This window comes from Mesorhizobium shangrilense, assembly GCF_040537815.1.
Taxonomy (GTDB): domain Bacteria; phylum Pseudomonadota; class Alphaproteobacteria; order Rhizobiales; family Rhizobiaceae; genus Mesorhizobium; species Mesorhizobium shangrilense.
This window is the reverse complement of record NZ_JBEWSZ010000001.1, coordinates 1676086-2124026: the sequence shown is the minus strand read 5'-3', so window position 1 is coordinate 2124026 and position 447941 is coordinate 1676086. Positions and strand designations below refer to the sequence as shown.

Annotated in this window: 449 protein-coding genes, 6 tRNA genes and 5 pseudogenes (2 of these 460 only partly in view); 239 read left to right on the top strand and 221 right to left on the bottom strand. The window is 61.7% G+C overall.

Annotated elements, in window-relative coordinates:
• A protein-coding gene (locus ABVQ20_RS10750; RefSeq protein ID WP_354459474.1) for a hypothetical protein crosses the window boundary here: on the top strand, window positions 1-194 show its 3' portion. 487 nt of this gene lie to the left of the window's left edge; only the last 194 of its 681 coding nucleotides appear in the window; the start codon falls outside the window, past its left edge; the stop codon is at window positions 192-194.
• Window positions 195-228: 34 nt separating this feature from the next.
• Here ABVQ20_RS10750 and ABVQ20_RS10745 read toward each other — a convergent pair whose 3' ends face one another.
• Window positions 229-681 (bottom strand): nucleoside deaminase, encoded by a 453-nt coding sequence (locus ABVQ20_RS10745; protein ID WP_354459473.1) that lies wholly within the window; start codon window positions 679-681, stop codon window positions 229-231.
• Window positions 682-861: 180 nt separating this feature from the next.
• On the opposite strand from ABVQ20_RS10745, the gene ABVQ20_RS10740 reads away from it, so the two are divergent.
• The 5 genes from ABVQ20_RS10740 (at window position 862) to ABVQ20_RS10720 (ending at window position 7341) form a co-directional block, all read left to right on the top strand.
• A complete protein-coding gene (locus tag ABVQ20_RS10740; RefSeq protein ID WP_354459472.1) occupies window positions 862-3072 on the top strand; it encodes a pseudouridine synthase in 2211 nt (736 codons plus the stop codon).
• Between the two features lie 30 nt (window positions 3073-3102).
• Complete coding sequence (rsmD, locus tag ABVQ20_RS10735) at window positions 3103-3657, top strand: 16S rRNA (guanine(966)-N(2))-methyltransferase RsmD (RefSeq protein ID WP_354459470.1); 555 nt, start codon at window positions 3103-3105, stop codon at window positions 3655-3657.
• A 104-nt stretch (window positions 3658-3761) separates the two neighbouring features.
• Window positions 3762-5132 (top strand): M16 family metallopeptidase, encoded by a 1371-nt coding sequence (locus ABVQ20_RS10730; RefSeq protein WP_354459469.1) that lies wholly within the window; start codon window positions 3762-3764, stop codon window positions 5130-5132.
• A gap of 3 nt (window positions 5133-5135) precedes the next feature.
• Window positions 5136-6488 carry a M16 family metallopeptidase gene (locus tag ABVQ20_RS10725; RefSeq protein ID WP_354459468.1) on the top strand — a complete coding sequence of 451 codons (1353 nt, stop codon included), beginning with the start codon at window positions 5136-5138 and terminating at the stop codon, window positions 6486-6488.
• Complete coding sequence (locus tag ABVQ20_RS10720) at window positions 6478-7341, top strand: patatin-like phospholipase family protein (protein WP_354459467.1); 864 nt, start codon at window positions 6478-6480, stop codon at window positions 7339-7341. Before ABVQ20_RS10725 ends, ABVQ20_RS10720 begins: the two co-directional genes overlap by 11 nt.
• Before the next feature lie 94 nt (window positions 7342-7435).
• Here the strand turns inward: ABVQ20_RS10720 and ABVQ20_RS10715 are convergent, their stop codons facing one another.
• The 7 genes from ABVQ20_RS10715 to efp all read right to left on the bottom strand — a co-directional run bounded on the left by ABVQ20_RS10715 (window position 7436) and on the right by efp (window position 18164).
• Window positions 7436-9091, bottom strand: coding sequence for an ABC transporter substrate-binding protein (locus ABVQ20_RS10715; protein WP_354459466.1), 1656 nt, complete (start codon window positions 9089-9091; stop codon window positions 7436-7438).
• Window positions 9092-9256: 165 nt separating this feature from the next.
• Complete coding sequence (locus ABVQ20_RS10710) at window positions 9257-10615, bottom strand: MmgE/PrpD family protein (protein ID WP_354459465.1); 1359 nt, start codon at window positions 10613-10615, stop codon at window positions 9257-9259.
• A 21-nt stretch (window positions 10616-10636) separates the two neighbouring features.
• Window positions 10637-12316 (bottom strand): thiamine pyrophosphate-dependent enzyme, encoded by a 1680-nt coding sequence (locus tag ABVQ20_RS10705; RefSeq protein WP_354459464.1) that lies wholly within the window; start codon window positions 12314-12316, stop codon window positions 10637-10639.
• A 104-nt stretch (window positions 12317-12420) separates the two neighbouring features.
• Window positions 12421-13320, bottom strand: coding sequence for a LysR substrate-binding domain-containing protein (locus ABVQ20_RS10700; RefSeq protein WP_354459463.1), 900 nt, complete (start codon window positions 13318-13320; stop codon window positions 12421-12423).
• 135 nt (window positions 13321-13455) lie between these two features.
• The gene (locus tag ABVQ20_RS10695; protein WP_354459462.1) at window positions 13456-15873 is read right to left on the bottom strand and encodes an FAD-dependent oxidoreductase; all 2418 of its coding nucleotides are present in this window, start codon (window positions 15871-15873) and stop codon (window positions 13456-13458) included.
• 49 nt (window positions 15874-15922) lie between these two features.
• On the bottom strand, window positions 15923-17443 hold the full coding sequence (locus ABVQ20_RS10690) for a trimethylamine methyltransferase family protein (protein WP_354459461.1): 1521 nt from the start codon (window positions 17441-17443) through the stop codon (window positions 15923-15925).
• 151 nt (window positions 17444-17594) lie between these two features.
• Window positions 17595-18164 carry an elongation factor P gene (gene efp / locus ABVQ20_RS10685; RefSeq protein ID WP_354459460.1) on the bottom strand — a complete coding sequence of 190 codons (570 nt, stop codon included), beginning with the start codon at window positions 18162-18164 and terminating at the stop codon, window positions 17595-17597.
• A gap of 114 nt (window positions 18165-18278) precedes the next feature.
• Here efp and epmA point away from each other — a divergent pair, with 114 nt between their 5' ends.
• Window positions 18279-19325 (top strand): EF-P lysine aminoacylase EpmA, encoded by a 1047-nt coding sequence (gene epmA / locus ABVQ20_RS10680; RefSeq protein ID WP_354459459.1) that lies wholly within the window; start codon window positions 18279-18281, stop codon window positions 19323-19325.
• 40 nt (window positions 19326-19365) lie between these two features.
• Here epmA and ABVQ20_RS10675 read toward each other — a convergent pair whose 3' ends face one another.
• Window positions 19366-19782 carry a VOC family protein gene (locus ABVQ20_RS10675; RefSeq protein WP_354459458.1) on the bottom strand — a complete coding sequence of 139 codons (417 nt, stop codon included), beginning with the start codon at window positions 19780-19782 and terminating at the stop codon, window positions 19366-19368.
• A gap of 172 nt (window positions 19783-19954) precedes the next feature.
• Between ABVQ20_RS10675 and ABVQ20_RS10670 the strand changes: the two genes are divergently transcribed.
• The 6 genes from ABVQ20_RS10670 (at window position 19955) to lpxK (ending at window position 25596) form a co-directional block, all read left to right on the top strand.
• The gene (locus ABVQ20_RS10670) at window positions 19955-21298 is read left to right on the top strand and encodes a TldD/PmbA family protein (RefSeq protein WP_354459457.1); all 1344 of its coding nucleotides are present in this window, start codon (window positions 19955-19957) and stop codon (window positions 21296-21298) included.
• Complete coding sequence (locus ABVQ20_RS10665; RefSeq protein ID WP_354459456.1) at window positions 21285-22094, top strand: 3'(2'),5'-bisphosphate nucleotidase CysQ; 810 nt, start codon at window positions 21285-21287, stop codon at window positions 22092-22094. Before ABVQ20_RS10670 ends, ABVQ20_RS10665 begins: the two co-directional genes overlap by 14 nt.
• 121 nt (window positions 22095-22215) lie before the next feature.
• Window positions 22216-22461, top strand: a complete 246-nt coding sequence (locus tag ABVQ20_RS10660; protein ID WP_354459455.1) for a DUF4170 domain-containing protein — start codon at window positions 22216-22218, stop codon at window positions 22459-22461.
• Window positions 22462-22466: 5 nt separating this feature from the next.
• Window positions 22467-23258, top strand: coding sequence for a lysophospholipid acyltransferase family protein (locus tag ABVQ20_RS10655; protein WP_354459454.1), 792 nt, complete (start codon window positions 22467-22469; stop codon window positions 23256-23258).
• Entirely contained in the window at window positions 23255-24571 is a 1317-nt protein-coding gene (gene waaA, locus ABVQ20_RS10650) for a lipid IV(A) 3-deoxy-D-manno-octulosonic acid transferase (RefSeq protein WP_354459453.1), read from the top strand. The genes ABVQ20_RS10655 and waaA overlap by 4 nt, the downstream gene beginning before the upstream one ends.
• Window positions 24571-25596, top strand: a complete 1026-nt coding sequence (gene lpxK / locus ABVQ20_RS10645; protein ID WP_354459452.1) for a tetraacyldisaccharide 4'-kinase — start codon at window positions 24571-24573, stop codon at window positions 25594-25596. Before waaA ends, lpxK begins: the two co-directional genes overlap by 1 nt.
• Here lpxK and ABVQ20_RS10640 read toward each other — a convergent pair.
• Window positions 25593-25826 carry a DUF2093 domain-containing protein gene (locus ABVQ20_RS10640; RefSeq protein ID WP_227348108.1) on the bottom strand — a complete coding sequence of 78 codons (234 nt, stop codon included), beginning with the start codon at window positions 25824-25826 and terminating at the stop codon, window positions 25593-25595. The genes lpxK and ABVQ20_RS10640 overlap by 4 nt on opposite strands.
• 125 nt (window positions 25827-25951) lie before the next feature.
• Here ABVQ20_RS10640 and ABVQ20_RS10635 point away from each other — a divergent pair, with 125 nt between their 5' ends.
• Window positions 25952-26551 carry a hypothetical protein gene (locus tag ABVQ20_RS10635; protein WP_354459451.1) on the top strand — a complete coding sequence of 200 codons (600 nt, stop codon included), beginning with the start codon at window positions 25952-25954 and terminating at the stop codon, window positions 26549-26551.
• A gap of 21 nt (window positions 26552-26572) precedes the next feature.
• Here the strand turns inward: ABVQ20_RS10635 and ABVQ20_RS10630 are convergent, their stop codons facing one another.
• On the bottom strand, window positions 26573-27499 hold the full coding sequence (locus ABVQ20_RS10630) for a LysR substrate-binding domain-containing protein (RefSeq protein WP_354459450.1): 927 nt from the start codon (window positions 27497-27499) through the stop codon (window positions 26573-26575).
• Window positions 27500-27588: 89 nt separating this feature from the next.
• On the opposite strand from ABVQ20_RS10630, the gene ABVQ20_RS10625 reads away from it, so the two are divergent.
• The gene (locus ABVQ20_RS10625) at window positions 27589-28482 is read left to right on the top strand and encodes a DMT family transporter (RefSeq protein WP_354459449.1); all 894 of its coding nucleotides are present in this window, start codon (window positions 27589-27591) and stop codon (window positions 28480-28482) included.
• A gap of 70 nt (window positions 28483-28552) precedes the next feature.
• Here the strand turns inward: ABVQ20_RS10625 and mutL are convergent, their stop codons facing one another.
• A complete protein-coding gene (gene mutL / locus ABVQ20_RS10620; RefSeq protein WP_354459448.1) occupies window positions 28553-30442 on the bottom strand; it encodes a DNA mismatch repair endonuclease MutL in 1890 nt (629 codons plus the stop codon).
• 61 nt (window positions 30443-30503) lie between these two features.
• Window positions 30504-31466 (bottom strand): GlxA family transcriptional regulator, encoded by a 963-nt coding sequence (locus ABVQ20_RS10615; protein WP_354459447.1) that lies wholly within the window; start codon window positions 31464-31466, stop codon window positions 30504-30506.
• Window positions 31467-31574: 108 nt separating this feature from the next.
• Here ABVQ20_RS10615 and ABVQ20_RS10610 point away from each other — a divergent pair, with 108 nt between their 5' ends.
• Entirely contained in the window at window positions 31575-31883 is a 309-nt protein-coding gene (locus ABVQ20_RS10610; protein ID WP_354459446.1) for a putative quinol monooxygenase, read from the top strand.
• 54 nt (window positions 31884-31937) lie between these two features.
• Here the strand turns inward: ABVQ20_RS10610 and ABVQ20_RS10605 are convergent, their stop codons facing one another.
• Window positions 31938-32840, bottom strand: a complete 903-nt coding sequence (locus ABVQ20_RS10605) for a LysR substrate-binding domain-containing protein (RefSeq protein ID WP_354459445.1) — start codon at window positions 32838-32840, stop codon at window positions 31938-31940.
• A gap of 91 nt (window positions 32841-32931) precedes the next feature.
• Between ABVQ20_RS10605 and ABVQ20_RS10600 the strand changes: the two genes are divergently transcribed.
• The 4 genes from ABVQ20_RS10600 (at window position 32932) to ABVQ20_RS10585 (ending at window position 37341) form a co-directional block, all read left to right on the top strand.
• Window positions 32932-34500: a trimethylamine methyltransferase family protein gene (locus ABVQ20_RS10600; protein ID WP_354459444.1), complete on the top strand. Its 1569-nt coding sequence runs from the start codon at window positions 32932-32934 to the stop codon at window positions 34498-34500.
• A 59-nt stretch (window positions 34501-34559) separates the two neighbouring features.
• Complete coding sequence (locus ABVQ20_RS10595; RefSeq protein WP_354459443.1) at window positions 34560-36209, top strand: ABC transporter substrate-binding protein; 1650 nt, start codon at window positions 34560-34562, stop codon at window positions 36207-36209.
• 96 nt (window positions 36210-36305) lie between these two features.
• On the top strand, window positions 36306-36785 hold the full coding sequence (locus ABVQ20_RS10590) for a DUF3828 domain-containing protein (RefSeq protein WP_354459442.1): 480 nt from the start codon (window positions 36306-36308) through the stop codon (window positions 36783-36785).
• A gap of 46 nt (window positions 36786-36831) precedes the next feature.
• The gene (locus tag ABVQ20_RS10585) at window positions 36832-37341 is read left to right on the top strand and encodes a YqhG/Tai3 family protein (protein ID WP_354459441.1); all 510 of its coding nucleotides are present in this window, start codon (window positions 36832-36834) and stop codon (window positions 37339-37341) included.
• Window positions 37342-37350: 9 nt separating this feature from the next.
• On the opposite strand, the gene queF is transcribed toward ABVQ20_RS10585, so the two are convergent.
• Window positions 37351-37812, bottom strand: a complete 462-nt coding sequence (queF, locus tag ABVQ20_RS10580; RefSeq protein ID WP_354459440.1) for a preQ(1) synthase — start codon at window positions 37810-37812, stop codon at window positions 37351-37353.
• A 61-nt stretch (window positions 37813-37873) separates the two neighbouring features.
• Between queF and ABVQ20_RS10575 the strand changes: the two genes are divergently transcribed.
• The gene (locus ABVQ20_RS10575; protein WP_354459439.1) at window positions 37874-39919 is read left to right on the top strand and encodes an oxidoreductase; all 2046 of its coding nucleotides are present in this window, start codon (window positions 37874-37876) and stop codon (window positions 39917-39919) included.
• 18 nt (window positions 39920-39937) lie between these two features.
• Here ABVQ20_RS10575 and ABVQ20_RS10570 read toward each other — a convergent pair whose 3' ends face one another.
• Window positions 39938-40957 carry a LacI family DNA-binding transcriptional regulator gene (locus tag ABVQ20_RS10570; protein WP_354459438.1) on the bottom strand — a complete coding sequence of 340 codons (1020 nt, stop codon included), beginning with the start codon at window positions 40955-40957 and terminating at the stop codon, window positions 39938-39940.
• Window positions 40958-41070: 113 nt separating this feature from the next.
• Here ABVQ20_RS10570 and ABVQ20_RS10565 point away from each other — a divergent pair, with 113 nt between their 5' ends.
• Window positions 41071-42264, top strand: a complete 1194-nt coding sequence (locus ABVQ20_RS10565) for a phytanoyl-CoA dioxygenase family protein (protein WP_354459437.1) — start codon at window positions 41071-41073, stop codon at window positions 42262-42264.
• A 157-nt stretch (window positions 42265-42421) separates the two neighbouring features.
• Here ABVQ20_RS10565 and ABVQ20_RS10560 read toward each other — a convergent pair whose 3' ends face one another.
• Window positions 42422-42829 (bottom strand): hypothetical protein, encoded by a 408-nt coding sequence (locus ABVQ20_RS10560; protein ID WP_354459436.1) that lies wholly within the window; start codon window positions 42827-42829, stop codon window positions 42422-42424.
• A 113-nt stretch (window positions 42830-42942) separates the two neighbouring features.
• Between ABVQ20_RS10560 and ABVQ20_RS10555 the strand changes: the two genes are divergently transcribed.
• Complete coding sequence (locus tag ABVQ20_RS10555) at window positions 42943-43371, top strand: MarR family winged helix-turn-helix transcriptional regulator (protein WP_354459435.1); 429 nt, start codon at window positions 42943-42945, stop codon at window positions 43369-43371.
• A gap of 126 nt (window positions 43372-43497) precedes the next feature.
• Here ABVQ20_RS10555 and ABVQ20_RS10550 read toward each other — a convergent pair whose 3' ends face one another.
• The gene (locus tag ABVQ20_RS10550; RefSeq protein WP_354459434.1) at window positions 43498-44241 is read right to left on the bottom strand and encodes a polysaccharide deacetylase family protein; all 744 of its coding nucleotides are present in this window, start codon (window positions 44239-44241) and stop codon (window positions 43498-43500) included.
• Between the two features lie 74 nt (window positions 44242-44315).
• Entirely contained in the window at window positions 44316-46385 is a 2070-nt protein-coding gene (locus ABVQ20_RS10545; protein WP_354459433.1) for a putative bifunctional diguanylate cyclase/phosphodiesterase, read from the bottom strand.
• On the opposite strand from ABVQ20_RS10545, the gene ABVQ20_RS10540 reads away from it, so the two are divergent.
• From ABVQ20_RS10540 to tdh, 3 genes are all read left to right on the top strand, one after another.
• Window positions 46294-46539, top strand: a complete 246-nt coding sequence (locus ABVQ20_RS10540) for a hypothetical protein (RefSeq protein WP_354462265.1) — start codon at window positions 46294-46296, stop codon at window positions 46537-46539. The two genes, ABVQ20_RS10545 and ABVQ20_RS10540, sit on opposite strands and share 92 nt — an antisense overlap.
• A 138-nt stretch (window positions 46540-46677) precedes the next feature.
• Window positions 46678-47865, top strand: a complete 1188-nt coding sequence (locus ABVQ20_RS10535; RefSeq protein WP_354459432.1) for a glycine C-acetyltransferase — start codon at window positions 46678-46680, stop codon at window positions 47863-47865.
• A gap of 257 nt (window positions 47866-48122) precedes the next feature.
• Window positions 48123-49157 (top strand): L-threonine 3-dehydrogenase, encoded by a 1035-nt coding sequence (gene tdh, locus ABVQ20_RS10530; protein WP_183458247.1) that lies wholly within the window; start codon window positions 48123-48125, stop codon window positions 49155-49157.
• A gap of 16 nt (window positions 49158-49173) precedes the next feature.
• Here the strand turns inward: tdh and ABVQ20_RS10525 are convergent, their stop codons facing one another.
• The 8 genes and pseudogenes from ABVQ20_RS10525 to ABVQ20_RS10490 form a co-directional block, all read right to left on the bottom strand.
• On the bottom strand, window positions 49174-49821 hold the full coding sequence (locus ABVQ20_RS10525) for a CDP-alcohol phosphatidyltransferase family protein (protein WP_354459431.1): 648 nt from the start codon (window positions 49819-49821) through the stop codon (window positions 49174-49176).
• Window positions 49822-49903: 82 nt separating this feature from the next.
• On the bottom strand, window positions 49904-50854 hold the full coding sequence (locus tag ABVQ20_RS10520; protein ID WP_354459430.1) for a phosphatidate cytidylyltransferase: 951 nt from the start codon (window positions 50852-50854) through the stop codon (window positions 49904-49906).
• Window positions 50851-51504 (bottom strand): lysophospholipid acyltransferase family protein, encoded by a 654-nt coding sequence (locus ABVQ20_RS10515; RefSeq protein WP_354462155.1) that lies wholly within the window; start codon window positions 51502-51504, stop codon window positions 50851-50853. Before ABVQ20_RS10515 ends, ABVQ20_RS10520 begins: the two co-directional genes overlap by 4 nt.
• Window positions 51505-51724: 220 nt before the next feature.
• Window positions 51725-51820 (bottom strand): annotated as a pseudogene (locus ABVQ20_RS10510) (IS5/IS1182 family transposase); the annotation flags it as partial.
• 36 nt (window positions 51821-51856) lie between these two features.
• On the bottom strand, window positions 51857-52120 hold the full coding sequence (locus tag ABVQ20_RS10505) for a hypothetical protein (RefSeq protein WP_354459429.1): 264 nt from the start codon (window positions 52118-52120) through the stop codon (window positions 51857-51859).
• A gap of 124 nt (window positions 52121-52244) precedes the next feature.
• A complete protein-coding gene (locus tag ABVQ20_RS10500; protein ID WP_354459428.1) occupies window positions 52245-53156 on the bottom strand; it encodes a hypothetical protein in 912 nt (303 codons plus the stop codon).
• An 8-nt stretch (window positions 53157-53164) separates the two neighbouring features.
• Entirely contained in the window at window positions 53165-53770 is a 606-nt protein-coding gene (locus ABVQ20_RS10495) for a hypothetical protein (protein ID WP_354459427.1), read from the bottom strand.
• A 409-nt stretch (window positions 53771-54179) separates the two neighbouring features.
• Window positions 54180-54629, bottom strand: a complete 450-nt coding sequence (locus ABVQ20_RS10490; protein ID WP_354459426.1) for a MarR family winged helix-turn-helix transcriptional regulator — start codon at window positions 54627-54629, stop codon at window positions 54180-54182.
• Between the two features lie 136 nt (window positions 54630-54765).
• On the opposite strand from ABVQ20_RS10490, the gene hmgA reads away from it, so the two are divergent.
• The 4 genes and pseudogenes from hmgA (at window position 54766) to ABVQ20_RS10470 (ending at window position 57877) form a co-directional block, all read left to right on the top strand.
• The gene (gene hmgA / locus ABVQ20_RS10485; RefSeq protein ID WP_354459425.1) at window positions 54766-56079 is read left to right on the top strand and encodes a homogentisate 1,2-dioxygenase; all 1314 of its coding nucleotides are present in this window, start codon (window positions 54766-54768) and stop codon (window positions 56077-56079) included.
• A 62-nt stretch (window positions 56080-56141) separates the two neighbouring features.
• A pseudogene (locus ABVQ20_RS10480) lies at window positions 56142-56309 on the top strand (MBL fold metallo-hydrolase); the annotation flags it as partial.
• Entirely contained in the window at window positions 56306-57319 is a 1014-nt protein-coding gene (locus ABVQ20_RS10475) for a fumarylacetoacetate hydrolase family protein (RefSeq protein WP_354459424.1), read from the top strand. The pseudogene ABVQ20_RS10480 and the gene ABVQ20_RS10475, both read left to right, overlap by 4 nt.
• Window positions 57320-57340: 21 nt before the next feature.
• Window positions 57341-57877, top strand: coding sequence for a DinB family protein (locus tag ABVQ20_RS10470; RefSeq protein ID WP_354462154.1), 537 nt, complete (start codon window positions 57341-57343; stop codon window positions 57875-57877).
• Between the two features lie 18 nt (window positions 57878-57895).
• Here the strand turns inward: ABVQ20_RS10470 and ABVQ20_RS10465 are convergent, their stop codons facing one another.
• The 3 genes from ABVQ20_RS10465 to hppD form a co-directional block, all read right to left on the bottom strand.
• On the bottom strand, window positions 57896-58273 hold the full coding sequence (locus ABVQ20_RS10465; protein ID WP_354459423.1) for a type II toxin-antitoxin system VapC family toxin: 378 nt from the start codon (window positions 58271-58273) through the stop codon (window positions 57896-57898).
• Window positions 58270-58494, bottom strand: coding sequence for a type II toxin-antitoxin system Phd/YefM family antitoxin (locus ABVQ20_RS10460; RefSeq protein WP_354459422.1), 225 nt, complete (start codon window positions 58492-58494; stop codon window positions 58270-58272). Before ABVQ20_RS10460 ends, ABVQ20_RS10465 begins: the two co-directional genes overlap by 4 nt.
• 71 nt (window positions 58495-58565) lie before the next feature.
• The gene (gene hppD, locus ABVQ20_RS10455) at window positions 58566-59681 is read right to left on the bottom strand and encodes a 4-hydroxyphenylpyruvate dioxygenase (RefSeq protein ID WP_354459421.1); all 1116 of its coding nucleotides are present in this window, start codon (window positions 59679-59681) and stop codon (window positions 58566-58568) included.
• 140 nt (window positions 59682-59821) lie between these two features.
• Between hppD and ABVQ20_RS10450 the strand changes: the two genes are divergently transcribed.
• Window positions 59822-60289: an Lrp/AsnC family transcriptional regulator gene (locus tag ABVQ20_RS10450; RefSeq protein ID WP_227348075.1), complete on the top strand. Its 468-nt coding sequence runs from the start codon at window positions 59822-59824 to the stop codon at window positions 60287-60289.
• Here the strand turns inward: ABVQ20_RS10450 and ABVQ20_RS10445 are convergent.
• From ABVQ20_RS10445 to aztA, 7 genes are all read right to left on the bottom strand, one after another.
• A complete protein-coding gene (locus tag ABVQ20_RS10445) occupies window positions 60286-60624 on the bottom strand; it encodes a protein tyrosine phosphatase family protein (protein ID WP_354459420.1) in 339 nt (112 codons plus the stop codon). The two genes, ABVQ20_RS10450 and ABVQ20_RS10445, sit on opposite strands and share 4 nt — an antisense overlap.
• Window positions 60625-60691: 67 nt before the next feature.
• A complete protein-coding gene (locus ABVQ20_RS10440) occupies window positions 60692-61129 on the bottom strand; it encodes a DUF6691 family protein (protein WP_354459419.1) in 438 nt (145 codons plus the stop codon).
• Between the two features lie 4 nt (window positions 61130-61133).
• Window positions 61134-61556 (bottom strand): YeeE/YedE family protein, encoded by a 423-nt coding sequence (locus ABVQ20_RS10435; RefSeq protein ID WP_354459418.1) that lies wholly within the window; start codon window positions 61554-61556, stop codon window positions 61134-61136.
• 92 nt (window positions 61557-61648) lie between these two features.
• Window positions 61649-62842, bottom strand: a complete 1194-nt coding sequence (gene zigA, locus ABVQ20_RS10430) for a zinc metallochaperone GTPase ZigA (protein WP_354462153.1) — start codon at window positions 62840-62842, stop codon at window positions 61649-61651.
• A gap of 119 nt (window positions 62843-62961) precedes the next feature.
• Window positions 62962-63903, bottom strand: coding sequence for a zinc ABC transporter substrate-binding protein AztC (aztC, locus tag ABVQ20_RS10425; protein ID WP_354459417.1), 942 nt, complete (start codon window positions 63901-63903; stop codon window positions 62962-62964).
• Between the two features lie 32 nt (window positions 63904-63935).
• On the bottom strand, window positions 63936-64811 hold the full coding sequence (aztB, locus tag ABVQ20_RS10420) for a zinc ABC transporter permease AztB (RefSeq protein ID WP_354462152.1): 876 nt from the start codon (window positions 64809-64811) through the stop codon (window positions 63936-63938).
• Window positions 64811-65626 (bottom strand): zinc ABC transporter ATP-binding protein AztA, encoded by an 816-nt coding sequence (aztA, locus tag ABVQ20_RS10415; RefSeq protein WP_354459416.1) that lies wholly within the window; start codon window positions 65624-65626, stop codon window positions 64811-64813. Before aztA ends, aztB begins: the two co-directional genes overlap by 1 nt.
• 219 nt (window positions 65627-65845) lie before the next feature.
• On the opposite strand from aztA, the gene ABVQ20_RS10410 reads away from it, so the two are divergent.
• Window positions 65846-66190: a RidA family protein gene (locus ABVQ20_RS10410; RefSeq protein ID WP_354459415.1), complete on the top strand. Its 345-nt coding sequence runs from the start codon at window positions 65846-65848 to the stop codon at window positions 66188-66190.
• 109 nt (window positions 66191-66299) lie between these two features.
• Here the strand turns inward: ABVQ20_RS10410 and hutC are convergent, their stop codons facing one another.
• Together hutC and ABVQ20_RS10400 are read right to left on the bottom strand one after the other, a co-directional pair.
• The gene (gene hutC / locus ABVQ20_RS10405; protein ID WP_354459414.1) at window positions 66300-67040 is read right to left on the bottom strand and encodes a histidine utilization transcriptional repressor HutC; all 741 of its coding nucleotides are present in this window, start codon (window positions 67038-67040) and stop codon (window positions 66300-66302) included.
• Complete coding sequence (locus ABVQ20_RS10400) at window positions 67037-68389, bottom strand: formimidoylglutamate deiminase (RefSeq protein WP_354459413.1); 1353 nt, start codon at window positions 68387-68389, stop codon at window positions 67037-67039. Before ABVQ20_RS10400 ends, hutC begins: the two co-directional genes overlap by 4 nt.
• A gap of 100 nt (window positions 68390-68489) precedes the next feature.
• Between ABVQ20_RS10400 and hutI the strand changes: the two genes are divergently transcribed.
• The 8 genes from hutI (at window position 68490) to ABVQ20_RS10360 (ending at window position 86284) form a co-directional block, all read left to right on the top strand.
• On the top strand, window positions 68490-69725 hold the full coding sequence (gene hutI, locus ABVQ20_RS10395; protein ID WP_354459412.1) for an imidazolonepropionase: 1236 nt from the start codon (window positions 68490-68492) through the stop codon (window positions 69723-69725).
• A complete protein-coding gene (hutH, locus tag ABVQ20_RS10390) occupies window positions 69722-71263 on the top strand; it encodes a histidine ammonia-lyase (protein ID WP_354459411.1) in 1542 nt (513 codons plus the stop codon). The genes hutI and hutH overlap by 4 nt, the downstream gene beginning before the upstream one ends.
• Window positions 71263-72081 (top strand): N-formylglutamate deformylase, encoded by an 819-nt coding sequence (gene hutG / locus ABVQ20_RS10385; protein WP_354459410.1) that lies wholly within the window; start codon window positions 71263-71265, stop codon window positions 72079-72081. Before hutH ends, hutG begins: the two co-directional genes overlap by 1 nt.
• A gap of 21 nt (window positions 72082-72102) precedes the next feature.
• On the top strand, window positions 72103-73773 hold the full coding sequence (hutU, locus tag ABVQ20_RS10380; RefSeq protein WP_354459409.1) for a urocanate hydratase: 1671 nt from the start codon (window positions 72103-72105) through the stop codon (window positions 73771-73773).
• A 4-nt stretch (window positions 73774-73777) separates the two neighbouring features.
• Complete coding sequence (locus ABVQ20_RS10375) at window positions 73778-74365, top strand: HutD/Ves family protein (protein ID WP_354459408.1); 588 nt, start codon at window positions 73778-73780, stop codon at window positions 74363-74365.
• A gap of 268 nt (window positions 74366-74633) precedes the next feature.
• A complete protein-coding gene (locus ABVQ20_RS10370; RefSeq protein ID WP_354459407.1) occupies window positions 74634-83201 on the top strand; it encodes a glycoside hydrolase family 94 protein in 8568 nt (2855 codons plus the stop codon).
• 435 nt (window positions 83202-83636) lie between these two features.
• On the top strand, window positions 83637-85415 hold the full coding sequence (locus tag ABVQ20_RS10365; protein ID WP_354459406.1) for a glucan ABC transporter ATP-binding protein/ permease: 1779 nt from the start codon (window positions 83637-83639) through the stop codon (window positions 85413-85415).
• A gap of 104 nt (window positions 85416-85519) precedes the next feature.
• Window positions 85520-86284 (top strand): heme ABC transporter permease, encoded by a 765-nt coding sequence (locus tag ABVQ20_RS10360; RefSeq protein ID WP_354459405.1) that lies wholly within the window; start codon window positions 85520-85522, stop codon window positions 86282-86284.
• A 26-nt stretch (window positions 86285-86310) separates the two neighbouring features.
• Here the strand turns inward: ABVQ20_RS10360 and ABVQ20_RS10355 are convergent, their stop codons facing one another.
• Window positions 86311-87369 (bottom strand): D-TA family PLP-dependent enzyme, encoded by a 1059-nt coding sequence (locus tag ABVQ20_RS10355; protein WP_354459404.1) that lies wholly within the window; start codon window positions 87367-87369, stop codon window positions 86311-86313.
• A 187-nt stretch (window positions 87370-87556) separates the two neighbouring features.
• On the opposite strand from ABVQ20_RS10355, the gene ABVQ20_RS10350 reads away from it, so the two are divergent.
• Complete coding sequence (locus ABVQ20_RS10350) at window positions 87557-88243, top strand: D-lyxose/D-mannose family sugar isomerase (RefSeq protein WP_354459403.1); 687 nt, start codon at window positions 87557-87559, stop codon at window positions 88241-88243.
• Between the two features lie 92 nt (window positions 88244-88335).
• Here the strand turns inward: ABVQ20_RS10350 and ABVQ20_RS10345 are convergent, their stop codons facing one another.
• The 5 genes from ABVQ20_RS10345 to ABVQ20_RS10325 are packed head-to-tail and all read right to left on the bottom strand — an operon-like array spanning window position 88336 to window position 93317.
• Window positions 88336-89652, bottom strand: coding sequence for an aspartate aminotransferase family protein (locus ABVQ20_RS10345; protein ID WP_354459402.1), 1317 nt, complete (start codon window positions 89650-89652; stop codon window positions 88336-88338).
• A complete protein-coding gene (locus ABVQ20_RS10340) occupies window positions 89649-90416 on the bottom strand; it encodes an N-formylglutamate amidohydrolase (RefSeq protein WP_354459401.1) in 768 nt (255 codons plus the stop codon). The genes ABVQ20_RS10345 and ABVQ20_RS10340 overlap by 4 nt, the downstream gene beginning before the upstream one ends.
• Complete coding sequence (locus tag ABVQ20_RS10335) at window positions 90416-91738, bottom strand: type I glutamate--ammonia ligase (protein WP_354459400.1); 1323 nt, start codon at window positions 91736-91738, stop codon at window positions 90416-90418. The genes ABVQ20_RS10340 and ABVQ20_RS10335 overlap by 1 nt, the downstream gene beginning before the upstream one ends.
• Window positions 91735-92382, bottom strand: a complete 648-nt coding sequence (locus ABVQ20_RS10330; RefSeq protein ID WP_354459399.1) for a cysteine hydrolase family protein — start codon at window positions 92380-92382, stop codon at window positions 91735-91737. Before ABVQ20_RS10330 ends, ABVQ20_RS10335 begins: the two co-directional genes overlap by 4 nt.
• A complete protein-coding gene (locus ABVQ20_RS10325; protein WP_354459398.1) occupies window positions 92379-93317 on the bottom strand; it encodes a MurR/RpiR family transcriptional regulator in 939 nt (312 codons plus the stop codon). The genes ABVQ20_RS10330 and ABVQ20_RS10325 overlap by 4 nt, the downstream gene beginning before the upstream one ends.
• Window positions 93318-93463: 146 nt before the next feature.
• On the opposite strand from ABVQ20_RS10325, the gene ABVQ20_RS10320 reads away from it, so the two are divergent.
• Genes ABVQ20_RS10320 through ABVQ20_RS10295 form a run of 6 tightly spaced genes read left to right on the top strand, consistent with a single transcriptional unit; the run spans window position 93464 to window position 99966 of the window.
• Window positions 93464-94630, top strand: a complete 1167-nt coding sequence (locus ABVQ20_RS10320; RefSeq protein WP_354459397.1) for an NAD(P)/FAD-dependent oxidoreductase — start codon at window positions 93464-93466, stop codon at window positions 94628-94630.
• Between the two features lie 14 nt (window positions 94631-94644).
• Window positions 94645-96492: a branched-chain amino acid ABC transporter ATP-binding protein/permease gene (locus ABVQ20_RS10315; RefSeq protein ID WP_354459396.1), complete on the top strand. Its 1848-nt coding sequence runs from the start codon at window positions 94645-94647 to the stop codon at window positions 96490-96492.
• A 48-nt stretch (window positions 96493-96540) separates the two neighbouring features.
• Complete coding sequence (locus ABVQ20_RS10310; protein ID WP_354459395.1) at window positions 96541-97707, top strand: ABC transporter substrate-binding protein; 1167 nt, start codon at window positions 96541-96543, stop codon at window positions 97705-97707.
• Between the two features lie 4 nt (window positions 97708-97711).
• Window positions 97712-98416: an ABC transporter ATP-binding protein gene (locus ABVQ20_RS10305; RefSeq protein ID WP_354459394.1), complete on the top strand. Its 705-nt coding sequence runs from the start codon at window positions 97712-97714 to the stop codon at window positions 98414-98416.
• 3 nt (window positions 98417-98419) lie between these two features.
• On the top strand, window positions 98420-99301 hold the full coding sequence (locus tag ABVQ20_RS10300; RefSeq protein WP_354459393.1) for a branched-chain amino acid ABC transporter permease: 882 nt from the start codon (window positions 98420-98422) through the stop codon (window positions 99299-99301).
• Window positions 99302-99336: 35 nt separating this feature from the next.
• Window positions 99337-99966 carry an FMN-binding negative transcriptional regulator gene (locus ABVQ20_RS10295; RefSeq protein WP_354459392.1) on the top strand — a complete coding sequence of 210 codons (630 nt, stop codon included), beginning with the start codon at window positions 99337-99339 and terminating at the stop codon, window positions 99964-99966.
• A gap of 42 nt (window positions 99967-100008) precedes the next feature.
• On the opposite strand, the gene ABVQ20_RS10290 is transcribed toward ABVQ20_RS10295, so the two are convergent.
• The 5 genes from ABVQ20_RS10290 to ABVQ20_RS10270 all read right to left on the bottom strand — a co-directional run bounded on the left by ABVQ20_RS10290 (window position 100009) and on the right by ABVQ20_RS10270 (window position 104659).
• Entirely contained in the window at window positions 100009-100878 is an 870-nt protein-coding gene (locus tag ABVQ20_RS10290; protein WP_354459391.1) for a hypothetical protein, read from the bottom strand.
• Window positions 100879-100949: 71 nt separating this feature from the next.
• Window positions 100950-102635 (bottom strand): tetratricopeptide repeat protein, encoded by a 1686-nt coding sequence (locus tag ABVQ20_RS10285; protein ID WP_354459390.1) that lies wholly within the window; start codon window positions 102633-102635, stop codon window positions 100950-100952.
• A 182-nt stretch (window positions 102636-102817) separates the two neighbouring features.
• Window positions 102818-102891, bottom strand: a tRNA-Cys gene (locus ABVQ20_RS10280).
• 105 nt (window positions 102892-102996) lie between these two features.
• Entirely contained in the window at window positions 102997-103629 is a 633-nt protein-coding gene (locus ABVQ20_RS10275) for a hypothetical protein (protein ID WP_354459389.1), read from the bottom strand.
• 295 nt (window positions 103630-103924) lie between these two features.
• Entirely contained in the window at window positions 103925-104659 is a 735-nt protein-coding gene (locus ABVQ20_RS10270; protein ID WP_354459388.1) for a DUF1194 domain-containing protein, read from the bottom strand.
• A gap of 362 nt (window positions 104660-105021) precedes the next feature.
• Here ABVQ20_RS10270 and ABVQ20_RS10265 point away from each other — a divergent pair, with 362 nt between their 5' ends.
• Window positions 105022-107184 carry a prolyl oligopeptidase family serine peptidase gene (locus ABVQ20_RS10265; RefSeq protein WP_354459387.1) on the top strand — a complete coding sequence of 721 codons (2163 nt, stop codon included), beginning with the start codon at window positions 105022-105024 and terminating at the stop codon, window positions 107182-107184.
• 61 nt (window positions 107185-107245) lie between these two features.
• Window positions 107246-107647 carry an SET domain-containing protein gene (locus ABVQ20_RS10260; protein WP_354459386.1) on the top strand — a complete coding sequence of 134 codons (402 nt, stop codon included), beginning with the start codon at window positions 107246-107248 and terminating at the stop codon, window positions 107645-107647.
• Between the two features lie 66 nt (window positions 107648-107713).
• Here the strand turns inward: ABVQ20_RS10260 and ABVQ20_RS10255 are convergent, their stop codons facing one another.
• Complete coding sequence (locus ABVQ20_RS10255) at window positions 107714-108877, bottom strand: hypothetical protein (protein ID WP_354459385.1); 1164 nt, start codon at window positions 108875-108877, stop codon at window positions 107714-107716.
• Between the two features lie 65 nt (window positions 108878-108942).
• The gene (locus ABVQ20_RS10250) at window positions 108943-109206 is read right to left on the bottom strand and encodes a hypothetical protein (protein ID WP_354459384.1); all 264 of its coding nucleotides are present in this window, start codon (window positions 109204-109206) and stop codon (window positions 108943-108945) included.
• Between the two features lie 585 nt (window positions 109207-109791).
• Between ABVQ20_RS10250 and ABVQ20_RS10245 the strand changes: the two genes are divergently transcribed.
• Both ABVQ20_RS10245 and ABVQ20_RS10240 read left to right on the top strand, forming a co-directional pair.
• Entirely contained in the window at window positions 109792-112725 is a 2934-nt protein-coding gene (locus tag ABVQ20_RS10245) for an ATP-binding protein (RefSeq protein WP_354459383.1), read from the top strand.
• 231 nt (window positions 112726-112956) lie between these two features.
• Window positions 112957-114138: a site-specific integrase gene (locus tag ABVQ20_RS10240; RefSeq protein ID WP_354459382.1), complete on the top strand. Its 1182-nt coding sequence runs from the start codon at window positions 112957-112959 to the stop codon at window positions 114136-114138.
• Here the strand turns inward: ABVQ20_RS10240 and ABVQ20_RS10235 are convergent.
• Complete coding sequence (locus ABVQ20_RS10235; protein WP_354459381.1) at window positions 114135-114323, bottom strand: hypothetical protein; 189 nt, start codon at window positions 114321-114323, stop codon at window positions 114135-114137. The genes ABVQ20_RS10240 and ABVQ20_RS10235 overlap by 4 nt on opposite strands.
• A gap of 587 nt (window positions 114324-114910) precedes the next feature.
• Between ABVQ20_RS10235 and ABVQ20_RS10230 the strand changes: the two genes are divergently transcribed.
• A complete protein-coding gene (locus ABVQ20_RS10230; RefSeq protein WP_354459380.1) occupies window positions 114911-115960 on the top strand; it encodes an AbiJ-NTD4 domain-containing protein in 1050 nt (349 codons plus the stop codon).
• On the opposite strand, the gene ABVQ20_RS10225 is transcribed toward ABVQ20_RS10230, so the two are convergent.
• From ABVQ20_RS10225 to ABVQ20_RS10180, 10 genes are all read right to left on the bottom strand, one after another.
• The gene (locus ABVQ20_RS10225; protein ID WP_354459379.1) at window positions 115957-116541 is read right to left on the bottom strand and encodes a hypothetical protein; all 585 of its coding nucleotides are present in this window, start codon (window positions 116539-116541) and stop codon (window positions 115957-115959) included. The genes ABVQ20_RS10230 and ABVQ20_RS10225 overlap by 4 nt on opposite strands.
• 2 nt (window positions 116542-116543) lie before the next feature.
• Window positions 116544-117275: a hypothetical protein gene (locus tag ABVQ20_RS10220; RefSeq protein ID WP_354459378.1), complete on the bottom strand. Its 732-nt coding sequence runs from the start codon at window positions 117273-117275 to the stop codon at window positions 116544-116546.
• A gap of 12 nt (window positions 117276-117287) precedes the next feature.
• Complete coding sequence (locus tag ABVQ20_RS10215; RefSeq protein WP_354459377.1) at window positions 117288-117662, bottom strand: hypothetical protein; 375 nt, start codon at window positions 117660-117662, stop codon at window positions 117288-117290.
• Window positions 117662-118198 carry a hypothetical protein gene (locus ABVQ20_RS10210; protein WP_354459376.1) on the bottom strand — a complete coding sequence of 179 codons (537 nt, stop codon included), beginning with the start codon at window positions 118196-118198 and terminating at the stop codon, window positions 117662-117664. Before ABVQ20_RS10210 ends, ABVQ20_RS10215 begins: the two co-directional genes overlap by 1 nt.
• Complete coding sequence (locus tag ABVQ20_RS10205) at window positions 118195-118659, bottom strand: hypothetical protein (RefSeq protein ID WP_354459375.1); 465 nt, start codon at window positions 118657-118659, stop codon at window positions 118195-118197. Before ABVQ20_RS10205 ends, ABVQ20_RS10210 begins: the two co-directional genes overlap by 4 nt.
• A 474-nt stretch (window positions 118660-119133) precedes the next feature.
• Complete coding sequence (locus ABVQ20_RS10200) at window positions 119134-121707, bottom strand: hypothetical protein (protein ID WP_354459374.1); 2574 nt, start codon at window positions 121705-121707, stop codon at window positions 119134-119136.
• Window positions 121708-121830: 123 nt separating this feature from the next.
• Window positions 121831-122022 carry a hypothetical protein gene (locus ABVQ20_RS10195; protein ID WP_354459373.1) on the bottom strand — a complete coding sequence of 64 codons (192 nt, stop codon included), beginning with the start codon at window positions 122020-122022 and terminating at the stop codon, window positions 121831-121833.
• Complete coding sequence (locus tag ABVQ20_RS10190) at window positions 122022-122222, bottom strand: hypothetical protein (RefSeq protein WP_354459372.1); 201 nt, start codon at window positions 122220-122222, stop codon at window positions 122022-122024. Before ABVQ20_RS10190 ends, ABVQ20_RS10195 begins: the two co-directional genes overlap by 1 nt.
• A gap of 343 nt (window positions 122223-122565) precedes the next feature.
• Window positions 122566-122639 (bottom strand) — tRNA-Gln (locus ABVQ20_RS10185).
• A 134-nt stretch (window positions 122640-122773) separates the two neighbouring features.
• Window positions 122774-123706 carry a lysylphosphatidylglycerol synthase domain-containing protein gene (locus ABVQ20_RS10180; protein ID WP_354459371.1) on the bottom strand — a complete coding sequence of 311 codons (933 nt, stop codon included), beginning with the start codon at window positions 123704-123706 and terminating at the stop codon, window positions 122774-122776.
• Between the two features lie 341 nt (window positions 123707-124047).
• Between ABVQ20_RS10180 and ABVQ20_RS10175 the strand changes: the two genes are divergently transcribed.
• Together ABVQ20_RS10175 and ABVQ20_RS10170 are read left to right on the top strand one after the other, a co-directional pair.
• A complete protein-coding gene (locus ABVQ20_RS10175) occupies window positions 124048-125430 on the top strand; it encodes a Ppx/GppA phosphatase family protein (protein ID WP_354459370.1) in 1383 nt (460 codons plus the stop codon).
• Between the two features lie 79 nt (window positions 125431-125509).
• Window positions 125510-126307, top strand: a complete 798-nt coding sequence (locus tag ABVQ20_RS10170) for an RlmE family RNA methyltransferase (protein ID WP_354459369.1) — start codon at window positions 125510-125512, stop codon at window positions 126305-126307.
• A 160-nt stretch (window positions 126308-126467) separates the two neighbouring features.
• Here ABVQ20_RS10170 and ABVQ20_RS10165 read toward each other — a convergent pair whose 3' ends face one another.
• Entirely contained in the window at window positions 126468-127889 is a 1422-nt protein-coding gene (locus ABVQ20_RS10165; RefSeq protein ID WP_354459368.1) for an MFS transporter, read from the bottom strand.
• Here ABVQ20_RS10165 and ABVQ20_RS10160 point away from each other — a divergent pair.
• The 4 genes from ABVQ20_RS10160 to ABVQ20_RS10145 are packed head-to-tail and all read left to right on the top strand — an operon-like array spanning window position 127876 to window position 130699.
• A complete protein-coding gene (locus tag ABVQ20_RS10160; protein ID WP_354459367.1) occupies window positions 127876-128214 on the top strand; it encodes a hypothetical protein in 339 nt (112 codons plus the stop codon). The two genes, ABVQ20_RS10165 and ABVQ20_RS10160, sit on opposite strands and share 14 nt — an antisense overlap.
• Complete coding sequence (guaB, locus tag ABVQ20_RS10155; RefSeq protein WP_354459366.1) at window positions 128172-129674, top strand: IMP dehydrogenase; 1503 nt, start codon at window positions 128172-128174, stop codon at window positions 129672-129674. The genes ABVQ20_RS10160 and guaB overlap by 43 nt, the downstream gene beginning before the upstream one ends.
• Window positions 129625-130251 carry a hypothetical protein gene (locus ABVQ20_RS10150; protein WP_354459365.1) on the top strand — a complete coding sequence of 209 codons (627 nt, stop codon included), beginning with the start codon at window positions 129625-129627 and terminating at the stop codon, window positions 130249-130251. The genes guaB and ABVQ20_RS10150 overlap by 50 nt, the downstream gene beginning before the upstream one ends.
• A 28-nt stretch (window positions 130252-130279) precedes the next feature.
• On the top strand, window positions 130280-130699 hold the full coding sequence (locus ABVQ20_RS10145) for an MAPEG family protein (protein WP_354459364.1): 420 nt from the start codon (window positions 130280-130282) through the stop codon (window positions 130697-130699).
• Between the two features lie 54 nt (window positions 130700-130753).
• Here the strand turns inward: ABVQ20_RS10145 and rnd are convergent, their stop codons facing one another.
• From rnd to ABVQ20_RS10130, 3 genes are all read right to left on the bottom strand, one after another.
• Window positions 130754-131905: a ribonuclease D gene (rnd, locus tag ABVQ20_RS10140; protein WP_354459363.1), complete on the bottom strand. Its 1152-nt coding sequence runs from the start codon at window positions 131903-131905 to the stop codon at window positions 130754-130756.
• Window positions 131906-131976: 71 nt separating this feature from the next.
• Window positions 131977-133224, bottom strand: coding sequence for an MFS transporter (locus ABVQ20_RS10135; RefSeq protein WP_354459362.1), 1248 nt, complete (start codon window positions 133222-133224; stop codon window positions 131977-131979).
• Window positions 133225-133330: 106 nt separating this feature from the next.
• Window positions 133331-133675 (bottom strand): cupin domain-containing protein, encoded by a 345-nt coding sequence (locus ABVQ20_RS10130; protein ID WP_354459361.1) that lies wholly within the window; start codon window positions 133673-133675, stop codon window positions 133331-133333.
• 263 nt (window positions 133676-133938) lie between these two features.
• Between ABVQ20_RS10130 and aspS the strand changes: the two genes are divergently transcribed.
• Entirely contained in the window at window positions 133939-135735 is a 1797-nt protein-coding gene (gene aspS / locus ABVQ20_RS10125) for an aspartate--tRNA ligase (protein WP_354459360.1), read from the top strand.
• A 91-nt stretch (window positions 135736-135826) separates the two neighbouring features.
• Here the strand turns inward: aspS and ABVQ20_RS10120 are convergent, their stop codons facing one another.
• Window positions 135827-137017: an aq_1923 C-terminal domain gene (locus tag ABVQ20_RS10120; protein WP_354459359.1), complete on the bottom strand. Its 1191-nt coding sequence runs from the start codon at window positions 137015-137017 to the stop codon at window positions 135827-135829.
• Between the two features lie 328 nt (window positions 137018-137345).
• Between ABVQ20_RS10120 and parC the strand changes: the two genes are divergently transcribed.
• On the top strand, window positions 137346-139598 hold the full coding sequence (gene parC, locus ABVQ20_RS10115) for a DNA topoisomerase IV subunit A (RefSeq protein WP_354459358.1): 2253 nt from the start codon (window positions 137346-137348) through the stop codon (window positions 139596-139598).
• A 179-nt stretch (window positions 139599-139777) separates the two neighbouring features.
• Window positions 139778-140983, top strand: a complete 1206-nt coding sequence (locus ABVQ20_RS10110) for an AI-2E family transporter (protein WP_354459357.1) — start codon at window positions 139778-139780, stop codon at window positions 140981-140983.
• Between the two features lie 42 nt (window positions 140984-141025).
• On the opposite strand, the gene ABVQ20_RS10105 is transcribed toward ABVQ20_RS10110, so the two are convergent.
• The 3 genes from ABVQ20_RS10105 to ABVQ20_RS10095 all read right to left on the bottom strand — a co-directional run bounded on the left by ABVQ20_RS10105 (window position 141026) and on the right by ABVQ20_RS10095 (window position 143428).
• On the bottom strand, window positions 141026-141922 hold the full coding sequence (locus ABVQ20_RS10105; protein WP_354459356.1) for a DMT family transporter: 897 nt from the start codon (window positions 141920-141922) through the stop codon (window positions 141026-141028).
• A gap of 130 nt (window positions 141923-142052) precedes the next feature.
• A complete protein-coding gene (locus ABVQ20_RS10100; protein WP_354459355.1) occupies window positions 142053-142817 on the bottom strand; it encodes an arginyltransferase in 765 nt (254 codons plus the stop codon).
• A gap of 140 nt (window positions 142818-142957) precedes the next feature.
• Complete coding sequence (locus ABVQ20_RS10095) at window positions 142958-143428, bottom strand: RDD family protein (protein ID WP_354459354.1); 471 nt, start codon at window positions 143426-143428, stop codon at window positions 142958-142960.
• A gap of 211 nt (window positions 143429-143639) precedes the next feature.
• Between ABVQ20_RS10095 and sthA the strand changes: the two genes are divergently transcribed.
• The gene (gene sthA / locus ABVQ20_RS10090) at window positions 143640-145028 is read left to right on the top strand and encodes a Si-specific NAD(P)(+) transhydrogenase (RefSeq protein ID WP_354459353.1); all 1389 of its coding nucleotides are present in this window, start codon (window positions 143640-143642) and stop codon (window positions 145026-145028) included.
• Between the two features lie 6 nt (window positions 145029-145034).
• Here the strand turns inward: sthA and ABVQ20_RS10085 are convergent, their stop codons facing one another.
• On the bottom strand, window positions 145035-145715 hold the full coding sequence (locus tag ABVQ20_RS10085; protein ID WP_354459352.1) for an alpha/beta hydrolase: 681 nt from the start codon (window positions 145713-145715) through the stop codon (window positions 145035-145037).
• A 205-nt stretch (window positions 145716-145920) separates the two neighbouring features.
• Between ABVQ20_RS10085 and ABVQ20_RS10080 the strand changes: the two genes are divergently transcribed.
• Window positions 145921-147096 (top strand): OpgC family protein, encoded by a 1176-nt coding sequence (locus tag ABVQ20_RS10080; protein ID WP_354459351.1) that lies wholly within the window; start codon window positions 145921-145923, stop codon window positions 147094-147096.
• An 82-nt stretch (window positions 147097-147178) separates the two neighbouring features.
• Here the strand turns inward: ABVQ20_RS10080 and ABVQ20_RS10075 are convergent, their stop codons facing one another.
• Window positions 147179-148255: a LacI family DNA-binding transcriptional regulator gene (locus ABVQ20_RS10075; RefSeq protein WP_354459350.1), complete on the bottom strand. Its 1077-nt coding sequence runs from the start codon at window positions 148253-148255 to the stop codon at window positions 147179-147181.
• A 156-nt stretch (window positions 148256-148411) separates the two neighbouring features.
• Here ABVQ20_RS10075 and ABVQ20_RS10070 point away from each other — a divergent pair, with 156 nt between their 5' ends.
• Window positions 148412-148561: a hypothetical protein gene (locus tag ABVQ20_RS10070; protein ID WP_354459349.1), complete on the top strand. Its 150-nt coding sequence runs from the start codon at window positions 148412-148414 to the stop codon at window positions 148559-148561.
• Between the two features lie 48 nt (window positions 148562-148609).
• Here the strand turns inward: ABVQ20_RS10070 and ABVQ20_RS10065 are convergent, their stop codons facing one another.
• Window positions 148610-148984 carry a DUF423 domain-containing protein gene (locus ABVQ20_RS10065; RefSeq protein WP_354459348.1) on the bottom strand — a complete coding sequence of 125 codons (375 nt, stop codon included), beginning with the start codon at window positions 148982-148984 and terminating at the stop codon, window positions 148610-148612.
• 35 nt (window positions 148985-149019) lie between these two features.
• Window positions 149020-150279, bottom strand: coding sequence for a multidrug efflux MFS transporter (locus tag ABVQ20_RS10060; protein ID WP_354459347.1), 1260 nt, complete (start codon window positions 150277-150279; stop codon window positions 149020-149022).
• 164 nt (window positions 150280-150443) lie between these two features.
• Here ABVQ20_RS10060 and ABVQ20_RS10055 point away from each other — a divergent pair, with 164 nt between their 5' ends.
• Window positions 150444-151109, top strand: coding sequence for a GntR family transcriptional regulator (locus ABVQ20_RS10055; RefSeq protein ID WP_354459346.1), 666 nt, complete (start codon window positions 150444-150446; stop codon window positions 151107-151109).
• A 104-nt stretch (window positions 151110-151213) separates the two neighbouring features.
• Complete coding sequence (locus tag ABVQ20_RS10050) at window positions 151214-151474, top strand: DUF982 domain-containing protein (protein WP_227348026.1); 261 nt, start codon at window positions 151214-151216, stop codon at window positions 151472-151474.
• A gap of 48 nt (window positions 151475-151522) precedes the next feature.
• Here the strand turns inward: ABVQ20_RS10050 and ABVQ20_RS10045 are convergent, their stop codons facing one another.
• The gene (locus tag ABVQ20_RS10045) at window positions 151523-151675 is read right to left on the bottom strand and encodes a hypothetical protein (protein WP_227348025.1); all 153 of its coding nucleotides are present in this window, start codon (window positions 151673-151675) and stop codon (window positions 151523-151525) included.
• 198 nt (window positions 151676-151873) lie between these two features.
• Here ABVQ20_RS10045 and ABVQ20_RS10040 point away from each other — a divergent pair, with 198 nt between their 5' ends.
• Entirely contained in the window at window positions 151874-152845 is a 972-nt protein-coding gene (locus ABVQ20_RS10040) for a glycosyl transferase family 90 (protein WP_354459345.1), read from the top strand.
• A 281-nt stretch (window positions 152846-153126) separates the two neighbouring features.
• Complete coding sequence (gene ppk2 / locus ABVQ20_RS10035) at window positions 153127-154047, top strand: polyphosphate kinase 2 (RefSeq protein ID WP_354459344.1); 921 nt, start codon at window positions 153127-153129, stop codon at window positions 154045-154047.
• A gap of 66 nt (window positions 154048-154113) precedes the next feature.
• Here the strand turns inward: ppk2 and ABVQ20_RS10030 are convergent, their stop codons facing one another.
• The 4 genes from ABVQ20_RS10030 to ABVQ20_RS10015 form a co-directional block, all read right to left on the bottom strand.
• Window positions 154114-154758, bottom strand: coding sequence for a dihydrofolate reductase family protein (locus ABVQ20_RS10030; protein WP_354459343.1), 645 nt, complete (start codon window positions 154756-154758; stop codon window positions 154114-154116).
• Window positions 154759-154935: 177 nt separating this feature from the next.
• Window positions 154936-155478 carry a glyoxalase superfamily protein gene (locus ABVQ20_RS10025; protein ID WP_354459342.1) on the bottom strand — a complete coding sequence of 181 codons (543 nt, stop codon included), beginning with the start codon at window positions 155476-155478 and terminating at the stop codon, window positions 154936-154938.
• Between the two features lie 253 nt (window positions 155479-155731).
• Window positions 155732-156763 carry a porphobilinogen synthase gene (gene hemB / locus ABVQ20_RS10020; RefSeq protein ID WP_354459341.1) on the bottom strand — a complete coding sequence of 344 codons (1032 nt, stop codon included), beginning with the start codon at window positions 156761-156763 and terminating at the stop codon, window positions 155732-155734.
• 109 nt (window positions 156764-156872) lie between these two features.
• The gene (locus ABVQ20_RS10015) at window positions 156873-157700 is read right to left on the bottom strand and encodes a DUF8605 domain-containing protein (protein WP_354459340.1); all 828 of its coding nucleotides are present in this window, start codon (window positions 157698-157700) and stop codon (window positions 156873-156875) included.
• Window positions 157701-157877: 177 nt separating this feature from the next.
• Between ABVQ20_RS10015 and ABVQ20_RS10010 the strand changes: the two genes are divergently transcribed.
• The 4 genes from ABVQ20_RS10010 to ABVQ20_RS09995 all read left to right on the top strand — a co-directional run bounded on the left by ABVQ20_RS10010 (window position 157878) and on the right by ABVQ20_RS09995 (window position 161676).
• Window positions 157878-158921, top strand: coding sequence for an enoyl-CoA hydratase/isomerase family protein (locus tag ABVQ20_RS10010; RefSeq protein WP_354459339.1), 1044 nt, complete (start codon window positions 157878-157880; stop codon window positions 158919-158921).
• Window positions 158918-159340: a DUF6163 family protein gene (locus ABVQ20_RS10005; protein WP_354459338.1), complete on the top strand. Its 423-nt coding sequence runs from the start codon at window positions 158918-158920 to the stop codon at window positions 159338-159340. Before ABVQ20_RS10010 ends, ABVQ20_RS10005 begins: the two co-directional genes overlap by 4 nt.
• A 227-nt stretch (window positions 159341-159567) precedes the next feature.
• A complete protein-coding gene (gene ldtR, locus ABVQ20_RS10000) occupies window positions 159568-160083 on the top strand; it encodes a transcriptional regulator LdtR (protein WP_008875359.1) in 516 nt (171 codons plus the stop codon).
• Window positions 160084-160422: 339 nt separating this feature from the next.
• Entirely contained in the window at window positions 160423-161676 is a 1254-nt protein-coding gene (locus ABVQ20_RS09995) for a L,D-transpeptidase family protein (protein WP_354459337.1), read from the top strand.
• A gap of 59 nt (window positions 161677-161735) precedes the next feature.
• On the opposite strand, the gene ABVQ20_RS09990 is transcribed toward ABVQ20_RS09995, so the two are convergent.
• A complete protein-coding gene (locus ABVQ20_RS09990; protein WP_354459336.1) occupies window positions 161736-162461 on the bottom strand; it encodes a helix-turn-helix transcriptional regulator in 726 nt (241 codons plus the stop codon).
• Between the two features lie 197 nt (window positions 162462-162658).
• Between ABVQ20_RS09990 and ABVQ20_RS09985 the strand changes: the two genes are divergently transcribed.
• The 16 genes from ABVQ20_RS09985 to ABVQ20_RS09910 all read left to right on the top strand — a co-directional run bounded on the left by ABVQ20_RS09985 (window position 162659) and on the right by ABVQ20_RS09910 (window position 178400).
• Window positions 162659-164305 carry a Na+/H+ antiporter gene (locus tag ABVQ20_RS09985; protein ID WP_354459335.1) on the top strand — a complete coding sequence of 549 codons (1647 nt, stop codon included), beginning with the start codon at window positions 162659-162661 and terminating at the stop codon, window positions 164303-164305.
• Window positions 164306-164508: 203 nt separating this feature from the next.
• Entirely contained in the window at window positions 164509-165822 is a 1314-nt protein-coding gene (glyA, locus tag ABVQ20_RS09980; protein ID WP_354459334.1) for a serine hydroxymethyltransferase, read from the top strand.
• Window positions 165823-165931: 109 nt separating this feature from the next.
• On the top strand, window positions 165932-166498 hold the full coding sequence (locus tag ABVQ20_RS09975) for a hypothetical protein (RefSeq protein ID WP_354459333.1): 567 nt from the start codon (window positions 165932-165934) through the stop codon (window positions 166496-166498).
• 227 nt (window positions 166499-166725) lie between these two features.
• Entirely contained in the window at window positions 166726-166881 is a 156-nt protein-coding gene (locus ABVQ20_RS09970) for a hypothetical protein (protein WP_354459332.1), read from the top strand.
• 90 nt (window positions 166882-166971) lie between these two features.
• Window positions 166972-167451: a transcriptional regulator NrdR gene (gene nrdR / locus ABVQ20_RS09965; RefSeq protein ID WP_354459331.1), complete on the top strand. Its 480-nt coding sequence runs from the start codon at window positions 166972-166974 to the stop codon at window positions 167449-167451.
• Between the two features lie 2 nt (window positions 167452-167453).
• On the top strand, window positions 167454-168578 hold the full coding sequence (gene ribD, locus ABVQ20_RS09960) for a bifunctional diaminohydroxyphosphoribosylaminopyrimidine deaminase/5-amino-6-(5-phosphoribosylamino)uracil reductase RibD (protein ID WP_354459330.1): 1125 nt from the start codon (window positions 167454-167456) through the stop codon (window positions 168576-168578).
• A gap of 12 nt (window positions 168579-168590) precedes the next feature.
• Entirely contained in the window at window positions 168591-169211 is a 621-nt protein-coding gene (locus tag ABVQ20_RS09955) for a riboflavin synthase (RefSeq protein ID WP_354459329.1), read from the top strand.
• Between the two features lie 43 nt (window positions 169212-169254).
• Window positions 169255-169728 (top strand): hypothetical protein, encoded by a 474-nt coding sequence (locus ABVQ20_RS09950; protein ID WP_354459327.1) that lies wholly within the window; start codon window positions 169255-169257, stop codon window positions 169726-169728.
• Window positions 169729-169734: 6 nt separating this feature from the next.
• Window positions 169735-170190: a 6,7-dimethyl-8-ribityllumazine synthase gene (locus ABVQ20_RS09945; protein ID WP_354459326.1), complete on the top strand. Its 456-nt coding sequence runs from the start codon at window positions 169735-169737 to the stop codon at window positions 170188-170190.
• A gap of 2 nt (window positions 170191-170192) precedes the next feature.
• On the top strand, window positions 170193-170693 hold the full coding sequence (gene nusB, locus ABVQ20_RS09940) for a transcription antitermination factor NusB (protein WP_354459325.1): 501 nt from the start codon (window positions 170193-170195) through the stop codon (window positions 170691-170693).
• Window positions 170690-171904 carry an MFS transporter gene (locus ABVQ20_RS09935; RefSeq protein WP_354459324.1) on the top strand — a complete coding sequence of 405 codons (1215 nt, stop codon included), beginning with the start codon at window positions 170690-170692 and terminating at the stop codon, window positions 171902-171904. Before nusB ends, ABVQ20_RS09935 begins: the two co-directional genes overlap by 4 nt.
• Window positions 171905-172123: 219 nt before the next feature.
• On the top strand, window positions 172124-173035 hold the full coding sequence (gene osmF / locus ABVQ20_RS09930; protein WP_354459323.1) for a glycine betaine ABC transporter substrate-binding protein OsmF: 912 nt from the start codon (window positions 172124-172126) through the stop codon (window positions 173033-173035).
• Between the two features lie 55 nt (window positions 173036-173090).
• Complete coding sequence (locus ABVQ20_RS09925) at window positions 173091-174254, top strand: ABC transporter permease (RefSeq protein ID WP_354459322.1); 1164 nt, start codon at window positions 173091-173093, stop codon at window positions 174252-174254.
• Complete coding sequence (locus tag ABVQ20_RS09920; RefSeq protein WP_354459321.1) at window positions 174251-175189, top strand: ABC transporter ATP-binding protein; 939 nt, start codon at window positions 174251-174253, stop codon at window positions 175187-175189. The genes ABVQ20_RS09925 and ABVQ20_RS09920 overlap by 4 nt, the downstream gene beginning before the upstream one ends.
• On the top strand, window positions 175186-175935 hold the full coding sequence (locus ABVQ20_RS09915; protein ID WP_354459320.1) for an ABC transporter permease: 750 nt from the start codon (window positions 175186-175188) through the stop codon (window positions 175933-175935). Before ABVQ20_RS09920 ends, ABVQ20_RS09915 begins: the two co-directional genes overlap by 4 nt.
• Before the next feature lie 320 nt (window positions 175936-176255).
• Entirely contained in the window at window positions 176256-178400 is a 2145-nt protein-coding gene (locus ABVQ20_RS09910) for a sodium-translocating pyrophosphatase (protein ID WP_354459319.1), read from the top strand.
• A 119-nt stretch (window positions 178401-178519) separates the two neighbouring features.
• Here ABVQ20_RS09910 and ABVQ20_RS09905 read toward each other — a convergent pair whose 3' ends face one another.
• The 3 genes from ABVQ20_RS09905 to ABVQ20_RS09895 form a co-directional block, all read right to left on the bottom strand.
• Window positions 178520-179470 (bottom strand): glycosyltransferase family 2 protein, encoded by a 951-nt coding sequence (locus ABVQ20_RS09905; RefSeq protein ID WP_354459318.1) that lies wholly within the window; start codon window positions 179468-179470, stop codon window positions 178520-178522.
• 51 nt (window positions 179471-179521) lie between these two features.
• Window positions 179522-180067: a cupin domain-containing protein gene (locus ABVQ20_RS09900; protein WP_354459317.1), complete on the bottom strand. Its 546-nt coding sequence runs from the start codon at window positions 180065-180067 to the stop codon at window positions 179522-179524.
• A 183-nt stretch (window positions 180068-180250) separates the two neighbouring features.
• The gene (locus ABVQ20_RS09895; protein WP_354459316.1) at window positions 180251-180763 is read right to left on the bottom strand and encodes an outer membrane protein assembly factor BamE; all 513 of its coding nucleotides are present in this window, start codon (window positions 180761-180763) and stop codon (window positions 180251-180253) included.
• Window positions 180764-180876: 113 nt separating this feature from the next.
• Here ABVQ20_RS09895 and ABVQ20_RS09890 point away from each other — a divergent pair, with 113 nt between their 5' ends.
• The 7 genes from ABVQ20_RS09890 (at window position 180877) to ABVQ20_RS09860 (ending at window position 185671) form a co-directional block, all read left to right on the top strand.
• Window positions 180877-181419: a ubiquinol-cytochrome C chaperone family protein gene (locus tag ABVQ20_RS09890; RefSeq protein WP_354459315.1), complete on the top strand. Its 543-nt coding sequence runs from the start codon at window positions 180877-180879 to the stop codon at window positions 181417-181419.
• 10 nt (window positions 181420-181429) lie between these two features.
• Entirely contained in the window at window positions 181430-181978 is a 549-nt protein-coding gene (locus ABVQ20_RS09885; RefSeq protein ID WP_354459314.1) for a YceD family protein, read from the top strand.
• 101 nt (window positions 181979-182079) lie between these two features.
• Window positions 182080-183150: a phosphate acyltransferase PlsX gene (gene plsX, locus ABVQ20_RS09880; RefSeq protein WP_354459313.1), complete on the top strand. Its 1071-nt coding sequence runs from the start codon at window positions 182080-182082 to the stop codon at window positions 183148-183150.
• A 9-nt stretch (window positions 183151-183159) separates the two neighbouring features.
• Window positions 183160-184131, top strand: coding sequence for a beta-ketoacyl-ACP synthase III (locus ABVQ20_RS09875; RefSeq protein WP_354459312.1), 972 nt, complete (start codon window positions 183160-183162; stop codon window positions 184129-184131).
• Between the two features lie 103 nt (window positions 184132-184234).
• The gene (locus tag ABVQ20_RS09870; protein ID WP_354459311.1) at window positions 184235-184558 is read left to right on the top strand and encodes an integration host factor subunit alpha; all 324 of its coding nucleotides are present in this window, start codon (window positions 184235-184237) and stop codon (window positions 184556-184558) included.
• Window positions 184559-184685: 127 nt separating this feature from the next.
• Complete coding sequence (locus ABVQ20_RS09865; protein WP_227347995.1) at window positions 184686-185228, top strand: MerR family transcriptional regulator; 543 nt, start codon at window positions 184686-184688, stop codon at window positions 185226-185228.
• Between the two features lie 140 nt (window positions 185229-185368).
• Window positions 185369-185671, top strand: a complete 303-nt coding sequence (locus ABVQ20_RS09860; protein ID WP_354459309.1) for a hypothetical protein — start codon at window positions 185369-185371, stop codon at window positions 185669-185671.
• 18 nt (window positions 185672-185689) lie between these two features.
• Here the strand turns inward: ABVQ20_RS09860 and ABVQ20_RS09855 are convergent, their stop codons facing one another.
• Window positions 185690-186703 (bottom strand): ATP-grasp fold amidoligase family protein, encoded by a 1014-nt coding sequence (locus ABVQ20_RS09855; RefSeq protein WP_354459308.1) that lies wholly within the window; start codon window positions 186701-186703, stop codon window positions 185690-185692.
• Window positions 186704-186804: 101 nt separating this feature from the next.
• Between ABVQ20_RS09855 and ABVQ20_RS09850 the strand changes: the two genes are divergently transcribed.
• From ABVQ20_RS09850 to mctP, 4 genes are all read left to right on the top strand, one after another.
• Window positions 186805-187086, top strand: a complete 282-nt coding sequence (locus ABVQ20_RS09850; RefSeq protein WP_354459307.1) for a hypothetical protein — start codon at window positions 186805-186807, stop codon at window positions 187084-187086.
• Window positions 187087-187531: 445 nt separating this feature from the next.
• The gene (locus tag ABVQ20_RS09845; RefSeq protein WP_354459306.1) at window positions 187532-189064 is read left to right on the top strand and encodes an alkaline phosphatase family protein; all 1533 of its coding nucleotides are present in this window, start codon (window positions 187532-187534) and stop codon (window positions 189062-189064) included.
• A gap of 236 nt (window positions 189065-189300) precedes the next feature.
• On the top strand, window positions 189301-189477 hold the full coding sequence (locus tag ABVQ20_RS09840) for a DUF3311 domain-containing protein (protein WP_354459305.1): 177 nt from the start codon (window positions 189301-189303) through the stop codon (window positions 189475-189477).
• Window positions 189474-190988 carry a monocarboxylate uptake permease MctP gene (mctP, locus tag ABVQ20_RS09835; protein ID WP_354459304.1) on the top strand — a complete coding sequence of 505 codons (1515 nt, stop codon included), beginning with the start codon at window positions 189474-189476 and terminating at the stop codon, window positions 190986-190988. Before ABVQ20_RS09840 ends, mctP begins: the two co-directional genes overlap by 4 nt.
• 35 nt (window positions 190989-191023) lie before the next feature.
• Here the strand turns inward: mctP and ABVQ20_RS09830 are convergent, their stop codons facing one another.
• The 3 genes from ABVQ20_RS09830 to ABVQ20_RS09820 all read right to left on the bottom strand — a co-directional run bounded on the left by ABVQ20_RS09830 (window position 191024) and on the right by ABVQ20_RS09820 (window position 193401).
• Window positions 191024-191695, bottom strand: coding sequence for a DUF2161 domain-containing phosphodiesterase (locus tag ABVQ20_RS09830; protein WP_354459303.1), 672 nt, complete (start codon window positions 191693-191695; stop codon window positions 191024-191026).
• A gap of 120 nt (window positions 191696-191815) precedes the next feature.
• Entirely contained in the window at window positions 191816-192433 is a 618-nt protein-coding gene (locus ABVQ20_RS09825; protein WP_354459302.1) for a hypothetical protein, read from the bottom strand.
• A 413-nt stretch (window positions 192434-192846) separates the two neighbouring features.
• Window positions 192847-193401, bottom strand: coding sequence for a transglutaminase-like cysteine peptidase (locus ABVQ20_RS09820; RefSeq protein ID WP_354462151.1), 555 nt, complete (start codon window positions 193399-193401; stop codon window positions 192847-192849).
• 398 nt (window positions 193402-193799) lie between these two features.
• Here ABVQ20_RS09820 and ABVQ20_RS09815 point away from each other — a divergent pair.
• Window positions 193800-193876, top strand: a tRNA-Pro gene (locus ABVQ20_RS09815).
• A gap of 341 nt (window positions 193877-194217) precedes the next feature.
• On the opposite strand, the gene ABVQ20_RS09810 is transcribed toward ABVQ20_RS09815, so the two are convergent.
• The 5 genes from ABVQ20_RS09810 to ABVQ20_RS09790 all read right to left on the bottom strand — a co-directional run bounded on the left by ABVQ20_RS09810 (window position 194218) and on the right by ABVQ20_RS09790 (window position 199572).
• The gene (locus ABVQ20_RS09810) at window positions 194218-194712 is read right to left on the bottom strand and encodes a DUF1036 domain-containing protein (protein ID WP_354459301.1); all 495 of its coding nucleotides are present in this window, start codon (window positions 194710-194712) and stop codon (window positions 194218-194220) included.
• 282 nt (window positions 194713-194994) lie between these two features.
• Window positions 194995-196254 carry an O-antigen ligase family protein gene (locus tag ABVQ20_RS09805; protein WP_354459300.1) on the bottom strand — a complete coding sequence of 420 codons (1260 nt, stop codon included), beginning with the start codon at window positions 196252-196254 and terminating at the stop codon, window positions 194995-194997.
• Window positions 196251-197786: an undecaprenyl-phosphate glucose phosphotransferase gene (locus tag ABVQ20_RS09800; RefSeq protein ID WP_354459299.1), complete on the bottom strand. Its 1536-nt coding sequence runs from the start codon at window positions 197784-197786 to the stop codon at window positions 196251-196253. Before ABVQ20_RS09800 ends, ABVQ20_RS09805 begins: the two co-directional genes overlap by 4 nt.
• Before the next feature lie 82 nt (window positions 197787-197868).
• Window positions 197869-198999 carry a glycosyltransferase family 4 protein gene (locus ABVQ20_RS09795; protein WP_354459298.1) on the bottom strand — a complete coding sequence of 377 codons (1131 nt, stop codon included), beginning with the start codon at window positions 198997-198999 and terminating at the stop codon, window positions 197869-197871.
• Between the two features lie 9 nt (window positions 199000-199008).
• Window positions 199009-199572, bottom strand: a complete 564-nt coding sequence (locus ABVQ20_RS09790; protein ID WP_354459297.1) for a polysaccharide biosynthesis/export family protein — start codon at window positions 199570-199572, stop codon at window positions 199009-199011.
• A gap of 268 nt (window positions 199573-199840) precedes the next feature.
• Here ABVQ20_RS09790 and ABVQ20_RS09785 point away from each other — a divergent pair, with 268 nt between their 5' ends.
• The gene (locus tag ABVQ20_RS09785) at window positions 199841-202042 is read left to right on the top strand and encodes an exopolysaccharide transport family protein (protein ID WP_354459296.1); all 2202 of its coding nucleotides are present in this window, start codon (window positions 199841-199843) and stop codon (window positions 202040-202042) included.
• A gap of 113 nt (window positions 202043-202155) precedes the next feature.
• Here ABVQ20_RS09785 and ABVQ20_RS09780 read toward each other — a convergent pair whose 3' ends face one another.
• Window positions 202156-203382, bottom strand: coding sequence for a GNAT family N-acetyltransferase (locus ABVQ20_RS09780; protein ID WP_354459295.1), 1227 nt, complete (start codon window positions 203380-203382; stop codon window positions 202156-202158).
• Between the two features lie 90 nt (window positions 203383-203472).
• Between ABVQ20_RS09780 and ABVQ20_RS09775 the strand changes: the two genes are divergently transcribed.
• Window positions 203473-204531, top strand: a complete 1059-nt coding sequence (locus ABVQ20_RS09775; RefSeq protein ID WP_354459294.1) for a polysaccharide deacetylase family protein — start codon at window positions 203473-203475, stop codon at window positions 204529-204531.
• Between the two features lie 19 nt (window positions 204532-204550).
• On the opposite strand, the gene ABVQ20_RS09770 is transcribed toward ABVQ20_RS09775, so the two are convergent.
• Window positions 204551-204766 carry a DUF2842 domain-containing protein gene (locus ABVQ20_RS09770; protein WP_354459293.1) on the bottom strand — a complete coding sequence of 72 codons (216 nt, stop codon included), beginning with the start codon at window positions 204764-204766 and terminating at the stop codon, window positions 204551-204553.
• Window positions 204767-204961: 195 nt separating this feature from the next.
• Here ABVQ20_RS09770 and ABVQ20_RS09765 point away from each other — a divergent pair, with 195 nt between their 5' ends.
• On the top strand, window positions 204962-206053 hold the full coding sequence (locus ABVQ20_RS09765; protein ID WP_354459292.1) for a COX15/CtaA family protein: 1092 nt from the start codon (window positions 204962-204964) through the stop codon (window positions 206051-206053).
• 19 nt (window positions 206054-206072) lie between these two features.
• On the opposite strand, the gene ABVQ20_RS09760 is transcribed toward ABVQ20_RS09765, so the two are convergent.
• The 4 genes from ABVQ20_RS09760 to speB are packed head-to-tail and all read right to left on the bottom strand — an operon-like array spanning window position 206073 to window position 209300.
• On the bottom strand, window positions 206073-206438 hold the full coding sequence (locus ABVQ20_RS09760) for a hypothetical protein (RefSeq protein WP_354459291.1): 366 nt from the start codon (window positions 206436-206438) through the stop codon (window positions 206073-206075).
• Window positions 206439-206476: 38 nt separating this feature from the next.
• Window positions 206477-207319, bottom strand: a complete 843-nt coding sequence (locus ABVQ20_RS09755; RefSeq protein WP_354462150.1) for an aminoglycoside phosphotransferase family protein — start codon at window positions 207317-207319, stop codon at window positions 206477-206479.
• Entirely contained in the window at window positions 207316-208242 is a 927-nt protein-coding gene (argC, locus tag ABVQ20_RS09750) for an N-acetyl-gamma-glutamyl-phosphate reductase (RefSeq protein WP_354459290.1), read from the bottom strand. The genes ABVQ20_RS09755 and argC overlap by 4 nt, the downstream gene beginning before the upstream one ends.
• Before the next feature lie 53 nt (window positions 208243-208295).
• Window positions 208296-209300: an agmatinase gene (speB, locus tag ABVQ20_RS09745; protein WP_354459289.1), complete on the bottom strand. Its 1005-nt coding sequence runs from the start codon at window positions 209298-209300 to the stop codon at window positions 208296-208298.
• Window positions 209301-209424: 124 nt separating this feature from the next.
• Here speB and ABVQ20_RS09740 point away from each other — a divergent pair, with 124 nt between their 5' ends.
• The 5 genes and pseudogenes from ABVQ20_RS09740 to ABVQ20_RS09720 all read left to right on the top strand — a co-directional run bounded on the left by ABVQ20_RS09740 (window position 209425) and on the right by ABVQ20_RS09720 (window position 213256).
• On the top strand, window positions 209425-210639 hold the full coding sequence (locus tag ABVQ20_RS09740; RefSeq protein ID WP_354459288.1) for an acyltransferase family protein: 1215 nt from the start codon (window positions 209425-209427) through the stop codon (window positions 210637-210639).
• Between the two features lie 97 nt (window positions 210640-210736).
• Complete coding sequence (locus tag ABVQ20_RS09735; protein ID WP_354459287.1) at window positions 210737-211786, top strand: glycerophosphodiester phosphodiesterase family protein; 1050 nt, start codon at window positions 210737-210739, stop codon at window positions 211784-211786.
• A gap of 89 nt (window positions 211787-211875) precedes the next feature.
• Window positions 211876-212637: pseudogene (locus ABVQ20_RS09730) on the top strand (MFS transporter).
• Between the two features lie 19 nt (window positions 212638-212656).
• Entirely contained in the window at window positions 212657-212977 is a 321-nt protein-coding gene (locus ABVQ20_RS09725; protein WP_354459286.1) for an MFS transporter, read from the top strand.
• 6 nt (window positions 212978-212983) lie between these two features.
• A complete protein-coding gene (locus ABVQ20_RS09720; protein ID WP_354459285.1) occupies window positions 212984-213256 on the top strand; it encodes an MFS transporter in 273 nt (90 codons plus the stop codon).
• Between the two features lie 66 nt (window positions 213257-213322).
• On the opposite strand, the gene rpsI is transcribed toward ABVQ20_RS09720, so the two are convergent.
• From rpsI to ABVQ20_RS09705, 3 genes are all read right to left on the bottom strand, one after another.
• Window positions 213323-213805: a 30S ribosomal protein S9 gene (rpsI, locus tag ABVQ20_RS09715; RefSeq protein WP_354459284.1), complete on the bottom strand. Its 483-nt coding sequence runs from the start codon at window positions 213803-213805 to the stop codon at window positions 213323-213325.
• A 1-nt stretch (window position 213806) separates the two neighbouring features.
• Window positions 213807-214271, bottom strand: coding sequence for a 50S ribosomal protein L13 (gene rplM / locus ABVQ20_RS09710; RefSeq protein WP_010915638.1), 465 nt, complete (start codon window positions 214269-214271; stop codon window positions 213807-213809).
• Window positions 214272-214486: 215 nt separating this feature from the next.
• On the bottom strand, window positions 214487-214951 hold the full coding sequence (locus ABVQ20_RS09705; RefSeq protein WP_354459283.1) for a PaaI family thioesterase: 465 nt from the start codon (window positions 214949-214951) through the stop codon (window positions 214487-214489).
• A gap of 212 nt (window positions 214952-215163) precedes the next feature.
• On the opposite strand from ABVQ20_RS09705, the gene ABVQ20_RS09700 reads away from it, so the two are divergent.
• The 7 genes from ABVQ20_RS09700 (at window position 215164) to ABVQ20_RS09670 (ending at window position 220354) form a co-directional block, all read left to right on the top strand.
• The gene (locus ABVQ20_RS09700) at window positions 215164-215985 is read left to right on the top strand and encodes an enoyl-CoA hydratase (protein WP_354459282.1); all 822 of its coding nucleotides are present in this window, start codon (window positions 215164-215166) and stop codon (window positions 215983-215985) included.
• Between the two features lies 1 nt (window position 215986).
• A complete protein-coding gene (locus ABVQ20_RS09695; RefSeq protein ID WP_354459281.1) occupies window positions 215987-216409 on the top strand; it encodes a VOC family protein in 423 nt (140 codons plus the stop codon).
• A gap of 9 nt (window positions 216410-216418) precedes the next feature.
• The gene (locus ABVQ20_RS09690; protein ID WP_354459280.1) at window positions 216419-217195 is read left to right on the top strand and encodes an AAA family ATPase; all 777 of its coding nucleotides are present in this window, start codon (window positions 216419-216421) and stop codon (window positions 217193-217195) included.
• A complete protein-coding gene (locus tag ABVQ20_RS09685) occupies window positions 217192-217953 on the top strand; it encodes a GNAT family N-acetyltransferase (RefSeq protein WP_354459279.1) in 762 nt (253 codons plus the stop codon). Before ABVQ20_RS09690 ends, ABVQ20_RS09685 begins: the two co-directional genes overlap by 4 nt.
• Window positions 217950-218471 carry a CoA-binding protein gene (locus ABVQ20_RS09680; protein ID WP_354459278.1) on the top strand — a complete coding sequence of 174 codons (522 nt, stop codon included), beginning with the start codon at window positions 217950-217952 and terminating at the stop codon, window positions 218469-218471. Before ABVQ20_RS09685 ends, ABVQ20_RS09680 begins: the two co-directional genes overlap by 4 nt.
• Window positions 218472-218720: 249 nt before the next feature.
• Window positions 218721-220001: an O-acetylhomoserine aminocarboxypropyltransferase gene (locus tag ABVQ20_RS09675; protein ID WP_354459277.1), complete on the top strand. Its 1281-nt coding sequence runs from the start codon at window positions 218721-218723 to the stop codon at window positions 219999-220001.
• Window positions 220002-220003: 2 nt separating this feature from the next.
• Window positions 220004-220354: a cupin domain-containing protein gene (locus ABVQ20_RS09670; RefSeq protein ID WP_354459276.1), complete on the top strand. Its 351-nt coding sequence runs from the start codon at window positions 220004-220006 to the stop codon at window positions 220352-220354.
• Window positions 220355-220364: 10 nt separating this feature from the next.
• On the opposite strand, the gene ABVQ20_RS09665 is transcribed toward ABVQ20_RS09670, so the two are convergent.
• Together ABVQ20_RS09665 and ABVQ20_RS09660 are read right to left on the bottom strand one after the other, a co-directional pair.
• Window positions 220365-221018, bottom strand: a complete 654-nt coding sequence (locus ABVQ20_RS09665; RefSeq protein ID WP_354459275.1) for a CatB-related O-acetyltransferase — start codon at window positions 221016-221018, stop codon at window positions 220365-220367.
• Window positions 221019-221076: 58 nt separating this feature from the next.
• A complete protein-coding gene (locus ABVQ20_RS09660) occupies window positions 221077-222333 on the bottom strand; it encodes a cytochrome P450 (RefSeq protein ID WP_354459274.1) in 1257 nt (418 codons plus the stop codon).
• 216 nt (window positions 222334-222549) lie between these two features.
• On the opposite strand from ABVQ20_RS09660, the pseudogene ABVQ20_RS09655 reads away from it, so the two are divergent.
• Window positions 222550-223653, top strand: a pseudogene (locus ABVQ20_RS09655) (NAD(P)/FAD-dependent oxidoreductase).
• A 7-nt stretch (window positions 223654-223660) separates the two neighbouring features.
• Here ABVQ20_RS09655 and ABVQ20_RS09650 read toward each other — a convergent pair.
• Window positions 223661-224251 carry a hypothetical protein gene (locus ABVQ20_RS09650; protein WP_354459273.1) on the bottom strand — a complete coding sequence of 197 codons (591 nt, stop codon included), beginning with the start codon at window positions 224249-224251 and terminating at the stop codon, window positions 223661-223663.
• 358 nt (window positions 224252-224609) lie between these two features.
• Between ABVQ20_RS09650 and ABVQ20_RS09645 the strand changes: the two genes are divergently transcribed.
• From ABVQ20_RS09645 to ABVQ20_RS09630, 4 genes are all read left to right on the top strand, one after another.
• On the top strand, window positions 224610-225239 hold the full coding sequence (locus ABVQ20_RS09645) for an ATP-dependent Clp protease proteolytic subunit (RefSeq protein ID WP_354459272.1): 630 nt from the start codon (window positions 224610-224612) through the stop codon (window positions 225237-225239).
• A gap of 307 nt (window positions 225240-225546) precedes the next feature.
• The gene (gene clpX, locus ABVQ20_RS09640) at window positions 225547-226821 is read left to right on the top strand and encodes an ATP-dependent Clp protease ATP-binding subunit ClpX (protein WP_354459271.1); all 1275 of its coding nucleotides are present in this window, start codon (window positions 225547-225549) and stop codon (window positions 226819-226821) included.
• Between the two features lie 267 nt (window positions 226822-227088).
• On the top strand, window positions 227089-229500 hold the full coding sequence (lon, locus tag ABVQ20_RS09635; RefSeq protein WP_354459270.1) for an endopeptidase La: 2412 nt from the start codon (window positions 227089-227091) through the stop codon (window positions 229498-229500).
• Between the two features lie 196 nt (window positions 229501-229696).
• Complete coding sequence (locus tag ABVQ20_RS09630; protein ID WP_023798342.1) at window positions 229697-229969, top strand: HU family DNA-binding protein; 273 nt, start codon at window positions 229697-229699, stop codon at window positions 229967-229969.
• A gap of 89 nt (window positions 229970-230058) precedes the next feature.
• Here ABVQ20_RS09630 and ABVQ20_RS09625 read toward each other — a convergent pair whose 3' ends face one another.
• On the bottom strand, window positions 230059-231081 hold the full coding sequence (locus ABVQ20_RS09625) for an aldo/keto reductase (protein WP_354459269.1): 1023 nt from the start codon (window positions 231079-231081) through the stop codon (window positions 230059-230061).
• A gap of 185 nt (window positions 231082-231266) precedes the next feature.
• Here ABVQ20_RS09625 and hxlB point away from each other — a divergent pair, with 185 nt between their 5' ends.
• Together hxlB and ABVQ20_RS09615 are read left to right on the top strand one after the other, a co-directional pair.
• Window positions 231267-231833 (top strand): 6-phospho-3-hexuloisomerase, encoded by a 567-nt coding sequence (hxlB, locus tag ABVQ20_RS09620; RefSeq protein WP_354459268.1) that lies wholly within the window; start codon window positions 231267-231269, stop codon window positions 231831-231833.
• Window positions 231834-231836: 3 nt separating this feature from the next.
• A complete protein-coding gene (locus tag ABVQ20_RS09615; protein WP_354459266.1) occupies window positions 231837-232580 on the top strand; it encodes a creatininase family protein in 744 nt (247 codons plus the stop codon).
• A gap of 16 nt (window positions 232581-232596) precedes the next feature.
• On the opposite strand, the gene ABVQ20_RS09610 is transcribed toward ABVQ20_RS09615, so the two are convergent.
• From ABVQ20_RS09610 to ABVQ20_RS09600, 3 genes are all read right to left on the bottom strand, one after another.
• On the bottom strand, window positions 232597-233514 hold the full coding sequence (locus ABVQ20_RS09610; RefSeq protein WP_354459265.1) for a carbohydrate ABC transporter permease: 918 nt from the start codon (window positions 233512-233514) through the stop codon (window positions 232597-232599).
• 9 nt (window positions 233515-233523) lie between these two features.
• Complete coding sequence (locus ABVQ20_RS09605; protein WP_354459264.1) at window positions 233524-234645, bottom strand: carbohydrate ABC transporter permease; 1122 nt, start codon at window positions 234643-234645, stop codon at window positions 233524-233526.
• 94 nt (window positions 234646-234739) lie between these two features.
• Window positions 234740-236407 (bottom strand): type 2 periplasmic-binding domain-containing protein, encoded by a 1668-nt coding sequence (locus ABVQ20_RS09600; RefSeq protein ID WP_354459263.1) that lies wholly within the window; start codon window positions 236405-236407, stop codon window positions 234740-234742.
• 279 nt (window positions 236408-236686) lie between these two features.
• Between ABVQ20_RS09600 and ABVQ20_RS09595 the strand changes: the two genes are divergently transcribed.
• The 3 genes from ABVQ20_RS09595 (at window position 236687) to rbsK (ending at window position 239259) form a co-directional block, all read left to right on the top strand.
• Window positions 236687-237736, top strand: coding sequence for an ABC transporter ATP-binding protein (locus ABVQ20_RS09595; RefSeq protein ID WP_354459262.1), 1050 nt, complete (start codon window positions 236687-236689; stop codon window positions 237734-237736).
• Window positions 237737-237872: 136 nt separating this feature from the next.
• Window positions 237873-238325 (top strand): RbsD/FucU family protein, encoded by a 453-nt coding sequence (locus ABVQ20_RS09590; RefSeq protein ID WP_354459261.1) that lies wholly within the window; start codon window positions 237873-237875, stop codon window positions 238323-238325.
• A gap of 4 nt (window positions 238326-238329) precedes the next feature.
• Window positions 238330-239259 (top strand): ribokinase, encoded by a 930-nt coding sequence (gene rbsK / locus ABVQ20_RS09585; protein WP_354459260.1) that lies wholly within the window; start codon window positions 238330-238332, stop codon window positions 239257-239259.
• 245 nt (window positions 239260-239504) lie between these two features.
• Here rbsK and ABVQ20_RS09580 read toward each other — a convergent pair whose 3' ends face one another.
• From ABVQ20_RS09580 to ABVQ20_RS09570, 3 genes are all read right to left on the bottom strand, one after another.
• Window positions 239505-240506 carry a glycosyltransferase family 2 protein gene (locus ABVQ20_RS09580; RefSeq protein WP_354459259.1) on the bottom strand — a complete coding sequence of 334 codons (1002 nt, stop codon included), beginning with the start codon at window positions 240504-240506 and terminating at the stop codon, window positions 239505-239507.
• Complete coding sequence (locus ABVQ20_RS09575) at window positions 240500-241066, bottom strand: polysaccharide biosynthesis C-terminal domain-containing protein (RefSeq protein WP_354459258.1); 567 nt, start codon at window positions 241064-241066, stop codon at window positions 240500-240502. Before ABVQ20_RS09575 ends, ABVQ20_RS09580 begins: the two co-directional genes overlap by 7 nt.
• Window positions 241067-241453: 387 nt before the next feature.
• A tRNA-Asp gene (locus ABVQ20_RS09570) sits at window positions 241454-241530 on the bottom strand.
• Window positions 241531-241746: 216 nt separating this feature from the next.
• Between ABVQ20_RS09570 and ABVQ20_RS09565 the strand changes: the two genes are divergently transcribed.
• Window positions 241747-241822 (top strand) — tRNA-Val (locus ABVQ20_RS09565).
• A gap of 178 nt (window positions 241823-242000) precedes the next feature.
• Complete coding sequence (locus ABVQ20_RS09560) at window positions 242001-242177, top strand: hypothetical protein (protein ID WP_354459257.1); 177 nt, start codon at window positions 242001-242003, stop codon at window positions 242175-242177.
• A gap of 361 nt (window positions 242178-242538) precedes the next feature.
• Here the strand turns inward: ABVQ20_RS09560 and ABVQ20_RS09555 are convergent, their stop codons facing one another.
• The 5 genes from ABVQ20_RS09555 to ABVQ20_RS09535 form a co-directional block, all read right to left on the bottom strand.
• The gene (locus ABVQ20_RS09555; protein ID WP_354459256.1) at window positions 242539-243309 is read right to left on the bottom strand and encodes an SDR family NAD(P)-dependent oxidoreductase; all 771 of its coding nucleotides are present in this window, start codon (window positions 243307-243309) and stop codon (window positions 242539-242541) included.
• Window positions 243306-244301: an ABC transporter permease gene (locus tag ABVQ20_RS09550; RefSeq protein ID WP_354459255.1), complete on the bottom strand. Its 996-nt coding sequence runs from the start codon at window positions 244299-244301 to the stop codon at window positions 243306-243308. Before ABVQ20_RS09550 ends, ABVQ20_RS09555 begins: the two co-directional genes overlap by 4 nt.
• A gap of 124 nt (window positions 244302-244425) precedes the next feature.
• Window positions 244426-245466: a sugar ABC transporter substrate-binding protein gene (locus tag ABVQ20_RS09545; protein WP_354459254.1), complete on the bottom strand. Its 1041-nt coding sequence runs from the start codon at window positions 245464-245466 to the stop codon at window positions 244426-244428.
• Window positions 245467-245505: 39 nt separating this feature from the next.
• Complete coding sequence (locus ABVQ20_RS09540) at window positions 245506-246270, bottom strand: ATP-binding cassette domain-containing protein (RefSeq protein ID WP_354459253.1); 765 nt, start codon at window positions 246268-246270, stop codon at window positions 245506-245508.
• A complete protein-coding gene (locus ABVQ20_RS09535) occupies window positions 246267-247433 on the bottom strand; it encodes an ROK family transcriptional regulator (RefSeq protein WP_354459252.1) in 1167 nt (388 codons plus the stop codon). The genes ABVQ20_RS09540 and ABVQ20_RS09535 overlap by 4 nt, the downstream gene beginning before the upstream one ends.
• 156 nt (window positions 247434-247589) lie before the next feature.
• Here ABVQ20_RS09535 and ehuR point away from each other — a divergent pair, with 156 nt between their 5' ends.
• The 4 genes from ehuR (at window position 247590) to ABVQ20_RS09515 (ending at window position 252275) form a co-directional block, all read left to right on the top strand.
• The gene (ehuR, locus tag ABVQ20_RS09530; protein ID WP_354459251.1) at window positions 247590-248975 is read left to right on the top strand and encodes a MocR-like ectoine utilization transcription factor EhuR; all 1386 of its coding nucleotides are present in this window, start codon (window positions 247590-247592) and stop codon (window positions 248973-248975) included.
• Between the two features lie 92 nt (window positions 248976-249067).
• Window positions 249068-249829, top strand: a complete 762-nt coding sequence (gene eutA / locus ABVQ20_RS09525; RefSeq protein ID WP_354459250.1) for an ectoine utilization protein EutA — start codon at window positions 249068-249070, stop codon at window positions 249827-249829.
• A 42-nt stretch (window positions 249830-249871) separates the two neighbouring features.
• On the top strand, window positions 249872-251050 hold the full coding sequence (locus tag ABVQ20_RS09520) for a M24 family metallopeptidase (protein WP_354459249.1): 1179 nt from the start codon (window positions 249872-249874) through the stop codon (window positions 251048-251050).
• Window positions 251051-251075: 25 nt separating this feature from the next.
• Window positions 251076-252275 (top strand): M20 metallopeptidase family protein, encoded by a 1200-nt coding sequence (locus ABVQ20_RS09515; RefSeq protein WP_354459248.1) that lies wholly within the window; start codon window positions 251076-251078, stop codon window positions 252273-252275.
• Between the two features lie 57 nt (window positions 252276-252332).
• On the opposite strand, the gene ABVQ20_RS09510 is transcribed toward ABVQ20_RS09515, so the two are convergent.
• The 8 genes from ABVQ20_RS09510 to ABVQ20_RS09475 form a co-directional block, all read right to left on the bottom strand.
• On the bottom strand, window positions 252333-253088 hold the full coding sequence (locus ABVQ20_RS09510) for an ABC transporter permease (RefSeq protein ID WP_354459247.1): 756 nt from the start codon (window positions 253086-253088) through the stop codon (window positions 252333-252335).
• Entirely contained in the window at window positions 253085-253858 is a 774-nt protein-coding gene (locus ABVQ20_RS09505) for an ABC transporter ATP-binding protein (RefSeq protein ID WP_354459246.1), read from the bottom strand. The genes ABVQ20_RS09510 and ABVQ20_RS09505 overlap by 4 nt, the downstream gene beginning before the upstream one ends.
• Window positions 253858-254910, bottom strand: a complete 1053-nt coding sequence (locus ABVQ20_RS09500; protein WP_354459245.1) for an ABC transporter substrate-binding protein — start codon at window positions 254908-254910, stop codon at window positions 253858-253860. The genes ABVQ20_RS09505 and ABVQ20_RS09500 overlap by 1 nt, the downstream gene beginning before the upstream one ends.
• A gap of 65 nt (window positions 254911-254975) precedes the next feature.
• Complete coding sequence (locus tag ABVQ20_RS09495; protein ID WP_354459244.1) at window positions 254976-255413, bottom strand: VOC family protein; 438 nt, start codon at window positions 255411-255413, stop codon at window positions 254976-254978.
• Window positions 255414-255415: 2 nt separating this feature from the next.
• On the bottom strand, window positions 255416-256159 hold the full coding sequence (locus ABVQ20_RS09490; protein WP_354459243.1) for a FadR/GntR family transcriptional regulator: 744 nt from the start codon (window positions 256157-256159) through the stop codon (window positions 255416-255418).
• Entirely contained in the window at window positions 256156-257595 is a 1440-nt protein-coding gene (locus ABVQ20_RS09485; RefSeq protein WP_354459242.1) for an FAD-binding oxidoreductase, read from the bottom strand. Before ABVQ20_RS09485 ends, ABVQ20_RS09490 begins: the two co-directional genes overlap by 4 nt.
• A gap of 266 nt (window positions 257596-257861) precedes the next feature.
• Complete coding sequence (locus ABVQ20_RS09480) at window positions 257862-259154, bottom strand: M23 family metallopeptidase (RefSeq protein WP_354459241.1); 1293 nt, start codon at window positions 259152-259154, stop codon at window positions 257862-257864.
• A 210-nt stretch (window positions 259155-259364) separates the two neighbouring features.
• Window positions 259365-259832, bottom strand: a complete 468-nt coding sequence (locus ABVQ20_RS09475) for a peroxiredoxin (RefSeq protein ID WP_354459240.1) — start codon at window positions 259830-259832, stop codon at window positions 259365-259367.
• 106 nt (window positions 259833-259938) lie between these two features.
• On the opposite strand from ABVQ20_RS09475, the gene ABVQ20_RS09470 reads away from it, so the two are divergent.
• Window positions 259939-263322: a hypothetical protein gene (locus tag ABVQ20_RS09470; protein ID WP_354459239.1), complete on the top strand. Its 3384-nt coding sequence runs from the start codon at window positions 259939-259941 to the stop codon at window positions 263320-263322.
• A gap of 157 nt (window positions 263323-263479) precedes the next feature.
• Here the strand turns inward: ABVQ20_RS09470 and tyrS are convergent, their stop codons facing one another.
• Complete coding sequence (gene tyrS, locus ABVQ20_RS09465; protein WP_354459238.1) at window positions 263480-264733, bottom strand: tyrosine--tRNA ligase; 1254 nt, start codon at window positions 264731-264733, stop codon at window positions 263480-263482.
• On the opposite strand from tyrS, the gene ABVQ20_RS09460 reads away from it, so the two are divergent.
• The 5 genes from ABVQ20_RS09460 (at window position 264720) to ABVQ20_RS09440 (ending at window position 268807) form a co-directional block, all read left to right on the top strand.
• Window positions 264720-264926 (top strand): hypothetical protein, encoded by a 207-nt coding sequence (locus tag ABVQ20_RS09460; protein ID WP_354459237.1) that lies wholly within the window; start codon window positions 264720-264722, stop codon window positions 264924-264926. The genes tyrS and ABVQ20_RS09460 overlap by 14 nt on opposite strands.
• Window positions 264927-265186: 260 nt before the next feature.
• The gene (locus tag ABVQ20_RS09455) at window positions 265187-265921 is read left to right on the top strand and encodes a glycosyltransferase family 2 protein (protein WP_354459236.1); all 735 of its coding nucleotides are present in this window, start codon (window positions 265187-265189) and stop codon (window positions 265919-265921) included.
• Entirely contained in the window at window positions 265914-266249 is a 336-nt protein-coding gene (locus ABVQ20_RS09450) for a lipid-A-disaccharide synthase N-terminal domain-containing protein (protein ID WP_354459235.1), read from the top strand. The genes ABVQ20_RS09455 and ABVQ20_RS09450 overlap by 8 nt, the downstream gene beginning before the upstream one ends.
• A 47-nt stretch (window positions 266250-266296) precedes the next feature.
• Complete coding sequence (locus ABVQ20_RS09445) at window positions 266297-267940, top strand: ArnT family glycosyltransferase (RefSeq protein WP_354459234.1); 1644 nt, start codon at window positions 266297-266299, stop codon at window positions 267938-267940.
• Between the two features lie 30 nt (window positions 267941-267970).
• Window positions 267971-268807, top strand: a complete 837-nt coding sequence (locus ABVQ20_RS09440; RefSeq protein WP_354459233.1) for a phosphatase PAP2 family protein — start codon at window positions 267971-267973, stop codon at window positions 268805-268807.
• Window positions 268808-268850: 43 nt separating this feature from the next.
• Here ABVQ20_RS09440 and ABVQ20_RS09435 read toward each other — a convergent pair whose 3' ends face one another.
• Both ABVQ20_RS09435 and ABVQ20_RS09430 read right to left on the bottom strand, forming a co-directional pair.
• Window positions 268851-269501, bottom strand: a complete 651-nt coding sequence (locus tag ABVQ20_RS09435) for an FMN-binding negative transcriptional regulator (RefSeq protein ID WP_354459232.1) — start codon at window positions 269499-269501, stop codon at window positions 268851-268853.
• Between the two features lie 19 nt (window positions 269502-269520).
• Window positions 269521-270195, bottom strand: coding sequence for an alpha/beta hydrolase (locus ABVQ20_RS09430; RefSeq protein WP_227347924.1), 675 nt, complete (start codon window positions 270193-270195; stop codon window positions 269521-269523).
• 237 nt (window positions 270196-270432) lie between these two features.
• Between ABVQ20_RS09430 and ABVQ20_RS09425 the strand changes: the two genes are divergently transcribed.
• The 8 genes from ABVQ20_RS09425 (at window position 270433) to sufA (ending at window position 277754) form a co-directional block, all read left to right on the top strand.
• Window positions 270433-271596: a cysteine desulfurase family protein gene (locus tag ABVQ20_RS09425; protein ID WP_354459231.1), complete on the top strand. Its 1164-nt coding sequence runs from the start codon at window positions 270433-270435 to the stop codon at window positions 271594-271596.
• A 187-nt stretch (window positions 271597-271783) separates the two neighbouring features.
• The gene (gene sufB / locus ABVQ20_RS09420; RefSeq protein ID WP_354459230.1) at window positions 271784-273301 is read left to right on the top strand and encodes a Fe-S cluster assembly protein SufB; all 1518 of its coding nucleotides are present in this window, start codon (window positions 271784-271786) and stop codon (window positions 273299-273301) included.
• Window positions 273298-273537: a hypothetical protein gene (locus ABVQ20_RS09415; RefSeq protein ID WP_354459229.1), complete on the top strand. Its 240-nt coding sequence runs from the start codon at window positions 273298-273300 to the stop codon at window positions 273535-273537. The genes sufB and ABVQ20_RS09415 overlap by 4 nt, the downstream gene beginning before the upstream one ends.
• Before the next feature lie 27 nt (window positions 273538-273564).
• On the top strand, window positions 273565-274320 hold the full coding sequence (gene sufC / locus ABVQ20_RS09410) for a Fe-S cluster assembly ATPase SufC (protein WP_354459228.1): 756 nt from the start codon (window positions 273565-273567) through the stop codon (window positions 274318-274320).
• A 25-nt stretch (window positions 274321-274345) separates the two neighbouring features.
• Window positions 274346-275614, top strand: coding sequence for a Fe-S cluster assembly protein SufD (sufD, locus tag ABVQ20_RS09405; RefSeq protein ID WP_354459227.1), 1269 nt, complete (start codon window positions 274346-274348; stop codon window positions 275612-275614).
• Between the two features lie 5 nt (window positions 275615-275619).
• On the top strand, window positions 275620-276864 hold the full coding sequence (locus tag ABVQ20_RS09400; RefSeq protein ID WP_354459226.1) for a cysteine desulfurase: 1245 nt from the start codon (window positions 275620-275622) through the stop codon (window positions 276862-276864).
• A 5-nt stretch (window positions 276865-276869) separates the two neighbouring features.
• On the top strand, window positions 276870-277262 hold the full coding sequence (locus tag ABVQ20_RS09395) for an SUF system Fe-S cluster assembly protein (RefSeq protein ID WP_354459225.1): 393 nt from the start codon (window positions 276870-276872) through the stop codon (window positions 277260-277262).
• A 111-nt stretch (window positions 277263-277373) separates the two neighbouring features.
• Window positions 277374-277754 carry a Fe-S cluster assembly scaffold SufA gene (gene sufA, locus ABVQ20_RS09390; protein ID WP_354459224.1) on the top strand — a complete coding sequence of 127 codons (381 nt, stop codon included), beginning with the start codon at window positions 277374-277376 and terminating at the stop codon, window positions 277752-277754.
• A 130-nt stretch (window positions 277755-277884) separates the two neighbouring features.
• Here sufA and ABVQ20_RS09385 read toward each other — a convergent pair whose 3' ends face one another.
• Window positions 277885-278382 carry a GFA family protein gene (locus ABVQ20_RS09385; RefSeq protein ID WP_354459223.1) on the bottom strand — a complete coding sequence of 166 codons (498 nt, stop codon included), beginning with the start codon at window positions 278380-278382 and terminating at the stop codon, window positions 277885-277887.
• A gap of 89 nt (window positions 278383-278471) precedes the next feature.
• On the opposite strand from ABVQ20_RS09385, the gene ABVQ20_RS09380 reads away from it, so the two are divergent.
• Window positions 278472-278795: a TfoX/Sxy family protein gene (locus tag ABVQ20_RS09380; protein WP_354459222.1), complete on the top strand. Its 324-nt coding sequence runs from the start codon at window positions 278472-278474 to the stop codon at window positions 278793-278795.
• Between the two features lie 183 nt (window positions 278796-278978).
• Here ABVQ20_RS09380 and ABVQ20_RS09375 read toward each other — a convergent pair whose 3' ends face one another.
• Window positions 278979-279896 (bottom strand): pseudouridine-5'-phosphate glycosidase, encoded by a 918-nt coding sequence (locus ABVQ20_RS09375; protein WP_354459221.1) that lies wholly within the window; start codon window positions 279894-279896, stop codon window positions 278979-278981.
• 75 nt (window positions 279897-279971) lie between these two features.
• The gene (locus tag ABVQ20_RS09370) at window positions 279972-280916 is read right to left on the bottom strand and encodes a carbohydrate kinase family protein (RefSeq protein ID WP_354462149.1); all 945 of its coding nucleotides are present in this window, start codon (window positions 280914-280916) and stop codon (window positions 279972-279974) included.
• 317 nt (window positions 280917-281233) lie between these two features.
• Here ABVQ20_RS09370 and recA point away from each other — a divergent pair, with 317 nt between their 5' ends.
• From recA to ABVQ20_RS09350, 4 genes are all read left to right on the top strand, one after another.
• The gene (gene recA, locus ABVQ20_RS09365) at window positions 281234-282331 is read left to right on the top strand and encodes a recombinase RecA (protein ID WP_027028105.1); all 1098 of its coding nucleotides are present in this window, start codon (window positions 281234-281236) and stop codon (window positions 282329-282331) included.
• 266 nt (window positions 282332-282597) lie between these two features.
• Window positions 282598-285264 carry an alanine--tRNA ligase gene (alaS, locus tag ABVQ20_RS09360; protein WP_354459220.1) on the top strand — a complete coding sequence of 889 codons (2667 nt, stop codon included), beginning with the start codon at window positions 282598-282600 and terminating at the stop codon, window positions 285262-285264.
• Window positions 285265-285274: 10 nt separating this feature from the next.
• Entirely contained in the window at window positions 285275-286570 is a 1296-nt protein-coding gene (locus ABVQ20_RS09355) for an SDR family oxidoreductase (protein ID WP_354459219.1), read from the top strand.
• Complete coding sequence (locus tag ABVQ20_RS09350) at window positions 286567-287046, top strand: DUF2269 family protein (protein ID WP_354459218.1); 480 nt, start codon at window positions 286567-286569, stop codon at window positions 287044-287046. Before ABVQ20_RS09355 ends, ABVQ20_RS09350 begins: the two co-directional genes overlap by 4 nt.
• 75 nt (window positions 287047-287121) lie before the next feature.
• On the opposite strand, the gene ABVQ20_RS09345 is transcribed toward ABVQ20_RS09350, so the two are convergent.
• Together ABVQ20_RS09345 and ABVQ20_RS09340 are read right to left on the bottom strand one after the other, a co-directional pair.
• Entirely contained in the window at window positions 287122-287751 is a 630-nt protein-coding gene (locus ABVQ20_RS09345) for a glutathione S-transferase family protein (protein ID WP_354459217.1), read from the bottom strand.
• Window positions 287752-287776: 25 nt separating this feature from the next.
• Complete coding sequence (locus tag ABVQ20_RS09340; protein ID WP_172350807.1) at window positions 287777-288988, bottom strand: NADP-dependent isocitrate dehydrogenase; 1212 nt, start codon at window positions 288986-288988, stop codon at window positions 287777-287779.
• 215 nt (window positions 288989-289203) lie between these two features.
• Between ABVQ20_RS09340 and ABVQ20_RS09335 the strand changes: the two genes are divergently transcribed.
• The 3 genes from ABVQ20_RS09335 to ABVQ20_RS09325 are packed head-to-tail and all read left to right on the top strand — an operon-like array spanning window position 289204 to window position 291157.
• Window positions 289204-290127, top strand: a complete 924-nt coding sequence (locus ABVQ20_RS09335) for an RNA methyltransferase (RefSeq protein WP_354459216.1) — start codon at window positions 289204-289206, stop codon at window positions 290125-290127.
• Window positions 290120-290908 carry a glutamate racemase gene (gene murI / locus ABVQ20_RS09330; protein ID WP_354459215.1) on the top strand — a complete coding sequence of 263 codons (789 nt, stop codon included), beginning with the start codon at window positions 290120-290122 and terminating at the stop codon, window positions 290906-290908. Before ABVQ20_RS09335 ends, murI begins: the two co-directional genes overlap by 8 nt.
• 60 nt (window positions 290909-290968) lie before the next feature.
• On the top strand, window positions 290969-291157 hold the full coding sequence (locus ABVQ20_RS09325; protein WP_354459214.1) for a DUF3008 family protein: 189 nt from the start codon (window positions 290969-290971) through the stop codon (window positions 291155-291157).
• 31 nt (window positions 291158-291188) lie between these two features.
• On the opposite strand, the gene ABVQ20_RS09320 is transcribed toward ABVQ20_RS09325, so the two are convergent.
• Complete coding sequence (locus ABVQ20_RS09320; RefSeq protein ID WP_354459213.1) at window positions 291189-291827, bottom strand: NAD(P)-dependent oxidoreductase; 639 nt, start codon at window positions 291825-291827, stop codon at window positions 291189-291191.
• A gap of 193 nt (window positions 291828-292020) precedes the next feature.
• A complete protein-coding gene (locus ABVQ20_RS09315; RefSeq protein WP_354459212.1) occupies window positions 292021-292218 on the bottom strand; it encodes a hypothetical protein in 198 nt (65 codons plus the stop codon).
• A 377-nt stretch (window positions 292219-292595) separates the two neighbouring features.
• Here ABVQ20_RS09315 and rpsD point away from each other — a divergent pair, with 377 nt between their 5' ends.
• From rpsD to ABVQ20_RS09300, 3 genes are all read left to right on the top strand, one after another.
• Window positions 292596-293213: a 30S ribosomal protein S4 gene (gene rpsD, locus ABVQ20_RS09310; RefSeq protein WP_023759539.1), complete on the top strand. Its 618-nt coding sequence runs from the start codon at window positions 292596-292598 to the stop codon at window positions 293211-293213.
• A gap of 108 nt (window positions 293214-293321) precedes the next feature.
• Window positions 293322-294200: a tRNA 2-thiocytidine(32) synthetase TtcA gene (gene ttcA / locus ABVQ20_RS09305; RefSeq protein ID WP_354459211.1), complete on the top strand. Its 879-nt coding sequence runs from the start codon at window positions 293322-293324 to the stop codon at window positions 294198-294200.
• On the top strand, window positions 294190-295017 hold the full coding sequence (locus tag ABVQ20_RS09300) for an inositol monophosphatase family protein (RefSeq protein WP_354459210.1): 828 nt from the start codon (window positions 294190-294192) through the stop codon (window positions 295015-295017). Before ttcA ends, ABVQ20_RS09300 begins: the two co-directional genes overlap by 11 nt.
• A 47-nt stretch (window positions 295018-295064) precedes the next feature.
• On the opposite strand, the gene ABVQ20_RS09295 is transcribed toward ABVQ20_RS09300, so the two are convergent.
• Window positions 295065-296333: a multidrug effflux MFS transporter gene (locus tag ABVQ20_RS09295; RefSeq protein ID WP_354459209.1), complete on the bottom strand. Its 1269-nt coding sequence runs from the start codon at window positions 296331-296333 to the stop codon at window positions 295065-295067.
• Window positions 296334-296423: 90 nt separating this feature from the next.
• Window positions 296424-296759 carry a Grx4 family monothiol glutaredoxin gene (gene grxD, locus ABVQ20_RS09290; RefSeq protein ID WP_006332883.1) on the bottom strand — a complete coding sequence of 112 codons (336 nt, stop codon included), beginning with the start codon at window positions 296757-296759 and terminating at the stop codon, window positions 296424-296426.
• Between the two features lie 164 nt (window positions 296760-296923).
• On the opposite strand from grxD, the gene ABVQ20_RS09285 reads away from it, so the two are divergent.
• Window positions 296924-297718, top strand: coding sequence for a phosphodiester glycosidase family protein (locus ABVQ20_RS09285; RefSeq protein ID WP_435528336.1), 795 nt, complete (start codon window positions 296924-296926; stop codon window positions 297716-297718).
• Window positions 297719-297724: 6 nt separating this feature from the next.
• Here the strand turns inward: ABVQ20_RS09285 and ABVQ20_RS09280 are convergent, their stop codons facing one another.
• The 5 genes from ABVQ20_RS09280 to ABVQ20_RS09260 all read right to left on the bottom strand — a co-directional run bounded on the left by ABVQ20_RS09280 (window position 297725) and on the right by ABVQ20_RS09260 (window position 303160).
• Window positions 297725-298453, bottom strand: a complete 729-nt coding sequence (locus ABVQ20_RS09280; RefSeq protein ID WP_354459207.1) for a class I SAM-dependent DNA methyltransferase — start codon at window positions 298451-298453, stop codon at window positions 297725-297727.
• A 33-nt stretch (window positions 298454-298486) separates the two neighbouring features.
• Complete coding sequence (locus ABVQ20_RS09275) at window positions 298487-298720, bottom strand: BolA/IbaG family iron-sulfur metabolism protein (protein WP_354459206.1); 234 nt, start codon at window positions 298718-298720, stop codon at window positions 298487-298489.
• 131 nt (window positions 298721-298851) lie between these two features.
• Window positions 298852-299355: a hypothetical protein gene (locus ABVQ20_RS09270; RefSeq protein ID WP_354459205.1), complete on the bottom strand. Its 504-nt coding sequence runs from the start codon at window positions 299353-299355 to the stop codon at window positions 298852-298854.
• Window positions 299352-301583, bottom strand: coding sequence for a phosphoribosylformylglycinamidine synthase subunit PurL (gene purL / locus ABVQ20_RS09265; protein ID WP_354459204.1), 2232 nt, complete (start codon window positions 301581-301583; stop codon window positions 299352-299354). Before purL ends, ABVQ20_RS09270 begins: the two co-directional genes overlap by 4 nt.
• Before the next feature lie 164 nt (window positions 301584-301747).
• Window positions 301748-303160: an aminotransferase-like domain-containing protein gene (locus tag ABVQ20_RS09260; RefSeq protein WP_354459203.1), complete on the bottom strand. Its 1413-nt coding sequence runs from the start codon at window positions 303158-303160 to the stop codon at window positions 301748-301750.
• On the opposite strand from ABVQ20_RS09260, the gene ABVQ20_RS09255 reads away from it, so the two are divergent.
• Window positions 303159-303500: a DUF1127 domain-containing protein gene (locus ABVQ20_RS09255; protein WP_435528335.1), complete on the top strand. Its 342-nt coding sequence runs from the start codon at window positions 303159-303161 to the stop codon at window positions 303498-303500. The two genes, ABVQ20_RS09260 and ABVQ20_RS09255, sit on opposite strands and share 2 nt — an antisense overlap.
• A 33-nt stretch (window positions 303501-303533) precedes the next feature.
• On the opposite strand, the gene ABVQ20_RS09250 is transcribed toward ABVQ20_RS09255, so the two are convergent.
• The 7 genes from ABVQ20_RS09250 to purC form a co-directional block, all read right to left on the bottom strand.
• The gene (locus ABVQ20_RS09250; protein ID WP_354459202.1) at window positions 303534-304196 is read right to left on the bottom strand and encodes a Pr6Pr family membrane protein; all 663 of its coding nucleotides are present in this window, start codon (window positions 304194-304196) and stop codon (window positions 303534-303536) included.
• A gap of 4 nt (window positions 304197-304200) precedes the next feature.
• Complete coding sequence (locus ABVQ20_RS09245) at window positions 304201-304611, bottom strand: hypothetical protein (protein WP_354459201.1); 411 nt, start codon at window positions 304609-304611, stop codon at window positions 304201-304203.
• Between the two features lie 2 nt (window positions 304612-304613).
• Window positions 304614-305279, bottom strand: coding sequence for a glutathione S-transferase family protein (locus tag ABVQ20_RS09240; protein WP_354459200.1), 666 nt, complete (start codon window positions 305277-305279; stop codon window positions 304614-304616).
• Between the two features lie 70 nt (window positions 305280-305349).
• Complete coding sequence (purQ, locus tag ABVQ20_RS09235; RefSeq protein ID WP_354459199.1) at window positions 305350-306018, bottom strand: phosphoribosylformylglycinamidine synthase subunit PurQ; 669 nt, start codon at window positions 306016-306018, stop codon at window positions 305350-305352.
• Window positions 306015-306269, bottom strand: coding sequence for a hypothetical protein (locus ABVQ20_RS09230; protein ID WP_354459198.1), 255 nt, complete (start codon window positions 306267-306269; stop codon window positions 306015-306017). The genes purQ and ABVQ20_RS09230 overlap by 4 nt, the downstream gene beginning before the upstream one ends.
• Before the next feature lie 18 nt (window positions 306270-306287).
• Entirely contained in the window at window positions 306288-306530 is a 243-nt protein-coding gene (gene purS, locus ABVQ20_RS09225; RefSeq protein WP_227347886.1) for a phosphoribosylformylglycinamidine synthase subunit PurS, read from the bottom strand.
• A gap of 37 nt (window positions 306531-306567) precedes the next feature.
• A complete protein-coding gene (gene purC / locus ABVQ20_RS09220; protein WP_354459197.1) occupies window positions 306568-307362 on the bottom strand; it encodes a phosphoribosylaminoimidazolesuccinocarboxamide synthase in 795 nt (264 codons plus the stop codon).
• A gap of 274 nt (window positions 307363-307636) precedes the next feature.
• Between purC and ABVQ20_RS09215 the strand changes: the two genes are divergently transcribed.
• Together ABVQ20_RS09215 and ABVQ20_RS09210 are read left to right on the top strand one after the other, a co-directional pair.
• Window positions 307637-307957: a DUF1476 domain-containing protein gene (locus tag ABVQ20_RS09215; RefSeq protein ID WP_354459196.1), complete on the top strand. Its 321-nt coding sequence runs from the start codon at window positions 307637-307639 to the stop codon at window positions 307955-307957.
• Window positions 307958-308083: 126 nt separating this feature from the next.
• Window positions 308084-308857, top strand: coding sequence for an HpcH/HpaI aldolase family protein (locus ABVQ20_RS09210; RefSeq protein ID WP_354459195.1), 774 nt, complete (start codon window positions 308084-308086; stop codon window positions 308855-308857).
• 27 nt (window positions 308858-308884) lie between these two features.
• Here ABVQ20_RS09210 and ABVQ20_RS09205 read toward each other — a convergent pair whose 3' ends face one another.
• Complete coding sequence (locus tag ABVQ20_RS09205) at window positions 308885-309442, bottom strand: RBBP9/YdeN family alpha/beta hydrolase (RefSeq protein WP_354459194.1); 558 nt, start codon at window positions 309440-309442, stop codon at window positions 308885-308887.
• A 246-nt stretch (window positions 309443-309688) separates the two neighbouring features.
• Here ABVQ20_RS09205 and ABVQ20_RS09200 point away from each other — a divergent pair, with 246 nt between their 5' ends.
• The gene (locus tag ABVQ20_RS09200; protein WP_354459193.1) at window positions 309689-310504 is read left to right on the top strand and encodes a VOC family protein; all 816 of its coding nucleotides are present in this window, start codon (window positions 309689-309691) and stop codon (window positions 310502-310504) included.
• Window positions 310505-310522: 18 nt separating this feature from the next.
• Here the strand turns inward: ABVQ20_RS09200 and ABVQ20_RS09195 are convergent, their stop codons facing one another.
• From ABVQ20_RS09195 to ABVQ20_RS09185, 3 genes are all read right to left on the bottom strand, one after another.
• A complete protein-coding gene (locus ABVQ20_RS09195) occupies window positions 310523-311251 on the bottom strand; it encodes a metallophosphoesterase family protein (RefSeq protein ID WP_354459192.1) in 729 nt (242 codons plus the stop codon).
• An 8-nt stretch (window positions 311252-311259) separates the two neighbouring features.
• Window positions 311260-312561, bottom strand: coding sequence for an adenylosuccinate lyase (purB, locus tag ABVQ20_RS09190; protein ID WP_354459191.1), 1302 nt, complete (start codon window positions 312559-312561; stop codon window positions 311260-311262).
• Window positions 312562-312623: 62 nt separating this feature from the next.
• Complete coding sequence (locus tag ABVQ20_RS09185; protein WP_354459190.1) at window positions 312624-313124, bottom strand: hypothetical protein; 501 nt, start codon at window positions 313122-313124, stop codon at window positions 312624-312626.
• Window positions 313125-313362: 238 nt separating this feature from the next.
• Here ABVQ20_RS09185 and ABVQ20_RS09180 point away from each other — a divergent pair, with 238 nt between their 5' ends.
• On the top strand, window positions 313363-313617 hold the full coding sequence (locus tag ABVQ20_RS09180; protein ID WP_227347879.1) for a DUF2171 domain-containing protein: 255 nt from the start codon (window positions 313363-313365) through the stop codon (window positions 313615-313617).
• Window positions 313618-313626: 9 nt separating this feature from the next.
• Here the strand turns inward: ABVQ20_RS09180 and ABVQ20_RS09175 are convergent, their stop codons facing one another.
• The gene (locus ABVQ20_RS09175; protein ID WP_354459189.1) at window positions 313627-314661 is read right to left on the bottom strand and encodes a P1 family peptidase; all 1035 of its coding nucleotides are present in this window, start codon (window positions 314659-314661) and stop codon (window positions 313627-313629) included.
• The gene (locus tag ABVQ20_RS09170; protein WP_354459188.1) at window positions 314661-315734 is read right to left on the bottom strand and encodes a branched-chain amino acid ABC transporter substrate-binding protein; all 1074 of its coding nucleotides are present in this window, start codon (window positions 315732-315734) and stop codon (window positions 314661-314663) included. The genes ABVQ20_RS09175 and ABVQ20_RS09170 overlap by 1 nt, the downstream gene beginning before the upstream one ends.
• 181 nt (window positions 315735-315915) lie before the next feature.
• On the opposite strand from ABVQ20_RS09170, the gene ABVQ20_RS09165 reads away from it, so the two are divergent.
• From ABVQ20_RS09165 to ABVQ20_RS09135, 7 genes are all read left to right on the top strand, one after another.
• Window positions 315916-316410: a flavin reductase gene (locus tag ABVQ20_RS09165; protein WP_354459187.1), complete on the top strand. Its 495-nt coding sequence runs from the start codon at window positions 315916-315918 to the stop codon at window positions 316408-316410.
• A gap of 27 nt (window positions 316411-316437) precedes the next feature.
• Window positions 316438-317367, top strand: a complete 930-nt coding sequence (locus tag ABVQ20_RS09160) for an AAA family ATPase (protein WP_227347875.1) — start codon at window positions 316438-316440, stop codon at window positions 317365-317367.
• Window positions 317368-317372: 5 nt separating this feature from the next.
• Window positions 317373-318617, top strand: coding sequence for a vWA domain-containing protein (locus tag ABVQ20_RS09155; protein ID WP_354459186.1), 1245 nt, complete (start codon window positions 317373-317375; stop codon window positions 318615-318617).
• 45 nt (window positions 318618-318662) lie between these two features.
• The gene (locus ABVQ20_RS09150) at window positions 318663-319001 is read left to right on the top strand and encodes an XdhC family protein (RefSeq protein ID WP_065008152.1); all 339 of its coding nucleotides are present in this window, start codon (window positions 318663-318665) and stop codon (window positions 318999-319001) included.
• A 65-nt stretch (window positions 319002-319066) separates the two neighbouring features.
• On the top strand, window positions 319067-319771 hold the full coding sequence (locus tag ABVQ20_RS09145; RefSeq protein ID WP_354459185.1) for an XdhC family protein: 705 nt from the start codon (window positions 319067-319069) through the stop codon (window positions 319769-319771).
• On the top strand, window positions 319768-321378 hold the full coding sequence (locus ABVQ20_RS09140) for an NTP transferase domain-containing protein (RefSeq protein WP_354459184.1): 1611 nt from the start codon (window positions 319768-319770) through the stop codon (window positions 321376-321378). The genes ABVQ20_RS09145 and ABVQ20_RS09140 overlap by 4 nt, the downstream gene beginning before the upstream one ends.
• Window positions 321379-321411: 33 nt before the next feature.
• Complete coding sequence (locus tag ABVQ20_RS09135; RefSeq protein WP_354459183.1) at window positions 321412-322302, top strand: alpha/beta hydrolase; 891 nt, start codon at window positions 321412-321414, stop codon at window positions 322300-322302.
• A 33-nt stretch (window positions 322303-322335) separates the two neighbouring features.
• Here the strand turns inward: ABVQ20_RS09135 and ABVQ20_RS09130 are convergent, their stop codons facing one another.
• On the bottom strand, window positions 322336-323385 hold the full coding sequence (locus ABVQ20_RS09130) for a DUF1176 domain-containing protein (protein WP_354459182.1): 1050 nt from the start codon (window positions 323383-323385) through the stop codon (window positions 322336-322338).
• 154 nt (window positions 323386-323539) lie between these two features.
• On the opposite strand from ABVQ20_RS09130, the gene ABVQ20_RS09125 reads away from it, so the two are divergent.
• On the top strand, window positions 323540-324046 hold the full coding sequence (locus tag ABVQ20_RS09125) for a DUF1993 domain-containing protein (RefSeq protein WP_354459181.1): 507 nt from the start codon (window positions 323540-323542) through the stop codon (window positions 324044-324046).
• A 57-nt stretch (window positions 324047-324103) separates the two neighbouring features.
• On the opposite strand, the gene ABVQ20_RS09120 is transcribed toward ABVQ20_RS09125, so the two are convergent.
• Window positions 324104-324268 carry a hypothetical protein gene (locus tag ABVQ20_RS09120; protein WP_354459180.1) on the bottom strand — a complete coding sequence of 55 codons (165 nt, stop codon included), beginning with the start codon at window positions 324266-324268 and terminating at the stop codon, window positions 324104-324106.
• A 348-nt stretch (window positions 324269-324616) separates the two neighbouring features.
• Between ABVQ20_RS09120 and ABVQ20_RS09115 the strand changes: the two genes are divergently transcribed.
• From ABVQ20_RS09115 to ABVQ20_RS09105, 3 genes are all read left to right on the top strand, one after another.
• Complete coding sequence (locus ABVQ20_RS09115) at window positions 324617-325129, top strand: hypothetical protein (protein WP_354459179.1); 513 nt, start codon at window positions 324617-324619, stop codon at window positions 325127-325129.
• A gap of 118 nt (window positions 325130-325247) precedes the next feature.
• The gene (locus ABVQ20_RS09110; protein ID WP_354459178.1) at window positions 325248-326315 is read left to right on the top strand and encodes an aldo/keto reductase; all 1068 of its coding nucleotides are present in this window, start codon (window positions 325248-325250) and stop codon (window positions 326313-326315) included.
• Window positions 326316-326356: 41 nt separating this feature from the next.
• Complete coding sequence (locus ABVQ20_RS09105; RefSeq protein WP_354459177.1) at window positions 326357-327622, top strand: cysteine desulfurase-like protein; 1266 nt, start codon at window positions 326357-326359, stop codon at window positions 327620-327622.
• 15 nt (window positions 327623-327637) lie between these two features.
• Here ABVQ20_RS09105 and ABVQ20_RS09100 read toward each other — a convergent pair whose 3' ends face one another.
• The 9 genes from ABVQ20_RS09100 to ABVQ20_RS09060 form a co-directional block, all read right to left on the bottom strand.
• Complete coding sequence (locus tag ABVQ20_RS09100; protein WP_354459176.1) at window positions 327638-328666, bottom strand: histone deacetylase family protein; 1029 nt, start codon at window positions 328664-328666, stop codon at window positions 327638-327640.
• A complete protein-coding gene (locus ABVQ20_RS09095) occupies window positions 328663-329178 on the bottom strand; it encodes a GNAT family N-acetyltransferase (RefSeq protein ID WP_354462147.1) in 516 nt (171 codons plus the stop codon). Before ABVQ20_RS09095 ends, ABVQ20_RS09100 begins: the two co-directional genes overlap by 4 nt.
• A 12-nt stretch (window positions 329179-329190) precedes the next feature.
• On the bottom strand, window positions 329191-330120 hold the full coding sequence (gene kce / locus ABVQ20_RS09090; protein ID WP_354459175.1) for a 3,5-dioxohexanoate:acetyl-CoA acetone transferase: 930 nt from the start codon (window positions 330118-330120) through the stop codon (window positions 329191-329193).
• A gap of 9 nt (window positions 330121-330129) precedes the next feature.
• Window positions 330130-331509, bottom strand: a complete 1380-nt coding sequence (locus tag ABVQ20_RS09085) for an aminotransferase family protein (RefSeq protein WP_354459174.1) — start codon at window positions 331507-331509, stop codon at window positions 330130-330132.
• A 1-nt stretch (window position 331510) separates the two neighbouring features.
• Window positions 331511-333151: a N,N-dimethylformamidase beta subunit family domain-containing protein gene (locus tag ABVQ20_RS09080; protein ID WP_354459173.1), complete on the bottom strand. Its 1641-nt coding sequence runs from the start codon at window positions 333149-333151 to the stop codon at window positions 331511-331513.
• Between the two features lie 8 nt (window positions 333152-333159).
• Window positions 333160-333924, bottom strand: a complete 765-nt coding sequence (locus ABVQ20_RS09075) for an amino acid ABC transporter ATP-binding protein (RefSeq protein WP_354459172.1) — start codon at window positions 333922-333924, stop codon at window positions 333160-333162.
• A complete protein-coding gene (locus tag ABVQ20_RS09070) occupies window positions 333921-334580 on the bottom strand; it encodes an amino acid ABC transporter permease (protein WP_354459171.1) in 660 nt (219 codons plus the stop codon). Before ABVQ20_RS09070 ends, ABVQ20_RS09075 begins: the two co-directional genes overlap by 4 nt.
• A gap of 12 nt (window positions 334581-334592) precedes the next feature.
• Window positions 334593-335240, bottom strand: coding sequence for an amino acid ABC transporter permease (locus tag ABVQ20_RS09065; protein WP_354459170.1), 648 nt, complete (start codon window positions 335238-335240; stop codon window positions 334593-334595).
• A 64-nt stretch (window positions 335241-335304) separates the two neighbouring features.
• Window positions 335305-336087 (bottom strand): ABC transporter substrate-binding protein, encoded by a 783-nt coding sequence (locus ABVQ20_RS09060; protein ID WP_354459169.1) that lies wholly within the window; start codon window positions 336085-336087, stop codon window positions 335305-335307.
• 137 nt (window positions 336088-336224) lie between these two features.
• Between ABVQ20_RS09060 and ABVQ20_RS09055 the strand changes: the two genes are divergently transcribed.
• A complete protein-coding gene (locus tag ABVQ20_RS09055; RefSeq protein WP_354459168.1) occupies window positions 336225-337181 on the top strand; it encodes a LysR family transcriptional regulator in 957 nt (318 codons plus the stop codon).
• Window positions 337182-337213: 32 nt separating this feature from the next.
• On the opposite strand, the gene ABVQ20_RS09050 is transcribed toward ABVQ20_RS09055, so the two are convergent.
• A complete protein-coding gene (locus tag ABVQ20_RS09050) occupies window positions 337214-337636 on the bottom strand; it encodes an acyl-CoA thioesterase (RefSeq protein ID WP_354459167.1) in 423 nt (140 codons plus the stop codon).
• 209 nt (window positions 337637-337845) lie between these two features.
• On the opposite strand from ABVQ20_RS09050, the gene ABVQ20_RS09045 reads away from it, so the two are divergent.
• The 4 genes from ABVQ20_RS09045 to ABVQ20_RS09030 all read left to right on the top strand — a co-directional run bounded on the left by ABVQ20_RS09045 (window position 337846) and on the right by ABVQ20_RS09030 (window position 339598).
• A complete protein-coding gene (locus tag ABVQ20_RS09045) occupies window positions 337846-338094 on the top strand; it encodes a ParB N-terminal domain-containing protein (protein WP_013895829.1) in 249 nt (82 codons plus the stop codon).
• 132 nt (window positions 338095-338226) lie between these two features.
• Window positions 338227-338712 (top strand): SRPBCC family protein, encoded by a 486-nt coding sequence (locus tag ABVQ20_RS09040; RefSeq protein ID WP_354459166.1) that lies wholly within the window; start codon window positions 338227-338229, stop codon window positions 338710-338712.
• A 153-nt stretch (window positions 338713-338865) separates the two neighbouring features.
• On the top strand, window positions 338866-339264 hold the full coding sequence (locus tag ABVQ20_RS09035; RefSeq protein ID WP_354459165.1) for a GFA family protein: 399 nt from the start codon (window positions 338866-338868) through the stop codon (window positions 339262-339264).
• Between the two features lie 136 nt (window positions 339265-339400).
• Window positions 339401-339598 (top strand): hypothetical protein, encoded by a 198-nt coding sequence (locus tag ABVQ20_RS09030; protein WP_354459164.1) that lies wholly within the window; start codon window positions 339401-339403, stop codon window positions 339596-339598.
• A gap of 158 nt (window positions 339599-339756) precedes the next feature.
• On the opposite strand, the gene ABVQ20_RS09025 is transcribed toward ABVQ20_RS09030, so the two are convergent.
• Entirely contained in the window at window positions 339757-340083 is a 327-nt protein-coding gene (locus ABVQ20_RS09025) for an NUDIX hydrolase (RefSeq protein ID WP_354459163.1), read from the bottom strand.
• 80 nt (window positions 340084-340163) lie between these two features.
• On the opposite strand from ABVQ20_RS09025, the gene ABVQ20_RS09020 reads away from it, so the two are divergent.
• Window positions 340164-340661, top strand: a complete 498-nt coding sequence (locus ABVQ20_RS09020; RefSeq protein ID WP_354459162.1) for a GAF domain-containing protein — start codon at window positions 340164-340166, stop codon at window positions 340659-340661.
• 7 nt (window positions 340662-340668) lie between these two features.
• Here the strand turns inward: ABVQ20_RS09020 and ABVQ20_RS09015 are convergent, their stop codons facing one another.
• The 7 genes from ABVQ20_RS09015 to betI all read right to left on the bottom strand — a co-directional run bounded on the left by ABVQ20_RS09015 (window position 340669) and on the right by betI (window position 348089).
• Window positions 340669-341871, bottom strand: a complete 1203-nt coding sequence (locus ABVQ20_RS09015) for an ABC transporter permease (protein ID WP_354459161.1) — start codon at window positions 341869-341871, stop codon at window positions 340669-340671.
• 4 nt (window positions 341872-341875) lie between these two features.
• The gene (locus tag ABVQ20_RS09010; protein ID WP_354459160.1) at window positions 341876-343018 is read right to left on the bottom strand and encodes an ABC transporter permease; all 1143 of its coding nucleotides are present in this window, start codon (window positions 343016-343018) and stop codon (window positions 341876-341878) included.
• Window positions 343015-343743, bottom strand: a complete 729-nt coding sequence (locus ABVQ20_RS09005; protein ID WP_354459159.1) for an ABC transporter ATP-binding protein — start codon at window positions 343741-343743, stop codon at window positions 343015-343017. Before ABVQ20_RS09005 ends, ABVQ20_RS09010 begins: the two co-directional genes overlap by 4 nt.
• A complete protein-coding gene (locus ABVQ20_RS09000; protein WP_354459158.1) occupies window positions 343740-344876 on the bottom strand; it encodes an efflux RND transporter periplasmic adaptor subunit in 1137 nt (378 codons plus the stop codon). Before ABVQ20_RS09000 ends, ABVQ20_RS09005 begins: the two co-directional genes overlap by 4 nt.
• 105 nt (window positions 344877-344981) lie before the next feature.
• On the bottom strand, window positions 344982-346031 hold the full coding sequence (locus ABVQ20_RS08995; RefSeq protein WP_354459157.1) for a helix-turn-helix domain-containing protein: 1050 nt from the start codon (window positions 346029-346031) through the stop codon (window positions 344982-344984).
• A 107-nt stretch (window positions 346032-346138) separates the two neighbouring features.
• The gene (locus tag ABVQ20_RS08990; RefSeq protein ID WP_354459156.1) at window positions 346139-347200 is read right to left on the bottom strand and encodes a YeiH family protein; all 1062 of its coding nucleotides are present in this window, start codon (window positions 347198-347200) and stop codon (window positions 346139-346141) included.
• 298 nt (window positions 347201-347498) lie between these two features.
• Complete coding sequence (gene betI, locus ABVQ20_RS08985) at window positions 347499-348089, bottom strand: transcriptional regulator BetI (RefSeq protein WP_354459155.1); 591 nt, start codon at window positions 348087-348089, stop codon at window positions 347499-347501.
• Window positions 348090-348165: 76 nt separating this feature from the next.
• Here betI and ABVQ20_RS08980 point away from each other — a divergent pair, with 76 nt between their 5' ends.
• From ABVQ20_RS08980 to ABVQ20_RS08955, 6 genes are all read left to right on the top strand, one after another.
• Window positions 348166-350193, top strand: coding sequence for a CocE/NonD family hydrolase (locus ABVQ20_RS08980; protein ID WP_354459154.1), 2028 nt, complete (start codon window positions 348166-348168; stop codon window positions 350191-350193).
• 21 nt (window positions 350194-350214) lie between these two features.
• Complete coding sequence (locus ABVQ20_RS08975; RefSeq protein ID WP_354459153.1) at window positions 350215-351759, top strand: ABC transporter substrate-binding protein; 1545 nt, start codon at window positions 350215-350217, stop codon at window positions 351757-351759.
• A gap of 281 nt (window positions 351760-352040) precedes the next feature.
• On the top strand, window positions 352041-353006 hold the full coding sequence (locus ABVQ20_RS08970) for an ABC transporter permease (RefSeq protein ID WP_354459152.1): 966 nt from the start codon (window positions 352041-352043) through the stop codon (window positions 353004-353006).
• Window positions 353003-353845, top strand: a complete 843-nt coding sequence (locus ABVQ20_RS08965) for an ABC transporter permease (RefSeq protein WP_354459151.1) — start codon at window positions 353003-353005, stop codon at window positions 353843-353845. Before ABVQ20_RS08970 ends, ABVQ20_RS08965 begins: the two co-directional genes overlap by 4 nt.
• The gene (locus tag ABVQ20_RS08960; RefSeq protein WP_354459150.1) at window positions 353845-354834 is read left to right on the top strand and encodes an ABC transporter ATP-binding protein; all 990 of its coding nucleotides are present in this window, start codon (window positions 353845-353847) and stop codon (window positions 354832-354834) included. The genes ABVQ20_RS08965 and ABVQ20_RS08960 overlap by 1 nt, the downstream gene beginning before the upstream one ends.
• A complete protein-coding gene (locus ABVQ20_RS08955) occupies window positions 354831-355595 on the top strand; it encodes an ABC transporter ATP-binding protein (RefSeq protein WP_354459149.1) in 765 nt (254 codons plus the stop codon). Before ABVQ20_RS08960 ends, ABVQ20_RS08955 begins: the two co-directional genes overlap by 4 nt.
• 365 nt (window positions 355596-355960) lie before the next feature.
• On the opposite strand, the gene ABVQ20_RS08950 is transcribed toward ABVQ20_RS08955, so the two are convergent.
• The gene (locus ABVQ20_RS08950) at window positions 355961-356338 is read right to left on the bottom strand and encodes an ester cyclase (RefSeq protein WP_354459148.1); all 378 of its coding nucleotides are present in this window, start codon (window positions 356336-356338) and stop codon (window positions 355961-355963) included.
• Between the two features lie 67 nt (window positions 356339-356405).
• A complete protein-coding gene (locus ABVQ20_RS08945; RefSeq protein ID WP_354459147.1) occupies window positions 356406-357299 on the bottom strand; it encodes a LysR family transcriptional regulator in 894 nt (297 codons plus the stop codon).
• A 155-nt stretch (window positions 357300-357454) separates the two neighbouring features.
• Between ABVQ20_RS08945 and ABVQ20_RS08940 the strand changes: the two genes are divergently transcribed.
• Genes ABVQ20_RS08940 through ABVQ20_RS08930 form a run of 3 tightly spaced genes read left to right on the top strand, consistent with a single transcriptional unit; the run spans window position 357455 to window position 359618 of the window.
• Window positions 357455-357850, top strand: a complete 396-nt coding sequence (locus ABVQ20_RS08940) for a (R)-mandelonitrile lyase (RefSeq protein WP_354462146.1) — start codon at window positions 357455-357457, stop codon at window positions 357848-357850.
• 16 nt (window positions 357851-357866) lie between these two features.
• Window positions 357867-358850 carry an aldo/keto reductase gene (locus tag ABVQ20_RS08935; RefSeq protein WP_354459146.1) on the top strand — a complete coding sequence of 328 codons (984 nt, stop codon included), beginning with the start codon at window positions 357867-357869 and terminating at the stop codon, window positions 358848-358850.
• A gap of 27 nt (window positions 358851-358877) precedes the next feature.
• Complete coding sequence (locus tag ABVQ20_RS08930; protein WP_354459145.1) at window positions 358878-359618, top strand: SDR family oxidoreductase; 741 nt, start codon at window positions 358878-358880, stop codon at window positions 359616-359618.
• A 9-nt stretch (window positions 359619-359627) separates the two neighbouring features.
• Here the strand turns inward: ABVQ20_RS08930 and ABVQ20_RS40485 are convergent, their stop codons facing one another.
• Both ABVQ20_RS40485 and ABVQ20_RS08925 read right to left on the bottom strand, forming a co-directional pair.
• Entirely contained in the window at window positions 359628-359825 is a 198-nt protein-coding gene (locus ABVQ20_RS40485) for a hypothetical protein (protein ID WP_435528334.1), read from the bottom strand.
• Window positions 359822-360235, bottom strand: a complete 414-nt coding sequence (locus tag ABVQ20_RS08925) for a nucleotidyltransferase domain-containing protein (RefSeq protein ID WP_435528333.1) — start codon at window positions 360233-360235, stop codon at window positions 359822-359824. The genes ABVQ20_RS40485 and ABVQ20_RS08925 overlap by 4 nt, the downstream gene beginning before the upstream one ends.
• Before the next feature lie 122 nt (window positions 360236-360357).
• Here ABVQ20_RS08925 and ABVQ20_RS08920 point away from each other — a divergent pair, with 122 nt between their 5' ends.
• From ABVQ20_RS08920 to ABVQ20_RS08900, 5 genes are all read left to right on the top strand, one after another.
• Window positions 360358-360825 (top strand): GNAT family N-acetyltransferase, encoded by a 468-nt coding sequence (locus ABVQ20_RS08920; RefSeq protein WP_354459144.1) that lies wholly within the window; start codon window positions 360358-360360, stop codon window positions 360823-360825.
• A gap of 19 nt (window positions 360826-360844) precedes the next feature.
• Window positions 360845-361228, top strand: coding sequence for an ACT domain-containing protein (locus ABVQ20_RS08915; protein WP_354459143.1), 384 nt, complete (start codon window positions 360845-360847; stop codon window positions 361226-361228).
• A gap of 180 nt (window positions 361229-361408) precedes the next feature.
• The gene (locus tag ABVQ20_RS08910) at window positions 361409-362842 is read left to right on the top strand and encodes an aldehyde dehydrogenase family protein (RefSeq protein ID WP_354459142.1); all 1434 of its coding nucleotides are present in this window, start codon (window positions 361409-361411) and stop codon (window positions 362840-362842) included.
• Between the two features lie 59 nt (window positions 362843-362901).
• The gene (locus tag ABVQ20_RS08905; RefSeq protein ID WP_354459141.1) at window positions 362902-363678 is read left to right on the top strand and encodes a class I SAM-dependent methyltransferase; all 777 of its coding nucleotides are present in this window, start codon (window positions 362902-362904) and stop codon (window positions 363676-363678) included.
• Between the two features lie 185 nt (window positions 363679-363863).
• Window positions 363864-364490 carry a transglutaminase-like cysteine peptidase gene (locus ABVQ20_RS08900; RefSeq protein WP_354459140.1) on the top strand — a complete coding sequence of 209 codons (627 nt, stop codon included), beginning with the start codon at window positions 363864-363866 and terminating at the stop codon, window positions 364488-364490.
• A gap of 85 nt (window positions 364491-364575) precedes the next feature.
• Here the strand turns inward: ABVQ20_RS08900 and ABVQ20_RS08895 are convergent, their stop codons facing one another.
• Complete coding sequence (locus tag ABVQ20_RS08895) at window positions 364576-365556, bottom strand: DUF1402 family protein (protein WP_435528332.1); 981 nt, start codon at window positions 365554-365556, stop codon at window positions 364576-364578.
• A 351-nt stretch (window positions 365557-365907) separates the two neighbouring features.
• Between ABVQ20_RS08895 and ABVQ20_RS08890 the strand changes: the two genes are divergently transcribed.
• Window positions 365908-366981 (top strand): GH25 family lysozyme, encoded by a 1074-nt coding sequence (locus ABVQ20_RS08890; RefSeq protein WP_354459139.1) that lies wholly within the window; start codon window positions 365908-365910, stop codon window positions 366979-366981.
• A 92-nt stretch (window positions 366982-367073) separates the two neighbouring features.
• On the opposite strand, the gene ABVQ20_RS08885 is transcribed toward ABVQ20_RS08890, so the two are convergent.
• Window positions 367074-368726, bottom strand: coding sequence for an ABC transporter substrate-binding protein (locus ABVQ20_RS08885; RefSeq protein WP_354459138.1), 1653 nt, complete (start codon window positions 368724-368726; stop codon window positions 367074-367076).
• 394 nt (window positions 368727-369120) lie between these two features.
• Between ABVQ20_RS08885 and ABVQ20_RS08880 the strand changes: the two genes are divergently transcribed.
• From ABVQ20_RS08880 to ABVQ20_RS08860, 5 genes are all read left to right on the top strand, one after another.
• Entirely contained in the window at window positions 369121-370089 is a 969-nt protein-coding gene (locus ABVQ20_RS08880; protein WP_354459137.1) for a GlxA family transcriptional regulator, read from the top strand.
• 319 nt (window positions 370090-370408) lie between these two features.
• Window positions 370409-371503 (top strand): amidohydrolase family protein, encoded by a 1095-nt coding sequence (locus ABVQ20_RS08875; RefSeq protein ID WP_354459136.1) that lies wholly within the window; start codon window positions 370409-370411, stop codon window positions 371501-371503.
• On the top strand, window positions 371500-372603 hold the full coding sequence (locus ABVQ20_RS08870) for an amidohydrolase family protein (RefSeq protein WP_354459135.1): 1104 nt from the start codon (window positions 371500-371502) through the stop codon (window positions 372601-372603). The genes ABVQ20_RS08875 and ABVQ20_RS08870 overlap by 4 nt, the downstream gene beginning before the upstream one ends.
• Window positions 372600-373016, top strand: coding sequence for a Rieske (2Fe-2S) protein (locus ABVQ20_RS08865; RefSeq protein WP_354459134.1), 417 nt, complete (start codon window positions 372600-372602; stop codon window positions 373014-373016). The genes ABVQ20_RS08870 and ABVQ20_RS08865 overlap by 4 nt, the downstream gene beginning before the upstream one ends.
• Before the next feature lie 155 nt (window positions 373017-373171).
• Window positions 373172-373627: a lysozyme inhibitor LprI family protein gene (locus ABVQ20_RS08860; RefSeq protein ID WP_354459133.1), complete on the top strand. Its 456-nt coding sequence runs from the start codon at window positions 373172-373174 to the stop codon at window positions 373625-373627.
• A 140-nt stretch (window positions 373628-373767) separates the two neighbouring features.
• On the opposite strand, the gene ABVQ20_RS08855 is transcribed toward ABVQ20_RS08860, so the two are convergent.
• The 8 genes from ABVQ20_RS08855 to ABVQ20_RS08820 form a co-directional block, all read right to left on the bottom strand.
• Window positions 373768-373974, bottom strand: a complete 207-nt coding sequence (locus tag ABVQ20_RS08855; protein WP_354459132.1) for a type II toxin-antitoxin system HicB family antitoxin — start codon at window positions 373972-373974, stop codon at window positions 373768-373770.
• A gap of 4 nt (window positions 373975-373978) precedes the next feature.
• Window positions 373979-374179 (bottom strand): type II toxin-antitoxin system HicA family toxin, encoded by a 201-nt coding sequence (locus tag ABVQ20_RS08850; protein WP_354459131.1) that lies wholly within the window; start codon window positions 374177-374179, stop codon window positions 373979-373981.
• 6 nt (window positions 374180-374185) lie between these two features.
• Window positions 374186-377986 (bottom strand): vitamin B12-dependent ribonucleotide reductase, encoded by a 3801-nt coding sequence (locus tag ABVQ20_RS08845; RefSeq protein WP_354459130.1) that lies wholly within the window; start codon window positions 377984-377986, stop codon window positions 374186-374188.
• Between the two features lie 670 nt (window positions 377987-378656).
• The gene (locus ABVQ20_RS08840) at window positions 378657-378968 is read right to left on the bottom strand and encodes a PilZ domain-containing protein (protein WP_354459129.1); all 312 of its coding nucleotides are present in this window, start codon (window positions 378966-378968) and stop codon (window positions 378657-378659) included.
• Window positions 378969-379108: 140 nt separating this feature from the next.
• Window positions 379109-379597: an NUDIX hydrolase gene (locus tag ABVQ20_RS08835; RefSeq protein WP_354459128.1), complete on the bottom strand. Its 489-nt coding sequence runs from the start codon at window positions 379595-379597 to the stop codon at window positions 379109-379111.
• A gap of 210 nt (window positions 379598-379807) precedes the next feature.
• On the bottom strand, window positions 379808-380308 hold the full coding sequence (gene gpt, locus ABVQ20_RS08830) for a xanthine phosphoribosyltransferase (RefSeq protein WP_354459127.1): 501 nt from the start codon (window positions 380306-380308) through the stop codon (window positions 379808-379810).
• Window positions 380309-380424: 116 nt separating this feature from the next.
• The gene (locus tag ABVQ20_RS08825) at window positions 380425-381258 is read right to left on the bottom strand and encodes a universal stress protein (protein WP_354459126.1); all 834 of its coding nucleotides are present in this window, start codon (window positions 381256-381258) and stop codon (window positions 380425-380427) included.
• Window positions 381259-381338: 80 nt separating this feature from the next.
• Window positions 381339-382082, bottom strand: coding sequence for a competence/damage-inducible protein A (locus ABVQ20_RS08820; protein WP_354459125.1), 744 nt, complete (start codon window positions 382080-382082; stop codon window positions 381339-381341).
• Window positions 382083-382264: 182 nt separating this feature from the next.
• Between ABVQ20_RS08820 and wrbA the strand changes: the two genes are divergently transcribed.
• From wrbA to ABVQ20_RS08805, 3 genes are all read left to right on the top strand, one after another.
• Entirely contained in the window at window positions 382265-382864 is a 600-nt protein-coding gene (gene wrbA, locus ABVQ20_RS08815; RefSeq protein ID WP_354459124.1) for an NAD(P)H:quinone oxidoreductase type IV, read from the top strand.
• A gap of 160 nt (window positions 382865-383024) precedes the next feature.
• The gene (locus tag ABVQ20_RS08810) at window positions 383025-384038 is read left to right on the top strand and encodes an alpha/beta fold hydrolase (RefSeq protein ID WP_354459123.1); all 1014 of its coding nucleotides are present in this window, start codon (window positions 383025-383027) and stop codon (window positions 384036-384038) included.
• Window positions 384039-384106: 68 nt separating this feature from the next.
• On the top strand, window positions 384107-384382 hold the full coding sequence (locus ABVQ20_RS08805; RefSeq protein ID WP_354459122.1) for a hypothetical protein: 276 nt from the start codon (window positions 384107-384109) through the stop codon (window positions 384380-384382).
• An 87-nt stretch (window positions 384383-384469) separates the two neighbouring features.
• Here ABVQ20_RS08805 and ABVQ20_RS08800 read toward each other — a convergent pair whose 3' ends face one another.
• The 4 genes from ABVQ20_RS08800 to ABVQ20_RS08785 form a co-directional block, all read right to left on the bottom strand.
• Window positions 384470-384709 carry a DUF2188 domain-containing protein gene (locus tag ABVQ20_RS08800; protein ID WP_354459121.1) on the bottom strand — a complete coding sequence of 80 codons (240 nt, stop codon included), beginning with the start codon at window positions 384707-384709 and terminating at the stop codon, window positions 384470-384472.
• 27 nt (window positions 384710-384736) lie between these two features.
• The gene (locus tag ABVQ20_RS08795; RefSeq protein ID WP_354459120.1) at window positions 384737-385012 is read right to left on the bottom strand and encodes a DUF982 domain-containing protein; all 276 of its coding nucleotides are present in this window, start codon (window positions 385010-385012) and stop codon (window positions 384737-384739) included.
• A 63-nt stretch (window positions 385013-385075) separates the two neighbouring features.
• Complete coding sequence (locus ABVQ20_RS08790) at window positions 385076-385393, bottom strand: SH3 domain-containing protein (protein WP_354459119.1); 318 nt, start codon at window positions 385391-385393, stop codon at window positions 385076-385078.
• A 126-nt stretch (window positions 385394-385519) separates the two neighbouring features.
• Window positions 385520-386623 carry an NADH:flavin oxidoreductase/NADH oxidase gene (locus ABVQ20_RS08785; protein WP_354459118.1) on the bottom strand — a complete coding sequence of 368 codons (1104 nt, stop codon included), beginning with the start codon at window positions 386621-386623 and terminating at the stop codon, window positions 385520-385522.
• 159 nt (window positions 386624-386782) lie between these two features.
• On the opposite strand from ABVQ20_RS08785, the gene ABVQ20_RS08780 reads away from it, so the two are divergent.
• Window positions 386783-387361 carry an NUDIX domain-containing protein gene (locus ABVQ20_RS08780; RefSeq protein ID WP_354459117.1) on the top strand — a complete coding sequence of 193 codons (579 nt, stop codon included), beginning with the start codon at window positions 386783-386785 and terminating at the stop codon, window positions 387359-387361.
• 90 nt (window positions 387362-387451) lie between these two features.
• Window positions 387452-387976, top strand: a complete 525-nt coding sequence (locus ABVQ20_RS08775) for a hypothetical protein (protein WP_354459116.1) — start codon at window positions 387452-387454, stop codon at window positions 387974-387976.
• Window positions 387977-387992: 16 nt separating this feature from the next.
• On the opposite strand, the gene ABVQ20_RS08770 is transcribed toward ABVQ20_RS08775, so the two are convergent.
• Together ABVQ20_RS08770 and ABVQ20_RS08765 are read right to left on the bottom strand one after the other, a co-directional pair.
• On the bottom strand, window positions 387993-390653 hold the full coding sequence (locus ABVQ20_RS08770) for an autotransporter outer membrane beta-barrel domain-containing protein (protein ID WP_354459115.1): 2661 nt from the start codon (window positions 390651-390653) through the stop codon (window positions 387993-387995).
• Between the two features lie 256 nt (window positions 390654-390909).
• The gene (locus tag ABVQ20_RS08765; protein WP_354459114.1) at window positions 390910-391629 is read right to left on the bottom strand and encodes a LuxR family transcriptional regulator; all 720 of its coding nucleotides are present in this window, start codon (window positions 391627-391629) and stop codon (window positions 390910-390912) included.
• A gap of 181 nt (window positions 391630-391810) precedes the next feature.
• Between ABVQ20_RS08765 and tnpA the strand changes: the two are divergent.
• Window positions 391811-392238, top strand: a pseudogene (gene tnpA / locus ABVQ20_RS08760) (IS200/IS605 family transposase).
• Between the two features lie 82 nt (window positions 392239-392320).
• Here tnpA and ABVQ20_RS08755 read toward each other — a convergent pair.
• A complete protein-coding gene (locus ABVQ20_RS08755; protein ID WP_354459113.1) occupies window positions 392321-393340 on the bottom strand; it encodes an alpha-1,2-fucosyltransferase in 1020 nt (339 codons plus the stop codon).
• Window positions 393341-393365: 25 nt separating this feature from the next.
• Window positions 393366-393569, bottom strand: a complete 204-nt coding sequence (locus ABVQ20_RS08750; RefSeq protein ID WP_354459112.1) for a hypothetical protein — start codon at window positions 393567-393569, stop codon at window positions 393366-393368.
• A 401-nt stretch (window positions 393570-393970) separates the two neighbouring features.
• On the opposite strand from ABVQ20_RS08750, the gene ABVQ20_RS08745 reads away from it, so the two are divergent.
• A tRNA-Leu gene (locus tag ABVQ20_RS08745) sits at window positions 393971-394056 on the top strand.
• A gap of 109 nt (window positions 394057-394165) precedes the next feature.
• Here ABVQ20_RS08745 and ABVQ20_RS08740 read toward each other — a convergent pair.
• Entirely contained in the window at window positions 394166-395065 is a 900-nt protein-coding gene (locus tag ABVQ20_RS08740; RefSeq protein WP_354459111.1) for a LysR family transcriptional regulator, read from the bottom strand.
• A gap of 106 nt (window positions 395066-395171) precedes the next feature.
• Between ABVQ20_RS08740 and ABVQ20_RS08735 the strand changes: the two genes are divergently transcribed.
• From ABVQ20_RS08735 to ABVQ20_RS08720, 4 genes are read left to right on the top strand one after another with little or no spacing between them, the layout of a single operon-like run.
• Window positions 395172-395867 carry a cysteine hydrolase family protein gene (locus tag ABVQ20_RS08735; RefSeq protein ID WP_354459110.1) on the top strand — a complete coding sequence of 232 codons (696 nt, stop codon included), beginning with the start codon at window positions 395172-395174 and terminating at the stop codon, window positions 395865-395867.
• A gap of 23 nt (window positions 395868-395890) precedes the next feature.
• The gene (locus ABVQ20_RS08730; RefSeq protein WP_354459109.1) at window positions 395891-396214 is read left to right on the top strand and encodes a GYD domain-containing protein; all 324 of its coding nucleotides are present in this window, start codon (window positions 395891-395893) and stop codon (window positions 396212-396214) included.
• A complete protein-coding gene (locus ABVQ20_RS08725; RefSeq protein WP_354459108.1) occupies window positions 396211-397038 on the top strand; it encodes a transporter substrate-binding domain-containing protein in 828 nt (275 codons plus the stop codon). The genes ABVQ20_RS08730 and ABVQ20_RS08725 overlap by 4 nt, the downstream gene beginning before the upstream one ends.
• 20 nt (window positions 397039-397058) lie before the next feature.
• Complete coding sequence (locus ABVQ20_RS08720) at window positions 397059-397817, top strand: amino acid ABC transporter permease (RefSeq protein ID WP_354459107.1); 759 nt, start codon at window positions 397059-397061, stop codon at window positions 397815-397817.
• Here the strand turns inward: ABVQ20_RS08720 and ABVQ20_RS08715 are convergent.
• Window positions 397805-398467 (bottom strand): outer membrane protein, encoded by a 663-nt coding sequence (locus ABVQ20_RS08715; RefSeq protein ID WP_354459106.1) that lies wholly within the window; start codon window positions 398465-398467, stop codon window positions 397805-397807. The genes ABVQ20_RS08720 and ABVQ20_RS08715 overlap by 13 nt on opposite strands.
• Window positions 398468-398677: 210 nt before the next feature.
• On the opposite strand from ABVQ20_RS08715, the gene ade reads away from it, so the two are divergent.
• Entirely contained in the window at window positions 398678-400495 is a 1818-nt protein-coding gene (gene ade / locus ABVQ20_RS08710) for an adenine deaminase (protein WP_354459105.1), read from the top strand.
• A gap of 24 nt (window positions 400496-400519) precedes the next feature.
• Here ade and ABVQ20_RS08705 read toward each other — a convergent pair whose 3' ends face one another.
• Both ABVQ20_RS08705 and ABVQ20_RS08700 read right to left on the bottom strand, forming a co-directional pair.
• Entirely contained in the window at window positions 400520-401677 is a 1158-nt protein-coding gene (locus ABVQ20_RS08705; RefSeq protein ID WP_354459104.1) for an alpha/beta hydrolase, read from the bottom strand.
• A gap of 144 nt (window positions 401678-401821) precedes the next feature.
• Window positions 401822-402895 (bottom strand): alpha/beta hydrolase, encoded by a 1074-nt coding sequence (locus tag ABVQ20_RS08700; protein WP_354459103.1) that lies wholly within the window; start codon window positions 402893-402895, stop codon window positions 401822-401824.
• Window positions 402896-403050: 155 nt separating this feature from the next.
• Between ABVQ20_RS08700 and ABVQ20_RS08695 the strand changes: the two genes are divergently transcribed.
• The 3 genes from ABVQ20_RS08695 to ABVQ20_RS08685 are packed head-to-tail and all read left to right on the top strand — an operon-like array spanning window position 403051 to window position 405142.
• Window positions 403051-403272, top strand: a complete 222-nt coding sequence (locus tag ABVQ20_RS08695; RefSeq protein ID WP_354459102.1) for a hypothetical protein — start codon at window positions 403051-403053, stop codon at window positions 403270-403272.
• Window positions 403273-403325: 53 nt separating this feature from the next.
• A complete protein-coding gene (gene ilvA / locus ABVQ20_RS08690) occupies window positions 403326-404579 on the top strand; it encodes a threonine ammonia-lyase IlvA (protein ID WP_354459101.1) in 1254 nt (417 codons plus the stop codon).
• The gene (locus tag ABVQ20_RS08685) at window positions 404576-405142 is read left to right on the top strand and encodes a DUF1697 domain-containing protein (RefSeq protein ID WP_354459100.1); all 567 of its coding nucleotides are present in this window, start codon (window positions 404576-404578) and stop codon (window positions 405140-405142) included. The genes ilvA and ABVQ20_RS08685 overlap by 4 nt, the downstream gene beginning before the upstream one ends.
• A 13-nt stretch (window positions 405143-405155) precedes the next feature.
• On the opposite strand, the gene ABVQ20_RS08680 is transcribed toward ABVQ20_RS08685, so the two are convergent.
• Complete coding sequence (locus ABVQ20_RS08680) at window positions 405156-405443, bottom strand: DUF2218 domain-containing protein (RefSeq protein WP_354459099.1); 288 nt, start codon at window positions 405441-405443, stop codon at window positions 405156-405158.
• A gap of 121 nt (window positions 405444-405564) precedes the next feature.
• The gene (locus tag ABVQ20_RS08675) at window positions 405565-406005 is read right to left on the bottom strand and encodes a VOC family protein (protein WP_354459098.1); all 441 of its coding nucleotides are present in this window, start codon (window positions 406003-406005) and stop codon (window positions 405565-405567) included.
• Between the two features lie 238 nt (window positions 406006-406243).
• Here ABVQ20_RS08675 and ABVQ20_RS08670 point away from each other — a divergent pair, with 238 nt between their 5' ends.
• Genes ABVQ20_RS08670 through ABVQ20_RS08660 form a run of 3 tightly spaced genes read left to right on the top strand, consistent with a single transcriptional unit; the run spans window position 406244 to window position 408139 of the window.
• Complete coding sequence (locus tag ABVQ20_RS08670; RefSeq protein WP_354459097.1) at window positions 406244-406816, top strand: cold-shock protein; 573 nt, start codon at window positions 406244-406246, stop codon at window positions 406814-406816.
• Between the two features lie 25 nt (window positions 406817-406841).
• Window positions 406842-407360, top strand: a complete 519-nt coding sequence (locus ABVQ20_RS08665; protein WP_354459096.1) for a DUF192 domain-containing protein — start codon at window positions 406842-406844, stop codon at window positions 407358-407360.
• A gap of 11 nt (window positions 407361-407371) precedes the next feature.
• Window positions 407372-408139 (top strand): alpha/beta fold hydrolase, encoded by a 768-nt coding sequence (locus tag ABVQ20_RS08660; protein WP_354459095.1) that lies wholly within the window; start codon window positions 407372-407374, stop codon window positions 408137-408139.
• 90 nt (window positions 408140-408229) lie between these two features.
• Here the strand turns inward: ABVQ20_RS08660 and ABVQ20_RS08655 are convergent, their stop codons facing one another.
• Window positions 408230-408844 (bottom strand): HD domain-containing protein, encoded by a 615-nt coding sequence (locus ABVQ20_RS08655; RefSeq protein ID WP_354459094.1) that lies wholly within the window; start codon window positions 408842-408844, stop codon window positions 408230-408232.
• A 123-nt stretch (window positions 408845-408967) separates the two neighbouring features.
• Here ABVQ20_RS08655 and cysE point away from each other — a divergent pair, with 123 nt between their 5' ends.
• Together cysE and ABVQ20_RS08645 are read left to right on the top strand one after the other, a co-directional pair.
• A complete protein-coding gene (gene cysE, locus ABVQ20_RS08650) occupies window positions 408968-409816 on the top strand; it encodes a serine O-acetyltransferase (RefSeq protein WP_227347784.1) in 849 nt (282 codons plus the stop codon).
• 154 nt (window positions 409817-409970) lie between these two features.
• Window positions 409971-410174 carry a DUF3126 family protein gene (locus ABVQ20_RS08645; RefSeq protein WP_354459093.1) on the top strand — a complete coding sequence of 68 codons (204 nt, stop codon included), beginning with the start codon at window positions 409971-409973 and terminating at the stop codon, window positions 410172-410174.
• A gap of 66 nt (window positions 410175-410240) precedes the next feature.
• On the opposite strand, the gene ABVQ20_RS08640 is transcribed toward ABVQ20_RS08645, so the two are convergent.
• A complete protein-coding gene (locus tag ABVQ20_RS08640; RefSeq protein ID WP_354459092.1) occupies window positions 410241-410972 on the bottom strand; it encodes a hypothetical protein in 732 nt (243 codons plus the stop codon).
• 118 nt (window positions 410973-411090) lie between these two features.
• Here ABVQ20_RS08640 and ABVQ20_RS08635 point away from each other — a divergent pair, with 118 nt between their 5' ends.
• Together ABVQ20_RS08635 and ABVQ20_RS08630 are read left to right on the top strand one after the other, a co-directional pair.
• A complete protein-coding gene (locus ABVQ20_RS08635) occupies window positions 411091-411426 on the top strand; it encodes a DUF6949 family protein (RefSeq protein ID WP_435528331.1) in 336 nt (111 codons plus the stop codon).
• A 19-nt stretch (window positions 411427-411445) separates the two neighbouring features.
• Window positions 411446-411973 (top strand): gamma carbonic anhydrase family protein, encoded by a 528-nt coding sequence (locus ABVQ20_RS08630; protein ID WP_354459090.1) that lies wholly within the window; start codon window positions 411446-411448, stop codon window positions 411971-411973.
• A 117-nt stretch (window positions 411974-412090) separates the two neighbouring features.
• Here the strand turns inward: ABVQ20_RS08630 and ABVQ20_RS08625 are convergent, their stop codons facing one another.
• The 3 genes from ABVQ20_RS08625 to ABVQ20_RS08615 all read right to left on the bottom strand — a co-directional run bounded on the left by ABVQ20_RS08625 (window position 412091) and on the right by ABVQ20_RS08615 (window position 414387).
• Window positions 412091-412699 carry a transglutaminase-like cysteine peptidase gene (locus tag ABVQ20_RS08625; RefSeq protein ID WP_354459089.1) on the bottom strand — a complete coding sequence of 203 codons (609 nt, stop codon included), beginning with the start codon at window positions 412697-412699 and terminating at the stop codon, window positions 412091-412093.
• A gap of 315 nt (window positions 412700-413014) precedes the next feature.
• Entirely contained in the window at window positions 413015-413632 is a 618-nt protein-coding gene (locus ABVQ20_RS08620) for a PilZ domain-containing protein (RefSeq protein WP_354459088.1), read from the bottom strand.
• A gap of 116 nt (window positions 413633-413748) precedes the next feature.
• Window positions 413749-414387, bottom strand: coding sequence for a PAS domain-containing protein (locus tag ABVQ20_RS08615; protein WP_354459087.1), 639 nt, complete (start codon window positions 414385-414387; stop codon window positions 413749-413751).
• A 642-nt stretch (window positions 414388-415029) separates the two neighbouring features.
• Between ABVQ20_RS08615 and ABVQ20_RS08610 the strand changes: the two genes are divergently transcribed.
• Window positions 415030-415788, top strand: a complete 759-nt coding sequence (locus tag ABVQ20_RS08610) for a rhomboid family intramembrane serine protease (protein WP_354462144.1) — start codon at window positions 415030-415032, stop codon at window positions 415786-415788.
• A gap of 86 nt (window positions 415789-415874) precedes the next feature.
• Window positions 415875-416306 (top strand): CBS domain-containing protein, encoded by a 432-nt coding sequence (locus ABVQ20_RS08605; protein WP_354459086.1) that lies wholly within the window; start codon window positions 415875-415877, stop codon window positions 416304-416306.
• Between the two features lie 48 nt (window positions 416307-416354).
• Here the strand turns inward: ABVQ20_RS08605 and ABVQ20_RS08600 are convergent, their stop codons facing one another.
• Entirely contained in the window at window positions 416355-416597 is a 243-nt protein-coding gene (locus tag ABVQ20_RS08600) for a YjhX family toxin (protein WP_354459085.1), read from the bottom strand.
• A gap of 409 nt (window positions 416598-417006) precedes the next feature.
• On the opposite strand from ABVQ20_RS08600, the gene gatB reads away from it, so the two are divergent.
• From gatB to ABVQ20_RS08585, 3 genes are all read left to right on the top strand, one after another.
• Complete coding sequence (gene gatB / locus ABVQ20_RS08595; protein WP_354459084.1) at window positions 417007-418506, top strand: Asp-tRNA(Asn)/Glu-tRNA(Gln) amidotransferase subunit GatB; 1500 nt, start codon at window positions 417007-417009, stop codon at window positions 418504-418506.
• Window positions 418507-418509: 3 nt separating this feature from the next.
• The gene (locus tag ABVQ20_RS08590; RefSeq protein ID WP_354459083.1) at window positions 418510-419004 is read left to right on the top strand and encodes a GNAT family N-acetyltransferase; all 495 of its coding nucleotides are present in this window, start codon (window positions 418510-418512) and stop codon (window positions 419002-419004) included.
• A gap of 166 nt (window positions 419005-419170) precedes the next feature.
• On the top strand, window positions 419171-419869 hold the full coding sequence (locus ABVQ20_RS08585) for an AIM24 family protein (protein WP_227347772.1): 699 nt from the start codon (window positions 419171-419173) through the stop codon (window positions 419867-419869).
• A gap of 34 nt (window positions 419870-419903) precedes the next feature.
• On the opposite strand, the gene panC is transcribed toward ABVQ20_RS08585, so the two are convergent.
• Window positions 419904-420755, bottom strand: a complete 852-nt coding sequence (panC, locus tag ABVQ20_RS08580; protein WP_354459082.1) for a pantoate--beta-alanine ligase — start codon at window positions 420753-420755, stop codon at window positions 419904-419906.
• Entirely contained in the window at window positions 420752-421549 is a 798-nt protein-coding gene (gene panB / locus ABVQ20_RS08575; protein ID WP_354462143.1) for a 3-methyl-2-oxobutanoate hydroxymethyltransferase, read from the bottom strand. The genes panC and panB overlap by 4 nt, the downstream gene beginning before the upstream one ends.
• Window positions 421550-421820: 271 nt before the next feature.
• On the opposite strand from panB, the gene ABVQ20_RS08570 reads away from it, so the two are divergent.
• From ABVQ20_RS08570 to ABVQ20_RS08560, 3 genes are all read left to right on the top strand, one after another.
• Window positions 421821-422219, top strand: coding sequence for an NADH:ubiquinone oxidoreductase subunit NDUFA12 (locus tag ABVQ20_RS08570; RefSeq protein ID WP_354459081.1), 399 nt, complete (start codon window positions 421821-421823; stop codon window positions 422217-422219).
• A 116-nt stretch (window positions 422220-422335) separates the two neighbouring features.
• Complete coding sequence (locus ABVQ20_RS08565; RefSeq protein ID WP_354459080.1) at window positions 422336-422926, top strand: DUF2155 domain-containing protein; 591 nt, start codon at window positions 422336-422338, stop codon at window positions 422924-422926.
• A 72-nt stretch (window positions 422927-422998) separates the two neighbouring features.
• Window positions 422999-423385, top strand: coding sequence for a hypothetical protein (locus ABVQ20_RS08560; protein WP_354459079.1), 387 nt, complete (start codon window positions 422999-423001; stop codon window positions 423383-423385).
• Between the two features lie 11 nt (window positions 423386-423396).
• Here ABVQ20_RS08560 and aat read toward each other — a convergent pair whose 3' ends face one another.
• The 6 genes from aat to ABVQ20_RS08530 all read right to left on the bottom strand — a co-directional run bounded on the left by aat (window position 423397) and on the right by ABVQ20_RS08530 (window position 428705).
• The gene (gene aat, locus ABVQ20_RS08555) at window positions 423397-424014 is read right to left on the bottom strand and encodes a leucyl/phenylalanyl-tRNA--protein transferase (protein ID WP_354459078.1); all 618 of its coding nucleotides are present in this window, start codon (window positions 424012-424014) and stop codon (window positions 423397-423399) included.
• 12 nt (window positions 424015-424026) lie between these two features.
• Window positions 424027-425370: an acetyl-CoA carboxylase biotin carboxylase subunit gene (gene accC, locus ABVQ20_RS08550; protein ID WP_354459077.1), complete on the bottom strand. Its 1344-nt coding sequence runs from the start codon at window positions 425368-425370 to the stop codon at window positions 424027-424029.
• A gap of 10 nt (window positions 425371-425380) precedes the next feature.
• Complete coding sequence (gene accB, locus ABVQ20_RS08545) at window positions 425381-425839, bottom strand: acetyl-CoA carboxylase biotin carboxyl carrier protein (RefSeq protein ID WP_354459076.1); 459 nt, start codon at window positions 425837-425839, stop codon at window positions 425381-425383.
• 26 nt (window positions 425840-425865) lie between these two features.
• Window positions 425866-426300: a type II 3-dehydroquinate dehydratase gene (gene aroQ / locus ABVQ20_RS08540; RefSeq protein WP_354459075.1), complete on the bottom strand. Its 435-nt coding sequence runs from the start codon at window positions 426298-426300 to the stop codon at window positions 425866-425868.
• 148 nt (window positions 426301-426448) lie between these two features.
• Window positions 426449-427252 (bottom strand): DsbA family protein, encoded by an 804-nt coding sequence (locus ABVQ20_RS08535; RefSeq protein WP_354459074.1) that lies wholly within the window; start codon window positions 427250-427252, stop codon window positions 426449-426451.
• Window positions 427253-427313: 61 nt separating this feature from the next.
• Window positions 427314-428705, bottom strand: a complete 1392-nt coding sequence (locus ABVQ20_RS08530) for a M48 family metalloprotease (protein ID WP_354459073.1) — start codon at window positions 428703-428705, stop codon at window positions 427314-427316.
• A gap of 216 nt (window positions 428706-428921) precedes the next feature.
• On the opposite strand from ABVQ20_RS08530, the gene ABVQ20_RS08525 reads away from it, so the two are divergent.
• Both ABVQ20_RS08525 and ABVQ20_RS08520 read left to right on the top strand, forming a co-directional pair.
• Window positions 428922-430070 carry a pyridoxal phosphate-dependent aminotransferase gene (locus ABVQ20_RS08525; protein WP_354459072.1) on the top strand — a complete coding sequence of 383 codons (1149 nt, stop codon included), beginning with the start codon at window positions 428922-428924 and terminating at the stop codon, window positions 430068-430070.
• Window positions 430071-430073: 3 nt separating this feature from the next.
• Entirely contained in the window at window positions 430074-431003 is a 930-nt protein-coding gene (locus tag ABVQ20_RS08520) for a glutaminase (protein WP_354459071.1), read from the top strand.
• A 102-nt stretch (window positions 431004-431105) separates the two neighbouring features.
• On the opposite strand, the gene ABVQ20_RS08515 is transcribed toward ABVQ20_RS08520, so the two are convergent.
• Window positions 431106-434042 (bottom strand): Rne/Rng family ribonuclease, encoded by a 2937-nt coding sequence (locus ABVQ20_RS08515; RefSeq protein WP_354459070.1) that lies wholly within the window; start codon window positions 434040-434042, stop codon window positions 431106-431108.
• 653 nt (window positions 434043-434695) lie between these two features.
• Here ABVQ20_RS08515 and ABVQ20_RS08510 point away from each other — a divergent pair.
• The 7 genes from ABVQ20_RS08510 to ABVQ20_RS08480 all read left to right on the top strand — a co-directional run bounded on the left by ABVQ20_RS08510 (window position 434696) and on the right by ABVQ20_RS08480 (window position 442442).
• On the top strand, window positions 434696-435958 hold the full coding sequence (locus tag ABVQ20_RS08510; protein WP_354459069.1) for an N-acetylmuramoyl-L-alanine amidase: 1263 nt from the start codon (window positions 434696-434698) through the stop codon (window positions 435956-435958).
• 213 nt (window positions 435959-436171) lie between these two features.
• Window positions 436172-438628, top strand: coding sequence for a penicillin-binding protein 1A (locus tag ABVQ20_RS08505; protein WP_354459068.1), 2457 nt, complete (start codon window positions 436172-436174; stop codon window positions 438626-438628).
• A 121-nt stretch (window positions 438629-438749) separates the two neighbouring features.
• Window positions 438750-439881, top strand: a protein-coding gene (prfB, locus tag ABVQ20_RS08500; RefSeq protein WP_354459067.1) for a peptide chain release factor 2 whose coding sequence is annotated in 2 segments (ribosomal slippage) — window positions 438750-438815 and window positions 438817-439881 — 1131 coding nt in all. Because the reading frame shifts where the segments join, the coding sequence is not laid out codon by codon here.
• Between the two features lie 89 nt (window positions 439882-439970).
• Window positions 439971-440387 (top strand): GFA family protein, encoded by a 417-nt coding sequence (locus tag ABVQ20_RS08495; protein WP_435528412.1) that lies wholly within the window; start codon window positions 439971-439973, stop codon window positions 440385-440387.
• Between the two features lie 196 nt (window positions 440388-440583).
• On the top strand, window positions 440584-440961 hold the full coding sequence (locus ABVQ20_RS08490; protein WP_354459065.1) for a hypothetical protein: 378 nt from the start codon (window positions 440584-440586) through the stop codon (window positions 440959-440961).
• 294 nt (window positions 440962-441255) lie between these two features.
• Window positions 441256-441624: a GFA family protein gene (locus ABVQ20_RS08485; protein WP_354459064.1), complete on the top strand. Its 369-nt coding sequence runs from the start codon at window positions 441256-441258 to the stop codon at window positions 441622-441624.
• Window positions 441625-441791: 167 nt separating this feature from the next.
• On the top strand, window positions 441792-442442 hold the full coding sequence (locus tag ABVQ20_RS08480) for a YiaD family glycine zipper/OmpA-like lipoprotein (RefSeq protein ID WP_354459063.1): 651 nt from the start codon (window positions 441792-441794) through the stop codon (window positions 442440-442442).
• Window positions 442443-442515: 73 nt separating this feature from the next.
• On the opposite strand, the gene ABVQ20_RS08475 is transcribed toward ABVQ20_RS08480, so the two are convergent.
• Both ABVQ20_RS08475 and ABVQ20_RS08470 read right to left on the bottom strand, forming a co-directional pair.
• Window positions 442516-444096 carry a DEAD/DEAH box helicase gene (locus tag ABVQ20_RS08475; protein WP_354459062.1) on the bottom strand — a complete coding sequence of 527 codons (1581 nt, stop codon included), beginning with the start codon at window positions 444094-444096 and terminating at the stop codon, window positions 442516-442518.
• A gap of 192 nt (window positions 444097-444288) precedes the next feature.
• Window positions 444289-445062 carry an NAD kinase gene (locus ABVQ20_RS08470; protein ID WP_354459061.1) on the bottom strand — a complete coding sequence of 258 codons (774 nt, stop codon included), beginning with the start codon at window positions 445060-445062 and terminating at the stop codon, window positions 444289-444291.
• 700 nt (window positions 445063-445762) lie between these two features.
• On the opposite strand from ABVQ20_RS08470, the gene ABVQ20_RS08465 reads away from it, so the two are divergent.
• Window positions 445763-446752 (top strand): NAD-dependent epimerase/dehydratase family protein, encoded by a 990-nt coding sequence (locus ABVQ20_RS08465; protein WP_354459060.1) that lies wholly within the window; start codon window positions 445763-445765, stop codon window positions 446750-446752.
• A 28-nt stretch (window positions 446753-446780) separates the two neighbouring features.
• Here ABVQ20_RS08465 and glf read toward each other — a convergent pair whose 3' ends face one another.
• Window positions 446781-447941: the 3' portion of a UDP-galactopyranose mutase gene (glf, locus tag ABVQ20_RS08460; protein ID WP_354459059.1), read on the bottom strand. It continues 45 nt past the right edge of the window; only the last 1161 of its 1206 coding nucleotides appear in the window; the start codon falls outside the window, past its right edge; its stop codon occupies window positions 446781-446783.

Here is a 447941-nt window from a genome sequence, read left to right as displayed (position 1 = left end):
TCGCCGATAGCAAGCAGGGCGATCCGAACACCCGCAAGTATCTCAGCGAACCGCCGGTGGCCTATCGTGTCGCCGCCGACACCGCGCCGCAGGGTGACCTCGGCGAAGATGAATACAAGAAGGAACGTCGCCTCAAGAAGGAGGCGGAAGGCAAGAAGGGCAGTGGCTGGTTCGACTGGCTGCCTTCGCTCTAAGAGAGCGTGGTGCAGGGAGCGTTGCTTGTCCCGGTCAGGGGGCGCGCCGCTCGCGAAAGAAATCTTTCAGAAGAAGTGCGGCGTCGCTTTCGCCAATGCCTGGATAGATGTCGGGCGCGTGATGGCAGGTCGGCGAGGCAAAGAAGCGCACGCCATTGACCACCGCGCCGCCCTTCTCGTCCGTGGCACCGAAATACAGGCGGCGTAACCTGGCGAAGGAAATGGCGCCCGCGCACATGGCGCAGGGTTCCAGGGTCACGTAGAGATCATGGCCGGTGAGCCGTTCGCTTGAGAGTTTGCGGCAGGCCTCCCGGATCGCCAGTATCTCGGCATGCGCCGTCGGGTCGGCAAGTTCGCGGGTGCGGTTGCCGGCGCTGGCAATGACGGTAGCGCCGCTGGCGATGACCGCGCCGACCGGCACTTCGCCGCGCAGGGCGGCGGCCTCGGCCTCTTTCAGCGCCAGTGCCATGAAATCCGGCCGCTTCACGCGGTTTCCATTCCGATTATCTCCTCGCCACTCGACGGCGATCCTGTTATCTAGCCCACAATCCGAAAATCGGACTCGGTTTTCGGAAAGGATCATGCGCAAAATCAAAAGTGCTACGGCGTCCTGTGCGCGTCCGAAAGGATGCGCCACGCTGTAGCAGCGCAAACGGACAAAGGCCACATGGACGACAACGACAAGAAATTCCGGCCCAAAAAGGGTCCGGCCCACGGCACGAAATCGGCGGGGCCGCGCAGCCGCGACGGCGCACCAGGCAAGGGCGGCAAGCCGTCCTTCGGCGCGAAGAAACCCTACGCGCCTCGTGGCGACCGTCCAATGGCGGCGGATGGCGAGCGGCCGAAGCGTGACTTCAAGGCCGGCGACAAGCCGTTCAGCAAGGGGCCGCGCCCTGAGGGCAAGCCTTTTGAAAAGCGCGAAGGCCCACGCAAACCCTATGCGCCGCGTGGCGATCGTCCAGTTGCAGCCGATGGCGAGCGCCCGGCACGCACCTACAAGCCGCGCGCGACTGGCGAAGGCGACGCACCGCGCGCCGAAAGGCCGTTCCACAAGGGACCACGCCCCGAAGGCAAGCCTTATGAAAAGCGGGAGGGTCCTCGCAAGCCCTATGCGCCACGTGGCGATCGGCCGATGGCCGCCGACGGCGAGCGCCCGGCACGCACCTACAAGCCGCGCGCGACTGGCGAAGGCGACGCACCGCGCGCCGAAAGGCCGTTCCACAAGGGACCACGCCCCGAAGGCAAGACTTATGAAAAGCGGGAAGGACCACGCAAACCCTACGCGCCGCGCGGCGACCGGCCGGCTGCGGCGGCTGAGAGTGGCGAAAGGCGCTTTGATCGCCCCAAGCGCGATTTCAGCGATCGCGCGCCGCGTGACACCGGCGATCGTGTTCGGCACGACACCGGCGATCGTCCCAAGCGAGACTTCGCGGATCGTCCCAAGCGTGATTTTGCCGGCGATCGGCCTCAAGGAGCATCAGCCGGTGGCTTCAAGCCGCGCCCGCGCCCAGCTGAAGCGACCGAGGAAGCCGGTGAGCGCATCGCCAAGCGGCTGGCCCGCGCCGGCCTTGCTTCGCGCCGCGACGCCGAGGAACTGATCGCGGCTGGCCGCGTCAAGGTCAACGGCAAGGCACTGTCCTCGCCGGCCTTCAATGTCATGCCCGGCGACGTCATCCATCTTGATGGCATGGAAATCCCGCCAATCGAGCGGACGCGGCTGTTCCTGTTCCATAAGCCGGCCGGCGTGGTCACCACCAACCGCGACCCCGAGGGACGCAAGACCGTCTTCGACGTGCTGCCGACGGATTTGCCGCGACTGATGACAATCGGGCGGCTCGACATCAACACCGAAGGCTTGCTGTTGCTCACCAATGACGGTGGACTGGCGCGCGTGCTCGAACTCCCGGCCACCGGCTGGCTGCGGCGCTACCGCGTGCGCGTCCACGGCAAGGTCGAGGAAAGCGCGCTTGCCGGCCTGCGCGAAGGCATCGCCGTCGACGGCGTCTTCTACGGCGCCATCGAAGCGACGCTCGACCGCGAGCAGGGCACCAATGCCTGGCTGACGCTTGGCCTACGCGAAGGCAAGAACCGCGAGGTGAGGAACATTCTCGGCGCGCTTGGTCTCGACGTGACGCGCCTGATCCGCATTTCCTACGGACCGTTCCAGCTCGAGGATCTGCGCGAAGGCCATGTGTTGGAGATCAAGGGCCGCGTGCTGCGCGACCAGCTCGGTGAGCGGCTGGTCGAGGAATCCGGGGCCAATTTCGACGCCGAGATCACCAAGCCGTTTTCCAACAAGCCGGTGCGGCGCGAGGCGGTGCGCGAAGAAGAGCCCGAGCGGCCGAAATTCACCCGCGATGGTGAGCGTCGTCCGATCGGCGAGGGTGGCCTGATCAAGAACCGCAAGCGCCGCGAGAACAGCCGCGACGAAGCGCTGGGCAAGCTGTCGACAAGTCCCGACAGAAGCGCGGGGCCGGAGAAGAGCTTTGGCGAGCGTGGCCCCAGGCCCGAGCGCGGCGGTTTCGGCGACAAACCCCGTGGTGGCTTCGGCGACAAACCTCGTGGCGGCTTTGGCGACAAGCCGCGCGGTGGCTTTGGCGGCAAGAAATCCGAACGCGAGCAGAAGCCGATAGACCCGCCGGGTCAGCGCAAGGCCAATGTCTGGATGGCGCCGGGCGCGCGGCCGATCGGCAAGGGCAGGGCCGAGGCCGATGCGGCCAAGGCGGCCGATGCCAAGGCGCGCAAGGCCTCGTTCAAACCGGCTTACGGCAAGCCGGTTGGTGCAAAGCCGTTCGGCAAGCCACGTGGCGAGCGTCCGGGCGGCGCCGGTGGCGGTGAGCGGCCGCGCAGCGGCCCCAAGGGACCCAGGACGAGATGAGGCCCAGGGCGAAATGAGGTTCAGGGCAAAATGAGAATCGTTGGCGGTGAGTTTCGCGGGCGTCCGCTGGCGACGCCGCGCACCAACGCGATCCGCCCGACCACCGATCGCACCCGCGAGGCCGTCTTCAACGTGCTGGCGCATCGGTTTTCCGACAAGCTGCAGGGCGGGCGCGTGCTGGATCTGTTCGCGGGTACTGGCGCGCTCGGCCTTGAGGCTTTGTCGCGCGGTGGGGCTTACGGCGTCTTCATCGAGGAATCGGCGGAAGGCCGTGGGCTGATCCGCGACAATGTCGAGACGTTTGGCCTGACTGGGCGCACCAAGATATTTCGCCGCGACGCCTCCGCGCTGGGCGAGGCGGGCACGCTTGCCCCGTTCGATCTCGTCTTCGCCGATCCGCCCTATGGCAAGGGCCTTGGCGAACGCGCCCTGCAGTCGGCGAAGGCCGGCGGCTGGCTGCGTCCCGGCGCGCTCTGCGTTGTCGAGGAGGCTGCGGCGGCGGCCTTTGATGCCGGCCCGGGCTTCTCTGTCATCGACGAGCGCAATTATGGCGAGACGGTCATCCGCTTCATCGAGGCCTGCTGAACTCGGCCTCTTTACGGCCTCCTTTGCCGGCAACATGACCAACAATTCACTTTGCATGTCGCAGGCACCTGCCTATCGTCCGACCATGAAAACCGGAGCCATTGATGACATTTCAGGCTGAATGGCTGCGGGCAATGTTGCTGTCGACATCGCTGGTTTTCGCGGCAACCGGTCCGACGCTGGCCGATTCCGCGCCGGGCGAGGGGAAGGTGACGGATTTCCTGCTCGACAATGGCATGGAAGTCGTGGTCATCCCCGATCACCGCGCGCCGATCGTCACCCATATGGTCTGGTACAAGATCGGCAGCGCCGACGAGCCGCCGGGAAAATCCGGCATCGCGCATTTCTTCGAGCATCTGATGTTCAAGGCGACGACCAACCATGCGGCCGGTGAGTTCGACCGCGCCGTGTCCGACATTGGCGGCTCCAACAACGCTTTCACGTCCTACGACTACACGGCCTTCCACGAAACGGTCGCGCCGCAGGCGCTCGAACAGATGATGAGCTTCGAGGCCGACCGGATGCGCAATCTCATCCTGACCGACGATGTCATCAAGACCGAGCGCGACGTGATCCTCGAGGAGCGTCGCATGCGCATCGACAACAACCCCGAAGCGGTGCTCGATGAAGAGGTTGATGCCACACTCTGGCAGAACCAGCCCTACCGCATTCCGGTCATCGGCTGGATGCAGGAGATGGAGCAATTGAACCGTACCGACGCCACCGCCTTCTACGACAAATACTACAGGCCCAACAACGCCGTGCTGATCGTGGCCGGCGATGTCGAGCCCGATGCGGTCAAGGCGCTGGCCGAGAAGACCTTTGGCAAGGTGGCGCGTGGTCCCGATCTGCCACCGCGCGTTCGCCCGATCGAGCCGGAGCAGAACACCAAGCGCACGGTGACGCTCTCCGACGCCCGCGTCAGCGTGCCGAGTTTCTCGAAGCAGTGGGTGGTTCCATCCTACCACTCAGGCAAGGATGGCGAAGCGGAAGCGCTCGACCTGCTGGCCGAAATCCTGGGTGGCGGGACGCGCAGCCGGCTCTACCAGCAGCTCGTGGTCAAGCAGGGCATTGCGTCCAACGCCGGTGCCTTTTTCCAGGGCACCATGCTCGATGACACCAATTTCACCGTCTACGGCGCGCCGCGCGGCGATGCCAAGTTGGCGGATGTCGAGGCGGCTGTCGACGCCGAGGTGATGCGCATCGCCAAGGATGGCGTGACCAGCGAGGAACTGGAAAAGGCCAAGGATCGATATGTGCGCTCAATGATCTTCGCGCGCGACAAGCAGGATTCGATGGCGAACATCTACGGCTCGACGCTGGCCACGGGCGGCAATGTGCAGGATGTCCAGCAATGGCCGGATCGCATCCGCAAGGTCACCGCCGATGAGGTCAAGGCCGTTGCCGCCCGCTATCTCGTCCTCGACCATTCGACAACCGGCTATCTCTTGCCGCAAACCCAGGCGGGGAATTGATCGATGACGCGGCTCGGTACCATTCGTTTCCGTCTGCACATCGCGGTCCTCTTCCTGTCGGTGTTGTTCCTGATCTTGCCGGCGGTCACCGCGCGCGCCAGCGTGGCCATCCAGGATGTGAAGTCGTCGAAGGGCGTCGATGCCTGGCTTGTGGAAGACTATTCGGTGCCGATCATCGCCATACGCTTCGTCTTCGACGGTGGCTCGACGCAGGATCCGCCGGGCAAGGAGGGGCTTGCCAATCTGATGACCGGACTGTTCGACGAGGGTGCCGGCAATCTCGACAGCGAGGCTTTCCAGATCCGCCTTGACGACGTCGGCGCGGAAATGAGTTTCGACGAGCGGCGTGACGGCACCTATGGGTCGATGCGCATGCTGGCCGAGCGCAAGGACGAGGCATTCGATCTCTTGCGGCTGGCCATCACGCAACCGCGTTTCGACCAAGCGCCGATCGACCGCATTCGCGCCCAGATTCTGTCCGGCATCATTGCCGGCGAGAACGACCCCGACACGATTGCCCAGACCAAATGGGCCGAAGCCATCTATGGCGCCCATCCCTATGCCCGATCCGATCAGGGCACCAGGCAGAGCATCGCCACGATCACGCCGGATGATCTTCGCGCTTTCCACAAGGCGAACTTCGCCCGCAGCGGCCTGCATGTCGCGGTTGTCGGCGCCATCGACGCCGAAACGCTGAAGCAAAAACTCGACCTGCTGTTCGGTGACCTGCCGGAAAAGCAGCAACTCAAGCCGGTTGCCGATATCGACCCAAGGCTGGCGCAGCATGTCGAGGTCAACTACGCCCTGCCGCAGACCTCGTTGCAGCTGGCCTATCCGGGCGTGAAGCGGGATGCTCCGGATTTCTTCGCGGCCGCCTTGATGAACGAGATCCTCGGCGGTGGCACCTTCACCTCGCGCCTGTTCAGCGAGGTGCGCGAAAAGCGCGGTCTAGCCTATAGCGTCAACTCGTCGCTGATCAACCAGGACCACGCCGACGCGCTGATCATCACCACCGCGACGCGCTCGGACCGGGCGGCGCAGACACTTGGCATCGTCCGCGATGTGGTGAAGCGCATGGCCGAGGAAGGTCCGACCGAGGAGGAACTCGCGGCGACAAAGAAATACATGATCGGCGCCTACGCCATCAACAATCTGAATTCCTCTAGCGCCATCGCGGCGACCCTGGTTGAGCTGCAGGTCGACAAGCTCGGCATCGATTACATGCAGCGGCGGACGGCCTACATCAACGGCGTGACGCTCGACCAGGTCAAGGCCGCGGCCAAGAAGCTGCTCTCCGCGGAACCGGCCATCATGGTCGTCGGGCCGAAGCTCGGCGAGGTTGCCAATGGAGGCTAGTTTCGGCATCGCCTTCGGCGGCGGCGGCGCGCGCGGACTGGCGCATATCCACGTCATCGAGGCTTTGGACGAACTGGGGATCAAACCGGCGGCGATCGCCGGCTCGTCGATCGGCGCAATCATGGGCGCCGGCATGGCATCGGGCATGACCGGCAGGGAAATCCATGATTATGCCCGCTCGATTCTCGGCCGGCGCACCGAGGTGGCCAGCCGCATGTGGCGGGCGCGGCCGGAAACCTTCGCCGAGGCGATGCAGGGCGGGCTAAGGGTCAGCCAGTTCAATGTCGAGCGCATTCTCAAGGCCTTCCTGCCCGAAGCGGTTCCCGAAACCTTCGCCGAGCTGAAGATCCCGCTGAAGGTGACGGCGACGGACTATTTCGGCCACAAGCTCGCTGTGTTCAGCGACGGCGATCTGCATTCAGCCCTTGCCGCCTCGGCCGCGATACCCGCGGTGTTTCGCCCGGTGATGCGCGACGGAAGGCTGCTGATCGACGGCGGCATCTACAATCCCGTGCCCTTCGACCTGATCGAGTATGATGCCGACATCATCATCGCCATTGACGTCGTCGGCGCGCCGGATGAGGCCGGGGGCAAGCCGCCGACCTCTGTCGACCTGATGTTCGGCGCTACGCAACTGCTGATGCAGTCGATCATCGCCAACAAGCTGAAGCAGCGCCAGCCCGACATATTGATCCGCCCGGCGGTGTCGAAATACCGCGTTCTCGATTTCATGAAAGTCGACGCCCTGATGAGCGAGACGGCGGATATCAAGGACGAGCTTAAGCGGCAGATCGAAAAGGCGGTGCAGGCGCGTGCCGGCAAGGGCAAACGCGGCAAGCGCGTCGCCGGTTGAGCTGTCCTCCGATAGCTGTGGATCACCCCGAAGTGACTTGAGAAATCAGGTCGGAAGACGGGCGTGCCGTATCCCGACCGTCGCATCATCTCGCTCAGGCGCTTTCGTCGAGCCAGACATTTTCGAAATTCTGTTCGAAGGTCGGGTGGATGCCGTAATTCTTCACCGACTTCGTCGAGTGGTTGTAGATCTTGCGCCAGTAGGGCTGGATGATGACGCCGGACCCCTGCAGGATCCCCTCGATATCGACCATCAGTTCGCGCCGCTTGTCGACATCGGCGACGGTCAGCGCCTTGGCGATCTTCTCATCGAGTTCCTTGTTGGAATAGGCGGATTCGTTCCACGATTCGCCGGTGCGATAGGCCAGCGCGATGACCTGCACACCAAGGGGACGCATGTTCCAATTGGTCATCGAGAACGGATATTTCGTCCAGTCGTTCCAGAAGGTGGACCCCGGCAGGACGGTGCGCTTGACCTTGAAGCCTGCCTCGCGGAGCTGGGCCGCGATCGAATCGGCGGTGTTCTTGTGCCAGTCCTGGTCGAGCCCGATCAATTCATGTTCGAAATCCATTTGGCCGGCCTCGGTCATCAGCGCCTTGGCCTTGGCGATGTCGCGGGACACTTTCGGCAGCGCGGCATATTCGGGATGGATGGCGCAGACGTGATGGTTTTCGCCCAGCGTGCCGGCATCGCCGTAGCCGAGCTTCAGAACCGTCGCATTGTCGACGGCAAGCTGGATGGCCTGGCGCACTTTCTGATCGTCATAGGGCTTGTTGTTGACATTGGTGCGCGCCACGATGGTGTTGGCGGTGACCACCTCGTGCTTGACCAGTCCCATCTTGTCGAGGATGCCGACATAATCAGCCGTGGTCTCGTAGTTGGTGTTGACCTCGCCGGATTCGAAGGCGCTGATCATCGCGTTGGCTTCGGTGCCGTAGTCGATGAATTCGATGCCGTCGAGATGGGCTTCGCCGCCCCACCATTTGCCGTTGACGCGGCGCTTCAGCACGACTTTCGAGCCGACATCGTAGGACACCAGTTCGAACGGTCCGGTGCCGATCGGATGGGCGACGAAATTGCTGCCCATCTTCTCGTAGTCGCGATGCACGATCAGGGCCGGATAGTCGGAGAAGCCGGCGATGATCGAGATGTCGGAGGCCGGCAGCTTCAGCTTGATGGTGAAGTCGTCGACCTTGGTGATCGCGCCGGCGAGCAGCTTGCCCGTCTTGGCATCGATCAACGCGCCCATGCGCGCCGCCATCGAATTGCCCGCCGCCGATTTGTCGCACCAGCGCGTCAGGTTGAAGACGACGTCGTCAGCGTTGAAATCGTCGCCATTGTTCCATTTGACGCCGTGCCGCACTTTCAGCGTGTATTCGGTGGCGTCGTCGTTGATGTCCCATCCTTCGAGCAGGATCGGCTTGAAGGTGAATTCGTTGGTGTATTTGACCAGGGGCTCGAGTGTCTGCCGGGTGACATTGGCCATTTCGGACCAGTCGTAGGTCCGAGGGTCCTTCTGCTCCTTGACGCTCGTCGCGACTTTCAGAATGCCGCCTTTCTTCGGTTCCCCGGCATGCGCCACGGCCGGTGCCGCGAGACCCAGCATCGCGTAAGCCGCGGCCGTCGTCGCGCCGAAAGCGCTGGCGATGGCCAGAAACTCACGGCGGTCTACCGCGCCGGCCCTGGCGCTCTCGGCCATCGCCGCGACGAAATCGGAAATGCGGCCGCCATCATTCTTGAACATTGTCATTGCGTTCTCCCACCGGTTTCAATCCCTGACGCGCTGTTGCTTTCAGCGGCTCTGTCGGCTCATCGTAGACATTGGCCGGAAGGATGGGATCGAAAAGGATTCAGCGCCGACTGAGAATAATTCCGTCAATTTCCTTGGTGGCGTTCGCCTGCACTGTGGCACGTGTCAGTGGTCCAGCGGTGCAACCGCCAGATCGATAAGCCGGCTAAGTCCCTTGCTGTCCAGGGTATCGAACGAGAGCGCCATCGCCTCCATCTCGTCGGCGCGCGCCCTGTCGACGAGGCCGTCGGTGAAGGTGGCATATTTCTGATGAAACTCGTCCGCGTTCATCGGATTGTCGCGGTCGCCTTTCGGCGTGCGCGGCTCCGACATGATCTCGCGCCCGTCCTTGAGGTAGAGGGTAACGTCGGCCCAGCGCTTGCCGACGCTGATGCGGGTGTAATGCTCGGTCTCGACCAGCACCGTGGCGTTGGAAATGCGGCGTATCTCCGCGTCATCCAGCACCTCCGGCAAAAGTTCCTTCGGGCCGATCGTGCCCCGCACGATCATTGTCGCCACAGGAAACGCGATCGAATAGGTCATCTCGTCCAGCGTCTTGGGATTATGGCCGGCAAGCCGCACCGCATAGTGGAAGGTCTGGATGCGCACCCGCGCGACATCCTTGCTGGAAAGCTTGTTGTCACGCATCAGGTCACGGACGGCATCGATCGATGGGTGTGCCCAGCGGCATACGGGATAGGGTTTGTAGGAGGTATCTTCGACGATGCGCCAGGCCTGTCCGAGATCGCGCCACCAGGGTTCGGCCGCGTCCCCCTCGGCAGTGATTGCAGGCGCGCCAGTGAAGCCGAGTTCGGCCATATAGGCGGCCATCACGCCCGATGGCGCGCCCCAGCCAACGCCGTCGCGCAGCATGGTCGGGAAATCGATGCAACGCATCATCTGGCTGCGCGGGCCATGGTATTCGGCAATGCCCGCGGCATGGCGCGTCTGCTCCTGGCTGAGCCGCAGCAGCCGCGAAACACCGGCGGCGACACCGACCGCGGTCCACGCCCCGGAAGTGTGGTAATCCGGCACGGTGCCATGCAAGGTCAGGCCGGCGCGATAGGAAATCTCGTAGGCGACGGTCAGCGCAACCATGAACTCCTTGCCGGAAAGCGGCTGTCCCGAGGCACGCAGCGAGTCGGCGATGCCGAGCAGTGCGGGAAACACCGCCGAACCGGCGTGGCCTTTGCAAGGGCTGGTGGAGTCATGTCCGTCGATGGAATCGATGGTGAAGGCGCCGGCAAACGCTGCTCCAACCGGACTGACCGGACGCCCGTCGAAGATCATCCGCGCAGCGCTGATTTCGGGTGACGAACGCCACAGCCGGTCGGCGATCTTCCTGGTGATCGACGACATCTCCGTCGTCGAGCCGACCGCCGCCACTCCCAGAATGTCGGCAAAACTGCGCCTGAGGATGGCGCGCACCTCTTCGGGAATGGCGTCATAGGTCAGGCTGTGGGCAAAGTCGGAAAACCGGATCATCTCTAAAACCTCCCTGCAATCTCAATAGGACAGACGCCGCCTGGGCGTTTGTCGATCAGTCAAGGTGGACACGGTCATGTTCGGACCGAGATGCTCCACGCCAACCTTGACGTGGATCACCGCGGCCTTGCCGCTCGCCAGCGCGCGTTCGAAGGCCGGCGCGAAATCGTCGGTCGTCTCCACCGTCTCGCCATGGCCGCCATAGCCGATCGCCACGGTGGCGAAGTCGGGATTGGTAAGACCGGTGCCGGAATTGCGGCCCGGATAAGCGCGCTCCTGGTGCATGCGGATGGTGCCGTAGGACTGGTTGTCAACGACGATGAAGATCGGGTCGAGTCCGTACTGGACGGCGGTCGCGAATTCCTGGCCGTTCATCAGGAAATCTCCGTCCCCGCCAATGTAGATGGCGGGCGCGTCGGGGTCGGCGATCTTGGCGGCAACCGCCGCGGGAACGCCAAAACCCATGGCGCCACAGACCGGCGCCAGCGCGCCGCGAAACCGCCGATAGCGGAAATGGATGTTGGGCCAGTCGGAAGCATTGCCGGCGCCCGTGGTCATGAAGGAATTGGCCGGCAACCGCTGGCTGAGGAAGCGCATCACCACGCCCATATCGACAGGGCCAGGCTGCGCCGCAAGGTCGAGCATGGCAAGGTAGCGCCGGCGTGCCGAGGCGCAAATTGCCCCACGCCTCGGATTGCCGCCGGACGGGGCTATAGCAGCCAGAGCGATTGCAAAGGCGCTGGGATCGGCCTGCACCAGAAGGTCCGCCTGATAGAGCCGGCCAAGCTCTTCCGCGCCCGGGTGCACATGCACCAACGGGCAGTGCGGCGTCGGCGCCGGGATCAGCGAGAATTTCAGTGTCGTGCCGTCACCCAGCCGGCTGCCGACGGCAAGGATGAGATCGGCCTCGCGGCAATAGTCGTTGGGCATCGGCGCGCCACCGAAACCAAGATTGCCGATGTAGTTCGGATGGTCGTTGGGAAACAGGCCCTGGCGGCGGAAACCAACGGCGACGGGAAGCCCCAAGGTTTCCGAGGCCTGGATGATGGCGTCGTGGCCGGCTTGCGTCCAGTTGGCGCCGCCAAGCAGCAGCAAGGGCCGCTTCGAGTTGGCCAGCATGGCTTCGACCCCGGCCATGTCGCAGGCCAATGGTGCGACAGGCGTTGCCATTGCCGGCTTCAGGTCGGGCGTGTCGCTTTCCGCCTTGAGCACATCTTCCGGCAACACCAGCACCACCGGTCCGGGGCGGCCGGACACCGCGGTTCGCCACGCCCGGTTCACATATTCGGGGATGCGCGACGGACGATCGACTTCCGCCACCCATTTGCTCATTGGGCCGAACACGCGGCGATAGTCGAGCTCCTGGAAAGCTTCACGATCGCGATGCGCGGACGCAATCTGGCCAACCAGAAGGATGAGCGGGGTCGATCCCTGATAGGCCGCATGCAGGCCGATCGCCGCATTCATTGCGCCCGGGCCTCGGGTGACGAAACAGACGCCGGGCTCGCCGATTGCGTCGGCGTAGGCCGCCGCCATGAAGCAGGCGCCGCCTTCCTGCCGACAGGTGACATAGCGGATGAGGCCGGCCTGTTCCCACAGCGCGTCGAGCGCGGTCAGATAGCTTTCACCGGGCACGCCGAAGACGGCCTTGCAGCTGTTTTGCAACAGCGCGCTTATGAGAATCTGACCACCGTTTCGCAAGATCGCCCCGCCTTTGGCGCGACCGTAGGGGCGCGTCGAAAGCGTCTCAATCGAATAAAATTTCGGTGCTGATGAATTGATTTCGGACCGGCGGCAAAAGCCGGTCAGTCGCTGCGAAGACCAGTGCTGAGCGACAGCAGCCAGGCCTTGAAATGCTTGACGCGGGCGAGCCCCGCCGAACGCTTGGGCGCGATGAAGTAGTAGGCACCGCCGGTTGGCACTTCGTCAGTGAAGGGCGCTATCAGCGAGCCTCGTTTCAACAGGGTATCGCCATAGGGCCGCCGGTTCATTGCCACGCCCATGCCTTCGCTGGCGGCAAGCAAGGCATGCGAGCGGGAATCGAACATCAGTTTCGGTGTCTGGTTCGCGCCCTGCACGCCCATTTTCTCGAACCAGAAATCCCACTCGTGCGGCACGTATTCGCAGCCGATCAGCCGCCGCCCGAGCAAATCCTCCGGCGTCTCGATCGGGCCGTTGTGGCGCAGATAGTCCGGCGACACGACGGGCGCGATGACCTCGTCGATCAGCTTCTCGCACATGTGTTCCGCGGGCGCCGTCATGGCGTAGCGGATGTCGATGTCTATGCTGGAACCGGAGAATTCGATGTCGTCCGGCTTGGTGATCAGCTTGACGCTAATCTCGGGGTTGGATGACAGGAAATCGTCCAGTTGCGGGATCAGCCACATCTGCGCCAGTGACTGGAAAAGATGGATGGTCAGGCCGCCATTCTTGGTGTCCTGCATTACCGACAGCGTGCTCGCCTCGATGCGGTCGAGCGCGTCGCCCAACCCCTCGAGATATTTCTCGCCGATCTCGGTGAGTTTCAGGCCGGTCTGCTCACGCAGGAAAAGCTTGGCACTGACGAAGGTCTCCAGCGATTTGATCTGATGGCTGACGGCGGAGCTTGAAATCAACAGCTCTTCGGCGGCATCGGCCAAGCTGCCAGCCCGCGCGGCAGCCTCGAAGGCCCGCAAGGCGGCAAAGGGAGGTAACCGCCTTGCCATGTTCGGAAGCTCCTCCACGCGCCGGAACCAACTGCTCCGACGCGGCACCTATAGGGGTTTTCACGAGGCGGTGGAAGATTTCGGTTTTGTGGGCCGGAACCTGTCCATCCCGACGGATGGTCTGGTCGAGCACCTTCACATCCGCATGCGTAACCCCTGAGGGTCGTAGCGCGGCCCGTCCGAAGCCGATGCGGCGCGACGCTTGCCATTGATCTCGACCTCGAAGCCCGCGCTGGCCTCGGCAACATGCGATTTGAGATAGCCGAGCGCCAGGCTTTCGTTGACCGCGTAGCCATAGGCGCCCGACGTGACATAACCGACATAGACATTGTCGCGAAACACCGGCTCGCCGCCGCTGCAATCGGCATCATCGGCATCGACGGCCAGCGTGACGAAGCGCTCGGTCGCACCTTGCGCGCGATGTCCGCGCGCCGCCTGTTCGCCGATGAAGCCGGAGCGTTTCCAATCGACGAACCGGTCCATGTCCGTCTCCATGACGGTGTAGTCCGGCGAGAGATCAAGGCCCCAGCTCTTGAAGGCTTTTTCGATCCGCAGGCTGGCCAGCGCCCGGCTGCCGGCCGGCACAAGGCCAAGGTCGGCGCCTGCTCGCAACAGTGCGTCGTAGAGGCCGGCCTGATACATGGCCGGCGTGTAGATCTCATAGCCGAGCTCGCCCGAAAACGAGACCCGGAGCACAATCGCGTCGGTGGCTCCCTCGATCTCCAGGCGTCTGACCGACAGGAACGGAAACGCCTCGCTGGAGACGTCACCATGCGTCACGCTGGCCAGGATCTTTCGCGCGTTCGGCCCAGCCAGCATCAGTCCGCTCCAGCTGTCGGACAGGTTCTCGACCGAAATACCCGGCGTCCTGTGCGCATCGAACCAGCGCATGTGCTGTCCCTGCATGGTGCCGGCGCCGAGCAGCAGGTAGCTGCCGTCCTCGAGCCTCGACACGGTCAGGTCGCCGATCAGCCGGCCTTTTTCCGACAGCATCGGCGACAATGCGACAGTGCCGGATCGATCGGGGATCCGCCCGGCCAGCACCCATTTCAGCCAGCCGGATGCGGCGTCGCCAGAAATCCGGTATTTGGCGAAGGTCGATATCTCGAACAGGCCGGCAGCATTTCGCACCGCCCGGCATTCCTCGCCGACCGTCTTCCACCAGTTCTGCCGGGCATAGCCGAAGACGTCGCGTTGTTCGTCGCCAGGCCGCGCAAACCACAGCGGCTGCTCCCAGCCATTGTTGAAGCCGAAGACCGCGCCTCTGGCCTTCTGCGCGGCGTAAGCCGGGAATGTCCGCAGCGGCCGGCCAGCGGCGCATTCGAGATGGGGGTAAGGGCGCTCCTGGCGGTTCTCGTAATAATATTTGGTCCGCTCGAAGGTGAAGCGCTTGCCTGCCCAACGGCCGAAACGAGCGACGTCCCAGAAATTGACGTCCATCTCCGGCTCGCCGTCGACGATCCATTCCGAGATCACCTTGCCGATGCCAGCGCCCTGGTTCAGGCCGCTCATCACGCCGCAGGCGCAGAAGTAATTCTTCAGCTCCGGATGTGGCCCGAGCAAGGGCCCAAGGTCGGGTGAGAAGATCATCGGTCCGTTGATGACGCGCTTGATGCCGGCTTCGCCGAGGCAGGGCATGCGATCCATCGCCACTTCGAAATTACGGTCCATTCGGGCCAGGTCGTTGGGCAGCAACTCATGGCCGAAATCAAGCGGCGTGCCGTCGAAAGCCCAGTGATGACACCTGTTCTCATAGGCGCCGAGCAGGATGCCTTTGCCCTCCTGGCGTGAATAGTAGCCGGCTTCGCTTTCACCGATCGTCGGCAGTTCATGGTCCATCGCCTCGATCTCGGGAATTGCCTCGGTCACCAGATAATGATGCTCGACCGGAAGCAACGGCAGTTTTATCCCGGCCAGCGCGCCGACCTCGCGTGCCCATAGGCCGGCGGCGTTGACGACGAACTCGGCATGGATGGTGCCGCCTGGCGTCTCGACATCCCAGCCGCCATCGGCGCGAGGCGTCGTCGCGGTCACCGGCGTGTGGCGATGGATTTTCGCGCCGAGCTTGCGCGCCGCGGCGGCAAAGGCGTTGGTCGCCGACGACGGATCGACATGGCCCTTGATCGGTTCCCACAGCACCGCCTTGAGGCTCCTGGTGTCGAGGACCGGCGCACGCTCCCTGGCTTCCTCGAAGGTGATCCATTCCGCCTCGACGCCGTTGCGGCGTGCGCGGGCCCGGGCAATGGCCAGCGTGGTGACCTCGTCGTTCGAGGCAGCCAGATGCATGCCGCCGGTCGGGTGATAGCCGACGGCCTGGCCGCTTTCCCGCTCGATCTCCGGATAGAGATTGATCGTATAGACCTGAAGCCGCTGGGCGTTGGAGGGCCTGGTCAGCGAGAACAGATTGCCGGCGGCGTGCCAGGTCGAGCCGGACGTCAGTTCCGAGCGCTCCAGCAGCACCACGTCCTTCCAGCCCTTCTTGGCCAGATGATAGAGAATGGCGCAGCCGGTTATCCCACCGCCGATCACCACCACGCGGGCATGTGTATCCATTCCGTCAGAATTCCACTTTTCGATGTTTGCAAAAGGCTGAAAGCAGCATCTAGCGCAGGGCTTCGATCTCGATCTTGCGCCGTGCGACATAGTCCTCGAGCTGCTCGATCACCGCCGGGTCGATGGCCGGTGCTTCATATTCGTTGACCATCTGTTTCCAGATGCCATTGGCACGGCGGGCGGCGTCGGGGCTGCCCTTGTCCTGCCAGTTCTCGAAGTTCGACCAGTCCGAAACCAGCGGCTTGTAGAAGGCGTTTTCGTAGCGGGCGAGCGTATGCGCGGTGCCGAAGAAGTGGCCGCCGGGGCCGACCTCCTTGATCGAGTCCAGGCCGATCGTATCGGCGTTGACGGTGAGCGGCGTCATCCAGGCGCACATCATGCGGACCATCTCGATGTCGAGGATGAACTTCTCGTAGGAACCGACCAGGCCACCCTCCAGCCAGCCGGCGCCATGATTGAACACGCTGGCATGGCCAGTCAGCGCGCCCCACAAAGACATCATGGATTCATAAGCCGCCTGCGCGTCAGGCGCGTTCGAAGCGTTCACGTTTGACGAGCGCCATGGCAAGCCATAACGGCGCGCCATCTGGCCGGTGGCCTGCGCGCCGAGCGTGAATTCGGGCGTGCCGAAAGCCGGCGAGCCCGTTTTCATGTCGGCATTGCAGATGAAGCCGCCATAGATGTAGGGGCAACCTGGACGGATGATCTGGGTCAGCGCGCAGCAGGCCAGCGTCTCAGCATTCTGCATGACCAGCGCGCCGGCAACCGTCGCCGGCGCCATGGCGCCGGCCAGGCCGAAGGGCGTGACGCAGACGACCTGACCCAGCCGCGCATATTCGATGACGCCCTGCGCGATCTCGCCGTCGAGAACCAACGGCGTGTTGGTGTTGGTGTTGACGAAGAACACCGGGTTGGCGGCGAGGCTGTCTTCGTCCTCGCCATACCAGATCTTGGCCATCTCGATGGCATCGCGAGCGCGATGACGGCCGATGGTCAGGGGCTTCCACGGTTTGTCGGAAAGCTTGCAGCAGGCCAGGTAAAAATCGAGATAGCGGGTGTCGGCCGGCAGGTCCTGGGCCTCGACGCTGGTGCCGCCCTCGATCTGCAGCACGTCGGTCATATGCGTCATCTTCAGGAAGTTTTCCTGATCGCGAAACGTGCCGGCGCGGCGGCCATGATCGAGGTCGGAAACAAAGGGCGGGCCGCTGACGGCGGTAAAGGCGACCTGGCCTTGGCCCATGAAAAGCTTTTTTGCCGGATCGCGGCCACGCACGGTAACGACCGGCGGCGCCTTGGCGACCAGCGCCAGCAGACCCTCGCGATCGAAGACGACCCGCTCGGTGGCATGGTCGACGGCAAAGCCGGCGCTGGCGTAGAGCTTGCGCGTCTCCTCGTCCTGGATGCGCATGCCGACATCTTCGAGCACCGACATCGAGGCGTCGTGGATGGTTTCGACCTGCTCCGCGGTCAGCACCTCGATCGGAGCATGCGGATTGCGGAGCTGCAGCCACTCCCTGGAGAATTCCAGCCTGCCGTCGCGCACCCTGCGCACTCTGGCCGTCGTTCGCATGCCTGCCCCGCCGAGGTTTGATGTCAGGCGGTCAGTTGAGGAGCTTTGGCCATCAAGGGCAATTGAAAACGCTTCAGCCGGCAATGAGGCGATTTCGTCACCTCAGGTCGGTCTGCCGCGGGCCATCGACCGGAGGCAGCTACGAAGGACCTCAGTCCTTCGCGCGCTCGACATAGGCGCCGTCGGCGGTCATCACCACCACGCGGGTGCCGGGAGCGATGTGCGGCGGCACCAGCGTGCGCACGCCGTTGGAAAGCACGGCTGGCTTGTAGGACGACGAGGCCGTCTGTCCCTTGGTCGTCGGCTCGGTTTCCACCACTTCGAATGTAGCGCGTTGCGGCAGCACTAGTGAAATGGCAATGCCATTGAACTGTGACACCTGCACGGCCATGCCTTCCAGGAGGTAAGGCGCCATGTCGCCGACCACGGCTTCCGACACCGCCACCTGATCGTAGCTTTCCGGGTTCATGAAATGAAAACCTTCGGCGTCGTGGTAGAGGAAAGTGTGCTCGCGCTCTTCCACATAGGCGCGCTCCACCTGCTCGGTGGTGCGGTAGCGTTCCGAAACCTTCACCCCATCACTAATGCGGCGCATGTCCAGCTGCGTCACCGGCGTGCCCTTGCCTGGGTGGATGTTTTCGGCAAAGAGGATCACATAAAGCTTGCCGTCCTTGTCGACGACATTGCCTTTGCGGAGCGAACTGGCGATAACCTTCACCACGGCTTTACATCCTGAAATCGTTGATTGTCATAATCGGCTGCGAGAGCCGTCCTGTGTGCGCCGTAGCGCATCTTGGGCGATCCCGCCAGCCCAATTCACAATTGGTATAGTCCCATGACCGACGCTTCGCCCTGGTGGACGCCTCATGTTCACGCCGACCGACGCCCACGACTGATGTTGCGCAACGGCATTGCCGCCAGCCTGCGCGACTGGTTTTCACGCCGCGATTTTGTCGAGGTGGAGACTGCCGCCTTGCAGATATCGCCTGGCAACGAAGCGCATCTGGCGGCCTTCGCTACTGAGGCCATAGGGTCGGACGGGATGCGCTCACCGCTTTATCTGCACACGTCGCCGGAATTCGCCTGCAAGAAGCTGCTCGCCGCCGGCGAGCCACGGATCTTCAGCTTTGGGCCGGTGTACCGCAACCGTGAGCGCGGCCCTCTGCACCATCCTGAATTCACCATGCTCGAATGGTACCGGGTGGGCGAGAGCTACGAGAGCCTGATGCTGGATTGTGCCGCCCTGCTGGCGCTTGCCGCGGAGCGGGCAGGGGCCAGGCGCTTCAGCTTCCGTGGCCGCGACTGTGATCCTTTCGCCGAGCCGGAACGGCTGACCGTCGCCGACGCCTTCACGCGCCATGCCGGCATCGACCTGCTTGCCACCATCGCTACCGACGGCAGCACCGATCGCGAGGCCTTGTACGACGCCTTGAACCGGGCCGGGCTGCGAACCGCGCCCGATGACAATTGGGCGGACCTGTTCAGCCGGGTCATGGTGGAGAAGGTCGAGCCGGCGCTCGGGCTGGGTCGCGCCACCATCCTTTGCGAATATCCGGTCGCCGAAGCAGCCCTTGCCCGCCCAAGCGCTGGCGATCCGCGTGTTGCCGAGCGTTTCGAGCTGTATGGCTGCGGTGTCGAGCTTGCCAACGGCTTTGGCGAACTGACCGATCCGGAAGAACAGCGCCGGCGATTCGTCATCGAGATGGACGAGAAGCAGCGCATCTATGGCGAGCGCTATCCGATCGACGAGGATTTTCTCGCGGCACTTGCCATCATGCCGCAGGCAAGCGGCATTGCGCTCGGCTTCGACAGGCTGGTGATGCTCGCCACCGGCGCGCAAAAAATCGAAGATGTGATCTGGACGCCGGTCGCAGCTATGTGAAGGGGTCCGGCCGTGCGTTGCCCAGCCTGTTCGCGACAGTTCAGTGCGCGAAAATCTGTTCGAGCGAGCGGAAACCCTTGAATTCCAGTGCATTGCCCGAGGGGTCGCGGATGAACAGTGTCGCCTGTTCGCCCGGCTCGCCCTTGAAACGCACCATCGGCCGCTCCAGCCAGTCAACATCGTCACGAGCTTCGAGCCGTGCGGCGAGGCGCTCCCATTCATCCATCAGCAGCACCGCGCCGAAATGCGGGATCGGCACGACAATGCCGTCGACCTTGCCGTCGCTGGCGGCCTGAGATGCCTGCGGCCGCAGATGCGCCGACATCTGATGGCCGAAAAGATCGAAATCGACCCAGGTCGCCGAGGAGCGGCCAATCGCGCATCCCAGCACGTCGCCATAGAAAGCGCGTGTTTCATCGAGATCACGGACCGGAAAGGCGAGGTGGAAGGGGGTCAAGGCGTGTGCTCCGAGCAGTCTGTCAACAGGGCGGCGATACTTGGGCCCAGTCGTGGTCGGTGGAGCGAAGCATCTTGATTACCGCTTCTCCCATTGCACAAGCCGGACCGGAACAATAGATGGTGCAGCAGCGGGCCGCACCCGAAGCAGGCCGAAAAGCAGGATTATCAACATGACGAACACGCTCGACGCAGCAAAATTGACCGACCGCGTCGCGGCCCTGGTCGAGGCTGCCAAGCGAGCCGGCGCCGACGCCGCCGACGCGGTTGCAGTGCGCGGCCGCTCGACTGGCGTGTCGGTGCGCCTGGGCAAGGTCGAGGGTACGGAATCGTCCGAGAGCGAAGATGTTTCGCTGCGTGTCTTCGTCGGCAAGCGCGTGGCGAGCGTGTCGGCGACGGCCGCGTCCGATCCGAAAGCGCTTGCGGAACGCGCCGTGGCGATGGCCAAAGTGTCGCCGGAGGATTCCTATCAGGGCCTCGCTGACCAGGCACTGCTTGCCAAACGAACGCCTGATCTCGACCTGTTCGACGCCACCGAAGTCTCGGCCGACCGGCTTAAGGAAGACGCGCTTGCCGCGGAAGAAGCAGCGCTTGCCGTCAAGGGCATTACCAATTCCGCTGGCAGCGGGGCCAGCGCCGGGCTTGGCGGATTGGTTCTCGCCACTTCGCACGGCTTTCTTGGCCACTATGTCGCCTCTCGCTTTTCGCGCTCGGCCAGCGTTATCGCGGGCGAGGGCACCGGCATGGAGCGCGACTATGAATTCTCCTCGCGCCAGCATTTTTCCGATCTCGATGCGCCCCACGATATCGGCCGCAAGGCCGGTGAGCGCGCGGTGCGGCGGATAGGCGCGCGCAAGGCGGCGACCGGTCCGGTCAACGTGGTGTTCGACCCGCGCGTCGCGCGCGGCATTGCCGGACATCTGGCTGGCGCGATCAACGGCGCCTCGGTGGCGCGCAAGACCAGCTTTCTGCGCGACATGATGGGCAAGCAGGTGGCGGCTTCATCGATCACGGTTACCGACGAGCCGCTCCGGCGCCGGGGCCAGGCCTCGCGTCCGTTCGATGGCGAAGGCATCGAAGGCGAAAAACTGTTCATGGTCGAGAAGGGCGTGCTCAACCATTGGTTCCTGTCCACCTCGGCCGCGCGCGAGCTTGGCCTGGTCACCAACGGCCGTGGATCGCGCAATGGTTCATCTGTTTCGCCGTCATCGACCAATCTTGCCATCGAAGCTGGCGAACGGTCGCCGGAAGACCTGATCGCATCGCTCAAGACCGGCTTCTACGTCACGGAGGTGTTCGGCCAGGGCGTCGACATGGTGACTGGCGAATACAGCCGTGGCGCTTCCGGATTCTGGATCGAGAACGGCCAGCTCTCCTATCCGGTCGCCGAAGTGACCATCGCTTCCAACCTGAAGACGATGTTCCTCAACATGGTTCCGGCGAGCGATCTCGACCGCAATTTCGGCACCGCTGCACCCACACTCATGATCGAAGGCATGACCCTTGCCGGAGCTTGACCCGGTCATTTCAGCAGGGGTTGACGAGGACCTGTTGCTGCTGCGCGATGCCGCCCGCGAGGCTGGCGTCATCGCCTTGCGTTACTTCGGCAACAACCCGCAAGTGTGGATGAAGGGCGGCACCTCGCCGGTCAGCGAAGCCGACCACGCCGCCGACGCCTATCTGCGCGAAACGCTTCTGGCCGCACGTCCCGACTATGGCTGGCTCTCCGAGGAGACCGCCGATGATCCGGCACGGCTGTCCGCGCGCCGCACCTTCGTCGTCGATCCCATAGATGGCACGCGCGGCTTCCTCGAAGGCCAGCGAACATGGTGCGTCAGCGTCGCTGTGGTTGAGAATGGTCGCACGCTTGCCGGCGTGCTGGAATGCCCCGCAATGGACGAAACCTACTGGGCGTTGCCCGGCGAAGGCGCGTTCAAGAACGGAAGGCGGATCGGTGTTCGCAAACCGGGACAGATGGCGGAGATTGCCGGCCCCAAGCCGATGGTCGACTTGATGCCGGCTGACTGGCAGTCTCGGTTGAAGCGGGCTCCCTATAGCCCGTCGCTTGCCTACCGGCTGGCGATGATCGCCGACGGCACGCTGGATGCGACCTTCGTCAAGCCGAACGCGCATGACTGGGACATTGCCGCCGCCGATCTCATCCTTCGCGAAGCCGGCGGCCGATTGCTCGACCGGCATGGCCGCGCGCCTCTTTACGGTGGGGAAGTCATTCGCCATGGAGCGCTGGTTGCCGGCAGCGGGGAATTGCTCGATGTCATGGCCGGGCTGATCGCTGGGCTTGACGAACCATGATGCCGAGAAGCGGAAGCCGGCTTGCGGACACGCCTTGTATAGACAAAGCGCTTTCGAAGGTTCCAAAATCAGTGGCTTTGGTCTAGACCACTCACAAACTCACAATATGTGAAGGATCGACATGGCCGCAGATGACGGAAAGAAGCAGCTGTTGCATCTGGTGTTCGGCGGCGAACTCACCAAGCTCGGCGGCACGGAGTTCCGCGATCTCGATGCGCTCGACATCGTCGGCATCTATCCGGACTATCAGTCCGCGCACACCGCGTGGAAAGCCAAGGCGCAAGCCAGCGTGGACAATGCCCATATGCGTTACTTCGTCGTTCACCTGCACCGTCTGCTGGACCCCGACAACAAGGCTGTCGGTTGACTTCGATGGAGCATGATCTGGCGAAAGAGCCAGCGACGGAGGCCGCGCCCACGGGCAGGGGGCGCAGCCGCACGACCAAGGCGTTCTGGCGCAAGATTCGCGAACCGCTGGCGCAGTCGCGATTCGTCAAGAATGCCATTGCCAGCCTGTTCGCCCAGTTCGTGCGGCTCGTGCGTCTGACGAATCGCCTGGCCGACGGATCGGCTCGGTTTTCGGGTGGCGCCTATGCGCAATTCGAACCCGGCATCATCGCACTCTGGCACGGTCAGCATCTTCTCACCCCGGCCTATTATCCAAAGCGCAAGCCGCTGGTCGCCATGGTGTCGCGCAGCGCCGATGCCGAGCTCAATGCATTGATGCTCGAGAAGTTCGGCATCGAGGCAGTGCGCGGCTCCGGTGGACGCGACAATGCCCGGCATCTCGACAAGGGCGGCGCCAAGGCGCTCATTGCCCTGAAAAAGTCGCTCGCCGCCGGCAAGAACGTCGCCATGATCGCAGACATTCCCCACGGCACGCCCCGCGATGCCGGGCTCGGCATCGTTCTCCTGGCGCGCCTCTCCGGCCGGCCACTGCTGCCCGTCGCCATCACCACCAGCCGCCGCAAAGTGCTGGAAAGGAGCTGGGACAAGACCACGATCAACCTGCCGTTCGGCCGCTCCTCCATCGTCATCGGCACGCCGATCTTCGTGGCGGCCGATGCCGATGAGGCCGAGATGGAACGCAAGCGCCTCGAGATCACCATCGCGCTCAACGCTGCAACCACCGAGGCTTATCGCCTTGTGGATGGCCGCCAATGAGCGAGCGCTGGGCGCGAGCCATGTTGTCGGCGTACCGGTTCGCGGGCGCTGCTGCCTATCCGCTCGTCGGGCCTTATGTCGCCTGGCGCACGTCGAGGGGCAAGGAAGATCGCAACCGGCGCCGCGAGCGCTATGGCGTTGCCGGGCGCGAGCGCCCCGAGGGACCGGTGATCTGGATCCATGCGGCCAGCGTCGGCGAGACCATTGCGGTCGTGCCACTGGTCGAAAGCATCCTCGACTACGGCGTCAACATCGTGCTGACGACCGGTACGGTTACCTCGGCGCAGGTCGCCGATGAACGGCTCGGCAACCGGATCATCCACCAATATGTGCCGCTGGACCTCAAGCCCGCGGTCAGCCGTTTCCTCGATCATTGGCGTCCGGACCTGGCGATCATCGCCGAATCCGAAATCTGGCCGATGACCATCCTGGAGCTTGGCGCGCGACGCGTGCCGCAGGTCCTGGTCAATGGCAGGCTTTCCGACCGTTCCTTCAAATCCTGGAAGAAGCGCGCCAACATCGCCGAGGCGTTGTTCGAGAACCTTGCGCATGTCGTCGCTCAATCGGATGTCGATGGCGAGCGGTTCCTCTCGCTGGGCGCCCGGCCGGTCACCGTGTCCGGCAATCTCAAGGTCGACACCTTGCCGCCGCCGGTCGATGACAGGGCCCTGGCGACACTGCGGCGCCAGATCGGCGACCGCCCGACCTGGGCGGCGATCTCGACCCATGATGGCGAGGAAGTTGTCGCCGCGGAAGTTCATGCCACGCTGCACAAGCGGCATCCTGGGCTCCTGACCATCATCGTTCCTCGTCATCCCGATCGCGCCGAGGCCTTGGCCGCGCAGATCTCCGGCATGGGCCTTAAAGTTGCCCGGCGCAGCAAGGGCGACAGGATCGCCGCCGATACGGATATTCTGCTTGGTGACACGATCGGCGAGATGGGGCTCTATCTCCGCCTGACCGAAATCGCCTTTGTCGGCCGTTCGCTGACATCCGAAGGCGGCCAGAATCCGCTGGAGCCGGCGATGCTCGACACGGCGGTGCTTGCCGGCCGCAATGTGCAGAATTTTCGCGAGGCCTATCAGCGCCTGATCGACAGCGGCGGCGCCAAGCTGGTGCGCGACCGCGACATGCTGGCTGGCGCCGTCAATTTCCTGCTGTCCAATGAGGTGGCCCGTCATGAAATGATGGCGGCGGGTGCTGCGACCGTCGACGAGATGCGCGGCGCGCTGGCGCGCACGCTGAAGTCGCTCGAACCCTATATCCAGCCGCTGGTCGTCAAGTCGCGCCTGAAGGGCGCCAACGGTCGGTAGTGTCCAGCGAAGCGCCCCCCTTCTGGTGGGAGGAGCCGGACTGGAAGGTCTGGGCGCTGTCGCCGATTTCGGCTGTTTACGCCGCCATTGCCGGCCGCCGCATGCGGTCGGCGCGCCGCGAAAAGGTTGAAGCCCCGGTGCTTTGTATCGGCAACTTTACGGTTGGCGGCACCGGAAAGACGCCGGTGGCGATCGCGCTGGCCAAGCAGGCCCGGCGCATGCAGCTCAATCCCGGCTTCCTGTCACGCGGCCATGGCGGTTCTTTTGCGCAGCCGCATATTGTCGATCCGCATCACGATGCGGCCAAGCATGTCGGCGATGAGCCGCTGCTCCTGGCCGAACACGCGCCGGTCGCGGTGACGCCGAACCGCGCCGCCGGTGCTCGACTGCTGATGGAACGGCATGGCTGTGACTTCCTGATCATGGATGACGGCTTTCAGAGCGCCCGCGTCCACATCGATTTCGCGCTGGTCGTTGTCGACGCGCGCTATGGCATTGGAAATGGCCGCGTCATTCCCGGCGGGCCGCTGAGGGCGAGGATCGTTGACCAGCTGGTTTTCACCAGTGCGCTCCTCAAGATGGGCGAGGGCACTGCCGCCGACGCGGTCGTGCGGCAGGCCGCGCGCGCGGGACGGCCGATCTTCGAGGCGCATACCGAGCCGACCAACACGGCAAGCCTCGCGGGCAAGCGGTTCCTCGCCTTCGCCGGCATCGGCCATCCTGAAAAATTCTTCGACACGGTGCGCGACGCCGGCGGCGAAGTGGTGCTCGCGCGGCCGTTTCCAGATCACCATTTCTACGCAGAGGACGAACTTGCCGAATTGGCGGCGACGGCGCGGACCGACAATCTCGGCCTGATCACCACGGCCAAGGATGCCGCCCGGCTTCGTCACGGCGTTTCCAGGGAATTCCTCAATCGGCTCGACGTGCTGGAGATCGATACCGTGTTCGAACTCGACCACGTGCCGCAGCGCATCATAGACGAGACGCTGGACGCATGGCGCCAGCGCAAGCTCAAGGGTTAGCGCCGGCTGCGCAGATCCGGATTCACGTCGATCTCGCGCCGCAGCGAGGCCGTGGCGCTGACATAGGGCTCCTGCCGGGCGACGCTCCAGTATTTCAGCTCGTCCAGCGGGATGCTCTCGCCGGTCACCGCGCAGCGCACGAATGAGCCAGGACTGGTGACCTGGAAGTCACCGTCGAGATAGCGGATACGGGCTTCCTTGCCGCCGGGGCCTTCGAAGCGGTTCATCATGAAATGGCGCCAAGAGTCATGATGATTTCATCGCCACAAATTGCCGGCGAGGTCAAGCTTTGCGACAAGCCTGAAGCAACGCAGATGCACTATTCGTGAGTGGAAACAGCCACTGCGAGGACAGTATGGATATTTCAACTGCCCGCCTGACCTCACTCCTGAGAGAGGCGATTGCGCCGCAAGCCTTGCCTTCAGCCAAGGTCGATCCGGCCAAGTCGGCGTTGGTGAAGGCGCTGGTCCAGCCGCCGTTGCCGTCGCTCCGCCCACAATCGATTGCATCCGCTTTACCAGCCTCGTTGCCGGCACCGGCGCTTGTTGCAAGGGCTCAGCAGGTGACTTCGGCACAGATCGTGCAGGCGTATCAGGCGTTGGCGGAGCCAAATGAATTGGCCGATGACGCCGGGGCGACCGCGGCAGCGGCGAGGAGACCGAGAGCGGACGGTGATGACGCACAGCGAGGTCCGGCGGTACCACCCGCAAGGGTTGATGACGGCGGAGCCGTGAGGCCAGCGGCCCAGCCATGGCTGGCGCTTCTGTCACCGCAGGCCCCGCCCTTGCGCAAGACCTCCGCAACCAATGCCACGGCCGAGCAAGGCCCCGACGCGAGCCGGTCAGCCGGCGGGGCGCAGCCTCAGGACAAGCAGATGAATCTCGGGTTCATGTCGCTCGCCATCGGGCTGCTGGCGGCGACGATCGTTGGGTTGGTCCTGCTGGCGCTCCGCTGACCAGCGGTTCGCAAGCGACCTTTACCGTTCGGCCTCGATGAATCCCTCGATCTTTTCCGCGCTGAGCCCGGCCTGCGCCGCGATGCGTCGCGACAGATCGGCGGCGGCCGTGCGGGGACGTCCGATCGGACGGTCGAGCCAGTAGGAAACCGGATTGAGCGCGGTGCGCTCGTCGACGGCGACGATCCGGCCAGACTTGAGTTGATGCCCGGTCAGCGGCGGCCGCGCCAGCGCGATGCCGAGCCCATAAGCGGCGGCGTCGAGCACCAGATTGTAGTCCTCGAAGCGGCGATCCTGCGGGCGCGGGCGATAGTCCATGCCTTGCGCCGCAAACCAGGCGCGCCAGGCCGAGGCATCGGAATCATTGATCAGCGGGAACTTGAGCAGCCGAGCCGGGTCGCCGCGCCCGATGTTGCGAGCAAGCTCGGGTGATGCGATCGGAAACACTTGTTCTTCGAACAGTTGCACCGAGACGCGGCCGGGAATGCCGCCGCGGCCGCAGCGGATCGACAGGTCGATGCCTTCATCGGCGAGGTCGGCCTGGCGTATGTCGACCTCGAGCACGATGCGCAGCCTGGTGGGATCGTTCTCCAGCGCCGCCATGCGCGGCATGAGCCACAAGCCGCTGATCGAGGGTATGGAGGTCAGCCGCACCACGGCGGTACCGCGCGGCTCGACCCAGCGGTCGGAATGACTGGAGATCAGCGCGAACGCTTCCGCCGTGCGCAGATGCAGCCTGTTGCCTTCGATTGTCAGCGTCACGCCGCGCGCGCCGCGATCAAACACCTTTAACCCGAGCCAGTCTTCCAGCTTGGCGATCTGCCGGCTGATGGCGCCATGGGTAATGTTGAGCTTTTCGGCCGCGGCCGAAAAGCTGCCGGTCCGCGCCGCCGCGTCGAAGGCGCGCAGCGTTTCGAGCGGCACCATAGTGTCCGAGCTGTGATCCATAATCACAGGTGATCCTCGATTTGGTCGTTTGTCAATCGTTCGGAAAAGGCGTTTCTGCAGTTCAGGACCGAAGGCACGAGGATAGTGAGATGAATGCGACGACCAGTACGTTGAATCCGACACAGCGGATGGACACCACGGCAACCATCGCGGTGGCGCTGACGGTGGTCGGCTGGGCCTCGGCATTCCCCGCGATCCGCGCCGGCCTCGTCGCCTTCGGACCGTTGGAGCTTGGCGCATTGCGTTTCGCCATCGCCGCCGTGCCGGCCGCGATCTTTCTTGCCGTCAAGCGCCCGGCGCTGCCGAAGCTCGACGAATTATGGCGCTTAGCCTTTGGCGGCGCGATCTTCGTCGCGCTCTACACGGCTATGCTCAATTTCGGCGAACTGACCGTCTCGGCGGGAGCAGCAGGCTTCATCATCAATGTCAGCCCGATCTTCACCGCCATCATGGCGATGGCGCTGCTCGGCGAACGCTTTTCCGGCATGGCCTGGGTCGGCACCGTGATTTCATTCACGGGCATCGGCGTCATCGCCGTGGCCGATGGACATGGCCTGCATTTCAATGCTGGCGCTCTGCTGGTGCTTGGCTCCGCACTCTGTTCGGCCGTCAACACCATCGTCCAGAAGCCGCTGTTTGCCCGTCATCATCCGTTGACCATCTCGGCCTCGAACATGGTGCTCGGAGCACTCTGCCTGTCGCCCTTCCTGCCGAACGCGCTGTCGCAGGTCGCCATTGCCGACACTGCCGGCCTCGGCGCCGTCATCTATCTCGGCATCGTGCCCAGCCTCATCGCCTACGCCGCCTGGGCGACCGCACTGTCGCGCCTGCCGGCGTCGCGGGCCTCGAACTTCCTCTATCTGGTCTCGCCGATGTCTGCGCTGATCGGCTTCTTCTGGCTGGGCGAAGTGCCGACGCTGCTCGGCATGCTTGGCGGCGCGCTGGCGCTGGGTGGCGTGATCGTGGTGAATTTGAAGCGGTAGTTCAAAAGCTTGGCGTTGTTTCCTGACTCAAAAGAGCCGCCGAGTTGCGGCTCTTTTCGCGTTTGCGAAACTACCGCCTGCCAAACAGCCTTTCGATATCGGCGAGTTTCAGCTCGATATAGGTCGGGCGGCCGTGATTGCAGGTGCCGGAGCCGGGCGTCGCTTCCATCTGGCGCAGCAGCGCGTTCATCTCCTCGGCCTTGAGCAGGCGCCCGGAGCGCACCGAGCCGTGGCAGGCCATGGTTGCCGCGATCTTGTCCAGCCGCTCCTTCAAGGTCTCGACCGTGTCGTTGTCGGCGATCTCGTCCGCGAGGTCGCGCACCAATTGCTGGACGTTGGTCTCGCCGAGCATCGACGGTGTTTCTCGCACCGCCACCGCGCCAGGCCCGAAGCGCTCGATACCCAGCCCGAAGCGGGCCAGCGTCTCCGAATGCATCGCCAGGCGCTCGGCATCCTCTTCCGGCAGGTCGATGATCTCGGGCAACAGCAGCATCTGCGACGGCACGGCGCGCGAATGCAGCGCGGTCTTCAGTGCCTCGTAGACCAGCCGCTCATGCGCCGCGTGCTGGTCGACGATAATCAGGGAATCCCTGGTCTGGGCGACGATGTAGTTCTCATGCACCTGCGCGCGCGCGGCACCAAGCACCATGCCGAGCAGTGTCTCTGCCGTTTCGGCCTGGCCAGCGCGTGCGTCGGCACTGTGAAGGGAGCCCGAGTCGAAGGCTGCTTGCTCATTCTCGCCTAACCCACCGCTTCCGGATATTGGATCGTCAAACCGGCCGCCTTCAAATCCCATGTCGAGGGGACGCTGCGATGAACGGGACGGGTCGAAACCGGCCGAGCCGGAAGCCCTGTAGGCCGCCTCGTAGCTGCGGTGGCCATTTGCCGGGCCGCCATGGCCGTACGATGCGGCACCGGGCCGGAACGCCGCCATCATGCCGGCCGCTCCGGTGGTGGCGGCGCGGATGCCGGCATCGCCAAGCGCCTGGCGGATGGCGCCGACGATCAGGCCACGCACCAGGCCCGGATCGCGGAAGCGCACATCGGCCTTGGCCGGGTGGACATTGACGTCGACGATGGCCGGATCGAGCGTCAGGAACAGCACGGTGACCGCATGGCGGTCGCGCGGCAGCACGTCGGCGAAGGCGCCACGAATGGCCCCGGCGATCAGCTTGTCACGCACCGGCCGGCCGTTGACATAGGCATATTGCTGCAAGGCATTGGCGCGGGTGAAGGACGGGATCGAGACGTGGCCGGTCAGGCGAACACCCTCGCGCATCGCATCGATGGCAATGGAATTGTCGGGAAAGTCGGCGCCCATCACCTGCGCGACGCGGCGCAGGCTGCCTTCGGCGCTGTCGTCGGTCGCCGGCAATTCCAGCGTCGACCGGTCGGAGCCAGCCAGCGTGAAGCGCACGGCAGGGAAGGCGATGGCGATGCGCTTGACCACATCGCTGGTGGCCGAGCTTTCGGCGCGTTCGCCCTTCATGAACTTGAGCCGGGCAGGCGTGGCGAAGAACAGGTCGCGCACCTCTACCGTGGTGCCGCGGTTGGCCGCCGCGGGCCTGACGGCGGAGACGCGGCCGCCCTCGATGCCGATTTCGGCGGCGCTGTCACCCGAAGCCGTGCGCGAGCGGATCGACAGCCGCGACACTGAGCCGATCGAGGGCAGTGCCTCGCCGCGAAAGCCGAGCGAGCGGATATCGTGAATGTTTTCGGCAAGCTTCGACGTGCAGTGACGCGCGATCGCCAGTGCGAGCTCCTGTTCGGGGATGCCCGATCCATCGTCGGTGACGCGGATCAGGTTCAGCCCGCCGCCGGCTGTGACCACCTCGACGCGTGAAGCGCCGGCGTCGAGCGCGTTCTCCACCAGTTCTTTGACCACGCTGGCCGGACGCTCGATGACTTCGCCGGCGGCGATCTGGTTGATCATCGTTTCGGAAAGCTGGCGAATGGGCATGGAAACACTATAGGCGGATTCGTATGCCTTGCGGGAGAGGCAGATTTGCACTGACGGTGGATCAACTCGCGGCGCGAATTTCGCGTACGCCCTTGCGTAGCCGCCGGCGCAATAGATTGCGCAGCGTCACCCCGTCGCCATAGCCGACCTTCGCGGCGATCTCATCGACGCTATTGGACGTGGTTTTCAACAAATGCACGGCCTGCTCGACGCGCAGATCCTGAAAATAAGACAGCGGCGTCTTGCCAAGAACGTCGTTGACACGCCGCGACAGCGTCCGCTTACTGGCGCCAAGTGCGGCGGCTGCCTCGTCGAGGTTGAAGCCGGTGGAAAGATGGTCGCGCGCCCAACGTTCGAAACGCTCAACCAGCGGGTTCGAATGGGCGAGGTGGTCCGAGATCGCATAGGCCGACTGCAGCGGCCGGCTGTCGACGATCAGATATTTCGCGGTCAGCGCCGCGAGCTCCGGGCTTGTCTGGCGGATGACCATCAGAGCGAGATCGATATGGCCGAGCGCTGCTCCGGCGGTTGCGAACTGCCCGTCAGTGATCAGCATGCGCGAGGCGTCGAGCCGCACTTGCGGGTAAAGTTGCCGGAACATCGGTGCCAGCCACCAGGTCGTGGTTGAGGGCCGCCGGTTGAGAAGGCCGGTTTCAGCCAGGATGAAAGTGCCGATACAGGCAGCCCCGATGCGCGTGCCGGTATCGGCGGCGGCGCGCAATGCCTTGGTCGCCTTGGCGACGTCGCTCCGCTTCAGCGCGTTGGCAAGCGGGCCAGGCATCTTCTGGCCGATCGCCGGGATCACCAGCCAATCGGGGTCCGGCTCGCTGCCCATCGAGACGACCGGCACCTGGAGACCTTGCGCGGTGTGGACTGCGTCGCTCACCGCGACAATGGTCGTAGCGAAACGGCTGGTCGGGGATGCCAGCATCCCAGCCAGTTCGTTGGCGGTGCCGAACACGTCGAGCATCGTGGCCAATCCGGTGTCGAAGACGCCATCAAGCGCAAGGACGGAAATGTTCATGGCAACAATGATATCAAAGATGTCATTTTTGCCAATACGCTTTCCGGTTCGATGCTGCGATTGTCGTTTTTGACGGTCGCCTTGGCCGCGCAAAAGAGGAGAAGATAAATGATCACGCTCGCATTGTTCGCGCGTTTCGAAGCCAAGCCCGGCAAAGAAAAGGATGTCGCTGCGTTCCTCAGGACCGGGCTGCAACTGGCCAACCAGGAGGCAAAGACGCCGATCTGGTTCGCGCTTCAGCTAAGCCCGAGCATTTTTGGTGTATTCGATGCCTTTCACGACGAGACGGGCCGGCAGGCGCATCTCACGGGCGAGATCGCCAAGGCGTTGATGGCCAATGCCGAAACTCTGTTCGTTGGTCCGCCGACCATCGACAAGATCGACGTGCTCGGCCTCAAGAACGACGGTTCAGTCTGATCTTCCTCAGCACGCGAACGCGATCCGGTCACGCGCCGGATTGCGTTGACGTGTCTACGCCTGCGCCACCAGCCAATCCCGGACCTTGCGGGCATTGTCGCTGAGTTCCCGGTTCTTCGGCCAGACGACATAGAACGCCTTGCCGGTCTTGAGCACGTGATCGGTCACCGGCACCAGCAGCCCGGACGACAGCAGCCGCTCGGCGAGGTGCCGCCAGCCCAAAGCAATGCCTTGCCCCTCCATGACGCCCTGAATCACCAGGCCATAGTCGTTGATGCGCAGGCCGCGCGCGGTATTGTCGAGACTGCCGCCGGCCGACTGGAACCATTCGTCCCAGCTCGCCGCCTCGCGGTAGGGCTCTTCAAGATGGATCAGACGATGCGTGGCCAGTTCCTCGACGGTCCTCGGCATGCCGAACTTCGCCAGATAGCTGGTGCTGGCGACCGGGAAGATTTCCTCGTCGGCCAGCGGCAGAGAATGATAGTCCGCCCAGTCGCGTGGCTCGCCGCCGCGCACGGCGAGCGGGATGCCTTCGGCGATGATATCGAGGTCGCGGTCGGCGGTCTGGATGCGCAGATCGATGCCAGGCAGTTCGTCGCGGAACTGCTGCAGGCGCGGCATCATCCAGAAGGAGCCGAAAGCCGTCGATGCGGCCAGCGTCACATGGCCGCCGGTTGCTTGCAGGCGCAGATCCTCGGCCGATTTGCGGATGTGGGAGAGCCCGAGTGACACGTCGGCGTGGAAGCGCTCGCCGGCCTCGGTCAGGGTGACCTGGCGGTGGCGGCGCTGGAACAGCTTGGCGCCGAGCTGTTCCTCCAGCCCGCGCACCGCATAGGAGACAGCAGCCTGTGTCATGCCGAGCTCGCGCCCGGCGGCGGTGAAACTCGACAGCCGCCCGGCGGCTTCGAAGACGATCAGGCTGCCGGCCGAGGGCAGGAGGTGGCGCAGGCTTCGCATAAGCTCAGCTTATACAAGAGATCAGGATTTTCCAGCATCACAGCGGAAATTCGTCTGGCTAGATTGGTCACAAGAGCAAGATTGAGGTCCCATGAACGCACCGGCCGCAGATGTCACGATCGAACCCGCCAAGCGCCGTGAACGCGGCGGTGGCCGCATCGCCCGGCGCGAACTGCGCTCGCATGGCTCGGAAGGGCTCAGCCGGCCCTATATTGTCAGAAACATCCCGACCTATGACATCCTGTTGGAAGAGAATCTGCTTCGTATCGAGGCGACAGCCGACCAGATACTGGCCGAGATCGGCATAGAGTTCCGCGACGACCCCACGGCGCTGGCGCACTGGAAACGGGCAGGGGCTGATATCGACGGCGTGCTGGTGAAATTCGAACCTGGCATGCTGCGTGAAATCCTCAAGACCGCGCCCGCCACCTTCACCCAACATGCGCGCAATCCCGCTAATTCGGTCGAGATCGGCGGCAAAAGTGTCGTCTTTTCGCCGGCCTACGGCTCGCCCTTCGTCATGGATATCGACAAGGGCCGCCGCTACGGCACGATCGAGGACTTCCGCAACTTCGTGAAGCTGGCGCAGTCGTCGCCCTGGCTGCACCATTCCGGCGGCACCATCTGCGAGCCGGTCGATGTGCCGGTCAACAAACGCCATCTCGACATGGTCTACAGCCACATCAAATACTCGGATCGCGGCTTCATGGGCTCGGTCACGGCCGAGAGCCGTGCGGAAGATTCGATCGACATGGCGCGCATCGTCTTTGGCCGCGATTTCGTCGATAGGAATTGCGTCATCCTTGGCAATGTCAACGTCAACTCGCCGCTGGTCTGGGACGCGACGATGACCACGGCGTTGCGCGCCTATGCCCGCGCCAACCAGGCGGCTGTCATCGTGCCCTTCATCCTCGGCGGAGCCATGGGGCCGGTGACCAATGCCGGTGCCATCGCACAGTCGCTGGCCGAAACCATGGCCGGCTGCGCGCTGACCCAGCTGGAACGGCCGGGCGCGCCGGTCATCTTCGGCAATTTTCTATCCTCGATGTCACTGCGTTCAGGGTCACCGACCTTCGGCACGCCAGAACCGGCGATCGGTTCGATGGTCATCGGCCAGCTGGCACGGCGGCTCAACCTGCCGCTGCGCTGTTCCGGCAATTTCACCACCTCGAAACTGCCTGATGCGCACGCCATGAACGAAGGTACCATGTCGATGCTGGCGGCGGTGCATTGCGGCGCCAATTTCATCCTGCATTCGGCCGGCTTCCTCGATGGGCTGCTGTCCATGTCCTACGAGAAATTCGTCATGGACGCGGATTTCTGCGGCGCGCTGCACACCTATCTCGACGGGGTCAAGATCGACGACAACCAGTTGGCGCTCGATGCCTTCCGCGAAGTCGGACCGGGCAGCCACTTCTTCGGCTCGGCGCATACTTTGGCCAATTACGAGACGGCGTTCTGGGATTCCGAGATCGCCGACAACGAACCTTACGAGAAGTGGGAAGCGGCCGGATCGGAAGATGCCGCCATCCGCGCCAATCGGCGCTGGAAGAAGGCGCTGGCCGAATACCAGGCGCCGCCGCTCGATCAAGGGATAGACGAGGCGCTGCAGGATTTCATGGGCCGTAAGAAGCTCGAGATGGCGGATGCCTGGTACTGAACATCCGAGAAGGGCGATCAACGTCCCGCACCGAAAAATGGGAACAGTGGAGGAAACCAATGACACTCTTCAGAAGTGACGGAGACCGCGTGCCGAACGCCATCGAAGCGATGGCGCAAGAAGCGCGCGCAGGCCGCATGGACCGGCGCGAGTTCCTGGCCCTGGCAAGCGCCTTTGGCGCGTCGACGGCTCTGGCCTACGGCATGATCGGCCTTGCCGTGCCGGACCAGGCCTTGGCCGAAGAGCCGAAGAAGGGCGGAACGCTGCACGTCTCGATGTCGGTGAAGGCGCAGAAGGACCCGCGCACCTATGACTGGGTGGAGCTTGCTAACATCTCACGCAGCTGGCTGGAGCCGCTTGTGCGCTATACCCGGCAATTCACCTTCGAGCCGGTGCTGCTGGAAAGCTGGGAGGTCAATGACGACGCCACCGAATACACGCTGCATGTGCGCAAGGGCATCACCTGGAACAATGGCGATGCTTTCAACGCCGATGATGTCGCTTACAATCTGACGCGCTGGTGCGAAAAGAATGTCGCCGGCAATTCCATGGCCGCACGCGTGGGCGCCCTGATCGACGCCAAGACCGGCAAGGCGAGGGACGGCGCGATCACCAAGGTGGACGACAGCACGGTCAAGCTGAAGCTGAGCGAGCCCGACATCTCGCTGATCCCGAATTTCACCGATTATCCCGCGCTGGTGGTTCACCGCAAATTCGACGCCGACGGTGCCGACCCGGTCGCCAAGCCGATCGGCACCGGCCCCTTCGAACTGGTTTCCTATTCGGTCGGCCAGAAAGCGGTCGTCAAGCGTCGTGAACACGGCAAGTGGTGGGGCGGCGAAGCGCCTCTCGATGGCGTCGAGTTCATCGATTACGGAACCGACTTCAACGCCTCGGTGAATGCATTCGACTCCGGCGAGATCGACGTCAATTTCGAGACTCCCGCGGACTTCATCGACATTCTCGACAAGATGGGCTTGCAGAAGTCGGAGGTCGCGACAGCGACGACGCTCGTTGCCCGTACCAACATCACCCACAAGCCCTATGACGACAAACGCGTCCGCAACGCCCTGCAGATGGCGGTGGACAACAGTGTGGTGCTCGAACTTGGCTATAACGGGCGAGGCACCGTCGGCGAAAACCACCATGTCAGCCCTATCCATCCGGAATACTACCCGCTGCCGAAGAAGACGCGCGATGCGGCTGGGGCCAAGAAGCTGATGGCGGATGCAGGGCAGGCCGACTTCGAGCACGAACTGATCACCATCGAGGATGATTGGCAGAAGAACACCGGTGACGCGATCGCCGGTCAGCTGCGCGATGCCGGGATCAAGGTGAAGCGCACGGTGCTGCCGGGTTCGACCTTCTGGAACGACTGGACGAAATATCCCTATTCGATGACGATCTGGTACATGCGCCCGCTCGGCGTTCAGGTGCTGGCGCTCGGCTACCGCACCGGTGAGGCCTGGAATGAATCGGCCTATTCGAATCCCGATTTCGACGCCAAGCTCAAGCAGGCGCTGTCGCTCATCGACGTGGCCAAGCGGCGTGAGGTCATGAAGGACGTCGAGCAGATCCTGCAGGATTCCGGTGTCATCATCCAGCCGTACTGGCAGAAGCTCTACAGTCATATGAACAAGAAGGTGAAGAACTACGGTGTCCACCAGACCTTCGAGATGGATCTCCAGAACGTCTGGCTGGACGGCTGAAACAGGGCGCGGCAGGCCTTCATGAGCCGCAAAAAAGCCGATATGCAAGATGCGTGGTACTGATTGACGTCAATCGTCCAGCATCTGGGGAAATGCATGAAACTGCCGCTTGTTGTTGCCATTCTTTCGATTGCCGCGCCTGTCGCGGCCCTTGCCGGACCTGCCTCCGACGCGGTGAAGTTCTTCTACGTGCCGGAGGTCAAGTTCGAGGCCGACGCTCAATACCGGGATCGCTTCACCGAACCGGTGACGAAGTTGTTCGATCTGAACGATCAGGCGGCGAAGAAGGACCCGGACCAGGTCGCCTGCATCGATTTCGATCCCGGTCTGGATGCGCAGGATTTCGACCAGAAGACTCTGTCCAAGACCTTGAAACTATCGGAGAAGGTTGACGGTGACAGCGCCGAGGTGACGGCGAGCTTCGACCTCTTTCCGGAAGGGGACGATACCGGGCGCGAGATGCATTGGACGCTGAAGAAGATCGACGGCAAGTGGAAGATCGCCGACATCGCCTCGAAGACAAGCGACTGGACGCTCAGCAAGCTCGAGTGCGTCGCCGGGCAGAGCCCGGAGTGATGCCATGGTCGGTTTCTGTCCGCGGGTTTGGATGGTTTGTCTTGCCATGGCGGGGCTGAGCGGCAGCGCCTCGGCGGAGGGGCTGCTGGGCGCGCCGGCGGCAAACCAGCCTGCGGCAAGTCCGCCCGCCCAGTCGGCCCCGGCGGAAAACACGCCGTCGGCACCCATATTGCCGGGCTCGCCGACAGCCGTGGTGAAACCATTCTACGAGCACCTCGGGCTCGAGATTGATCCGGCGCAGCGCAGCCATTTCGTCGACCCGGCCAAGACGGTGCTCGACAAGAGCGATGCGCTGCGGAAATCGGGGCAGGGCGAGTGCCTCGACCCCAACATGGCGCTGGACAATGCCGACTACGACAAGGACGCGATCGACAAGAGTTTCAAGACGCTCGAATCCGTCGATGGCGACGCAGCCAAGGTGATCGTCGCCTTCGTCGTGGCCGGCAATCCGCATCGCCTGGAGTGGAAGCTCAAGAAGGTCGATGGCGCCTGGAAGATATCGGATCTCTTGTCGGTGACAGGCGAATGGGCGCTCAGCCAGTACCAGTGTGAATGAAGCGTGCGACTAGCCACGACCGCGATAGGGTGCGACGCCAGTGTCCGGAAGCCAGGCACCTTCCGGCGGGGCGCCGGTCTGCCAGAACACGTCGATCGGGATGCCGCCGCGCGGATACCAATAGCCGCCAATGCGCAACCACAAGGGCTTGGTCGCTGCCACAATGCGCCGGCCGATCATCACGGTGCATTCCTCGTGGAAGGCGCCGTGATTGCGAAACGAGGTCATGAACAGCTTGAGCGATTTCGACTCCACCAGAGCCGTGTCCGGCGCGTAGTCGATGACGATATGGGCAAAATCCGGCTGGCCGGTGACCGGGCAGAGCGAGGTGAATTCCGGGCAGGTGAAGCGCACGATAGCCGGCGGGCCGTCGCCGCGCGCAAACGGTACGGTTTCCAGGACCGCCCGATCAGGGCTCTGTGGCGTCTCGACGTGAGTGCCGAGCTGGGTAAGGTTTTCTGTCACGGTCATGGGCGGTGGCCTCGTTGGATTTTCGCCGTTCATTAGCATAATTTGAAACAGCAGGAACACGATGACCAGCAACGATCCGCTTCTCCAGCCCTATCAGCTCAAGCACCTGACGCTGAAGAACCGGGTCATGTCGACCAGCCATGAGCCGGCCTATTCCGAAGATGGCATGCCGAAACAGCGCTATCGGCTCTACCATGCCGAGAAGGCCAAAGGCGGCATGGCGCTGACCATGACAGCGGGTTCGGCCATCGTCTCGCGCGACAGCCCAGCCGCTTTCGGCAATCTGCATGTCTATGACGATCGCATCGTGCCGTGGCTCGCTGAACTGGCCGACGCCTGCCACGAGCATGACTGCAAGGTGATGATCCAGATCACCCATCTCGGCCGCCGCACGGGCTGGAACAAGGCCGACTGGCTGCCGGTGCTGTCAGCCTCGCCGGTGCGCGAGCCGGCTCATCGCGCCTTCCCGAAGACCATCGAGGACTGGGATATCGAGCGCATCATCGCCGACTACGCCTCAGCCGCCCAGCGCTGCCAGGCCGCCGGCCTCGACGGCATCGAGTTCGAGGCCTATGGCCATCTGATCGACGGCTTCTGGTCGCCTGCCACCAACCATCGCGACGACGAGTTCGGTGGCTCGCTCGACAACCGCCTGCGCTTCACCAACATGGTTCTGGATGCCGTGCGCGCCGCGGTTGGCGAGAAATTCGTCGTCGGCATCCGGATGGTCGCCGATGAGGATTTCGAGAAGGGCCTGCCAAAGGAGGAAGGCGTCGAGATCGCCAGGCGGCTGGCCAACTCCGGCAAGGTCGATTTCCTCAACATCATCCGCGGCTCGATCGAGAGCGACGCCGCACTGACCAAGGTCATTCCGGTCACCGGCATGCGCTCGTCGCCGCATCTCGATTTCGCCGGCGAGGTGAGGGCGGCGACTAAATTCCCGACTTTTCATGCGGCCCGGATTTCCGATGTCGCCACCGCACGCCACGCCATCGCCACCGGCAAGCTCGACATGGTCGGCATGACGCGCGCCCACATCGCCGATCCGCACATCATCAAGAAGGTGATGGAAGGCCGCGAGCATGAAATCCGTCCCTGCGTCGGCGCCACCTACTGCCTCGATCGCATCTATGAGGGTGGTGAGGCGCTTTGCGTCCACAACGCAGCCACCGGACGCGAGGCCGATATTCCGCACATCATCACGAAGACAGAGGGGCCGAAGCGGAAGGTGATCGTCGTTGGCGCCGGTGCCGGTGGGCTGGAGGCCGCGCGCGTCGCGGCCGAGCGCGGGCATCAGGTGACAGTGCTGGAAGCCTCGAGCCAGGCAGGCGGCCAGGTGCGGCTGGCGACGCAGAATCCGCGGCGCAAGGAACTGATAGGGATCATCGACTGGCGGCTGGCCGAACTCGAACGGCTGGGCGTCGAGATCCGCTACGACACCTGGGCCGAGAAGGACGATGTCCTGGCGCTGTCGCCGGACGTCGTGGTGGTCGCCACTGGCGGCCTCCCACAGAACCCACCGCTGACGGCCGGTGACAACCTTGTCACCTCAAGCTGGGACATCATGGCCGGCAGCGTCAAGCCAGCCGAAAACGTTCTGCTCTATGACGACAATGGCGGCCATCAGGGCATGGGCGCGGCGGAACTGATCGCCAACAGCGGCTCGAAACTTGAACTCGTCTCGCCCGAGCGGTTCTTCGCTCCGGAAATGGGCGGCATGAACCATGTACCCTATATGCGGGCGTTCCAGGAAAAGGGCGTCACCGTCACCATCAATACAAGGCTGCGTTCGGTGCGGCGCGAAGGCAATCAGTTGGTTGCCGAGCTGGCTTCGGACTTCGCCGACGGCTGGCGTGGCGAGCGCAGGGTCGATCAGGTGGTGGTCGAGCACGGCACGGCGCCGCTCGACGACCTCTATCTGGCGCTAAAGCCGCTGTCGAAGAATGGCGGTGCGGTCGACTACGAACGGCTGGTCCATGGCGGCGACATCTTTCCGAGGCGCAATGCCGAAGGCGGTTTCGTGCTGTTCCGCATCGGCGACGCGGTTGCCTCGCGTAACATCCACGCCGCCATCTATGACGGCATCAGGTTTGGATTGAGGATCTGACAGCCGGAAACCGGCCGCTCAGGCCGGTATATTGAACGGGGTGATGAGCTGGATGTTGGACGCGCCGGGCATGATCGACTTGGGCAACGCGCCCTGAGCCCGCATGATGTGGATGCAGGCTGTGCGCATGTCGTGCCTGAGATCGTGATGCAGGACGGCCGAGATGCGCCGGCTTCGCAGTAATTCGAGATTGTCGACATCGAGATCGTGGCCGATGAACACGCGGCAGGGCCGCTTCAATTCGGCGAATGCCTGCACGATGGAGGTATTGCCGCCGCCGATGGAATAAACGGCCGCGATCTCGGGGTGATCTGTCAGGGCAGCGCTCACCAGTTCGCCCGTTGCGCGATCGATGCCGTGTCCTTCACTGATGTCGACGATGCCGAGATTGGGAAAATGTTCGCGTAACGCCCGGCGAAAACCGATTTCACGCTCTTCCTCGCCCCGGAACCGGTTGCTGCTCAAGGTAACCAGGACATCGGCGCGTCTTTGGCCAAGCCACTCGCCGATCAGATAGGCGGCCGTTTCGCCGGCCGCACGGTTGTCGACGCCGACGTAGGCCAGCCGCCGGCTGTTCGGCAGGTCTGTCACCAGCGTCACCACTGGTATTCCCGATTGAAAGACCCGGTCCACCGCGGTGGCAATCTCGGGTACATCCGGCGCCTTCAGGAGCAGGCCATTGCTGCCGCGACGCGCGATTTCCTCAAGCAGCGAGACAGTGTTCGCCGTCGTACGTACCTCGGCTAGGTGATAGCGCGACCGGAACACGACCGGGCGGAGGCTCGGCATCTCGGCTTCCAGCGCCATGCGCACCGCTTCGGTAAAGCGCGTAGGGGCCTCCATCACCAGATCGAGAATGAACTTGCGTCCTGACAAGCCGATCTGGGAGCGTTGCGTTTCCAGTTCGCGGATCGCCTGCTCGATGCGGCGGATGGTGTGCTGACGCACGCCGCTGCGCCCATGCAAGACGCGATCGACCGTGGCGATGCTGACGCCGGCCTGCAGTGCAATGTCCTTCACAAGGAATGGATGTGACATCGGTCGACTCGACCAGCCATGAGGTGTTTTTGAGGTGTTCTAGCTGCGCTCTCCATCTCAATTGAAGCTATAGTCGGGCCATCCAATCAAGACAAGACCACAGGGAGGAAGCCATGAAGGCCGACAATTTCGCCAAGCTCAGAGCCGATCGCGTTTGGCTCACCGCTGACGCCTGCAACATCGACGATTTTGCCGCCATGACGCAACGGACGACGAATCCGGCGGATTATCCGTTCGCATCCGAGGTGCGGAAGAACGTGCTGATCTATGACGGTGCGACAGTGCGCGCCGCCGCAGCCGACCCAGCCCGGCGCAAGGCTCTTCTCGCCGAATGGGTCGAAGCGATGACCGACGGCCCGGGCGTGGTCGTCTTCCGGGGTGCCTTCGAGGATGTGGCCCCGGTCGACGCCGCGACGGAAGCGTTCAACGCTATCATCGCCGAGGAGCGCGCCGCAGGCGCAGGCGGCGGCGATCATTTCGCCAAGCCCGGCGCCAACGACCGCATATGGAACGCGCTCGAGAAGCTCTGCCTGCGGGATCCCGCGACGTTTGCTGCCTATTACGGCAATGACGTCATCGCGCTGATATCGGAAGCCTGGCTCGGTCCGGCCTACCAGCTGACGTCTCAGGTCAACAATGTCAGGCCCGGTGGCGCGTCCCAGTCGGCGCACCGGGACTATCACCTCGGCTTCCAGACCGCGTCGGTCATCGAACGCTATCCCGTGCACGTCCATCGGATTTCACCGGTGCTGACGCTCCAGGGCGCGGTCGCTCATTGCGACATGCCGGTTGAAAGCGGCCCCACGCTCTACTTGCCTTACTCGCAGGCCTATCTTCCCGGATATCTCGCCATGAACCGGCCTGAGTTCCAGGCCTATTTCGCCGAGCATCATGTTCAATTGCCGTTGAAGAAAGGCGATGCGGCCTTCTTCAATCCGGCCCTGTTCCACGCGGCCGGCACCAACCGTTCCGCGAACATCCAGCGCATGGCGAACCTGCTGCAGGTATCGTCGGCCTATGGCCGCGCCATGGAAAGCGTGGACCGGACACGCATGAGCGCGGTTCTTTATCCGGTGCTGCAACGCATGCTGAGCGATGGCAGCCTGACCAGGGAGGCGGCGGACAATGCCATCGCCTCCTCCGCCGAGGGATATTCCTTCCCGACCAATCTGGATCGCGACCCGCCACTCGGTGGCCTGGCGCCGGAAACCCAGCAGGCGCTTTTCCATCGCGCGCTCGATGCGAAATGGGAGCCTGCCGTTTTCCTAGAGGCGCTCGAAACCCAGGCGCGAAAGAAACTGACCTGAGACAAGCCCTGTGCCACAACTTGTGGTCAGGTGGCGCGCAGCCAGACATCGTACGGAGAGCCACCTGGATACTCTGTTTGATCTGCGCGCCGCGCACGTCATCGGCATTCCTACCTGATGACATACGATCGTGAGGTATGGGGCGGTCTCACCGCTCTCAGAACATCCTGGCGACCGCCATGCACAACACGGTGACGACCAGCAACCCGGCTGCGATGCGCTCCCCCATGGCCATTTTCGCGCGTAACTGCGTTTCCGTTACGCCGTCGGCGCCGGACAACTGCCGGCTGGCTGAACCGACCAGTGCGCCGAGCACGCCGGCAGCAGCGAATGCCGCGATAATGCCCAGCGCCAGAACCATCTCCATCGAGCCGAAATAGGCGCCGTGGAAGAAATACCAGAGCAGCGCGCCGGTCAGGAAAACCATACCGGCCGAGCCCATTTGCGGGCGGAAAAACCGTTCGGCGCGTATTTCAGGATCTCGGGCCAGCGTGATCGTGGTGCCGGCCCAGAACACGCCAGCCATGACGTGGAGTCCCAAAACGACGATGTAGACAAATTGCATGACCGAATTCCTCTTTCGTATGCTATCTGCATCATAGTTAGATATCTAATGATTAGATGTCAATGAATGGCCGACCGGTTCCATCGGCCGATGGCTTGTTCTAGGGTCCGGTCATGACACCTTTTGACCGCCCGCCAGTCGGCATGAATCTCGGCCAGACCGCCAAGCTTGTCGCCCAGGCCTTCGACGCGGCCCTGGTCGAGGCCGGTGGCACATTGCCGGTCTGGCTGACCTTGCTGTCCATCAAGTCTCGCGCACTGGCCAACCAGCGCGAACTTGCCGACATGATCGGCATCCAGGGTGCGACGCTGACCCATCATCTCAACGCGATGGAAACGCAGGGCCTGTTGACGCGTCGACGCGATCCGGCCAACCGCCGGGTTCATCAGGTCGAACTGACGGAAGCCGGCGAAGCGATGTTCCAGAAACTGCGGACGGCCGCGCTCGTCTTCGACAAGCGGCTGCGAAAGGGATTGGCTGATGAAAGACTGGTCGAGTTTGCTGAGGTTCTGGCGGCGCTGCGCGCCAATGTCGGAAGTTAAAGCAATTCCAGGAAAAGTGTGCAGCAGTTTTCCGTCCGGAATTGCCTCAAAACAAAAAGATAGAGCAGTTCGGCGTTTTCATGAAACGACGAACCGGTCTGGTGCCGCCCAGCTTCCATGGCCGCGTCAGCCATCATAGCCCGGCAGTGCGCCAAAAGTGTAATTCCTCTGTTTCAGCGCATTGATCAGATTGGTCAAATTCGTCTTGCCGTCGAACACATCCCGGAACATCTCGTCATGCATCAGCAGGATCAGTTTTCCGGGTTTGACGAAATGTCCGTAGCCGAACAGGTGATCGATCTCGGTTACCAGATGATCGACGCTCTGAACTGGTTTGCCGCTGTCTTCGTGCACCCATTCATGGTCCCAGCCATAGAGATAGAAGCCGGACGCGGCGACGAATTCGTAGTCGGGGTCCTCTCGTCCTATCTGCGCCTGCCCGAGTGAATTATCATTCTTGGACATCGACGGCAGGCGAAACACGTCGCGCCCCGGTAGACGCGCGTGTACGACCGGCTTCAGGCCCAGCACGGCGTTCGCCATCAGCATGTCGGCGACCACGCCTTCGGTATCGCTGTAGAAATGCCGATAGTGATTGTAAGCGTGGCTGTAGCTGTGGTTGCCGATCGTCACCAGCGGCAGGCCCTTCGCGCGCTTGACGAGTGCCTTGTTGGCAGAACTTGCCTGCGCGTGCATGCCGACCATGAACAGGGTCGCTGGAACCTGCTTCGCCTCCAGCACGTCGAGGATGTTGCTGGTTCCGTCCAGGGGACCGTCATCGAAAGTCAGATAGATGGTGCGTTGCGCGGCATCTGCTGGAAACGCCAGAAACAGCAATATTGTCAGCGCAAATCGAAGCGGCGCCACCATGCACGATACCTCGTATCCGATCGGGGCACGCCGCCACTTTCGTGCACGCTTGTCAAGATCGCCGGCCCAGCCGCTCAGGCCAGGCTGCCCTGCAACACGGTCAACCTGGCTTTCTTCGGGGCCCGCGCGACCAGCCATTCGCGTGCCTTTTCCTGTGGCATCGGGAAGGCGATGGAATAGCCCTGCACCTGATCGCAGCCGATCGCCATCAGGGAATCGAGCTCGGCCTCTGTCTCGGCGCCTTCAGCGATGATCGAAATGCCGAGGCCGCGGGCCAGTTCGGTGATGGCGCGCACGATCTTCGAGTTGTCGCCATTCTCATGGATGTTCTGGACAAAGCGGCGATCGATCTTCAGCCGGTCGATCTCGTTCGGATTGACGTGGCTGAGCGACGCGTAGCCGGTACCGAAGTCGTCGAGTTCGAGGTGCACGCCGGCCGCGCGTATGTGGCGCAGCTTCGCGGCAATGCCGGTCTTCTCGTCGTCGAGAATGACGGATTCGACGATTTCCAGCGAGAGCTTCTGGGGTGGCAGGCCGGCCTTTTCCAGCGTGTCGAACAGGAACCGGTCGAAATCAGGCTCGCGCAATTCGCTGCCCGACACATTGACGGCCAGCCGGCCGAAGGCAATGCCGGCACGGTTCCATTCGGCTGCTTCGTTGATCGCCTTGGCGATGACGATGCGGCCGATCTCGGGCATGAAACCACATTTCTCGGCGACCGGGATGAACTCGCCGGGTGGGATCATGCCACGCTCGGCATGGTTCCACCGAACCAGGGCTTCAATGCCGCTGATCGCGCCGTTGGTGAGCGAGACCTGCGGCTGGAAATAGACCTGGAACGCCTTGGTCTCGATGGCGATCCTGATGTCGTGTTCGAGCTGCTTGCGATAGTCGAGTTCGCGGCGCAGCTCCTCGGAGAAGAACGAGAAGTTGCCGCCCCCCATCTTCTTGGCGGAATACAACGCCAGATCGGCATGGACCAGCAGATCCCCGGCATTGTCGGCATCGACCGGGTAGACGGCGATACCGGCGCTGGCGCCTGGAAGGATGGTCGTGCCCTGGAAGATGATCGGCTCGTTGATCTGCGCCAGGATCCGTCTGGCGACCATGTTGATGTCCTCCGTACCGCCGGCACCGTTGAGGATCATCACGAACTCGTCGCCGCCAAGCCGCGCGCAAAGGTCCGACGCGCGGCAGGAATCGCGCATGCGCTGTGCCGTGACGACCAGAACATAGTCGCCAGCCGGATGGCCGAGTGTGTCGTTGATCTGCTTGAACCGGTCGAGGTCGAGCTGGACCACGGCAAGCCGTTCGCGCCGCCGGTGCGCGCCCTTGATCAGCGTGTCGAAATGATCGGTCAGGAAGCTGCGATTGTGCAGGCCGGTGAGGCCGTCGTGAACCGCGATGAAGGCCATGGAATTGCGCGCGTCGACCAGTTCATGCGTCTTGCGCAAAATGATGTTGGACATCGGCCTGAAGATGAAAAGCGCCACCAGGACGATGACACCGATGGTCGCGTAGAACAGGGTGCGGTGGAGTTCGAGCAGTCTGTCCGATCTCTCAAGGGCATAGGCGCTGATGCGGTGACCTAATGCGGCGTAGCCTGACAGTGTGGCGTTGGCGACGGAGGCATCGAGGTTGACGCGCTCGCCGCCGCCCTTGTAGTCGCCGCCAGGCATGGCGAGTTGAGATTCAAACGCGGAGGCCAGGCGCTCGCCATTGGCGATAAGCCCGACCGAGAAATAATCGAGATGAAACGGCTTGGCGAAAAGCACGCTCTCGATCGATTTTGGATCGAGTTTTGCCGGTGACGCCGGATCGGCGGCGGTCCGTTGAAGCAGAAGATCGTAGTTTGTTTGAAATTCGCCCGTCGCTTGCTTGAGCGCGGCCACGAGAGCGGGCTGCTGATCACGCGAAGCAGCGCCCGTTGCACTGGCCAGGAACACGATGCGCTGCGACAGCGCCTTTTGCGTGCTGACGATATCGAGCAATGTGTCGTCTTGCCGCTGCGCGGCCATCATCTGCTGGAGAAGGATGAAGGAAGCCATCACCATGGCGGCGATGATCATCAGCGCGAGCCAGTATCCAGCCTTGATCAGCAATATGAGTCTGCCTGAAACGGCTTGCACCGGCTGCTGCGACATTTTCTGGGGCGGCCCTTCGCCAACGGATTCCGATGCAAGGACCATTGGCGTGGAAGTGTTAACAGGTTTGGAAGTCAAGGGGACGGCAGCAAGGGCCGCGTCGGAAAGCTCACGAAATGGTTATTGCGCTCTTTCCTGGCACAGCCGCATTTGAACATCCGTCGAACGTTGCCGCCTGCCAACGGCAGTATTCCGCTCGGCGTTGCAAAGGCCACCGAAGCGGTCGCATTTGCGATGGATTTTTCGCGCGCGCGGGACGACAGTCAATCGACACATCAAACAAGGCCTGATCATGACCGCCGCATTCCTTTCCCATATCGACAATGAGCTTGCCGGACTGAAGTCGGCCGGCCTGTACAAGTCCGAGCGCGTGATCACTTCCACGCAATCGGCGCGGATCGAAGTCGGCGGCGAAGAAGTGCTGAATTTCTGCGCCAACAACTATCTCGGTCTTGCCGATAGCACCGAGCTGCGCGATGCAGCCAAGAAGGCCCTCGACCGCTATGGTTATGGCATGGCGTCGGTGCGCTTCATCTGCGGCACGCAGGAAGAGCACAAGCAGCTCGAGGCGACGATTTCGTCTTTCCTTGGCCTGGAGGACACCATCCTCTACGGCTCCTGTTTCGACGCCAATGGCGGCCTGTTCGAGACAGTGCTCGGCGAGGAGGATGCGATCATCTCCGATGCGCTGAACCATGCCTCGATCATCGACGGCGTTCGGCTGTCGAAGGCAAAGCGCTTTCGCTACGCCAACAACGACATGGCCGATCTGGAGGCTCGCCTGAAAGAGGCCAAGGACTGCCGGTTCAGGCTCATCGCCACCGATGGCGTCTTTTCCATGGACGGCATCATCGCCAATCTGAAGGGCGTCTGCGACCTCGCCGACAAATACGATGCGATGGTGATGGTTGATGACAGCCATGCCGTTGGTTTTGTTGGCAAACATGGGCGGGGGTCGGCCGAGCATTGCGGCGTCGAGGGCAGGGTGGACATCATCACCGGTACGCTCGGCAAGGCGCTGGGCGGGGCATCCGGTGGCTATACGTCGGGCAAGCGGCAGGTGGTCGACTGGCTGCGGCAGCGTTCGCGGCCCTATCTCTTTTCCAACACGCTGATGCCGGCGATTGCCGGTGCTTCAATCACGGTGTTCGACCTGATCCGCAATGGCGATGCCTTGCGCGAGCGCCTATATGCCAATGCGGCGCGGTTCCGGTCGCAGATGGGCAAGCTCGGCTTCACGCTGGCCGGCGCCGACCATCCGATCATTCCGGTGATGCTGGGCGATGCGACGCTGGCGCAGGAGATGGCGGCGCGCATGTTGAAGCGCGGCATCTATGTCATCGGCTTTTCGTTCCCGGTGGTGCCCAAGGGTCAGGCGCGCATCCGCACGCAGATGTCAGCGGCGCATTCCAGCGCAGACATCGATCGCGCGGTTGAGGCGTTCGGCGAGGTCGGCAGGGAATTAGAGGTAATAAAGTGACGGAAGATTCCGGCAAGTCATGCTGGTTCTGTGGCGAAGGCATCGAGGCGGTAGACACGGAGGCCTTAGAGGTCTCCGTCCGGAATCTTTGGTCCGATGAGGATGATGCGACCGTTCAGTATTTCTACCTGCATTCGGTTTGCGCTGTGGAGAGACTGCAGGGAAAAGGAATGAGATTTGAATTGGACTGGTTTACTGCCCCCAACTAGTTCCCCCGAATTTCCAACTCAACAAATCGCATAGATTGAGGATTCTCGATGTCCAACATGATGAAGGCGCTGGTGAAGGCCAAGGCCGAGCCCGGCATCTGGATGGAAGAAGTGCCGGTGCCGGAGATCGGCCCCAATGACGTGCTGATCAAGATCAAGAAGACGGCGATCTGCGGCACCGACGTCCACATCTACAATTGGGACCAGTGGGCACAGAAGACGGTGCCGGTGCCGATGGTGACCGGCCACGAATTCGTGGGCACCGTCGCCGATTTCGGTGCGGCGGTGACCGAGTATAAGGTCGGCCAGCGCGTTTCGGGCGAAGGTCACATCGTCTGCGGCCATTGCCGCAACTGTCGCGCTGGCAGGGGACATCTGTGCCGCAATACGCTCGGCGTCGGCGTCAACCGCCCCGGCGCTTTCGGCGAATATCTGGCCATCCCGCAGCACAATGTCGTGCCGATTCCCGACGATGTGCCGGACGAGATCGCCGCGATCTTCGATCCCCTGGGCAATGCCGTCCACACGGCACTGTCCTTTGACTTGGTCGGCGAGGACGTGCTGGTCACAGGCGCCGGACCCATCGGCATTATGGGCGCGCTTGTCGCTCAGTGCGTCGGTGCCAGAAAAGTTGTTATCACCGACATCAACCCGGTGCGGCTGGCGCTGGCGAAGAAGCTCGGCGTCCAGCATGTCGTCGATGCCTCGAAGGAGAAACTGCGCGATGTCATGCCGGCGCTCGGCATGACCGAAGGGTTTGACGTCGGCCTCGAAATGTCCGGCGCCGCACCCGCCTTCCGCGACATGATCGACACCATGAACAATGGCGGCAAGATCGCCATTCTTGGCATCGCTCCGACCGGCTTCGAGATCGACTGGAACAAGGTCATCTTCAAGATGCTGCATCTCAAGGGCATCTACGGCCGCGAGATGTTCGAGACCTGGTACAAGATGATCGCGCTGGTGCAGGGTCCATTGGATGTTTCCGGCCTGATCACCCACCGCATCGGCATCGATGATTTCCAGACCGGATTCGATGCCATGCGCAGCGGCAGTTCCGGCAAGGTGGTGATGGATTGGTAGGCCGTCGCGCCGGAAGCTAGGGGCGCATGGTTTTCAGCCATCGCACCTGTCGCCAGGCGCGGCGCAGCGTCGTTGCGGCGGCACCAATCGCGATGATGGCAAGCGCGAGCGTCAAGACCTCGTTATGGCCATTCCAGAGGAATCCCCCGGCTGACAGCAAGGCGGCGACGGTCGCAACCGCCATGCGATGCGGTTTGGCCATCGGGCCGGAGAAATCGCTCGGCGCTTCGTTCGCACGCCCGAGTTCCCGCACATAGGCGGTGAGAACCGAGAAACAGGCCGCCGCCCAGCCAAGGCCAGGCATGGCGATGCCGTAGCCTATTCCGACCATGATGGCGATGTCGGCGATCCTATCCGGGAACTCGTTCCAGAACGGCCCATCGGCCGACGCCTTGCCACCTTCGACGGCGACCATTCCATCGAACAGATTGCAAAGCAGGCGCAGCTGGCAGAACAGCGCGGCACCCAGCAACAGCAGCAAGCGCGCCGTGCCGTCGCTCTGCCCGCCAAGCCAGAAGGCAGCGCCGGCAAGCGCACCGGCAAGGATGCTGGCCTGCGAAATCTGGTTGGGGGTCACGGAAAGTGCGGCGAGACGTCTGGCCGTCGCTTGTGCCCAGCGCGTGTCGCGGCTTGCAAGCGGTCTGCGATCGCTTGTGTTCATCACTGCCTCATCGCGTTTCTGAACGTCGATTGGTCGCGGGTCGCCGCAAATGGCAACGGTGCGGTAAGAGCGCGCAAAGGGAATGTCATGGCTGCGACCAGAAGTAATGCGTAAGGTGGAAGAAGATCGGAGCGGAGAAAACCACCGAATCCAGCCGATCGATCAGGCCGCCGTGGCCGTCTATCAGATGGCCCCAATCCTTCACGCCGCGGTCGCGCTTGATGGCGGACATCACAAGGCCGCCGAAAAAGCCCATCAGCGTGATCAGGAAGGCCATCGCACCCGCCTGAACAGGAGAGAACGGCGTGATCCACCACAGACCAGCGCCGATGAGGCTGGCGCTCACGACGCCGCCGAGGAAACCTTCAACCGTCTTGGACGGCGAAAGCCTTGGGGCGATCTTCGTACGTCCGATCATCTTTCCCCAGACATATTGCAGCACGTCGCTCAACTGCACGACGATGACCAGGAAGGCTATCAGAAGCACATTGCGGCCTTCGTAGCCAGGAATGTGCAACGTCAGAAGAGCCGGCACGTGCGAGGCGCAGAAGACGCAGATCATCAGCGCCCATTGCACCTCGGCGATTCGGACGAGGAAGTGCTGGGTATCGCCCCGCACAGCCGAGATGATGGGCATCAACAGGAAGGCGTAGACCGGGATGAAAACAGAAAAGATCTCGTAGTCCTCGATCCAGAGCAGGACGTATTGCAACGGCAGCACGACGAAAAACGCCGTGGCCAGCGCCCAGTGGTCGGCACGCCGCGTATTGGTCAACGTCACGAATTCGCGAAGTGCCGCAAAGGAACAGAAGCCGAAGAGAAGCAGGACGCCGATGCGCCCGGCGATGAAGGCTATGGCGATGAGGATTGCCATCACCCACCAGGCATTGATGCGGGCGTTGAGGTTCTCGATGGCCGGGTTCGAGCCGTCTGGCGACAATCGTCGTTCCAGGATCTGCCCCACGAAAGAGGCGACGAGCAGTATCCCGAAGACGCCGAGCACGAGAACCATCATGTCGAATTGGGTCGGGCTCATTCCTCGACCCTTTCGGCCGCTGCCTTTTTCGGCGCGAGCGCGAGTAGCGCCCCACGTGCCCGCTCGAGGAACGCATCCTTGCCCTCGCCATCAGCCAGGTGCATCGGCTCGCCGAACGTCACCGTGCAGATCAGTGGGATAGGTACGAATTCGCCTTTCGGCATCACCCGGTTGAGATTGGCGATCCATACCGGCACCAACTCGAAGTCCGGGTGCAATGCCGCCAAATGAAACAGGCCGGATTTGAATGACTGCAAGGACGCGTCGGATTGGTTGCGCGTGCCTTCCGGGAAGAGGATGAGCGAAGAGCCTTCCTTCATCGCCTCCCCCATGCTCTCGACAGGATCCATCGTGCGTCCTTCGCGATTGCGCTCGATCAGGACGGCATTGAAAACGTCGCGCCCGATGAAGCCTCGGACTTTGGATTTCAGCCAGTAGTCGGCGCCCGCTACGGGACGGACCCGCCGGCGCAGGCGCGGCGGCAGAACAGCCCAGATCAGGATGAAATCCCCGTGGCTGGAGTGGTTGGCAAAGAAGATCGAGCGACGGCGAGGTAGCCTGCCTTCATACCAAAACGGCCGGACGGCGGTGATGGCTCGGGCAAACAGCAAAACGATCACAGCCACCGGCCTCGCGATCAGCGACTTCATCCATCCCCCAATTCGTTTCATGGATCATCCACTGGCTGACATACAGTGCTGAAAATCCGCTGTCGGGCAAGCAAGGATCGAAGATGATCACAAGACCATGTCTGCTTCAATGCGCTACCGCTTCGGAGCGAGCGTCTCATATTTTCCTCGGCGACGGCCGCAGTCTCCGGCCAGCGCGGCTTCCAGTGACACGACGCCTTTGACGATGGAGGCCCGCTCGTTGGCGCTCAGCGACGCGTGGCACGCCTCGCGGCTTGTTGGGCAACAGCGGCTTGATCACGCGCCACTCGAAGTCGGTCAACTCGTATCGGCTCATGCCGATGTTGAATCAGCTTCGCTTCCAAATTGGAAGTCACCTCGCTTCAACCGCATCTTCGGCTGCCCGCCTCAGGCTCATGACGATCTCCTGCTCGTCTGGCAGCAGCGCGTCTCTAACGAGCGCCAGCGCCCTTAAGGCCGTGAGCAGATCACCCCATCCATCCGTCATGCCGTTGAATGCGTTGTAAGCAGGCAGCACTATTCCGAGCGGTCGAAGACATCGACGATCACACCAAGAATCGATCAGACTGTGTAGCTCGGCGAAGAGCGCCTCGTTATCAGAATACCTATTGCCCATGGTTGCGCAGCCTACCAGCTGCGTAAGCGATCGCAAACGCTTTGCTTCCGGTCAATTTTATGGATTCACGGCCTAAATACGTAGCTTGAAGAAGTATATGTGTCCGCGAAAAGAAGTTTTAACCTCATGCGATTGCGTTGATGGCTATTTCGTAGGATTTCTGGAAAGAAAAAGCAAATATACGATCTGGAGCAGATCCTCCAAAGACCACGCCGCAAGCAATGATACTGCCACTCAAATCTGTACGGCAGATGAGGGCCCCTGACTGACCCGGCGCCGAGGCGCCCTTAGTCATCTGGAGAATCCAAAAATCTTGGTACTGGATTTGCACACCCTCGACATCAATCCATGAAGGCTCACTCACAGGCTCTGGATGTGCGCACTCAAATTCAACGCCATTCCAGATGAACCAAAAGGTAAAATTTGTTCCAGAAGCAAAATTGCCCTGCCGGTCAATAGATGCGGTAATGCCTTGTATCTCGAAAGGATCCACGTCTGTTGATTGAGCGATCGCAACTGCGATATCTGAGTCAACGAGGCCTCCTGCTGGGAGTTGAGAAGCCCACACTGCTGGTCCAAGAGCTACGTATCTGCCAGATTGTGGATCAAGTACACGTAGTGACGTGAGTTGACCGCCCTGAGCGACATCCCTTCCGATGTGTGCATTGGTAAGGATGTATTGAGCTCCTGATTTCTCGAACCCAATTGTACATACCCCCGCCACGTTATCCGCGCCGACAATAATATTGCCGGAGCGAACGCCGAATGTTCGAGGTCTCCCAATAAGAGCGACAACATCGGTTTGTATTGTGTCGCTGTCGGATCTGGGGTCCGTAACATGTGGCGGAATGAGATCCGAAGGATCAACGTTTTCCTTTTTATGAACGTAGACAACGATCGCACGCTGGCCGCTTCGTCGGCCTTCGATGCGTTTCTCGCCAATGCTAACTAATGCTACGTTCTTTTTTGTGTAGATTTGACCAGAACAGCGTGTAACTATACGCCGTGCTTTCGACATAGATAGCTGACCGCGCATTTTATGCTTTAGCCTTTTGGCTTCTTGATTGGTGTAGAAGGATCAGTACCACCGCCGCCAGAAGCGTCTTGCGTGGGTTGATTTGCAGGCTTTGGGGTTGCTCCAACGCCGGCGGCTTGGGACGCTGGCACCTTCATAAGATCGCTTTGGAACGCGAGTGGCTTGAGACCGATTAGGTTGCCACTTTCATCAAAAACGATATCGTAAACTTGTACTCGCCCGCTATCGCTGGTGGGAGTTGTCCCTCCGAATGCGCTTCCAAGGGAATGACCCGTTTCAACCGCCTTCTGGATGGTCTGAACCAGTGCGATCGCGACTTCAGTTGAGTCCTGATTGCTGGTTAAACTGGCAATCATTCCACTCTGCATGTCCAATTTGAAATCATGCTTCGCTAAAAAACTCCCAAACCGAAGGGCGTATGTTTTGTTTGGATTCGGAACAAGAAGAACTGACACTTGGGTGCCAGAAATTACTAATAGAGGCTTAACTGTAGGGATTGGTATTCCATCAATTATTTGTCCAGGACGGACAGGAGTCGCAGAAACATATGCGCACCCCGACAAAGCCGCGCAGAAAGCAAAGAAAAATATTGATCTAGTTGCAATTATTTCCATGGATCGGCCCCCCAATCAACATATCTTATTATGTATCGATTATTTAGATTCTCAAAATACTATGTGAATCACGTTTTTGTGATGGACGCTGGAGTCTTTTGTCTTGGCGAAAGATTGCGCCTCGCAGCTCGGAGCTGCGGTCAGCTTCCTAGTCAACACCAGCGGCAATTGGAAAATCATGATAAAATAGGCTGCGCGACCTTCGCAGACGGCTGCTGCGACGACTGGTGCCGAAGAGCATCCGCAGAGAGGTCGGTTGGTTCGCCGATAGATCGTCAAACGAAACGAGGATGTATCAGGCATCGAGATTCTGCCGGAAACTCCGGATCGGCGAGCCAATATTTTCTTAGTTCAGCTGCTGCCTGCGTGCTTGTTGCCGGTTTCTATTTTGTTAGGATTTTTGGCAATGTCAGGTGTTGTCGGTGTTCATTGTCACTCTAGTCTCGATCGCGGCCAGCCCATTTTCGATCGCAGCGAGCTCACTTACACTCAGTTTCGCCAGCAATTCCCGCTCGAAGGCTTTCGCCAGTGGCACCATTTCGCGATAGGCGGCAAGCCCCGCTTTGGTAAGCGCCAGGTGCTCGACACGGCGGTCGTTCTCGTCGGGCGTCCGCGTCAGCCAGCGCCGACGTTCAAGTTCGGCGACGGCGCGCGACACCTTGGTCTTGTGCATCGCCGACTGTTCGCCAATTTCGGTCGCGGTCATCGTGCCACGCTGTCCCAACCCGGAAAGGGTGCGCCATTCCGGCCGCGTCAGGCCATGGCTGTCCTTGTATATCCGGGAGAATTCCTGGCTGACGGCATCGGCGAGGCGATAGAGCCGGTACGGCAGGAAGCTTTCGAGCTCCAGGATTTCCATGGCCAAACATCCGGACATCGCAGATTGATAGTTACATTTTTGATGGTTACAGATGAAACCAATTTGGTCAAGCCGGAGAACTGCCTCATAGTGGGCGTGAACGGCTTCTCGGGATCATTTCGCGAGGGAGGAAGCGATGGCCTTTTCCTACATGCCGGGTTTCGGCAACGACTTCGAAACCGAGACACTGCCCGGCTCGCTACCGCAGGGGCGGAACTCGCCGCAGCGGCCGGCCTACGGCCTCTATGCCGAGCAGCTTTCGGGTTCGCCCTTTACCGCCCCGCGCGGCACCAATGAGCGCTCCTGGCTCTATCGCATCAGGCCGAGCGTAAAGCACACCGGCCGATTCAAGCCGGCTAATTATCCGTTGTGGAAGAGCGCACCCAATGTCGGCGACCACGAACTGGCGCTTGGCCAATATCGGTGGAACCCCGTGCCGATGCCGAAGGAGCCCACCGATTTCGTCGCCGGCATGCGCTCGATCACCACCGCCGGCGATGTGCTGGGGCAGACCGGCATGGCGGCTCATGTCTATGTCGCCAACAGTTCGATGGTCGATGACCATTTCTTCAATGCTGATGGCGAGTTGCTGGTGGTGCCGCAGGTCGGCGCCTTGCGCTTCGTCACCGAAATGGGTGTCATCGAGCTCAGGCCCGGCGAGATCGCCGTGCTGCCGCGCGGTCTCGTCTTCAAGGTCGAACTGGTCGACAAGGAAGTGCGTGGCTATGTCTGCGAGAACTACGGTGCCAAGCTGACACTCCCAGATCGCGGCCCGATCGGCGCCAATTGTCTCGCCAACCCGCGCGATTTCAAGACGCCTTGTGCCTGGTTCGAGGAAAAGGAAATGCCATGCCGGCTGACGGTGAAATGGTGCGGAAATTTCCATGTCACCGAGATCGGCCATTCGCCGCTCGACGTTGTCGCCTGGCACGGTAACTACGCGCCTTACAAATATGATCTGGCGACCTTTTCGCCGGTCGGCGCCATCCTGTTCGACCATCCCGATCCGTCGATCTTCACCGTGCTGACCGCGCCGAGCGGCGAGGAGGGCACCGCCAACATCGACTTTGTCATCTTCCCACCGCGCTGGCTGGTGGCCGAAGATACGTTCCGGCCGCCCTGGTATCATCGCAACATCATGAGCGAGTTCATGGGCCTGATTCACGGCCAGTACGACGCCAAGGAAGAAGGTTTTGTGCCCGGCGGCATGAGCCTGCACAATCTGATGCTGGCCCATGGGCCGGATGCGCCTGGCTTCGAAAAGGCCTCTCGCGCCGATCTGAAGCCGGTCAAGCTCGACAACACCATGGCCTTCATGTTCGAAACCCGCTTTCCGCAGATGCTGACCCGCTACGGCGCCGAACTGGAAACCAGGCAGGACAGTTACATCGACTGCTGGGCAGACCTGAAGAAGCGTTTCAATGGCTCGCCCGAGGGCGACTGGTCTTGAGCGCCGCGTCAGTGCCGGATCGGTTGGTGCTTCTCGGCTCGAGGGCGGCCCCGCGCTACGGCCGAGCGGTGCTCAATCGCCTCATTCGGGCTGATGATCCCGCAATTGGTGAGGCTGACCGGACCGCCGCCGTCCGGAAAAAATGGGCCGGCGACTTGACGATCGCCTGTGACGGCCTTGTTGTGACGTTAAGCAGCGAGAAGGCTGCACAAGGAGAGGAAACCGCATGAAGCTTGCCACATTGAAGGACGGGACACGCGACGGAAAACTCGTCGTAGTCTCGCGCGACTTGACGCAGTACACCGACGCCTCGTTCCTGGCGCGCACGCTGCAGGCAGCGCTCGATCACTGGCAGCGCATCTCGCCGCATCTCGCGACAATAGCGGAATCGCTGGAAAACAATGCGATGCCATCGGCCCGCTTTCACGAGCATGATGCGCACTCGCCGCTGCCACGCGCCTATCAATGGGCTGACGGATCGGCCTATGTGAACCATGTCGAACTGGTGCGGAAGGCGCGCGGTGTCGAGATGCCGGCGAGCTTCTGGACCGATCCGCTGATCTATCAGGGCGGGTCCGATAGTTTTATTGCGCCGCGCGATCCCATCCGCATGGCTGACGAGGCTTTCGGCATCGACATGGAAGCGGAAGTGACCGTTATCGTCGACGATGTGCCGATGGGCGCCAGCCTCGATGATGCCCGCGCTGCGATCCGGCTGGTCATGCTGGTCAATGACGTGACGCTGCGTGCGCTCACCGGGCCGGAGCTCGCCAAGGGTTTTGGCTTCTTCCAGTCGAAACCGTCTTCTGCCTTTTCGCCGGTAGCGGTGACGCCCGATGAGCTGGGCGACGCCTGGGACGGCGGCAAGGTCAGCCTGCCGCTGCTCGTCGATCTCAACTGCAAACCGTTCGGTCGCGCCAATGCCGGCGTCGACATGACCTTCGATTTTCCGGCGCTTATCGTCCATGCCGCCAGGACAAGGCCGCTGGCCGCTGGCACCATCATCGGCTCCGGCACCGTCTCCAACAAGCTCGATGGCGGGCCGGGCAAGCCGGTTTCGGCAGGCGGCGCCGGTTACTCCTGCATCGCCGAACTGCGCATGATCGAGACCATTGTGTCAGGCGAACCCAAAACGCCGTTCCTGCGCTTCGGTGACACGGTGCGCATCGAGATGAAGGACAGGGCCGGACATTCGATCTTCGGTGCCATCGAGCAGACGGTCGAGAAGTACGCCAGATAGGGATAGCAGGGGGGCTTGAGTGTGAACCTTCTCGATCATCTCCGCCGCATGGCCGGCAACAATCTCTGGTCGAACGACCGGCTCTATCGCGCCGTTCTGTCCCTGCAGCCTGATGAATTCGAGGCCAAGCGCACCAGCTTCTTCCCGTCGATCAAGGCGACGCTCAACCACATACTGGCGGTGGATCTTCTCTATCTCGATTTTATCGAGGAGGGCGGCATTGGGGCCGCCGCTCATGATGATTTCGTGCCCTTCGACGAGCCCCATGCACTGTTTGCCGCACAGGTCGCTGCCGACGGGCGGCTGATCGCCTTCTGTGAAGGCCTGTCAGAGGCTGATCTCGACCGCCGCGTCATCACCGACCGGCGTGAGGACGGCATGATCCCCGAACGCATAGGTGATATCCTCGCCCATGTCTTCCTGCACGACATCCACCATCGTGGACAGGTCCACGCCATGTTGTCCGGTACCTCTGTCGCGCCGCCGCAACTCGACGAGTTCCTGCTCGACTATGACCTTAAGCTCAGGAGAGCCGAGATCGAGCGATTGAGGTTATGAAACCAGCGGATTTGCCAATCACGCCAAAGCAACGTCGTAACGGGTGAAATGCGGGTCGGATGTAAGGATGGTCAGGTTCTCCACCTGTGCCTGCGCAATCAGCAGTCTGTCGAACGGATCACCATGGTGGCGGGGTAGGCCGCCAACGGCGTTCGCATGCTGGAAGGTCACTGTGAGCGGCTGAAATTGCATCCTTGGAAGCAGCGTCGTCAGATCGTCCGGCGCGTCGAGCTTTCCTATCGAACGTTTGATGGCAATTTCCCAACCACTTACCGCGCTCGCGAACACCACCGCATCCGAAGCAAGGATAGCGCGGTGCTGCTCGCTGAGACGTCGATCATCTGCAATCGACCAGAGGATGATATGGGTGTCAGCGAGAAACGGGCCGACCGTCATTTCACATACTCGTCCCATTCGGGACCGAGTTCGTCAAAATCGTCCGCAATCCAGATCTTGCCCTTCAACGCGCCGATACGCGGCAGGGGGTCGGCCACTGCCGGCGGTACGATACGTGCGGCCACCTTGCCGTGGCGTGTAAGCACGATCTCCTCACCCGCCTCTGCGCGGCTGACGAGTTCCGACAATTTGGCCTTGGCCTCGGCGATAGAAACATTCATCGGGCTCGATCCTTTATGACTACAATTTAGGTCATAATTGATCGAGCCACAAGATGTCCGGTTCCGGCTGTCTACGCCGCCTTGCCGTCCACTTTGATCACGCCGCGCTTGATCTGGTCCTGCTCGATCGATTCGAACAGCGCGCGGAAATTGCCTTCGCCAAAGCCTTCGTCGCCCTTGCGCTGGATGAATTCGAAGAAGATCGGACCGATCACGGTTTTCGAGAAAATCTGGAGCAGAATCTTGGTCATGCCGCCGTCGACCACGCCTTCGCCGTCGATGAGGATGCCGTGCTTCTTCATCCGTTCGATCGGCTCATCATGGCCGTTCACGCGGGTATAGGACATATCGTAATAGGTTTCGGGCGGGCCCGGCATGAATTTCAGCCCGTTGTCGGCGAGCTTGTCGGTGGCGGCGTAGATCTCGTCGGTGCCGACCGCAATGTGCTGGATGCCTTCGCCATTGTACTTCTTCAGATATTCGGCGATCTGGCTGGTCTCGTCCTTGGACTCATTGAGCGGTATGCGGATCTTGCCGCAGGGCGAGGTGATGGCGCGGCTGACCAGCCCGGTGATCTTGCCATCGATGTCGAAGAAATGGATCTGCTTGAAGCCGAAGAGGTTGCGGTAGAAGTCCCACCATTTGTCCATCTGGCCGCGATAGACGTTGTGGGTCAGGTGGTCGAGAAAATAAAAACCGACGCCTTGTGGCCGTGGGTCGCGTGCACCCAGCCATTCGAATTCGGCGTCATAAGCCGAGCCTTTCTTGCCATAGGCGTCGATGAAATAGAGCAGCGAACCGCCGATGCCGACTATGGCCGGAACGTCGAGCGCCTTGTCGTCGCCTTCATAGGGCGTGGCGCCCTTCGAGACGGCATGATCGAAAGCGTGCTTGGCATCAACCACCCGCCAGGCCATCGAGGCAGCACACGGTCCGTGCTTGTCGGCGAACTTCATCGCATGCGAGCCAGGCTCGGCATTGACGACATAGTTGATGTCGCCTTGGCGCCAGACGGTGATGTTCCTGGTGCGGTGCTTGGCCACCGCGACATAGCCCATCCGGGTGAACAACTCGGCGAGTTTTTCCGGCTCCGCATGCGCGAACTCGACGAATTCGAAACCGTCGGTGCCAGCCGGATTGGCTGCGCTGATTTTTGCGGGCGGGGCGTCGTGCGGGAAGGGACCCATGGCTTTCCTCCAAAACGTGAGGTGGCCGCATCGGACCACACATGGCGCAATCATAGCGCGGACCGGCTGCACGGTGCTTGCATTCAAACGCTTGAAATGATCAAGCTATGCGTGAGTTGTGCACATATGGAGAGAAATCCATGGATGAGACGCGCATTGATCAGTTTGACCGCAAGATAATGTCGCTTCTGCAGGGCGATGCGCGGCTGACCAACAACGACCTGTCGGAGCGCGTGAACCTGTCGGCGTCACAATGTTCACGCCGTCGCCAGCGGCTGGAGGAGGACGGCTATATCAAGGGCTATCGGGCGGTCCTCGACCGCGACAAGCTCGGCTTCTCGCTGGTCAACGTCATCTCGGTGACGCTTGCCACCCATAACCGCGACAATGCAAGGCGCTTTGGCGAGCTGGTGGCACGGCTCCCCGAGGTGCAGGAAGCACACGCGCTGACCGGCGAGATGGACTACATCTTGAAGGTGGTGACGCCCGATCTCAAATCACTGTCCGAGTTCGTCAACGGCGTGCTCCTGCCGCACGAATCCGTGCAGCATGTGAAGACCGCGATCGTGCTGGAGACGCTGAAGGAAACCGGGGCGCTGCCGATCTAACCTTTTGATTGCTGTATTGCCACGAACAGATTGGTGCAGCGCGCGCCGGAACGGCAATAGGCGAACACCGGACCGTCGAGTTCGTCGAGCGCCTCGGCCTGATCCTCGACGTTCTCCGCCGTCATCTGACCGCTGATGACGGGTATGTAGCGGAAGGCAAGGCCCGCGGCGGCGACTGCTGCCTTGATGGTGTCGGCCAAAGGTTGGCCGGGCTGCTCGTCATCCGGTCGGTTGCAGATGACGCTCTTGAAGCCGGCGGCCTTGATGGCGGCAACGTCTTCCGGCTGGATCTGGCCCGAGACCGAATAGTCCTCGCTGATCTGACGATATTCCATGGCGGTGTCCTCGCAATCTGATTTGGCGGGAGTCTTGCCACTCCCTGACGCGCCCGGCAACTAATTCCTATGCCTCGGCCGGTTGCACGAGTCGTGCCCGAGCGAAACGCGCCACGACGATGCCAGCGATGACCGCCGCGACGAAGACCGGTGTCGCCGAATAGCCGAGGCCAAGGGCGGGAATTGCCGCGCCTGGACAGAAGCCGGCAATTCCCCAGCCGATACCGAAGATGGCAGCGCCGCCGATCAGTTCCTTGTCTATGGCGCGCCTGGTCGGCAGCGCGAAGTCGGTTTCAAATACAGGCGCCTTGCGCCGGCCGAGCACCAGGCGGTAGCCGATGAAGGCGACGGCTAGGCCGCCGCCCATCACGAAGATCAGGCTCGGATCCCAGGTTCCGGCGACATCGAAGAAATTCAGTACTTTTGCCGGATTGATCATGCCGGAAACAGCGATGCCGAGACCGAAGATACCACCGATCAGGAATGCCGAAATGAGCTTGTGCATAGCCTCAGCCTCCGATCACGTGACGGACGACAAAGACGGTGGCGAAGGCTGTCACCATGAAGGTCGCGACGGCGACGATCGAGCGCGGCGACAGGCGGGCAATGCCGCAAATACCGTGCCCGCTCGGGCAGCCACCACCGAAATGCACGCCGATGCCGACGAGAAAACCGCCGACGACCAGTGCGAGCGTCGGGACCGGCACGCTGAAGGCGATTTGCCCGCCAGCGGCGAGATACAGAAGTGGCGCCAGGACAGCGCCGGCAAGAAAGGCGGCTCGCCACCGCCATTCCGGCGAAAGCGGCGGAATGACTCCGGTCAATATGCCGGTCATGCCGGCGATACGGCCATGCAACGCCATCAGCAGAACCGCCGAAAGGCCGATGAGGGCGCCACCAAGCAGGGACTGGAGAGGCGTGAAGTCTGTCATGGCAATACCGGCTTTCGAATGCGTCGGTTGTCTCTGTCCGAGCAGATAGAATTTCCATTGCGCAGATAGAGATTTCTGACAACAAATCCAACTCAGCCTTTCCAACTCGGAAACGGATCGGCCATCCCGCGCCAGAGTTCGGGCCGGAACTCGTCGGCATCGACCAGGCAATCGTCCAGTTCGGCGCGGATGCGGGCTTCGTCCATTGGCTCGCAGCCGATGAAAACCATCTCTTGGCGCCGGTCACCCCAGATGGGGTCGAGATAAGGCTCCATGCTGCCCCGCCATTCGGCATGGTCAGGCCACTGGTTCCGGGGCACCGAGGCCCACCATAGGCCGCGCTTCTCGGTCCTGACCAGCGCACCAGCCTGGCTCAACTCGCCGACATGCTGCGGGCGGGTCGCCAGCCAGAAGAAGCCCTTGGCGCGCACAACGCCCGGCCATGCGCGATCGATGAAGGCCTGGAATTTTGCCGGCTCGAACGGTTTTCGCGCCTGGTAGACGAATGACCGGATGCCGTACTCCGCGGTTTCGGGAATGTGGTCGCGAAATCCGTTGAGTTCCTTGAACCAGAGCGGGTTCTGCTGTGCCTTATTGAAGTCGAAGCGGCCGGTGGCCAGCACCTTGTCCAGCGGCACCTTGCCGAAATCGGTCTCCACGATCTCCGCATCCGGATTGAGTGCCCGCACGATCAGGCGGGCCATGTCGACCTGATGCGGGCTAGCCACGCCGATCTTGTTCAGGACCACGATGTCAGCGAATTCGATCTGCTCGACCAGGAGGTCGACCAGGGCACGCTTGTCCTGCTCGCCGAGTGACTGGCCACGCTGGGCGAGGAAATCCAGGGAGGAATAGTCCTTGAGCAGGTTGAGCGCATCGACCACGGTCACCATCGTGTCGAGGCGGGCGACATCGGAAAGGCTGTCGCCGTTCTCGTCGCGGAAATCGAAGGTTGCAGCGACGGGCAGCGGCTCGGAAATGCCGGTGGATTCGATCAGCAGATAGTCGAAGCGGCCTTGTTCGGCGAGCGCGCGAACCTCCTTCAGCAAATCGTCGCGCAGCGTGCAGCAGATGCAGCCATTCGACATTTCCACCAGCTTCTCGTCGGTGCGTGACAGGTCGGCGCCATCGCGCACCAGATCGGCATCGATGTTGATCTCGCTCATATCGTTGACGATAACGGCGACGCGGCGGCCTTCGCGGTTCGACAGTATGTGGTTGAGAAGCGTGGTCTTGCCGGCGCCGAGAAAGCCGGAAAGCACGGTGACGGGAAGGCGGTTGGTCAGGGATGCTTGAAGCATGATCGTGTCCGAGTTCAAGGCGACATTTATAATATGTTATTACATAACAAAAGCTGTTGACAAAAAAGGCGGAGTCTGGCCCCGCCTTTCCGTTGACGCTGGTCTCAGCTGCCCAGGATGGCGCCTTTGATCTGAGTGATGTTGTTGTGCATCATGTCGATATAGGTCGAGGCTGGGCCGTCGGGCTGCGACAGCGCGTCCGAATAGAGCGTGCCGCCTACCTTGATGCCGGTTTCGCTGGCGATCTGCTCGATCAGGCGCGGATTGGTGATGTTCTCGACGAAGATCGCCGCGGCCTTGTCCTGCTTCACCTGAGTAACAAGTTTGGCGACGTCGGCGGCGGATGGTTCGGAGTCTGTCGACACGCCTTGCGGAGCGAGGAAGGTCAGGCCGTATGCGTGTTCGAAATAGCCGAACGCGTCATGCGAGGTGATGACCACGCGCTTGGCCTCCGGGATCGAGGCGATCGCCGCCTTCACTTCGCCTTCGACCGCGTCGAGTCTCTTCGAGTAGGCGGCGGCATTGGTCTGGTAGCTGATGCAGCCGTCGGAATCGGCGGCGCAGAAGGCGTCGGCAATGTTCTTCACATAGATCTTGGCGTTGGCGATCGACTGGAAGGCATGCGGATCGATAACTGCCTTGCCGCCATTAGTGTCGGCGCCCTCAGCCGCATCGGCGTCGGCGAATTCCGGTTTGAAATTGATCGGCGTCACGCCATTGGTCAGGGTTATGATTGACGCCTTGGTGGCGCTGGCGTCGACCAGGCGCTGCAGGAAGCCTTCGAAATGCAGCCCGTTGACCAGCACCACATCCGCCCCGGCCATCGCCACGGCGTCCGCCGGACTTGGCTCATAGACATGGGCGTCGCCATCGGGCCCGACAATGGTTGTCACCTTGATCCGGTCGCCGCCGACGTTCCTGGCAAAATCCGCGATGACGGTGAAGCTGGCAACCACTTTCAGGGGAGCTGCGAACGCCGACGAAGTGCTGATGGCGGTTAATGTTATAACGCTCATCGCCAGGGCGGTGCGGATCGATTTCAGCATGGACAAGTCTCCTTGTAGAGGGCCGTTGGGTGTCAGGCCGTTCTGTGGCGGTGATGGATGATGCGGGCGCGCAGGATGCCCCGCGTACCGAACAGGATCGAGGCGAAATAGACGACGCCCGCGGACAGGATGATGGCAGGTCCGGAAGGTAGCGAGGCGTGATAGGACAGGAGCAGTCCGGCAATGCAGGATGCAAAGCCGATCACAACGGCCAGCATGCACATCGGCTCGACACGCGTGGTCCAGAAGCGGGCCGCTGCGGCAGGCAGCATCATCAGCCCAACCGACAGCAGGGTGCCTAGCGCCTGGAAGCCGCCGACGAGATTGAGCACGACAAGGCCGAGGAAGATGAAATGCACCGGACTGCCAAGCCGGCTGACCGAGCGCAGGAACAGCGGGTCGAGGCATTCGGCGACCAGTGCCCGCCAGAAGATGCCAAGGCTGACCAGCGTGACCACGACGATGCCGCCGATCAGCACCAGCGCTTCATTGTTGAGCGCCAGAACCGTGCCGAACAGGACATGCATGAGATCGACGCTGGAGCCGCGGATCGACACCATGAGCACGCCGATGGCCAGCGAAATCAGATAGAAAGCCGCCATCGAGGCGTCCTCGCGCTGGATGGTGAAGCGCGAGACCGCACCCGCGCCCAGCGCCACGATGACGCCGACGATCAGGCCGCCAATGGTCATCGGCAGGATTTCCAGCCCATAGAACAGGAAGCCGGCGGCGGCACCCGGCAGGATGGCGTGCGCCATCGCATCGCCCGACAGGCTCATGCGCCGCAGCATCAGGAAGACGCCTATGGGGCAAGCGCCCAGCGACAGCATCAACGAACCGAAAAGCGCCCGCTGCATGAAGCCGAAATCGGCGAAGGGGGCGATGAAAAGGCCGTACAGGCTGTCCATCATCCCGCTCTCGGACCGAAGCTGTGATGATGGTCGTGCCCATGATCATGCGGGTGGTCGTGATCGTGATCATGATCATGGCCGGCAGGTTCGCACCAGGGCGCGTTTTCTTCCCAGGCTTCATGAAAACGGCGCGCGCGCAGCAGGTTTTCCGGCCGCAATGTTTCCCGCGTCTCGCCCCAGGCGACCGGCTGGCGGGCGAGCAGCAACGTTTCGGGAAAGTTCTCACGCACCAGTTCCAGATCGTGGACGACGACCATGATGGTGCGCTCCTCGCCATGCCAGCGCTTGATCAGCGCGATCAGGTCGCCGACCGTCTTGGCGTCGACCGCATTGAACGGCTCGTCGAGCAGGATGAGGTCTGCATCCTGCAACAGCACACGGGCAAACAGCGTGCGCTGCAACTGGCCGCCCGACAGCGTGTCGATCGGGCGCTTTTCGAAGCCGCCAAGGCCGACCGCCATCAGTGCCTTGCTGACGGAATCGCGATCCTCGGCCGTATAGCGGCCGAGCAATCCGCGCTTCGGCCATAGGCCAAGCGAAACCAGGTCGACGACGCGAGCGGGAAAGGAACGATCGAGTTCGGATTGCTGCGGCAGATAGGCGGCGCGCACGCCGGGCGCCCGTGTCACCGTGCCGGCCATCGGCTTTAGGACGCCGACGATCCCCTTCATCAAGGTCGACTTGCCGGACCCGTTGGCACCGACGACGGCGGTCAACGAACCCTTGCGGATTGTGCCATCAAGATGATGAATTGCCGGATGGCTGTTGTAGCCGAGTGTCAGGTCGCGGAAGGTCAGGCAGGTGTTTGTCATTCCGCGATCCGTGAGGGAAGGGTGGCTACCGGCAGTGCTCGTTTGGATATGTGATGTTATTACATTAGTCAACAAGCCAATCCGGCGGAATTGCGGCGCCATGGTCAATTTGCCGTGTGGTTTTTGTGCCCGTGGCTCAAGGGGTTTCCCTCCCTCGGTCTTGCCCGAAACGAACCGCCCCCCTAAAGAGGCGCTACCGACACAAGAAGGAAACATTCAATGAGCATTCGTCGCATCGATGTTGGCCCGCGCATGAGCCAGATCGTCATCCACGGCAACACCGTCTATCTCGCCGGCCAGGTCGGAACGCCCGGCGCAAGCGTTGGCGAGCAGACCAAGTCGATCCTGGCGTCCATCGACGAATTGCTGGCCAAGGCTGGCACCGACAAGACCAAGATCCTGCAGGCGATCATCTGGCTGGCCGACATGGGCACGTTCGCCGAGATGAACAAGGAATGGGACAAGTGGGTGCCGCAGGGCAACACGCCGGCTCGCGCAACCGGCGAAGCCAAGCTTGCCGGCCCGGAATACACCGTCGAGATCATCATCACCGCCGCGATCTGAGCCGGCGCCGTTCAAGCGCCGCGCCTTTTGGGCGCGCTGCACCTGTTATTCTTGACTATGCTGAAGCCCCGAAAGCCGGTCCTGGTTTTTGGGGCTTTTGCTTGGGTGGCTAGCTCTGCGACGGCGTGAACCGGGCCACCAGCGTGTGGCTCCCGGCCGCATAGGTAAAGCGGACATGGGTGACAGGATGGTCGGCGCCCCATGTCCGGCGTTCCACCACCAGGCAGGGCGCGCCGGCCTGGATGTCCAGTGCTGCCGCAATCTGCTTGTCGGCGGCGTCGGCCCGGATGCGGTGTTCGGCAGCGCTCCACGGCACGCAGCCGATCAGCCACGGACCGGGCGATGTGTTGAGAAACTCCTCATCGCCCGCCTCGGGGACCGCAGCCAGATTGATCAGCCGCTGTTCGTGGGCGAACGGTCTTTTGCCGGCAAAATGTCGGCACTCCAGCGCCAACACCGGTCCTGCGGCGTCCAGTTCCAGCAATTCTCGATCCTCTGCGGTGCTGCGCCGCTTCTGCCGGGCCAGGCGCTCATAGCGATAGGGCAGGCCGAGCGCTTCGACCTCTATCTTGATGTCGTGAATCTCAAGGATCGCAGCTTGCGATTGCGGCCGCCGCACAAAACTTCCGGAGCGGCGGCGGCGCTCGATCAAGCCGGCCTTGGCCAGTTGCGAGAGCGCCTTGTTCACCGTCATGCGCGAGCAGCCATACTGTTCGGTCAGTTCATGCTCGAACGGAATGCGGTGACCCGGCGCCCAGGCGCCGGAGAGGATCTTCTCGCTGATGTCGGACAGGATGCGCTGGTGCAGCGAACCGCCGCCTTCCGCATCGACTGTGCCGGTTGTGCTCATGCCGAAAGCGCCATCATCACATTGCGAAAGCGTTCGGCGATGGCTTCGCGTTTCGCATGCCTGCCGCCGCTGACCTGTTTTCTGCCATGCACCCAGGCGCAATCCACCTTGCTGCCATTGGCGAAGATCCAGGCGTCAAGGATCGCATCACCACGCTTGCCGGCAAGCGAGGGATGGTCAGCCTGGAGTGAGACGACGTCGGCTGGAGCGCCAACGGCGATCTGTGAGGCGCCAGCGCCGAGAGCGACACTGCCGCCGTCGAGCGCGGCATCGAACAGCGCACGGCCGGTCGAGCCGCCGGCCACCGCCAGCACGTTGCGGGCGCGGTGGGCCAGGCGCTGCGAATATTCGAGCTGGCGCAATTCATCGGGCAATCCGATGAGCACGTTGGAATCGGAGCCGACACCGAAACGGCCGCCATTTTGCATGAACAGGGGCGCGGCGAAGGTGCCGTCGCCGAGATTGGCTTCGGTGATCGGGCAAAGGCCGGCGATGGCGCCGCTCTTCGCCATGCCAATGGTTTCGGCCCCGGTCATATGCGTGGCATGGATCAGGCACCAGCGCTCGTCGACCTTGGCATGGCCAAGCAGAAATTCGACCGGCCGCGCGCCGGACCAGGCAAGGCAGTCCTCGACTTCTTTTACCTGCTCGGCGATGTGGATGTGGATTGGTCCATCGGGCGCCATTGCCGCTACCAGGGCAAGTTCTTCCGGCGTCGCGGCGCGCAGGCTGTGTGGGGCGACACCAACGACAGCTTGATTCAAACTGCGAACGGATTCGCGGCTTTTCTCAACAAGGCGCGTGAACCGATTCACATCATTGATGAATCGGCGCTGGCCTTCATTGGGCGCTGCGCCACCGAAAGACGAATGCGCATAGAAGACCGGTAGCAGTGTCAGGCCGATGCCTGTATCGCCAGCCGCCGCGGCGATGCGCTCGGCCATTTCGGCGATGTTGGCGTAAGGCTGACCGTCTCGGTCGTGGTGGAGATAATGGAATTCGCCGACGCGCGAAAACCCGGCTTCCAGCATCTCGACATAGAGCTGGGCCGCGACCGCTTCGACCTGATCGGGGGTCATCGACAGCGCGAAGCGATACATCACCTCGCGCCAGCTCCAGAAGCTGTCGGCGGAGGGGCCGCGAAGCTCGGCAAGGCCGGCCATGCCGCGCTGAAACGCATGGCTGTGCAGGTTCGGCATGCCGGGCACGAGGATCGCATGACGCTCGTCGCCGGGCAGGGCGCTGGCCGCGGTTTCGACCGCCGTGATGCGGTCGCCGGTGAACGCGATCCGCACATCGGCATGCCAGCCGTCGGGCAGGAGGGCCTGTTCCGCAAAGATCGATGTCACGTTTTTCTCCCCGATTCCCTGTTTATCATGTGATGATAGGACTTGCAGTGCGTTTCAATATGTATATACATAATCGCGACCGATTGAAACGGAAAAGATCATGGCTGGAGAGAGCAAAAGTCGGGCAGGAGAGGTTCGCCTCTGGCGCAATGCGCGCCTGGCAACCATGGCCGAAGGCGCATCCGGGCTTGGCATCGTTGAAAAGGGCGCGATCGCCGTGCGCGATGGCCTGATCGTCTATGCCGGCGCCGAAGCCGATATGCCTTCAGTGCTCAGACAGGGTGTGGAGACGGTTGATTGCGAGGGCCGCTGGATCACGCCCGGCCTGATCGACTGCCACACCCATCTTGTCCATGCCGGCAACCGTGCAAATGAATTCGAGATGCGGCTGGCCGGCGCGACTTATGAGGAGGTCGCACGGGCCGGTGGCGGCATCGTCTCGTCGGTCAAGGCGTTGCGTTCTGCCAGCGAAGGTGATCTCGTCGCCCAGTCGCTGCCGCGTCTCGATGCCCTGATGGCCGAAGGCGTCACCACCGTTGAGATCAAGTCTGGCTACGGCCTCGATCTGGAAAACGAGAAGAAATCACTTCGTGCCGCGCGCCAGCTGGGCGAGCAACGTCCGGTCACGGTCCGCACGACCTTTCTTGGCGCTCACGCGCTGCCGCCTGAAGCAAAGGGCGACAAGGATGCTTTTATCGAGATGGTCGCCAATACGATTCTGCCGGCCGTCGCCGCCGAAGGACTTGCCGATGCAGTCGACGGCTTTTGTGAAGGCATCGCCTTTTCGCCGGAGCAGATGGCTGTCGTATTCGACGCGGCCAAGGCGGCCGGCCTTCCGGTGAAACTTCACGCCGATCAGCTATCCAATTTGCATGGCGCCGAACTTGCCGCCCGCTATGGCGCGCTGTCGGCTGATCATCTCGAATACACCGATGAGGCGGGTGCAGCGGCAATGGCCAAGGCCGGAACCGTAGCGACGATCCTGCCGGGCGCCTACTATTTCATTCGCGAGACGAAAAAGCCGCCGATCGAACTGTTTCGCCGGCATGGCGTCAGCATGGCTGTGGCGACCGACAACAATCCCGGCACCTCGCCGCTGACCTCGCTGTTGCTGACCATGAATATGGCGGCGACGCTGTTTGGCCTCACCGTCGATGAATGCCTTGCCGGCGTCACCCGCGAAGCCGCGCGCGCGCTGGGCCTACTTGCGCAAACCGGCACGCTCGAGGCCGGAAAATTGGCTGACCTTGCGATCTGGGACATCGAACGTCCCGCTGAACTCGTTTACCGCATGGGCTTCAACCCGCTCCATGCCCGCATCTGGAGAGGACAATGACCGAACTGACGCTAAAGCCCGGTAACGCCACGCTGGCCGACTGGCGCGCAATCTATCGCAGTGCCGTGCCGAAACTGGACGATGCCTGCCGGCCAAAGATCAAGGCGAGCGCCGAGGCTGTCGCGCGGATCGTCGCCAAGGGTGAGCCGGTCTATGGCATCAACACCGGCTTCGGCAAACTGGCCAGTGTCCGCATCCCCGCCGAGGATCTCGAAACCCTGCAACGCAACATCGTGCTGTCGCATGCCGCCGGCGTCGGCGAGCCCATGCCGGTCGCCATCGCTCGCCTGATGATGGCGCTGAAGCTTGCCAGCCTGGCGCAGGGCGCCTCCGGGGTCCGCCCGCAGACCATCGAATTGCTCGAAGCGATGCTGGCCAATGACGTCATCCCGGTCGTCCCGGCACAAGGCTCCGTCGGCGCTTCCGGCGACCTTGCCCCGCTGTCGCACATGACGGCGGTGATGATCGGTGTCGGCGAATGCTTTACCCCGCACGGCCGCGTGCCGGCCAAGGTCGCCTTTGTCTCGCATGGGCTGGAGCCGGTGACTTTGGGCGCCAAGGAAGGCCTGGCGCTGCTCAACGGCACGCAGTTCTCGACGGCCTACGCACTTGCCGCCTTGTTCGATGCCGAAGTGCTCTATCAGTCGGCGCTGGTTGCCGGCGCGCTGTCGACCGACGCCGCCAAGGGGTCGGATGCGCCTTTCGATCCGCGCATCCATGCGCTGAGAAAGCATCGCGGCCAGATCGAGACGGCGGATGCCCTGCGCAATCTGATGGCCGGCAGCGCCATTCGTGAATCGCACCGGGTTGGCGACGAGCGCGTGCAGGATCCCTATTGCCTGCGCTGCCAGCCGCAGGTCATGGGCGCGGCACTCACCGTCCTGCGTCAGGCGGCCGACACGCTCGGCACCGAAGCCAATGGCGTCACCGACAATCCGCTGATCTTCGCCGAGGATGATACTGCACTGTCCGGCGGCAATTTCCACGCCGAGCCGGTGGCCTTCGCGGCCGACATGATCGCGCTCGCCGTCTGCGAGATCGGCTCTCTGTCGGAACGTCGCATCGCCATGCTGGTTGACCCCGCGTTGTCGGGCATGCCGGCCTTCCTGACGCCGAAGCCCGGTTTGAACTCCGGCTTCATGATCCCTCAAGTGACAGCGGCGGCACTGGTTTCGGAGAACAAGCAGAAAGCCTATCCGGCTAGCGTGGATTCGATCCCCACCTCTGCCAACCAGGAAGACCACGTCTCGATGGCCGCGCACGGCGCGCGCCGCCTGATCGGCATGGTCGAGAACGCGACGGCCGTCATCGGCATCGAACTGCTGGCTGCCGCGCAAGGCTGCGATTTCCATCTGCCTCTGGCTTCGAGTGCGGCACTTGAAGCGGTGCGCAAGCTGGTCAGGGCCGAGGTGCCACATCTCGACAATGACCGCCATTTCCATCCTGACATGGAAAAGGCCATTGCCATGGTCCGCAGCGGCGCGACCATAAAGGCGGCGGGTGCTGTGGCGCTGCCGTCGATTTCGGGAGCCGCGTGATGGCAAGCACGCCCTGGCTCACGGTGACCCGCGGCACGGCGCCCTTGCTTGTGTCGATCCCGCACACTGGCATCGACCTCGCCGGGCTTGAGAATCGGCTGGTGTCGCCGTGGCTGGGCCGTCGCGACTGCGACTGGTGGATCGACCAACTCTATGATTTCGCAGGCGACCTTGGTGCGACCGTGGTGCACACCGCGATCTCGCGCACCGTCATCGACGTCAACCGCGATCCATCCGGTGCCTCGCTCTATCCAGGCCAGGCGACGACTGGCCTTTGTCCGACCGAGACCTTCGACGGTGATCCACTCTACCGGGAGGGCGAGGAACCTGGACCGTCGGAGGTCGACGAACGCCGCGAAAAATTCTTCGTGCCTTATCACACGGCCCTGCAAGCCGAGATCGACAGGCTGCGCGCCCTGCACGGCAAGATCGTCGTCTACGACTGCCACTCGATCCGCTCGGTGCTGCCGCGCCTGTTCGAAGGCACGCTGCCGGTCTTCAATCTCGGCACCAATGACGGCAAGAGCGCCGATCCCGTGCTGCAGGCAACGGTCGGCCAGATCATGGCCGAAACCGGCGAAGCCTTTGTCATCAACGGCCGCTTCAAGGGCGGCTGGATCACGCGCCATTTCGGCCAGCCGCAGAACGGTGTCCACGCGCTGCAGATGGAACTGTCCAACCGCGGCTATATGCGCGAGCCGGAAGGCAAGGGTACGCCCGACAACTGGCCGGTGCCTTATGACGCCGAGTTTGCTGCGCCGATCCGCGTGACGCTCGAGAAAATTCTGAAGACCGCAATTGCCTGGGCGCAAAGCTAATATCCTTTCGGGAGATGCCGCATGAACAATCCTCGCCACAACATCCGTGAAGTCCGCAGCCCGCGTGGCACGGAAATCAGCGCGCGCTCCTGGCTGACGGAAGCGCCATTGCGCATGCTGATGAACAATCTCGACCCCGACGTCGCCGAGAACCCCAACGAGTTGGTCGTCTATGGCGGCATCGGCCGGGCGGCGCGCACCTGGAACGATTTTGACAGCATCGTCGCGTCCTTGAGGACGCTGGCCGATGACGAGACGCTGCTGGTGCAGTCCGGCAAGCCGGTCGGCGTGTTCCGCACCCACACTGATGCGCCGCGCGTGCTCATCGCCAATTCCAATCTGGTGCCGCATTGGGCGACTTGGGAAAAATTCAACGAGCTCGATAAGAAGGGCCTGATGATGTACGGCCAGATGACGGCCGGCTCCTGGATCTACATCGGCACGCAAGGCATCGTGCAGGGGACCTATGAGACCTTTGTCGAGGCTGGCCGCCAGCATTATGGCGGCAATCTCAAGGGCAAGTGGATCCTGACCGGCGGCCTCGGCGGCATGGGCGGCGCGCAGCCGCTGGCGGCGGTGATGGCCGGCGCCTGCTGCCTGGCGATCGAATGCAACCCCGATTCGATCGATTTTCGCCTGCGCACCCGCTATGTCGACGAGAAGGCCGAGACGCTCGACGAGGCGATGGAAATGATCGAGCGCTGGACCAAGGCCGGCGAGGCGAAGTCGGTCGGCCTGCTTGGCAATGCGGCCGAGATCGTCCCGGAAATGTTCAGGCGCGGCATCCGCCCCGATATGGTCACCGACCAGACTTCGGCCCACGACCCCATCAATGGCTATCTGCCGAAGGGCTGGACGATGGCTGAATGGCGCGAGAGGCGCGTCAGCGACCCGAAGGCGGTTGAGAAGGCGGCGCGCGCTTCCATGCGCGAACATGTCGAGGCGATGGTGGCCTTCTGGAACGCCGGCGTGCCGACGCTCGACTATGGCAACAACATCCGCCAGGTGGCGAAGGAAGAGGGTTTCGAGAACGCCTTTGCCTTCCCCGGTTTCGTGCCAGCCTATATCCGCCCGCTGTTCTGCCGTGGCATCGGGCCGTTCCGCTGGGCAGCGCTGTCCGGCGATCCGGAAGACATCTACAAGACCGACGCCAAGGTGCGGGAACTGACGCCCGGCAATACACATCTGCACAACTGGCTGGACATGGCGCGCGAGCGCATCGCCTTCCAGGGGCTGCCGGCGCGCATCTGCTGGGTTGGGCTTGGCGATCGCCATCGGCTCGGCCTCGCCTTCAACGAGATGGTGGCCAAAGGTGAGCTCAAGGCGCCAGTCGTCATTGGTCGCGATCATCTCGATTCAGGCTCGGTCGCTTCGCCGAATCGCGAGACGGAATCAATGAAGGACGGCTCGGATGCCGTGTCCGACTGGCCATTGCTCAACGCGCTGCTCAACACCGCGTCCGGCGCCACCTGGGTGTCGCTGCATCATGGCGGCGGCGTCGGCATGGGATTCTCGCAGCATGCGGGCATGGTCATCGTCGCCGACGGTACCCCTGACGCGGCCAGGCGGCTTGAGCGTGTGCTCTGGAACGATCCGGCGACCGGCGTCATGCGTCACGCCGATGCCGGCTATGACATCGCCATCGAGTGCGCCAGGGAGCACCAGCTCAACCTGCCGGGCATTCTGGGCTGAGGCCATGCATATCCTGCGGGCAGCCGAATACCGATCGATGCCGTGGAAGAACGGCGGTGGCGTGACGACGGAAATCGTCGTCTCGCCCACTGCCGCGGGACTCGATGATTTCGACTGGCGCGTCTCCATGGCGCGTGTCGAGAACGGCGGTCCGTTCTCGCAATTCGCCGGCATCGACCGCACTTTGGCGGTGCTGGAAGGGGAGGGCATTTCCCTCGACATTGCCGGCCGGCCACCCGTCGCGGTGACCAGGGCGGCCGCGCCGCTCTCCTTTCCTGCGGACGCGCCGACAATTGCGGCACTGATCGCCGGCCCGATCACGGACCTCAACGTCATGACAAGGCGCAGCCGCATGACCCATGTGGTCGAGCGCCTGATGATTTCGGCTCCGCTCGAAATCCAGCCCGAAGCCGATACGACCCTCATCCTGAGCCTTGATGGGGACATCACGGTGGCCGGAGCAATGCCGGCCCGCCTGGGGCCGCTCGACACGCTTTTGGTCGAGCCCAATGCCGGAAAAATGCTCATCGAGCCGGCCGGGATCACGACGCTGTTCGTGATCCGCATCGATCGTGTCGCGGGCAACAATTAACGTCTGTTTCCAAACATGATCGTGACGCCGGCGAAATATGGCGTAAGCTCTCCACAACATCACGAAAAAGCCTGAATCCTCTTCGTCGATCAAATCCGGACGGGAGCGAGGGGCGCTCGTCTGGAGGTTGTCGAAAGATAACGCCCTGTCGTGGTGCGGACACAAACTTTCGGCCAAGTGTTGCGATGCAACCAATTGCATTTGAATCGGTTTTAAGGACATTGCCGTGGCGGTGACGCCGCTGAGTGTCCGCCATACGGAATTTTCAATGAATATTCAGACAAACCCTGCCCAAATCGACAAGACGAGCGCCAGCTTCCCGGCCATTACCGAGGAGCCGATACGCTCCAATTTTCTGCCTGAAGACCGCCTGCGAGAGCTTGGCGAAACCCTGGCCAAGGGGGACCTCAAGGATTTGTTCGGCCTGACGCCATTCGATTTTCAGGCGCGCACCCGAGACAGCGCCAAGAAGATCCTGGAAGTCTACCGGTCGACCAATGCAGCGCAGGCCAAGGGCGAAACGATCACTCCGGCCGCGCAATGGCTGCTCGACAACAATTATCTGGTCGAAGAGACCATTTTCCAGATCAAGCGTGATCTGCCGCGCCGTTTCTACCGCCAGTTGCCGACGCTGAAGCTGCCGGACGGGGCAGCCGTGCCGCGCGCGCTGGCGCTGGCCTGGACCTATGTGGCGCATTCGGACAGTTCCGTTTCGGCGACCATGTTCAAGGCGATCGTCGAGGGTTTTCAGTCGGTCGAACCGCTGAAGATCGGTGAACTCTGGGCGCTGCCTTCGCTGCTGCGCTTCGTGCTGATCGAGAATCTTCGCCGCCTGGCCGTCAGGGTCAATCGCACCCGGCAGATGCGCCAGATCGCCAATGATGTCGCCGACCGCGTGCTGGCGACCGACGACAGCGCCGACCGGCAGGCGATCCTGTCGAGCTACAGCGCCCACGCCCAAGACACCACCTTCGCCACCCAGTTGCTTTATCGTTTGCGCGATGGATCGCAGAACGCCGGCAAGGCGCTGGAATGGCTGGAAGGGGAGCTCGAGAAAACCGGCTCCGACGCCGAGGAAATCATCATCGGCGAGCATCACACGCTGTCCAGCGGCAACGTGACCACGGGCAACATCATCCGCGGCCTGCGCCTCATCAACGACGTCGACTGGACGGTGTGGTTCGAGGGCGTCAGCCGTATCGACACGCTTCTGCGCGAACGCACGGATTTCGCCGCACTGGACTTCTTCTCGCGCGACCAGTACCGGACCGCGATCGAGGAACTGGCACGCCGCTCCGACCTCTCCGAATTTCGTGTGGCTGAGAAGGCTATCGAACTCTCCGGCCATCTGTCCGATGGTTCCGAGGTCGATCCGGCCAAACCCCTTACCGACGTCGGCTTCTTCCTCGTCGGCCCGTGCCGGCAGGAACTGGAAAAAGCGATCGGCTATCGGCAGACCGTCAGCCAGATCGTCAACCGCACCTTCCGCAAGACCGGTTGGCTGGGCATCGTGCTTCCGGTCTTTGCGCTGACGGTCCTGCTTCTCGTCCTGGCTGGCAACGCGCTTGCCCATCTCGGTCTCTCGGTACCGTCCATCGTCGTGATGCTGGCCTTGTTTGCCGTGCCGGCCAGTGAAGGTGCGCTGGCGTTCTTCAACACGGTCGTGCTGCTGTTCCTGAAGCCAACGCGGCTGGTCGGCTATGACTACAAGCATGGCGTGCCGACGGAGGCGCGCACACTGGTGGTGGTGCCTTCGCTTATCGGCTCACGCGACGACGTCGAGGAAAACATCCGCAACATCGAAGTGCATCACCTCGCCAATCTGGCGGGCGAGATTCACTTCGCCTTGCTTTCGGACTGGCCCGACAGCAAGACCGAGATCGATGCCGGGGATATGGAAATCCTCGAATACGCCCGTGCCGAGATCGCCCGGCTGAACGCCCGCCACCCTGTCGAAACCGGGGCGCCCCGCTTTTATCTGTTGCACCGGCACCGGCTGTTTAACGCCGCCCAGGGCGCATGGATGGGCTGGGAGCGCAAGCGTGGCAAGCTGCATGAACTGAACCTGATGTTGCGCGGCGACAGCGACACCACCTTCCTGCCGCTGGATGTGCCCCTGCCGGAAAACGTCGTCCACGTGATGACGCTCGACGCCGATACGCGCACCACGCGCGACGCGGTCGCCACCTTGGTTGGCAAGCTTTGTCATCCGCTCAACCGGCCGCATTTCGATGCGGCAAAACACGTGGTCACGGCCGGCTACGCGATCCTGCAGCCGCGCATCACCGCGTCGCTGACATCAGGCGATGATGCGTCGTTCTTCCAGCGGGTTTTCTCCGCCAATCGCGGCCTGGATCCTTATGTCTTCGCCGTATCCGATCTCTACCAGGACGTCTTCGGTGACGGGTCCTTCACAGGCAAGGGCCTCTATCATGTCGACGCCTTCGAAGCCGCCCTGCAGGGGCGCATCGAGGAAAACACCATCCTCAGCCATGATCTGCTCGAGGGTGCGCTGGCGCGCTCGGCCTTGGTCACCGACGTCGAACTGGTCGAGGACTATCCTACCCGTTACTCCGTCGACGCGTCGCGTCATCATCGCTGGGCGCGGGGCGACTGGCAGCTTCTCGGCTTCATTCTCGACCCGCGCTCGGGTGTGCCGGCGCTGTCGCGCTGGAAGATGGTCGACAATCTGCGCCGCTCGGTGACGCCTATCTTCTGGGTGATGGCGGCAATCGCCGGTTGGTCTCTGCTACCCTTCACGCAGGCGGCACAATGGCAGGCCCTGCTCATCCTCACGCTGTTCATGGCCCCCACTTTCGACATCGTCAACGCGATCCTGCCGAAGAGCGGCGACCAGACGCCGCGCGGTCATTTCTCGGCGCTGGCCCGCGATGTTGCCTTTGGCACGGCCATGGTGGCGCTGAAGATCGTTCTCATGGCGCATCTGGCCTGGATGATGGGCGACGCGATCATCCGCACATTCTACCGGCTGTTCGTCAGCCGGCAGAACCTGCTGGAATGGCGCACCGCCTCACAGGCGCACAAGAACGGCGACAACGATCTCGGCTCCTACTACGGCATGATGTATGGCGCGGTGATCATCGGTTTTGTCGGCCTTGCCATCCCGGTCCTGGCGGATTCCACCGGGGCCTTCGTCGCCTTCTTCTTCGCCCTTTTCTGGATCGGTTCGCCGGCCGTCGCCGCCTGGATCAGCCGTTCGGCCGAAACCGAGGACCGCTTGCGCATCTCGGCCGCTGACATCCATGCGCTGCGCACGGTTGCGCGGCGCACTTGGCACTATTTCGAAACCTTCGTCACGGCCGAGCATCACAACCTGCCGCCGGACAATTTCCAGGAGAGCCCGGCGCCCGTTGTCGCGCCCCGCACGTCGCCGACCAACGTCGGCGTCTATCTCCTGTCCGTAGTCTCGGCGCGCGATTTCGGCTGGATCAGCCTGTCAGATGCCATCACCCGCATCGACGCCACCATGACGACCATCGAGAGCATGCCGCGCAGCCGCGGCCATCTGTTCAACTGGTACGACACGACGACGCTGAAGCCGCTCTATCCGCTCTATATTTCTGCGGTGGACAGCGGCAATCTTGCCGGCCATCTGGTGGCGGTCGCCGCCGCCTGCGCGGAATGGGCGGAGGCGCCCTCTGTCCACCTCCAGGGTGATTTCGAGGGCATCCTCGACACGGTGACGATCCTCTCGGAGAGCCTCGACGACTTGCCTGACGACCGCCGCCAGTTGCGGCCGTTGCGTCAGCGCCTGACGGACCGTCTCGACGGTATGCGGCGTGCGGTCGAGACCATCAAGGCGCAGCCCGAAATGGCGTCGATCCGCACGATCAACCTAGCGATTCTGGCCGGCGAGATCCGCAAGCTGGCGACCGCCATCGACACCGAAGCCGCATCGGCGCGCAGCGATGTCATCGCCGATTGGGCGGCAAGACTCGAAGCGACCTGCGAGGCGCATGTCTCCGACTCGCATAGCGATGACAATGCCGTCGAAGCGTTGCGCGCCAAGCTGTTGACGCTGCGCGAACGCACGCGCCGCTTTGCCTTCGAGATGGAGTTTGCCTTCCTGATGCGGCCGGAGCGCAAGCTGCTCTCGATCGGCTACCGGGTCGAGGAACGTCAGCTCGACGAGAGCTGCTATGATCTGCTCGCCTCCGAGGCGCGACTGACCAGCCTGTTCGCCATCGCCAAGGGCGACCTGCCGACCGAGCATTGGTTCCGGCTTGGGCGGCCGATCGTCGAGATCGGCTTCCAGGGCGCACTGATGTCCTGGTCCGGCTCGATGTTCGAGTACCTGATGCCGCCACTGGTGATGAAGGAGCCGCAAGGCAGTATCCTCAATCAGACCAGCAAGCTGATCATCAAGCGACAGATCCAGTACGGCCGCCAGAAGAACGTTCCGTGGGGCATTTCCGAAGCGGCCTACAACGCCCGCGATCGCGAGTTGACCTACCAGTACACCAATTTTGGCGTTCCCGGGCTTGGCCTGAAGCGCGGCCTTGGCCAGAACACCGTGATTGCCCCTTACGCCACGGTGCTGGCGGCGCAGTTCAACCCACGCGAGGCTGTCCAGAACCTGGCCCGGTTGCGCGAAATCGGCGCGCTTGGTCGTCATGGCTATTACGACGCGGTCGACTTCACGCCGCAGCGCGTGCCCGAAGGTACCGACCACGCCGTCGTGCTGAACTACTATGCGCACCATTCGGGCATGTCGATCGCCGCCGTCGCCGACGCTATTTTCGAAGGGCGCTTGCGCGACCGCTTCCACAGCGATCCGGTCATCGAATCCGCCGAATTGCTGCTGCAGGAAAGGGCGCCGCGCGACATTCCAACGGCGACGGTGAGGACCGAGGCCGATGAACGGGCCAAGGACGAGACCGAGGTGGAAAGCCCCGACACGCGCATCGTGCTCAATCCCTTGCAGGCGCTGCGCTCGACCAGTGTGATGTCCAATGGCCGGTACTCGGTCATGGTCACGGCAACAGGTTCGGGCTACAGCCGCTGGGGTGAGCTTTCCATCACCCGCTGGCAGCCCGATCCGACGGAAGACCGGCTTGGCTCCTATATCTTCCTGCGCGACGCGGGCAGCGGAGACTGGTGGTCGGCGACAGCCGAGCCGAAGCGCGCGGCCGACGAAAAGTCGCAGACATTGTTCTCCGACGACAAGGCGAGCTTTGTCAAGACGGTGGGCACGCTGCGCTCCGAGGTCGAATGCATCGTCATCTCGGAAGGCAATGGCGAGGGCCGCCGGGTCACGCTTTACAACGAAGGCAACACCGATCGGCATATTGAGGTGACATCCTTCGCCGAACTGGTGCTCGGCTCGGATGCCTCGGACAATGCGCATCCTGCCTTCTCGAAGATGTTCGTGGAAACGGAAATTGCTCCCAATAACGGCGCGATCTTTGCCACGCGGCGCAAGCGGGAAACGAGTGAACCGGACATCACAATGGTGCACTTCGTCACCGATCCATCCGGCCCCGCGCGGGACGCCGAGGCGGAAACCGACCGGCGCGCCTTCATCGGGCGTGGCCGCACCATCGTCGATGCGGCTGCCTTTGATCCTGGCGCGAAGCTTGGCGGTCACTCCGGCTTCACGCTGGATCCGATCGTCTCGCTGCGCCGCCAGGTGCGTGTGCCAGCGAACAAGAAGATATCGCTGACATTCTGGACCGCCGTCGGCGCGAACCGCGCCGAACTGGAGCAGGCCATCGCCCGGCTTGATCATCAGGAAAGTTTCGCCCGCCAAGCGATGCTCGCCTGGACGCGCAGCCAGGTGCAGACCCGTCATCTGGGGTTGAGCCTGACCGACGCCGCCAACGTGCAGAAGCTCGCGCGCTACCTGATCTATCCCGATCCGTTCCTGCGCCTTCCGGCCGAATCCATCGCCTCCGGGCTCGGCAAGCAATCGAGCCTGTGGCCAACCAGTATTTCCGGCGACTTTCCGATCTTCCTGGTCAGGATCGGCGATGTGGCCGATCTGGAAATCGTCGCCCAGGCGCTACGCTTCCAGGAGTATATGCGTGCCCGTGGCATGATGATCGATTTCGTCGTCGTCAACGAGCAGGCGTCCTCTTATGTCCAGGACCTGCAACGCGCGGTCGAGACGCTGTGCGAAAACAGTCGCCTGCGAGGCAAGGAACTCGGGCCGCGCCAGCACATCTTCGCGGTGCGCCGCGACCTGATGGACGAGACGACCTACAAGACCTTGCTCGCCGTCGCCCGGGTGGTGCTGCATACGCGCAACGGTACGATCTTCGACCAGATCGAGCGGGCCGAAGCCGCTGCTCTACAGGCGCGTGATGCTCAGCAGCCTGTCGGAGCGGCGACCGCTCGCGAACCGTCATTGCCAGTCCCGATGGCTCCAGCAATGGGCAATCATGCCTTGATGGACAGCCGCGCGGACGGCAGTGGGCTGAGCAACTGGAATGGCTTTGGCGGCTTCGACAGCGATGGGCGGCATTATGTCGTGCGACTGGCCGGCCGGCGCACAACGCCGCAGCCATGGATCAATGTCGTCTCCAACGCGTCGTTCGGCTTCCACACATCGGCTGAAGGCGCTGCTTTCACCTGGAGCCGCAACAGCCGCGATTACCAGCTGACGCCGTGGTCGAACGACCCGGTCACCAACCGGCCGGGCGAGGGCGTCTACATCTACGATCAAGCCAGTGGCAAGGCGTTCTCGCCGTTGGCCACCGTCGTTCGCGATCCGACGATGACGTATGAAGCTTGGCATGGGCAGGGTTTTTCAACCTTCCGTTCCAGGCGTGGCCCGCTGTCGATGGATCTCACCCATGTTGTGGATCCGGTCGATCCGGTGAAGATTTCCCGGCTGCGCATCCAGAATGGCGGCTCGGTGCCGGTGCGGTTGCGTGTCTACGCCTATGCCGAATGGGTGCTTGGCGGCCATCGCTCGCGCACGGCGGCCACGATCGTTTCGTCCAGGGATGCCGCGACCGGCGCGTTGCTGGCACAAAATCCCTACGGCCTCGATTTCAGCGAACGCGTGGCCTTCCTTGCCTCGGACACCGATCCGCAATCGGTGACGGCGGACCGAAGCGAGTTCCTCGGCCGGCATGGCACAAGCGAATTCCCGCATGCTGTCCTCAGCGGCAGCGCCCTGTCAGGCCGCATCGAAGCCGGTGACGATCCCTGCGCGGCAATGGTTCGCGACATCGAAGTGCCTGCCGGCGGTGATGTGACCCTGCTTTGGCTACTCGGCGATGCGGGCTCCGTCGAGGAAGCCAGCGCGCTGGTGCGGACCCATCGCGGCAAGGATTTCGATCAGCGGTTGGCCGACAACGAGCGCGAGTGGCGCGGTTTTCTCGACACCATCCAGGTCGAGACGCCCGACAAGGCGCTCGATGCCATGGTCAACCACTGGCTGCCGTACCAGAGCCTAGCCTGCCGCATCCGTGCCCGTTCCGCCTTCTACCAGGCGAGCGGTGCCTTCGGCTTCCGTGACCAGTTGCAGGACACGCTGGCTCTGCTTGCCCATGATCCGAACCTGGCACGCGAACAGATCCTCAACGCCGCGCGCAGGCAGTTCCCCGAAGGCGACGTGCAGCATTGGTGGCTGCCGCGCACGGGAGCGGGTGTGCGCACGATGATCTCGGACGACGTTGTATGGCTCGCCCATGCCACGGCCCGCTACCTGCTGGTGACAGGCGATACCGCGATCCTCAAGGAGCAACTGCCTTTCATCGACGGCCAGGCTCTGGCCGAAGGTGAGCATGACGCCTTCTTCACGCCTGAACCGTTGAAGAAGACCGCCTCGCTTTACGAGCATTGCGCGCGTGCGCTCGACCTTGCGGTCAAGCGCAGCAGTCCCGCGGGCTTGCCGTTGATCCTGGGTGGCGATTGGAACGACGGCATGAACCGGGTCGGCGACCACGGCAAGGGCGAGAGCGTCTGGCTTGGCTGGTTCCTGCTGAAGACGCTGGGCGACTTTTCCGCCGTGGCCAAGACCGAAGGCGACGCCAAGCATGCTCAGGCCTGGACGAAGCATGCCGAGATGCTGAAGCGCGCTTTGGAAACCACTGCCTGGGATGGCGAGTGGTATCGCCGGGGCAGCTTCGACGATGGTACGCCGCTTGGTTCACGCAGTTCCGAGGAGTGCAAGATCGACTCCATTGCCCAGTCATGGAGCGTGCTCTCGGGCGATGGCGATCCGGCGCGATCCAAGACCGCGATGGACCAGGCCACGAAAATGCTGGTCGATGACGAACTCCAGATCGTCAAGCTTTTCACGCCGCCCTTCTCGAAGACCGACAAGGATCCAGGTTATATCAAGAGCTATCCGCCGGGCGTCCGCGAGAACGGCGGCCAGTACACCCACGCAGCGACATGGTTCGTCATTGCGCTGGCCGAAATGGGCCGCACCGACGATGCATATCGCTGTTTCTCGATGCTCAACCCGGTCAACCACGCTCTCGATGAGGCATCGGCCGAGCACTATCGTGTCGAACCCTATGTCGTGGCCGCCGATATCTATGCCGGTGAAGGCAGGGGCGGCCGTGGTGGTTGGACCTGGTACACGGGCTCGGCCGGCTGGCTCTATCGTGCTGCGGTCGAGAGCATCCTTGGCATCGAAAGGCGAGGCAAACGCATCCAGTTCCAGCCGCGTCTGCCCAGCCATTGGGGCGGCTATACCGCAACGCTCAAGATGTTGGGCGGCGAACTCAAGGTCCGCGTCATCAGGGACGGCAAGGCCAAGGCTGTATCGCTTGAAGTAAACGGCGCCAAAGCCAAGGGGTCATCTTTTGAGCCCAAGGCTGGTGACAACGCCGAGGTGGTCGTCAGGATTCCCGCCTAGAAAACGGCGGGGAATTCGGGGAGCGCTAACGCAACGGCTCGAAGATCGTGATCGATTTTCGGGCCGTTCGTTTAGATTCAATGGCTTAGCCTGCCCCTTGCACCATCGAGAATGCGCGGCTTCCGGCAAAGGTTCGCCTTCCCAATACATGCGTGATCTTGTTTCGACGGAGTAATCGCGATTTTTGGAGCTTCTCGGGAACCTTCATTGATTAAAATTGCGGCAGCACTATCTGATTGCCATGATTTTGCCGCACCGCTGACATTTCACCTTTTATCTCAGTCCGTTAGCTGATCACGGCAGATTTCGGAACGTCGCTATCTTTTGTTCGCGAAATGGGAACGGAAGCTGTAGACGGGCATTGTTTTGCGACGAATGACCCGATACGAGTCATGAAATGATGCAGTGCACAAATAGTTTGGCGGAGTAGCTGCGGTGTCCCTTCTGCAAATCTACTGGAGAGCGCTCGGTTATCTCGCTGCCGACAAGAAACGCGTCGCTCTGATCTGCGGCGCGAATGTCGCGCTCGCCATCGTAGCGCTTCTCGAGCCGATTATGTTTGGTCGCGTCATTGGCGCTATCTCCGAACGCGGCTCTGTCTTCACCACGCTGGTCATGTGGGCCGGTCTCGGCGCCTTCAACATCGTTGCTTTCGTCATGGTGGCGCGCGGCGCTGACCGCTTTGCCCATGCGCGGCGCAGCGAGGTTCTGTGCCAGTCCTTCGAGCGCGTGATCACTATGCCGCTCGCCTGGCACCATCAGCACGGCACCTCCAATGCGTTGCACACGCTGCTGCGCGCCGTCGAAACCCTGTTCAGCCTCTGGCTTGAATTCATGCGCCAGCACCTTTCCACGGCTGTCGCCCTCGTACTGCTGGTCCCGACCGCGATCAGCATGGACCTGCGCATGTCGCTGGTGCTGCTTGGCCTCGGACTGCTCTATGTCGGCATCGGTCGGATGGTAATGCGCCGCACCAAGGCGGGCCAAGCGGCCGTAGAGCGTCATTATCATCAGGTCTTCGCTCATGTAACGGATTCGGTCAGCAACGTCGCGGTTCTGCAGAGCTACAACCGTCTCGGTCTCGAAGCCGAGACGCTGAGGCGCTATGTCAAGAACCTGCTGGACGCACAGAACCCTGTGCTCGACTGGTGGGCGCTGGCCAATGCCTTGCACCGTCTATCATCGGCAATCTCGATGCTGATCGTGTTGTCGATCGGCTCCTATCTCGTGACTCATGGTCAGTTGGGTATCGGCGATGTGATTGCCTTCACCGGCTTTGCCACGATGCTGATTGCTCGCCTCGACCAGATGTCGGCCTTCGCCAACCAGATTTCCGAGGCGCGCGCCAAGCTAGAAGATTTCTACCAGCTCGAGGACTCCGCGGCCGATGCCGCCGAGCCGGACGGCTTGCGCGATCTCGCCAATGTCACCGGTCATGTCCGCTTCGAGAATGTCGGCTTCGAATTCGCCAATTCGGGCCAGGGCATCGACGACGTGTCGTTTGAGGTTCTGGCCGGCCAGACTGTCGCCATCGTCGGACCGACCGGCGCCGGCAAGACCACGCTCATCAATCTGCTGCAGCGCGTCTTCTCACCGTCCCATGGCCGTATCCTGATTGACGGCGTCGACACTCGCACGGTGACCCGCAAGTCGCTGCGCCATTCGATCGCCACCGTGTTCCAGGACGCAGGCCTGCTCAACCGCTCGATCGAGGACAATATCCGAGTCGGCCGTGCCGATGCGACCAATGACGAGATCCACGCCGCCGCCAATGCGGCTGCCGCGCAGGACTTCATACTGTCCAAAAGCAGCGGCTACGACACGCTGGTTGGCGAACGTGGCGGCCAGCTTTCGGGCGGTGAGCGTCAGCGTATCGCTATTGCCCGCGCCGTGCTGAAGGACGCCCCGATCCTGGTGCTCGACGAAGCGACCAGCGCCCTCGATGTCGAGACCGAGGACCGCGTCAAGGAAGCTATCGATGAACTCAGGCGCGACCGCACCACCTTCATCATCGCGCACCGCCTGACCACTGTCCGCGACGCCGATCTGGTCGTGTTCATGGACAAGGGCAGGGTGATCGAAATGGGCGGCTTCGCTGAACTGTCGCTGCGCAACGGCCGCTTCGCCAGCCTGCTGCGCGCCGGCGGCCTGCTCAACGACGAGGAGGTTCGCCGCCTCAGCCGCACGGTCCAGCAGCAGGAAGAAGCCGCCTGAGCAGATGTTGGTTCTTCCTTCTCCCGCGAGGGACAAGGAAGAACGCCGCCTGTGACACCACCGCTCGATTGCCCCAATCGCGCTGTCGGTCTATGTAAAGTCGCATGAGCGATACCTCTTCACGCCTGAGCGACTGGACCGATCTCGCCAACCCGACGCGCTTCGTCGGGCTGGCCGACAAGGTCGTGCCGTGGCTGGCGGGGATTGCCGCGCTTGTCCTTGCTGTCGGGCTCTATATGAGCTTCGCGGCACCTGAGGATTTCCAGCAAGGCATCACGGTGCGCATCATGTACATCCACGTGCCCTTCGCCTGGCTCGCCATGATGTGCTACACGCTGATGGCTGTATCGGCGCTGGGCACGTTGGTCTGGCGCCATCCGCTGGCCGATGTCGCGCTCAAATCCGCGGCACCGATCGGCGCCACGTTTACGGCGCTTGCACTGATCACCGGTTCGATCTGGGGCAAGCCGATGTGGGGCACATGGTGGGTGTGGGACGCGCGGCTGACCTCGGTGTTCGTGCTGTTCCTGATGTATCTCGGCATCATCGCGCTGACCCGCGCGCTCGACGATGCCGGACGCGCCGCTTGGGCCGCCGCCATCATCACGCTGGTAGGCTTCATCAACATCCCGATCATCAAATTCTCGGTCGACTGGTGGAACACGCTGCACCAGCCAGCGTCCGTGTTCCGGCTTGGTGGCCCGACGATCGACCCAAGCCTGCTTTGGCCGCTGCTGGTCATGGCCGTTGGTTTCACGGTGCTGTTCTTCGCGCTGCATCTTATGGCGATGCGCACCGAGATCCGCCGCCGTCGCGTCATTGCCATGCGCCGCGTCGCGGCACGGCAGGCCGAACGCCAACCGGTCTGAGATTCTGTACCTGAAAGACGCTTGGTTCAGCCCATCCGGCCGCGGGCTGCCAGCGGCAGTGTTTCCAGCACTTTTTCCCCGTCGATCAGATTGACCTGGTTGAACAGGTTGGTGACGACGCAGCAATGGTCGGGCACCACGCGGACGCGATCACCGATGCGCAGCTTCGCGTCGCCCGAGAGCGTGACAGTGCCATGTTCTTCGCTGAGGCCGGTGACCCTTGCATCGGGAGCGCCGAGCAACTCGCCAAAATCCTTGAGTCCCAGCGTGTCGCTGGACAGAGCCTTGCTGCCGGCATCAAGTATGGCGCGCGTCGATGTCGGGTGGCTGACCACCGTCGACAGCACCGTCAGCGCGCAATCGTCGATGCCGCCCACGCCTTTGGCGACCTGATAACGGTCGAGATAGATGTAAGTGCCCGGGCGATATTCGGTGACGACCGATGTATTGCTGGAGCGCCACATGTCTGGGGTGCCGCCGCTGGAGATGCGCTCGCAGGCGAGCCCCGATGCAGCCAACGCTTGCTTGGCATCGGCCAGCCACGCCTCGGCCTCTTCGGCGCGGCCGGCCGCTGGGTAGGTCATCAAGCCACCGAAGGCGAGGCCGCCGGCCTTGTCGATCTGCCTTGCCAGTGCAACGGCTTCGCTTGCCGACTGGACGCCGCAACGGCCCATGCCGGTATCGCACTCCACCAGCACCGGCAGGCGATGACCGCCATCGGTGAAGGTGGCGGCGAGCCCCTCGATCGTGTCCAGACTATCGGCGGTCACCGACAGCGTCACGCGGCGATGCAGCGCCAGCAAGCGCTCGAGCTTGGCGCGCCCGAGAATGTTGTAGGGGAGGAAGATGTCGGTCAGCCCGGCATCGGCCATCACCTCGACCTCGCCGATCTTCTGGCAGGTGATGCCGACGGCGCCTGCCGCGACCTGTTTCTTCGCCCAGTAGGGCAGCTTGTGGGTCTTGATATGCGGTCTCAGCTTCAATCCCTGGCGGTCGGCATGGGCCTGCGCACGGGCGATGTTGGCTTCAGCGCGCGCGGCGTCGATCAGGATCGACGGCGTATCGAGATCATGGATGGTCGGCATCGTCTGTCGTCCTGTGAAAATTTGGATGGGTTATGACCCTGAAAGCGCGCGATGTCACGCTGCCAGCGGCTCGGATCTGTGGTCCATGCGCGCAACGGGCAGGGGCTCGAAAGGCAAGATGGATCGACACCGCAACGGCGTTCGGCTATGCGATTTGCCAGACAAGTCGACACGAAGGACCATGATCATGAAACGCTCCGCCATCAACGACATCATCCGCGAAGCCGACGCGTTCATCCGCTCGTTCGGCTACATCATGCCACCCTTCGCCTACTGGTCGCCGGAAGAGATGAAGGCGCGTCAGGTCGATTCCTCGGCCGTGTTCACCTCGCGACTCGGCTGGGACATCACCGATTACGGCCAGGAGAAATTCAAGGAGCTCGGCCTCTTCCTGTTCACCGTTCGCAACGGGCGCTACGAGGACATGAAGAAGGGCATGGGCATGCTCTATGCCGAGAAGATCATGATCTCGCGCAAGGACCAGCTGTCGCCGATGCATCGCCACAACATCAAGGCCGAGGACATCATCAACCGCGGCGGCGGCAAGCTGGTGCTCGAACTGTTCATGCACGATCGCGACGGCGGCATCGATCCGAAGGCCGAGGTGTCGGTGCCTGTCGACGGAACCATCCACAGGCTGCCGGCGGGCGGGCTGCTCAAGCTCGACCCCGGCCAGAGCGTTACGCTGTTGCCGGGCGTCTGGCATGCCTTCTGGGCCGAGGGCAAGGATGTCCTGATCGGCGAGGTGTCGACCGTCAATGACGACCTCACCGACAACGTCTTCCGCGAGCCGATCGGCCGGTTCTCCAACATCGATGAGGATGTTGCTCCGGTGCACCTGCTGGTGTCCGACTACGAGAAGTGGTTGGGGTAAGCCGTAACCGGGTCGAGCTGCGACAGGTCAAGGAAGGCACTCAGCGTCGACGAATTGGCGGAAATCTCTTAATAATCGCGGCGAGGTCGCTCTCACCACATCATGAATGAGGCGACATCCGCATCCGCCACCTTGCCGGCATTCACGTCGACGATCGCCTGATCGACGATCGCCACGCCCTCTGCCACCTCATCCTCGGTCAGCGTCAGCGGCGGCATGAATTCGAGCACGTTGGCTTTCAGCCCGACATAGCTGAAGGCGGCACCCAGTTCATAACCGCGATAGATTATCTTCGCGGTCGTGGTCGCTGCGACCGGCTCCCGCGTCTTGCGGTCCTTGACCAGATCGACGCCGATGGCGAGACCGCGCCCGCGCACGTCGCCGATGATCTCGTGCTTTGCGGCAAGCGCCCGCAGCGCATCGGCGAAGAGTTTCCCTGTCCGCGCCGAGCGCTCGACCAAGCCTTCGTTCTCGATCGTCTTCAGCACCGCATTGCCAGCGGAAGTCGCGACGGGATTGCCGGCGGTCGTCTGCAGCGCGAAGGCGGGCGCGTGGTCCATGATCTCTTTTGGCCCGACCACCGCCGACAGTGGCAGGCCGCCGCCGATGCCCTTGCCGAAGACGACCATGTCCGGCTCAAGTCCTTCATGCTGGAAGCCGTGCATCATGCCTGTGCGGGCAAGGCCGACCTTGACCTCGTCGACGACGATCCTGATGCCGTGCTTGCGGCAGCGCTCCTGCAACGCCTTGAGGAAACCGGGCGGCGGCACGATCAGGCCGCCATCCGACATCAGCGGCTCGATGAAGACAGCCGCGACCTGATGTGGCGGGCAGGTGGTCTCGAACTGATAATCGAGCAGGGCAAGCACGTCCTCGCCGCTGAAGTTCGGCCGGTACGGATCGGGGTAGGGGAGCAGCAGCACGCCCGGCCTCGGCAGCGTATGCGTCATGGCGGTGTGGCCGCTGATGCCCATCGAACCGGAAAGATTGCCGTGATAGGAGCCGATGAAGGAGATGAAGCGCGAGCGGCCGGTGGCCGCCTGCAGCACGCGCACGGCGCAGTCATTAGCGTCCGACCCGGAATGGCCGAACCAGACGCGCCGTTCGCCTTCTCGGGGCGTGATTGCCAGCAATCGCTCGGCCAGCGAGACTGCGGGTTCGTTCGGATAGAGCAGCAGGCTGGCGCCCGCCATGTTGCGAACGGAGGACTCGACCGCCTCGACGATGGCCGGATGGCCGTAGCCGAGCACCGCCGGGCCGGCGGATGCCGACAGGTCGAGCAAAGAGCGGCCGCCCTCCTCGATCAGCCGGTTGCCCCGGCCGCCAATGACGCTGAGCGGCGAGAAACGCAGCTTGCCGATCTGGGCAATGGTCGCGGCGTCGCGCTCGCGCAGGCTGAGATTGCTCACGAGACAGTCTCCGTTTGCCGTACGGGAATTGCTGCCGCCAGCCGGTCCGCCCATTCCTCGATGCCGGACCGGTTCGACAGCAGGTCCTGCCTGATCTCGATCAGAACAGCGGGAATGCCGCGATCATCGCCATGGACAGGCACCGCATAGTCGGCGTCGCGGCTGATCACATAGGGCACGTTGGCCGAAACGTTGAGCGCCGCATCAGTGCGCAGTCCCGACAGGATCGCTTCAGCGAGGTCGCTTGCACGGTCATGAAGCACGCCCGCGTGCCAGGACCGGGCAACCCCGAGGAAGACCGGCGTGAAGGAATGGATCGTCACGATCCGCGTCGGCCGGCCATTTTTCTCCCGGCGATCCAGATGCGCGGCAACCCGGTCATGGAACGGCGTGAACATGATTTCTGCACGCCGGGTTCGTTCCTCCGCATCCAGGCCGGCATTGCCGGGGATGTCGGTGTCTTCCGACAGCACGGGAATGCTGCCCTGCGTATCCAGAGGCCGGTTGAGGTCGATCAGCAGCCTCGAATAGCCGCTGAGGAAGGCCGGCGCATCGAGCCGTGCGGACAGCAGGCGGGTCACCTCGGCGGCACCGATATCCCAGGCGATGTGGCGTCGCAGATGACCGGCATCGAGGCCGAGCTGTCCATATTCGGCCGGCATGTGATTGGACGCATGCTCGCACAACAGGACGATATCGGAATGCCCGTGCTCATTGAGGACATCGACTGCTGCGGGCCAGTCTTTTTCATTCTGCAGAGTCATCAATAAAGCGTCCGGTAGAGATCGCAGATCGAGGCCGGATCGAGACCGGCAAGACGCTCGGCCTCGTGTCGCTTAAGCCCGACGAAGGTTTCGATGAAGACCGGCGCGAACCATCCGGTGACGGTGCTGTCGGCTAGAAGTGCCTCCAGTGCAGCCAGCAGGGTTTCGGGCAGGCGCACGAGACCGAGCTGTGCCCGTTCCGCTTCGCTCATCAGTGTCGGGTCGCCGGTGACCAGCGGCGGCGACGGCAGTTTTGCCTTCAGCCCCTCCAGCCCGGCGCGCACGATTGCCGCCAGTGACAGATAGGGATTGCCGGTGGCGTCGGCGGCCCGGTACTCGACATTGCATTGCCGTGCCGGATCGCGTCCGCCGATGGTCACGGTCGGGCAGATGCGCAAGGTCGCTTCGCGATCGCGGTCGGCCAGCCAGGTGTAGGACGAACTCCAGCTGTGCGGCTTCAGCCTGTAGAAGGACGACACACTTGACGCCGTCATGGCGGTGATCGCGGGCAGGTGACGCAGCACACCGGCGCAGAAGGCACCGGCAAGGGTTGAAAGGCCGCCCGGCTGCTCGGGATCGTAGGTCGCCGGCTTGCCGGCCTCATCGACGAAACTGAAATGAATGTGCACGCCGTTGCCGACCGCATCAGGAGCGATCTTGGGCGCGAAGCTCGCGCGCCAGCCGGCATTGCGTGCCAGCTCACGCGTGATTTCGCGGATCGCGACGGCACGGTCCGCTGCTGTCAGCGCGTCGGCCGGTTCGTTCGTCACCTCGAACTGTTCGCTGCCGAATTCGGCGATGACCACCTCGGGGCCGATGCCCGCTTCCTCCAGTGCCGCCATCAAATTGGGCGCGAAGGGGTCCGTGCGCCGCAAGGCAGCAAAAGACATCGAATGCGCCGGGGCGAAGCCGCCGTCGGCGATATGGAATTCGTGCTCGAAGGCGGCGATGACGGAAAGGCCGGTTTGGGCTTTCAGTTCGGCCAGCGCGTCCTTCAGCATGGTCCGCGTGCAGCCAAGCCATGGGCTGCCGTCGAGTTCGACGATGTTGCCGGCCACCATGTCGAACGGTGTCGTCGATCCGGTCCGCGTCGTTCGAAACCGCGCGCCGAGGTCGGGCATCAGCCGCAGGTCGCCTGACGAACCCCAGGGATTGGGGTCGACGATAGAATTGAACGGCGTCATCGACAGATTGGCCTGCAACCAGCCGACGCCGGTCGCGGCGGTCTTCTGCAGCTTGCTTTCGGCGATGAAGCGACCCCGCGTCACCGCCGAGAGATCGGTCGTGACGACGGCAACGAGAGGTTCGACAGTCGATGTCATGCGGCTTTACCCAGGCCTTCGAAACGGGAGACGACGGTGCCGGTATCGGTGACCCAGCAATAACCGCCAAAGGCCTTGAGCGCGATGTCGTGACGCTCCTGCGTGATGGTGGCGCAGGCGTCCGATACGCAGGTTACCAGATAGCCACGGTCGGCGCCGTCGCGCACCGTCATGTCGACGCACTGATCGGTGAGCACGCCGACGACGACGAGGTAGCGAATGCCGAGGTTCTTCAAGAGATAGTCGACATTGGTCGAATTGAAGACGCCGGACGACGTCTTCGGCAGCATGATCTCGTCGCCGACCGGCGCCAGCGACGGCACTGGCAGGCCTTCGGGAAGGCTGGGCGCGACATGGATCGGCGTCAGCTTGTGGTCGAGCGAGCGGTCGCGGCCGTCTTCGGTCAGGCTCTGGATGATGGTGTGGATGACCTCGACGCCGTTGGCCCGCGCGGCCGCCAGCAGGCGTTCCTGATTGGGGATCGTCTGCGACGATGTCTGACGATAGAAATAGTGGTCAGGTCCGCGCTCCGGATGCGACGGATCGGCGCCCGGCTCCAGCCAGATGCGCTGCATGTCGACGAGCAGCAGTGCCGTCTCGCCGGGACGGAAGGCTTCGTTTCGTTCGGGCAATGATTTGGTCATGCTTTCTGGTCCTGTTTTGGCAATTTGGATCGGGCTGGTTTTGGTCCGGGTGTCTTTCGCGCGCCGCTTTCTTCGAGGCCTTCGCTGTCGAGCGTTACGGCATTGGCATGCCGCACCTTTTCCAGCCTCTCGATGCGGGCGCGGGCGTCGTCATCCAGTGTCGAAACGATGTGGGCGGTGAGGGCTTCCATCTGTGCGATCGCCGGCGCCAGCGTATCGTAGGGCGAGGCGACTTCGAGCGGGCTGACGATCGTCACTTCGGCGAGATCGGCGATCGGCGACAGCCACTGGTCCGTGAAAAGCAGAATGCGCACATCGAGCGCCGCAGCCTGCTTTGCATAGGCCACCACGTCGAGCTGGTAGCGGCGATAGTCGAAGACGACAAGCACATCGCGGCGGTCGAGGTCGGCCAACGTGTCGAAGCTTTGCGGAGAGAGGACGCCGAGATCGCGGACCCCGGGGCGAAACTGCACCAGGTATCCAGCCAGCATGCCGGCGATGTGACGGCTGAACCGGCCGCCGACAAGGATAATCTCGCCCTTGGCCTCCATCAGCAGGCGGGCGGCCCGCTCATAGGTCTGGACCGGTGTCGTGGCAGTGGCTTTCTGCAAGGCCGTGGTGACGGAATCGAGATAGGCGAGCACGGCGCTGTCGCTGGAACCGCTCTGTCGCTTGGCTTCCATCATCAGCAATGGCGAATGCAGCCTGGCCTCGACTTCGGCCAGAAGCTTGGCCTGGAAGTCGGGGAAGCCCTCATAGCCGAGCTTGACCACCAGACGAACCACGGTCGGATCGCTGACGCCGGAGCGCCGCGCCAGAGCTGAAGCTGTGCCGAGGCCGGAGGTCGGATAGTCCGTCAAGAGCTGCCGGACGATCTTCTCTTCCGAGGGCGTCAGCGCAAGGTCCCCACGCATCAGAACGTCGCGTATCGCCATTGGCCTCCCCGAAATGCGCATTCTTGTGTTTTGTTGAGTTTATTACAGGGAATTAGATTTTGGTCAACAATGAAGAGATGTTGACATTTCGCGATCGCTGGCCGTACCCTGATCGAAAGCAGCCAAAGAGACTGTGGGGAACAACCATGCGAAACGGAAGCGACGTCATCGTCGTCGGCGCGGGAATTGTCGGATCGAGCGTGGCCTATCATCTGGCCGGGGCCGGCGTGAAGGTGACACTGGTCGAGCAGACCCATCCCGCCGGCGGCCCGTCCGGCAAATCATCGGCGCTTCTCCATGCCTTCTATCTGATGCCGGAACTGTCACAGCTCTCGATTCGCGGCCGCGAGATTCTGGTGTCGCTGCCGGAGATCGCCGGCGAGGGCCCCTTCGTCACCGAGGTCGGCATGATGTGGGTCTGCGGCAACGACAATGAGGCGAGTTGGAAGGCTGCCGCCGAGCGGATCCGCGGCGAGGGCGCGCGGATCGAGACGCTGGCGCCTCGGGCTTTCGCCGACGCCGCGCCTGGTTTTGCTCCGGACAATGTCGCCCTGGCGCTGTGGGAGCCCGAATTTGGCTATGCCGACGCGTTCGGCGCCACCAATGCCATCGCCCGCGCAGCCCGTGCTCATGGCGCGAAGATCATGCAGAACACGCTCGTCCAAAGTCTTCAGCGGCAGGGGGACCGCATCACCGGCGTGACCCTGACCGACGGAACCATGCTTGAAGCCGATACGGTCGTGCTGGCCGCCGGACCTTGGACGCGCCGCCTGCTGGCGACTGTTGGCCTGGATCTGCCCCTGCATGTCGAGCGCCATCCGATGGCTGTGCTCGACGCCGCCGGCAAGGCTAGGCATGTGATGCCTTTTGCCTGGTGCGACGACATTTCCTGCAACTATGCGCGGCCCGACAATGACGGCGTCATCCTTGCCGGCACCTGGGCCGGCGGTGGCACCGGCCTGCGCCACCAACATGCCGGCCGGCCGCGTTTCGTCGAGAATCCGGACGATTACATGGAAGGTGTCGAGGAAGCGGAATCGGTTGAGATCCTCGAGACCTTCGCCACTCGCGTGCCCGCCATGGCCGATCTTGGTATCCGGCCCGGCTACGCCGGCCTCTACGACATGAGCCCCGACGATCTGCCGGTCATCGGCGCCATGCCCGGGGTCGAAGGGCTGGTTGTCTCCGCCGGCTCCTCCGGCCATGGCTTCAAGACCGGGCCGGCCGTCGGCGAGGCCGTGGCCAAGCTGGTCACCGAGGGCTCCCAGCCGATCCTGGCGCCGTTTTCGCCCAACCGTTTCAAGGCAGCGTGATGGTTTCCGTGACAATGAGCGACAGCAAGCCACGCGGCTACATGCCGGCCGCCTTTCGCAATGCCACGGCCGATGCCTTGTGCATGGTGGCAGTATTGTTGCTGGTGGCGCTTGCCGCATTCCTCTTCGGCGGCGCCGCCATGCAGCGTGTCGTCACCTATGCCGCGATCATGCTGACGGCGGTGCTCGGCCTGCAGATTTTTTCCGGCAACAGCGGCATAGTCTCGTTCGGCCAGGCCGCCTTTGTCGGCCTCGGTGCTTACGCCACCGGCATTCTCACTATGCCGATCGCGCTGCAGCGAACCGCGCTGCGCGACCTGCCGCAGTTCCTTGCCGGTCACGAACTCTCCTTCTTCGCGGCTCTGGTCGTTGTCCTGGCCCTGGCTGTTGTCATCGGCCTTTTGACCGGTACGCCACTGCTGAGGCTCTCCGGCTCAAGTGCGTCGATCGCAACGCTTGCCATGCTGATCATCGTCTACACGTTGCTGGTCGCCGGCCGTGAGATCACCCGAGGCAGCCAGCCCTTCTATGGTGTGCCGCGTGAAGTCGGGTTGTGGACCGCCGCTGCCATTGCCTCCGTGGCGCTTGTGGCGGCGCGGCTGTTTCGCGAAACCTCCTTCGGCCTTGCCACCCGCGCCGCCGCCAATGACGAGCGTGGTGCGGCCGCCGTCGGCGTCGACCAGCGCACGGCGCGGCTGGCCGCCTGGGTGGCCGGTGTGGTGGCCGCGATGGCCGCCGGCGCCATGATGGCGCAGTTCCTTGGCGCCTTCTCGCCGCGCGATTTCTATTTCGACCTCGGCTTCACCATGCTCGCCATGCTGATCGTCGGCGGCATGACGTCCTCGCTCGGCGCGTTCGCCGGCGTCATCGTCACCATCGTGGTGATCGAAGTGGTGCGCCGCTTCGAAGGCGGCGGCGACATGCTTGGACTGCATCTGCCGGTCCTGTTCGGCCTGACCCAGGGCGTTCTCGCCATCGCCATGATCCTCGTCATCTGGCGGCGGCCGACCGGCCTTTTCGGCGACCGCGAGCTCAACCTCTTGCGCCGCCCAGGACGGCAGATGGAGGTAGCTTCAGCCCCACTGCCGATGCATGTCGAAACCGACAGGCTGGCGGCCGACCATCTGTCGCGCCGCTATGCCGGCGTGGTCGCCGTCGATGATGTCAGCTTGAGCTTCGACACCGACAGCATCACCGGCATCATCGGCCCCAACGGCGCCGGCAAGACGACGCTGCTCAACATGCTGGCCGGCGACGTCCAGCCCAGCGCCGGGACGGTATCGCTCGGTGGCGCGGTGCGGCAGGCTTCGGCCTTCCGCTTTGCCCGCTCCGGCATCGCCCGCACCTTCCAGAACATCCGCGTCTTCCCGCATATGACCGTGCTGGAAAACGTCGTGGTCGCGGCTCGCCAGGTCGAGCCTGACCTTGGCCACGCCGAGGCGGCGGCCATGCGCGAGCTATCGCGCATGGGCCTGGACAAATTCGCCGATCAGCCGGCCGCCCGGCTCGCCTATGGCCAGCGACGTCGGCTGGAAGTGGCGCGCGCCCTTGCGCTGAAACCCCGCTTCCTGCTGCTCGACGAGCCTGCGGCCGGCATGAACGCTGTCGAGACAGCTGAACTCGTCTCCATCCTGTCGACGGTTCGCGCCGAACGCCGCATCGGGGTTGTGCTGATCGAGCACGACATGCGGCTGGTGATGAACCTGTGCGAGCGCATCGTCGTCATCGATCATGGACACGTCATTGCCGACGGCCCGCCGGGCGAGGTGCAGAAGAACCCGGCCGTCATCGCCGCCTATCTCGGCAGCCGCACGGCTCGTGCCAAGACGGCGCACGCAACCCCCGAAGACCAGACCGCATAGACCGCAACGACAACAGCCAACGATAAAAAATCCAGAAGGAGAACCGACATGCCAAATCTCTATCGCCTCCATCGCGCCGCCCTGTGCGCGGCGGTGTTCGGCATTGCCGCCGTTTCGACCGCCTCCGCCGAGGAGATCATCATCGGCGCCGCGACCGCGCAGACCGGCGTCCTTGCCCCTTACGACCAGCCGGCACTTGCCGGCCTGCGCATGGCGCTCGACGAACTCAACGCCAAGGGCGGCCTTGGCGGCAAATACACCGTCAAGCTGATGATCAAGGACACGCGCTCCGACACCGCGCAGACAGCGACTGTCGCTCAGGAACTGATCGATGCCGGCGCCAAGATCATGATCACGCCTTGCGACGCCGATCCCTCGATATCAGCCGGCCAACTCACACAGCCGCTGGGCATCCCGACCCTGACGCTTTGCGGCTCCGCTCCCGTGCTCACCGGCGCGGTCGGCGATGTCATGTTCGGCACCTATCCGGCCGACAATGTACAGGCGACGGCGGTGGCTGATTTCGCCGTCTCCGAAGGCAAGAAGAAGGTATTCCTGCTGACCTCGCCGGACACCACCTACACCGCTAACCTGCCGGAATACTTCGGCAAGGTGTTCGAGAAGAAAGGCGGCGCCATTGTCGGCCGCGGCACCTTCACCATGGGCCAGCCCGACTTTTCGGCCGAGATCACCAACATCAAGGGCCTCGCCGACAAGCCGGACCTGATCATGACGGCTGCCTACGAGCCGGATTTCCCGGCCTTCATCCAGCAATTGCGCGGCGCCGGCGTGACCATCCCCGTCTATGGCGCCGACGCCATCGGCACTCCGACCATCAAGGCGCTCGGCAAGCTGGTCGACGGCGTCGTCTACACCGCGGCAGGCTATGCCGAGCCGGGCAGCAAGCTGGAGGCCTTCAATGCCGCCTTCGCCAAATATGCCGGGCATGCGCCGGAATCGACTTATGAGGTCAATGGCTACGAGATTGGCTTGATCCTCGACCAGGCGGTGAAGACGGCCGGCTCCGACGACCCGAAAGCGATCCGCGACGCCATCGCCAACCTCAAGGATTTCGAAGGCATCACCGGCAAGATCACCTATGCCGGCACCAACCGCATGCCGCTGAGGCCGGTGGCGTTGATGCGCTACGAGGGTGGCGAGCAGAAGCATGTCGAGACGCTGATCCCGGCAGCCGCCGACGTTCCCGCGCCGTGATGTCATGCTGAGCGTCGAAGCCCTGAAAATACGTTACGGCGAAGTCGAGGCGGTGCGCCGCGTCGACCTCACCGTCGACAGCGGCGAGATCATCGCGCTGGTCGGCGCCAATGGCGCCGGCAAGAGTTCGACGCTCGGCGCCGTGGCCGGGCTGGTGCCGGCTGCATCGGGCAAGGTGGTTTTCGACGGCGTCGATATCACCGGCCTGACGCCCGAGGCGATCGCCCGCAAGGGCGTCGCGCTGGTCCCTGAAGGCCGCCGCATCTTCGCCAGCCTGACTGTGGCCGACAATCTGCGTCTCGGCGGTGCCGTACACCAGCCAGCCGCCGAGGCAAGAGTGCGCGAGGAGGAGATGCTGGAGCTGTTTCCGATCCTGCGCCGCTACCACCGCGTCAAGGGCGGGAACCTGTCGGGTGGCGAGCAGCAGATGCTGGCGATTGCCCGCGCGCTGATGGGCAAGCCGCGCATGATCCTGCTCGACGAACCCTCGCTCGGCCTTGCTCCGCAATTGATCGACACCGTGTTCGACCTGATCGCCGAACTGCGCCGCAAGGGCCTGAGCATCCTGCTGGTCGAGCAGAATGTGGCGCTTGCGCTGGAAATCGCCGACCGCGCAGTCGTGCTCGCCAATGGCGAAGTGGTGCTGTCGGGCACGGCAAGGGAACTCGCCTCATCGGACCTCGTCCGCCAAGCCTATTTGGGAGCCTAGAGCATGATCGCGCAGCAGATCATCAATGCGGTGAGCCTCGGCGGCGTCTATGCGCTGCTGGCGCTGGGGCTGGCGATCGTCTTTTCCATCGTCGGCCTGATTAACTTCGCCCATGGCGAGCTGATGACTCTGTCGGGCTACGCGCTGCTGGCCTCCCTGGTGCTCGGCTTTCCCTTTCCGGTGGCCGTGCTTGTCGCCGTCACCTGCGGCGCGCTTGCCGCTGTCGCCATGGAACGTATTGCCTTCAGGCCGATGCGCGGCGCCAGCGTCACCAGTCTTCTGTTGACCAGCTTCGCCGTTTCCAGCCTGCTGAAGGTCATCTTCCAGAACGGCATCTCGGCCAGGCCGCAGGCCGTCGCCATGCCCAGCTGGATGACCGGTGCTTTCTCCTTCGGTGATTTCACCATCGGCGTCGGCCCCAGCATCTCCATCCTTGTCTCGGCGCTGGCGCTGATAGCGCTGGAACTCTTCCTGCGCCGCTCGGTGACCGGCACGGCGATGCGCGCCGCGGCAGAGGATTTCGATGTCGTGCGCCTGATGGGCATTCCGGCCAGCCGCATCATCGCCACCGCCTTCCTGCTTTCCGGCCTGCTGGCCGGGCTGGCGGCGATGCTGTGGGTGGCGCAGCGGGCCTCGGTCGATCCACTGATGGGTTTCACGCCGGTGCTGAAGGCCTTCATCGCCGCCGTTGTTGGTGGTCTGGGTAGCCTGCCGGGCGCCGTGGCCGGCGGCTTCCTGCTCGGCATCATCGAGGTGCTGCTGCAGGCGACCTTGCCGGGCGCGATCGCACCCTATCGCGACGCCATCGTGCTTTCAGGGGTCATAGCCGTGCTGTTGCTGCGCCCGCAAGGCTTGATCCCGGCGGTGCGTGTCCAGCGTAGCTGATCCCCGAGAAACTGAACCCTCGAGAACCTGAGCTGATGTACAGCAAGCCTGAATTCGCGCCGCTGTCGCAGGACGAAGTGTTCGGCCTGCTCGAAGCGGCGGCCTTTGCCACCGTGGTGACGGCGGGGCCACACGGGCTCGCCGTCTCGCATCTGCCCTTCGTGCTCGATCGGGGCAGGGGCGCGAACGGCACGCTGGTGTCGCATCTCGCCAGGGCCAATCCGCACAGCACGCTGATCGCCGAGGGCAGGGAAACCATTGCCGTCTTCCATGGCCCGCACGGCTATATCTCGCCGTCCTGGTATCCACGCAATCCGGTGCGCGACAGCGCGCCGACCTGGAATTTTGCCGTCGTGCATTGCCATGGGCACCCGGCGCCGCTCGACGACCACGCGACCGCCAGGCATCTCCTGCAGTTGGTCGATGCGCTGGAGAAGGATCGCGACGATCGCTGGCGCATGCGTGAACTCGGCCCCGGCGGCATGGTGCGGCGCATGCCCCATATCATCGGCTTCTACCTGCCGATCGAGCGGCTCGAGGCAAAGTTCAAGATGGGGCAGGACGAACGCCACTACGATACGCGCGGAGCCATCAGCGTGCTGGAGGACGATGATCCGGCGCTGGCGGCGATGATGAAGGCGCACAACGCGCACCGCCAGGACTGATCGCCGTCGCATCCTGCTGCGCTCCGACGGGTGGCCCCTGGCTCACTTCTTCAGATTCTTCTGACGAAACGTCTTGGTTTTATTGTCGAAAATATAGTCCATCGCATATCCGGCGCCGCCATTGCGGAAACTCACCGAGATGACGTCCGAGCCATTCTTCGAAAATTTCTGAACATTCAGGTAGATAGGCGTCATCAGCATGCCTGCGTTGCAGTCATTCTTGTCGAAATCGATCTCTTGATCGACCTTCTTGCTGCCCTTGTTGATGATCTGCATTTTCTCCATGCAGATGCCCGAGCCTGTGCTCGTGTAAATTCCTGAAAACATGTTGGTGGCTGTCTGCGCCCAGAAGGGAATGGCAACGGCTCCGTCAATCTTGCCGTCGCCGGTATCGTCCAGGCTCGCAACCTTCTTGAGCGTGACAGGGTATTTGATCGCGTGCTGGCTCCAGGTTCCCGTCGCGCCGCTCTCATTGAGGTCGATGGAAAAGGAGCATCCGGTGATGCCGACGGGGGTTTGGGTCCCTACTATGATTATTCGATTGAATTCGTTGTTGTCGGGAATCTCGCAGAGCACGAGTCTGCTGCCGCTGGCCTTGCCATACAGGGCAATGGGACTTTGTTTCCCGTCGTAGAAGTAACTCCCCTCGACGGTTATGCCGCTGCCGAAGTTGTCGTATGTCTGTAAGGAAAGGTGGATGGGAAATGGTCCAAGGAAACCTTCGTAGTTTTCCACGTGATACCAACCCGCGGCCGCCTTTTGGATCGGCAGCAACAAGCAGATAAGCGCGAGGACAAAACGCGTTCTCATCCCGATGTGCCCCGCGAAGACATCCGTCACCTCTGCCCGCAAGGGAGCTGTCTGCATCCCGCCAGCTGTCAGCTCGCAATCAAGAACCGCATCATAATTCATGTTGCGCTAAATTGCGCAGCAGTTTTGAGACAATTTGCAAGGAAAGCGGTCCTCGCAACCTCAACCGGATATCAATGACAGCAACTGTACGCCGGCTCCGTGCTGGTCCTGCACAGGCATGATGAACTGATCGGCACGTCCGCCTTGGCAAGTGCCCTGGCAAGTTTGGCCTTCAGCGCTGGCAATTCTTGCGTGTCGCCGCGCAGCTTCAGGCATTCCACCAACCCGTGGAGGGACCATACATTGTCGGGGTGCTGGGCGCAGCGCTGCACCGTGCCGCTCAGGCCGAGATCGTCGCGATAGACCTGCTCGGCTTCCTGTGCGTGGCCCTGGTCGAGAAGCAGGGCGGCCAGTGCATGGCGCGGCGGATGCATCCAGGCCCAAGGCTCGGTGTAGGACAGATTGTCGTCGAATTCGACCGCTTGCCGCAGATGGGCATAGGCCTCTTCGTGCCGGCCCTGGTGATAGGCAAGCTCGCCGTCGAGCAGGGCGGCGCCGACGCCAAGCGATGCCCGCGTCGGGTTGCTGAGGAAGCGCCGCTCCGGCGGGATCCCAGCGAGGTGTTGATGGAACCGTTCCCGCTCCCGCTCCGCCTCGGCGAAATGCCTGAGCGTGGCATGTGCCACGCCCTTGGCATAATGCTGCATGGCTGCCGTCAGCACATAGAGTTCAGGCTCTTCGGTCATCGGTTCGTCGATGATGTCCTGCCAGCGGCCAAAGCGCACCTGCACATGCGATTTCATGGCGTGGTAGCCTTCCACCGTCTGGGTGAGCTTTGGCCGGTCGGCAAGGCTGACCACGTCGCGCGTCACCAGGCTGCGCACCTTGTCGGCAGCCCACAGCGCCGGCCTGTACTGGCCGAGAAACATGCAGGTGAACATCATCAGATGCAGGTCGTGGCAGCAGCCTAGCAGATAGTAGGTCGTCTCACCTGCGTAGGCGAGATAGAGATCGTTGGCGCGAACCGCCTTTTCGCTGGCAAGTTTTGCCTTTTCATACTCGCCGCACAGCACATAGATGTGGCCGGGCATGTGGTTCATGTGCCCGGCATCCGGGCACATTTCGCCGAGCACATCCGCCGAGCGCATGCCGCGCTCCGGCATGACAGACATCTCCAGCAGATGAATGTGCAGATGGACGATCGCCGGGTGCTGCGTGATGCCGGCCTCATCGGCGAGCCGGATTGACCGCTCGCATACCTCCAGCGCCTCGACGACATCGGAATTCGGGGCCGGCTCGCCTGTCTTGAGGCTCCAGAGACGTCGCACGGTGCGCATCATCAGTGCCTCGACCAGCAGCGCCATCACGTCATGGTCGTTTGGAAAGCTCTGATAGACCAGCCGCATCGCGGCGGCATAGGCATCATCCCACTGCTCGAATTCTTGGGGGCTCACGCGGTGCGGCTTCTGGAAACGGCAGGACAGCGCCTCGATCAATCGCCTTTCGACATCGCTGGCTTCAGCCGTGTTGGCGTGAGCCAACTGGACATGCTCGAAGCAACGCCTGGTCGCGCTGTTGGCTTCGGCCTCGCCATGCTCCTTCCAGGTCAGGTTGTAGAAAGGCCCGGTTGCGTAGGCGATGCCCCAATGCACCATCGGACAGTCGGGGTCCGTTTCCAGCGCCTTTTCAAAGCACTTGATGCCTTCCTCATGGTTGAAGCCATAACACCAGTTCAGGCCGATATCGAACCAGTGCTGGGTTTCGGTTGAGTGGGTGGAGATGGGGCGGCGATAGGTGCCGAGGTTGAAGTGGTCCATATGTTCTCATGCAGGATGTTGTCGGCCGCGAGCCAGGCTCCAGCCAGATTCCTTCCCCATCAATCTGAACCGAAATCCATAGGCATGGCAAACGCCAAGAGTGCCGTCGCCACTGTTTGAGATCGGCATCGCCCGACAAGAAAAGCCGCCCGGCTCATTTAAGCGCGGGCGGCTTTTGAAAATGGAGGTCTGAGTGGGAATTGAACCCACTACGTCGGTTTTGCAGACCGATGCGTCACCGTCCCGCCCTCAGACCGCGCCGCTCTTATGCTCATCCCGCCAATGCTTCGTCAACCTCGCACGCAGAAGCCTCTTTCCATGGATCAAATGGATTTCCCGTTCGCTTTGCTGCTCTTTCTTCTCAGTTGGTCTCTCGGAGCGGCGCTTCATTTTGCCAGCCGGCCAATTCTGGGAGGTCGTCGAGCCAACTTTTCTCGGTCATCAAGGCATCGCCGGCCTGCGGTGCAGTCTCGGTGGCGTTTTGAATGAGCCAGTCCACCCACTTCCGATAGGCAGCCGGGTCCAGTTGGGGCGGCAGTACCTTGGCCTTGGCCAGCATGCGTTTACGGAAACTGACTTGCCTGCGGAGTTTGGTCGTCGTGAACTTGATTGCCTTGCCTTGGTATTCAACCGTCCAGCGCCCATCACCGTGGCTGGCAAGTCTGTCGATGGTGAAACCGACATCGACCGGTCTATCCCGCCAGGGAAGCTCAATGGCATTCTTCCTCAGGTCGATCACCCATCGCCTGTAGATGGCCCCGGCACGCTGGGGCGGCAACACACCAGCCTGTTCGAGCATCTTCCTGCGGAACGTCGGCTGCTTCTTGAGCTGGCCTGTCGTCAACTCGATGCGATGCCCACGGAATTCGACGTGCCACCGGATCCTCCCGTTGCCGAAATACTTCATCAGCCTGTCGATGAAAAACTCGCCATCGGAAAGCATCACGCATCCGCGCTCGATGCTTTCGAGAATGTACTGGCTATCGGTTGTCATGACGCGGCCTCGTTCAGGAACTTTCACGAAGCTTAGCCAGTGGCATGCACCAGCGGCCACCGATCTTTTCGCTCCGGGACTCTTGCCCGCCTGAAGCAGCCCAGAGCGACAGGAGTTCAATGCAGCTTGCCAGGATTCTGGCATTCCGCCAGAACAGGTCGGCCGTTTCCAAACTGCCATAAGGTACTTGGGCTAAGTCCGTCAGGCGCCGACACCCTCCCGGTAGATCTTGGCAGATCAGGCGGTGCAACATGAGCCACGTTCAAACGTCGAATGCCAATCGTGCCACAGTTCCCTATTTGTCGGTCGACACGCTGATCTCTTGTACCAGTTTGCGGCGGAGCGCGACGGCATAATCACTCTTATTGACCGGCTCGATGACGAAGGCACGCGGTCCACCTATGACATTCTCAGCGAAGTAGCTTGTGAGGTCGTATTTCACACCCCGCAATAGCGGGGATACGACGATCGCATTGATCGTGTAGCCCTTCGCGATCGCCTGAAGTCGGCTTTGCTGAACAGGCAGGCCGTCGTTGTTGGTCCCATTGCCGGCGATGTCGATTACCTTTCTGGCCGCCTCTCCCGGGAACTGATCGAGCAGCAGACTTCCCTCGTCAATGGCGAAAGATATCGACGTGTCGCCCCCTCTGTGCCCGTAGCCTCTTTGGGCGCGTTTGAGGATTACCGATGCCGCAGCCTTCCCGTCGCTCAGCCCGCAGACCCTTGTCCAGGGCAGAACCATTTGGAAATGGCCATAACTTGACCATTCAAAATAGGTTATCCCCACGCATCCAATACGATTACGGGTGATGGCGGCGATGACCTCTGGCGCACACATTGCCGTGACATGTCCCTCGCGCAGGATGTCGGCCGTCGCGGGATCGACCGACGACGACATATCCACCGCGAACACGACCGCCACGTCGACATCGGCGACATCGGCGGCATAGGCCGGCAACACCAACATTGCCGAAACTCCGAACGCCGTCAGTGTTCCCAACAAGTTCATCAGTAACTTGTCCTTTGCCACCAATATCTCATTGTTGTACTAAATTAGCAATGTATTGTAGATTGCGGATTAACTAGACCCATTGGAGCGGTATCCTATCGGCATGTTCGACTAGGGCAGCGCTCACGCGGGCCGGCTGATCAACACCACGGGATGCCAGCGAACATCGCGGCGCTGCCTAAGGCGACCGACGCGCATTACTTGCGAAATCGATCCACCGGTAACCACCGTATCGGTCGGCTCTTCCGATAGGCAGCGCGCCATGGGTGTCCCTTAAGGGGGGCGTCTCCAAAGTTCGCTGGGCATCAGATTTGGAGAAGCGTATATTTACCTTCGGACTGCAGTAAGCAAACCAACGCCCGATTGGGCGAAGGAGGATCTTCATGGGCGGAAAGAGACCCTATGGCTTCAAGCAAAAAGCTTGTGCGACTCTTGTGGTATTGTTAGCGCTTTGTATGAATTTTGGCTTCGCGGAAGACTTAAATTCAATTCGTATCAAGAATTCTAAAGTTTTATGCCCCGATAGAAATCTTTTATTATATAATAATCATCGACGTAATGTGGATCTTGGCGATTATGATTGCATACAGCCACCGACAGATCTCCGAGTTACTTCGGACGGAAATTACATAGCGTTTGTTCGTGCAAATAAAGTTTTCGTAATTTCTTCGAGTAACGAGCCGGTTTTCAATGAACCCGAGGTGAGCTGGTCCCCGCGTTGGGATGCCCAGGGTCATAAGTTGAGTTACCTACTCGTAGATAAAAACAATGATGTATATATCATATATATCGACATAGTAAATTCATCTGCATCTGTCTCAAAGAGAATATATATCAGAAGTTACTTTGGTGATTTAAATATTTCACCTGACGGAAATAGATTGCTATTCTCCAGGGCAAAATTGACTGCCGCCATAGATAAAAATATCGGGGCGAGGAATGCCAGAAATCCCTGCGTGTGTAGTTCTCAATGCCCGCAAGCACACGACACCTACAGCCTACGATCGCGTCAGGATTGCGATCCAAGCGCCGAACTCAAGCCCATTGTAATAAACGCGCTTCAATTCAAGGCAGACGGTGAAGGTTACGTATCGGAAAATTCGCAGGATCGTATATTTACGCAAGTGCTCGGATCCGACGCTCTGATTCAGCTTACTGGCGATATGCCGAATGGTAAGGCAGGTCTGAATGAAGACTCGGAGCCGACCTGGTCGCCTGATGGGAACCGCGTTGCGTTTATTCGCGAATACCAGAATGAACTAAGATATCGCAGCGAAATCTGGATCACCTCGGCAAACGACGGAAAGGGTGGCTCTGCGATACGCTTGACGCGCGCTTCGGCGGACAGGCGTTCCCCCGCATGGAGCAACGATGGAAAAAGCATAGCCTATCTGTCAGCGGAAGAGCGCCACGGTCCATACGCTGTCAGGCGATTGGCGATAATATCGGTCGCCACTCAAAAGGAAATAATCCTCACACACGGCTCTCGACAGAACGTGCTGGCCTTTCGCTTCTCGCGGGACGGAAAGTTTATATACTATCTCTACGCAAAATCGGGGGGGCAATATCTCGCGCGCGTCTCCCTTAAGACACGCAATTCTGAGGACCTGTTAAGCGGCGATCTCTTCATTGCAAGTTTCGATGCGAGTTATGACAACCGGCCTGTCGTGGTGATGAACGCTCTCAACACAGCCTCCGAAGTCTACACTGTTCCATCCGCCGGAAAATTCAATTCTGTCACAAATTTCTATGGACCTTATCTAGATGGGCTTAATGTGGCGTTGAAGACTCACATGTCAGCCCGCGCAGCAGACGGGACAGTATTCGACATGTTCGTCACAAAGCCTGCGGATTTTGATCCCAAGCGAAAGTATCCGGCTATATTGAATATCCATGGGGGCCCCCAAGACGAGCAATTTCACTTCGGCTTTGATATCGTATCACAGCTGTATGCGGCGAGCGGCTATATAGTGATCGAGCCGAACCCGCCTGGTTCCCTCGGGCAACAACAAGCGGTTGTGTCGCGGATTTTTCGCAACTGGGGCTGCACGGACAGGCCTGCTGTCCTCTCTGCTCTTGATCAAGTGATAGCACAAGGTCAAGTCGATTCTAAAAAGTTGTTCGTTACCGGCTATTCCTACGGAGGCTATATGACGAACTGCGTCATCGGACGGGCGCCGACGAAGTTTCGCGCGGCAGCATCGGGGGCGGGCGGCAGTTTTGTGGCCGCGGATTTCGGGCCTGACATGTGGCTGAAATGGTATATGTGGGAACTTGGGGCGCCTTGGCGTCATCCTCGATTCTACGATGCGCTTTCTCCAATTCGCCTCGTGGATAAAGTGCGGACGCCAACTATATTTCTCGGTGGAGACGCGGATTGGAACGTCCCCATTTATAACTCTGAATTGATGTATCAGGCGCTTAAGCTGAAAGGCATTAAAAGCCAGCTCATTGTATTTCCAGGCCAAGATCATACGAACTGGAGCACGGAACGAAGCCGGTATTATTATTCAGCGGTGCTGGATTGGTTCAAAATATTCCAATAATGACGCATACGTTTTCCGGATGTAACTATGTGTCGACTACCAAGGTCGGTCGGTGTTAATTATGACGACTAAAGATGATTTAAGGCACAGCGACCAAGTCGAGATGAGGTGGACGCAAGGAAAGGGACGCGGTGTCTTTGCGCGTAGCGAGATCAAGAGGGGATCGGTTATTGAGGTGGTTCCTGTGATTACGGTTCCGGTGGCAGAGGTTCACGCATGGAATTCCAACTTCGGATTATTTGATTATGTATTTAACTGGGAAGAGGGAGTAATGGCTATCGCTCTCGGATATGGATCGCTGTACAATCATAGCTTTCTTCCGAATGCGAAATTCAGTGTCGGATCGGGGTTCACTATAGTCTTCAGCGCCATTCGTCATATTCGTGCCGGCGCTGAAATAACCATTAATTATAACGGGCCACCTCGTAGTCGCGCTGCAATGGATTTCGCGGTTCTAGAATAAGGGAGCTCTAATGCCTTATTGCGGACTCGGTTAAGGAACTCGATTGCCGTCGGGCCGCCGTCTGTTTCAACTGCGACGGGATGGACTGTTTCCGAGCTGAAACGCCAGCGGTAGATCGTTGGAAAGTGGCCAAGGCGCGGCTATATTTTCAGCGATGTTCCGAAATCGCGGATCGGACCATAACATCGCCATTTGGCTCCGTGGCAAGCGCCGGATTACATTTTGCGCCGACAAGTCAAGGAAACCGTATCCAAGAGCCTGTCCTACTGCGGGACTGCAATCTCGCAGGCGTAAGATTGTTTTTTGGACGGCCAAAGATATGTCGCCGATGAGCATTGCCTTGCTGCTTTTTCTGTCGAGCTTGGACCACAATGGGCCCCTGTAGATCCAATCTGCTATCAGAGAAAGGCAGTTCGGCAGAGATACGTAAAAGCCCCCAACGCCAATGTAATTTTCGAGCGTGATGACCTTATGAGTGAAGTTGGCTGGAAGAAACAGTGTGTCGTTGGGACCGACAATGCACCAACGCGCGCTCGGCATGGAAAGCCAAGCCTTTATGTCGAACCGCGGAATTGTTGTCAGAAGCAAGCGCTCTGCGTCCTGAAGGCCAGCTGCCAAGCCGGCGTAAGTATCCCAGAAGATCCAGAGTTTCCTTCCTTCTAGGCAAAAATTGCTGCTGTCAGGATCATCCGAGTGAGAGTCTGTAACCATGCCCTCGGCACTAATGACGAAGCTAAACATCTCCTGGCTTCTTGCGCCGTGTGAAGCCTTGAGCAGCAGATTAAAATTGCTGAGGCCCGAAGGATCGATAAGCTCCTCCATAAACGTATTCCGGATGTATAAATCCGATATGCCGAAGACTTCAGTCTGTTTGTGCCACAACTCCGCAATTTCGCGTGGCCGAAGTTGTACCCGACGTCCATCGGCACGCATTGTAACGGAGTAGGTCGACTCATCGCTGCTCTCGGCCATTCGTTTAACAATGCTGCGGGCGGCATCGCATAGGCCGAGCACATCGAGAGGGGGCCTCACAGGCGAGGGGTAGCCCGCTAGAACCGCCGGTTCGCGGTCCGCCATCGCCTTGAACAGGCGCTCTCTGGAATACCCACGAGGCGGCACATACCGCGCCATCATGTGATCAAAATCTATACGGGAAAGATCTATACTGGCATCAAACGAGCGCGCCTTCGAGAGGCTTTCCCACAACGCTTCTTGGCCCCCGTCCCACACATTAATTCCCCGAAACGCCGCCGCAGCGAGTCAATTAAGACACATGCTTGTCAGTGGTGCCTGGATCAGGCCTGTCCACCGCCATCCGGGTCGTAGTTGCCGCCCTTGCCTTTCCCTTTACCCTTGCCGCCCTTGCCTTTGCCCTTGCCTCTTATCCGAACAGCGTCGGATCTGAGCGCAAGATCCATCTTCCCACTTAACATCAACTCAAGGTCATTCAGGCGTGAGCTCATGGAGATGATCTGCTGCGCCTGTTTGCTGAGCAAGCTGCCCAGTCGATTGACTTCCGCACTTACGCTCTCAATAGTTTCGCCCTTATCGCCAGCCATCGCTTTCCTCCACAGAGATCCAATTAATACTTCCTCTGGTTTTGACATAAATAGAACGTATAGCGCACTCTTGGTTGCGTGATAGGATATCAGTCTGCGCTTGACCCACTCATACATCCGACTATGCCGGTCAATATCGCAACACGAGCATCAATGCCGACCGACCGCAGCATCGGTAACACGGATCGATCATTTCACAAAGTAGACGAAGGCCGCGCACGGCATTGAACTCGGGTTAACGGCGGCTGGGGATTGTGTCGGCGGCATTGGTTCGGGAATGCCGCCATGTTTGACGGCGCCGACAAGCCGCGACTGCGGCTGCTCTTGGAACCATTTTGTTGAGGTCGAGGACGACTGGGAGGGCTGGGCGGGGCATCCAGTACGCTCGCCGCAAGGAACGCCGCCGCAGCGATCCGAAGCCGTTGGGCCATCCAGACGGTCTCCACTGCGTTCTCGACGTCATCTTCAACGAGGACCAATGCCGACAAGGCGCAAATCTCATCGTCGATGATTTGAGTTGGCATGTATTCAAACGTTGAGCTAGCTTTGACTCTCGTGTGATGCGGGGTATGACAACTTTACGAAATGGTAAACGCTCCTCTCAATCAGCGTCGTGTCATCTCGATTCTCCACGTCGACATCGTTAACTCGACATCCTTCGTGGAGAAGCGGGACCCAGAGCGAATTCGTGAGATCCTGCAGGCCTATTTTCGACGTTGCGATGCGCTCGTTGAACGCTATCGAGGGACGATAGCTCACCATACGGGCGACGGGTTTCAGGCTTTTTTTGGCTACCCGTCCGCATCTGAAGATTCGGCATTCATGGCTTTAAGTGCAGCAGTAGCGTTGCGGGAAATGCTGGACTCCTTGAGCTCGGTCGATCGATTCACTTGCAGATTGGGAGTCGCGACTGGGAAGGTGATCGTCGACGCCCCTTCCGACAGAGAGGGAAAGAAGGGGCTGATGGCGTTCGGCACAACAGCATACATGGCGGCTCGCCTCGAAGGAGCTGGTCTTCCGGGCCAAATTCTCGTGGATGATCCAACGATGCGACTTTGCTCCTCAAGATTTTCCTTTCGATCGTACGGCACTCTCAGCTTGAAGGGATTCTCCCAGAGTTTCTCGGTTTGGGAAGTGAAGCATCCACTTCCACATGCTTCACGCTTCGTTCCGCTGCATCTCAGCCCCTATGTCGGGCGAATCGAAGAGCTAAACCTGCTCAAAAGCCGCTTGACGGCGGCCAGCGAAGGCCACGGACAAGTCGTAACGATCGTCGGGGAGCCTGGAATTGGAAAATCTCGACTCGTCCATGAATTCGTCAGGGATTTGCCAAAATCGACAGTTGTAACCCTGAAATTTCAATGTGATAGCCAATATATTTCTACTCCGTTACATCCTTGGATCCACAGTATAGAGCGTCTGGCAGGCATTGGGTACGCCGACGATGTCTCCGCTCGCACCACGAAGCTACAAGCCTATTTGCGCAAGGCCCTCTTATTTGACAATTCACTTGTAGAATATGTCTGCGATTTGATGGGGGCGAGCCAGAATTTTGTTGGCGATCATCCGCCACGACAGCAGTTGGCAGAACTCCAAGGACGGTTGATTCACATCATTCTGCAGGCGGCGAGAACTTACGCATTGGTGCTTATTGTGGAGGACATCCAGTGGAGCGACGAATCAACGCTGGAAACCATACAAAAGCTGATTGATCTTATAGAAACTGAGAAAATTTTTGTATTGTTGACAAGCCGGCCAACGCTTAACCCATTGCGTAGTGTGTCGATGATGCTCCTCTCCCTCACACGCTTGGACTCGGAGTCGACACGACATCTGATCACCAAGTTGAGCAATCGCGGATCAGGGATATCGGATGCCACGCTCGAACGGATTCAACAAGCGAGCAGCGGCAATCCGCTGTTTGTCGAACAGTTGACCGAGCATTGTGTCGCGACAAGCGATCTGCGTGAGGTTCAGTCTCAAGCGGATGGAGCGTTGCCGATTCCAAACCCGCTCCAGGGAATATTGATGGGGCGATTTGATACTTCGGGAGATTGTAAACCCGTCGCTCAGCTTGCATCAGTTCTGGGCGACCGCTTCAGCGAGAACATTCTCGCCGCAATCATGGGGGCCGAGCTCGACTACGTTAAACGTCAAATCGAAATGCTGATTGAACTAAGAATATTCCGCAGAGTTTGCAGTGAGGGGGTATATTCCTACGAGTTCTGCCACGCGCTTGTGCGCGATGCCATATATTCGAGCCTGCTCAAATTGGACTCGCAGCAAATGCATCGAACCATTGCAGAGCATTTGGCGATGCATTGGGACGGCATCGTTCCCGATGAAATCGTTGCCCATCATTACGAATGTGCCCATGACACCGTGAACGCCCTGCGAAAGTGGCTCTCGGCAGGTCGCCGAGCCTTGCGGACCGGCGCCACCAGCGAGGCATCGGCGCTGCTTAGAAGGGCGCTTTCGCTGGCCGAGCAATCGCCCAACGAAGAGTCGATCCTGACCGATCTGCAGCTTATCTACCTATCATATGGCGTTGCGCTGAACGCGTCCCAAGGAATCGCGGCGAACCCGCTTGCCTACATGGAGCGAGCTGAAGAGGTCAGCACCCGCCTCGGAAATGACAATGAGACGTTTGAGGCGCTTACTTGGCAGTTTGGTTTGCATTTCAACGCTGGCGACATCGTCCAATCGATCCGACCGTCTGAAAAGATGAAAATTCTAGCGGTAAAGGTCAATGATCCGATTGCAATGGCGAGTGCATGTCAAGGAATGGGAATGGCCGAGTTCATGTTAGGCAACTTTCAAAACGCCCGAGCCGAATTCGATCAGGCCTTGATAGTCGCGGCAGGCATGAAATCTGACGTGCACTGCTTTCCCAGCATGACGCTCAGCTATCTTGCATGGACACTCCTGCTATTGGGGTTCGACAAGATGGCCACAGATTGTGCGGAGAACGCGGTTTTAAGCGCGCGAGCCGAATCCTCCCACGCCCTGGCGACAGCTCTCAGCAACTGTTGCTATGTGTTCCAGTGCATGGGCCGAGTTGACAAGATATACGAATTGAATTCCGAACTCGTCGAACACACACGGAAGTATGGAGAGCACATCTATCTAAGACGGGCGATCATAATGCGAAACTGGGCGGACGCGATAAGCGGCAACGACATTGGTGCGCTCGATGAGATGTCTAGCCACATACAATTTCTGGTACAGTCAAAAGAAGAGATTGAAACGACATTTCTATATTCTCTGTTAGCACAGGCTCAGCTTAAGTTCGGAAATTACGACGACGCCAAGCGAAATCTCCATATCGCAATGGCCATCTCCGAGAAAAACCATGAGCGATTTTACCTAGCTGAAATCTATAGACTGATGTTTGAAGCGGAAACCATGAAATCCTCCGACGCAGGCCGGGACGCGGGACTTCACTACCTGCGGCGCGCCAAAGAAACGGCATTGTCGCAGGGCGCCCGTTGGTGGCTCGCGAAAGAATATATGGAATAGGTCGCCTGGGCCACCGGTTTAAATGAATAGTTGGCTGGGGAACCTGGATTCGAACCAGGACTAACGGAGTCAGAGTCCTCGCAAGTCCGTTGTTGTTAAACATATTTTTGTTCATTTTGTTGCAGTTGGGTTGCACCCAAAATGCTTTCAGGACATGGCGGCGTAAACCGCCGTTGTGTTGTTGCAGTGAAATCCGTTAGTATGCGTCTCCATGAGACAGGAGATACTGCGATGTCAGTCAGGAAGCGTTTAGGAACGGATAAGTGGTGCCACGACTACTTCGATGGCAATGGCAAGCGCCACCAAATGCTCTATCGCACCCAGAAGGAGGCGAAGGAGGCAGAGGCCAAGGTGCGGATGGAACTGAAGGGCAACATACACGTCGCCGACCCTAATTCCATCACGGTCAAGGAAGCAGGGGCGTCCTGGCTGAAGGCCTGCGACAAGCTGGAGCGATCCACACGCGACCAGTACAAGGGGCACCTGGAAAACCACATCTATCCCAACATAGGCAAAACCAAGCTGAGCAAGATCGGCGTGCCGTTCGTCTATGCCTTCCTCGACAAGCTCCGTGAGCAGGGCCTTTCGGAGCCGATGGTGCGTGCTGTCCGGGTAAGCCTCGGAGCGCTGCTGTCGAGCGCCCAGAAGCAAGGTTTGGTCGTGTTCAACGCCGTCAAGGAAATGGGGCGTGACAGCAAGCCCAAGGGCGATGGCCGACACAAGAAGCGCCTCAAGGTAGGCGTCGATATTCCAACCACCGAGGAAGTGAAGTTGATCATCGACGCGGCTAAGGAGGGCAGGGCGCGCATATTCCTCCGCACCGCTGCTCTCACTGGAATGCGGGCGAGCGAGCTGCGCGGACTCGCTTGGGATGCGATTGACTTCAAAAAGGGCCAGATCGAAGTCAGCCAGCGCGCCGACGCTTACGGGGAGCTTGGCTCGCCCAAGTCCAGCAGTGGCATCAGGACACTTCCCATCGGAGAAAAGCTCATAGCCGAGCTTCGCGAATGGAAGCTTGCCTGCACGTCTCGAAAGCTAGTGTTCCCAAGTTTGCCGCGCGAGGTCGATAGTGCCCTCCAACGGGACAACGTTATGAACCACGCCAACATTATCAAGGACTGGTTGCACCCCGCTCAAGTCAGCGCTGGGGTGACCGTCAACACGGGCAGGCTGGACGACGATGGCAATCCCATCGTTGCGCCGAAGTATCCCGGCCTCCACGCGTTGCGCCACTACTATGCCTCGTACTGCATCAACTCGAAGGAGGACAAAGGACTGGGTTTAGCTCCCAAGACGGTTCAGGAGCGCTTGGGGCATTCATCCATCGTGATGACGTTGGACGTTTACGGCCACCTGTTCCCAAAGGGCGATGCGAGTGTTGAACTAGCCGCAGCGGAGGCGACTCTGTACTAGTGATTGTCATCCTCGTCCCACAGGCTATGGATGCTTTTCAGTTGATCCTCTATCTCTAGGACAACTTGCCTCAATTCTCGCCTTTGCGAATGAAAAAGGCTCTGGACGGTCTTAAGCTCAGCGACGGCCGCTTGCAGCTTCTTGATCACTTTTTCCGCCCGCTGGTCGTCCGTCATTTTGGCCATGGCATAGTGCTCCCTTTGGAGCACCCTATGCCGGCGCAGTTAATCGGCCCTTACAAGGGCAGCTCGGCCAAAGCCGCCGCCTGTAGCACGACAAGCTTGCGCGTCGCCCCAAGCGTGTCGGCACTTTATTTTGGGGCTAGGCTTGACGGTGCGTCGGCCCGCCCCCATCTCCGGGTCGCGAAATAGCCGCACGGGTTGTGGGTTCCTCAGACGGGCATCAGCGGAGAGAACCCTCAAGACGACGGCCTAATGTGCGGTGGCGGCTACTATAAGGGTCCTCGCACACGATAGCCACGGAGTTGCCATGCGCACCTTCATCGCGATCGAGGCCAGCCAGTCGGGCGGTAGTTGGTTCTACCGACTTGAGTTTGGATGCTACTTGCATCCTAGGTGGGCCTCGGTCTTCCTACTCATGACCCGGTTGTTCTGAACAGAAGGGCATCCCGGCAACGGGGTGCCCTTTTGTTTCGCAACTGGAATAAAGCCATCGGCCACAGACGGTGCGCAGTGTACTTCCCACAGTTGCGAGGAGGTCAGATTTTACATAAGGCTGAGAGGCGTGTGCGCGTCCACTGGGCTATGATTCCATGTTAACCGACATCTTTGCGGACAGGTATTCCTCTTCGCCGATCTGGTCTTCGTTCGAAGAGCGGGACAGGCGTCTGCTAGTGCAAGCGTTTCGCATCGCATTGGAACAATTCTATCCTTATTGGGATAACAAAGGTCAAGAGCGACCTGAGGCCAAGCAAAAATGGAAATCGATCCATGACAAACTCAGCATGGAGTTGGGCGTTGAGTACTTATCTACCCATTTTTACTCATATCCCGACGCAACTGGGCGAAGCGTAACTGCACTTTTTACCTATGACTACATCTGTAAAAACTTCGTGCTTGCGCCATATGACAACACCGATCCTGACAGTTTCATCAAGCGTAGGATCAGTTTCATCGAACTGATTTTTCGAGAGAAAGGAGAAGACGTAGAGCGCGCCCGAATTAAGATGGAGGCTGAAATAAAGAACGATGCCCTCGTGAAATTCGGTCAGCTAACCACTGGCATCAAGCTTCCCGGTGATTACGTTGATGGACAAAGGGCAATTCAAGCCACGCGTGTTGGCCAATTCAACAACGCTGTTATCGAGCTCAATACTCGTTTCAAGCAGGCCGGATATAAGCTGAACTACCACAACGGTTTCATTCAATTATCTGAAGACGTATTGATAAATGAGCAAATTGAGACACCTTTCTGGAATCTAGTTGTCGATCCTGTGTGGAAGAACGTCGATATGGATATGAAGGAGGCGATAGATTTGCGGGACACCGGCGGTCGTGACCCTGCTTTCTATGCAGCGCGTGCTCTAGAGAGCACGATCAAGATCATTTCCGATGGAAAAGGCCTCACCACAGGAAAAGAAAAGGGGGCGTACAATTATATCGACAACCTGGGTGGGAAACGCGGGGGAAATTTCGTTGCCGTTTGGGAGGCGAACTCCCTGAAGGACTTCTTTTCAAATATTCGAAACCCTCTTACCCATGGGCCGGGGAGTGCCGACATGCCCGCACTAACTGCTCAGCAGACCGCTTGGGCTATAGAATTTTGCATGAGTTGGATTCGCAGCCTCGTTCATCGGCCTTAGCGCCCCGCCTTCAGCCCCGCTTGCAACTGACTGAAGCTGTTGCCCGCAGAAGGTGCGGCGCGCTTGCCGCGATAGGCCGCTCCCTCGTCGCTGTCCACGAACTGCTGGACGACGCTCTCCACCGTTGCGAGGCCAAAGGGTGTCCGGGCCTGAACGGCATAGGTGCCGTCATCAGACTTCTCCGCTTCAAACTCAGCTTTCCGCTTCACCAGCGCAAGCGCGGCGTCAAACAATTCCGTTTTGACGCCCGCCTTCGTGAGCGCGACTTGAAGGGTTTCATTGACTGCATCGTCTCGCATCTGCTTTTTCACAGTTGCCAGCTTTGCCGGTCCCTCGACTTGAATCTTCGCCAGCTCAGCGTTGAGCGACGCAATCTCGGCCTCGCCATCGCGAATGGCGTCGGCGATGCGGGTCGACAGTTCGAAGCCTTTGGTGGGGTCTTCTTCCTCAATATAAGCGGCGCGATAGGGTTCAGGAATCCGATCCAGTGCATCCGCTGCAATGCGGCGTGGCAGCCGCAAAGGATCAGGCTGGTTGTGCACTGGGACGTAATAGTTGTTCTTCTCGGCTGGACTGGCCATGGTCACGCTCCCTGTTGATGTGCGGCGAGAGCGCCTTCGCGCTTCGACCGGGCGGCGATTGCGCCGTTGGCGAAGGTGGCATCGGCAGCCTCGTTCACGAGCTTGACGAATGCTCCGCCAGCAACGTCCGACGCGGCGCGCATTTTCCGGAGGCGTTCGAGACGCTTCATTTCAGCCGGGAAGTGCTGCTCGCGAAACCTGTGTCGAAGGGCTTCCAACTCCACCGCCGTCATGCCGGTCAGGAGCCGAGGTGCCCGCAGCACTGCACCCAGAAGGGCCATGTCGTTCCCGGCAAGAGCGTCCGCAATCTCCTTGGTGCGCTCAGCCGGCGTCATTGCCTTCAGCGAGGACCGAATCTCTTGGTCGAACTGGGACACCCCTTCCGGCGCGAAAGTGGCCGTTTCGATCGAAGCAATCGTGGCGTCGGCCTTCGCGTTGGCAGCGACGAGCCGCGCCGCAACCTTCTCACCCACCTTTTGCGCCGTTGTTGCTATTTGGATGACGCCCACTGCACGCGGCTGCGAGGCGTCCGCAAGCACGGCGTTGTGAAGATTGACCAGTGCAAGAGCTTCCTCCCTCGCCAGTTTCAGCGCCGCCGACAGGGCAAGATGCTCCAGGTCGGGTTGGGGCATCACGTTGCCAATCTGCTTCTCAGCATGATGGTCGATTGCCCGTTCATCAATGCTCGGGCTGACTTCCAATTTCCGTTCACCGTTGCCTATGATTGCTGCCATGGTCTTTCTCCTTCAGGTTACTTTGCGATTCTGGAGGACGAGCAGAGCGAAGGACGCGCGCGCAATCCCAGCCTCGATTTGAACAAATCCGCCGCCGGACAATTGGCGTCTGCGCGGCTCCAGCATGACACGCGCAACATCGCCATCAGCTTCGCGGCTCATGTACGTGCCCTTGAAGCCGTCGATCGTCACTTCGTCACCGGGTTCGAAGACTGGCGTCTCTGCGGGGACCAAGAATTCGGCGGACTTCTGAAAGGAGCTGTATGTGCCATCCGCGTTGCGGCGGATCAGCCTTACGTCCTGCCCGCCGCTGGCATTGCCGAGGAATTCAAGGACCGCGTAGCGGAGCCCGGTTCCCAGCACGACGATATCGCCAACCTGAACCATCAGATTTCCTCCGGCCGGGCGAGGCGCTGTTCCAGAGCATCGAAATCGAGGGGCGGCTTGCCCTCGCGATCACGCTTAACGAGCAGGGCGAATTGCCAACGCCGCAAAACGAGATGCTCCGAATGACCATCATCGAAATCGTGCTGTAGACCGACGAACAGCTCAGCGAGTTCAATTGGCGCCTTTGCCAGCATCTTGCCGTCGATCGTGTCAATGAACGGATGGGTAGGCGAAGGGGCGGGAACCGCGAAATACAGCGTGTCCTGCTTCAGCAGGGATACGCTGCCGCCCTGATAGCGCGCCGACGTATACCCGACCTCGAAGTCATTGGACTTATGTCCTCGGCGAAGGTCACACTCGGGGCGCAACGCCAGTAGTAATTCGCTGCCGTTTCCCGTGTCATGATCGCGAACCAGAAGCAGGTGACGACCCGGGGCAAGGTCAATAGGAGCGCCGTTCTCTATCACAGCACCGACGATCCAATGGTGCCCGCGCTTTGATTTTATGATGTCGCCTGATCGCATGTCTGTCGTCACTTTGATTGCCTCGAATATTCGATCTCGTGGAACGGGCGTTCACGATAGGCAGCGTCATTGGACGAAGGGCCGGAACCTCTCCCGGTCGCCTTTCCTACCAGTGTCTGGAGTTCCAGCAGGTTACTTTCAGACAGGCCCTGCATTCCGACCTCGTCTGCCTTGTGGCTCAGGAGCTTGAAGCGTTGCTGCTCGGCATCGGTGAGCTTAGTCATGTCCATGACTGGCCTCGTGTCAGGCGGGGGCACGACGCGATTGAGGCCCAGTGTCTCAAGCACGCGTCGCAGCGAGTTGAGCGTCGTTTGATAACCCAGCAGATCAGCTATGCTGACGGTGCCCTCCGTCGCGAACTGAAGCTCCCATTTCTCAAGAATGATGGTCGTAGTGGCGGCGGCCCTGACCAAAGCGAACTGGGACTGAGTGATGTGCTCTGGGCCGCCGAGATCCTGGACGTGATTGGCCACTAGGTCGTGCAGCCGCCGCGCCCACCTTGAGCGTCCATCGACCCCCGGCAGGAGCTCCTTGCCTTTCGTGACACGGCTCTGAAAGTGCCTGCTTCGAGGGGTTGGATAGTTGCTTGTCATGGGTTAAGCGCTAGCTTTCAGCGGGTTTGTTTTGCTCAAATTGACGTAATTACAGCGTAGGGCGCGCTGCAACTTGGGTGCAACTGGAACTTTTTGCCAGCATTTTCAGTAATGTTTAGAATCGCTTAGCGGTGACGGAAAAAGGACCAACGGATGCATAGTCCGTTGCTTTCAGCCTCACTCGCTACGAGCAGGCATCGAGCGGTGCGCGTAATAAAACGCGGGCCTTGGCTCGGAATTCGTGATCGACCGGCTTTTTCGCCGCCCGCCGTCATTCTGTCCAGAAGAGCAATGTAGGTAAACGCATCTTCGAATTAATATAGGGACCCCTATATAGCTGTTATATACACGTCCCTATATTAATTCAGGCTCGGGGCTATCAGCTAACACAGCTTCTGGACAATGCTTGGCAAGGAAGTCGGCAGCGAGCTCACGCGCCACCGCATAGATGCAGCTGGGCCGGCCCCGCCGCCCTCGTATCTGGAAGTACCAGCGCTGCGCATGTAGCAGGGTGGGCACGTCCTTCACTGCCTGCATCTCAAACTTTATAGATTCAACACTTGGCCAAAGCCCCTCGGCAAGAGGCAGGAGCATGTCGGGCGGCGGCAACGCCCCGAGCATCTCGTAAGCGATCCTGAGCCTAACGCCCGGCCGGTCGCGCCCTACCAATTCGTTGTAGGGCATCAGCACATCAACCGGAACGCCATCTATCGGAATCTCAGTCAGCAGGATGATCAGCCCATATGAGGACCGGCGCGCCCATCGAGGACGGTCTATCATCTGGATTATCTCAGCCTCGGTTATCTGGAACCGTATCGCCTCGATGAAAGGGTCATCGTGGCACTTAACCGTGACGCCCCAGCTTTCAGGTTTCTGCACACCCTTGCGCCCCGGACGCCACTCGCGGCCCCCTTGGACGGCCTGCCCATAGGACTCCCAATCTTCAATCGAGCACTGCATGAAGTAGCCCGATTGGCGCATGCCGTAGCCGCCGGTGAGATTTAGCGGGCGAGGATCATCGTAGAGCAACGCGCGGGCTGTGTTCTCCAAATCCTGGCTTCGCGGCATCATGCGCCCAGCAATCAGCACGGCATCGAAACCCTCGTATTTGTTCAGTCCGCGGATGCCGCCGAAGTGCGCGACTGCACTGGACGCATTCGGCGGGGTGATTCCTTTCTCCACCGCACCCTTGGTCGTGCCGATCAACATCTTCGGATGGGTTTCTGCAAACCGCGCCGCGACATGCATCGCCTCATCGCGGTACTGCGCGTCGTCGCCCTGCATCTTGGTCATCGAGCCGGTGAAGCCAGTCGCCTGCAGCACGGTTGCCTTTCGCTCCACCTCAATGCGGCGAAACGTGATGTCGGGGATATGCAATTCCGCCAGTGCCGTACTATGGCCGGTGGCATCCAGAACGAGCACCGGCATATCCTTGCGCAGCATTTTGAAAGATGAGCGGAACTGGAGGTAGAGCATCGGCGCCACCGTGGGCGTCCCAGCTTTATCCGCGACAGGATGCTCCGGGTTGTAGGCGAGGGATCGAATGGGTTCATCACCTTCCCGCGCCACCTTGTATTCATCACGCACCCGCCGGAGCACTGAGATAACAGGGTCGCTTTTCCATCCCTTGTCTGGATCGAACGCCTTCAGAACCTGCTTCGCATTTATGTTCGGGTAGACTGGCGGTTGGGCCTTCTCGTCCAGCGCAACAAGCGTCGCTATACGATCCTCGATCATTCCCACGGTAATGCCCGCATCGCGGAAGGCATGCCAAGGATTGATGCCTTTGCTCATGCTCTCGACTACCATCTGCCCGTAAGGATCGCGCACCAGCGCATGTGGTGGAATGAGCTTTTTCTTCGTCGTTTGGTGGTTGAGGAAAGACTCATCGATAATGAGCAACTCTATCCGCCCGTAATGTGCTTCCGACATTACGTGCGTTAGATGGCTGTGGGCGACGAAGTGCACGTCAGCGGTAGGGTCAAACTGCTGTTGATAGGCACAGTCGTTGAAGTGCTCGCAAAAGTGCGTCACGCCGGTTTCAGGATCACGGCGGCGGCATAACGATGTCTGGATACCGCCAGCGATTCCAGCCCTCTGGACAGCACGGACGACGTTCGGAATCTTGCAGGGGGTATTTTCGGGATCCTTGTCGAAGTTGTAGTCGCGGCCAAGGCTCACCGTGCATCGACCGCCGAATGACCGATAGGTTTCCGCATTTTGCTTTGCCAGTTCCACCGTCGGGCAGGCGTAGACGATATTCATCCGGACGTAGTTATCGCCATCAGCAGCCCATGCTTTTTTGAAGCGGTCTGCGAGGCGCTCCAATGCCCCTCGCGTCTTTCCAAGGCTTGGGCTGGCGGCAAGTAACAATCGCGGCGGTACCCACGGCCCAGCGGGCGCAGTGCAGGCAAGCAGGTCCTGCGCCGTCATGCTGTTTACGCCAACCGAGTTGAAGGCCGGAATTTCGGCGAAGAACTTGTCCAATGTGTCGTTGAGCAAGTCCTCTGCCCATTTGAGCGGGAGTTGGTTGGGCGGATAGGTCGGCCACCACCTGTCCGGAAAGACACCTGCTTCCGGCGCTCGGCTGCCGCGCTTCTGCCCTTCGGTGAATATCTTGTGTTTTTTCTGAAGCGCCTTCCTGATCTTGTAGTGCAGGAGACGCTCAAGCTGCGCACTATCGCTTAGCTGCATGCCATCATGCGTGCGCGTCAGCTCTATATGCTTATGCACCCAGGTAGTTGCCTCAGGCAGCAGAAGTTCAATCTCATTGTCGATGTTGTCGGTGCCAGTGTCGCATAGCTCTGGGTGGCGCCTAATCGTCGCCGCGACAATAGCCGTGATGGCATTGTCGCGATTGGTGCGTACCAGCCCATCCTCGTAATCGAACGATAGCGGGTGCCTTGATACAAGCTTCGGGAAATTCATTAGCCGGCGTCATTTACTGGTTATTATTGAGCGGCTATATTGTGGGGGAGTTGGCCCAAGGTCGGTCCGCAAGACACCTCGGCTCCTTCTTGTCTTCAATGCCATTTCTCCAGACGCCGGTCCCTAATCAGGGATCGGCGTTTTCTTTTGATAGACGATGCTCCGCGCCACCCGCATCGCTTCAATCGCGTCAAGCATCGATAGGGTGTAAGCGCTACGCAGGCGGGGGATGATCGGCCGCTCTAATGTGTGCCAGTTATCAGCAAGCCATTTGGCGGCTGATTGTACGGCTGCTGATGGGTCGTGGTCGCCCATCACGCATTCTCCTTCTCAAGGAGAAAGGCGAGCAGCGCCTTGCGGCTGGCAACGTATCCGCCGACAGCCTTCTTCACAGGGAAGTCGGGATAACGGTTGAGAAGATATTCGACGGCTCGTTTGTCGCGATTGATGATCTTGCCAATCGCTTCGAGCGTCCAAACGATGTCGTGGTCTTCGGCCTGTTTGATGGTTCTCATGTTGTCGACTCTCCTTAGAAGCGCCGACGTACAAAGACAGTCAGCGCTGGTTAGCGCTTTACGCCGGGTGTTGCTCCCGACACTGTCTTTGGTGCCCAAAAATGAGGGGCTGAGACGTCCATTAGTGCATTTTTAAGCATAGCCCACAAGGGCGAAATAGCACAACGAAATCGCGTGGTTAACGTCCCTCGGCGCCGCGCCTCTTAGTTGCACTTCAGTTGCAGGGGGCATTTTGTGCTTTGTGGTCCCCTCATTGTTTTTATTGGGGTTTGTTGCGCAGCCGGTGCAACGGGGGAGGCGAATCCGATGGCGCTAAAAACGCTGCAATTACAAGGGATTAGAGTGGCTGGGGAACCTGGATTCGAACCAGGACTAACGGAGTCAGAGTCCGTGGGTCTACCGTTAACCTATTCCCCAGCAGGCGTGGTCATGAACCGCGCGGGCTGAGCGGCCGAGCCGCTGTGAGCGCTGCCTTGTAGCCGCCAGCGGAAAATAGTCAAGCCTGCTTTGTCGTTCAAATCACAACGTTTCGCGATTTGTCGCGCGGTGCTTCACTTGCCGGGCCGGCTGAACTGCGAGCGCTCGAAAAACAGCACGATGCCCAGCCCGATGATCAGCGGGATGATCAGGTAGAACAGCCGGAACAACAGCAGCGCGGCCAGCACGCCGACCGGGTCCATGTCCGACAGGCCGGCCAGGAAGACGACTTCGAAGACGCCAAGCCCGCCCGGCGCGTGCGAGATCTGCGCGACCGAGAACGAGACGAGGAAGACGCCGAGCACGACGAAGTAGCCGGGATTGTTGGCCTCGGGCAGGGCAAAGAAGATGATCGCCGCCGCCCCCAAAAGCTCGATCGGGCCGATGATCAGCTGCCGCGCGACAATCGGCAGTGCTGGATAATGCAACTGGAAGCTGGCGATCTTCAGCGGCCGCAGATGCAGCCAGCTGCCGAACACATAGGCGGCGACGAGGAGCAGCATGGCGATGCCTGCCGCCTCGGACAGGCCGTGATGGGCAATGCCGGAGAATCGGTCGAGGATCTGCGGCTCGAACACCAGCACCAGGCCGGAAGCCAGAATCGTCGACAGCACGAAGGTGATCCAGCAGATCGCCACGAGCACGCCGACCTCCTGCCCAGTCAGTCCCCTTGTGCCATAGGCGCGGTAGCGGATGACGGCGCCGGAGAACACCGAACCGCCAATGTTGTGCGACAGCGCATAGGTGGTGAACGAACATAGGGTGACGAACAGCCAGGATACCCGCTTGCCGATATGCAGGAGCGCGATGTGATCGTAGCCGGCGAGTGACGCATAGGCGATGACGGAACTGACCGCCGCGAGGATCCAGCCGCGGGTGGGAATGGCTGATATGCCGTCCCATACGTCATCGAGGGAAACGCCGCGCAGTTCGTGCCAGAGCAGGAAGAGCGAAAAGACAACCGCGGCAATGCCGACGACCGGCCAGAAGTAGCGTTTCCAGTTCATTGCTTGCCTGCCATGCGTTCGGGCCTGTTCCTTTTTCTGCTTCGCGGCGACGGATCGACGACGATTCCCGATCCTTGAGCCCCCATTTCAGAAATGCCTCATCGAAGCCGGCTATTCAACCAGCATGACGTTACCCACACATTGCGTAACCGGAGTTTTCGCTCTCGCTCCATCCGCTGCGAATGGGCAGCCACCCCGCGCCCGCCTTCCCGCCGCCGGCAAAATTTCGGCATGCGCTCTTGGTGATCCGGCCGTGCGCTGTTAGTCTGGCGGCAACTTAAAACATGGAAAGCGCCTGCTGCGTCCTATCAACGGTTCGCGCGGCGCCGGAAGGAACGACAGTGGAAGACCGCGACACCGGCGCAGGCGCGCCGGAGGTAGGCGCGTCCAGCGCTTCCCCGCCGCAAGGCTCGGGAAGCCCATCCGCCGGCCGGCATCACCGCCGCCCGGGGGAGCATCGGCAACCCGGCAGACATGCTGGCGCCGGGCAGCAGGCTGACGACGCGGGCCAGAATCAGAAGGGCAAGCCCAAGAAGCGGCGCAAGCGCAGGCGCGGGCGCAAGGTTTTCGCGCGCGACGAAGCCAAGGCTGGAGCGAACGGATCGCCACCATCCCGTGACCATGCTGTTTCGGCTGAATCTTCGCGTGGAAAACCGGTTGTGGTCCTGCCCGCAATCACTGCCATACGCGTGGAGCAGGCTGAGCGCAGGCCGCCCATGCCGGAACTTCCGGTGTTTGCCGCACTCGATCTCGGTACCAACAATTGCCGGCTGCTGGTCGCGGTGCCCACCCGTCACGGCCAGTTTCGCGTCATCGACGCGTTCTCGCGCATTGTCAGGCTGGGCGAGGGGCTGACCGCCAACGGAAGGCTTGGGCAGCCCGCCATGGACCGCGCCGTCGAGGCGCTGAAGATCTGCGGCGACAAATTGCGCAACCGCAAGATCAGAAAAGCCCGCCTCATTGCCACGGAAGCCTGCCGCACGGCGGAAAACGGCGTCGAATTCCTCGATCGTGTCGAGCGCGAAGCGGGCTTGAAACTCGAGATCATCGATCGCCAGACCGAGGCGCGGCTGGCGGTTTCGGGCTGCGGGTCGCTGGTCGAGCGTGAGACCGAAGGCGTCGTGCTGTTCGATATTGGTGGCGGCTCGTCGGAAATCGCGCTGATCGATCTCGCGGGCCGGCGTTCGCCACGGCTTGCCAACCACATCGTGTCCTGGACATCCTTGCCGGTTGGCGTTGTGTCGCTGGCCGAGCGTTTCGGCGGCCGCACCGTGACGCGCGAGGTTTTTGCCGCCATGGTCGATGATGTCGCCGGCCGGTTGGCCTGCTTCGATGGACGCGACCGGCTGAGCCATCTCAAGGCCAGCCCGAATTTCCACCTGCTTGGTACCTCCGGCACGGTGACGACGCTGGCGGGCGTGCATCTCGATCTCGAACGCTATGACCGCCGCCGGGTCGACGGATTGTGGATGGACCGCGACAGCGTCGACCGCATGGTCGAGAAGCTGGTTGGCTGGGATTTCCAGCAGCGCGTTGCCAACCCCTGCATAGGCGCCGATCGCGCCGACCTTGTGCTTGCCGGCTGCGCCATCCTGGAAGCGATTCGCGCCGTCTGGCCATCGGAGCGGCTGCGTGTCGCCGATCGCGGCCTGCGCGAGGGTATATTGAGCGAATTGATGGCCGACGATGGCGTCTGGCGCAACAATGGGCGTGGCAGAGCATGATCCCGAACCGAAGGACCGCGTTAGCGAAAAGTGGCGCCCGGTTTTCGGGGGAGACCATGCTCAAACAAGAAGTCAAGCTATGACCAAGAAACCGGAAAAGCCTGGCTCCGCCAGCATTCGCGTGCTGAAGACGCGGATCAAGAAGAAAAGCGGCCTGAAAGAATCGTCGCGGCGCTGGCTCCAGCGCCATATCAACGATCCCTATGTGCAGCGCTCGAAGGCCGACGGCTACCGTTCCCGCGCGGCCTACAAGCTGATCGAGATCGACGACAAGCATCATCTGCTGAAGCCTGGCATGAAGGTCATCGACCTGGGCGCGGCGCCCGGTGGCTGGTGCCAGGTCGCCGCCCAGCGGACAAAGTCGACGGCGGAAAAGCCGCATGTCATCGGCATCGATTACCTTGAAATGGACGCGGTGCCCGGCGCACCGGTGCTGCTGATGGATTTCCTCGACCCGCAGGCGCCGGAAAAGCTGGCCGAGGCCTTGGGCGGTGATCCCGATATCGTGCTGTCCGACATGGCGGCGCCGACGACCGGGCACAAACGGACCGATCACATCCGCACCATGCATCTGTGCGAGGTCGCCGCCGACTTCGCATTGTCGGTTCTGAAACCCGGCGGCCATTTCCTGGCCAAGACGTTTCAAGGCGGCGCCGAGAACGAGCTGCTTGCCATGCTCAAGAAGAATTTTCGGTCGGTTCATCACGTCAAGCCGCCGGCCTCGCGTGACGAATCGGTTGAACTTTACCTGCTGGCGAAAGATTTCAAGGGGCGAGAAGCCGGTCCGCCCTTGGGCGGATCGGAACGTCCAGTGGACGTTCCGAAGGCTTCGAGCGCCCGGAGCGACAGCGAAGGGCCGGAGGACGCGGAGGACTGATCTGCGCGCCGACTGCCGGTCCACCCTTGGGCGGATCGGAACGTCCAGTGGACGTTCCGAAGGCTTCGAGCGCCCGGAGCGACAGCGAAGCGCCGGAGGACGCGGAGGACTGATCTGCGCGCCGGGCAAGGCGAGCCCGAAGCTTAAATTAGGCCAGCCATCAGCTGCCGGGAGGGCTCACAGGCTCCAATGTCTTGGGCTGCGTCAGCCTGCCATGTCCCGACACCGCATTGCCGGCGTCCGGCGCCAGTCGCATGAACGACAGTGCCGCCGCCGCCGACACAGCCGCCACGATGAAGAATGCGTTGTGGAAATCGCCAAGGGTCAGCGGGCCGCCGTGGACCTTCTGCGAGATCTCCAGGATGCCGCCGGCCAGGGCCACGCCAAGCGCGATCGCCAATTGCTGGAAAACGGCGGTGATCGGCGTTGCCTTGCTGGTGTCTTCAGGCGAAACCTCGGCGTAGGCGAGGGCATTGACGCCGGTGAAGAACATCGAGCGGATGAAGCCGCCGGCGAGCAGCATGGCGAGGATCAGCGCGTAGGGCGTCTCGGGGGTGAACAGGCCGTTCACGGCGATCGTGGCGGCGGCGACGATCGAGCCGACAATCAGCACCCTGCGGAAACCGGCCACCCTGAAGATCAGGGAGGTGACGAATTTCATGCCGATGGCGCCGATGGCCGAGACGAAGGTGATCATGCCGGACTGGAACGGCGTCAGCCCGAAGCCGATCTGGAACATCAGCGGCAACAGGAACGGCACCGCGCCAATGCCGATGCGAAACAGCCCGCCGCCGAGCACCGAAGAGCGGAAGACCTGGTTGCGGAAGAGGTTGAGGGCCAGCAGCGGGTTTTGCGCGTGGCGCGCATGCCACAGGTAAAGCGCCCCTGACACAACCCCGACGGTCACCGTGGCGAACCCGACCATGGGCGGCAAGGCGGGCAGGCTGACCACCGAAAGGCCGAACACCACGCCGGATGCCGCCAGTCCGCTCAGCACGAAACCGGTGAAATCGAGCGGCGGCGTCTCCATGGATTCGGTTTCCGGCAGGAAGCGCGTGGCGAGCCAGATGCCGATGACACCGATCGGCACGTTGATCAGGAAGATCCAGTGCCAGGTGAAATAGGTCGTGATGAAGCCACCGATGGGAGGGCCAACGAGCGGACCTACGAGGGCGGGGATGGTCAGCCAAGACATGGCGCCGACCAGTTCGCTCTTCGGCGTGGCGCGCACCAGCACCAGGCGCCCGACAGGCGTCATCATGGCGCCGCCTACGCCTTGCAGGAAGCGCGAAACCACGAAAGCCAGCAGCGAGTCGGATATGGCGCAGGCAATCGAACCGACGACAAAAACCGCGATCGCGGCGCGAAACACGTTCTTGGCGCCGAACCGGTCGGCCATCCAGCCGCTGATCGGAATGAAGATCGCCAGCGATACGAGATAGGCGGTCAGCGCCAGTTTCAGTGCGATCGGGCTGGTCTGGATGTCCACGGCGATCGCCGGCAGCGACGTCGCGATGACGGTCGAATCCATGTTTTCCATGAACAGTGCGACCGCCAGGATAAGCGGGATGGTGCGATTCACGAGCGTGCCCGTTCCAGAGTCCTTTCCGGCTGGGGGCGAGCCGGTAGGAGGGGCGGTTATCACGGCAGGCCAGCGATGTCGTGTTATTTTGCTGTCACTTTTGTGCGACCGCAACCATTGGTGGCGTCATTGGCTGTTCGATGACGCTTTTGTGCAATGCAATGATCGGCTTTTCATCGGCGGCGGGACGTGTTACCAGCCAGCGCCAATCCTGAAAGGGAAGAACGAGTCGGCGCTGTCCATTCCGGTCCAGCGCTTTTTTCGCATTCTGAAGGGCTGGCCATGGCAAAAATCATTGAAACGTCCACCGGCGCGCTGGCGCTGACCTTTGACGACGTGCTGCTGCAGCCCGGTCATTCCGAAGTCATGCCCGGCGAGACCGATATCCGCACGCGCATCGCCGGCGACATCGACCTCAACGTACCGATCCTTTCCGCCGCCATGGATACGGTCACCGAGGCGCGTCTCGCCATCGCCATGGCGCAGGCCGGCGGCATCGGCGTTATCCACCGCAATTTCTCGCCGGCCGAACAGGCCGAGCAGGTGCGCCAGGTGAAGAAGTTCGAATCCGGCATGGTCGTCAATCCAGTCACGATCGGTCCCGATGCCACGCTTGCCGACGCGCTGTCGCTGATGCGCACCTACTCGATCTCGGGCATTCCAGTCGTCGAAAACGGTGGCGCCGGCGGCCACACGGTCGGAAGACTGGTCGGCATCCTGACCAATCGCGATGTGCGCTTTGCCTCCGATCCGTCGCAAAAAGTCTACGAATTGATGACCCGTGAGAACCTGATCACGGTCAAGGAGAATGTCGATCAGGACGAAGCCAAGCGTCTCCTGCACCAGCACCGCATCGAAAAGCTGGTTGTGCTCGACAAGAGGGGCAATTGCGTCGGGCTGATCACCGTCAAGGATATCGAGAAGTCGCAGCTCAACCCGCACGCCACCAAGGATGCGCAGGGCCGCCTGCGGGCCGCCGCCGCCACCAGCGTCGGTGATGACGGCTTCGAGCGTGCCGAGCGCCTTATCGACGCCGGCGTCGATCTGCTGGTGATCGACACGGCGCACGGCCATTCGCAGCGCGTCCTCGACGCCGTGACGCGCGCCAAGAAACTGTCCAACTCGGTTCGCATCCTGGCGGGCAACGTCGCCACCGCCGAGGGCACGCAGGCCCTGATCGATGCCGGCGCCGACGCCGTCAAGGTCGGCATCGGGCCGGGCTCGATCTGCACCACCCGCATCGTCGCTGGCGTTGGCGTGCCGCAGCTTTCAGCGATCATGTCGGCCGTGGAAACCGCGCACAAATCGGGCGCCTCGGTCATCGCAGATGGCGGCATCAAATATTCCGGCGACCTCGCCAAGGCGCTCGCCGCTGGTGCGAGTGCCGCCATGATCGGCTCGCTGCTGGCCGGAACCGATGAGAGCCCCGGCGAGGTCTATCTGCACCAGGGCCGCTCGTTCAAAGCCTATCGCGGCATGGGTTCGGTCGGCGCAATGGCGCGCGGCTCCGCCGACCGCTACTTCCAAGCCGAGGTCCGTGACACGCTGAAACTGGTGCCGGAAGGCATTGAAGGGCAGGTTCCCTACAAAGGACCTGTGTCTGGCGTGCTTCACCAGCTTGCGGGCGGCTTGAAAGCCGCTATGGGTTATGTCGGCGGTCGCGATCTCGCTGATTTTCGCGAACGCGCTACCTTCGTGCGCATATCCAATGCAGGACTTCGTGAAAGCCACGCCCATGACGTCACGATTACCCGCGAAAGCCCGAACTATCCCGGCGGAGCCTGATCGGCCCGAGCAATATGCATACTGGGGCCTGCCGGTGACGATCCTGCGGCTGTCGCGCCATGCGGCGGCATTGTGTTTCGTCTCGGCGGCGGTCTTCATCGCCATGACGGCGCTGGAATTCCTCTATTTCCGGCAGTTGAGCGGCGGTCTGCCGTCGCTCGATGTCCGCATCACCGGTTTCGCACCGGATGAGGGCATGGCCTGGCTTACGTCGCTCGGCCGTCGCGGCAGCGAGATCATCCTCGTCTGGCATTACCTGACCTTCGACCTGCTTTTTCCGGCACTCCTGTCGGTGACGATGGTCAGCCTGATCCTGGCGACGGGACGACGCATGAAGAGTTTCCGGACTTTGCCGGTACAACTACAGTCGATCTTCGCGTTGATGCTCGTGCTGCCTTACACCTTTGCCGACTATGCGCAGAACATTGCCGTGGCGAGTCTGCTCTCGGACTTTCTGACGGCCAATCCGGATTCACTGTCGCTTGCATCGTCTTTGATTGTCACCAAATTCGCGCTTCTCGCGATACCGTTGATCGTGATCGCGGTTTTCACCGTGGCGGGACAGAAGCAGCGTTGAGCCGAAAGGCAAGAAGGGCGGATACTCCATGAACCAGACCACGATCTTCTGGCCCATGCTCGCGCATGTGCTGCTCATCTATATGGTCTATGGGGTGATGGGCAGGCGCAGGTACGCCGCGGTCAAATCAAGCGAAGCCAGGGTCGGTCAATACAAGGTGCGCACGACCGAGCCGGCCTCCTGCGTCACTGTTGCCAACAACCTTATCAACCAGTTCGAATTGCCGGTGCTTTTTTACGTCCTGTGCCTTACGCTGCACACGACCAACGGCGTCAACTATCTGACGCTGGCCCTGATGTGGATTTTTGTCGCGTCGCGCTATTTCCATGCCTGGGTACACCTGACCAGCAACAATCTGCTGCTGCGCAGCCGCGCTTTTTTCCTGGGGGCGGTGGTCCTGGCGCTGGCCTGGATCTGGTTCGCGCTCCATCTGCTCGGAGTGGTTTGACTGCGGCGCGATCTTCCCTTCTCCCCAAAGAGGAAGGGAGGATCGCGCTAGCCCCTACAAATCGAACACCGCGATCTTGCGCTTGTCGAATTTGATGGCGAGTTCGCCTCGCACCAATTTGAGCGCCGCCTCGCCGAATACGGCGCGCCGCCAGCCTTGCAATGCGGGCACGTCGGCGGCTTCGCCTTCGCCGGCGATCCGGTCGATATCGTCGCTGGACGCCAGCACCTTCGAGGCGACGCCTTCCTTTTCCGCGATGATCCGCAACAGCACCTTCAACAGTTCCGCAGCGGCGCTGGCGCCCTCCGGCGGCTGGAAGTTCTTCGGCAGTTTCGGCATGTCTTCCTTGGGCAAGGCGAGCGCGCTGTTGACGGCGCCGAGCAGGGCCGTTGCGGTCGATGATCGCTCCCAGCCCTTAGGCGTGGTGCGCAGCTTGCCCAGTGCTGTCGCGTCGCGCGGTGCCTGCTGCGCGATCTCGTAGATGGCGTCATCCTTGAGCACGCGACCACGCGGTACGTCGCGCTCGCGCGCCTCGCGCTCACGCCAGGCCGCCACCGCTTGCACGATCGCCAGTTCCTGCGGCTTGCGCAGCCGCATCTTCAGCCGCTTCCACGCATCCTCGGGATGCGGATCATAGGTCTCGCGGGAGGTCAGCACCTCCATTTCCTCATTCAGCCAGTGGGCGCGGTTTTCCCGCACCAGCTCTGCGCTGAGATGTTGGTAGACCTCGATCAGATGGGTGACATCGGCAAGCGCGTAGTCGAGCTGCTTGTCGGAAAGCGGCCGGTGGCGCCAGTCGGTGAAACGGGAAGACTTGTCTAGCCGGGCACCTGTGATCCTCTGGACGAGCTGGTCATAGGAAACGCTGTCGCCGAAGCCGCATACCATCGCCGCCACCTGGGTGTCGAACACCGGGTGGGGAACAAGATCGCCGAGATGGACGATGATTTCGATGTCCTGCCGAGCCGCATGGAAGACTTTGACCACCGCTTCATTGGCCATCAGCCTGAAGAACGGCCTGAGGTCGATGTCGGGTGACAAGGGATCGATCAGCGCCGTCACGCCGGGCGCGGCCATCTGGATCAGGCACAGGATCGGCCAGAAAGTCGTCTCGCGGATAAATTCGGTGTCGACGGTGACGAAATCCGACTTTTCGAAAGCGGCGAGAACAGTCTCGAGCTCTTTTTGGGTGGTGATGACGTGCATCAAATCGCTTTTGTCAAAGTAAGGTCTCTTTCAATTTCAGCCGCGCGTGCTTTCGTCAAGCCGCAGTGCAGTCATCTATGCTCTGTTGGACCATCGGAATCGCCATTGCGCCGGGCGAGGCGGGCAAAAACCGTTGAGGTGCGCAAAAGCGCCGTGAAACGGCTGCGGTGGCCTGCCGGCACGCCAGAGCGCGCCCGCATCCGATAGAGTATCACGGCGATGAAGATCGCATAGACAATGGCGCTGAACACGAACAGCGCGCTTGGCCCGAAATACTGCATCGCGGTCGAGGCCGCGAACGGCCCGCCAATCGCGCCGAAAGAGTAAAACAGCATGAGCGCCGCGTTGATCAGCACGAACTCGCCCTTGTCGGCACGGTCGTTGGAGTGTGCCGCCGACAGCGAGTAGAGCGGCATGGCGAAGCAGCCGAAGGTGAAGACGATCACGAAGTTGAGGAATGGATTGCTTCCCGCGATGAACGCGAGCGCCAGCGCCGCGAGCAACGCGCAGCTTGTGGTGATCAGCAGCACGTAGCGCCGGTCCCAGCGGTCAGAGAGATACCCCAGCGGATACTGGATGATGGCGCCACCGAAGATGCCGACGCTGACGAAGGTGACGACGTCGGCGACCGACAGGCCGATCTGTTCGGCATAGACGGGCGACAGCGTACGAAATGCGCTGTTGGTGACGCCGACGGCAACGCAGCCGAAACAGCCAAGCGGAGAAATCCGCCAGACGCGTGCCAGGTCAAGCTTGACGTCTTCCGGCGGCGTCGGATTGGAGCGGTCGCCGAGCGATACCGGCACCAGCGACAGCGTGATCATCATCGACATGATGGCGAAAATGGCAAAGCCGCCGGTACCGAATACAGGGATCAGGAACTGGGCTGATGTCACCGAGCCGGTGTCGACCATCCGGTAGATGGCCAGCACGCGCGCCCGATCCTTGTTGGCGACGCCGGAATTGAGCCAGCTTTCGATGATGGTGAACAGGGCGGCGAAGCAGAACCCGCCGGCGAAGCGTACCGCGCACCACATCACGGGATCGACGACCAGGATCAGCAGCAGCGTTCCCGCCGAGGCGATCGCCGCCAATGCCGCGAAGGCGCGTACATGGCCGACGGCCTTCATGATGCGGGTCACCGCCAGGCAACCCAGCAGGAAGCCGGCGAAATAAAAGGTGCCCATCAGGCCGATGGATGAGGCGGAAAATCCCTCCTGCGCACCGCGCAGCGCGATCAGCGTGCTCTGCAGGCCATTGCCGCCCAGAAGGATGCCGGCGGCGATCAGAAGCGGAATCAAGGGTCGGATGGAGGACATGAAGGCAATCGCTTGGACGTTGAACCTTCTTGAACCATCGGTTGCGTCAATGCCAGCGGCAAATTCCCGGCAAAGCAGACGTCACCGCAGCTCGATTAAGCGCAAGTCATCCAAGCGTCGGCGGTTCAACCCGTATGGTCTCCATGATCGCGCGCTCCAACGTCAGGTTCACCGACCTTGCCGTAAGCGGACGCGTGCGGTGGGCCACGCCCTTCTTCACGCAGTATAGGTCGTTCGGCCCCAGTTCGACTGTTCCATGCTCAAGGTCTATCGCCAGCCTGCCTTCGATGCCTATGAAAACCTCGTCAGAATCGGGATGCAGGTGCCAATAAAATGCCTCGGTCATCACGCTCATCCGCGCCACGTGATCGTTCACGTCGCACAGAGGATGGTTTCGGTAGGAAAGCGTGCTCCCGCTCTCGACCGTGAGGTTCTTGACGTCTTCCACCATTGCGTTCTCCAATCAGGATCGATGGTTCGGCCATTCGGCGCGACGGGCAGGATATACGCTAACCTTCCTGGCCGGGGCCGTCAGCGTTTGCCGCGCGCGCGTTCACGGCTGCCTTGGATGCGTTTGCACACTGCCGAGCCGGCCAGAGACGCCGCCTACGGCCCGCTTACCTTGACAAACCCCGTCTCTCATGCGCTTTTCGCCCGAATTTCGGGCCTGGCTGTCATGCTTCGGCCTGCAACCCAGAATCCCGGACTTTATCAATGACAATGCACCGTTACCGCAGCCACACCTGCGCCCAGTTGAGGAAATCCGACGTCGGCTCGAGTGTTCGCTTGTCGGGTTGGGTCCATCGCGTCCGCGACCATGGCGGCCTGCTCTTCATCGACTTGCGCGATCATTATGGTCTGACCCAGATCGTCGCCGATCCGGATTCGCCGGCCTTCAAGATCGCCGAAACCGTGCGCGGCGAGTGGGTCATCCGCGTCGATGGCGAAGTCAAGGCGCGCTTGCCCGACACCACGAATGCCAATCTGCCGACCGGCGAGATCGAGATTTTCGCACGCGAGATCGAGGTGCTTTCCGCCGCCAAGGAGCTGCCGCTGCCGGTGTTCGGCGAGCCGGACTATCCAGAGGACATCCGCCTCAAATACCGCTTCCTCGATCTGCGCCGCGAGACGCTGCACAAGAACATCGTGGCGCGCACGAAGATCATCGCCGAGATGCGCAAGCGCATGGGCGATGTCGGCTTCACCGAGTTCTCGACGCCGATCCTGACCGCCTCGTCGCCGGAAGGCGCGCGCGACTTCCTGGTGCCGTCGCGCATCCATCCCGGCACCTTCTACGCCCTGCCGCAGGCGCCGCAGCAGTACAAGCAGCTCATCATGGTGTCGGGCTTCGACCGTTACTTCCAGATCGCGCCGTGTTTCCGCGACGAGGACCCGCGCGCCGACCGTCTACCGGGCGAATTCTATCAGCTCGACCTGGAGATGAGCTTCGTCGAGCAGGACGACGTGCTGTCGACGATGGAACCGGTCATGCGCGGCGTGTTCGAAACATTCGCCAACGGCAAGCCGGTCACGCAGAAATTCCAGCGCATCGCCTATGACGTCGCCATGCGCAAATACGGCTCCGACAAGCCAGACCTGCGCAACCCGATCGAGATGCAGGCCGTTTCCGACCATTTCCGCGATTCAGGCTTCAAGGTTTTCGCCAACATCCTGGCCAACGACCCGAAGGCCGAAGTGTGGGGCATTCCCGCCAAGACCGGCGGTTCGCGCGCTTTTTGCGATCGCATGAATTCATGGGCGCAGAGCGAAGGCCAGCCGGGCCTTGGTTACATCTTCTGGCGCAAGGAAGGCGAGAAGATCGAAGGTGCCGGTCCGCTCGCCAAGAACATCGGCGAAGAACGCACCGAGGCCATTCGCCAGCAGCTTGACCTTGCCGATGGGGATGCTGCCTTCTTCGTGGCGGGCGATCCGAAGAAGTTCGTGTCGTTCGCGGGTGCGGCGCGCACGCGCGCCGGCGAGGAGTTGAACCTCGTCGATCGCGATCGTTTCGAGCTGTGCTGGATTGTCGACTTCCCGTTCTTCGAATGGAACGAGGACGAGAAGAAGATCGACTTCGCCCACAATCCGTTCTCGATGCCGCAGGGCGGCATCGACGCGCTGAATGGCGAGGACCTGCTCGGCATCAAGGCATTCCAGTACGACATGGTCTGCAACGGCTTCGAAATCGCGTCGGGCGGCATCCGCAACCATCTGCCGGAAACCATGGTCAAGGCCTTTGAAACCGTCGGGCTGGATCGCGCTACAGTCGAGGAGCGTTTCGGCGGCCTCTACCGCGCCTTCCAGTATGGCGCGCCGCCGCATGGCGGCATGGCGGCCGGTGTCGATCGTGTCGTCATGCTTCTGGTTGGCGCCAAGAACCTGCGCGAAATCACCATGTTCCCGATGAACCAGCAGGCTTACGACCTGCTGATGAACGCGCCATCGGAAGCGACCCCGCAGCAGCTTCGCGAATTGTCGCTGCGCGTCGCCGTGGCGAAGAAAGAAGCTTAGGAAATACGCCGAACCGATTCTTTCGATTCAGAAAGACTCAAACAAAAGCCCGGCAGCGATGCCGGGCTTTTGTTTGGCTGAAGCTGTAAGCTCAGTCCTCGTTCGCCTTGACCGTAACGCCGAGTGTCTTCGGCAGGTCGAGCGGGTTGGACATGGCGCCGGCCATGATCAATGCGAACGGCACTGCTGCCGGCGGCTCGGCGGAGATTTCGAGGCTCTTCGGTTCGTCGAGGAATTTGCCGACGGCCGTCGTCACCTGCGCAGTCAGTTCCGGGTTGTTGAGCTGCGACATGCCGAACGGTACGATCGCCTTGGCCTGGTTGGCGATGTCCTTGGCCGACATGCCTTGCTGCTTGCCCACATACTCCAGAACCTTGTTGGTCAGCGAATCGTCGTCGAAGCGGATCGACGCGCTGTTGAGCGAAAGCTGCTGCAGCAGGCCGAGCATCGCCATGCCCTGTGCCGACTTGTCGGCGCCTTCGGGCTGCGCAGCCATCTGCTTCTGCACAGCTTGCAGCGACTTGATGAAGTCCATCGTGTAGCCGCCGAGGTCGAAGGTCATGCCGAGCGTGCCGGCATTGTCGACGGAGACATCGTACTTCGACAGCTCCATCTTGCCGTCGGTGGGCTGCCAGGTGCCGGCGATTTCAAAATTGCCCGTTATGTTCTGGTAGCCGAGCGCGTCGATGACTTCCTTGGACTTCGGATCATCGACCAGGGTGAGGTCGGCATGGTATTTTTCGGTGGTGCCGGAAAACTCCATCGCCTTGCCGTCCGCTGGCGGCGTGATGGTGATGGCAAGCCCGTCCATCGAAAACGCTGTCTTGTCATCCTTCTTGACGGTCAAGTTCGCCAGTTCCGCGGACTTGTACATCATCAGTGAACCCAACGGACCGGTAGCGTTCTCCGCGGGAACCGTCATGTCATGGATCACGAACGGGGTGGTCGTGAGAGTGACGCCGTCCTTGCTGTGCGAGAACGCAGCCGTCGACACGGTTGCGATATCATAGCCGCCGTTTGCGGCGGTCACGCCTTCGAGCTTCACGTCGCCGATGGCGAGCGCTTCCTTTTCGGCCGCCGGCTTGATGGCCACGCCTTGCAGCACCATGCTGGAATCATCGCCGGTGACGCCAGTCCAGGAGATGTCGACGCCTTGAGCCGCGAGAACTGCCTTCAATCGGTCGGCAACCGCCGCATCCTGCGCGAGGGCCGCGTTGAGAGGAAGCGTCAGCAAGAAGGTCGAGAAAGCGAGTTTTTGGAGAGTTGAGCGTTTGATTGTCATCGCGGGTTCCCTGAGAGTGTCCTGAAATTGTTTTTCAATTCGGCGCGCCATCACCATTCCGTGACGAACTGGACGGGAAAAAGGCGTATCCCCGAACAATGGTCGAAATTCACGGCGAAAGGCAAACCGATCCGAACGTCTTTGCGTATATCGGTGAATTTGTCATGAAAGTCGGTTTGCTGCACATCGTCGTGCTTCGCCTTAGAGGGCCGATGTAACAGGTTGATGTTGCCGGTATGCTTGGCTGCGCGATTGCGTGCATAGCGTAGATTCATCCGCGGGGCACGCGCCCCTTGCCGCGAATCACCCGCTCGGTTAGTTCCAGCCCATGGGAAAAAGGCTTTTGCCGCCTCAAGATGGCGGCGGCGATCATATCGAACCGGTCGATCTGAAGAAGGCGCTTGAAGAGCGTTATCTCGCCTATGCGCTGTCGACCATCATGCATCGGGCTCTGCCCGATGTTCGCGACGGACTGAAGCCGGTCCATCGCCGCATCATGCATGCCATGCGCCTCTTGCGGCTCAATCCCGAGCAGGGCTTCGCCAAATGCGCCCGCATCGTCGGCGAGGTGATGGGTAAGTTCCACCCGCATGGCGACCAGTCGATCTACGACGCGCTGGTGCGGTTGGCGCAGGATTTCTCGATGCGCTACCCGTTGGTCGACGGGCAAGGCAATTTCGGCAACATCGACGGCGATAACGCGGCCGCCATGCGTTACACCGAAGCACGCATGACCGAGGTGTCGACGTTGCTTCTGGAAGGCATCACCGAGGACGCGGTCGACTTCCGCCCGACCTACAATGAAGAGGACGAGGAGCCGGTCGTGCTGCCCGGCGCCTTCCCGAACCTGCTTGCCAATGGTTCGTCCGGCATCGCCGTCGGTATGGCGACTTCCATTCCGCCGCACAATGCAGCCGAGCTTTGCGACGCCGCCCTGCATCTGATCGATCATCCGGATGCGCCGGTGACGAAGCTGATGGATTTCGTGCAGGGTCCGGATTTCCCGACCGGCGGCATCATCGTCGATAGCCGCGCTTCAATCCTCGAGGCCTATGAAAGCGGGCGCGGCGGATTTCGTGTCCGGGCGAAGTGGAGTCAGGAAGACCAGGGAAGGGGTACCTGGAATATTGTCGTCACAGAAATCCCCTATGGCGTCCAGAAGGCACGGCTGATCGAAAAGATCGCCGAGCTGCTGATGGCGCGCAAACTGCCATTGCTCGAGGATATCAGGGACGAAAGCGCGGAGGATATCCGCGTCGTGCTGGTGCCCAAGAGCCGCTCGGTCGATCCCGGCATCCTGATGGAATCGCTGTTCAAGCTCACCGAGCTGGAAAGCCGCTTCCCGCTCAACATGAACGTATTGTCGCGCGGCAAGGTGCCAAACGTCCTGTCGCTGAAAGGCGTGCTCAAGGAATGGCTGGAGCACCGCCGTGACGTGCTGGTCCGCCGCTCGAAGCATCGCCTCGGCGAGATCGAGAGGCGGCTGGAGATCCTTGCCGGCTATCTGATCGCCTATCTCAACATCGACGAGGTGATCCGCATCATCCGCGAGGAGGATGAGCCCAAGCAAGTCATGATGGCCCGCTGGTCGCTCACCGACACCCAGGCCGAAGCCATCCTCAACATGCGGTTGCGGGCCTTGCGCAAGCTCGAGGAATTCGAGATTCGCACGGAATTCGACGGCTTGAGCGCCGAGAAGAAGCAGATCGAAGCGCTGCTTGCCTCGAACGAGAAGCAATGGGCGACGATCAAGTGGGAAGTCGCCAATGTCCGCGAGAAATACGGGCCGGAGACCGAAATCGGCAAGCGCCGTACCCAGTTCGCCGACGCGCCCGAGCATGACCTGACCGACATCGCCCATGCCATGATCGAGCGCGAGCCGGTCACCGTGGTCGTTTCGGAAAAGGGCTGGCTGCGGGCGATGAAGGGGCACCTGACCGATTATTCGACGCTCACCTTCAAGGAAGGTGACAGCCTCAAGCTCGCCTTCCACGCCCAGACCACCGACAAGGTCCTGGTCTTCACCACCGGCGGCAAATTCTACACGATCGGCGCCGATCGGTTGCCGGGCGGGCGTGGCCATGGCGAGCCGATCCGTATCATCGTCGACATGGACAATGACCAGGATATCGTCACCGCCTTCGTCCACGACCCGAAGCGCAAGCTGCTGCTGGTGTCTCACGATGCCAACGGCTTCATCGTCGTGGAGGAAGAAGTCGTCGCCAACACCCGCAAGGGCAAGCAGGTGATGAACGTCAAGGCGCCCGATGAAGCCAAGCGCTGCATGCCGCTGACCGGCGATCACCTCGCCATCGTTGGCGAGAACCGCAAGATGCTGGTGTTCGCACTGTCCGAGATTCCGGAGATGGGACGCGGAAAGGGCGTTCGCCTGCAGAAATACAAGGATGGCGGTGTCCTCGACCTGAAAGCCTTCACGCTGGAAACCGGCCTTTCCTGGCAGGATTCGGCCGACCGCACCTTCACCAAGTCGCGGGATGAATTGGCCGAATGGATCGGCGCCCGCGCCTCGGCCGGACGCATGGTGCCGAAAGGATTTCCTCGTACCGGTAAATTTGGATAGTGGCGGGATGCGCCAGTTCCTTCGTCGATAGGCAAGGAACTGGCAACCGTGTGTATTGCCCGGCTAATTTCATTCCGCTTGTCCGCATTTTCATTGCCAGTTTGGATTGTCGTCACGATTGCTGCACTATGATCGTCTATCAGCGGTGCAAGTGATGCCTGGGCAGGGAGTGGTGGCGTTTGAAGGACAATGAAATTCAGAAGCCAGAGCGGCAGCAGCGCCTGTTCGGCCTGTCTACGCCACTCAGGTCCGCGGTTATTCCGCCGATCTCGGCGGCGCGCTGGCTACTGGTGCTCATCGTTGCGGCGGGCGTCTATTTCTTCCATGGCTTCCTGTTCCCGGTGCTGGCCGCCCTCGTCATCGCCTTTGCCAGCTGGCCGCTCTATCGGCGGCTGCTCGTGGCTGTCGGCGGGAACCGGACGATAGGTGCGACGCTAGCGATCATTTTCATCCTGACCTTCCTCGTGGTGCCGATCGCGCTCGCCGGCACCTACGCCATCAATGAAGTCCGCGAATGGGTTGGCTGGGCCATCGAGACCAATCGGCACGGTGCGCCGACGCCCCACTGGATTGCCACAATGCCGGCGGTCGGCGACTGGCTGAACGACCAATGGACGACCAACCTTGGCCATCCAGGTGGCATCGGTGAACTGATCCAGTTGGTCAGTGGCGCCAATATTGGCAGCATCTATCGCGGCGTTCTGGCAGCCGGCGGCAGCGCTTTCGGACTGATCCTGACCCTGCTTTTCATGATGATCGCGCTGTTCTTCGCCTATCGCGACGGCGAGCATTTCGCCGGGCAGATCGACCGTCTCGGCGAGCGCATCCTGCCGACAAGGTGGGAGCGGATTTCGCGTGTTGTCCCGGCGACGATCTCCTCGACGGTGACCGGCATGACCGTGATCGCCATCGGCGAGGGCCTTGTTCTGGGCATCGCCTATTGGTTGGCCGGCGTGCCGTCGCCGGTGACGCTCGGCGCCCTGACCGGCGTCATGGCGCTGATCCCTGGTGGCGCGCCATTGTCGTTTACGCTCGTGTCTATCTATCTCGCCGCCAGCGGCTCGATGATGGCCGGCCTGGCGTTGTTCATCTGGGGAACGGTCGAACTGTTCATCGTCGACAAGACATTGCGGCCGAAGCTGGTCGGCGGGCCAATAAAGCTGCCCTTCCTTCCCACCTTTTTCGGCCTGATCGGCGGCGTCAAGACGATGGGCTTTCTCGGCCTGTTCATCGGCCCGGTGCTGATGGCGCTGCTGGTTGCGATCTGGCGTGAATGGCTGCGCGAGGTGGAGATGGCCGATGAGCCTGCCCCGGCCGATCCCGTCGAGCTTGCCGGTGGTCCGCCGCAGATCGAAATCGTCGCCGAGGAAAAGACCCACGCCTGATCCGAGGGCCGAAGCTTTCGAAGGCTTAAAGCGCCCCGCGGTTTAAGCGGGGTGGATGACGGCGAGCGCGGCTCGGCGCTTGCGTCCTTCATGCAATTGCCACAGCGAATGGGCGACCAGCGTGACGATCAGGATCGTGCCGCCGATCAGGCTGTTGCGCGTTGGCGCTTCGGAAAAGATCAACCAGACCCAGACTGGCGCCAGAACGGTTTCAAGCAGGTAGAACATCGCCACCTCCGGTCCGGAAATATATTTCGGGCCGTTGGCGAGGCAGAAGAACGAGATCGGCATGACGATCGCGCCGTTGAAGATGATCCACCACGGCGCGTCCACCTGAAAGCCGACCTTGGAGACCATGAATACCGCCACGACAAATGGCAGGATGACACCGATCAGAGCGGTAAACCCCATGTCCTTGCCGCTGGCGCGCGAAATGGTGATGGCCGAAGCGACCATCAAGGACGCGCACAGCGCCATGAAGTCGCCGAACAGATGCCCTGAGCCGACGGAACCGCCCACGATGATGACGATGCCGACGAGCATGAGCGCCATTGCGCCCAGCGTCAGCGGTCTCGGCCTTTCGCCGAGGAACACCCATGACAGCAAGGCCGAAAACATGGTGGTGAAGGCCAGGATGAAAACAAGGTTGGCGGTCGAGGTGTTGAAAACGCCCGTGACGAAGGCAATGGAGCCAAGCCCGTAAAGCAGGGCGACGACGAGCCCGGACCTGCCGGGAATCAGTTGCGGCGCCCTGTCGCTGAGCGAACGCCAAACAGCCCACATGATCAGCCCCGCGACGAAGGTGGTGCCGGTGCGCAACAACAGGATCGTCCATGCCTCGCCATGCGCGAGCCGGATCAGCGGAATGTCGATGGTTAGCGTTAGCCCGCCGATGGCGGTAAGCAAAAGCCCTCTGGTGTGAGCATCATGGGAAGGCATGCATCAACTTTCGCAATGAATTCTGCCGGCAGGCGGTGGCCGGCGCAATAGCACACTCTCCAGCCAATTGGCGCAAAGACCAGCGGCCTATCCATTGAAACAGTTTAAGGTTGGATCTGGAGAAAACGGATTAGCGCGTAACCGCTTCACTATCGTAGCGTTCCCAGCCCTTCGGGCCGAGATGCTCCTGCGGCATGAAGCGCATCTTATAGTTCATCTTGCGCGAGCCGTTGACCCAGTAGCCGAGATAGACATGGGGCAGTCCCATCGCCCGGGCACGGGCGATATGGTCGAGGATCATGAAAGTGCCGAGCGAACGCTCTTCGAACTCGGGATTGAAGTAGGAGTAGACCATCGACAGGCCGTCGGCCATCTTGTCCGTGAGGGCGACCGCGATGAGTTCACCCTGGCCTTTTCCAGTAATGAAGGTGTCGGGTCCTCGCCGCCTGTATTCGATGACCTTGGTGTCGACATGGGTGTCCTCGACCATCATCGCGTAGTCGAGCACGGTCATGTCGGACATGCCACCACGGCGGTGACGAGCATCGAGATAGCCGCGGAAGAGAGAATACTGCTCGGTGGACGGCTCGGCGTCATGCATAGCGCCGACTAGATCGGCATTGTGCTGCAGTACACGTCTCATGTTGCGGCTGGCTGAGAATTCCTGCGCAAGGATGCGAACGGAAACGCAAGCGCGGCAAGTTTCGCAGGCTGGCCTGTAGGCGATGTTCTGCGAGCGCCTGAAGCCGCCTTGCGTCAACAGATCGTTCATCTCCGACGCCTTGTCGCCGACCAGATGCGTGAACACCTTGCGCTCGAACTGGCCCTCAAGATACGGGCACGGTGACGGCGCGGTCAGGAAGAACTGCGGCGACTGGGTCGGATGCTGCGTCATCGAGCCTTGGAAACACTCCTTCGAATCGCCCTACCTTTGGCGCGGACGGCGAAAAATTCAACAGGATTGTGAAGGCGTGGTGGACTGTCCGCCTTCACATTTGCTGATAACTGGCTGTGGCGGCTGTTGGAAGGGCTGTTTCAGCGACCGGTGCGGCTGACCACGGTGCCAAGCAGCAGGTCGTGCAGCGTGCGCTTGCGATCCGAAAACAGCGTCACCAGAAGGACCAGCGGCGACAGGATGACGTTGCCCGCCCAGAACAGCACCGAATGCACGACAGCGGTCATGCCGTCGATCGGCCTGCCGTCTAGGCGGTCGAGGCGGATTCCCATCATCTTCATGCCGGTGGTGGCCTGATCGGTGCTGCCCAGCGTGTTCCAGATGTAGAGGATCGCCACCGCCGGTACGAGGACGGAAAACAGCATCCAGCCAAGGCCGAGCGTCAGGATCCCGAGGAAGAACACCAGGATCGCGAACGGAATGGTGAGCAGGGCGACGATGCAATAGTCGATCACGAAGGCCAGGATGCGCCTTGTGCGCACGCCCTCATAGGTCCGAGTGTCGTCGAGCTTGCCAGTGATGATTTCGCCGTCGAGAACGCGCGCGTTCATGTCATTTCCTCGTTATCAGGCCTGGCATAGGGTACAGGCCGCTGTCGTGAGAAATGGTGAACGGTTGCAGCAGAATCAAGATCGAACCTTTTCGCCGCATCAAAACACGGAACGGCACCAAGCGAGGGCCGGTTGAATTTGCGCAGCGGATAGCATTAGCTTGCTGCGGCGCAACAAAGCATTTGGGGCAGAGGCGAGGGGACGGGGTAACATGGACTACGACATGCTGGTCATCGGCAGCGGGCCGTCCGGGCGCCGCGCCGCGGTGCAGTCGGCCAAGCTCGGCAAATCGGTCCTGGTGGTTGACAGAGGTCGGCGCCTAGGCGGCGTCTCCGTGCATACCGGCACAATTCCCTCGAAGACACTGCGCGAGACGGTGCTGAACCTTTCGGGCTGGCGCGAGCGCGGCTTCTACGGCCGCGGCTACCGGGTCAAGCAGGACATTTCGGTTGGCGACCTGGTCGAGCGCCTGCACAAGACCCTCGACCACGAGGTCGAGGTGCTGCAGCACCAGTTCATGCGCAACACGGTGAAGAGCGCGCGCGCCGCCGTAAAATTCCTCGGCCCCAACAAGGTCAGCCTGACCACGGACACCGGCGACTACAGCGAGGTCGGCTTTGCGCACGCGCTGATCGCGGTGGGCACAAGGCCGCATCGGCCGCACGATGTACCTTTCGACAAGACCCGTGTCTTCGACAGCGACGAGATGCTGGAACTCGCCCGCCTGCCACGCACGCTGACGGTGATCGGCGGCGGCGTCATCGGCGTCGAATACGCGACGATCTTTTCCGCGCTCGACGTGCCGGTGACGCTGGTCGAACCGCGCAATTCCATCCTCGATTTCGTCGACCGCGAGATCGTCGACGATTTCATCCACCAGATGCGTGATCGCGGCATGACGATCCGGCTGGGCAGCGCGGTGAAGGAAATCCGATCCAAGCCGGAAACCGCCGAGGTGGAACTGGCTGATGGTCGCACCATTCGTTCGGAGGTCGTGCTCTACGCCGCCGGCCGCACCGGCAATGTCGGCAGTCTTGGCCTCGACGTGGTGGGCATCGAGGCCGACTCAAGGGGGCGCATCAAGGTCGATCCGCAAACCTTCCAGACAAGCGCGCCCAATATCTACGCCGCTGGCGATGTCATCGGTTTTCCGAGCCTCGCTTCAACGTCGATGGAGCAGGGCAGGGTGGCGGCTTGCCACGCCTTTGGCGTACCCTTGCCTCCACCACCGGAAACCTTTCCCTACGGCATCTACGCGGTGCCGGAAATCTCAACGGTCGGCCAGTCCGAAGAGCAGGTACGCGAGAGCGGAGCCGCCTATGAGGTTGGCGTCGCGCGTTTCCGCGAAACCTCGCGCGGCCACATCATGGGCGTCGATACAGGCTTCCTGAAGCTGCTGTTCTCGATCGAAACGCGCAGGCTGCTCGGCGCGCATATTGTCGGCGAGGGCGCCACCGAGCTCATTCACATTGGCCAGGCCGTCATCAATCTCGGTGGCACTGTCGACTTCTTCGTCAACAACACCTTCAACTATCCGACGCTGGCGGAAGCCTACAAGATCGCCGGGCTCGACGCCTGGAATCGGATGGGGCGGGGCTAGACGCCCTCATCGTGGCACACTGTTTCCCCTTGCGACAGATTCTGTAGATCCCGCCAGCCATTGCCTGACGATCGCCGCGTCCAGTGTTCCGAACTCATGGCCGGAAGAGACGGTCCGGGCTTCGACCTCGGCGCCATGCAGGTCAAGCAGTGCTGCAAGCGCCGGCGCGAAGGGAGCATAGGTCAGGTCGGTTTCGCCGGCTATGATCAGCACGCGTACCATCGACAGGTCCGTTGGCGGAACCTCGTCCAGCACCGGCATCGCACGCAGAAGCACGGCTTGTATGACGAGGCCTGGATGCAGCAGCATCAGGCTGCAAACCAGGTTGGCGCCATTGGAATAACCAAGGAATGTCGCTCGCGAGAGGTCGAGCGTGTGTCGTGCTGCGATCTCGGTGGCGAAATCCGCAAACGCATGTGTCTCGCTTCGGATGCTTTCCTGCTTGAAACTTGTCGGCGTGATCCGGGTGAACCAGCGGAAACCATCTTCCTGGGGGATGCGGCCGCGAACCGCAACGAGCACCGCGCGTGGTGCGATCTGCCTGCCCAGCGGCACCAGTGTCGTCTCGTCGACACCGGATCCATGCAGCAGGAAGAGCGTTTCGCCGCTTGCATCGTCGGGCCCAAAGAGACGGTAGGAAAAGCCCGGTCCGGACCGCAGTTCGCCGTCTCCCCGCAGTTCGTCCATGATGATCACATCCTTTTGATTTCGCGCCATTTCCGGCTGTTTTGCCGGCTTGTAAACGCGATATTTTCGTGCTCCGCGAAAGTTGATTGAACCAGGCGCATTTGAGTCCGTTTTCTTTGCCGATATCGCTCCTGCGGGAGGAATCGAAGCGGTGCGTCGGGGGTCGCATTGCCCGGCAATGACAACCAGCTTTGAGGGCCTATCGATGACCACCCCTGTTTCGCCGGAACGCGACACCCGCATCGACGTGTTCCGCGCTCTCGCTCTGCTCACGATATATGTCGATCATGTTCCGGGCACAGCCTATGAGCATCTGACCTACAAGAATTTCGGTTTCTCGGATGCGGCGGAAGCTTTCGTGCTGATCTCCGGCATCTCCGTCGCGCTTGCCTATGGCGCGAAACTCCAGCCGGGCAGCCGGTTGCTTGCGACCCTCAAGCTTTGGCGGCGCGCGGGCGTCCTCTATGTCGCCCATATCGTCGCGACAATGATGGTGATCGCCATCTTCTGCGCCGCGTCGGTGCTGGCCAAGCGACCCGACCTGCTGACATTCATCAACATCGAGCCGCTGATCAAGAACACGCCGGAAGTCCTGGTCGGCATCGTGACGCTCGGTCATCAGCTCGGTTACAACAACATTCTGCCCGTCTATTCGGTGCTGCTGCTGATGGCGCCGTTTTGGCTGCTGTTCATCAACCGGTGGCCATGGGCGGCGCTCGCTGCGTCGGCTGCCCTCTGGCTGGCCGCTGGCATCTATCAGATCGCTCCGCTGAATTATCCGGAACCCGGTTTCTGGTTCCTCAATCCGCTGTCGTGGCAATTCCTGTTCAACATTGGCATTGCCGGCATGCTGCATGTGCGGCGCGGCGGCGCCATTCCGGTCAACCGTTGGCTGGTTGGTACTGCCTTGGCCTACACCGTTACGGCGTTGGTTTGGGTTCACAGCCCGCTCTGGGGGCAGATCTCCTGGTTTGGCCTGCCACCCGTGCTGACCGGCTTCGACAAGACGTTTCTGTCGCTGCCGCGGCTGCTGCATATCCTGGCGGTCAGCTATCTGGTCGTCGCCCTTCCGGCGTTCTCGAACCTGTTCCGCGCCGCGCCTGACCATCCACTCGCCATCCTGGGCAAGCACTCCTTGCCGGTTTTCATCGCCGGCACCGTGATCGCCATGGTGGCGCAGGTGATGAAACAGATCAGTGCCGCCGGGTTTGCCTATGACAGCCTGCTGCTTGCCAGCGGCATCGGCATGCAATTCGCACTTGCCTTCTATCTCGAATGGCTGTCCGGCATCGGTTGGTCCGGAAAAGCCCGCTCAGCCCGGGCTGCCACGCGTGCTGTCGGCCCGGCCTTTGGCGTGCGAGCCATGGCGACAAGCCGTTAGAGCATGATCCCGAAAGGTGGAATCCGGCTTTCGGAAAAGATCATGCTCAAACATGTAGCTAGAACCGGGGAAGCGGGAGAGGTCAGGCCTTCGCGGGACCGGTGGAGGCCCTGACGACAAGCTCCACGCCCAGTGTCTCGCGCCGTACCGCCCCGTCGAAATCGAGGATCGCCCGCGCTGCCCTGCGGCCGATCTCGGCAATCGGTTGGGCGATGGTCGTGAGCGGGGGGATGCAGAACGCCGCGTCCGGCACGCCGTCGAAGCCGACAACGGAGACATCGCCGGGGACGGCGAGACCGCGATCGCGCAGCCATTCGATCGCGAACATGGCGATCCTGTCCGACATGGCGAGGATGGCGGTGGGCGATTCGCCTCCGGCGAAGGCCCACTCGAGTCCTGCCCTTGTCGTCAGTTCGTCATTGCCGGTTTCGTAGATCGGCACCCTGGACGTATCGACGCCAAACGGCGAAAGCGCGTCGAAATAGCCGATGAGGCGGTCGCGTGTCGCCGTGTAGCGGGCGGCCTGAATCTGTTCTGGAGAGACAGGGCCGGTGCTGTTGTCGACGAAGGGCAGGGCCAGCACCGCGAAGCGGCGATGCCCGAGTTCGGCCAGATGGCGTGCCGCGAGGCGCGCGCCGGCGACATTGTCGACGCCGATCGCCGAGATGTCTTCGTCCTCGAAGCCGAGTTCAAGCGCCACGAAGGGCAGTTTGCGCTCTCGTGTCAGGCTGACGAGGCGCGAGCCGCCTTCGATGCAAAACAGGATGAACCCGTCGACCAGTGCGCTCTGAATATTCCAGGCGAGTTTTTCCTCATTGACGGCCGACACCAGCGCTATGCCGGCGCCGGTGGCATCGCATCCTTCGGAGATGCCGGCCATCATCGCGCGGGCAAACGGGTCGTCGAAGAAATAGGACAGGGGTTCAGCCGTCGCCACGCCGATGGCATTGACCTTGCCGGCGCGCAGCAGCCGTCCCTTGGGGTCAGGTCCGGCATAACCCATGGCCTCGGCTGCCGCCCGGACCCGCTCGCGAACCTCCTCCCGCACGATCTCGGGATGGCTGAACACGTTGGAGGCGGTCCCGTGTGACACACCAGCCGCCCTGGCGATGTCGGCCAGCCGGATCGGCCTTGTCTTTCTCGCGGTCTGTGGCGCCATTTTTTTCTCCCGAACCAACGCTCATCTAGCACTCCCGTTGGATCGGTTCAAATTCTTGCTTGATCGATAGCGCTGGAAGCTTTACGATTGAATCGATCCAAGGGCGATAGTCTCACTCTAAATTGGACCGATTCAAGCTCTAAACGGAGATGAGCAATGCATCCGATCGGCTATCTGTTCAAGGACATCTATCGCAACTATTGGGGGATCGCGCCCGCATTCGACAGGCCAGAGCCGCTGCGTTTGGCAAAACCTGCATTGCGTAGCCGGGAACCGCTTGATCGGCCCGAGCGGCGGCAAGGCTGAATGGCCCTGGACGAGGGACCGACCGACCAGCGAGCCACGGCCGCGGTATTACACTGGCTTTCGCACCAACGCGGAGGCGGCCATTACCAGCCAGCCGCCGATGAGCAAGGTGCCGCCGATGGGCGCCGACATCGGGAACAGCCTTGAGCCAACAAAGTCGCGGGCCAGCAGGTCACCGCAGAACAGCAGAAGCCCGGCCAACAGGACAAAGCTTCCGATGCGAAGCACCCGGTTCTCCCGGAGCAGCCCGACGGCAAGGAAAACCGGCGCGTGCATGAGCAGGAACGACGCGGCCGTCGCGACAAACGCACCGCCCAGATGCGCCGCGGCGGCGGAGAGCGCCACGCCGGCCGCGCCACAAAGGCCGCCGGCGAAGACGAGGATACGGCCGGAGTCGCCAGCGGGTGGTTCGGCAGTGTCCATTCTAAGGTCCCCATGAAGTGCCGAACGGCTGCGCGTCAGGACTTGCCAGCTTCCAATAGCATGTTGCGTTCGCGGCGCGATTGGACAAACCAGTTATACACGGCGCCAAAGGCCATCAGCACGGATGTTCCCAGAAACACCGCCCGCATGCCGAAATGGCCGCCGACGAAGCCGCCGAGCAGCGGGCCGGCGACCTGTCCGACATATTGGGCGGATATCGAAAGCCCCAGCACATTGCCGCCGACGCCGTCCGGGACATTGTGCCTGATCACGCTGGTGATGCAGGGCAGGAGGCCACCCAGCGCCAGCCCCATCAGGAAGCGCAGCCCGACGAGTTGCCAGCCATTGGTGACGAAGGCTTGCGGGATCAGGAGCAGGGCCGAGACTGAAAGCGCGCCGATGATGACGTTCCAATGGCCGATACGGTCAGCGAGCTTGCCGAGACGCGAGGCCGACAGGATGGCGCCGAGCGCCGCCGCCGACATGACGACGCCGGAGATCAACGTGACCCGGCTCTGGTCTTCGATCAGCTGCTGCACATAGACTGTGATGATCGGCTCGATCGACATGGTGGCAAAGCTCAACAGCATGCCGGTCGCCAGCATGGCGACTATCGGGCGCTTGTCGGGTATCTGTGCCCAGCCGCCCTTCGGCTTCTCCTTGGGAGCCTTGGCCGCCGCCGCGGGGCGCGCGTTCTCCTTGATGAGAAACGTCGTTGCCAGGAACGCCAGGAAGATGACGCCGCCCGACAGAAGGAATGTCGTGCGGATTCCGATCAATGGCGGCAGGGCGCCGCCAAGCAGGGGGCCGACCAGTGCGCCCGCCGTGATGCCCGCCGACAGCACGCCAAGCGCCCAGCCGGAACGATCCTTCGGGGTTTGCATGGCGACCAGAATGGTCGAGCCCGACGAATAGCCACCGGCAAAGCCGATCAGCAGGCGCAGCAGCACCAACTGCCAGACCGTTTCGACCATTCCGGTCAGCGACATGCAGATGGCCATGCCGAAGCTGGCGCGCACCAGCATCACCTTGCGCCCATAGCGATCGCCCAGCCGTCCCCACAACGGCGCGACCAGCGCGGCGGCGAAAAATGTGGCGCCATAGGCGATGCCCGACCATTGCACGATCGCCACGTGCCCCTCGGCCCCCAACTGCTCGACATAGAGCGGGAGAAAGGGCAGCAGCAGCGTCATCGCAACCAGCGTGCTGAATGAGCCGGCCACGCAGACAAAGAGGTTGCGCCGCCAATGGATGTTATAGACGCCGTCCGTAGCGGGAGAGGGGTTCTGCGGCATGAGATGTTGTCCTGTCCGGGCAGCTTCGATCCGAAGGTTGCCGCGGATACCATTTTGGGATACCAAGCTGGTACTCTTCATGGACGGCAAGCTGGTTGTTTGTCAATGCGGCCATCCGTCAACGTGAGCAGGATTGGGAACCATATTGGGGAGACGGAGCCGCCATGTCGCAGTTGCAGAATGTAGAAAGACAGCTCCGCGAGATGATACTGGGTCTGGAGATTGGTCCTGGCGAACGCTTGACGGAGCGCTGGATTGAAAGCCGGTTCGGAGCGTCGCGCACTCCGGTGCGGGCGGCGCTGCTGCGGCTCGAAACCGAAGGCTTGATCTGCCGCGACGGGCGCGGATGGACGGTCTCGCCCATCAATCTCGCGGAGCTCGAGCAGATCGCTGTTTATCGCGAGGCGGTGGAGGTCGCGGCGGTGCGACTGACCTGCAAGCTTGAGGAGCGAAGTGTTGTCGATGTCATTGAAGCGATGCTCGATTCCTGCGACGGCAACACGCCGCGCGAGGAATGGCATCGCGTCGGCATGGATTTTCACATTGAACTGGCCAGGCTCTCCGGCAACGAATTTCTGTTCCGAGCCGTTCGCGATGCCATGACACGTCTCTCCAGAGCGCGTTGGCTGGAGGTTCGCGACGAGGCGGCGCTTGGTCGCGCCTGGGCCGAACACCGTGCCATTCTGGCGTCGGTGCGAGCTGGCGATGCCGATGACGCGGCTACCAGGCTATCGGACCATATTGTCGGCAGCCGCGACCGCCTGGTGACGTCGCTGCACAATGACAGGCGCGGCCTGCGTGCCAGGGGATTTGCCGTTGTCGCGGCCTGACGCGGCCGATGCCGGGGTACGTGATTCAAGGCGCAAAGGCTGATGTGCCGGTCGACGAGCACTTTCGGCCTCGCTTCCTGAACGGCGATGGCGTAAGAGCGGCAATGGAAAACAACCGATTTGAAACACCCATCACCGTCAAATCGGCGACGGCGGGAACCACCCAGCTCTTGCGTTCGGCGCGGGAAGCCTCGGATTACCTTCTCAACAGCTGGCCCGGCAAGCGTAGCCCCAAGCATCGCGCGGCGCTGCAGGCCTGTCACGATGCGCTGGCCGGCGACAAGCCGGCCATGAACGCCAGGCGCGCCTTTATCGCGGCGGCGCGCGAGGTGGATGTTTTCGTCAGCGACAAGGCGCCGGTCTAAAGCACTGCACCGCGAGGGAAGCAGGCCCGCATCGCGGGCCGCGCGGCACTACTTCGCCGTTTCTGTCTCCGACCCTGCCTCATCCTCGGGCTTCGACCGTTCCCTCGCCGAGACCTTGGCCGCCAGCTTTTCCGCCTTCTTGGCTGCCTTCTGCCGGTCGCGCTCCTTGCGCTCCTGATCGTAATTCGGTGCTCGCGCCATATCTCTTCCTTTTCATTGTGCTTGGCCCTGCCTAGGAGCATTGGACTGCAAACACAACACCGGAAGGGGCGAGCCGGGGCTTTAGGCCAACGATCAATACGATCCCGGGCGGTTCCGGGCTTGCAAGATACGCGGCACAATGGTGTAGGAATGGGCGCGCCCGTATTTCCAGCCGAATTGTTTTGAATCAATCGACCGATGGCAACGATTCTCCGAAATTCCGTCAAGGTGTTCTACTACGCGCGCAACGCCTTGCGCGATGTGGCGCCGCAGGCATTGTTCCGCCGCAGGCTGGCCGCGCGACTTGGCCAGGCCATGCTCCCGGACGAGACGATCCGCGCACGACTGAAGTTTTACAACAAGCTGCGGAGTGCTTTCGTACCGAGTCCCGATGCGGTGCCCGTCAGCCGGCTGCCGTTTTCGCCCAGCATGTACTATTACGATCTGAAGGAGTTTGCCCGCTACTTTGATCCCGGCTTGCTGATCGATCTGGAGTTCGGTGACGTCAGAAAAGTGCCGAAGATGCCATCGGTCGTGAAGGATCGGCCGATCACGGCCGACAACAGCAATGCCGTGATCATGAAGCTCGACAAATTCAGGCACTTCCATATGCCCGCGGACAGACTTTCCTTTGCGGACAAGCGTCCCGCTGTCGTCTGGCGCGGCCATCTCAACAATCCGATTCGGACACGGTTTCTGGAAGCCGTGCGCGATCTGCCGTTCTGCGATGCCGGCACGCCCAACAAGAAGGCGGCGGAACAATACCGCAAGCCCTATCTGACCATCGCTCAACATAAGCAGTACCGTTACATCGTTTCGCTGGAAGGCAATGATGTGGCGACCAATCTGAAATGGATCATGAGCTCGAATTCGCTCTGCCTGATGCCACCGCCGACATACGAGACCTGGTTCGCCGAAAGCCGGCTCGAAGCGAACGTCCACTACGCGTCGCTCGAACGGGATTTCTCCGATCTCTCCGAAAAGGTGCAGTACTTCGAACGGCATCCCGCCGAAGCGCAACGCATCATCTCCGCGGCGAACGCCTATTGCCGGACATTCGCGGACGAGCGGGCCGAGCAAGCGATCTCCCTGCTCGTCCTCTACAAATATTTCGTGCTCAGTGGCCAGATCGAGCCTGATGCCGAGGTCTGGCGCTATATTTCAGGCTGACGCCCGGTCGATGCGATCGATCAGGAGCCCCTTTCACTTGGACAAGAAGCATTTCAGACGCCGCTGCGGTCAAGGACGTCAGACCAGGCGATCTGTCGCCTCGTGACCAACTGGAAGTCGGGAACACGCGGCCGATAAGGACCGTGATCCGCACCAATCCCGGCTGCAATAAAACCGTCACCGCCGGCATATATTCAGATGGGCTGAGGGCGTAGCATCGATGGCCTGCCGGCCCGCGCTTGTTGCTGTCCCCAGGGCCGCAGTTACGTGGAGCAGCGCAGATGAACGATTCCCAACCGAAATCCGGGGCCAAGGATTGGCTGGAGGCGGAACTCGCCGACACGCTCGACGAAGACTACGAGCTCGAAATGTCGGAGCCGGCCTTGTCCCTGGAAATCGCCAAGATCTACAAGAATGCCCATCCGCCGTCGATCGATCGCCTGCAGTATTTTCGTGACCTGATCTCGCTGCAGTCGGAACTGATCAAGCTGCAATCCTGGGTCGCCTATCACAAGAAAAAGCTGGTGGTGATTTTCGAGGGCCGTGATTCCGCTGGCAAGGGCGGGGTCATCAAGCGCATCACCCAGCGGCTCAATCCGCGCATCTGCCGTGTCGTGGCACTTCCGGCGCCAAGCGAGCGCGAAAAGTCACAATGGTATTTCCAGCGCTATGTTCCGCATCTGCCGGCCGGTGGCGAGATCGTGCTGTTCGACCGCTCCTGGTACAACCGCTCGGGCGTCGAGCGGGTGATGGGCTTTGCCGGACCCGATCAGGTCGAGGAGTTCTTTCATGACGTGCCGGACTTCGAGCGCATGCTCGTTCGCTCCGGCATCACACTCGTCAAGTACTGGTTCTCGATCACCGACGAGGAACAGCAGATGCGCTTCCTGATGCGCATTCACGATCCGATGAAGCAGTGGAAACTGTCGCCGATGGACCTGCAGTCGCGCGTGCGCTGGGAACAGTACACCAAGGCCAAGGAAGAGACCTTCGCCCGCACCAACATCCCGGAAGCTCCCTGGTTCATCGTCGAGGGCAATGACAAGAAGCGGGCGCGGCTGAACTGCATCGACCATCTGCTGAAACAGATGCCGTATGAAGAGGTGCCGCACGAGGAGATCACGCTGCCGGAACGCGTCTTCAATCCGGAATACGAGCGCCAGGTTCTGCCGCGCGAGCTTTACGTACCGGAGAAATATTGAGGGGTTTTTCCTTCTCCCCGTTCACGATACGGGGAGCTGTGCCGCCGGTTTCGCCAATGGCGAGAGTCACGCCCGCCCGATCACCACATGCGTGGCGAGTGCCGTCGCCACCTGTTCGCTGCACTGATAGCCCAGCCTCAACATATCCAGGCCGGCGAAAAGGTTCTCGCCCGTGCCAAGCAACACCGGGGAGATCGCCAGATGCATCTCGTCGATCAGCTTCTCCTGCAGGTACTGGCGGATCGTGTCGACACCGCCGCCCACTCGCACATCCTTGCCCTCAGCCGCCGACTTCGCCTGCTCGAGCGCCGCATGGATGCCGTCGGTTACGAAGTGGAAGGTCGTGCCGCCTTCCATGGTGATGGGCGCCCGCTTGTAGTGGGTCAGCACGAACACCGGCACATGATAGGGCGGGATGTCGCCCCACCAGCCCTTCCAGTTGTCGTCGGGCCATTCGCCGCGGATCGGACCGAACATATTGCGGCCCAGGATCCAGGCGCCGACATTCTCGAAGCTGCGCGCGGCAAAATCCTCGTCGGCGCCGGTCGCGCCGCCTTCCTGGCCAAACATCTTGCGGAATGTGCGGGTGCTGAAGGCCCATTTGTGCAGGCCCTGTCCGCCGATGCCGAGCGGATTTTGCAAATCCTGATCGGGACCGGCACCATAGCCGTCGAGCGATAGAGTGAACGCGTTGACACGCAGCTTGGACATGGAAAGCTCCTCCATAACTGATGGTTGCTTTCTAGCAAGCTGATTGCAAATTGCAAGCGGTGTTTGACGATAGAACCGCACCCAGTCCGGACCTCGCTGCCAGGCGAGGTCCGGACTGTTCGTGGTGATCTGCCTCGGATGGTAAGTGGCAGCCGCTGGCATGGCCACCATACCAGATCATTCGCCGATAAGTTCCATGAAGCGGATGTGGTTGCTGAACGGGTCGATCACCTCGACCGTCAGCCGCCCGTCCTCATGTTCCATGCCGGGCTTCATATAGCGGTAGTCCTTGCCTGCGAGTTCCCTGTGGAAATCGCGGATACCCTTCATGTAGACGACCATGTTGCCGCCCGGCGTCGCGTCGCCGGCATGTTCGGACAGGTGCAGGACAAGGTTGCCGCGCGAGACCTGCGTATAAAGTGGGAAGTTGTCGCCGTAGCGGTGTTCCCAGTCCACGGTGAAGCCGAGGTAGCCGAGGTAGAATTCATGCGCCTTGGCGACGTCGAAGATGCGCACAATCGGCGCCGTCCGTTCGAAGATGATCGTCTCCTGTCTGGTGGCCAGCGCTTCGATCTTTGCCGACAGGATATTCCAGGTGGCCAGTCCAAACTGGCGCGCGACGATCTCCAGGGCCTCGCTGTGGCTGATCGCCAGGTCGCGGGCGGCAAGCGCCTCCCGCATGGCTTTCGCCATGGTCTTGGCATCGCGATAGGCAAGCATGTCCGTTTCCTTTGGTCACGGCGAAGCCTTCGTCAGTGCCCGCATTGCCGACGCCTTCGCCCGACGGAGAAGCGGGTCAGGAAGCATCCCTTGGAGGTGTTCGCAATGCCCCTTGGCAGGGTGCGGGCTGCCGGCCGCCTCCGACCGTGCCGGTACAGTAGCCGGGACAGGAATGGTTTGTCAGCGGGAAAATTGCGACTGGTGCGGCTTGCCGGATCGCCATTTAGAGGTCCACGGCGTGGACAGCGAAGGATTACCCCTTCAGAATCTCCGCCACTTCGGGTGCGAAATAGGTGAGGATACCGTCGCAACCCGCGCGCTTGAAGGAGAGAAGCGACTCCAGCATTGCCTTCTCGCCGTCGATCCAGCCGTTGGCGGCGGCGGCCTTGATCATCGAATATTCGCCCGACACTTGGTAGGCGAAGGTCGGCATCTGGAATTCGTCCTTCAGCCGGCGGATGATGTCGAGATAGGGCAGGCCGGGCTTGACCATCAGCATGTCGGCGCCCTCGGCGATGTCCTGCTCGGCTTCGCGAACCGCCTCGTCGGAATTGGCATGGTCGATGTAGTAGGTCTTCTTGTCGCCCTTGAGCAGGCCGGCCGTGCCGACAGCCTCGCGATAAGGGCCGTAGAAGGCCGAGGCGAACTTGGTCGCGTAGGACATGATCGCCACGTCCTGAAAGCCGTTGGCGTCGAGCGCGTCGCGGATGGCGCCGATGCGGCCGTCCATCATGTCGGAAGGCGCGATGATGTCGGCGCCGGCCGCTGCCTGGATGACAGCAGCAGCCGTGACCTGTTCAACTGTTTCGTCGTTGACGATGATGCCGTCGCGCAGGATGCCGTCATGGCCGTGACTGGTGAACGGGTCGAGCGCCGCATCGGTGATGATGCCGATATCAGGCACCGCATGCTTGATGGCGCGCGTGGCGCGGTTGATGACGTTTTCGGGGGCGAGGATGTGCGAGCCGGTCTGGTCGCGCAGGCCAAGCTCCACATTGGGAAAGGTGGCGATCGCCGGAATTCCGAGTTTGGCGGCGCGCTCTGCTTCCTTGACAGCGAGGTCAACAGACAGTCGGAACACGCCGGGCATGGCGGCTATCGGCTCGCGCACCTGTCTGCCCTCGACCACGAAGATCGGCCAGATCAGGTCGTCGACCGTAAGCCGGTTCTCCTGGACCAGGCGGCGCGACCAGTCGGCCTTGCGCATGCGGCGCAGACGGCGGCTGCCGGTGATTTCGTCGACGCTGCGGGCGCCGGCAGGCTTTGCGGGGGTGAATTTGTTCATCGCCAAGACTCCAAGTCAGCGGTTTTTACCACGCGCCCGTGCCTCGGACCAATGCGACACAGTTGTGCCAGCTTTGCGCTGCCGCTCACGATCGGCCTTCAGCGGGCGGTCATGGTTGACCGTTGCCAGACAGGATCTGCGCGGCGCCGCGCATCGCAACCCGGAACGCGTCGTCGAAACTGACGCCACGCACCTGCCAGCGATAGGTCTTGCCATCCCTGGCGAGCCGCCAGTCGGCGATCCAGCCCAACTCCTTGTCGCTCCAGACGAGACTGCCGGCAAGCGCCTGGTCGGCGCCGCTCTGTTGCGCAACCTTGTCGAGCGCCATGATGTCGGCATCTCCCAGCGTCGTGTCATCCAGTTTTGCGGTCGACAGCGTCGATGCTTTTGGAAACGCGATCCGCAGCGCCAGCGGCGTGGCGGCGTTGGTGACGGATTCGCGCATCAAGGCGCTGTGCTCGTCATCGGCGGCCAGCGCGAAATGCCTTGCGCCCTGCTCGGCGGCAAGAAAGACCACCAGTCGCGGCCGCTTCGTCAGCCATGGTTCGCTGCCAAGCGAGACAAGCACCGGATTGATGGCAGCCGGGTCATAGATGCAAGTGAGATCGTGCGGCCGGTCGTGGGTGCCTTGTTCGTCGTGAATCGGAATGCCCTCGAGCCTGTCACGATAACGGAAACTGGCGATGAAACTGCCGGCCTTGTCGCGCAAGGCAGCCATTTCCGGTTTCTTGAGCAGTCGCTGGTCGCCGGATACCTTGAGCAGGACCGCGTCGAGGCAGGTCTTGAAGCCCAGCTGGCGGTTTGGTTCGCCCTGGCCGGTAACGACGGTCTGCGTCTGGTAGAGATCGTCGATGGTTCCCGAAAATGCGGGGCGAGCCGCCACGCATATGGCCATGATGCTTATCACGGCAACGACAAAGCGTGAAAACCCAGGCATGGTTCACCGTCCGGTTTGAAAGCCACTTGATCGACGCACCGCCTGCATGGCGGCCAACTTCTAGCACCGGGTATCGGCCGTAGCCAAGGCCGTGTGAATTGGCCATCGGCATTGACGCGCCCATGCGCCACCCTTTAGCACTTCAGACCCGACGGCGCGGGGAAGGGATTCTTGACCATGGATTTTGGCGGAGGCGACGAAATCCGCTTCGAACGATTGGGCAGGGCCGGCGTTGTCACATTGACGCGGCCACAGGCGCTCAATGCCGTCACGCACAGCATGGTGAAGGCTCTGGACAAGGCGCTGCATGCCTGGGAGCGCGATCACGACGTCGACGTGGTCGTCGTGAAGGCGCAGGGCAGGGCATTTTCGGCCGGTGGCGACATCCTCCATGTCTACGAGGCCGGCCGGGCCGGAAAGCCGCCGGTCGATTTCTTCGCCGACGAATACCGTCTCAACGCCCACATCGCCCGATTCAGGAAACCCTATGTCGTCCTGATCGATGGCATTGTCATGGGCGGCGGCGTCGGTATTTCCTTTCATGGCTCGCACCGGGTGATGACCGAGAATGCCCAGTTCGCCATGCCGGAAGTGGGTATCGGCTTTTTTCCGGATGTCGGTGCGAGCCATCTCCTGCCGGACCTTGGCGGCAGCTTCGGCATGTATCTGGCCTTGACGGGCAACCGCATCCGGTATGGAGATGCGCTGTGGTCGGGCCTGGCGACGCATACGATCAAGGCAGAAGATCAGCCGGGGGTTCTCGCAGGGCTGGCCGAGACAGGCGATCCGGAATCGGTGCTGCGCGGTTATTTCGTTTCCGCCGGGCGCGAGACCGAGAGGCCGACGCTGGAGGCGATCGCCCGGCATTTTTCTCAAGCCTCGCTGAGTGATGCCATCGACAGCCTGGAGCGTGCGGCGGTTGCCGACGAGTTCGCGGCAAAGACCCTGGCGACGATCAAGACCCGCTCGCCAACCAGCGTCCGCGTTGCCTGGCGCCAGATCAGCGCCGGGCAGACACTGTCGATGGACGAGTGCATGAAAATGGAGTTCCGCATCCTCAACCGGATGCTGGCTGGTCACGATTTCTATGAGGGCATCCGGGCAGCGATCATCGACAAAGGCTCGGTGCCGCAATGGCGTCCAGCCGGCCTCGACGCTGTTGGTGATGCTGACGTCGATGCCTACTTCGCCCCGCTCGGCGAACGGGAGCTCGAGCTGTGAGCGAGGTCGTATCGAGACGCATCGTGCTCCAGCCCTCGACGGTAGAGGTCCTTTTTGCCTGGTTCCAGCGCATCATCGCCGGCTACTGCCTGCTGTTTGGCATTCTCTACTGGATCAAGCTGATTGGCTTCTACCCAGGCTCACTGTGGCGCTTCGACCTGATGCCGGTGCACTGGCAGGTCGCGGCGGTGGTGCTGGCGGTTTTCTTCCCCTTCGCCGCTGCCGGGCTATGGATGCTGGCGTCCTGGGGTCCGGTGATCTGGTTCATCTGCGCCGTGACGGAGACCGTCATGTATGCCGGATTTCCCGATCTGTTCGGGCATCGCCTGCTCATCGTCGTCTCGCATGTTTCCGTTGCGCTGCTCTATATCGTGTTTCGCACCATCATCTGGCTGCAAAAAAGGCCGGTTCGGCCGTAAGCCCTTGTGGGTGCTGGGCATCCGGTTCCGGCTCCGGAATCATTGGCAAAATCTTTAGGTTAATTATCCTTGCTCGGGTGACCGTTCGTTAAGCGTCTTCCGAAACCTCTTACCGGTAAGCTCTTGTTAGCCCTAGCGTTTAAGTCGAATTTTATGAGTATTCGATAGTGTCGCGATCAAGGTGAAAAACAAAAAATCACCAGGGCGACAAACGAGAGGCAAAGACAATGATCAATTCGCGTCCGGCGGCGAAGACCGCCAACGTATCCGACGATCGCCGCGAGGCAATCCGTTCCCTGTACATGGAATCACTGCAGCTTGTAGAGCGGCTGCACCGCCGTCTGCTTGACGTGATCAAGGACGAATTCGACCGCAACGGCCGCTCCGACATCAATGCCATCCAGGCGCTGCTTCTGTTCAACATCGGCAATTCGGAGCTGACCGCTGGCGAACTGCGCTCGCGTGGCTACTATCTCGGCTCCAACGTCTCTTACAATCTGAAGAAGCTGGTCGATCTCGGCTTCATCAACCACCAGCGCTCGCGCATCGACCGTCGTTCGGTCCGCGTCTCGTTGACGCCGAAAGGCAACGAGGTGGCGGAAGTCGTCGCTGGTCTCTATGAGCGCCATGTCGGCTCGATCGAGCAGGTTGGCGGCATCAACACCGACGAGTTCAAGCAGATGAACCGCGCCCTGCAGCGCCTCGACCGCTTCTGGAACGACACCATCGCGTACCGGATGTAACGCAAGCAAGCTCGACCGTAATCGGAGCCGCCCTGCAGAAGTGCGGCCGAAGACCTCCAGTCGCTGGCCGGTGCCGAAAGGCACCGGTCCTTTCTTTTCAATGTGCCGGTCAATCCAAATTCGGCGTCAGGCCACGTTGCCGCCATATTCCAATGTGAGCGAGGATGCGGATGAAGTGGTGGCGAAGGCCACGAATTCATCTGGACCTCGCATCGCGCCTCGCGCGTTTCACGCCGAAGTGATACAGGTCATGGTTGGCTAATTCTTAACACAGCCAACTTTAGAGTGCGGGTGATATCGTCCGCTGATCGAACCGCAGCAAGAATGTCTGGAACGTCCATGAGAACCAGCCGCCGTTTCTTCCTTTCCGGAGCCTCCGCGCTCGCAGCCGCCATGGTCGCCGGCACGGCAAGCGCCCAGGATGTGATCGGGGATATCCTGAAATCCTCGGCGCGCGGCAATTGGGATGATCAGTTTGACGCACGCGCAAGCGAAGGCGGCAAGGTCGCCTCGACGCTGCCGATCTTCAGCCCGCAGACTGTTTCCTTCACTGAGCAGGCGATCACCCAGTACCAGAACATTGTCGCCCAGGGCGGCTGGCAGCCGGTTCCGGATACAAAGAAATTGCAGCTCGGGGTCGATGACCCTGACGTGGTTCCGCTTCGCAAGCGTTTGATGATCTCTGGCGACCTGTCGCAGAGTGCCGGCATTTCAACGGCCTTCGATTCCTACGTCGACTCGGCGGTGAAGCGTTTTCAGGCGCGCCATGGCCTGCCTTCCGATGGCGCCATGGGCAAGTACACCTATGCGGCGATGAATGTATCGGCGCAGGTCCGGCTCGGGCAGCTACAGACCAACCTACAGCGGCTGCACGAAAAGGCCGGCACGCTGGGCAGCCGTTATGTGCTGGTCGATATCCCGGCGGCGCAGGTCGAGGCGGTGGAGAACGACCGCGTCGTGCTTCGCCACACCGCGATCGTCGGCAAGATCGACCGCCAGACGCCGATCGTCAATTCGAAGATCAACGAGATCATCGTCAATCCCTATTGGAACGCACCGGTCTCGATCGTGCGCAAGGACATCATTCCGCTGATGCGGAAGGATCCCAACTATCTCAAGGATAGCCACATCCGCCTGTTCGCGCCGGATGGCAGCGAGGTCGATCCGCTGAACGTCGACTGGTCGACCGACGATGCGGCGAAGTACCGCTTCCGCCAGGACCCGGGTGCCGGCAACGCGATGGCGTCGGTGAAGATCAACTTCCCGAGCCCGGACGGCGTCTACATGCACGACACGCCGCAGCAGAGCCTGTTCGGCAAGATGATGCGCTTCGATTCCTCGGGCTGTGTTCGCGTGCAGAACGTGCGCGATCTCGTCACCTGGATCCTGCGTGACACGCCCGGCTGGGATCGCCAGCATTTCGAGGCAGCGATCAAGACCGGCGAAAACACGCCGATCCAGGTCACCAACCCGGTGCCGGTCCACTTCCTCTATCTCTCGGCCTGGTCGACAGGTCCTGGCGTCGTGCAGTTCCGCGACGACGTCTACGCTCTCGACGGCGCCAACGAACTGCAGATTACGTCGTCTCTCTAAGAGATTGGATTTTCTTATGAAAGCCGCCGCAAGGCGGCTTTTTTCTATGGGGTTCGAGCTTATATCAAGCGCTGATTCACGAGGCGGGCCACTGCCTGTGCGCGGTTGACGGCACCCAGTTTGCGTCGCGCATTGTCGATGTGAAACCGCACGGTCGCCTCCGATATGCTGAGGATGACTGAGATTTCCCAATTGGTCTTGCCCTCGGCGGCAAGGGCCAGGCAGTCGCGCTCGCGCGCTGACAGTCTGGGTGGCGTTGCTGGAGGCGGCGTCGCCAGGCTGATCAGGCGCTCGGTAAGGACAAGGCCAGCCATCTGGATCGCAAAGCTCTCTTCCGGCTCAAAATCGCTTTCCTGAAAGCCAAGGTGGAGAGAGGCGATCACCCCGTCCGCGGCATAGGACGTTGCGCACAAGGCATCGTGGATCTTGGCTTCGTTCATCGCGTCCCAATAGGTGTCAAAACTCCGATCCTGCCGGGGGGCGAAGTCGCTGAAACGATAGCGGGTCTGGCTTTCGCGGATCGCGGTCAGCAAGGGATTGCACTCCAGGCAGACATAGTCGAATGCCGGACTCCCCGGCCAGGTGTCGGGCGCGACCCTGGTGATGAAGCCGCCCGCGGCCCAGTGGCTGGCGGAAGTCAGCGTCGTCGATGGTCGCCGATAGAGGCGGGTCTGCAAATAGGAAGCGCCGAGCCCTTCCAACGCCGCGAAGAAGTTGAGACTGGCTTCCTCCGGCGTCCGCGACGCAAAGGCCGCTTCGGCATGAGACATGATTTGCGATAGCATGGACTGGCCCCCCGTCCGCACACACAGCAGGGTGACACGGGCTGGCCTTGCTCACAAGATAGCATCCGCGTTCAAGAAGATGTCAGCCTCACGATACGGATGTTGATACGAAAACGTCATCAGGGCGATCGACGGCCACGGCTGGACGGCGCCACGCGGTTTGCGCATGGTCCTGGAAGCTCTATTCGGAATCGCACATGCAAGTTGCCGTCTTTGTCCTGGTCGTGCTGGTCTTCGTTGCGGTTTCCGGCGCGCTGGTCCGGCTTGTTCGCGTGCCGTTGCCGGTGTTGCAGATTGCCATGGGCGCCGCGCTCGCCTGGCCGTCTCGTGGCCTGCATGTCGAAATCGATCCCGAAGTCTTCCTGCTGGTGTTCATTCCGCCGCTGCTGTTCAGCGACGCTTTTGGCGCCCCCAAGCGCGAGCTCATAGCACTGCGCGGACCGATCCTGGACCTTGCCATCGGGCTGGTCTTCTTCACCATCGTCGGTTTCGGCTATGCCTTGCACTGGCTGGTGCCGAGCATTCCGCTGGTCGTCGCATTCGCGCTTGCCGCGGTGCTGTCGCCGACAGATGCGGTGGCCGTGTCATCGATCGTTGACAAGAACGTGGTTCCGGCGCGGCTGATGCATATTCTGGAAGGCGAATCGCTGCTCAACGACGCCTCGGGCCTCGTCATGTTCCGCTTTGCCGTGGCGGCCGCGCTGACCGGCAGTTTTTCTTTTGCCGAGGCCTCGCTGAGTTTCCTCTACGCCGTGGCAGTCGGCATCCTGGCTGGTGTGGCGGCACTGTTCATCGCCGCAAAGGCGTTGCAATTGCTTAGCCGCATCGGCGGCGTCCCGGCTGAAGCGCAGGTGCTGATCACGATCCTGCTTCCTTTCATCGCCTATCTCGGCGCCGAGCACTTCGAAGCTTCGGGCATCCTGGCCGCGGTGACCGCCGGTCTGTTGACCGGGAGCACCGGCATATTCCGCTTTCTCGGCGTCTCCGCGCGCATGCAGACCATCTCCCTATGGACGACGTTTTCCTTCGTCTTCAACGGCGCGCTGTTCATTGTACTGGGCCTGCAACTCCCCGAAATCATCCGCAAGGTGCCGCCGGAACTGATGGGGCAGTATCCCGTGATCCAGCCGGTGCTGACGGTGGTGGCGCTGACGCTCTGCCTGATTGCGCTTCGCTTCCTGTGGATATGGATTGGCGACATCGGCGCGGGCATCGCGGCGCGACTGGGAAAGAGCAAGGCTGAGCCGTTCGGCCTGCGCGTGCGGCTGGCCGGTTCTGTGGCCGGCGTGCGCGGCGCTGTCACGCTGGCCGGTATATTGTCGCTGCCACTGACACTGCAGGATGGCTCGCCGTTCCCGGCGCGGGATCTGGTCATCTTCCTTGCTGCCGGCGTCATCATCTGCTCCCTGGCGATCGCCAGCCTTGCCTTGCCGGCGATCTCTCGCGGCTTGGTCGAACCAGGGGAGGATGCAGATGCAGCCGAGGAGCGCATGGCGCGCGTTGGCGCGGCCAAGGCCGCGATTGCCCATATCGAGAGCCTTGCGCAGACGGATGAAGAACATGAAGGCGAGGTACCGGGTGCAAGGCTGGCCACCGCCAATGGCATTGTCGCGGCCTACCAACGGCGCATCGCGGCGTCCGACGAGGCGAATGAGGCACGAGCCGAGGTGCGCGAAGCCGGGAGGCTGGAACTCGACCTGAGGCTCGCCGGCATCGGCGCCGAGCGCGAGGCCGTAAGCACCATGCTTCGCCGCCGTGAAATCAACGACCATACCGCGCGAGCGCTGTTTACAGAGATCACGCTCACCGAGGCTCTGTTGAAAGGCAGGCAGACACGGAAATAGGAATCGTCGGCCTGGCGTGCTGGATTTGCGGGCCTTGCCGCAAACCGGCCAGCAAATTTCGCGCCGCAAACGTGGCGAGGTGAAAACAACTGTGTTAATGGCGCGGCGAACCCAATGAATGTCGCCCAAAAGTGTGCAGCGGTTTTGGGGCAACGACATGCTCAAAACAAAAACTGACCCCCGAACCCTAGGGATTTCAAGCCATGGCAACAGCAGCGGCAGTGTCGAACAAATTCGAGTCCTTCTTCGAAACCACGCTTGCCGATGCTGATCCGGAAATTTTCGGCTCGATCCGCAATGAACTCGGCCGGCAGCGTCACGAGATCGAACTGATCGCCTCTGAAAACATCGTCTCCCGCGCCGTTCTGGAAGCGCAGGGCTCGATCATGACCAACAAATATGCCGAGGGCTATCCGGGCAAGCGCTATTATGGCGGCTGCCAGTTTGTCGACGTGGCCGAGGAACTGGCCATCGAGCGCGCCAAGAAGCTGTTTGGCTGCAACTTCGCCAACGTACAGCCGAACTCGGGCAGCCAGATGAACCAGGCCGTGTTCCTGGCGCTCTTGCAGCCCGGCGACACTTTCATGGGGCTCGACCTCAATTCGGGTGGGCACCTGACCCATGGCTCTCCGGTCAACATGAGCGGCAAATGGTTCAAGGTCGTCTCCTATGGCGTGCGCAAGGACGACCATCTGCTCGACATGGACGCCATCGAGAAGACCGCGCACGAGACCAAGCCCAAGCTGATCCTGGCCGGCGGCACCGCCTATTCGCGCATCTGGGACTGGAAGCGTTTTCGCGAGATCGCCGATGCGGTCGGTGCCTATCTGATGGTCGACATGGCCCACATCGCCGGTCTGGTCGCCGGCGGTGTCCATCCGTCGCCGCTGCCGCATGCCCATGTCGTGACGACCACCACGCACAAGTCGCTGCGGGGCCCTCGCGGCGGCATGATCCTGTGCAATGACGAGGATATCGCCAAGAAGATGAACTCGGCGGTATTCCCGGGCCTGCAGGGCGGGCCTCTGATGCATGTCATCGCCGCCAAGGCCGTCGCCTTCGGCGAAGCGCTGAAGCCGAGCTTCAAGGTCTATGCCGAGAGCGTGGCCGCCAATGCCAAGGCACTGGCCGAAAGCCTGAAGGAAACCGGCCTCGACATCGTCTCGGGCGGCACCGACAACCACCTGATGCTGGTCGACCTGCGGCCCAAGAACGCCACCGGCAAGCGTGCCGAGGCCGCACTCGGGCGCGCCAACATCACGTGCAACAAGAACGGCATTCCTTTCGACCCGGAAAAGCCTTTTGTCACCTCGGGCGTCCGTCTTGGCACGCCGGCCGGCACCACGCGCGGCTTCGGCCAGGCCGAGTTCCGCGAGATCGGCAAGCTGATCGCTGAAGTGCTGGACGGGTTGAAAGCAGCCAATTCCGACGAGGGCAATGCGGCGGTTGAAGCCGCAGTGAAGGCCAAGGTCGTGGCGCTGACCGACCGTTTCCCGCTCTACCCATATCTGGGCTGAGCGCGATATCCCGGCTGCATGCTTCTGCTTCGGCGGCGCTTTTGTGCGCCGCCGCTTGCGTATCGGACTTCCGTGCAGCACCCTCGCTCAAGAAAGAGGAGATGACCGGATGAGCAACATGTCGCGATCCGTGCCTTTGGCCGCCATGGCCGTCCTGGCGTGCCTTTACGCCAGCGCATCCCGTGCGGACCCCAAAACCCAGACATTCGGCAGATGGTCTGTCACCATCGATGAGATCAGCACCGGCCAGGACACACTGAAAACCTGCGCGGCGTCGACCGCCTTTGTCGACCCGCAGGGAAGTCCGGGAACATTGACGTTGAGCATTTCGAATGGCGACGTGTTGCCGCCGAATGGCTATCCTGCCGTCCTGCTGGCGGTCGACAACCAGACCTTGCCGACAGGCGACAATGTCGCGGCCACCTTCAACGACGTCAACAACAAGGTCCCCGCAAAGTTTCGCGAGAGCGGCGGCGCCGGAGCGCATCGCCAATGGATGATGGACAACAATCCCAAGACCAGCCTTGCGCTTCTGCGGACCATGCGCAACGCACCGCAACTCGACGTCGTCTTTGGCAAGCAGCCGGTGGCTAGCATCGCCATGGACGGCTTCACCAAGGCCTATCGCAGCCTTGGCGCCTCCTGCGGCTTCCCCACGCGCGACGTTGCGCCGTGATGCGGCAACGTGTCGGCGAAGTTTGAACGGCTTCTCCACCAAAGGACTGGTCATGGATATCCTGTGGAAAGGCGTCGCCGGCGGCCTGGTCACGCCTTGATCGTGTGGGCGTCGAAACGCGGCAACGTCTTGCCCGGCATCCCTGCCGTTGGCGCCGACGTTTGCGGTGATCGCGTTGCTGGCCGTTGGCGCCAAGGGCAATCCAGCCGGCTTCCGCGAGGCCTGCCTTGCGGGGGTTCAAAACCATCCCCGCCTATCTTGCCTTCCTCGGCGCCTGCTGGCTGTTCATCGACAAGGTTAATTACCGGCTGGCGGTTCTCGGCGGCATCGCCGTCTGGCTGATCGCTGCCCTCGCAATTTTCCTCGCGCCTCGCTATCTCTGAGGCGCGGGAGGCTGTCCCACCATCCTTTGCCATTCCGGCAAAAAGCTCTAAGCCTTTCGCTCCGTCAGATTCGCGAACCAAAGGCTCTCCATGCGCTGCCCCTATTGTCAGTCAGAAGATACGCAGGTGAAGGATTCGCGTCCCGCCGAGGATGGCGCGGCGATCCGCCGCCGCCGCGTCTGCCCCGATTGCGGCGGCCGCTTCACCACCTTCGAACGCGTCCAGTTGCGCGACCTCGTGGTGGTGAAGAAGTCCGGACGAAAGGTCCCGTTTGATCGCGACAAGCTGCTTCGCTCGGTAGAGATCGCCTTGCGCAAGCGCAATGTCGATCCCGAGCGCATCGACCGCGCGGTCACTGGCATCGTGCGCCAACTCGAAAGCTCCGGCGAGACGGAGGTGGCCTCTGGCGAGGTCGGCCGGCTGGTCATGGACGCATTGAAATCGCTCGACGACGTCGCCTATGTGCGCTTTGCCTCGGTCTATCGTAATTTCCGCGAAGCCAAGGATTTCCATGAATTGCTGGGTGAGTTGAAGGGCGACGAGGTCAAGGGCGAAGAGGACGCTGGCTGAGGATGGCAACGCCCAGCAACGCCGAGCAGCAGGCTCTTGATCGTCGCTTCATGGCTGCGGCGCTTAGGCTGTCGCGGAAAAATGCCGGGCGGACATCGACCAATCCGTCGGTCGGCACTCTGATCGTGCGCGACGACGGCGCCGGGCCGATGATCGTCGGAACTGGTGTCACCGCAATCGGCGGACGCCCTCATGCCGAGACGGAGGCGCTCACGGAGGCCGGTGAACTGGCGCGCGGCGCCACTGCCTATGTCACTCTCGAACCCTGCGCGCATCACGGCCGCACGCCGCCTTGCGCCAATGCATTGGTCAATGCCGGCGTGGCGCGGGTGGTCGGCGCGGCGAGCGATCCCGATCCACGCGTATCCGGCAAGGGCTATGCCATCCTGCGCGCCGCCGGCGTCGAAGTCGTCGAGAAGGTGCTGGCCACGGAGGCCGCCGAGCAGATGGCCGGCTATCTCATTCGATCGCTGAAAAAGCGCCCGGAAGTGATTCTGAAGTTGGCGCTTTCCAGCGACGGCAAGATCGGCGTGAGAGGCGCCGGACAGGTCGCGATCACCGGCGATATTGCGCGCCGCGAAGTCTACATGCTGCGGGCTGAAGCCGACGGCATTCTGGTTGGCGTTGGTACGGCGCTGGAGGACGATCCAGCGCTGACGGTACGGCTGCCGGGGCTGGAGAACCGTTCGCCGGCGCGCATCGTGCTCGATCGCCAGATCAGATTGCCGGGGGCCTCGAAGCTGGTTTCCGGCATCGACCGTGTTCCGCTCTATCTCGCCGCGTGCCTTGAAGCCGATCCGCAACGGCGCGCGGAACTCGAACGCGCCGGCGTGCGCTTCATCGGCACCGAAACGCATGAAGGTGGCGTGGCGCTGCCGGAACTGCTCGAGGATCTGGCCGCGCTTGGTATGGCAAGCGTGCTGGTCGAAGGCGGAGCCAAGGTGGCAAGCGCCTTCCTCGCCGATGGGCTGGTCGATCGCATCATCCTGTTCCAGGGATCGGAAGCGATCGGCGATGACGGCATTGCATCCCCGATCGATGCCGACAACATCCCGGCAGGATTTCGCAAGCTTCGCGATATGCGTTTCGGCGAAGACAGCTATGCCGAGTGGATAAGAGATTTCTAGGATATCAGACCCATGTTTACCGGAATTGTCACCGACGTCGGCACCGTTGCAGCCGTGAAGCCGCTGAGGGAAGGGGTTGGGTTGCGCATCGACACCGCCTATGACCCGCAAGGCATAGCCATTGGCGCGTCGATTTCCTGCGGCGGCGTTTGCCTGACGGTCACGGCTCTACCAGACAGCGGCTCGAACGCGCGCTGGTTCGAGGTCGAGGCCTGGGAGGAGGCGCTCAGGCTGACGACGGCGATGGGTTGGAAATCGGGGACGCGGATCAATCTCGAGCGTGCGCTCAAGATCGGCGATGAACTCGGCGGCCACATCGTTTCCGGCCATGTCGACGGCATGGCCGAAATCATCGAGCGCAAGGAAGAGGGCGACGCCGTGCGCTTCACGCTGGAGGCGCCGCGTGACCTTGCCAAATTCATAGCACCCAAAGGCTCCGTCGCGCTCGACGGCACCTCGCTTACCGTAAACAAGGTGGAAGGCACGCGCTTCGACGTGCTGCTGATCCATCATTCGCTGACCGTGACCACCTGGGGCGAACGACAAGCAGGTGACCGCGTGAACCTCGAGATCGACACCATGGCCCGCTACGCGGCGCGTCTGGCGGAGGCCGCGAAAGAGGGGCTTTTGTAGTGTCAAATGGTGGATATATCGTGAGCTTTCCCAAGGCAGGAAATTGATCGAAGATACTGAAAACCTTGTCTACGAAGGGGTCAGAGACCTCGACAGCTCCAAAACCTACAAAGATTTGCTTTCCGATGATGTCGAGGAGCAGATTAGGGCGATTCTCAGCATATCACAGCAAGACGACTGGCATTTCGCGCAGGCTGTTTGCTTCAAATATGCGCGTCATCCCAGCCCGGATGTGAGAAACATTTCCGTTATTGGATTGGGCCATGTTGCGCGCATCCATGGTGCGATCGACATGGGTTCTGTTTTGGAACTTGTTGGCGAACTTCGCCAAGCCAAACGCGCTCATGGTCCCATCGAAGACATGTTTGACGACATCATGGTCTTGTCGCACGGCAGGGGCGACGAGCCGTCTAGGTCGCTAGGCATAGCAGCCGTTCGGAAATTGGACCCAGCCTTCCGACAAAGCTTGCGAACTCCGTGGCTTCGGCCTAAGTCACCCGCTCCGCCGGAGACGTGACCCAAAATGCCCAAGACCAAGAAACTGAAGCTGCTGATCATCGAAGCGCGCTTCTATGACGATCTGGCCGACGCGCTGCTCGAAGGCGCCAAGGCCGCGCTAGATGAGGCCGGCGCCAAGTACGATGTCGTCACCGTGCCCGGCGCGCTGGAAATTCCAGCGGTGATCTCCTTCGCGCTTGATGCCGCTGAGGGCGAGGGCTCCGAGTATGATGGTTATGTCGCGCTCGGCACCGTGATCCGCGGCGAGACCCATCACTTCGACATCGTGGCGAATGAATCCGCGCGCGCGCTGATGGATCTTTCAATTCAGGAATCGATCTGCATCGGCAACGGCATCCTGACCACCGAGAACGATGAACAGGCCTGGGCGCGCGCCCGGCGCACGGAAGGCGACAAGGGTGGTTTTGCCGCTCGGGCCGCCTTGACCATGATTGCCGTGCGAAAACAGCTCGGGGCCTGAACGTGACACAATCCGGAGACAATGACCGACCGCCGGTGCGCCAGGCCAACAAGCGCGGTGCGGCCCGTCTTGCCGCCGTGCAGGCGCTCTACCAGATGGATGTGGCCGGCAGCGGCGTCTTCGAGATCACTGCGGAATACGAGGCGTTCCGGCTGGGCAAGGAAGTCGATGGCGCGCTTTATCGCGAAGCCGACGCGCAGTGGTTTCGCGCCATCCTGGCCGGCGTCGTCGAGAACCAGAAGACCGTCGATCCGATCATTCGTCAGGCGCTGACCGAGGACTGGCCGCTATCCAGGCTCGATTCCACGCTGCGCGCCATCTTGCGTGCCGGCGTCTATGAGCTGATGAAGCGCGAAGATGTGCCGGTGGCGGTCATTGTGTCGGAATATGTCGATATCGCCAAGGCCTTCTACGAGGAAGACGAGCCGAAGCTGGTCAACGCCGTGCTCGACCGCGTGTCGCGCCGGGTGCGCGGCGAGGGGCGTGGCAAGGACGCCACGTGACATCGGTCACCACTGGGGCGGGCAGGGAGGCTCGCCGCACGGCAATCATCCTCGCCGCATCCCAGGCCATCGTCGGATCGGCAGCCCCGATAGCCATTTCGATGGGTGCGCTGGCCGGCCAGTATCTGCTTGGCCCTGATAAATCGCTGGCGACGGCTCCGATCACGGGCTTCAATCTTGGCGTGGCGCTGGGTGCACTTCCGGCCGCCGCCATCATTCGCGGGCTTGGCCAGCGCAGCGGATTCATGACCGGCACGGTGGTCACCGCACTCGGAGGATTGGTTGCCACTTTGGCGCTGTTCCACGCCAGCTTCTGGCTGTTTGCCTTTGGCCTTGCCATGATCGGCGTCGGCGGCGCCTTCGTACAGCAATTCCGCTTCGCCGCCGCCGACAACGCGCCGCCGCAATTCAAGGCCCGCGCCATCTCCTTCGTGCTGGCGGGTGGCATCATCACCGCCATTCTCGGGCCGCAGATCGTCATCTTCACCCGTGAATTGTTCGCGCCGGTCATGTTTGCCGGGTCATTCGCGTCTATTCTCGGGCTGGCTGCTGTCGGCGCCCTGATCTTGTCGTTCCTGAGGTTGCCGGCCAAGGCGTCAGGCAAGGTGGAAATTGCCGACAATGATGCAAGACCCCTAGCCGAAATCGTCACCCAGCCGCGTTTCGTCGCGGCGCTGTTTTGCGCCGTCGGCAGCTATGCGCTGATGAGCTTCGTCATGACCGGGGCGCCTCTGGCGATGGTGGGCTGCGGTCTGTCGGAAGACGCGGCGACGCTGGGCATCTCCTGGCACGTCATGGCGATGTTTGGACCAAGCTTCTTTACCGGCTCGCTGATCCATCGCTTTGGCGCCGAACGCATCGTTGCCACCGGCCTGATCCTGCTCATCGGCTGCGCTGTCGTCGCCTTGTCGGGGTTGGCTCTTTGGCAATTCTGGACGGCGCTGATCCTGCTTGGCCTCGGCTGGAATTTCGGCTTCATCGGTGCCACTGCCATGGTCGCCGCCAGCTATAGGCCATCCGAAAAGGGCAAGGTGCAGGGCTTTCACGATTTCGTCCTGTTCGGCTCCGTCGCCTGCGCGTCGCTGATGTCGGGTATGGTCTACAACGCCTGGGGCTGGACCATGCTGAACTGGATGGTCTTTCCGGTGACCGTGCTTTGCTTTGCAGCGCTTGCTGCGCTCAAGATGAGTGGCGCGCGCCAGCCAGGCTGAAGATCCCGAAGCTTGTGGATAATCAAGGAGCTGCGGCTATTTCCGCATCGCCTTTGCTGACATCGCATTGGCGGGAACGTTTGGGCTGCAATCGCTCTGCCTGAACAAAATTATTGCGCAAGTCCCACATCTTATGAAACCGTGTGCCCCGACCGGGCGCTGAAGCCGTGATCATATGCGCGCCCAACCGGTATTCGGTTCACAGTAAGGGATCTCACAATGCGTTCAATCAAACTCCTGGCCGGCGCCGCTCTCGCGCTCGCCATCACCGCCGCCTCGGCCAGCGCCCAGGTCGTGGTTTCGTCAAAGATCGATACCGAAGGTGGTGTGCTCGGCAACATCATCCAACTGGTGCTCAACGCCAACAACATCAAGACGACGGACCGCATCCAGCTCGGCGGCACGCCGGTGGTGCGCAAGGCGATCCTTGCCGGCGAGATCGACATCTATCCGGAATACACCGGCAATGCCGCCTTCTTCTTCGAAAAGGCCGATGATCCGGTCTGGAAAGATGCGGCGAAGGCCTATGAGACCGCCAAGAAGCTCGACTATGACGCCAACAAGATTGTCTGGCTGTCGCCGTCGCCGGCCAACAACACCTGGGCGATCGCGCTGCGCAAGGAAGTTGCCGAGACCAACAAGCTCGCCACGCTTTCCGAGTTCGGCAAGTATGTCTCGGGCGGTGGCCAGGTTGTGCTCGCCGCGTCCGCCGAGTTCGTCAACTCGGCTGCTGCCTTGCCGGCGTTCCAGACCACCTACGGCTTCACGCTGAAGCCGGATCAGCTGATCACGCTGTCTGGCGGGGATACGGCGGCAACCATCGCGGCTGCCGCGAACCAGACCAGCGGCGCCAATGCAGCCATGGTCTACGGTACCGACGGCGGCATCGCGCCGTCCGGCCTTGTCGTGCTCGATGACGACAAGGGGGTGCAGCCGGTCTACCAGCCGGCGCCGATCATCCGCGAATCCGTGCTCAAGGACCATCCAGAGATCGAGACGCTGCTGAAGCCGGTCTTTGCCAAGCTCGACCTCGTGACGCTGCAGGAGCTGAACGGCCGCGTGCAGGTCGGTGGCGAGCCGGTCAAGGGCGTTGCAGAAGACTTCCTGAAGAAGAACGGCTTCCTGAAGTAGAGCGATTCCGGCGCGCCGCATTCGTGGCGCGCCGGATCGATTGACGGGGGAGGGCGTGGGTATCCGGTTCGACAAGCTCGGCGTGGTCATCGCCGCGATAGCAGCCTATGCGGCTTTCGCGGCACCCTTTGCCACGTTTCGCGCCAACCGCATTGTGCCAGGCGCGGCGCGCTCGATTCTCGAAGCGTTGCCGGCGACCGCGGGACCGCTGTTGCTGACGATCATCGTCGTCGCGGCGCTCATCGCACTCTTCAAGACGCCGCTCATTCTGCGCCTTGCCGCCAGCATCGTGGCGCTTGTTGCGTTGGCGCTGCTGATCGGCGTTGCCGGTACCTTCCTGACGCCGTCCGGCAATACGTTTGCGAGGATATCACCGGCCTCTGGCTTCTGGCTGCTTATCTTTGCCTTCACGCTGTTGCTGGCCGATGTGCTGACACGGCTCGATCTGTCGCCTCTGTCGCGGGTTGGCGTGCTTGTCGTCGCGGCTTTGGTGATCGGCCTGTTGTTGATATCGGGAAGCTGGGACAGCCTTTCGATCCTCAAGGAATATTTCAATCGCGCCGACAGTTTCTGGGCAGAAGGCTCCAAACACGTGACGCTGGCGCTGGGCTCGCTGGCGGCGGCGGTGATCGTCGGCCTGCCGCTGGGTATCCTCTGCCACCGCGTCGAGAAATTGCGGGCTGGCGTGCTCAATGTGCTCAACATCATCCAGACAGTGCCGTCGATCGCGCTCTTCGGGCTGCTGATTGCGCCGCTCGGTTGGGTGGCAGCGCATGTGCCGGGAGCTGCCGCGCTCGGCATTCGCGGCATCGGCACCGCACCAGCCTTCGTTGCCCTGTTCCTCTATTCGTTGCTGCCGGTGGTGGCCAACACCGTGGTTGGCCTCGCCGGCGTGCCGCGTGCCGCCAATGACGCGGCGCGCGGCATGGGCATGACCGATCGCCAGCGCTTGTTCGGCGTCGAGTTCCCGCTGGCCTTTCCAGTGATCCTCACCGGCATTCGCATCGTGCTGGTGCAGAACATCGGCCTCGCCACCATCGCCGCCCTGATCGGCGGCGGCGGCTTCGGCGTCTTCGTCTTCCAGGGCGTTGGCCAGACGGCGATGGATCTTGTGCTGCTCGGCGCCGTGCCGACGGTCGCACTCGCCTTCGCCGCTGCGATCATCCTCGACGCCGTGATCGAAATGACCGCCACCAAGCGCAGGGTTGAAACGGCATGATCGAGATCGAACACATCACCAAGCGCTACGATACGACAACGGTGGTCGATGACGTCTCGATGGTGATCGAGCCGCGTAGCGTCGCCGTCATCGTCGGAACGTCCGGGTCGGGCAAGACGACACTGCTGCGGATGATCAATCGCCTGGTCGAGCCGACCTCTGGCGTCATCAAGCTCGACGGGGCGGACAACCGTTCCGTGCCCGGCTATGAATTGCGCCGAAGCATCGGCTACGCCATCCAGGGGCATGGCCTGTTCCCGCATCGCACCGTGGCGCAGAATATCGCCACGGTGCCCGTCCTGCTCGGCTGGGACAAGGACCGCATCAAGGCCCGCGTCGATGAATTGATGACGCTCTACCAGCTCGATCCCCAGGAGTTCGGACCGCGCTATCCGCACGAACTGTCCGGCGGCCAGCAGCAGCGTGTCGGCGTCGCCCGCGCACTCGCGGCTGAACCGAATGTGCTTTTGATGGACGAGCCCTTCGGTGCGCTCGACCCGATCATCCGCACCAAGGCGCAGGAGGATCTCCTGGCCATCCAGAAGCGTTTCGGCACCACCATCATTCTCGTCACCCATGACATGGAAGAAGCCGTGCATATGGGCGACAAGATCGCCGTCATGGATGCGGGCAAGCTCGTGCAATACGCCAGGCCAGCGGAGATCCTGGCAAACCCGGCCAGCACCTTCGTGGAAACACTGGTAGGTGCCAGCGAACGCCCCTTCAGGCTGTTGTCCCTCGGGCGCGTGCGTGACGCTGTTGAAAATGGCTCGGCTGAAGGCGAAGCGATTCCCGGCGATGCCAGTCAGCGCGACGCGCTGGCCGAACTGTTGTGGTCGGGCCGGCCGGCCTTGCCGGTAAAAGGTGCGGACGGCAAGCGGCTCGGCCGCGTCACTATCGACGGATTGGTCAAGCGCGCGGCGAGGCCGGCATGAAAGCCTGGCTGCCGGCGCTGCTCAGGCTTGCTTTGCTGGCGCTGCTCGTCGCCTTCGTGACCAATCCCGACTGGTTCGAACCACTGTTGAAGCCGCTGACGGAGAACAACGCGCCGGCGATCTATAATCAGGGCAGTCTTTTGACGCTGACCTTGCTGCACCTCAGGATCGTCCTGATCGCCACGCTTGGGGCGATCATCGTCGCGATGGGGCTGGCAATTCTGGTGACACGGCCGGCGGGCGCGGAATTCCTGCCGCTGTCGCGCAGCCTCGTCAACATCGGCCAGACGTTTCCGCCGGTGGCGGTGCTGGCGCTGGCGGTGCCGGCGGTCGGGTTCGGCGAGAAGCCGACGCTGATCGCGCTGTTTCTCTACGGCCTGCTGCCGATCTTCGAGAACGCGTTGACCGGCCTGACCACGCTGCCGGCCAATGTGCTCGAGGCAGCGCGGGGCGCCGGGATGACCGGCTGGCAAAGGCTGCTCAAGGTCGAGTTGCCTCTGAGCGCGCCGATCATTCTGGGTGGCATCCGCTTGTCGGTGGTCATCAGTCTTGCCACCGCGACCATAGGCTCGACCGTGGCTGCCAAGACGCTGGGCGAGGTGATCATCGCCGGCCTGTTGTCCAACAATCTCGCCTTCATCCTGCAGGGCGGCCTGATCGTCGCCGCGCTTGCCGTTCTGATCTATGACGGACTGTCGGCAATCGAGCGCTATACAGCAAGGCGCATGGGGCAGGAGGCGGAATAACGCTGCATCCGTGGCCTGTCGGGCTGCCTTCGGCCGGATGCTTTGATGCCCAACTGACAGCCGATGACAGCCGAATCATGTGTTCTTGGAACCACGATACGCTGTCCTGCGTCGAGCCTGCCCGCTTGAATGCTATTCAATCGGTTTGCATGAAAGCATTAAGGCGAAAGCCGGGCAAAAACTGAACAATATCTTGACGTTCCCCAACCTGTTTCGCATACACCGATGCGATGGGTCGGATTCCGCCCGCGGAACCCGGTCTCTGTCTCAACGGCCCAGGGAGGGGTTCTTTTGGGCCATCAATCGAGGAAAATCCGGCAATGACAATTATTTCCGCCGTCATCGCCTGCGGTCTGCTTTCTGTCCTTTACGCCATCTGGGCAACACGTTCGGTCCTCGCGGCCGATCAGGGCAATGCACGCATGCAGGAAATATCCGCGGCCATCCGCGAAGGCGCGCAAGCCTATCTGGCGCGCCAGTACACCACCATCGCCATTGTCGGCGTGGTCGTGCTTCTGCTCGCCTGGTGGCTGCTTTCGATCACCGCCGCGATCGGCTTCCTGATCGGTGCCGTCCTGTCGGGCGCCGCCGGTTTCATCGGCATGCACGTCTCGGTGCGCGCCAACGTGCGCACGGCGCAAGCGGCTTCAAACAGCCTCGCCGCCGGCCTCGACATCGCTTTCAAATCGGGCGCCATCACCGGCATGCTGGTGGCTGGTCTCGCATTGCTCGGCGTCTCGATCTATTACTTGATCCTCACGCATTTCATGGGCCTGCAGCCCAATGACCGTATCGTTATCGATTCGCTGGTTTCGCTTGGCTTCGGCGCCTCGCTGATCTCGATCTTCGCTCGTCTGGGCGGCGGTATCTTCACCAAGGGCGCCGACGTCGGCGGCGATCTGGTCGGCAAGGTCGAAGCCGGTATCCCGGAAGATGATCCGCGCAATCCGGCCACCATCGCCGACAATGTCGGTGACAATGTCGGCGACTGCGCGGGTATGGCCGCCGACCTGTTCGAAACCTACGCGGTGACCGTCGTCGCCACCATGGTTCTCGGCGCTATCTTCTTCGGCGGAACCGCCATTCTCGGTGCCGTGATGCTGTATCCGCTCGCCATCTGCGGCGCCTGCATCATCACCTCGATCGTCGGCACCTTCTTCGTCAAGCTCGGCTCCAATGGCTCGATCATGGGCGCGCTCTACAAGGGTCTGATCGTCACCGGCCTCTTGTCCATCGTCGGTCTCGGTGTCGCCACCTCTGCCACCGTCGGCTGGGGCGAGATCGGCGTCGTTGCGGGCATGGCGATCACCGGCAAGAACCTGTTCATCTGCGGCCTGCTCGGCCTCGTGGTGACTGGTTTGATCGTCGTGATCACCGAATACTATACCGGTACCGGCAAGCGCCCGGTGAACTCCATCGCCCAGGCTTCGGTGACCGGTCACGGCACCAACGTCATCCAGGGCCTCGCGGTCTCGCTGGAATCGACAGCACTTCCGGCGATCGTCATCGTCGGCGGTATCATCTCGACCTATCAGCTCGCCGGCCTTTACGGCACGGCGATCGCGGTGACGACGATGCTCGGTCTTGCCGGCATGATCGTCGCGCTCGACGCCTTCGGCCCGGTCACCGACAATGCCGGCGGCATTGCCGAAATGGCCGGCCTGCCGAAGGAAGTGCGTCATTCAACCGACGCGCTCGACGCGGTCGGCAACACCACCAAGGCGGTGACCAAGGGCTATGCCATCGGTTCGGCCGGCCTCGGCGCGCTGGTGCTGTTTGCCGCCTACTCCAACGACCTGAAGTACTTTGCCGCCAACGGCGACAAGTACCCCTACTTCCACGGCATGGGCGACGTCTCCTTCGACCTCTCCAATCCGTATGTCGTCGCCGGGCTGATCTTCGGCGGCCTGATCCCCTACCTGTTCGGCGGCATCGCCATGACGGCCGTCGGCCGTGCGGCGGGCGCCATCGTCGAGGAGGTGCGCAAGCAGTTCCGCGAAGATCCGGGCATCATGGCAGGCACGTCGAAGCCGAACTATGCCCGCGCGGTCGACCTGCTGACCAAGGCAGCAATCCGGGAAATGATCATCCCGTCGCTGCTGCCCGTGCTGGCGCCGCTCGTCGTCTATTTTGGCGTGTTGCTGATCTCGGGTTCGAAGGCGTCCGCCTTCGCCGCGCTCGGTGCTTCGCTGCTCGGCGTCATCGTCAATGGCCTGTTCGTCGCCATTTCGATGACGTCCGGCGGCGGCGCCTGGGATAATGCGAAGAAGTCGTTCGAGGACGGTTTCGTCGACAAGGACGGCGTCAGGCATCTCAAGGGTTCCGAAGCGCACAAGGCTTCGGTGACCGGCGACACGGTCGGTGATCCCTACAAGGACACCGCCGGTCCTGCGGTCAATCCGGCGATCAAGATCACCAACATCGTGGCGCTCCTGCTGCTGGCCGTGCTCGCACACGGCGCGTGATCCGCTCGTCAAGCGCTCATCGATTAAACCCGCGGGGAGCGATCCCCGCGGGTTTTCCATTTTTCAAGTGACCAGCGGTTTAAACCCGGCATCTAGATGCCACGCGCGCTTGGCAGCTGTTACTCTCCGGTGTCTTCCCGGCTGCTGCGCCTGCGGTAGATGGTCAGTAGATCATCCACCCCCGGTTCCCGCTCAGGCATAGGCGGCAGGCCGCGCACCTCTCGCAGTCTGGCGACAAAGGCGCCACGTCCATATTTGCGCCGAAACTCGACGGATCTCGGATGGATGCCACAGGCAGCCCAAAGTCTGCGTTTCAGATAGCTTGATTTCTTCAGGCGAGAGGGGGCCACCGCTGCGGCAAGAATTTTGACGCGCAGGTCGTCCGGCATTCGCATGCCATTGATAAATTCCTCCTGTTCCATTGCCGTGTCTTCCACATAACTGTCACTGCGCTGGCCGGAGAAGATATTGAGCACACTCAGGTGCGGCATGGTCGCGATCACGGCCCCCTTTCGCCAAGCTCGGAAGAGCCAGTCCTGCGAATTCTCGCAGGAGCACGCGCTGGCAGGGCGCCATGGGCCGAGCCAACCCAGCGATGCCCGCCTGACCATCTGTGCCGATCCATATCCGGCTGTGATGACGGGATCGTAGAAACCGTTTTTGCCCATCCCGTAGATCGAGGTCTTGAGAGGATCGCCTTTCATCCGCGTAGGTTCGATGATGGCCCCGCGAGCAATGATGACGTCGGCGCCGGTCGCATCGATCCAGCCGGTCATCGCTGTCAGATGGTCGGGAAACCAGAGATCGTCATGGTTCAACAAGGCGACAAATTGCCCGCGCGCTCTGGCAAAGCCGATATTGTTAGGCCCGGATTGTTCGCCAAAATTCACAGGCAGATCGATGTAGGCGATGCGGTGATCGTTGAATTCGGCGACGACAGCGGCGGTGTCCGGCCGGCAGTCATCACCAATAACGAGGATCTCCCAATCCTGAAGGGTCTGGGCCACCACGCTCCTGAGTGCCTGCCGCAAGGCCGCCGGCCGGTTGTGCGTGGCGATCACGACCGACACAAGAGGCTCGTGGAGCCTGGTCTGATCGACCTGCCATGGCCGCTTCAAGGCCTACACCAGCTTGTATGGAATGAGGTCCGTGTCTGGCGGCAGGCGCCAGTGATCGGGGTCTTCGAAGGCATAGGCCTTGTCGACGAGATTGAGCAACAGGGCGGTCTCAGGCCCGAGCGCGGCGATGCCGTGCCATACGCCCGGCGGGATGACAACGACCGCCGGGCGTAGCGGGCCGACGATCTTGTGCCAGACCGCGCCAAAACTGAGGGAAGCCTTTCTTCCGTCGTAAAGCGATATGCGAATGCTGCCGGTGCAGCAGAAAAGCCGATCCTGCGTCGCCGCATGCGCGTGCCAGCCGGTCACGGATCCGGGGTATAGGGTGCGCTGGAATACCTGGCCGACCGGCAGCGTATCGAGCCCCCATTCCTTACGGAAGATCTCTGTCAGATAGCCGGTGGAGGTCGCAACCGATCTGATCTCCTTGATCTGGACGCCGTCTATCGCCGGAGCCTCGATCGGCATCCAATCAGCTGTGACGGTCTGCCGGTCTGGCGTTCCAATCGCCATCCATCCTTCTGGCTTTTGACGATCTTCGCTGCTCATTCAGGCTCCCCAGCCATTGCGGAGCGTTGATACGAGTTTGCCCCTTGGCGGGCAAATCAAAGTGTCGGCATTGGACACGTCGGAATGGTCTAAACAAAAACCCGCAGGATCGCTCCCGCGGGTTCTTGGTCGCCTGAGATATTGCTGCTTGCCTGAGATTCGCAGGGGAGCAGAATTGAAGGATCAGGGCGTGGCACCGGGAATGCCGGGCGCAATCTTGCTGGCGCCGCTGATGATCTGGGTGAGGAAGTTCTGGTCCTTGCCGCCGGTCGGTGTGGTGCGCGAGATGAAGTCAAACATCTTGCCGTCCTTCAGGCCGTAGTTGGCGATCTGGGTGACGCGTCCATCACTGCCAAAATAGACAGCCAGTACGTGCTGGTCGACGAGCCTGGGCTTGTCGAAGGCGACGTAGCGTTTGCGCGTTTGCGAAATGTAGTAGAAGGCCTCGTTGTCAAACGTTGCCGTCGTCGATGGGGTGCCGAGCGCCAGAAGCACCTGCTCTCGACTGGAACCGACCGGCACAAGGTCGATCGCCTGCTTGTCGATCACGTACCCTTGGGTGATCGTCTCGCTCGGGCTGAGATCGCCGAACATTTTGGATGAGTGACAGGCGGAAAGCGCCGAGACAACCATCAGCAGCGAGATCGCGCCGACAGGCCCGGACGAAAAGCTCGACTTGAAATTCAGCGCGCGCAACAACAACTCCCTCAAATCGCCGCAACTTGCGCTGGGCCGCAAAACCGGTAAACCAGCTTGCTCGCCGATGCAACAAGGCCACTTCAACAAACGGTCCCGGGAGACCATCCCCAATGTTCCAGCGCCTTTTTGGCCGCGAACGCCAAGCCAACCGCGCCATCACCGAGGCGCTCTACGCACAAATCGTGGCGGCGGCGCGGCAGACTGTGTTTTATTCCGACTGGAATGTGCCGGACACGCCGCTTGGCCGTTTCGAGATGCTGTCGCTGCATATGTTTCTGTTCCAGCACCGGCTGCGCGGCGAGGGCGGTGCCGCGGCCGAGGTGGCGCAAGTGCTGATCGACGAGTTCTTCATGGATGTCGAGCATTCGTTGCGGGAGCTGGGAATCGGCGACGTTGGCGTGCCGAAGCGCATGAAGAAGCTGGCGAAAATGTTCTATGGTCGCACCGAGGCCTATGACGACGCGCTGGAGCGTGACGACCGCGACGCGCTCGCCGCCGCTCTTGCCCGCAATGTCAGGCCGGATGCCGGCGTGTGGCCCGAAGCGTCGCAACTGGCCGCCTATGTCGGCGACGCCAACACCGGACTGGCGGCGCAGCAGTCCGAATCGATTGTTTCGGGGACGGTGACGTTTCCCATAGCCAAGGTTGGCTGAAGGAGGATCGATGAAACATTCAGACCCGCAAGGCCCGGTCTCTTTCATGGCAAACGTCGGCCGCTTGCCGCACAAGGGGCTGCCGGTTGTGATCGAGGCGGATGCCGCCCAACGCGCCGCATTGGCTGCGGAGCACGAACTGCTTTCGGTCGAGAAGTATCGCGCCGAGCTCCTGGTCGCCCCGTGGAAGCGCAACGGCGTGAAGGTCAGTGGCCGTGTCGAAGCTGATATCACCCAGGCCTGTATCGTCACCCTCGACCCGGTCCAAGCGCATATCGACGAAGAGGTCGAAGCACTGTTCCTGCCGGAGGCGTCAAAGCTTGGGCGGCAGGGGTTTGAAGGCGGCGGTGAAATCCTCCTCGACGCCGAGGGGCCGGATAGCCCGGAGACTTTTTCAGGCGACACGATCGATGTCGGTGCGCTGGCCGAACAGTTTTTTGGATTGGCGATCGACCCTTATCCACGCAAGCAAGGCGTATCGATCGAGGCTGTTGACGATACCGGGTCCGAGGAGAACGAATTTCAGCAAAAGCTGCGATCGCTGCTGGGAAAATCCTGAAACCCGACCTGATTGAAGAAAAGTCGGTTGTGCGACAGCCCAAAAACGCTATTTTCGCCAAACCTTGGCGACCGCCCAGCAAACCGTGAGATGAATACCGCGTGATCAGGATTTCTATCGATGCCATGGGCGGCGATCACGGACCAGGCGTGATCATACCGGCGCTCATGACGGTTGCGACTCGCCGTCCCGACATCCGCTTCTTTATCTACGGTCGCGAGGAGTTGGTCCGCCCGGAACTCGCCAAATATCCTAAACTTGCTGAAATCAGCGAGTTCTTCCACTGCGAGATATCAGTTCGGATGGACGACAAGCCGAGCCAGGCGCTGCGCCACGGCCGCTGGAAGTCATCGATGTGGAAGGCGATCGAAGCGGTCAAGTCTGGCACGGCGGATGCCTGTATCTCGGCCGGCAACACCGGCGCGCTGATGGCGATGTCGAAATTCTGCCTGCGCACGATGGCGACGATCGACCGCCCGGCCATCGCGGCGATCTGGCCGACGGTGCGCGGCGAGAGCGTGGTGCTGGATGTTGGCGCGACCATCGGCGCCGACGCGCATCAGCTTATCGATTTCGCCATTCTCGGCACTGGCATGGCGCGCTCGATTTTCGGCATCGAGAGGCCGACAGTTGGCCTGCTCAATGTCGGCGTCGAGGAGATCAAGGGCCAGGAAGAGGTCAAGGAAGCCGGGCGCATGCTGCGCGAGGCCAATATGGCCTCGATGCGCTACCATGGTTTTGTCGAGGGAGACGATATCGGCAAGGGCACTGTCGATGTGGTGGTGACGGAAGGCTTTGCCGGCAACATCGCGTTGAAGACCGCGGAAGGCACGGCAAGGCAGATCGCCGGTTACCTGCGCGCCGCCATGAGCCGCACGCTGATGGCCAAGATCGGCTATGTCTTCGCCAAGGGCGCCTTCGACCGGCTGCGCGAGAAAATGGATGTCGGCCGTTCCAACGGCGGCGTCTTTCTCGGGCTGAACGGCATCGTGGTGAAAAGCCACGGCGGAGCGGATTCGGATGGCTTCGCGGCAGCGATCGAGCTTGGGTACGACATGGTGCGCAACAATCTGCTTGATCGCATCGAAGCGGACCTCGATCTGTTCCATGCGCGCAATCCGCATGCCCAGATAAACAGGAAATCCGACGTCGTTAGCGACGCAAAGGAATAGGGAAAAGCTTTGATCAGATCAGTCGTGCGCGGCATAGGCGCCGCGCTGCCCCGCCGCATCATGAAGAATGCCGATTTCGAAGGCATGGTCGAGACCTCCGACGAATGGATCGCCCAGCGCACTGGCATACGCCAGCGCCATATTGCCGGGGATGACGAGACGACGGCTTCACTTGGCGAGGCGGCGGCGCGTGCGGCGCTCGACAATGCCGGCCTGACGCCAGCCGACATCGACCTCATCGTGCTGGCGACCTCGACGCCGAACAACACTTTTCCGGCGACCGCCGTCGAAATCCAGAACCGGCTCGGCATGCATCACGGCTTTGCCTTCGACATGCAGGCAGTGTGCTCGGGCTTTGTCTATGCGGTGACGACCGCCGACCTTTATATCCGTGGCGGGATTGCCAAACGGGTTCTGGTGATCGGCTCCGAGACGTTTTCGCGCATTCTGGACTGGAACGACCGCTCGACCTGCGTGCTGTTTGGCGACGGTGCCGGTGCACTGGTGCTCGAGGCGGGTGAGGGGACTGGCGACATTGCCGACCGTGGCGTGCTGGCGGCCAGCCTGCGCTCGGACGGCGCCCACAAGGACAAGCTGTTCGTCGATGGCGGGCCATCGACGACCGGAACCGTCGGCCATCTGAGGATGGAAGGCCGCGAGGTCTTCAAGCATGCGGTCGGCATGATCACCGACGTCATCGAGGCGACGTTCTCAGCCGCCGGCATTACCGCCGAGGATCTGGACTGGTTCGTGCCGCACCAGGCCAATAAACGGATTATTGACGCTTCAGCCAAGAAGCTCGGGATAGCCGAGCAAAAGGTTGTGGTGACCGTCAATTTGCACGGTAACACCTCGGCTGCCTCGGTGCCGCTGGCGCTTTCAGTGGCCGTCGCCGACGGTCGCATCAAGAAGGGTGATCTGGTGCTGCTAGAGGCAATGGGCGGCGGCTTCACGTGGGGCGCGGTCCTGGTTCGCTGGTAAGTGCTGAACGGTCCGGTTTCGGTCCTTGACCTTGCCGGATCAATTACTTAGGCTCTGCCGTTGTTGTGCTGATTTTTACGTTTTGAGCTGATGGGACGGTCGCATGGGGGGAAAGACACTTACGCGCGCCGACCTTGCCGAGGCCGTGTATCGAAAGGTCGGTCTGTCGCGCACTGAATCGGCCGAACTTGTCGAAGCGGTTCTGGACGAAATCTGCGAAGCCATCGTCCGCGGCGAAACAGTCAAGCTCTCATCCTTCGCGACGTTCCACGTCCGCTCCAAGAACGAGCGTATCGGACGCAATCCGAAGACGGGCGAGGAGGTGCCGATCCTGCCGCGCCGGGTCATGACCTTCAAGTCGTCGAACGTGCTGAAGAGCAGAATTCTGCGTTCGCACCAGAGCAGCAAGGCCAAGGCTGGTAAATAGTCGTCTAATAGACGGTTGAAAACCGGTTCTATCATGATGCCGGGCTTGAATTGTGTTTCACAAACCGCTGAAATAATGCCCGATTCGGCAACATGGCCGGATCGTCGTCCAGCGTGAGGATTCGCCCATGGACAAGAGCCCCGACGCCTTCCGCACCATCAGTGAGGTCGCCGAAGATCTCGATTTGCCGCAGCATGTGCTGCGCTTCTGGGAAACACGCTTCAACCAGATCAAGCCAATGAAGCGCGGCGGCGGCCGCCGCTACTACCGGCCGCAGGACGTCGAACTGATCAAGGGCATTCGCCACATGCTCTACGACCAGGGGTACACGATCAAGGGCGTGCAGAAGCTGCTGCGGGAGAACGGCAATCAGTTTCTGGTCGCAATCGGCAATGGCGACATGGCGGCTGTCGAGGCGATCTCGCAGCGCCGGCAAGCCGATGCGGTGCCATTGACGCCGGCCGCTCAGCCGCGTGGAGCCGACGATGAAATGCTGGTCGGCCAACCCAAGGTGAAACCCAGCCGACGGTTTTTCGGCCTGGGCAAGACCGACGAGGACGGTCCGGTCATGCCGGGCGCATCAAAACTTTCGCGTGATAACCGTGCGCTGCTGCAGGAAGCGCTGTTCGACCTTCTGGAATGCAAGCGCCTGCTCGATCAGGTGCGCTGAGGTCAACGCTTCCGATTTCAGGCGCAATCATGGTGCCGCGCGTCCGCGCGCCGCGTTAGACGTTCTTGCGTCTTCCAAGAACCGGAACCGGTCTCACGGTCACGCGTTACGTTTCCCTCAGCATATGAAGGAAACACATAATGGCATCGCTTTCGACCATCTCCGACATCGACCTGGAAAAACAGGTCGCGGCTCTTTCCAGGGAATTGGCGGCGCTTAGGAAGGCGGTGGCCAAGCGTGGTGGTGCCTATTACGAGGATGGGCGGGACGCCGCCTCGGATTACTATTCCAGCCTTGCCGAGCGCATCGGCGATACGTTACCCGCGATCAGGCGCCAAGGCAGGGTTATCGAAAAGACAGCGCGTGACCATCCGGCGAAAGCAGCGGCGGTCGGGCTCGTCGTCGTCGGGCTGATAGCAAGTTTGCTCTTCAGCCGCCGATAGAGGACGGATAGACGCGGCTCAAGCCCCGCTGCTGCCGGTCGGTAGCGGCTTGTCTGCGCGATGATGGTCCGACAAGCATTTCGCGCGCAGCGCCTCGGCGTAGAGTCGTGCCGTGCCGCGGTGATTTCGCCGCATGTAATCGGACCGCTCGATGTGCCAGCGCCGCTCGATCTCACGCGTAATTTCCGGATTGCCCCATGTGCTGTAACCCGAGCCCGTGTAGACGGCGATCTCGCCGGCGAAAAGGCCTTCGTCGGTGACCAGGAAGTCAATGCGGATGTAGTCGAGATCTCCTGCAAGACGTGGCGCCATGGCGATCGCTTTGCGGACATAGTCGATGAGTCGCGCGTGCACCGGCATGGCTTGATCCTCACGCGGGTAATCCGGATCGCGCCCGGGCAAAGGGTTCGCATTGCGGTCGAACAGATGCGAACGGCTGGCCAGCTTGTCCTCGGCCCAGACATGGCAGACGACACCGCTGCAGATATAGACCTTGATGTCAGTGGCGATCGTCCCGCTGCTCAGACAGAGGTTCTTCTCGACCAGGACTGTCGGCTTGATCGGCCAATAGGCCCACTCGCCATCACGGCGCCCGAATGGCTTTTTGAGCCAGCGCTTGGTCTGGCGTACAATGGCGGCGTGATCGGGCTGCCCACCTGACACGAAGATGTTCATGGAGCAGCCGTGGTTGACCTTGATCACCACGTCGTCATCGAACAGAGCCGGGGGAATATCGGCGGGATCGGGGCCGCACCAGAGCGTCGCGGGCAGCCTCAGATCCGGACAGGTTTCTTGGATATGAGCCTTGGCGGCAAGCTTGTCTGTGAGCGTCACGAACAGCGGGTTGTGGTCGATGATTTTTCGCCACAACATCCGCTCATGATAGGTCTCGGGCGCGGCCGGATTGGGCAGATAACCCAACCGCCTCACGAACCGCAGAATCAGGGCGGGATGGCGAACAGTGATCCATATCCGCGCAACAACAAGGACGACGCGGTTTGTCCACGAAATATCGGCCTTGGCCGTCATCATTAGAGATACCTTGGGCTTTTGGGCTCCGATTGATCCGGTGGGCGGCACCGGTCGGTAGTATCTCTTGCGTTATAGCAATTTGCCCCAGTGCAGAAGGCTCCGTGGCAGGTGCCGATGGCGCCAAGCCCAGCCGGCAATGGCTCGCTATTCCATTGCCTATCAATCGCACTTCACGTGGCAGCAACCACAAGAAGACCGCCTCTAGCCAAAAAGACCAAAGCCAGTCTTCTTGTTGGCGAGAGGTAAGCTTAGGCCTTCTTCATCGTCTTGTGGTGATGGTGGTGGTGGTGATGATGATGGTGCTGATGACGATGGTGGTGACGGTGATGATGCTTGTGCATAGGAGCCGCATCAGCGCTGGTGGCGCCGATAACCGGCACTAGGGCGAGTGCAGCAGCGAGTCCGAGGGCAGAGATGAGGGACTTTTTCATGGGTCGTCTCCTTTTTCGCAGGCCGTTTTTGAATCAGGTCGATAACCTGACCGCCGCGAAACCAAGTATCCCCCTCGAATTTTTCGACAGTGTTTCCCGACCGTAGAATTTTGTTTCTGGATTATGTCTGGGAAATCCGCGGCTGCGCCGCCTCTCAAGCACCATGTCGTGGCACCATCTCGTGGTACCCTTTCGTGCAAGCGTGACACGACCGGCCCCGACCGGGTGGTTGGACCGACTGGCCAAACCTGTTTCCGCAGTCACGCCAGTCCCTGCTATCATTTTTGGCGATCAACGGCACACCCTTGGCAACACCTGCCGGGGAATTTCATGAACCTGTCATGTCACCGTGCCTATCCTTGATCCGTCGCGGGGCTGCGAGACGAGGGACACTTCAATGAAAACGCTATCTCTGGCGCTGGCCACGAGCACGCTGACGGCGGCTTTGCTTGGCGCGCTGTCTGCTTCCAGCGCTGTCGCGGCACCTTACAAACATGTACTGCTCATCAGCGTCGACGGGCTTCATGCGCTCGACCTGGCGAATTATGTCGCCGCCAATCCGGCGAGTTCGATGGCCGCGCTCGCCCATACCGGTATCTTCTATCCGAACGCTCTCACCAGTGCCCCGTCCGACTCGTTCCCTGGTTTCGTGGCGCAGGTGACCGGCGGCACGCCCAAATCGACCGGCGTATTCTATGACGACAGCTATGACCGCACCTATTTCGCGCCGGCTTCGGATTGCAAGGGCGAGCCAGGCTCGGAAGTGGCCTTCGCCGAGAACATCGACGTCGATTCGACGCGTCTTGACGGTGGTGGCAAGCCGGGCGATTTTCACAGCCAGATCGATCCGGCAAAGCTGCCGATGACGCTAATCAACGGCAAATGCTCGGCTGTCTATCCGCATGATTTTGTGCGGGTCAACAATGTCTTCGAGATCGTGAAGGCTCATGGTGGCCGCACGGCCTGGTCCGACAAGCACCCGGCCTATGAATGGCTGAACGGGCCTTCGGGCAAAGGCGTAGATGACCTCTATGCGTTGGAACAGGACAGCTTGATTCCAGGCACGAAGGTCAAGACGACGGGCAGCTTCAAGGCCGAGCGTGACTTTGACGAAGCTCGGGTCAAGGCGGTCATGAACGAAATCAAGGGTCTCGATAGCACCGGCTCGCATCCCGCGGCGGTTCCTGCGCTTTTTGGCATGAACTTCCAGGCGGTGAGCGTGGGGCAGAAGCTTCCCAAGGCCGGTCCTGGCGATGAGGCTGGTCTGGTTGGCGGCTACGTGGATGCCAGCGGCGCGCCGAGCAACGGCCTTGCCGGGCAACTCGCCTATGTCGACGGCGCCCTCGGCGAACTGGTCGCCGCGCTCAAGGACAACAACCTCGCTGACTCGACCCTGATCATACTTGCCTCGAAGCATGGACAATCGCCCATCGACCCGGCGACATTCCAGCCTCTGGATGACGATCCATACACGAAGACACCGGGCTATGCCTTCCACATAGCCGACGACGCGGCGCTGATCTGGCTCAAACCGCAGGACAGGGCCAAGAACCTTGAGGCGGCGCAAGATTATCTCGAGAAATCGAGCAAGGCTGAAGGCATTGCCCAGATCCAGACGCCAAATGCCCTCGCTCTCGCCTATCAGGACCCTGCCACCGACAGCCGGACGCCGGACTTCATCGCGACGGTCAATCCGGGTGTGGTCTACACTTCCGGCTCGAAGATCGCCGAGCACGGCGGCGCCAATGCGAACGATCGCAACGTCGCGCTCCTGATCAGCAGCCCTTCGCTCGCGCCGAGGTCGGTGCCGGCCCTGGTGCAGACGGCGCAGGTTGCGCCGACCATCCTGCGCGCGCTTGGCTATGACGCAAATGAGCTCCAGTCCGTAAAGCTCGAAGGCACCCAGCAACTGCCGGCGATCCCGTTCTAAGCCCAGCTCATTCCATATGCACGATTGGCCGCCGGGCGTGCTCGGCGGCCTTTTTTGCGCGGCAGGTCGCCGGACAGGCGACCGTGTCTCCGCTAGCAGGCTGCATCGGAATGCCTGGCCGTTGGTCTTAGTTCAAGAATTCTGTTGGTTGTCACCACTGGAGTTGCCCGCCGATGGCAATGGGCTATGATGACATTTCGTCTGCAAGCCGATGCTTTCGGGAGGAATGATCGGGCATGAAATACCTTTTGCTGATCATCCCTTGCGTCCTGTGCGTGTGGGTTCCGCTCTACAACAGCATCGAGCCGACCCTGGCGGGCATTCCCTTCTTCTTCTGGTTCCTGCTGGCTCTGATCCCCGTGTCGTCGATCTTCATTTGGGCGGCATCGAAGGTCGGAGGGGACGACGCGTGATAGATCATCTCAACTGGACAGCGACAGCGGTCTTTGTCTTCTTCTTTGCCGTGGTGACCATCATCGGCTTCGTTGCCGCGCGCTGGAAATCCGGCAATCTCGATGAACTGCATGAATGGGGTCTTGGCGGCCGGCGTTTTGGCGCGTGGATCACCTGGTTCCTACTCGGCGGTGACCTCTATACCGCCTACACGGTCATAGCGGTGCCGGCGGTCGTCTATGCGATCGGCGCTTACGGCTTTTTTGCCGTGCCCTACACGATCCTGATCTATCCCTTCATCTTCCTGACCATGCCGCGGCTGTGGAATGTCGCACGCGAGAAAGGCTACATAACCGGAGCCGATTTCATCTTCGGCCGCTACCGCAACAAGGGCCTGGAACTCGCGATCGCCTTCACCGGCATCCTCGCCACCATGCCCTATATCGCGCTGCAGCTCGTCGGCATGGAGAAGGTCATCCAGGCGCTGGGATTCCAGGGCGCGGGGATGATGTCGCATCTGCCGTTGACGATCGCCTTCGTCATCCTGGCGCTCTACACCTACAAGAGCGGCCTGCGCGCGCCTGCCATGATAGCCTTCGTCAAGGACATCATGATCTACATCTTCGTCATCGCGGCGGTGGTGATCATTCCGGCGAAGCTCGGTGGCTACGGCGCGGTCTTCGACGCAGCCGCCAAGGCCTATGCCGGCAAGCCCAACCAGGGCCTGACGCTGTCACCGGCGCAGATCGGACCATTCATCACGCTCGCCATCGGTTCGGCCATGGCCTTGTTCATGTATCCGCATTCGCTGACCGGCGTGCTCTCGGCCTCGGGACCCAAGGCGATCCGGCGCAATGCCATGACGCTTCCGGCCTATTCGCTGCTGCTTGGCCTCATCGCGCTGATGGGGCTGATGGCGCACGCGGCGGGTGTCGAAGTCGCCAACCCGCAGGACGCGATCCCTCAATTGCTGCTGAAAATGTTTCCCGACTGGTTCGCGGGCTTCTGCTTCGCGGCAATCGCGATCGGCGCGCTGGTGCCGGCCGCGGTGATGTCGATCGGCGCGGCCAACACTTTCACGCGCAATGTCTGGCGGCCCTTCGTCAACCCCGCCATGTCGCCCCTCCAGGAATCGCGGCTCGCCAAGCTGATGTCGCTGATCGTGAAGGTTGGCGCCCTGGCCGTGATCTTCTTCATGCCGACGAAATTCGCCCTCGACCTGCAATTGCTCGGCGGCGTCTGGATGATCCAGATATTTCCGGCCGTGATCTTCGGCCTCTACACGCGCTGGTATAGCGGCGAGGCGCTGCTCGCAGGCTGGGTCGTCGGTTTCGGCCTCGGGTCCTATCTGTCCTGGGGCGCGACCGCGTGGGTGCCGACGTCGACGATCCTCGGATATGGCGCCTATAATGGCGTCGTTGCCGTTATCGCCAACATCGTTGTCGCGACTGTGCTTTCATTCGTCTTACGCGCCAAGATGGAAGGCGATGTCAGAAGCGACGATTTCCTTGACGCTCGAAGCGCTGCCTGAGGCTCGGCAGCCAGGTTTCGGAGCCGGTCCCGCCATCACTCCGTTTTGCCTTCGGTCGATTGCGGCCACTGCAGCAGCGCGGCGCGACCGCTATCGGTGATGTCATACACGCCGTGGTCGGCGCGGACGAACCAGCCATAGACATTGCGGCGAAGGATTTTCACGACATTCGGCATGGTCGGCTTGAGGTCGCGCGGGCGTCGCGGGCCCTCGGTCATCGCTGCGGCACACGCCAGCGCCTCCTGGCGATAGGCGGTCATGATGGGCTTGCGCGTACTGCCCCCGGCGGCCGGATCGCCGCGACGGCGCTGGTGCTCGTCGACAAGGCGTGAGCGGCGGCGCGGGTCCTTGCGCGGTGGCAAGGCGGCCGGGCTGAGCAGCACCTCGACCTGGTCGCGGGCGGTGACGCCCAGCAACCCGAATCCCAGGCGACGACAGAGATTGCGAAACCGCGCGTCGCTCTCTCGTCCCTTGCCGCGCGCCGACATGCGTGCGGCAAGCCATACCTCGTCGCTCGCGGCGGCGCGATCGACGCCTTGCAGCACGAGTTCGAGATTGAACTGCAGTTTCAGTTCGCAAATGACCACGACCGGCGGCTCGCCTTGGCGCAGGCCAACCATGTCACAGCCGCCGATCTCGCCTTTCACGGCAAAACCGAGACCCTCGAGAAAAAGTTTCACCGGAGCGTAGAGCGAGGTTTCGTTCATCCCGACGGCTTACTGCATCGCCTCAAAAATCAGAATCGATTTCTAGAGCACGATAGAGCAAGTCCAGTCGGCCCAGAATTCCGCTCCGGTCGTCGAAACCAGGCGTGGCATTGGACGCGATTACATCGGCGGAGCGATGCCGTTGTTGCCGACCACGACACGGTTGGAACTCAACCCGCCGTCGCTGCTGCGCTGGACGGTGACAAACACCGGCGCCCCTGGTTTGAGGTCCTCGGCGGTGGCGCTGGCGACGGTCACGATCGGGGTCTGATCGGGAATCGTTATCTTCTTTTGCTGGCCATTGTAGGAAAGCGTCACGGTACGGCCGTCCACGCCCGTCACCGGATTGTCGATGGTGCCGTTGGTCATGCGGCTGTTGGGTTGCAGATCCCATGGTCGGTCGCCTTCGCCGGTTCCTCTGAGGGCCGCCGGAAAGATCACGACTTCCAGGGCTCCGCCGCCGCCATCCGCCTTCGGTACGGAAACGACACCGACGAAATCACCGGCCTTGATGTCACCGACCGACGCCTTGGCGACGCCCGAAATCTTCCATCCTGCGGCCAAGGTGACGGCGTCCGTGGCGCCGTCGCGGGTTTTCATTGTCAGTGTCGATCCATCAAGGCTGACAACAGTGCCGCGCAAGCGTATCGGGTCGGCGGCCTGGGCGAGGCTGACTCCCATAAAGGCCGTGCCGAGCATAGCCGCACCGAACGCTGCTGCGAATCTCTTCAAGTCCATTGCATCCATCCTTCGAAAGGGCTGGCCGGTTCAGGCTGAAACGCCAGCGACAGTCACACAACGAACGAGCGGCTCCAAACCGCCCGACAAATCGGCGATGGGTCATTCAAAAGAACTTGATTTGGGCCGCTGTAGGCGGAGGCGGTCTTGTCCGCATAGCCGGAGAGTGCAGTGCTGACGCACAAGGTCACCCAAGCCGAGGGTCATACTCGCGGCATTATCATCATGTTAGAAGGGGGGACGGACCTGCCTCGACGTGACCACCAATTTCGCCATGCGCGTCGACAGTGACGGGGAGGTGGAACCCTGGCCTTGATGTAGCTGCTCTGCGTGAAGAGCAGCATCGTCCTGTCATCGTCGCGGCGGGCGTAGGCGACCGGATTCGCCTGAGTCCCACAGAAACCCGGTCCTGATCAGTTGATCGCCTTGCGAAGCTTGTCGGGGAAGGCGGCGTCGCCGCGCAGGTTGATCGATACCCAGATGTTGGGATCCTGTTGCGACTGACGCTTGAGGAAGTAGTAGCCGGTGGCGTCCCATGAGCGGATGTTGTCGACGAGGTTGTCGAGGATGAAATCCCCCTTGTCGGTCTTCACCGTCAGGATGGCATGGCCTTCGCCATGCAGGTCATACACAACCGTCATCAGCAAGGCTTGCCGTGGAAATCCGGCGTCGAGAAGCAGCTTGCGTTTGAACAGTGCGTAGATCTTGCAGTCGCCCTTGCCATCGACTGGATAATCCCAGTGATCCTGGATGGTGCCCCAATGGTCGAGATTGCTCTCCGGCACGATATAGCCGTTCACCACCCGGTTGATGCGGTCGAGCGTGGTCCATGTCCTGGGCGTGAGTTTCAAGTCCACGGCAGGAAGCGCCTGCACTTCGCATTGGTCAGGACGCCGGCCGCAGAAATCCACCCAGCCATAGGGAATGCTCGTCTTTCCACCCACGGCCGCGGCTGTCGCGGTACCCATGGCGGGACTACGAGGCGGCGTCGCCTCGAAGGCGATAGCATAGCTGTTGAAGGAGGAAGGATAGGCTTGCGTCGCCATCTGTGGCCCGACGGATCCGGCATTTGCCAGCGACCCAAGCCCGAGAAATGTCCAGAAAACCCCGGCGGCCAACCGACGCAACACCACCATTTCCCGTCAGGCTCCAACCCTTGTCCTGACGGGAGCAAAGGCGAAAACGGCAGCCGGCGTCAATTAAATGTTTAATAAAAGGTTAACGCTGAACCACTTCGACCCCGACAATTGCAGGCAATCAGGATGGGCGCCGTTGGGCCTGGAAAATTACCTCTCACGGCAATCTCAAGGAGAGGTCGAATTCGGGTTGACCCGAACGGGGATATCAAGATACATCGCGACCGGTCCGGAGTGTAGCGCAGCCCGGTAGCGCACTTGACTGGGGGTCAAGGGGTCGTCGGTTCGAATCCGGCCACTCCGACCATTAAAAACAAAGAGTTAGCCGTTTCCCCCAGAGGTGGCTATAAAATTTCTAGCCACATTGTAGCCAGCGACTGATTTCTGCTCTCGTTTAATCGTTTGATTAATATTCAAAGAGCCGGATTTTTAGTTGCGCATGGCCTCCATACGGGTCTTGCCATCCGGTCGTTCGGCCAGCGATTTGGAAGCCCCCTGTCCATTTCCGATTTTGCGGATGTGAAAGTTTTGTTTGGGCAGCGGTTCTAGGGACGATCGGCCTAGGGATTCGGATGCCCCCTTTGCCGCCTTGTCGGCCTGCGGGCTTGCCGCCTTATTGGTGCTTGGTGTTTGTCGCTATAGCGAAGATTACTGGTTATCGACGCTTTGCGTGACATTAATGCCATCGGCCTCGATGGTCAGTGTCTCGTTTAACTCCGAATCCTTAGCTTCGATGGAACGGGTAAAACCTACTAATTTTGCACCCGGATCGTTTGGAGCCTGATTGTTGTTCAGATTGTTGATAAAATTAAAAGAATTGGTGGCGACCCAAAACTTTTTATCTGCCCTGACAGTTCCCCAGAAATTCGTGTTTGTTACATGCTTGCGCACGAAGTATGCGTTTGTCTCTGCGTAGTACCAAAATACAGAAAGATGGAGCGCGCTATCGAATTGGTCGCAGCCGTTCGGCTGTAGTGCTAGCCAACCTCGAGAAATATATGAATCATTATACCCCGGCTGCGCGTACGCTATGGAAAAGTAAACGGTTTGAGGAAATTGATTGCAGATCTTGATTTCTGCACAAGCTTGTTCAGAAAACGTTGCCAACAGAATGGAGAGCAGAACTGGTCTCAAGGCGGACATCTAATCCCCCATCGTGGCGGACCTTTTTCTATTTAATAAAATCCTCCCCTATTTACTGCGAGTCAAGAGGTGCATCCGCAGGCCACAGGCTGGGCGGTGGCGCGCCGAATGGCGCGAGATCATGCCGCCTCCTCCGTTTTCATCGTCGTCGTACGCCGTTCCAATCTTCGACGCCCATCCATCGAACTTCGTATTCGCGACAATGCCGCGCCAGCCGCAAAGAAGCACACTTCCACGGCTTTGCTTTCGGTTGGCAAAACGCCAACACCATCGATCCCTCATTCAGGCGCGTGCGGCCATTGCGGACGAGGGCATCAGTCGCAACTCCCGCTGATGGCGGTATTCAAGGGCGATTGCGCCCCAGACAAGCCCGAGCAGCAGGTAGAGATGGCGCCAGTGGTCGATATCGATGAAGGTGCCGAGCCCGATATTGCCGATGAAGGCGACGTAGGCGCACAGCAGGTAGGGTTGCCATGGCCTGTCGCGCAGTAGGATGCGGAAGCCGGCCGCGATCGTCCACAGCGTCAGGGCTAGGAACGATACGAAGCCGAGCCAGCCATAGTCCATCAAGGCCTTCAGCCAGATGTCGTGGGTGTCCTCGCCGAAGATGGTGCCGAAGACGAGCGGGCCGATGCCCAGCGGATGTTCCAGCGCCATCTGGAAGCCGATCGTATAGCGGGCAAAGCGGCCGAGGCGGGCGGTGTCGTAGCTCTGTTCGAGGTGGGCGCGGTTGGAGAACATCTCCGACACGCCCGGCAGTTGCAGGATGACGATGATGGCGATGATCAGCAGCGACAGCGCCGCTATCGTCATCACCACGACCCGCAGCCGGAACATGCCGCTCGCGCTCTGCAGGAACAGGCAACCGGTGAGCAGGACCGCCGATACGGCGAACATGCCCCACGCACCGCGCGAGAACGAAAAGAAGATGCCGGCCGTGATGATCAGCAACGGCACCGCAAGCAAGGGCATTCGCGAGATCGGGCCGGTCAGCAGCAAATAGAGCAGATAGATGCCGGGCAGCACCAAGAACGGACCGAACACGTTCGGATCCTGGAAAGCGCCGGCGGCGCGGTCGTATTTGGTGAACATCTCGGCGCCTGGAAAGGCGTGGAAATAACCGGCAATGCCGAGCAGCGACGTGAGAACCGCCGCGATCACATAGGCACTGAAGATCAGCCGGTAGCGGCTGGGGTCTACCGCGGTTACCGAGGCGTAGAACACGGCCGTGAAGGCGAGGAACAGCGACACTGCAAGATAGAGCGGCGTATTCGCCAGATTAGACATCTGCGTCATCGAGATCATGCCGCCGATGTTCATCGTCACCAGCAGAACCAGCATTGGCACCACGGCACGCGATATGCGCAGGCCGAACAGCGCCCATATGGAGATGAGGCCGGCCATGTAGATTTCATAAGGGGCCGGTTCCCGGATGACGAAACCCGACAGGAACACGCCGAAGAAAAGCGCGCCGGAAGAGATGAGCGCAATCAGCTTGGCGTTGACTGCGGCCGGCGGCAGCTCGTGGGCAATCGCGCTCAATAGGCGTTTTCCGTATTGAGCAGCCTGATCGGTGTCAGGAACAGGATCCGCAAGTCGAACAGCAGCGACCAGTTCTCGATGTAGTAAAGGTCGTATTCCGTGCGCATGCGGATTTTTTCGTTGGTATCCATCTCGCCGCGCCAGCCATTGATCTGCGCCCAGCCGGTGACGCCGGGCTTGACCTTGTGGCGGGCGAAATAGCCGTCGACCACTTCATTGTAGAGAAGGTTGTGCGACTGGGCGGCAATGGCGTGCGGACGGGGCCCGACCAGCGACAGCGAACCAAACAGCGAATTGAAGAACTGCGGCAATTCGTCGATCGAGGTCTTGCGAATGAAGCGGCCGACGCGGGTGACGCGCGGATCGTTCTTGGTCACCGTCTGCTTGGCGGTCGGGTCGGCCTTGTCCGTGTACATCGAACGGAACTTGTAGACCTCGATGATCTCGTTGTTGAAGCCGTGCCGCTTTTGGTGAAACAGCACCGGCCCCTTGCTGTCGAGCTTGATGGCGATCGCGGTCGCCAGCATGACCGGTGAGAACACGATGATGCCGATGATCGAGAAGACGATGTCGAAGGCGCGCTTGGCGACCGAATCCCAATCGTTGATCGGCTTGTCGAAAATGTCGAGCATCGGCACGGAACCGATGTAGGAATAGGCGCGTGGACGAAATTGCAGCGCGTTGGAATGCGCCGACAACCGTATGTCGACCGGGAGCACCCATAGTTTCTTCAGCAGCTGCAGGACGCGCGATTCGGCGGTCAGTGGCAGCGAGACGATCAGCATGTCGATGCGCGCGATGCGGGCAAACTCGATGAGCTCGGAGATGGTGCCGAGCTTGGGATAGCCGGCGACGATCGGCGGCGAGCGCTTGTCGCTACGGTCGTCGAAGATGCCGCAGATGCGGATATCGTTGTAGGGCTGCTTTTCGACCGAGCGGATCAGCACCTCAGCCGCCTTGCCGCCGCCGACGATGACGGCGCGCCGCTCCATGCGGCCATCACGCGCCCAGCTCCGAATGAGCTTCGAAATGACCAGCCTGAGACCGAAGATGAGGATGAAGCCAGCGACGAACCATGTGCCGAAAAGCAGACGCGAATAGTCGCCCGACATCTTCATGGCGAAGGCCGTCAACGCCATCAGGGCGAAGGTGCCGGCCCAGACCAGCAGAATGCGGCCGAAATTGGCGATCGGCCGCATCAGGGAAACGACCTGATAGCAGTCGGTGACGTCAAGCAGCACGACGGCGAGAAACGAAGCGGCGGCGATCGTCAGCGGATATTGCCAGGCAAGATAATTGAAGAAGCCGACATAGTAGAAATAGACGCAGAGGCCGGAGAGGAACAGCAGCGCGAATTCGACCATGCGCAGCACGCCGCTGACCATGATCGGCGACATGGTATCGCGCCGGTATTGCGACGCCACCTGACGGGCGACATCGTTCATGCCGCCGGGCTTGTCAGCCTCGGGAGGGGCCTCGAATTTGCGCACCGCATCCATAGAAAAGCGGCGCGCGGGGTCGATCTCATTCATGGGGCTATCCGCGAGCTTCCCTCAGGTGAATAGCAAAAGAGAGCTAAGAAACCCTTGAAACAACGCGTGGCTTTGGAACGGGTTAGCGACGAAGGGCCAGGAAGTAGGCTTTTTCGATATTGGCGGCCATGACGTCGGCGCCGAAGCGTGCCTTTAGGTCGGCGGCGCCGGGCATCAGGGTCTTGAAACCATCCGGGTCGGCAAGCGCCTCACACATCTTGTCGCCAAGTTCGCGTGGGTCAGGCCGGATCAGCGCAGGGGAGTCGGCACTGAAGATCTCCGGAATGCCGCCGACGGAGGTGGCGATCATCGGCTTTCCCGCCGCCAGCGTTTCCAGCACGATATAGGGCATGGCTTCGGCGCGCGAGGGAACGACGACGAGATCGGCCAGCGCGAAGGCTTTCCTTGCCGGCATCGGTGGCAGGAAGTGCACGCGGCCGTCCAGTCCAAGCCGCTTCACCTGGGCATGATAGCGGGGGAGGTCATCGCCGTCTCCGACCATGACAGCAGTCAGCGGGCGGTCGAGACGCGTTTCGGCAACGGCAAGCGCGTCGATGAAGATGTCCGGGCCTTTGAGGTCGCGCATCATGCCGATGTAGAGCAGGTCGGCCACGTTCGGCTCGGTCAGTACCGGTTCGAATTCGGCCGCGCGCAGGCCATTGTAGACCAGCGTGTTGGGGATCGGCGGCTCGCCGACCTTCCTGCGATAGGTGCGCCGCTCATAGTCGGAGACGAACAGCAGGCAGTCGGTAAAGCGGGCCATGAAGCGCTCGAGCGCGAAGAACAGCTTTCCGGTGGTTGTGTGTTCGTCATAGTGGAGTGAGCCACCATGCGGTGAATAAAGGCGGGCTACGCGAGACCTTGATACCCGCAACAATGAGCCGAACAGACGGGCATAGGCGCCGCCCTTGGCGCCGTGCCCGTGAAGCACGTCCGGCCGCAATTCCTTGATGATCCTGTAAGTGCGCCAGGCCGACGCGAGGTCGCCCGGGCCGACATGGCGCTGCATTGGCGTGCGATGGATGCCGAGCGCCAGGCTGTCTTTCATCTGCTCGAAAAGGTGTTCCTCGAAATCGCCGCCGGTCGTCGAATCGCAGACGATGCCGACAGAATGCCCAGCGGAGACCTGCGCGTCGGTCAGGTCGCGCACATGCCGGAAAATTCCTCCGACCGGTGAACGAAAGCAGTGGACGATCCTGAGTTTGTCCGCCACGTGTGCAGATCAGAACAGGCGTTCGCGAACGCTGACCGTATCGCCGGGCAGAAGCGGGTCCGAGGTGACCACGCGTCCCGTCATGACCTTGCCATTGATGTCGCGGGTGATGTCGACGCTTTCCTGGTTGGCGCGTGGCGAGAAGCCACCCGCGATGGCGATCGCCTTTTGCACGGTGAGACCCGGGACATAGGAGTACTGGCCGGCCGCTCCGACTTCGCCCATGACGAAGATTGGCCGGTAGCGGTCGACCTCGACCGAAACGTCTGGATCGCGCAGATAGCCCTGGCGCAGTTTGTCGGCGATCTCCTTCTCCAGCTGCTGAGCCGTGTGGCCGCGCGCCGGCACGGCGCCCACGAGTGGGAAGGAGAGATAGCCCGACTGGTCGACACTGTAGGTGTTGGTCAGGCCGTCTTGTTCAAACACGGTGACGCGGACGCGGTCGCCAGCGCCGAGCCGGTAAGGTTGGTTGAGCACCTCGTGGAAAGCCGCCGGCGTTGGCCGATAGCTGGAGCAGCCGGCAAGCATCGATACGGCAAGCAGTGCGCGAAAGAGAGAAGCAGTGCTCTTCATGACCGGATACGTACCTTCGACTGGCCGCTGCGATGTCGCGGCAACTTTAAGGATCGAGGCCCGTTATCATCCTGTTAGGGTTAATGGCCGGTAAAGGCGCAGGCCCGATATGTCGAAGATCAGTGGCGGATCGAGCAAAGGAGGGGCACTTTCGGCGTTTTGTTTACCGCTCATCAGTACAGCCTAACAGGTGCTTACCGCGATCTTAACGGCTGAGTTACCATAGTTGTTTACGGTGCGTCCGGACTCAGTACCGGAGCAGGGATGCATGTCCGTTCAATCCGCGGCCGCAGACGTCGACGTCGATCTCAGGCAACTCTTCGCCAGTCTTGCGAGGAATTGGCGGCGCATCGCCATTGTTACGCTGGTGGTGACGGGCGCGGCGTTTGCGTTCGCTTCGCTCGCCACGCGGCACTACAAGGCTGAAGCGCAGCTCAAGATCGAGTCGGGCGAATCCGTCTACACTCGGCCAAATGGTGCCAACGACAACGACAAGCCGATTCTGGACGAGGAAGGCATTGCCACCGAGGTCCAGATTGTTTCCTCCACCGACATCCTCAAGCAGGTGGCTTCGAAGCTCAATCTAGCGCGGCTGCCTGAATTCGACAGCGCGCTCAACATGTCGGCACTGAGCAAGTTTCTTGTCATTGCAGGACTCAAGAGCGATCCGGAGGAGATTCCACCGGAAGAGCGCGTGCTGAAAAGGATGCGCGAGAATCTCAACGTCTACAGCGTTGAAAAGACGCGCATCATTGCCATCGAGTTTTCCTCGCAGGACCCCAACCTTGCCGCAGCCATCCCGACTGAGATCGCCAAGGCCTACATCGCTACCCAGGGCAATGCGAAAGTTGCATTGAACTCCGCCGCCACCGCCTTTCTGGGACCGGAGATCGCCGATCTGCAGAAGCAGGTGAAGGATGCCGAGGCCAGGGTCGCCACCTATCGCGCCCAGTCGGATCTTTTGATGGGCGGCAACAATTCGGTGCTGGCCACACAGCAGCTTTCCGAACTGGCGAGCGAACTGTCGAGGGTGCGCGCCAACCGTGCGTCAGCGGAGGCGACTGCCGACAGCGTGCGCAAGGCGTTGCAGGGCGGCGGTTCACTGGATGCCGTACCTGAGGTCTTGTCGTCGGAACTGATACAGCGCCTGCGCGAGCGCCAGGTCGAGCTGAAGACCAACATAGCCGATCTTTCCACCACCTTGCTCGACAACCATCCGCGCATCCGCGCGCTGAAGTCGCAACTCGCCGACCTCGACAGCCAGATCCGCAACGAAGCGGAAAAATTGATGAAAGGGCTGATGACCCAGGCGCAGACCGCGCAGGCTCGTGAGAGCCAGCTCGTTGCGGACGTCAACACGCTCAAGGCCGCATCGGCACGCGCTGGCGAAGAGCAGGTCGAGCTGGATGCCCTGCAGCGCGACGCTGCCGCCCGGCGCCAGCAATTGGAATCATACCAGGCCAACTACCTGGCAGCGGCGTCGCGCAAGGACCGCAACTATCTGCCGGTCGACGCGCGGCTGGTTTCCGAAGCCCAGGTGCCGTCCGAACCTTATTTCCCCAAGGTCGTGCCGATCGTCGGTGCGGCCTTCGCGGCGTCGCTGTTGATCATGGCGATCATCACGCTTCTGCGGGAATTGTTCTCGGGGCGCGCCATGCGTCCGGCCGCCGGTGCCCGTTTCGATCGGATCGAGCAGGTCGCCATGCCTGTCATCCGGCACGAACCGGCCGACATCGAGGCGCCGGCCAACATCGAGCCCGAGGGGGATCGTGCGACTGAGGCGGCGGCGGATGCTGAAACAGCCGCGGCACCACTCGATGTTGCCGCGGCCGAACTGCCTCTTGCGGATGTTGGGCTGAAGCGTTCAAGCTTCGGCGAGATCGACGTCGAGAAAGCGGCCGAAAAACTGATCGCGAGCGGTGCGGCGCGCGCCATCTTCGTGTCGCCGGAAGGCGACGAGGCCGCCGCGTCGGCCATCCTGGTGGCGCGCGAAGTCTCCGATGCCGGCTTGCGGGTGCTGCTGCTCGATCTCACCGCCTCCGGAGCCGCTTCGCGGCCAGTGCTGGACAGCGCGCTGTTCCCGGGAATCACCAATCTGCTGGCGTCCGAAGCCCAGTTCAGCGACGTGATCCATGCCGATCATTATTCGGATTGCCATGTGATTCCGGTTGGCACCGCCGATCCGGTTCGCGCCATGCGCGCTGCGGATCGCCTGCCGATCATCATGCAGTCGCTGACCACCGCCTATGACCTGGTCGTGGTCGAGTGCGGCCCGGCCGACGCGCAAGGCATCAGCCGGCTGGTCGGCGATGCCACGGAGATCTTCGTGTCCATGCTGGAACCGGATGATGAGGTGGCAAAGGCCACGGTCAGCCTGATCGAGAGCGGCTATCCCGATCTCACCCTGGTGACGCCAGTCGGCCATGAAACACCGGGCACGCCGGTGCCGGGCCGGCGTTCAGCCGCCTGACGGAAAGCCCCGCTGGAGCAATTACAGGAAAAGTGCGTAGCGGTTTTCCGTCCGGAATTGCGCCAAAAAGCAAAGAGATAGAGCGGTTCGTTTCCGTGAAACGATGGATCGCGCTAGCTGTTGTCTTCAGCGGCGGTGGGTGCAGTCTGCCCCGCAGTCTTCTTGCGCAGCGACTTGGTCAGCTTCCAGATCGTCGGGTTGTGCTTGACGAAGGCTTTCAGGCGCGCACCTTGTTGCAGGACGAGCGCCAGCACGCGGCCCTTCGGTGTGAGCGGGACCAGAACCTCGAAATGCTGGGTCTCGATATCGCACCAGAAGCGTTTGTAGGGCTCATCGCCGACGGAGAAGTCATAGACAGAAAAGCCCGTCTCACAGGCTTCCTGGATATTGTCGAAGAACAGGAAGTCGCCGGGACTGGTATGGCCGAGGTCGTCATCGGCGATCGCCCCGAACTCGCAGATCAGACGTTTGCCCGAGCGGCTCGAGCCGGTCACGGCGCGCAGCTTGCCGGCAACCTCGAGCCCATGCAGCACAAAGGATGGCCTATCCTCCGCAAGCGCATCGATGAACAACGCGCGGAAAAAAGCACGCACCTCATTGTCGCCGAATACATTGGCGATGCCCATCCTGCGGAAGCGGAATTCCTTCATCTCGAAAAAGGCGTCGAGCAGCCGGTTCACCTCGTCCGCGGTCTTTGCCTCGATGCGGCGATGGCTGCCGACGGCATCGAACTTGCGCATCTGGGCGCGGTGCTTTTTACGCTTGCGTTTGCCGCTGGCGCGCGCCAGCAGTGCATCGAACCCTCCCGCCAGATCGACGGCCAGCGACAGGTTGGGGCTCGGAAAATGGGGAAGGCAGGCAAGCGGATTGGCAACGCCATCGAGATCGGGCAGTAACCGCTCCAGCACGATCAGGTCTATATCCGGCCGCGCCCTGCGGACCGCTGATAGCATCGATCGGATCGACGTGACATCCGGCTTGAGCAGCCAGCGTGGATCACCAGCGACGAAATTGCCGTTGGCATGGCGGCCACCCATGAAGCGGGCAATGCGGAGAGGACCTCTGCGGCCAATCTCCAGCGCAAGCACGAACACCGGCCTGCCTTCGGCGGTCAGGGTCGCAATGAGCCAGTCGGGCGCAATCTGCGCTGTCCAGTGGCGGACCCATCCCGAACTCTGCGCGGGAGCGAAGAGGGCGGAACGACAGAACTCCACGTAATCAGCAAGCGCTTCGCCGGAAGCGGCTGATACGGACACTGCGGACGCCCCCGGCAATGCACGCGGCGACGCTTCGGTTGCCGCAAGCCGATTGCCGTCAAATGACGCAGCTGCGTCAACCATCCCTCAATCCTTAAGGCGTATTCATCGCGATTTGGGGGTTCGCGCAGGCGCGTTCCGTGCTGGATGAGCCTAGGCGCAAAAGGTGAATGAATGATCGACGGAGGCGTGGCAATCCGGAAACTGGCGCTCAACGTCGCCCGCTATACCGGTCTCGCTCCGCTGGCGAAGCCGTTCATCGGCGGCATTGGCGCTATCCTGATGCTGCATCGCGTCACGGCCAGGCTGGAAAAGCCCCATAGTGTCAACCGTCACCTGAACATCGCGCCCGAGTTCCTGGACGCGGTCGTCGCCGACATGAAGGCGAATGGCTATATTTTCGTCACGCTGGACGAAGCGATCGAGCGCATCAAGTCCGGCGGCAAGGGTGGCCGGTTCGCCGCCATCACCGCCGACGATGCCTATCGCGACAACATGACAGAGGCGTTGCCAGTCCTGGAAAAGCACGGTGCGCCAATCACCATCTATGTCGCGCCGGGGTTGATCAGCGGCACTGCCGATCTGTGGTGGGAACTGGTGGAGGATATCGTCGATGCGTCCGATCGGTTGCCCCTGGAGACGTCCGCTGGGCCGGAGACGATCGATTGTTCGACCCCGGCCAGAAAGCTCCAGGCTATTGCGCGCCTGCACGCGCATCTCACCACAGAGGTCCGCGAGGAAGACCAGCGTGCCGTGCTGCGCGAACTGGCCGACACGAGTGGTGTTGACGCGGATGGACTGCGTCTCAGGACATTGATGAACTGGGACGAAATCCGCACCATGGCCGCGCATCCGCTGGTCACGATTGGCTCGCATACGGTGAACCATCGCAGCCTGAAGCGACTTTCCGAAGCCGATGCACGGCACGAGGTCGAGAATGCCAGGCGTATATTGCAGGCTGAACTGGGTCGGGACCCACTCCACTTTGCCTATCCCTACGGCGATGTCAGCGCGGTCGGTTGCCGTGAAGTGGGTTTCGCGCGCGACGCCGGCTATGTATCGGCTGTGACGACGCGCCACGGTGTGCTGCGCGCCGAGCACGCCGGTTTCCTGCATGCATTGCCGCGCATCTCCGTCAACGGCCGCTATCAGAGCGTGGCCCACATCCGCACGATGCTGTCAGGCGTGACGACGCCTCTGGCCAATGCCGGCAAGATGGTTGTCACCATCTAACGCTGAAGCCGGCGGCAAGTCAGCGCTTGGCCCGTGGCTCCAGCATCAGCCACTTGATGATGCCCATCGCCGGCAGCACCCAGAGCAGGCCGCTCAGCAGGAAGAAGAGGAAATGCACCAACGGGCTCGACTCCGACAGTCGGGCGACCGCGAAGATCGATGCGAGCAGCGCGTAGATGATCACCAGCGCGACCAGCAGGAACGTTCCGATCAGTTTTTTCAGGCGCAAGGGCATGGTTGGCCTCCGGGGCAAGCACGCCGGAATCCGTGCAAGGTCCGGCAGGCTCAAAGTATTCGCCTCGCATAGGCCTTGGCGCGAAGCTGTGCAACCCGGCAGACGCGGCGCGACGGCGTGCCGCGCCGCTCGGTCTTGCCAGCAAGGTTGCGATGGTTCACCAATCCGCCAATTCGAACCGCCGGAACAAAGACCATGGCTGCCATCACCGACGCCGCACCTTTCATGGCCCGCGACCGCGACCTCCACAATCGGGCGCTGGTTCGCGGCTGGCTCTATGTGGTGCTTCTGGTGCTGTTTGCGCTGGTGTTGGTCGGCGGCGCGACAAGGCTCACCGATTCCGGCCTGTCGATCACGCAATGGAAGCCGATCCACGGCGTGATACCGCCGCTCAATGACGCCGAGTGGCAAGAGGAATTCCAGCTCTACCAGCAGATTCCGCAATATGCCGAGCTCAACAAGGGCATGAGCATCGAGGCATTCAAGTCGATTTTCTGGTGGGAATGGGCGCATCGTATCCTGGCGCGCAGTGTCGGCCTGGTCTTCGCCTTGCCGCTGCTGTTCTTCTGGGCGACGCGCCGCGTGGAACGTGGTCTCGGACCGAAGCTTGTCGGCATTCTTCTGCTCGGTGGCCTGCAAGGCGCGATCGGTTGGTGGATGGTGGCTTCGGGGTTGGTCGATCGGGTGTCCGTCAGCCAGTACCGGCTTGCGACGCATCTGACACTTGCTGCTTTGATCTTCACCGCTACGATGGTCGTCGCGCGCGGGTTGGCGCCTCACTCGGAACCCGCTGCCGACCGCTCGACGCAGCGTCTGGCCGGAGTTATCGTGCTGCTGGCGCTGATCCAGATCTATCTTGGCGGGCTGGTTGCCGGGCTGGATGCCGGCCTAAGCTACAACACCTGGCCGCTGATGGACGGCAAGGTCATCCCGAGCGACCTGCTGATCCTTGAGCCGGCATGGCGCAACTTCTTCGAGAGCCCCAAGACGGTGCAATTTGTGCATCGACTCGGCGCCTATACGGTCTTCGTCGTGGCGCTGTGGCACATGATTGCAACGCGCCGGCGTCAGCCGGGCACCACGCATGCCCGTCGCGCAACAGTGCTGTTCCTGCTGGTGCTGGTACAGGCTTCGATCGGCATCGGCACGCTGCTGATGCATGTGCCCTTGCACATGGCGCTGACCCATCAGGGATTTGCGCTCGTCGTGCTGGGTTTTGCCGCAGCGCACTGGCGCGGCACCAAAGGTGCTTACCCGTTACCGCATGAAATCGCGCTCAGGACCTGATCCCAAGCCGCTCCGCCGGTCACATCCAGAAAGTGTTTGAAGACGTCATCTTCTCGCCATCGAATTCCGCCTGGCGCAACGCGGCGGCGGACGGTGCGGATTGGCTCTGAGCGGCCTTGGCAGCCTTGTCGGCGTCGGCGGCTCTGAGCGCGTCAAGCTTGGCCTGGGCCACTGAGATATTCTGCTGGAGCTGGGCTGCCTGAACCTGATCCTTGATCGCCTTGGCCTGGTCCTCCATGTCCTGGATCTGCTTTTCGAGCGCTGCCTCTTGGGCCGCATTGCTCGATGAGCTGGACGAGGAATAATGCGCCGCTTGAGAAGAGCCGGAAATCGCGCTGACCATGACAAATCCCTTGTAGAGCAGGGCCCCCCAGTAGCCCAACATGGTTAACAGTTGGTTACCATTGTTGTTTGCTCGCGGGATCAGAAGCCCAGTCGCACCGCCTGGATCGCCGTGGCGATGGACAATTCACGGCTTTCGTCATCTGCATTGGCGTCCTCATGGTGCCACGAAGCTGACAGGCAGCCATAAGCGATGGCGTGGTCCAGTATGGCGCGTGGCGTTTGACCCAGCGTTTTGGCGAAGAGCTCGGCCATGTGGGCGATCCGTTCGGCATCGCTGCACAGGTCGTCTCGTTCGAGCGGGTTGTACAGAATATTCGCCGCGTCGAAGCCGGGATCACCGAGCACGCCCTTGGGATCGATCGCCAGCCAGCCGCGTGGCCCGTGAATGATGTTGTCGTGATGCAGGTCGCCGTGCAGCGGCTTGATGTCATGCGGATCGGCAAGCAGTCGTTCGGCGGTGGCCGCAGCCTCGACGTAGAGGCTGTCCGCTCCGGCATCGAGGTCGGCTCTGGCCTTCTTGAACAGGCTGGCAAAGCGTGTTCGCAGCGGCTGAAGCTCCGGCGGAAAAGGGTGCTTGGACGGGGCAAACAGCTTTGCCATCACATCGGCGGCGATAGCGGCGGCAGCATTGTCGCCCTCATCTGCGAGTTCGTGCGACAGCAGTCTGTCGCCGGCATATTCGAGCAGCATGCTGTGGCCGTCGCGGCCAAGCAGCCGCACCGCCCCCTCGCCACGCCGCCAAGACAGGTAGTGCTCGCCGCGCAACTCGTCCTCGACGTCGTCGAAGGGTTTCAGCGCCTTGACGATGGCCGGCGAGCCGTCCTCGCGAACAACCTTCCAGATGCGGCTGGAAAAGGTTTCGGCAATGAGCTCGGGCGCGCTGACCTTCCAGCGCTTTGGGAGGACAGGCGATTCCATCAGCGCCGAAGCATCAGGTCCATGTTCTGGACGGCGGCGCCCGATGCGCCCTTTCCGAGATTGTCGTAGACAGCCAGCAGCAGCGCCTGGGCCCGTTTGTCATTGGCGAAGACGTAGACCTTCATGCGGTTGGTGCCGTTGTAGATCTCCGGATTGATCTCCGGCATGCGTTCCAGATGCGCATAGGGCGCCACCTCGACCACGCCGCCGTCTATTGCCGCGAAATGATCGGCTATGGCGGCGTGCAGTTCGGCGCCGGTCGGCACATGGCTAAGGCCGCCCAGTTGCAGCGGCACGACGGTGATCATGCCCTGGGCGAAATTGCCGACAGCCGGCTGCATGATCGGATCATGCGACAGCTTCGCATAGGCGCGGAGCTCCGGCACGTGCTTGTGCTGAAGCGTCAGGCCATAGGGCAGGAATTCCGACGCATCCTCGCCCTTGGCGACATAATCCTCGATCATCGGGCGGCCGCCGCCCGAATAACCGGAGATGCCGTTGACGGTGATCGGAAAATCGGCCGGCAGCAGGCCGGCTGCAACCAGCGGCCGCAATGTCGCGATCGGCCCTTGCGGCCAGCAACCCGGATTGGCGACGCGTTTCGCCGAGGCGATCCTCTTCGCCTGGTCCTTGTCCATCTCGGCGAAGCCGTATTCCCAGCCCTCGGCCACGCGATGCGCGGTCGAGGCATCGATGACCTTGGTGGTGGCGTTGGTGATGAGCGAGACACTTTCCTTCGCCGCATCGTCGGGCAGGCACAGGATCGCCACATCGGCGGCATTGAGGAATTCAGCGCGCGCCGCCGTTTCCTTGCGGCGCTCGGTCGGAATGGAAATGATCTCAAGGTCGCCGCGCTCGGCAAGCAGCGCCCTGATCTGGAGGCCGGTAGTGCCGTGTTCGCCGTCGATGAAGATTTTCGGTTTCATTGCCAATCGTTCCGCCTGAATGTCCTGCTATTTCAATACTATATGCCGTGGCACTATATGCCGTGGCCGTGATTCACCGCGGCACCGTGGCCACCATTGTTCATCTCCACAAGCCGGGCCTTTCGTTCGGCCAGCAGCCCGAGATACTGCATCGCCACCATCGAGCCGGCGATTGCCGTTATATCGGCGTGATCATAGGCCGGCGCAACCTCGACAACGTCGGCGCCGACAATATCGACCTGGGTAAGCTGGCGCAGCGTCGACAGGATTTTTGCCGAAGACGGTCCGCCGGCGACGGGCGTGCCAGTACCGGGCGCGAAGGCCGGATCGAGGCAATCGATATCGAAGGTGAGGTAAGTCTTCTTGCCGCCGGTGCGGTCGACGATGGCATAGGCGATGTCCGACGCCCGCATTTCCTCGATCTCGTGGCCGTACAGGATCTTGATGCCGAACGTGTCGGGCGCATGGGTGCGGATGCCGATCTGGATGGAACGGTCGGGGTCGATGATGCCTTCCTTCACCGCGCGTCCGACAAACGAGCCATGGTCGATGCGTTTGCCGTCATCTTCCCAGGTGTCCTGGTGGGCGTCGAACTGCACCAGGGCCAACGGTCCATGGATGGCCGCATGCGCCTTGAGCAGCGGCCAGGTGACGAAATGGTCGCCGCCCAGCGTCAGCAGGAAGGCGCCGGACTTCAGGATCTTCGCCGCCTCGCGTTCGATCGTGCCGGGTGTCTTCTGATGGTTGCCTGAATCCAGCAGGCAATCGCCATAGTCGACCACCGCGAGGTGCTCGAACAGGTCGCGCGAAAACGGATATTGCGGGTCGTTGTCGAGGATGGCGGAGGCGCGGCGGATCGCCTGCGGCCCGAATCGAGCGCCTGGCCGGTTGGTTACCGCTGCGTCGAAGGGAATGCCCCACACCACCGCGTCCGCGCCCTTCACGTCTTTCGTGTATTTGCGCCGCATGAACGACAGCGCGCCGGCATAGGTAGGCTCGAGCGATGCGCCCGTCTTGGAACGGGCGGTGAAGGCATTGTCGATGTTTCTGTTCGGCATCGCGGGTCCTCAGGTTTCATCGGGGAGCAACAACTACAGAACCGGCACAGAACATGCCAGTCAAAGCTTGGGGAAACGAAATGGCACCGCGGGGGTGCCGTGGCGAGACAGGATTTGTATCATCATGACGCAGGCCGCATTCCTCAATCCCACCCATGCCCCGGTGCTGGCCCAGACAGGCACGAAGGCGGGCACGCGTTTCCTGGTTCTCGACTCCTGGCGCGGCATCTGCGCGCTGCTGGTCGCTCTGTTCCATTTCCCGACCAGCTCGATGATTTCGCAAAGCGCCTTCATCGGCTCGTCCTACCTCTTCGTTGATTTCTTCTTTGTGCTGTCCGGCTTCGTCATCGCCTCCAGCTACGGCAACCGGCTGAATGAGCCGGACGATATCGCCCGGTTTGCGTTGGTGCGCCTTGGCCGCATCTATCCACTGCATCTTGTCATGCTGCTTGCCTTCGCCGCCTTCGAGACGCTGCGGCTGATGCTGCCGCAGTTGCACGGCACCGGGGCTGCCCCCTTTACCGGCGGTTTCGATCTGAAAAGCTTCGTTGCCAATCTCTTCCTGCTGCAGGGTGTCGGCTTCGAGAGCCAGCTCACCTGGAACGCGCCAAGCTGGAGCATTTCGGCGGAATTCTTCGCCTATCTTCTCTTCGCGGGCACCGTCTTCATTGCCGGTACCCGTGCCTGGGTGTGGTTCGTCGCAGCCGCTGTAACAGCGCCGCTGTTCCTGCTCGCCTTCTCCACCAATCACATGGATGTATCCTTCGATTTCGGCTTCATCCGCTGTCTGTACGGTTTCTCGCTGGGCGCACTGCTGGCATGGTTTCAGCATGATTCCATTGCAGAGGCGCGACAGGCATTGGCCGAAGGCCGCGCCAGACTTGCCTGGACCGTCGCCGAAGTCGTGATGGTTGCCGTGATCATTGCCTTCGTCTCGTTGGCCGGCGACAATGATGCAGGGATCGCTGCCCCCTTTGTCTTCGCGCTGGCGCTTTATCTCTTTGCACATGAAGGCGGCTGGATCAGCATCATGCTGCGTGCTCCCGCCATGCTGATGCTGGGCGCACTGTCTTATTCCATCTACATGGTCCACATCTTCGTGCAGGCGCGCATGATCAATGTCGGCGGGTTGATCGAGCGCAAGCTCGGCATGGGACTTGTCGGCGACATCTGGCTGCGCGGCGAGGATGCAACAGGGTTTGGGACCGGCTCGCCATGGATCGGGTTTGTCGCGATCGTCGTGATGCTTGTCGCGACCATCACCGTCTCCTGGTTTACCTGGCGTTTTGTTGAAATGCCGGCCATGGCCTGGTTCCGCCGGCTCGCCAAACGCATCTGACGCGGACGTATCACCAGTATCCGCTAGCCGGCTTCGTTCACCGGCCTGTCACTGGCATCGCCTATCCGGATCTCGATCCGGCAAGGAGCGATTCTCGATGCGGACCCTTTGGCTGAGCCTTCTGCTTTCCGCCGCACTGGCGGCCTCTGTCAGCCAGTCATCGGCAGGCGAAACGCGGGCCAGGGAGATCCTCGACCGATTCGAACATGCCAATCAGTGGCGGGACCACGTCATGGTGGCCGCGCATCGCGCCGGCAGCATGCAGGCCGGCAAGACGCTCTATGCAGAAAATTCGATTGCGGCCGTGGAAGGCTCGATCGCCATGGGTGCCGAAATCGTCGAGGTCGACATCAGGCGCTCGAAGGATGGCGAGTTCGTGGTGATGCACGACAGCTGGCTCGACCGCACCACGACATGCAGGGGCGAGGTGATCAAATACACGCTCGCCGAGCTCAAGACCTGCAGGCTGGTGATAGAGGGGACCGGCGCCGTCACCAATGAAACGGTATCGACGCTGCGCGACATGCTGGCCGCGACAAAGGACCGGATCCTCATCAACCTCGACAACAAGCTAGAAGTTGGGGACCTCTTGGGTATGATCGCGGTGGCCCGCGACCTCGGCATGGCCGAACAGGTCATCGTCAAGGAGAACTTGTGGAATGCCGAGCGGATCGCCACTGTCAAGGCCGCCATGGAGGCGCTCGGCGGCGGCTTCCAGTTCATGCCGATCATTGCGGATGATGCAGTTCGTGACGCTGCCTTCGCCGAGACGGTAGACCGCGCCTTCTCGATGCGCGCGGCCGAACTCATCAACTGGCGGGCCGGCGCGGAAACGCTGACCGAGACCGGCGGCCCGCTCTTCAGCCCGCGCATGCGCGCCGCGGCTGTCAGGGGCGATTGGCACATCTGGGCGGACACCTACGCCATCGTCAACAAGCCAGGCGGCTTCCTTTCCGGTGGGCGTGGCGATGAGCTGGCAGTAGAGGCAAGCCTGCCGCGCGAGACCTATGGCTTCTGGGCCGAGCGTGGCGCAACCATAATCCAGACCGACGAGCCGAAGGCGGCGATCGGCTGGCTGGCGGCGCATGGCTACCGTGTGCCTTATGCCGGGCGTGTCGAGCCCGCCACCACTGCCAGCATCAACTGAGGACACGCACCGAGGGAGCCCGGCGCCAATCGCCGCAGGCCGGTCTCTCCTGACGGAACGGTGTCAGGACGCAAGCGTTACCCGAGGGTATGTCGAGCACCCTGGTTTTCAACCGCCCCGCCAATTTCGCGTATGCCGCCACAATAGCCGCGACGAGTCTCGGCTTCGTGGTGGTGCAGCTCGACGTCTCGATCGTGAACGTTGCCCTGACAAGGATAGGGGCCGCCCTCTCGATCGGTATCGACGGGCTGCAATGGGTTGTCGATGCCTACACGCTTTCCTTCGCATCGCTGCTGCTTGCCGGCGGGGCGCTTGGCGACAGGACCGGCGCGCGCCGCGTTTTCGTCGGTGGCTTGGCGCTGTTCAGCATTGCATCCCTATTCTGCGGGCTGGCCGAGAGCGCCTGAGTGTTGATCGCGGCACGTGCGGTGCAAGGCGCGGGCGCCGCCATGCTGATGCCGTGCTCGCTGGCGCTGCTCAATCGCGCCTATGCGTCCGACAAGGGCCAGCGCGCCCGGGCCGTAGGTCTGTGGACCGCGTCCGGCGGTATCGCCCTTTCAGCCGGGCCGGTGCTGGGCGGGTTCATGGTTACATCCTTGGGCTGGAGAAGCATTTTTCTGATCAACCTTCCCATCGGTCTCCTTGCCATATGGATGGCGAATCGGTTTCTCGACGAGACACCCCCCAAGGACGAGAAAACGCCGATCGACTGGGCAGGGCAGGGACTTGCCGTCCTGATGTTGTTTGCGCTGACCGGCGTCTTTATCGAAGCCGTTCGGCTGGACCTCGTTGCCTGTCATCGGTGGAATGGTGCTTGCCGTAGCCGCGGGCGCAATTTTTCTCCTGGTTGAAAGCAGGACAAAGGCGCCGATGTTCTCCCTCGATCTGTTCGCGCGTCGTGTTCCGGCGGTCACGAGCATCGTCGGGCTTACGGTGAACATGACGCTCTACGGCACGATCTTCATGCTCAGCTTCTATTTTCAGCAGGAAAGACACTATTCGCCGCAAATGACCGGCTTGGCATTCCTGCCGTTCATGGCGGCCGTCACCGTGTCGAATGTCGCAGCCGGGCGGATCGTCGCGAAATATGGATCGCGTATCCCGATGGCCACCGGCCTGCTGATTGGAGCGGTTGGTTTCGCCTTGATGGCTCTTGTGCAGTCCGACACATCCTATGCCTCGATGATCTAGCGCCTCATGTTATTCCCGGTTGGCATCGGGCTTGCGGTTCCCGCCATGACCACGGCGTTGCTGCAGTCCGTGCCGACAGCAAAGTCCGGCACTGCCTCGGGCATGCTCAACACCGTCAGGCAGTCGGGCGGTGCGATCGGGGTGGCGCTGTTTGGCTCGGCGCTGGCATTGGGCACGATCGACGGCATGCGGCTTGCCTTCCTGGCATCCGCGATTGCCGTGGCGGGCTCGGCGATCTGCGCCTTCTTGTTCATCCGGGATGCCGATACGTCGGGATGATCGAAGCGATTCATGCAAAAAGGCCGCCCGGAGGCGGCCTTTCGGTTGCATGCAGATGCGTAGCGCTTAGCGCTTCGAGAACTGGAACGAACGACGGGCCTTCGCCTTGCCGTACTTCTTACGCTCGACGACGCGGCTGTCGCGGGTCAGGAAGCCACCCTTCTTGAGTACGGCGCGCAGCGCCGGCTCGTAGTATGTCAACGCCTTGGAGATGCCGTGACGGACAGCGCCGGCCTGGCCGGAGAGACCGCCGCCGACAACCGTCGCGACGATGTCGTACTGGCCGGCGCGGTTGGAGGCCACGATCGGCTGGTTGAGGATCATCTGCAGGACAGGGCGCGCGAAATATGCAGCGAATTCCTTGTCGTTGACGACGATCTTGCCGGAACCCGGCTTCACCCAGACGCGCGCGATGGCGTTCTTGCGCTTGCCCGTGGCATAGGCGCGGCCCGACTTGTCGAGCTTCTGGACGTGGACGGGTGCCGCCGGCTGGGTGTTGGTGTTGCCGGTGGCGGCGCCCAGTTCTGCGAGCGAGGAAAGCTCAGCCATCTTATGCGACCTTCTTGTTCTTGGAATTCAGCTTGGCCACGTCGAGAACTTCGGGCTGCTGGGCGACATGCGGATGCTCGGCGCCTGCATAAACGCGCAGGTTCTTCATCTGGCGACGGCCGAGCGGACCACGCGGAACCATGCGCTCCACGGCCTTTTCGACGACGCGCTCGGGGAAACGTCCCTCAAGCAACTGGCGCGCGGTGCGCTCCTTGATGCCGCCGGGATGCCCGGTGTGCCAGTAATAGACCTTGTCGGTGAATTTCTTGCCGGTGAACACCACCTTGTCGGCATTGATGACGATGACATTGTCGCCGTCGTCGACGTGAGGGGTGAAGGTTGGCTTGTGCTTGCCGCGAAGATGATTGGCGATGACAGTGGCGAGACGACCGACGACGAGACCCTCGGCGTCAATCAGGATCCACTTCTTCACCACATCCGCAGGCTTCTGCGAAAAGGTTGTCATGTGTTTTCTGCTTTCGGTTCGGACCTTCACGAATGAAGGCGTTTCTTGTTGCTTGGATTGGCGAAGAGCGTGCCCGCCGCCAATAACAAAACGGCGGCCTTTGCGGGCCGCTGCTTCGTGAGGGCTTATAGGCGAGGGGAAACGGCGCGTCAAGGCAGCCGAAAAGCTCTTTAGCGAAGAAAGAATAGCAAAAACAAAGTGCTAGGTAAAAGGTATTATTTTACCACATCATTATTGCGCTTCGGCGGGATCGAATAGGTGCCGGTGGCGTGGGCTATCGTATGTTGATCCGGCCCGGCGACGATGTCGATATCGAACACCATCAGGCTCTTGCCCAGCTTCAGGATGCGGCAATGGCCATCGATCGGGCCGGCCTCGGCCTTGCGCACGAAATTGATGTCGAGGTTGACGGTGACCGAAAGCGCGTCTGGTCCGGCATGAGACAGCACGCAGACGTAACCGCCAATGTCGGCCAGTGTGAACAGCGATGGGCCGGACACGGTTCCGCCGGGACGCAGGTGCCGCTCGCCGGCATTGAGCCGCACAATGCAGCCGCCCGGGAACACGTCGATCGCCTCATAATATTTGAACTGTTCGTTGAGCTGCGGATAGACGGTTTCCATCAGCGCGTTGACTTGCGCCGCGGTCAGCACCGGCTTGAGATTGCTCTGGGCGGGCATGACGGTCTCCCTCGTGTTGTGCCTGTTTGAACGCAGCCGGCTATCTCTGGCAACACCGTTCAGCCGTCATTGGTGACACCCCATGCCATCAGGACAAATACAGGGCAGCCTTGTCGCTTGTGCCAGCAATCGGTTTGAGGGTGTTGGACGAAGCGTCATGGCATACTAGATTGTAGCCATCCAACCATGATCCAGAATCGCGGAGAACGACCGTGGCGGAAATCGTTGCCATCAAGCCGGCTGTCGCCGAGGGTCCCATCGTTGCCCGCCTGGACATGGGCGTGCTGCGTCTGACGCTGGCCAATCCGCCCGCCAACGCCTTGTCGTTGGCGGTGATGGAGGCCTTGACGGCGGAACTCGACCGAGCACGTGACGACAAATCCATCCGCGTCGTCATCTTGTCGTCGTCCGAAAGGGTGTTCTGTGCCGGGCACGACCTCAAGGAAATGACCGCCCATCGCGCCGATGCCGACCGGGGCAGGGCGTTCTTCGAAAAAACATTTGCGGCTTGCGCCGTCCTGATGCAGGCGATCGTGCGCCTGCCGAAACCGGTGATCGCCGAAGTCGACGGGCTGGCGACGGCGGCTGGCTTGCAACTGGTCGCGAGTTGCGATCTCGCCATCGCCTCGCATGAGGCGACGTTCTGCACGCCGGGCGTCAACATCGGCCTGTTCTGCTCGACGCCGATGGTGGCGCTGTCGCGCAACGTGTCGCGCAAGCATGCGATGGAAATGCTCTTGACCGGCGAGACCATCGATGCGGCGACGGCCAAGGAGTTCGGCCTGGTCAACCGCGTCGTGCCGCGCGAATATCTGAATCAGATTGTCACCAAATACGCGCAAACCATTGCGTCCAAATCGTCTTTGGTCGTGAAGACCGGCAAGGAGGCGTTCTACGAGCAGGCCGAAATGGGGCTCGCGGACGCCTACGCCTATACGGGACGCGTCATGGTCGAAAACATGCTGGCGCGCGACGCGGAAGAAGGCATCGGCGCCTTCATCGGCAAGCGCAAGCCTGAATGGCCAGAGGAATAGGATGGAGCCCCGCATCTCCATCATCACCATCGCTACCGACAATCTCGACCGCGCCGTGCGCTTCTACGAGGCCATGGGTCTGACCCGCCACGCGGGGATCACAGACGGCGTCGCCTTCTTCCAGATGGGTGGCGCCATTCTTGGCCTGTTTCCACGCGAAAGCGCGGAGGAGGATTCGGGCATTGCCTTCGCCAAGGCGCCGTCCGCTGTCTATCTCGCCTACAACACCCGCTCCGACGCCGAGGTCGATGAGGTTCTGGCGCAGGCCGAGAGGGCTGGCGGTCGTATCGTCAAGCCAGCGGGGCGCGCCTTCTGGGGTGGCTGGTACGGTTATTTCGCCGATGCGGACGGGCATATCTGGGAAGTGGCGCACAATCCGGCCTTTCCGATCGCGGAAGACGGCACGATTTCGCTGCCGGATTGACGCCGCCCCATGGCCTATCGCAAGCAACTGACGCGGCTCAAGGCGCCTTATCTCAAGCGAATCCTTTTGGAGCCGGCGCGCGTTGCGGACTGGGAAAAATACCCCTGGAACCTGCCGCTGTTTCGCGGCCAGGCGTTCGAACTCGAATTCACGACGCCGATCACCATCATCGTCGGTGAGAACGGCACCGGCAAATCCACCTTGCTCGAGGCGATCGGCGCGCTGGCTGGCTATGACGAGGCCGGCGGCGGCAAGGGCTACAGGCCGGTCGACCATTCCAGCGCCATCGACAAGAGTGGCGCGGCGCTGGCTGATACGCTGCGTGCGCACTGGCTGCCGAAGGTCACCGCCGGCTGGTTCTTCCGCGCCGAATCTTTCTACTCGGTCGCCCGCTATCTCGATCAGGCGGCGCTGGACTCTGGCGGGCCCCCACCGGACTTCCTGTCCTGGTCGCATGGCGAGGGCTTCATCCGCTTCTTCGAGGAACGCTGCAGCAGGCAAGGCATCTACATCCTCGACGAACCCGAGAGCGCGCTGTCACCGTCGCGCCAGATCGAACTGCTGAAAATGCTTGGTCGCATGGACCGTTCGGGTACCGCGCAAGTGATCATGGCCACGCACTCGCCGCTGCTGATGGCCTGTCCCGGCGCACGGCTGTTTCGCATCAGCCGGTTCGGGCTCGATCCCGCGGATTTTCAGGATACCGACCATTTTCGCATGTTCAAAGACTTCTGCATCGACCCGCAGTCCTTTATGGCGGAAGCGCTCCAGGAGGATGGCGAATGACGGCGGGCGCGGATGATCTCGATTGGCAGGTTGAACAGACCTGCCTGGAAGGCTGCCCGGCGGCCAGGGAGGTGATGGTTGACGGCTGGCTTCTGCGCCAGTCCGGCGGCAAGACGCGGCGCACCAACTCGGCCAACCCTCTGCGAGGCAGGACCGCAGCACCGGAAACCGTGCTTGCCATGGTCGAGGCATTCTATGGCGAGCATCAACAGACGACCTTGTTCAGGATTCCCGACATCGCCGCCGAAATGGATGCAGTCCTCGACAGCCGTGGCTACAGCTTCGAAGGCGGGACCATCCATCTCTATGCTGGCATGGACGAATTGAAGGATGCGCCAGACCCTCAGGTCGTGGTGTCGCCGACGCCGGGCGAGGATTGGTTCGAGGCGCGGTTTCGAATGGGATCTTATAGTGCCACGGATGGCCGTGTCTTTCGCGATATGACCGGATTGATCACGGGCAACAAGGCATTCGTGTCGACCGAACGCGACGGCGAAGTCGCGGCGGTGGCTTACGGCGTGATCCGGGATGGACTGCTTGTCGTCGAATCGGTTGAAACCGATGGCCGCTTCAGGCAGCAGGGGTTGGGCCGCAGGACTGTCGGCGGCCTGATCGGCTGGGCGCGGCGCAAGGGCGCGTCGGCGGCATGCCTGCAGGTGGTCGCGGACAACGCCGCGGGTAGGGCGCTCTATGCTTCGCTCGGCTTCAACCGGGAACTTTACCGATACCACTACCGCAGGAAGGCCATTTCGGCATGAACCACGACGCCTACGACAACGCCTACATCGGCGGCATCCTGAATTCGGTAAAGACCGTCGCCATGGTTGGTGCGTCCGCCAACGATGTTCGCCCAAGCTATTTCGTGCTGAAATATCTGTTGGCCAAGGGATTTTCGGTGTTCCCGATCAATCCCGGCCATGCCGGCAAGGAAATCCTCGGCCGCATGACCTATGCGAGCCTGGCGGATGTTCCCGAACCGATCGACATGGTTGATGTTTTCCGCAACGCCGCGGCGGTTCCCGGGATCGTCGACGAGGTCATGAAGCTCTATCCGCTGCCCAAGGTGATCTGGATGCAGCTTGGCGTGCGTCATGATGAGGCGGCCGCGCGCGCCGAAGCCGCCGGCATCAAGGTGGTGATGAATCGTTGCCCCAAGATCGAATATGGCAAGCTGTCAGGCGAGATCGGCTGGACCGGCGTCAATTCCGGCGTGTTGTCATCGAAGAAGCCGTTGATGCGGTCTGGTTTTCAGAGTTTTGGCGTGCGACAGAAATGATGCATGTCGCCCAAAAGTGCGCAGCAGTTTTGGGATCACGGCATGAGCAAAAAAGATGACTAAGGCGCGTCGCACAAATCGCTTTAACTGCGACGTGGCCCTAGACGAAAAATTATTCCGGGAAGAAACAGGTTTTCTCGCGCGTTCATCGCAGATCGTTCGCCGAAAGGTATTTTCTTCTTTGCATTCACGCCTGGGCTTCGCCAAGAATGCCCCGCGATTTGAGAGTTTCAAAAAGGGAGGTTTTCCATGACCCGCACGCCTGGTTTCAACACGCTCGCCGTCCATGCCGGCGCCAAGCCGGATCCGGCAACGGGCGCGCGCGCCACGCCGATCTACCAGACCACCTCCTTCGTCTTCGATGATGCCGACCATGCCGCCTCGCTGTTCGGGCTGAAGGCCTTCGGCAACATCTACACCCGCATCATGAACCCGACCCAGGCAGTGCTGGAAGAGCGTGTCGCCGCGCTCGAAGGCGGAACGGCAGCGCTTGCGGTCGCCTCCGGCCATGCGGCGCAGGTGATTGTGTTCCACAATCTGATGCGGCCCGGCGAGAATTTCATTGCTGCCAATAAGCTCTATGGCGGTTCGATCAACCAGTTCGGTCATGCTTTCAAGAACTATGGCTGGGAGGTCCGCTGGGCCGACACTAACGACCTGTCGACCTTTGAAAGCCAGATCGACGACAAGACCAAGGCCATCTTCATCGAGAGCCTTGCCAATCCGGGCGGCACCTTCGTCGATATCGAGAAGATCGGTGAGATCGCGCGCAAGCATGGGCTGCCGCTGATCGTCGACAACACGCTGGCCTCGCCTTACCTGATCCGGCCGATCGAACATGGCGCCGATATCGTCGTCCATTCGCTGACCAAGTTCATCGGCGGTCACGGCAATTCGATCGGCGGCGTCATCGTCGATGGCGGCACCTTCGACTGGTCGAAGTCGGGAAAATACCCGATGCTGTCGGAGCCGCGTCCCGAATATGGCGGCCTTGTCCTGCATGAGACCTTCGGCAATTTCGCCTTCGCCATCGCCGCGCGTGTTCTCGGCCTGCGCGACCTTGGCCCTGCCATTTCGCCTTTCAATGCGTTTCTCATTCTGACCGGCCTCGAAACCCTGCCGCTGCGCATGCAGCGCCATTGCGACAATGCGGTCACGGTGGCCGCCTGGCTGTCCAACCATCCCAAGGTTGCCTGGGTGAATTACCCCGGCCTGCCCAGCGACAAGAACAACGCGCTACAGAAGAAATACTCGCCGCTCGGCGCCGGCGCTGTCTTCACCTTCGGCCTGAAGGGCGGCTACGCGGCAGGCGTGAAGTTCGTGGAAGCGCTGGAACTGTTCTCGCATCTTGCCAATGTCGGCGACACCAAGTCGCTGGTCATCCACCCGGCATCGACAACGCATCGCCAGCTTTCCGACGAGCAGAAGGTGAAAGCCGGGGCTGGCCCGGACACGGTGCGGCTCTCGGTCGGCATCGAGGACGTCAACGACATCGTCGCCGATCTCGAGCAGGCGCTGGCCAAGGTCTGATCATGAGTGCATCGAATTTCCTGCCCCTCGACGCCAACAGCGTCGAGGCCGAGGCTGGAGCGCCGGCCGAGGAGCGCCTGATTTCAGGCGATCCGAAATTCCGCACCTGGAACGTCGAGGAACGCGACGGCGGGCTCTATGCCGGCATCTGGGAATCGACGCCGGGCAAATGGCGGGTCGAATATGACGAGTGGGAGTTCTGCCACATCCTGTCCGGCGTTTCGGTGATCACGGAGGAGGGCGGCGAGGCGCGCACCGTCCGCGCAGGCGACAGCTTCCTCCTGAGGCCTGGCTTCAAGGGAAGCTGGGAAGTGCTTGAAACGACTCGCAAGGAATACGTGATCAAGCTTTGACGACGCGGCATCAACCCGCGTTGTATTGCTGCGAAGCCGCGGCAAGGGCGTCGATATCATCAGCGCAAACCAAGTGCTTAAGCGCTTCGAATTTGTCCGTCGGCCAGTCGTAGACCTTGAGCGCGAGCAGCGTCTTCGTCGTTGCCTCGGCAAATCGCGACTTGATCGGCTTTGCCGGGTTTCCCGCGACGATTGTGTAGGGCGCCACATCCTTGGTCACGATCGCTCCCGAGGCGATGACCGCACCTTCGCCGATGCTGACGCCGGGCATGACCATGGCGCGCATGCCGATCCAGACACCGTCACCAATGGTGGTGTCACCCTTGCCGACATAGGCGTCGACGATGAATTCGGCAAATGGATAGAGGCTGAACCAGTCCATCCGGTGGGTATGGTTGCCGCCGAGCAGGATCACTGCTTCCGCGCCGATGCATACATAGTCGCCAATATGCAGTTGATCGATCGGCCAGGCGGGTTGCCAGGCTTTCAGACTGTAATCGTCGCCATGGAGGTAGCGCACCACGCTGTCCTCGAACGACCCCGACCATGCGTCGCTATAGTAGCTGTGCGTGCCCCGAACATGGATGTTCGGGTTCTTCACGGTCTCGTGCAGATACTCCACCTTCGACCAGTGTTTGGCGGTTGCATCTTCGGCGATGGTCATGGCGAGGCTCCGTCGCTGAAATCTGTTTTTGCCACCACACCAACCCAAGCCCGCAAGCTCAAAATTGGACGAAGAGCGCTTCCAGCCCGTGGAAATGATAGGTGTCGCGGAAGCGTGGCTGTTCGGCAAGATGCAGCCTCGGATGCCGCCCGAACAGGGTTTTCAGCGACACCTGCAGTTCGAGCCGGGCGAGCGGCGCACCGATACAAAAATGGATGCCGGCGCCGAACGAGACGTTCTTCTGGTCCTCGCGGCCGGGGCTGAACGCCGATGGATTGGCGAAGGCCTTTGGGTCATGGTTGGCCATGCCGAGCAGCAGCCCGATCGTCTGGCCAGGCTGTACGACGATGCCCGGGGCGAGTTCGATCTCCTGATAGGCGTAGCGCGTGAACATGTGCAGCGGCGCGTCGAAGCGCAGGCATTCCTCGACCGTCGCCGCGGTTGCCTCGGGCGAGGTGAAGAAGCGTCTAGGGTCGCCGCCTTGCGCCAGGATCGAGCGCACGGCGTTGCCGGTCTGGTGGACCGTCGCCTCATGGCCGGCATTGAGCAGCAGGATGGCAGAGGAGACCAACTCGTCCTCGGAGAGCTTCTGGCCATCCTCCTGCGCCGAGATCAGCGGGGACAGCAGGTCGTCACCCGGCTTCTTGCGTCGCTCAGTGACGTAGCCGCGCAGGAAATCAGAGAATTCGCGCGAGGCGCGGTTGGCGGTGTCCTCAGTCTCGCGCGTGCGGCCATGCATGTACATGGCGACCATCTGGTGCGACCAGTCGAGCAGTTGCGGTCCCATTTCGACGGGAACGCCGAGCATTTCGGCAATGATGGTGATCGGCAGTGGCGCTGCGAAAGCGGGCAGAAGATCGACAGGACTCGCCGGATCGAAGCGGTCGATCAATTCGTTGGCGAGCGCCTCGACACGCGGCCGCAGCCGCTCGACCTGCCGCGAGACGAAGGCACGATTGACCAGCGTTCTGAGCCGCGTATGCACCGGCGGCTCCAGTTCAAGCATCGAATTGGCCTCGATGCCGTCAAATGCCTTGAGATGCGTGCGGTCCTGGCCGATGCCACGGCTGTCTGGAATACCGGCCGGGTTCTGCCGGCCGAAGCGGCGATCGCGCAGCAGCCGGTTGACGTCGTCGAAGCCGCCAAAACACCAGAAGCCGAACTCTTCCCAGAAGAATGCGTTCGATGCGTCGTGCAGCCAGGCATAGGCTTCGTAGGGATCCCGGAAAAAAGCCGGCTCATGCGGGTCGAGCCGCAGGCGGCGGGCAGTTCGATCGAAGGTCAGATAGGACGGTGGCGGCATCAAATCGGTCATGCTGGATCATTAGCCCGGCTTGCCAGCCTGGTGCCAGACCGTATGTTGACGCGGTGCTGGATGACGATGACGTTCGGTTTAGTCGTCATCCTGATCTATCTCTTTGTTCGAGCATGATCTTTTCCGAAAGCCGGTTTCCACCTTTCGGGATCATGCTCTGGTGCTCCAAAGTCGAATGAATTGTGCCAGCCGTGCGGGCGCGGGAAGACGGTTCTGATGAATGTGATCGTGGTTGGCGCTGGCATTGCCGGCCTCTCGACGGCGTGGTCGCTGGTCAAGTCGGGCCATAATGTTTCCATTGTCGAGCAAGGGCCGATTCCCAATCCGCTCGCTGCATCGGGCGACCATCACCGCGTCATCCGCCGCGCCTATCGGGCCGGAACCGGCTATGGCCGGTTGATCACCGAGGCCTATCAGGCCTGGGACGAGATGTGGGCCGACCTCGGCGAGAACCACCTCGATGCCAGGGGTTTCCTTTGTATCTCGCGCGAACTGGGCGACGAGGCCGAGGAATATCGCGAGGGTCTGGAGGAGGGGAATTTTCCGTTCGAGCTGTTCGAACCCGACGCGGCGGTCAAGCGTTGGCCGTTCCTTGAGGCCGGCTCGTTTCGCTACGCCTATTTTTCTCCGGAAGGCGGCGCGCTGCATTGCCGCAAGATTGCGGCGGGACTGGCAAAATGGCTGCGCGCCAATGGCGCCAATGTCTACGAACGCAGCAAGGTTACTGAGATAGATGCCGAGGCCGGCCATATCGTGCTGGAGAGTGGCGAGACGATGCAGGCCGATCGCATCGTCGTCACGGCCGGCGCCTGGGTCCTGAAACTGTTCCCGGAACTCGACGGCGAGTTGAAGACCTATCGCACCGCGCTCGCCTATGCCGAGCCGCCGGCCGATCTCAAGGCGACCTAGGAGACGGCGCCGGTCATTCTCGACGTCGGCGGCAAGACCGATGGCTACATGATCCCGCCAACACGTGGCACCGACATGAAGTTCGGCTCGGGCCTGCACAAGGTGCCGACCAGCGATGCCGACTGGAACCGCGAGCCGGTTGCGGGTGAGGGCGAGGCGATCCGCAACCTGTTCTCACCGCCGATCGCACGGATAGAGGAATATCGGATCACCGAGGTGGTCACCTGCGCCTACACGTTCACCGCCGACGAGAAATTCCTGGCGCATGAGAAAGGCAAATGCGTGGTCGTCTCGGCCTGCTCCGGCCATGGCTACAAGTTCGGCGCGGCGGTCGGCCGGCGCGTCGCAGCGGCTGTCGGTGACGGCGACATCGTCGGCCTGAAGACATGGCTCAGAGCCGAGGCGGTCTGAGTGACCTCTAGTCCTGGCAATGCCTGGGAATATGCACGCGGCGCCAGCGGGTTGATCCTTCTCTGACCACGACGCGCCGCGCCACCGTTTGGTACGACGGCGGAATGTCGGTGACGCGCCTCTGTTCGGGGCGCACCAGCACCTCCTCCGCGATACTGTCATACTCGGCGGGGATGACGACGCGGCGCGTCCGCTCAGGCTCTACAACCACGGTCTCGGCGACCCGCTGATAGCGCGCCTTGCGCCAGACCTTGCACAGCACCCTGCGGCCGTGGATGACGCGCCATTCCCAGGCATAGCCGCCATCATCGACCTTCACCGTGTGGTAGACGGTACGAGTGATGGCCGGCACGATCTCGTATCTGACCTGTGCCGGCACGGTCTGCACCACGCGCTCGCGCGTCCCATAGATCGGCGGATCGTAGTCCACCAACTGGCCGGCGGGACGCACCAGCACATTTTCATAGACTGTATCGTAGACGGCCGGCCGGTTGACCGGTTCGTAGCATTCGACGGCGCGGCCTCCCGCCGCCGTCTCTGAAATTGTGCCGCAAACGGTCAGTCCGGCAATAATGAAGGATGCAGTTTTCATGAACATGGCACTCCCCCTGTTGAACCGTGCGGGGTGGTTCAACGTTGAATTGTAGGGGAAGCGGTGTCGAGGGGAAGTGGATTCGCCGCATTTCGTTAAGCGACGCGGTTAAAAAATCGCTACGCGGCGATGATCGCACGCTTTCGGCTCGTCAAGCTCGACGAAACGGCGGAGACGATGCTAAGGGCATATAACAGTTCCCTTGGCGGCAACCTTAATGCGACTTAACCGGATGGCTAGGCCTCCCGGCCTTGCGCAAGGGTGAGCCGGCATCCTATTTACTGCACAACGATCCAGAACCGATTCTGCCCGACCTGCAAACATCTCCCGGCGCCGGAATCCCATCTCCAAAAAGGGATAGTCCATGAAGAACCCTGTCGAAACCTACATGAACCTCGTTCCGATGGTGGTCGAGCAGACCAATCGCGGCGAGCGGGCCTACGACATTTTCTCGCGCCTCCTCAAAGAGCGCATCATTTTCATCACCGGTCCGGTCGAGGACGGCATGGCGACGCTGGTCTGCGCGCAGCTCCTGTTCCTCGAAGCCGAGAATCCGAAGAAGGAAATCAACCTTTACATCAATTCGCCCGGCGGCGTGGTCACGTCCGGCATGGCGATCTACGACACCATGCAGTTCATCAAGCCGGCCGTCTCGACGCTCTGCATCGGGCAGGCGGCGTCGATGGGCTCGCTGCTCTTGACCGCCGGCCACAAGGATATGCGTTTTGCCACGCCGAACGCCCGTATCATGGTTCACCAGCCTTCCGGCGGCTTCCAGGGCCAGGCTTCCGACATCGAGCGGCACGCCATGGACATCGTCAAGCTGAAGCGCCGTCTCAATGAGGTCTATGTCAAACACACCGGCAAGACCTACGAAGAGATCGAACGGACGCTAGACCGCGACCATTTCATGACCGCGGACGAAGCCAAGGATTTCGGCCTCATCGACAAGGTCATTTCGTCGCGCGAGCCGGCCGAAGGTGTTGCTGCATAAGCGCGCACTGGCAGTTGTATGGCGGCTGGAAACGCCGCATCACGCGCTTTTGGCGCGTCTTGCGGCATTTCGGCCACAATTGGCTGTTCCCTCGGGGGACAGGATTGCCTACGTTAAGGCTCTATTGAGTTTCGGCGGCTTAGCTTTATGCGGGGTTGTCGCGAATCATTGCCACGTTTTCTGATTTGTGTTTCGTACGGAATGCGTTGTGTGAGCTGGGTCACTGGCGGCGGCGGATTCTCGCGATAGATAGAGTATGCGCCCTTTCAGCCAGACCATCGGCGGGCGGCCATGAAAGGACATGAAAATGAGCAAGGTCGGCAACAACAGCGGTGATTCCAAGAACACGCTCTATTGCTCGTTTTGCGGCAAAAGCCAGCACGAGGTGCGCAAGCTGATCGCCGGTCCAACGGTCTTCATCTGCGACGAATGCGTCGAGCTGTGCATGGACATCATCCGCGAGGAGAACAAGACCTCGATGGTGAAGTCGCGCGAAGGCGTGCCGACACCGCAGGAGATCCTCAAGGTTCTCGACGACTATGTCATCGGTCAGCCCTACGCCAAGCGCGTGCTGTCGGTGGCGGTCCACAATCACTACAAGCGCCTCGCGCATGCCGGCAAGAACAACGATGTCGAGCTGGCGAAGTCCAACATCCTGCTGATCGGTCCGACCGGTTGCGGCAAGACGCTGCTTGCGCAGACGCTGGCCCGCATCATCGACGTGCCTTTCACCATGGCGGACGCGACGACGCTGACCGAAGCAGGCTATGTCGGCGAGGATGTCGAGAACATCATCCTGAAGCTGCTTCAGTCGGCCGACTACAATGTCGAGCGGGCCCAGCGTGGCATCGTCTACATCGACGAGATCGACAAGATTTCGCGCAAGTCCGACAATCCCTCGATCACCCGCGACGTGTCGGGCGAGGGCGTGCAGCAGGCGCTCTTGAAGATCATGGAAGGAACGGTCGCCTCCGTGCCGCCGCAGGGCGGCAGGAAGCATCCGCAGCAGGAGTTCCTGCAGGTTGACACGGCAAACATCCTGTTCATCTGCGGCGGCGCCTTCGCCGGACTGGACAAGATCATCTCGGATCGCGGCAGGAAGACCTCGATCGGTTTTGGCGCCATCGTCGCCTCGCCCGAGGATCGCCGCACCGGCGATGTGTTCCGCCTGGTCGAGCCCGAGGATCTGTTGAAGTTTGGTCTCATCCCGGAATTCGTCGGCCGTCTCCCGGTTCTGGCAACGCTCGAGGACCTTGACGAGCCGGCGCTGATCCAGATCCTGACCGAGCCGAAGAACGCGCTGGTCAAGCAGTATCAGCGGCTGTTCGAGATGGAGAATGTCGACCTGACGTTCCATGAGAACGCATTGTCGGCGATCGCCAAGCGCGCCATCGAGCGCAAGACCGGCGCGCGCGGCCTGCGCTCGATCATGGAAGCGATCCTGCTCGACACGATGTTCGAACTTCCGGCGCTGGAAGGCGTGCGCGAAGTGGTTATTTCGGAAGACGTGGTGACCGGCAGCGCCCGGCCGCTCTACATCTATTCCGAACAGAAGGAAAAGAAGGGCAACGTCAGCGCCTGACGTGCCCCTCAAAGCGGATTTTGAAACGGCGCCGCGAGGCGCCGTTTTGCTTTCGTGGACGTTAGCCTGGCAATGAGTTGGATGAACGGATTGTGTTAGCCCTTGATCTTTGCCCCTCGTGCATCCAACTAACCAAAGAAGGCCGAGGTGCCCGAATTCTGTGCTGTAAAACTCCGGTAACAATCGGTGATAGGCGGAACGATCCTCGGTCGTTAATATGAGATTCGCGGTTGGCCGATTGGCGGCCGCGATATGAAAGGTTGGACAATGGCCAAAGTATCCAAGGCTCCCAGCGACGGCGTCTTCGCAGTCCTCCCACTGCGAGACATCGTGGTGTTTCCGCACATGATCGTTCCGCTCTTCGTCGGGCGTGAAAAGTCGATCAAGGCGCTGGAAGAGGTGATGGGGCAGGAAAAGCAGATCCTGCTTGCCACCCAGATGAATGCCGCCGATGACGAACCCGAGCCCGATGCCATCTTCGACATCGGCACGCTCGCCAATGTGCTGCAGCTGCTGAAACTGCCGGACGGCACCGTGAAGGTGCTGGTCGAAGGCGCTTCGCGCGCGAAAATCGTTTCGTTCACCGACCGTCCCGACTTCCACGAGGCCCACGCCACGGCGCTGGTCGAGCCGGAGGAGGAAGAGGTCGAGGTCGAGGCGCTGGCGCGCTCGGTCGTCACCGACTTCGAAAATTACGTCAAGCTGAACAAGAAGATCTCGCCCGAGGTGGTCGGTGCGGCCAGCCAGATCGACGACTATTCCAAGCTCGCCGATACGGTCGCTTCGCATCTTGCCATCAAGATCCCCGAGAAGCAGGAAATGCTTGCCACGCTCTCCGTCAAGGAGCGGCTTGAGAAGGCGATGGGCTTCATGGAAGCCGAAATCTCCGTCCTGCAGGTGGAGAAGCGCATCCGCTCGCGCGTCAAGCGCCAGATGGAGAAGACGCAGCGCGAATACTACCTCAACGAGCAGATGAAGGCGATCCAGAAGGAGCTCGGCGAGGGCGAGGATGGCCGCGACGAGGCCGCCGAGATCGAGGCACGCATCAAGAAAACCAAGCTCTCCAAGGAGGCCCGCGAAAAGGCGGAAGCCGAATTGAAGAAGCTGCGGACGATGTCGCCGATGTCGGCTGAATCGACCGTGGTGCGCAACTATCTCGACTGGATCCTGTCGATACCGTGGGGCAAGAACTCCAAGGTCAAGCAGGACCTGGCCTTCGCGCAGAACGTGCTCGACACCGACCACTTTGGTCTCGACAAGGTCAAGGAGCGCATCGTCGAGTATCTCGCCGTGCAAAGCCGCCAGAAGAAGCTGAAGGGGCCGATCCTGTGCCTCGTCGGCCCTCCCGGCGTCGGCAAGACCTCGCTCGGCAAGTCGATCGCCAAGGCGACTGGACGTGAGTTCATCCGCATGGCGCTGGGCGGCGTGCGTGACGAGGCCGAGATCCGTGGCCACCGTCGCACCTATATCGGCTCGATGCCCGGCAAGGTCATCCAGTCGATGAAGAAGGCGAAGAAGTCCAATCCGCTCTTCCTGCTCGACGAGATCGACAAGATGGGCCAGGACTTCCGTGGCGACCCGTCATCGGCGTTGCTCGAGGTGCTCGATCCCGAGCAGAACTCGACGTTCATGGACCACTATCTCGAGGTCGAATATGACCTGTCGAGCGTGATGTTCGTGACGACGGCCAATACGCTGAATATCCCGGCGCCCTTGATGGACCGCATGGAGATCATCCGTATCGCCGGCTATACCGAGGACGAGAAGATCGAGATCGCCAAGCGGCACCTGATGCCGAAGGTGATCCGCGATCACGCGCTGCAGCCGAAGGAGTTTTCCGTCGCTGAGGACGCGATCCGCGGCATCGTTCAGACCTACACCCGTGAAGCGGGCGTCAGGAGCCTGGAGCGCGAGCTGATGAAGCTCGGGCGCAAGGCTGTGACCGAGATCCTGAAGACGAAGAAGAAGACGGTGAACATCACGGCGGACAACCTCGCCGACTATCTTGGTGTTGCGCGCTATCGCTTCGGTCAGGTCGAGTCCGACGATCAGGTCGGTGTCGTCACTGGTCTGGCATGGACGGAAGTCGGCGGCGAATTGCTGACGGTCGAAGGTGTCATGATGCCCGGCAAGGGCCGCATGACGGTGACCGGCAATCTGCGCGACGTGATGAAGGAATCGATCTCGGCGGCGGCGTCTTATGTCCGCTCGCGGGCCATCGATTTCGGCATCGAGCCGCCGCTGTTCGACAAGCGCGACATCCACGTGCACTTGCCGGAAGGCGCCACACCGAAGGACGGCCCGTCTGCAGGTGCTGCCATGGCGACAGCCATTGTGTCGGTGCTGACGGGTATTCCAGTCCGGGCCGATGTGGCGATGACTGGCGAGATAACGCTTCGCGGCCGCATCTTGCCGATTGGCGGCCTCAAGGAGAAGTTGCTTGCCGCACTTCGCGGCGGCATCAAGAAGGTGCTGATCCCGGAGGAAAACGCCAAGGACCTGGCGGAGATTCCGGACAACGTGAAGAACGGCATGGAAATCATTCCGGTCTCACGGGTTGGCGAAGTGTTGCGCCACGCGCTGGTGCGTATGCCGGACCCGATCCAATGGGTTGAGCCGGTCAACGCACCGGCCGCGACGGATACCGTCGATGAGGCCGGCAAGTCGCTTGCTCATTAGCTTGAGCTAAAGTTGCGGTGCAAAAAGAGAGAGCCGGGCCTCGAGCCCGGCTTTTTCATGTGAAAAACCCCGGATTTCCGGGCTTTTTTCGCTTTCTCTAGGCCTTTTCGACTTGGTTGCCGGAACGCTTCTTTCTAAAGTCCGTTTCCTGCCGGATGAGTCGTAAGTTCCGGTTTTCTCATGGAAGGGAATTTTTATGAACAAGAACGAACTGGTGTCCGCTGTCGCCGACGCCGCGAGCATTTCGAAGGGTGACGCGCAGTCGGCCGTGGATGCGGTATTTTCCGTGATCACCGGTGAACTGAAGAAGGGCGGCGATGTCCGGCTTGTCGGCTTCGGAAATTTCACCGTGTCAAAGCGCGCCGCATCGACCGGTCGCAACCCGCAGACGGGCGCGGAAGTGCAGATCCCGGCGCGCACCGTGCCGAAGTTCTCGGCCGGCAAGGGCCTCAAGGACGCGGTCAACTAAGACCATTTCTTTTTAGAGATCAGAAAAGCCGGGCTTGCCCGGCTTTTCTTTTTTGTGCTTCCAAAATCGCTGTGCGATTTGAGGCTGCGTCAGGCCGTGGGCGCATCCGTGCGCATCAGGCCTTCCTTCTTGAGATCGGACCAGAGTGCCTCGGGCAGTTTTGCATCGAGGAGCGAACGGTTGCTTTCGACTTCGGCCGGCCTCTGGCCGCCGGGGATCACTGAGACGACCGAAGGATGCAGCAACGGAAACTGGAGCGCTGCCTCGATCAGCCGCACACCGTGACGCTTGCAGACGGCCTCGATGCGCGCGACACGGTCGAGTATATCCTGCGACGCCTCGGAATAATTATAGTAGGCGCCGGGCTTCGGCCCGGTTGCCAGGATGCCTGAATTGTAGGGGCCACCGAGAACGATGCCGATGCCGCGTGCCTGGCATAGCGGCAGGAAGGATGTCAGCGCCTCCTGTTCCAGCAGCGTGTAGCGGCCGGCAAGTAGGAAAAGGTCGAAATCGCCGCGTTCTGCGAGCGTCTGGGCAACCTGCCATTCATTGATGCCGCCGCCGAACGCCTTGATCACGCCCTGGTCGCGCAGCGAGAGCAACCCGTAATAGCCGGAGCGCATGAACTCCTCGATGCGCTGGTCGGACGCCTCCTTGCTGCCGTGCGTGAAAATGTCGACGTCATGGACGAAAAGTATGTCGATGCGGTCGACGCCGAGACGCTCCAGCGAGGCCTCGAACGAACGCATGACGCCGTCATAGCTGTAGTCGTAGACCTCGCGACGCGACGGCGTATCGAAGAACTTGCCGATGCCGGTGCGCTGTTCCGGCGGGCAGGCGCGCATGATGCGGCCGACCTTGCTCGACAGCACATAGTCGTCGCGCTTCTTCGAGCGCAGGAAGGGATTGAGCCGTGTTTCCGAAAGGCCGAGGCCATACAGCGGCGCGGTGTCGTAGTACCGGCAACCAGTCCGCCGCGCCGCCTCCAGCGTGGCATTGGCGTCCTGGTCGGAGACGGCGCGGTAGAGATTCCCGATCGGCGCCGTGCCGAAGCCGAGTTCCGTAAAGGTGATGCCGCCATTGCCGATGCGGTCGAAATGCCGTGTCTTCATGTCCTGCGAATTCCTGATTTTCCGGTTTGACACCACACTATCATGCCCGTGGCGCTGCAAAAGCGCCGCGAACCGTTGGACACGGATTTTCGCGGTGATAGCATGAATGAAAACAAGCCGTTCGGGGGAAACGTGATCAGGAAATCCCAACCATTTTCGGGCTCCGGGAGGCTGGCGGTACAATCATGACCAATGCCGGCGCGGATCTGTTCGGCATTGCTTTGCGCGAACTCGGCGACGTGCTGGCGCGGGTCGACGAAGACCGCATTGATGCCGCTTGCAAGATGCTGGCCGAGGCGAAGCAGATCGTCACCTATGGCTGCGGCCGTGAGGCACTGCAGGTCAAGGGTTTTGCCATGCGGCTCCACCATCTTGGCTTGCCTGTGTCGGTGGTCGGCGACATGACCACGCCGCCGCTCGGCTCAGGCGACATCTTCCTCTTAAGTTCGGGACCCGGCGAAACCTCCACGGTGCTCACCCTGATGCGGGTCGCCCGCGCAGCGGGAGCGACCGTCCTGCTGCTGACCGCGCAACCGCAAAGCAGCGCGGCGGCCCTGTCGGACTTCACACTGCCGATCCCTGCGCAAACCATGGCTGATGATCAGGGGCCGGAAAAAACATCGGTCCTGCCGATGGGATCGGTGTTCGAAGGCGCGCTGTTCCTGGTGTTCGAGGTGATGGTGCTGAAGCTGAAGACCATGACCGGCCAGTCGCCCGAGGCCATGCGCTCCCGCCACACCAATATGGAATAGATCATGCGCTACGAACTCATGCTGCCGCATCAGATCCGCAAGGCGATCGCCGAGAAATGGCCGGTCGCCCTGCCGCTCGGTGTTCTCGAATACCATGGTGAACACATGGCTGTCGGCATGGATACGCTGGCTGTCATCAAGACACTGGAGCTGTTCGAGAAGGAAGGGGACGTCGTCATCCTGCCACCCTTCTACTACGGCGCCGCCAGCTACGCCGTGGCGCCGCCGGAAGGCAACGGCTCGGTGCAGGTCGGTGGCAATGCGCTGGCGCCGTTCGCGGAGGAATTGTTCTTCGGCCTGTTGCGCATCGGCTTTCGCAACATTCACGCCATCATCCACCACCAGACCGAGAATTTTGCCGCGGGCATGCCGACCGATCTCGCGTTCAAGACGGCGGGACGGCAGGCGATCTTCCGCTTTCTTGAAAAGGAGCGCGGCGAGGGCTGGTGGGGTTCCAACGCCATGGCCGACTACTATGCCGAGCATGCCGAGGGCGGCAATTTCTTCAACTGGGTGCAGGTGCATCCACTGATGCCGGCTGACATGAACGGCAAGTATCCGTTCGATCATGCAGGGATCGGCGAAACCTCGCTGATGCTGGCGCTATGCCCCGAAGCGGTCGACGCCGCGCATTTCGCCGACAACGACAGCTGGTACACGAAGACCGCTGCCGAGGCTTCGGCAGACCTCGGCAATCAAGGTGTGGCGATGATCCTTGATCATCTGCGGAGGACCCTCACGGCCTGATGGGCCATGGTGCAGCCTACTTCACCGCACCGGCCGTCATGCCCATGATCAGGTAGCGCTCCAGCGCGATGCCGATGACGGCGAGCGGCGCTATTGCCGCTGTCGCGAGGGCCGCCATCGACCACCAGTTGATGCCTTGCGAGCCGGTCTGGCTCGCCAGCATGACCGGGATCGTCTTGGCATCGGTCGAGGTCAAAAGCGCGGCGAAGAAATATTCATTCCAGCACAGCACCATCGCCAGGATGAAGGCGGCGACCATGCCGGGCAGTGCGATCGGCATGACGATTCGGAAGAACGCGCCCCAGATCGAGAGGCCGTCGACAAGCGCTGCTTCCTCCAGTTCCACCGGGATCGAATTGAACTGGTCGCGCATGATCCAGATGACGATCGGCAGTACCATCAGCGTGTAGAGCAGGATCAGGCCGATGCGCGTATCGAGCAGGCCAACCTCGCGGTAGAGCACGAGAAAGGGCAGGGCGAGCACCACCGGCGGCAGGATCAGCTGCGACAGGAAGAAGAACGAGATGTCCTCGTTCCGGAACCATGCAAACTGATAGCGATACCGTGTGAGGCCGTAGGCCGCCAGACTGCCGATGACGATTGCGAGGCTCGACGCACCAACGGAGATGATGACGGAGTTCATGAAGCGCTTGAAGAACTCATCGCGCACCGTGGAGGTCTGGAAGATCGAATCCGGCGACAGGCCGAGCGAACGCCAGCCCTTCCAGTCCGGTTGGAAGTCGACAAAGGGGATGAGATGGCCTTGGGTGACATCGACCGCGACCTTGAACGAGGTCGTTATCGTCCAGTAGATCGGGAACAGGCAGATGAAACCCCAGAAAACCAGCGCGCCGTAGATGAAGGCGCGGCTTGCAATGAAGCTGGCCGGAGAGCGGATTTCGGAAGCGACATACTCGGTGGTCTGGACGCTCATCATTCTGCTCTAGTTGACGTTGCGGACGAAGCGGCTGGCGATCTTCAGCAGCCAGGTCACGAACACGACGATGATGACCAGGTAGACCATCGCCAGCATCGTGCCATAGCCGACATTCGATCGGTCGCGATATTCGCGGTAGATGAAGCTTGAAACGGAATCGGTGGCACCGCCGGGGCCGCCTGAGGTGACAGTGATGATGATGTCGGCGAGCTTCAGCTTGAAGATGATGCGCAACACGACCGCGGTCACCGACACCGGCAACATCAGGGGAAATGTGATCTGCCAGAAGGTCTGCCACGCATTGGCGCCGTCAACCCGTGCGGCTTCGAGGATCTCACGTGACATCGCCTGCAGGCCGGCGAGCAACATGATCATCATGAACGGGATGAAGGTCCAGGCATCCAGCACCATGATCGAGATGCGGGCGGTGATCGGGTTCGAGAAGAAGGCCGGGTTTTCCCAGCCGAGATAGCGCGCCAGCGTCGCCGCCGGTCCGAACCTGTATTCCATCAGCGACTTGCCGATCATCCATGACACCGCTACCGGCGACAGCATCAAGGGCATCAGGAAGACGACACGGAAGAATTTTCTTGCGCGGATCTGCGCGTTGAGCAGCAATGCCAGGCCGAACGCGATGACGTATTCGACCAGAACCGCAAGCACGTAGAGCACCATGTTGAGCAGCGCGTTGCGATAGTAGGGGTCGCCCAGCATCTGCCAGAAATTGTCGAGCCCGTTGAATTTTCTGCCAGCGAACGAACTGAGGTTCCAGTCGGTCAGCGCTATGTAGAAACCGAACAGGGTCGGGAAGATCACCATGGCGATGGTGAAGAGCAACGCCGGCAACAGGAACAGCGCGCGCTGGCCGTCTTCGCCGCGCGTCAACACCTGTCCCACGCCGATCGCGATCCCCCACAATACATAGGCATAGACGACGGGTCGCCAGGTCTCGAAACCGATGGCGTCGACATCGGTCTTGTAGAGGATTTGCAGTCCGATGGTTGCCAGCAGGCCGATCGTCGCAAGGGCCATCAGCCCCCAGCCGAACCGCTTGCGGCCGGGCGGGATCAGATCCGAGGGGGCGGCGTTTGCCGGCCATGCATTCTTCGACAAAGTCTGGTCAGCCACGCATCTCGTCCGCTAGCAAGGGGATCCTCGACCGACCTGGCCGGTCAGGACGGGTCCGGCGACTTACGTCGCCGGACCCAGGTTCATTGCAGCATCAGCTGATACCGAGCGAGGCCTTGTAGAGCTTGATCTGCTTCTCCCGGCCGATCTGGTCGGTGAGCTTTTCCCAGGCCGCTGCTATCGCGTCGGCGCCTTCCTGGGCTTTCATCTTGCCGGCAAAGGTGTTGGCCAAGATGTCCTCGGCAGCGCTGTAGTACTGGAAGATGCCGGGGATACGTGGCTCGATCGCGCCATTCGGATGGTTGTAAGAGTTGAACTGGGAGTCAAGGTAGTTCGAGATGAATGCCTTGTCGTAGCCGGCGGCCACCCATTCATCGATATCGTGCTGGCTGTTGCGATAGCACTGGAAGCCGGACGGATACATGGCCGTCCAGATCGCCAGATCCTTGCCACCGAGATGCGCCGCTGCGCTCCAGGCGGCCTTGTGCTTCTTCGAATCGCTGTCGACGCGGGCCATGACATAGATGCCCCAACCGAGATAGGCGAGGTTGGGCGCGTAGTTCGGCCCGCTGGCAAGCTTTTCCCATTTGCCGGTTTTGGAATTGTAGACGTCATCCGAGCCCGGCAGGATGTCGAAGCCGCAAAGGTCGCCGACCACGGAGGAATCGTTGGTTTTGGCGTTGGAGCCGATATCACCCCACCAGGGGATCATTGAACCGGTTCCGGCCAGGAACTGCTGGAAACCGGTGGTGTTCGGGTCGGCGTTGATCTGGTCGGCGGGTTCGGACGGCAGCGCGTCGATCACGTCCTGGATGGCCCGCACCCAGGCCGGGTTGTTGACACGCGGCTTCATCGTGTCGGCGTCGAACAGCCAGGCCTTGTCGTCGGGATGCTTGGCATAGGCGGTGGCGCGGCTGCCGAGGAAGTAGAAGCCGAATCCGCCCCAGGGCTTGGGCGCGTCGAGATACCCATAGACGTCCTGACCTTTGAATTTCTTGCCCTTGAGGAATTTGGTCACCGCCTGCACCTGTTGCCAGGTCCTCGGCACGCCCCATTCGCCGGCACCGCCGCCGTCCTTCCACTGCTTGGCGAGATCCGCATCGGCGAACACGTCGGTGCGATAGTTGAAATTGTGCGTGTCGCCATCGATGGTGACGCGATACTGCTTACCGTCCCAGGTGCCGACTGGCGGCTTCAGGTAGTTGACGAGGTCGTCGATATCGATCTGCTTCTTGACCCAGTCGGGCATCTCGGACGTGAGACCCTTGCCGCAGACGTCGCCTTCGAAAGGCGCGCCCATCTCGGCAATGTCGAAGTCGACGGTTCCGGTGGCGATCGACTGCTGCAGGCGGGCATTGTAGTCGGCCTGTGCAAGATCGATCCAGTTGATCTTGGCGCCGGTATATGTCTCCCAGGGCTTCAGGAAGCCGCGGAACAGCACATTGTGCAGGTTCTGGTTGTTGAGGCCCATGAATGTGAGTTCGACACCGGCGAACTCGCCTTGCTTGACGTTGGCCTTGGTTGCGTCGAGGCAGAGTTCACCGACCTTCTGGAAGTCAGCGTCCGTTGGCTGACCCTTGCCGACACCGGGAATCTGCAGGATTTTCGTGCGCAGCTCGCTTGCTGCGGAAGCTGGACGGGTGAAGGCGCCAAGACCGGCGCTTGAGGCGGCCGCGATGGCGGCCATGCTGGCCGCTCCCTTCAAAATGTCGCGTCGGCTCGCGCCGGCTCGGATCAACTGTTCATAAATACCGACTTTCATTTCCTATTCCTCCCAGAACATGAGTTGTGAATCGCAACGCCTATCCCCTCCGGATGACGGCCCGTGATCAAAGCGGAAAAGCAAGCCCCCACACTGCGTCGCTTCGAGTTCCGACCACCGGATAGATTGTCGGCATTCGGACTGGCGCCTGCCACTATTCTCAGAACGAAGCGCCGTGTCAACGAAAACGGGTTTTTATCTATAAGAGACTGACTTGCCCTGGCAGGGCGCGTTGGTTAGCTTCTGCGCAAACGGCATCTGGGGCCGGAAGGGGAGTGTATGGCTCAAGTCGCAATCCGCAATGCAGCCAAGGCGTTCGGGACCGTAAAGGTCCTGCACGATGTCAGCGTCGATATCGCCGACGGCCAGTTCGTGGTGCTGGTCGGCCCGTCGGGCTGTGGCAAGTCCACGCTGCTCCGGATGGTGGCGGGGCTGGAAACCGTCTCCGGTGGCACGATCTCCATCGGGGACCGCGTGGTCAACCATCTGCCGCCGGCCAAGCGCGACATCGCCATGGTGTTCCAGAACTACGCGCTCTATCCCCACAAGACGGTCGAGCAGAACATGGCCTTCGCGCTCAAGCTGCGTAACACTGATCCGGCTGTCGTTACGGAGCGGGTCAATCGCGCGGCGGAGATCCTTGATCTCGCCCCCTATCTCAAGCGCTATCCAAGGCAATTGTCGGGCGGCCAGCGCCAGCGCGTGGCCATGGGGCGGGCCATCGTGCGCAATCCCCAGGTCTTCCTGTTCGACGAGCCGCTCTCCAACCTCGACGCCAAACTGCGCGTCCAGATGCGTACCGAGATCAAGGAACTGCACCAGCGGCTGAAGACCACCACCATCTACGTTACCCACGACCAGATCGAAGCCATGACCATGGCCGACAAGATCGTCGTGATGCGCGATGGCCGTATCGAACAGGTCGGTGCGCCGCTGGAGCTTTTCGACAGGCCGGCCAATCTCTTCGTTGCCGGCTTCATCGGCTCGCCCTCGATGAACCTGCTCAAGGGCGTCATGCGCAAGACTGGTGTCGACATCGCCGGCACCCTGTTCCCGATTGCCGCGAACAATGCGGTGCAGGAGGGGCGGGCCGTGGTCTACGGCGTGCGCCCGGAGCATCTCGAGATTCATCCCGACGGCGTGCCGGCGAGGATTTCAGTGGTCGAGCCCACCGGTTCCGAAACACTGGTCTTCCTGCGCTTCGGCGATGGCGAGATGGTGGCGCTGTTCCGCGAACGCCACGACTTCAAGCCGGGCGACACGCTGCATCTGAAACCAAGGCTCGATCAGGTTCACCTGTTCGACGCGGGGACTGGCCAGCGCCTTTAGAAGGGAAGGACGCGCCCTATACAGGTGCACAGAACGCTCCAACATCCTGATTTCCCGCTTGATCTATCCGAAGTCGACGTCATTCTCCAGGATCAGCCGCCGGGCTCAAGTCAAACACGCCGTTCGAGGGAGTATCATGCTCAAAGGGATCAATCCGCTGCTCAACGCCGATGTGCTTCAGGCGTTGCGGGCGATGGGGCACGGCGACGACCTGATCATCGCCGACACCAATTTCCCTTCGGATTCCGTGGCGCGCCAGACCGTGTTGGGCCGGCTGCTGCGCATCGACGCCTCGGCGGCCGAGGTGGTCAAGGCGGTGCTGTCGCTCTACCCGCTGGACACTTTTGTCGACGATTCCGCCGCCCGCATGGAGATCGTCGGCAAGCCGGAGGAGATTCCGCCGGTGCAGAGGGAGGTGCAAAAGGAAATCGACGCAGCGGAAGGCAAGCCCTGGCCGATGGTGCCGGTCGAGCGCTATGCCTTCTACGAACGTTCCAAGCAGGCCTACTGCGTCATCCAGACCGGCGAGCGTCGCTTCTATGGCTGCTTCGCCTTCCGCAAGGGCGTCGTCCCGCCGGATGCGGAGTAGGAGCATGGCTTCGGGCAAGCCGATCGTCATATTGGGCGTCTTTGTCGCCGATACCGCCTACCGGGCGCAGCGCCAGCCCCGCATGGGCGAGACCATCCTCGGCACATCCTTCAAGCTTGGCCCGGGTGGCAAGGGGTCGAACCAGGCCGTCGCAGCAGGAAAGCTTGGCTCCGATGTCACCTTCCTCACGCGCCTCGGGGTCGATCCCTTCGCGGATATGGCCAGGCAAACCTGGGCGCTGGCGGGCGTGAAAAGCGCTGTCATCGACACTCCGGAAAGCTATACGGGCGCCGCCTATATCTTCGTCGAGGAAACGACCGGCAACAATGCCATCATCGTCAGCCCCGGTGCGGCCATGCTGATTTCGCCTGGTGACATCGAAGCCAATGAGGGCCTGATCCGTTCGGCCGGCGTGTTTGTCACGCAGCTCGAACAGCCGATCGACGCGGCGGTGCGGGCGCTTGAGATCGCTGACAGGGCAGGGGTGACGACGATCCTCAATCCGGCGCCGGCGGCAAAACTTCCCGATCGCATCTACACGCTTTGCGATTATGTCACGCCCAACGAGACCGAAGCCGAGGAGCTAACCGGCATCAAGGTCTCGTCCGTCGACGATGCCCGCCGTGCCGCCGACAAGCTGCTCGAAAAAGGCGTCGGCACGGTAATCATCACGCTCGGTGAAAAGGGCGCGCTGTTGCACACAGCCGATCGTTCCGATCATGTCGCCGCTGTCAACGCCGGCCCCGTGGTCGAAACCACCGGTGCTGGCGATGCCTTCAATGGCGGACTGGCCGCCGCACTGTCGAGAGGAATGGAGCCGCTACAGGCTGTCCGCTTTGCTTGCGCGGTCGCCGGCATTTCGGTCACGCGGCCTGGCACGGCGCCATCCATGCCGGCACTGCTGGAGGTGGAGGCCTTGCTCGCCAGAGCCTGAACCTCACCCAGCTGCCGCTTGCGGAAAAGTTCGAGGCGGTACGCATTGCCGGCTGGGGTGCCCCGCTGATGCCCCGCGCGTTGTCTCAACGGTCGACATGCCGCGCGAGCGGGTGTTTGCGCTGTGTGCCGAACTCGCCTGCCGTTCGATCAGCCTCAACGCAACGTTTCCGCTCGGCTCCCTCACCGGTGGCCGACGTAATGCGCTTTGCAGGTGTTCGCTAGCCTCGAAAATGAGAGCGAGCTTCAGTTTTGAGGGTTTTTACGACGCAGGCTTGTGGCGATCTTGCGAAAAGGGGCTGTGACACGCCAACTCGTGGACTGGTGCAAAGCTGCGATTTCCAGTTGCAGCGCAATGTTTTCTGCTTCGACCTTTGCACGTGTAGGCTGAGTCGCCTGCACATCCTCCCACGCAAGCCGTGCCACCAGATCGCTGACTGCCCGGCGCGTTTGCTCGCTCCACGTCGTGCGGTCCATGTGCATGAGGCGTGAATACTCGTACTGCTCGTTGCTGGCCTTCGGTACGCTGACGCGCAATGTCGAAGGCCACCAGGCTGCGCTATCCGCGATGTCAAGAAGCGTGGCGAGCTGGGGTACTGCGGAGTGCCGAGAATTTTTCCATGTGGCGCTGAAATGCAGGACAGTTGGAACACGGCAATAGCTGGGAGGATTGTGCGGGTTTTCGCGTATGATCCGCTGCCATAGTCGCCAGTCCGCGGCCGATGCGATATCCTCCGGCCAAACGTCCCGAGAGGGCAAGCACCCGGCCCGATACAGAAAGCAACTGGCGGGTATGGTGTTCCCATTTTCCATGAAGAACCGGAGCTCGTCGGCCAGTTCGAGATTGGTCAGGAAGGGGGCGGCGACGCCGTCGGTGGAAATCCACAGTGCCTGACTATACGCTATGGCAGCTCCATTTTTGAGGCCATCCGCCAGAACTTCAAAATGGTCCGGGAACAAGAGATCATCGTCGGCCGCAAAGCCGATCAAATCTCCGCGCGCCTCGCGCAGCGCGATGTTGCGGTTGGCGTAGCCAAAGCTCGGCGCCTTGGGAAGATCGAAGAAACGAATGCGGGTATCGTGAAAGGCTTCTACGATCTCGGCCGTGCCAGGCGCGCAGCCGTCGCCGACGACCAGCAATTCGAAGTCCTCGACGGTTTGATCCAACACTGATTGGATGGCCAGGCCGATAACATCCACGCGCGAGTGGGTCGGCATCAGGATGGAAAATCGAGGCCTACTCACCATCCCTTCGCGCTTCCGAAGTCATGGGGGATGAGATCGGTGTCGATCGGCAAGCGATACTTGTCCGGATTTGAATGGTCGTATTGTATGGTTGGAAAATTGACGACGACCACGTCGGACGTTCCGATGTTCCGGTCCGCGTGCCAGACAAATTTCGGGACATTGACAAGCCGGGGACGACTGCCGGAAAGGTAGACCTTGGAAATCTTGCCATAGGTGCTGGATTCCGGCCGAGGGTCGTAAAGGACGAGCTCCAGCTCGCCACTCACCACGAAATAACGATCTTCGTGTAGCTTGTGCAGACCCCAACCCTTCACGATGCCCGGGCGAATTGTGAAGATATAGGAAAAAACCAGTGGGTCGGGATGCCAACCCCATCGTGGGTCATAGATCTCGGTGACACTCCCACGGTCGTCATTGTGTCGAACGCTGTCGAAAAAGGACATGCCGTCGACGAGAGGTGCGACGCTTTGACGTTGTTCATCCACCGTACGTTGGTCCCGCACAGCGGCAGCGAGCATGGATTCAAGAAGGTTTGGGCCAATCCCCGTATGATCGCTCATAAATAAAGCCCCCATCTGGCCGATTCTGATCGAGCTTAACTCTCACAGTTTTCTACGGTTGTCCTGATCTGGCTATCAATTTATGTGCCTTCGATCGCGATTTGGATTGTGCTTCGCCTGTCACCGGCGCTTCGGCCAGTAGGAAGGCGCTGCTCGCAACGTAAAATGCTGCAGCGCGCGAGATAAACTTAACGGGAGTCGATGCGTAAACTCAATTCTGCCGGGACGTTTTGTCTTTTGGACCGATCCGCAAGCAGGCGCGCAAGTCCATGCATACAAAATGAAACTCAGATCCAAAAGAACCTAAGTTTCCTCATGTATGGAGACTATTTGACAATCAATGTCGACATTTCTCCGAAGCCAAGGGCTTGTTACCCTTGAGAGAAATGGCGCGAGTGACGGGGCTCGAACCCGCGACCTCCGGCGTGACAGGCCGGCACTCTAACCAACTGAGCTACACCCGCGCATTTGACGAGCACGTGTCAGCCGTGTTCGTCGTTGGGGCGGTGGATAAGGGGTTCGCCCGCGGGTGTCAAGCGTGCCGGGACACCATAAATGCAAACATGAGAAGGTTTTTTGACAGGCATCGTTTTGTTCGCAAAACCGACGTGAAGTCAGTGGACGACGCACGCATTTGGCCTTGCGGAGCTCGTCCTAACTGCTTAAAGGTCCGCGCGAGCGGGCGATTAGCTCAGTTGGTAGAGCGCTTCGTTTACACCGAAGATGTCGGCGGTTCGAGTCCGTCATCGCCCACCATGATTTCAATGATTTAGCCGGGACCCACCAAGTTTCCGCCGCCTGCGGCCTTCGAAAGAAAGGCGGCGGTGGCGCGAAGAAGTTCATGCTTTTTCAGGCTCCGCGGATATCGACCGGGAAGCCGGAACTGCTCGGCGATTCCTTAGCCTGTCGCTGCAAGATTGCCCGCGGCGAAAGAATGCAGATCACTGGGCGGCGGCAATGCAGTCCGCTCGCCGTCATGTTCCTAGAGATCTTGCCCAATGTCCGGCAGCCGATCCTGATCGAGGGCATCGTACGCCTGGGGTATGCGTTCTTCACCGTCGCGACGTTGAGCTTTCTGGGGCTTGGCATTCAACCGCCTTCGGCCGACTGAGGGCTGGCCATCGCCGATGGCTATGTCTTCCTCTCGGGAGGCTCTGGTGGGTCGTGACCTTCAACGGGCTGGCGATCATTTCGCTGGTCGTGGCGACCAACCTGATCGCCGAAGGACTGGGCGCGTTTGAAACGCGTTGATACTGCGCCCGGCGAGTGTGCGAGTACACTACAACGCAGCGGGTCACTTACTATTTCGCAGTTTAACCGTTCGTCTGTTCGAACGGTCGTCACCGCTCACATGTTCAATATAACGCACAGCAGGCAACGATCAGTCGAGCCCCGCGGATTGCATCTCAGCTCGGACTCGCTGTGGGAGGCAAGCTTTGCGACGCAAGGAGAAACCATCGCAGAAATAAGGATCACGGCGGCAAGAGTCGAAAATCGTTGCCCTCCGGCAGCAGCTGTCCGCCGTCGACGATGATGGTCGTGCCGGTGATATAGCTGGCGTCGTCCGACGCCAGGAACAGGAAGGCATTGGCGACGTCGCGAGGGCTGCCGAGCCGGCCAAGCGGTATGGAGTCCTCCATGTTCTTGATATAGGCCGGACCGCGATGAAGCTCGATAGCCTCGGTCAGGATATTGCCGGGTTCGACGCCATTGACAGTAATGCCATAGCCGGAGAATTCGAGCGCGGCGGCACGGATGAAACCGTTGATGCCGGCCTTGCTGGCGGAATAGTGACCGTGGCCCGGGCTGGTGACGTGCGGGCCGGTGATGGATGAGGTGTAGAGCATGCGCCCAGAGCGTTGTGCCTTCATCGGCACAAGTGCGGCGCGGGTGGCGTTGAAGGTGCCGCGCAGGTTGACTGCCATCACGCGGTCCCAGTCATCGGCGCTGGTGTTTTCGATCAACTGCCAGGGATAGATGCCGGCATTCTGCACGATGATGTCGAGGCGGCCATGGTGTTTCAACGCCAGGTCCACGGCCGCTTCGGCGTCGGACATCAGCGAGATGTCAGTGCGGATGAAGGGGACGTCAAGTTCATCCGACGTCGCTTGCCCGGCCTCGATCTCTGTGTCGGCCAGCACGAGCCTCGCACCTTCTTCGGCGAAGCGCAGCGCGATGCCTTTGCCAATGCCGCGCGCGCTGCCGATGATCAGCGCCACCTTGTCCTTCAGTCGTCCAGTCATGCCAGCCTCTGTCGAATGGTTTGCTTGAAAGCGTCGAGCAGCACGGCGGCCAACACCAGCAGGCCGTGGATGACCTGTGTGAAGTTGGCCGGCAGGCCCATAAGGTTGATCGCCGTGTTGATGGCCGAAAGCAGGAGCACGCCGGCATAGACGCCGGGCAGGGTGCCGACGCCGCCCTTGAGGCTGACGCCGCCGATGACGACGGCGGCGAAGGCGTTGAACAGCAGGCCGACGCCGAGATTGGCGGTGGCGCCCGAAGTGCGAATCGCCAGCAGCCAGCCGGCGAGGCCGGCGATGGCGCCGGCGAGAACGAAGGCGATGATCAGGTTGCGGTTGACGCGAATACCGGCGCGGAAGGTCGCCGTCTCATTGCCGCCGATCATCACCAGGTGCCGGCCGAACGGCGTCTTGGCCATGATCAGCGAGAAGACCACAAAACACCCGATTGCGATCCAGGCGGTGAGCGGCAGGCCGATCAGACGCTGAATGCCGAACCAGCGGATTGCCGGTGCAAGGTCCTGCGCCGAGCGGCCGCCCGAAATGACGAGCACCAGGCCGCGCACCCAGATGTAGGACGCCAGCGTGATGATGAAGGCGCTCATCTTCACTCTCACCACCAGATAGCCGTTGAAGGCGCCGATCAGGCCGCCCACGGCCAGCGCCAACACCAGCGAAACCGGAACCATCAGCCATTCGGGGTGCAGTTGCACGCCAAGGCCAATGCCAGACGAGCAGAACAGGATGCCGACGGCCATGGCGCTGAGTGCAGCCACGGATTCGACCGACAGGTCCATATGGCCGGCGATGATGACGAGCGCCAGGCCGATCGACATGACGCCGAGCACGCTGGAGGCCTCGATGATGTTGGCGAAGATGCCGAGTTGGAAATAGTTCGGAACGAAGATGGAAAAGACCACCAGCACGAACAGCAGCATGAACCAGACGAGGTTATCGAGGACGAACTCCAGGGCGCGGCGTGTGCGGGGGTTCATGGGGTGATCCGGCTGGCGCACGACCCGAAACTCGGTTCGATTTTCGGTAAGGATCGTACGCGGATTGGAATTGCGCGAGAACGGCTCCGGGCCGAGCTGGCCCGGAGCATTCTATGCGATGTGCCTATTCGACCGGCTTGACGGTGTCCGTCGGAGGCTTCTGGTTGCCCCAGAAGGCCGGGTTGTCGACATTTTCCTTGGTGATGGCGGCACCCGGGATCTTGATGTTCGGACCCCAGGTTTCCTTGGTCACGGTCGATTTCAAGCCAAGCACGTCGTATTCGCCGGGCTTGATATCCTGCTTCTTGGCGACCTTGTCCATGAACATGGCGACGGCCGCCGCCTGCGCATACAGCGGTTGTTCGACCTCGACGTTGAGCCAGCCCTTGCGGATCAGGTCGAGGCCGACCGGTGCGCCGTTCGAGCTCATCAGCATGACGTCGCCCGGCTTCTTGCCGGCGGCCTCGAGCGAGGCGACGGCGGCGACCGAGAGGTGCGCGGCATGGCTGAAGATCAGGTCGATGTCCGGGTTTGCCAGCATCTGGTCGGCGACGATCGTGCCGGCATTGCTGGCTTCCCACTGCATGGCCGGAAGCGAGATGATCTTGACGTCCGGAAACGCTTTCATCTTGTCCTCGAAGCCTTTCTGGATATCGAGCGTGTAGGGATCGCCGGGGTCGCCCAGCACCTGCAGCACCTTGCCCTTCACCGCACCGTTCTTCGCCTTCAACAGCTTCTCGGCCTGGTCGGCCGCGACGTAGCCGATCTCGATAGTGCCCGCGACTGAAGTGAAGTCGGACGGGGTCGAGGTGATCTGGCGGTCGAACTCGATCACCGGGATGCCTGCGGCGCGTGCCGCCTCGATGGACGGCTTCAACGCATTGAAATCGACCGCGGCCAGGATGATCGCCGTTGGCTTCAGCGCGATGACATCGTTCATCTGTGACTGCTGGGCGTCGGTCTTGTTGTCGGCGTTCAGCGTCTTCATTTCATAGCCGACCTGTTTCAGGAACAGCTCCAGCGCGCTCACCGAGCCGGTCTGGAATTCGTCGAGCAATGTCGGCACCATGTAGTAGACGGTCCCCTTGGACTGCGCGAATGCCGGCGTGAGCGTGGCAAAGGCCAGTGCCAGGATACCGAAGACAGCAAGAAGTATTCGCTTCATGTCTTTCGCTCCCTGTTGAGCCGGACCCCTCTTTGTCCCTCAGCCTGCCGGTCCGGCACCGGCAAGCGTCTCTCCGGTGATCATGTTGATCACCGCGTCGGGACTTGTCTTGTTGCGTGCGACATCGCCCGCCACGACGCCTTGCCGGATCACCACGATCCGGTCGGCGACCTGGAAGGCCTGCTGCATGATGTGAGTGATGATGACGACGCCGATGCCTTGGCTTGCCACCTGTCGGATCATGTCGAGACCGCGCCGCGTCTGCTCGACGCCAAGGGCCGCGAACGGCTCATCGAGCAGCACCAGCTTGCCGCCCCAGTGCACGAACCGGTTGAGCTCGATGGCTTGGCGCTGGCCGCCTGAAAGATGCTCGACATTGGTGCGCAGCGAAGGGATGCGGGTACCGGCGCTGGCAAGCGCCTTTTCGACGACGGTCTCCATCGCGCGTTCATCGAGCACTGGGATGCCAAGCACCTTCCTGGTGATCTCGCGGCCCATGAAGAAATTGGCGACCACGTCGACATTGGTGCACAGCGACAGGTCCTGGTAGACGGTTTCGATGCCTGCTGCCTTGGCCTCGGCCGGGGACCTGGCGAGGAATTCCTTGCCTTCGAACAGCATGCGGCCCGAGGTCGGCTCCAGTCCGCCGGCGATGATCTTGACCAGCGTGGATTTGCCGGCGCCATTGTCGCCCAGCAGCGCCACGACCTCGCCCTTGCCGATCGAAAAGCTGATGCCCTTGAGCGCTTCGATGGCGCCATAGTTCTTGGTGACGTTATCGAGGACCAGCAAGGGGTCGGTCATGCCGCCATCCCTCCGCTTCTCGCGAGATCGCGCCCGCGTTCTCGTTCGGCTGCGAACATCTGGCCGAAGCGTGGCGAGAGCACTCCGGAGACGGCAAGGGCAGCCGCACCGCGCAACACCGCATGCTGCCCACCGCTGGCGACGATGACACGAGGTGTCACGCGGTCCCGTCGGGCCGAGACCGAGTTGGGAAGGCTGACCGTTGAACCCGCCAGACGTTCGAGCAAGTCATTGGATGCCAGTCCGCCCAGTATGATGGTTTCGGGATCGAACAGATTTTCGATGACGGCGACGGCATTGTGGAAGATGGGGCTGATCTCCCTCACCCAATCGGCCTCGTTGCCGCCCCAGCGCCCCAGCGCCTCGAGCGAAAGGTATCTTTCGAGACAGCCGCGATTGCCGCAGGGGCAAAGCTCGCCATTGGGAACCGCGGGAATGTGTCCGATCTCGCCGGCATTTCCCCACGCACCGCGCAAGACGCTTCCCTCGTGCACCATGACGCCGCCAAGCCCAACGCCGAAATAGAGGTAGTAGTATTCGGAGTGCTGCGCACCGAGGCCGTAAAGGCGCTCGCCCATGGCGGCTGCCGCCATGTCGGTCTCGAAGAAGGCGGGCAGTCCAGTCGATGCCGTCAGCCGCTCCCGCAGCGCCACGTCCTTCCAGCCCGCCATCGTGGTCGGGCCGACGAAACTCATGGATTCGACGCCAAAGGGGCCGGGCAGGGCCATGCCAATGCCCAGAACGCGTCCTCCAGGTCTCAGTCCGGTCAACTCTCTCACCATGGCGCCGATCAGCTCGAAGGCATGATCGGGCGTCGCATTGGGGGCCTCGCGGTGCATGCTTTCGATGACATCGCCGCTGAGGTTGATCAGCGCGGCATTGATGCCCAGGGGGGTGATGTGGATACCGACCGCGTAGCCACCTTCGGGATTGATGCGAAGGGTTGTCGGAGGAAGCCCACGGCCTTTCGGCTCCTCGCGCACGGACAGGATATAGCCTTGCTCTTCCAACTCGCGAACGATGGTCGAGACTGTCTGGACGGTGAGCCCGACGCGACTGGAGATGTCGCCGCGGGCAACGGGGCCGTGGAGGCGGATCGACTCAAGCACGATGCGCCGGTTGTAGGGCCGGCCGAATTCCTGATTGGTCCCCCGCAGTGCCATGACTTGCGCCCTCAAGAGCCAACAGTTTCGCACCGGATATTTATTCAGTCAAATGGAATTCAAAAATAAATCAGCTGATGATTGCGAACCGCGATGCGAGCCCGCGCACTTCCAGATTGTCATTTACTTGTCGATGCGTCAGAGCATATTTGTAGCATGACAATGTGGCGACCCGACCCAAGCAAGCTGCCTCGCCCCGCATACGCGTCCCTGGCGGACCAGTTTGCGGACGCCATCAGCCGGGGCGATCTGAAACCCCGCAGTCGACTGTCCACGCATCGTGAACTTGCGCATCAGCTGCGGATTTCCATTCACACCGTCAGCCGTGCTTACGAACTCCTCATTCGTCGAGGGCTGATTTCCGGCGAGGTCGGCCGCGGCACCTTCGTGCTGGCGCAGCCGAAGGAGACAATGCCGCCTTACTTGCCGGAGCGCTTTGGCGACGTCATCGATCTTTCAATTCTGAAACCGGTCTGCGGCGACATGCATCTGCAGAAGATGCGCGATGGGTTTGCGTGGCTCGGCAAGAACCTTCCGGCAAGTGCGGCGCTGTCATTCCGTCCGAACATGGTTTTCCCGCGCCACCGGGAGGTTGGCAGGGAATGGCTCAAGAAATGCGGCGTCGATATTGCCGCCGCGAACGTCACCGTCACCAATGGTGCAACGTCGGCAATGACCGTCGCGCTGATGGCCACGGTGACGCCTGGAGCCACGCTTGCCGTCGAGGCGATCAGCTACCATACGCTCCTGCCGCTCTCCAATTATCTCGGCATCCACGTTGAAAGCCTGGAGATCGATGGTGAAGGATTGCTGCCCGCGGCCCTTGAGAACGCTTGCCGTAAGAGCGAGATTCGCGCTGTTTTCCTGCAGCCGACGGTGGTGAACCCAACGGTCAGCCTGATGTCGGCGCAGAGGCGATACGAGATCGCCGAGGTGGCGCGGCGTCATGACCTTGCCATCATCGAGAACGACATCCTCGGGCCGCTGATCGAGCCGCGTCCCATGCCGATGGCGTCCTATGCCCCCGAGCGAACGCTCTACGTGACGAGTTTCACCAAGATAACGGTGCCTGGCCTGCGCATTGGCTATCTCGCTGCTTCGGACCGCTTTGCCGCGGCCGTGGCGAACCGGCATCTGGTTTCGAACTGGATGGCAACGCCTGCCATGGCGGAGTTGGCCACGCTGTGGATCACGGACGGCTCGGCCTGGAAACTCGTCGAATGGCAGCGTCAGGCGCTGGAGCGGCGCAATTCCCTCGCCAACATGCTGCTCGACGGCTTGACGTACAACGCCCACCCCCAGGGGCTGCATATCTGGCTGCCCTTGCCTGAAGGACATACTGAAGAGGCCTTCGTTTCGCAGGCACGCCTGCGCGGCGTTGCAATTGCGCCGGGGGCTTCGTTTCGAACGTCCACTGGGCCCTGGCAGCCAGCGGTCAGGATATCGCTGGGATCCTCGACGGAAGACGATCTCGGAAGCGGTCTTGGCATTGTCGGGTCGATGCTGCGCGGTGAACCCGAGATGCTCCTTCGCGGAGTCTGATGTCACCGAAAATTGTCACGGTTTTATTCCTTTATTGACACGGTTTGAGAGTCTGACGCATCGTTGCGGCTCTGGTGAGGCGTGGCTGTGCAATGGAACTTTTCGACGGACGGGCTTTGCGATTCGATGCGAGGCCGATCGCCAAACGCATAGGCTTGATCGTCCTTGCCACCGACCATACGCCGGAGGTGGATTTTCAGCGGATCGCGGCAAGTGAGCGCGTAGGCATCCATGTGGCGCGAATTCCGTATGCGAACCCGACGACTCCGGAAAATCTCCGCGCGATGAAGCCGCGATTGACTGAAGCCGCGGCGCTGATCCTTCCAGGCGAAGAACTCGATGCGATCGCATTCTGCTGCACGTCGGCATCAGTGGTCATCGGCGACGATGCGGTCGAGACGGCCGTTCGGGTTGCCAAGCCGGATGCCAAGGTGGTGACGCCTTCGGCCTCAGCGGTTCGTGGCCTCAAGGCCCTTGGCGCCACCGCCATTTCGGTCCTCACGCCCTACACCGTGGAAACCAGTGAGCCGATGGCACGATATTTCGAGCGCCACGGCTTCGTCCTGGACCGCTTCACCTGTCTTGGCCTGACCGATGATCGGGAGATGGCGAGGATCGAATTGCCGACACTGGTCGACCTCGCCGTTCGGGCGACGGCACCGCAATCGCAGGCGTTGTTCGTGTCCTGCACGTCTGTGCGGGCGGCAAGCATTGCAGCGGCCATCGAGGATCGGATGGGAATTCCCGTCGTCACGAGCAATCAGGCGACCGCTTGGGCCTGTCTTCGCATCTGTGGAGAACAGGCACGCGGTGGGCGGCACGGGCTGCTGATGTCGAAGCCGCTTCAATGGTGAGCGAAGCGCGCAAACGTTGATCCAGCAAAGGATGGAGAAGAAATGATCGAATTGCCATTTACGCGCGACGAGTATCAGCAGCGGCTACGAAAGATCCGCACCGAGATGGCCAAGCGCGGTCTAGAGCTTCTTGTCGTCAACGACGTTGCCAACCAGCATTACATTACCGGCTATGATGGCTGGTCATTCTACACGCCGCAGGTGGTGCTGGTTCCCTTGGAAGAGCTCGAGCCTGTCTGGATAGGACGCGCCATGGATGCGGCCGGGGGGCTTCTGACGGCCTGGATGAAGCCCGAGAATGTGGTTGGTTTTCCCGAGGACCACGTTCAGCGTGTCGATCGCCATCCCATGGACTGGATCGCGAACTGGATTGTCGCCAAAGGTTGGGGAAACCGCCATATCGGCATCGAGCTCGAAGCCTACTATTTCTCGCCGAAAGGCCATACCCGGCTTGTCGCCGGCCTTCCCAATGCGAAATGGCATGATGCCGATCTCCTGGTGAACTGGATTCGCGCGGTCAAATCGACGCCCGAGATCGCCTATTTGCGCAAGGCGTCAACCTTGGCCGAAGCGGCGGTCACGCGGGCCTTCGAGGTGATCGCGCCGGGTGTTCGCGAGTGCGATGCCATTGCCTCCATCCAGGCGGCGCAGATCGCAGGCAGCCCCGACTTCGCGGGTGATATCACCGCTCTTCCACCGACAATTCTCGGCGGCGAGAACGCCTCGGCTCCGCACATCATGTGGAGCGACCGGCGGTTCGGAGAAAACGAGACGATTGCCCTGGAACTTGCCGGCGTCTGTCGTCGCTATGCCGCCGGGTTGGCAAGAACCCTGCAGCTTGGCAAAACACCGACACGTGTCTCGGACACGGCAAAGGCGGTGATCGAGGGCATGGACGCGGTGCTCGATGCGGTCAGGCCGGGAATATCAGCCGAAACCGTCGAGGGTGCATGGCGCAAGGTCATCCAGCGCCACGGACTGAAAAAGGAGTCGCGCATCGGCTATTCCATTGGCGTCGCCTATCCGCCGGATTGGGGTGAACACACGATCAGCCTCAGGCCCGGTGACAAGACGGTGCTTGAATCCGGCAATGTCGTTCATTCCATCCTTGGCATGTGGATGGATGGCTGGGGCATCGAGATCAGCGAGACCATCCTGGTCACTGAAACCGGCAATGAGACCCTGACCAAGTTCCCACGAGAGATCCATGTCAAATCCTGAGAATGCGACCATGGCCGGTTGTGTCGTGAATGCCGTCGCGGCAGATATCGATGCTGGAATTCTCGATCGGATGATCGAGATCCGCCGCCATCTGCACCGCAACCCGGAGCTTTCGAACCACGAAGCGAGCACGCAGCGTTATCTGCGACAGATGTTGGAAGGGCAGGGAATTACCGACATTCGCGACGTTGCGGGCTTTGGTCTGGCGGTCGATATTGTCGGCACGGGCAAACCGTCAAATCGAAAGGTGGCCATTCGGGCAGATATCGATGCCTTGCCGATCGAGGAGGAGTCCGGCGTCGATTTTTCATCGACAAATCCAGGCGTGATGCATGCGTGCGGTCACGACGCCCACGCGTCGATGGCCTTCGCGGTTGCTGCGCACCTTCATCAATCAAGAAGTGATTTTGGCGGGACGGTGCGCCTTATATTCCAGCCCGCCGAGGAGGATGAACCTTCGGGCGGGAAGCGAGTGGTGGAAGAGGGGCTTCTCGACGATGTCGATGCCGCGATCTGCGTTCATGTCGATCCCTATACGCCCTCGGGCAAGATCGCCGTCGGCCCAGGTCCCTACACTTTGGCGTGCGATACGTTCGATGTGGCCGTCATCGGCTCGGCGGCACACGCGGCAAAACCGCATGAAGGTGTCGATGCGTTGGCCGTGGCCTGCTCCATGGTGACGGAATTGCAGAAGATCGTCTCGCGCGAGATCGACCCTTACAACCCCCTGGTCATTTCCGTGACGGCCATCAATGGCGGCAACGCCTACAATGTGACCGCGGGCAAGGTCACGCTGAAAGGCACTATCCGCAGCGGCAGCGATGCAACCCGCGAGCGGGCCTGGCGCCGCGTTCGTGCGATTGCCGAGGGAATGGCCGCAAGCCACGGCGCGCGTGTTGAAGTCGACATCCACAAGGGCGAGCCGGGGGTCGTCAACGACGTCGAGATGACCCAGCTGATTGTCGCCAGTGCCAGGGCTTGCGTCGGAGCCGGCAATGTTCTCAACACCCCTGGATGGACCATTGCCGACGACTTTGGCTACTACAGCGAAAAACGCCCATCGGTCTACTTTCGGCTCGGTATCCGCAATGAGGACGTCGGATCGATCTTCCCGCTTCACCATGCCAGATTTCGTGTCGACGAGGCCGCCTTGAAAGTTGGCGCGGCCACCCTGGTTTCAGCGGCGACCGGATTTCTGTCGATGCAACCGGAAAATTCGGGCTGACCAAAAGCGATCCAAGACGGCTCGTGCACGGCCTGCGCGAGCCGTTGAAATGCCTGTTCAGTATTTGATGACCCGGCGCTCGACCATCACCACGGCGCAGAACAGCGCGATCGAAAGACAGGACGACAGCACGATCGCCGCGTAAAGCCGGTCCGACTGGTAGTTGAAGGTCGCCTGGATAATGAGTGCGCCGAGGCCTTTGTCCGAGCCGATCCATTCGCCCACGATGGCACCGATCACCGCTGTTGCCGATGCGATCCTGAGCGAGGAGAACAGCATCGGCAACGCGCGCGGCAGGCGCAGGCCCCAGAAGATCTCCCAGCGTGTCGCCGACAGCACCCGGAACAGTTCGTGCTCATTGTGGCTGGCTGAATCCAACCCGCGGATCATGTTCACCAGCGTCGGGAAGAAGCAGATCACCGCCGCGATGACGATCTTCGGTGTCATGCCGAGCCCAAAGATCAGGATGATGATCGGCGACAGCGCCAGGATCGGGATGGTGTTGAAGAACAGCACGATCGGAAAATAGGCTGCCTGGAGGATACGGCTGTGCACGAACACCACGGCCAGCAGCACGGCGGCAAGATTGCCGATGACGAAGCCGGCCAGGGCCTCGATCGCCGTCGGCCTGAGATTGCCGATGAGCAGGGAAAAGTTCTTCTGGAAGACGCCGAATATCGCCGTTGGTGTCGGCACGATATAGGCGGGCACGCCGAGAAGGGGCAGGAGATACTGCCAGGCAAGAAGCAGCGAGGCCGCGCCGAGAACGGGCAGGGCGATGGCAAGCTGCGGAGACATTGGCGCCGGCCTCACGACGCGCGCTCCAGCGCGGTGCGCAATTCCGCCATGGCGGCGACGATTGCAGGGTCTTCGCGCGAGCAGCGGTTGCCTTCCTGCTTGAACGGCCGCATGTCGATATCCTTGGCAAGTCGTCCTGGATTGGCGGCGAGAACGATGACCCTTTCGCCGAGATAGGCGGCCTCGGCGATCGAGTGGGTGACGAAGAGGATCGTGGCGCCGGTGCGCCGCCACAGGGCGAGCAACTCGTCGTTGAGGCGGTCGCGGGTGATCTCGTCGAGGGCCCCGAACGGTTCGTCCATGAGCAGCAGTTTTGGTTGACCAAGCAGCGCCCTGGCGATTGCCACGCGTTGGCGCTGGCCGCCGGAAAGCTGGTGCGGCAGGCGCTCACCGAACCCGGCAAGCCCCATCAGCTCCAGCAATTCCTCGCTGCGATCCTCGATCTTGCGGGTCAGGCTGCCTTGCCCGACGCCAAGCGGCAGGCGCACATTGTCACGCACGGTGCGCCAGGGCAGCAAGGTCGAGTCCTGGAAGACGAAGCCGACATCGCGGCGCGATCGCACCGCATGAGGCGTGTCGCCAAGCACGCTGATCGTACCGCCCAGCGGATCAAGCAGGTCGGCGATCACCCTGAGCAAGGTCGACTTGCCGCAGCCTGAAGGTCCCAGGATCGACAGGAAGGATCCGGTCTCGACGGAGAGGTCGAGGCCGGAAAGCACTTTGACGGCCGCTTGGCGGCCGCCATAGCCGACATCCAGCCTGCTGGCTTCGATCGCGGTCGCCATCAGGCGGCGGGGGCGTCGAGCTTCGGACGGTTGGCGGCCGAAAGTTCGAGGATCTTGGTGGTGTAGACGTCAGCGGCCGCAGGGCGGCCGTTCGGGTACTGGCCGACCTTGTCTAGCAGCGCCAATTGTTCCTCTATGGAAGCCGGATCGAACGTGCCCCAGCCATCCCTGGCCGTTGTCGCGTCAAAGGAAAGCTTGAGCACGAGGTCGACGGTCTTCTCTTCCCAGCTAAGGTCCATTTCGGGGTAGGCGGCGACCATTTTCTTCACGGCTTCCTGCGGGTGGGTGTGCACCCAGCCCCAGCCCTTGGCGACCGCGCCGATGAACTTCGCCAGCGTGTCCGGATCCTTTTCGATCGCGGCGTCGGTGGCGAAATAGACATCGGCGTAGGAGCTCAAGCCGAGATCGCGCACCAGAAGGTCGATACGGTCATCGCCGACGACGCTCAGCGCTTGCGTGTTGGTGATCCAGCCGCCGATGGCGTCGACGTCGCCTCGCACCAGCGGCCCCTTGTCGAAGCCGACATTGATGACGGTGACGTCGGACGCGCTCATGCCGTTCTTGGCCAGGATCTCGTCCATGACGAAACGCGCGGTCGGCTGGATGCCGATCTTCTTGCCCTTGAGGTCGGCGATGCCGCGGATCGGGTTCGCTGCTTTCGAGGTGAGGGCGTAGGGGCCGGTACGGAAGCCGCAGGCGATCATCTTCACCGGCACGCCGCTGGCCCGCGCCGCGAAAAGCTGCGGCGTTTCGGAGAACTGGCCGAGCTGGGCCGCGCCGGAGATCACTGGCGGCACCGTCGAGGCGTTGGGGCCGCCCGGACTGAATTCCACCTCGAGCCCGGCATCGTTGAAATAGCCGTTGGCGGCGGCCGCGATATCGCCGATCTGGCCGTTGGACGTCAGCCAGTCATACTGGATGACGACTTTTCCCGCCGCCTTTGCACCGGGAGTCAGCACGAGCTGCATGCCCGCCGATGCGGCCGCGACAGCCGCCAAGCCACCTTTCACGAAGGTACGGCGATTCAAATTCCAATTCTGGTTCCCACTCATTTTTCGCTCCTGTTGCAAGACTTGCTGTCTCTTCATTGCGCGCCGTTCCCTTGGCGCGGTGTCGTCTACGGCTGCTCGTCGTGGTAGTCGCCGGGGCCGCCGTCGAGCCAGGCGTAGAGTTCCCAGAGCGTGTCGTCCGGGTCGGTGAAATAGGCGCAGCGCGCGTTCCAGACATAATCCTCCGGTGGCCCCTGGAAGGGTACGCCTTTGGCGGTCAGTTCGATGTAGAGCCGGTCGATCTCACCGGGCGAGTCGAGCATGACCGCGACGCAGACCTTGTGTGCGTGACGCGGCGAACGCAGCTTCGACACGCCAGTGTGCCGGTTGATGTGGTCGATCTCCCAGGCGGCCAACGTCACGCCCTCGCCATGGAAGTCGGCAAACCCCTCGGCGCGCCGGCGCAAGCGGAGGCCGAGTTTGTCGACATAGAACGCCACCGTCCGCTCGATGTTGTCGACAAGCAGGCAGACGTCCGAAATCCGGTAGGTGGTTCCGATCGACATGGTTATTTTCCTCCGTCGGTATGCCGAGTGCGCGACGCCGGCAGCTTGACGCCGACCCGGTTGGCAGCGCCGATGATGTGAGCGCTCATCGCCGCCTCGGCTTCCGCCGGATCGCCGGCGACCAGCGCCTCGTAGATGCGCACATGCTCGCCGACATTGACTTCGACCAGGTCGTGCAACGGGTTGGTCTGGCGTGCGTAATAGATCGAGCGGCGGATCTGCTCGCAGACGAAGGAAATGAAGGTGTGGATGTAGGCGTTGCCGGTCGCTCGGGCGATTTCGCGATGGAACAGAAGGTCGGCGTCGATGCTGCCGTCTTCCCAGCGCTCCTCGCCACTCATGCGGTCGAGCGCCGCCTTGATCGCGTCGAGATGCTCCTGGTCGCGCCGTTCGGCGGCAAGTGCAGCTGACTCGGCCTCGAGGATGCAGCGCAGCTCGAAGAGCCGCTCCATGTTCTGGCCTTCCTTCAGCGTTTCGCGGTCAATGCGGATCGCCGCGCGCTGCTCTGGTGCCAGGACGAAGGAGCCGATGCCTTGGCGCGCCTCCACCATGCCGTCGGCCCGCAATTGCGCGATCGCCTCGCGCACCACGTTCCGGCTGACGCCGAATTTTTCGGACAGCTGCTGCTCCGTCGGCAGCAAGCTGCCAGGATTGAGGTCGCCGGACTCGATCTCGCGGCTGAGGAACGCCGCGACCCGGTGCGGCAGCGCCTCGACAGTGCCGATGGCAGCCAGTCGTTGTTTCATGAAACAGTCTCCGCCGGAGGAAAGAGGCAGCCGGGATTCATCAATCCATTCGGATCGAGCGCATTCTTGAGCGTGCCGACAAGCCGACGCTGAACGGAAGACATCCCGTCCCAGTAGACGCGCTGGCGCGTGCGCCCGATGCCATGCTCGGCGCTGATCGAGCCGCCGAGTGCGTTGACGATGTCGTACAGCTTGGTCGTGATGGCGCTGCCCCTGGTGCGCGCCTCGGTCTCTCCAAGGCCGCGCGGTGGCAGCACATTGAAATGGATGTTGCCGTCGCCCGCGTGCCCATAGGCCTGGGAGATCCAGCCCGGGTGCTCCGTTGAGACAAGATGGCGGGCACGAGCGATCAGCACGGGAATGTCGGAGATGCGCACTGAAAGATCGGTGCGCACGTGGTAGCCGCGCTTGGCTTGGCCTTCGACCAGCCCTTCGCGAATGGCCCAGAACGCCCTGGCCTGTGCGCTGCTCTCGGCCAGGACGGCGTCGGTGACGAGGTGCTGTTCCATGACGCCGGCCAGAAATTCGACCAGCAGGGTGCGCAGGTCTATAGCGCCGCTCGACGACAGTTCTATCAGCACATGAACAGGCGCGGTCACCGGCGCGGTGATCTTCGGGTCGGCCAGACGCGCAAGCTCCATGCATTCCGAGCCGATGATCTCGAAGGCCGACATCAGGTCCGAGCATTCGCGCCGGGCTTGCCTGAACAACGCTATGGCCGCTTCGAATGAGGGAAGGCCCAGATACGCCGTCTCGATCCGGCCGGGCTTCGGAAACAGCTTGACCTCGACACCGGTGATGATGCCCAGCGTTCCCTCCGAGCCGATGAAAAGCTGCTTCAGATCGTAGCCGCGATTATCTTTGCGCAGGCCGGAAAAGCCGCTCCACAATTCGCCGTCCGGCAGCACCACCTCCAGGCCGACAATGAGGTCGCGAGCCATTCCGTAGCGCAACACGTTGACGCCGCCGGCATTGCTTGCGGCGTTGCCGCCGATCTGGCAGCTACCTTGAGCGCCGAGCGCCAGCGGAAACAGGCAGTCCTGGTTCTCCGCGGCATCCTTGATGTGTTGGAGGATGCAGCCCGCATCAGCCTGCAGGGTGAAATTGTCGGCGTCGACAAGGCGCACCTTGTTCAAGCGCTCCGTGTTGATGATGACCATGCCTCGGTCCGTGCCGATGTCGATCGCACCTGCCACCAGCCCGGTGTTGCCACCTTGTGGTATCATCGCCAGCCCGAGCGTGCCGCACAGCCGGACAGCGGCCTGGACATCCGCGACCGAAGCAGGCTTCAGCACGGCAAGGGCTCCGCCATGATGATCGCCGGACCAGTCTCCGAGGTACTTCGCCATACCATCGCTGTCGGCTGCCACACCGTTCCGTCCCAAGACGCCTTCCAGGGCAGCGAGAACTTCAGGCGAGATGCCGTGGATGGTCATTTTTCGAGGCAGTGCTCATGTTAGGGAGTATGCTTATACATATCATCCTACAACTTGAATTGAGTCAACGGGCAAAAGGCGAGGAGGGCACTTACAGGTATTCGGGGAGATGCAGTGAGCTTGCCGCCGCTATGAGGCGCGGCGAGGGCAAAGGGGCTGCCTGGCGCCGAGCGACGCCGGCGTGACTGCGGTCAGCACCGGCGGGATTGTCCGCGGATCAAGAAGGGACGACTGGCCCTGTCCGATCAGGCCAGGGCCTACCTGCCTCAAAGGTACTGTTCGACCTTCTTGCCTACGGTCAGGAACCGCAGGGGGTCGATCGCTTCGCCATTGTGGCGGACCTCATAGTGCAGATGCGGGCCGGTCGAGCGGCCGCTGCTGCCGGTCTTGCCGATGACATCGCCGGCATTGAGTTTCTGGCCGACCGTCACATCGATCTCGCTCAGATGCCCGTATCGCGTGGCGAAACCGTTGCCGTGATCGACTTCCACCATGCGGCCATAACCGCCGTTCCATCCGGCCTTGGTGACGACACCCGGCGCCGTGACCTTGGCCTGCATGCCGATCGGAGCCCTGAAGTCCATGCCCGAATGCAGCGCGGCGGAGCCGAGGATAGGGTCGGTGCGCACGCCGAACGGGCTGGTGACGGAATGGCCAGGCGCGGGGTTGGCGAGTGGCAGCCGGCGGGCTTCCTTCTTGAGCTGGTCGAGCGTGTCCAGTGCCTCGTCCAGTTCCTTGACCTTGCTGTCGAAGATCATCGAACTGTCGAGCGGTATCAGCGGTCCACCGACATCGCTGTCGCTCTTGCCGAAATCGCTGTCGACCGGCAGCCCGGCCGCTTCAAGCGCCTGGGTGATCGCGTCGGCACTCTTGTAGGCATTGTCGGCAAGCGTGGTGACACGCGTGAGCTGTTCGCTCTCGATGTTTTTGAGCGACTGGTTGATCGACACGAACAGCTTGTCGGCGCGGTCGGCCGACGATTCGCTGGGCAGCGGATCCGAGCGCGTCGACCACAGCGAGAAGGGCCTTGTGTCGCCGGCGCCGAGGCTTGCGACGGAATAGGTCTGGGCTATCTGGCCGATGCTGCCGGTCGCGTCGGCATGCTGGTCAGGCTTTTCGACCGGTGCGGGAGCCGCGGCTGGCGGCGTTCCGACTTCGCTCTCCGCACGTTCGATGAGGGGCCCAAGGCGGCCATGACGCTGACTGAGCTGGGTCTGCCGTTCCAACAACTCGCTGACCTTGGTTTCCATGAGCTGCTGGTCGAGAAGCTGCCGGCTGGTGATGCGGTCGACCTGGGCGCGAAGCGCCGATATGCGATCTTCGTAAGCCTGCTGCATGCGGGCCTGCCGGGCCGTCGTGGCGCCGATCAGATCGTCGCGCAGCACGAGGTATGAGGTCGCCAACAGATAACCTATGGCCATCGCGGCCAGCGCGGAGCCGAGGAATGCGGCAATCCACGGGCGTACGGTAAAATGCCGGATTTGATCGCCCCGGGCGATGATGATCGTGTGGGGCTCTTTGCGCCTGCCGAAGACCGCTGACTGACCGGTTACGTTCACGGGACCAAGCTTTCGTTTACGACACCAACGACAGTCCCGAAGTACACATTATTAAGGTTAACAAAGCCTTCTCGAACGAGGCCGCCGGCAGGGATTGCCCGCAAAACGGGTGGTTGGTTGTAGGCGAGCGCCCCAGCCAAGCAAAAAGCCCCGCCGCTCGAACAAGCAACGGGGCCAACTCCCTGCTTTTTCAGCCGCGTGAAAGCGGCTTCAAAGAGCGCGGACGGCCTCGAGGACCTCTTCGGCATGACCCTTTACGCGGACCTTGCGCCATACCCTGGCAATGCGGCCATCGCTGCCGATCAGGAATGTTGCGCGTTCGACGCCCATGTATTTTCGGCCATACATCGATTTCTCGACCCACAGATGGTAGGCCTCGATCACCTTGCGCTCTTCATCGGCCGCCAGGTCGATGGTGAGGCTGTATTTGGATTTGAATTTGTCGTGTTTCTTCGTGCTGTCCGGCGACAGGCCGATCACGACGGCGCCTGCTTTTTCGAATTCAGGCTTCAGTTGCGAAAAGCTTATCGCCTCTTGCGTGCAGCTTGTGGTGTCATCCTGTGGATAGAAATAGAGCACCACGGGCTTTCCGGACAATGCGGCAAGGCTGAGCGTTCCTCCGCCGTCGCGTGGAAGGTCGAATTGCGGCGCAAGATCGCCTACGTCCAGATCAGCCATATCGATGCCCTTGTTTAAGGTTACGCGCGAAGCCGCACCGATATAGTGTCAGCCGGGGATTCGTCCACGTCGAGTTCATATACGAGTTCATACAACGGAAGATTCCTTGGATCAGGAGCAACTGCAACACGAGAAGATCAAGTTCAGGCGTGACGAGATCACAGATCTGGGCGCTCTCCCGTCTGCATGCCGCGTGCCGCCGCTCGGCCAGGCGTCGATCGGTCGCGGCTTTCGTATTCTCGAGCGCTTGGTCGCGGGGCTTTCGGCTGTCGTCCTGCTGGCGGCCGCTATCGTTTATCTGATCGGCGTGTCTGGGATTGGCTCTGAACGGCTGCGAGCCGAAGCGGAGACAGCGATCGAAAAACTGGCCGGTCTCGATGTCCATGCGGCGATCGGGCCTGCTCGCATCACGCTTGACGGATCGAGCTTCGTTGCGCTGCAGGTGAGTGATGTCAGCCTGAAGACGGCCGATGGCAAGCCGATGGCCGACGCCGGGCGTGTTCGTTTCGGTGTGCGCCTGATACCGCTGCTTTGGGGCGAAGTGCGGCTTACCAGTGCCAGGATTTCCGACGCCCACATCGTTGTGGCGTCGATGCCGTCAGGTGGCGACTGGACAAGCGCTTTGCGCAATGCGGACGGCCTCATCGATCCAGACAAGCTGTCCGCGACGACTTTTGAAAACGTCAACCTCGTGCTGGACGCGGTGCGCGAGGATTCGATGCGCCGGATCGATCTTCACAATGTCGAGTTCGTGCTGCCGGCCGCAGACCCAGTTAAATCGGTCGTGGTTGCGGACGCCACAGTTCAGCAGTCCGGATCCGCAGGCATGGAGTTCTCGTCCAGCCTCAATATCGATGGCAGGGCGCTGACGATTGCCGCCTCAGCCACACATAATGCAGCGACGCGGCGCGTAACAGCGCTCGATGCAAACGTTGAAATGGCTGACTCCGCCGACGTCACCGCAGTGACGGGCGGCAGGATCGGTGCTGTTGTGTTGAGGCTGAGGGGGGCACAGGGCACAGGTGACAACACGTCGCGGCTGACGGCCTCCCTGTCATTGACCGGGGCGGTGCTCGATCTGGGTCCACGTGGGTTGCTTGCGTCCGATGTAGGTCTCGATGCCACCCTCGTGTCCGGCAGCAACAAGATCCAGGTGGACAAGTTGCTGCTGAAGACCGGCCGCTCGACATTTGATTTCGCGGGCTCGATCGGCCCGAAACCAGCCACCGTAGCAGCCGGTGACGAACCATCCTATCGCTATGATCTGACCAGTGACGGTTCGACGCTGTCGCCTTCGGAATCGCCCGAACCCGCTCTTAGCTTCATCGCCCGGATCGCCGGTGTCTATCAGACCAAAAGCCACAAGCTCCTGGCGGAGCAGATCGGGATCAGGTCCGGTCCCACAAGCGAGGCGTTGGGTACCGCGTCCGTCCAATTCGTCGACGGAAAGGCGCCGGGCGTGTCGATGTCCGTCAACATCCACGATATGCCGGTTTCCCACGTCAAGCAGTTGTGGCCTTGGTTTTCCGCGCGTGGCGCGAGGCTCTGGGTGCTGGAGAACCTGTTCGGGGGGCGCGTAGTCAATGCAAATCTGCAGTTCCAGGTGGTTCCAGGGCGGCTTGGCAATGGTGTCCCGCTAGGTCCCGACGAAGTATTTGGGCGCTTCCAGATTGAAGGATCACGCTTCGACACTGCCGGCCGCATTCCACCGATACGCGATGCTGTTGGCGTGGTTTCGTTCCATGGCAACGATGTCGATATCGCGCTGTCTTCGGGCACCGTCTTTATGCCCAGCGGCCGTACCGTGGCGGCCAGCAATGGCACGCTGACAGTGAAGGCGGCGAACCTGCCGCCTGTCATTGGTTCGCTTGACATCGATGTTGCCGGCGAGGCCCCGGCGATTGCCGAACTCGCGTCTTACGAGCCGATCAACGCCATGCGCCACGTCGGTTTCGCGGCGGAAGACCTGTCAGGTTCGGTGACGGGGCACGTAAGGGCGGATATCCCGCTTACGTCCGGGGTCGACACCTCGAAACTCGATTGGCTGGTGTCGCTTGATTACACGGGGCTTTCGCTCGCCAAGCCGTTCGAAGGCCAGACGGTCACCAACGCCGACGGCAGCATCACGGTGGCGCCCGACAAGGCCGTCATTTCCGCCAAGGCGCTGCTGAACGGCATCCCGGCTGAACTCGACCTGATCGAACCGCTCAAGGATGACGGTCCGCCGCGCAGCAGGAAAGTCGCGCTTGTGCTCGACGACAAGACGCGGGCAAGCGCCATGCCTGGCCTCTCGCCATTGCTTTCAGGCACGATCAAGGTGGCGATCGACAAGAGCGGCGATGGCAACCAGAACGTCTCGGCGGACCTGACCAATGCCAAGCTGGACATCCCCTGGGCGGGTTGGAGCAAGGGAGCTGGCATTCCTGCGAACGTCACCTTCGTGATGACGAAATCCGGCGACACCACCACGCTGTCCAATTTTGACCTGGGCGGAAAGACCTTCTCCATCGACGGCACCGTGGTGCTGGTCAACAACGGCTTGTCGTCGGCGCGGTTCAGCAAGGTCACGTTGAACAGGGACGATGATGTTGCCGTGTCGGTCAAGCGGTCGGGCAAGTCCTATGCGGTCGACATATCAGGCAGCGCGCTGGATGCGCGCTCGCTGATCAAGCAATTCACCTCGGATGTGGATACCGCCACCAAGGCCACTGGTACCGATGCGATTTCCGTCAGCGCCAATGTGGATTCCCTGACCGGCTTCCACGACGAGAAACTCTCGAATCTGAAGTTGGACTACAGTGCCGCGGGCTCCAGGGTGAACGGGCTGAAGGTCAGCGCCACGGCGAGTTCCGGTGCCGCCATAGCCATCAGCAACACGACCGGGGATGGCAGGCGCGCCCTCAACGTGAAGTCGGCTGACGCCGGGGCCATATTGCGGTTCCTCAACATCTACGAGCATATGGAAGGTGGCTCAATCACCTTGGCGCTGGCCGGTGCGAGCGACGGCCCGATGAAGGGCCAGGTGGATACCAGCGATTTCTTCGTGGTGAACGAGCCCAAGCTTGCATCGATCGTCTCGACCACGCCGGCTGGGGACAAGCGCAGCCTGAACGAGGCGGTCAAAGGCAATCTTGATACGTCGCGGGTCAAGTTCGAACGTGGCTTTGCCGAGATCGAAAAGGGTAGCGGCTATCTGAAACTGGCAAACGGCGTGTTGCGTGGCCCGCGTATCGGCACCACTTTTCAGGGCACGCTTTATGACCAGAACAACAACATGGACATGACCGGGACGTTCATGCCGGCCTATGGCCTCAACCGGATATTCGGTGAACTGCCGCTTGTCGGCGTTTTGCTCGGCAACGGCCGCGATCGCGGCCTGATCGGCGTCACCTACCGGCTGAAGGGCAATGCCAACAAGCCGGTCCTCGACATCAATCCACTGTCGGTGATCGCGCCCGGAATTTTTCGGTCGATCTTCGAGTATCGCTAGAGCATGATCCCGAAAAGTGGGAACGGGTTTTCGGAAAAGATCATGCTCAAACTAGAAGATAGAGCCTATTTATTCCATCGGGATGGAATAGGCTCTAGACCTTGATGACCCCGAAGCCGCGAATTCCATCCCGCTCATCGGGATGGATCAGTCCCGATCAGACTGGCCGCACCAGGATGTGTTTTTTCCTGCCCAGTGAGAGCTTTAGGACGTTTTCCGGACTCAGATCCTGAAGCGTCACCACACGGCGATCATCCGAAACCGGCTGGTCGTTGAGGCGCACCGCGCCACCCTGGATATGCCGTCGCGCCTCGCCGTTGGAGGCTGCGAGCCCCGCGCTGACGAACAAGGACAGAATGCCGACGCCGGCTTCCAGCGACGCCTTGGCGATCTCGATGGTCGGCAGGGATTCAGCAAGCGCACCTTCCTCGAACGTCTTGCGCGCGGTTTCGCTGGCCGCGCCCGCAGCTTCGCGGCCATGCAGCAAGGCGGTGATTTCGGTGGCGAGGATTTTCTTGGCCTCGTTGATCTCCGATCCGCCGAGCTTCTGCAGCCGTGCGACTTCGTCCAGCGGCAACGTCGTGTAGAGCTTCAGGAAACGGCCGACATCGGCGTCCTCGGTGTTGCGCCAGTACTGCCAGAACTCATAAGGGCTCAGCATCTCCGCATCGAGCCACACTGCGCCCGAGGCGGACTTGCCCATCTTGGCGCCGGATGATGTGGTCAGCAGCGGCGTGGTCAGCGCGTAGAGCTGCGCGTCCTCCATGCGGCGGCCAAGGTCGATGCCGTTGATGATGTTGCCCCACTGGTCGGAGCCGCCCATCTGCAACCGGCAGCCGAGACGCTTGTACAGCTCGACGAAGTCATAGGCCTGCAGGATCATGTAGTTGAATTCGAGGAACGACAGCGACTGTTCGCGGTCGAGCCGGAGCTTGACCGAATCGAAGGCCAGCATGCGGTTGACGGAAAAGTGCCGGCCGACATCGCGCAGGAAATTGACGTAGTTGATCTCCATCAGCCAGTCGGCGTTGTTGATCATGACCGCGTCCTTCGGACCGCCGCCGAATTTGAGGTAGGGAATGAAGTTGCGGCGGATGCCGGCGAGATTGTCGTCGATATCCTGAGGGGTCAGAAGCTTGCGCGCTTCGTCCTTGAAGGACGGATCGCCGATCATCGAGGTGCCGCCGCCCATCAGCGCGATCGGCCTGTGGCCGGTCTGCTGCAGCCAGTGCAGCATCATGATCTGGATCAGCGAACCGGCATGCAGGCTCTTTGCCGTCGCGTCGAACCCGATATAGGCGGTGACCGTCTCCTTGGCGAAAAGCTGGTCGAGGCCGGCATCATCCGAGGTCTGGTGGATGAAACCGCGCTCGCTCATCGTGCGCAGGAAGTCGGATTTGAAGGCGGACATGTTTTCTTTCCCGAAGGCTCCGGCCGATGCTGTTGACCGTGGCGTGCTTGAACGCGCGCGTTTAGCATCCAAGCGCGATCAGCAAAAGTGGAATCCGGTTTTGCGTCCGATCGCGCTTGGTGGCGGAATCGGCGATCAGCAAAAGCGGAATCCGGTTTTGCAGAAGATCGTGCTTCAAGGGATGCATTCCTGATCAGCAAAAAGTGACAATCCGGTTTTGCGCACTGTCCAACACGTCAGACAGCGAATGGCGTTGCACGACCGGATTTGCAACGGTTGTGAGCACATATCAACGATCCCTGAAACGATGCAGCATAGGGCGCGGATGCTTGCGTCATCGTTTCCGCTGGCGTAATGAGGCGCCGCGCCGCCAGGTTCTTGCAGCTCAAAGTCTGGAATGGCACCGCACGGCACCCATCGAATGCCATATCCCGCGACAGAGCCTCACATGACATGCCGGACGCACTGATATCCATTGTCATTCCATGCCGGAACGAAGCGGCGAACCTGCCGCTTTTGCTGGATGAGATCGGCACGGCCATGACCGGGCGCGCCTTCGAGGTGATCGTCGTCAACGACGGATCGACCGACGAAACGGCCGACGTGCTTGCCGCGCAAGCGGCGCTGCGCCCATTTCCGCTTCGCCACCTCAGGCATGAGAAATCAGCCGGGCAGTCCCTGTCCCTGCGCTCCGGCGCATGGGCGGCACGGGGCGATATCGTCGCGACCATCGATGGCGACTGCCAGAATGACCCAAAGTACATTCCGGTGCTGGTCGATGCGCTACGGCAGGCCGGGCCGGGTTTCGGCGCGGCTCAAGGGCAACGCCTGAAGCGCCGCGACAGCAAGGTCAAGCAACTGGCCTCCCGTTTCGCCAACTGGTTGAGAAATGCCATCCTGCATGACGAGACGCGCGATACAGGTTGCGGCCTGAAGGCTGTTCATACCGACATCATCCGCAAACTACCGTTCTTCGATGGCACGCACCGGTTTGTTCCGGCGCTTGTCATCCAGGAGGGCTTCCGTGTTGTTCATTGCGACGTCGTCGATCGATCACGCCGGCACGGCAGTTCGAACTACGGAATTTTCGACCGCGGCCTGCAGGGCGCGCTTGATCTCGGTGGCGTCTGGTGGCTGCGCCGCAGGCGCCGCAGAATGCCAAAGGTAGAGGAAGTCAGCCATGGCTAACGTGCTTGAGGGACTGGCGAGCTGGATACACCAGGTTTTCGTGCTGCAGTTCGATGGCTGGGTCCTGCTCGGCTTCGTCGCGCAGTTCTTCTTCACCATGCGCTTCGTGGTGCAATGGGTCGCATCGGAGAAGGCGAAGCGCAGCGTGGTGCCGATCGCTTTCTGGTTCTTTTCGCTGTTCGGCGGCGGCCTGCTGCTCATCTATGCCATCCAGCGCAAGGACCCGGTTTTCATCGCGGGCCAGGCCATGGGCATGTTCATCTACATCCGCAATCTCTGGCTGATCGCCAACGAGCGGCGGGCGGCAGCGATGACGAAAGTCGACTGAACGGCCGTCGTCTTGAAGCAAACGGTTCGAGAGGCTGGGACAACGCCATGAACAGGAACTACATCTTTCTCTTCCTGTTCAGCGTGCTGATGACCGTTTCGGGATTGGCGGCGATGCCGCCGCTCGACCGCGATGAGCCTCGCTTCGTCCAGGCCACCAAGCAGATGGCCGAGACCGGCAATTATGTCGATATCCGGTTCCAGGAAGGCACGCGCTACCAGAAGCCGATCGGAATCTACTGGCTGCAATCAGCGGCCGTGGTCCTCAGTGGCCAGGGAGCCGAGGCGCCGATCTGGGTGTATCGCCTGGTTTCGGTCCTGGGTATCGCAATCGCCGTTGTCGCGACCGCCTGGACGGGTGCCAATCTCTTCGGCGCCAATGCCGGTGTCGCCGCCGGCCTTATCATGGCCGCGGTTTTCGCGACCGCCTTCGAGGGGCGGGACGCCAAGACCGATGCCATGCTTCTGGCCTGCTGTGTTGTGGCGCAAGGCGCGCTGGCGCAGATCTATATGGCTTCGCGCAGGAGCGAAGCCGTGCCCAGTCGTCTGCGATGGCTGTTCTGGATCGCGCAGGGCGCGGGGATCCTGATCAAGGGGCCGATCACGCCGCTGATATCGCTGTTGACCGTCGCCGCGCTATTCGCCTTCGAGCGCGACTGGCGGTGGCTGTCGAAGCTGAAGGCTGGGCGCGGTCTCGCACTCGTTCTCCTCATCGTTCTGCCCTGGCTCGCGCTCATCACCTGGAAAAGCGGTGGCGCTTTCCTGCAGCAGGCCGTCGGCAAGGATCTGATGGGCAAGGTCTCGCAGGGCGCGGAATCGCATGGCGTGCCGCCCGGCTTCTATATGCTGACCTATTCCCTGTTCATGTGGCCATTCGGCCTGATCGCGGTGGGCGCCGGGCTCCAGGGGATCAATCGGCTGCGCGACGATCCTCGGGTCCGCTTCTGCATCGCCTGGTACATTCCGTTCTGGCTTGTCTTCGAGCTGATCCCGACAAAGCTGCCGCACTATATCTTGCCGGCCTATCCCGCCATGGCTCTGCTGGTCGGCTGGCTCCTGACCCTGTCGCCACAGGACGCGAATGCGCCGCTGAAACGCTGGCAGGTATGGCTCTGGTGGGCGACCGCCTTTGGCCTGGGCACGGTCACGATCGGCCTCGCCGTGCTGTGCATTGGCGCGCCTATCTATCTCTCTCATACCTTTTCCTGGTGGAGCATTCCGGCGGCCGCCGCGATGCTTGCGGCCGGCTATCTGGCGTTCTCGCGCAAGCTGCAGGTTCCGGTCAGCCGCATCGGCGCCGCCGCCGTCTGTGCCGGCATTGGCTATGCCCTGTTGTTCGGCGTCATCGCGCCGTCCCTGAAACCCATCTGGCTGAGCCCGGCGATCGAAGCCGCCGTCAAAGCCAATCGCCTTTGCGACACGACGGTGCTGGCTTCGGCCGGCTTCCAGGAACCCAGCCTGGTGTTCCTGGTCGGCACGAACACGGTGCTGACCGATGTGAATGGTGTCGCCCGACATCTGCTTGCCGATCCTGCCTGTGCACTGGCGCTGGCGCCGGTGAAACAAGAACAGGAACTGAATGGCGTCTTGGCGAGGCAGGGCAAGTCGGCGAACCGCGTCGCCATGATCGACGGCATCAACTATTCGTCAGGAGAAAAGATGTCTCTCGGCCTTTACCGGGTGGTCCAATGACGGCTCTTCGATGATAGAGTCCGGCTCCAAATGCTGGTGAAATCGCGCCCGCCCATTTCCGCCGCGCTGCTTGCGATGCCGCGCCGATCCGTCGATAATTTTCGCGACACACTCCGCATCGCGAAAAAGCGCTTTGTCGCGCGTCCGGCCACGTATCCGCACATCAAGTGGCCGGTTTGGCTGCTGGTCTGGGTCCTGCTGACGGCGGCTGCGTTCGTTCGCCTCGATCTGCCCGCGGGAATGCTTCGGGATCAATGGTCGCCGGGTTTTGTCCGGCTTGCGGATTTTCTCACACAATTCGCGCTTGGTGGCTGGTACCTCATACCCGCTGCACTTTTGCTCGTCGTCGCCAACCTCGCCGATTGGCGAAGCCTTTCACGACGAGCGCTGATGCTCGCCTACAATTGGACTTCGCTGGCCTTCCTGGTGCTGTGTTCGGTTGGCCTGTCCGGCCTGGCCGTCAATGTGCTGAAATATGCAATCGGCCGGGCACGCCCGTCGCATTTTCAAGAGTTTGGCGTTCTGTCCCTGCACCCCTTCGCAATGGATGCAAGCTTTGCCGGATTCCCATCCGGCCACGCCACCACCATGGGCGCCGTCTTTGGTGTCGCTCTTCTGCTGTTTCCCAAGCGCTGGTACATCGCCTTGGCGGTGACCGCATGCATAACGTCGACGCGGGTTTTCGTCGGCGCACACTATCCGAGCGACACGGTCGCCGGCTTCGGGCTTGGCTTCGCCTTTGCGGTGGCTTCCGCACTGGTCTTTGCCCGCCTTGGTTTCATATTTCGTCAGATGCGGTCTGGGCTTCCGGTCCGCAAGAAGACGTTTCGGCTGGCATGGTTCGATGAAGCGAAGCGGAATAGGTAGAGCATTCGCCAGGCTCTGAGCCTGGCTGGCAGAAGCCCCGATTTCAGGTGTTGTCCAGCCCGCCGTAGGATCTTACCAATTTGGCCATGTCGGGCGAGTTGGGCTCTTCGTTTTCCATGCCCTCGGCAACGCCGACGCGGTCGGCGACCGGACGGTTCTGGCTGACTTTCCACTTGCCGCGCATGTCCGTGATCTCGATCTCCAGCCCGACAATGCCCTTGATCTGCGATTGGATGAACGAGGCTGGAGCATCGGTGACTGCCCAGGGAGCTTCGCGACGGCCTTCCTGGGACGCGGTCAACTCCGTGATCTGCTGCGCCAGCCAGTCCTGGTCCTCGATCACCCTGACCATGCCGCGCACCTGGACCATGGCGTAGTTCCACGTCGGCACGACCTTGCCGGTCTCGCGCTTGGTCTCGTACCAGGACGGCGTCACATAGCTGTCCACGCCCTGGAAAACGATGAGCACGGGCGATGCCGGATTGTCCGCCAGAAGACGCCATTGCGGATTGGCCCGGGCAAGATGCGCGCGCAGCCGGCCGTTTGGCGGCACGTCGGCGTCGAGCAGGAACGGGAGCAGGTTCGCGACCGGCCCCTCCGATCCATTGGAAATCAGCATGCCGAGCGGGTGTGCTCTTATCAGCCCGCGCAGCACGTCCGGCCGTATTTCCTGGAAAAGAGGGGGCTCGTACATCGCGATCCCTTGACCTTTCTTACCTCAGCCGCTTCGGCCGTGGATCCGACAATTCGCCGGCAAGCCGGCGGTCGAGATAATCAGCGCATTCCTCCAGCAGAAGATCGGCGTCGTTGGCGAAGAAATGGTTCGCTCCCGGCAACGTCTTCTGGGTGATGGTGATGCCCTTTTGCGTGTGCAGCTTGTCGACCAGGCCCTGGACATCCTTTGGCGGCGCCACCTTGTCGGCATCGCCATGGATGATGAGGCCGGACGAGGGGCAGGGCGCCAGGAACGAGAAGTCGTAGGTGTTGGGCTGCGGTGCGATCGAGATGAAGCCTTCGATCTCCGGCCGGCGCATCAGAAGCTGCATGCCGATCCACGAGCCGAACGAATAGCCCGCGACCCAGCAGCTCTTGGAATCCGGATGCAGCGACTGGACCCAGTCGAGCGCCGCGGCGGCATCCGACAATTCGCCCGTGCCGTGGTCGAACTCGCCCTGGCTGCGGCCGATGCCGCGGAAATTGAAGCGAAGCGTGGTGAAATTCCGCTTCTGGAACATGTAGAAGAGGTCGTAGACGATCTTGTTGTTCATCGTGCCGCCGAACTGGGGGTGCGGGTGCAGGACGATGGCGATCGGCGCGCTCTTTTCCTTGGACGGCTGATAGCGGCCTTCCAGGCGACCAGCCGGACCGGTAAAAATGACCTCAGGCATAAAATACTCCACTTGGCATACGAATGCGCGGCGCCCGGAACAACTCTTCCTCTGGCCTTGACGCAGGGCGAGCGTCTTCTTAGAAGCTAGTTTAGAATTGTTCAAAACTGGATGGCCAAAAAACAGCTCGTCCATCCACGCCGCAAGCCGCGTAAATAGGACGGCTCGCCTTGGAATTTCAAGGAAATAACGCGATAGCCTCGCTGAACGGCTTTTGACGGGATCAATTGAAGGCAAATGACCGCGACACGCGCCTATCTCGACTACAATGCCAGCGCGCCGCTGCTAGACTCGGCGCGTGAGGCCATGGTTGCGGCGCTCGACATGTCGGCCAACCCGTCGTCGGTCCATGCTGAGGGACGCGCGGCACGGCGGCTGATCGAGAATGCCAGGCGCGATGTGGCGTCGGTGGTCAACGCCAGGCGCGAGCATGTTGCGTTCACCTCCGGCGCAACCGAAGCGGCCTCGACATTGCTGACCCCGGATTGGCAGATGGGACGTGGCTCGGTGCGTATGAGCCGTCTTTACGTTTGCGAGGCAGATCACCCTTGCGTCTTGAACGGCGGGCGCTTCCCTGCGGCGCTGGTCACGCGGATCGGCGTTGACGCCGACGGTGTTGTCGATCTCGGCGCATTGGCGGCGGCTCTTGCCGCGCATGACAAGACTGAAGGCCTGCCGCTTGTGGCTGTTCATGCAGCCAACAACGAGACCGGCGTCATCCAGCCTGTCGATCGCATCGCCGAGATCGTCAAGGCGGCGGGCGGCGTCCTGGTAATCGACGCGGTTCAGGCCGCAGGGCGAATTCATATCGACATGTCAGCCGGTTACGGCGATTACCTGATTCTGTCCTCGCACAAGATCGGCGGCCCCAAGGGTGTCGGCGCCGTCATCGCCTTGTCCGATCTGATGATGCCGAAGCCGCTGATCAACGGAGGTGGCCAGGAGAAGGGCCATCGCGGCGGCACCGAGAACCTGCCCGGGATTGCCGGGTTCGGGGCGGCGGCGCGGGAAGCTCTGGCCGGGCTCAAGGACATCGACAGCGTGCGGCATCGCCGCGACGAGATCGAGACCATCGTCAAAACCCTGGTGCCCGACGCGGAAATCTTTGGAACCGGCGCGACACGGCTTGCCAATACGACATTCTTCGCTATTGCGGGCGTCAAGGCTGAAACGGCGCAGATTGCCTTCGATCTCGCTGGTGTCGCCCTGTCGGCGGGCTCAGCATGCTCTTCGGGCAAGGTCGGGCCAAGCCATGTGCTGAAGGCCATGGGCCATGGCGACAGCCTTGGAGCCCTGCGTGTTTCGATTGGTGCGGCCACAAGCGCCGAGGACATCGCATTGTTTCGGGCGGCCCTTGCAGGAATAGCGTCCCGCCGGGCAGTCAGGGAACAGGCCGCTTGAACGCGGCAGAAATGAATTCGGGCTCCAGGGCCTGGTAGAGCCGTGCGTTTCGAGCTGGCCGGGTGAAATTCCGGCGGAAACGCACTATATGGAACTTACGCCGCCTCCGGCGCCCTCGGGTGCTGTTTGGCGATGCCATAGTTTGAAAACTGTCGGGCCTTGACCCCGGCGTGGATGGAGAACGCTGATGCCTGCTGTGCAGGACACGATCGATCGGGTCCGAAAGATCGACGTCGACCAATACAAATATGGGTTCGAGACCGAAATCGCTGTCGACAAGGCTCCGAAGGGCCTGAGCGAAGAGATCATCCGATTCATTTCGGCGAAGAAGGACGAGCCGTCCTGGATGCTGGAATGGCGTCTGGAAGCGTATCGGCGCTGGCTGACGCTGGAAGAGCCGACCTGGGCGCGCGTCAACTATCCAAAGATCGATTTCCAGGACATCTATTTCTATGCGGCGCCGAAGAGCACGCCCGGCCCGACGTCTCTGAGCGACGTCGATCCCGAACTGCTGAAGGTCTACGAGAAGCTCGGTATCCCGTTGCGGGAGCAGGAAATCCTCGCCGGCGTGCAGAAGACCGATGCCTCGGAACTCGAGGAAGTCAGCGACAATGTCTACAAATCGGGCCGCGTCGCTGTTGATGCGGTGTTCGATTCCGTTTCCGTCGTCACCACCTTCAAGAAGGAGCTGGCGCAGGCCGGCGTCATCTTCTGTTCGATCTCGGAAGCCATCCGCGAGCATCCGGAACTGGTGAAGAAGTATCTCGGTTCGGTCGTGCCGACTTCCGACAATTATTACGCGACGCTGAATTCCGCTGTGTTCACCGACGGTTCCTTCGTCTTCGTGCCCAAGGGCGTGCGCTGCCCGATGGAACTGTCGACCTATTTCCGCATGAACGAGAAGAACACCGGGCAGTTCGAGCGCACGCTGATCATCGCCGAGGAGGGGGCTTACGTCTCCTATCTCGAAGGCTGCACGGCGCCGCAGCGCGACGAAAACCAGCTTCACGCCGCCGTGGTCGAACTGGTGGCACTCGACGATGCCGAGATCAAATACTCGACGGTGCAGAACTGGTACCCCGGCGACGCCGAGGGCAAGGGTGGCATCTACAACTTCGTCACCAAGCGCGGCGACTGCCGTGGCGACCGTTCGAAGATCTCGTGGACTCAGGTCGAGACGGGTTCGGCTATCACCTGGAAATATCCGAGCTGCATCCTGCGCGGCGACGATTCGTCAGGCGAGTTCTATTCGATCGCGGTGTCGAACGGTTACCAGCAGGTCGATAGTGGCACCAAGATGATCCACCTCGGCAAGAACACGTCGAGCCGCATCATTTCCAAGGGCATCGCCGCCGGCTTCTCGCAGAACACCTATCGCGGCCAGGTCTCGGCGCACCGCAAGGCGACCAATGCTCGCAATTTCACCAACTGTGACTCCCTGCTGATCGGCGACCAGTGCGGCGCGCACACCGTGCCCTACATGGAGGCCAAGAACTCGACGGCGCAGTTCGAGCACGAGGCGACGACCTCCAAGATTTCCGAGGATCAGAAATTCTACGTCATGCAGCGCGGCATCCCGGAAGAAGAGGCGATCGCGCTGATCGTCAACGGCTTCGTCAAGGACGTCATCCAGCAACTGCCGATGGAATTCGCCGTCGAGGCGCAGAAGCTGATCGGCATCTCGCTCGAGGGAAGCGTGGGATGACCGGGGAGGCATGGTTCAGGCCGAAGCGCTTCGGCTACGGGGCAACGCCCACCAACTGGAAGGGGTGGGCCTTTGTCGGCCTGTTCGTCCTTGTCATTGTGGCCGTGGTGCTTGTCTCGATTGCAAAGGCAATACCGGCCTGGCTTACCGCCCTCATTATTCTTGCCCTCACGGGCGCAATCATATCGTTCATCAAAGCCAAAACCGACGGCGAATGGCGCTGGCACTGGCACTGAACGGGAACTTTTTGAAACGGACCGAAAATGCTTGAGATCAAGAACCTGCATGCCCGCATTGCCTCGACCGGCACGGAGATCATCCGCGGCTTGAACCTGACGGTGAAGGCCGGCGAGGTCGCCGCCATCATGGGGCCGAACGGCTCCGGTAAATCGACGCTGTCCTACATCCTCGCCGGTCGCGACGACTACGAGGTCACCGAGGGCGACATCCTTTATAACGGCCAGTCGATCCTCGAAATGGATCCGGCCGAGCGCGCCACCGCCGGCATCTTCCTCGCCTTCCAGTATCCGATGGAGATACCGGGCGTGGCGACGATGGAATTCCTCAAAGTGGCGATGAACGAGCAGCGCAAGGCGCGCGGCGAGGAGCCGCTCAAGATTCCGGAATTCCTCAAGCGCGTGAAGGAAGCCGCCGCCTCGCTCAACATGGACATGGCGATGCTGAAGCGGCCGCTCAATGTCGGTTTCTCCGGCGGCGAGAAGAAGCGCGCCGAGATCCTGCAGATGAAGCTGCTGGAGCCAAAGCTGTGCGTGCTCGACGAGACGGATTCCGGCCTCGATATCGACGCCTTGAAGATCGTGTCCGACGGCGTCAACGCGCTGCGTTCCCCGGAGCGCGCCATCGTCGTCATCACCCACTATCAGCGCCTGCTCGATCACATCGTGCCGGACACGGTGCACGTGCTCTACAAGGGGCAGGTCATCAAGTCGGGCGACAAATCGCTGGCACTCGACCTCGAAGCCAATGGCTATGCCGGTGTGATCGGCGAAGCCGCGTGAGATGCCAGAAGGCAGGGCGAAACTGATGAATATGCATACACAACCGCAGCGGACGCTGGCTGAAACGGCGATCATCGACGCTTTCGGCGAGCGGTTGTCGCTGCTGCCGGGCGATGGCGCCGTGACGCTGAAGCGCGACGACGCGATCGAGGCGATCAAGAGCGGCCTGCCGACGCGGCGCGTCGAATCCTGGCACTACACCGACCTGCGCCGTCTGTTGACGTCGGTGCCGGATTTCGATCCGACGGCCAGCGTGAGGGCCGTAGCGCCGATCGTTGACGGTTCTGCCGTCCTGCCCCTCCTCAACGGCGTGTCGGCGACAAAAGTACCTGCAATCGAAGGCGTCACCATTCAACGTCTGTCGGAAAAACTGACCGACGGCAGCATCGCTGCGGGGCTTGATCCCTATGGAACCGACGATGCGATCGGCGCCCTGAACACCGCTTTTGTCGCCGACGGCTATTTCGTCGACATCGCTGACGGCGCCAGGCTGGAAAAGCCGATCGAATTGCAGAACCTGCAGGCCGGCGGCCAGACGCATGTGCGTCTTCCGGTGCGCGTCGGCGCCGATGCCCGGGCGACCATTGTCGAGCGCCAGTCGGGCGAGGGCAGTGGCTTGGCAAGTTCGGTCAGCCAGCTTGTGCTGGGTGAGGGTGCCGAAGTGATGTGGCTCATCGTGCAGGAGCAGCCGGAAACGGCCACGCATCTTGCCCAGTTCAAGGCGCATCTCGGCAAGAATTCGAAGCTGACGCTGTTCGTCATGAACGCTGGCGGCAAGCTTGTACGCCAGGAGATCGTCGTGAAGACGACCGGCGAAGGCGCCGACTTCAAGCTGCGCGGCATCAACCTGCTTGCCGGCGACACCCATACCGACGTGACCATGGTGCTCGACCACGCCGTGCCGCGCACCACGTCGACGGAAATCATCCGCAACGTGGTTACAGGGCGGGCGCATGGCGTGTTCCAGGGCCGCATCAACGTCCATCAATACGCCCAGAAGACCAACGCCAAGATGGCCTGCAACACGTTGCTGCTGTCTGATGATGGCGAGTTCTCGACCAAGCCGGAACTCGAAATCTTCGCCGACGATGTTGTCTGCGGCCATGGCGCGACGGTCACCGAGATCGACCACGATCATCTGTTCTATCTGATGGCGCGCGGCGTTGACGAGAAGAGCGCGCGCGGCCTTCTGGTGAAGGCGTTCGTGGCGGAAGTGATCGAGGAACTGGACGACGAGACCATCGTCGACGCGCTGGAAGCGCGGCTCGACGGCTGGTTCGCGGCGCACGGGTGACTCTGATGAACGCACCGGGCAAGATCGGAGAATTCTACGACGTCGAAGCGATCCGTCGCGATTTCCCGATCCTGTCACGGGAAGTCTACGGCAAGCCGCTGGTCTATCTCGACAACGGCGCTTCGGCGCAGAAGCCGCAGGTGGTGCTGGATACGATCCAGCACGCCTACAGTCAGGAATACGCCAACGTCCATCGCGGCCTGCACTTCCTCTCCAATGCGGCGACCGACGCCTACGAGAAGGCGCGCGAAACGGTGCGTCGCTTCCTCAACGCGCCGAGCACCGACAACATCATCTTCACCTCCAACACTACCTCGGCGATCAACACCGTCGCCTATGGCTATGGCATGCCCAATATCGGCGAGGGCGACGAGATCGTGCTGTCGATCATGGAGCATCATTCCAACATCGTTCCCTGGCATTTCATTCGCGAGCGGCAAGGCGCGAAGCTGGTCTGGGTGCCGGTCGACGATCTCGGCGCATTCCACATCGAGGAATTCGAGAAGCAACTGACCAGCCGTACGAAGCTGGTGGCGATCACCCAGATGTCGAATGCACTTGGCACGGTGACGCCGATCAAGGAGATCGTGCGCATCGCGCATGCGCGTGGAATTCCCGTGCTCGTCGACGGCAGCCAGAGCGCCGTCCACATGCCGATCGACGTGCAGGATCTCGATTGCGATTTCTTCGTCTTCACCGGCCACAAGGTCTACGGTCCCTCGGGCATCGGCGTGCTCTACGGCAAGAAGGACATTCTCGCGGGCATGCGGCCCTTCATGGGCGGTGGCGAGATGATCGAGGAGGTGACGGAAGACATCGTCACCTACAACGAGCCGCCGCATCGTTTTGAAGCGGGCACGCCGCCTATCGTCCAGGCGATCGGACTGGGTGCCGCGCTCGACTACATGGAAAGTGTCGGCCGCGACCGCATCGCCGCGCATGAGGCCGATCTGAAGGACTATGCCCATGAGCGGCTGCGCGCCATCAACTCGCTGCGCATCTTCGGCGACGCCCCGGGCAAGGGCGCCATCATCTCCTTCGAACTGCAAGGTATTCATGCCCATGACGTGTCGATGGTGATAGACAGGCAGGGCGTTGCAGTCCGCGCCGGCACGCATTGCGCCCAGCCGCTGTTGAAACGGTTTGGCGTAACCTCCACATGCAGGGCATCGTTCGGCATGTATAATACCAGGGCCGAAGTCGACGCTTTGGCCGAGGCGCTTGAAAAAGCGCGAAAGTTTTTTGGGTGACGACCATGGATGATGCGACCATCGCTGCAGAGACCGCTCCGGAAACGGCAGCCAACCCGCTGGTTTCCGCCTCGGCCATTCCGGCCGACGAACTGGCACGGCTGACCGACGACATCGTCTCGGCGCTGAAGACGGTCTACGACCCGGAAATCCCCGCCGACATCTACGAACTCGGCCTCATCTACAAGATCGACATCGAGGACGACCGCTCGGTCAAGATCGACATGACGCTGACCGCTCCCGGCTGTCCGGTCGCCGGCGAAATGCCCGGCTGGGTGGAGAATGCCGTTGGCGCTGTCGAAGGCGTGTCCGGCGTTGAGGTCAACATGACCTTCGATCCGCCCTGGTCGCCTGACCGCATGTCGGAAGAGGCGCAAGTCGCGGTTGGCTGGTACTAGCGTCGAGCCGGACAATGGTTGGTACACTTGCGCCAGTAGTAAAACTTCACCATTTTAGGTGAGGAATCATTCGGCAGGCCTTGAACCTGCATGGAATGGAGAAGGAAGAAGATGGGACGCTTCGCCGTCATCACGATGACCGAAAAGGCCGCCGACCGGGTGCGCGAGATTGTCGCGACCCGAGAAAATGCGCATGGCATTCGCCTGGGCATCAAGAAGGGCGGCTGCGCCGGCATGGAATACACGGTCGATCTGGTGACCGAGCCCAACACCAAGGACGACCACATCGAGCGCGACGGCGCGCATGTCTATGTCGCTCCCGAGGCAGCCCTTTTCCTGTTCGGCACCGAAATGGACTTCGAGCAGACGACACTGCGCACCGGCTTCACCTTCCACAACCCGAACCAGAGTTCGGCCTGCGGCTGCGGCGAATCTGTCGAACTGAAGCCTGCCGATCTCAAGGCGCTGGCAGAGGCACGCACTTCAGCCTGATTTTCCTTCGCCCCGTTTACGGGGAGAAGGTGGCCCGAAGGGCCGGATGAGGGGCCGAGCAGGCCCTGCAGTGTTCGCGCTGCCCCCATATGCCTGCCGGCATCTTCTCCCGTAAACGGGGCGAAGACAGTCACTCCACCCACATTCCCGTCCGTTTGTGCCAGTCGGCGATCGATTCTTCCGGGTAGACATCGAACGTCTTGTCGCCTTTGCCGACCACTGGTTCGACCCAGTTCGCCTTGTATTTCAACATCAGATGCACTCGGCTCGGCGGAATGGGCAGATCATTGTCGACTGCCGAAGCGAAGGGATGCACCAACTCGGGCCATGTCGGATCGTAGAGCCACAGCGCCGATCCGCATTTCCGGCAGAAATTCCGCTCGCCGGATGATATCTCGCAATGCGGATGTTCGTCGTCTTCGATCTTTGCCCGATAGACGCCGATGTTTCTCTTTCCCCGGATGTTCAAGGTTTCGCTGTCGGCGCCCAGATTGATGGCGAAGCCGCCGCCACCCTGCTGTTTGCGGCAGATCGAGCAGTAGCAGAGCATGAACGGCGCCGGCGTATGGCTTTCCACTTCGAAGCGCACGGCATTGCACCGGCAGGAACCCTTGAGCAGAAGCGGCATGGCAAAACTCCGGTGAATTCCCGTCAACTTGTCAGCATCGTTTTGGTTGCGACGATGACAGGGCTTAAACCCGGTGACATGATCGCCGGATGGACAATGAACGCATAGAAGAACTTTTCCAGAGCCTCGGCTCGGTCAGCATCAGAAAACTGTTTGGCGGCAAGGGCATCTACTCGGACGGCGTCATCGTCGCCATCGTGCTGCGCGGCGAATTGATGCTGAAGGCGGATGAGCAGAGCGCCGGCGATTTCGAAGCCGCCGGCTGCGTGCAGTGGACCTATACTGGCTCCCGCCACGGCAAGCTGGTCTCCATGCCCTATTGGAGCGTTCCCGACAGTGCCTTTGACGATCCCGATGAGATGGCGATGTGGGCGCGCCGGGCCTATGAGGCTGGGCGGCGGGCGGGGAAGTAGATTCCCACAAGCGCCAGGCGGCCCCCTCATCCGGCCGCTTTGCGGCCACCTTCTTCCCGAGGGGAGAAGAGGTCGATGTCGGCGCTGCAAACTCCTCTCCCCAAGGGGAGAGGTCGGATTGCCCTGAATTGCTCTTTGCAATTCGGTCTTGGCAATCCGGGTGAGGGGGCCTTCGCTGCGAACCTACAGCGCCTTCGCAATTCTCGCCGCCAGCCGCGCATTGTTCTCGACCAGCGCGATGTTGGTCTTCAGGCTGCGGCCGCCGGTCAGTTCGAGGATCTTCGACAGCAGGAACGGCGTCACCGCCTTGCCGGTGATGTTCTGCGCCACTGCGGCCTTCTGCGCCGCTTCGATATAGCCCGCCATCTCGCCGGCGGGGATTTCGTGGTTCTCCGGCACCGGATTGGCGATCAGCACGCCGCCGCCAAGCCCGAGCGCCTGTCGGGTCTTGTAGAAATGCGCGATGTCTTCTGGCGTATGCAGGGTCAGCGGCGCGCGGAAGGGCGAATGGCGCGACCAGAAGGCCGGCATCGTCTCGCAGCCATGGCCGACAACCGGCACGCCGCGCGTCTCCAGCACCTCGAGCGTCTTTTCGATGTCGAGGATCGCCTTGGCGCCGGCCGACACGACGATGACAGGCGTGCGCGCCAGTTCGTCAAGGTCGGCGGAGATGTCAAAGCTCTTCTCGGCGCCCTTGTGCACGCCGCCAATGCCGCCGGTGGCGAACACTTTTATCCCGACCATATGGGCAGCGATCATAGTGGCGGCGACTGTTGTGCCGCCGGTGCGTCCCTGCGCGACCGCGAAGCCGAGATCGGCGCGCGACAGCTTCATCGCGTCGCCGGTCATCGCCAGCGACTCCCGCTCGCCATCCGAAAGCCCGATCTTGATGCGGCCAGCGACCACGGCGATCGTCGCCGGCACGGCGCCGCCATCGCTGATGATCTTTTCGACATCGGCCGCCATGGCGCCATTGTCGGGGTAGGGCATGCCGTGGGTGATGATGGTGCTTTCCAGCGCCACCACTGGCCGGCCGGCGGCGAGTGCCTCCGCTACCGGCGCGTGAATATCGATGAAGGGGCGGGCGGTCTCTGGGGTCATGTTATCTCCAATCCGAAGTGCCAGGCGTCCATACAGGACGCGTAAGCAGACTTCAGCACTGTGAATTTGCCGGTCTCATGCCACTTCCTGCGCATCGGGCACAAGGGCCAGTGCTGCGGCAAAGCTGGCTGCATTGAAATCCGGAACGGCATTGGCGCTTTCGATCGCGAGTGTCGCAGCCGCGATGCCTTCACGCAACGCAGCACGCAACGGCACGCCATGCAACAGTGCTGCAACTGTCGTACCTGCCAGCGCGTCGCCGGCGCCGGTCACATCCGTAACCTTTCTCGGAGGCGGCGGCAGGATCGAGAAGGTGCCGGCCTGGTCGAAGCCGAGCATCGGATTGCCGCCCGCTGTTACCACGCCGCTTTTGAGCCCCGCACGTCGCAGGCCGTCGACGATGCCTTGTTCTGCCGTACCGGCGCCCACGCCGGCCAGGGCGAGCGCCTCGCGGCGGTTCATGAATACGACAGCCAATCTGTCGAGCACAGGCATCAACCGCACGATCTTGGCCGGTGAAATGGCAATCGCGAAAATCGGCTTGCCGGCGGCAAGCGATGCCAGCCGCTCCAGCGCGGTTGACGGCAGGTTCGCGTCGCAGAAGACGGCATCGGCGGCGTTGATGGCCTCGCGTACCTTGGCGCGGCGGATTTGCTTGGGAAACGCCAGATCGTACAGCGCCATGTCGGCAAAGCCGACGATCAGCTCGCCGTCACGATCGAGCAGCGCCGTATAGCTCGGCGTCGTCCGGTCGAGGAAAACCGCGGAAAGATCGATAATACCCGCCCTGTCGATGGCCGCTGACACCGTCTCGGCCGCGGCGTCGCCGCCGCGCACGGAAAGCAGCGACGCCGATACGCCGCGCCGCACGGTGCTTCGCAAGGCATTGAAGACGCCGCCGCCGACATCCTCGCGCATCGTGCCGGGGTTTGAAGCGGCGGGCACATAGTCTCCCGAAACCTGACCGCGCCGGTCGATGTGGGCGCCGCCTATCGCAAGGATTTTCGGGGATTTCACCATGCTGGCCATGTGACCTTTCTGTTTGCGCGGCTCGGACATTAATGCATGTCGCGCCCCAAGTGCGCGGCCCGACGCGTTCTAGATCGCCCGGCGCAACCTCGCAACCGAAGGTGCGATTCGGAAGAACGCGGATTGGGCCAGCGTCGGTCAGACCGGGCAGGCTTGGGCCAAAATTATGAAACAAAAATGGAACATGTGGAGATAACGATGTATTTTCAGAGAGTTAGAGGCTCTTGCCAAATGAGAACAAAAAAGGTACAAAGCAACAGGGATAACGGATTGTCCGGCCTTCATTGACGACCAAGGGGTGATGTATCATGGCTCAGAATACTTTGCGGCTTGTAGAGGATAAGGCAGTGGACAAATCAAAGGCTCTGGATGCGGCGCTGTCGCAAATCGAGCGGGCTTTCGGCAAGGGCTCGATCATGCGGCTCGGCGCGAACGAGCAGGTCGTCGAGATCGAGACCGTGCCGACCGGCTCGCTTGGCCTCGACATCGCGCTTGGCGTCGGCGGCCTGCCGCGCGGCCGCATCATTGAAATCTATGGGCCGGAAAGCTCGGGCAAAACGACGCTGGCGCTGCACACCGTTGCCGAAGCCCAGAAGAAGGGCGGCATCTGCGCCTTCGTCGATGCCGAGCACGCGCTTGACCCGGTCTATGCCCGCAAGCTCGGCGTCGATCTGGAGAACCTTTTGATCTCGCAGCCTGACACTGGCGAGCAGGCGCTGGAAATCTGCGACACGCTGGTGCGTTCCGGAGCCATCGACGTGCTGGTGGTCGATTCGGTCGCGGCGCTGACGCCGCGCGCCGAAATCGAGGGCGAGATGGGCGATTCGCTGCCGGGCCTGCAGGCCCGGCTGATGAGCCAGGCACTGCGCAAGCTGACCGCCTCGATCTCGCGCTCCAACACCATGGTCATCTTCATCAACCAGATCCGCATGAAGATCGGCGTCATGTTCGGTTCGCCCGAAACCACCACGGGTGGCAACGCGCTGAAATTCTATGCTTCGGTGCGCCTCGACATCCGCCGCATCGGCTCGGTCAAGGATCGCGACGAGGTCGTCGGCAACCAGACCCGCGTCAAGGTGGTCAAGAACAAGCTGGCGCCGCCCTTCAAGGTGGTCGAGTTCGACATCATGTACGGCGAAGGCGTCTCCAAGACCGGCGAACTGGTCGATCTCGGCGTCAAGGCCGGCGTGGTCGAGAAGTCGGGCGCCTGGTTCTCCTACAATTCGCAGCGTCTGGGCCAGGGTCGCGAGAACGCGAAACTGTTCCTGCGCGACAATCCCGATACGGCGCGCGAGATCGAGCTTGCACTCAGGCAAAATGCCGGTCTGATTGCGGAAAAATTCCTCGAGAATGGCGGCTCGGAAGGTGGCGACGACGGTTTCGAGGATGAAGCCGGCGCGATGTAGCCTGCAAGCAATGCCTGCAAGCACATATTGAGTTCGTGTATTCCCGTTTGAGTTTGCGTATTAATGCGTTTCAAGCCGCCGGCCTTAGGGTCGGCGGTTTTGCGTTTTGGCCGATTCGAACCGCTGGGGACGGGCGCGATCTGGACCCATTTCGTGTTTCTGGACAGGGTGCGGCGTGATCGCTAAAAGGCCAAAGTCTATCTTCTAAAGACGCAAAGCCCATTTTCCGCCGGCGGGCCGGCGGTTCTCTCGAAAAGGCAGCATTCATGAGTGGCGTGAACGAGATCCGGTCGACATTTCTCGACTACTTCCGCAAGGAGGGTCACGAGATCATCGCGTCGAGCCCGCTGGTGCCGCGCAACGATCCGACGCTGATGTTCACCAACGCCGGCATGGTGCAGTTCAAGAACGTCTTCACCGGTCTCGAGAAGCGGCCCTATTCGCGTGCCTCGACCGCCCAGAAGAGCGTTCGCGCCGGCGGCAAGCACAACGACCTCGACAATGTCGGCTACACAGCGCGCCACCTGACCTTCTTCGAGATGCTCGGCAATTTCTCCTTTGGCGACTATTTCAAGGAGCGCGCCATCGAGCTTGCCTGGAACCTGATCACCAAGGAATTCGGGCTGAACAAGGACAAGCTGCTGGTCACTGTCTATCACACGGATGACGAGGCTGCCGGCTTCTGGAAGAAGATTGCCGGCTTCTCCGACGACCGCATCATTCGCATTGCCACATCAGACAATTTCTGGGCGATGGGCGACACCGGACCTTGCGGGCCGTGCTCGGAGATCTTCATCGATCGGGGCGAACACATCTGGGGCGGCCCTCCCGGCAGCCCGGAAGAGGACGGCGACCGGTTCCTTGAATTCTGGAACCTGGTGTTCATGCAGTATGAACAGGTGACGAAGGACGAGCGCATCGATCTGCCGCGTCCGTCGATCGACACCGGCATGGGCCTGGAGCGCATGGCGTCCATCCTGCAGGGGGTGGAAAGCGTCTTCGAAACCGATCTGTTCCGTCATCTGATCGACGCGGCTTCATCCGCCATCGGGCACGGTCCCGACAAGGAGACGGTCGCGTCCTACCGTGTCATTGCGGATCATCTGCGCTCGTCCTCCTTCCTGGTCGCCGATGGCGTGCTGCCGTCGAACGAAGGCCGTGGTTATGTCCTTCGCCGCATCATGCGCCGCGCCATGCGTCACGCGCAGCTGCTCGGCGCCCGTGATCCGTTGATGTGGCGCCTGGTGCCGGCGCTGGTGCGTGAGATGGGCCAGGCCTATCCGGAACTGGTGCGCGGCGAACAACTGATCACCGAGACGCTGAAGCTCGAGGAAACGCGGTTCCGCAAGACGTTGGTGCGCGGCCTGGGCCTGCTTTCAGAGGCGACGGAAAAGCTGCATGCCGGTGACATGCTGGATGGTGAGACCGCCTTCAAGCTCTACGACACCTACGGATTCCCGCTCGATCTGACGCAAGACGCGCTGCGCCAGCGCAGCATCTCGGTCGATCTGGCCGGCTTCACCGATGCGATGGAGCGGCAGCGGGCCGAGGCGCGCGCTCACTGGGCGGGCTCCGGCGACGCGGCCACCGAGACGATCTGGTTCCCGGTGCGCGAGAAGGCGGGCGCCACCGAGTTCCTCGGCTACGAGACAGAGCAGGCGGAAGGCATCATCCAGGCGCTTGTCAGGGACGGCAAGACCGTAGACAGCGCCGGCAAGGGCGAAGCGGTTGCAGTGGTCGTCAACCAGACGCCGTTCTATGGCGAGTCCGGCGGCCAGATGGGCGACACCGGTGTCATCTCAGGCGAAGGGTTCTCGATCGAGATCACTGACACGCAGAAGAAGGCCGATGGACTGTTCGTTCATGTCGGCAAGGTGGTGAGCGGTACGGTCAAGACGGGCGTTGCCGTCGAACTGAAGGTCGACCATGCGCGCCGCTCCCGGTTGCGGGCAAACCATTCCGCGACGCACCTGATTCACGAGGCGCTGCGCGAGGTGCTGGGCACCCATGTCGCGCAGAAGGGTTCGCTGGTCGCGCCCGAGCGCCTGCGCTTCGACATCTCGCACAACAAGCCCATTTCGCCGGAGGATCTCGAAGAGGTCGAGCGCATGGCCAATGAGATCGTCGTGCAGAACGGCCCGGTGACCACGCGCCTGATGTCGGTCGACGACGCCATCGCCGAAGGCGCCATGGCGCTGTTTGGCGAGAAGTACGGCGATGAGGTGCGCGTCGTGTCGATGGGCACGGGCTTGCATGGCGTCAAGGCCAATCGGCCCTATTCGGTCGAGCTCTGCGGTGGCACGCATGTCAGGGCGACCGGCGATATCGGTCTGGTGCGTGTCGTGTCGGACAGCGCGGTCGCCGCCGGCGTGCGCCGCATCGAGGCGTTGACCGGCGAGGCCGCGCGCAAGCATCTCGACGAGCAGGACCGTCGCCTGAAATCCGTCGCCTCGACCCTGAAGATCTCGCCGGCCGACGTGCCGGCGCGTGTCGAGGCGCTGCTCGACGAGCGCAAGAAGCTCGAGAAGGAGTTGACCGAAGCGCGCAAGAAACTGGCGCTGGGCGGTGGTGCCGCGGCGGGCGCGCCGTCGGAGAACGAGACGGTGGCGGGCGTCGGTTTCCTCGGCAAGGCGGTCTCGGGTGTCTCGCCAAAGGATTTGAAGCCGCTCGCCGATGCTGGCAAAACCTCGCTGGGCTCCGGGGTCGTGGTCTTCGTCGGCGCCGGCGAGGACAACAAGGCCAGCGTCGTTGTTGCCGTCACCGATGACCTTGTCGGGCGCTTCAGTGCCGTCGATCTGGTGCGGGTGGCTTCAGCCGCATTGGGCGGGCAGGGCGGCGGTGGGCGGCCTGACATGGCGCAGGCCGGTGGCCCGGATGCTTCGAAGGCCAATGATGCGATTGCCGCGGTAAGGGCCGCACTCGAAGCCGCCTGAAAGCCACGACATGAACGTTCTCGTCCTCGGCGGCTATGGTTTGATCGGGGACGCAGTCGTTGGCCGTTTGCTCCGCGACGGTCATCATGTGTGCGGCCTTGGTCGCGATGTTGGGGATGCGCAACGACGCAGGCCAGCGGTTTGCTGGATCGCGGCCGACATGTCGCTGCTGCTTGCCGCTGAAGACTGGCTGCCGGTGGTTGCGGGCATGGATGCGGTCGTGAACGCGGCAGGCGCCTTGCAAGATGGCCCGCGGGACCGCCTCGACGCCGTTCACTGGCGTTCCGTGCTGGCGTTGGTCGCGGCATGTGAGCAGGCCGGTATCCGCCGTTTTGTGCAGATTTCCGCTGTTGGCGCCGACCCATCTTCGAAAAATCCCTTTTTCAGCACCAAGGCGGAAGGCGACAGGGCTGTTGCAAGCTCTTCGCTAGAGTGGACGATCCTGCGGCCGGGTTTGGTGATCGCGCCCGCCGCCTACGGCGGGACCGCGCTTTTGCGCGCCCTTGCGGCGTTCCCCGGTTTTGTTCCGGCCGTCATGTCGCGTCAGCCGATCCAGACAGTATCGGTCGTCGACGTCACTGAGGCGGTCTCACGGGCGGTCGCTGGATCCCTACCACCCCGCCTTGTCGTCGATCTCGTCGAGGCCAATGCCAGGCCTCTCGCCGATGTTCTCTCTGCCTTTCGTGCGTGGCTTGGTCTGTCGCCGGCGAAAGTCGTGCCGATGCCGACCATTCTCGGTCGGCTTGCGGGCGCCGTTGCCGATGGCCTTGGCATGCTTGGCTGGCGATCTCCTCTGCGCAGCGCGGCACTTGCCGCGCTGGGGCGCGGCGTGACAGGCAATGCCGCGCCCTGGAACGAAATTTCCGGCCATCCACTTCAGCCGCTTGAGGCAACGCTGGCCGACACGCCCGCACATGTCCAGGAACGATGGTTCGCACGCCTCTGGCTGCTGAAGCCTGTCATCCTTGCTTGCCTGTCGATGTTCTGGCTTGTCTCGGGCATCATCGGCCTGATCCGGCAAGAGGAGGCGGCGGATATTCTCGTTTCGCATGGCGTGCCGGGGAATTTCGCTGATATGTCGGTTCTTGCCGGCAGTGCCGCGGATATCCTTGTTGGCGCCGCGGCTGTGGTCCGGCCCTTCGCCCGGCGCGCGCTGCAGGCGATGATCGCGATCACGCTGTTTTATCTGGCGGCGGCGACGCTTCTCGTTCCCGAGCTTTGGCTCGCTCCGCTGGGGCCGCTGGTCAAGACAATCCCGACGCTTTGCCTGGTCCTTGTGGCGCTGGCGGTGCTCGACGAACGATGAGTCTCTGGATCGACATACTGCGCTGGGCGCATGTCATCGGTGCCACGGTTCTCTTCGGCACCGGCGCCGGTATCGCCTTCTTCATGCTCATGGCGCAGCGTACCGCGCGGCCTGATCTCGTCGCCCATGTCGCTGGTACGGTCGTCATCGCCGACACCATATTCACGGCCACGGCCGTCGTGATGCAGCCGATCACGGGTGTGTTGCTGGCACAGGCAATGGGGTGGCCGCTGTCCGAAGGCTGGATTGTGTTGTCCTTGCTGCTCTACGTCGCGACAGGCTTGTTCTGGCTGCCTGTTGTCTGGATTCAGATCCGGATACGAAATCTGGCGCGCCAGGCAGTCATCGAGAATGGACCGCTGCCAGCCGAGGAGAAGCGGCTTTTTCGCATATGGTTCGCTTGCGGCTTTCCTGCTTTTGCCGCCGTACTTGCGATCCTCTGGCTGATGGTCACCCGACCGGCAATCAATTTTTAGGTCGCGGCTGGCGCCAACGCCTGGGGCACGCGATCCAGTCTTGCATCGACTGACCTGTGCGGCGACGCGAGCCAATCAGTTTGTCGCAGGACCACTCGCGGCAAAGCTTGGGCGGGAAGCGATTCGCTCCCACCACGCCTGGATCTCGGGAAATTCGGCCAGCAGTCTTTGCCCTTCAGCGACCTTCAGAAAGTAACCAATGATGGGCGCGGCATGCAGGTCGGCCAGCGTCAATTCGGCTCCCATCAGCCACGATCCCTGCGCTTTCAGTGACGAAAGTACCCGCAGTGTGGCGGCCGCCCGCTGAAGCCCGGCGGCGATCAAGGCCTCGTCAGGCGCAGGCTTCTCCATCCGCTCGACGGCGACATCCCAGACCATCGACCGATACGCATAGGCGTCGAGCAGGCCGATCATCTGGTTCATGGTGGCGCGGGCGCGAGCATCCGTCGGCTGCAGGGCGGGGCCGGCAAAACCCTCATCGATATAGCGGGCGATGGCGCTGGTCTCGAAGAGGCGAAAGCCGTCATGCTCGAAGGCCGGGATACGGCCGAAGGGATGATGTTCGAGATACCAGCCGGGCACGCCATCCGCCGCGAAGACGTCGACCGGCACCAGCTCGTACTCGACGCCCTTTTCCTCGAGAGCAAGCCGGACGATCCGCACATAGACGCTGTAGTCAGCACCGTAGACGACCGGCTTGCCCATTTTTTCCCTCAGGTCCTGGCTGACGTTACGCCATCGCCTTCTGCAGGTTCTCGTCGATCTTGTCGAGGAAGCCGGTGGTCGACAGCCATGGCTGGTCAGGGCCGATCAGCAGCGACAGGTCCTTGGTCATGAAGCCCGACTCGACCGTCTGGATGCAGACCTTTTCCAGCGTCTCGGCAAAGCGCTTCAGTTCGGCATTGTCGTCGAGCTTGGCGCGGTGCGCGAGGCCGCGCGTCCAGGCGAAGATCGAGGCGATCGAATTGGTCGAAGTCTCCTCGCCCTTCTGATGCTGGCGATAGTGGCGGGTGACGGTGCCGTGCGCGGCTTCGGCTTCCACCGTCTTGCCGTCCGGCGTCATCAGCACCGAGGTCATCAGGCCAAGCGAGCCGAAACCTTGCGCAACCGTGTCGGACTGCACGTCGCCATCATAGTTCTTGCAGGCCCAGACGTAGCCGCCTGACCATTTCAGGCTGGAAGCCACCATGTCGTCGATCAGCCGGTGCTCGTACCAGAGCTTCTTCGACTTGAACTCGGCTTCGAATTCGGCCTCGTAGACTTCCTGGAAAATGTCCTTGAAGCGGCCGTCATAGGCTTTGAGGATGGTGTTCTTGGTGGACAAATAGACCGGATAGTTGCGCAGCAGGCCGTAGTTCAGCGAGGCGCGGGCAAACTCGCGGATCGATTCGTCGAGGTTGTACATGGCCATGGCGACGCCGGCGCCGGGCGCGTCGAACACGTCGTGCTCGATCACCTGGCCGTCCTCGCCAACGAACTTGATCGTCAGCTTGCCCTTGCCGGGGAAGCGGAAATCGGTGGCGCGGTACTGGTCGCCGAAGGCGTGGCGGCCGACGATGATCGGTTTGGTCCAGCCGGGCACCAGGCGGGGCACGTTCTTCATGATGATCGGCTCGCGGAAGATGGTGCCGCCCAGGATGTTGCGGATGGTGCCGTTCGGCGACTTCCACATCTTCTTCAGCTTGAACTCCTCGACGCGCTGCTCGTCGGGGGTGATCGTCGCGCATTTCACGCCGACGCCGTATTTCTTGATGGCGTTGGCCGAATCGATCGTCACCTGGTCGTTGGTGGCGTCGCGGTGCTCGATGCCGAGGTCGTAATATTCAAGCTTGAGGTCGAGATAAGGGTGGATCAGCTTGTCCTTGATGAACTGCCAGATGATGCGGGTCATCTCGTCGCCGTCGAGTTCGACGACCGGGTTCGCCACCTTGATCTTCGCCATGGAAAGAATGCCTCGTTGCTGGGAATATGGACGGCCTTGCCCGCGTGGCGTTCGGCCGGGGGAAGCCGCCCGTATATCAAAGCGCTTTTGGCCACGCAAACGGCGATCGGTCACGAATTGGAGGCCAGAGCCGTCGCTATTTGCGAAAGCTTCATTTTCCGGGCCGAATGTGTCAGGGACGCTGAAATGCCGCAAACAGCAGTTCATTGACAGCCATGCCAACCACTGAAGACGCCACCACCATTCCAGCCGCCGGCCCGGCGATCATCCTCGTCGAACCTCAGCTTGGCGAGAATATCGGCATGGTCGCACGCGCCATGGCCAATTTCGGCTTGGTCGAGCTGCGCCTCGTCAATCCGCGTGATGGCTGGCCGAGCGAGAAGGCGCGCGCGGCTGCAAGCCGCGCCGACCACGTTATCGACGCGGTCAGGGTATTCGACGATCTGGCCGCCGCGCTTGCCGACCTGAATTTTGTTTTCGCCACCACGGCAAGGCAGCGTGACGGCTTCAAATCTGTGCGCGGCCCGGTGGAAGCGGGCAGGATGCTGCGCGCCCGTCATGCAATGGGGCAACGCACAGGCATCCTGTTCGGGCGCGAACGCTTCGGCCTCTATAATGACGAGGTCGGTCTTGCCGACGAGATCGTCACCTTTCCGGTCGATCCTGATTTTTCCTCGCTCAACATCGCCCAGGCGGCCTTGTTGATGTCCTACGAGTGGATGAAGTCCGGCCTCGAGGACGAGACCAAAACCAATTTCTCCGGCCCCGACATGAAGCCGGCAAGCAAGGAAGAGCTGCACGGCCTGTTCGCCTATCTCGAAGGCGCACTCGAAGCGCGCGGCTACTTCCGCCCCGCGCCGAAGAAGCCGAAGATGGTCGACAATCTGCGCGCGGTGCTGACGCGCGCCAGCTTCGCCGAGCCGGAGCTGAAGGTTCTGCGCGGCATCATCTCGTCGCTCGACAGGTTCTCGCCGGCGATGCCGCGTGGCGATGGATCTCCCGGCGACGATCCAAGACGCTTGCCAGCAGCGGCGGCGCGCGCCCGCAAGGCGGAAGCGGCTGGCCTGGCGGCGCCCGACGCCAATGGCGACGACAATGACACGCCGCCGGCGGGCGGTAGGGGAACCGACAATGACTGAGCGGCCGATCCTGATGTTCGATTCCGGCGTCGGCGGCCTTACCGTGCTGCGCGAAGCGCGCGTGTTGATGCCCGATCGCCGCTTTGTCTATGTCGCCGATGACGCTGCTTTCCCCTATGGCGCATGGGAGGAGCCAGCCCTCAGCGCTCATATCCTTGGCCTGTTCGGTTCGCTGCTGCGGAAATTCCAACCTGAGATTTCGGTCATTCCCTGCAACACCGCATCGACGCTGGTGATTGACGCGCTGCGCCAGAAATTCCCCGGCCACCCCTTTGTCGGCACGGTGCCGGCAATCAAGCCGGCGGCCGAGCGCACGCGCTCGGGTCTGGTTTCGGTGCTGGCGACGCCAGGCACCGTGAAGCGTCAGTACACGCGCGACCTGATCAGCAAATGGGCGCAGAAATGCCACGTGCGGCTGGTCGGATCGGATCGGCTGGCGCCGCTGGCCGAAATCTATATGCGCCAGGGATTCGTCGACGAGGAGATTGTCCGCGAGGAGATCGCGCCGTGCTTCGTCGAAAAGGACGGCGCCCGCACCGACATCATCGTGCTAGGCTGCACGCACTATCCGTTCCTGGCCAATCGCATGCGCAAGACAGCGCCCTGGCCGGTTGACTGGATCGATCCGGCCGAGGCGATTGCGCGGCGCGCCATGTCGCTGCTGGCGCCCGTCGATGGGCCGTTGCCGGAAGGCGAGCCCGACATCGCCGTGTTCACATCCGGCAAGGTGGATTTCGCGACCAGCCGGCTGATGCAGGGGTTTGGCCTGAGGGTTGCCTGAAGCCCGGAACGTCGGCGAAGCCGGCGCGTTTGTCTCCCGTTGCAGAAGGGAGAACCAACCATGCCAGCCAAATCAAAAGCCCAGCAGAAAGCCGCCGGCGCGGCCCTGTCCGCCAAGCGCGGCGAGACCAAGAAGAGCGAACTGATCGGTGCGTCTCGGGAGATGTACGACTCGATGAGCGAAAAGCAGCTCGAGGAATTCGCCGAGACCAAGCGCAAGGGGCTGCCGGAGAAGAAGTCGAAGGACTGATCTCTTCGGCAGCGTTGCCTTGCAGCAATGGTCAGTAGCCTAGCGTGAAGCGCTCACCTTTATGCTGGGGCCTTTCGGCTTCGTTGACGAGCGCGACGGCGAGATCCTCGACCGAGATGTGGCTCTCGCCCTTTTTGTCCAGCACAGGCTGGTCGCCGCCGAGACGGAATTTCCCTGTCCTCTGTCCTGGTGCCATGTGGACCGCGGGAGACAGGAATGACCACTCGAGACCCTTCTCCTTGCGGATTTCGGCAAGCGCGTCGCGAGCGGCGCGGGCGCCATCCCGGTACGCTTCGGGAAAGTGCGGCGAATCGACGAACTGGCTGCCGTCGGGTGCGTGCAGGCTGCCGGCGCCGCCGACGATGATCAGGCGCACGCCCGCGGCCTTTGCCGCCGCCACGATCGCCCGCGATCCAGACAGATGCTTGTCATAGATTTCCGGATCGCCCCAGCCGCCGTTGAACGCGGAAATGACCACGTCATGGCCCGCCAGAGCCGCCGCCAACTGCTTGCTGTCGGTGACATCAGCCTTGACGGCAACGACGCCCGCCTGTGGCGCCAGCTTGGACGGATTGCGTACGATCGCGGTGACGGAGTGGCCACGCGCGAGGACTTCCTTGAGCACCGCGGCACCGACGAAACCGGATGCGCCAATGAGAGCAATTTTCATATGTGTCTCCTCCATCTTCCTGTCTGGTTCCTGTCTGGCTTTGTGTGGTCGTAGGGCGTCAAGGCAGCTTGGCGGAGCCCCGCAACCACGCCTCACCATGAAATAGGGCCCGCGAGGTGTTTCGCAGGCCCTATGCAAACTTTATGCCGACACCGTCGTGCGCGATCCAATTGGAATCACGAGAATGGACCGTCTACCAACGATGGCAGTGGCGCACCCTCTCGACGATGACCCTGCGGTGGCCATGCCGCCAAACGACCCTCTTTTTCACGATGATGCGGCAAACCGGTTTATGGCCATGCCAGTGCCTTGCCATTGCCGGTTCCGGCGCAACCGCCATAGAACCTGCCAGCACTGCCGCGCCGGCCAGGGTAAGGAAGAACTTTTTCATGTTTAGTAGGGCTCCTCTCGCTCCAGTTCCTTCCTGATGCCGTTGGCGCAACCCTCAGCCATATCAGGCACGGCATCAACGTCGAAAATGTTGTATGGTTGCCGTCAGCCATTCCAGTGACAAGCTTGACAGCGGATGAAACTCCGTCTAACCACCCCGACAACACCGGGCCGCAATGCCCGGTGGTTTCTTTTGTATACGCAAGACCAATCAGCCTAGCCGATTCCGGTCTTGTTTGAAATGACGTGTCCCGTGGGCTTTCCGCCGCGTTGCGTGGGAAAGCCCTGTCAGGCCTCGAAAACGGGGGCCAGAGGAGGGCGCGTTTCCTTCACCCGGACCATGAGGTTCCGGGTGGTTTGTTTTGAAAAGGGAATGCGATGAGCAAGCGCGAATCCGCGAAGTACAAGATCGACCGCCGTCTCGGCGAAAACATCTGGGGCCGCCCGAAGTCCCCGGTCAACAAGCGTGAATATGGCCCGGGCCAGCACGGCCAGCGCCGCAAGGGCAAGCTTTCCGATTTCGGCCTGCAGCTGCGCGCCAAGCAGAAGCTGAAGGGTCACTATGGCGACGTTTCGGAAAAGCAGTTCCGCAAGGTCTATGAAGAGGCCGACCGCCGCAAGGGCGACACCTCCGAGAACCTGATCGGCCTGCTCGAGTCGCGTCTGGACGCGGTCGTCTATCGCGCCAAGTTCGTGCCGACCATTTTCGCTGCCCGTCAGTTCGTCAACCACGGCCACGTCAACGTCAACGGCAAGCGCGTCAACATCGGTTCGTACCGCTGCAAGCCGGGCGACGTCGTTGAAGTGCGCGAGAAGTCGAAGCAACTGGTCATCGTTCTGGAAGCGGTGGGCCTGGCCGAGCGCGACGTGCCCGATTACATCGAAGCCGATCACAACAAGATGGTCGCGACCTTCTCGCGCATCCCCGGCCTGGCCGACGTTCCGTTCGCGGTGCAGATGGAACCGAACCTGGTCGTCGAATTCTATTCGCGCTGATCGACCCCCGTTTTTCGATATCAGGAGAGGCCGCCCTTTGAGGCGGCCTTTTCTTTGCTGGCCATGTCCGCTAATCCGGGCGCTCGGGTTCACTGAAAGCGCCGCGCCATGAACATGTTGTCAGAGCCAATCGCCGACGTCGAAGGCGGCTTTCATCCGCTGTTCGCCGACGTGCCGTCATCGGTAGAATTCAACAAGCTGCGCAAGCGGCTGCTGCGGCTCACCCGCCAGGCGATCGAGGATTTCTCGATGGTGAGGCCAGGCGATCGCTGGCTGGTCGCGCTGTCGGGCGGCAAGGATTCCTACGGCTTGCTCGCCCTGCTGCTGGACCTCAAATGGCGCGGACTTCTGCCGGTTGAACTGCTGGCCTGCAATCTCGACCAAGGCCAGCCGAATTTTCCAAAACACATATTGCCGGACTACCTCAATGCCCATGGCATTGCGCATCGCATCGAATACCAGGACACCTATTCGGTCGTCACCGACAAGCTTCCCGAAGGCAGCACCTATTGCTCGCTGTGCTCGCGCCTGCGGCGCGGCCATCTCTATCGCATCGCGCGAGAGGAGGGGTGCTCGGCGCTGGTGCTCGGCCATCATCGCGAGGACATTCTCGAGACCTTCTTCATGAATCTCTTCCATGGCGGTCGCCTCGCCGCCATGCCGCCAAAGCTGCTCAATGACGAAGGCGACGTCATGGTGCTCAGGCCGTTGAGCTATTGCGCGGAGGCCGACCTCGAAAAATTCGCCGACGCCATGCGCTTTCCGATCATCCCTTGCGACCTCTGCGGCAGCCAGGAAGGGCTGCAGCGCAATGCCATGAAGGCAATGCTGGACGATATCGAGAAACGCATGCCCGGGCGCAAGGACACGATGCTCCGCGCGCTCTCCAACACCCGACCATCACACCTGCTCGACCGGAAGCTGTTTGATTTCGCGAGCCTCAACGAAACCCTCGGCGAACGGCAAGATAATCCCGATGAGATTTGACGATACCGCGATCGACCGGCTCGCAACCTTGCTTGCCGAGGCGGCCGAAACGGAAATCATGCCGCGTTTTCGCCGGCTGGGCACGGGCGATATCCGCCAGAAGACCTCGGCTGCGGATCTGGTGACGGAGGCGGATGTGAACGCCGAGCGGCTGATCACCGCCAGGCTGCACGAGCGCTACCCGTCGGCGATGATCGTCGGCGAGGAGGCCTGCTCTGATAATCCGGCACTGCTGCAGGGGCTCGGCGACGCCGACCTCGCTTTCGTCATCGACCCGGTCGACGGCACGTTCAATTTCGCCTCTGGCATGCCGTTGTTCGGCGTCATGCTGGCCGTGGTGGTGAAGGGCGAAACGGTAGCCGGCATCATTCACGATCCCGTCGGCAAGGACTGGCTGATCGGTGCGAAGGGCGCCGGGAGCCACATACAGCACTCTTATGGCAGCCTGGAGAAGGTTGCGATCGCAGCACCCGTGCCGATCGCGGAAATGACCGGCTCCGTCTCCTGGCAGTACATGGCCGAGCCCGAGCGCTCACGCCTGGCGCGCAACCAGACCAAGACGCTGTCGCAATTCGCCTATCGCTGCGCAGCGCACGAATACCGATTGCTGGCGAGCGGCCATGGCCACTTCGTCGTCTACAACAAGCTGATGCCTTGGGACCATCTGGCCGGCGCGCTGATCCATGCCGAGGCTGGCGGCTATTCCGCCCGCTTCGACGGCAGCCCCTATCTGCCTTCACATATCGACGGCGGCCTTCTCGTTGCGCCCGACGAGGAAAGCTGGCGGGAACTGCGCCGCGAACTCTGGGCGGAATAGGATTAATTCGCGCCCGGCCAGCAGGCTGCCGACCGACAAACAATAGTTTAGTGCAGGTCGGTGACGTGCCCTGAAACAGGTGGGTTGTGCGGCTGGAACATCTTGCCCCGCTCGGCAAGCAGGATCATCAGCAGCGCCGCCACCGACACGCTGCAGAAGCCGGCGGCGAGCGGCGTCACCGTGCCGTTGAAGGCCTGGCCGATCAGCGTGCCGAGAATGCCGCCGAGAAACGTCTGCATGAAACCCAGGATGGATGACGCCGTGCCGGCCAGCGCACCCAGCGGCTCCATCGCCAGGGCGTTGAAATTGGCGCCGAGTGCACCGAATGGAAGCATGGCGCTGGCAAAGAAGGTGACGAATAGCCAAAGCGGCATCTTTATTTCCAGCGACACGACCAGCCAGGCGAGGCTGATGACCAGAAACAGCAGCAGCGCGCTTTGCGACAGGCGGCGCATGCCGATGCGACCGACAAGGCGCGAGTTCAGATAGTTGGAGAAGGCGAGCACGCCGGCGACACCCGCGAAGATGACCGGGAACATCTCGCCGACGTGGAATATGTCGACGTAGATCTGCTGTGCCGAGGCGATGAAGCCGAACATCGCGGCGAAGACGAAGGTGCTGGCAAAGGCGTAGCAGAGCGCGATGCGATTGGTGAGCACGATGCGAAAACCGCCAAGAATGGATGATGCCGTCAGCGGCCGGCGGTATTCAGGATGCAGCGTTTCCGGCAGGCGCAGCAGCGACCAGGCGGAGACGAACAGTGCCCCCACCGCCATGGTGATGAAGATCCAATGCCACGTCGCGAACAGCATGATGAACTGGCCGATGCCGGGAGCGATGACCGGAATGGCCATGAACACCATGAAGATCAGCGACATCACCTCGGCCATGCGCCGGCCGTCGAACGTATCGCGCACGATCGAGACTGCAATGACGCGGGTCGCGGCCGCACCGATGCCCTGCACGACCCGGCACAGCAGAAGTGTTTCGAAGCTTGGCGCGACGGCGGCCGCGGCGGCCGCCGCAACATAGATCACCAGCCCGGCGACCAGCGGCGCGCGGCGTCCGAAGCGGTCGGAGATCGGCCCGAAGAAAAGCTGCCCGCCGCCAAAGCCCAGAATATAGGCCGTGACCACATATTGGCGGTGGTTTTCATTCTCGACGCCAAGCGAGGCACCGATCTGCTGCAGGGCCGGCAGCATGATGTCGATGGCCAGCGAATTCAGCGCCATCAGCGCCGCGCACAGCGCGATGAACTCCCAGCGCGGAATGGGCAGTTTGCTTGCCGATTGCGGCGCTACGGTTGGCTGGTCCACGGTAAATCCGATCTTTCAAACGAAAATGCGCCGGCGGGCCGGCGCATTGGCTCGTCTCATTTCCCGGAAGCCGGGACAACAAAGCAGAACTCAGGCGGCGCCTTTGACGCTCACGCCCTTCTCGACGAGGAACGTCTGCAGTTCGCCTGCCTGGAACATCTCGCGGATGATGTCGCAGCCGCCGACGAATTCACCCTTGACGTAGAGCTGCGGGATCGTCGGCCAGTTGGAATATTCCTTGATGCCCTGGCGCAGTTCGGCCGAGTCCAGCACGTTCACGCCTTTGTAGTCGGCGCCGATATAGTCGAGGATCTGGACAACCTGGCCGGAAAATCCGCACTGCGGGAAACCGGGCGTGCCCTTCATGAAGAGCACGACGTCGTTGCCCTTCACTTCGTTGTCGATGTAGTCATTGATACCGCTCATGAAGAATCCTTTCACGCCTGTGGGAGTCAGGCTCGAAACATATCTTTCAAATAAACCCATAGGTTGCCCGAAACAAGACGTTTGCCGCACTGAGGCTGAAATGGCGTAAGGGATGGCCTGGTGTTGGGCCAAGCGCGCAGGGCTCCCATTTTCCATGAAGAATGATGAAAACCAGATACCTCGCCGGATTGCTGACCGTCGTTCTTGTTGTTTCGCTGGCTTTGATCTGGTGGCGTCCCCCGGTGCGACCGCCCATTGTGGTCGGCGGCGAATTGCCTGGGCCTTGCCGCAATCTCGATTTCGACGCTGTCCCCTATGTCGTCTGCGAGATTGACCCTCGCGGTTACGACGTTGCTGTCTTCCTCAAGGGCAGTGGCGGCAAGGCCTTCGGCTCGCTGGAGACATTCGACAAGGCGATGTCGGCGCAGGGCAGGCCGATCCTGCTGGCCATGAACGCCGGCATGTATCACGAGGACCTGGCGCCGGTCGGACTTCTCGTCGAAAACGGGCAGGAGGTAGCGCCGCTCAACCTCGCCGACGGCGCCGGCAATTTCTTCCTGAAGCCCAATGGCGTCTTCATGATCGGAAAGGACGGCAAAGCGGCGGTCATGGAAACGACGGCATTCGCCGCCGCGAAGCCCGAGGCGATGTTCGCCACCCAGTCCGGCCCGATGCTGGTCATCGATGGCCAGATCCATCCGCGTTTCGAAGAGAACGGCACATCGCGTTTCATCCGCAACGGTGTTGGCGTCCGGGTCAACGGCACCATCGTGCTGGCGATCTCGCGTTCGCAGGTCAGTCTCGGCAGCTTCGCGCGCCTGTTCCGCGACGCGCTCCAGTGCCCCAATGCGCTGTTTTTTGACGGAGCTATTTCGGCGCTCTCCGATGGCAGCAGGATGATCGTTGGCGGAAAGTTTCCCGCCGGCCCGATCATCGCCGTGTCGGCGAAGCGCGAGTGACAGACTTTATTTGCGCGCGCGTACGCAAATGAACGCGGGTGCCAGGCTCAGTTCGGCAAAATGCCGGGGGTCGACGGCTTCCATTTCAGGGACGGGATGCGGCTCGACGAAGCGGTCGAGTGTCCAGCCAGTGCCGGCAAGACCGTTGAGGATGTCGCCAAGCGGCCTGCGATAGGATTCGACATAGGGATTGGGTTCACCAAAGCCGCTCCAGTACATGCCCCAGCGATTGGTTTCGAAATAGGTCTTCCGGCCTCTGGTGCGAACATCCGCCCAGTCACGCATGGGGTGCCCCATGGAGAAGACCAGCCAGCCGCCAGGCCGGGAGACGCGGTGGAATTCAGCGAAGACCGGCTGGAGGTTCTCGACATAGTCGAGTGCCAGCGAGCAAAGCACGCCGTCGACACTGCCATCGGCAATCCAGTCCAGCGGCTTCGACATGTCGCCTTCCCGGATAGCCACATCGAGCCCCGCGCATCGCTGGCGGGCCAATGCCGTCATTTCCGGCGTGACGTCGAAGGCATGGATACGACCGCCGGCACGAGCCAGTTTTTCCGTGCAGATGCCGGAGCCGCAGCCGGCATCGAGGATGTCGAGCCCGGCGACATCGCCGACAAGGGCCAGGGACGCCGGGCGTTCGTAGAGAGCGTTGTGCGGCTTGGTTGGAGCAAGCGCATCGTAGCGATCGGCAAACGCAGCATAGGCTGGCTTGGCGATCGGCGTATCGCTGGTCATCTCGGCCGTCTCTGCGTTGGGAGTGAAAATGCCTTAGTCGGGCACGCTGGTCTGCAGCGCCAGCGCATGCAGCACGCCGCCCATATTGCCCTGCAGCGCATTGTAGACCATCTGGTGCTGCTGGACGCGACTTTTGCCGCGAAAGCTCTCGGCCACCACTTCGGCCGCATAGTGGTCGCCGTCGCCGGCCAGGTCGCGAATCGTCACCTTGGCGTCCGGAATGCCTTGCTTGATCAGTTTTTCAATGTCGTGGGCATCCATTGCCATGGCGTAATCCTGTCTATAGCGGGCAGCCGAGCGGCCCATGCGATGTGACTCGCCAGAACCTAAAGCCTTTCGGCTCCGGATTGAAGCCGCTCTGTTCCATTGCCACGAGGCAAGAGCCTTGAGCCGATATGCTAGCTTGCTTCAGTTCCCGGCCCGTCCTCGCGGGTCGAGAAGGTGCGGCCCAGGCTGAACACCAGTACGTAGAGCGGAACGTTGATGATCAGGCAGACAATGGGAAGATAGCTGGTCATCCGCCAGAGCGGCGAAAAGAACGCTTGCCCGTAGCCATCGCAGACAAGTGACGAACCGTATTCCCACAGCGCGCCTACAGCCGCCGCGACGACGAAAAGCTTGATGCAGGTGACAATATGCCTTGCCCGCGCTGGCTCCGGCGAAAGGCTGTTCCACAGCACCAGGCAGACGATCGGGACAGCATAGATCAGGTTCTGTACGGCCAGCATCGGGATGGTGCCATTGGCCGCGGCAAGGAACTCGCCATGCGTTTCCAGCCTGGCGCAAACCTCACTTGAGGTCGTCGACAGCAGGAAAAAGACGAAAGGCCCGAGGAACCAGAAGAAGAACAGCGACGGCCAGAAAACGACTGCAAGCAGCGCCCGGGCAGCCAGTCCGGTCAACTGGCCTGATCCATGAAGCGCGGGAACCAGCCTTCATGGGCCGCGGCCAATTCGCTGACCGGTATCGCGCGCGCCTCGCCAAGCTTCAGCTCGCTGCCACCGGTCGAGCCGATCCAAGGCGCGAAGATACCAAGCTCGCCCTGCTGCTTGCGAATGGCGTCCCACTCGTCGCCGTGCGGATCGACCGACAGCGTCAGGAGATAGCGGCCCTGGTCCTCGCCGAACCAGACCGGGATCGGATCGGTGCCGACAAGCCCGGGAACGGTCGCACCAATGCCTGACGCCATCGCCATTTCGGCCAGCGCCACGGCGATGCCACCATCGGAAACGTCATGAGCCGCCGTGACGATGCCCGATGCGATCAAGGCGCGGACATGGTCGCCGACGCGCTTCTCATGCTCGAGATCGACCGGCGGCGGCGGGCCGTCGGTGCGGCCGTGGATGTCTCTCAAATAGACCGACTGGCCGAGATGCGTTCCCCAGCAAGCGGGAGCGCCGACCAGCAGGATCATCTGGCCCTCGGCGGCGAAACCGGTCCGCACCATCTTCGACCAGTCGGCGATCAATCCGACGCCACCAATCGTCGGCGTCGGCAGGATGCCCTGGCCATTGGTCTCGTTGTAGAGCGAGACATTGCCGGAGACGATCGGGAAGCCGAGCGCGCGGCAGGCGTCGCCTATGCCTTTCACCGCGCCGACCAGCTGCCCCATGATCTCCGGCCGTTCCGGATTGCCGAAATTCAGGTTGTCGGTGGCGGCGAGAGGCAGCGCTCCCGTAGCGGTCAGGTTGCGCCAGCATTCGACCACCGCCTGCTTGCCACCCTCATAGGGATCGGCTTCGCAATAGCGTGGCGTCACGTCGGATGAGAAGGCAAGCGCCTTGGTCGGATGGCCTTCGACGCGCACCACGCCGGCATCGCCGCCGGGAAGCTGCAGCGAATTGCCCTGGATCAGTGTGTCGTACTGCTCCCAGACCCAGCGGCGCGACGAAAGATCCGGTCCGCCCAGCAGTTTCAGCAAGGCATCGGCGACATCGGCCTGCGGAACATCATTCGCCGCAAGCGGTGCCGCCTTCTTCGGCTCGGTCCAGGGGCGGTCGTACTCCGGCGCCTTGTCGCCAAGGTCCTTGATCGGCAGGTTGGCGACCTCGTCGCCCTGATGCAGGATACGAAAACGCAGATCGTCGGTCGTCTTGCCCACGATGGCGAAGTCGAGCCCCCATTTGTGGAAGATTGCCTCGGCTTCCTTTTCCTTTTCGGGGCGCAGCACCATCAGCATGCGCTCCTGGCTTTCCGAAAGCATCATCTCGTAGGCGCTCATGCGCTCTTCGCGCACCGGCACCTTGTCGAGATCGAGCTCGATGCCGAGGTCGCCTTTGGCACCCATTTCGACCGCCGAGCAGGTCAGGCCGGCCGCTCCCATGTCCTGGATGGCGATGACGGCGCCCGAGGCCATCAGTTCGAGGCACGCCTCCAGCAGGCATTTCTCGGTGAAGGGATCGCCGACCTGCACGGTCGGGCGCTTCTCGTCGATCTTGTCGTCGAATTCGGCGGACGCCATGGTGGCGCCGCCGACGCCGTCGCGGCCGGTCTTGGCACCGAGATAGACGACCGGCAGGCCGACGCCCTTGGCTTCCGACAGGAAGATAGCGTCTGTCTTGGCAAGGCCTGCCGCAAAGGCGTTGACCAGGATGTTGCCATTATAGCGGGCGTCGAAATTGACCTCGCCGCCAACCGTCGGCACGCCGAAGGCGTTGCCATAGCCGCCGACGCCGGAAACCACGCCTGAGACGAGGTGCCGGGTCTTGGGATGGTCCGGCGCGCCGAAGCGCAGCGCATTCATCGCCGCGATCGGCCGCGCGCCCATGGTGAAGACGTCGCGCAGGATGCCGCCAACGCCAGTCGCCGCACCCTGATAGGGCTCGATGTAGGACGGATGGTTGTGGCTCTCCATCTTGAAGACGACGCAATCGCCGTCACCGATGTCGACCACGCCGGCATTCTCGCCGGGGCCCTGGATCACCTGGGGGCCAGTGGTCGGCAGGGTGCGCAGCCACTTCTTCGAGGATTTGTAGGAGCAGTGCTCGTTCCACATCGCCGAGAAGATGCCGAGTTCGGTAAAGCTCGGTTCGCGGCCGACAAGGTCGAGAATGCGCTGATACTCGTCGGGCTTCAGCCCATGCGCGGCAATGAGCTCGGGGGTGATCGGCACGGAATTGGAAATGGTCATGGGCGGCGATTTGTGTCCATGGAAGTGGGGATTTTGAGTCTCCTCTTATCGCAAGCCGACAGGCCAATACACCCATGGATTGGCGAAAAACGCACGAAAACCGGACAAAGCCACAGCCCAGTCCGGGATAGCTATCCTTCGTTCGTGGGTGAAGCGCTTCGGACTCAGGAAAAGCTGTCGTAGCCGGCGCGGCCTTCATCCAGCAGACGCCTGATCACCGCAACACCCTCGACGATGTCCTTGCGCTGCCTTGGCTGCGAAACGCCGAAGCGCACACCATGAAAGACCTGTTCGGAACGCCCCGCCTTGAACTCGTCTTCGTCGTCGATCAGCACGCCGTGTTCCAGGCAGGCATTCTTGAAGGTGCCGGAGAGCCACGGGTCAGGCAAGGTGAGCCAGACAAAAGGCACCTTGTCGTGTGACTTGAACGCAAAACCGGCCAAAGTCTCGCGCACGATCGCGGTGCGGGCGCTGATTTCGGCGATGCAGCCCTTGCGGATATCGCCGGCCTGTCCAGACAGCACCAGCCGGGCATTCACCTCCGCCAGCAGAAAGGGCATGCCGCCGGTCATCATCTTGTGGGCGACGCGAATGCGGTGGCGATAGGCGGGCGGGCAGGAGAGCCAGCCGCCGCGCACACCGGCCGCGACCGATTTGGACAGGCCGCCGGCGACGATGGTTCGCTCGGGCGCATATTCGGCGAGCAGCGGCGTCGGGTCATCGGTCAGGTTGCCGTAGAGATCGTCCTCGATGAGGACGACATTGTATTCGCGTGCGACACGCGCGATTGCCGCGCGACGCTCAGCCGACAAGGTCACCAGCGTCGGATTCTGTGCAGTCGGCATCAGAAAGATCATTTTTGGATGCTTTTGCGCACAGACGCGCTCGAAATCATCGGGATCGACGCCTTCCTCGTCCGAGGCCACCAATGCCGTTCGCCTGCCGATCAGGCCGGCGCTTCGGGAAATCTGCGAGTAGGTGAGGTGCTCGAAGGCGACATAATCACCGGGCGTCGTCAGCGCCGCGATCGCCCCCATGACCGCGGCATGGGTCCCGAGCGTGGGAACAATGGCGTCGGCGGCGGGGAGAAAGGCATTTCGCGACAGCCAGCGGGCGCCGGCTTCGTACCAGCGGTCCGGAAAATCGCGCGTGTAGCTTGATATCTCGTGCGGATGGTCCTGCGCCGTGCGCGACAGGACGTCGGCGACGACAGCGCCTTGGCCAATATCCGGCGCCGCCGTGCTGTCGAACCGCAGCTTGTCGCGGGGCGCATCGATGTATCGCGTGCCTTCATCATTCGCTGGCAGCAAGTCGGGTTGGGCGCCGTCCGGGCGTTGTCCCAGCACATAGGTTCCGCGCCCGACCTCGCCACTCACCAGCCCGCGCTCGCGCAGCAATTGGTAGGCCCGGCCGACCGTGCCGACCGTCGCGCCGATATCGTAGGCGAGGTCGCGCTGCGGCGGCAATTTTGCTCCGGGGTCGATTGTACCCTTGTCGATGTCGGACTCGATGGCGTCGGCCAGGCGCTGGTAGAGCGGGCCGGAACCGGTCGTGAGGTCGGGAAGCCAATTTGTCATGGTGACAATTTTCTATATTGCGCCGCATAATGAGTCAATACATATGAATTGCGTGGCAAAAAAGGGTCCAATCGGAAGCTTTGGTAGAAATAAAATGGGTACAATAGAGACAATTCATCAAGTCGGTGTCTTTGGACAGGCTGCGCGCCCTACGGGCTGGCGCGGCTATGTCCGCCGCCTCGTGCGGATGGTCACGTCATTCGTTCTCTGGATCGACGGCTTGATGGAGCGTCGGCGCGGCCGATTGGCATTGCTTGAAATGACGGATGATCAGCTAAAGGACATCGGCATATCCCGCTGCGATGCCCATCGCGAGGGCATCCGACCACTCTGGGATTGAGAAGGCCGGCACTCTCCCAATTCCGGGAGAGTGTCAGGGTTTTCTTGGTGCGCTCGATCGCTTATTCGGCGCCCTGATGCGCGCGACGCCATGATCCGCAAGGACGGCGATCACGCACAGGACAAGAAAGAGCGCGGTGATCGCGAGTGACCAGATCACCACACTCGCCCAGCCGTTCCTGGCGGCGTCGAGGAAGGGGTAGGGCACTTCGCCGGCGATCGGCGCGCGCAACAGCGCATAGGCGAGATAGGCCAGGGGATAGAGCACCCACCAGGACATGTCGCGCCATCGCGTTGACCCGTCAGCGCCCGCCACCAGCCACCACAGTACGAACAGCACCGGCGTCACGTAGTGCAGAAGGACGTCGCACAGCAGGAACAGGCCTTGCGGCTGCCAAAGCCGTGCCAGCACGGTTGCGTAGACGATGAAGACCAGGGTGATGGACACCGCAACGCCTGCCCGCATGCGCGGCCCGGCGAAGGCCGGCAGCCAGGCGTAGCCGCTCGATGACAACAGCGAGGCATGGACGAGCACCGCGCCGATATTGGTCAGGATGGTGAAGAAGCTGAAGTAAAAGACGATGGAGCCCAGGAAACCGCGACCGGCTTCCATCGATGCCGGGATGGTGATGCAGAACTGCAGGACAAGTCCGGCCAGACCGATGACCAGACCCGCAGCCTGCAGGAACCGGCCCACGGTGCTACGCTGCCGCGCTACAGGATGGATTGCCCGTCTGCCAGCGCGCAATGTCCGAGCCGATGCGCGCGCCAAGCGGCTGGTCCATCAGCGGGCCGAACACCTCGACACGGCTCGAATTGCCCTTGGCCTGCACCACCAGCAAGGGTTTTCCGCCATAATGGTTGGCCGGAACCAGCAGGAAGCGCGGCGTGCCGCTGAACGAGTTCAACTCATTGGCCATCTGATAGGATTTGAAGGCGGAATCCTTGCTGGCAATCCAGCATTTGTGGGCAGCGATCGCGACCTGTTCCATGGAGAGAAGTGCAGCGCTTTTACCCGACGGAACCGGTGTGCTCTTCGGGCTCGACTGGCAAGAGGCAATCACAAGGCCGGCCGCGGCGACGAGGGCGAGGCGAACGGTCGTCTGTTTCATGATCACGCGGCGCCCATTTCAAGCTCGGACAGGAAGATCTTAAGGCCGTCCGTCATCTCGCCCCAGACACGCGACAGTGCCGGGTGCTGCAAGGCGATCTGCTCATAGGCATCGAATTTGGGATAGGCATCAAGCAGGTCGTGACGTCCCGTCATGGCGCGGAAATTGTTGAAGATGAACCGCGTCGGCGTCAGCCATGCATCGGCGAAGCTGATGTCGTCGCCAAGCGCGAAAGGTCCTTGCGCCATCCGGGCCTCCACGGCAGCCAGTCCGTGATGCAGGCGGGCGAACTGTGCTGCGATCTCGGCCTCGTTGCGTTTCGGCACGAAATGAAGCTCGAAAAGCTTCATCGTCGGAGCAAGCACGTCGAGATCGGTGATGCGGGCGAACATGCGCACCAGCGCACGATCCTTCGAATCTGGCGGGAGCAGCGCCGGTTCGGGAAACCGCTCTTCCAGATATTCCGCAATGACGACCGACTCGACAATGGTCTCGCCGGAACCGGTAATCAGCACCGGGATCCGGTTCAGCGGCGAAATGGCACGGAACTCCTCGGGGATAGGAAATCCGGCCGGCGGCGCGATGATCTTGAGCGGCACGTCCTTGATGTAGGCTAGCGCCCGCACAATCGACGAGTAGGGCGACAACGGCCGCGAATAGAGTTTCATGACCGTCTCTCTCCCCAGAGCAATGGACTTGATGTCCTTTTGGATTTTACCGCATTCGCGGCCGCAATGGTCAAGCGGCGATGCCGAGGGCGCTTTCGAACAGCGCCCTTCCATCATTGCCGCCATGCGCCGCTTCGATCAGGTTCTCGGGATGCGGCATCAGGCCGAGCACATTGCCCTGGCTGTTGATGATGCCGGCGATATCGTTGATCGAGCCGTTGGGATTGGTGCCGTCCGCATAGCGGAACACCACCTGGCCTTCGCCTTCGAGGCGGGCAAGCGTCTCTGCGTCGGCAAAGTAATTGCCGTCATGATGCGCGACCGGCGAGCGGATGATCTGGCCGGGCTGATAGCGGCGGGTGAACATGGTGTTGGCATTGGTGATCTGCAGCTTGACCTGCCGGCAGACGAATTTCAGCGACGTGTTGCGCATCAGCGCACCTGGCAGCAGGCCGGCCTCGACCAGGATCTGAAAACCGTTGCAGACACCGATGACGGTGACGCCCTTGGCCGCCTTTTCGGCAACCGCCCGCATCACCGGCATGCGCGCGGCGATGGCGCCGCAACGCAGATAATCGCCGAAGGAAAAGCCGCCGGGAATGGCGATCAGGTCAACATCGGGGATTTCGGTATCGGTCTGCCAGACCGTGACCGGCGGCGTACCGGAAATCTTGGTCAGCGCCGCGATCATGTCGCGGTCTCGGTTGAGGCCAGGCAGGAGGACGACGGCTGATTTCATTTCGGTTCGTAAGGCCTCTGGTCTTCGGCGATTTCACGCAGGTCGAGACGGCGTTCTATGCGTTCGAGGCGATCGTCCTGACGAGCGAGAATGCCGTAGATGTTATGGATATCGTTCTGGGTCGCGACCATGTGGCCGCGAATTACGTTCAACTCCCGCTTAACCTCGGCGCCATCTTGGCGAAGTTCACCGATTTCGTCATGCACGCGCTTCAGAAGCTCGAACATCAATTCATTCGTGACTTCCGACATCGTGCCTCCGACACAACCTCAGGTAAGTGTCACGCTATAATTCTCAATCACCGTATTGGCCAGCAGCTTGTCGCACATGGCCTTGAGGTCGGCCTCGGCCTTGGCCTTGTCGGACTCCGAAAGCTCGACGTCGAACACCTTGCCCTGCCGGACAAGGCCCACGCCATCGAAGCCCAATCCGGACAGCGCATGTTCGATCGCCTTGCCTTGCGGGTCGAGAACGCCATTCTTGAGGGTGACGGTAATGCGGGCCTTGATCACGCTGGAAACGCTCCTGTTCGAATATCTTGATTAGGTATCAGTGCGGCTTGCCTTTGATGCCATCGGTCGAGGCGACAAGCACCGGGCCAGTGGGGCGCGGCGGTTCGTTCTCGTTCATGATGCCCAGGCGGCGAGCCACTTCCTGATAGGCTTCGACCAGACCGCCCATATCGCGACGGAAACGGTCCTTGTCGAGCTTGTCCTGAGTTGCCACGTCCCACAGACGGCAAGAGTCCGGCGAAATCTCGTCGGCCACGACGATGCGCATCATGTCGCCCTCGAACAGGCGGCCGCATTCGATCTTGAAATCGACGAGCTGGATGCCGACGCCCATGAACAGGCCGGAAAGGAAATCGTTGACGCGGATGGCCAGCGCCATGACGTCGTCGATCTCCTGCGGGCTTGCCCAGCCGAACGCGGTGATGTGTTCTTCCGAAACCATCGGATCGTCCAGCGCATCGGCCTTGTAGTAGAATTCGATGATCGAGCGCGGCAAGACGGTGCCTTCCTCGATGCCGAGGCGCTTGGACAGCGAGCCGGCGGCGACGTTGCGCACAACGATCTCGAGCGGGATGATCTCGACTTCCTTGATCAACTGCTCGCGCATGTTGAGCCGGCGGATGAAATGGGTCGGAATGCCCATGCGGTTGAGATGGTTGAAGATGTGCTCGGAAATCCGGTTGTTGAGCACGCCCTTGCCGTCGACCACTTCGTGTTTCTTCTTGTTGAACGCGGTCGCGTCATCCTTGAAGAACTGGATCAGCGTACCCGGCTCGGGTCCCTCATAGAGGATCTTGGCCTTGCCTTCATAAATGCGGCGGCGATTTTTCATCTGATTTTTCTCTGGATTTCCGGACAGGCGGCTAGCGACCATTTCCTGTCCGTCTGCCTGAAATAGTGCGGCTACAGCTGGGTTCAATGCCGGGTCTATCCCAATCACAGCATTTGCTCAATCGGCAAATCCTTTCAATCAACCGGTTTCGGGACCGAAATGCCGCAGCGCAGCATACGACGAAGCGTATTGACCCGTCCGCGACCTTTTGGTTTGTGCTTGCCCAACACATATACACCGTCACCAGCGAATCGATTTCTATCGGAGGGATGCCATGAGCAGCATGAAGGATCGCGAAGAGGGCTTTGAGCGCAAGTTCGCATTCGACGAGGAACTTCGGTTCAAGGCTTCGGCACGCCGCAACAAGGTGCTGGGCTTGTGGGCCGCCGAGAAGCTTGGAAAGACTGGCGCCGATGCCGAGGCCTATGCCAAGCAGGTTGTCATCTCCGACATCGAGGAAGCCGGCGATCACGATGTTTTCCGCAAGATCCGCAAGGATTTCGATGCCGCCGGCGTCGACCAGTCGGACCATCAGATCCGCCGCACCATGGATGAAATGATGGCGCAGGCGATCGAGCAGATCAAGAACACCTGATCCATCGTCACTGGCCCAATCGACCGCTCGGCCTAGCCGGGCGGTTTTTCTTTGCCTTTTTCACTGTTTCCGGCTGAAACTGCGCCAGAGCCTGTGCTCGGGCTTTATCCAACAAGGAAAGCGCCAATGTCCCTGAAGTCACGCCTGGCGGCGGATGAAACGCTGTTCACTGCATGGTCCGGTGTTCCGGATGCACTGACGGTCGAGATTGTCGCCAAGCAGGGGTTCGATGCGGTCACGCTCGACATGCAGCATGGCGGCCATCACGAAGACAGCGTGCTGCGCGGCCTTGTTCCGGTGCTGGCCGCCAACAAGCCGGCATTGGTGCGCATTCCCGTCGGCCGCTTCGACATGGCGAGCCGTGCGCTCGATTTCGGCGCCGAGGCGGTTATCGCGCCGATGGTCAATTCTGTAGCAGATGCGAAGCTGTTTGCTGCCGCCATGAAATATCCGCCGCTCGGCGAGCGCTCCTGGGGACCGACTTACGCCTTCCCGCGCCACGGCCAGGGCGATCAGGCCGACTGGCTGCGCGACACCAACCAGCGCACGATGGCCTTCGCCATGGTCGAAACCCGCGCCGCGCTTGACGCGCTTGACGGCATCCTCGACACGCCAGGCATTGACGGCATCTTCCTCGGCCCATCGGATTTCTCGATCGCATGGACCAATGGCGCGACGGTCAGCTCGACGCTGGAAAGCATGATGGAGACCGTGGCGTCGGTCGCCGAGCGTACCCGCAAGGCCGGCAAGCATGCCGCGATCTATGTCGTCGAGCCCGCCATCGCCGGCCGTGTCGTGTCGATGGGCTACAGGCTGCTCGCCATGGGCTCGGAGCACGCGCTGATCGGGCTGGGGGCAAAAACCCTGCTGAAAAGCGTGCAGGATTCGATCAAGGGCTGAAGCCGTATCGTCTCCGTTCCCAAGGGATCATGGAGCCTTCAGATCTGTCAGGAACTTGGCGAACGTCATCGATCCTTCGGGCCACGGCCCGAAGCCGGAATCGGCGTTCAGGTGACCGGTCTCACCGGCATCGATGAATAGGGATCCCCAGGCTCCGGCAATGTCCTCGGCGATGTCGAACGCGCAGAACGGATCGTTGCGGCTGGCGATCACGATTGATGGAAATGGCAGGGGATCGCGCGGGTAGGGACCGAACGTCATCAGGTGCTTCGGCCTCATGTCTGGATTGGCGACATCGGGCGGCGCCACGAAGAAGCCGCCCGCGACCGGGCGTCGGAACTGTGGTATTGCCTGGACCGCTGCCGCCACGCCAAGCGAATGCGCGACGATGACGACCGGGCGTTCGGCCTCATTGACAGCTTTCGCCACGCTTGACGTCCAGTCGTCGCGCACCGGCTTCGACCATTCCGCCTGCTCGACCCGACGCGCCGTCGACAATTTCGATTGCCAGCGGCTCTGCCAATGCTCCGGCCCCGAATTGGTGTAGCCCGGCACGATGAGGATATCTGCGTCCTTGACCTTCATGGCGCTGAAATAGCGAGCGTTATCGCTTCATGCAACCGTCTCCGAATGCGCCGGCGATCGAAAAGGTGAACACCATGTTCGCTCATTGCCGTCTTGTGTGAACGATCCCAATCAACGATCTGTCGTAAGGAAAAGAAACAGCCGTGGATGGGCCGGGTTTTGGGACTGACACGACGTACAATGATTGGTGGCGCTGGGCTCCTCGCGTGGGGCGTTTCTTCGGCGACCGCCCGAACGGAGCATCAGATGAGTGAATTGCCTTTCGCCGCCACGACCCCGGTCAGCGTTTCGCGCGTCGGGTTGAAGGCGCGCGATGCCGAAAGCCTCGCCGCCTACTACCGCAAGGTCGTCGGCCTGCAGGAGTTGAGCCGCGCCGATGGCGCGATCACCCTGGGCGCCGCCAACCGTCCGCTGCTGGTCATCGAGGCGGATGCCGCGGCCAAGCCCGACGATCCGCGCAGCGCCGGCCTGTTCCACACCGCCTTCCTGTTGCCGAGCAGGGCCGATCTTGGCCGCTGGATCAACCACGCCATCGCCGACAAGATCGGCATCGAGGGGGCCTCGGACCACTTGGTCAGCGAGGCGCTCTATCTCACCGATCCGGAAGGCAATGGCATCGAGATCTATGCCGACCGCCGCCCGCAGGACTGGAAGTGGAATGGCGACAAGGTAGCGATGGCGACCGAACGGTTGAACGTCCCATCTGTCCTGGCCGAAGTCCCGGCGGGTGATGCCGGTTGGCAAGGCGCGCCTGAAAACAGCATTGTCGGCCATGTCCACCTGCGCGTCGGCCGCCCCGAAGACGCCGAGGCCTGGTGGAACCAGGAATTCGGCTTCGACACCGTGGCGAAATATGGCGGCCAGGCGGTGTTCCTGTCGTCGGGTGGGTATCATCACCACATCGGCGCCAACGCCTGGCAGAGCCCAGGCGCCGGCCGCCGCGATCCCGCCCGGTCCGGTCTGGCCTGGGTTGAGATGCGTTCGGACAATGTGACGGACGCAACGACGCGTGAGGATCCGTGGGGTACGGTGATCCGGACCGTGCCAGGCAAGGCTGGCTGAGAAAGCTCCGTTCGGGTCTTACCTGGACACCGCGCCGAAGCCTGTCAGCAACCCGTGCTCCCAACTGACAAATCCAGCTGCGGCAGCGCGTGCGGAGGCTTCCGTCCAATCATAGCCAATCATGCCCTGGCTGAACGACCATGCTCCGTCGGCGCGTGTGGCGATCGCGAAGCGGGCATGCGGGCTGCCGGTCACAGTGAGGCCGGGAAAGGCCTGTACGCCAACGCTGCCGGGATTGAGTATCAGCTGACTGTCGGACAGATGCACGACGCGGGGCGTATGTGTATGGCCGCATAGGACAAGCCTGGCATCGGCACGTCCGAGCTTGCGCCTGACCTGGTCTTCACCGGACGGATAGAAGTGATTGCCGCCGTCCTCCTCGAGCAGGAACGTCTCGTCGCTGTCTGGACTGCCGTGACACAGCAGGATTTCCGGAGCGAGGAGCAGGGTGGTTGGCAAGGTCGAAAGCCAGGCCAGGGATGCCCCGGAGAGACACCGGTGGGTGAAGGCATCGATGTCGTCTAGCCCGGAAACGGGCGGTTCGATCAGAACCCGGTCGTGATTGCCGCGCACCGTCGGCCAGTTCTCGGCGATCAGGTATTGCGCGGTTTCCTCCGGCCACAACGGGCCGGAGACACAGTCACCCAGATTGACGATGATATCTGGAGAACTTTCCTTGATGCGCGCATGGACCGCCTCCAGCGCGCGAAGATTTCCATGGATGTCTGAAACGACAGCCAGCCGCATCGAAGATCCTATCCGAATACGCGCTTGAAAATCGTATCGACATGCTTGGTGTGGTAGCCGAGGTCGAATTTCTCGCGGATCTCGGCTTCCGGCAGAGCGGCGGTGACTTCCTTGTCCGCCAATAGTTCCTCAAGAAAATCAGCGCCTTGCTCCCACACTTTCATGGCATTGCGCTGCACCAGCCGGTAAGAATCCTCACGCGACAGGCCCGCCTGCGTCAGCGCCAGCATCACGCGCTGCGAATGCACGAGACCGCGGAACTTGTTCATGTTCTTCAGCATGTTCTCGGGATAGACGAGCAGCTTGTCGACGACGCTGGTCAACCGCGACAGCGCGAAATCGAGCGTCACCGTCGCGTCCGGTCCGATCATGCGCTCGACCGAGGAGTGCGAAATGTCACGCTCGTGCCAGAGCGCCACATTTTCCATCGCCGGCAACGCCATGGAGCGCACCATGCGGGCGAGGCCGGTGAGGTTTTCGGTCAGCACCGGGTTGCGCTTGTGCGGCATCGCCGACGAGCCTTTTTGGCCGGGCGAAAAATACTCTTCCGCTTCCAGAACTTCGGTGCGTTGCAGATGCCGGATTTCGATCGCCAACCGCTCGATCGACGAGGCGATGACGCCGAGCGTGGCGAAGAACATGGCGTGGCGGTCGCGCGGGATGACCTGCGTCGACACGGGTTCCGGCTTCAGACCGAGCTTTGCCGCCACATACTCTTCGACATAGGGTTCGATGTTGGCGAAGGTGCCGACCGCGCCTGAAATCGCGCATGTGGCGATGTCTTCGCGCGCATGCACCAGCCGCTCGCGGCAGCGCGAGAATTCGGCATAGGCCTGCGCCAGCTTGATGCCGAAGGTCGTCGGCTCGGCATGGATGCCGTGGCTGCGGCCGATGGTGACGGTGTCCTTGTGCTCGAAAGCGCGGCGCCTGAGCGCGGCGAGCAGGCCGTCGATACCGGCGAGAAGAATGTCGCTGGCCCGCGTGAGTTGGACGGCAAAACAGGTGTCGAGAACGTCCGACGAGGTCATGCCCTGATGGATGAAGCGGGCGTCGGGTCCGACAAAGTCGGCAAGATGGGTCAGGAAGGCTATGACGTCGTGCTTGGTGACGCGCTCGATCTCATCGATCGCCTCGACGTTGAATGTTGCCGCGCTGCCCTTTTCCCAGATGGTTCTCGCGGCTTCCTTGGGGATGACGCCGAGTTCGGCCAGCGCATCACAGGCATAGGCTTCGATCTCGAACCAGATGCGGAACCGGGTTTCGGGCGACCAGATGGCGACCATTTCCGGCCGGGAATAGCGAGGGATCATGTCGATTGATTTTCCAGCGTCGCGTTGCGTTGGCCGCGTCCTAACAGAGGCGGGCAAAATCCTCAACGTTGGCGTCGCGCAAACCAGACACCGGCAACGGCCAATGCAATGAAACCGAGGGGAAAATAGAGCCGGATGCCAAGAACCACAAACTGGTAGAGCGCGATCAGCACGGTGAACACGAACTGGAAGGTCCAGGTGATGGTGAAGGCGGGGGCGTGCCACTCGGCATAATAGGAGCGGTATTGCAGGGCGAACAGGCCGCCGGTGAAGCCGATCGTCGAAGCCAGCAGGCAGGCAAGGCCCGCTGCCAAGGCGACTTCCCACTGCCGTCCGAGCGAGACAAGTCGCGCCAGGAAGAGCCCAACGGGGAAGGCGATCGCCCCGCCAGTGGCAAACAGCAATGAAATCAAGCGGATTTTCGCCGGTGTCTCCCACCCGGCCAGCAACAGATTGGTGAGTGCGCTGGCGCCCATGACAATAGCCCAGAGCAGGCCGCCCAAAAGCGCTGTCGGCAGCGATGGCAGCGCGCGGCGGACACGATCAAGGGCACGGCTCGGCATCGTGGGCCGAGATATCGTCACAGGTGTCCGGTCACCGCGAAGCAGCGGCATGGTTCCCGTGCGCGACCAAGCAAATGGCAGACAAGATGGGCATCAGCATGTTTCTCCGATTCGCCGGCCATTGGAGGGAAATCCCCTATCACGGCACGCCCCGATCGTCGCGAGCCGATAAAGCAAATGCGATGCATCCAATCGGCCAGTCATTTGTTATTGTCGGCAGTCCAATGGAGAACCAACCATGACCGACACCAGCAAAATTCGTGAGCATATGGAAGTCGTCGGCGCCGATGGCGTGCATGTCGGCACCGTCGACAAGATCGATGGCCAGCGCATCAAGCTGACCAGGGCCGATAGCGGCGAGGGCGCCCACAAGGGCCACCACCATTACATTTCGCTGGCCCTTGTTGCCGAGGTCGACGGCAAGAAGGTGTGGCTATCGGCGAATTCCGATGTCGCTGTGACGTTCGAGGAAGAAAAGTCCGATCCCGTCTGATCGGCAGCTTCAGCCCAGCCGCGACGACCAGACTGGAAACAGGTCGCCGTCGGCTGGCATCGCGGCATGCACGCCGCGGCTGACGGCGCGCGCCATGGTGGCGCCGGCCGTCGCGTAGAGGTCGATGGCGTCGTTGGGCGAAAGCTGGATGCCGCTTTTGCCCGTCGCCAGCGCAAAGACGAGATCGCCATCGGCGGGTGTGTGCGCCGGCCAGATGGCGCGCGCGAAACCATCATGCGCCGATATCGCCAGGCGCTTGGCCCCGGCCTTGGTGAGGATGGCATCGGTGGCGATGATGGCAATGGTCGTGTTGCCGCCGCCGATGTCGCCGATGTCCTTGTCTCCCACCTTCCTGTCGCGAAATTTCAGCAGGATCTTCCTAGCGTCGTCAGGCATTGGCGAGGGGTAGCCCAGTCCCCCGAACTCGTCGCCGATCTCGAAAGGTGCCGCCCAGAAATGGCGGGTTCGGCCTATCGTCACCGAACCGGTAGGATTGACGGCGGCCAGCGCGCCGATGGTAATGCCGCTGTCGAGCACAGTGGAGGCCGAGCCGAGGCCACCCTTGAGCCCGGAGGTCAGTGCGCCGGTGCCTGCGCCGACCGTGCCGAGTGCAAAGTCGGTGGTCGCGGCCTGCACCGCTTCGTAGCCGAGATCGCGATAGGGCGGATAGCGGCCCCAATCCTTGTCGCCGCCATTGCGCAGGTCAAACAGGATCGCCGCCGGCACGATCGGCACGCGAAACCCGCCGACCTCCAGCCCAACACTGTTTTCGCGCAAGGCTGCCTGGACGCCGGAAGCAGCATCGAGGCCGAATGCCGAGCCGCCGGAAAGCACCAGGGCATGTACGATTTCGACCGAATTGTGCGGCTCGAGCAGATCGGTCTCGCGCGTTCCCGGTGCCCCGCCCAGAATCTGGACCCCGGCCACAGCAGGTTCGTCGCACAGAATTGTCGTCACGCCGGACTTCAACCTTGTGTCGGAAGCGTTGCCGACGCGCAGCCCTGCAACGTCCGTGATCAGATTGCGCGGACCGGTTCTAAACATCAGTTGCTTTCCAAGGGCACAAAACGCGTGCCGTCGAAGCGGAAGACACGGTAGGGGCTCTGGCTAAGGTCGCCTTTCCCGTCGAAGCGGACCGGCCCGATCGCGGTCGTGAAGTCATGCCCTGCCAGCACCTCGGCCAGCGGTCTGGCCGGGGTTTCGGACAAGCCTGACGCTGCCTTGGCGATCTCGATGGCCGCATAGGCCGGCAGCGTATAGCCGTCCGGCGCGATCTTCTGGTCGGCAAAGGCCTGGAGCACCTTGGGGTTGGCGACGTCAGCCCACTCCTGCGGCGCGATCATCAGAGTGCCCACCGCATAGGGCACGTCGCCGGGCGGTGCGCGCAAATTTTCGCCGCCTGCAAACACGATGCCCGCATTGAGCTGCGCCGCATCACGACCCATGATGGCGATGTCATCGCCGTCGCCGCCGGCGAATACATGCGTGGCGCCGGCCTTCTTCAGCCTGCCGATCAGGCCGATCTGGTTGTCGAGTTGCGGCCGGAACGTGTCGACGAACACCGGCTTCAGCGCGGCCTGCTCCGCTGCGGCGCGAAACGTCTCGGCCATTTCGCGACCGTAGATCGTGCCGTCGTCGATGATGGCGAACAGCTCATCTTGCCACAGACGAGTGAGGGAAGTGGCGACTGCGTTGCGCTCGTCGTCGCCGCGCGGACCGAGACGATAGACCGGCCAGCCTGTCTTGGCACGCCGGTCAGTCAGGCTCTCGGTGCGCACGCCCACCGTGATGACCGGTATGTTGGCGTCCTTCAGGATCGGCAGCGCCGCCTCGATGGCATCGGTGCAGAGAAAGCCGACGACCATATTGACCTTGGCCGCCGCGAATTCCCTGGCGGCCGCCGCGCCACCGTCGGCCGTGCAGGCGTCATCCACAGTCTTGAAATCGACGCCGTTCGCCTGTGCCGCCAGCGTGGCGCCCGTCTCGATCTGTTTGCCGAGGATCACCGATGGTCCTGACAAGGGGGCGGCGATGCCGACCAGCAGCGCCTGAGCACCCGCACCGCCGGCCAGAGACAGCCAGAGCAGCAGTGCTATTGTCGTTGTCCCCGGTCGCATTGTGTCGAAGCATTCCTCCGTACCGGTCACGCGTATCCCGGCACCCTTGGTGCAAAGACCTAAAGACAGTCCGGCCTTGGTGCAACACGCGAATTTCCGGATATGTGCCAAGCACTTCGCTTGTGGCGTGCCATATGTCGCAATATATAGCGGGTTGGGTTCTGACTGTGGAAAATCACCCGTGCTGAAGAAGAACGACATCGGGCCGCAGGCCTATCGCGATGCGATGAGCCATTTTGCCGGCCAAGTCCATGTGGTCACCACCGACGGCCCTGCCGGCCGGCGCGGTGCGACGGTGATTGCCGCCTGTTCGGTTTCGGATACGCCGCCGACCATCCTGGTCTGTCTCAATCGCGAAAACCCCAAGAATGAGGCTTTCGTGACGAATGGCAGATTCGCCTTGAACACGCTGGCCTCGCGCCAGGAGCCGCTTTCGATCGGCTTTTCCGGCATCACCGGCCTGCCGGTCGAGGAGCGTTTCGCGCTTGGCGAGTGGGATGTGATCTCGACCGGCGCCCCGACGCTCAAGGGCGCGCTCGCGGTGTTCGACTGCGAATTGATCGACACCAAGGACTTGGCCACCCATCGTGTGCTTTTTGGCAAGGTGACAGGCCTGCGCATCGGCGATAATTTGCGGCCGCTGATCTATCACGACCGCGCCTACCACGTTCTGTAACGGGCTGGCTGCACTTACGGAGAGAGAATGACCGAGCTGACACCGCGCGCCGTGCCGCGGACGATCGACGAGACGCTCGATCTTCTGACCGGCGCGGACTATGTCGCGGACCGCTCGCTGGCAACGGTGCTGTTCCTGTCGCTGCGCATGAAGCGCCCGCTGTTCCTGGAAGGGGAAGCCGGTGTCGGCAAGACCGAGATCGCCAAGGTTCTGGCCCAGTCGCTCGGCCGCCGGCTGATCCGCCTTCAGTGCTATGAAGGCCTCGATGTCTCATCGGCCGTTTACGAGTGGAATTATGCGGCGCAGATGATCGAGATCCGCATGGAGGAAGCGGCCGGCAAGGTCGATCGCTCCGACATGGAGCGCAACGTCTTCTCCGAAAAATACCTGATCCGCCGCCCGGTGCTGGATGCGCTGACAGGCAAGACCGGTGCTGCCCCGGTCTTCCTGATCGACGAACTTGATCGTACCGACGAGGCGTTCGAGGCGTTCCTGCTCGAAATCCTGTCCGATTTCCAGGTCACGGTGCCCGAACTCGGTACGATCAAGGCGGAAGAACCGCCGATCGTCATCATCACAACCAATCGCACCCGCGAAATTCACGACGCGCTGAAACGGCGCTGCCTCTATCACTGGGTCGACTATCCGAATGCCGAGCGCGAACTGGAGATCGTCCACCGAAAAGTACCGGAGGCCAATCGTCGCCTCTCCGCCGAAGTGGTTTCGTTTGTGCAGAAGCTGCGCCAGATCGAGCTGTTCAAGATGCCGGGCGTCGCCGAGACCATCGACTGGGCTGGTGCGCTGACCGAACTCGACAAGGTGGCGCTCGACCCGGAAACCGTGTCCGACACGATCGGCGTGCTGTTGAAATATCAGGACGACATTGCCCGCATCGAACAGGGCGAAGGCCGGCGGATCCTCAACGAGGTGAAGGCCGAGCTTTCGGCCGCGGAGTAAGGCTCATGGCGCGCCCCGAACCCAGAGAAGCGACAGTGGACGGGCGGATCGCTGATAACATCGTCTACTTCGCCCGCGCGCTGCGCAAATCGGGCATGCGGGTCGGACCAGCCTCGGTCAAGGACGCGATCGAAGCCGTCCTGGCCGCCGGTATTGGGTCCCGCGACGATTTCTATTGGACGCTGCACGCCGTGCTGGTGTCCCGGCACGAGGATCACGCCACGTTCGACGAAGCCTTTCGGCTGTTCTGGAAATCACGCGAGCTGATCGAAAAGATGCTGGCGATGTTTTCGCCGGTGGCTCCCGACAACAGGGAGAAGCAGAAGCCGCGCGCGGCGGAAAGCCGTGTCAGCCAGGCTATGTTCGAAGGGCATCAGAAAAACCAACCGGTTCAGGAGATTCCCGAGATCGAGGTCGATGCCCGTTTCACTTTCTCCGGCAACGAGGTGCTCAGGGGCAAGGACTTTGCCCAGATGAACGCTACCGAGATGGCGGACGCCAAGAAGGCGATCACCCAGTTGCGGCTGCCATTCGATCTGGTCACGACCCGGCGCTTCAAGGCCGATGCGCATGGCCGCCGCATCGATCCGCGCGCCATGATGCGCTCGGCGGCGCGCACTGGCGGCGAATTGATCCTACCGAAATTCCGGTCCCCGCGCGAGGTCCATCCGCCGCTGGTCGTGCTTGCCGACATATCCGGCTCGATGAGCCAGTACACGCGCATCTTTCTGCATTTCCTGCATGCGCTGACCGAGAAACGCCGGCGCGTGCATGCCTTCGTCTTCGGCACGCGGCTCACCAATCTGACGCGTCAGATGCGCCATCGCGACCCCGACGCCGCACTTGCCGACTGTTCGGCTGCGGTCAAGGACTGGTCGGGCGGCACCCGCATTGGCGACACGCTGGCCGAGTTCAACCGGCTGTGGTCGCGGCGCGTGCTGGGGCAGGGCGCTGTGGTGCTGCTGATCACCGACGGGCTGGAGCGCGACGATGTCGCCGGCCTGTCGGAGGAGATGGAGCGTCTGCACAAATCCTGCCGGCGGCTGATCTGGCTGAACCCGCTGCTGCGTTTCGATGGCTTCGAAGCCCGAGCCCGGGGCGTCAAGGCGATGCTGCCGCATGTCGACGAGTTCCGCTCGGTGCACAATCTCGATGCGTTGGCTGATCTGTGCGCGTCGCTGGACAAGAAGTCGGCGCAGTCGGTCGATCCGCGCCGATGGATGGAAGCTGGCGCGAGGCGCGCCGCATAGCCATATGTTTCCCCAGGCCAAAAACAGACTTCAGGAGAAACGGTGATGGAAAACAGCATCTATCTTGATGAAGCTCGTGACCCGCTGATCATCGCCGAGGGCTGGATGAAGGACGGTAAGGACGTTGCCATTGCCACGGTGGTGGAGACCTGGGGCTCGGCGCCGCGTCCTGTGGGCAGTCATCTTGTCATCGACGCGGAAGGCAATTTCCATGGTTCCGTCTCGGGCGGTTGCGTCGAAGGCGCGGTGGTCACCGAAGCCATCGATGTCATCGACAGCGGCAAGGCGAAGATGCTGGAATTCGGTGTCGCCGACGAAACCGCCTGGCAGGTCGGTCTTTCCTGCGGGGGACGTATCAAGGTCTATGTCGAGCGGCTGGGTTAGAGCATGATCCCAAAAAGTGGGAACCGGTTTTTGGATAAGAGCATGCTCAAAAAAGAGAATTCCCAATGGATCCTTATGCGCTGAAAACGCTGAATGCCGAACGACGCGCCCGTCGTGCGGCGGTTCTGGTCACCGACCTTGGCGATGGCCGCGACCGCATCGTGCGGGAAGGCGATCATGTCGCCGGCGAATTGGGGGATGCGATCGTCAGGGCGTTTCGCACCGGAAATTCAGGTTCGGTCGAAGCCGAGGGACGCACTTTTTTCCTCAACGCGCATCTGCCGCAGCCGCGCCTGATGGTGATCGGTGCCGTCCACATCAGCCAGGCGCTGGCACCGATGGCGAAAATCGCCGGCTATCCCGTGGAGATCATCGATCCGCGCACCGCCTTCGCCACGCCCGACCGCTTTCCCGACGTCGCGCTGTATGCCGAATGGCCGCAGGATGTGCTGAAGCGCCAGCCGCTCGACAGCTACACGGCGCTGGCCGCCGTCACCCATGATCCGAAGATCGACGACTTCGCGCTGAAAGCCGCGCTTGACGCGAAGTGTTTCTATGTCGGCGCGCTCGGCAGTCGAAAAACCCATGCCAAGCGCGTCGAACGCCTGCTGGCATTGGGTGCTACCGCCGAGCAAATCGCCCGCATCCACGCGCCGATCGGTCTCGACATTGGCGCTGCCAGCCCCGCCGAGATCGCCGTCGCGGTGCTGGCGCAGGTTGTCCACGCCTTCCGTGCGCGCGGTCTGCTGGCCAAGGGCGTAGCGGCGTGAAGTTTGGCCCGATCCCGATAGAGGCGGCCGAGGGTGCGGTATTGGCGCATGCCACCACCGCCGGAGAGCGTCGTTTTCGCAAGGCGCACAGGTTGAGCGCCGCCGACGTCGCCCTGCTGAAGGCTTCCGGTGTTTCGCGGATCGTCGCGGCTGTGCTTGGCGTGGATGATCTTGGCGAGGACGCCGCCGCGCAAAAGATCGCCGAAAGCATGGTCCATCGCAACGTCGAGGCGAATGCCGCGGCGACTGGCCGCGTCAATCTCTACGCCAGGGCAGCGGGCATATTCACCGTCAATGCCGCGATGATTGACGCGATCAACGCTGTCGATGCGACGATCACCATCGCCACGTTGGCCCAGCACGCCCCGGTCGAAAACGGCCAGATGGTCGCAACGGTGAAGATCATTCCCTTTGCCGTCGCCTCTTCGCTGGTCGATGCGGTGACGAAAATCTGCGGCAGCGGCGAGATTTTCGCCGTCAATGCCTATCAGCCGGTGCGGGTCGGCGTCATCCAGACGGTTCTGCCCGGCATCAAATCCAGCGTACTCGACAAGACGCTGCGCGTCACCGAAGCACGCCTGGCGCGCTCGGGCGGCAGACTGACAACGGAGCGCCGCACGCCGCATGAGATCGAGCCGGTTGCTGCGGCCGCGGCTTCGCTGGCTGCAGACAACGACATGGTGGTCATCTTCGGCGCGTCGGCGATGAGCGATTTCAAGGATGTCGTTCCGGCGGCGATCGAGAAAGCCGGCGGTACCGTCATTCGTGCCGGCATGCCGGTCGATCCCGGCAATCTTCTGGTGCTGGGAACGCTTGCCGGCAAGCGCGTCATCGGCGCGCCGGGATGCGCCCGCAGCCCCAAGGAGAACGGTTTCGACTGGGTGCTCGACCGGCTGATCGCTGGTCTCGATGTGACGGCCAAGGATATTGCCGGCATGGGCGTCGGCGGGCTGTTGATGGAGATCCCGACCCGGCCGCAGCCGCGCGAACCGCTGCCGGCCAAAGCCCCACTCAATGTCGATATCGTGCTCCTGGCCGCCGGTCGCTCCAGCCGCATGGGTGGCCCGAACAAGCTGATGGCGCTGTTCGACGGCAAGCCGCTGGTACGCCGCACCGCCGAGCGCGCGCTCGGCTCGAAAGCTTCGGGTACGATCATCGTCACCGGACATCAGCACGAGCGTGTGCGTGCCGCGCTGGCTGGACTTGAGCTGACCTTCGCCGACAATCCGGACTTCGCCGAGGGCCTGTCGACGTCGCTGAAAGCTGGAATCGCCCATGTCGGAGGCGATGTCGCCGGTGCCATGATCGTCCTCGGCGATATGCCGGGCGTGTCATCCGCCGATCTCGACAGGCTGATCGATGCATTCCGCAAGGCCGGAGGCAATTCGGTGGTTCGTGCCTCTCACGATGGTCGCCGCGGCAACCCGGTGCTGCTGCCCCGTTCCCTGTTTGCGGCGATCGCTCATCTCGAGGGCGATACCGGCGCCCGCCATCTGGTCGAGGCCGGAGGCCTCGAGGTCATCGATGTCGAGATTGGGGAAGGCGCGTCTGTCGATGTCGACACCCGCGAGGCGCTGGAAGACGCTGGCGGCGTGCTGCAGGATTGACAAACCCAAGCCGAATTACGCATGCCTGCGCCTATGTTTTCTCGCCTCCGATCTTTCTGTGTCCTTGTAGCCGCGACAGCGTTGTTGTCGTCTGCCGCCCAAAGTCAGACGCTGACGCTAAAACCCTTCAAGGACGACCTCTTCGCCTATCCGGCGACACTCTCGTCCGGTGACAATGGCGCCTATACGGTCTTCGACTACCGTGAAATGCGCGACATCAACGCCCGCGACGAGGTTCCGGAGCGGCGCGTGCATGCCCAGTATACCGATACCAGCGTGCGCAAGGTGCAGCAGGATCTGTCCCTGAAGACAGATGTGGGTGATGTCAGACACGTCGCCGTCGGCAAGACCGAGGGCGCCGGCATCATCGTGCTTTACCTGCACGGGCAGGGCGGCAGCCGCAAGCAGGGCGTTGACGACTTCACCTTCGGCGGCAATTTCAACCGCCTCAAGAATTTGATGGCCGAGAATGACGGTCTCTATCTGTCGCCGGATTTTCCCGATTTCGGCGACACCGGCGCCGCACAGGTAGCGGCGCTGATCGACCACTATGCCGGACAGTCGCCAGGCGCGAAGATCTTCGTCGCTTGCGGCTCGATGGGCGGCACGCTTTGCTGGAAGCTGGCCGCCCGCAAGGACACGGGCGGGCGCATCAATGGGCTGCTGCTGCTCGGCTCGCTATGGGATGAGAGTTTCTTCTCCAGCCCCGCCTTCAAGCGCCGGGTGCCGGTCTTCTTCGGTCAGGGCAGCCATGATGTGGTTTTCCCGGTGGCAAACCAGGAGGCTTTCTTCCGCTCCATCCTTGCCAAATCCAAGACCTATCCGACCCGTTTCGTCCGCTTCGAGACGGGCACCCATGGCACACCGATCCGCATGACCGACTGGCGCGGCACGCTCAACTGGATGCTGTCGAAGGCGCCGTGACAGTCGGCCGGTCGCACCGTGCCGTCGGCTTCCTCAAGGCGCGCTGTTGTAGTCGAGGATGGTCTGCGGGTTGACCTCACCGTCGTAGGACGCATCGACGTCATACTGCACCAGCGAGAAATTGCCGTTGCGGAACAGATAGGTGCCGGTTGACGAGGCATCGCCGACGCCACGCCATTTGGTGAAGGAGGTGATGGTCTTGGTGGCGTCGTCATATGTCGAATTGACGGCCTGGTCGTCGGTCTGGAAGCCGATGATGTTGATCGCCTGCACCTTGCCTTCGCTGTTGTTGTTTTCATAGCGGATGTCGAGCGTGGGCGCGGCGAACTGCAATTGCCGCACACCGGCGACATCGTCCGCAATGTAGTATACCGAACTTTCATTGTAGGCGGCCATCGAGCAGAAGAAGCGGAACAATCGTGTCTCGCGGTCGGGATCGCTGGCCGCGGCGCCCGCATCCCTATAGTGGAGACTATAGGCATCCGGTTCTCCGCGCGGACCGCCGCCAGGCATTTCCTTGTCGCATTGGTCGCCATAGGTTGCGGCAAACGCCTTCTTGGCCTGTTCCAGCGCCGTGTCCTTCTTCGGTGGCCGCGGTCCATCGCCGCAGCTTGCCGGCACGGCATCGTCGAACGCGGCTGTCGCGGGCTTCAGTTCGCCCTTTTCGATATGGATCGGGTCGAACGGCGGTTCCTGGATCTGCGCGTTGACCTGGCGCACCGTATAGCAGCCGGCAAAGATCTTTTCGCTGCCATCCTTGGCTTTGGCGCGAATGGCGACTGGAACGGCGTAGTAGATGCTGCCGGCTGCCCCATCTTCGGATACGGCACCGGTTTTGACCTCCACCGCTTCAGTGCCGTCATAGCCCTTGACGAATGTGTCAAAGTCTTTAGCCGGCTTTGTTTCTCCGAAATAGCTCCAGGCGCGCGAGAATTCGTGCCGGTTGATGGCGCTGTAGAGCGAACGGACCACGGCTGCGGCATCTGTCCTGTCGTCGACATAGGGAGCTTCGGCGGCATGAGCGGTCTGGCCGATCACCGCAAGGGAGCAAAAAGCAGTCGCTGCGAAAAGGACGCGTCTCATCGGCGATCTCCACCTCGATGCGCAGAGTCTACCACGGGGATTGCGGCGACGTGGTGACGCCCCATTTGCCATGCTCGATTTGCCAATGCTTGAAAAATCGCGCGGGAAGGCGCTACGTCCCGTCCGGCAGTTCCAGCCCTGTAGGAGAATTCAAGTGACGATATCGATGTATGAGGCGTCCGTGCCGGTGTTTTCGGCCAGGCTCAAGGCGCTTTCCACCGTGCTGGCGACGGCCGAACAGAATGCCGTCGAACGCAAGATCGACCCGCAGGTGTTTTTGACCTCGCGGCTGGCACCCGACATGTACGCGCTGACCCGGCAGGTGCAGATCGCGACCGACCATGCCAAGGGCGCGCCGTCGCGGCTGGCCGGGCGTGAGGTGCCGAAATATGAGGACAATGAAGCGAGCTTTGCTGATCTGGAAGCGCGCATCGCCAAGACGGTTGCGCATCTGGCGACATTTTCGGCCGCCGATATCGACGGCTCGGACGACAGGATGATCGAGCTGAAGCTTGGTGGGCGCGAGATGTCGATGAGCGGCATGCAGTATCTGCTGCACCTGGCCATGCCCAACTTCTATTTCCACCTGACCACCGCCTACGACATCCTGCGCCACAACGGTGTGCCGTTGGGCAAGGCGACGTTCCTCGGGGCGCGTTGAAGGCAGATATATCGAGGTTTCCCGGTTCTGCCGGGAAACCTCACGCTCCCTGTCGCCTTAGCGTAGGGACATCTCGCGGGCGATACGCGGAAAGTCGGCGGGCTTGATGCCGATATCGGCGCGGTCGGCGCTGCTCATGGAGTGGAGCAGCGCAAGGGCCGAACGATAGCGCAGATGCTCCTGCGGACGCGGGCGGGTGAACATTTCAGTGAAGAACCCCACGATTCAGGCTCCTTTGTTGGTCCTCCCGAACCCCAGATATAGGTGAATCGTGACAATTGTGCAGTGCAGCATTTTGCATGGCTGCTATGTCCTGCTGATTCTTTCCATTTTATTTTTTGGTTCGACTGAAACTTTTGCAGCGCGCGGACCGTACGCTTTGATGCTGGCACATGGCCGGTTTTTCCTCGCCACTCCTGGCGAATTCCGGACTGCATGAAAGTGCAGTCCGGCTTTTTATCTGGGCTACTCATCCTCACCGAGGAAACGGCCAAACTCTCAAGATGATTGGCATTCATTTTTAACGAGCCGGTCCTATATGTTCGAGGTGTGGATCTTTGATGCACGGACTTGCCACAGGGGGAGGCTGACATCGGTACCAGCGCCAAGCGGGATTTCGCTTCGTTGCTCGACGATCTCTTTGTCGTTTCGGACAAGATCGATGAAGTCGGTGCTCGTCCTTCCATTCCCTTCGACTATCTTTCGGTGGCGGACGAACTCCACTCGGGCCGCATCAAGGTTTCAGGCGATACATTCACCGCCGAATACCGCGAATCGGGCGCCGATCTCGCGAGCGAATTCGCGGCACTGCTTGATCATGCAAAGCTGACGCTCGTTGGCGAAGAGCCAAAGCCCGAAGAGAAACTGCCGCCGATCGATCCCGAATCGATCGCCGTCGAGCTTGGCCTCAACCAGCCGAAACAGGCCGCCGATTTCGGCCGCATACGCCGCAGCTTTGCCTTCTCGAACCATCCCGATCGTGTCGCCCCGCATTTGCGCCAGCGCGCCATGATCCGCATGCAGGTGGCCAACATGCTGATCGACGAGGCCAAGCGGCGGGCGCTGGCCGGCGCGAGGCGCTAAAACTCTGCAAATTGCGATATCCGCATGGTTCCGGGCTTGGAGAAGGTCCGGGCTTTCGACTATGCTTGGGCTCCTTCCAGCGCCGTCGCGCCCAAGATTCCCCGTCGGAGAATATCCCATGCACAAACGCCGTCTCGGTCGGACCGATCTTCTTGTCACCCAGATTTGCCTGGGCTCGATGACCTGGGGCCAGCAGAACACCGAGGCTGAAGGCCACGCCCAGATGGACCTGGCTTTTTCTCGCGGCGTCAATTTCATCGACACCGCCGAGCTCTATCCCATCCCGCCCAAGGCGGAGACACAGGGGCGAACTGAAAAGATCATCGGCAGCTGGATGAAGGCCAAGCGCAACCGCGACCAAGTGATACTGGCTTCCAAGGTCGTCGGCCGCACGGCCAACACCTGGTTTCGCGGCGACCGGCCTTCGCAATTGGTGCGCGCTGATATCTTTGACGCCGTCGACAAGTCGCTGGCCAAGCTCGGCACCGACTATCTCGACCTCTATCAGATTCACTGGCCGGAGCGGGACATTCCCTGGGGCGCCAACCCGACACGCGTCGGCGCCGTTGCGCCACGCTCCGATTCCGCTGGCGCGCCGACCGACGAGACGCCGATCGCCGAGACGCTTGCGGTATTCGAGGAGTTGGTGAAGGTCGGCAAGATCCGTCATTTCGGCCTGTCGAACGAGAGCTCGTGGGGCGTGATGCGTTTCCTCGGCGAGAGCGACAGGGGCGTCGGCCCCCGCGTCGCGTCGATCCAGAACGCCTATAATCTCGTCAACCGCACCTTCGAGGTGAACCTCGCCGAGGTCTGCGAGCGCGAAGAGGTGTCGCTGCTCGCCTATTCGCCGCTGGCGCAGGGCTATCTGACTGGCAAGTATGATCATGGTGCGCGCCCGCAAGGCTCGCGCTCGCAACTGTTCAATCGCGGCCAGCGCTACGAGACGCCCAATGCGGCGGAAGCGCTGCTCGAGTACAACGAACTGGCGCGCTCCTTCGGCCTGGAGCCGGCCCTGTTTGCCAACGCCTATGTGTCGAGCCGTCCATTCGTGACGTCGAACATTGTCGGCGCCACAAGCGTTGCGCAGCTCGACATGGCGCTGTCTTCGGTGGACGTTGTTTGGACCGAGGAGATGCAGAAAGCGGTCGACGCCATCCACCAGCGCGTTGGCAACCCTTGCCCTTGAGGCAAAGCGGCACAAAAAACAGAACTGATCGAGGGGGAAACATGACATTTCAGATCGACGCCTTGCGCGGGAAATTTCCAGCACTTGCCCTGACCGACAAGGGCCGCCGCCGCATCTATCTCGACAACCCCGCCGGCACGCAGGTGCCGCAAGCGGTGGCCGATGCGGTGTCGCGCTGCCTGCTGACCACCAACGCCAATCTTGGCGGCTTCTTCGAGACCACCATTGCCGCGCAGGCCGTCGTCGACGAGGCCCATCAGGCCATGGCCGATTTCCTCGGTGCCAAGAGCCCTGAGGAGATCATCATCGGCGCCAACATGACGACGCTGACCTATCACATGTCGCGTACGCTCGGCCGTACGATGAAGCCGGGCGACGAGATCATCCTCACCCGCATGGACCATGAGGGCAATGTTTCGCCCTGGCTGCAACTGGCCGAGGATCTCGGCCTCGTCGTGCGCTGGCTGTCGTTCGACGAAAAGACCTGGCAAGTCGAAGAGGCGACGCTGGCCGGGCTGCTTTCCGAGAAGACGCGACTGGTCGCGTTGAACTATGCCAGCAACCTGACGGGCTCGATCAACCGCGTGAAAGCTCTGACCGCCATCGCCAGGAAGGCCGGTGCTCTCGTCTATGTCGATGCCGTGCAGTTCGCGCCGCATGGCCTCGTGGATGTACAAGAGCTCGGCTGCGATTTCCTGATCTGCTCGGCCTACAAATTCTTCGGCCCGCACATGGGCATATTGTGGGGTCGGCTAGATGTCATCGATGGTCTGAAACCCTACAAATGCCGCTGCTCGTCCAACGGCCTGCCGGAGCGGTTCGAACTCGGCACGCCGCAGATCGAATTGATGGCCGGTCTCACCGCAGCCGTAGACTACTTCGCCGATCTCGGCGCCGCAGCGGGCGAGGGTGGTTCGCGACGGCAGAAGATCGCCAAAGCGTTCGAGGTCTCGATCGCTTACGAAAACCCGCTGGCGCAAAGGCTGATCGACGGCCTGTCCGATATTTCAGGCCTGACCATCCACGGCATCACCGATCGCAAGCGGCTCGGTGATCGTGTGCCGACAGTTTCCTTCACCGTTGAAGGCATCGTGCCGGAGACGATCGTGCGGCAGATGAACGCCGAAAACATCTTCCTGTGGTCGGGCCACAATTACGCCTGGGAGATCGTCCACCAGCTCGGCATTCCGGCCGAGCATGGTGTCGTGCGCATCGGTATCGCGCACTACAACACGGCGTCGGAAATCGACGAGACGCTGGAGAGCGTGCATCGGGTGATCGCCATGCTCAGGCAGCAGCGGTCCTGACGCTTGCCTGAACCCTCACCGCGCCTTGCCGCCGAAGCCGGTGAGGAATGCGGTGAGGTTCTTGCCAAGTTCATCGCAGAGATAGCCGCCTTCCTGGACGATGACCGTCGGCAGGCCGAGCTTGGCGATGGCCTCGCCAATGCGCGAGAAGCCGGGCGTCGTCACTGAAAGCCCGCCAAAGGGGTCACCCTCGAAGGCGTCGAGGCCGAGGGCCACGACCAGTGCGTCTGGCGAAAAGGCGCGGATGCGCTGGAACGCCGTCCCAAGTGCCTCCAGGAAGGCTGCGTCGGCGGATTTGCGCGGCAGCGGCAGGTTCAGATTATAGCCGAGGCCGGGTCCTTCGCCACGCTCGTCGGCATGACCCCAGAAGAACGGATAGAAACGCACGGGGTCGGCATGCAGCGAGACGGTGAGCACGTCCGCACGCGCATAGAAAATGCCCTGCGTGCCATTGCCGTGGTGCAAGTCGACATCGAGGATCGCCACGCGCGCCGCCGTCTTGCGCAGCACCTGTGCCGCGACCGCCGAATTGTTGATGAAGCAGAAGCCGCCGGCGACATCGGCGAAAGCGTGGTGGCCGGGCGGGCGGCACAGCGCGTAAGCGGCCGGCGCGCCCGACATCACGGCTTCAGCCGCTTCGACGGCGCTCCAGGCACTCCATAACGCGCTCTGCCACGTCTCGCCGGAGATCGGGCACGCCGTATCGGCCATGTGGTAGCCGGCCTGGCCGACCGCCGACGCAGGATAGGAACCGTTGCGCGCGATCGGGTGGATGTTCGGGATCACCTCTGCCGATGCACCTTCGATGCGCTCCCAGCGCGTAAAAATGTGCTCGAGGAAGTCGAGATATTCCGGCGTATGGACGGCCGAGACAGGCCCGAGCCCATGATTTCGCGGCCGCTCGATGGTGCAGCCTGCGGACTTTGCGCCGGCTAACAATCTCTCGACCCGCTCCGGCTTCTCCGGATTGGGCAGCGGTGCACCGCTGGAGAGAAAGGCCTTGGGATCGTGGCGCTTCTGTTCCTCGGCATAGAAGGCTTTCATTCCTGCTCCCCACTTTCCGGCGCGTCGGCGAAGGCAAAGAAGGCATCGCCAATGATCTTCTGCGTCTGCTCGTAGCTCGACCAGGCGATGCCCAGCCTTTCATAAAAAGCCTTGGCACCGTCATTGTCGGTGTCGACGGACAGCCTCAGATAAACGCCGCCTTCTTTCCGACATTGTGCCGCGACTTCTCGCAAAAGGCGTTCGCCGATCTTGCGGCCGCGAAAACGGTCCTCGACATAGAGGTCCTGCACGTAAACGCCGGGCCGTCCCATCCAGGTCGAGAAGATCGGGAAATGCAGGCAAAGGCCGGCGAACTCGCCGCCAACTTCGGCGATCAAAGTCGAGAAGGCAGGCTTTTCGCCAAAGCCGTAGGTTTTGAGGTCCTCTGGCGTCGAGATGATTTCCTCGGGCGCGCCAATGTGGGTCCCGAGTTTCAGGATCGCCCCGTGGATCGTTTCGACGTCGTCGATCCGGCCGGGCCGGATCAGGACGTCATTGGATGCTGGATTGATCACTATCGTATCTCAAAACGCCACCCGGTCGCCGCCCTTGAGCGCCAGCATGTCGCGCGCTTCGGCTGGCGTGGCAACTTCCAGCGACAGCCCATCGAGAATGCCACGGATGCGGCGCACCTGATCGGCGTTGGATTTGGCCAACTGGCGGCCGTCATAGAGACTGTCCTCCAGCCCGACGCGGACATTGCCGCCCATTGCTGCGGCAATCGAGATCAGCGGCATCTGTTGGCGGCCGGCGGCCAGCACCGAGAACTGGTAGCTGTCGCCGAACAGCTTGTCGGCGATGCGCTTCATATGGATGAGATTGTCAGGGTCGGCGCCGATGCCGCCCAAGATACCCAACACGAACTGGATGAACAGCGGTCCCGACACCAGTCCACGGTCGCGAAAATGCGCCAGGGAATAGAGATGGCCGACATCATAGCATTCAAACTCGAAGCGCGTGCCGCAACCCTTGCCCAGCCTCTCAAGCACGCCTTCCATGTCGGCGAAGGTGTTCTTGAAGATGGTGTCGCGGGTGGCTTCAAGCAGCTTTGGCTCCCATTCGTGCAGCCATTCCCTCGGCTTGTCGAGCATCGGGAAGAGAGCAAAATTCATCGAGCCCATGTTGAGCGAGCACATTTCGGGCTCGGCCCGCAGCGGTGCCGCCAGCCGCTGGTCCAGCGTCATCAGCGACGAGCCGCCGGTGGTGATGTTGATCACCGCTGACGTCGCCTGCTTGATGCGCGGCAGGAACTGCATGTAGACGTCCGGATCGGCGGTCGGGCGGCCGTCCCCGGGGTCGCGGGCGTGGAGATGCAGGATCGAAGCGCCTGCCTCCGCTGCCGCGATCGCGTCCGCCGCGATCTGGTCGGGCGTCACCGGCAGATAGGGCGACATTGACGGCGTGTGCACCGAGCCGGTGATGGCGCAGGTGATGATGACTTTTCGCGGCGCCATTTTTTCTCCTCAGCCTTCGACCGGAAGGTCGAGTTCGCTGGCGAGCGCCTGTAGCGAGTCGCCGATGATGGAGACGATCTCGCCGACCTGCTCTCGGGTGACGATCATGGGCGGCGCGACCATGAAATTGTCGCCGTCAACGCCGCCCTTGACCCTGCGGCCATAGATGATCAACCCGCGCTCGTAGGCGAGGTCGAGCAGCCGCTGCGTGGCTTTCTTGTTCTGGTCGATTGGTCGGAGCGTCTCGGGATCGGCAACCATCTCGGCCCCGGTCAGCAGGCCCTTGCCGCGTACATCGGCGATGAACGGAAAGCGCTTTGCCAGCCCCTTCAACCCGTCCATCAGCACGTCGCCCATGGCCGCGGCATTGGCGATCAGGTCGAGCCGGTCCATTTCACCGAGCACGGCGAGGCCGGCGGCGCAGGCCAGCGGATTGCCGGCATAGGTGTGGCCATGCTGGAAGCCGCCGGAAGCGAGCAACGGCTGTACCAGCCGCATGGGCGCTGCCAGCGCGCCAAGCGCCGCATAGCCCGAGCCCAGCCCCTTCGACAGCGCGACGATGTCGGGCTTGCAGTTCCAGTGGTCGCCGCCGAGGAATTTGCCGGTACGGCCGGCCCCGCTCATCACTTCGTCATGGATCAGCAGGATGCCGTAGCGATCGCAGATTTCGCGGATACGAGCATAATAGCTGTCCGGCGCCACCAGGGCGGCGGTCGCCGCGCCGCCGATCGGCTCCATGATGAAGGCCACCACGCTCTCCGGCCCTTCGGCCAGGATTTTTTCCTCGAGCATGTCGGCATAGCGGATGCCGCGCTGCTCCATCGAAAGATTGTCGCGGTCGCGCCAGGCGGTTGGCGCCGGCACGGTCGGCATCACCCGCATCATCGGCGTAAAAGTTTCGGCCAGCGCGTCGTCGCCGGTGATCGAGAGCGAACCCAGCGTGCCACCATGATAGGACGGGAAGCGCGTGATCACCTTCCAGCGGCTGGCCTGGCCGGTGGCGACCGCCCATTGCCGTGCCAGCTTGATGCAGGATTCCGTCGCTTCGGAGCCACCGGAGACGAAGAAGATGCGGTCCATGCCTTCCGGCAGCTTGCCGGCCAGTTCGCGCGCCAGCTCTTCCGCCGGCTCATTCTCGAAGTGCAGCCGATAGGCGAAGGTGGCGCGGTCCATCTGCCGCTTCATGGCGTCAAGTACATTGCGGTTGGAATGGCCGATATTGGCGACCATCGGTCCGCTTGATCCGTCGATGAAGCGGCGGCCATCCTGCGTCCACATATAGATGCCGTCGGCGCGGTCGATCAGCGGCCGGCGCAGGCTGGACAGATAGAACAGATGCGATTCTCGCCGGGCCTCGGTTGCTTGGGCGGCGATCTGGGTCTTCGACATGTCAGGACTTTCCAAGGTAGCGATCAAGGACATTCTGGGTGACGCGTTCGACCATCGGGTCTTGTCTTAGCAGGCCGGCAACCCATTCGCAGCTTCCGGCGTGGAACACCTCGCCCCTGCCGCGCGGGAAGTTGACGATCATGCCGTTGCCGCGCTTGACCTTGTCGAGATTGGCATCGGTTGCCTCACCAAACAGCGTTTCAGCGGTGAAGCGGCCGTCTTCGTCGGTGAGGAACTGGTCCTCGATCGGGATATCGGCGCTTTCCTCGACTTGGGACGCCATGCCGACCGCGAGAACCTGCAATCCGTCCGGCGCGCCGCTGGTCGCGGTGGGGTAGGGCAGGCCGCCGCGAATCTCGAAGTCGAGCCCGTCGACCTCGTAGCCATAGACATGGCTGTCGGCGCCGAGCAGGTCGCCATAATAGATGCCGGTGCCGGCAAAGGCCCAATGCTCGGGCCGGTAGACCGGAAAACCGCGCACGCCGCGCGGTGCGCAGCCGCCCCAGCCGGCATAGACGCCCCTGGTCGCGTTGAGGCCGAAGGTCGCCGAACCCGGCCGGCCGATTTCCGGCGCCTCCCAGGAATTGGTGGCGCGGGTCACGTCGCCGCCGCGATAGGCGGGATCTTCGGCACGGGAGCGGTACTTGTAGCAGACCTGCCGGCGGCCTTCGTCCTCCAGCCGCGTCTGCCACATGAAATTGCCGGCAAAACGCGCCGCATGGCCGCCGCGCTCGACATATCCGTCGACGGCATCGCGCATTTCCCAGGTCCAGTATTCGTCATGGCCGACGAAGACGGCGCAGTCATAGCCATCGAGAATATCCGGCGAGAAATGCAGATCGTGCTGGCTGGCGAGATCGACGCCATAGCCGGCGCGTTCGGCAAAGCGGAAGAAGTGGCTGTCATAGCTGGCCCAGCCGGACGAGGCATATTTCTTCGAATGTCCGGTGGCAAACGCCCATTCCATATGCGGATAGCGGGGCACGGTCTTCGGCGGCACGGCGACTTCCAGCGGCACGCGCGGCGCGCCCTTCGGCAGCACCGCAAAGCCCCGGCACCAGGGACGCTGCGTCGACACGGACGTCGCATATTGGTTGCGTTCCGGCCCGGTAATGCCCTGATAGTGGTTGGAGCCGCCCCAGGTGTTGTAAGCGAGCCAGGTTCCCGTCGCGGCCACCTGCAGCACGCGGCCGGGTTTGCGGCCGGGCAGGGGCGCAACGATAAAGATATGGTGGCATTGGATCGGCCTGCCGTCGCGGCCATCCGCGGTCAGCGTCAGGCGGTAGGCGCCCGACGGCCAATCATCGCCGACGCGGAATTCGAAAGAGGCTTCCCAGCCGCAGCCTTCGACCGAACATTGGTCCGGACTGTCCTGCCAGCGCGCCGCGATGCCGGCCTTCTGGAACAGCTTCGTTTCGGTCGCGCCGTCCCGGACGATTTCCAAGCCGAACCTGGCAGCTGTTGCGCTGACATGCAGCGCCACCGTCTCGCCGGGACGGTATGAGCACCGATCGGTGTAGCACCAGATCTCGCCGCGCTCGCCATCCATGCCCGGCCATTCGTAATAGTGGCCGCGCACTGCCTGGCGTCGCTGGTCGGGCGTCAGCCCGAAATCGGGGAATTCTGTCGGAAGGCTGATCATGGTCTTGCTCAGGCTGAAAGATATTTCTTGAGGAAGGTACGGGTGCGCTCCATTTTCGGTGCGCGGAACATTTCGGACGGTGGGCCTTCCTCCACGACGGCGCCGCCATCCATGAACAGAACCCGATCCGCCACTTCGCCGGCAAAGCGCATCTCGTGCGTGACGATCAGCATCGTCATGTGTTCGGCGGCAAGCTGCTTCATCACGGCGTTGACCTCGTCGACCAGCTCCGGGTCGAGCGCCGAAGTGGCCTCGTCGAACAGCATCACCTTGGGCTGCATGGCCAGGGCGCGCGCAATCGCCACGCGCTGCTTCTGGCCACCTGAAAGCCGCGATGGATAGGCGTCTATCTTGTCGGCGAGCCCGACCTTGGACAGGAGGCTGTGCGCCAGCGCATGCGCGTCGCTCTTGCTCATGCCTTTGAGGATGGTGGGTCCCATGGCGATGTTCTCGAGTACGGTCAGATGCGGAAAAAGGTTGAAGTGCTGAAAAACCATGCCCATCTGCTGGCGCACCGTGTTGATATGACGTTCAAAAGCCTGGCCGCGCAAGGGCTGGTTGACCTGCACCCCATCGAGCCAGACTTCGCCGCCGTTCAGGGTCTCGAGATGGTTGATGGAGCGCAGCAGCGTGCTCTTGCCCGAGCCGCTCGGCCCGATGATCGCCACGATCTGCCCACGATCCACCGACAGGTCTATGCCTTTGAGAACTTCCATCGCGCCGAAGGATTTGCGTGCGCCGCGAACCTCGACCATTGGCCTCTGCGTGCTCATCGGGAAACCTCCACGCGCCGTTCGAACCGGCGCAAACCCGCTTCAAGCGCGAGGTTGAGAATGTAATAAAGCGCGGCCGCCGTGATGTAGAACTCGAACGGCCGGAACGTTTCGCTGATCGCCAGCTGGGAGGAATGGACCAGTTCCGCAATGCCGATCACCGACACGATCGAGGACTCCTTCAACAGCGCGATCATGTTGCTTCCGATCGGCGGGGCCGTGTTGCGGACAGCCTGCGGGATGACGACATAGCGCAACGTCTGCCACCTGCCGAAGCCGATGCTGCGCGCGCCTTCCGTCTGGCCGACATCGACTGCGACGATGCCGGCGCGAATGACGTCGGCATTGTAGACGGCGAAATGCAGTCCAAGCCCGACGATGCCGGCGGCAAGGGCGGGAATGTCGATACCGATCTGCACCAGGCCGAAATAGATCAGGAACAGTTGCAGCAGCAGTGGCGTGCCCATGAACACCCAGATTAAGGCACGCACGGGATAGGCAACGGTCGCCGGCGCGTAGAGCACGATGACCGCGAACAGGATGCCGAAGGCGAAGCTGAGTGCTCCCGCTGAGATCGTCAGCACGGCCGTCCACCAGGCGCCGGTCAACAAAAGGTCCCAGTAGGGCAGTACTACGGTGAAATCCAAGCCTTCCATGACGCTCTCCGGTCAGACGATGGCAAAGCGTTTGTCGAGCAGGTCGACGGTCCGCGCCACGGCGTAGACCATGACCATGTAGAGCAGGGCCGCGACGCCGAAGATCTCGAACGGCTTGTAGGTCGAGCCGATGAAGCGCTGGGCCGTATAGGTCAGTTCCACGACTGAAATGGTCGACACCAGTGCCGATCCCTTCAACAGAGCGACCGTATTGACGCCGAGTGGCCGTATCATCAGCCGGGCGGCCTGCGGCAGCACGACTTTGCGCAATGTCTGGAAACGGCTGAACCCTATCGTGCGGGCGGCCTCGGTCTGGCCCCGGTCGACGGCAATCAGCGCGCCACGGATCGATTCGGCCATGTAGGCGCCGATGTTGAGGCCAAGACCGATGACGCCAGCCGCGAACGGCTCCAGGTTGATGCCGATCTGAGGGCCGCCGAAGTAAAGCACGAAAAGCTGGATCAGGCACGGCGTGCCGCGAAACAGGCTGACATACATCGCGCCAACTGCCCGCAGCGGTGCGGATCTCGACATCTTGGCGGCCGCGGCGAGAGCCGCGACCACGAGGCCGAGAATCAAGGCCAGCGCCGTGATCTCGATCGTTACCCAGGCTGCTTCCACGAAGAACGGGAAGACGCGCCACATCAAAGAGAAATCCATGGGATCGTCCGGCGGGAGTTGCGCGCGGCTTCAGGTGGTGTTGGCTACCTGAAGCCTGACGAGGTTAGCGGATGTCGCTGCCAACCCACTGCTTGGAGATCTTCTCGTAGGTTCCGTCCGCCATCATGCCGTCCAGCGCCTTCTGCATGGCTGCCTTCAGCTCCGGGTTGTCCTTGCGGATGGCGATGCCGATGCCGACGCTGCCGCCTTCGATGCTCGGCGTGTCGAGCCTGCGGACCTTCTCGCCGGTTTCCTTGACGGCGACCATGACTGGAATGTTGTCGACGACGATGGCGTCGACGCGGCCAGCCCTCAGCTCCAGCAGCAGTTCCGGCAGGCCCTTGTAGGTGCGGACGTCCCAGCCGCCCTGTTGGCGCGCCCATTTCTCATGCGTCTCGCCCAGCGTCACGCCAAGGGTCTTGCCCTTGAGTTCGTCGAGGCTCTGCACCTTGGAATTCTCGTTCACGAAAACGGCGCGGCCGGCATGATAGTAGGGACCGACGAAATCGACGACCTTCTCGCGCTCCGGCGTTATGGTCATCGAGCCGACGACGGTGTCGTACTTCGTGGCCAGAAGGCCGGCGATGATGCCGTCCCAGGCCGTGGTGATGATGGTGCCCTTGACGCCGATGCGTTCGGCGATGGCCTTGCCGATATCGGCGTCGAAGCCGACGACCTCATTCTGGTCGTTGACGAAGTTGAAGGGCGGATACTGGCCGCTCATGGAAATCTTCAGCTCGCCCGCCGCCTTGATCTTCTCAAGGTCGTCAGCCCTCGCCGAAACGGTCGTGAAACTCGACGCAATCAACAAGGCGGCAACCGCGATGCCGGAAAATACTCTGTTCATGTGATTTCTTGATCCTCTGGATGGAGCGCGAAGTCTTGTTCTTGGGAGGCGTTGGGGCGCTCTCCTGATTTTCATGATTGCCTTTGCGATAGCATTGCGCAAATAGATAATGGGAATAGGGAGCATAGATCTGGGGAATGGTTGCGCGACCCGAACGGCTGGTCTGGGATCTCGACTGGAATCTCCTGCGGACGTTCGTCGTCATCGCGGAAGTGAAAAGCATCACCCGAGCCGCCGAGCGGTTGAACCTCAAGCAGCCGAGCGTCAGCAACGCGCTGCGGCGGCTGGAAGACCGGGTTGGCCGGCGGCTGGTCGAGCGCGATGCGACGCGTTTCGAGCTGACAGAGGTCGGTCGGCTGCTCTACGAGCAAAGCGTCGAGGTGTTCGGCACGATATCGCAGCTGCCGTTGCTGATGCGGGGTATCAGCGATGACGTCACCGGCCATGTCATCATCGCCACGGCAAGCCATGTCGTCTCGCCGATCTTCGACCAGGCGCTATCGGAATTTCACCGCAACTATCCGCGCGCCAGCATCACCATCTCGGTTGCGGCAAGCACCGAAGTTGCCAAGCAGGTGAAGGAGCGGCGTGCCTCCTTCGGCATCTGCCTGGTCAGCCAGCGTGATCCGGCGCTCGAATACACAATGGTCTATCGCGAATTCTTCGGCTTCTTCTGCGGCCCGCAGCACAGGTTCTTTGGGCGTGAAGGGCTGACGCTGGCCGATCTGCGCGGTGAGCCTTCCGTGTCCTTCCAGACCGATCACATTTCGGACGCTCTGCGGCCGGTGGCGCTGCTGCGCAGCGAAGCCAGGCTGAACGCCGATGTCGTCGGCGTGTCATCGAGCCTGGAGGAGGTACGGCGCATGATTGTGGCTGGGCTGGGAATCGGGCCGCTGCCGCTGCACGTGGCGCGCCGCGATGTGGTCGATGGAACGCTGTGGCGGCTGCCGCCCTATGATGCGCCGCCGGCCATCGATATCTTCCTGCTGGTCAATCCCGACAAGACGATGAACCGCGCGGAGAAGGCGCTGCTTTCAGGCTTGCATGCGATCATTGCCGAGACGCCGCTTGACGATCGCATTTACAATGCTTGAAAATCTGGCTTGAAGATTTGCCGGCTAAGTGATCAGGCCTGATCGATCAGCAGAGCCGACGCGCGCTCGCGCATGGCGTCTTCCAGAGGCACCGACGCACGCGCCGCAAGATCGAAGCGAACGCTGGTCGTCCTGCTGACTGCATGGACCATGCCGTCGAGTGTCCCCGACATCACTTGCTCGAAGGTGATGGAGGTGCGGCCGATCTTCACGACATGAGAATGGATGGTGATGAGCGCGCCGGCCTTCGTTTCATGCCGATAGTCGATCTCCGTGCGGACATCGGCCCATCCGGCTTCCGACGCCTGGTTGTCGTCCTGCCCGGCAATATGGCCGAGGAGCTGGAAGCTGGCATCATCGAACATCGCCGCGTAGTGGCGCACGTTAACGTGGCCCATCCTGTCGCACATCCATGGATGCGTTACGCCGATGAAGGTGACGAGAGGTTTGCTCATGGTCGTCTTTCTTGGATGCCCGCCATCAGCGATTGCGGACACGCAATATCGAAATGCGCGACAACAGGCAAACCGTCGGGAGCAGGCCGCTATCCCCGCATCTTCAAACCGAGCGGCCTTCGGCTCATATTCGTTAGCCGCGCCCTTGGCCGCCTTCAGTAAACCGCCTATCTCAGGGGAGGGCGGCGTTTTCCGCCACGGGGGTCGACATGCTGAGAGTGCAAAAAGTCAAGGTCGACGACATCTACGTGCCGACTGCGCGCAAGAAGACGCTGCATCCCGAGACGGTCCGGCATCTGGCCGAGGATATTCTGGAGAACGGCATGAAGACACCGATCCAGGTCCGTCACGACGGCAAGCGACATGTCCTCGTCGAAGGCCTGCATCGGCTGGAAGCGGCAAAATGGCTCGGCGAAACTGAGATTGACGCCTATCTGGTGCAAGCCAAGCGCCACTAATTCTTCAATTCGATGGCCGCATCCCGATGGTTCGCCGAATCTTTTTCGGGGGACGTGTCGGCTTGCGCCCGCGCCACTCGTCCTTGGGACGGAAATCAATCGAACCCGCTTTTTGCATGTGAGGAGACCATCATGACCACCAAGCTCGACATCGCCCCAGCCAACGACCGCGAAATGGTTCTGGCCCGCATCATCGATGCGCCGCGCGAGAACGTCTATCGCTGCTGGACCGAGCCGAAGCTTTTGACGCAATGGTTCGCTCCAAAACCCTGGACGACACCGCGCGCCGAGCTGGACGTGCGCACCGGCGGCTCGAGCCTCATCGTCATGGCCGGTCCCGACGGCAATGAGTTTCCAAATCCGGGCGTCTTCCTGGACGTCATTCCCGGCAAGAAGATCGTCTTCACCGACGCCTACACCCAGGCATGGCAGCCCTCCGAAAAGCCGTTCATGACCGGCGTGCTGACCTTCGAGGACGAAGGCGAGGGCAAAACCCGCTACATCGCTCGCGTCCGGCATTGGAGCGTCGCCGACCGCGAACAGCACGAGAAGATGGGTTTTCACGAAGGCTGGGGCCAGTGCACCGACCAACTCGAAGCTGTCGCCAAGGCGCTTTGATACGCCCAACGTCGTGCCGGTTGCTGTCGCGGAGCAAATAGCTTCGACGGGTCGCATCGCGATGGCCGATGTATATTCATCAAGGCTTTTCAATTGACCGAACCGCTTCTGAGGCTACGTTTCGGTCAATCTGCGAGGGGAAGGACCAGGACGATGGCGAAATACGAGGGTGGGTGCCTTTGCGGGGCGGTTCGATACCGGGCTGATGCCGCGCCGATCAATGAACGGGTCTGCCATTGCCGGCTTTGTCAGAAGGCAATTGGCGCCGCCTTCAACGCACGCGTCCTGTTTCGCATCGACGACGTGACGATCGAAGGGCCACTGGCAACCGTGAATTCATCGCCCGACCTCAAGCGCGGCTATTGTCCGCACTGCGGCACCACGATGTTTTCGCGGCGCGATGCCGCCGGCATCATCGGCATAACCTCCGGCTCGCTCGACGATCCTTCCTTCTTCAAACCGCAAATGCATATTTTCACGGCGTCGAAGCAGGCCTGGGTGCAGCTCGACGACGGCCTGCCGCAGTATGAAGGTGCGCCGCCACCGGCTTAGCGCATGCTGCCACCGGACACTTTTTTGTGTCCGAAAAATTCACGCCAAGACACGAGATCGCCGGCTAAGCGTCATTGGCGGGCCATGATTGCATCCCTATCTATCGGCTGCGGGCTGGTATTCGAGGAGGCAACGAATGAACGATACCATCAACACCCTGGAAGAGCTGCTGGGCGACCCGATGATCCAGCTGGTGATGGCACGTGACCGCGTGCGCCCGGAACAGGTGCGCATGCTGCTTGAGCGGGTTCGTCGCCCCTCCGGGGATGAGCCACGTGTCCCACCGCCCCACGTGATTGCAAGGACGTGCCAGAAGCTCTGGCTCTGCTCTTGATGCCAATGCCCTGAAAGATTGACACCGCGCAGGCGGCATGCTGCGCGGGTCTTCTGTTTAGGGATTTTCTCGTCGCAAGGCCGCGCGCATCGGCAACACGCTTTCGAGCGTGAGCGGCGCGAGATTGATGGTCCCTGCAGGTCCGGGTTCCAGCCAGATCATCTCCTCGATTTCGGCGGCCGGTATCGGTTCGCTCGAAAGGGATATTGCGAACAATTCCGCATTGACGATGAGGCCAGGCTCATTGGCGGCCTCCGCCGAAACGAGCCGAGCCAGGATGGCGCGCCTGGATCGATGACAAGGCCGAGTTCTTCCCGCAATTCGCGAACCAGCGCATTGATAGGCAGTTCATCCGGCTCGATCTTGCCGCCGGGTTGCATGAAGGCTGATGTCCCACGCTTGCGCACCAGAAGCAGCCGCCCATCGGCATCGATGATGACGGCGGCGGCAATTCTGATCGGGCTTTCGCAATGAGTGGAATTCACGATACTATGTCCAGGCCGTGGTTTGGTGCAGACAGGCTGCAGGAACGCAGACCGCGATTCCCGACATGGAGACAAGCATAATGTTTGCGGCCAAGGCCATCGATACGTCAGACAAGGCTGCGTTCTACCGCGACCTCGCCACCCAGCTGAAGGCGCTGCTCGACGGCGAGCGCGACTCGATCGCCAACGCCGCCAACACCGCCGCGCTGATCTTCCAGATGGTGCCCGACCTCAACTGGGCTGGCTTCTATTTCCTGCAATCCGACGAGGAAATGGTGCTCGGTCCCTTCCAGGGCAAGCCGGCCTGCGTGCGCATCGCGGTCGGCCAGGGCGTGTGCGGAACGGCGGTCGAACTCGGCATGTCGATGCTGATCAAGGACGTGCATGATTTCCCCGGCCATATCGCTTGCGATGCCGCTTCGCGCTCGGAGCTGGTCGTGCTCTTGCAGGACAATGACGGCGCCTTCGGCGTGCTCGATCTCGACAGCCCGCTGCCCGGCCGCTTCGACAGTGCCGACCAGGCCGGCATCGAGAAGCTCGCCGCGATCTATGTCGCGGCGAGTTCGTTCGAGGACTGAGACGCAGCTATGCCCTGTTCGTCAGTGCGGACGTCAGGGGTAACCGCGTCGCGACGAAGGCGGGCAGGGCACCGCCGACCACCCCGATTGCCAGCCCCAGCAAGCCGGCTTGCAACATCAGGCCGCCGGTGACGCTGAGCTGAAACGCCATGTGGGTGTTGTTGGCGCCGAGCGTGCTTGCCTGCCAGCCGTTGAAGACCAGCCATGAGACAACAGCGCCGATCAGCGCGCCGACCAGAGACAACAGCACTGCCTCTATCCATGTCGCGGTGAAGGCCGCGAAGCGGCCGAAACCCAGCGTGCGCACGGTGGCGATCTCGACGGTCCGGTCCGAAACCGAACTCATCATCGTGTTGAGTGCGCCGGCGGTGGCGCCGATCGCCATCAGCAACGCGATCGGCCATCCGAACAGCCGGATGAGGTTGCTGATCCTGACCGACTGCGAAGCGTAGAAATCGGCCTCTGACAGTGCCGCGGCCGGTGTGCGCACCGCCGAGGCAAGCGTGGCCTGCAAGGTCTGCAACCCGGCCGGACCATCGACGCGGGCGCGGACGGTCTGCACCTGTCCTTGCCGGTCGAAGGCCGGTTGCACAGCCTCGATGTCGGCCCATATCTCCGATTCGAAAGCGCTGCCGCCGGCGGCAAACCGCCCGACGACGGTCCAGTCGACGCTGCCGAGGCGAACCTTGTCGCCGACATTGAGTCCGGCGAACTCGCTGGCAATGCGCGCGCCAACGACGATTTCCCGAGCACCGGGTGAAAACATGCGGCCTTGCGACAGCACGGCGCCATCGCGAAGCGACGGTCCGACCATATCCATGCCGCGCAAGGCAAGCGTCTGGTCGGCGCCGTCGGCAAGCCGTTTCACGTCGACGGGCACCAGGATTTCGCGCGAGGCGATCAGTGCGCCGGCGCTGTCGCGGGCAATTCCCGTCTCACCCCGGTTGGCCCTGAGATTGCGGATCAGATCGGCCGGAATATCGGAGCCGATCTCCTGGTTGGTGCCGCCGCCAAGGATGATGGCGACGGAAGCGGAACCCGCGCTGGCCAGCGTCTTCTCGAAGCCCCGGGCCATGGACAGGAAGCCGATCAGGACGGAGACGACGAGGGCGACCGACAGCACCATGGACGACGCGATCCAGGCGCGGCGCGGCAGGCTGCCGAGATTGGCCCTGGTCATGACTGCTGTCTGCTTGAGTTGGGAGAACATGGCGCTACCTCGACCTAAAGGCGTTGACGATGGGTATGCGCATGGCGTTGACCGCCGGCAGCAGTCCGGTGAGCAGGCCAAGCGCGATGATGATGAGGACGGCCTTGCCGATCACCAGCGGCGTGAATGCCAGGCCAAGCTCGGGGCCGGCCAGCATGGTCGCGAGTTTCGTGCCGGCCAGACCCGCAAGCCCGCCGATGACGAAGACGAAAAGGGTCTCGCCGAGCACCAGTCCCATGATGCGGCCGCGCGAAAACCCCAGCGTCTTCAGGACGCCGATCTCGAAGGTCCGTTCGCGCACGGCGAAGGCCATGGTGTTGACGACGATCATCATGATCGTGGTGAAGGCGGCGCCAACGACCAGATTAACGATGAGGCCGATGTCGGCGAACTGGCGGATGAAGGCCTCGAGAAACTGCTTTTCCGACTGCGTCTTGGTGGGGGCGGCCGAGTTGGCGAACAGGGCATCGATCCTCGACGCCAGCACGCCTGGCGAGACGCCGTCACGCGGACGCACGGCGAAGGCGTCCACGGTATCCTTGCCTTGTGCACGTGTTGCGTTGATGTAGTCGTAGCGCGCGATCATGAAGTAGGTGTCGGTGCTCGCATTGGCGCCGTCGAATATGCCTGATATTTCGAAGCTCCAGTCGCGGCTGCCATTGCTGCCGATCATCTGGAACGCGGTCACGCCGATGCGTTGTCCCACCGACCAGCCCTGCGCCTCGGCCAGTGCCTTGCCGACGATAACCCTGTCGCGCGCTTGATCGAGCCCGGCGAGCAATTCTGGCGTCAGGCCGAGTTCCCTGCCGTTGACGCTGGCCATCGATCGCGGCTCGACAGCACTGGTCATCACGACGTTGGTTTGCGCGCCGGAAAAGCCGCGCATACGCGCCATGTAGGCAACCCCAGCGACATCGTTGTCGGCGGCAATCCTGCTGAGATAGCTCATCGGCAACGGCTGCGACCGCCCGGCCTTGTTGACGACGCCGAGCAGATTGTCGCTGGCGCCATCCGTACCTTGCGAGCCGGCAAGGAAGCTTTGCGTCAGGCCGTAGATCAGGATGGCGATGCCGACGCAGAACATCAGAAGCACCGTGCGGTAGGGTTTGCGCCAGGCATTGCGCCGGGCAAGCTGGAAGAAGGTCATTGGCGTGTCATCTCCTGTTTGAAGATTTGGCCCTGTTCGACGAACTCCCCCTTGTTGAGATGCAGCGTACGCTTGGCGAAGCCCGCTGCTTCCGGGTCATGGGTGACCATGACAATCGTCTTGTTCAGTTCGCGGTTGAGGAAGCCGAGCATTTCGAGGATATCGTTGGCGGATTTCCGGTCGAGATCGCCGGTTGGCTCGTCGCACAGAAGCAGGCCGGGATCGGTGACGATGGCGCGGGCGATGCCGACGCGCTGTTGCTGCCCGCCGGACATCCTGGCCGGATACTGCTTCTGACGGCCATTCAGTCCGACCAGATCGAGGACGGTGTCGACGCGCTCGCCGCGCTGTTTGCGGCTGAGCGGCTTGAGAAGCAGCGGCAGTTCGACATTCTGCGCCGTGTTGAGCATCGGCAGCAAATTGTAGAACTGGAAGACGATGCCCAGATTGTGGGCGCGCCATGACGCCTTGGCGCTTTCGCCCATCTGTTCGAGATGGCTGTTGCCGATGCGCACCCTGCCGCCATCGGGTCGGTCAATGCCGCTCAGCATGTTGAGAAGCGTCGACTTGCCCGACCCCGAAGGGCCCATGACCGCGACAAAGTCGCCACGCGCGATGTTCAGATTGAGATCCGAGAAGATCGCGATCTTCTCGGCGCCGAACCTGAAACCCTTCTTGACGCCCTGGATCTCGATATACGGCTCTTCGCCGGTGGTGCCTGTCATTGTTGCGTTCCTTTGCGGTTGTCCGCGCCTGCGGTGGTTTGGAGCATGCCCGCGATGCTGATGCGGGCCGCCATGTTGGGGCGGATGCCTGTGGGGGGCGAAACAAGGGACAGGCGTAGCGCCACGGTTCCCTTTTCGGCCGAGGCGGCGGGCGCGATCCTGTCGATCGTCACTGCGAAGGGTTGTTCGGGAAAACCGTCGAGCACGGCCTCGCCGCGAAGGCCGGGCCGCACCAGCGCAATGCTGGTCTCGGCGATGTCGGCATCGATGGCGAGGCTGCCAGTGTCGACGATGGTCAGCAGGCTGGCGTTTTCCTTGACGCTGTCGGCGCGCGCCAGGACGCTTTCACCCAGCCGGGCATTGCGCACCGTGACGGTGCCGGCAATCGGGGCCACGACGGTCAGCTCGTCGACGGTCAGCTCGGCCTCCTCGCGGTCGAGTTCGGCTTTGGCCAGGTCCTGCCCGGCCTGGGTTACGCTGTTCTCAGCGCGCTCACGCAAGGTCTGCGCGTCCTCAAGCTGCTGCCTGGATGCAGTGCCGCGTGCGAACAGGGTGGTGGCGCGATCGAAGGAGGCGCTGGCCTGTGCGAGATCGATGTTCCTGGCGGCAAGCGCGAGCTTTGCCGAGGCTTCGGCGATGCGGGTCTGGCGCAGTTTGAAGCGGGCGGCTGAATCGTCGAGCCTGACCAGAAGCTGGCCGGCTTCAACCCTGTCGCCGACCTCGACGGCAACCGCGACGATCCTGCCTTCATATCTGGAGAAGACTTCTGCGGATTGCGGCGCCACGACATGGCCGGACCCGGTGACTTCCCGTGTTGCCGGGCGGGTCGTTGGAGCCGTGATGTCCGGCGGCTCTTTCAGCCCGGCCGAGCCCGTCGTGGCGGAAGCCGCGGGACCACTGCCGGAAACAGCTGGCGGATCGCCACGGACGTGGTCCAGCATGCTGGGAAGAGCGAAAGCCGCGAGGCCGGCTATCACCAGTGTCGAGACGCCAGCAAAGGCGAGGGGTCGCCGGATATCGCGCCTGGATGGTCCGGATCGGGGAGGCGGCTCTGGGTCGAATGTCACGGGCTGGAGAGCCAGCGACTTGAGCTTCTGGGCCAGTTGACGGTCGTGCTCGGTTGCAGTGTTCATGCCGCGATATCGGCGGATGTGAACGCGTCTCGCGACCTTGATCACGATCGAGGACGTGCTTTATCGCGATTGAGTACCGCTGGACGCGAGCGGCGGCGCCGGATTTCAGCCGACCACGGGGCTCGCGAGCGAGGGCGACTGCGCGTTCTGTTCCCGCCAGGCCAGTGGCGTCATGTCGGTCACGCGGCGAAACTCGCGGTTGAAGTTCGACTTGGTCTGGAAGCCGACCGTCAGCATGATCTCGGTCACCGACTGATCGGTCTCGCTCAACAGCCGGCAGGCTTCGGCGATGCGGTGTTCGTTGACATATTGCGAGACGTTCTTGCCCGTCGCCCGGTTGATCGCCGCTGAAATCTGCCGTGCCGGAATTCCGGCGCGCCGTGCAAGGCGGTTGAGGTTGAGATTGGCCTCCCGGTAGAGCTTCTTCTCCTGCATCGTCTCATCGACCCGACGAATCGTATCTGCGTCTTCGCTGAACCCTGTCGGGGGCGGAGCCTCCGCCGGTTCGGCAGCATTGAGCGGGACATGGCTTTGACTGGCCGCCGCTGCCGCCACGCCGACAAAGACAAGGATGAAAAGGTTGGCGACGCCGATCACGGTCGCCGCGCGCGCCCCATGCCCAGACGCCAGTTCAAGGGAAATCAGCACATCGACCATTCCCGACAGGCACAGCGTCACTGCCGCGGCAATGATGGCCCGGTAGGCCGGAACCGCCCCATCGAAAGGGGCCAGGCGAAGGCCGTCCGCGCCGGAGCGAAGCAGCCAGAGAATGGCGGCGGCGTAGATGAATTCGATGGCGATCAGCGCGAGGTCGATGGCCTCGTGCCAAAAGATCATCAACACGATCATGATGACGGCAGGCGTCACGTGGATCGCGAGCAGCGCCGGCCATTGGCGGTCGCCGGTGCGGGCGAGTTTCGAGACGCCGGCATAGAGCAGCGACGGCATGATCGCGGCGGATACGGGAGCGATATAGCCGACTTCGTTGATGCCGTAGCCCCACCGCAAGCCGGTGAACACCGATTGCAGCGCGCTGAGCAGGATCAGGCCAAGGAACGGCAGGTTCGGCGCGGCCTCATCCTGACGCCTGGCGACGACCCAAAGCAGGATGAACAGCAACAGGGCAACGACGAAGGGCAGGGGAACAAACGGCATGGGGTCGGTTGCGGCTCGTGTAGTGATTGCACACAGACCCTAGCCGATGTGGCTTTGATTCCCAACTTCGCTCGATCAATCCGGGCTTCCGGCCCGGAGAATTTTGCTCAGGCGAACTTCACCAGCATCAGGCTGAAGCAGCCGATGAACAGGAAGGCCGAGAAGGCGAGCGCCAGCGGGCGAAGACCACGCGAGCGCAGCTGCGAAATGTCGGCCTGCAGGCCCATGGCGGCCAGGCCCATGGTCAGCATGATGGTGGTGGTAAGCGCCATTGCCGACTTCACTTCGGCCGGCACCGTGACGAGGCTGTTCAGTGCCACGACAACGACGAAGGCGGCGACGAACCACGGCATGGGCGGCCGCGCGGCTGACTGATCGCTGCTCCTGCGGCGCGCCATCAGGCCGAGCGCGATGACCATCGGCGCCAGCATGGCGACGCGGGTCAGCTTGGCAACGGTGGCGATCTCGCCTGACTGGGTGCCGTTCTGGAAACCGGCGCCGATCACCTGCGCCACCTCATGGATGGAAGCGCCGGCCCACAGGCCGAAAGCGTGCTGGTCGAGGCCGAGCACGGGCGCCAGAAGCGGGAAGCCGAGCATGGCGATGGTGCCGAACAGCGTGATCGAGGCGACGGCGTAGGTGACGTCCTCGTCGCGCGCATCGGTGACGATGTTGGTGGCGACGATGGCCGAGGCGCCGCAGATCGAGGTGCCGGCGGCGATCAGCTGCGCCAGCTTGCGGTCGACGCCGATCAGCCGGCCAAGCGTGATGGTGAAGACGAAGGTGGCGCCGAGCGTCAACGCGACGATGCCGACCCCGCTGGCGCCGATCGAAACGACTTGGCCGAGCGTGAGCTGGAAGCCGAGCAGCACGATGGCAAAGCGCAGCAGGCGCTTTTGCGAGAAGGCGATGCCGGCCTTGGCGTGGGCGGGGGTGCCGATCACATTGGAATAGACCATGCCGGCGACGACGGCCAGGATCATCGGGCTGAACAGGGCGAAGCCGGAGACATTGTGTGCCGAGAAGGCGACGGCGGTGATCATCGCCACCAGCACGACGCCGGGGATAACGCCGTTCCACACCGAATCGAGCCGCTTGCGGCCCGCCGCCAGATCGGCTGAAATCGTGCTTTTCGGAATTTCGTTCGCGATGTGGGTAGCGGAAGACAATGCAATTCTCCAGGCAAGCGCAGCGGGAGAATGCCATTCCTGAAACGATCTTTCCAACGAATTGTTCTGGTTGGAATGATCGATTTTTACGAACGATTGCTTCTTTGCGGAAGTCGGTGCCGCCCCTCATCCGCCTGCCGGCACCTTCTCCCCGTATAGTGACGGGGAGAAGGGACGCGCTCCAACGCTGGCGATTGGCGAAATCGTGGAAACAGCATCTTTCTCCCCGTCACTATACGGGGAGAAATGCCCGGCAGGGCAATGAGGGGCAGCGCAAACGGTTGATAGAAAGGATTCCTCACCCCTCGATCCCCGGGATCAGCAAACAGACATACCGCCAGCAGATCCGCCGCGCCCGCTCTAGGTCCTCTTCCACATATTCACCTGCGTTCTGCCAGAAGAAGCCGTCGATCAGCGCGGCGATGCCGTCGACGATATCGTCGACCTGATCGGCTGGCACCAGCCGTTTTACGGAATAGCGGATGTTGGAGACGAAGCGCGCGCCGGTCAGGTGGTAGAGATGCTTGATGCGCGGCTCGGTCTGCGCCGCGATCATGAACTGCATCCATGTCACGGCGCGCTTGGGCGAGCCCAGATGCTGCGGCGCGAAGGAGCCGTCGACGATCGCCTTCAATCGTTGCGCAGGCGTTGGGTCGACAGGCGCCAGTTTTATGATGTCCTGACGAAACAGGTTCGACAGATTGCGCATGGCCAACGCCAGAAGCTCTTCCTTGCTGTCGAAATAATGGTTGACCAGTCCGGCCGACATGCCGGCGCGGCGCGCGATGACAGCCATGGTGGCACCGGACATGCCTTCCTCGCCGACGACGGCAATCGCGGCGTCGACCAGCTCGTCGCGGCGCATCGCCTTGATGGATCGTTTCGCCATTGCAATGCCTTCTCGTTTGTATATTGATTGGCTATTCAATATATCATATCGTCATTCAATCCAAGCCGGAGTTCACATGCTCAGCGTCGTCATTTCCGGGGTTAGAACAGTCGAAACCCACTGGATTCCGCTTGCCGATGGCCGCAAGCTGGCCGCCCGCCTGTTCTTGCCTGATGACGCCGAGAAAAATCCGGTCCCGGTAATCCTCGAATACATACCGTATCGCCGCCGCGACGGCACGCGCACCGGCGACGAGGAGATGCATCTCTTCTTCGCCGGCCATGGCTATGCCTCAGCCCGCGTCGACATTGCCGGCACCGGCGATTCCGAAGGCTTGCTCGATGACGAATATGTCAAGCGCGAGCAGGACGATGCGCTGGAGGTCCTCGACCATCTGTGTTCGCAGCCATGGTGCACCGGTGTGGCCGGCATGATCGGCAACAGCTGGGGTGGTTTTTCCGGCTTGCAGGTCGCGGCCCGCCGTCCGCCGCAGCTGAAGGCGATTGTCACCTCCTGCTCGACCGATGATCGCTATGCTTGCGACGCCCACTACAATGGCGGCCTCGTGATCAACGACAATTTCGGCTGGGGCGGGGCGCTGTTCGGCTATTCGGCCCTGCCGCCGGACCCGGCCGTCGTCGGCGAGGATCGCTGGCGGCAAATGTGGAAAGATCGGCTCGACGACCACAAGAACCACGCTGCCGAATGGCTGAAGCATCAGCGCCGCGACGCGTTCTGGAAACAGGGTTCGGTCTGCGAGGATTTTTCCGCGATCGAATGCGCGGTGCTGGCGGTCGGCGGCTATCTCGATGGCTACACGCAGACGATCTTCAGCCTGGTCAAGAATCTCAAGGGGCCAGCCAAGGGCATTTGCGGTCCATGGGGCCACAAGGAGCCAAATTATGGCGTGCCTGGCCCGGCAATGGGCTACCTGCAGGAATGCATCCGCTGGTACGATCGCTGGCTGAAGGGCATCGACAACGGCGCCGACAGCGAGCCTGACATACGCCTCTATCTGATGGACTACGCCAGGCCGCATTCGCATATCGATGTCCGGCCGGGCCGCTGGCTGGGCTTTCCACAATGGCCGGCCACGCAGATCGGCGGCAAGGCTTACTGGCTGAACGGCGACGGCAAACTGAGCGAGACGCAGGAAGCCAACGGGGCAGGGCAGCTGACCGTCTCCTCACCTCTCACCACCGGCGTGCAGGGACAGGAATGGTGCCCCTATGGGCAGGGTCGCATCTCGGCTGAAGGCGCACGTGACCAGCGCGCCGATGATGGCGGCTCGCTGTGCTTCGACAGCGTTGTCATGGAGGCCGACCTGCCGCTTGCCGGCATTTCGAAGATCAGGCTGCGCGTTGCATCGGACAAGCCGCAGGCTCAGCTCTGCGTCAGGCTGACCGATCTGGCGCCAGACGGCACTTCCGCCTTCATTACCTTCGCTCTGCTCAATCTGGCGCATCGCCAAAGCCACGAGTTTCCAACGCCGCTGACGCCGGGCCAGTTCGAGGATGTCGAGCTGGACTTCAAGCCGGTGGCGCAGATCATCCCGACGGGACACAGGCTTCGGGTCGCGATTTCCTCGTCCTACTGGCCGATGGCCTGGCCGTCGCCGGAGCGCACCATGCTGACCTTCGACACGAGGGGTTGCCGGCTCGACCTGTCCGTGCTGGCCAGCGAGGAGGGTCTTGCGTCCGTGGCCTTCGAGGAAGCGCTCTGGGCCGAGCCCCGCCCGGTGACGGTCAAGGAGCCGGCGCGCCAGCTTCGCTCGCTGACCACCGACCTGCCGACCGAACGCACCGAGCTGACGGCATTGTCCGATGACGGTCGTTTCGTCTTCGAGGAAACCGGCACCGAGATCACTTCCTGGCGCCGCAAGATCTACGGCATCACGGACAACGATCCGGCGAGTTGCGCCACGACAGTGACTTGTCATGAGGAACTGACGCGTCCGGACTGGAACGCGCGGGTCGACTGCGAAATCACCTTCAACTGCGACCGCGACAATTTCTATGCTCGCGGCTGGGTCAAGGCTTACGAGCGGGGAGCGATTTTCGCCGAGCGAAATTATGACGAGGTCATTCCACGCGACTGCATGTAACCAACAAGAAGGGGAACAAGAATGCGTATGAAACTCGATCGTAGAACTTTCCTGGCCGGCTCGTCGGCACTGGCGATCCTGCCCTATACCCGCTTCGCGATGGCGGCTGGTGCCAGGACCAACCCGATCATCGCCGTCGATGCCGACATCGGCAATCTCGACCCTGGCAATCGCGTCGGCACCACCGAAGGCAACATCATCCGTGCGGTCTGCCAGACGCTGGTGCGCTTCGAGCCGGGCAAGACCAGTTGGACCAACGATGCGGCCAAGGAGATCAAGCAGATCTCGGACACCGAGTTCGACTTCGAACTCAACCCCGGTCAGATGTTCACCGGCGGCTTCGGCGAGATGACCGCCGACGACGTCAAGTTCACCTATGACCGCTACATCAACGGCGACAAGAACGGCAAGAAGCTTGCTTATGCCGACGATCTGGAAGCGCTGAAATCGGTCGAGGTCACCGGCAAATACACGGGCAAGCTGGTCCTCAAGCATCCCTCGGCCGCGCTCTGGCTGATCGGCATCTGCGATGCGTCGGGCGCGATCCTGTCAAAGAAAGCCGCGGAGCAACTGGGCGACAAGATCGCCACCACGCTGATCGGCTCCGGCCCGATGGTGCTCAAGGAATGGCGACCGAAGGAGCAGTTCGTGCTCGCCGCCAACCCTGATTACAAGGGGGCCTACAAGGCGCATTTCGATGAGATCACCGGCAAGATCATCCCCGAGCACAAGACCTCCTTCCTGTCCTACCAGGCCAAGGAACTTGACTTCACGGCGTTTGATGCCGACCAGCTCGCCACCGCCAAGGGGTTGCCGGACACCAAGGTGATCGACATTCCCGGCATCGACTACACCTGGATCGGCATCAATGTGGTGAAGGGCGATCTCGCCGATATCAAGGTGCGCCAGGCGATCCGCTGGGCAATCGATGTCGATGCCATCATCCAGGGCGCCTATTCCGGCGCCACCTCGCGCGCCAAGACGCTGTTGGCGCCCGGCCTGCTCGGCAACTGGGCCGATGCGCCGCTCTACACCAGGGATGTCGCCAAGGCGCAGGCGCTGCTCGCCGAGACCGGCAAGACGGGACTGACCTTCACCTTCACCTGCCTCAACGACGCGACCTCGCTGGCGGTGGCGCAGATCGCGCAGGCCAACCTCGCTGAAGTCGGCATCACGCTGACCATCAATGCCATGGATTCCGGCGCCTACTGGGCGCTCGGCGCCGGCGATGCCAGCAAGGACCTCGAGCTGACGCTGATCCCCTACACCTCCAAGTTCGACCCGAGTTTCCAGACGCAGTGGTTCCTCGCCAGCCAGATCGGCCTTTGGAACTGGCAGCGCTGGAACAGCCCCGAATTCGACAAGCTGCATCAGGAGGGGCTGGAGACGCTGGACAAGGCCAAGCGCGAGGCGATCTATGTCAACATGCAGAAGCTGCTCGATGAATCGGCCTCCTGCATCTGGATCACGCACGGCCGCAACTTCTTCGTCGACGCGGCCTGGCTGAAGCCGATGTTCCTGCCCAATGGCAAGGACTGGCAGTTCGAGTTTTTTGACAAGGCGTGAGCGGGAAGGGGGCTGCCGCCAACACTCCCCGTTTATGGTAGAGAAAGTCGCATAAGGCCAAAGACCCCCTCACCCGGATTGCCAAGACCGATTTGCAAAGAGCAATTCGGGGCAATCCGACCTCTCCCCAAGGGGAGAGGAGGAGTCGGCACAAGCGCCAGCCTCTTCTCACCTCGGGGAGAAGGTGGACGCGAAGCGGCCGGATGAGGGGACCTAGCGTCAGCGTCGACAATTGGCCATCTCCAGAACAGGTTGAAGCCATTGACCAAGTTCGACTACCCATGACCAGATCGCAACGGACCGTTGCTTTCATCGCGAGCCGTCTGGCGTCGATGGTGCTGACCATCGCCGGCGCCACGCTGCTGCTGTTCCTGATGGTGCGCCTGGTGCCAGGGGACTTCGCCTCGGTTATGCTGGGGCCCAGGGCGACGCCGGAACTGCGCGCCCAGATCATCCATGACATGGGCCTCGACCGCGGCATGCTCGAGCAGCTCTGGCTGTTCGCCAGCCGCGCCGTGACCGGCAATTTCGGCGAGGACGTCGTCTCGCACCGTCCGATCCTCGACATCGTGCTTGACGTTATTCCCAACACGCTGGCGCTGGCCTTCAGCGCGCTGACGCTGGCGCTGGTGGTGGGCATTCCGATCGGCGTCATCGCGGCACTCAAACCGGGCTCGTGGCTCGACAGCGGGCTGGCGCTGCTGTCGATCTCCTTCATCACCACGCCGACGCTGGTGGTGTCGGTCATCCTGTTCCTGATCTTCGCCATCGGCCTACACTGGCTGCCGGTGGCGGGGGCCGGCGACCCCGGCGACGTCATGGACCGGCTGCAGCACTTGATCCTGCCCAGCGTGGCGCTGGCGCTGGGCTGGGTCGGCTACATCTCGCGGCTTGTGCGTGCGGCACTCCTCGACACGCTGGCCGAACTGCATGTGCGCACGCTGCGCGCCTATGGGGTGTCCGAATACCGCATCGTCGGCCTGTACGCGCTGAAGCTTGCACTTGTGCCGGTGGTGTCGATCCTCGGCATCGGTCTTGGCGATCTCATCGGCAGCTCGGTGGTCGTCGAGATCATCTTCGCCCGTTCCGGCATCGGCAGCCTGATCTTCAACTCGATCGCGCAGCGCAACTATCCGGTGGTGCAGGCCTGCGTCGTCTTTATCGTCGCCTTCTATATCGTCGCCAATCTCGTGGTCGACATGATCAACGCGCTGCTCGACCCCCGTATCGCGGCGGGGCGGGGATGAGCGGGCTGGTCGTGACGCTCAAGCGCATCTGCTCGGAACGCGACGGCCGGCTTGGCCTCGCCTTCACGGGTTTCATCCTGGTGTTCGCGCTGTTTGGACCGCTGATAAGCCCCGACCCGAACGCAATCGACATCAAGGCCCGCTTCGCGGCCCCCGGGCTGGCGCATCTGCTCGGTACCGACAATCTCGGCCGCGACCTGTTGGCGCGCACTTCGGTCGGTACCCGTTATGCGCTGACGCTGGCGGTGATGATCGTCGTCATCTCGTCGATCCTCGGCTCGCTGATCGGCATTGTCGCCGGCATCGCTGGCGGCTGGGTGGATAGGGCGGTGACGGCTATCTTCGATATCGTCAACGCCTTCCCACCGCTGATCCTGGCCTTCGCGCTGATCGCGCTTTACGGCAAGGGTTCGGCCACCTTCGTGCTGTTGGTCACAGTCGTCTTCATCCCGCAGTTCGGCCGCATGGCGCGCGCCCGCGCGCAAACCCTGCGCAATCTGAGCTTCATAGAGGCCGAACGGATGCTCGCCGTCCATCCCCTCACCATCGTGTTCCGGCACTATTTGCCCAATGTCGCCGGACCGATCATCGTGCTGGCCAGCATGAACCTGCCAGTGGTGATCGCCTTCGAGGCCTCGCTCTCCTTCCTCGGCTTTGGCGTGCAGCCGCCGAAATCCTCGCTGGGCACGCTGATCAAGGATGGCTTCATCTCCATCAACCAGTCCTGGTGGCCAACCGTCGCTGCTGCCCTCGTGCTGGCCATCGCCACGCTCGGCGCCACCCTGCTCGGCGAAGCGCTGCGGCGCGTCATCGATCCGAAGACGGCGGGCGCGCGCTGATGGCGATTTCGCTGCGCAATTTGTCGGTCGACTACACCCTGCCACAGGGCACCGCGCATGCATTGCGCGGCGTGTCGCTGGACATACAAAAGGGAGAAATGCTCGGCCTTGTCGGCGAATCCGGCAGCGGCAAATCCACCGTCGCCTTCGCGCTGATGGGCCTGCTCGCCAACAATGCCAGGGTCACCTCGGGCACGGCGACCATCGACGGCAGGAGTTTCGACCTGACCAAGCACAACGCGACGGCTGCCTTGCGCGGTCGCGGCATGGCGATGATCTTCCAGGACCCGATGCTGTCGCTCAATCCGGTGTTCACCATCGGCACGCAGCTTTGCGAAGTGCTGCGCCGGCGTTCGCCCGGCAGTGATCGCAAGACCCGGGTTGAGATGGCTGAAGATGCGCTGGCCAAGGTAAAGCTCAGCAACCCCGGGCGGCGCATGAACCAGTATCCGCACGAACTGTCCGGCGGCATGCGCCAGCGCGTGGTGATCGCCATGGCGCTCTTGTCCGAACCGGCGCTGCTGATCGCCGACGAGCCGACCACGGCGCTCGACGTCACCGTCGAGGCGCAGATCATGCGCGAGATCATCGGCTTGCGCGACCGCATCGGCTGTGCGGTGCTGCTGATCACGCACAGCCTCGGCCTGGTCACCGAATATTGCGACGCCATTTCGGTTCTTTATGCCGGCGAGAAACTGGAAAGCGGCACGGTGAAAGAGGTTCAACGCCGACCGGGCCATCCCTATACGCGCATGCTGTTCGACTGCGAGGTGCCGATCGATCGCGAGCGCCATGCCGATGCCTCACAGAATTGCTTCACTGTGATTGCCGGCGACTTGCCGGACCCGCGCCAGCGGCCGCCCGGCTGCATCTTCAACGGACGCTGTGATGTCTCGTTCGAGGAATGCGCGGCCGTTAATCCCGGCGATTATCCGGTCGGCAATGACGCCGGTCACAGCGCCCGCTGCCTGCGATTGCAGACGCCATGACCGACGCGATCTCGATCAGCAATGCGCAACTGCGCTTCGGCGAGACCGCCGCGCTTGATGGTGTCTCGCTGTCCATCCCGCAAGGCACGTGCTTTGGCATTGTCGGTGAATCCGGCTCCGGCAAGACAACGCTGATGCGCGCCGTTCTCGGCCTGCAGAAGCTTGACCAGGGCGAGATCCGCATCCTCGGCAATCCGCTGGTGCACAGCCGTGCCGCGCTGAAGCAGCGCGCCAGCTTCATCCAGCCGATCTTCCAGGATCCGGCCGCTTCGCTGTCGCCGCGCAGCCGCATCAGCACGCTGATGAACGAGGTCGGCACGGTGCTGCGGGAGCCGCACGCGGCAACGCACGAGCGGCTGCGCGTCATCCTGAACCGGCTCGGCCTGCCGCCCGGGGTCATCGACAAATACCCGCACGAGATCAGCGGCGGTCAGGCACGGCGCGTGGCGATCGCCCGGGCGCTCTTGATGAAGCCATCGATCCTGATCGCCGATGAACCCACCGCCGGCCTCGACGTCTCGGTTCAGGGCGACCTGCTCAACCTGCTGCAGGACATCAGAAGGTCCCAAAACATCACGCTGATCGTCATCAGCCACAATCTGGCGATCGTGCGGCTGATCGCCGAAAACGCCGTCGTCATGCGTGCCGGCAAGGTGGTTGAGGGCGGCGAGGTGGGTTCGCTGTTCGGCGCGCCAAGGGAAGACTACACAAGGGAATTGCTGGCGGCGTGGCCGAGCGTCACGCATTCCGGAGCGGGTTGAGGACGGTACGAACGGTTGGGCTAAAGCTCGTCGCAGAACGGTAGCCGATGTCCGCTTGCGCCTATGGCAGTGAGCGCGCCATCGATCGAAAGTCAGCGCTGCCCCTCACTGTCGTGCCGTACATCTCCCCCCGTATAGTGACGGGGAGAGATGGGCTGGCCGCGCTGTCGGCGCCTTGTTGCGGCGTTGGAGATTGGCGAAATCGCCGATGACAGCGTCCCCCCCGGTCACTATACGGGGAGAGGATGCCGGCAGGCAGGTGAGGGGCAGCACAAACGTCGACAGAGTAGCAATTCAAAAACGCCAGGCGATTGCCCCGATAGACGGTAGGATTCATCGGGCGTTTATGAAGGCGCGACATGCCCTCAAAGCTGCGCTTCGATCGCTGCCTTGTCGATCACCGACCAGACGCTCCTGATCCTGTCGTCCAGAAACTCATAGAAGACATTCTCGCTGAAGGAGACTTTCCGACCGTTGATGGGAAGGTCGAAGAACGTCCCCCTCGGTGTGCAATTGAATTGGAGGCGGCTGGCGACGAACGGCGGCTCGGAGATCAAGAGCTGGACATCGAAATAGAGATCCGGAATTTCGCGAAAATCCCGCTCCAGCATGGCGCGGTAGCCTGACAGCCCGACCCGGTCACCATTGTAGTGCACCTCGTCATGGACGAAGCGATGCAGCCTTTGCCAATCCTGATTGTTGAGGCAGTCGATGTAGCCTCGATAGAGGTCGGTTTCGGTCACTGCGATGCTCCGGGTTTCGTCAGATACGGCAGGAAGATAGAACGACCGCGAACACAGTCCAGACGCTTTAGTCCCGGTAGCGCAAGGCATCGACCAGCAGCGAAAAGGCCGGCGTCGCTTGCCGGCGGCTGGGGTAGTAGAGATGGTAGCCGGGGAAGGGCGTGCACCAGTCGGAGAGCACCCGCACCAGTTCGCCACTGGCAAGGTGCGTGCGCACCTGGTCTTCAGGCAGATAGGCGAGGCCCAATCCGGCAAGCACGGCATTCATGCGCAACGCCGCCGTGTTGAACACCAGCTGGCCCTCGACGCGCACCTTCAGTTCACGTCCGGCCTTCTCGAATTCCCAGGCATAGAGCCCGCCATAGGTCGGCAGACGCAGATTGATGCAATTGTGGGCGGTCAGGTCCTGTGGCATGCGGGGCTTTGGCCGCCTGGCGAAATAGGCCGGCGATCCCACGACCGCCATGCGCATGTCGGGGCCGATGCGCACAGCGATCATGTCTCGAGCTACCTGTTCGCCCAGCCGCACGCCGGCATCATAGCGCTCGGCGACGATGTCGGTCAGGCCGTAATCGACGATGATCTCTATCCTGATGTCGGGATAGTCCGGCAAAAGCCCAGCAATCGCCGGCCATAGCACCGCGTCGGCGGCGTGTTCGCCGGCCGTGATGCGGATGGTGCCGGCGGGCTTTTCACGCAATGCGCTGAGCGCGGCCAGTTCAGTCTCGATCTCGTCGAGCCTTGGCCCAACGGTGCGCAACAGGCGCTCGCCGGCTTCGGTGGGCGACACGCTGCGCGTGGTGCGGGTCAGAAGCCGCAAGCCCAGCCGCTCCTCCAGCGCACGAACCGTGTGGCTCAAAGCGGATTGGGAGACGCCGAGCCGCGCCGCCGCCCTGGTGAAGCTCTCTTCGCGCGCGACGGCGAGAAACGCTGTCAGTTCATTCAGGTTATCCCGAGGCATTCATGAGTCCCTCTCATAGGTGCATGCCGGATATAGCAGCTAATCGCGACCAATCGCATGCCCTAGATAAGGGGCATCACAATCGGGCACCTAAAACAGGCAGCCCTGAAAATCGGCGGGCCGTGAATTGCCCGTCTGAAGAAGGGATGAAAACCATGGACATCAAGCGAAGCGGCTCGCAGCCTTCGGGCAAGGGACCGGGCGACTGGTTCACCGGCACGGTGCGCATCGACCCGCTGTTTCAAGCCATCGCACCGGCCCGCGCGGCCGGCAACGCCGTCACCTTCGAGCCCGGCGCGCGCACGGCCTGGCACACCCATCCGCTCGGCCAGTTGCTGATCGTCACCGCCGGCTGCGGCCGCGTGCAGCGCGAGGGCTGCCCGATCGAGGAGATTCGGCCCGGCGACGTGGTTCGCTTCGAGCCGGGCGAGAAGCATTGGCATGGCGCGTCACCCACCACCGCCATGACCCACATCGCCATCCAGGAGGCGCTCGACGGCAAGGCGGTCGACTGGATGGAGCACGTCAGCGACGCGCAGTACCAGGCCTGAACAAGGGAACACGACAATGCAAAAACGCACACTTGGAACAAGCGGTCTCGAAGTCTCGGCCATTGGCCTTGGCTGCATGGGGCTGAGCTATGGCTACGGTCCAGCGACGGACAAGACCCAGGCCATCGAGCTTATTCGCGCCGCTGTCGACAGCGGTGTTACCTTCTTCGATACGGCGGAGGCCTATGGTCCGTTCGTTAATGAGGAGCTGCTGGGAGAGGCGCTGGAGCCGGTCCGAGACAAGGTGGTCATCGCGACCAAATTCGGCTTTGTCGGCGGCGAGGTGTCGCGTGGCATGGATAGCCGGCCCGAGAATATTCGCGCGGTTGCCGAGGCGGCGCTGAGACGGTTGAGGACGGACCATATCGACCTGCTCTACCAGCACCGTGTCGATCCCAACGTGCCGATCGAGGACGTCGCCGGCGCGGTGAAGGAACTGATTGCCGAGGGCAAGGTCGGGCATTTCGGCCTGTCGGAAGCAGGCAGCCAGACCATCCGCCGGGCGCATGCAGTGCAGCCGGTCGCCGCGCTGCAGAGCGAATATTCGCTGTGGTGGCGCGAGCCTGAGAAGGAGATCCTGCCGACGCTGGAAGCGCTCGGCATCGGCTTCGTGCCGTTCAGCCCGCTGGGCAAGGGTTTCCTGACCGGAGCCATCAGCGAGACCACCACCTTCGCGAGTGACGACTTCCGCAACATCGTGCCGCGTTTCTCGCCAGAGGCGCGCAAGGCCAACCAGGCGCTGGTCGACGTGCTTGGCACCATTGCAACGGCCAAGCAGGCGACATCGGCCCAGATCGCGCTGGCCTGGCTGCTGGCGCGTAAGCCGTGGATCGTGCCGATCCCCGGCACCACCAAGATCGGCCGCCTCAAGGAGAACATCGGCGCCGCCGACGTCGTGCTGAGCTCGGAGGATTTGAGCAGCATCGAGAGCGCCGTGTCCGCCATCACCGTGCAGGGTGACCGTTATCCGGCGCATCTGCAGGCGCGTGTTGGTCGATAAGGCGATCGAAAAGACAAGGAAGAAATCATGACCGAGAACATCAAGGACAAAGTCGTCGTCATCACCGGCGCCAGCAGCGGGCTGGGCGAAGCCGCCGCACGGCTTCTTGCCAAAGAAGGCGCGAAGCTCGTGCTGGGCGCGCGCCGTCTGGACCGGCTGCAGGCGCTCGCCAGTGAGCTTTCACTGGGCAAGGACGCCATCCTGCAGACCGACGTGACCGATGTCGGCCAGGTCCGGCGTCTCGTCGATCACGCGGTCAAGACACACGGCCGCGTCGACGTCATCATCAACAATGCCGGCCTGATGCCGCACTCGCCACTGGAGCGCGGCAAGGTCGAGGATTGGGACCGGATGATCGACGTCAACATCAAAGGCGTGCTCTATGGTATCGCAGCCGCCCTGCCGCACATGAAGACGCAAAAGAGCGGCCACATCATCAACGTGTCCTCGGTGGCCGGCCACAAGGTCGGTCCGGGCGGTGCCGTCTATGCCGCGACCAAGCACGCGGTGCGCGTCATCTCCGAAGGTCTGCGCCAGGAGGTGAAGCCGCACAACATCCGCACCACCATCATCTCACCCGGCGCGGTGGCGACCGAACTGCCCGACAGCGTCACCGAGGCCGACGTCGCCGAAGGCGTGCGGGCGCTCTATGATCGGGTGGCGATCCCCGCGGATTCCTTCGCCAGGACGGTGGTGTTCGCCATCAGCCAGCCCGACGAGGTCGACATCAACGAGATCCTGTTCCGGCCGACCAGCCAGGAGTACTAGCATGTGGCGCTAGAGCAGACTTGCCCATTCGTGGCCGGGACGAGCTGTCGCAAGGCGAGCCTTTAGCCATGCCCGCTCCAATGGTTCCAGCTTTGGCAAGGCATTGGCGAAATCGAGCTCGTCCTTGTCGCGCCTGTATTTGGCTTTGAACTGCAGGACGGCCGCCGGTTTCAGATAGGGCAGGCCTTCCGGTGTGACCGCAATCACCTCGGCGCGCGGCCGGGTGATGGCGGCGTCGCGCTTGTAGACCCACAGGTCCGGCGTTTCTCGGCTCGATCATCATGTCGACCCGCCAGCATCGCTGCTGGATATCCTCGCACCCATATCTGCGAAATCTCTGCCGGTGGCACCTTGCGCGCCAGCAGGTGCTCGATGATGCCGCTGGCGACCGTGTGGAAACGCATGCCTTTCAGCGCACGGCGAAAGGTCTCAAAATCCTCGCGCAGGATGGTGAATTCCAGGTCCTCGTGATCGCGGGTCTGGCTTCCGTGCCAGAGGTCGAGAGCCCAGCCTCCGACTAGGGACCAGGGCTTCGACAAGCCGTTAAGGCGCCGTGCCAGTTCCGTCGGATGCCATGGACGCCACGCGTCCTCGTCGACTGTTGCCGGTCGGTTCATGTCTCGACACCTCGTGGACATGCTTCGCCAAGGACCCGCGGTGATTTTCAGAAATCGGTTCCGATTTTCTGCCCAATGCGGTAGCGGTCAGCGGCTTTTTTCATGGGCCTGGAGCTTTTTCAATGGCGATCGGCGTTGTCGTAAGTCTTCGCCTGGCCGAGCCAGCGGATGCCGCCGCGATCAGGGATATCGTGCGCGCCGCCTATGCGAAATGGGTGCCGGTGATCGGCCGTGAGCCGCTGCCCATGCGCGCCGACTACGACAAGGCGCTTCGCGAGCATCAGTTCGATCTCGCGGTGGAGGGCGATCGGATCATAGGAATGATCGAAACCATGCTGGCTGGCGATCACCTCTGGATCGAGAATGTGTGCGTGATACCGCAGGCGCAGGGCAGGGGCATCGGCCGGCATTTGCTGGAGCAGGCCGAGCGCAAGGCGATCGAAGCCGGCCGCCACGAGATTCGCCTGCTGACCAATGGCGCCTTCGAGGCCAATGTTTCGCTCTACAAGCGGTATGGCTATGCAATCGACCGCGAAGAGCCATTCATGAATGGCGTGACGGTCTATATGAGCAAGAGGCTCGCCGGATAATCGCGATCGGAATTCGACAATGGCTGCCACGATCAGGCTGAAGCAACTCCCAGGGCTGTACGCGATTTCGCGGCTTGAGGCGGCCGACAGCATTCCTGGCTGGGCGGACGGACCAGGCTTCGTCAGCATCACCAGGACCGAGGACGAGCTTTCGATTGTCTGTCCGCAGGACCGCGTTCCGGATACTGTCAAGCAGGATGGCGACTGGGTCGCCTTCAAGTTCGACGGGCCATTTGCCTTCGGCGAAACCGGTATCGTGCTGTCGGTCATCAGGCCGCTGTCCGAAAACGGGCTGGGCATCTTCGTGGTGTCGACCTTTGACGGTGATCACCTCCTGGTGAAAGCGGCGGACCAGATCGCCGCGATACGGTTTCTGGGCGAGGCAGGACACATACTGGCGTAGTTCATCCTGACCCATCGAAAAACGGCGACGTCCACTGGCCCAACCGCTCTGGCTCAATCACTGGGAGTGCTGGCTTAACCACTTCGGGGGTTGCGTTTGACAGCGCCGTTTGCGCATCGTTATCTCTAGCCCTATATCACGGCCGAAGCGGCCATGCGGCACACCCCAAGGGAGTAAACCATGTCACACAATCTGCAGTTCTATATCGATGGCGCGTGGGTCGATCCGGTTGTGCCCAACACGTTCGATGTCATCGATCCCTCCAACGAGGATGCCTTCGCCCAGATCTCGCTTGGCTCCAAGGCCGATGTCGACAAGGCGGTGGCAGCCGCCAAACGCGCCTTCAATACGTTCGGCTTCACCGAGGTCGGCGAGCGGCTTGAACTGCTCAACCGCATCATCGAGGTCTACAAGAAGCGCAGCGCCGATCTTGCGGTCGCCGTGTCGCGCGAAATGGGCGCGCCGCGCCAGATGGCGCTGGACAGCCAGGTCGGCATCGGCCTCGCGCATCTGCAGAAGATGGCCGACGTGCTCAAGACCTTCGAGTTCCGTCATGTGAAGGGACCTCATCTGGTGGTCAAGGAGCCGATCGGCGTCGTCGGCTTGATCACGCCATGGAACTGGCCGCTGAACCAGATCACCTGCAAGGTCGGCCCCGCACTCGCCGCTGGCTGCACCATGGTGCTGAAGCCTTCCGAAATCGCGCCGCTCGATGCCATCATCTTCGCCGAGATCCTCGACGAGGCCGGCGTGCCGAAGGGCGTCTTCAACCTCGTCAACGGTGATGGTCCGGGCGTCGGCCACGCACTGTCCAGCCACCCCGACATCGACATGATGTCGTTCACCGGCTCGACCCGCGCCGGCATCCTGGTGGCCAAGGCCGCCGCTGACACCGTCAAGCGCGTGCATCAGGAACTTGGCGGCAAGTCGGCCAACATCCTGTTCCCGGATGTCGACCTCGCCACGGCTGTCTCCAAGGGCGTCGCCGGCTGTTTCGGCAACAGCGGCCAGTCCTGCAACGCGCCGACGCGCATGTTCGTGCCGCGCGACCGCCATGACGAGGCGGCCGGCTATGCCAAGGCGGCGGCGGAAAAGTTCACCGTTGGTCCCGCCGATGCACCAGGCACCAAACTCGGCCCGGTCGTCAGCCAGGTCCAGTTCGACAAGATCCAGGACCTGATCCAGGCCGGCATCGACGAAGGCGCCACGCTGGTGGCGGGCGGCACCGGCCGGCCGGCCGAACTCAACCGCGGCTACTATGTCAGGCCGACGGTGTTCGCCGACGTCACCCACGACATGCGCATCGCCCGCGAGGAAATCTTCGGGCCAGTGCTGGCGATCATGCCGTATGACAGCGTCGACGAGGTGGTCAACACCGCCAACGACACGGTCTATGGCCTCGCTTCCTACATCCAGGCCAAGGACATGAAGAAGGCGCGCGAAGTGGCGGCGCGCATGCGCACCGGCAATGTCTACATCAACTATCCGACCTGGGACGCGGGCCTGCCCTTTGGCGGCTACAAGCAGTCGGGCAACGGCCGCGAATATGCCGAATATGGGCTTGAGGATTTCCTCGAGATCAAGGGTATCGCCGGCTACGAGGCCGCCGAATAGCCGGCTGTCAAACGCCGGTCATGCAACGCTGCTAGGGGCGGCTCTTTTGGGAGGCGACCTTGGCTTCGAGACATCGCGACGGCAGTGCCGGTGACGCCAACTATGGCGCCATCGGCGCCAACTACTCCAGTTACCGCCAGCCGGAGCCGCGTATCGCGTCGCTGATCGTCAAGGCGCTCGGCGATGCCAGCAAGGTGCTGAATGTCGGCGCTGGTGCCGGCTCCTACGAGCCGGTCGACCGCGTGGTGACGGCGGTCGAACCGTCCGCCTCGATGCGGGCGCAACGGCCGGCACATCTGTCGCGCGCCATCGACGCCGTGGCTGGCGCACTGCCTTTCGACGACAAGAGCTTCGACGCGGCGATGGCGACCTTCACCGTGCATCAGTGGCCCGATCTGGCAGCGGGTCTAGCCGAGATGCGCCGTGTGACGCGCGGACCGATCATCATTCTCAGCTGCGACCCCGACGAACTGAACCGTTTCTGGCTCGATGATTACGCGCCGGAGGTCATCACGGTCGAGGCCTCGCGCTATCCGCGCATCGAGGCGATCACGCAGGCGCTGGGTGGCAAGGCGGAGGTGCTGTCGGTGCCGATCCCGCTGGATTGCAGCGACGGTTTTGGCGAAGCCTATTATGGCCGCCCCGAGCGATTGCTCGATCCTGGTGCACGTCTGGCCAATTCGGCCTGGAGCTTTGTCGATGCCTCAGTCGGTGCGCGCTTTGTCGCTGATCTCGGCAGGGACCTCGACAGCGGCGACTGGGACCGCAAATACGGACACCTGCGCACGCAAACGGAGTTCGATGGTTCACTCAAACTGGTCATCGGGCATGCCTGAAACCGGTGCGGCCATCGTACCCAAACGAGACTAAGCACGCCGGACGCGCCTGGAACCGGTGTTGCCCTGCTACCACGCCGGCAAAGGCAAATCGCCGATGCCGGGGATCGGCCCTTTGCCTTCATTGACACGCATGAAAAACCGCCTTTAACATTCCGTTAACAAGAATGAATGGGCGGGGCCTCATGGCATCCACGGTGGGTTGGCGTTGTGCGGCAAGGGGGCTTGGCCTTGCAGTCGCCGTGACGGTGTTGAGTTCGGCATCGAGTTTGGCCAGCGCGTCCGAACTTTCGATGGTCATCGGCGGCCCGACATCCCAGCCGATCGGCCACTACGATTTCTGCAAGATCCACGTCGACGAATGCTCGATCCGTTCGCCCAACAGCACGCCCGAGCACATGTCCAGCCAGCTTTTGCGGCAGATCACCGCCGTGAATCTATCGGTGAACACGCGCGTCAAGCCGATGAGCGACATGGATAATTACGGCAAGGAAGAGTGGTGGGCCTATCCGGAGGACGGGTTTGGCGACTGCGAGGACTATGCGCTCGAAAAGCGACGGGAGCTTATCTCCAGCGGCGTCGCCATATCCAACCTGCTGATGACGGTCGTTCGCAAGCCGGATGGCGAAGGCCACGCCGTCTTGACCGTGCGCACGGACAAGGGCGACTTCATCCTCGACAACCTTACTGACAAGGTGCGTCTCTGGAGCCAGACGGGCTATCGCTACCTGAAGAGGCAGTCGAGCGAGAATACGGGGCGCTGGGTGTCCATCCTGGGCGGCGACGAAGCGCTGGTCAGCTCCGTTAAATAGCCTGGTGGGTCACGGGCCGGCGGCGAAAGCGCCTCGGCCCGATCACATCTGCTTGAACACAGGCGCCTTCCGTAACTGCCGTGCCTCAGCTTCCGCCGTCGAGCAGCACCCTGAGGTCGTCCAGCTTATCGTTGACCAGCCAGCCATAATAGTTCTCGACAGGCAGCTTGCGGCTCTTGCCGCTGGCTGCCGCTTCACGCAATGCCGCCGCTCTCTGCCTGGGTTGCCCGACATTGTAGAGGGTCGCGGTAATTCCTGGATTGTGGGAGATGTCGAAGCCCTGTTCCTTGTAGGCGTCGATCGCGTCGCGCACGATTGCCGCGATGTAGACGATGCTGCGGTCCGGATCCATGACGTCGCGATAGATGGCTTGCGGATTGTCCGGCGTCAGCTTGTCGTAGCCGCTCACCTTGTTGACGAGATCGGTGACCTCAAGCGCGGTGAGCGGGCTGATCTGCCCGAGGCCGAACGTCTGGCCGGCAAAGAATGGCTGGAAGAACGCTTGCTGAAACGTCATTGGCTCGTAAGCCACACCGTCGACGGTCTTGCCTTTGAAATGCTGCGTCCAGACCGTGTCGCGGCAGTTCCAGAGGGCGGCATTGCCTTTCGCCTGCTCACAGGCCGCGAACTCAGGACGTTTGACGAAATCCTGGACCCGCGCCCCCTTGTAGCGGAAGGCAAAATCGAGACCGGAATAGGAGAGTGCCTTCACATAGTAGGTCTGCACCGAACCGACGGCAGTGACATTGTAGGTATGTTCGCCGACCAGGGCGCCGACAATGTGAATGGGATCGATGCCGTAGATCGCGGCGACCTGCTTGATATGCGTGATCAGCTTTTTCTCGCGCTTCAAAAGCGCAATGATCTTCTCGTATTTTTCCTCGTAGGTGGTGTTGAAGGCGCGCGTTCTGACCGCCGACGCACTGGGAATGGGCGGTTGCGTCTCGGAGCGGTTTCCTGGCGGAACAACGATCGTATCCGCATGGGCCGTGTCGATCGACAGCATGCCCGTCGAGGCAAGGACAACCAGCAAAAGCGCCAGGAAAGATTTCTGCAAGGCAATCATCAAGCGCCTTTCGGGATCGGAGGGCATGGGCGGTCTACACGCCGTGTGTTTCCTGAACAGCCTCGTTGGCGACTGTCAAGCACGGCGCACGCCTTCACGCCCGTCACATCGTCGAATTCCGCCTTCAGTGGTCACGCCAGTCACACAGCCGACATCCGCTCCAACCCACATGGCCGGCCAGGACCGCGCGACCGGCCGCGCATGACCCTGCGGCGCCGTGTGTTTACCATCACACCGGCAATAAAATTTTGATTCAAACTTTATTGGTAATTTCTCGTTCATAACTCGGTCTGATTTGTCCGGCGGCTTTCTGTGTGCCTTCGGTCTGTTGTGTTTTGCGTACAGGTCCAGATGCGGTTACCAGGCATTCTCACTTCCTTGATTGCATCCTTGTGCCTCGTCGGCTGTTCGTCGACGTCCGGGATCGACGCGCTCGATGTGGGCAAACCGTCCAACGAGATCACCAGTTCGGTGGTCCGTCCGAGCGCGCCCGTGGCGTCCATGCCGGCGAAGGCCAAGGCCAACAATGCGCGCAAAACGGCAGAGGAGGCGTCCGTGGCCGAGAATGCCCGGCCTTTTGGACTGGCGGAGGAGGAGGAGACGGTCGCGTTTTCAGCGCCTGAATTGCCCGACAGCGTCGATCCGCCTGTCCAGCCGGCAGCCCTGGTCTCGCCGCCAAAGCTCCTGTCGCGCGCCGCGCCCCCGATGCTTGCCGGACCGCTCACGCGTTATGCTTTCCGCGATGCCAAGCCGATCAATTTCGGCAGGTCTTCCCCCAGGCACCTGGCTGTTCATGGCGTCGATGTCTCGCGCTGGCAGGGCGACGTCAACTGGGAGAAACTGCGCGCCCAGGGCGCCAACTTCGCCTACATCAAGGCGACGGACGGCGGCGACCACCTCGATCCGATGTTCATGAAGAACTGGCGTGGCGCCGAGGCCGCCGGCCTGAAGCGCGGCGCCTATCATTTCTTCTACTGGTGCCGCACCGCTGGCGAGCAGGCCGACTGGTTCATCCGCAACGTGCCGAAGGTCGATGGCGCGCTGCCGCCGGTGATCGACGTCGAATGGAACGGCGAATCCACCTGCACGCGCCGGCCATCGCGCGAAAAAGTGCTGGAGAAGATGCAGGTGTTCATGGACAAGCTGGAACGCCACTATGGCCAGCGTCCGATCATCTACACCGCGCCCGACTTCTACCGCGACAACCTCAAGGGCGCGTTCCTGGATTACCCATTCTGGCTGCGCGCCGTGGCGCAGCATCCGTCAAAGGTCTATCCGGGTCGCAAATGGCTGTTCTGGCAGTATTCCGGCTCCGGCCTCTCGCATGGGGTGACGGGCCGCATCGATCTCAACGTGTTCCATGGCGACGAGAGGCAATGGCGTGATTGGGCTGGCGGGCGGCAAACGATTGCCGCCGCCGACTGAAGCAGGCCAATCCGCAAGCGGACAACATTGCGAGCGGCATCTTGGGCAATGGCCGTCGGTTCGGCCAGCGCCCTCCAAGTTTTGAAGCTATTTCATGCCTCGTCGAGCCAGACTTTGCCGAAGTCATGCTCGTAGGTCGGGTGCATGCCGTGGTTTTTCACTGACGCAACCGAATGGCTGTAGAGCTTGCGCCAGTACGGCTGGATGATGATGCCGGAGTCCTGGAGGATTTTCTGGATATCGGCCATCAGAGCCTTGCGCTTTGCGGGATCCGCCACGGAGAGGGCCTCGCCGATCTTGGCGTCGAAATCCGGGTTGGAGTAAGCGGATTCGTTCCAGGCTTCCCCTGTGCGATAGGCTGTCGCCAAGATCTGGACGCCCAGCGGACGCATGTTCCAGTTGGTCATGGAGTAGGGATACTTGGTCCAATCGTTCCAGAATGTCGAGCCCGGCAGAACCGTGCGCTTGACCTTGATGCCCGCCTCGCGAAGCTGTGCGGCAATAGCGTCACCGCTGTTCCTGTGCCAATCCTCGTCCACCGTGATCAGCTCGTGCTCGAAGTCGGCCTGGCCAGCCTCGGCCATCAGCGCCTTGGCTTTGGCCAGGTCGCGGGCGACCTTCGGAAGTTCTGCATATTCGGGGTGAATCTTGCAGACGTGATGGTTTTCGGCGGGTTCGCCGGCACTGTTGTATCCAAGCTGAAGCACGATCGAATTGTCGACCGCGAGTTGCAGCGCGTGACGCACCCTCTGGTCGTCATAGGGCTTGTTCTTGACATTGGTGCGCGCGACGATTGTCGAGGCGGTTATGACCTCGGATTTCGCAAGGCCAAGCCCGTCGAGGATCGGCACATAGTCGGCGGAGGTTTCATAGTTGGTGTGAATCTCACCTGCCTCGAAAGCACTTGCAACCGCTGACGGGTCGGTGCCGTAGTCGATGAATTCGATGCCGTCGAGATAGGTTTCGCCATTCCACCACTTTCCATCCTCGCGACGCTTGTAGACGACCTTGTCGCCGACCTCGTAGGAGACGAGTTCGAACGGACCAGTGCCGATCGGGTTGGCGACAAAATTCGCGCCCTTCTCGTCGAAGCTGCGGTGAACGACGAGAGCCGGATAGTCGCAGACGTTCGGAATGAGCGCGATATCCGACTTGAGGAGGGAGAGCTTCACGGTCTTGTCGTCGACCTTGGTGAGCGCGCCTTCGCGCAGCTTCCCGGTTTTTGCGTTGACCAGGCTGCCCATGCGGCCCGCCATCGAATTGCCTTCGGCGCCCTTGTCGCACCAGCGCGTGAAATTGAAGATCACGTCATCGGCGTTGAAAGCGTCGCCATTGGTCCAGGTCACACCCTGGCGAACATGCAGGACATACTCCGTGGCGTCGTCATTTACGTCCCAGCTTTCCAGCAGGTAAGGCTCGAAGGTGAAGTCGCGGGTATATTTTACCAACGGCTCGAGCGTCTGGCGCTGTGCGGTGGTGATCTGGGACCAGTCGGCCGTGCGCGGGTCCTTTGGATCTTTGACGTACATTGCAACCTTGATCACGCCGCCCCTCTTGGGCTCATCCGCACGTGCTTGACTGGGGGCGGCAATGCCGATCATGCCGTAGGCCATCACTGTCGAGGCGCCGAAAACGCTGGCCATCGCCAGAAATTCGCGGCGATCCGTGTCGCCGGATTTCGCGCTCTCGGCCAGTTCACGGATATGATCCGGAACGCTGTCCTTGTTGCTCTTGTAGAATGTCATCTGCGAACCCCCATCGTTGGCTTCCGCCGGTTGGAACTCCGCCTTGCGCCGACGACGTTTGATGCCGAAGGGAAGGAGAATCAATGGACTATGCGGGTTTCAGAAGAGGGGCGTTTCGCGGAAATCCGACAATCTTGGCAAGAAAATCGATGTCTGTTCGACTGCGGAAATGAATCCGCCTGGTTTGAGATAGTCCGGCCTGCAGGGCCTTCGCAATCCAGAACACTGACAGGTGAGAATCCAGGTGAATGGTTTCGGAAAAACGGCAATGCGCGCCGTTCCCTGATATTGCGTGCCGACCAAATCGCCGGAATGCTGATGCTGGGCCGGAAGATGACTATACCAAGCTGTGTTTCGTGGAACGTACCCAGCTCTCTTGAGGAATGAGGAAAGATTGACGGACACAAGCGTGGAAGATGCTCCCCGGACAATCGCGTTTCTCCTTGTGCACCGGTTTCCGATGTTCAGCCTTGCCTCCGCCGTCGACACCATGCGCACCGCAAATCACACCGTTGGCCGGCAGTTCTACAGGTGGATCACGATTTCGTTCGATGGGCAGCCAGTCATGGCGTCCAATGGCATGAAGCTCAACGTCGATTACTCGCTGGAGACTGTCCCGAGCAGCGACATTGCGTTCGTCTGCGCGGGAACGGCGATCGATTTTCCGGAAAAGGCGGCCGTGATATCGGCGTTGCGCCGATGGGGCAGGCGTGGCTCGTCACTCGGCGCTCTTACGCTCGGCAGCCACGTATTGGCCGAAGCGGGTCAGCTGGAAGGCCATCGCTGCACCATCCACTGGGAAAACCGCGCGGGTTTCCAGGAAAAATTTCCCGATATCGAATGCACGGGCAACGTCTACGAAATCGACCGAAAACGCTACACGTCCGCCGGCGGCACGACGTCGATGGATCTGTTCCTGGAAATCATTCGCCGAGACCTGGGCACTGTGATCGCCAACGAGGTCGCCGGGCAGTTTCAGCACGAGCGTGTCCGCTCCCCCAGCGATCGGCAACGCGTTGGTCCGGGTCGCGACCTGGCCAGCAAATCCGTGGCGCTGCGCAGGGTCATCGAACTCATGGCGGACAATCTGGAAAAGCCGCTTTCGGTGGTGCAGCTTGCGAAGGAGGGCGGCTTGTCCGTGCGCCAGCTGGAGCGCCTGTTCTCATCGCAGGTGAGTATGACGCCTGGCCGCTACTACATCACGCTGCGGCTGGAACGGGCTCGCGCGCTCTTGCGGCAAACGCCTCTGTCGATCTTCAGCGTCGCGTTGGCGACCGGCTTTGCATCGCAGTCCTATTTCGCACAGAGCTACCGGCTGCAATTCGGATGCCTGCCGTCGAGCGAACGTCGGCCCGAACAATAGCGGAATTGCGCGTCTTCCCTGGACATTGCTGGTCCGCCATGACGGGCCACGGCGGGTCTCGCCTGTGTCCGTGGCGGATCATTGCCGCCGATGGTTCACTGCCTTGGAGGCAGTGAACCAGGCGAAAAACTCGCGAATGTTGACGAGAAAATGATGCCGGACAGGGCCGCGATCCATCATTTTTGGTCCATGAAGTCGCGCGATTGCACTGCTCTTGGTGCGGGAACATACTCCGTACCTGCCGTGCAAGGCCGACGGGAACGGCCGGGCATACGTCGAGTGAACCACGACTTTTGCCTCTACGGAAAGTCCAGGGATCATGACATTGCTGACGCACCGGGCCAATGCACTGCTGCCGGAAGGCAGCGTGAATTGCGACATTCACCACCCCAACCCAACCGTGAGCCAACTCATGCCGCTCCTGCCGGATGTCTGGCAGGACCTGATTGCGTCTCGCGGGATCGGACAATTCGACAGCATCGCCTATCCCAACAACGCGCCGCTGACCTGCCGCCCGGATTGGCGCGACCCGGCGGGTGGCCTGACCAACACACCGGAACGGTTGGCCAGGGAGGCTCTGGATCATTTTGGCGCGCGGGCGGGAATCCTCAACAATCTCTCCGGCGTTCACATGCTTTACGACGCCTACATGGCCGTCGCGGTGACCAGGGCGCTGAATGACTGGACGCGCTCGGAATGGCTCGACAAGCATTCTGGCCTGCGCGCTTCGATCGTGCCGCCGCTGCAGGATATCGAGGCGGCCGTGGCCGAGATCGAACGTTGCGCCGAGGACCGCCGGTTCGTGCAGGTGCTGTTTCCGTCCTCGGCCCATATGCCCTATGGGCATCGCAACTACTGGCCGCTGTACAAGGTCGCGGTCAAGCATGGTTTGCCGATTGGCATCCATGCCGGCAGCGCATACCACCATCCCGTTACGTCTGTCGGCTGGCCGAATACAGTTGCCGAGGACTATGCCGCCCAGTCGCAGATCATGCAGGGACAGCTGGCCAGCCTGGTTTCGGAAGGCGTGTTCACGGAGTTTCCTTCCCTCAAGGTCGTCCTTCTGGAATCCGGCGTCAGTTGGCTTCCGGCTTTCCTCTGGCGTTTCGGCAAATTCTGGAGGGGACTGCGGTTCGAGACGCCTTGGGTCGACCGGCTGCCCGCGGAAATCATACGCGATCACGTGCGGTTGACGACGCAACCTTTCGACATTCCGGACAATCCGGATATCGTATCCCGGCTGATCGATCACATTGGCTCCGACGAAATGCTGCTGTTCTCGTCAGACTATCCGCACTGGCAGTTCGACGGCGATGCTGTCCTGCCCGCCGGATTTGATGCGACGCTTGTCCATAAGATCGCGGTGGAAAATCCGGTTGCGACTTATCCCCGTCTCAAGGAGCTGCACGCATGACCATTCATCCGGCCGCGCCTTCGAGCACGTCTGTCGTGCAGACCATTATCGATTGCGACGTGCATCCAAAACTCACCTCCGTGGACGATCTCAAGCCCTTCCTCAGCCAGCGTTGGCAGGCGCATCTCGCTACCTACGGGCTACGCTACCGGATGGGCTATCAGGACGGGAATCCCTATCCCAAGGCGGCGCCGGCTTCCTCGCGGCGTGATACCTGGCCTGCGAATGGGGGGCTGCCGGGATCCGATGTCGGCATGCTGCGCGACCAGCTTCTCGACCTCTACAACATGGAATTCGGGATCATGAATCCGCTTTGGCCAACAGGCCAGGGTGTGCTCGGAGACGATTATTCCGCAGCACTATGCCGTGCCAGCAATCAATGGCAGCTCGATCTCTACAACGAGCCGGAGCCAAGGCTCAAATGCTCGATCTGCGTTCCCTACGAGAACGGAGCGCTGGCGCGCGCCGAGATCGAACATTTCGCAGGCGATGGCCGCTTTGCCCAGGTGCTCCTGCTCAGCCGCACGGCCGAACTGCTGGGACAGCGCCGATACTGGCCGATCTTCGAGGCGGCGGAAGCGGCAAACCTTCCGGTTGGCATTCATGTCTTCGGATATTCGGGCCAGGCGATCACGCCGGCGGGTTGGCCTTCCTACTATATGGAGGAAATGACCGAGCATGCTCCCTCGGCCCAGGCGATGCTGACAAGCATGATCTTCGAGGGCCTGTTCGAGCGCTTTCCCGGCACCCGCATCGTTCTGCTGGAGGCCGGTCTTGCCTGGATACCCGCGCTTGGCTGGCGGTTGGACCGGCTTTGGGCCCGCATGCGCGACGAAGTTCCGCATGTTACGCGTCCGCCGTCCGAATATCTGAAGCAGCATCTCTGGGTCGCGACCCAACCCATGGAGGAACCTGAGAACAAGCGGCATCTCGTCGACATCATCGACTGGATCGGTCATGACCGCGTTGTGTTTTCGTCGGACTATCCGCACTGGGATTTCGATGATCCCCGCCATTCGCTGCCGCCGCATATCGGTGCGAAACTCAAGCGCGCCATTCTCTATGACAATGCCGCGGCCCTTTATGGGGCGGCGCGATGACACGCCATCCGGTCGCTGCCGTCAGCGACATTCCGGATGGTGGCCGGCTGAAAGTCGACGTGGCGGGCCGCTCCATCGTCGTTTTCCATGTCGACGGCGCTTTTTACGCCCTGGCTGACAGATGCCCGCACCAGGGCGGACCGCTTTCACAGGGCGACCAGATCGGAGAACTTCGAGCCACGGTTCCCGGTCAGCATCAGTATTGCCGGCGCAACATGATCATCCGTTGCCCGTGGCATCATTGGGAGTTCGATATCGCGACGGGCCAATCGCAAATCGACCCGGCCCGCATCAAGGTGCGCAGGTATGAGACCGCCGTAGGCGATGCACCATCTTGCGTGGCGGAAGAAAAACTGGCGGCGACAACGTTTGAAACCGTCAAGGAAGAGGGGCTCGTCTACGTTATCATATAGCCGGTCGGGAGCTTGCCGTTGCCCTGTTGGCTGGTACGCTGGTCAGCGCACGATGCGTTTAATACGCCGGCTAAATACTGCGTATAAAGTGAGAGACAAGAACCTTCCTACCGCGACCCTGAGGGTCGCTGATGGGATCATACTTCGGAGGCGAAATGCAGATTGAGCGCTTCGGCCGGACGCTTCTTGCCACGAAAGCAGCGCTGGCCTGTCTGTTGGTGCTGGCATCGCCGGCCAGCCTGATGGCCGCATCACTGGATGATCCGACCGCTACTACACTCGACCGCTGCCTGAACGACGCAGCAAATGCCTCCACAGCCGGTCAAACCGAATGCGAAGCGGCGGCATCGAGCGACTACGATCGCCGCATGAACGCTGCCTATGCGACGCTCATGCACAAATTGCCCGAGAAGGCAGCGCAACAGCTCCGCCTGTCACAGCGCGCATGGCTGGCCTTCCGCGACAGTGAGGCGAAGGCACGAGACGCGCTGTATGAAACCCGGCAAGGCACGATGTTCGTGCCCATGCAAGCTTCTGACGCGACCAACGCCAATCGGGATCGGGCGCTTCAGTTGGAAGGCTATGTCCGGGTCATGGCGATCGATGAGTGAAGATGATGGAAGGCGCCGGGCGTCATGCGAGCAGACGCCGCTAGGAGCGAGATCACAAGCTTTGAATTGTCGGACATGCCAAGCAAATGGCATCGCAAAGGGTGACGTTTTTACCCGGAGTAGCGGTCTAATGCTGCGGTTTATGCTTCCACATATTCCGCGAGGCTGACACCTTTGGGCACATCTAGCCCATCGGCCAGTAAACCTTCGATGTGAAAGCGTATGGCGTCACGAATCTCGGTTTCGACCTCGGGGACAGTCGCACCGGTTGCGATGCAGCCGGGTAGGTCCGGCACATAAGCCGAGAAATTATCTCCTGCTTTTTCAATCACTACCGCGTAACGCATGCCATCACTCCTTCAAACCAGCCTGCTTGAGGATGCTGTTCAGTGTCCCCGGCGCAACCTCTTCAGACGGCTTGCCGGCCACTGTGACGCGGCCGGCTTTGACTTTGTGTTTATATTGGCGATGACTGCCCTTGGTTGCAACCAGATACCAGCCATTGGCTTCCAACAGGCGAATGACCTCGCGAACCGTAAGCCGAGGCGGCATCCGTTTTCAGCTGCAGCCGCTCGTCGCGCCACACGTGTCGCACTTCTCGCAAGTCCCGTTGCGCACCATGGTGAAATTCTGGCATTCGGAGCAGGAATTGCCGGTGTAGCCCTGGAGCAGGGACTTGGCGCGGCGGTCGTTGGCGAGTTTCTTGGCCTCGGCGGCTTCGTTGGCGGCCGCGTCGGTGAATAGCGCCGCCGTGGCGTCCGAAGCCACGGAAGCAGCACCCGCCGCTTCCTCGAAGGCGATATCCTCGGCCAGCTCCTTTGCCCGCTCCTCATAGTCACGCTTGTAGGCGACCGCCTCGTCGCTGGCCGGTTTCAGCGCCAGCACGTTGGAACCTGAAAAGGCGGTCGGAGCCGAGCGGGCAGGGGCGCCGGCTCCAGCAAAGCCCTTCGGATCATTGCCGCTCACACGCGACACCAGTTTTACCGGCGAGGCGCCACGGGTCAGGCCCTTGGAGACTGCGTCCGTCTTGCCTTCGCTGATGCCACGGCCAAGTGCCGTGTTGGAGAAGTCCGACTGGTCGACATGGGCGAGGTCGTTGCGGCCGAGATAGGAGATGGCCAGCTCACGGAACACGTAGTCGAGGATCGACGTCGCGCTCTTGATGGCGTCGTTGCCCTGCACCATGCCGGCCGGCTCGAACTTGGTGAAGGTGAAGGCGTGCACATATTCGTCGAGCGGCACGCCGTATTGCAGGCCAAGCGAAATGGCGATGGCGAAGTTGTTGAGAAGCCCACGCAGCGTGGCACCTTCCTTGTTCATGTCGATGAAGATCTCGCCGAGGCGGCCGTCATCATATTCGCCGGTGCGCAGGAAAATGGTGTTGCCACCGATCTTGGCCTTCTGCGTGTAGCCCTTGCGGCGGCCGGGCAGCTTTTCCTGCTCGCGCGACACGCGTTCGATGATGCGCTCGACGATCCGCTCGGTGATCTGCGCCGCGCGTGCTGCCGCCGGTGCCGCGATCAGCTGCTCGACCACGTCGTCCTCGTCCTCCTCGCCATCGGCGAGCAGCGAGGAATTCAGCGGCTGCGACAGCTTCGAGCCGTCGCGGTAGAGCGCGTTGGCCTTCAGCGCCAGCTTCCACGACAGCATGTAGGCGCCCTTGGCGTCTTCCACCGTCGCATCGTTGGGCATGTTGATGGTCTTGGAGATGGCGCCGGAGATGAAGGGCTGCGCCGCCGCCATCATCATGATGTGGCTGTTGATCGAAAGCGAACGCTTGCCGATCTTGCCGCACGGGCTGGCGCAGTCGAACACCGCGAGATGCTCGGCCTTGAGGAACGGCGCGCCCTCCAGCGTCATCGCACCGCAGACATGGATGTTGGCGGCCTCGATGTCCTTCCTGGAGAAGCCGAGCGCCGGCAGGATCTCGAACGAGAAGTCGTTGAGCTGCTCGTCGGTGAAGCCAAAGTTTTCCTTCACCCAGTCGGCGCCGAGCGTCCACTGGTTGAAGACGAACTTGATGTCGAAGGCCGACTTCAATGCCGCATTGAGCGCTGCGATCTTGTCGTCGGTGAAGCCCTTGGCCTTGAGCGAGCCGGGATTGATGCCGGGCGCCTGGTTGAGATTGCCGTGGCCGACCGCATAGGCCTCGATCTCGGCGAGCTGTGCTTCCGAATAGCCGAGCGAGCGCAGCGCCTCCGGCACGGCGCGGTTGATGATCTTGAAGTAACCGCCGCCGGCCAGCTTCTTGAACTTCACCAGCGCGAAATCGGGCTCGATGCCGGTGGTGTCGCAATCCATGACGAGACCGATCGTGCCGGTCGGCGCGATGACGGTTGCCTGCGCATTGCGGTAGCCATGTTCTTCGCCGAGCTCGATGGCGCGGTCCCAGGCGGCCTTGGCATGAGCCGCGAGCTCAGGCTGCTTCAGGTCGGAGGCAACCAGCGGCACCGGATTGACCGCGAGCTTCTCATAACCCTGCTTCTCGCCATAGGCGGCGCGGCGATGGTTGCGCATGACGCGCAGCATGTTCTGCGCGTTGCGGTCGTAGTCGGCGAAGGCGCCGAGTTCGGCGGCCATCTCGGCCGAAGTGGCATAAGCTACACCGGTCATGATGGCGGTGAGTGCCGCGCAGATGGCGCGGCCCTCGTCGGAATCGTAGGGAATGCCCGAGGTCATCAGCAGGCCGCCGATGTTGGCATAGCCGAGGCCGAGCGTGCGGTATTCGTAGGACTGCTTGGCGATCTCCTTCGACGGGAACTGCGCCATCATCACCGAGATTTCGAGAACGATGGTCCACAGCCGCACGGTGTGCTCATAGGCGGCGATATCGATGGTGCTGTCCGCGTTGCGGTAGGGCAGGAGGTTGATCGAGGCCAGGTTACAGGCCGTGTCGTCGAGGAACATGTATTCCGAGCACGGGTTGGACGCCCGGATCGCACCGGCCGAAGCGCAGGTGTGCCAGTCGTTCATCGTCGTGTTGAAATGCAGGCCGGGGTCAGCCGACGCCCAGGCGGCGTAGCCGATCTTTTCCCAGAGGTCGCGCGCCTTCAGCGTCTTCAAGACCTTGCCGTCCTTGCGGGCGGTGAGGTGCCAGTCGGCGTCATCCTCGACAGCGCGCAGGAAATTGTCCTTCAGCGACACCGAATTGTTGGAGTTCTGGCCGGAAACCGTCAGGTAGGCATCGGAATCCCAGTCGGTGTCGTAGGTCTTGAACGACATCGAGGTGTAGCCCTGCTTGGCGAACTGGATGACGCGGTAGATGTAGTTCTCCGGCACCGCGTCCTTCTTGGCCGCCTTGATCTCGCGCTTCAGCGCGGTGTTGATCGACGGGTCGAAGCAGTCGTCGTCCTGGCCTTCGCAGTTGACGCAGGCCTTCATGATCGCTTCGAGATGCTTCTTGACGATCTTGGAGCCGGTGACCAGCGAGGCGACCTTCTGCTCTTCATTGACCTTCCAGTCGATGAATTCCTCGATATCGGGATGATCGGCGTCGACGATGACCATTTTCGCGGCGCGGCGCGTCGTGCCGCCCGACTTGATGGCGCCCGCCGCGCGGTCGCCGATCTTGAGGAAGCTCATCAGCCCGGACGAACGGCCGCCGCCGGACAGCTTTTCGCCTTCGCCGCGCAGCATGGAGAAGTTCGAGCCGGTGCCAGAGCCGTATTTGAACAGGCGCGCTTCACGCACCCAAAGGTCCATGATGCCGCCTTCGTTGACGAGGTCGTCCTGCACGCCCTGGATGAAGCAGGCATGCGGCTGTGGATGCTCGTAGGAGGACTTCGACTTGGTCAGCTTGCCAGTGAACGGGTCGACATAATAGTGGCCCTGGCTCGGGCCATCGATGCCATAGGCCCAGTGCAGGCCGGTGTTGAACCACTGCGGCGAATTCGGCGCGACGCGCTGCGTGGCCAGCATATAGGCAAGCTCGTCGCGGAAGGCGCGCGCGTCGTCCTCCGACTTGAAGTAGCCGCCCTTCCAGCCCCAATAGGTCCATGTGCCGGAGAGCCGGTCGAAAACCTGGCGGGCGTCGATCTCGGAACCATAGCGCTCCGCTTCCGGCAACTTGGCGAGCTCGGCATCGTCGGCGACGGAGCGCCACAGGAACGAGGGAACATCGTTCTCCTCGACCTTCTTCAGCCGTGCGGGGACACCGGCCTTGCGGAAATACTTCTGCGCCAGGATGTCGGCGGCAACCTGGGAGAACTGCACAGGCACATCGATGTTGTCGAGACGGAACACCACCGAGCCATCCGGATTCTTGATCTCGGAAAGCGCCTTGCGGAATTCGATCTCCGCATAGGCGGCCCCTTCTTGACCCGCTTGCCCTGGCTTGGTGAAACGACGCTCGATGCGCATTGGTCCGATCCCTTTTGTCTATATATAGCGCTTTTCCCCAGGGATTTCTGCCCCTGATGCGAAACGCACATGTCCGCCGCCTGCCGGCGTTCGAAAACGGCCGGCTCTCCTTTCGCGGTTCTCCGCTGGCCCTGCTGGTCAAACTCCTTGCGAAGCGCCTGTCCAACTCGCCGACGAACCCCGCGGGTCCCTCAAAACTGATTTTTTCCGAGTCCCTCACCGGAGGGAAATTCACACTATCTAGCGTCGAACCTACCTGCAAACACTAAATATAGTATTAACAGACAATTTATTCCAGTCCGACAATTCTCCCTTTCGCCGCCCACGACCCCACAAACCCAACGCTTCCGCCGGCCTCGTAAACAGGCGGAAATGCGAGCAAAAACGCACATAATCCGGGAAAAAGACCGGGCTCAGAACTTTCCGGTCGCACTCTCAACAGGAGCGCATGGCCTATAAAAGGCGACTCGTTTTGCGCCGTCAAGGATTCGTTTGCGTAGCTTTTGTGACCCCAACATCTTGTGTGTTACATATGTGGATAACGGGGATAGAATGTCGGCTGCGGGACCTGTCTTCCAGTCCGCCGCAGTCGCGACTGGTTCCTTACGGACCATTTGCAACATGATGCGACCGACGGCCCTCCCTGAGGGCGTGTTCGCTGTCGGCAGTATCAGCCATAGTGAAGCTTCGGTTTCGGCTCAGTCCCGGTGAACTGAACGCCGAGCCGGTCATTGCGGCGCCAGCGGACGTCGCACCGATAGGCAATGCCATCCACCGAAACGTAGAGCAGGAAGCGGTCTGGCACCCGGGCTTCGAGCGGAATCTTCAATTCGGCACCGCCCTCGTGCTGATTGCGCAAGGTGCAACTGACTTCGGAGTTTTGAATCCCGGTGATGATCGTCCCGCCCTTGAGCACGCGTTGGCGATGCTCACGCTTGTTCTGAGCGGAATCCTTGTCAGTCGGGTTTTCGGGGTTCGTCATCGATGAAACGCCAGGGCAGCCGAATCGGTTCCTTTTTCAATAGCAAATCACTCGCTGCAACGCGCGGCAATGCACGTCTTCGACACCTGGTCTTGTTGAACAAACGTTCAAATTCCCGCTTGGATGGCGGGCGTCCGATGTCAGCTGAATTTGCGCGGGTCGGCACAGAAATAGGCGATGATCTGACAAAGGTCAGGCTCGTTGACCATGCGCACGGCTTCAGTTGAGCTTACCCATTTGCGCGTGCGGGCTCGCTTTTCCTTCCATTGGTCGGCAATCTTGTCGACCTGCATAGGAAACACCAGAACCTCGCAAGGCACTTCTTCTCCGGAGGCAAGCACCTTTGCATAGAAATAACGGCCGGCCTCGATATGGGAGATTGTCCCGCGCAGCCCGGCTTCCTCGCCGGCCTCGCGCGCGGCCGCCTTGCAAAGCGCTTCCTTTGCCTCCGGCCAGCCCTTGGGTATCACCCAGCGTCCGGTGTCGCGGCTCGTGATCAGCATGATCTCGACACCGTGTCCGGTATCGCGCCAGGGCAGGGCGGCAACCTGCAGGCGACACGGCGCGGTGCCGAAAAGGCGCCGAACCCTTTCAGCCAGATGGTTGTGCGTTGTTGGCCTCGTCAACATCGGAGAAGCTAGCCCCAGCCCTCAGAATCGTTTGCCGTCTCATGAATCTTACGGCTAATTATCAGCAATAAAAGTAAAAACGTTATGTCCGCGGGTCGAATTCCACCAATCGATGACGAATTCACACAATATTGTGCTCTCCGGACGCTTTTCCGAAGTAAACGATACCCTTTTGGGGCCGCTGATTGGGAAAAACGGGCTTGTCGCGACTCAGCCGGCGTGGTCGTCCGCGATCGGCTTCTGGTAGGTGAAGCCCATATCCCACGGGAAGTAGATCCAGGTGTCCTGGCTGACCTCCGTGACAAAGGTGTCGACCAGCGGTCTGCCCTTGGGCTTGGCGTAGACGGTGGCGAAATGCGCCTTGGGCATCATCGCACGCACGATGCCGGCCGTCTTGCCGGTGTCGGTGAGGTCGTCGATGATCAGGACGCCAGCACCCTCATCGGCCAGCAGCGCCGGCGTAATCTCCTTCAGCACCTGCAATTGCCCCTGGTTGGCATAGTCATGATAGGAGGCGACGCAGACCGATTCGATGATCCTGATGCCAAGTTCTCGCGAGATGATGGCCGCGGGCACGAGACCGCCACGGGTGATGCAGACGATCGCCTTCCATTGCCCCTTGTTGTTGCCCGCAAGCCGCCAGGCGAGGGCGCGGGCGTCGCGGTGAAACTGATCCCAGGAGACCGGAAAGGCTTTTTCGGGAAGGGACATTTTTCGCGCACTCCGCAGCGCGCGATGGCCGCGCGCAAGATCACAAGGGAATGCGCGCGGAATTAGCTGGAAAGCCTCGGCTTTGGCAAGGGCCGTTGTCGGCGATCGTTGTGGACTTAACGCGACAGGAAAGCCGCGACCGGCGCGGTACGCAACACGGTGCGTGTCACGCCGCCGAAAAGCAGCTGGCGCAGCCAGGAGTGACTGTAGGCGCCGAGCACGAGCAGGTCGGCTCCTGTTTCGGCGACCCTTGTCTGGATGACGTCGTCGACCGAGATGCCGCCCGAATTCAGCACGGAGACGCTGACCGTGGCACCGTGCCTGGAAAGGGCCGCGGCGATTTCGACGCCGGCAGCCTCCGGGCTTTCGTCAAGTGTGTCCGGCGGGTCTATGACCACGATATCCGTCTTCTCGGCCTCGATGATGAAGGGCAAGGCGTCGAAGGCGGCGCGCGCCGCTTCCTTGCTGCCGTTCCAGGCGAGCAGCACATGCTTGAAGGTCGTGACCAGCGGACCTGAATGCGGCACGACCAGAACTGGCCGGCCGGCATCGTAGACCAGCGTGTCGACATCGGCGCTGGGATCACCACCGGATTCACGCTGCGCCGCGATGATCAGGTCCGCGGTCCGGACGCTTGAAATACCGGTCAATGCGCTGTCGCCCGAAAAGCTCTCAAGACTGCGCCATTCGAAGGATAGGCCGGAATCCTCGATATGCTTGAGGAAAACCGCCTGCAGTCGGTCGGCCCGCTCCCGGCTCATGTCGGCGGAAACCTGAAGGAACTCGGTGTCTGGAAAGCCGGTGGCCGAGGTAAAAGGCACCGGAAGCGCTTCGGCGTGGATGCCGATGAGATGGCTCTGGAATCTGGTGGCAAGCGGAATGGCGCAGTCGAGCACCCGTTCCGCGTCCTGCTCGTTCTGCAATATGGCGACGATGGTCTTGAATCGCATGGTAACCCCTCATTTTACGAGCGATCGAACTCGCACTGAGGAAACGTTATAGTACCATGCTTGGTTCCGGACGGGGTTGATCAGCTCGTGGCGTTGGCAAAGCCCGCGACCATCGCCTCAACGTCTTGCCGCGCGGCGTCCAGTGCCTCCTGGCTGCGGGCGCGCACGACGAGTTCCGTCCAGAATTTGCCGTCGCCGTATTTCGGATAGGAACCGATGATCGTGTCCGGATGCGCCTTCTGGATCTCTGCCAGAGGTCCGCCGATCAATCCCTCGCCGAACGGGCAAGGAACCGTGGCCGACAGCATCTTGGTGCCGGCCCTCAGCGTCGGCACCACATTGTCGAGCATGGCCTGGAAAATTGACGGCACGCCGGCCATAACGTGGACGTTGCCTATGCGGAAGCCCGGCGCGGTGGACACCGGATTGACGATAAGGTCGGCGCCGCGCGGCATCCGCGACATGCGCTTGCGCGCGTCCGTGTATTCGATGCTCCGCGCAGCGTAGCTCGCTTCCAGCATCGCATAGGCCTCGGCATTGTATTCGCATGGCACGCCGAAGGCCTTGGAAATCGAATCCGCCGTGATGTCGTCATGCGTTGGGCCGATGCCGCCGGTGGTGAACACATAGGTATAGCGTGCGCGCACGGCGTTCACCGCCGCGACGATCTCGTCTTCCTCATCGGGAACGATGCGCACTTCCTTGAGGTCGATGCCGATCGCCGTCATGATATCAGCCAGATGGCCGATATTCTTGTCCTTGGTACGGCCGGACAGAATCTCGTCGCCGATGACGAGCATGGCGGCAGTGACGATTTCAGGCATGGAAGGCTCCGGCAAACGGGTCGCTCCCAGATAGCGCGATGGGCGGGCGACGGCAATGCCGCCTGAACTGTGAACAATCTGTGCCCATACGCGAGATATCCAATGAACACCGGCGCCCTTAGTTAGCTCTCCCTGTCGGGGCGGCTTCAGCCTCTGTTGGCCGGTGCATCAAGGAGATGAAAATGGCGAAGGTACTTGTTCTCTACTATTCGAGCTGGGGCCACATGGAGCAGATGGCCAAGGCCGCCGCCGAAGGTGCGCGCGAGGCAGGTGCTGAGGTGACGATCAAGCGTGTTGCCGAACTGGTGCCAGAGGCCGTCGCCAAGGCAGCCTACTACAAGCTCGACCAGGAAGCGGCAATCGCCGATCCGCTCGAACTCGCCGACTATGATGCGATCATCGTCGGCGCCTCGACGCGCTACGGCATGATGTGCGCGCAGCTGAAGAACTTCTTCGACCAGACCGGGCCGTTGTGGGCCAAGGGTGCGCTGGTCGACAAGATCGGTTCGGTGATGTCGTCGACCGCCACCCAGCACGGCGGCGCCGAACTTACCCTGATCACCACGCAGGCATTGCTGCAGCATCACGGCATGATCATCGTGCCGCTGTCCTATGCATACCAGGCCCAGATGGGCAACGATGTCGTGCGTGGCGGAGCACCCTACGGCATGACCACGACCAGCGACGGCGACGGCTCGCGCCAGCCTTCGGCACAGGAACTCGAAGGCGCCAAATTCCAGGGCAAGCGCGTCGCCGAAATCACCAAGAAACTGCACTGCTGATCTTTCTCGCCAGGGGCGCCTGGATTTTTCCGGCTGTCCAGGTTCAGAGGCATCGGGAATCGACACTATCGACGGGCGGCCTCCGTGCCGCCCGTTTTCATGCAAGCTTGCGGCGGAGCCGGGGGCAGGTAAGGTAGGCCGGCTCTGTTCCAGGTGAAGAATGCTCGTATCGATTCTGTTGTGGCTGGTCGGCGGGCTGATTGTCGTGGTGGTCGTGGCGACTGGCTACATGGTGCTGTCGACACAGCGCATTGCAGCCGATGCCGAAAGGCAGGTGCCACCGATTGGAAAATTCGTCGAGATAGACGGCAATCGCATTCACTATGTCGAGGCGGGTGAGGGGCCGCCGGTCGTCTTCCTGCATGGCCTCGGCGCCCAGCTCCATCATTTCCTCCATCCATTGTTCGGGCGCTTTGGCCCTGGCTATCGGCTGATCGCGCTTGACCGGCCGGGGTCGGGCTATTCGGTGCGGGCCGGCGGAGCCACGGGGCGACTGCCCGAACAGGCAGAGGTGGTACGACGCTTCATCGAAACGCTGGGATTGGAGAAGCCGCTGGTGGTCGGCCATTCGCTGGGCGGCGCCATCGCGCTGACGCTGGCCGTGGAACATCCGGATGCGATTTCCGGAATCGCCCTGCTGGCACCGCTGACGCATATGGAACGCAGGATACGCGGACTGTTCAAGGCGATCTATATTCCCTCAACGCTGCTGCGCACGATCCTTGCCAACACGATCGCGATACCGATGAGCCTGAAATATGCCGGGCCCACGCTCGACCTTGTCTTCTCGCCACAATCGCCGCCAGCCGACTATGGGACAGCTGGCGGAGGCTGGCTGGGGTTGCGGCCAAGCCACTTCTACGCGACCTCGACCGATCTGGTGGCGATCGAGCACGATCTTGGCCACGTCGAGCAGCGATACAAGGAAATCACGATGCCGGCCGGCATCCTCTTCGGGACGTCGGATCGTGTGCTCAACATCGGCGTCCATGGCCGCCCGATGATCGAGAAGATCAAGGACCTCGATTTTGAAAGCATCAAGGGCCTGGGTCATATGCCCCAGTTCATAGAACCGGAACGGATCATCGCCTTCGTAAAACGAATAGCGGACCGGGCTTTCGCGCACCGGAGATCACCACTCCCTCACGACAATTTCACTGAACCATCGGGCTGACTGCCGGGTTTACCCCGTGTCGCACACAGCGGCGTAGACACGGGGGTGGCTAGACACGGAGTACAGTCATGTTCATGAAAATTCTTGCGGCGTCCGCTTTGACGATTGGCCTCGCGACATCGGCGATGGCGCAATCCTCGGACTCCAGGACCGACCATCATAGCTGGTGGCCCTTCAACAATGACCAGGGCGTCGATACCAGCACCACCGGCAGCATTTATGGGGATCGAATCGGGTTGGCGGTACAAGGCAATCCGGGGCCGGCCGGCCCCTGCGCCTCGAACACAACTGGCCCTGATGCGAACTCAGGCCTGAATGTGAACGATCAATACTGCGGCAAGTAAGTCAGCCGTGGCCTCGTAGCCGACCGCCGGCCATTCCCGTTCTCGGGATGCTTACGGTCGGCGCGCGGCCTAAATGACGGGTTGCGGTCAGTCGGAAACTTCGGTTTGCGGCCGGTCTCGGCCATCAGCCAATTCGTCGTGCCATTTCCCCTCGGCGTCCTCGTACTGGATGCCGTCAGTCGCGCCCGCAACCTGCTGTTCGGCCGAAGCTATTTCTGCGGCACGCAAGGCGTCCTGATGGCTGGGAAATGTTCCCGAAAACGTCGAGCCGACCTTGTAGGCCCAGCCGCCATCATGCTCGACGATTTTGTAAGTCAGCTTCGCCATGGAATCCTCTCTGGTTGAAACGTCTGCTCAATGCAGCTTTCCGTCTGGCAGTCTGTCGTCGGGCACCAGCACTTCCGATTCCTTGGCGGCCTCGATCAGCGCCCGGCGCGCATCCGCCGTTGAACGATAACCTTCCAGCACTTTGAGGCAAGTGTCGAGGGCTTCGCGATGGCGACGTCCGCGATTGAGCGGCCAAACGGTCATCAGGCACTCGGCTGCTTCCCGGGTGTCGCGGATGTGGCGGTATTTGCCGACGTGGCCGAGTTCGACGACGACGGGCGTTTCAAAGGGTTTGTTGTCCATGGCCGCAAACGCAAAGCAGCCAATTTGGTTGCAATCGTGTCCGTTTGCCTGCGCCCAAACGTCTCAGTAGCCGCAGTCATTGTAGAGCCAGCGGGCATTCGCCCAGCCGGAAATGCCTCCGATTTCGACCCGATACCAATTGCCGCGACGGTCGAGGATCTCGGTGTGATCGCCATTGAAAAGCTGGCCGACCATGCGCGATGACGAATTTGGTTGCGTCCGCACCGCCAGGAAGCCGCTTCCCGTTGCCAGATTGTAGCGGCCAGACAGGCCGTGCACCGTGCCGTCGCAATATTGCGCGACGGCCGGTGCCGGCGCACCGAAAGAAAGCCCGGCCGCAAGCGCTGCGACCGCACTGATGTAGGTTGCCTGGAAAGACATGCTGCCTGCCCCAATCCGGCCGCGTTGGACACGACCTTGCCCTGTGGAACAATTCACGGGCTGGATTAAAGCGAAGCCGTGGCGGACTGTCCAGCGGCACGAAACTGGCCGGTCAGGTGCAGGGCGTCAACCCGCCGCCTTCATCCAGTGTTGCATCGTCGTCACCGAACGGGCGAGCTGCGGCGCCGGATGGATCGTCTCGCTGAACGTGGCGGCGGCACGCCAACCCCAGCGCGGATCGGCAAGGAAAGCGCGCGCCAGCGCCACCATGTCGGCGCGGCCCTCGGCGATGATCGCCTCGGCCTGCCTGGGATCGTCGATCAGGCCGACGGCGCGCGTCGGAATGTCTGCCCCATTGCGCACGGCTTCCGCCAAGTGCACCTGATAGCCTGGGCCTGTCGGCAGCTTCTGCAACGGCGAATTGCCGCCGCTGGAGCAGCAGAGATAGGCGACGCCTTCCGCTTTAAGCGCCTTGGCTACCTCGATCGCATCCTCGACATCGAAGCCGCCGTCGACCCAGTCCTTGACCGACAGGCGTGCGCCAAGCATCAGCTTCGGGGCTGCCTTCCTCACCGCCTTGGCGATCTCGACAGCGAAACGCATGCGGTTTTCCAGCGAGCCGCCCCAGCGGTCGGTGCGCTGGTTGGACAGCGGCGACAGGAACTGGAAGATCAGATAGCCATGCGCCGCGTGCAATTCGATGAAATCGAAGCCGGCGCGCTCGGCCCTCCCTGCGGCATCGGCGAAGTGCTGGATGACCTGAAGGATCTCGTCCTCCTCGAGTGCCCGTGGAACCTGCCAGCCAGCATCGTAGGCAATGGCCGAGGCCGACACGACCGGCCACGGATCCTGGTCGGGCCGGAGCGGGCCGCCACCTTCCCACGGCCTCTGGTTGGAAGCCTTTCGGCCGGCATGCGCAAGCTGCGTGCCGAATTTCGTTCCGGGCGCGGCAACGCGCTTGGCGGCGTCGAGCGCGCGCTTGGCTGCAGCCTCGTTATCCTCGGAATAGAGGCCGAGGCAGCCATGCGAAATGCGGCCACGCCGCTCGACATCGGTCATCTCGACGGTGACCATGCCGGCGCCGGACATGGCGAGATTCATCCAGTGGTACAGGTGCCAGTCGCTGGCGGAGCCGTCTTCGGCTGAATATTGGCACATCGGCGCCACGGCGATGCGGTTTGGAAAGGTCAGGCCGTCGAGCGTGATCGGCTGGAAAAGCAATGCAGTCATGAAGGAGACTCCGATACGGGGGTAGACCGCTATCTAGGCAATCGATCAAGCCCGCACCAGACACGAGGCGGTGAAACGATAGGTCTGGACCAATCGCTGGCCGGATTGCGCGCGCGCCGGTTCGCGGTTACGCCTCACAACCGCAGCATGGAGATCACGATGGAAGATCGCATTCGCATCCGTTCGGAGGAGGTACTTTCCGACGATTGGGCGGTTCTGAAAAAGACCGTGCTCGATTATCGCCGCCGCGATGGGCAGTGGGAGACACAGATCCGCCAGACCTACGATCGCGGCGACGGCGCGGTGATCCTGCCCTATGACCCCGCACGTTCGACGGTGCTGTTGGTGCGGCAGTTCCGCTATCCGGCCTATGTCACCGGCCACCGCGAACCGCTGATCGAGGCGTGCGCCGGCCTGCTTGACGAAAACGATCCGGAGACCTGCATCCGCAAGGAAGCGGAAGAGGAACTCGGCTATCGGCTGAAGGACGTGGAGCGGTTGTTTGCGCCCTATATGAGCCCCGGCAGCGTGACTGAGCGGCTCTGGTTCTTCGTCGCGCGATATTCGCCGGCCGACCGTATCTCGGCGGGTGGCGGCGCACCGGAAGAAGGCGAGGACATCGAGGTGCTGGAAATGTCGCTCGATGAGGCGCTGGCCGGAATTTCCGACGGCCGCATCATCGATGCGAAAACCATCATCCTTATCCAGCACCTGAAGCTCAACCCAATTCGGGCTTGACTGGCATAGCGACAGCCGGAGTCAGGTATTTTAGCTGTCGCTTGACAAGGCGAGCGTCCGCACTGCTACTGTTGGAGATCGAACGGGCAGGTGGAAGCGATGAGGCTTTTTTGTTTGGTCCTGGCTGTGTCGGCGCTTTCGTGCATCGGGACAACAGCGTCCGCCGAAACGCAGACCAAGTGGAAGCCGTTTCAACCGTCCGGCGACGGATATCGTATTGAGTTCCCCGGCGTCCCCACGGTCAAAAGAGATACGTTGCCGAGCCGCGTCGGCCCCGCGCCGCACGTCGAGGCCGACTTGACCTCCAAGGGCTTTTCATACTCCGTCGAGCTGACGACCTATGCGTCTCCATCCGATCCCGAAGCCGTGCTCGATCTCATGGCCACCACGGTCGCCAAGGCGGGAAAAGTGCGCTCGCAGACGCGATTGGCTGTTGGAGCCGATCCCGCCCGCCGCTTCGATATCGAGCTCCCGGGCGGCAAGTTCATTGCCACGATGCTGGTGGTGACGGACGGTACGCACGTCTACCAGATATTGTGCACCTCTTCACGCGGGCAGGAAAACTCCGCCAGCGTCAAACACTTCACGAACTCCTTTGCTCTGGTACAGCAGTAGCCTGCCGACCTCTCGCTCAGAACGACAGGCCAAGCTTGGCCTTGAAGCCGTTGTCATGGACGTCTGCACCGAATTGCCCTGCATAGGAGAGCCCGATTGTGGCATTCGAGGCGAGCTGTACATCGACGCCAAGTTCGACGAGAGCGGCATCCCGGGCAATCGGTGCGCCGGCGATGGTGAAGGTATCGCCGCCTGCGAAGGCGAAGGTCGACAGCGGCGCGACGTCGCCAAAGGCGTGCCGCCAGCCAAGCATGCCACGCGCCGTCGCCTCGACGCCGCCAACCGTGAATCCGCTGGAGATCCTGACGCCCAGCGTGGTGAAGGTGGTGTCGGTGCTCGAGCTTTCGCTGGTCAGCGCCGCCGAGCCGCCCTTTTCGGTAAAACCATCGGTGTGCAGGTTGACGTAGGCAAGATTGACGAAGGGTTCGAAACCGAAGGCTCCGGCATCGCCCTTGTAGGCGAGCTCGCCATAGGCCTGGGCCGTACCGGCATCGTAATCCGTCGACAGTTGATCGGCGAAGCCGCCGAAGGAAACCGAGCGCGAGGTCGAGATGCGGTTCCACGCGTAAGCGGCACCTGCGCGAAAAGCGATCGCACCCCAGTTTGTCCCGCCATAAAGGCCGAGATGATAATTGTCGCTGTCGCCGGAGGAGCGACGGTCATCGACATCGAAACTTGAGCGGCTGTAGCCGCCGATCATGCCAAGCCGCCATGCACCGGCCATGCCATCCGCTCCCACCAGCAGGCCGGTGGTCGAGCGTTCGAGAGTGGCGGCGTTGCCGTCGCTGTCATGGCTGCCCCACGAGCCAAAACCCTGGCTCCAGACGGCAAAGCGGTCGGTGTCGGCGGCAACCATTTGCGGGCCGCCTTCGCCGTAGGCCATGAGCGGAATAGGGGGCGAGGAAATGCCGCCGAAGGCGGCGTCAAGACGATTGACGATGGCATCTCGGACAAAGCGGCTGTCATCCAGCAGGCCGCCCTTGATCGAGGCGTGAATTTCTCCCGAGAGCTGGTCGAATGCGCTGCGTGCGCCATTGATGTCGAGCAGTGCGACAGCTTCGTAGATCGGGGTGTTGAAGCCGAGGGATTCGACGCCGCCGCCGGCCGAGCGCTGGTTGGGCGTGCCGCCAATGGCGCCGAAGTCGATGCTGTTGCGCACCAGGGTGAGATAGACGTTGTTGCCGTCGTAGGTCAGGGTCGGGTCGAGGAATGCGAAGTTGCTGGTGGTGCCGGCGAAGGCACCAGTACGCCCGCCGCTGGCGGTCAGGATGGTGTATGTCATGCTCGGCGCATAGGTTCCGGACCCAGCCAAGACCGCCACCGTGCCGCCGTTCAACGTTGCGGTGCCGGTTACATCAAGCACTGCGCCGGTAGACGGTGTAACACCCATAGCCAAAGTCGAGCCTGCCTGGCTGGTGAAGCTGCCGGAGATGGTAAGCGCCCCGGACGACACGCGCACCGTGCCGGAATTCGTGAACGCGCCGACAAGCGTCCCACTGCCGGTCAACGTGCCGGCCGACCGCACCGTGATCGTCGGGCTGGTAAGTGTCCCCGCGACAGTCAACGTGCCGGATTGAACCTCTGAACTGGTGGAGAAAGTGCCGGCGTCATTGAGCGTCCAGGCGGTGCCCTGCATCGACAGGGTCTCGAAAGCGAGGAACCTGGCCGCGCTTTCGGTGCCGGTGCCGAGCAGCACAAGACTGTCCACCCCGGTTCCGCCCTGGACGACGCCGTTCAGCACCGAGCCGGTGTCCAGATTGAGAGTGCGCGCGTAGTTGCCGGAGAAGTTGATGGCGCGCACCGCGCCGGAAATCGTTCCGCTGTTTGTCACGGTGCCGGCCCGCCCCAGATAGAGCCCGTCGCTCGATGCCGACCGGATGGTACCGGTGTTTATGAAGGTGCCGCCGCCGGTCGCTTCCACCGCGCGGGCGCTCGTGCTTGAGCCGGTCGATTCGATGATGCCGTCGTTGGTCAAGGTGAGCGGTGCGCTGGCGCTGGCATAGACGCCATTGAAGGTCCCGCTGATATGACCCGTTGCGTTGTTGGTCACCGTGCTTGCCCCGCCCTGGACCAGGACACCCGTCGCGAAGCCCGATCCGGTGTTCGTGATGGTGCCGGAGTTGATGACGGTTCGCGACGTGCCCTGGCCGACCGACACCGCGTTGCTGCCGTTGTTGGCCGAGATGGTGCCGCCCGCGAGGTTGGTCACCGTGCCGCCGAACAGCAGGGTGACAAGATCGCCGCTTGTCCCGGTCTGGGTGATGGTTCCGGCATTGGTGACTGTTCCCGGACCTGCAGCCGCCGTGCCGATCCTGATGCCACTGTGACCCGAACTGATCGTCGCGCCCGCCTTGTTGTCGACGCTGCCGCCGCCGGTCATCCAGATGGAGTTGCCGTTCGCATCGCTGGTGATCGTGCCGAAATTGGTGACCGAGGAGCCGTTGACGGAAAGCGAAACGGTATTGGCCAGAGAAGACGAGATGGAACCGTTGTTCGTCAGTCCCCACGCGCTTGTTGTCGCGTAGATCGACGAACTGCCAGAGATGTTGGTCACCGTGACGCCCGGTTCGACCTCGGCTGTACTGCCGGTTTGAGTGTCGAGATTGATGCCGGTTCCGACATTGGCGGTGACATTGACATCGGCTGCGCGCACACCGCCCGACATTGCCAGGGGCATGAGCGCCGCTGTCGCCAGCCACACCGCTCGGCGCAAAGCTCTGCCGTCCGCCCGGCGAGGGCGGTCACAAATCCTGTTCTTCAACTGTAAGCCCCGTTGCCTCTGGCCGTTTGACCGGCGCGATTCAGACCCGCAATGAGACGACGCTAAAACAGATCGTGCTGCGGCGCACCTAACTGAAAAGATAGGGTGGAGAACGCGACGTGGTGGCGAATAGTTTTGAGCAAAAGACGTGGATGGCGGGGCGGGTACGGCTCTAAACCGTGCCCGCGAGCACCAGCAGGGCCACGGCTTCGCTGCGGCTGCGGGTACCCGCTTTCTTCTTGACCTGCTCCACATGGTAATGCGCGGTGGCGGTGGCGATGCCCAGAATGATGCCGATCTCCGCGTCGGTCTTGCCAGCGATGACCCAGCGCATGCATTCCGCCTCGCGGGGTGTCAGGTGGATCGGGGGACGCGTGCTCTCGTCAAGCCCGATGGACGCATGCGCGCGGTCGTGCACGGCAAGCGCCATCGTGTGCAGCAGCGCGCGTTCTGTCTTGCTCATGGAAACCGAATTCAGCGACGCCAGGGAGACGAGCCCCTGGTAGCCTGCCGGCCCATGGATGGGGATGCCCATCACTTCGGACCATCCGTAGGCCTTGGCCGCCTCCAGCACCACCCTGCCTTCGACGGTGAAGCTGCGCGCATCGCCGATCTCGCTCCACAGGAACGGCGCCATGCGCCGGCGCGTCTCCATGATGATCGGGTCGATCTCGAAAAAGCCATTTGCGAGATAGAGTTCGAGCCAATCACTCGGCCAATTGTTGAAGTAGAAGCGATGCACCCGCGTACCGCCGACGCCAACCCATGCGCCGCCAGCGGACACCTCGAAGCCGAAGAGGTTGATGACCTCCAGGAAGCGCTCGATCACCTTGGCGGCATCGGCCTCTTCCGCGCAAAAATCGAGAAACCGCAACCCTGCAGCCTGCCTCATCTGTCGCCCCTCTTGCCCGGACTTTCAATAGTCGCAGGAAATCGCCTGAGATCAACCGCTTGCCCATCGGATAACAGATCTGATGACGATGAGGCGCTTCTAGAGTCCCCGATAGGGGATCTGTAAACCCCACGCCTTTAGGCGGCCTGGGATCGGGGCGCTTCGGGTGTAGACTGGCTAGATGGAAGGGTACAAGCGTGGCAGCGACACGGTTTGGGACTGCAAATACCATCTGGTTTGGGTGACGAAGTACCGCTATGCGGTGCTTGGCGGCGACGTTGGGCAACGGTGCCGGGAACTGCTGCGCGAGACAGCGCAGGCGCATGAGATGGTTGTGCATGCCGGATCGATCAATCGCGACCATGTGCATATGCTTGTGTCGATCCCGCCGAACCTGTCGGTATCGCGCACCGTGCAGCACCTGAAGGGGCGCAGTTCGCACAAGCTGCTGAGCGAGTTCGGGATATTGCGCAAGCGCTACTGGGGCCAGCACCTGTGGGCGAGGGGCTACTGGGTTGCACGAGTGGCAACGTGACCGACGAGATGTGGGTTGAGTACATTAGGAACCAGACACCACCCGAGCCCGACGACAACTTCAATGTCACGTGAGTTCGCTCCCTGTCCGCTCGTGGCGGACTGATCCGGCTTTAAGCCGTAACCTGAAGCCACCACCTTTCAGGCGGTGGAGCATTCACGTGCGGATCCAGTCGGGCGGATACCGATCATCGATCACTGTCTTATGCGCGTGGGCCGGAGCGAACCAGTTCTGTGGTGCGACGACCAATTTTCCATGTGCTCTGCCGAGCCAAGCTCCCCACCAGCTGAAGGTGGAGTTGGCGATGATGAAGTGCTCGCAGAGCGACATCAACCTTAAGTCCTCGTGCGCCGAGTTTACCCCTGCCGGCATAGTCGGCCAGTCGCCGAGTTCCGCTCCGGCTGCGGCCTGGTCGTCCGAGAACAGGAAATATGTAGGATCAGCAACCGCCGTTTCGATCAGGCGACGGGCTCGCTGGTAGTAGTCCGCGCCCAACAAACCATGAAAAGCCATGGTCGCTGGCTCTAATGCGTAATCGCCACGGCGCACATGTATCGCGACCGGGTGATTGGCTTCGCGGATTGCCGCTTCAACTTCGACGTTCCGGCGCGCGAGTTTGTCGGTATCGAAGGCATTGCGGATAAGAGTCTCGCGTCCCTCGAAATAGCGCCACGACTGGAAATAGCCGTCGAGGTAACATGTCGATGTTACGTCATTGAACCTGGCATCAAAGCGGCCAAATTCTTCCTCGAAGAATACGCAGCCCCGGAAGTCTCTGCTTTCCTCCGCGCCAAACCAGCGAACTAGAGCCCGCAACGTCCCGCGAGCCCTCGGGCTCTGGCACTCGGCCCACGTTAGGCCAAATTCGCGAAGTCCCAGCGGGCGTGTGATCGAGCGTGCCGCGCCTGATGACCTGCAGCGCAATTCGCCGCCAAGTCGATCAGCGAGCGCGAGTCCGGCAGCATACTGAAAAAGCTGATTGCCCAGGCCGCCGCGCAGTTCAATGCCAACGACTGGATGCTTTGTTTTCATCCCGCTGCCATCGTCACCCTTCAAGGGAGGGTAACCCTTGTAGACTCCACCGTTCAGCCGGGCGCGGTGATCATCAACAAGTCGGCCTACGATCTCACCAACGGCCGCTTCGTTTACGCTCAAACCTAACGCTGCCTGTTGCAACCCTATCCCTTCAGCGAGCCCCCGATCAAGCGCGGGTTAGTGCGCACCCCAAGTCCCCTTCACCGGGGCCTTTTCTCTTGGAGCCCCAAGGGAGGGGTAGTGCGGCAACCAGAATTTCGATGGCAATGCCCTTCGCTTCACATATGACCAAATCTTGGGACGCGCTTTTCTGAAGCCATTCGGCCAGCGACGCATACGAATAGACTTCATCTTCCAGTCGCTCAGCCATATCTCAATCTCCTATATTTGATGAGGCGGGGAGGGATGAGACGATCAGGATTGCAGCGCGAAGGATTTCGTTCTCGGCCCGCAATCTTCGGACCTCCGCACGCGCTGCTTCCTCGCTTTCCTTGATGGCGTCGACCGCGCATGGAAGGCAGTGACGGGCGCGCTTGTCGAGGCCTATGGCGTTCTCCTTGCAGCGAGAGCATGTGCCCATGTAGCTACCCGGAGCGTAGCCGGCCAGCGGCCATGTTGGCTTCCTATGTGCCGCCGCGTCTTTCCATTCGCTGAGGTCTGTCACAGGTCGCCTCCCAGGAATATTCGTTGAACAGGTTTTGCAAAACACGAAGGACTGGCTGCAAAACATTGGGTTGACGTTTCCGCCCGAAGCCTTGAAAAGCAACGGGTGCGGACGTGGCGGAATTGGTAGACGCAAGGGACTTAAAATCCCTCGATCTCTGATCGTACGGGTTCGATTCCCGTCGTCCGCACCATGCTGATTTTTCTTCTCAATTCATGCCATTGGGCGAACCGGGGCTCAAATTCCGTTGCTGCAAGCCATTGCGCCTTGGTGCTCGATAAGTGTGTTGAACGCCGTTCGTCTCAGATCCGCTGCGGCAGTCTCGATCGGTCTATGATCCACTCCGTCATCCGCATGATCTGAGCATCGGCCGCGCGATTGTCGGCGCAGACGCAATAGTAGCTCCGCGATGCCTCGATTGCCGTCTCGAACGGCCTGACCAGCCTTCCCGAATGGAGGTATTCGGAAGCAAGGAAGTCGCTGACCAGAGCCAGCCCGCGCCCTTCCAGCGCTGCGGTTATCGCCATCATCAAGGTGCCGAAATATGCATTGCGCGAGGTGACGTGCGAGACATTCGCCGCTGTCAGCCACCGCAACCATTCGCTGCCGTCGTCCTCATGCAGGAGCCAATGTTCCGTCACGTCGCGTGGCGATCTCAACGATGGCGAGGCGTTCAGCAGTTTTGGGCTGCAAACGGGTCGCAGGACGACATTGGCCATGAGGCTCCAGGAAAAGCCTTTCCAGGGTGGTGAACCGTAGACGATCGCGATGTCGGTCGAGCGCCAGTCGATCTGGCTGAAATCGACCGCAGGGATCATTCGGAAGGAAGTAAGGCCCGCGACCTGGGCAAAGTCGAACATCTGCGTCGTGAACCATGAAACCGCGAGAGCCGGCGGTACGGCAATGGTGATAGATCGAGGTCCTACGGATGGGGCAGGCCTAGCAATTTCATCGACGCAGGTGTCGATCTCGGAAAAAGCTATCGCCGCCGAGCGCTGCAATGTCTTTCCAGATTCCGTCAGGCGCAGGCGCCGTCCGTCCCTGCTGAACAGGGCGACGCCAAGGCTGTCCTGAAGGTTGCGCAGCTGCTGGCTTACCGCACCGGGCGTAACATTCAGCTCGATCGCCGCCGCGCGCACGGAACCGACACGAGCAACCGCTTCGAAGACGCGAAGATAGGCCAGGCCGTGTGGGTGCTTCATCTCGATCGTTTAGCTGTGCTAATTCCAAACCGTATAAATCATTTGGTTTGTCAAAACAATTGGTGTGTCCTAGCCTCAGTGTCGAGCAACATGCGGAGGCGCCCCAATGACAGGAACAAAGTGGATCAGGTCGCGGCCTTTCGACTATCCCTACGACGGAAATCTCGACCCCAAGGTGACCGCGCTTCTCGTCATCGACCTTCAGGCCGACTTCCTGTCTTCCGACGGCTACTTCGCCAGGAAGGGTTATGACCCCGCGCCGTTGCGGGCGATCCTGCCGACGGTGAATGCCCTGATCGATACCGCCCGGGCGGCAGGCTGTCTGATCCTGCACACCAGGCAGGGCTATCGCGCGGATATGGCCGACATGACGCCTTACGAACGCTGGCGTCGCAAGCGGACGGGGCTCGAGGGAACCCAGGTCCTTTTGCGCTCGTCGCCCGGATTTGAGATCGTCCCGGAGATCGCCCTCCACGCCAGCGATGTCATCGTCGACAAGACCGCCAACGGCGCCTTCACCCATACCGACCTCGATCATGTCCTGCGGGCGAGGGGAATTACCCACTTGCTTTTCAGCGGCTGCACGACGGACGTTTGCGTCAGCACCACAATGCGCGAGGCGGCGGACAGGAACTATCAGTGCCTACTGATCGAGGATGCCTGCGCCAGCGGCGACCAATACGCCCATGACGCCGCCGTTCATATGGTCACCGTCGAGGACGGCATCTACGGCGTCGTCTCCAAAGCAGCGGACGTGATTGCGGGCCTTCGCGCACTGGACGCGCCCTCGGCCAACAGCTGATCGAAACCAACTGGACTGGTGCAATGCCATATTTCATTTCTCTGATGCGTCTCACGCAGCGGGGGCTCGACGAGATTGCCAACTCTCCGGAGCGGGCTCGGGTCAGCCGTGAACGCGTCGAAAATCTCGGCGGGCGCAGCGTCGCCCTCTATTCCACAATGGGTGCCTACGATTTCGTCCAGGTTTTCGAGATGCCGAGCGAAGCGGCGATGATGCAGTACCTGCTCGTCGCTCGTCAGGACGGTCATGTCGATCCGGTGGTGCTGCGTGCATTCGACGCCCCTGAATGGAGCTCGATTGTCGAGGCATCTATGAAAAGCCGAATTGCAACGGGGGAATTGCCATGAAACGAACGATGCACCGTACCTGCCACATCGCTTCTCTGTTGGGCGCAACGCTGCTCAGCCAAACCGCTCTTGCCGGGACAGATGCGCCCTCGTTCATACGCGACGGACACCTCACCGTGTGCACCTCGGCCGGTTTTCCGCCATTCACCTATATGGACAAGCCAACCGACACGCGGCCGGTGGGCGTCGACATTGACGTCGCCGACGCGCTGGCCAAATTCTGGGGCGCCGACGTCACGTTCGTCGTCTCGGGCTTCGATGGGCTTCTGCCGTCATTGCAGGCGAGCCGCTGCTCGCTCGTCATCAGCGGCATCTATCTCAACGAAAAGCGCCGTCAGTCCTATGATGGCGTGCCGTATCTGAAATCGTCGACGGTGATCGTCACTGCCGCGACGAACGATGCGATCAAGACCCCCGACGACCTTGCCGGCAAGTCGCTGGCGATCGAGGCCGGGACGTCTTATGCCGATGCGCCCGATGAGATGAACAAGACGTTCAAGGCGCAGGGCAAGGCGCCTGTCACCTTCCAGACCTATGAATCGCAGGTCGCCGCGACCCAGCAAGTCATGATCGGGCGAGCCGATGCGACGCTGACGGAGGCGGCAGAGGCTGGCGTTCGCGCCAAACAGACAGGTGACAAGATCAAGGTCGTGTACACCTATCCATCCGAATTCCAGTTCGGCATCTACATCCAGAAATCGCCGGAAGACCTGGCGTTGCTGAGGTCGGCGCTGAAGGCGCTGAAGCAGCAGGGAACGTTTGGCGAGATAGCGAAGACGTACAATTTTCCCGAGTCCGGCTTCGACGTGGATTACGGCTCGTAGGCAAGAAGAGCGGGGCCGACGTGCTTTTTGATCCGACCATTTTTCTTGAAGCTCTCGTCAGCCCCGCTTTGATCCAGGGCGCCCTGACAACGATCGGCCTGTCGATCTGCGTGCAGGTGACGGCATTTGCGCTCTGTCTGCCGGTGGCGATCGGCTTGAGCTCCAAGCGCGCTGCGGTCCGCTGGGTCCTGTTGGCCTATGTCTGGCTGTTCAGAAGCGCGCCCATGATCCTGGTGCTGCTGTTTATCTGGAACGGCCTGCCGCAGCTGTTTCCGATATTCCGCTCGTCGTGGTTCACACCGTTTCTTGCCGCCTACATTGGCATGACCCTGGTCGGCGTGGCCTATAATGCGGAGATCATGCGCGCCGCGCTTGGGTCGCTGGGGGCTGGTCAGAGGGAGGCGGCGGCAGCACTTGGGCTTACCAGGTTCCAGGCTTTTCGCCTGGTGGTCTTGCCTCAGGCCATGCGCATCGCCTTGCCGTCCCTGATGAATGAATTCATTTCCCTGCTGAAATCGACCTCGCTGGCTTACACGATCTCGCTGCGGGAACTGATGACAACAACCTCCCTCTCCATATCGGCAAGCTTCCGGTTCACCGAATGGTATGCCTGCGCGTTTCTCTACTACCTCGTCATGGTCTCCATCCTGACTCTCGCGCAAAGCTGGATCGAGAGGCGGATGTCCGCCCCATATTCCCGGAAGAGCAACGATCGGAATTCCGGCTTGCAACCCGCCCGCACCGCACCGCCATTGAACGGGAGCGCTCAGAACTTGTAGTTCAGATTGATGCCGACGGTATTCAGCTTCACGTCCTGATCTCGATCGGTAAAGCTGCTGTTTCCATCATAATGGTCGGAGCCGAAATCATAGTAGCGGTACTGGGCGCCGACCGTGAATTTGTCCGTCAGCGCATAGTCGACGCCCGCACCGATCGTCCAACCGGTATTCGTGCGGGTCCGTGAAAAGTCCGAACCTGAGTTCTGGCTGGTTTCGATACCAGCGAAGGCGACGCCACCTGTGCCGTAGACCAGGACGCGGTCCATGGCATAGCCGGCCTTTGCGTTGACCGACCCGAACCATTGTATGTTGGTGCCGAATGAATTTCCCGGGGCCGCATTGGCGGAGCCGTCGATGCCGGCATAGTTGAGATCCGCCTCGCCGCCGATCACGAAATGGTTGAATTGCCAAAGGCCGGCAACCTGGCCGCCGATGAATCCGCCGCTCAGATCGGGCGAGGAAAACGGTGTACCGTCTGTTCCTGTTATATCGGAGCTGCCCCAGCCATATCCTGCCTGCAGGCCGGCATAGTAGCCGGTCCAGTCGAAGCCCGGCGCGGTCATCGGCAGATCGACCGTCGGATCGGCCGCAAAAGCCGGTCCGGTGAGGGCGACAAGCAAACCCGCACCTGCAAGCGTTAGCCGACGCATCGAACTCCCCGAACGTCGATTCAGAAAAATCCGTAGGCTTTAGGGTAACCCCATTTGCGGGAAAACGGAATCAGATTTCCGTGCGGTCGATTCCTTCACGGTTTTACATCGATCCGAGGTTCACTCTTTGCATGGGGCGCATACCGGTCGCGGCCTCTGGCTACGCGCGCCGACATTTGCGAGACTGCCCGTAACCGAAGGAATCGCTTGATGCCGACCGCCAAGATCCCCAATCCCGCCAAACCAAGACCGTGGACCGAGATGGCGACGCATCTGGTCGATGTCGCAATGGGGCGCAAGCCCGCCGATCTAGTCATCCGCAACGGGCGCTGGGTGAATGTCCATTCCGGCGAGATCATTGCCGGCACCGATATCGCCATTGCGGGCGGCCGCTTCGCCTATTGCGGGCCGAATGCCAGCCACGCCATCGGGCAGGGCACCAAGGTGGTGGATGCCGGCGGACGCTATCTGGTGCCGGGCCTCTGCGACGCGCACATGCATGTCGAGAGCGGCATGGTGACGGTGACGGAATTCTGCCGCGCCGTGATCCCGCACGGCACCACATCCATGTTCATCGATCCGCACGAGATTGCCAATGTGCTGGGCCTGCCGGGCGTTCGCCTGATGCATGACGAGGCCGTGGCCATGCCCATCAACGTGCACGTGCAGATGCCGTCCTGCGTGCCCTCGGCGCCGGGGCTCGAACATGCCGGTGCGGAACTGACGGTCGCCGATGTGGCGGAGGCGATGACGTGGGAAAACATCATCGGTCTTGGCGAGGTGATGAATTTCCCCGGCGTCGCCGCCAATGACCCGGTGATGTCCGGTGAGATCGCCGAGACGGTAAAGGCGGGCAAGACGGTCGGCGGCCATTATGCCTCGCGTGACCTCGGCCTGCCGTTTCATGGCTATGTCGCCGGCGGGCCGGAGGACGATCACGAGGGCACGCGCGCCGAGGATGCGATTGCCCGCGTCCGCCAGGGCATGAAGGCGATGCTGCGGCTGGGCTCGGCCTGGTACGATGTTGCCTCGCAGATCAAGGCGGTGACGGAAAGCGGCATCGATCCGCGCAATTTCATCCTGTGCACCGACGACAGCCATTCCGGCACGCTTGTTCACGAAGGCCATATGGACCGGGTGGTGCGCCACGCCATCCAACAGGGATTGAAGCCGGTGACGGCCATCCAGATGGCCACGATCAACACCGCCCAGCATTTCAAGCTGGAGCGTGAGCTGGGCTCGATCGCACCGGGACGGCTGGCCGACCTGCTGATCGTCTCCGATCTGGCCGAGATGACCATCGACGAGGTCTACGGGCGTGGGATCAGGCTGGCCAAGGGCGGCAAGCTGGAAACCGACATCCCGGCCTACAATTATCCGAAGACGGCGAAGAACACGGTCAAGCTCGGCAAGAAACTCAAGGCCGTGGATTTCGACATCGTGGCGCCCAAGGGCGCCAACGAAGTGCGCGTGCGCGTCATCGGCGTGATCGAGAACCAGGCGCCGACACGGGCGCTGGAGGCCGACCTGCCGGTTGAAGACGGGCTGGTCGCCATGGACCGCCGCAACGATGTCTGCCAGATCGCGCTGGTCGAACGCCACAGGGGCACGGGCGGCGTCACCAATGCCTTCGTCTCTGGCTTTGGCTATATGGGCGACTGCGCCATGGCCTCCAGCGTCGCGCATGACAGCCACCACATCATCGTCGTCGGCACCAACAAGCAGGACATGGCCCTGGCGGTCAACCGGCTGGGCGAGGTCGGCGGTGGCGTTGTTTTGTTCTCCAAGGGCAAGGAACTGGCACTGGTCGAAATGCCGATCGCCGGCCTGATGTCGGACGAGCGCGCCGAGATCGTCGCCGCCAAGGCGGAGAAACTGACGGAGGCGATGCGCAAGATGGGCTGTTCGCTGAACAACGCCTACATGCAGCACTCGCTCTTGGCGCTGGTCGTCATTCCCGAGCTCAGGATTTCCGACGTCGGTCTGATCGATGTGACGACCTTCCAGAAGGTCGACCTGTTCGTCTGAAGATCAGCAGGGCGTTTGCGATGCTCACCCGCCGGTGGCGATGGTCAGCACCTTGAACGGCGTGGTGATGACGATCTCGGCGACCGAACCAACGGCCTTTCCGAGACCCTGCCCAAGGTCGTCGAGCTGCCCCGGCGGGCTTTCGTCCGAAGCCAGGCCGGCCGGCGCGCGCAGGCCTTTGCCAAGCAATTGCACCAGGAACGGGTTGTCGGCGAACTTGGCATGGTTCAGTTGGTCGCCGCCCTTCGTCTTGGTCAGGTCCACCACCGACACACCATAGCTGGCCAGGTCCGCCGCGTTGCCGTAGTCGCCGACACGGGGCTTGTCGCCGGAGATGAAGGAAGAGAGCTTGAGGGCGCGATCGTCCCCTGAAAGCAGGATGGCGAAAGGCTTGGTGGGCTTGCCGTAGCGGATCATCTGTTTCTTGAACACATCGACGTCGATGTCCGGTGACGCGAGAATGACATAGCCGAGTTTGCCGCCGAGATCACGGTCGCCGGTGATGGCGAGTTGGCGCAGCGCCTCCATGGTCACCCAGTTCCCCATCGAATGGGCGATGATGTCGATGCTCTTGACCTTGGTCTTGGCCAGCATGCGCAGCGTCGCTTCGAGGTCGTCGCGCGCGGCGGTGGCGCTGTCCTTGTCATAGAGGTAACCGGTTGTCTTGGCGCTTGAAGCCCACGAGAACAGCACCGGCGTGCCCGTGTATTGCGTATCGTGAACGATCTGCGTCAGCCGATAGATGCCGTCATCGAAGCCGTTGTTGAAGCCGTGCACGAAAACCAGCGCGCGATCGCCGCGCATGGCGATATCGGCGCCAACCGCCTTGGCGAATTGCGGCGCATTCTCGTAGTAGGCGACATCCTTTGCGGTGAAATCCTTGGCCGGATTGCTGTTGGCCGATCCCTTTGCCCTTTCGATAGCGCCGACCTGATGGATCTTGGGGACGGTCACATCCACACGCGCGTAGCTGGTGGTGAGGGAGCGATCGCCGTCGAAGACCTGCCGCGGCTGCTTTGTGGCCCTCTGCCGTGTCGTGGCGACGAAGATCTCATGCGTCGCCGCTATGTCGGAGGCAGGAACCGCGATCGTTGTCTTGTTGAGAAGGTCATGCGTGTTCTGACCGGCGCAGCCTGTAACAAGCAACGCGAAGGCGACGATGAGGAAGCTCTTCGAACGCACGGCTACACAGTCCCCGTAAGCGACGCCAAGCTGATGGCATCCATGGGCATGTCGATAAAGACAGTGTCCGGCCCGGTCCAGTTCAAAGTGTTCCGATGGTGCGGCAATCGTGAACGTGACCGCCGAAATCCACCGGAAAGCATCCTATTGTCCAAGCAGGCTGATGCGGTCGGTAACGTCGCGGTCGCTGGCAAAGCCGTCATCCTCGCGAAGCCGCTGGCCGATCATCTTCACCATGGCCGGATTATCGGCGAACTTGTTGTGGTTGAAGCTATCCGTTCCCTTGAGTTTCGACAGATCGACGACCGTCACGCCATAGTTGGCGAGGTCGGCAGCGTCCTTGTAATCGCCAACGCGCGGCCGTGAGCCAGCGAGCAGCCCGGAGATACGCAGCGCCCGGTCGTCACTGGACAGAAGCAGGATGAACGGCTTGTCCGGCTTGCCATAGCGGCGCATCTGGCTCTTGAACACGTCGACGTCGATGTCGGGCGAGGCCAGCACCACGTCGCCCAGCTTGCCGCCAAGGTCGCGGTCGCCGGTGATGGCGAGCTGGCGCAGCGCTTCCATGGTGACCCAGGTTCCCAGCGAATGCGCGACGATGTCGATGCGCCGCGCGCCCGTCTGCGCGAGCATACGCAGCGTCACTTCCAGCTGGTCGCGCGCGGCACTCGCGCTTTCCTTGTCGTAGACATAGTCGGTGGTCCTGGCGCCCGAGGCCCAGGAGAACAGCACCGGCGTGCCCGGATAGCCGGAATCATGGACGATCTGGGTCACACGATAGACCGCGCTGTCGAAACCGGTGTTGTAGCCGTGGACAAAGACCATGACGCGGCCGCCACGCGCGGCGATGTCGGCGTTGAGCGCGCTCGAAAACTGGGGTGCCGTATCGTAGCCGACGACCTCGGAGGCCATGAAATACTTGGCCGGGTCATTCGACTTGCCGCGCGAGCGTCGCTCGATCTGCCCGGTCTGGTGGACGCCGGGAACGGTGACGTTGACGCGGGCGTAGTTCAGCGTCGCCGAACGCTCGCCGTCGAAAACCTTGTTGGGATCATCGGACTTCTTGCGCGTCGTGGCGATGAAGATGCTGTGATTGCCGGCAATCTCCGTCACCGGCGTCGCGACGACGGCGCTGCCGAGAATTTCCTGGGTTTGCCGGCCAGCACAGCCGGCAATCAGCAAGGCAAGGGCAATGATGCAAATCTTCTTGAAAGGCACGTCTGAATTCCACTCCGGCCAGCAGGCCTCCGCGACACCTCCCGGACAGGTAGAGTGCGGCGGAAGTAAGTCGTTTGCGGTTGAAATGCCGTCAGCGCCCCGCGACCGCCATGGCACTGTTGCGCGAAAGCCCAAAGGGCGGCGGGAACCCTGGTATGCTTGAGAATGGCATCACCGTCGGTTCACTGATTTCCGGCGGCGATATGGATGACGACCGATGTGGCGGCATGAACAAACGCCTCCAAGTGCTTGCCGGGATTCTGGGAATGTCCTTTTGCGGGAATCGCCGGACAATGGCTTCGGCAGGCGGGATATGCAATAGCATGGAGGCAAGTCGCATGGCTCGCCCCATCACGCAGGCAAACGATGCCGCTTGACCCCATCAATGGTACAGGGCCGCAAACGAGACGCGGTCCAAGGTGATTTTCCGATGACCAGTTTTTCCTCCCGCGTCGCCACCGCCGCAGCCGCGATCCGCCAGATCTTTCCGGAAACGCCGCTGCAGGAAAACGACTATTTGTCGAAGAAGACCGGTGCGCGCGTGCTCCTGAAGCGCGAGGATCTGTCGCCTGTGCGTTCATACAAGATCCGCGGCGCCTTCAACTTCTTCCGCAAGGCACTTGCAGCCGGCAATGATGCGGAACTGTTCGTCTGTGCTTCCGCCGGCAATCATGCCCAGGGCTTCGCATTCGTCTGCCGGCATTTCGGCAAGAAGGGTGTTGTGTTCATGCCGGTGACGACGCCGCAGCAGAAGATCGATAAGACGCGCCTGTTTGGTGGCGAGTTCGTCGAGATCAAGCTGGTCGGCGACTTTTTCGACGATTGCTACCGGGCCGCCTTCGAGTTCACTGAAAGTGCCGGCGCGCATATGGTGCCGCCTTTCGACCACAAGGACATCATCGAGGGGCAAGCGACCGTCGCCTACGAAATCGCCGCGCAGTTGGGCGCCCGCATGCCCGACATCGTCATGCTGCCGGTCGGTGGCGGCGGTCTGGCAGCCGGCGTGACGCACTATTTCGCCGATCAGGGCCGCGAAACGCGCTTCGTTTTTTGCGAGCCCGCCGGTGCGCCGAGCCTGAGCGAGAGCCTGTCCGCCGGCAAGCGCCTCAAGCTCGCCAAGGTCGATAATTTCGTTGATGGCGCGGCCGTGGCCGAGATCGGCCGCGAGCCGTTGCGCTACCTCAAGGATTTTCCCGCCGACACCGTGCGGCTGATCCCGGAAAACCGGCTCTGCGCGACGATGATCGAGATGCTCAACATCGAGGGCGTCGTTCTGGAACCGGCCGGCGCCTTGGCGATCGACGCACTGAAGGATTTCTCCAGGAAGGAGATCAGGGGCAAGACCATCGTTGCGGTCGTGTCCGGCGGGAATTTCGATTTCGAGCGGCTGCCGGACGTCAAGGAAAGGGCGCTGCGCTTCGAGGGCTTGAAGAAGTACTTCATCATCCGCTTTCCGCAGCGGCCGGGCGCGCTACGCGATTTCCTCGAAATGCTCGGTCCCGACGACGACATTGCGCGCTTCGAGTATCTGAAGAAGTCGGCGCGCAATTTCGGCTCGGTGTTGATCGGCATTGAAACCAAGGACCGCCGGAATTTCGACCTGCTCAGGGCGAATTTCGAAGCCGAGGGCGTCCAGTATCAGGACATCACCGACAACGAGACGCTGGCGGGGTTCATCATATGAGCGGCAAGACAGGGAAGATATTCATAGCACTGTTTTCCGGCATCAATGTCGGCGGCAACCGCATCGTCAAGATGGTCGAGCTGAGGGCGCTCTTCGAGGATCTCGGTTTCAGCGAAGTCGCCACCTATGTGCAGAGCGGCAACGTTGTGTTCCAGTCCGGCAAGGGCGATACGGCAACGCTGACCAGCCAATTGGAGGCAGCCTTCGAGAAGAAATGGGGATTTCATTCGCGCATCATGGTTCGCGACGCGGACTGGTTCGAGCGTCTGGTCGAGCAAAACCCGTATCCGGAGGTTGCGGAGGAGCCGACCAAGCTCCACGCCTATGTGCTGGAGCGAGAGCCGACTGCCGAGGACGAGGCCCGGTTGTCGGAAAAATGCACAGGTCCGGAGAAATTTCAGATCAAGGGCGACGTGCTCTATCTGCATGCCCCTGATGGGCTCGGCAAGTCCGTGTTCGCAGGACTGATCCCGCGCACGCTGAAAGTGCCAGGCACCGCGCGCAACTGGCGTTCGGTGCTGGCATTGCTGGAAATGGCCGGCAAAGTCGGCAGCGGCAGCTGACTTCGAAATATGTTTATGCTGCGCGGTTCCAGTCGAACACCAGCTCTTCGCGGAAAGCGAAGCGTTTGATGTGATCGGCAACGACCGTTTCCAGCCGTTCGATCGAGCCGGCTTCCTCTGTCGTAACCTCGATGTGGAGAGTTGCCGCATCCGCGTCCATCACAGTGCGGCCCATCGACAGATCGATGACGCCGTGGCTTGGGTCGAACTCGACCGGAAATTTGTGCGCCCAGTGCTTGCAGAGTTGCTGCAGATAGCGGCTCGCATGTTCGGTGGCGACGTCGGCACGGCTGGTTGTCATGGTCGGTTCTCCTGGCGCCAGAGAGGGGCTGGCGCGATATCCGGACAGATAGGCATGATCTGGCGAAGCGCCAGACTGGCGGACAGCGTTGGCAGCCATCCGTCTTGTGCGACGGGATCGGCTACCAGCTTCCCGTATTCGCCATCGAGGCCCACGGCTCGGCCTTGGGCTTGGCCGGACCTTTCTGCAGAAGCTCGATCGAGATGCCATCCGGCGACCTGATGAACGCCATGTTGCCGTCGCGTGGCGGGCGGTTGATGGTGACGCCCTTGTCCATCAGGTTCTGGCAGGTGGCGTAGATGTCGTCGACCTCATAGGCGAGGTGACCAAAATTCCGGCCACCCTTGTAGTCTTCGGCATCCCAATTGTAGGTCAGTTCGACCAGCGGCGCCTTGTCGGCGATGCCGCTGTGCTCGTCTTCCGAAGCCGCGAGGAAGATCAGCGTGAAGCGACCCTGTTCATTTTCGTAACGGCGCACTTCCTTCAGGCCAAGCTTGGCACAGTAGAAATCGAGCGAGGCATCGATATCGGCGATGCGAACCATGGTGTGCAGATAGCGCATGGGATTTTCCTCGAGGATGTTGTGTCGCGCGGAACATACGAGCGGCCCCCTCAAAGGGCAATCGCCAACAGTTGATGGCGTCGGCAAACAACAAATCCGGTATTGCCGTAATGAACCGTGAAAAAAGGCACGGCAGGTCTTGCACACACCGGAAGGCGCAGTGTTAATCTGATGTCAAGAATCAGTAGCGGTGTTCTTGAAAAAAGGGGGCATTCTTATGGGGGAAAAGGCCTCTTTCATGGGGCGGGACGGGACCGTTGGCGACGCCTTGAAGCGGGAGGATGGCGGCGATGCCGATCTCGTTGAAGTCGCCGGTGCCATCAAATGGTTCGATGTGGCCAAGGGCTACGGTTTCATCCTTCCGGATGGCGGTTCGTCAGGCGATATTCTCCTCCATGTGACATGTCTTCGAAAGGACGGCTTCCAGACCGCTCTGGAAGGCGCCCGCGTTGTCTGCCTCGTCAAGCATGGCGATCGTGGCTTGCAGGCCTTCCGTGTTCTTTCCATGGATGTCTCCACGGCGATCCATCCGGCGGAGATGCAGGAGCAGCGCACCCATGTGTCGGTGACGCCGGAGAGCGGCCTCGAGCGCGCTCTGGTGAAATGGTTCAACCGCACCAAGGGCTTCGGCTTCCTGACACGGGGCGAGGGCACCGAGGACATTTTCGTCCATATGGAGACGTTGCGCCGCTACGGCATCACCGAGCTTCGCCCGGGACAGGTCGTGCTGGTTCGGTTCGGGCGCGGCGACAAGGGCCTTATGGCTGCCGAAATTCACCCCGATATGGGTACCTTGTCGGTTTCGCATTAGGACGATTTCCGGCCGAGGATCTTGAATGGCTCACAGGAACTGGCTGACGGCCGGCGTGGTCGGCGCCGCGATGGCAGTGGTCATCGCCGCCAGCGCTTTCTTCTATTCACAGGAATCGAGTTCGGCCGACGGCAAGGCGATGATCCTTCCTGTCGATCCTGCGCCGCTGGTCGCCGTGACCAAAGGCGGTGACCGATCATTCTCCATTGAAGTTGCCGATACCGAGGCCGAGCGCGAGGCCGGCTTGATGTTTCGTACCGACATGGCCGACGATCATGGCATGCTGTTCGTGTTCGACGCGTCGCGGGAGGTCAACTTCTGGATGAAGAACACGCCGATGCCGCTCGACCTCGTCTTTGTCGGCGAGGACGGCCGGATCCGCTCAATCAAGCGGGGCGAAGCTCAGTCAGAAGCGATCATCTCGCCCGGCGCGCCGGTCCGCTACGTGCTGGAGCTCAAGGCGGGAACGGCCGCCAAGGATGGCATCGCGGACGGCGATCTGTTGCGCCATCCGAAAATCGGCGCGAATGTTGACTCTGACTGAGCGTCTGGCCGATGCAATTTTTCTCCCATGACGGTTTCGAGCTTGCCTACCTTGATCGCCAACCGGCATCGGGGAGCGGCGATCCGGTCTTGATGATCCACGGTTTTGCCTCCAGCCACTCCGTCAACTGGGTATCGCCTGGCTGGTTCAAGACGCTGAACGATGCGGGCTACCGTGCCATCGCCTTTGACAATCGCGGCCATGGCTCGTCTTCGAAAAGCTATGACGAGGCCGACTACACGCCTGCGAAAATGGCTTCCGACGCGGCGGCTTTGCTGGACCATCTCGGCATCGAGCGGGCGCATATCATGGGCTATTCGATGGGCGCGCGCATATCGGCGTTCCTGGCGCTGTCCGATCCGGATAAGGTGGCGACATTGGTCTTTGGCGGGCTCGGCATCGGCATGATCGACGGCGTCGGTGACTGGGATCCGATCGCCAAGGCGCTGCTTGCCGATGATCCGGGTTCCGTCAGCCATCCGCGCGGACGTTCGTTCCGCGCCTTCGCTGATCAGACCCGCAGCGACCGCCTGGCGCTGGCGGCCTGTATTGCCACCTCGCGGGAATTGCTGACTGAGGACGACCTCGCGCGTATCGCCCAGCCGACGCTGGTCGCTGTCGGGACGACGGACGACATTGGCGGCTCGCCGGACGAACTGGCCGCCTTGATGCCGAACGCCCGCGCTTTTCATATCGAGGGCCGCGACCACATGCTGGCGGTCGGGGACAAGTCCTTCAAGCAGCGCGTTCTGGAGTTCTACGCCGAAAATCCGCTCTGAGCGGTGCGGCGCTGGCTTATCTCCTCGTCGCCTGTGCGGAGATGCTGCAAGGGCTCGGAGACTTTTCCTGACGGAAGCTTCGGCCTGGCCTCAGGTGGGGCTTGAAGCCAGCCCGAGCGCCTCGAGCGACCGCGCCATATTGTGCCTGGCCTGTGCTTCGAACCGCTGCTGGAATTCCTCGGTGTGGAAGATGTGCTCGCGGGCAAGGAAGGTCTTCAGGACCGCGCCACGGCCGGCGCGCCACATTGGCTCCTCCACCCATCCATACTCACGGCGAACCGCGCGTTCATAGGCGTCGAAAGCGCCCGGCTCCGCGCCAAGGATCGACAGGTCCATGTCGAGGAACAGGGCGGCGTCACGAAGGGCGCTTTCGTCGGCAAGCCGAGGCAATTCATGGGTGGCGGTGGCGACGATCATCGCCGTGATGCGGCCGATCCGCTTCGTGTCGGTGCGGCCGGCAAGCTCCTTCGCGGCAAGCGCAGCGCTTCGAGCCTCGTTGTCCTTGGCCCGGCTGTCATAGATAGCATCGTGGAACCAGATCGCCGCCTCGACGGCGTCGGCGTCGTGCAGCAGCGCGCGATAGTCGCCCGCAAGCGCCAGCATCGCCTCGATATGGGCGAGGCCGTGATAGTGACGATCCCCGGCTTCGTAGAGCCTGGAAAGGGCTGATTTCAAGGCGTTGTCGATCAAGGGTTCGTTTTCCATGGCTGCTTGAATTCCCGCGAACCAAATCCATTTGATAGAGCACTAAGGAAAATTGAGTTCAATCGTGATATGATCTGGCTTATAGGTGCGGCCGGACCATAGGCAAGGCGGCAGGACACGTCGATGAACAGCATCAGCATTTCCCGATCAAACGCGTTGCAGCCGGTTGACCCGATCTGGCGCTCGATCCGCGACGAGGCGATGGAAGCGGTCAACCGCGACCCGCTGCTGGCGGCATTCCTCTATTCGACGATCCTCAACCAGGAGAGCCTGGAAGAGGCGGTCATCCACCGGCTGGCCGAGCGGCTCGACCACCAGGACATCGGCTCCGACCTTATTCGCCAGACGTTCAAGGCGATGCTGGCCGATGACAAGGAGTGGTCGACAACGGTGCGTGTCGACATCCAGGCCTATTACGACCGCGATCCGGCCTGCGATCGTTTCATCATGCCGGTGCTTTATTTCAAGGGCTTCCATGCCATCCAGACCCATAGGCTGGCGCATTGGCTGTGGAACCAGGGCCGCAAGGATTTTGCACTCTACCTGCAGAGCCGCTCCTCGTCGGTTTTCCAGACCGACATCAACCCGGCCGCCCGTATCGGCAAGGGCATCTTCATTGATCACGCCACGGGCCTCGTCGTCGGCGAGACCGCAGTGATCGAGGACGATGTGTCCATCCTGCATGGCGTGACGCTGGGCGGCACCGGCAAGGCCGGTGGCGACCGCCACCCCAAGATCCGCTACGGTGTGCTGATTGGCGCTGGCGCCAAGATTCTCGGCAATATCGAGATCGGCCATTGCTCGAAGATCGCCGCCGGCTCGGTCGTGCTCTCACCCGTACCGCACAACAAGACGGTTGCCGGCGTACCCGCCCGCGTCGTCGGCGAGACGGGCTGCGATCGGCCTTCGCGCCAGATGGACCAGCTTCTTCCGTCCCAATCGATGGATCAGGTCGTCTCCTTCGACATCTGATTTCCCGGGGCGTTGCTCGATCGGGCAGGGATTGCCCGACGGGCTCGTTGGCACGCCAGCATCCCCTGCAATAACCCGGCCTTGCCTTTACATCGCCATTGTCGACGTGCCAGAAGCGCATTCACACGAGCAAGCCGACGATCGGAGAAGACTGTTGAAGCCCGACGAAATCAGAAAGCTGGACGCCTATTTCAAGCGCGTCTTCCAGAACCCCAAATTGCAGGTGAAGGCGCGGCCGCGCAAGGACGATTCGGCCGAGGTCTATGCCGGTGACGAATTCCTCGGCATCGTCTTCAAGGACGAGGACGACGGCGATTACAATTTCTCGATGGCGATCCTCGACATCGACCTGGCCTGAGCCAGAGTACCCGCGGCGGCCGGACCCGCACCGAATGCGTCCGGCCAGCCTCCCTCAAATGATATTTTAGCGTCCCGTCGTCAGGATGCGCGTGGTTTCAGCGACGATCGCCGCCTCAAGCGCCGGCCAGTCGCCGAGAAACTCCTTCGGAAATCGATAGGTCAGACTGAGGTTGTCGCCAACGTGGATGTCGCGTTCGCAAGGCGCCAGCGACTCGTCCGCGTTTGGACCGCTCAGGCAGCGTGCCACGAATGGATCCTTGCCTGGGCGTTTGCCGACGACCAGTTGCTCGTTCATGTAGCCTGATTTCTCATTGAAATTGTAGAGCGTCGTGCCGCCGGGACCGGGTGTGCCGGGCTGGGTGATGAGCGCGCTGTAGATAGGCGCGAAGCGGCCGCTCATGTCGCGCGACATCATCCGCGGTTCAAACGAGAGGAAAAAGATCTTCTTGGTTGATCCGGTGTGGTTGAAGTCATCGCGGGCGGCCTCGCTGTAGCCATCCATTTCCGGATAGCGCAGATAGAGGTCGAGTCGCGAGGCGATGCCGTCGCGCCTTGCCTGGGCGAAGCGAATGGCATTGGCCGGCACGGAGATGACATTGTTGCCGATGACGATTCGGCGGACCGAGCCGTCGTCGGTATAGCCGGCCATGGCAATCGAGTGGCCGAACCACTTGCCGACAAGGCTGATCACCACCGAAAGCAACGCCAAGGTCGCGAAGGCGTAGAAGACCCGCTTCATCAGCCTGGAATCGACCACGGTGAATTTCGGGTCGGTCGCGGTCGCCGCCTGTCTCATGAAATCCTCGATCTCTGCCGCCTGTCCCCAGGCGGGACACATGACGCGGCATGGCCCTTGCAGCGCTGTTGCAACGACTGTGCGATTTCATGGTAAATGGATGGTAAAGATGGGTCCGATGCTGCTTGTCCTTTTTGCGTTTTCAGTCGGGTTGACGGTTTGCGGCCTTGCCGGATCGGCAATGGAACTGATCGCGGGGCGCAAGGTCGCCTTCGCTGAGCCTTATGTGTCGCCGGCGCATGTGCTGCGTTCTCTCGTCGCGACCGCCTGCGCCGGGCCGTTCATGCTGGTCAACGATGCCCTGGATGCTCGTCGTAACCGCCTGATATCGACGGCGATGCTGATCTCCTGCGGCTGTACCGCGGCCATCTGGGCGCTGGCGTTGGGCGTCGTGCTGATCGCCATTGCCTCCTGGGTCGCCATTCCCCTAGGTTCCGCCGGCTTCCCAGCCTGAACGATTCGGAGTGAGACAAATGCCGGCCTATGCGATCGACGGAAAAGAGCCCTCCTTCGAGGAGGCCGGCAGCAACTGGATCGCGCCAGACGCCACGCTGATCGGCGATGTCCAGGTCGGCCGCGATGCAGGCATCTGGTTCGGCGTCGTCATCCGCGGCGATAATGAGCCGATCATCATCGGCGCCGACACCAATGTGCAGGAACACACGATCATGCATACCGATCCGGGCTTTCCGCTGACCATCGGCGAAGGCTGCACAATTGGCCACCGCGCCCTGCTGCACGGTTGCACGATCGGCGACAACAGCCTGATCGGCATGGGCGCCATTGTGCTGAACGGCGCCAGGATCGGCAGGAATTCGCTGGTTGGCGCCGGTGCGCTGGTCACCGAGGGCAAGGAATTTCCCGACAATTCGCTGATCGTCGGCTCGCCAGCGAAGGTTGTCAGGGCCCTGGACGATGCCGCTGTCGCAAGGCTGCGTGGGTCAGCCGCGCATTACGTCGCCAATGGCAAGCGGTTCAAGGCGGGGTTGAAAAAGATCTAGCTCGACTGGCCATCGCCAGAAATGGCGGAGCCGGCCCCGGGGACGGGGGCCGGCTCCTTTCACCCGGTCGTTGGGGACGGGGAGGGTGGGGACTCGACCGGGTTTCTCGTTACATCCTCAGCGGACGCTGGCGACCGCGTCGGCGCGGCCGTCGTTGATCGTGATCCAAACGCCGGAATTCTCAGTCGATTGGCGCTTCAGGTAGGTGTAGTCGGTGTCGGTCCAGGACAGGACCTTGGGCTCGAGGTTGTCGAGGATGAATTCGCCAAGGCTGGTGCGGACGGTCAGCACCGCGTGGCCATCGCCGTTCGGCTGACGCGCGACCGTCATCAGCAAATTACCCGCCGGGACACCAGCATCCATCAGCTCACGGCGCTTTTCCAGCGCGTAGTCTTCGCAGTCGCCGTAGCCGTTGTCAGGGTAGGACCAGTATTCCTCGACGCCGTAATTTTCCAGATCGGTACGCGGCTTGATGCGGGTGTTGACCGAGTTGTTGATGTTGACGATCGTCGCCCACAGCTTCCTGGTCAGTTCGACCGGCGGTCCCTTGGGGGTCTTTTCGTTGCATTCCACCGGTATGCGCTGGCAGAACTCATAGTGGCCGACAGGCTGCGTGGTGCGGGCGCCGGTGTGCATGAAAACCGGTCCTGCTGCATAGGCTGTCCCCCAGGCGGAAAGCTGCATCGCCATTGCCATAAGCAACAGCCTGCCCCACGTGTTCTTCATTTTTCTAGTCTCCCCGTTTGAGGAGACAATGACACGACTGGATTTATTTGACGCAAAAGGCCGAAGTAGACATTAAGTAAAAGTCCAATAGAATAAACGTAAAGTTTGAATCATTTAAATATAAAAGTATTCAGGATTTTCGATGCCTCAGGGCTTGCTGGCGCGCCGGTTCGGCACGGGCGTGTGCAACACAAAGTTGGGTAGGCCTCGGCGGACTTTCCCACCGACGCGTGGCTGAATACGCAAATCGGGCGTATCAACAAAAACCGGCCGCAAACGGCCGGTTTGGTTGGATCTACCGATTTGCAACCGGCATCAGGTGCGGGGTGCGTTGAATTCTGAATCCAGTGTTTCGGGCCGCTGTATGACCGCGAACTCGATGGCCACCCCATCTTCGAAGTGGCGCACCACTTGTCCGCGCATGGTGCCCAGCATCACCTGGATGCCGATCGCCGGCTTGACGTCGATTTCGATCGCCGCGCCCGAAAGCGACAGGTCGATGATGCGGCACTGGTACTGGCGCCCATCGGTGAGTTGAAGCACGCTGGTCGGGTTGCGCGGCGCCACGCGTTCATGGCGGCGGTCTTCCGGCAGATCGAGCTCGTGCTTGTTGGCGAGCCAGGTCAATTGCGCGGCGAGCTTGTCCTTCTTGCGGTCCGACGCGATCACGGTCATCGCGAATCCGTCCTGCAGGGTGCGGGTGACGACGCCCTCGATGCGGCCGATGTGATCGATATAGGCGATGACTTTCTCGCCGGGCATGCCGATGCGCTCGGTGCGCAGCGCTACGTTGCCAGGCGACATGTCGACGACTTGGCAGGGGTGTTCGGTGCGGTCTTCCAGCATGAAGCGTCCATAAATCTTCACCCGGACGCGCTGAAAGTTACGCCTTTCAGCTCGGGACGGCGCGTAATCGACCGCCGCTGACCTCATGACTGCCTACACCCCGTTTGGCATTCCCGCGCCGATGCGAGGAATTTCAGCGGAAAAGTACCGCAGTGCAGGTTAACAAAGGGAAAAAGCAGGTCGTCAGAGCTCGGGTATTCCGGCTATTCCTCGCGTCCGCCGTCGAACACCACAAGGTGGCGAATCCGGCGCGCGCGCCCGAGTGCCGAAATCGTCTCCGGTGCGTCGAGTTCGGACGGCACAAGCGACGGTACATTGATCGCGGGCCGGTTTGCCAGGAATAGCGGTTCTTTCTCCGGATCAACGACGCGAATGGAATCAATGAGCACGTCGGTGATTGGGTCCGCTCCCAGCCAGAACGGTTTTTCAGCGGCTGTTATCGCGCCCAGGCAGCGTGGATTTTCGATGCCGCCATCAAGCGGCAGCACAAGCAGTTCGAACTTGTTGGTGCGGCCGTTGCGGCTGAAGCCTTCATAGGTGATCAGCACCACGGATTTCTGGTCGAAAACGCCATGGATGAGTTTTGAAACAAGCCGCTGGTCCTTTTCGCGCCATAGCGAGGGAAAGGAAAAGCCTTTGAGCTCACGGCCATAGGTGGCGCACAGCCGCGTGCCCGCCAGCCGGAAGACGGCTTCGCCGCGCGTATCCTTTTCAAGGATGAATGTATCGGCCAGCAGCGACTTGATATCGGCGGGTTCGATTTCAGAGCGCTTCGGCGCAGGGCGTCCGTCACGCAGGCGGTTCCAATAATGGAACAGCGTGATCGATCCGTTCTGGTTCATGTTATGCTGCTCCGCGCAATCTGTCGTCTGATGTCCCATCGGTGAACAGAAGGGCGCCCTCCGATGACCTACATGCGTTGCGGAGCAGGAAGCGTGCCAGCGTCGTTAACACTTGTTCACGGGTCGGGGCCGTTAAGGTTAACAAGTGGTTTACGTTGTGCCTGCGACAGGCCTGTGGCATACCAAAACCACTCCAGAAGCGGTCGTTTCGCGACGATCGGCAGCACTTCGGTCAAGAGTTTTAGGGGAGCAGGGGGCTCGACAAGCCGTTCAAGGGAAACCTTGGACGGCTTCTTTTTGATTCGCGTCCTGTGATTCGCTTTATGTGATTCTCTATTGTGATTTTACTGGCGGCGATCTCGTGCACGGCCAAGGCGCGCATCAAGATACGTCGCGGCGCGATCGCGAGGCTGGTCATCAGCCCATGGCGATCGCCATTGCAAAACCCGAAAATAAGGAGACTTCGGACGGAGGCCATGCGGAGATCAACTGGCTGTGGCGCTTGCGAAGTCGTCGCGCCGGTCGGCTTGCGTCCGCAATGAAAGGTAGCGTGGGCATTGGTTGGCTGGCGTTGCCTCCCATTTATGGGTAAGCGGCTTGGATGGCCGTGAAACTGAACCCCAGGACCGAGTGCAACCACGCATGAGTGAACCGGTAAGCCCTTCGGAAATCGAACAGACGCAGCGCGAGCCGGAGCCGCGACGCGAGCCGGTGTTCAACCTGCCTCCCGTCGTGCTGGCGGTGATCGGCATCTGCGTGGTCGTCTACCTGTTGCAGGAATATGTGCTGACACAAACCCAGCAACTGACATTGCTTTACGACGGGGCCTTCATTCCGGCCCTCTACACCGGTCAATACGGCTTTGACTGGTTCCTGTTAACCCGCCCCTTCACCTATGCCTTCATGCACGGCAGCTTTGCCCATATCCTGATCAATATGGTGATGCTCGCTGCCTTCGGTTCGCCGCTGGCAAACCGCTTGGGCACTCTCTGGTTCGCGCTGTTCTTCGCCGTGACCGGACTGGCTTCGGTGGTGCTCTTCTGGGCAATTCATCCTTTCGGTGAAGTGCCACTGGTTGGGGCTTCCGGCGCGATATCAGGCATGATGGGAGCGGCGGCGCGTTTTGGTTTCCGTACCGACCGCTCGGCCGGCAAAACTGCCTTCGCCGGCCCTGTGCTGCCGATCGCGATCATCCTGCGCTTGCGCGGCGTCATGATCTTTATCGCCGCGTGGATGGTGATCAACCTCGCCACCGGCCTGTTCGGCTTCGCCTTCGGCTTTGATGGCCAGATCGCCTGGGAGGCTCATGTCGGCGGCTTTGTCGCCGGCTTCTTCGGCCTGCGATGGTTTGATCGGCGATGGCAGCAACCCGAATGGACGGGCACCGACTACCGCACTTGAAATGCAACCGATCGCGGCGCACGATGTTCACTCTTAAGTGAAGCCGGTCAGGGCAGGAACCGGCAAGCAAAGCGGAGGAGGTCGCCATGACGGTTAAGGCAATTCTCGAAAGCAAGGGCCACGACGTGCTGACGCTCGGGCCGAACGAAAAACTCAGCGAGGCCATTCGCATCCTGACCGAGCACAAGATCGGTGCGCTGGTCATCACCAATGGTGACCGCAAGATCGTCGGCATCCTCTCCGAGCGCGACATCGTGCGGGTGATCGCCAAGGAAGGAGCCGCCGCGCTCGACATTGCCGTGCGCTCGGCGATGACGCCGAAAGTGAAGATCTGCAACGAGAATCATACGGTCAACGAAGTCATGGAGATCATGACCCGGGGCCGTTTCCGCCATCTGCCGGTGGAAAAGGACGGTCTGCTCGACGGCATCATCTCCATCGGCGACGTGGTCAAGCGCCGTATCGAGGATGTCGAGCGCGAGGCCAACGAAATCAGGGCCTATATCGCCACGGCTTGATCTGAAGGGAAACCGCCGACCGGAATGCCGGCCGGCGGAACCTGGCTTCTATCTGTTGTCGAGTTCGGAACGGACGAGTTCGAGCCCGCGCCTTGTGATGCGGTAGGGGCCGCCATCCGAAGACGAAACCGCCTTCTTCCGTTTCAACTTTCGAAACAGGTCGAGATCGACGCCCGGATAATGCCAGCCGTCGCGGGTCAGGCATTTGACGGAGGCGATCCGTTTCTTTTCGTTCTTTTCGATTTCAATGCGACCGCCCTGCGCGAGCAAGTGCAGGACGCGCTGTCCCACAGCGCCGCGCGTCCTCTTGGACGCGCAAAGGACGCTGTGGCACTTATAACTTGGCGCATGATCCCCTTCCGAAAATCGACTCCGATTTTCGGGGTCATGCGCTGCGCGAAATATCCATGGGAGAGTTTCCGGGAAAACAAAAAATCCCACCGCCGCGAAAGCATCGCGGCACGGGGTTTCAGGTTTTCTGCCCTGCCTCGCTAGGAGGTCAGGGCCTTACCGGGACTCAGCGTAAGTAGACATCCACTCTCCATTGGGATGGGCGGCATATAGGTGAATGCAGCAGTAAAGGCCAGTCCGTGGCTTTGCGCTTGTCTCTTTTGGCGGTTTGCACTAGCGAATGAGTTTCACTCCAGACGTGAAACCCACGTTCAAACGTGAGTTCGGTCACCGTAATTCGCAGGCTACCATGACACTCATCGACACCCGCACGCCCGACGCAAAACGCCTGATCCCCGGCGCCACCGGCGACTGGGAGATCATCATCGGTCTCGAGGTCCATGCGCAGGTGACCTCGCAAGCAAAGCTGTTTTCCGGCGCCTCGACGGCTTTTGGCGCGGCGCCCAACGCCAATGTCAGTCTTGTCGACGCGGCGATGCCGGGCATGCTGCCGGTCATCAACGAGGAATGCGTCAAGCAGGCGATCCGCACCGGTCTCGGTTTGAAGGCCGTGATCAACCACAAATCCGTCTTCGACCGCAAAAACTATTTCTATCCCGATCTGCCGCAGGGCTATCAGATTTCGCAGTTCAAGCAGCCGATCGTCGGCGAAGGTACTGTGATCGTCTCGGTCGGTCCGGACCGCCAGGGTGAGTTCGAGGACATCGAGGTCGGGATCGAGCGCCTGCATCTGGAGCAGGACGCTGGCAAGTCGATGCACGACCAGCACCCGACCATGTCCTATGTCGACCTCAACCGCTCCGGCGTGGCGCTGATGGAGATCGTCTCCAAGCCCGACATGCGTTCCGCCGACGAAGCCAAGGCCTATGTCACCAAGCTGCGCACCATCGTGCGTTATCTCGGCACATGCGACGGCAACATGGACGAAGGCTCCATGCGCGCCGACGTCAACGTCTCTGTGCGCAAGCCCGGCGGCGAGTTCGGCACGCGCTGCGAGATCAAGAACGTCAACTCGATCCGCTTCATAGGCCAGGCCATCGAATACGAAGCGCGCCGCCAGATCGCCATCCTGGAGGACGGCGGCAAGATCGATCAGGAAACCCGCCTGTTCGACGCCGTGAAGGGCGAGACGCGGTCGATGCGCTCCAAGGAGGAAGCGCATGATTACCGTTACTTCCCCGACCCCGACCTGTTGCCACTCGAATTCGACCAGGCCTATGTCGACGCATTGGCGAAAGACCTGACCGAACTGCCGGATGACAAGAAGGCGCGGCTGATCTCCTCGCTTGGCCTGTCGGTCTATGATGCCTCGATCCTGGTTTCGGAAAAGGCGATCGCCGATTATTTCGAAAAGGTTGCCGCCGGCCGCGATGGCAAGCTTGCCGCCAACTGGGTCATCAACGATCTGCTCGGGCAACTGAACAAGGCCGGCGGAGACATAGAAAAGGCTCCCGTTTCGCCCGATCAGCTCGGCGCGATCATCGACCTGATCAAGGACGGCACCATCTCCGGCAAGATCGCCAAGGATCTGTTCGAGATCGTCTGGACCAAGGGCGGTGATCCGCGCCAACTGGTCGAAAGCCTCGGTATGAAGCAGGTCACCGACACCGGCGCCATCGAAAAGGCCGTCGATGACGTGATAGCCGCCAACCCCGACAAGGTCGAGCAGGCGCGCGCCAAGCCGACCATGGCCGGTTGGTTCGTCGGCCAGGTGATGAAGGCAACCGGTGGCAAGGCCAATCCGCAGGCCGTCAACGACCTCGTCAAGGCCAAGCTGGGCATCGAGTAGGGCATGTTCGTCCGCACCGCCGGGGATCGCGACCTCGCCGCCATCCGGGCGTTGCTGGTCGAAACCTGGCATGCAACCTATGACGCCATCTACGGCGTCGAACGCGTTACCGAGATCACGGACAAGTGGCACTCGATTGCTTCGCTGAAGACAAGGCTGACGCGGCCAAACAGCGAGTTCCTCGTTGCCGATGACGGCAAGCGCATTGGCGGCGTGGCCTTTGCCGAAAGCATCGATGGCGGAGGATCGGTCGTGCTGAAGCAGCTCTATGTGCTTCCCAGCCTGCAGGGCAGGGGCATTGGCGGCATGCTGCTCGATGAAGTCATCGAGAGCTTCCCGGAAGCCCACACCATCCGCCTGGAGGTCGAGGAGCAGAACACACGAGCAATCGCCTTCTATGAGGCGAATGGCTTCGTGCGATCCGTCGGTGATGTCGGCGAGCACGCTGGTGCCTCGGGAAAGCCGACGCTCGTCTACCGCCGGCCTCTTGCCGGCTGAGCGACGCCTGCCGGCCTGTGCCTGGATCACCTTCGCGCGAGCGGTCCGGCCAAGGGCGGATTTTCATTTGACGGTACGATGGCCTGGCACCAAGCTGACGCAGCCGGTATCCGTGCGCATGCCAGAACAACTGGATATTTGCGCAAGGCGGCGTTGAGGGGGAACCATGCCAAGCCTACCAGAACTGTTGCCGACGCAGGTGTCGGACGAAACCTTTGGCGGCGTCACTTACCATGTCGCAGGCGAGCTGGTGCCCGTCCTGTCTGTCGATGTTTCGCGCATGCCTGTCTATTTCGAGCACCACATCCTGCTCTGGAAGAACTCCACCATCACCATCGGCCTGAAATCGCTGAAGGGCGCGCTGAAGCGCATGATGGCCGGAATGCAGATCTTCGTCACCGAGGCGTCAGGGCAAGGCATCATCGCCTTCAGCCGTGACGGACCGGGACATATCGTGCCGATCCATCTCAGGCGCGGCGAGGAGATCCAGGTTCGCGAGCATCAGTTCCTCGCGGCGACCGGCAATGTCGAATACACGTTCGAGCGTGTGCGCGGCATGGCGACGATGCTGTTTGGCCAAAGCGGCTTCTTCATCGACCGTTTTCGCGGTGATGCCGGCGATGGCGTTGTCTGGCTGCATGGCTATGGCAACGTCTTCGAAAAGACACTTGCCGCCGGCGAAACCATCGACATCGAGCCGGGTGGCTGGCTGTTCAAGGATGCGTCGGTCAGGATGGAGACCAAGATCGACCGTCTATCCAGTGGCTTCTTCGGCGCCAACATGAATTTCATCGTCAATCGCTTCACCGGTCCTGGCCGGGTTGGCATCCAGTCGATGTATCTGCATATGCCGACCGAGGAATGAGGCGCGGCAGCGTGGTTGCGCGTCGCCCTTCGGCCTAGCTGGAGGGGATCTCGATATTGTCGATCAGCCTGGTCTTGCCTAACCAGGCAGCGGCAAGCAGGCGGCCACTGTGGTCGTTTCGCCAGGGCGCTAGCGTCAGGCTTTCGCGCGCCTGCACATAGTCAATCTTGTCGAAGCCCACTTCGGCTAGCGCCGAAACCGCGTTGCCGGTGATGGCTGCTTCACTGCCGCCTGCCGCCAGGGCGGCCGCGGCCTTGCGCAATATCACGTTGAACTGACGGGCGATCTTGAGCTCGGTCTCGTTGAGATAGGCGTTGCGCGAGGACATGGCGAGACCATGGGCATCGCGCACCGTGGGCGCGCCGATGATTCCGACGGGCAGATCGAGGTCGCGACAAAGCTGTCTCACCACGCAAAGCTGCTGATAGTCCTTTTCGCCAAATACCGCGAAGTCGGGAGACGCCTGCAAAAACAGCTTTGCCACGACAGTTGCGACACCTTCGAAGAAGGTCGGCCGAAAGTCCGATTCCAGCCCGGAGGAGGGGCCACCGACCGAAATCCTGGTGGCGAAGCCGGCGGGATACATTTCTCCGACCGTCGGTGTGAAGGCCAGATGGGCGTTCGCCTCCGCCAGGCGGTCGAGATCGGCGGCAAGCTGGCGCGGATATTTGTCGAGGTCCTCGGTCGGGGCGAACTGTGCAGGATTGACGAAGATCGAGACGACGCAACGGTCGGCCTTCGCAAGGGCCATCCTGACCAGCGAGATGTGCCCGTCATGCAGCGCGCCCATGGTCGGCACCATGGCGACGCTGAGACCGTCGTGCCGCCAGTCGCGGATTTGCGCGCGAAGGGCGGCAACGCTGTCGACGACGACGGGTCTGCTCATGTCGGCTCCTTGCCGCTTGTCGCCGAAAAGATGTGATCCGGGCCGGGGAAGGCGCGGCTTCGCACCTCCGCCGCATAGGTTGAGGCCGCATGCGAGATCACGTCGCGCAAATTGGCGTATTCCTTGACAAATTTTGGCACGCGCTCGACGGTCAGGCCGACCATGTCGTCAATCACCAGGATCTGGCCGTCGCAATCGCCGCTCGCGCCGATGCCGATCGTGGGAATGGAGATGTGTCGTGTGATGTCGGCGGCGACGGTCTCGATCGTGCCTTCGATGACCACCGAGAACGCTCCGGCCTTTTCGACCGCGTCCGCATCGCGAAACAGCGCCGCCACATTCTCTTCGGTCCGGCCCTTGATCTTGTAGCCGCCGTCGCTTTCCACCGATTGCGGCAGCAAGCCGATATGTCCCATGACTGGAATACCGGCGGCGACGATCGCCGCGATCTGCCGGGCCATGCCGACGCCGCCCTCAAGCTTCACGGCCTGGCAGCCGGTCTCGTCGACGATGCGCCGCGCCGAGGCAACGGCTTGCGCGGCCGATTCCTCGTAGCTTCCTGCCGGCATGTCGACCACGACGCAGGCCTTTGTCGAGCCCCGCATCACTGCCTGTCCGTGAGCGATCATCATCTCGATGGATGCGCCAAGCGTCGTCTTATGGCCGTGCAGAACCATCGCGACGCTGTCGCCGACCAGCAGCAGGTCGACATGGTCGTCGAGCAGGCGGGCGACTGGGTAGGTATAGGCGGTCAGGCAGACGATCGGCTCACCGCCCTTGCGGCGGCGAATCATATCCGTGCTGGCGCGGAGATCGAGGTCGGTTGCGTCTAGGCCCACTCTTCATCTCCCTCGGCCAGTAACCATGGCGGATACCCACTCTGGGCGCGCCGAGCTTTAGAAACACGAGGCGGACTTGGCAAGCTTCCTTCCTGCCGCAAGGTAAGATCGCAACTCTGTTCTCCGGCTGGCCATTTGTGCGAGGCCGTTATGGCAAAACCCTTGCCTTCGCGATGACCTGACGCCATAAGCAGGAGACAGGCGCCGCCGGCGCGAGGACTCCGAGATGAAGACTTTCCTTACGCAGTTTTTCACCTGGTGGAACAGCCAGACCATTGGCACGCGCTTGCACACCTGGCGTTATGGCAAAAAGGTTGGCCAGGACGAAACCGGTAACGTCTATTACGAGGGCGGCATCGATTCGGAAGGCCGTACCCGCCGCTGGGTCATTTACCGCAACTATTCGGAAGCCTCGATGATTCCGCCAGGCTGGCATGGCTGGATGCATCATCGTGTCGATGTCGCGCCGCCGAGCGATGACTACAAGCCGCGCGATTGGCAGAAGCCGCATCAGCCGAACCTGACCGGCAGCCCCGCCGCCTATCGTCCCAAGGGCTCCGTGTTGACCAATCAGCATCGTCCGCAAGTGACCGGCGACTACGACGCTTGGACGCCCGGCTCGTAATCGCAAGCTCGGTCCTTTATCGCCACAATTGGCGTTTAGCTGCTTGCTGATCTGACAGCGGCAACTAGCCTTGTGATTGAGAGAATCACCCGGGCGCCAACCACCGGTATCCTTGAATGAGTATTTTCGGCCGAATCTCTGTGCGCGGACTGATGGCAGCGGCCACCGCTCTTGCCGCTTGCAGCACGGCATTGGCTGCTTCGCCTGAGCCGGCGCCAGCACCCGCCGTCCCGACGCAGGCCGCACCCTCTGGCTCCGATCGCATCAGCAATCCGGTTGCCGAATTCGCCGGCATCGACAAGATCACCGGCCGCATCATCACCTTCGATGTCTATATCGACGAAACCGTGCAGTTCGGCGCTTTGCAGGTCACGCCGCGTGTCTGTTATTCGCGGCCGCAGACCGAGGATCCGAAGACGGATTCATTTGTCGAGGTCGACGAGATCACGCTCGACCGGAAAATCCGCCGTATCTTCACCGGCTGGATGTTTGCCGAAAGTCCAGGCCTCAACGCCGTCGAGCACGCCGTCTATGACGTCTGGCTGAAGGAGTGCAAACAGAAGTCGGATGTTCCGGCGCCCGATGCGGCAAAGGCTGGTGCGGCCAAGGCCGATGCCGGCAAGACCAGTGGTGCCAAGCCCGCCGCCTCCAAGCCGAAGCCCGCTGCTGTTCCTGACACGACCGGCGAGGATACCACCACCAACTGATCCTTCGGAACCGCCACGCCGGCCAGACGTTGGCTAGCGGAGCGCGCAAAGATGCGCATGGAGGATTCCGCGATGCCAGCCAGCAAGCCGATCACCGCAAGCAAGAAGGAATTGCTTGAAATCGAAAGAGGGTTCTGGACCGGCAATTCCGCCTTCTATGCCGCCAATGCCGACACGGAATGCCTTATCGCGTTCCCGCAGATGGCGCAGGCGATGAGCAACGCGGAACTTGCCGAAACCGCCAAAAATCCAAATCGCTGGCGCAATCTCGAGATGGAGCTCAAGGGCATCGTGGAGCCTGGCAGTGATATCGTCATGTTGACCTACGAAGCCCGTGCGACGCGGGAGAATGGCGAGCCGTACACGGCCCTGGTCAGCACCGGCTACGTCCATCGCGTCAACGGCTGGAAGATGATGTTCCATTCGCAGACTCCAATGGAGATTGCTGCGAAGACCTAATCAGCTTGGCATCACGGAAAAAAGGTCGCTTCACCCTTCAGCGCGTCGGCCAGCATCTTTTCATACTTGCCGCGCGGCACATCGACCGCGCCGAAGCGTTTCAGGTGCTCGGTGGTGAACTGCGTGTCAAGCAGCGCGAAGCCGCGCGCCTTCAACCGCTCGACGAGATAGAAAAGGCAGGTTTTGGAAGCGTCGGTTTCCCTGGCGAACATGCTTTCGCCGAAGAACACACGCCCGAGCGACACGCCATAAAGGCCGCCAACCAGACGCTCCTCACGCCAGGCCTCGACCGAATGGCAATGGCCCATCCGGTGCAATTGCACATAGGCTTCGCGGATCGGCGCATTGATCCAGGTTGATCGGCGCTCCTCGCGCCTTTCGGCGCAGCCATCGATCGTGGCTTCGAAATCGAAATCGAAACGGATGTCGAACGGGTGCTTCTTGATGGTTTTCTTCAAGCTCTTTGGCGTGTGGAAACCGTCGAGCGGGATGATGCCGCGCGTCTCCGGCCGCACCCAGAATACTTCCGGGTCACCAGCACTTTCCGCCATCGGAAAGACGCCCGAGGCATATGCCTTGAGCAGGAGGTCGGTGGGGATGCGATAGCCGGGCGCGAAGGGGCGGGTCATCGCGTCCCCGCGCTATTCGCCTTTGGCCAGGTATTTTTCCAGCCAGTGGATGTCATAGTCGCCATTGGCAATATCGGCATTGCCGACGAGATCGCGAAACAGCGGCAGCGTCGTCTTGATGCCGTCAACGACGAACTCATCCAGCGCCCTTCTCAGCCGCATCATGCACTCGACGCGGTTGCGACCGTGCACGATCAGCTTGCCGATCAGGCTGTCATAGTAGGGCGGAATCTTGTAGCCGGAATAGACACCGGAATCGACGCGGATACCCAGGCCACCCGGCGTGTGGAAATGCGTGATCGTGCCGGGCGAGGGCGTGAATGTGCGCGGATCCTCGGCGTTGATGCGGCACTCGATGGCATGGCCGTTGAACTTGATGTCTTCCTGCCTGACCGAAAGGCCGCCACCGGAGGCGACGCGGATCTGCTCGTGCACGAGGTCGATGCCGGTGATCGCTTCCGTCACCGGATGCTCGACCTGCAGGCGTGTATTCATCTCGATGAAGTAGAACTCGCCGTTCTCGTACAGGAACTCGATCGTGCCGGCGCCCGAATAGCCAAGGTCGGCAATCGCCTTGGCGCAGATGCCGCCGATACGGGCGCGTTCTTCCGCATTGAGTGCGGGCGAGGGAGCTTCTTCCCAGACCTTCTGGTGGCGGCGCTGCAACGAACAGTCGCGCTCGCCGAAATGCACGCCCTGGCCAAAGCCATCGCCGAACACTTGCACTTCGATGTGGCGTGGCTTTTCGAGATATTTCTCGATGTAGACGGCGTCGTCGCCGAACGCCGCGCCTGCTTCCGTACGCGCCGTCTGCAGCGCGACTTCAAGGTCAGCTTCGGTATGCGCGACCTTCATGCCGCGCCCGCCGCCGCCGGCTGACGCCTTGATGATCACCGGATAGCCGATTTCGGCGGCGATGCGCCTGGCTTCCTTCTCCTCGGTAACCGCGCCATCGGAGCCCGGCACCACGGGGATGCCGAGACGCTTGGCCGTGCGCTTGGCCTCGATCTTGTCGCCCATGATGCGTATATGATCGCCGGATGGACCGATGAAGGTGATGTTGTGCGCGGCAAGGATATCGGCGAACTTGGCATTCTCCGACAGGAAGCCGTAGCCGGGATGCACCGCATCGGCGCCGGTGATCTCGCAGGCCGCGACGATTTGATGGATGTTGAGGTAGCTGTCGCGGGACGGCGGCGGACCAATGCAGACGCTTTCGTCGGCAAGCCTGACATGCATGGCGTCGGCGTCGGCGGTCGAATGCACCACGACGGTCTGGATGCCGAGCTCCTTGCAAGCGCGCAGCACCCTGAGAGCGATTTCGCCGCGGTTGGCGATGAGGATTTTCTGAAACATCCGGCCTGCTCTATTCGATCACGACGAGAGGCATGCCGTACTCGACCGGCTGTGCGTCCTCGAACAGGATCGCCTTGACCGTGCCGGCGCGCGGCGAGGGTATCTGGTTCATCGTCTTCATCGCTTCGATGATCAGCAGCGTCTGGCCTTCCTTGACCTGCTGGCCGATCTCGATGAACGGCTTGGCGTCCGGCGACGGTGACAGATAGGCGGTTCCGACCATCGGCGAGGGCACCGCGTTCTTCGATACGTCGACCACCGCCGGGGCAGCGGCAGCGGTCGCCACAGGCTGTGCAGGCGCATAGGATGGCTGCGGGGCAGCGATCGCGTGGACGGCAGGTGCCTGCCGCGATACCCGCACCTTGAGGTCACCCAGTTCGACCTCGATCTCGGTGAGGTTGGTGTCGTTCAGGATGCCCGCCAGATCGCGGATCAGCTGCTGGTCAACACCGGTCTTCTTTATAGACATTTTCGAGCCTTCTGTTTGTTGGTCGGTCATAGGCGTGCGGCCAGCGCTTGCAGCGCCAACGTGTAGCCCAGCGGCCCGAACCCACAGATCATGCCGACCGCAACCGGCGCGACCATGGAGACGTGGCGGAATGATTCCCGCGCATGGATGTTGGAAAGATGGACTTCAGCGACAGGCAGAGGCGCAATGGCGCGGATGGCGTCGTGAATGGCGATGGAGGTATGGCTGTAGGCGCCTGGGTTGATGACGATGCCAGCGGCCTTGTCTCCGGCTTCCTGAATCCAGTCGACGAGGTCGCCCTCATGGTTCGACTGGCGGAAATCGATTTCGAGCCCAAGCGTTGCACCCGCTTCCCTGCAGTCGTCGGCGATAGCGGCAAGCGTCTTGCCGCCATAGATCCCCGGTTCGCGCTTGCCGAGCGCGTTGAGGTTGGGGCCATTCAGGACGAAAACCGTTTTCAAAAAATGCCGACCTTTCCCGTCGCCGGCGTCAAGCCGGCGCGCCGGACCCTCTATAATGGGCATAGACGCCTGCGAAAAGAGCGCAAGTACGTTCTTTCACTGTCCACAACAGGCGGAAATGTGGCCGTGAGGAAAAATTCGCAACCAATCAGAGTGCGGCTTTCGCCGCCTCGATCTTTTCCGCCAGCACTTCCTGTCCGAGCGCCCCGAACACCACCTCGTTGCCGACCACATAGGACGGCGTTCCGGTGATGGCCAGCTTGTTGGCGAGGTCGTAGGTTTTGGAGATGGCCTCGGGGATCGTCGGGTCCTTCATCTTCTCGCGCAGCGTGGCTTCGTCGGCGCCGAGCGAAAGCGCAACCTTTATCGCCGCGGCTTCAGTGGCGCGTCCCTGGCCACCGAGCAGTGCGCTGTGGAACGCGCCGTATTTCTCCGGCATCATCAGGTGAAAGGCCATCGAGACGACGCTCGCCTTCTGTGAATCCGGCCCGAGGATCGGGAATTCCTTCAGCACGAACCGCAAGTCCGGATCGGTCTTGGTCAGCGCCTTCATGTCGTCGATAGCGCGCTTGCAGAAGCCGCAATTGTAGTCATAGAACTCTACAATGGTGACCTTGCCATTGGGATTGCCAACGACGCCGTCGAAGCTGGAATTGAAGATCTGGTCCTTGGCGCTATTGATCACGCCGAGATGAGCGATGCGCTGCTCTTCTTTCTGCTTTGCCTCGAGCGCATCCTGGACTTCGAGAAGCACTTCCGGGTTCTTCAACAGATAGTCGCGGATAATACCCTCGACCTCGGTGCGGTCGATCTTGGTGTCAGCCGCTGCTGTCTGAACGGACTGCGTGGTGCCCGCCTTTGCCATCTGAGGATTTCCAGCCACGAAACCGACAGCCAGCATGGCGAGTGCTACCGCTGCTCCGGTGGTGCCCAGCAGAACTGCCTTGTTCATGATCGTCTATCCTTTTGCCTGTTCCGGTCCAGTTTGTCGTCGCGCATCGCCGGATGGTTCACTAGATTTTGCCTGGTGGCGTGTAGTTTATGATGTCCTGTGCACGGATCCAGCCTGGCTCGCCGCGCTTGAGGGTCTTCTGCGCTCGCATCGCGAAGATTTTAGCATCCTTGTAGTTGCCGGAATAGAAATGTCCTTCGGCGGTCGCAAGTTCGGCCGCCGAGACATTGCCAAGCTCGCCATAGGCCTGCGCCAGATAACGGTATCCGTCGGCGTTTTCCTTGTCGCGGCCGAGACCATTGTTGATCTGCGCCACCGCCTTCTTCAGGGAATCAGGCGTTCCGATGGCCATAAGCGCCTGACCATAGGAGACGGGCAGCAGTCCGGACCGCGCCGAGTCGAGACTGACCGCCTTGGCATAGGCTTCCGCGGCATCCTTCGGGTTGTTTGCCTTCATCAGGATGTCGCCGCGCAACTCCTGGAAATAGGGGTTCTTCGGTTGTGCCTTGATCAGGGCGTTGGTCTTAACCAGCGCTGCCCCCAGATTGCCGTAGAGGTAGGTCGCCTGCGCATCGCCATATTGCGCCGCCAGGCTGCCCGGCATCTTGCGTACCAGCCGCGACAGGGCGGCTTGACCTTCCATATAGACGGCGATCTTGACGCGCATCATGTCGTGCCGCTGCTGCAGCGCGGGCGGGTCGATCTTGTCGACATAGGGGCTCTGCTTCACCAGCACTTCGAGGTTGGCGATACGTTCCTGCGGCATCGGATGGCTGATCCGGTAGGGATCGATCTGCGTGCCCGACAACGAGAGCGCGCTCTGGAAGCGGGCGAATGTCTTCAACATGCCCATGCCGGATTGGCCGGTGGCGTTAAGGTAGGTGATCGCCGAACGGTCGGCCGTGACTTCTTCGCCGCGCTGATAGGCCAGAATGCTCCGCTGCGCCATTTCGCCACCGCCGGCAGCCACCCCCATGCCGGCGCCGGCAAGGCCCCGGTTGTTGGTGGTCGCGCCGGCGACGATCGCGCCGGCGCCAAGCAGCGTTGCGATGATGGCCATCGTCTTGGCGCGTTCGAGCTGTTCGCGCAGCTTCAGCTGATGGCCGCCAGCGATGTGGCCGGCCTCATGGGCGATGACGCCGATGATCTCGTTTGGCGTTTCGGCCGCCATCAGCGCGCCGGTGTTGATGAACATGCGGCGCCCGGTAACGAAAGCGTTGAAGCTCCTGTCGTTGACCAGCACGATATCGATGCCGTCATTGGCAAGGCCGGCCGCCTTGAAGATCGGCCGCGCATAGTCACGCACCAGCGCCTCGATCTCGGCATCGCGAATAACCGGCACATTTTGCGCAAAGGCATTGAGCGTGCCGGCCACCGCAACGGCGGCGGCAAGCGAAAGCGTCGCGAAGACGCGCGCTGCTTTGGCGATCGCTAATTTGGGTCGGCTCAACATGACAAGTCCACTGGTAGACGAGCGGGCGAAAGATGAAAAGTCGGCACCGAAAACTTACTGAACTTGTGATCCCCATATCAATCGGGCATTTGTGCGGCGTGGCTGCCCAACTTTGCACGGGCGGCCAGTGCGGCGCATGGTCAGGATTCTCCGGCCGCGATGCCTGAATGTAATGCGAATTCCGGGTTCGCCGGACTGGCAAGGATACGAGGTCAAATGGTTGTTTCGCTTTCGCGCCGCGGCGAGGTCGAGCCGTTCCATGCCATGGATATTCTGGCCGAGGCCAACCGGCTGAAGGCCACGGGCGTGCCGGTCATATCGATGGCTGTTGGCCAACCTTCGGACCCGGCGCCGGTACTGGTACGCGCGGCAGCCGCGAAGGCGCTTGAGGATGGCAGAATCGGCTATACCGACACACTCGGTCTCACGGTCCTGCGCAAGGCAATCGCCGAGCACTACGGCGACCATTACGGGCTTGATATCTCGCCTGGCCGGGTAGCCGTCACCACCGGATCATCGGCTGCCTTCAACCTGGCATTCCTCGCCATGTTTGATCTCGGCGACCGCGTCGCCATCGCCGCTCCCGGCTATCCCGCCTATCGCAACATCATGGCCGCGCTCGGCATCGACGTTGTCGAGATCGAACTCGATGGCGCCGCTTATCTTCATGCTGATCATCTGAGGACCGCACATCACGAAAAGCCGTTGAAGGGCGTCTTGTTCGCCAGCCCGGCCAACCCGACCGGCGCGGTGATTCCAGCCGATGAATTGTCGGCGCTTGTGCAGACGGCAAATGAACTGGGCATCGCCGTGATCTCCGACGAGATCTATCACCGGCTGGCCTATGCCGCGCCCGATACGACGGCGCTCGGCCATGGCGCGGATGTGACGGTGATAAACTCCTTCTCCAAGTATTATTGCATGACAGGCTGGCGGATCGGTTGGATGGTCCTTCCCGAAGAACTGGTACGGCCGGTCGAGCGCATCGCGCAGAGCCTTTACATCTCGCCTCCGGAACTGTCGCAGATCGCGGCGATCGAAGCCTTCAAGGCGACACGCGAACTGGAGGCCGTGAAGGCACGCTACGCGGGGAATCGTGAACTGCTGATGAAACGCCTGCCGGAACTCGGCTTCGCGCTGGCGGCGCCGATGGATGGCGCGTTCTATGCTTTCTGCGACGTCACCAGGCACACCAATGACAGTATGGCTTTCGCGCGAAGAATGCTGGCGGAGGCGCATGTCGCGGCGACGCCCGGACGCGACTTCGATCCGTTGCAAGGACATAGAACCATGCGCTTCTCCTATGCCGGTAGCCATGACGACATGGTCGAGGCTATGACGCGCATCGAGCGTTGGTTGAGGTAATCCATGCCGGAACTCGAACAGGCCTTGGCCGAGGTCGCCGTTGAAATGGCGGAGCGGACCGATCGCGGCGAGGTCGCCAGCTACATTCCGCAACTCGGCAAGGTCGATCCAAGGAAGTTCGGCATTGCCGCCGTCACCAATGACGGTCGCGTGTTCATGGCCGGCGATGCCGACCAGCCCTTCTCGATCCAGAGCATCTCGAAAGTCTTTACGCTGACGCTGGCGCTCGGCAATGTCGGCGACGCACTGTGGAAGCGGGTGGGGCGCGAACCATCGGGCAATCCGTTCAATTCGATTGTCCAGCTCGAGCACGAGAACGGCATTCCCCGCAATCCGTTTATCAATGCCGGCGCCATCGTCATTTCCGACATTCTGCTCGCGGGTCACCAGCCGCGCGAGGCGATTGGCGAGATCCTGCGCTTCATCCAGTTCCTGGCCGATGACGAGACGATCATCATCGACCGCGAAGTCGCCGCGTCCGAACGCGCCACCGGTTACCGCAACTTCGCGCTCGCGAATTACATGAAATCCTTTGGCAATCTCCATCACCAGCCCGATCTGGCGTTGGGCGTCTACTTCCATCATTGCGCCATCGCCATGAGTTGCCGGCAACTGGCCATGGCCGGCCGGTTTCTCGCCAATGGGGGCAAGAACCCAGCTACTGGACATTCGGTGGTCTCGGCAGAACGCGCGCGGCGCATTGGCGCCATGATGCTGACCTGCGGCCACTATGATGGCTCCGGCGATTTTGCCTTTCGCGTCGGCATTCCCGGCAAGAGCGGTGTCGGCGGTGGCATATTGGGGATCGTGCCGGGCGTGGCTTCGCTCGCCGTATGGTCGCCCGGCCTCAACGCCAACGGCAACTCCAAGCTGGGATCGATCGCGCTGGAGAGGCTGGCGAAGATGATGAACTGGTCGATCTTCGCGCCATAGAGACGGCTGTCGACCCACAGGCCCAAATAGGAAAATCCCGCGCCATCCTTTGATGGCGCGGGATTCTTTCTGTCAAACAATCAGTGCAAGCGATTGAAAGGCTTAGAAAAAGCCTTTCCGCTGCCACCAGCCGGCGCGCTTCGGCTTCTCTTCGGTCTTTTCGGCGGCCGGTTCGTCAACCGTCGACGACACCACCGGCACCACCGGAGCGTCGACCGCCGCTGGCTTGCGGCGCGAAGCGCGGGGCGCCTTTGCAGCGGACTCCTCGGCTGGCGTTGCCGGCGTTTCTTCCACCGCCGAAGCCGCGACCTCGACCGGCGTTTCGGGTGCAGTCTCGATCACAGGCGCCGGTTCTGCCACGACTTCCGCTGCTGCCTTCTTCGGCTTGGCGGCGCGGCGCGGCTTCTTCGGCTTCTCGGTGACCGGCGCGTCATCGTTGGCCGGCGCAAGCGCCACCGGCTCTTCAACGACGGGTACGGCGACCACCGCTTCGTTTGCGACTACCTCGATTTCGGAGACGGTGTCCACGGAGACATCGCCTTCCGAAGCCTCCGCCGTTTCACCAGTGTTGGCATCGGCATCGCCTTCGCCATCTTCGCGACGGTTGCGCTTGCCGCCGCGCTTTCCGCGCCGGCGTTTCTTGCCCTGACCGTCATCCGAGGCTTCCACGGCTTCAGTGACGCCCACCTGTGCCTCGTCGTCCGATTCCGCCTGTTCGATGCTCTCATCGCTTGCGGTATCGGAAACGCCATCCGTCGGCGCCGAAATGGATTCACCTTCCATCGGTGCCCCGTGCTCGCGGTCGCGATCCTTGCCACCACGACGCCTGCGACGCTTGCGGCGCTTGCGGTCGCGGCCTTCGCCATCCTCGCCGGATCTTGGCTGCTGCGGCTGCTGCGGCTGTTGAGTGTGGCGCGGCTGCTGCTCGGCCTGCGCCGGAGCCTCGTCTTCCTCCTCCTCGATGACGATTTCGTCCTCGGGCTCCTCCGGCTCGACATAGGCCGGAAGGCTGCGCGCCTCGACGAAGCCTTCCGGCTTCTCGGCAAGCGCGCCGCGGAAGATCGCGTAGTGCTGGGCCCCGACGCTGTCATCCGCTTCGACAGTAATGGTCAAGCCAAAGCGGCTTTCGAGTTCCACCAGCGTGCCGCGCTTGTGGTTGAGAACGTAGAGTGCGGTCGCTGCCGGCGTCCGCACTGTGATGTGGCTGCGTGAATCCTTGAGCAGGAATTCCTCGATCGCCCGCACCACCATGAGGGCTACGGAAGAATCAGACCGCACATGACCCGTGCCGCCGCAATGCGGGCACGGCTTCATGGTCGATTCCAGCACGCTGGCGCGAATGCGCTGGCGCGACATCTCCATCAGGCCGAAATGCGAGATACGGCCGACCTGGATGCGGGCACGGTCGTTCTTGAGGTGATCCTTCAGCCGCTTCTCGACGGAGCGGTTGTTGCGGTTCTCCTCCATGTCGATGAAGTCGATGACGATCAGGCCGGCAAGATCGCGTAGCCGGAGCTGACGGGCGACTTCCTCGGCCGCTTCCAGATTGGTGTGAAGTGCCGTGTCCTCGATCGAGTGTTCCTTGGTGGAACGGCCCGAATTAACGTCGATGGCGACCAGCGCTTCGGTCTGATTGATGATGATGTAGCCGCCGCTTTTCAGCGTCACCTGCGGCTGCAGCATGCGGTCAAGCTGCGCCTCGATGCCGTTGCGCACGAAGATCGGCGTCGTGTCGCGGAACGGCTGAACCACCTTGGCGTGGCTCGGCATCAGCATGCGCATGAAGTCCTTGGCCTCGCGATAGCCTTCCTCGCCGGAGACGAGAATCTCGTCGATATCCTTGTTGTAGAGGTCGCGCACCGAGCGCTTGATCAGGCTGCCTTCCTCATAGACGAGGGCTGGGGCGCTGGATTGAAGCGTGAGATTGCGCACGTTCTCCCACAGCCGCATCAGATATTCATAGTCCCGCTTGATCTCGGCCTTGGTGCGGCTTTCGCCGGCCGTGCGCAGGATGACGCCCATGCCCTGCGGCACTTCGAGGTCGGCAACGACTTCCTTCAGCCGCTTGCGGTCCTGCGCATTGGTGATCTTGCGCGAAATACCGCCGCCGCGCGCCGTGTTCGGCATCAGCACCGAATAGCGGCCGGCGAGCGACAGATAAGTGGTGAGCGCCGCACCCTTGTTGCCACGCTCTTCCTTGACGACCTGCACCAGCAGGATCTGCCTGCGCTTGATCACTTCCTGGATCTTGTACTGGCGGCGCACCGGCTTGCGGCGGTTGCGTACTTCTTCCAGCGCGTCCTCGGCGCCGACCGATTCGATCTCGTGGTCGTCCGGATGCGAGGACTGAACCTCCTCCAGCATGCCGCGATCATTGTCGGTGGAGGTGGCTTCGCCGTTCTGTTCCGAATGCGGGACGGCTTCGGAGATCACATCCGTGTCGACAGCCGCCGCGATGGACGTGGTTCCGTCTCCAGACTTCTCGGTCTCACCGCGATCGGCGGCATCGTCGTCATGTGTTGATGTCTCGGACGGGGTGTCCGCATTATCGGAAGCGGCGTGGGCCTCTTCCGAAATGGCCTCCTCGCCGGCGTCGTTGTTTTCGCCGTTTTCGTTGGAATCGGTGGCGCCCGCGTCGCGCTTGTGCTCGCCGCGCTCACGACTCTTGCCGCCACGGCGGCGTCCGCGCCGGCCGCGATCGCGGCTCTGGTGGTCTTCGCCGTCGCCGTCTTCGGCTTCCTCGTCTTCGGCTTCCTGCGCTTCAGCGCGCAGCAGGGCCTGACGATCCGCGACCGGGATCTGATAATAGTCAGGATGTATTTCACTGAAGGCGAGGAACCCGTGACGGTTGCCGCCATATTCGACAAAGGCTGCCTGGAGGGAGGGTTCGACGCGCGTTACGCGGGCGAGGTAGATGTTTCCTTTGAGCTGCTTCTTGTCTTGTGATTCAAAGTCGAATTCTTCGATACGGTTACCGCGAACGACGACAACTCGTGTTTCCTCCGGGTGGGAGGCGTCTATCAGCATTTTGTTGGGCATTATTTCGTTTCCCCCCGGCAGCCGTCAGCCTCAGCTTGCGGGGCAAAGCCCGCTGCTGTGGGTCTGGTTGATTCTGGGTGCCGGATAATTGAATGTCCGCCGGCCGCCGCTTGAGCGCCATGGCGGTGCCGCCCGCTGCCACAATGGCGCGGTTTGATGCGGACCTTTCCATGATTGCGCTTGAAGCCATCGTAACCAGCAGAACCTTTTGAACCAAAGCCCGGGAAAAACCGGACCAGCTTGTTTGCTCATACAGAGCCGGCACGGGACGATCCCGGCCGTTTTCCTCACGCAAGCGATTCCCCCGCCACGGGAGCACGCCTACGAAATTCGTCGCGATCACCTGAAGCCTTTTCGCGTGAAGCGAAAGGAGCCGCCTTTCATCTGACCTGTAGCAGTAAGCTGCGGAGGAGAGCGGTTCCAGGATTGCAGTGATCCACCATCGCTTTTATGATTTGGCGGGGTGGAAGGCAACCCCGATTTCCGATGCCGGCAAAAAGCAGTTCCGTAACGGAAGCCAGGCTTCGATCATGCGTGAAAAGGCTTGGTTAACCTTCTCTGGATACCAATCGTTAATCGAGTTCGCGGCGTAACCGGCACTTCGACGATACAGACCCGGCGCATGACGCCAAACCGGGAGCGACTGGAAAGAGATGGGACTGGCTGACTTCGCAGACAAGGGTCGTCGTGTCGGAGGCTACGTCTCGCGCATTATCTTTGCCTTGGTGGTGGTGTCGTTGTGGCTGGCCTTCTCGGCTGTTTCGCAGGCGGCCGATGCACCGCTGAAAGCGACTGGATACAAGATGGCGGGCGATGCCACCAAGATGCGCATCGTCATGAATTTCGACCGGGAGCCCAATCCGAAATGGTTCCTGCTGCGCGGTCCGAACCGCCTGGTCGTCGATCTCCAGAACACGAAATTCGCTCTCGACGCCAAGGATCTGAAGGCGCGCGGCCTGGTCAAGGCTGTCCGTCTTGGTGATCTGGGTGAGGGCGTGTCGCGGTTGATCCTGACCGGCAAGGGGCCGTTTGCTGTCGACAAGCTCGATGTGCTCAAGAATGATGATGGCAGCGGCTATCGGCTGGCCATCGAAATGTCGGCGGCATCCGAGCGAGAGTTCGACGAAGCCCTGGCCAATCAGACGTTGACCACCGGCTCGACCGTGTCGGCCGACAAGGGCGAGAGGGTCGGAAAAGGCCCGACGACCACCGCGGGCCATCGCTTCACTGTCGTCATCGATCCCGGCCATGGTGGTGTCGACGGCGGCGCTGAAGGGCTTAACGGTACGATCGAAAAGAACGTCACGCTGGCCTTCGCCACCGAGTTGCGCGACAAGCTCGCCGCGACCGGTAACTACAATGTGTTCATGACACGGGACACGGACGAGTTTCTTCGGTTGGACGACCGCGTCCGCATTGCCCGTCAGCACGAAGCCGACCTGCTGATTTCGATCCATGCCGACACCATCAGCGTCAAGGGTATTCGCGGCGCCACCGTCTACACCGTATCCGACAAGGCGTCCGATCCGCAGGCGCAGGCGCTCGCCGATCGCGAGAACCTGTCGGATCAGTTCGCCGGGATGGAGATCAAGGACGACAACAAGGAGGTGACGGATATCCTGATCGACCTGATCCGTCGCGAGACCCACAGTTTTTCGATGAGTTTTGCCCACACGCTGGTCGGCCAGCTTTCGACCAGCGTCGGGCTGATCAACAACCCGCAGCGTTCCGCGGGCTTCAGGGTGTTGAAAGCGCCGGACGTTCCCTCGGTTCTGGTCGAGCTCGGATACCTGTCCAACGCAAAGGACGAAGCCCAGTTGCTGGATGCCGACTGGAGAGGCAAGGCGGCACAGAGCATAACCAATGCCGTCGCCTTGTTTGCCGCGGCGAAGGCCGAAAATAGAGCTGGAGGGTGAGATGCCCGGCGCTGCCCACAACCACAGGCAGCGTTGTACGGCGACAACACCTGTTGCTTTTATTTTCGGCATTCCGGACCGAAATTGGCGATTGCCGTATTTTGTCCACATGGTCGCGACATGGGTTTTCCATTACGGATTGGGACCGTCTGGAAAGCTTGCGCGAAAGGCGGCTTCGTTTAGGAAAATCCCGAACCAAGGACTGGAGCGGGCATGATTCGTCTTATTGGCTATTTCTTCGGCATCGGCACGACGCTGGCCCTTTTGGTCGCGGCGGGCTTGGCGCTGTATATCAGCCATCTGTCGAAGGATCTGCCTGACTACGAGGTTCTGGCCAAGTACGAGCCGCCGGTGACGACGCGCATCCACGCATCGGATGGATCGCTGATGGCCGAATACGCACGCGAGCGGCGCCTGTATCTGCCGATCCAGGCCATTCCGGATCGCGTCAAGGCAGCGTTCATGTCCGCCGAAGACAAGAATTTCTACAATCATCCCGGCATTGACATTACCGGTCTTGGCCGCGCCGTTATCGTCAACCTGCAGAATTTCGGCTCTGGCCGGCGGCAGGTTGGCGCTTCGACGATCACCCAGCAGGTGGCGAAGAACTTCCTGCTGTCGTCGGATCAGACCTATGAGCGCAAGATCAAGGAGATGATCCTGGCCTTCCGTATCGAGCAGGCCTATTCGAAGGATCGCATTCTCGAACTCTATCTCAATGAAATCTTCTTCGGCTTCGGCGCCTATGGTGTCGCGGGTGCCGCACTCACCTATTTCGACAAGTCGGTAAATGAGTTGACCGTCGCGGAGGCCGCCTATCTGGCCTCGCTGCCGAAAGGCCCCGCTAACTACAACCCCTTCAAGCATGCCGACCGTGCGCTCGAACGCCGCAATTGGGTCATCGACCAGATGGTCGCGAATGGCTATGTCGCGCATGACGAAGGCGAGAAGGCCAAGGCCTCTCCGCTTGGCGTTACGCCTCGCCGCACTGGCACATATCTGTTCGCCGGCGAGTATTTCACCGAGGAGGTGCGCCGCCAGATCATCTCGCGCTACGGCGAGAATGCGCTTTACGAAGGCGGACTTTCCGTCCGTACGACGCTTGATCCAAAGATCCAGATCATTGCCCGCAAGTCGATGCAGAACGGGTTGCTAAAATACGATACGTTGCGTGGTTATCGCGGGCCGGTGACGAAGATTGATGTTTCCAGTGACTGGGGCGTGCCGCTGGGCAACGTGAAGGGATTGGAGGACGTGCCGGAATGGTCGCTCGCCGTGGTGCTGGAGAGCTCCGCGACCGGCCTGTCCATCGGCCTTCAACCGACCCGGCAGGCCTCCGGCGAGATCGTCAAGGAACGCGTCACAGGCACGGTCAGCAAGGACGACATGGGGTTTGCCATGCGCCATGTGGTCGACGGCAAGACCGTCAAGGCCAAGTCGCCGGCGGAGGTGCTGAAGCCGGGCGACGTCATCTTCGTGCAGAAGAACGATGGCGCCGACGGTATCTACAGCCTGCGCCAGATTCCGGAAGTGGAAGGTGGCCTGATCGCCATGGATCCGCATACCGGTCGTGTGCTGGCGATGGTCGGCGGCTTCTCCTATGCTCAGTCGGAATTCAACCGCGCCACCCAGGCCATGCGTCAGCCTGGCTCGTCGTTCAAGCCGATCGTCTATTCGGCCGCGCTCGACAATGGCTATACGCCAGCTTCGGTGATCATGGATGGACCGATCACCATCCAGAGCGGCAACACGACGTGGACGCCGAAGAACTATGACGGCACGGTGGCTGGTCCGGCGACCTTGCGGTCCGGTATCGAAAAATCGCGCAACCTGATGACGGTGCGGCTCGCCAACGACATGGGCATGAAGCTTGTCGTCGAATATGCCGAACGTTTCGGCGTCTACGATCATCTGGCGCCCTATTTGCCGATGGCGCTGGGCTCCGGCGAGACGACCGTCATGCGCATGGTGTCGGCCTATTCGATCATGGCCAATGGCGGCAAATCGATCAAACCGTCGCTGATCGATCGTATCCAGGACCGTTACGGCAAGACCGTGTTCAAGCAGGACGAACGCGGCTGCGAAGGCTGCAACGCGACCGAATGGCATAACCAGCCCGAGCCGGAACTCGTCGACAATTCCGAGCAGGTGCTCGACCCGATGACTGCCTACCAGATCACCTCGATGATGGAAGGCGTGGTGCAGCGCGGTACCGGCGCCACGATCGGCGAACTCGGCCGTCATATTGCCGGCAAGACCGGAACGACCAACGACGAGAAGGACGCCTGGTTCATCGGCTACACGCCGAACCTCGTTGTCGGGCTCTACATGGGCTATGACACGCCGCGTGGCCTCGGCCATGGCGCCACCGGCGGTGGTCTCGCCGCCCCGATCTTCAAGGACTTCATGCGCGTGGCGCTCGACGGCACACCCAATGTAGACTTCCAGGTTCCCGACGGCATGAAGCTGATCGCCATCAACCACAAGACCGGCATGCGTGCGACCGCGGGCGACCCCGGCACCATCATCGAAGCCTTCAAGCCGGGTACTGGACCCGCCGACAGCTATTGGGTTATCGGCATGGGCGCCGATGGCTCCAATGCGACGGGTGGCGCGCTGTCACCCCAGGCCAATCAGGCCATCCAGGACGGCGGCGGCGGCCTTTATTGACCTGAAATGCGTTTCGATGGGCCGGCGCCAGCCGGCCCATTTCGCTTTACAGGCGCCGGTGCCATGCCTATGTATCGCGCCGATCAAGGCATCATTCTCCAACAGGACAGAACAGCAGCCCATGCGCGCGGAAACGCAGAATATTGTCGACGAAATCAGGCAGGCGATAACCCTGCTGAGGAGGCATCTTTGACTGGGATCAGGCCATAAAGCGGCTTGAATACCTCAATGTCCGTGCCGAGGATGCTAGCCTCTGGAACGAGCCGCAGGAGGCGCAGAAGCTGATGCGCGAACGCCAGGGCCTCGAAGATGGCATCGCGGCGGTCAAGGGCTTCACCCAGGCGCTGGAAGACAATATCGGCCTGATCGAGCTTGGCGAGGAAGAAGGCGACGAGGGTATCGTAGCGGAGGCGGAAGCCGCGATCCGTTCGATGCGTGGCGAAGCAAAAGCCCGCCAGATCGAGACCCTGCTGTCGGGCGAGGCCGACGCCAACGATACCTATCTCGAAGTCCACGCCGGCGCCGGCGGCACGGAGAGCCAGGACTGGGCCTCGATGCTGCTGCGTATGTACACGCGCTGGGCCGAGCGCCGCCGCTTCAAGGTCGAGGTGCTGGAAGTGCATGACGGCGAAGAAGCCGGGATCAAGTCCGCCACGCTGCTGATCAAGGGCCACAATGCCTACGGCTGGCTGAAGACCGAGTCCGGTGTCCATCGTCTTGTGCGCATTTCGCCCTATGACAGCAATGCGCGCCGGCACACGTCCTTCGCCAGCATCTGGGTCTATCCGGTCATCGACGACACGATCGAAATCGATGTGTCCGAATCGGACGTGCGCATCGATACCTATCGTTCGTCAGGCTCCGGCGGCCAGCACGTCAACACCACCGATTCGGCCGTTCGCATAACCCATCTTGCCACCGGCATCGCGGTGGCTTGCCAGGCTGAGCGCTCGCAGCACAAGAACAAGGCCAAGGCCTGGGAAATGCTGCGCTCTCGGCTCTACGAAGAAGAGCTGAAGAAGCGCGAGGCGGTGGCGAATGCCACGGAGGCGTCGAAGAGCGATATCGGCTGGGGCCACCAGATACGGTCCTACGTTTTGCAACCCTATCAGCTGGTGAAGGATCTGCGGACGGGCGTCGAGAGCACCAGCCCATCGAGCGTGCTCGACGGCGACCTCGATGACTTCATGGAAGCCTCGTTGTCGCAGCGCATCGAGGGCGGCGCCGGCGAAGCCGTGGCCGATCTGGACTAGGGACTGTCAAGCTCAGGGGGCTTGGCTTGAGCTGAGCCCCCATGCACCCTCTCAAGCCGAGCTTCGGGGAGGATCAGCCGGTGGCGAAGCTGCAAACAACAACCGGCCGCAAGCTTGCCGGCAAATGCCTGTGCGGCGCGGTCCGCTACGCAGTGGCTGACGAGTTCGTCTATGCCGCCAATTGCCATTGCTCGAATCGCCGGCGCTCGACCGGTTCGGCCTTCAAGCCATTTGCCGGCATCGAACGCGCCAAGCTCGACCTCACCGATGGCGGTCGCGATCTCATGATCTTTGGCGACGAAAGCGCCAACCACGATACCCACTGCAAGCTGTGCGGATCGCTGCTCTATTCGGTTGTGCGTGAGGGTGCTTTCGCTCACGTTACCATGGGAACGCTCGTCGACGGTCCGACAATCCGGCCGACCATGCACATCTTTGTCGGCTCCAAGGCGCCGTGGTTCACAATCACCGACGATCTCCCTCAGTTTGAAGAACACGCAACATAGGCTGATCCATTCACAGGCAAGCGTGGTGACCGCGATCTCTTGCGTCGACTCATCAATCGGCTCACCATGCGGGTGAGGGCAAAAGCATTTATGGCCGGGCGCGGCATATCTGCGAGCTGACGATCTGGCCACTGGGAAGACACGTTCCGGGAACGGGCAAGCGAAACGCTTGAAACTCGTTTGAAAGGAACGTGTCATGTCTGCTGCCACAATTCGACCGGCCAAAGCCGTTCAACCGGCTGGCCGACGCCTGTTTTTCCTGCTCGCAATGGGCGCGATCGCACTGCTCACGCCAACTGCCTCCGCGCATGACGCAAAGCCAACCGCCGCGATGCCACAAGGCTGGAGTTATCCGTTCGCCTGCTGTGCGAACTACGATTGCCACGAAGTGCCGCAGACATCGATCAGCGAGCGCCCCGACGGCTATGTCATCAAGGATACGGGAGAGGTGGTTGCCTACAGTGACAAGCGGGTCAAGAATTCGCCCGACGGCGAATTTCACTGGTGTGCGCATCAAGCCGGGCTTGATGCCGGCAAGACCATCTGCCTGTTCGTGCCGCCGTCTTCCTTCTAAGGCATGTTGCCCAAAAGTGACCTCGGCTTTGGGAGAACGACATGCATGAAAACAAAAGATCTAAAGCGCGTCGCATGAATCCGTTTCGACGCGACGCGCCTTAGACGAGGCGCGCTACCGGCTTGCAGTGCGCCCACTGAGCGTAATGGACGCCCTGACCGGGCATGAACCTATGGGTTTTGGATCATGCGCGAACGCGGTGAGCGAACAGAGTTTGCTGACAGACAGTTGTCAGGAGCACCTCTTTATGTTGCCCTTGCCCACCGGCGGCGGGCAATTGTGAGGAACCCGATCATGATCATCAAGGCAAGTTGCCACTGCAGGGCGACCACATTCGAGGTTTCGCAAGCGCCGCAGACCGTCACGCAATGCACATGCTCCTTCTGTTCGAAGCGCGGCTCCTTGTGGGCCTACTACACGCCGTCGCAGTTCAAGCTCACCAGCCCGCCCAAGAATGTCTCCTTCTATCAATGGGGTTCGAGAGCCGTAAAACACGGTTTTTGCGCCACCTGCGGCTGCGGCACCTTCACCGAAACACCGGACTGGTCGACAGGAGAGGCGGATTTTGACAATCCGAAGATCAGCGTGAATTCGCGCCTGCTGGACGATTTCGATCTCGACAAGGTCGAAGTCGTCGTCATCGACGGCAGGAATCTCTGGTAGCCGCTTCAGACGGATTGACGTCGATCGGGCCGCAAATGGATTTCCGGTCGGGGAAGCCACGGCTGTTGCTTTTCCCGTTCCGTTTTTCGCCGTATTTCATGTTACAAGGCGTTGGAAGGGCTGATTTGGCGCGTCGCAAGCGACCGCGTTTTGAGAGGGACGATCCTATGAAAAAGACTGTGCTCGCCGTTGTGGCGACGGCTGTACTTGTGAGCGCTTGCACCACCACCGACCCGTACACCGGAGATCAGAAGATCTCCAACACCGCTGCCGGCGCCGGCCTTGGCGCGCTAGCGGGTGCGAGCCTTGGCCTGCTCGCTGGCGGCAATGATCGCCGTAATGCGCTGATTGGCGCGGGCATCGGCGCGCTCGCCGGCGGCGCCATCGGCGCCACCATGGACCAGAACGAAGCCGAACTGCGCAGGCAACTTCAGGGCACTGGCGTCAGCGTCACCCGCAGTGGCGACCAGATCATCCTGAACATGCCGTCCGACATTACCTTCAACGTCGACCAAGACGCTGTGAAGCCGGGCTTCTATCAGACGCTGAACTCCGTCGCCCTGGTTTTGAAGAAGTTCCGCCAGACCACCGTTGACGTTTTCGGCCATACGGATTCGACCGGTGGCGACCAGCATAATTTCGACCTGTCGCAGCGCCGCGCCTTGGCGGTCGCCAACTATCTGTCCGGTCAGGGCGTCGATCAGCGCCGCTTCGCTGTCACCGGCTTTGGCAAGACTCGCCCGGTTGCGTCCAATGCCACCGCCGAAGGCCGCGCGCAGAATCGCCGCGTCGAGATCCAGCTGTCGCCGCTTACCTGAGCAGGGCGGCATCCAATACAAAACGGCCCCGAGAGGGGCCGTTTTCGTTTGGCTGCTGAAAACCTGACCGCGCTCAGACCTTGGCGACAATCCGCATGAAGGCTGGCATGTCGTCGCCGAAGCCGACAGTGCCGTCATTGTCTTCCTGACGGTGGCGGGCAGGGCGGTTGTTGTCACGCTGCGGCCTGGTGTCGCCACGCTCCGGCGCGCGTTGTTCGTTACGATCCGACGAAACCTTCCGTTCGGTATTCTCCGAGCGGATCGATTCCTTGCGCGCGCGCCGCTCGCCGATGTCCGCGACGGCGGCTTCGGCGACGACCGGTTGCTCGTCACGGACAGCCTCCGGGGCCACCTCTTCGCTGCGCTTGGCGTGACGGTCGCGTGGCTTGCGTTCGCCTCTGTCCTTGCTGTCGTCCTTTCGGCCGGCGCGACGCGGCGCGCCTTTGCCACGACGCGGGGCTTCATCTTCGCCCTCGCTTGCCACCACCGTGGACAAGTCGCCGTCATGCCACTCGATCTTGGTGCCGATCAGCCGCTCGATGGCGTCGATGTATTTCGTGTCCGACTTGGTCGCGATGGTGAAGGACTTGCCCGAACGTCCGGCTCGGCCTGTGCGGCCGATGCGGTGGACGTAATCCTCGGCATGGATCGGCACGTCGTAGTTGAAGACATGGCTGACGTCTGGGATGTCGAGGCCGCGCGCGGCGACGTCCGAGGCAACCAGATAGCGAAGCTTGCCGTCGCGGAAATTGGCCAGCATCTGCATGCGCGCGCGCTGGTCCATGTCCCCATGCAGCGCGCCCGCGTCGAAATCATATTTCAGCAGCGAGCGGAACAGTTCCGACACTTCGATCTTGCGGTTGCAGAAGATGATCGCATTCTTCAGTTCCGCGTCTTCCGCCCTGATCAGGTTGCGCAGCGTCTCGCGCTTGTCCCAAGGCTTCGAACCGGATTTGACCAGCCGTTGTGTAATATTGGTGGCGGCGGACGCGGCTTTCGAAACCTCGACGCGCACCGGCGCGTGCAGGAATTTCTCGGTGAGCTTTGTGATTTCCGGCGGCATCGTCGCCGAGAAGAACAAGGTCTGCCTTGTGAACGGGATCATCTCGCAGATGCGCTCGATATCGGGAATGAAGCCCATGTCGAGCATGCGGTCGGCTTCGTCGATGACAAGGATCTCGACGCCGTTGAGCAAGAGCTTGCCGCGTTCGCGGTGGTCAAGCAGGCGACCGGGCGTCGCGATCAGCACGTCGGCACCGCGCTCCAGCTTCTTGTCCTGCTCGTCGAAGGACACGCCGCCGATCAGCAGGGCGATGTTGAGCTTATGGTTCTTGCCGTATTTGACGAAGTTCTCTTCGACCTGGGCGGCAAGCTCGCGCGTCGGCTCGAGGATCAGCGTGCGCGGCATGCGTGCGCGGGCACGGCCCTTTTCCAGCCGGGTGAGCATCGGCAGCACGAACGAGGCTGTCTTGCCGGTTCCGGTCTGGGCGATGCCCAGCACATCCTTGCCGAGCAGCGCATGCGGTATGGCGCCAGCCTGGATCGGCGTCGGCTCGGTGTAGCCGGCATCGGTGACTGCGGAAAGGACCTTCGGCGATAGGCCGAGGTCTGCGAAGGTCAACGCTTCTTGAGCGGTCGTGGTGTCTGAGGACAAGTGTTGTTGTCTTTGGCTGGTTCGGGGAAGCGCAACGGCATCCGTCGCGGCAAGCGCCACGCGCCTGCAAGATTGGTATTGCGAATAGGCGCAAGCCCGCGATTTGTCAACAGAAACGGGCAGGATTGGCACGATTGTGAAATCGTAACCTTAATCGCAATGCATAACACATATGCCTTTCGCTATGCCGGCTCAATAGCGGAACTGCTCGGCAAGAATGCGCTCGTTCCACGAATGGTTGGGGTCGAACAGCAGCGTAGCCGTCGCCATAGGCGATTCCCGCACCGTTACCGAGGTCACGGCCTTGACCTCCGTGTGATCGGCGGCGGCATTTACCGGCCGCTTTTCCGGCTCCAGAATGTCAAAGCGCACGGTCGCCTTGTTGGAAAGCAAGGCACCACGCCAACGGCGCGGACGAAACGGGCTGACCGGGGTGAGTGCCAGCAATGGCGCATCGAGCGGCAGGATCGGCCCGTGCGCCGAAAGGTTGTAGGCAGTGGAGCCGGCGGGCGTCGCGATCATGACGCCGTCGCAGCTCAGCTCCTCAAGCCGCACCTGCTCGTCCACCGTGATGCGGATCTTTGCCGTCTGGTATGATTGGCGCCACAGCGCGACCTCGTTGATCGCCAGCGCCGAGATCGTTTCGCCCTCGGATGTCACCGCCAGCATCTCCAATGGACGGATCGTTTCGGCGACGGCGGCCGCGATACGCTCCGCCAAGCCGCCGCTGCGATATTCGTTCATGAGGAAGCCGATGGTGCCACGGTTCATGCCGTAGACCTTCTTGTCAGTGCCCATCGTGTCGCGCAAGGTCTGCAACAGAAAGCCGTCGCCTCCCAACGCGACGATGACGCCGGCCTCCTCGACGGACGTCTCGCCGTAGCGCGCCGACAGGCTTTCCCGCGCTGCCTTGGCATCGGCTGTATCGGACGAGACGAAGGCGAAACGGCTGGCGGCTTTGCTCATGGCTCCCGGATGGCGACCGGTTGCCTGGGTCGCGCCAGCGCCGGGTTAACATGGGCGAGGCACGTCTGCAAAGGGAGACGCTGTCCTGTGACGCACGGTAAAGACGCCGGCGGATGATGGACTTGCCGCTCGCGCTTCATGTCGCTGCATTAGCGAATGTGATGACTGTGATGGTTAAGGTGGAGCTTAAGCACTCGTAAAGCCGCATCGATCATGTTAGCCGATAGTGGATGGGTAGCGTGGGGCCTAGCCAGTCGAGGCCGATCTATTGCCGGTGACACGTCTGATCATCGTTTTCCTGATGTTGGGAAGCTTTGCGCTCGTCTTTTCGGCGCTGGTGCGCCAGTCTGAACAGATGAGCTTCAGGCCTCAGCCAACTGCCTCGCGCTGCGGCGACGCAGTTGGGACGCCATGCCCGCAACGGGCACTGTAAGCTGGCAAAATACAACTGATCACCATGGGGATGCAGGCCGGCCGCGCCGGATCAAGGGTTTTGATCGAGCCGCTAGCGCGCCATGCCGACGTTGTCCGGTCCAGCGGGCCATGCTCGGCAAAATCCGACTTGCGCATTGCAATCACAGTGCGTCCCGGCGTAGATGAACTCACTTTGCAGACAGAATTCATGGCGGGCGAAACGCCTATCTTGCGTTCAAAAGGCATCGGCTCGCGTTGAATGGCCGATATCGAGAGGAAGGCTTCTATGCGCAGCGTGTTGATTTCGGGTGGCTGCGGGTTCCTCGGCTCACATTTGATCGACCGCCTGTTGCTGAGGACCGATCTGGAAAGACTGGTTGTCGTCGACAATCTCTGGACCGGATTGCTGCGGAATATCGCGCATATCGATGATCCTCGCCTTGGCCTGGAAATTCAGGACGCCGAAAGCTTCGTGTCGCGGCATCGCTTCGACGAGATCATACATCTGGCATCGCCAGCGTCGCCCGTGTGGTACATGCGTGAACCGGCACGCACCATCAGGGCCAACATTGGCGGGGCGCTCAATCTTTTGTCTGCGCTCAAGCCAGGCGGCCGTTTTTGCTTTGCTTCAACCTCGGAGGTCTACGGCGATCCCCTGGTCTCTCCACAACCCGAGAGCTACAGGGGCTCCGTGGATTGCACCGGCCCCAGGTCGTCATATGATGAAAGCAAGCGCTGCACGGAAGCGCTGCTGTTCGAACAGCAGCGCGTCAGCGACCTCGACATTCGTGTCGTGCGGCTGTTCAACACATATGGGCCGCGCACCCGCATCGACGACGGTCGCGCCGTATCGAATTTCATCTGCCAGGCGCTGACAACCGGGATCGTGACTGTCCACGGCAATGGCTCGCAATCGCGCAGCTGGGGTTATGTGGACGACATTGTCACAGGACTGGAGCGGTTCTTCTGGCGCGACCCCATTGATCATCGGGGGCCGCTCAACATCGGCAACAATTGCGAGATTTCAGTCCTGGAGATTGCGGAGTTCGTTTGCTCGCTCGTTCCAGGCAGCCGCATCGAGCACCATCCGCCGTTTCCGCAGGACCCGACCAACCGCTGCCCGGACCTGACTTCGGCCGAGCGGGTCCTTCCGGGTTGGGAAGCGAAAACAGGCTATCGGGATGGCATCAGGCTGACCCTCGAATGGTTTCGAGAGCAGATCGCAACCACGGCGTCCGCTCCAGGGGGTTACGCCAAGGGCGCTGTAGCGCTTTGAGTTTAAGCTTTGATCAGAGCAGGCTTTGTCAGGTCGCTCGGGAAAGAGAAGCCTGGCTCCCCTCGAAGTAAGGTTCGAATACGGTCTCGAAGGCCTTGAGGGCGGCGCCTATGGCCTGATGCATGTCCAGGTACCGATAGGTCCCCAGCCGCCCACCGAGATGAAGGTTCCGTTCCTGGCTGGCACGTGCCAGATAATTTCGGTAGATCGCCTGGTCGTTGTGCGTATCTATTGGATAGTATGGCTCGTCAGCACGGCGCGCAAAACGTGAGTATTCCCTGCCGATGAGTGTCTTGTCGACATGGTGCGGTCGCTCCGGGTTGAAATGGCGAAACTCGGTCACCCGTGTATAAGGCACGGCTTCCTCGGCATAGTTCATGATTGCCGTGCCCTGATAGTCCGGGATGTCCATGACCTCGAGTTCGATATCGATGGTCCGCCACCCGAGATCTCTCTCCGAGTAGTCGAAATAGCGGTCGACCGGACTGGTGTAGACCACCGGCAGGTCCTTTGGCAGCAGGTTCTTGATGTCGAAGAAGTCGACGCCGAGCTTCATCTCGATGAGCTCGTGGCTGAGCATCTTTTCGAAGACAGCCGTATAGCCGTTGAGCGGCTGGCCCTGGAAGCGATCGTTGAAGTAGCCATCCTCGAAAGTGTAGCGAACGGGCAGGCGTTCAATGATCCGCGCAGGCAGTTCATGCGGATCGGTCTGCCACTGCTTGGCGGAATAGCCCTTGATGAAGGCTTCGTATAACGGGCGCCCCACCAGAGAGATCGCCTTCTCTTCGAGATTGGCGGGTGGTCGCTCGCCAAGTTCCGACGCCTGTTCGGCAATCATGGTGCGAGCTTCGTCGGGGCTCAATTGACGTCCGAAGAACTGGCAGATCGTGGCCAGGTTGATCGGCAATGAGTAGGTTTTGCCGCCAAAAGTCGAAAAGCCGCGATGGCGGTAAGAGTTGAACCCGGTGAACCGGTGGAGGTAGTCCCAGACCGCTGCGTTCGAAGTGTGGGAGATATGAGGCCCATAGCGGTGTATTTCGACGCCCGTCACGGGGTCGAGTTCGGTGTACGCGTTGCCACCGATATGAGGGCGACGGTCGATCACCAGCACCCGCCGTCCGAGCTTCGTGGCGATGCGCTCAGCCAGCGTTGCGCCGTAGAATCCCGCGCCGACGATCAGGACTTCGGC

Excerpts from the sequence above, each read along its gene's own strand:
- ABVQ20_RS10585 (WP_354459441.1), top strand. The coding sequence starts at position 36,832 with ATGGCGGGGCTGAGCGGCAGCGCCTCGGCGGAGGGGCTGCTGGGCGCG.
- ABVQ20_RS08995 (WP_354459157.1), bottom strand. The coding sequence starts at position 346,031 with ATGCCGTTTGTTCCCCTGCCCTTCGTCGTTGCCCTGTTGCTGTTCATC.
- ABVQ20_RS10610 (WP_354459446.1), top strand. The coding sequence starts at position 31,575 with ATGATCACGCTCGCATTGTTCGCGCGTTTCGAAGCCAAGCCCGGCAAA.
- ABVQ20_RS08665 (WP_354459096.1), top strand. The coding sequence starts at position 406,842 with ATGGCTCACAGGAACTGGCTGACGGCCGGCGTGGTCGGCGCCGCGATG.
- ABVQ20_RS10075 (WP_354459350.1), bottom strand. The coding sequence starts at position 148,255 with ATGGCGCCACAGACCGCGAGAAAGACAAGGCCGATCCGGCTGGCCGAC.
- ABVQ20_RS09195 (WP_354459192.1), bottom strand. The coding sequence starts at position 311,251 with ATGCGGCTGGCTGTCGTTTCAGACATCCATGGAAATCTTCGCGCGCTG.
- hemB (WP_354459341.1), bottom strand. The coding sequence starts at position 156,763 with ATGAACAAATTCACCCCCGCAAAGCCTGCCGGCGCCCGCAGCGTCGAC.
- ABVQ20_RS09885 (WP_354459314.1), top strand. The coding sequence starts at position 181,430 with ATGAAACATTCAGACCCGCAAGGCCCGGTCTCTTTCATGGCAAACGTC.
- ABVQ20_RS10360 (WP_354459405.1), top strand. The coding sequence starts at position 85,520 with ATGAGCGATACCTCTTCACGCCTGAGCGACTGGACCGATCTCGCCAAC.
- ABVQ20_RS10690 (WP_354459461.1), bottom strand. The coding sequence starts at position 17,443 with ATGCGAACGACGGCCAGAGTGCGCAGGGTGCGCGACGGCAGGCTGGAA.
- ABVQ20_RS08840 (WP_354459129.1), bottom strand. The coding sequence starts at position 378,968 with ATGACGAACCCCGAAAACCCGACTGACAAGGATTCCGCTCAGAACAAG.
- ABVQ20_RS09130 (WP_354459182.1), bottom strand. The coding sequence starts at position 323,385 with ATGAGACGCGTCCTTTTCGCAGCGACTGCTTTTTGCTCCCTTGCGGTG.
- ABVQ20_RS08890 (WP_354459139.1), top strand. The coding sequence starts at position 365,908 with ATGCGGTTACCAGGCATTCTCACTTCCTTGATTGCATCCTTGTGCCTC.
- ABVQ20_RS10230 (WP_354459380.1), top strand. The coding sequence starts at position 114,911 with ATGTTAACCGACATCTTTGCGGACAGGTATTCCTCTTCGCCGATCTGG.
- ABVQ20_RS09040 (WP_354459166.1), top strand. The coding sequence starts at position 338,227 with ATGACCACCAAGCTCGACATCGCCCCAGCCAACGACCGCGAAATGGTT.
- ABVQ20_RS08570 (WP_354459081.1), top strand. The coding sequence starts at position 421,821 with ATGAAGACTTTCCTTACGCAGTTTTTCACCTGGTGGAACAGCCAGACC.
- ABVQ20_RS08785 (WP_354459118.1), bottom strand. The coding sequence starts at position 386,623 with ATGACTGCATTGCTTTTCCAGCCGATCACGCTCGACGGCCTGACCTTT.
- ABVQ20_RS09320 (WP_354459213.1), bottom strand. The coding sequence starts at position 291,827 with ATGAAAATTGCTCTCATTGGCGCATCCGGTTTCGTCGGTGCCGCGGTG.
- ABVQ20_RS08605 (WP_354459086.1), top strand. The coding sequence starts at position 415,875 with ATGACGGTTAAGGCAATTCTCGAAAGCAAGGGCCACGACGTGCTGACG.
- hutG (WP_354459410.1), top strand. The coding sequence starts at position 71,263 with ATGGCAAGCACGCCCTGGCTCACGGTGACCCGCGGCACGGCGCCCTTG.
- ABVQ20_RS09435 (WP_354459232.1), bottom strand. The coding sequence starts at position 269,501 with ATGTACGAGCCCCCTCTTTTCCAGGAAATACGGCCGGACGTGCTGCGC.
- hmgA (WP_354459425.1), top strand. The coding sequence starts at position 54,766 with ATGGCCTTTTCCTACATGCCGGGTTTCGGCAACGACTTCGAAACCGAG.
- ABVQ20_RS09990 (WP_354459336.1), bottom strand. The coding sequence starts at position 162,461 with ATGCTATCGCAAATCATGTCTCATGCCGAAGCGGCCTTTGCGTCGCGG.
- ABVQ20_RS09335 (WP_354459216.1), top strand. The coding sequence starts at position 289,204 with ATGCCAACCACTGAAGACGCCACCACCATTCCAGCCGCCGGCCCGGCG.
- ABVQ20_RS10630 (WP_354459450.1), bottom strand. The coding sequence starts at position 27,499 with ATGGATCACAGCTCGGACACTATGGTGCCGCTCGAAACGCTGCGCGCC.
- ABVQ20_RS10080 (WP_354459351.1), top strand. The coding sequence starts at position 145,921 with ATGACCACCCCTGTTTCGCCGGAACGCGACACCCGCATCGACGTGTTC.
- rsmD (WP_354459470.1), top strand. The coding sequence starts at position 3,103 with ATGAGAATCGTTGGCGGTGAGTTTCGCGGGCGTCCGCTGGCGACGCCG.
- ABVQ20_RS09785 (WP_354459296.1), top strand. The coding sequence starts at position 199,841 with ATGTCCGTTCAATCCGCGGCCGCAGACGTCGACGTCGATCTCAGGCAA.
- aztC (WP_354459417.1), bottom strand. The coding sequence starts at position 63,903 with ATGCTGAAATCGATCCGCACCGCCCTGGCGATGAGCGTTATAACATTA.
- ABVQ20_RS10475 (WP_354459424.1), top strand. The coding sequence starts at position 56,306 with ATGAAGCTTGCCACATTGAAGGACGGGACACGCGACGGAAAACTCGTC.
- ABVQ20_RS09845 (WP_354459306.1), top strand. The coding sequence starts at position 187,532 with ATGAAAACGCTATCTCTGGCGCTGGCCACGAGCACGCTGACGGCGGCT.
- ABVQ20_RS10545 (WP_354459433.1), bottom strand. The coding sequence starts at position 46,385 with ATGTCGCAGCAGCCGGTGCAAGCCGTTTCAGGCAGACTCATATTGCTG.
- ABVQ20_RS09705 (WP_354459283.1), bottom strand. The coding sequence starts at position 214,951 with ATGCCCGCCCAGAGCAATCTCAAGCCGGTGCTGACCGCGGCGCAAGTC.
- ABVQ20_RS09325 (WP_354459214.1), top strand. The coding sequence starts at position 290,969 with ATGCCAGCCAAATCAAAAGCCCAGCAGAAAGCCGCCGGCGCGGCCCTG.
- ABVQ20_RS10105 (WP_354459356.1), bottom strand. The coding sequence starts at position 141,922 with ATGCCTTCCCATGATGCTCACACCAGAGGGCTTTTGCTTACCGCCATC.
- ABVQ20_RS09370 (WP_354462149.1), bottom strand. The coding sequence starts at position 280,916 with ATGGTGAAATCCCCGAAAATCCTTGCGATAGGCGGCGCCCACATCGAC.
- ABVQ20_RS09375 (WP_354459221.1), bottom strand. The coding sequence starts at position 279,896 with ATGACCCCAGAGACCGCCCGCCCCTTCATCGATATTCACGCGCCGGTA.
- ABVQ20_RS09215 (WP_354459196.1), top strand. The coding sequence starts at position 307,637 with ATGAGCAGCATGAAGGATCGCGAAGAGGGCTTTGAGCGCAAGTTCGCA.
- sufB (WP_354459230.1), top strand. The coding sequence starts at position 271,784 with ATGCCTGCTGTGCAGGACACGATCGATCGGGTCCGAAAGATCGACGTC.
- ABVQ20_RS08510 (WP_354459069.1), top strand. The coding sequence starts at position 434,696 with ATGGGACTGGCTGACTTCGCAGACAAGGGTCGTCGTGTCGGAGGCTAC.
- ABVQ20_RS08940 (WP_354462146.1), top strand. The coding sequence starts at position 357,455 with ATGGACATCAAGCGAAGCGGCTCGCAGCCTTCGGGCAAGGGACCGGGC.
- purC (WP_354459197.1), bottom strand. The coding sequence starts at position 307,362 with ATGAAAAATCGCCGCCGCATTTATGAAGGCAAGGCCAAGATCCTCTAT.
- ABVQ20_RS10605 (WP_354459445.1), bottom strand. The coding sequence starts at position 32,840 with ATGCGAAGCCTGCGCCACCTCCTGCCCTCGGCCGGCAGCCTGATCGTC.
- ABVQ20_RS10285 (WP_354459390.1), bottom strand. The coding sequence starts at position 102,635 with ATGGACCACTTCAACCTCGGCACCTATCGCCGCCCCATCTCCACCCAC.
- ABVQ20_RS10625 (WP_354459449.1), top strand. The coding sequence starts at position 27,589 with ATGAATGCGACGACCAGTACGTTGAATCCGACACAGCGGATGGACACC.
- ABVQ20_RS10340 (WP_354459401.1), bottom strand. The coding sequence starts at position 90,416 with ATGACTCTGCAGAATGAAAAAGACTGGCCCGCAGCAGTCGATGTCCTC.
- ABVQ20_RS09210 (WP_354459195.1), top strand. The coding sequence starts at position 308,084 with ATGTCCCTGAAGTCACGCCTGGCGGCGGATGAAACGCTGTTCACTGCA.
- ABVQ20_RS09670 (WP_354459276.1), top strand. The coding sequence starts at position 220,004 with ATGAGTGCATCGAATTTCCTGCCCCTCGACGCCAACAGCGTCGAGGCC.
- ABVQ20_RS08980 (WP_354459154.1), top strand. The coding sequence starts at position 348,166 with ATGCTCAGCGTCGTCATTTCCGGGGTTAGAACAGTCGAAACCCACTGG.
- ABVQ20_RS10725 (WP_354459468.1), top strand. The coding sequence starts at position 5,136 with ATGACGCGGCTCGGTACCATTCGTTTCCGTCTGCACATCGCGGTCCTC.
- ABVQ20_RS10560 (WP_354459436.1), bottom strand. The coding sequence starts at position 42,829 with ATGCAATTTGTCTACATCGTCGTTTTGGGACTCCACGTCATGGCTGGC.
- ABVQ20_RS10640 (WP_227348108.1), bottom strand. The coding sequence starts at position 25,826 with ATGATGAACCGCTTCGAAGGCCCCGGCGGCAAGGAAGCCCGTATCCGC.
- rplM (WP_010915638.1), bottom strand. The coding sequence starts at position 214,271 with ATGACAACCTTTTCGCAGAAGCCTGCGGATGTGGTGAAGAAGTGGATC.
- alaS (WP_354459220.1), top strand. The coding sequence starts at position 282,598 with ATGAGTGGCGTGAACGAGATCCGGTCGACATTTCTCGACTACTTCCGC.
- ABVQ20_RS09825 (WP_354459302.1), bottom strand. The coding sequence starts at position 192,433 with ATGGACTTGAAGAGATTCGCAGCAGCGTTCGGTGCGGCTATGCTCGGC.
- ABVQ20_RS10730 (WP_354459469.1), top strand. The coding sequence starts at position 3,762 with ATGACATTTCAGGCTGAATGGCTGCGGGCAATGTTGCTGTCGACATCG.
- accB (WP_354459076.1), bottom strand. The coding sequence starts at position 425,839 with ATGTCTATAAAGAAGACCGGTGTTGACCAGCAGCTGATCCGCGATCTG.
- ABVQ20_RS10025 (WP_354459342.1), bottom strand. The coding sequence starts at position 155,478 with ATGCTTGCCTATCGCGATGCCAAGACCATGGCGAAAGCCATGCGGGAG.
- ABVQ20_RS09765 (WP_354459292.1), top strand. The coding sequence starts at position 204,962 with ATGGCTGCCATCACCGACGCCGCACCTTTCATGGCCCGCGACCGCGAC.
- ABVQ20_RS09735 (WP_354459287.1), top strand. The coding sequence starts at position 210,737 with ATGCGGACCCTTTGGCTGAGCCTTCTGCTTTCCGCCGCACTGGCGGCC.
- ABVQ20_RS10050 (WP_227348026.1), top strand. The coding sequence starts at position 151,214 with ATGGAAAACAACCGATTTGAAACACCCATCACCGTCAAATCGGCGACG.
- ABVQ20_RS10670 (WP_354459457.1), top strand. The coding sequence starts at position 19,955 with ATGACGAACACGCTCGACGCAGCAAAATTGACCGACCGCGTCGCGGCC.
- ABVQ20_RS09450 (WP_354459235.1), top strand. The coding sequence starts at position 265,914 with ATGGCTAACGTGCTTGAGGGACTGGCGAGCTGGATACACCAGGTTTTC.
- ABVQ20_RS08685 (WP_354459100.1), top strand. The coding sequence starts at position 404,576 with ATGAGCGGCAAGACAGGGAAGATATTCATAGCACTGTTTTCCGGCATC.
- ABVQ20_RS09045 (WP_013895829.1), top strand. The coding sequence starts at position 337,846 with ATGCTGAGAGTGCAAAAAGTCAAGGTCGACGACATCTACGTGCCGACT.
- ABVQ20_RS08480 (WP_354459063.1), top strand. The coding sequence starts at position 441,792 with ATGAAAAAGACTGTGCTCGCCGTTGTGGCGACGGCTGTACTTGTGAGC.
- ABVQ20_RS10615 (WP_354459447.1), bottom strand. The coding sequence starts at position 31,466 with ATGAACATTTCCGTCCTTGCGCTTGATGGCGTCTTCGACACCGGATTG.
- ilvA (WP_354459101.1), top strand. The coding sequence starts at position 403,326 with ATGACCAGTTTTTCCTCCCGCGTCGCCACCGCCGCAGCCGCGATCCGC.
- ABVQ20_RS08640 (WP_354459092.1), bottom strand. The coding sequence starts at position 410,972 with ATGAGACAGGCGGCGACCGCGACCGACCCGAAATTCACCGTGGTCGAT.
- ABVQ20_RS08930 (WP_354459145.1), top strand. The coding sequence starts at position 358,878 with ATGACCGAGAACATCAAGGACAAAGTCGTCGTCATCACCGGCGCCAGC.
- aat (WP_354459078.1), bottom strand. The coding sequence starts at position 424,014 with ATGACCCGCCCCTTCGCGCCCGGCTATCGCATCCCCACCGACCTCCTG.
- ABVQ20_RS09770 (WP_354459293.1), bottom strand. The coding sequence starts at position 204,766 with ATGCCCTTGCGCCTGAAAAAACTGATCGGAACGTTCCTGCTGGTCGCG.
- ABVQ20_RS10300 (WP_354459393.1), top strand. The coding sequence starts at position 98,420 with ATGATCGCGCAGCAGATCATCAATGCGGTGAGCCTCGGCGGCGTCTAT.
- ABVQ20_RS10130 (WP_354459361.1), bottom strand. The coding sequence starts at position 133,675 with ATGGTGGAAGACGTCAAGAACCTCACGGTCGAGAGCGGGAGCACGCTT.
- ABVQ20_RS09890 (WP_354459315.1), top strand. The coding sequence starts at position 180,877 with ATGTTCCAGCGCCTTTTTGGCCGCGAACGCCAAGCCAACCGCGCCATC.
- ABVQ20_RS08935 (WP_354459146.1), top strand. The coding sequence starts at position 357,867 with ATGCAAAAACGCACACTTGGAACAAGCGGTCTCGAAGTCTCGGCCATT.
- ABVQ20_RS10045 (WP_227348025.1), bottom strand. The coding sequence starts at position 151,675 with ATGGCGCGAGCACCGAATTACGATCAGGAGCGCAAGGAGCGCGACCGG.
- ABVQ20_RS10290 (WP_354459391.1), bottom strand. The coding sequence starts at position 100,878 with ATGAATTATGATGCGGTTCTTGATTGCGAGCTGACAGCTGGCGGGATG.
- ABVQ20_RS09725 (WP_354459286.1), top strand. The coding sequence starts at position 212,657 with ATGTTCTCCCTCGATCTGTTCGCGCGTCGTGTTCCGGCGGTCACGAGC.
- ABVQ20_RS09555 (WP_354459256.1), bottom strand. The coding sequence starts at position 243,309 with ATGACTGGACGACTGAAGGACAAGGTGGCGCTGATCATCGGCAGCGCG.
- ABVQ20_RS08865 (WP_354459134.1), top strand. The coding sequence starts at position 372,600 with ATGACACGCCATCCGGTCGCTGCCGTCAGCGACATTCCGGATGGTGGC.
- ABVQ20_RS10500 (WP_354459428.1), bottom strand. The coding sequence starts at position 53,156 with ATGCGCGGTCAGCTATCTATGTCGAAAGCACGGCGTATAGTTACACGC.
- ABVQ20_RS09505 (WP_354459246.1), bottom strand. The coding sequence starts at position 253,858 with ATGGCGACCGCGATCGAAGCCAGCAGGCTGGATGTCGGCTATGGCGGC.
- tyrS (WP_354459238.1), bottom strand. The coding sequence starts at position 264,733 with ATGTCCGCCTTCAAATCCGACTTCCTGCGCACGATGAGCGAGCGCGGT.
- ABVQ20_RS09205 (WP_354459194.1), bottom strand. The coding sequence starts at position 309,442 with ATGAAGGTCAAGGACGCAGATATCCTCATCGTGCCGGGCTACACCAAT.
- ABVQ20_RS09625 (WP_354459269.1), bottom strand. The coding sequence starts at position 231,081 with ATGAAGACACGGCATTTCGACCGCATCGGCAATGGCGGCATCACCTTT.
- ABVQ20_RS08955 (WP_354459149.1), top strand. The coding sequence starts at position 354,831 with ATGACCGACGCGATCTCGATCAGCAATGCGCAACTGCGCTTCGGCGAG.
- ttcA (WP_354459211.1), top strand. The coding sequence starts at position 293,322 with ATGAACATGTTGTCAGAGCCAATCGCCGACGTCGAAGGCGGCTTTCAT.
- ABVQ20_RS10565 (WP_354459437.1), top strand. The coding sequence starts at position 41,071 with ATGAAGGCCGACAATTTCGCCAAGCTCAGAGCCGATCGCGTTTGGCTC.
- ABVQ20_RS09610 (WP_354459265.1), bottom strand. The coding sequence starts at position 233,514 with ATGAGCGTCCAGACCACCGAGTATGTCGCTTCCGAAATCCGCTCTCCG.
- ABVQ20_RS09810 (WP_354459301.1), bottom strand. The coding sequence starts at position 194,712 with ATGTCCGCCTTGAGACCAGTTCTGCTCTCCATTCTGTTGGCAACGTTT.
- mutL (WP_354459448.1), bottom strand. The coding sequence starts at position 30,442 with ATGCCCATTCGCCAGCTTTCCGAAACGATGATCAACCAGATCGCCGCC.
- ABVQ20_RS09820 (WP_354462151.1), bottom strand. The coding sequence starts at position 193,401 with ATGGGTACCGCGACAGCCGCGGCCGTGGGTGGAAAGACGAGCATTCCC.
- hutU (WP_354459409.1), top strand. The coding sequence starts at position 72,103 with ATGAACAATCCTCGCCACAACATCCGTGAAGTCCGCAGCCCGCGTGGC.
- ABVQ20_RS09485 (WP_354459242.1), bottom strand. The coding sequence starts at position 257,595 with ATGACCATCCACGGCATCTCGCCTGAAGTTCTCGCTGCCCTGGAAGGC.
- ABVQ20_RS08870 (WP_354459135.1), top strand. The coding sequence starts at position 371,500 with ATGACCATTCATCCGGCCGCGCCTTCGAGCACGTCTGTCGTGCAGACC.
- ABVQ20_RS08960 (WP_354459150.1), top strand. The coding sequence starts at position 353,845 with ATGGCGATTTCGCTGCGCAATTTGTCGGTCGACTACACCCTGCCACAG.
- ABVQ20_RS10250 (WP_354459384.1), bottom strand. The coding sequence starts at position 109,206 with ATGGCTGGCGATAAGGGCGAAACTATTGAGAGCGTAAGTGCGGAAGTC.
- ade (WP_354459105.1), top strand. The coding sequence starts at position 398,678 with ATGCCGACCGCCAAGATCCCCAATCCCGCCAAACCAAGACCGTGGACC.
- ABVQ20_RS09355 (WP_354459219.1), top strand. The coding sequence starts at position 285,275 with ATGAACGTTCTCGTCCTCGGCGGCTATGGTTTGATCGGGGACGCAGTC.
- gatB (WP_354459084.1), top strand. The coding sequence starts at position 417,007 with ATGACACTCATCGACACCCGCACGCCCGACGCAAAACGCCTGATCCCC.
- ABVQ20_RS10180 (WP_354459371.1), bottom strand. The coding sequence starts at position 123,706 with ATGAACTGGAAACGCTACTTCTGGCCGGTCGTCGGCATTGCCGCGGTT.
- lon (WP_354459270.1), top strand. The coding sequence starts at position 227,089 with ATGGCCAAAGTATCCAAGGCTCCCAGCGACGGCGTCTTCGCAGTCCTC.
- ABVQ20_RS08560 (WP_354459079.1), top strand. The coding sequence starts at position 422,999 with ATGCCAGCCAGCAAGCCGATCACCGCAAGCAAGAAGGAATTGCTTGAA.
- ABVQ20_RS10200 (WP_354459374.1), bottom strand. The coding sequence starts at position 121,707 with ATGAATTTCCCGAAGCTTGTATCAAGGCACCCGCTATCGTTCGATTAC.
- ABVQ20_RS08915 (WP_354459143.1), top strand. The coding sequence starts at position 360,845 with ATGGCTGCCACGATCAGGCTGAAGCAACTCCCAGGGCTGTACGCGATT.
- ABVQ20_RS08515 (WP_354459070.1), bottom strand. The coding sequence starts at position 434,042 with ATGCCCAACAAAATGCTGATAGACGCCTCCCACCCGGAGGAAACACGA.
- ABVQ20_RS09600 (WP_354459263.1), bottom strand. The coding sequence starts at position 236,407 with ATGAAAGTCGGTATTTATGAACAGTTGATCCGAGCCGGCGCGAGCCGA.
- ABVQ20_RS08730 (WP_354459109.1), top strand. The coding sequence starts at position 395,891 with ATGCCATATTTCATTTCTCTGATGCGTCTCACGCAGCGGGGGCTCGAC.
- accC (WP_354459077.1), bottom strand. The coding sequence starts at position 425,370 with ATGTTTCAGAAAATCCTCATCGCCAACCGCGGCGAAATCGCTCTCAGG.
- ABVQ20_RS09400 (WP_354459226.1), top strand. The coding sequence starts at position 275,620 with ATGAACGCACCGGGCAAGATCGGAGAATTCTACGACGTCGAAGCGATC.
- ppk2 (WP_354459344.1), top strand. The coding sequence starts at position 153,127 with ATGAACGATTCCCAACCGAAATCCGGGGCCAAGGATTGGCTGGAGGCG.
- murI (WP_354459215.1), top strand. The coding sequence starts at position 290,120 with ATGACTGAGCGGCCGATCCTGATGTTCGATTCCGGCGTCGGCGGCCTT.
- ABVQ20_RS08670 (WP_354459097.1), top strand. The coding sequence starts at position 406,244 with ATGGGGCGGGACGGGACCGTTGGCGACGCCTTGAAGCGGGAGGATGGC.
- ABVQ20_RS09395 (WP_354459225.1), top strand. The coding sequence starts at position 276,870 with ATGGATGATGCGACCATCGCTGCAGAGACCGCTCCGGAAACGGCAGCC.
- ABVQ20_RS10325 (WP_354459398.1), bottom strand. The coding sequence starts at position 93,317 with ATGGCGATACGCGACGTTCTGATGCGTGGGGACCTTGCGCTGACGCCC.
- ABVQ20_RS09245 (WP_354459201.1), bottom strand. The coding sequence starts at position 304,611 with ATGAAACAGACGACCGTTCGCCTCGCCCTCGTCGCCGCGGCCGGCCTT.
- ABVQ20_RS08970 (WP_354459152.1), top strand. The coding sequence starts at position 352,041 with ATGACCAGATCGCAACGGACCGTTGCTTTCATCGCGAGCCGTCTGGCG.
- ABVQ20_RS10215 (WP_354459377.1), bottom strand. The coding sequence starts at position 117,662 with ATGGTTCAGGTTGGCGATATCGTCGTGCTGGGAACCGGGCTCCGCTAC.
- ABVQ20_RS09495 (WP_354459244.1), bottom strand. The coding sequence starts at position 255,413 with ATGTCGATCGGAACCACCTACCGGATTTCGGACGTCTGCCTGCTTGTC.
- ABVQ20_RS08615 (WP_354459087.1), bottom strand. The coding sequence starts at position 414,387 with ATGAACCAGAACGGATCGATCACGCTGTTCCATTATTGGAACCGCCTG.
- ABVQ20_RS09280 (WP_354459207.1), bottom strand. The coding sequence starts at position 298,453 with ATGACCAGCGATACGCCGATCGCCAAGCCAGCCTATGCTGCGTTTGCC.
- ABVQ20_RS08735 (WP_354459110.1), top strand. The coding sequence starts at position 395,172 with ATGACAGGAACAAAGTGGATCAGGTCGCGGCCTTTCGACTATCCCTAC.
- betI (WP_354459155.1), bottom strand. The coding sequence starts at position 348,089 with ATGGCGAAACGATCCATCAAGGCGATGCGCCGCGACGAGCTGGTCGAC.
- ABVQ20_RS10715 (WP_354459466.1), bottom strand. The coding sequence starts at position 9,091 with ATGACAATGTTCAAGAATGATGGCGGCCGCATTTCCGATTTCGTCGCG.
- ABVQ20_RS10535 (WP_354459432.1), top strand. The coding sequence starts at position 46,678 with ATGACCGCCGCATTCCTTTCCCATATCGACAATGAGCTTGCCGGACTG.
- ABVQ20_RS08565 (WP_354459080.1), top strand. The coding sequence starts at position 422,336 with ATGAGTATTTTCGGCCGAATCTCTGTGCGCGGACTGATGGCAGCGGCC.
- ABVQ20_RS09975 (WP_354459333.1), top strand. The coding sequence starts at position 165,932 with ATGAGCAACATGTCGCGATCCGTGCCTTTGGCCGCCATGGCCGTCCTG.
- ABVQ20_RS09790 (WP_354459297.1), bottom strand. The coding sequence starts at position 199,572 with ATGAAGAGCACTGCTTCTCTCTTTCGCGCACTGCTTGCCGTATCGATG.
- ABVQ20_RS08715 (WP_354459106.1), bottom strand. The coding sequence starts at position 398,467 with ATGCGTCGGCTAACGCTTGCAGGTGCGGGTTTGCTTGTCGCCCTCACC.
- ABVQ20_RS10320 (WP_354459397.1), top strand. The coding sequence starts at position 93,464 with ATGCGAAACGGAAGCGACGTCATCGTCGTCGGCGCGGGAATTGTCGGA.
- clpX (WP_354459271.1), top strand. The coding sequence starts at position 225,547 with ATGAGCAAGGTCGGCAACAACAGCGGTGATTCCAAGAACACGCTCTAT.
- ABVQ20_RS10490 (WP_354459426.1), bottom strand. The coding sequence starts at position 54,629 with ATGGAAATCCTGGAGCTCGAAAGCTTCCTGCCGTACCGGCTCTATCGC.
- ABVQ20_RS08485 (WP_354459064.1), top strand. The coding sequence starts at position 441,256 with ATGATCATCAAGGCAAGTTGCCACTGCAGGGCGACCACATTCGAGGTT.
- ABVQ20_RS09535 (WP_354459252.1), bottom strand. The coding sequence starts at position 247,433 with ATGGCACTGCGGGGGACCAATCAGGAATTCGGCCGGCCCTACAACCGG.
- ABVQ20_RS09200 (WP_354459193.1), top strand. The coding sequence starts at position 309,689 with ATGAGTGAATTGCCTTTCGCCGCCACGACCCCGGTCAGCGTTTCGCGC.
- ABVQ20_RS09385 (WP_354459223.1), bottom strand. The coding sequence starts at position 278,382 with ATGCCGCTTCTGCTCAAGGGTTCCTGCCGGTGCAATGCCGTGCGCTTC.
- ABVQ20_RS09260 (WP_354459203.1), bottom strand. The coding sequence starts at position 303,160 with ATGACAAATTGGCTTCCCGACCTCACGACCGGTTCCGGCCCGCTCTAC.
- ABVQ20_RS09545 (WP_354459254.1), bottom strand. The coding sequence starts at position 245,466 with ATGAAGCGAATACTTCTTGCTGTCTTCGGTATCCTGGCACTGGCCTTT.
- ABVQ20_RS09440 (WP_354459233.1), top strand. The coding sequence starts at position 267,971 with ATGCTGGTGAAATCGCGCCCGCCCATTTCCGCCGCGCTGCTTGCGATG.
- ABVQ20_RS10235 (WP_354459381.1), bottom strand. The coding sequence starts at position 114,323 with ATGGCCAAAATGACGGACGACCAGCGGGCGGAAAAAGTGATCAAGAAG.
- rbsK (WP_354459260.1), top strand. The coding sequence starts at position 238,330 with ATGGCTTCGGGCAAGCCGATCGTCATATTGGGCGTCTTTGTCGCCGAT.
- ABVQ20_RS10040 (WP_354459345.1), top strand. The coding sequence starts at position 151,874 with ATGGCAACGATTCTCCGAAATTCCGTCAAGGTGTTCTACTACGCGCGC.
- rpsD (WP_023759539.1), top strand. The coding sequence starts at position 292,596 with ATGAGCAAGCGCGAATCCGCGAAGTACAAGATCGACCGCCGTCTCGGC.
- ABVQ20_RS09175 (WP_354459189.1), bottom strand. The coding sequence starts at position 314,661 with ATGTTTAGAACCGGTCCGCGCAATCTGATCACGGACGTTGCAGGGCTG.
- ABVQ20_RS08585 (WP_227347772.1), top strand. The coding sequence starts at position 419,171 with ATGCCAAGCCTACCAGAACTGTTGCCGACGCAGGTGTCGGACGAAACC.
- ABVQ20_RS09105 (WP_354459177.1), top strand. The coding sequence starts at position 326,357 with ATGACATTTCAGATCGACGCCTTGCGCGGGAAATTTCCAGCACTTGCC.
- ABVQ20_RS08805 (WP_354459122.1), top strand. The coding sequence starts at position 384,107 with ATGTTCATGAAAATTCTTGCGGCGTCCGCTTTGACGATTGGCCTCGCG.
- ABVQ20_RS08965 (WP_354459151.1), top strand. The coding sequence starts at position 353,003 with ATGAGCGGGCTGGTCGTGACGCTCAAGCGCATCTGCTCGGAACGCGAC.
- ABVQ20_RS08590 (WP_354459083.1), top strand. The coding sequence starts at position 418,510 with ATGTTCGTCCGCACCGCCGGGGATCGCGACCTCGCCGCCATCCGGGCG.
- ABVQ20_RS10370 (WP_354459407.1), top strand. The coding sequence starts at position 74,634 with ATGAATATTCAGACAAACCCTGCCCAAATCGACAAGACGAGCGCCAGC.
- ABVQ20_RS10355 (WP_354459404.1), bottom strand. The coding sequence starts at position 87,369 with ATGCCGACCATCCATGATCTCGATACGCCGTCGATCCTGATCGACGCC.
- ABVQ20_RS09780 (WP_354459295.1), bottom strand. The coding sequence starts at position 203,382 with ATGGTTGACGCAGCTGCGTCATTTGACGGCAATCGGCTTGCGGCAACC.
- glyA (WP_354459334.1), top strand. The coding sequence starts at position 164,509 with ATGGCAACAGCAGCGGCAGTGTCGAACAAATTCGAGTCCTTCTTCGAA.
- ABVQ20_RS10010 (WP_354459339.1), top strand. The coding sequence starts at position 157,878 with ATGGATTTTGGCGGAGGCGACGAAATCCGCTTCGAACGATTGGGCAGG.
- ABVQ20_RS08800 (WP_354459121.1), bottom strand. The coding sequence starts at position 384,709 with ATGGCGAAGCTGACTTACAAAATCGTCGAGCATGATGGCGGCTGGGCC.
- ABVQ20_RS09145 (WP_354459185.1), top strand. The coding sequence starts at position 319,067 with ATGGATCCTTATGCGCTGAAAACGCTGAATGCCGAACGACGCGCCCGT.
- ABVQ20_RS10550 (WP_354459434.1), bottom strand. The coding sequence starts at position 44,241 with ATGGTGGCGCCGCTTCGATTTGCGCTGACAATATTGCTGTTTCTGGCG.
- ABVQ20_RS08505 (WP_354459068.1), top strand. The coding sequence starts at position 436,172 with ATGATTCGTCTTATTGGCTATTTCTTCGGCATCGGCACGACGCTGGCC.
- osmF (WP_354459323.1), top strand. The coding sequence starts at position 172,124 with ATGCGTTCAATCAAACTCCTGGCCGGCGCCGCTCTCGCGCTCGCCATC.
- wrbA (WP_354459124.1), top strand. The coding sequence starts at position 382,265 with ATGGCGAAGGTACTTGTTCTCTACTATTCGAGCTGGGGCCACATGGAG.
- ABVQ20_RS08535 (WP_354459074.1), bottom strand. The coding sequence starts at position 427,252 with ATGAACAAGGCAGTTCTGCTGGGCACCACCGGAGCAGCGGTAGCACTC.
- ABVQ20_RS10590 (WP_354459442.1), top strand. The coding sequence starts at position 36,306 with ATGAAACTGCCGCTTGTTGTTGCCATTCTTTCGATTGCCGCGCCTGTC.
- sufC (WP_354459228.1), top strand. The coding sequence starts at position 273,565 with ATGCTTGAGATCAAGAACCTGCATGCCCGCATTGCCTCGACCGGCACG.
- hxlB (WP_354459268.1), top strand. The coding sequence starts at position 231,267 with ATGACCAATGCCGGCGCGGATCTGTTCGGCATTGCTTTGCGCGAACTC.
- ABVQ20_RS08900 (WP_354459140.1), top strand. The coding sequence starts at position 363,864 with ATGGCATCCACGGTGGGTTGGCGTTGTGCGGCAAGGGGGCTTGGCCTT.
- ABVQ20_RS09085 (WP_354459174.1), bottom strand. The coding sequence starts at position 331,509 with ATGTCGAAGACCCAGATCGCCGCCCAAGCAACCGAGGCCCGGCGAGAA.
- ABVQ20_RS10100 (WP_354459355.1), bottom strand. The coding sequence starts at position 142,817 with ATGACGCAGCATCCGACCCAGTCGCCGCAGTTCTTCCTGACCGCGCCG.
- ABVQ20_RS09760 (WP_354459291.1), bottom strand. The coding sequence starts at position 206,438 with ATGTTGGGCTACTGGGGGGCCCTGCTCTACAAGGGATTTGTCATGGTC.
- ABVQ20_RS10710 (WP_354459465.1), bottom strand. The coding sequence starts at position 10,615 with ATGATCCGGTTTTCCGACTTTGCCCACAGCCTGACCTATGACGCCATT.
- ABVQ20_RS10145 (WP_354459364.1), top strand. The coding sequence starts at position 130,280 with ATGAACCAGACCACGATCTTCTGGCCCATGCTCGCGCATGTGCTGCTC.
- ABVQ20_RS09860 (WP_354459309.1), top strand. The coding sequence starts at position 185,369 with ATGGCATCGCTTTCGACCATCTCCGACATCGACCTGGAAAAACAGGTC.
- ABVQ20_RS10195 (WP_354459373.1), bottom strand. The coding sequence starts at position 122,022 with ATGGGCGACCACGACCCATCAGCAGCCGTACAATCAGCCGCCAAATGG.
- ABVQ20_RS10330 (WP_354459399.1), bottom strand. The coding sequence starts at position 92,382 with ATGACCAAATCATTGCCCGAACGAAACGAAGCCTTCCGTCCCGGCGAG.
- ABVQ20_RS09520 (WP_354459249.1), top strand. The coding sequence starts at position 249,872 with ATGATCGAATTGCCATTTACGCGCGACGAGTATCAGCAGCGGCTACGA.
- parC (WP_354459358.1), top strand. The coding sequence starts at position 137,346 with ATGGGAAAAAGGCTTTTGCCGCCTCAAGATGGCGGCGGCGATCATATC.
- ABVQ20_RS09030 (WP_354459164.1), top strand. The coding sequence starts at position 339,401 with ATGAACGATACCATCAACACCCTGGAAGAGCTGCTGGGCGACCCGATG.
- ABVQ20_RS08855 (WP_354459132.1), bottom strand. The coding sequence starts at position 373,974 with ATGCGTTACGCGGTAGTGATTGAAAAAGCAGGAGATAATTTCTCGGCT.
- ABVQ20_RS10655 (WP_354459454.1), top strand. The coding sequence starts at position 22,467 with ATGGAGCATGATCTGGCGAAAGAGCCAGCGACGGAGGCCGCGCCCACG.
- ABVQ20_RS09615 (WP_354459266.1), top strand. The coding sequence starts at position 231,837 with ATGCGCTACGAACTCATGCTGCCGCATCAGATCCGCAAGGCGATCGCC.
- ABVQ20_RS09775 (WP_354459294.1), top strand. The coding sequence starts at position 203,473 with ATGATCGACGGAGGCGTGGCAATCCGGAAACTGGCGCTCAACGTCGCC.
- eutA (WP_354459250.1), top strand. The coding sequence starts at position 249,068 with ATGGAACTTTTCGACGGACGGGCTTTGCGATTCGATGCGAGGCCGATC.
- ABVQ20_RS09035 (WP_354459165.1), top strand. The coding sequence starts at position 338,866 with ATGGCGAAATACGAGGGTGGGTGCCTTTGCGGGGCGGTTCGATACCGG.
- ABVQ20_RS09630 (WP_023798342.1), top strand. The coding sequence starts at position 229,697 with ATGAACAAGAACGAACTGGTGTCCGCTGTCGCCGACGCCGCGAGCATT.
- ABVQ20_RS09740 (WP_354459288.1), top strand. The coding sequence starts at position 209,425 with ATGACGCAGGCCGCATTCCTCAATCCCACCCATGCCCCGGTGCTGGCC.
- ABVQ20_RS10720 (WP_354459467.1), top strand. The coding sequence starts at position 6,478 with ATGGAGGCTAGTTTCGGCATCGCCTTCGGCGGCGGCGGCGCGCGCGGA.
- ABVQ20_RS09430 (WP_227347924.1), bottom strand. The coding sequence starts at position 270,195 with ATGCCTGAGGTCATTTTTACCGGTCCGGCTGGTCGCCTGGAAGGCCGC.
- ABVQ20_RS10295 (WP_354459392.1), top strand. The coding sequence starts at position 99,337 with ATGTACAGCAAGCCTGAATTCGCGCCGCTGTCGCAGGACGAAGTGTTC.
- ABVQ20_RS09185 (WP_354459190.1), bottom strand. The coding sequence starts at position 313,124 with ATGCCGAGCCGTGCCCTTGATCGTGTCCGCCGCGCGCTGCCATCGCTG.
- ABVQ20_RS08750 (WP_354459112.1), bottom strand. The coding sequence starts at position 393,569 with ATGGCTGAGCGACTGGAAGATGAAGTCTATTCGTATGCGTCGCTGGCC.
- ABVQ20_RS10600 (WP_354459444.1), top strand. The coding sequence starts at position 32,932 with ATGAACGCACCGGCCGCAGATGTCACGATCGAACCCGCCAAGCGCCGT.
- ABVQ20_RS10515 (WP_354462155.1), bottom strand. The coding sequence starts at position 51,504 with ATGAAGTCGCTGATCGCGAGGCCGGTGGCTGTGATCGTTTTGCTGTTT.
- ABVQ20_RS09015 (WP_354459161.1), bottom strand. The coding sequence starts at position 341,871 with ATGTTCTCCCAACTCAAGCAGACAGCAGTCATGACCAGGGCCAATCTC.
- ABVQ20_RS10135 (WP_354459362.1), bottom strand. The coding sequence starts at position 133,224 with ATGTCCTCCATCCGACCCTTGATTCCGCTTCTGATCGCCGCCGGCATC.
- ABVQ20_RS08530 (WP_354459073.1), bottom strand. The coding sequence starts at position 428,705 with ATGTTGAGCCGACCCAAATTAGCGATCGCCAAAGCAGCGCGCGTCTTC.
- ABVQ20_RS10160 (WP_354459367.1), top strand. The coding sequence starts at position 127,876 with ATGGTGCGATTCACGAGCGTGCCCGTTCCAGAGTCCTTTCCGGCTGGG.
- ABVQ20_RS09985 (WP_354459335.1), top strand. The coding sequence starts at position 162,659 with ATGCAAGTTGCCGTCTTTGTCCTGGTCGTGCTGGTCTTCGTTGCGGTT.
- ABVQ20_RS08820 (WP_354459125.1), bottom strand. The coding sequence starts at position 382,082 with ATGCCTGAAATCGTCACTGCCGCCATGCTCGTCATCGGCGACGAGATT.
- ABVQ20_RS08765 (WP_354459114.1), bottom strand. The coding sequence starts at position 391,629 with ATGAGGCAGGCTGCAGGGTTGCGGTTTCTCGATTTTTGCGCGGAAGAG.
- grxD (WP_006332883.1), bottom strand. The coding sequence starts at position 296,759 with ATGAGCGGTATCAATGACTACATCGACAACGAAGTGAAGGGCAACGAC.
- ABVQ20_RS08825 (WP_354459126.1), bottom strand. The coding sequence starts at position 381,258 with ATGCGATTCAAGACCATCGTCGCCATATTGCAGAACGAGCAGGACGCG.
- ABVQ20_RS10310 (WP_354459395.1), top strand. The coding sequence starts at position 96,541 with ATGCCAAATCTCTATCGCCTCCATCGCGCCGCCCTGTGCGCGGCGGTG.
- ABVQ20_RS10150 (WP_354459365.1), top strand. The coding sequence starts at position 129,625 with ATGACGTCACGATTACCCGCGAAAGCCCGAACTATCCCGGCGGAGCCT.
- ABVQ20_RS10375 (WP_354459408.1), top strand. The coding sequence starts at position 73,778 with ATGCATATCCTGCGGGCAGCCGAATACCGATCGATGCCGTGGAAGAAC.
- ABVQ20_RS09150 (WP_065008152.1), top strand. The coding sequence starts at position 318,663 with ATGGAAAACAGCATCTATCTTGATGAAGCTCGTGACCCGCTGATCATC.
- ABVQ20_RS08920 (WP_354459144.1), top strand. The coding sequence starts at position 360,358 with ATGGCGATCGGCGTTGTCGTAAGTCTTCGCCTGGCCGAGCCAGCGGAT.
- ABVQ20_RS10120 (WP_354459359.1), bottom strand. The coding sequence starts at position 137,017 with ATGACAATCAAACGCTCAACTCTCCAAAAACTCGCTTTCTCGACCTTC.
- ABVQ20_RS09695 (WP_354459281.1), top strand. The coding sequence starts at position 215,987 with ATGGAGCCCCGCATCTCCATCATCACCATCGCTACCGACAATCTCGAC.
- ABVQ20_RS10440 (WP_354459419.1), bottom strand. The coding sequence starts at position 61,129 with ATGCACAAGCTCATTTCGGCATTCCTGATCGGTGGTATCTTCGGTCTC.
- ABVQ20_RS09995 (WP_354459337.1), top strand. The coding sequence starts at position 160,423 with ATGAGAACCAGCCGCCGTTTCTTCCTTTCCGGAGCCTCCGCGCTCGCA.
- rpsI (WP_354459284.1), bottom strand. The coding sequence starts at position 213,805 with ATGGCTGAGCTTTCCTCGCTCGCAGAACTGGGCGCCGCCACCGGCAAC.
- ABVQ20_RS10520 (WP_354459430.1), bottom strand. The coding sequence starts at position 50,854 with ATGAGCCCGACCCAATTCGACATGATGGTTCTCGTGCTCGGCGTCTTC.
- ABVQ20_RS09255 (WP_435528335.1), top strand. The coding sequence starts at position 303,159 with ATGGTGACAATTTTCTATATTGCGCCGCATAATGAGTCAATACATATG.
- ABVQ20_RS08680 (WP_354459099.1), bottom strand. The coding sequence starts at position 405,443 with ATGACAACCAGCCGTGCCGACGTCGCCACCGAACATGCGAGCCGCTAT.
- ABVQ20_RS10570 (WP_354459438.1), bottom strand. The coding sequence starts at position 40,957 with ATGTCACATCCATTCCTTGTGAAGGACATTGCACTGCAGGCCGGCGTC.
- ABVQ20_RS08695 (WP_354459102.1), top strand. The coding sequence starts at position 403,051 with ATGCTTGAGAATGGCATCACCGTCGGTTCACTGATTTCCGGCGGCGAT.
- ABVQ20_RS09500 (WP_354459245.1), bottom strand. The coding sequence starts at position 254,910 with ATGAGTGGGAACCAGAATTGGAATTTGAATCGCCGTACCTTCGTGAAA.
- ehuR (WP_354459251.1), top strand. The coding sequence starts at position 247,590 with ATGACAATGTGGCGACCCGACCCAAGCAAGCTGCCTCGCCCCGCATAC.
- ABVQ20_RS09550 (WP_354459255.1), bottom strand. The coding sequence starts at position 244,301 with ATGAACCCCCGCACACGCCGCGCCCTGGAGTTCGTCCTCGATAACCTC.
- ABVQ20_RS09180 (WP_227347879.1), top strand. The coding sequence starts at position 313,363 with ATGACCGACACCAGCAAAATTCGTGAGCATATGGAAGTCGTCGGCGCC.
- ABVQ20_RS09575 (WP_354459258.1), bottom strand. The coding sequence starts at position 241,066 with ATGAGCGATCATACGGGGATTGGCCCAAACCTTCTTGAATCCATGCTC.
- ABVQ20_RS10445 (WP_354459420.1), bottom strand. The coding sequence starts at position 60,624 with ATGGAATATCGTCAGATCAGCGAGGACTATTCGGTCTCGGGCCAGATC.
- epmA (WP_354459459.1), top strand. The coding sequence starts at position 18,279 with ATGACCGACGCTTCGCCCTGGTGGACGCCTCATGTTCACGCCGACCGA.
- ABVQ20_RS09840 (WP_354459305.1), top strand. The coding sequence starts at position 189,301 with ATGAAATACCTTTTGCTGATCATCCCTTGCGTCCTGTGCGTGTGGGTT.
- ABVQ20_RS10095 (WP_354459354.1), bottom strand. The coding sequence starts at position 143,428 with ATGAACGCGCGCGTTCTCGACGGCGAAATCATCACTGGCAAGCTCGAC.
- ABVQ20_RS09315 (WP_354459212.1), bottom strand. The coding sequence starts at position 292,218 with ATGAAAAAGTTCTTCCTTACCCTGGCCGGCGCGGCAGTGCTGGCAGGT.
- argC (WP_354459290.1), bottom strand. The coding sequence starts at position 208,242 with ATGAAACCGAAAATCTTCATCGACGGCGAACACGGCACTACCGGCCTC.
- ABVQ20_RS09720 (WP_354459285.1), top strand. The coding sequence starts at position 212,984 with ATGTTATTCCCGGTTGGCATCGGGCTTGCGGTTCCCGCCATGACCACG.
- panB (WP_354462143.1), bottom strand. The coding sequence starts at position 421,549 with ATGATTCGCCGCCGCAAGGGCGGTGAGCCGATCGTCTGCCTGACCGCC.
- ABVQ20_RS10305 (WP_354459394.1), top strand. The coding sequence starts at position 97,712 with ATGCTGAGCGTCGAAGCCCTGAAAATACGTTACGGCGAAGTCGAGGCG.
- ABVQ20_RS09920 (WP_354459321.1), top strand. The coding sequence starts at position 174,251 with ATGATCGAGATCGAACACATCACCAAGCGCTACGATACGACAACGGTG.
- ABVQ20_RS09590 (WP_354459261.1), top strand. The coding sequence starts at position 237,873 with ATGCTCAAAGGGATCAATCCGCTGCTCAACGCCGATGTGCTTCAGGCG.
- ABVQ20_RS09910 (WP_354459319.1), top strand. The coding sequence starts at position 176,256 with ATGACAATTATTTCCGCCGTCATCGCCTGCGGTCTGCTTTCTGTCCTT.
- ABVQ20_RS09230 (WP_354459198.1), bottom strand. The coding sequence starts at position 306,269 with ATGTCGGAAGTCACGAATGAATTGATGTTCGAGCTTCTGAAGCGCGTG.
- ABVQ20_RS09050 (WP_354459167.1), bottom strand. The coding sequence starts at position 337,636 with ATGAGCAAACCTCTCGTCACCTTCATCGGCGTAACGCATCCATGGATG.
- ABVQ20_RS09595 (WP_354459262.1), top strand. The coding sequence starts at position 236,687 with ATGGCTCAAGTCGCAATCCGCAATGCAGCCAAGGCGTTCGGGACCGTA.
- ABVQ20_RS09010 (WP_354459160.1), bottom strand. The coding sequence starts at position 343,018 with ATGACCTTCTTCCAGCTTGCCCGGCGCAATGCCTGGCGCAAACCCTAC.
- ABVQ20_RS08660 (WP_354459095.1), top strand. The coding sequence starts at position 407,372 with ATGCAATTTTTCTCCCATGACGGTTTCGAGCTTGCCTACCTTGATCGC.
- ABVQ20_RS10435 (WP_354459418.1), bottom strand. The coding sequence starts at position 61,556 with ATGACAGACTTCACGCCTCTCCAGTCCCTGCTTGGTGGCGCCCTCATC.
- ABVQ20_RS09020 (WP_354459162.1), top strand. The coding sequence starts at position 340,164 with ATGTTTGCGGCCAAGGCCATCGATACGTCAGACAAGGCTGCGTTCTAC.
- ABVQ20_RS08795 (WP_354459120.1), bottom strand. The coding sequence starts at position 385,012 with ATGGACAACAAACCCTTTGAAACGCCCGTCGTCGTCGAACTCGGCCAC.
- ABVQ20_RS08790 (WP_354459119.1), bottom strand. The coding sequence starts at position 385,393 with ATGTCTTTCCAGGCAACCTACATCAGTGCGGTCGCAGCGCTTGCGGCC.
- nrdR (WP_354459331.1), top strand. The coding sequence starts at position 166,972 with ATGCGCTGCCCCTATTGTCAGTCAGAAGATACGCAGGTGAAGGATTCG.
- ABVQ20_RS09690 (WP_354459280.1), top strand. The coding sequence starts at position 216,419 with ATGGCCTATCGCAAGCAACTGACGCGGCTCAAGGCGCCTTATCTCAAG.
- ABVQ20_RS08810 (WP_354459123.1), top strand. The coding sequence starts at position 383,025 with ATGCTCGTATCGATTCTGTTGTGGCTGGTCGGCGGGCTGATTGTCGTG.
- ABVQ20_RS08635 (WP_435528331.1), top strand. The coding sequence starts at position 411,091 with ATGCTGCTTGTCCTTTTTGCGTTTTCAGTCGGGTTGACGGTTTGCGGC.
- ABVQ20_RS10495 (WP_354459427.1), bottom strand. The coding sequence starts at position 53,770 with ATGGAAATAATTGCAACTAGATCAATATTTTTCTTTGCTTTCTGCGCG.
- ABVQ20_RS10695 (WP_354459462.1), bottom strand. The coding sequence starts at position 15,873 with ATGGATACACATGCCCGCGTGGTGGTGATCGGCGGTGGGATAACCGGC.
- purB (WP_354459191.1), bottom strand. The coding sequence starts at position 312,561 with ATGATCCCTCGCTATTCCCGGCCGGAAATGGTCGCCATCTGGTCGCCC.
- ABVQ20_RS09650 (WP_354459273.1), bottom strand. The coding sequence starts at position 224,251 with ATGTTCATGAAAACTGCATCCTTCATTATTGCCGGACTGACCGTTTGC.
- ABVQ20_RS08975 (WP_354459153.1), top strand. The coding sequence starts at position 350,215 with ATGCGTATGAAACTCGATCGTAGAACTTTCCTGGCCGGCTCGTCGGCA.
- ABVQ20_RS09345 (WP_354459217.1), bottom strand. The coding sequence starts at position 287,751 with ATGGGCAAGCCGGTCGTCTACGGTGCTGACTACAGCGTCTATGTGCGG.
- ABVQ20_RS08465 (WP_354459060.1), top strand. The coding sequence starts at position 445,763 with ATGCGCAGCGTGTTGATTTCGGGTGGCTGCGGGTTCCTCGGCTCACAT.
- ABVQ20_RS10015 (WP_354459340.1), bottom strand. The coding sequence starts at position 157,700 with ATGCCTGGGTTTTCACGCTTTGTCGTTGCCGTGATAAGCATCATGGCC.
- sthA (WP_354459353.1), top strand. The coding sequence starts at position 143,640 with ATGGACTACGACATGCTGGTCATCGGCAGCGGGCCGTCCGGGCGCCGC.
- aztA (WP_354459416.1), bottom strand. The coding sequence starts at position 65,626 with ATGACAAACACCTGCCTGACCTTCCGCGACCTGACACTCGGCTACAAC.
- ABVQ20_RS10505 (WP_354459429.1), bottom strand. The coding sequence starts at position 52,120 with ATGGGCAATAGGTATTCTGATAACGAGGCGCTCTTCGCCGAGCTACAC.
- ABVQ20_RS09350 (WP_354459218.1), top strand. The coding sequence starts at position 286,567 with ATGAGTCTCTGGATCGACATACTGCGCTGGGCGCATGTCATCGGTGCC.
- ABVQ20_RS09110 (WP_354459178.1), top strand. The coding sequence starts at position 325,248 with ATGCACAAACGCCGTCTCGGTCGGACCGATCTTCTTGTCACCCAGATT.
- ABVQ20_RS08520 (WP_354459071.1), top strand. The coding sequence starts at position 430,074 with ATGCCGGAACTCGAACAGGCCTTGGCCGAGGTCGCCGTTGAAATGGCG.
- ABVQ20_RS10055 (WP_354459346.1), top strand. The coding sequence starts at position 150,444 with ATGTCGCAGTTGCAGAATGTAGAAAGACAGCTCCGCGAGATGATACTG.
- queF (WP_354459440.1), bottom strand. The coding sequence starts at position 37,812 with ATGACCGTGACAGAAAACCTTACCCAGCTCGGCACTCACGTCGAGACG.
- ABVQ20_RS09800 (WP_354459299.1), bottom strand. The coding sequence starts at position 197,786 with ATGAATGAGATCGACCCCGCGCGCCGCTTTTCTATGGATGCGGTGCGC.
- cysE (WP_227347784.1), top strand. The coding sequence starts at position 408,968 with ATGAACAGCATCAGCATTTCCCGATCAAACGCGTTGCAGCCGGTTGAC.
- gpt (WP_354459127.1), bottom strand. The coding sequence starts at position 380,308 with ATGTCCCTTCCCGAAAAAGCCTTTCCGGTCTCCTGGGATCAGTTTCAC.
- kce (WP_354459175.1), bottom strand. The coding sequence starts at position 330,120 with ATGGCGCCGCGAAAAGTCATCATCACCTGCGCCATCACCGGCTCGGTG.
- ABVQ20_RS10700 (WP_354459463.1), bottom strand. The coding sequence starts at position 13,320 with ATGGCAAGGCGGTTACCTCCCTTTGCCGCCTTGCGGGCCTTCGAGGCT.
- ABVQ20_RS10190 (WP_354459372.1), bottom strand. The coding sequence starts at position 122,222 with ATGAGAACCATCAAACAGGCCGAAGACCACGACATCGTTTGGACGCTC.
- ABVQ20_RS08470 (WP_354459061.1), bottom strand. The coding sequence starts at position 445,062 with ATGAGCAAAGCCGCCAGCCGTTTCGCCTTCGTCTCGTCCGATACAGCC.
- ABVQ20_RS08630 (WP_354459090.1), top strand. The coding sequence starts at position 411,446 with ATGCCGGCCTATGCGATCGACGGAAAAGAGCCCTCCTTCGAGGAGGCC.
- ABVQ20_RS10070 (WP_354459349.1), top strand. The coding sequence starts at position 148,412 with ATGCATCCGATCGGCTATCTGTTCAAGGACATCTATCGCAACTATTGG.
- ABVQ20_RS10450 (WP_227348075.1), top strand. The coding sequence starts at position 59,822 with ATGGATGAGACGCGCATTGATCAGTTTGACCGCAAGATAATGTCGCTT.
- ABVQ20_RS08850 (WP_354459131.1), bottom strand. The coding sequence starts at position 374,179 with ATGCCGCCTCGGCTTACGGTTCGCGAGGTCATTCGCCTGTTGGAAGCC.
- ABVQ20_RS09580 (WP_354459259.1), bottom strand. The coding sequence starts at position 240,506 with ATGGTGAGTAGGCCTCGATTTTCCATCCTGATGCCGACCCACTCGCGC.
- ABVQ20_RS09155 (WP_354459186.1), top strand. The coding sequence starts at position 317,373 with ATGGCGCGCCCCGAACCCAGAGAAGCGACAGTGGACGGGCGGATCGCT.
- ABVQ20_RS10220 (WP_354459378.1), bottom strand. The coding sequence starts at position 117,275 with ATGGCAGCAATCATAGGCAACGGTGAACGGAAATTGGAAGTCAGCCCG.
- ABVQ20_RS08845 (WP_354459130.1), bottom strand. The coding sequence starts at position 377,986 with ATGCGCATCGAGCGTCGTTTCACCAAGCCAGGGCAAGCGGGTCAAGAA.
- waaA (WP_354459453.1), top strand. The coding sequence starts at position 23,255 with ATGAGCGAGCGCTGGGCGCGAGCCATGTTGTCGGCGTACCGGTTCGCG.
- ABVQ20_RS08740 (WP_354459111.1), bottom strand. The coding sequence starts at position 395,065 with ATGAAGCACCCACACGGCCTGGCCTATCTTCGCGTCTTCGAAGCGGTT.
- ABVQ20_RS09660 (WP_354459274.1), bottom strand. The coding sequence starts at position 222,333 with ATGACCGATTTGATGCCGCCACCGTCCTATCTGACCTTCGATCGAACT.
- ABVQ20_RS09065 (WP_354459170.1), bottom strand. The coding sequence starts at position 335,240 with ATGGATTTCTCTTTGATGTGGCGCGTCTTCCCGTTCTTCGTGGAAGCA.
- ABVQ20_RS10030 (WP_354459343.1), bottom strand. The coding sequence starts at position 154,758 with ATGTCCAAGCTGCGTGTCAACGCGTTCACTCTATCGCTCGACGGCTAT.
- ldtR (WP_008875359.1), top strand. The coding sequence starts at position 159,568 with ATGATCAATTCGCGTCCGGCGGCGAAGACCGCCAACGTATCCGACGAT.
- ABVQ20_RS09560 (WP_354459257.1), top strand. The coding sequence starts at position 242,001 with ATGCAGATCACTGGGCGGCGGCAATGCAGTCCGCTCGCCGTCATGTTC.
- ABVQ20_RS09285 (WP_435528336.1), top strand. The coding sequence starts at position 296,924 with ATGAAAACCAGATACCTCGCCGGATTGCTGACCGTCGTTCTTGTTGTT.
- speB (WP_354459289.1), bottom strand. The coding sequence starts at position 209,300 with ATGCCGAACAGAAACATCGACAATGCCTTCACCGCCCGTTCCAAGACG.
- sufD (WP_354459227.1), top strand. The coding sequence starts at position 274,346 with ATGAATATGCATACACAACCGCAGCGGACGCTGGCTGAAACGGCGATC.
- ABVQ20_RS09445 (WP_354459234.1), top strand. The coding sequence starts at position 266,297 with ATGAACAGGAACTACATCTTTCTCTTCCTGTTCAGCGTGCTGATGACC.
- ABVQ20_RS09080 (WP_354459173.1), bottom strand. The coding sequence starts at position 333,151 with ATGATCAGCCTTCCGACAGAATTCCCCGATTTCGGGCTGACGCCCGAC.
- ABVQ20_RS08885 (WP_354459138.1), bottom strand. The coding sequence starts at position 368,726 with ATGACATTCTACAAGAGCAACAAGGACAGCGTTCCGGATCATATCCGT.
- hppD (WP_354459421.1), bottom strand. The coding sequence starts at position 59,681 with ATGGGTCCCTTCCCGCACGACGCCCCGCCCGCAAAAATCAGCGCAGCC.
- ABVQ20_RS09475 (WP_354459240.1), bottom strand. The coding sequence starts at position 259,832 with ATGGCTGATCTGGACGTAGGCGATCTTGCGCCGCAATTCGACCTTCCA.
- ABVQ20_RS09855 (WP_354459308.1), bottom strand. The coding sequence starts at position 186,703 with ATGATGACGGCCAAGGCCGATATTTCGTGGACAAACCGCGTCGTCCTT.
- recA (WP_027028105.1), top strand. The coding sequence starts at position 281,234 with ATGGCTCAGAATACTTTGCGGCTTGTAGAGGATAAGGCAGTGGACAAA.
- ABVQ20_RS10245 (WP_354459383.1), top strand. The coding sequence starts at position 109,792 with ATGGTAAACGCTCCTCTCAATCAGCGTCGTGTCATCTCGATTCTCCAC.
- panC (WP_354459082.1), bottom strand. The coding sequence starts at position 420,755 with ATGAGCAGACCCGTCGTCGTCGACAGCGTTGCCGCCCTTCGCGCGCAA.
- ABVQ20_RS09830 (WP_354459303.1), bottom strand. The coding sequence starts at position 191,695 with ATGAACGAAACCTCGCTCTACGCTCCGGTGAAACTTTTTCTCGAGGGT.
- ABVQ20_RS09415 (WP_354459229.1), top strand. The coding sequence starts at position 273,298 with ATGACCGGGGAGGCATGGTTCAGGCCGAAGCGCTTCGGCTACGGGGCA.
- ABVQ20_RS09005 (WP_354459159.1), bottom strand. The coding sequence starts at position 343,743 with ATGACAGGCACCACCGGCGAAGAGCCGTATATCGAGATCCAGGGCGTC.
- ABVQ20_RS08675 (WP_354459098.1), bottom strand. The coding sequence starts at position 406,005 with ATGCGCTATCTGCACACCATGGTTCGCATCGCCGATATCGATGCCTCG.
- ABVQ20_RS09070 (WP_354459171.1), bottom strand. The coding sequence starts at position 334,580 with ATGGAAGGCTTGGATTTCACCGTAGTACTGCCCTACTGGGACCTTTTG.
- ABVQ20_RS09665 (WP_354459275.1), bottom strand. The coding sequence starts at position 221,018 with ATGACCATCGCCGAAGATGCAACCGCCAAACACTGGTCGAAGGTGGAG.
- hutI (WP_354459412.1), top strand. The coding sequence starts at position 68,490 with ATGGCTGGAGAGAGCAAAAGTCGGGCAGGAGAGGTTCGCCTCTGGCGC.
- ABVQ20_RS09060 (WP_354459169.1), bottom strand. The coding sequence starts at position 336,087 with ATGAACAGAGTATTTTCCGGCATCGCGGTTGCCGCCTTGTTGATTGCG.
- ABVQ20_RS10555 (WP_354459435.1), top strand. The coding sequence starts at position 42,943 with ATGACACCTTTTGACCGCCCGCCAGTCGGCATGAATCTCGGCCAGACC.
- hutH (WP_354459411.1), top strand. The coding sequence starts at position 69,722 with ATGACCGAACTGACGCTAAAGCCCGGTAACGCCACGCTGGCCGACTGG.
- purL (WP_354459204.1), bottom strand. The coding sequence starts at position 301,583 with ATGACCATTTCCAATTCCGTGCCGATCACCCCCGAGCTCATTGCCGCG.
- rnd (WP_354459363.1), bottom strand. The coding sequence starts at position 131,905 with ATGCACGTCATCACCACCCAAAAAGAGCTCGAGACTGTTCTCGCCGCT.
- ABVQ20_RS09870 (WP_354459311.1), top strand. The coding sequence starts at position 184,235 with ATGGGGGGAAAGACACTTACGCGCGCCGACCTTGCCGAGGCCGTGTAT.
- ABVQ20_RS08625 (WP_354459089.1), bottom strand. The coding sequence starts at position 412,699 with ATGAAGAACACGTGGGGCAGGCTGTTGCTTATGGCAATGGCGATGCAG.
- ABVQ20_RS09540 (WP_354459253.1), bottom strand. The coding sequence starts at position 246,270 with ATGACCGACCCCTTGCTGGTCCTCGATAACGTCACCAAGAACTATGGC.
- ABVQ20_RS08725 (WP_354459108.1), top strand. The coding sequence starts at position 396,211 with ATGAAACGAACGATGCACCGTACCTGCCACATCGCTTCTCTGTTGGGC.
- ABVQ20_RS09945 (WP_354459326.1), top strand. The coding sequence starts at position 169,735 with ATGCCCAAGACCAAGAAACTGAAGCTGCTGATCATCGAAGCGCGCTTC.
- ABVQ20_RS08860 (WP_354459133.1), top strand. The coding sequence starts at position 373,172 with ATGCAGATTGAGCGCTTCGGCCGGACGCTTCTTGCCACGAAAGCAGCG.
- aztB (WP_354462152.1), bottom strand. The coding sequence starts at position 64,811 with ATGGACAGCCTGTACGGCCTTTTCATCGCCCCCTTCGCCGATTTCGGC.
- ABVQ20_RS09170 (WP_354459188.1), bottom strand. The coding sequence starts at position 315,734 with ATGCGACCGGGGACAACGACAATAGCACTGCTGCTCTGGCTGTCTCTG.
- purQ (WP_354459199.1), bottom strand. The coding sequence starts at position 306,018 with ATGAAATCAGCCGTCGTCCTCCTGCCTGGCCTCAACCGAGACCGCGAC.
- ABVQ20_RS09675 (WP_354459277.1), top strand. The coding sequence starts at position 218,721 with ATGACCCGCACGCCTGGTTTCAACACGCTCGCCGTCCATGCCGGCGCC.
- ABVQ20_RS10315 (WP_354459396.1), top strand. The coding sequence starts at position 94,645 with ATGAGCGACAGCAAGCCACGCGGCTACATGCCGGCCGCCTTTCGCAAT.
- ABVQ20_RS09275 (WP_354459206.1), bottom strand. The coding sequence starts at position 298,720 with ATGGCAATGGATGCCCACGACATTGAAAAACTGATCAAGCAAGGCATT.
- ABVQ20_RS10225 (WP_354459379.1), bottom strand. The coding sequence starts at position 116,541 with ATGGCCAGTCCAGCCGAGAAGAACAACTATTACGTCCCAGTGCACAAC.
- ABVQ20_RS10575 (WP_354459439.1), top strand. The coding sequence starts at position 37,874 with ATGACCAGCAACGATCCGCTTCTCCAGCCCTATCAGCTCAAGCACCTG.
- ABVQ20_RS09240 (WP_354459200.1), bottom strand. The coding sequence starts at position 305,279 with ATGAAACTCTATTCGCGGCCGTTGTCGCCCTACTCGTCGATTGTGCGG.
- ABVQ20_RS10410 (WP_354459415.1), top strand. The coding sequence starts at position 65,846 with ATGAGCATTCGTCGCATCGATGTTGGCCCGCGCATGAGCCAGATCGTC.
- ribD (WP_354459330.1), top strand. The coding sequence starts at position 167,454 with ATGGCAACGCCCAGCAACGCCGAGCAGCAGGCTCTTGATCGTCGCTTC.
- ABVQ20_RS09135 (WP_354459183.1), top strand. The coding sequence starts at position 321,412 with ATGTTTTCTCGCCTCCGATCTTTCTGTGTCCTTGTAGCCGCGACAGCG.
- ABVQ20_RS09425 (WP_354459231.1), top strand. The coding sequence starts at position 270,433 with ATGACCGCGACACGCGCCTATCTCGACTACAATGCCAGCGCGCCGCTG.
- guaB (WP_354459366.1), top strand. The coding sequence starts at position 128,172 with ATGGCAAAAATCATTGAAACGTCCACCGGCGCGCTGGCGCTGACCTTT.
- hutC (WP_354459414.1), bottom strand. The coding sequence starts at position 67,040 with ATGAGCACAACCGGCACAGTCGATGCGGAAGGCGGCGGTTCGCTGCAC.
- ABVQ20_RS09160 (WP_227347875.1), top strand. The coding sequence starts at position 316,438 with ATGACCGAGCTGACACCGCGCGCCGTGCCGCGGACGATCGACGAGACG.
- ABVQ20_RS10060 (WP_354459347.1), bottom strand. The coding sequence starts at position 150,279 with ATGCCGCAGAACCCCTCTCCCGCTACGGACGGCGTCTATAACATCCAT.
- ABVQ20_RS10260 (WP_354459386.1), top strand. The coding sequence starts at position 107,246 with ATGACGACTAAAGATGATTTAAGGCACAGCGACCAAGTCGAGATGAGG.
- ABVQ20_RS09955 (WP_354459329.1), top strand. The coding sequence starts at position 168,591 with ATGTTTACCGGAATTGTCACCGACGTCGGCACCGTTGCAGCCGTGAAG.
- ABVQ20_RS09685 (WP_354459279.1), top strand. The coding sequence starts at position 217,192 with ATGACGGCGGGCGCGGATGATCTCGATTGGCAGGTTGAACAGACCTGC.
- ABVQ20_RS10460 (WP_354459422.1), bottom strand. The coding sequence starts at position 58,494 with ATGAATGTTTCTATCGCCGAGGCCAAGGCCAAATTGTCGGAACTCGTC.
- ABVQ20_RS09380 (WP_354459222.1), top strand. The coding sequence starts at position 278,472 with ATGGACAATGAACGCATAGAAGAACTTTTCCAGAGCCTCGGCTCGGTC.
- ABVQ20_RS08780 (WP_354459117.1), top strand. The coding sequence starts at position 386,783 with ATGGAAGATCGCATTCGCATCCGTTCGGAGGAGGTACTTTCCGACGAT.
- ABVQ20_RS10065 (WP_354459348.1), bottom strand. The coding sequence starts at position 148,984 with ATGGACACTGCCGAACCACCCGCTGGCGACTCCGGCCGTATCCTCGTC.
- ABVQ20_RS10350 (WP_354459403.1), top strand. The coding sequence starts at position 87,557 with ATGAAACGCTCCGCCATCAACGACATCATCCGCGAAGCCGACGCGTTC.
- ABVQ20_RS09100 (WP_354459176.1), bottom strand. The coding sequence starts at position 328,666 with ATGAAAGCCTTCTATGCCGAGGAACAGAAGCGCCACGATCCCAAGGCC.
- ABVQ20_RS09075 (WP_354459172.1), bottom strand. The coding sequence starts at position 333,924 with ATGAGCACGCAGAGGCCAATGGTCGAGGTTCGCGGCGCACGCAAATCC.
- ABVQ20_RS10465 (WP_354459423.1), bottom strand. The coding sequence starts at position 58,273 with ATGACGGTCGGCCCGTTTCTCGCTGACACCCATATCATCCTCTGGTCG.
- tdh (WP_183458247.1), top strand. The coding sequence starts at position 48,123 with ATGTCCAACATGATGAAGGCGCTGGTGAAGGCCAAGGCCGAGCCCGGC.
- ABVQ20_RS09455 (WP_354459236.1), top strand. The coding sequence starts at position 265,187 with ATGCCGGACGCACTGATATCCATTGTCATTCCATGCCGGAACGAAGCG.
- ABVQ20_RS08770 (WP_354459115.1), bottom strand. The coding sequence starts at position 390,653 with ATGCCCCTGGCAATGTCGGGCGGTGTGCGCGCAGCCGATGTCAATGTC.
- ABVQ20_RS08655 (WP_354459094.1), bottom strand. The coding sequence starts at position 408,844 with ATGGAAAACGAACCCTTGATCGACAACGCCTTGAAATCAGCCCTTTCC.
- ABVQ20_RS10275 (WP_354459389.1), bottom strand. The coding sequence starts at position 103,629 with ATGACAACCGATAGCCAGTACATTCTCGAAAGCATCGAGCGCGGATGC.
- ABVQ20_RS10660 (WP_354459455.1), top strand. The coding sequence starts at position 22,216 with ATGGCCGCAGATGACGGAAAGAAGCAGCTGTTGCATCTGGTGTTCGGC.
- ABVQ20_RS09000 (WP_354459158.1), bottom strand. The coding sequence starts at position 344,876 with ATGAACACTGCAACCGAGCACGACCGTCAACTGGCCCAGAAGCTCAAG.
- ABVQ20_RS09490 (WP_354459243.1), bottom strand. The coding sequence starts at position 256,159 with ATGAAACAACGACTGGCTGCCATCGGCACTGTCGAGGCGCTGCCGCAC.
- ABVQ20_RS10240 (WP_354459382.1), top strand. The coding sequence starts at position 112,957 with ATGTCAGTCAGGAAGCGTTTAGGAACGGATAAGTGGTGCCACGACTAC.
- ABVQ20_RS08490 (WP_354459065.1), top strand. The coding sequence starts at position 440,584 with ATGTCTGCTGCCACAATTCGACCGGCCAAAGCCGTTCAACCGGCTGGC.
- ABVQ20_RS09055 (WP_354459168.1), top strand. The coding sequence starts at position 336,225 with ATGGTTGCGCGACCCGAACGGCTGGTCTGGGATCTCGACTGGAATCTC.
- ABVQ20_RS10540 (WP_354462265.1), top strand. The coding sequence starts at position 46,294 with ATGGCGGCGATGATCATCAGCGCGAGCCAGTATCCAGCCTTGATCAGC.
- ABVQ20_RS09865 (WP_227347995.1), top strand. The coding sequence starts at position 184,686 with ATGGACAAGAGCCCCGACGCCTTCCGCACCATCAGTGAGGTCGCCGAA.
- ABVQ20_RS09680 (WP_354459278.1), top strand. The coding sequence starts at position 217,950 with ATGAACCACGACGCCTACGACAACGCCTACATCGGCGGCATCCTGAAT.
- ABVQ20_RS08925 (WP_435528333.1), bottom strand. The coding sequence starts at position 360,235 with ATGAACCGACCGGCAACAGTCGACGAGGACGCGTGGCGTCCATGGCAT.
- ABVQ20_RS09915 (WP_354459320.1), top strand. The coding sequence starts at position 175,186 with ATGAAAGCCTGGCTGCCGGCGCTGCTCAGGCTTGCTTTGCTGGCGCTG.
- ABVQ20_RS08525 (WP_354459072.1), top strand. The coding sequence starts at position 428,922 with ATGGTTGTTTCGCTTTCGCGCCGCGGCGAGGTCGAGCCGTTCCATGCC.
- ABVQ20_RS08895 (WP_435528332.1), bottom strand. The coding sequence starts at position 365,556 with ATGATTGCCTTGCAGAAATCTTTCCTGGCGCTTTTGCTGGTTGTCCTT.
- ABVQ20_RS10595 (WP_354459443.1), top strand. The coding sequence starts at position 34,560 with ATGACACTCTTCAGAAGTGACGGAGACCGCGTGCCGAACGCCATCGAA.
- ABVQ20_RS10265 (WP_354459387.1), top strand. The coding sequence starts at position 105,022 with ATGGGCGGAAAGAGACCCTATGGCTTCAAGCAAAAAGCTTGTGCGACT.
- aspS (WP_354459360.1), top strand. The coding sequence starts at position 133,939 with ATGACAATGCACCGTTACCGCAGCCACACCTGCGCCCAGTTGAGGAAA.
- ABVQ20_RS10170 (WP_354459369.1), top strand. The coding sequence starts at position 125,510 with ATGACCAAGAAACCGGAAAAGCCTGGCTCCGCCAGCATTCGCGTGCTG.
- ABVQ20_RS08875 (WP_354459136.1), top strand. The coding sequence starts at position 370,409 with ATGACATTGCTGACGCACCGGGCCAATGCACTGCTGCCGGAAGGCAGC.
- ABVQ20_RS10335 (WP_354459400.1), bottom strand. The coding sequence starts at position 91,738 with ATGACATCGACTGTCGAACCTCTCGTTGCCGTCGTCACGACCGATCTC.
- ABVQ20_RS08945 (WP_354459147.1), bottom strand. The coding sequence starts at position 357,299 with ATGCCTCGGGATAACCTGAATGAACTGACAGCGTTTCTCGCCGTCGCG.
- sufA (WP_354459224.1), top strand. The coding sequence starts at position 277,374 with ATGGGACGCTTCGCCGTCATCACGATGACCGAAAAGGCCGCCGACCGG.
- ABVQ20_RS08910 (WP_354459142.1), top strand. The coding sequence starts at position 361,409 with ATGTCACACAATCTGCAGTTCTATATCGATGGCGCGTGGGTCGATCCG.
- ABVQ20_RS09645 (WP_354459272.1), top strand. The coding sequence starts at position 224,610 with ATGAAGAACCCTGTCGAAACCTACATGAACCTCGTTCCGATGGTGGTC.
- ABVQ20_RS08620 (WP_354459088.1), bottom strand. The coding sequence starts at position 413,632 with ATGAGGTCAGCGGCGGTCGATTACGCGCCGTCCCGAGCTGAAAGGCGT.
- ABVQ20_RS08610 (WP_354462144.1), top strand. The coding sequence starts at position 415,030 with ATGAGTGAACCGGTAAGCCCTTCGGAAATCGAACAGACGCAGCGCGAG.
- ABVQ20_RS10635 (WP_354459451.1), top strand. The coding sequence starts at position 25,952 with ATGGATATTTCAACTGCCCGCCTGACCTCACTCCTGAGAGAGGCGATT.
- ABVQ20_RS09340 (WP_172350807.1), bottom strand. The coding sequence starts at position 288,988 with ATGGCGAAGATCAAGGTGGCGAACCCGGTCGTCGAACTCGACGGCGAC.
- ABVQ20_RS08835 (WP_354459128.1), bottom strand. The coding sequence starts at position 379,597 with ATGTTGACGAGGCCAACAACGCACAACCATCTGGCTGAAAGGGTTCGG.
- ABVQ20_RS10740 (WP_354459472.1), top strand. The coding sequence starts at position 862 with ATGGACGACAACGACAAGAAATTCCGGCCCAAAAAGGGTCCGGCCCAC.
- ABVQ20_RS09900 (WP_354459317.1), bottom strand. The coding sequence starts at position 180,067 with ATGAGCAGCGAAGATCGTCAAAAGCCAGAAGGATGGATGGCGATTGGA.
- ABVQ20_RS09300 (WP_354459210.1), top strand. The coding sequence starts at position 294,190 with ATGAGATTTGACGATACCGCGATCGACCGGCTCGCAACCTTGCTTGCC.
- ABVQ20_RS10085 (WP_354459352.1), bottom strand. The coding sequence starts at position 145,715 with ATGGACGAACTGCGGGGAGACGGCGAACTGCGGTCCGGACCGGGCTTT.